This window comes from Flavobacterium gelatinilyticum (genome assembly GCF_027111295.1).
Lineage (GTDB): Bacteria > Bacteroidota > Bacteroidia > Flavobacteriales > Flavobacteriaceae > Flavobacterium > Flavobacterium gelatinilyticum.
In genome coordinates, this window is record NZ_CP114287.1 from 1,153,430 (window position 1) to 1,614,802 (window position 461,373).

415 protein-coding genes and 3 pseudogenes (2 of these 418 only partly in view) are annotated in these 461,373 nt (G+C 34.7%); 186 read left to right on the top strand and 232 right to left on the bottom strand.

What is annotated here, in order from left to right; all coding sequences use genetic code 11:
• The 9 genes from OZP11_RS04850 to OZP11_RS04890 form a co-directional block, all read left to right on the top strand.
• On the top strand, nt 1-374 hold the 3' portion of the coding sequence (locus OZP11_RS04850) for an ABC transporter permease (protein ID WP_281234099.1). 1,078 nt of this gene lie to the left of the window's left edge; 374 of the gene's 1,452 nt are visible here — the last part of the coding sequence; the start codon falls outside the window, past its left edge; its stop codon occupies nt 372-374.
• Nucleotides 375-376: 2 nt separating this feature from the next.
• Nucleotides 377-1,720, top strand: coding sequence for a DUF3526 domain-containing protein (locus OZP11_RS04855; protein ID WP_281234100.1), 1,344 nt, complete (start codon nt 377-379; stop codon nt 1,718-1,720).
• A gap of 303 nt (nt 1,721-2,023) precedes the next feature.
• A complete protein-coding gene (locus OZP11_RS04860) occupies nt 2,024-2,623 on the top strand; it encodes an RNA polymerase sigma-70 factor (RefSeq protein ID WP_281234101.1) in 600 nt (199 codons plus the stop codon).
• Between the two features lie 67 nt (nt 2,624-2,690).
• Nucleotides 2,691-3,794 carry a FecR family protein gene (locus OZP11_RS04865; RefSeq protein ID WP_281234102.1) on the top strand — a complete coding sequence of 368 codons (1,104 nt, stop codon included), beginning with the start codon at nt 2,691-2,693 and terminating at the stop codon, nt 3,792-3,794.
• A 10-nt stretch (nt 3,795-3,804) separates the two neighbouring features.
• Nucleotides 3,805-7,161, top strand: coding sequence for a SusC/RagA family TonB-linked outer membrane protein (locus tag OZP11_RS04870; protein WP_281234103.1), 3,357 nt, complete (start codon nt 3,805-3,807; stop codon nt 7,159-7,161).
• Nucleotides 7,162-7,165: 4 nt separating this feature from the next.
• Nucleotides 7,166-8,614, top strand: a complete 1,449-nt coding sequence (locus tag OZP11_RS04875; RefSeq protein WP_281234104.1) for a RagB/SusD family nutrient uptake outer membrane protein — start codon at nt 7,166-7,168, stop codon at nt 8,612-8,614.
• Nucleotides 8,583-10,064 (top strand): hypothetical protein, encoded by a 1,482-nt coding sequence (locus OZP11_RS04880; RefSeq protein ID WP_281234105.1) that lies wholly within the window; start codon nt 8,583-8,585, stop codon nt 10,062-10,064. Before OZP11_RS04875 ends, OZP11_RS04880 begins: the two co-directional genes overlap by 32 nt.
• 193 nt (nt 10,065-10,257) lie before the next feature.
• Nucleotides 10,258-11,400, top strand: a complete 1,143-nt coding sequence (locus OZP11_RS04885) for a cytochrome-c peroxidase (protein WP_281234106.1) — start codon at nt 10,258-10,260, stop codon at nt 11,398-11,400.
• A gap of 20 nt (nt 11,401-11,420) precedes the next feature.
• Complete coding sequence (locus tag OZP11_RS04890; RefSeq protein ID WP_281234107.1) at nt 11,421-12,032, top strand: hypothetical protein; 612 nt, start codon at nt 11,421-11,423, stop codon at nt 12,030-12,032.
• An 80-nt stretch (nt 12,033-12,112) separates the two neighbouring features.
• On the opposite strand, the gene OZP11_RS04895 is transcribed toward OZP11_RS04890, so the two are convergent.
• A complete protein-coding gene (locus tag OZP11_RS04895; protein ID WP_281234108.1) occupies nt 12,113-13,183 on the bottom strand; it encodes a BamA/TamA family outer membrane protein in 1,071 nt (356 codons plus the stop codon).
• A 309-nt stretch (nt 13,184-13,492) separates the two neighbouring features.
• Between OZP11_RS04895 and OZP11_RS04900 the strand changes: the two genes are divergently transcribed.
• Genes OZP11_RS04900 through OZP11_RS04910 form a run of 3 tightly spaced genes read left to right on the top strand, consistent with a single transcriptional unit; the run spans nt 13,493 to nt 16,531 of the window.
• Nucleotides 13,493-14,143, top strand: a complete 651-nt coding sequence (locus OZP11_RS04900; protein WP_281234109.1) for a VOC family protein — start codon at nt 13,493-13,495, stop codon at nt 14,141-14,143.
• 56 nt (nt 14,144-14,199) lie between these two features.
• Nucleotides 14,200-14,925: a hypothetical protein gene (locus OZP11_RS04905; protein ID WP_281234110.1), complete on the top strand. Its 726-nt coding sequence runs from the start codon at nt 14,200-14,202 to the stop codon at nt 14,923-14,925.
• Between the two features lie 4 nt (nt 14,926-14,929).
• Nucleotides 14,930-16,531: a hypothetical protein gene (locus tag OZP11_RS04910; protein WP_281234111.1), complete on the top strand. Its 1,602-nt coding sequence runs from the start codon at nt 14,930-14,932 to the stop codon at nt 16,529-16,531.
• A gap of 180 nt (nt 16,532-16,711) precedes the next feature.
• Here the strand turns inward: OZP11_RS04910 and OZP11_RS04915 are convergent, their stop codons facing one another.
• The 5 genes from OZP11_RS04915 to OZP11_RS04935 form a co-directional block, all read right to left on the bottom strand.
• Nucleotides 16,712-18,712: a heavy metal translocating P-type ATPase gene (locus tag OZP11_RS04915; RefSeq protein WP_281234112.1), complete on the bottom strand. Its 2,001-nt coding sequence runs from the start codon at nt 18,710-18,712 to the stop codon at nt 16,712-16,714.
• 326 nt (nt 18,713-19,038) lie between these two features.
• Nucleotides 19,039-20,307 (bottom strand): efflux RND transporter periplasmic adaptor subunit, encoded by a 1,269-nt coding sequence (locus OZP11_RS04920; RefSeq protein ID WP_281234113.1) that lies wholly within the window; start codon nt 20,305-20,307, stop codon nt 19,039-19,041.
• A 2-nt stretch (nt 20,308-20,309) separates the two neighbouring features.
• Nucleotides 20,310-21,551, bottom strand: a complete 1,242-nt coding sequence (locus tag OZP11_RS04925; RefSeq protein ID WP_281234114.1) for a TolC family protein — start codon at nt 21,549-21,551, stop codon at nt 20,310-20,312.
• A 165-nt stretch (nt 21,552-21,716) separates the two neighbouring features.
• Complete coding sequence (locus OZP11_RS04930) at nt 21,717-24,836, bottom strand: efflux RND transporter permease subunit (RefSeq protein WP_281234115.1); 3,120 nt, start codon at nt 24,834-24,836, stop codon at nt 21,717-21,719.
• Between the two features lie 107 nt (nt 24,837-24,943).
• Nucleotides 24,944-25,267, bottom strand: coding sequence for a DUF6660 family protein (locus OZP11_RS04935; protein WP_349293776.1), 324 nt, complete (start codon nt 25,265-25,267; stop codon nt 24,944-24,946).
• A 320-nt stretch (nt 25,268-25,587) separates the two neighbouring features.
• Here OZP11_RS04935 and OZP11_RS04940 point away from each other — a divergent pair, with 320 nt between their 5' ends.
• On the top strand, nt 25,588-26,709 hold the full coding sequence (locus OZP11_RS04940; RefSeq protein WP_281234117.1) for a hypothetical protein: 1,122 nt from the start codon (nt 25,588-25,590) through the stop codon (nt 26,707-26,709).
• Between the two features lie 11 nt (nt 26,710-26,720).
• Nucleotides 26,721-27,491, top strand: a complete 771-nt coding sequence (locus OZP11_RS04945) for a porin family protein (protein WP_281234118.1) — start codon at nt 26,721-26,723, stop codon at nt 27,489-27,491.
• Between the two features lie 5 nt (nt 27,492-27,496).
• Here the strand turns inward: OZP11_RS04945 and OZP11_RS04950 are convergent, their stop codons facing one another.
• The 5 genes from OZP11_RS04950 to OZP11_RS04970 all read right to left on the bottom strand — a co-directional run bounded on the left by OZP11_RS04950 (nt 27,497) and on the right by OZP11_RS04970 (nt 34,240).
• Nucleotides 27,497-28,078: a chemotaxis protein CheB gene (locus OZP11_RS04950; RefSeq protein ID WP_281234119.1), complete on the bottom strand. Its 582-nt coding sequence runs from the start codon at nt 28,076-28,078 to the stop codon at nt 27,497-27,499.
• Nucleotides 28,060-28,869, bottom strand: coding sequence for a CheR family methyltransferase (locus OZP11_RS04955; protein ID WP_281235503.1), 810 nt, complete (start codon nt 28,867-28,869; stop codon nt 28,060-28,062). Before OZP11_RS04955 ends, OZP11_RS04950 begins: the two co-directional genes overlap by 19 nt.
• Before the next feature lie 8 nt (nt 28,870-28,877).
• Entirely contained in the window at nt 28,878-29,243 is a 366-nt protein-coding gene (locus tag OZP11_RS04960) for a response regulator (RefSeq protein WP_281234120.1), read from the bottom strand.
• A 188-nt stretch (nt 29,244-29,431) separates the two neighbouring features.
• Entirely contained in the window at nt 29,432-33,010 is a 3,579-nt protein-coding gene (locus tag OZP11_RS04965) for a response regulator (protein WP_281234121.1), read from the bottom strand.
• Between the two features lie 15 nt (nt 33,011-33,025).
• On the bottom strand, nt 33,026-34,240 hold the full coding sequence (locus OZP11_RS04970) for a hybrid sensor histidine kinase/response regulator (protein WP_281234122.1): 1,215 nt from the start codon (nt 34,238-34,240) through the stop codon (nt 33,026-33,028).
• A gap of 347 nt (nt 34,241-34,587) precedes the next feature.
• Here OZP11_RS04970 and OZP11_RS04975 point away from each other — a divergent pair, with 347 nt between their 5' ends.
• Both OZP11_RS04975 and OZP11_RS04980 read left to right on the top strand, forming a co-directional pair.
• Complete coding sequence (locus OZP11_RS04975) at nt 34,588-35,436, top strand: SDR family oxidoreductase (protein ID WP_281234123.1); 849 nt, start codon at nt 34,588-34,590, stop codon at nt 35,434-35,436.
• 108 nt (nt 35,437-35,544) lie between these two features.
• Nucleotides 35,545-35,808, top strand: a complete 264-nt coding sequence (locus OZP11_RS04980) for a SemiSWEET family sugar transporter (RefSeq protein ID WP_281234124.1) — start codon at nt 35,545-35,547, stop codon at nt 35,806-35,808.
• Between the two features lie 206 nt (nt 35,809-36,014).
• Here the strand turns inward: OZP11_RS04980 and OZP11_RS04985 are convergent, their stop codons facing one another.
• Nucleotides 36,015-36,827 carry a hypothetical protein gene (locus OZP11_RS04985; protein ID WP_281234125.1) on the bottom strand — a complete coding sequence of 271 codons (813 nt, stop codon included), beginning with the start codon at nt 36,825-36,827 and terminating at the stop codon, nt 36,015-36,017.
• A gap of 610 nt (nt 36,828-37,437) precedes the next feature.
• Nucleotides 37,438-37,776 (bottom strand): hypothetical protein, encoded by a 339-nt coding sequence (locus OZP11_RS04990; RefSeq protein WP_281234126.1) that lies wholly within the window; start codon nt 37,774-37,776, stop codon nt 37,438-37,440.
• Between the two features lie 224 nt (nt 37,777-38,000).
• Between OZP11_RS04990 and OZP11_RS04995 the strand changes: the two genes are divergently transcribed.
• Nucleotides 38,001-41,207 carry a PAS domain-containing protein gene (locus OZP11_RS04995; protein WP_281234127.1) on the top strand — a complete coding sequence of 1,069 codons (3,207 nt, stop codon included), beginning with the start codon at nt 38,001-38,003 and terminating at the stop codon, nt 41,205-41,207.
• A 68-nt stretch (nt 41,208-41,275) separates the two neighbouring features.
• Here OZP11_RS04995 and OZP11_RS05000 read toward each other — a convergent pair whose 3' ends face one another.
• Entirely contained in the window at nt 41,276-41,707 is a 432-nt protein-coding gene (locus OZP11_RS05000) for a response regulator (protein WP_281234128.1), read from the bottom strand.
• Nucleotides 41,708-41,927: 220 nt separating this feature from the next.
• Here OZP11_RS05000 and OZP11_RS05005 point away from each other — a divergent pair, with 220 nt between their 5' ends.
• Nucleotides 41,928-42,428, top strand: coding sequence for a pyridoxamine 5'-phosphate oxidase family protein (locus tag OZP11_RS05005; protein WP_281234129.1), 501 nt, complete (start codon nt 41,928-41,930; stop codon nt 42,426-42,428).
• Nucleotides 42,429-42,912: 484 nt separating this feature from the next.
• Here OZP11_RS05005 and OZP11_RS05010 read toward each other — a convergent pair whose 3' ends face one another.
• From OZP11_RS05010 to OZP11_RS05020, 3 genes are all read right to left on the bottom strand, one after another.
• Nucleotides 42,913-43,626 carry a DUF72 domain-containing protein gene (locus OZP11_RS05010; protein WP_281234130.1) on the bottom strand — a complete coding sequence of 238 codons (714 nt, stop codon included), beginning with the start codon at nt 43,624-43,626 and terminating at the stop codon, nt 42,913-42,915.
• Complete coding sequence (locus OZP11_RS05015) at nt 43,623-44,354, bottom strand: DNA-formamidopyrimidine glycosylase family protein (protein ID WP_281234131.1); 732 nt, start codon at nt 44,352-44,354, stop codon at nt 43,623-43,625. Before OZP11_RS05015 ends, OZP11_RS05010 begins: the two co-directional genes overlap by 4 nt.
• A gap of 75 nt (nt 44,355-44,429) precedes the next feature.
• Nucleotides 44,430-45,002, bottom strand: coding sequence for a YciE/YciF ferroxidase family protein (locus OZP11_RS05020; RefSeq protein WP_281234132.1), 573 nt, complete (start codon nt 45,000-45,002; stop codon nt 44,430-44,432).
• 191 nt (nt 45,003-45,193) lie between these two features.
• Between OZP11_RS05020 and OZP11_RS05025 the strand changes: the two genes are divergently transcribed.
• Nucleotides 45,194-45,751: a hypothetical protein gene (locus OZP11_RS05025; RefSeq protein ID WP_281234133.1), complete on the top strand. Its 558-nt coding sequence runs from the start codon at nt 45,194-45,196 to the stop codon at nt 45,749-45,751.
• Nucleotides 45,752-45,815: 64 nt separating this feature from the next.
• Here OZP11_RS05025 and OZP11_RS05030 read toward each other — a convergent pair whose 3' ends face one another.
• From OZP11_RS05030 to OZP11_RS05050, 5 genes are all read right to left on the bottom strand, one after another.
• On the bottom strand, nt 45,816-46,229 hold the full coding sequence (locus OZP11_RS05030; RefSeq protein WP_281234134.1) for a helix-turn-helix domain-containing protein: 414 nt from the start codon (nt 46,227-46,229) through the stop codon (nt 45,816-45,818).
• Nucleotides 46,230-46,416: 187 nt separating this feature from the next.
• On the bottom strand, nt 46,417-47,064 hold the full coding sequence (locus OZP11_RS05035; protein ID WP_281234135.1) for a DUF5661 family protein: 648 nt from the start codon (nt 47,062-47,064) through the stop codon (nt 46,417-46,419).
• 84 nt (nt 47,065-47,148) lie between these two features.
• Entirely contained in the window at nt 47,149-47,310 is a 162-nt protein-coding gene (locus tag OZP11_RS05040) for a DUF1328 family protein (protein WP_035644678.1), read from the bottom strand.
• A gap of 109 nt (nt 47,311-47,419) precedes the next feature.
• On the bottom strand, nt 47,420-48,505 hold the full coding sequence (locus OZP11_RS05045; RefSeq protein WP_432419660.1) for a DNA topoisomerase IB: 1,086 nt from the start codon (nt 48,503-48,505) through the stop codon (nt 47,420-47,422).
• A 10-nt stretch (nt 48,506-48,515) separates the two neighbouring features.
• On the bottom strand, nt 48,516-48,755 hold the full coding sequence (locus OZP11_RS05050; protein ID WP_281234137.1) for a DUF7218 family protein: 240 nt from the start codon (nt 48,753-48,755) through the stop codon (nt 48,516-48,518).
• A 622-nt stretch (nt 48,756-49,377) separates the two neighbouring features.
• Between OZP11_RS05050 and OZP11_RS05055 the strand changes: the two genes are divergently transcribed.
• Nucleotides 49,378-49,965, top strand: a complete 588-nt coding sequence (locus OZP11_RS05055; protein WP_281234138.1) for a DUF4142 domain-containing protein — start codon at nt 49,378-49,380, stop codon at nt 49,963-49,965.
• Between the two features lie 159 nt (nt 49,966-50,124).
• Here the strand turns inward: OZP11_RS05055 and OZP11_RS05060 are convergent, their stop codons facing one another.
• From OZP11_RS05060 to galA, 5 genes are all read right to left on the bottom strand, one after another.
• Nucleotides 50,125-51,108 (bottom strand): aldo/keto reductase, encoded by a 984-nt coding sequence (locus tag OZP11_RS05060; protein ID WP_281234139.1) that lies wholly within the window; start codon nt 51,106-51,108, stop codon nt 50,125-50,127.
• Between the two features lie 131 nt (nt 51,109-51,239).
• Nucleotides 51,240-52,292, bottom strand: coding sequence for an NAD(P)-dependent alcohol dehydrogenase (locus tag OZP11_RS05065; protein WP_281234140.1), 1,053 nt, complete (start codon nt 52,290-52,292; stop codon nt 51,240-51,242).
• Between the two features lie 188 nt (nt 52,293-52,480).
• The gene (locus tag OZP11_RS05070; protein WP_281234141.1) at nt 52,481-52,900 is read right to left on the bottom strand and encodes a cupin domain-containing protein; all 420 of its coding nucleotides are present in this window, start codon (nt 52,898-52,900) and stop codon (nt 52,481-52,483) included.
• Nucleotides 52,901-53,208: 308 nt separating this feature from the next.
• The gene (locus OZP11_RS05075; protein WP_281234142.1) at nt 53,209-54,078 is read right to left on the bottom strand and encodes a helix-turn-helix domain-containing protein; all 870 of its coding nucleotides are present in this window, start codon (nt 54,076-54,078) and stop codon (nt 53,209-53,211) included.
• A 208-nt stretch (nt 54,079-54,286) separates the two neighbouring features.
• A complete protein-coding gene (gene galA, locus OZP11_RS05080; RefSeq protein WP_281234143.1) occupies nt 54,287-57,106 on the bottom strand; it encodes a beta-galactosidase GalA in 2,820 nt (939 codons plus the stop codon).
• Between the two features lie 217 nt (nt 57,107-57,323).
• Between galA and OZP11_RS05085 the strand changes: the two genes are divergently transcribed.
• Nucleotides 57,324-57,707: a hypothetical protein gene (locus OZP11_RS05085; RefSeq protein ID WP_281234144.1), complete on the top strand. Its 384-nt coding sequence runs from the start codon at nt 57,324-57,326 to the stop codon at nt 57,705-57,707.
• 172 nt (nt 57,708-57,879) lie between these two features.
• On the opposite strand, the gene OZP11_RS05090 is transcribed toward OZP11_RS05085, so the two are convergent.
• Both OZP11_RS05090 and OZP11_RS05095 read right to left on the bottom strand, forming a co-directional pair.
• Nucleotides 57,880-58,284 carry a lysozyme inhibitor LprI family protein gene (locus OZP11_RS05090; RefSeq protein ID WP_281234145.1) on the bottom strand — a complete coding sequence of 135 codons (405 nt, stop codon included), beginning with the start codon at nt 58,282-58,284 and terminating at the stop codon, nt 57,880-57,882.
• A gap of 116 nt (nt 58,285-58,400) precedes the next feature.
• On the bottom strand, nt 58,401-58,892 hold the full coding sequence (locus OZP11_RS05095; RefSeq protein ID WP_281234146.1) for a TlpA family protein disulfide reductase: 492 nt from the start codon (nt 58,890-58,892) through the stop codon (nt 58,401-58,403).
• Nucleotides 58,893-59,128: 236 nt separating this feature from the next.
• On the opposite strand from OZP11_RS05095, the gene OZP11_RS05100 reads away from it, so the two are divergent.
• From OZP11_RS05100 to tyrS, 3 genes are all read left to right on the top strand, one after another.
• Nucleotides 59,129-59,431 (top strand): ArsR/SmtB family transcription factor, encoded by a 303-nt coding sequence (locus OZP11_RS05100; RefSeq protein WP_281234147.1) that lies wholly within the window; start codon nt 59,129-59,131, stop codon nt 59,429-59,431.
• A 7-nt stretch (nt 59,432-59,438) separates the two neighbouring features.
• Nucleotides 59,439-60,545, top strand: a complete 1,107-nt coding sequence (locus OZP11_RS05105) for an NADH:flavin oxidoreductase (RefSeq protein WP_281234148.1) — start codon at nt 59,439-59,441, stop codon at nt 60,543-60,545.
• Nucleotides 60,546-61,007: 462 nt separating this feature from the next.
• The gene (gene tyrS, locus OZP11_RS05110) at nt 61,008-62,210 is read left to right on the top strand and encodes a tyrosine--tRNA ligase (protein WP_281234149.1); all 1,203 of its coding nucleotides are present in this window, start codon (nt 61,008-61,010) and stop codon (nt 62,208-62,210) included.
• A 226-nt stretch (nt 62,211-62,436) separates the two neighbouring features.
• On the opposite strand, the gene OZP11_RS05115 is transcribed toward tyrS, so the two are convergent.
• The 6 genes from OZP11_RS05115 to OZP11_RS05140 form a co-directional block, all read right to left on the bottom strand.
• Nucleotides 62,437-63,576, bottom strand: a complete 1,140-nt coding sequence (locus OZP11_RS05115; protein WP_281234150.1) for an acyltransferase family protein — start codon at nt 63,574-63,576, stop codon at nt 62,437-62,439.
• A gap of 128 nt (nt 63,577-63,704) precedes the next feature.
• Nucleotides 63,705-64,352 carry a DUF1349 domain-containing protein gene (locus OZP11_RS05120; RefSeq protein ID WP_281234151.1) on the bottom strand — a complete coding sequence of 216 codons (648 nt, stop codon included), beginning with the start codon at nt 64,350-64,352 and terminating at the stop codon, nt 63,705-63,707.
• A 140-nt stretch (nt 64,353-64,492) separates the two neighbouring features.
• Nucleotides 64,493-66,709, bottom strand: coding sequence for a glycoside hydrolase family 3 C-terminal domain-containing protein (locus tag OZP11_RS05125; protein ID WP_281234152.1), 2,217 nt, complete (start codon nt 66,707-66,709; stop codon nt 64,493-64,495).
• A gap of 206 nt (nt 66,710-66,915) precedes the next feature.
• Entirely contained in the window at nt 66,916-68,559 is a 1,644-nt protein-coding gene (gene susR / locus OZP11_RS05130) for a SusR family glycan utilization regulator (RefSeq protein WP_281234153.1), read from the bottom strand.
• A 194-nt stretch (nt 68,560-68,753) separates the two neighbouring features.
• On the bottom strand, nt 68,754-71,018 hold the full coding sequence (locus tag OZP11_RS05135) for an acyl-CoA dehydrogenase family protein (protein WP_281234154.1): 2,265 nt from the start codon (nt 71,016-71,018) through the stop codon (nt 68,754-68,756).
• A 152-nt stretch (nt 71,019-71,170) separates the two neighbouring features.
• Nucleotides 71,171-72,088, bottom strand: a complete 918-nt coding sequence (locus OZP11_RS05140) for an EamA family transporter (protein WP_281234155.1) — start codon at nt 72,086-72,088, stop codon at nt 71,171-71,173.
• Nucleotides 72,089-72,182: 94 nt separating this feature from the next.
• Here OZP11_RS05140 and OZP11_RS05145 point away from each other — a divergent pair, with 94 nt between their 5' ends.
• Nucleotides 72,183-73,607 carry an aminotransferase-like domain-containing protein gene (locus OZP11_RS05145; RefSeq protein ID WP_281234156.1) on the top strand — a complete coding sequence of 475 codons (1,425 nt, stop codon included), beginning with the start codon at nt 72,183-72,185 and terminating at the stop codon, nt 73,605-73,607.
• Between the two features lie 289 nt (nt 73,608-73,896).
• Here OZP11_RS05145 and OZP11_RS05150 read toward each other — a convergent pair whose 3' ends face one another.
• The 6 genes from OZP11_RS05150 to aspA form a co-directional block, all read right to left on the bottom strand.
• Nucleotides 73,897-74,844 (bottom strand): bestrophin family protein, encoded by a 948-nt coding sequence (locus OZP11_RS05150; RefSeq protein ID WP_281234157.1) that lies wholly within the window; start codon nt 74,842-74,844, stop codon nt 73,897-73,899.
• A gap of 49 nt (nt 74,845-74,893) precedes the next feature.
• Complete coding sequence (locus OZP11_RS05155; protein ID WP_281234158.1) at nt 74,894-75,613, bottom strand: adenine nucleotide alpha hydrolase family protein; 720 nt, start codon at nt 75,611-75,613, stop codon at nt 74,894-74,896.
• Between the two features lie 83 nt (nt 75,614-75,696).
• Nucleotides 75,697-77,094, bottom strand: a complete 1,398-nt coding sequence (locus OZP11_RS05160) for a sensor histidine kinase (RefSeq protein WP_281234159.1) — start codon at nt 77,092-77,094, stop codon at nt 75,697-75,699.
• Nucleotide 77,095: 1 nt separating this feature from the next.
• A complete protein-coding gene (locus OZP11_RS05165; protein WP_281234160.1) occupies nt 77,096-77,770 on the bottom strand; it encodes a response regulator transcription factor in 675 nt (224 codons plus the stop codon).
• Nucleotides 77,771-78,063: 293 nt separating this feature from the next.
• Complete coding sequence (locus tag OZP11_RS05170; RefSeq protein ID WP_281234161.1) at nt 78,064-79,338, bottom strand: BamA/TamA family outer membrane protein; 1,275 nt, start codon at nt 79,336-79,338, stop codon at nt 78,064-78,066.
• Between the two features lie 141 nt (nt 79,339-79,479).
• Entirely contained in the window at nt 79,480-80,889 is a 1,410-nt protein-coding gene (gene aspA / locus OZP11_RS05175) for an aspartate ammonia-lyase (protein ID WP_281234162.1), read from the bottom strand.
• Between the two features lie 138 nt (nt 80,890-81,027).
• Between aspA and OZP11_RS05180 the strand changes: the two genes are divergently transcribed.
• A complete protein-coding gene (locus tag OZP11_RS05180; RefSeq protein ID WP_281234163.1) occupies nt 81,028-81,606 on the top strand; it encodes a pentapeptide repeat-containing protein in 579 nt (192 codons plus the stop codon).
• Between the two features lie 130 nt (nt 81,607-81,736).
• On the opposite strand, the gene OZP11_RS05185 is transcribed toward OZP11_RS05180, so the two are convergent.
• The 4 genes from OZP11_RS05185 to glyA form a co-directional block, all read right to left on the bottom strand.
• The gene (locus OZP11_RS05185; RefSeq protein WP_281234164.1) at nt 81,737-82,234 is read right to left on the bottom strand and encodes a GNAT family N-acetyltransferase; all 498 of its coding nucleotides are present in this window, start codon (nt 82,232-82,234) and stop codon (nt 81,737-81,739) included.
• Nucleotides 82,235-82,236: 2 nt separating this feature from the next.
• Complete coding sequence (locus OZP11_RS05190; protein ID WP_281234165.1) at nt 82,237-83,277, bottom strand: GMP reductase; 1,041 nt, start codon at nt 83,275-83,277, stop codon at nt 82,237-82,239.
• 305 nt (nt 83,278-83,582) lie between these two features.
• The gene (locus OZP11_RS05195; RefSeq protein ID WP_281234166.1) at nt 83,583-84,176 is read right to left on the bottom strand and encodes a MiaE family protein; all 594 of its coding nucleotides are present in this window, start codon (nt 84,174-84,176) and stop codon (nt 83,583-83,585) included.
• A 123-nt stretch (nt 84,177-84,299) separates the two neighbouring features.
• Complete coding sequence (gene glyA, locus OZP11_RS05200) at nt 84,300-85,574, bottom strand: serine hydroxymethyltransferase (RefSeq protein WP_281234167.1); 1,275 nt, start codon at nt 85,572-85,574, stop codon at nt 84,300-84,302.
• 109 nt (nt 85,575-85,683) lie between these two features.
• Here glyA and fahA point away from each other — a divergent pair, with 109 nt between their 5' ends.
• Nucleotides 85,684-86,970: a fumarylacetoacetase gene (gene fahA, locus OZP11_RS05205; RefSeq protein WP_281234168.1), complete on the top strand. Its 1,287-nt coding sequence runs from the start codon at nt 85,684-85,686 to the stop codon at nt 86,968-86,970.
• Between the two features lie 92 nt (nt 86,971-87,062).
• Here the strand turns inward: fahA and OZP11_RS05210 are convergent, their stop codons facing one another.
• Nucleotides 87,063-88,247 (bottom strand): endonuclease/exonuclease/phosphatase family protein, encoded by a 1,185-nt coding sequence (locus OZP11_RS05210; RefSeq protein WP_281234169.1) that lies wholly within the window; start codon nt 88,245-88,247, stop codon nt 87,063-87,065.
• Nucleotides 88,248-88,454: 207 nt separating this feature from the next.
• Nucleotides 88,455-89,495 carry an agmatine deiminase family protein gene (locus tag OZP11_RS05215; protein WP_281234170.1) on the bottom strand — a complete coding sequence of 347 codons (1,041 nt, stop codon included), beginning with the start codon at nt 89,493-89,495 and terminating at the stop codon, nt 88,455-88,457.
• Nucleotides 89,496-89,799: 304 nt separating this feature from the next.
• Here OZP11_RS05215 and OZP11_RS05220 point away from each other — a divergent pair, with 304 nt between their 5' ends.
• Both OZP11_RS05220 and OZP11_RS05225 read left to right on the top strand, forming a co-directional pair.
• The gene (locus OZP11_RS05220; protein WP_281234171.1) at nt 89,800-91,326 is read left to right on the top strand and encodes a choice-of-anchor I family protein; all 1,527 of its coding nucleotides are present in this window, start codon (nt 89,800-89,802) and stop codon (nt 91,324-91,326) included.
• Between the two features lie 201 nt (nt 91,327-91,527).
• Entirely contained in the window at nt 91,528-92,787 is a 1,260-nt protein-coding gene (locus OZP11_RS05225) for an OmpA family protein (RefSeq protein WP_281234172.1), read from the top strand.
• Nucleotides 92,788-92,900: 113 nt separating this feature from the next.
• Here the strand turns inward: OZP11_RS05225 and OZP11_RS05230 are convergent, their stop codons facing one another.
• The 4 genes from OZP11_RS05230 to clpB all read right to left on the bottom strand — a co-directional run bounded on the left by OZP11_RS05230 (nt 92,901) and on the right by clpB (nt 98,846).
• On the bottom strand, nt 92,901-93,791 hold the full coding sequence (locus tag OZP11_RS05230; RefSeq protein ID WP_281234173.1) for a carbon-nitrogen hydrolase: 891 nt from the start codon (nt 93,789-93,791) through the stop codon (nt 92,901-92,903).
• Nucleotides 93,792-94,220: 429 nt separating this feature from the next.
• The gene (locus tag OZP11_RS05235) at nt 94,221-94,637 is read right to left on the bottom strand and encodes a hypothetical protein (RefSeq protein WP_281234174.1); all 417 of its coding nucleotides are present in this window, start codon (nt 94,635-94,637) and stop codon (nt 94,221-94,223) included.
• Between the two features lie 337 nt (nt 94,638-94,974).
• On the bottom strand, nt 94,975-95,865 hold the full coding sequence (locus OZP11_RS05240) for a DUF808 domain-containing protein (RefSeq protein ID WP_281234175.1): 891 nt from the start codon (nt 95,863-95,865) through the stop codon (nt 94,975-94,977).
• Nucleotides 95,866-96,242: 377 nt separating this feature from the next.
• Nucleotides 96,243-98,846, bottom strand: coding sequence for an ATP-dependent chaperone ClpB (gene clpB / locus OZP11_RS05245; protein WP_281234176.1), 2,604 nt, complete (start codon nt 98,844-98,846; stop codon nt 96,243-96,245).
• 206 nt (nt 98,847-99,052) lie between these two features.
• On the opposite strand from clpB, the gene ytxJ reads away from it, so the two are divergent.
• The gene (gene ytxJ, locus OZP11_RS05250; protein WP_281234177.1) at nt 99,053-99,442 is read left to right on the top strand and encodes a bacillithiol system redox-active protein YtxJ; all 390 of its coding nucleotides are present in this window, start codon (nt 99,053-99,055) and stop codon (nt 99,440-99,442) included.
• A 19-nt stretch (nt 99,443-99,461) separates the two neighbouring features.
• Nucleotides 99,462-100,004 carry an HD domain-containing protein gene (locus tag OZP11_RS05255; protein ID WP_281234178.1) on the top strand — a complete coding sequence of 181 codons (543 nt, stop codon included), beginning with the start codon at nt 99,462-99,464 and terminating at the stop codon, nt 100,002-100,004.
• Nucleotides 100,005-100,154: 150 nt separating this feature from the next.
• Here OZP11_RS05255 and OZP11_RS05260 read toward each other — a convergent pair whose 3' ends face one another.
• From OZP11_RS05260 to OZP11_RS05335, 16 genes and pseudogenes are all read right to left on the bottom strand, one after another.
• Entirely contained in the window at nt 100,155-101,336 is a 1,182-nt protein-coding gene (locus OZP11_RS05260; RefSeq protein ID WP_281234179.1) for a hypothetical protein, read from the bottom strand.
• Nucleotides 101,333-102,331 (bottom strand): DUF2157 domain-containing protein, encoded by a 999-nt coding sequence (locus OZP11_RS05265; RefSeq protein WP_281234180.1) that lies wholly within the window; start codon nt 102,329-102,331, stop codon nt 101,333-101,335. The genes OZP11_RS05260 and OZP11_RS05265 overlap by 4 nt, the downstream gene beginning before the upstream one ends.
• 149 nt (nt 102,332-102,480) lie before the next feature.
• Entirely contained in the window at nt 102,481-103,050 is a 570-nt protein-coding gene (locus tag OZP11_RS05270; protein WP_281234181.1) for a hypothetical protein, read from the bottom strand.
• A 113-nt stretch (nt 103,051-103,163) separates the two neighbouring features.
• Complete coding sequence (gene argH, locus OZP11_RS05275) at nt 103,164-104,444, bottom strand: argininosuccinate lyase (RefSeq protein ID WP_281234182.1); 1,281 nt, start codon at nt 104,442-104,444, stop codon at nt 103,164-103,166.
• Between the two features lie 66 nt (nt 104,445-104,510).
• Nucleotides 104,511-105,581 carry a M20 family metallo-hydrolase gene (locus OZP11_RS05280; RefSeq protein WP_281234183.1) on the bottom strand — a complete coding sequence of 357 codons (1,071 nt, stop codon included), beginning with the start codon at nt 105,579-105,581 and terminating at the stop codon, nt 104,511-104,513.
• Between the two features lie 247 nt (nt 105,582-105,828).
• Nucleotides 105,829-106,605 carry an acetylglutamate kinase gene (gene argB / locus OZP11_RS05285; RefSeq protein WP_281234184.1) on the bottom strand — a complete coding sequence of 259 codons (777 nt, stop codon included), beginning with the start codon at nt 106,603-106,605 and terminating at the stop codon, nt 105,829-105,831.
• A gap of 90 nt (nt 106,606-106,695) precedes the next feature.
• On the bottom strand, nt 106,696-107,649 hold the full coding sequence (locus tag OZP11_RS05290) for an N-acetylornithine carbamoyltransferase (protein ID WP_281234185.1): 954 nt from the start codon (nt 107,647-107,649) through the stop codon (nt 106,696-106,698).
• Nucleotides 107,650-107,748: 99 nt separating this feature from the next.
• A pseudogene (locus OZP11_RS05295) lies at nt 107,749-108,138 on the bottom strand (GxxExxY protein).
• Between the two features lie 131 nt (nt 108,139-108,269).
• Nucleotides 108,270-109,031 carry a glutamate 5-kinase gene (proB, locus tag OZP11_RS05300; RefSeq protein WP_281234186.1) on the bottom strand — a complete coding sequence of 254 codons (762 nt, stop codon included), beginning with the start codon at nt 109,029-109,031 and terminating at the stop codon, nt 108,270-108,272.
• A 180-nt stretch (nt 109,032-109,211) separates the two neighbouring features.
• Nucleotides 109,212-110,405: a glutamate-5-semialdehyde dehydrogenase gene (locus OZP11_RS05305; RefSeq protein ID WP_432419661.1), complete on the bottom strand. Its 1,194-nt coding sequence runs from the start codon at nt 110,403-110,405 to the stop codon at nt 109,212-109,214.
• A 207-nt stretch (nt 110,406-110,612) separates the two neighbouring features.
• Entirely contained in the window at nt 110,613-111,752 is a 1,140-nt protein-coding gene (locus OZP11_RS05310) for an aspartate aminotransferase family protein (protein ID WP_281234188.1), read from the bottom strand.
• Nucleotides 111,753-111,936: 184 nt separating this feature from the next.
• Complete coding sequence (gene argC, locus OZP11_RS05315) at nt 111,937-112,914, bottom strand: N-acetyl-gamma-glutamyl-phosphate reductase (protein ID WP_144213846.1); 978 nt, start codon at nt 112,912-112,914, stop codon at nt 111,937-111,939.
• Nucleotides 112,907-114,100: an argininosuccinate synthase gene (locus OZP11_RS05320; protein WP_281234189.1), complete on the bottom strand. Its 1,194-nt coding sequence runs from the start codon at nt 114,098-114,100 to the stop codon at nt 112,907-112,909. Before OZP11_RS05320 ends, argC begins: the two co-directional genes overlap by 8 nt.
• 63 nt (nt 114,101-114,163) lie before the next feature.
• A complete protein-coding gene (locus tag OZP11_RS05325) occupies nt 114,164-114,799 on the bottom strand; it encodes a GNAT family N-acetyltransferase (RefSeq protein ID WP_281234190.1) in 636 nt (211 codons plus the stop codon).
• A 468-nt stretch (nt 114,800-115,267) separates the two neighbouring features.
• The gene (locus tag OZP11_RS05330; RefSeq protein WP_281234191.1) at nt 115,268-117,535 is read right to left on the bottom strand and encodes a M1 family metallopeptidase; all 2,268 of its coding nucleotides are present in this window, start codon (nt 117,533-117,535) and stop codon (nt 115,268-115,270) included.
• A gap of 168 nt (nt 117,536-117,703) precedes the next feature.
• On the bottom strand, nt 117,704-119,971 hold the full coding sequence (locus OZP11_RS05335) for a M1 family metallopeptidase (RefSeq protein ID WP_281234192.1): 2,268 nt from the start codon (nt 119,969-119,971) through the stop codon (nt 117,704-117,706).
• Nucleotides 119,972-120,159: 188 nt separating this feature from the next.
• Between OZP11_RS05335 and OZP11_RS05340 the strand changes: the two genes are divergently transcribed.
• The 3 genes from OZP11_RS05340 to OZP11_RS05350 all read left to right on the top strand — a co-directional run bounded on the left by OZP11_RS05340 (nt 120,160) and on the right by OZP11_RS05350 (nt 122,245).
• Entirely contained in the window at nt 120,160-121,011 is an 852-nt protein-coding gene (locus OZP11_RS05340) for an aldose 1-epimerase family protein (protein WP_281234193.1), read from the top strand.
• 3 nt (nt 121,012-121,014) lie between these two features.
• Entirely contained in the window at nt 121,015-121,563 is a 549-nt protein-coding gene (locus tag OZP11_RS05345) for a GNAT family N-acetyltransferase (protein ID WP_281234194.1), read from the top strand.
• Between the two features lie 124 nt (nt 121,564-121,687).
• Complete coding sequence (locus OZP11_RS05350; protein ID WP_281234195.1) at nt 121,688-122,245, top strand: DUF3575 domain-containing protein; 558 nt, start codon at nt 121,688-121,690, stop codon at nt 122,243-122,245.
• Here OZP11_RS05350 and OZP11_RS05355 read toward each other — a convergent pair.
• Nucleotides 122,242-122,475: a VF530 family protein gene (locus OZP11_RS05355; RefSeq protein ID WP_281234196.1), complete on the bottom strand. Its 234-nt coding sequence runs from the start codon at nt 122,473-122,475 to the stop codon at nt 122,242-122,244. The genes OZP11_RS05350 and OZP11_RS05355 overlap by 4 nt on opposite strands.
• A 638-nt stretch (nt 122,476-123,113) precedes the next feature.
• Between OZP11_RS05355 and smpB the strand changes: the two genes are divergently transcribed.
• The 4 genes from smpB to OZP11_RS05375 all read left to right on the top strand — a co-directional run bounded on the left by smpB (nt 123,114) and on the right by OZP11_RS05375 (nt 126,123).
• On the top strand, nt 123,114-123,569 hold the full coding sequence (smpB, locus tag OZP11_RS05360; RefSeq protein ID WP_207296677.1) for an SsrA-binding protein SmpB: 456 nt from the start codon (nt 123,114-123,116) through the stop codon (nt 123,567-123,569).
• 69 nt (nt 123,570-123,638) lie between these two features.
• Entirely contained in the window at nt 123,639-124,280 is a 642-nt protein-coding gene (locus OZP11_RS05365; RefSeq protein WP_281234197.1) for a hypothetical protein, read from the top strand.
• Nucleotides 124,281-124,484: 204 nt separating this feature from the next.
• Nucleotides 124,485-125,534 (top strand): Fic family protein, encoded by a 1,050-nt coding sequence (locus OZP11_RS05370; protein WP_281234198.1) that lies wholly within the window; start codon nt 124,485-124,487, stop codon nt 125,532-125,534.
• Between the two features lie 184 nt (nt 125,535-125,718).
• Nucleotides 125,719-126,123 (top strand): helix-turn-helix domain-containing protein, encoded by a 405-nt coding sequence (locus tag OZP11_RS05375; protein WP_281234199.1) that lies wholly within the window; start codon nt 125,719-125,721, stop codon nt 126,121-126,123.
• Between the two features lie 48 nt (nt 126,124-126,171).
• On the opposite strand, the gene OZP11_RS05380 is transcribed toward OZP11_RS05375, so the two are convergent.
• Nucleotides 126,172-126,813 carry a protein-L-isoaspartate(D-aspartate) O-methyltransferase gene (locus tag OZP11_RS05380; RefSeq protein ID WP_115886796.1) on the bottom strand — a complete coding sequence of 214 codons (642 nt, stop codon included), beginning with the start codon at nt 126,811-126,813 and terminating at the stop codon, nt 126,172-126,174.
• Between the two features lie 378 nt (nt 126,814-127,191).
• On the opposite strand from OZP11_RS05380, the gene OZP11_RS05385 reads away from it, so the two are divergent.
• The 8 genes from OZP11_RS05385 to OZP11_RS05420 all read left to right on the top strand — a co-directional run bounded on the left by OZP11_RS05385 (nt 127,192) and on the right by OZP11_RS05420 (nt 134,449).
• Complete coding sequence (locus OZP11_RS05385; protein WP_281234200.1) at nt 127,192-128,157, top strand: Gfo/Idh/MocA family protein; 966 nt, start codon at nt 127,192-127,194, stop codon at nt 128,155-128,157.
• An 87-nt stretch (nt 128,158-128,244) separates the two neighbouring features.
• On the top strand, nt 128,245-129,138 hold the full coding sequence (locus OZP11_RS05390; RefSeq protein ID WP_281234201.1) for a 3-hydroxyacyl-CoA dehydrogenase family protein: 894 nt from the start codon (nt 128,245-128,247) through the stop codon (nt 129,136-129,138).
• Nucleotides 129,139-129,150: 12 nt separating this feature from the next.
• The gene (locus tag OZP11_RS05395; RefSeq protein WP_281234202.1) at nt 129,151-129,804 is read left to right on the top strand and encodes a YggS family pyridoxal phosphate-dependent enzyme; all 654 of its coding nucleotides are present in this window, start codon (nt 129,151-129,153) and stop codon (nt 129,802-129,804) included.
• A 184-nt stretch (nt 129,805-129,988) separates the two neighbouring features.
• The gene (locus tag OZP11_RS05400) at nt 129,989-130,198 is read left to right on the top strand and encodes a four helix bundle protein (RefSeq protein WP_281234203.1); all 210 of its coding nucleotides are present in this window, start codon (nt 129,989-129,991) and stop codon (nt 130,196-130,198) included.
• A gap of 97 nt (nt 130,199-130,295) precedes the next feature.
• Nucleotides 130,296-131,657, top strand: coding sequence for an exonuclease domain-containing protein (locus OZP11_RS05405; protein WP_281234204.1), 1,362 nt, complete (start codon nt 130,296-130,298; stop codon nt 131,655-131,657).
• A gap of 30 nt (nt 131,658-131,687) precedes the next feature.
• Nucleotides 131,688-132,539 carry an ion transporter gene (locus tag OZP11_RS05410; RefSeq protein WP_281234205.1) on the top strand — a complete coding sequence of 284 codons (852 nt, stop codon included), beginning with the start codon at nt 131,688-131,690 and terminating at the stop codon, nt 132,537-132,539.
• A 155-nt stretch (nt 132,540-132,694) separates the two neighbouring features.
• A complete protein-coding gene (miaA, locus tag OZP11_RS05415) occupies nt 132,695-133,615 on the top strand; it encodes a tRNA (adenosine(37)-N6)-dimethylallyltransferase MiaA (protein ID WP_281234206.1) in 921 nt (306 codons plus the stop codon).
• An 87-nt stretch (nt 133,616-133,702) separates the two neighbouring features.
• Nucleotides 133,703-134,449 (top strand): acyl-[acyl-carrier-protein] thioesterase, encoded by a 747-nt coding sequence (locus OZP11_RS05420; protein ID WP_281234207.1) that lies wholly within the window; start codon nt 133,703-133,705, stop codon nt 134,447-134,449.
• Between the two features lie 132 nt (nt 134,450-134,581).
• Here the strand turns inward: OZP11_RS05420 and OZP11_RS05425 are convergent, their stop codons facing one another.
• The 18 genes from OZP11_RS05425 to OZP11_RS05510 form a co-directional block, all read right to left on the bottom strand.
• A complete protein-coding gene (locus OZP11_RS05425; RefSeq protein ID WP_281234208.1) occupies nt 134,582-135,115 on the bottom strand; it encodes a tetratricopeptide repeat protein in 534 nt (177 codons plus the stop codon).
• Nucleotides 135,102-135,791 carry a peptide chain release factor H gene (gene prfH, locus OZP11_RS05430; RefSeq protein ID WP_281234209.1) on the bottom strand — a complete coding sequence of 230 codons (690 nt, stop codon included), beginning with the start codon at nt 135,789-135,791 and terminating at the stop codon, nt 135,102-135,104. The genes OZP11_RS05425 and prfH overlap by 14 nt, the downstream gene beginning before the upstream one ends.
• Nucleotides 135,779-136,402: a hypothetical protein gene (locus tag OZP11_RS05435; RefSeq protein WP_281234210.1), complete on the bottom strand. Its 624-nt coding sequence runs from the start codon at nt 136,400-136,402 to the stop codon at nt 135,779-135,781. The genes prfH and OZP11_RS05435 overlap by 13 nt, the downstream gene beginning before the upstream one ends.
• Nucleotides 136,403-136,404: 2 nt before the next feature.
• Nucleotides 136,405-137,796, bottom strand: a complete 1,392-nt coding sequence (locus tag OZP11_RS05440; RefSeq protein ID WP_281234211.1) for an RtcB family protein — start codon at nt 137,794-137,796, stop codon at nt 136,405-136,407.
• Between the two features lie 4 nt (nt 137,797-137,800).
• On the bottom strand, nt 137,801-138,547 hold the full coding sequence (locus OZP11_RS05445; RefSeq protein WP_281234212.1) for a hypothetical protein: 747 nt from the start codon (nt 138,545-138,547) through the stop codon (nt 137,801-137,803).
• Between the two features lie 514 nt (nt 138,548-139,061).
• Nucleotides 139,062-139,778, bottom strand: a complete 717-nt coding sequence (locus OZP11_RS05450) for a response regulator transcription factor (protein WP_008463080.1) — start codon at nt 139,776-139,778, stop codon at nt 139,062-139,064.
• Nucleotides 139,779-139,781: 3 nt separating this feature from the next.
• Entirely contained in the window at nt 139,782-141,368 is a 1,587-nt protein-coding gene (locus OZP11_RS05455; protein ID WP_281234213.1) for a sensor histidine kinase, read from the bottom strand.
• 59 nt (nt 141,369-141,427) lie between these two features.
• A complete protein-coding gene (coaE, locus tag OZP11_RS05460) occupies nt 141,428-142,024 on the bottom strand; it encodes a dephospho-CoA kinase (protein ID WP_281234214.1) in 597 nt (198 codons plus the stop codon).
• Nucleotide 142,025: 1 nt separating this feature from the next.
• The gene (locus OZP11_RS05465) at nt 142,026-143,024 is read right to left on the bottom strand and encodes a glycosyltransferase family 2 protein (RefSeq protein ID WP_281234215.1); all 999 of its coding nucleotides are present in this window, start codon (nt 143,022-143,024) and stop codon (nt 142,026-142,028) included.
• Between the two features lie 123 nt (nt 143,025-143,147).
• On the bottom strand, nt 143,148-144,338 hold the full coding sequence (gene fabV / locus OZP11_RS05470; RefSeq protein ID WP_281234216.1) for an enoyl-ACP reductase FabV: 1,191 nt from the start codon (nt 144,336-144,338) through the stop codon (nt 143,148-143,150).
• A gap of 23 nt (nt 144,339-144,361) precedes the next feature.
• The gene (locus OZP11_RS05475) at nt 144,362-144,883 is read right to left on the bottom strand and encodes a tetratricopeptide repeat protein (protein WP_281234217.1); all 522 of its coding nucleotides are present in this window, start codon (nt 144,881-144,883) and stop codon (nt 144,362-144,364) included.
• Between the two features lie 8 nt (nt 144,884-144,891).
• A complete protein-coding gene (recN, locus tag OZP11_RS05480) occupies nt 144,892-146,544 on the bottom strand; it encodes a DNA repair protein RecN (RefSeq protein WP_281234218.1) in 1,653 nt (550 codons plus the stop codon).
• A gap of 47 nt (nt 146,545-146,591) precedes the next feature.
• A complete protein-coding gene (porD, locus tag OZP11_RS05485; protein WP_281234219.1) occupies nt 146,592-147,476 on the bottom strand; it encodes a type IX secretion system protein PorD in 885 nt (294 codons plus the stop codon).
• Between the two features lie 65 nt (nt 147,477-147,541).
• Nucleotides 147,542-148,756 (bottom strand): bifunctional phosphopantothenoylcysteine decarboxylase/phosphopantothenate--cysteine ligase CoaBC, encoded by a 1,215-nt coding sequence (coaBC, locus tag OZP11_RS05490; RefSeq protein ID WP_281234220.1) that lies wholly within the window; start codon nt 148,754-148,756, stop codon nt 147,542-147,544.
• A 16-nt stretch (nt 148,757-148,772) separates the two neighbouring features.
• A complete protein-coding gene (locus OZP11_RS05495; protein ID WP_012025451.1) occupies nt 148,773-149,090 on the bottom strand; it encodes a DNA-directed RNA polymerase subunit omega in 318 nt (105 codons plus the stop codon).
• Nucleotides 149,091-149,099: 9 nt separating this feature from the next.
• The gene (locus OZP11_RS05500; protein ID WP_281234221.1) at nt 149,100-149,894 is read right to left on the bottom strand and encodes an outer membrane protein assembly factor BamD; all 795 of its coding nucleotides are present in this window, start codon (nt 149,892-149,894) and stop codon (nt 149,100-149,102) included.
• Nucleotides 149,895-150,031: 137 nt separating this feature from the next.
• A complete protein-coding gene (gene dapA, locus OZP11_RS05505) occupies nt 150,032-150,913 on the bottom strand; it encodes a 4-hydroxy-tetrahydrodipicolinate synthase (RefSeq protein WP_281234222.1) in 882 nt (293 codons plus the stop codon).
• Between the two features lie 16 nt (nt 150,914-150,929).
• On the bottom strand, nt 150,930-151,442 hold the full coding sequence (locus OZP11_RS05510) for a DUF6913 domain-containing protein (RefSeq protein ID WP_432419653.1): 513 nt from the start codon (nt 151,440-151,442) through the stop codon (nt 150,930-150,932).
• Nucleotides 151,443-151,488: 46 nt separating this feature from the next.
• On the opposite strand from OZP11_RS05510, the gene OZP11_RS05515 reads away from it, so the two are divergent.
• Both OZP11_RS05515 and OZP11_RS05520 read left to right on the top strand, forming a co-directional pair.
• Nucleotides 151,489-152,268 (top strand): 5'-nucleotidase C-terminal domain-containing protein, encoded by a 780-nt coding sequence (locus OZP11_RS05515; protein ID WP_281234224.1) that lies wholly within the window; start codon nt 151,489-151,491, stop codon nt 152,266-152,268.
• 56 nt (nt 152,269-152,324) lie between these two features.
• On the top strand, nt 152,325-153,236 hold the full coding sequence (locus OZP11_RS05520) for a bifunctional metallophosphatase/5'-nucleotidase (RefSeq protein WP_281234225.1): 912 nt from the start codon (nt 152,325-152,327) through the stop codon (nt 153,234-153,236).
• Here OZP11_RS05520 and OZP11_RS05525 read toward each other — a convergent pair.
• From OZP11_RS05525 to rpsF, 10 genes are all read right to left on the bottom strand, one after another.
• Entirely contained in the window at nt 153,226-153,918 is a 693-nt protein-coding gene (locus OZP11_RS05525) for a lysoplasmalogenase family protein (RefSeq protein WP_281234226.1), read from the bottom strand. The genes OZP11_RS05520 and OZP11_RS05525 overlap by 11 nt on opposite strands.
• Nucleotides 153,905-155,911: an NAD-dependent DNA ligase LigA gene (gene ligA, locus OZP11_RS05530; RefSeq protein ID WP_281234227.1), complete on the bottom strand. Its 2,007-nt coding sequence runs from the start codon at nt 155,909-155,911 to the stop codon at nt 153,905-153,907. The genes OZP11_RS05525 and ligA overlap by 14 nt, the downstream gene beginning before the upstream one ends.
• Before the next feature lie 245 nt (nt 155,912-156,156).
• Nucleotides 156,157-158,094 carry an OmpA family protein gene (locus tag OZP11_RS05535; RefSeq protein ID WP_281234228.1) on the bottom strand — a complete coding sequence of 646 codons (1,938 nt, stop codon included), beginning with the start codon at nt 158,092-158,094 and terminating at the stop codon, nt 156,157-156,159.
• Nucleotides 158,095-158,105: 11 nt separating this feature from the next.
• Nucleotides 158,106-159,038 (bottom strand): PorP/SprF family type IX secretion system membrane protein, encoded by a 933-nt coding sequence (locus OZP11_RS05540; RefSeq protein ID WP_281234229.1) that lies wholly within the window; start codon nt 159,036-159,038, stop codon nt 158,106-158,108.
• Between the two features lie 46 nt (nt 159,039-159,084).
• Nucleotides 159,085-171,765, bottom strand: a complete 12,681-nt coding sequence (locus OZP11_RS05545) for an Ig-like domain-containing protein (RefSeq protein ID WP_281234230.1) — start codon at nt 171,763-171,765, stop codon at nt 159,085-159,087.
• Between the two features lie 153 nt (nt 171,766-171,918).
• Entirely contained in the window at nt 171,919-172,059 is a 141-nt protein-coding gene (locus OZP11_RS05550) for a hypothetical protein (protein ID WP_281234231.1), read from the bottom strand.
• Nucleotides 172,060-172,976: 917 nt separating this feature from the next.
• Nucleotides 172,977-173,450 carry a DUF6495 family protein gene (locus OZP11_RS05555; RefSeq protein ID WP_281234232.1) on the bottom strand — a complete coding sequence of 158 codons (474 nt, stop codon included), beginning with the start codon at nt 173,448-173,450 and terminating at the stop codon, nt 172,977-172,979.
• Nucleotides 173,451-173,579: 129 nt separating this feature from the next.
• Entirely contained in the window at nt 173,580-174,020 is a 441-nt protein-coding gene (rplI, locus tag OZP11_RS05560) for a 50S ribosomal protein L9 (RefSeq protein WP_281234233.1), read from the bottom strand.
• Between the two features lie 66 nt (nt 174,021-174,086).
• On the bottom strand, nt 174,087-174,383 hold the full coding sequence (rpsR, locus tag OZP11_RS05565) for a 30S ribosomal protein S18 (protein WP_002987043.1): 297 nt from the start codon (nt 174,381-174,383) through the stop codon (nt 174,087-174,089).
• 5 nt (nt 174,384-174,388) lie between these two features.
• Entirely contained in the window at nt 174,389-174,730 is a 342-nt protein-coding gene (gene rpsF, locus OZP11_RS05570) for a 30S ribosomal protein S6 (protein ID WP_068842999.1), read from the bottom strand.
• A gap of 177 nt (nt 174,731-174,907) precedes the next feature.
• On the opposite strand from rpsF, the gene OZP11_RS05575 reads away from it, so the two are divergent.
• Entirely contained in the window at nt 174,908-175,606 is a 699-nt protein-coding gene (locus OZP11_RS05575) for a LytR/AlgR family response regulator transcription factor (protein ID WP_281234234.1), read from the top strand.
• On the opposite strand, the gene priA is transcribed toward OZP11_RS05575, so the two are convergent.
• The 6 genes from priA to nadC form a co-directional block, all read right to left on the bottom strand.
• A complete protein-coding gene (gene priA / locus OZP11_RS05580) occupies nt 175,603-178,050 on the bottom strand; it encodes a replication restart helicase PriA (RefSeq protein ID WP_281234235.1) in 2,448 nt (815 codons plus the stop codon). The genes OZP11_RS05575 and priA overlap by 4 nt on opposite strands.
• A 45-nt stretch (nt 178,051-178,095) precedes the next feature.
• Entirely contained in the window at nt 178,096-178,299 is a 204-nt protein-coding gene (locus OZP11_RS05585; RefSeq protein WP_281234236.1) for a hypothetical protein, read from the bottom strand.
• Nucleotides 178,300-178,340: 41 nt separating this feature from the next.
• On the bottom strand, nt 178,341-179,087 hold the full coding sequence (gene bla-B1-FLAV / locus OZP11_RS05590) for a subclass B1 metallo-beta-lactamase (RefSeq protein ID WP_281234237.1): 747 nt from the start codon (nt 179,085-179,087) through the stop codon (nt 178,341-178,343).
• A gap of 10 nt (nt 179,088-179,097) precedes the next feature.
• Nucleotides 179,098-179,526: a DUF2147 domain-containing protein gene (locus OZP11_RS05595; protein WP_281234238.1), complete on the bottom strand. Its 429-nt coding sequence runs from the start codon at nt 179,524-179,526 to the stop codon at nt 179,098-179,100.
• Between the two features lies 1 nt (nt 179,527).
• Complete coding sequence (locus tag OZP11_RS05600) at nt 179,528-180,451, bottom strand: YihY/virulence factor BrkB family protein (RefSeq protein ID WP_281234239.1); 924 nt, start codon at nt 180,449-180,451, stop codon at nt 179,528-179,530.
• Between the two features lie 102 nt (nt 180,452-180,553).
• A complete protein-coding gene (gene nadC, locus OZP11_RS05605) occupies nt 180,554-181,411 on the bottom strand; it encodes a carboxylating nicotinate-nucleotide diphosphorylase (RefSeq protein ID WP_281234240.1) in 858 nt (285 codons plus the stop codon).
• A gap of 296 nt (nt 181,412-181,707) precedes the next feature.
• Between nadC and OZP11_RS05610 the strand changes: the two genes are divergently transcribed.
• Nucleotides 181,708-182,808: a DNA alkylation repair protein gene (locus tag OZP11_RS05610; RefSeq protein ID WP_281234241.1), complete on the top strand. Its 1,101-nt coding sequence runs from the start codon at nt 181,708-181,710 to the stop codon at nt 182,806-182,808.
• A gap of 19 nt (nt 182,809-182,827) precedes the next feature.
• On the opposite strand, the gene OZP11_RS05615 is transcribed toward OZP11_RS05610, so the two are convergent.
• Complete coding sequence (locus tag OZP11_RS05615; RefSeq protein WP_281234242.1) at nt 182,828-183,103, bottom strand: hypothetical protein; 276 nt, start codon at nt 183,101-183,103, stop codon at nt 182,828-182,830.
• A gap of 217 nt (nt 183,104-183,320) precedes the next feature.
• Here OZP11_RS05615 and OZP11_RS05620 point away from each other — a divergent pair, with 217 nt between their 5' ends.
• From OZP11_RS05620 to rlmH, 6 genes are all read left to right on the top strand, one after another.
• Complete coding sequence (locus tag OZP11_RS05620; RefSeq protein WP_281234243.1) at nt 183,321-184,202, top strand: pirin family protein; 882 nt, start codon at nt 183,321-183,323, stop codon at nt 184,200-184,202.
• Nucleotides 184,203-184,204: 2 nt separating this feature from the next.
• Complete coding sequence (locus OZP11_RS05625) at nt 184,205-184,600, top strand: OsmC family protein (RefSeq protein WP_281234244.1); 396 nt, start codon at nt 184,205-184,207, stop codon at nt 184,598-184,600.
• 6 nt (nt 184,601-184,606) lie between these two features.
• Nucleotides 184,607-184,891: a GNAT family N-acetyltransferase gene (locus OZP11_RS05630; RefSeq protein WP_281234245.1), complete on the top strand. Its 285-nt coding sequence runs from the start codon at nt 184,607-184,609 to the stop codon at nt 184,889-184,891.
• A 152-nt stretch (nt 184,892-185,043) separates the two neighbouring features.
• Nucleotides 185,044-186,459, top strand: coding sequence for an amidohydrolase family protein (locus OZP11_RS05635; protein WP_281234246.1), 1,416 nt, complete (start codon nt 185,044-185,046; stop codon nt 186,457-186,459).
• A gap of 59 nt (nt 186,460-186,518) precedes the next feature.
• A complete protein-coding gene (locus tag OZP11_RS05640) occupies nt 186,519-186,821 on the top strand; it encodes an antibiotic biosynthesis monooxygenase family protein (protein ID WP_281234247.1) in 303 nt (100 codons plus the stop codon).
• 220 nt (nt 186,822-187,041) lie between these two features.
• Nucleotides 187,042-187,515: a 23S rRNA (pseudouridine(1915)-N(3))-methyltransferase RlmH gene (gene rlmH, locus OZP11_RS05645; protein WP_281234248.1), complete on the top strand. Its 474-nt coding sequence runs from the start codon at nt 187,042-187,044 to the stop codon at nt 187,513-187,515.
• Between the two features lie 42 nt (nt 187,516-187,557).
• Here the strand turns inward: rlmH and OZP11_RS05650 are convergent, their stop codons facing one another.
• From OZP11_RS05650 to folP, 3 genes are read right to left on the bottom strand one after another with little or no spacing between them, the layout of a single operon-like run.
• Nucleotides 187,558-188,220, bottom strand: coding sequence for a hypothetical protein (locus OZP11_RS05650; protein WP_281234249.1), 663 nt, complete (start codon nt 188,218-188,220; stop codon nt 187,558-187,560).
• The gene (locus OZP11_RS05655) at nt 188,213-188,875 is read right to left on the bottom strand and encodes a hypothetical protein (protein WP_281234250.1); all 663 of its coding nucleotides are present in this window, start codon (nt 188,873-188,875) and stop codon (nt 188,213-188,215) included. Before OZP11_RS05655 ends, OZP11_RS05650 begins: the two co-directional genes overlap by 8 nt.
• A 25-nt stretch (nt 188,876-188,900) precedes the next feature.
• Nucleotides 188,901-189,725, bottom strand: a complete 825-nt coding sequence (gene folP, locus OZP11_RS05660) for a dihydropteroate synthase (RefSeq protein ID WP_281234251.1) — start codon at nt 189,723-189,725, stop codon at nt 188,901-188,903.
• A gap of 208 nt (nt 189,726-189,933) precedes the next feature.
• Between folP and OZP11_RS05665 the strand changes: the two genes are divergently transcribed.
• The 16 genes from OZP11_RS05665 to OZP11_RS05740 all read left to right on the top strand — a co-directional run bounded on the left by OZP11_RS05665 (nt 189,934) and on the right by OZP11_RS05740 (nt 203,179).
• Nucleotides 189,934-190,473 carry a DUF1599 domain-containing protein gene (locus OZP11_RS05665; RefSeq protein ID WP_281234252.1) on the top strand — a complete coding sequence of 180 codons (540 nt, stop codon included), beginning with the start codon at nt 189,934-189,936 and terminating at the stop codon, nt 190,471-190,473.
• 94 nt (nt 190,474-190,567) lie between these two features.
• Nucleotides 190,568-191,689 carry a BT_3928 family protein gene (locus OZP11_RS05670; RefSeq protein ID WP_281234253.1) on the top strand — a complete coding sequence of 374 codons (1,122 nt, stop codon included), beginning with the start codon at nt 190,568-190,570 and terminating at the stop codon, nt 191,687-191,689.
• A gap of 84 nt (nt 191,690-191,773) precedes the next feature.
• Complete coding sequence (locus tag OZP11_RS05675) at nt 191,774-192,430, top strand: alpha/beta hydrolase (RefSeq protein WP_281234254.1); 657 nt, start codon at nt 191,774-191,776, stop codon at nt 192,428-192,430.
• A gap of 309 nt (nt 192,431-192,739) precedes the next feature.
• Entirely contained in the window at nt 192,740-193,234 is a 495-nt protein-coding gene (locus tag OZP11_RS05680; protein ID WP_281234255.1) for a TlpA family protein disulfide reductase, read from the top strand.
• Nucleotides 193,235-193,326: 92 nt separating this feature from the next.
• On the top strand, nt 193,327-194,079 hold the full coding sequence (gene tpiA / locus OZP11_RS05685; RefSeq protein WP_281234256.1) for a triose-phosphate isomerase: 753 nt from the start codon (nt 193,327-193,329) through the stop codon (nt 194,077-194,079).
• Between the two features lie 135 nt (nt 194,080-194,214).
• Nucleotides 194,215-195,048, top strand: a complete 834-nt coding sequence (gene prmA / locus OZP11_RS05690) for a 50S ribosomal protein L11 methyltransferase (RefSeq protein ID WP_044047845.1) — start codon at nt 194,215-194,217, stop codon at nt 195,046-195,048.
• Nucleotides 195,049-195,083: 35 nt separating this feature from the next.
• Nucleotides 195,084-195,359, top strand: coding sequence for an ATP-dependent Clp protease adaptor ClpS (locus OZP11_RS05695; protein WP_281234257.1), 276 nt, complete (start codon nt 195,084-195,086; stop codon nt 195,357-195,359).
• 85 nt (nt 195,360-195,444) lie between these two features.
• Nucleotides 195,445-196,962: a WG repeat-containing protein gene (locus tag OZP11_RS05700; protein ID WP_281234258.1), complete on the top strand. Its 1,518-nt coding sequence runs from the start codon at nt 195,445-195,447 to the stop codon at nt 196,960-196,962.
• Between the two features lie 110 nt (nt 196,963-197,072).
• Nucleotides 197,073-198,356, top strand: coding sequence for a sterol desaturase family protein (locus OZP11_RS05705; protein WP_281234259.1), 1,284 nt, complete (start codon nt 197,073-197,075; stop codon nt 198,354-198,356).
• Nucleotides 198,353-199,027, top strand: coding sequence for a lysoplasmalogenase (locus OZP11_RS05710; RefSeq protein ID WP_281234260.1), 675 nt, complete (start codon nt 198,353-198,355; stop codon nt 199,025-199,027). The genes OZP11_RS05705 and OZP11_RS05710 overlap by 4 nt, the downstream gene beginning before the upstream one ends.
• Nucleotides 199,028-199,152: 125 nt before the next feature.
• On the top strand, nt 199,153-199,602 hold the full coding sequence (locus tag OZP11_RS05715; RefSeq protein ID WP_281234261.1) for a 2-dehydro-3-deoxyphosphooctonate aldolase: 450 nt from the start codon (nt 199,153-199,155) through the stop codon (nt 199,600-199,602).
• A gap of 255 nt (nt 199,603-199,857) precedes the next feature.
• Complete coding sequence (gene kdsA / locus OZP11_RS05720; RefSeq protein WP_281234262.1) at nt 199,858-200,676, top strand: 3-deoxy-8-phosphooctulonate synthase; 819 nt, start codon at nt 199,858-199,860, stop codon at nt 200,674-200,676.
• Nucleotides 200,677-200,697: 21 nt separating this feature from the next.
• Nucleotides 200,698-201,555 (top strand): hypothetical protein, encoded by an 858-nt coding sequence (locus tag OZP11_RS05725; protein WP_281234263.1) that lies wholly within the window; start codon nt 200,698-200,700, stop codon nt 201,553-201,555.
• Nucleotides 201,556-201,655: 100 nt separating this feature from the next.
• Nucleotides 201,656-202,330 (top strand): YiiX family permuted papain-like enzyme, encoded by a 675-nt coding sequence (locus OZP11_RS05730; RefSeq protein ID WP_281234264.1) that lies wholly within the window; start codon nt 201,656-201,658, stop codon nt 202,328-202,330.
• Between the two features lie 88 nt (nt 202,331-202,418).
• Nucleotides 202,419-202,871, top strand: a complete 453-nt coding sequence (locus OZP11_RS05735; RefSeq protein WP_281234265.1) for a hypothetical protein — start codon at nt 202,419-202,421, stop codon at nt 202,869-202,871.
• Between the two features lie 5 nt (nt 202,872-202,876).
• On the top strand, nt 202,877-203,179 hold the full coding sequence (locus OZP11_RS05740; protein ID WP_281234266.1) for a hypothetical protein: 303 nt from the start codon (nt 202,877-202,879) through the stop codon (nt 203,177-203,179).
• A 94-nt stretch (nt 203,180-203,273) separates the two neighbouring features.
• Here the strand turns inward: OZP11_RS05740 and OZP11_RS05745 are convergent, their stop codons facing one another.
• The 16 genes from OZP11_RS05745 to dnaK form a co-directional block, all read right to left on the bottom strand.
• On the bottom strand, nt 203,274-204,665 hold the full coding sequence (locus tag OZP11_RS05745; RefSeq protein ID WP_281234267.1) for a M20/M25/M40 family metallo-hydrolase: 1,392 nt from the start codon (nt 204,663-204,665) through the stop codon (nt 203,274-203,276).
• A gap of 167 nt (nt 204,666-204,832) precedes the next feature.
• Nucleotides 204,833-206,755, bottom strand: a complete 1,923-nt coding sequence (locus OZP11_RS05750) for a discoidin domain-containing protein (protein WP_281234268.1) — start codon at nt 206,753-206,755, stop codon at nt 204,833-204,835.
• A 28-nt stretch (nt 206,756-206,783) separates the two neighbouring features.
• The gene (locus OZP11_RS05755; protein WP_281234269.1) at nt 206,784-207,563 is read right to left on the bottom strand and encodes a glycerophosphodiester phosphodiesterase family protein; all 780 of its coding nucleotides are present in this window, start codon (nt 207,561-207,563) and stop codon (nt 206,784-206,786) included.
• 91 nt (nt 207,564-207,654) lie between these two features.
• On the bottom strand, nt 207,655-209,955 hold the full coding sequence (gene bglX / locus OZP11_RS05760) for a beta-glucosidase BglX (RefSeq protein ID WP_281234270.1): 2,301 nt from the start codon (nt 209,953-209,955) through the stop codon (nt 207,655-207,657).
• A gap of 10 nt (nt 209,956-209,965) precedes the next feature.
• Nucleotides 209,966-210,679 (bottom strand): carboxylesterase family protein, encoded by a 714-nt coding sequence (locus tag OZP11_RS05765; protein WP_281234271.1) that lies wholly within the window; start codon nt 210,677-210,679, stop codon nt 209,966-209,968.
• A gap of 6 nt (nt 210,680-210,685) precedes the next feature.
• The gene (locus tag OZP11_RS05770; protein WP_281234272.1) at nt 210,686-212,077 is read right to left on the bottom strand and encodes a glucoamylase family protein; all 1,392 of its coding nucleotides are present in this window, start codon (nt 212,075-212,077) and stop codon (nt 210,686-210,688) included.
• Nucleotides 212,078-212,145: 68 nt separating this feature from the next.
• On the bottom strand, nt 212,146-213,045 hold the full coding sequence (locus tag OZP11_RS05775) for a LamG domain-containing protein (RefSeq protein WP_281234273.1): 900 nt from the start codon (nt 213,043-213,045) through the stop codon (nt 212,146-212,148).
• Nucleotides 213,046-213,064: 19 nt separating this feature from the next.
• The gene (locus OZP11_RS05780; RefSeq protein ID WP_281234274.1) at nt 213,065-214,540 is read right to left on the bottom strand and encodes a RagB/SusD family nutrient uptake outer membrane protein; all 1,476 of its coding nucleotides are present in this window, start codon (nt 214,538-214,540) and stop codon (nt 213,065-213,067) included.
• A 4-nt stretch (nt 214,541-214,544) separates the two neighbouring features.
• Nucleotides 214,545-217,568 (bottom strand): SusC/RagA family TonB-linked outer membrane protein, encoded by a 3,024-nt coding sequence (locus OZP11_RS05785; RefSeq protein ID WP_281234275.1) that lies wholly within the window; start codon nt 217,566-217,568, stop codon nt 214,545-214,547.
• A gap of 244 nt (nt 217,569-217,812) precedes the next feature.
• The gene (locus tag OZP11_RS05790) at nt 217,813-220,560 is read right to left on the bottom strand and encodes a helix-turn-helix and ligand-binding sensor domain-containing protein (RefSeq protein WP_281234276.1); all 2,748 of its coding nucleotides are present in this window, start codon (nt 220,558-220,560) and stop codon (nt 217,813-217,815) included.
• 69 nt (nt 220,561-220,629) lie between these two features.
• A complete protein-coding gene (locus OZP11_RS05795) occupies nt 220,630-221,055 on the bottom strand; it encodes a DUF3995 domain-containing protein (protein ID WP_281234277.1) in 426 nt (141 codons plus the stop codon).
• Nucleotides 221,056-221,079: 24 nt separating this feature from the next.
• Entirely contained in the window at nt 221,080-222,264 is a 1,185-nt protein-coding gene (locus OZP11_RS05800; RefSeq protein ID WP_281234278.1) for an acetate/propionate family kinase, read from the bottom strand.
• A gap of 95 nt (nt 222,265-222,359) precedes the next feature.
• Nucleotides 222,360-224,453, bottom strand: coding sequence for a phosphate acetyltransferase (gene pta, locus OZP11_RS05805; protein ID WP_281234279.1), 2,094 nt, complete (start codon nt 224,451-224,453; stop codon nt 222,360-222,362).
• Between the two features lie 67 nt (nt 224,454-224,520).
• A complete protein-coding gene (corA, locus tag OZP11_RS05810; protein WP_281234280.1) occupies nt 224,521-225,594 on the bottom strand; it encodes a magnesium/cobalt transporter CorA in 1,074 nt (357 codons plus the stop codon).
• Between the two features lie 175 nt (nt 225,595-225,769).
• Complete coding sequence (locus OZP11_RS05815; RefSeq protein ID WP_281234281.1) at nt 225,770-226,339, bottom strand: DUF6252 domain-containing protein; 570 nt, start codon at nt 226,337-226,339, stop codon at nt 225,770-225,772.
• Nucleotides 226,340-226,548: 209 nt separating this feature from the next.
• On the bottom strand, nt 226,549-228,432 hold the full coding sequence (dnaK, locus tag OZP11_RS05820) for a molecular chaperone DnaK (RefSeq protein WP_281234282.1): 1,884 nt from the start codon (nt 228,430-228,432) through the stop codon (nt 226,549-226,551).
• A gap of 330 nt (nt 228,433-228,762) precedes the next feature.
• Between dnaK and OZP11_RS05825 the strand changes: the two genes are divergently transcribed.
• The 10 genes from OZP11_RS05825 (at nt 228,763) to OZP11_RS05870 (ending at nt 236,978) form a co-directional block, all read left to right on the top strand.
• Nucleotides 228,763-229,491 carry a hypothetical protein gene (locus OZP11_RS05825; RefSeq protein ID WP_281234283.1) on the top strand — a complete coding sequence of 243 codons (729 nt, stop codon included), beginning with the start codon at nt 228,763-228,765 and terminating at the stop codon, nt 229,489-229,491.
• Nucleotides 229,492-229,509: 18 nt separating this feature from the next.
• Nucleotides 229,510-230,775 (top strand): Na+/H+ antiporter, encoded by a 1,266-nt coding sequence (locus tag OZP11_RS05830; RefSeq protein WP_281234284.1) that lies wholly within the window; start codon nt 229,510-229,512, stop codon nt 230,773-230,775.
• Nucleotides 230,776-230,842: 67 nt separating this feature from the next.
• On the top strand, nt 230,843-231,304 hold the full coding sequence (locus OZP11_RS05835) for an SRPBCC family protein (RefSeq protein WP_281234285.1): 462 nt from the start codon (nt 230,843-230,845) through the stop codon (nt 231,302-231,304).
• Between the two features lie 77 nt (nt 231,305-231,381).
• Entirely contained in the window at nt 231,382-231,855 is a 474-nt protein-coding gene (locus OZP11_RS05840) for a DUF1203 domain-containing protein (RefSeq protein WP_281234286.1), read from the top strand.
• A 119-nt stretch (nt 231,856-231,974) separates the two neighbouring features.
• Nucleotides 231,975-232,412, top strand: a complete 438-nt coding sequence (locus tag OZP11_RS05845; RefSeq protein ID WP_281234287.1) for an acyl-CoA thioesterase — start codon at nt 231,975-231,977, stop codon at nt 232,410-232,412.
• A gap of 209 nt (nt 232,413-232,621) precedes the next feature.
• Nucleotides 232,622-233,608, top strand: coding sequence for an alpha/beta fold hydrolase (locus OZP11_RS05850; protein WP_281234288.1), 987 nt, complete (start codon nt 232,622-232,624; stop codon nt 233,606-233,608).
• Between the two features lie 112 nt (nt 233,609-233,720).
• On the top strand, nt 233,721-234,110 hold the full coding sequence (locus tag OZP11_RS05855) for a DUF1398 domain-containing protein (RefSeq protein WP_281234289.1): 390 nt from the start codon (nt 233,721-233,723) through the stop codon (nt 234,108-234,110).
• 91 nt (nt 234,111-234,201) lie between these two features.
• Entirely contained in the window at nt 234,202-235,047 is an 846-nt protein-coding gene (locus tag OZP11_RS05860) for a sulfurtransferase (RefSeq protein ID WP_281234290.1), read from the top strand.
• Nucleotides 235,048-235,126: 79 nt separating this feature from the next.
• Complete coding sequence (locus OZP11_RS05865) at nt 235,127-236,368, top strand: ATP-binding cassette domain-containing protein (RefSeq protein WP_281234291.1); 1,242 nt, start codon at nt 235,127-235,129, stop codon at nt 236,366-236,368.
• A gap of 1 nt (nt 236,369) precedes the next feature.
• The gene (locus OZP11_RS05870) at nt 236,370-236,978 is read left to right on the top strand and encodes a hypothetical protein (protein ID WP_281234292.1); all 609 of its coding nucleotides are present in this window, start codon (nt 236,370-236,372) and stop codon (nt 236,976-236,978) included.
• 78 nt (nt 236,979-237,056) lie between these two features.
• On the opposite strand, the gene OZP11_RS05875 is transcribed toward OZP11_RS05870, so the two are convergent.
• Together OZP11_RS05875 and OZP11_RS05880 are read right to left on the bottom strand one after the other, a co-directional pair.
• A complete protein-coding gene (locus tag OZP11_RS05875; protein ID WP_281235504.1) occupies nt 237,057-238,103 on the bottom strand; it encodes an RluA family pseudouridine synthase in 1,047 nt (348 codons plus the stop codon).
• Nucleotides 238,093-238,710 (bottom strand): PASTA domain-containing protein, encoded by a 618-nt coding sequence (locus OZP11_RS05880; RefSeq protein WP_281234293.1) that lies wholly within the window; start codon nt 238,708-238,710, stop codon nt 238,093-238,095. Before OZP11_RS05880 ends, OZP11_RS05875 begins: the two co-directional genes overlap by 11 nt.
• 295 nt (nt 238,711-239,005) lie before the next feature.
• Here OZP11_RS05880 and OZP11_RS05885 point away from each other — a divergent pair, with 295 nt between their 5' ends.
• From OZP11_RS05885 to OZP11_RS05900, 4 genes are all read left to right on the top strand, one after another.
• Nucleotides 239,006-239,977, top strand: coding sequence for a D-alanine--D-alanine ligase (locus OZP11_RS05885; RefSeq protein WP_281234294.1), 972 nt, complete (start codon nt 239,006-239,008; stop codon nt 239,975-239,977).
• Between the two features lie 142 nt (nt 239,978-240,119).
• A complete protein-coding gene (locus tag OZP11_RS05890) occupies nt 240,120-240,812 on the top strand; it encodes a DUF421 domain-containing protein (RefSeq protein WP_281234295.1) in 693 nt (230 codons plus the stop codon).
• Between the two features lie 98 nt (nt 240,813-240,910).
• Nucleotides 240,911-241,369, top strand: a complete 459-nt coding sequence (gene coaD / locus OZP11_RS05895; protein WP_281234296.1) for a pantetheine-phosphate adenylyltransferase — start codon at nt 240,911-240,913, stop codon at nt 241,367-241,369.
• 260 nt (nt 241,370-241,629) lie between these two features.
• Complete coding sequence (locus tag OZP11_RS05900) at nt 241,630-242,208, top strand: PhnA domain-containing protein (RefSeq protein ID WP_281234297.1); 579 nt, start codon at nt 241,630-241,632, stop codon at nt 242,206-242,208.
• Between the two features lie 318 nt (nt 242,209-242,526).
• On the opposite strand, the gene OZP11_RS05905 is transcribed toward OZP11_RS05900, so the two are convergent.
• Together OZP11_RS05905 and OZP11_RS05910 are read right to left on the bottom strand one after the other, a co-directional pair.
• Nucleotides 242,527-242,976 (bottom strand): hypothetical protein, encoded by a 450-nt coding sequence (locus OZP11_RS05905; protein ID WP_281234298.1) that lies wholly within the window; start codon nt 242,974-242,976, stop codon nt 242,527-242,529.
• A 176-nt stretch (nt 242,977-243,152) separates the two neighbouring features.
• Nucleotides 243,153-244,514, bottom strand: a complete 1,362-nt coding sequence (locus OZP11_RS05910) for a DEAD/DEAH box helicase (protein WP_281234299.1) — start codon at nt 244,512-244,514, stop codon at nt 243,153-243,155.
• Nucleotides 244,515-244,763: 249 nt separating this feature from the next.
• Between OZP11_RS05910 and OZP11_RS05915 the strand changes: the two genes are divergently transcribed.
• The 3 genes from OZP11_RS05915 to OZP11_RS05925 all read left to right on the top strand — a co-directional run bounded on the left by OZP11_RS05915 (nt 244,764) and on the right by OZP11_RS05925 (nt 248,873).
• Nucleotides 244,764-246,491: a M14 family metallopeptidase gene (locus OZP11_RS05915; protein WP_281234300.1), complete on the top strand. Its 1,728-nt coding sequence runs from the start codon at nt 244,764-244,766 to the stop codon at nt 246,489-246,491.
• A gap of 128 nt (nt 246,492-246,619) precedes the next feature.
• The gene (locus tag OZP11_RS05920; protein ID WP_281234301.1) at nt 246,620-248,020 is read left to right on the top strand and encodes an AAA family ATPase; all 1,401 of its coding nucleotides are present in this window, start codon (nt 246,620-246,622) and stop codon (nt 248,018-248,020) included.
• 1 nt (nt 248,021) lies between these two features.
• Entirely contained in the window at nt 248,022-248,873 is an 852-nt protein-coding gene (locus OZP11_RS05925) for a DUF4435 domain-containing protein (protein ID WP_281234302.1), read from the top strand.
• 112 nt (nt 248,874-248,985) lie between these two features.
• Here the strand turns inward: OZP11_RS05925 and OZP11_RS05930 are convergent, their stop codons facing one another.
• Nucleotides 248,986-249,402, bottom strand: coding sequence for a helix-turn-helix domain-containing protein (locus OZP11_RS05930; RefSeq protein ID WP_281234303.1), 417 nt, complete (start codon nt 249,400-249,402; stop codon nt 248,986-248,988).
• Nucleotides 249,403-249,692: 290 nt separating this feature from the next.
• On the opposite strand from OZP11_RS05930, the gene OZP11_RS05935 reads away from it, so the two are divergent.
• Nucleotides 249,693-250,100, top strand: a complete 408-nt coding sequence (locus tag OZP11_RS05935) for a hypothetical protein (RefSeq protein WP_281234304.1) — start codon at nt 249,693-249,695, stop codon at nt 250,098-250,100.
• Between the two features lie 225 nt (nt 250,101-250,325).
• Nucleotides 250,326-251,744, top strand: coding sequence for an energy transducer TonB (locus OZP11_RS05940; RefSeq protein WP_281234305.1), 1,419 nt, complete (start codon nt 250,326-250,328; stop codon nt 251,742-251,744).
• A gap of 75 nt (nt 251,745-251,819) precedes the next feature.
• Here the strand turns inward: OZP11_RS05940 and OZP11_RS05945 are convergent, their stop codons facing one another.
• A complete protein-coding gene (locus tag OZP11_RS05945) occupies nt 251,820-252,443 on the bottom strand; it encodes an NUDIX hydrolase (RefSeq protein WP_281234306.1) in 624 nt (207 codons plus the stop codon).
• A gap of 7 nt (nt 252,444-252,450) precedes the next feature.
• On the opposite strand from OZP11_RS05945, the gene pyrE reads away from it, so the two are divergent.
• Nucleotides 252,451-253,095 (top strand): orotate phosphoribosyltransferase, encoded by a 645-nt coding sequence (gene pyrE, locus OZP11_RS05950; RefSeq protein WP_281234307.1) that lies wholly within the window; start codon nt 252,451-252,453, stop codon nt 253,093-253,095.
• 157 nt (nt 253,096-253,252) lie between these two features.
• Entirely contained in the window at nt 253,253-253,645 is a 393-nt protein-coding gene (locus tag OZP11_RS05955) for an SRPBCC family protein (protein WP_281234308.1), read from the top strand.
• A gap of 135 nt (nt 253,646-253,780) precedes the next feature.
• Here the strand turns inward: OZP11_RS05955 and OZP11_RS05960 are convergent, their stop codons facing one another.
• Nucleotides 253,781-254,509 carry a biotin--[acetyl-CoA-carboxylase] ligase gene (locus OZP11_RS05960; protein ID WP_281234309.1) on the bottom strand — a complete coding sequence of 243 codons (729 nt, stop codon included), beginning with the start codon at nt 254,507-254,509 and terminating at the stop codon, nt 253,781-253,783.
• A 92-nt stretch (nt 254,510-254,601) separates the two neighbouring features.
• Between OZP11_RS05960 and rsfS the strand changes: the two genes are divergently transcribed.
• The 8 genes from rsfS (at nt 254,602) to OZP11_RS06000 (ending at nt 261,362) form a co-directional block, all read left to right on the top strand.
• On the top strand, nt 254,602-254,973 hold the full coding sequence (rsfS, locus tag OZP11_RS05965) for a ribosome silencing factor (RefSeq protein ID WP_012024667.1): 372 nt from the start codon (nt 254,602-254,604) through the stop codon (nt 254,971-254,973).
• Between the two features lie 17 nt (nt 254,974-254,990).
• Nucleotides 254,991-256,916, top strand: coding sequence for an ATP-dependent zinc metalloprotease FtsH (ftsH, locus tag OZP11_RS05970; RefSeq protein WP_281234310.1), 1,926 nt, complete (start codon nt 254,991-254,993; stop codon nt 256,914-256,916).
• 116 nt (nt 256,917-257,032) lie between these two features.
• On the top strand, nt 257,033-257,641 hold the full coding sequence (locus tag OZP11_RS05975; RefSeq protein WP_281234311.1) for a lactate utilization protein B/C: 609 nt from the start codon (nt 257,033-257,035) through the stop codon (nt 257,639-257,641).
• A gap of 1 nt (nt 257,642) precedes the next feature.
• Complete coding sequence (locus tag OZP11_RS05980) at nt 257,643-258,533, top strand: phosphatidate cytidylyltransferase (RefSeq protein ID WP_281234312.1); 891 nt, start codon at nt 257,643-257,645, stop codon at nt 258,531-258,533.
• Entirely contained in the window at nt 258,523-259,176 is a 654-nt protein-coding gene (locus OZP11_RS05985) for a phosphatidylserine decarboxylase family protein (protein WP_281234313.1), read from the top strand. The genes OZP11_RS05980 and OZP11_RS05985 overlap by 11 nt, the downstream gene beginning before the upstream one ends.
• The gene (locus tag OZP11_RS05990) at nt 259,177-259,446 is read left to right on the top strand and encodes an acyl-CoA-binding protein (protein ID WP_281234314.1); all 270 of its coding nucleotides are present in this window, start codon (nt 259,177-259,179) and stop codon (nt 259,444-259,446) included. It abuts the gene before it with no gap.
• Between the two features lie 8 nt (nt 259,447-259,454).
• Nucleotides 259,455-260,234 carry a superoxide dismutase gene (locus tag OZP11_RS05995; protein ID WP_281234315.1) on the top strand — a complete coding sequence of 260 codons (780 nt, stop codon included), beginning with the start codon at nt 259,455-259,457 and terminating at the stop codon, nt 260,232-260,234.
• Between the two features lie 69 nt (nt 260,235-260,303).
• Nucleotides 260,304-261,362 (top strand): glycoside hydrolase family 130 protein, encoded by a 1,059-nt coding sequence (locus OZP11_RS06000; RefSeq protein ID WP_281234316.1) that lies wholly within the window; start codon nt 260,304-260,306, stop codon nt 261,360-261,362.
• A gap of 70 nt (nt 261,363-261,432) precedes the next feature.
• Here the strand turns inward: OZP11_RS06000 and OZP11_RS06005 are convergent, their stop codons facing one another.
• Nucleotides 261,433-263,301: an alpha-amylase family protein gene (locus tag OZP11_RS06005; protein ID WP_281234317.1), complete on the bottom strand. Its 1,869-nt coding sequence runs from the start codon at nt 263,299-263,301 to the stop codon at nt 261,433-261,435.
• A 318-nt stretch (nt 263,302-263,619) separates the two neighbouring features.
• Between OZP11_RS06005 and OZP11_RS06010 the strand changes: the two genes are divergently transcribed.
• From OZP11_RS06010 to OZP11_RS06040, 7 genes are all read left to right on the top strand, one after another.
• The gene (locus OZP11_RS06010) at nt 263,620-265,278 is read left to right on the top strand and encodes an OstA-like protein (protein WP_281235505.1); all 1,659 of its coding nucleotides are present in this window, start codon (nt 263,620-263,622) and stop codon (nt 265,276-265,278) included.
• 145 nt (nt 265,279-265,423) lie between these two features.
• Nucleotides 265,424-266,620, top strand: coding sequence for an aspartate aminotransferase family protein (locus OZP11_RS06015; RefSeq protein ID WP_281234318.1), 1,197 nt, complete (start codon nt 265,424-265,426; stop codon nt 266,618-266,620).
• A 206-nt stretch (nt 266,621-266,826) separates the two neighbouring features.
• Nucleotides 266,827-268,221, top strand: coding sequence for a tetratricopeptide repeat protein (locus tag OZP11_RS06020; RefSeq protein WP_281234319.1), 1,395 nt, complete (start codon nt 266,827-266,829; stop codon nt 268,219-268,221).
• Nucleotides 268,222-268,223: 2 nt separating this feature from the next.
• Entirely contained in the window at nt 268,224-268,973 is a 750-nt protein-coding gene (locus tag OZP11_RS06025) for a shikimate dehydrogenase family protein (protein WP_281234320.1), read from the top strand.
• Nucleotides 268,974-269,043: 70 nt separating this feature from the next.
• The gene (locus OZP11_RS06030; protein WP_281234321.1) at nt 269,044-269,796 is read left to right on the top strand and encodes a lipid A phosphoethanolamine transferase; all 753 of its coding nucleotides are present in this window, start codon (nt 269,044-269,046) and stop codon (nt 269,794-269,796) included.
• Between the two features lie 249 nt (nt 269,797-270,045).
• The gene (locus tag OZP11_RS06035) at nt 270,046-272,040 is read left to right on the top strand and encodes a DUF349 domain-containing protein (protein ID WP_281234322.1); all 1,995 of its coding nucleotides are present in this window, start codon (nt 270,046-270,048) and stop codon (nt 272,038-272,040) included.
• Between the two features lie 320 nt (nt 272,041-272,360).
• Entirely contained in the window at nt 272,361-272,777 is a 417-nt protein-coding gene (locus tag OZP11_RS06040) for an OsmC family protein (RefSeq protein ID WP_281234323.1), read from the top strand.
• A 69-nt stretch (nt 272,778-272,846) separates the two neighbouring features.
• Here OZP11_RS06040 and OZP11_RS06045 read toward each other — a convergent pair whose 3' ends face one another.
• Nucleotides 272,847-274,118: a tetratricopeptide repeat protein gene (locus OZP11_RS06045; protein ID WP_281234324.1), complete on the bottom strand. Its 1,272-nt coding sequence runs from the start codon at nt 274,116-274,118 to the stop codon at nt 272,847-272,849.
• Nucleotides 274,119-274,157: 39 nt separating this feature from the next.
• Nucleotides 274,158-276,797, bottom strand: a complete 2,640-nt coding sequence (gene gyrA / locus OZP11_RS06050) for a DNA gyrase subunit A (protein WP_281234325.1) — start codon at nt 276,795-276,797, stop codon at nt 274,158-274,160.
• A 257-nt stretch (nt 276,798-277,054) separates the two neighbouring features.
• Between gyrA and OZP11_RS06055 the strand changes: the two genes are divergently transcribed.
• From OZP11_RS06055 to OZP11_RS06070, 4 genes are all read left to right on the top strand, one after another.
• The gene (locus OZP11_RS06055; protein WP_281234326.1) at nt 277,055-279,601 is read left to right on the top strand and encodes an ATP-dependent Clp protease ATP-binding subunit; all 2,547 of its coding nucleotides are present in this window, start codon (nt 277,055-277,057) and stop codon (nt 279,599-279,601) included.
• Between the two features lie 141 nt (nt 279,602-279,742).
• Nucleotides 279,743-281,110 (top strand): 30S ribosomal protein S6--L-glutamate ligase, encoded by a 1,368-nt coding sequence (rimK, locus tag OZP11_RS06060; protein ID WP_281234327.1) that lies wholly within the window; start codon nt 279,743-279,745, stop codon nt 281,108-281,110.
• A 63-nt stretch (nt 281,111-281,173) separates the two neighbouring features.
• Nucleotides 281,174-281,755, top strand: a complete 582-nt coding sequence (locus OZP11_RS06065) for a hypothetical protein (RefSeq protein WP_281234328.1) — start codon at nt 281,174-281,176, stop codon at nt 281,753-281,755.
• Between the two features lie 88 nt (nt 281,756-281,843).
• Nucleotides 281,844-282,362: a DUF421 domain-containing protein gene (locus OZP11_RS06070; RefSeq protein WP_281234329.1), complete on the top strand. Its 519-nt coding sequence runs from the start codon at nt 281,844-281,846 to the stop codon at nt 282,360-282,362.
• Between the two features lie 105 nt (nt 282,363-282,467).
• Here OZP11_RS06070 and OZP11_RS06075 read toward each other — a convergent pair whose 3' ends face one another.
• From OZP11_RS06075 to hutH, 3 genes are read right to left on the bottom strand one after another with little or no spacing between them, the layout of a single operon-like run.
• Nucleotides 282,468-283,808, bottom strand: coding sequence for an inorganic phosphate transporter (locus OZP11_RS06075; RefSeq protein WP_281234330.1), 1,341 nt, complete (start codon nt 283,806-283,808; stop codon nt 282,468-282,470).
• A gap of 31 nt (nt 283,809-283,839) precedes the next feature.
• Nucleotides 283,840-284,484, bottom strand: a complete 645-nt coding sequence (locus OZP11_RS06080; RefSeq protein WP_281234331.1) for a DUF47 domain-containing protein — start codon at nt 284,482-284,484, stop codon at nt 283,840-283,842.
• A gap of 49 nt (nt 284,485-284,533) precedes the next feature.
• Entirely contained in the window at nt 284,534-286,048 is a 1,515-nt protein-coding gene (gene hutH, locus OZP11_RS06085; protein WP_281234332.1) for a histidine ammonia-lyase, read from the bottom strand.
• A gap of 567 nt (nt 286,049-286,615) precedes the next feature.
• Here hutH and thrA point away from each other — a divergent pair.
• The 5 genes from thrA to OZP11_RS06110 all read left to right on the top strand — a co-directional run bounded on the left by thrA (nt 286,616) and on the right by OZP11_RS06110 (nt 293,906).
• A complete protein-coding gene (thrA, locus tag OZP11_RS06090) occupies nt 286,616-289,063 on the top strand; it encodes a bifunctional aspartate kinase/homoserine dehydrogenase I (protein WP_281234333.1) in 2,448 nt (815 codons plus the stop codon).
• A gap of 94 nt (nt 289,064-289,157) precedes the next feature.
• A complete protein-coding gene (locus OZP11_RS06095) occupies nt 289,158-290,090 on the top strand; it encodes a homoserine kinase (RefSeq protein WP_281234334.1) in 933 nt (310 codons plus the stop codon).
• Nucleotides 290,091-290,509: 419 nt separating this feature from the next.
• Nucleotides 290,510-291,799: a threonine synthase gene (gene thrC / locus OZP11_RS06100; RefSeq protein ID WP_281234335.1), complete on the top strand. Its 1,290-nt coding sequence runs from the start codon at nt 290,510-290,512 to the stop codon at nt 291,797-291,799.
• A 227-nt stretch (nt 291,800-292,026) separates the two neighbouring features.
• A complete protein-coding gene (locus OZP11_RS06105) occupies nt 292,027-293,271 on the top strand; it encodes a Shedu immune nuclease family protein (protein ID WP_281234336.1) in 1,245 nt (414 codons plus the stop codon).
• Between the two features lie 212 nt (nt 293,272-293,483).
• On the top strand, nt 293,484-293,906 hold the full coding sequence (locus OZP11_RS06110; protein WP_281234337.1) for a hypothetical protein: 423 nt from the start codon (nt 293,484-293,486) through the stop codon (nt 293,904-293,906).
• 110 nt (nt 293,907-294,016) lie between these two features.
• On the opposite strand, the gene OZP11_RS06115 is transcribed toward OZP11_RS06110, so the two are convergent.
• Nucleotides 294,017-294,220 carry a hypothetical protein gene (locus OZP11_RS06115; RefSeq protein ID WP_281234338.1) on the bottom strand — a complete coding sequence of 68 codons (204 nt, stop codon included), beginning with the start codon at nt 294,218-294,220 and terminating at the stop codon, nt 294,017-294,019.
• Between the two features lie 144 nt (nt 294,221-294,364).
• Between OZP11_RS06115 and OZP11_RS06120 the strand changes: the two genes are divergently transcribed.
• A complete protein-coding gene (locus tag OZP11_RS06120) occupies nt 294,365-294,571 on the top strand; it encodes a helix-turn-helix transcriptional regulator (RefSeq protein ID WP_432419654.1) in 207 nt (68 codons plus the stop codon).
• A gap of 142 nt (nt 294,572-294,713) precedes the next feature.
• Here the strand turns inward: OZP11_RS06120 and OZP11_RS06125 are convergent, their stop codons facing one another.
• A complete protein-coding gene (locus OZP11_RS06125; protein ID WP_281234339.1) occupies nt 294,714-295,484 on the bottom strand; it encodes a hypothetical protein in 771 nt (256 codons plus the stop codon).
• Between the two features lie 165 nt (nt 295,485-295,649).
• On the opposite strand from OZP11_RS06125, the gene OZP11_RS06130 reads away from it, so the two are divergent.
• Nucleotides 295,650-296,159: a GNAT family N-acetyltransferase gene (locus tag OZP11_RS06130; protein ID WP_281234340.1), complete on the top strand. Its 510-nt coding sequence runs from the start codon at nt 295,650-295,652 to the stop codon at nt 296,157-296,159.
• Between the two features lie 460 nt (nt 296,160-296,619).
• On the opposite strand, the gene OZP11_RS06135 is transcribed toward OZP11_RS06130, so the two are convergent.
• Entirely contained in the window at nt 296,620-297,192 is a 573-nt protein-coding gene (locus OZP11_RS06135) for a Crp/Fnr family transcriptional regulator (RefSeq protein WP_281234341.1), read from the bottom strand.
• A 242-nt stretch (nt 297,193-297,434) separates the two neighbouring features.
• Between OZP11_RS06135 and OZP11_RS06140 the strand changes: the two genes are divergently transcribed.
• The gene (locus tag OZP11_RS06140) at nt 297,435-298,541 is read left to right on the top strand and encodes a pectate lyase family protein (RefSeq protein WP_281234342.1); all 1,107 of its coding nucleotides are present in this window, start codon (nt 297,435-297,437) and stop codon (nt 298,539-298,541) included.
• Nucleotides 298,542-298,732: 191 nt separating this feature from the next.
• Here the strand turns inward: OZP11_RS06140 and OZP11_RS06145 are convergent, their stop codons facing one another.
• The 3 genes from OZP11_RS06145 to OZP11_RS06155 all read right to left on the bottom strand — a co-directional run bounded on the left by OZP11_RS06145 (nt 298,733) and on the right by OZP11_RS06155 (nt 301,036).
• Nucleotides 298,733-299,116, bottom strand: coding sequence for a DUF3037 domain-containing protein (locus tag OZP11_RS06145; protein ID WP_281234343.1), 384 nt, complete (start codon nt 299,114-299,116; stop codon nt 298,733-298,735).
• Entirely contained in the window at nt 299,106-299,885 is a 780-nt protein-coding gene (locus tag OZP11_RS06150; protein WP_281234344.1) for a HipA family kinase, read from the bottom strand. The genes OZP11_RS06145 and OZP11_RS06150 overlap by 11 nt, the downstream gene beginning before the upstream one ends.
• Nucleotides 299,886-300,187: 302 nt before the next feature.
• Entirely contained in the window at nt 300,188-301,036 is an 849-nt protein-coding gene (locus OZP11_RS06155) for an NAD(P)H-hydrate dehydratase (RefSeq protein WP_281234345.1), read from the bottom strand.
• Nucleotides 301,037-301,417: 381 nt separating this feature from the next.
• On the opposite strand from OZP11_RS06155, the gene gcvT reads away from it, so the two are divergent.
• From gcvT to OZP11_RS06170, 3 genes are all read left to right on the top strand, one after another.
• Entirely contained in the window at nt 301,418-302,500 is a 1,083-nt protein-coding gene (gene gcvT / locus OZP11_RS06160) for a glycine cleavage system aminomethyltransferase GcvT (RefSeq protein WP_281234346.1), read from the top strand.
• A 139-nt stretch (nt 302,501-302,639) separates the two neighbouring features.
• On the top strand, nt 302,640-304,670 hold the full coding sequence (locus OZP11_RS06165; protein WP_281234347.1) for a S41 family peptidase: 2,031 nt from the start codon (nt 302,640-302,642) through the stop codon (nt 304,668-304,670).
• Between the two features lie 216 nt (nt 304,671-304,886).
• Nucleotides 304,887-305,600, top strand: coding sequence for a YebC/PmpR family DNA-binding transcriptional regulator (locus OZP11_RS06170; RefSeq protein ID WP_281234348.1), 714 nt, complete (start codon nt 304,887-304,889; stop codon nt 305,598-305,600).
• A 274-nt stretch (nt 305,601-305,874) separates the two neighbouring features.
• On the opposite strand, the gene OZP11_RS06175 is transcribed toward OZP11_RS06170, so the two are convergent.
• From OZP11_RS06175 to OZP11_RS06190, 4 genes are all read right to left on the bottom strand, one after another.
• Entirely contained in the window at nt 305,875-306,753 is an 879-nt protein-coding gene (locus OZP11_RS06175; RefSeq protein WP_281234349.1) for a LamG domain-containing protein, read from the bottom strand.
• 343 nt (nt 306,754-307,096) lie between these two features.
• A complete protein-coding gene (locus OZP11_RS06180) occupies nt 307,097-307,960 on the bottom strand; it encodes a LamG-like jellyroll fold domain-containing protein (protein ID WP_281234350.1) in 864 nt (287 codons plus the stop codon).
• 380 nt (nt 307,961-308,340) lie between these two features.
• The gene (capA, locus tag OZP11_RS06185; protein WP_281234351.1) at nt 308,341-309,381 is read right to left on the bottom strand and encodes a cysteate synthase; all 1,041 of its coding nucleotides are present in this window, start codon (nt 309,379-309,381) and stop codon (nt 308,341-308,343) included.
• A gap of 71 nt (nt 309,382-309,452) precedes the next feature.
• Entirely contained in the window at nt 309,453-311,513 is a 2,061-nt protein-coding gene (locus OZP11_RS06190; protein WP_281234352.1) for a S9 family peptidase, read from the bottom strand.
• Nucleotides 311,514-311,663: 150 nt separating this feature from the next.
• Between OZP11_RS06190 and OZP11_RS06195 the strand changes: the two genes are divergently transcribed.
• Nucleotides 311,664-311,984: a YbaB/EbfC family nucleoid-associated protein gene (locus OZP11_RS06195; protein WP_281234353.1), complete on the top strand. Its 321-nt coding sequence runs from the start codon at nt 311,664-311,666 to the stop codon at nt 311,982-311,984.
• 823 nt (nt 311,985-312,807) lie between these two features.
• On the top strand, nt 312,808-315,504 hold the full coding sequence (gene adhE / locus OZP11_RS06200; protein WP_281234354.1) for a bifunctional acetaldehyde-CoA/alcohol dehydrogenase: 2,697 nt from the start codon (nt 312,808-312,810) through the stop codon (nt 315,502-315,504).
• Between the two features lie 65 nt (nt 315,505-315,569).
• On the opposite strand, the gene OZP11_RS06205 is transcribed toward adhE, so the two are convergent.
• The gene (locus OZP11_RS06205; protein WP_281234355.1) at nt 315,570-316,589 is read right to left on the bottom strand and encodes a threonine aldolase family protein; all 1,020 of its coding nucleotides are present in this window, start codon (nt 316,587-316,589) and stop codon (nt 315,570-315,572) included.
• A 344-nt stretch (nt 316,590-316,933) separates the two neighbouring features.
• Here OZP11_RS06205 and prfB point away from each other — a divergent pair.
• From prfB to lpxD, 3 genes are all read left to right on the top strand, one after another.
• Nucleotides 316,934-318,032, top strand: a protein-coding gene (prfB, locus tag OZP11_RS06210) for a peptide chain release factor 2 (RefSeq protein ID WP_281234356.1) whose coding sequence is annotated in 2 segments (ribosomal slippage) — nt 316,934-316,996 and nt 316,998-318,032 — 1,098 coding nt in all. Because the reading frame shifts where the segments join, the coding sequence is not laid out codon by codon here.
• A gap of 89 nt (nt 318,033-318,121) precedes the next feature.
• The gene (gene msrB, locus OZP11_RS06215) at nt 318,122-318,568 is read left to right on the top strand and encodes a peptide-methionine (R)-S-oxide reductase MsrB (RefSeq protein ID WP_281234357.1); all 447 of its coding nucleotides are present in this window, start codon (nt 318,122-318,124) and stop codon (nt 318,566-318,568) included.
• Nucleotides 318,569-318,842: 274 nt separating this feature from the next.
• Entirely contained in the window at nt 318,843-319,841 is a 999-nt protein-coding gene (gene lpxD, locus OZP11_RS06220) for a UDP-3-O-(3-hydroxymyristoyl)glucosamine N-acyltransferase (RefSeq protein ID WP_281234358.1), read from the top strand.
• A gap of 62 nt (nt 319,842-319,903) precedes the next feature.
• On the opposite strand, the gene OZP11_RS06225 is transcribed toward lpxD, so the two are convergent.
• From OZP11_RS06225 to OZP11_RS06240, 4 genes are all read right to left on the bottom strand, one after another.
• A complete protein-coding gene (locus tag OZP11_RS06225; protein WP_281234359.1) occupies nt 319,904-320,110 on the bottom strand; it encodes a hypothetical protein in 207 nt (68 codons plus the stop codon).
• Between the two features lie 15 nt (nt 320,111-320,125).
• Nucleotides 320,126-320,431, bottom strand: a complete 306-nt coding sequence (locus OZP11_RS06230; protein WP_281234360.1) for a DUF3817 domain-containing protein — start codon at nt 320,429-320,431, stop codon at nt 320,126-320,128.
• 1 nt (nt 320,432) lies between these two features.
• A complete protein-coding gene (locus tag OZP11_RS06235; protein WP_281234361.1) occupies nt 320,433-320,891 on the bottom strand; it encodes a hypothetical protein in 459 nt (152 codons plus the stop codon).
• Nucleotides 320,892-320,960: 69 nt separating this feature from the next.
• Entirely contained in the window at nt 320,961-321,551 is a 591-nt protein-coding gene (locus OZP11_RS06240) for a TetR/AcrR family transcriptional regulator (RefSeq protein WP_281234362.1), read from the bottom strand.
• A 174-nt stretch (nt 321,552-321,725) separates the two neighbouring features.
• Here OZP11_RS06240 and OZP11_RS06245 point away from each other — a divergent pair, with 174 nt between their 5' ends.
• The 5 genes from OZP11_RS06245 to hemN all read left to right on the top strand — a co-directional run bounded on the left by OZP11_RS06245 (nt 321,726) and on the right by hemN (nt 326,443).
• A complete protein-coding gene (locus OZP11_RS06245) occupies nt 321,726-323,354 on the top strand; it encodes an acyl-CoA carboxylase subunit beta (RefSeq protein ID WP_281234363.1) in 1,629 nt (542 codons plus the stop codon).
• A 123-nt stretch (nt 323,355-323,477) separates the two neighbouring features.
• Nucleotides 323,478-323,900: a DoxX family protein gene (locus OZP11_RS06250; protein ID WP_281234364.1), complete on the top strand. Its 423-nt coding sequence runs from the start codon at nt 323,478-323,480 to the stop codon at nt 323,898-323,900.
• A 121-nt stretch (nt 323,901-324,021) separates the two neighbouring features.
• Nucleotides 324,022-324,369 carry a hypothetical protein gene (locus tag OZP11_RS06255; RefSeq protein ID WP_281234365.1) on the top strand — a complete coding sequence of 116 codons (348 nt, stop codon included), beginning with the start codon at nt 324,022-324,024 and terminating at the stop codon, nt 324,367-324,369.
• 112 nt (nt 324,370-324,481) lie between these two features.
• Nucleotides 324,482-324,952 carry a hypothetical protein gene (locus tag OZP11_RS06260; protein ID WP_281234366.1) on the top strand — a complete coding sequence of 157 codons (471 nt, stop codon included), beginning with the start codon at nt 324,482-324,484 and terminating at the stop codon, nt 324,950-324,952.
• Between the two features lie 126 nt (nt 324,953-325,078).
• Nucleotides 325,079-326,443, top strand: coding sequence for an oxygen-independent coproporphyrinogen III oxidase (gene hemN, locus OZP11_RS06265; RefSeq protein WP_281234367.1), 1,365 nt, complete (start codon nt 325,079-325,081; stop codon nt 326,441-326,443).
• 8 nt (nt 326,444-326,451) lie between these two features.
• Here the strand turns inward: hemN and OZP11_RS06270 are convergent, their stop codons facing one another.
• The 8 genes from OZP11_RS06270 to OZP11_RS06305 all read right to left on the bottom strand — a co-directional run bounded on the left by OZP11_RS06270 (nt 326,452) and on the right by OZP11_RS06305 (nt 335,089).
• Nucleotides 326,452-327,153, bottom strand: coding sequence for a sulfite exporter TauE/SafE family protein (locus OZP11_RS06270; protein WP_281234368.1), 702 nt, complete (start codon nt 327,151-327,153; stop codon nt 326,452-326,454).
• 11 nt (nt 327,154-327,164) lie between these two features.
• Nucleotides 327,165-327,614: a FixH family protein gene (locus OZP11_RS06275; protein WP_281234369.1), complete on the bottom strand. Its 450-nt coding sequence runs from the start codon at nt 327,612-327,614 to the stop codon at nt 327,165-327,167.
• Nucleotides 327,615-327,626: 12 nt separating this feature from the next.
• Complete coding sequence (ccoG, locus tag OZP11_RS06280) at nt 327,627-329,045, bottom strand: cytochrome c oxidase accessory protein CcoG (protein ID WP_281234370.1); 1,419 nt, start codon at nt 329,043-329,045, stop codon at nt 327,627-327,629.
• Between the two features lie 18 nt (nt 329,046-329,063).
• Complete coding sequence (locus OZP11_RS06285; protein WP_281234371.1) at nt 329,064-330,005, bottom strand: cbb3-type cytochrome c oxidase N-terminal domain-containing protein; 942 nt, start codon at nt 330,003-330,005, stop codon at nt 329,064-329,066.
• A gap of 2 nt (nt 330,006-330,007) precedes the next feature.
• A complete protein-coding gene (locus OZP11_RS06290; RefSeq protein WP_281234372.1) occupies nt 330,008-330,202 on the bottom strand; it encodes a CcoQ/FixQ family Cbb3-type cytochrome c oxidase assembly chaperone in 195 nt (64 codons plus the stop codon).
• 7 nt (nt 330,203-330,209) lie between these two features.
• Nucleotides 330,210-332,393 (bottom strand): cytochrome-c oxidase, cbb3-type subunit I, encoded by a 2,184-nt coding sequence (gene ccoN / locus OZP11_RS06295; RefSeq protein ID WP_281234373.1) that lies wholly within the window; start codon nt 332,391-332,393, stop codon nt 330,210-330,212.
• Between the two features lie 2 nt (nt 332,394-332,395).
• A complete protein-coding gene (gene ccoS / locus OZP11_RS06300) occupies nt 332,396-332,587 on the bottom strand; it encodes a cbb3-type cytochrome oxidase assembly protein CcoS (protein ID WP_281234374.1) in 192 nt (63 codons plus the stop codon).
• A gap of 114 nt (nt 332,588-332,701) precedes the next feature.
• Nucleotides 332,702-335,089 (bottom strand): heavy metal translocating P-type ATPase, encoded by a 2,388-nt coding sequence (locus tag OZP11_RS06305; RefSeq protein ID WP_281234375.1) that lies wholly within the window; start codon nt 335,087-335,089, stop codon nt 332,702-332,704.
• Between the two features lie 206 nt (nt 335,090-335,295).
• Between OZP11_RS06305 and OZP11_RS06310 the strand changes: the two genes are divergently transcribed.
• Nucleotides 335,296-335,976, top strand: a complete 681-nt coding sequence (locus OZP11_RS06310; protein ID WP_281234376.1) for a Crp/Fnr family transcriptional regulator — start codon at nt 335,296-335,298, stop codon at nt 335,974-335,976.
• A 1-nt stretch (nt 335,977) separates the two neighbouring features.
• Here OZP11_RS06310 and mazG read toward each other — a convergent pair whose 3' ends face one another.
• The 3 genes from mazG to def form a co-directional block, all read right to left on the bottom strand.
• Nucleotides 335,978-336,748, bottom strand: a complete 771-nt coding sequence (gene mazG, locus OZP11_RS06315) for a nucleoside triphosphate pyrophosphohydrolase (protein WP_281234377.1) — start codon at nt 336,746-336,748, stop codon at nt 335,978-335,980.
• Between the two features lie 102 nt (nt 336,749-336,850).
• Complete coding sequence (locus tag OZP11_RS06320; protein ID WP_281234378.1) at nt 336,851-337,336, bottom strand: DUF5606 family protein; 486 nt, start codon at nt 337,334-337,336, stop codon at nt 336,851-336,853.
• A 62-nt stretch (nt 337,337-337,398) separates the two neighbouring features.
• On the bottom strand, nt 337,399-337,989 hold the full coding sequence (gene def, locus OZP11_RS06325; protein WP_012024598.1) for a peptide deformylase: 591 nt from the start codon (nt 337,987-337,989) through the stop codon (nt 337,399-337,401).
• A 199-nt stretch (nt 337,990-338,188) separates the two neighbouring features.
• On the opposite strand from def, the gene OZP11_RS06330 reads away from it, so the two are divergent.
• Complete coding sequence (locus OZP11_RS06330; protein ID WP_281234379.1) at nt 338,189-340,411, top strand: FUSC family protein; 2,223 nt, start codon at nt 338,189-338,191, stop codon at nt 340,409-340,411.
• Nucleotides 340,412-340,450: 39 nt separating this feature from the next.
• Here OZP11_RS06330 and OZP11_RS06335 read toward each other — a convergent pair whose 3' ends face one another.
• Together OZP11_RS06335 and ruvX are read right to left on the bottom strand one after the other, a co-directional pair.
• Nucleotides 340,451-341,944, bottom strand: a complete 1,494-nt coding sequence (locus OZP11_RS06335; protein WP_281234380.1) for a malate:quinone oxidoreductase — start codon at nt 341,942-341,944, stop codon at nt 340,451-340,453.
• Nucleotides 341,945-342,069: 125 nt separating this feature from the next.
• Nucleotides 342,070-342,486 carry a Holliday junction resolvase RuvX gene (gene ruvX, locus OZP11_RS06340; protein WP_281234381.1) on the bottom strand — a complete coding sequence of 139 codons (417 nt, stop codon included), beginning with the start codon at nt 342,484-342,486 and terminating at the stop codon, nt 342,070-342,072.
• Nucleotides 342,487-342,684: 198 nt separating this feature from the next.
• Between ruvX and OZP11_RS06345 the strand changes: the two genes are divergently transcribed.
• Nucleotides 342,685-344,553, top strand: a complete 1,869-nt coding sequence (locus OZP11_RS06345) for an LTA synthase family protein (protein ID WP_281234382.1) — start codon at nt 342,685-342,687, stop codon at nt 344,551-344,553.
• A gap of 62 nt (nt 344,554-344,615) precedes the next feature.
• On the opposite strand, the gene OZP11_RS06350 is transcribed toward OZP11_RS06345, so the two are convergent.
• Complete coding sequence (locus OZP11_RS06350) at nt 344,616-345,242, bottom strand: PAS domain-containing protein (RefSeq protein ID WP_281234383.1); 627 nt, start codon at nt 345,240-345,242, stop codon at nt 344,616-344,618.
• A 263-nt stretch (nt 345,243-345,505) separates the two neighbouring features.
• On the opposite strand from OZP11_RS06350, the gene OZP11_RS06355 reads away from it, so the two are divergent.
• From OZP11_RS06355 to OZP11_RS06375, 5 genes are all read left to right on the top strand, one after another.
• Nucleotides 345,506-346,321: a 2,3,4,5-tetrahydropyridine-2,6-dicarboxylate N-succinyltransferase gene (locus tag OZP11_RS06355; RefSeq protein ID WP_281234384.1), complete on the top strand. Its 816-nt coding sequence runs from the start codon at nt 345,506-345,508 to the stop codon at nt 346,319-346,321.
• 152 nt (nt 346,322-346,473) lie between these two features.
• Nucleotides 346,474-347,217, top strand: a complete 744-nt coding sequence (locus OZP11_RS06360; RefSeq protein WP_281234385.1) for a glycosyltransferase family 2 protein — start codon at nt 346,474-346,476, stop codon at nt 347,215-347,217.
• A 340-nt stretch (nt 347,218-347,557) separates the two neighbouring features.
• Complete coding sequence (locus tag OZP11_RS06365) at nt 347,558-348,304, top strand: glycosyltransferase family protein (RefSeq protein ID WP_281234386.1); 747 nt, start codon at nt 347,558-347,560, stop codon at nt 348,302-348,304.
• 273 nt (nt 348,305-348,577) lie between these two features.
• Nucleotides 348,578-349,642 (top strand): glycosyltransferase family 9 protein, encoded by a 1,065-nt coding sequence (locus OZP11_RS06370; RefSeq protein ID WP_281234387.1) that lies wholly within the window; start codon nt 348,578-348,580, stop codon nt 349,640-349,642.
• A 2-nt stretch (nt 349,643-349,644) separates the two neighbouring features.
• The gene (locus OZP11_RS06375) at nt 349,645-350,418 is read left to right on the top strand and encodes a glycosyltransferase family 2 protein (protein WP_281234388.1); all 774 of its coding nucleotides are present in this window, start codon (nt 349,645-349,647) and stop codon (nt 350,416-350,418) included.
• Here the strand turns inward: OZP11_RS06375 and OZP11_RS06380 are convergent.
• Nucleotides 350,415-351,182: a Kdo domain containing protein gene (locus tag OZP11_RS06380; RefSeq protein ID WP_281234389.1), complete on the bottom strand. Its 768-nt coding sequence runs from the start codon at nt 351,180-351,182 to the stop codon at nt 350,415-350,417. The two genes, OZP11_RS06375 and OZP11_RS06380, sit on opposite strands and share 4 nt — an antisense overlap.
• Nucleotides 351,183-351,262: 80 nt before the next feature.
• On the opposite strand from OZP11_RS06380, the gene OZP11_RS06385 reads away from it, so the two are divergent.
• A complete protein-coding gene (locus OZP11_RS06385; protein ID WP_281234390.1) occupies nt 351,263-352,339 on the top strand; it encodes a glycosyltransferase family 4 protein in 1,077 nt (358 codons plus the stop codon).
• Nucleotides 352,340-352,400: 61 nt separating this feature from the next.
• Nucleotides 352,401-353,372 (top strand): WaaS/CpsH family glycosyltransferase, encoded by a 972-nt coding sequence (locus tag OZP11_RS06390; RefSeq protein WP_281234391.1) that lies wholly within the window; start codon nt 352,401-352,403, stop codon nt 353,370-353,372.
• 95 nt (nt 353,373-353,467) lie between these two features.
• Here OZP11_RS06390 and OZP11_RS06395 read toward each other — a convergent pair whose 3' ends face one another.
• Nucleotides 353,468-354,334 carry a hypothetical protein gene (locus tag OZP11_RS06395; RefSeq protein WP_281234392.1) on the bottom strand — a complete coding sequence of 289 codons (867 nt, stop codon included), beginning with the start codon at nt 354,332-354,334 and terminating at the stop codon, nt 353,468-353,470.
• 119 nt (nt 354,335-354,453) lie between these two features.
• Here OZP11_RS06395 and OZP11_RS06400 point away from each other — a divergent pair, with 119 nt between their 5' ends.
• Nucleotides 354,454-355,461, top strand: a complete 1,008-nt coding sequence (locus OZP11_RS06400) for a glycosyltransferase family 2 protein (RefSeq protein WP_281234393.1) — start codon at nt 354,454-354,456, stop codon at nt 355,459-355,461.
• 7 nt (nt 355,462-355,468) lie between these two features.
• Here the strand turns inward: OZP11_RS06400 and OZP11_RS06405 are convergent, their stop codons facing one another.
• The 7 genes from OZP11_RS06405 to OZP11_RS06435 all read right to left on the bottom strand — a co-directional run bounded on the left by OZP11_RS06405 (nt 355,469) and on the right by OZP11_RS06435 (nt 361,286).
• A complete protein-coding gene (locus tag OZP11_RS06405) occupies nt 355,469-356,434 on the bottom strand; it encodes a glycosyltransferase family 2 protein (protein WP_281234394.1) in 966 nt (321 codons plus the stop codon).
• Nucleotides 356,435-356,515: 81 nt separating this feature from the next.
• Nucleotides 356,516-357,151: a PglD-related sugar-binding protein gene (locus OZP11_RS06410; RefSeq protein WP_281234395.1), complete on the bottom strand. Its 636-nt coding sequence runs from the start codon at nt 357,149-357,151 to the stop codon at nt 356,516-356,518.
• Nucleotides 357,151-358,161 carry a ketoacyl-ACP synthase III gene (locus tag OZP11_RS06415; RefSeq protein ID WP_281234396.1) on the bottom strand — a complete coding sequence of 337 codons (1,011 nt, stop codon included), beginning with the start codon at nt 358,159-358,161 and terminating at the stop codon, nt 357,151-357,153. The genes OZP11_RS06410 and OZP11_RS06415 overlap by 1 nt, the downstream gene beginning before the upstream one ends.
• Before the next feature lie 6 nt (nt 358,162-358,167).
• Nucleotides 358,168-358,911 (bottom strand): SDR family NAD(P)-dependent oxidoreductase, encoded by a 744-nt coding sequence (locus tag OZP11_RS06420; protein ID WP_281234397.1) that lies wholly within the window; start codon nt 358,909-358,911, stop codon nt 358,168-358,170.
• Between the two features lie 5 nt (nt 358,912-358,916).
• Nucleotides 358,917-359,999: an aromatic ring-hydroxylating oxygenase subunit alpha gene (locus OZP11_RS06425; RefSeq protein ID WP_281234398.1), complete on the bottom strand. Its 1,083-nt coding sequence runs from the start codon at nt 359,997-359,999 to the stop codon at nt 358,917-358,919.
• On the bottom strand, nt 359,996-361,051 hold the full coding sequence (locus OZP11_RS06430) for a 3-oxoacyl-ACP synthase III family protein (RefSeq protein ID WP_281234399.1): 1,056 nt from the start codon (nt 361,049-361,051) through the stop codon (nt 359,996-359,998). Before OZP11_RS06430 ends, OZP11_RS06425 begins: the two co-directional genes overlap by 4 nt.
• A gap of 4 nt (nt 361,052-361,055) precedes the next feature.
• A complete protein-coding gene (locus OZP11_RS06435) occupies nt 361,056-361,286 on the bottom strand; it encodes a phosphopantetheine-binding protein (protein ID WP_281234400.1) in 231 nt (76 codons plus the stop codon).
• A 250-nt stretch (nt 361,287-361,536) separates the two neighbouring features.
• Between OZP11_RS06435 and OZP11_RS06440 the strand changes: the two genes are divergently transcribed.
• Nucleotides 361,537-362,613 carry a DegT/DnrJ/EryC1/StrS family aminotransferase gene (locus OZP11_RS06440; RefSeq protein ID WP_281234401.1) on the top strand — a complete coding sequence of 359 codons (1,077 nt, stop codon included), beginning with the start codon at nt 361,537-361,539 and terminating at the stop codon, nt 362,611-362,613.
• 38 nt (nt 362,614-362,651) lie between these two features.
• Entirely contained in the window at nt 362,652-363,224 is a 573-nt protein-coding gene (locus OZP11_RS06445; RefSeq protein ID WP_281234402.1) for an L-threonylcarbamoyladenylate synthase, read from the top strand.
• Nucleotides 363,225-363,331: 107 nt separating this feature from the next.
• Here the strand turns inward: OZP11_RS06445 and OZP11_RS06450 are convergent, their stop codons facing one another.
• The gene (locus OZP11_RS06450; RefSeq protein WP_281234403.1) at nt 363,332-364,456 is read right to left on the bottom strand and encodes a cysteine desulfurase family protein; all 1,125 of its coding nucleotides are present in this window, start codon (nt 364,454-364,456) and stop codon (nt 363,332-363,334) included.
• An 87-nt stretch (nt 364,457-364,543) separates the two neighbouring features.
• Here OZP11_RS06450 and OZP11_RS06455 point away from each other — a divergent pair, with 87 nt between their 5' ends.
• The gene (locus tag OZP11_RS06455) at nt 364,544-365,530 is read left to right on the top strand and encodes a hypothetical protein (protein WP_281234404.1); all 987 of its coding nucleotides are present in this window, start codon (nt 364,544-364,546) and stop codon (nt 365,528-365,530) included.
• A gap of 127 nt (nt 365,531-365,657) precedes the next feature.
• On the opposite strand, the gene OZP11_RS06460 is transcribed toward OZP11_RS06455, so the two are convergent.
• Nucleotides 365,658-366,209, bottom strand: a complete 552-nt coding sequence (locus OZP11_RS06460) for a DUF8465 domain-containing protein (protein ID WP_281234405.1) — start codon at nt 366,207-366,209, stop codon at nt 365,658-365,660.
• Complete coding sequence (locus OZP11_RS06465) at nt 366,199-366,384, bottom strand: hypothetical protein (RefSeq protein ID WP_281234406.1); 186 nt, start codon at nt 366,382-366,384, stop codon at nt 366,199-366,201. Before OZP11_RS06465 ends, OZP11_RS06460 begins: the two co-directional genes overlap by 11 nt.
• A gap of 123 nt (nt 366,385-366,507) precedes the next feature.
• Here OZP11_RS06465 and OZP11_RS06470 point away from each other — a divergent pair, with 123 nt between their 5' ends.
• Nucleotides 366,508-366,774: a DUF2752 domain-containing protein gene (locus tag OZP11_RS06470; protein WP_281235506.1), complete on the top strand. Its 267-nt coding sequence runs from the start codon at nt 366,508-366,510 to the stop codon at nt 366,772-366,774.
• A gap of 5 nt (nt 366,775-366,779) precedes the next feature.
• On the opposite strand, the gene OZP11_RS06475 is transcribed toward OZP11_RS06470, so the two are convergent.
• Complete coding sequence (locus tag OZP11_RS06475; RefSeq protein ID WP_281234407.1) at nt 366,780-367,490, bottom strand: DUF1003 domain-containing protein; 711 nt, start codon at nt 367,488-367,490, stop codon at nt 366,780-366,782.
• 191 nt (nt 367,491-367,681) lie between these two features.
• Here OZP11_RS06475 and epsC point away from each other — a divergent pair, with 191 nt between their 5' ends.
• The 5 genes from epsC (at nt 367,682) to OZP11_RS06500 (ending at nt 371,503) form a co-directional block, all read left to right on the top strand.
• Entirely contained in the window at nt 367,682-368,473 is a 792-nt protein-coding gene (gene epsC, locus OZP11_RS06480; protein ID WP_281234408.1) for a serine O-acetyltransferase EpsC, read from the top strand.
• Between the two features lies 1 nt (nt 368,474).
• Complete coding sequence (cysM, locus tag OZP11_RS06485) at nt 368,475-369,362, top strand: cysteine synthase CysM (protein ID WP_281234409.1); 888 nt, start codon at nt 368,475-368,477, stop codon at nt 369,360-369,362.
• A gap of 103 nt (nt 369,363-369,465) precedes the next feature.
• Nucleotides 369,466-370,452, top strand: coding sequence for an aldo/keto reductase (locus tag OZP11_RS06490; RefSeq protein ID WP_281234410.1), 987 nt, complete (start codon nt 369,466-369,468; stop codon nt 370,450-370,452).
• Between the two features lie 141 nt (nt 370,453-370,593).
• Nucleotides 370,594-371,004 (top strand): hypothetical protein, encoded by a 411-nt coding sequence (locus tag OZP11_RS06495; protein ID WP_281234411.1) that lies wholly within the window; start codon nt 370,594-370,596, stop codon nt 371,002-371,004.
• An 88-nt stretch (nt 371,005-371,092) separates the two neighbouring features.
• On the top strand, nt 371,093-371,503 hold the full coding sequence (locus OZP11_RS06500; RefSeq protein WP_281234412.1) for a hypothetical protein: 411 nt from the start codon (nt 371,093-371,095) through the stop codon (nt 371,501-371,503).
• A gap of 52 nt (nt 371,504-371,555) precedes the next feature.
• On the opposite strand, the gene OZP11_RS06505 is transcribed toward OZP11_RS06500, so the two are convergent.
• Nucleotides 371,556-372,458, bottom strand: a complete 903-nt coding sequence (locus tag OZP11_RS06505) for a sensor histidine kinase (protein WP_281234413.1) — start codon at nt 372,456-372,458, stop codon at nt 371,556-371,558.
• Nucleotides 372,459-372,762: 304 nt separating this feature from the next.
• Between OZP11_RS06505 and rlmD the strand changes: the two genes are divergently transcribed.
• Genes rlmD through OZP11_RS06525 form a run of 4 tightly spaced genes read left to right on the top strand, consistent with a single transcriptional unit; the run spans nt 372,763 to nt 376,498 of the window.
• Nucleotides 372,763-374,175, top strand: coding sequence for a 23S rRNA (uracil(1939)-C(5))-methyltransferase RlmD (gene rlmD / locus OZP11_RS06510; RefSeq protein WP_281234414.1), 1,413 nt, complete (start codon nt 372,763-372,765; stop codon nt 374,173-374,175).
• 14 nt (nt 374,176-374,189) lie between these two features.
• Nucleotides 374,190-374,753, top strand: a complete 564-nt coding sequence (locus OZP11_RS06515) for a DUF6452 family protein (RefSeq protein ID WP_281234415.1) — start codon at nt 374,190-374,192, stop codon at nt 374,751-374,753.
• The gene (locus OZP11_RS06520; protein ID WP_281234416.1) at nt 374,725-375,546 is read left to right on the top strand and encodes a DUF6048 family protein; all 822 of its coding nucleotides are present in this window, start codon (nt 374,725-374,727) and stop codon (nt 375,544-375,546) included. The genes OZP11_RS06515 and OZP11_RS06520 overlap by 29 nt, the downstream gene beginning before the upstream one ends.
• A gap of 13 nt (nt 375,547-375,559) precedes the next feature.
• Complete coding sequence (locus OZP11_RS06525) at nt 375,560-376,498, top strand: XAC2610-related protein (protein ID WP_281234417.1); 939 nt, start codon at nt 375,560-375,562, stop codon at nt 376,496-376,498.
• A gap of 60 nt (nt 376,499-376,558) precedes the next feature.
• On the opposite strand, the gene OZP11_RS06530 is transcribed toward OZP11_RS06525, so the two are convergent.
• From OZP11_RS06530 to OZP11_RS06540, 3 genes are all read right to left on the bottom strand, one after another.
• Entirely contained in the window at nt 376,559-377,251 is a 693-nt protein-coding gene (locus OZP11_RS06530) for an aspartate/glutamate racemase family protein (RefSeq protein WP_281234418.1), read from the bottom strand.
• A 17-nt stretch (nt 377,252-377,268) separates the two neighbouring features.
• Nucleotides 377,269-377,505: a hypothetical protein gene (locus OZP11_RS06535; RefSeq protein ID WP_281234419.1), complete on the bottom strand. Its 237-nt coding sequence runs from the start codon at nt 377,503-377,505 to the stop codon at nt 377,269-377,271.
• A gap of 84 nt (nt 377,506-377,589) precedes the next feature.
• Entirely contained in the window at nt 377,590-378,753 is a 1,164-nt protein-coding gene (locus tag OZP11_RS06540) for a THUMP domain-containing class I SAM-dependent RNA methyltransferase (RefSeq protein WP_281234420.1), read from the bottom strand.
• Nucleotides 378,754-378,912: 159 nt separating this feature from the next.
• Between OZP11_RS06540 and OZP11_RS06545 the strand changes: the two genes are divergently transcribed.
• On the top strand, nt 378,913-379,677 hold the full coding sequence (locus OZP11_RS06545) for a class I SAM-dependent methyltransferase (RefSeq protein ID WP_281234421.1): 765 nt from the start codon (nt 378,913-378,915) through the stop codon (nt 379,675-379,677).
• Nucleotides 379,678-379,754: 77 nt separating this feature from the next.
• The gene (locus tag OZP11_RS06550) at nt 379,755-380,423 is read left to right on the top strand and encodes a ZIP family metal transporter (RefSeq protein ID WP_281234422.1); all 669 of its coding nucleotides are present in this window, start codon (nt 379,755-379,757) and stop codon (nt 380,421-380,423) included.
• Nucleotides 380,424-380,481: 58 nt separating this feature from the next.
• Here OZP11_RS06550 and OZP11_RS06555 read toward each other — a convergent pair whose 3' ends face one another.
• Together OZP11_RS06555 and OZP11_RS06560 are read right to left on the bottom strand one after the other, a co-directional pair.
• Nucleotides 380,482-382,869, bottom strand: coding sequence for a TonB-dependent receptor domain-containing protein (locus tag OZP11_RS06555; protein WP_281234423.1), 2,388 nt, complete (start codon nt 382,867-382,869; stop codon nt 380,482-380,484).
• A 156-nt stretch (nt 382,870-383,025) separates the two neighbouring features.
• A complete protein-coding gene (locus tag OZP11_RS06560) occupies nt 383,026-384,159 on the bottom strand; it encodes a helix-turn-helix domain-containing protein (protein ID WP_281234424.1) in 1,134 nt (377 codons plus the stop codon).
• Nucleotides 384,160-384,338: 179 nt separating this feature from the next.
• Between OZP11_RS06560 and murQ the strand changes: the two genes are divergently transcribed.
• The 5 genes from murQ to OZP11_RS06585 all read left to right on the top strand — a co-directional run bounded on the left by murQ (nt 384,339) and on the right by OZP11_RS06585 (nt 386,605).
• Entirely contained in the window at nt 384,339-385,151 is an 813-nt protein-coding gene (gene murQ, locus OZP11_RS06565; RefSeq protein ID WP_281234425.1) for an N-acetylmuramic acid 6-phosphate etherase, read from the top strand.
• Nucleotides 385,152-385,266: 115 nt separating this feature from the next.
• Nucleotides 385,267-385,488 (top strand): DUF6095 family protein, encoded by a 222-nt coding sequence (locus OZP11_RS06570; protein WP_281234426.1) that lies wholly within the window; start codon nt 385,267-385,269, stop codon nt 385,486-385,488.
• Between the two features lie 27 nt (nt 385,489-385,515).
• On the top strand, nt 385,516-385,746 hold the full coding sequence (locus OZP11_RS06575; RefSeq protein ID WP_281234427.1) for a hypothetical protein: 231 nt from the start codon (nt 385,516-385,518) through the stop codon (nt 385,744-385,746).
• On the top strand, nt 385,731-386,045 hold the full coding sequence (locus OZP11_RS06580; protein WP_281234428.1) for a type II toxin-antitoxin system RelE/ParE family toxin: 315 nt from the start codon (nt 385,731-385,733) through the stop codon (nt 386,043-386,045). The genes OZP11_RS06575 and OZP11_RS06580 overlap by 16 nt, the downstream gene beginning before the upstream one ends.
• Entirely contained in the window at nt 386,033-386,605 is a 573-nt protein-coding gene (locus tag OZP11_RS06585) for a pentapeptide repeat-containing protein (RefSeq protein WP_281234429.1), read from the top strand. Before OZP11_RS06580 ends, OZP11_RS06585 begins: the two co-directional genes overlap by 13 nt.
• Here OZP11_RS06585 and OZP11_RS06590 read toward each other — a convergent pair whose 3' ends face one another.
• A complete protein-coding gene (locus tag OZP11_RS06590; protein ID WP_281234430.1) occupies nt 386,606-387,412 on the bottom strand; it encodes a DNA alkylation repair protein in 807 nt (268 codons plus the stop codon). It abuts the gene before it with no gap.
• Nucleotides 387,413-387,536: 124 nt separating this feature from the next.
• Here OZP11_RS06590 and OZP11_RS06595 point away from each other — a divergent pair, with 124 nt between their 5' ends.
• The 7 genes from OZP11_RS06595 to OZP11_RS06625 all read left to right on the top strand — a co-directional run bounded on the left by OZP11_RS06595 (nt 387,537) and on the right by OZP11_RS06625 (nt 395,398).
• A complete protein-coding gene (locus OZP11_RS06595) occupies nt 387,537-387,887 on the top strand; it encodes a winged helix-turn-helix transcriptional regulator (RefSeq protein WP_281234431.1) in 351 nt (116 codons plus the stop codon).
• A gap of 12 nt (nt 387,888-387,899) precedes the next feature.
• Nucleotides 387,900-388,475, top strand: a complete 576-nt coding sequence (locus tag OZP11_RS06600) for a DUF1572 family protein (RefSeq protein ID WP_281234432.1) — start codon at nt 387,900-387,902, stop codon at nt 388,473-388,475.
• A 144-nt stretch (nt 388,476-388,619) separates the two neighbouring features.
• Nucleotides 388,620-388,991: a DNA topoisomerase IV gene (locus OZP11_RS06605; protein WP_281234433.1), complete on the top strand. Its 372-nt coding sequence runs from the start codon at nt 388,620-388,622 to the stop codon at nt 388,989-388,991.
• Between the two features lie 357 nt (nt 388,992-389,348).
• A complete protein-coding gene (locus tag OZP11_RS06610) occupies nt 389,349-391,268 on the top strand; it encodes a DUF294 nucleotidyltransferase-like domain-containing protein (protein WP_281234434.1) in 1,920 nt (639 codons plus the stop codon).
• Between the two features lie 2 nt (nt 391,269-391,270).
• Nucleotides 391,271-391,903: a 3'-5' exonuclease gene (locus OZP11_RS06615; protein ID WP_281235507.1), complete on the top strand. Its 633-nt coding sequence runs from the start codon at nt 391,271-391,273 to the stop codon at nt 391,901-391,903.
• A 157-nt stretch (nt 391,904-392,060) separates the two neighbouring features.
• Complete coding sequence (locus tag OZP11_RS06620; RefSeq protein ID WP_281234435.1) at nt 392,061-393,548, top strand: PhoX family protein; 1,488 nt, start codon at nt 392,061-392,063, stop codon at nt 393,546-393,548.
• Nucleotides 393,549-393,616: 68 nt separating this feature from the next.
• Nucleotides 393,617-395,398 carry a cytochrome-c peroxidase gene (locus OZP11_RS06625; RefSeq protein WP_281234436.1) on the top strand — a complete coding sequence of 594 codons (1,782 nt, stop codon included), beginning with the start codon at nt 393,617-393,619 and terminating at the stop codon, nt 395,396-395,398.
• Nucleotides 395,399-395,462: 64 nt separating this feature from the next.
• Here OZP11_RS06625 and OZP11_RS06630 read toward each other — a convergent pair whose 3' ends face one another.
• From OZP11_RS06630 to OZP11_RS06785, 32 genes are all read right to left on the bottom strand, one after another.
• A complete protein-coding gene (locus OZP11_RS06630; RefSeq protein WP_281234437.1) occupies nt 395,463-397,295 on the bottom strand; it encodes a type VI secretion system baseplate subunit TssF in 1,833 nt (610 codons plus the stop codon).
• 33 nt (nt 397,296-397,328) lie between these two features.
• The gene (locus OZP11_RS06635) at nt 397,329-397,652 is read right to left on the bottom strand and encodes a peptidase associated/transthyretin-like domain-containing protein (protein ID WP_281234438.1); all 324 of its coding nucleotides are present in this window, start codon (nt 397,650-397,652) and stop codon (nt 397,329-397,331) included.
• Nucleotides 397,653-397,893: 241 nt separating this feature from the next.
• The gene (locus tag OZP11_RS06640; RefSeq protein WP_281234439.1) at nt 397,894-398,109 is read right to left on the bottom strand and encodes a hypothetical protein; all 216 of its coding nucleotides are present in this window, start codon (nt 398,107-398,109) and stop codon (nt 397,894-397,896) included.
• Between the two features lie 66 nt (nt 398,110-398,175).
• Entirely contained in the window at nt 398,176-399,558 is a 1,383-nt protein-coding gene (locus OZP11_RS06645; protein ID WP_281234440.1) for a T6SS phospholipase effector Tle1-like catalytic domain-containing protein, read from the bottom strand.
• 1 nt (nt 399,559) lies between these two features.
• Nucleotides 399,560-400,648 (bottom strand): DUF2931 family protein, encoded by a 1,089-nt coding sequence (locus tag OZP11_RS06650; RefSeq protein WP_281234441.1) that lies wholly within the window; start codon nt 400,646-400,648, stop codon nt 399,560-399,562.
• The gene (locus OZP11_RS06655; protein ID WP_281234442.1) at nt 400,648-400,821 is read right to left on the bottom strand and encodes a hypothetical protein; all 174 of its coding nucleotides are present in this window, start codon (nt 400,819-400,821) and stop codon (nt 400,648-400,650) included. The genes OZP11_RS06650 and OZP11_RS06655 overlap by 1 nt, the downstream gene beginning before the upstream one ends.
• Nucleotides 400,822-400,832: 11 nt before the next feature.
• Nucleotides 400,833-401,360 carry a hypothetical protein gene (locus OZP11_RS06660; RefSeq protein WP_281234443.1) on the bottom strand — a complete coding sequence of 176 codons (528 nt, stop codon included), beginning with the start codon at nt 401,358-401,360 and terminating at the stop codon, nt 400,833-400,835.
• 200 nt (nt 401,361-401,560) lie between these two features.
• Nucleotides 401,561-402,652 carry a DUF2931 family protein gene (locus OZP11_RS06665; RefSeq protein ID WP_281234444.1) on the bottom strand — a complete coding sequence of 364 codons (1,092 nt, stop codon included), beginning with the start codon at nt 402,650-402,652 and terminating at the stop codon, nt 401,561-401,563.
• 2 nt (nt 402,653-402,654) lie between these two features.
• On the bottom strand, nt 402,655-404,052 hold the full coding sequence (locus OZP11_RS06670) for a T6SS phospholipase effector Tle1-like catalytic domain-containing protein (protein WP_281234445.1): 1,398 nt from the start codon (nt 404,050-404,052) through the stop codon (nt 402,655-402,657).
• A 4-nt stretch (nt 404,053-404,056) separates the two neighbouring features.
• Entirely contained in the window at nt 404,057-404,230 is a 174-nt protein-coding gene (locus OZP11_RS06675) for a hypothetical protein (RefSeq protein WP_281234446.1), read from the bottom strand.
• A gap of 9 nt (nt 404,231-404,239) precedes the next feature.
• Nucleotides 404,240-406,087: a phage baseplate assembly protein V gene (locus tag OZP11_RS06680; protein ID WP_281234447.1), complete on the bottom strand. Its 1,848-nt coding sequence runs from the start codon at nt 406,085-406,087 to the stop codon at nt 404,240-404,242.
• An 11-nt stretch (nt 406,088-406,098) separates the two neighbouring features.
• Nucleotides 406,099-406,491, bottom strand: a complete 393-nt coding sequence (tssD, locus tag OZP11_RS06685; RefSeq protein WP_281234448.1) for a type VI secretion system tube protein TssD — start codon at nt 406,489-406,491, stop codon at nt 406,099-406,101.
• Between the two features lie 127 nt (nt 406,492-406,618).
• Nucleotides 406,619-407,005, bottom strand: coding sequence for a type VI secretion system tube protein TssD (tssD, locus tag OZP11_RS06690; protein WP_029269192.1), 387 nt, complete (start codon nt 407,003-407,005; stop codon nt 406,619-406,621).
• A gap of 156 nt (nt 407,006-407,161) precedes the next feature.
• Nucleotides 407,162-407,593, bottom strand: a complete 432-nt coding sequence (locus OZP11_RS06695) for a GPW/gp25 family protein (protein ID WP_281234449.1) — start codon at nt 407,591-407,593, stop codon at nt 407,162-407,164.
• A 4-nt stretch (nt 407,594-407,597) separates the two neighbouring features.
• Complete coding sequence (locus tag OZP11_RS06700) at nt 407,598-408,311, bottom strand: hypothetical protein (RefSeq protein WP_281234450.1); 714 nt, start codon at nt 408,309-408,311, stop codon at nt 407,598-407,600.
• A 24-nt stretch (nt 408,312-408,335) separates the two neighbouring features.
• On the bottom strand, nt 408,336-408,860 hold the full coding sequence (locus OZP11_RS06705) for a hypothetical protein (RefSeq protein ID WP_281234451.1): 525 nt from the start codon (nt 408,858-408,860) through the stop codon (nt 408,336-408,338).
• Between the two features lie 102 nt (nt 408,861-408,962).
• The gene (locus OZP11_RS06710) at nt 408,963-410,333 is read right to left on the bottom strand and encodes a DUF5458 family protein (protein ID WP_281234452.1); all 1,371 of its coding nucleotides are present in this window, start codon (nt 410,331-410,333) and stop codon (nt 408,963-408,965) included.
• Nucleotides 410,334-410,345: 12 nt separating this feature from the next.
• A complete protein-coding gene (locus tag OZP11_RS06715) occupies nt 410,346-410,795 on the bottom strand; it encodes a hypothetical protein (protein WP_281234453.1) in 450 nt (149 codons plus the stop codon).
• Between the two features lie 42 nt (nt 410,796-410,837).
• Nucleotides 410,838-411,350, bottom strand: coding sequence for a type VI secretion system TssO (gene tssO / locus OZP11_RS06720; RefSeq protein ID WP_281234454.1), 513 nt, complete (start codon nt 411,348-411,350; stop codon nt 410,838-410,840).
• 26 nt (nt 411,351-411,376) lie between these two features.
• A complete protein-coding gene (locus tag OZP11_RS06725; protein ID WP_281234455.1) occupies nt 411,377-412,546 on the bottom strand; it encodes a hypothetical protein in 1,170 nt (389 codons plus the stop codon).
• Between the two features lie 278 nt (nt 412,547-412,824).
• Nucleotides 412,825-413,712 carry a hypothetical protein gene (locus tag OZP11_RS06730; protein WP_281234456.1) on the bottom strand — a complete coding sequence of 296 codons (888 nt, stop codon included), beginning with the start codon at nt 413,710-413,712 and terminating at the stop codon, nt 412,825-412,827.
• Between the two features lie 102 nt (nt 413,713-413,814).
• Nucleotides 413,815-414,930, bottom strand: coding sequence for a hypothetical protein (locus tag OZP11_RS06735; protein WP_281234457.1), 1,116 nt, complete (start codon nt 414,928-414,930; stop codon nt 413,815-413,817).
• Between the two features lie 166 nt (nt 414,931-415,096).
• Complete coding sequence (locus OZP11_RS06740) at nt 415,097-416,197, bottom strand: hypothetical protein (RefSeq protein ID WP_281234458.1); 1,101 nt, start codon at nt 416,195-416,197, stop codon at nt 415,097-415,099.
• 105 nt (nt 416,198-416,302) lie between these two features.
• Nucleotides 416,303-417,487 carry a tetratricopeptide repeat protein gene (locus tag OZP11_RS06745; protein ID WP_281234459.1) on the bottom strand — a complete coding sequence of 395 codons (1,185 nt, stop codon included), beginning with the start codon at nt 417,485-417,487 and terminating at the stop codon, nt 416,303-416,305.
• A 221-nt stretch (nt 417,488-417,708) separates the two neighbouring features.
• Entirely contained in the window at nt 417,709-418,674 is a 966-nt protein-coding gene (locus OZP11_RS06750) for a hypothetical protein (protein WP_281234460.1), read from the bottom strand.
• Entirely contained in the window at nt 418,671-418,808 is a 138-nt protein-coding gene (locus OZP11_RS06755) for a hypothetical protein (RefSeq protein WP_281234461.1), read from the bottom strand. Before OZP11_RS06755 ends, OZP11_RS06750 begins: the two co-directional genes overlap by 4 nt.
• A 95-nt stretch (nt 418,809-418,903) precedes the next feature.
• Entirely contained in the window at nt 418,904-421,744 is a 2,841-nt protein-coding gene (locus OZP11_RS06760) for a hypothetical protein (protein WP_281234462.1), read from the bottom strand.
• Between the two features lie 33 nt (nt 421,745-421,777).
• Nucleotides 421,778-422,275, bottom strand: a complete 498-nt coding sequence (locus OZP11_RS06765; RefSeq protein ID WP_281234463.1) for a DUF4280 domain-containing protein — start codon at nt 422,273-422,275, stop codon at nt 421,778-421,780.
• Nucleotides 422,276-422,343: 68 nt separating this feature from the next.
• A complete protein-coding gene (locus OZP11_RS06770; RefSeq protein ID WP_281234464.1) occupies nt 422,344-423,402 on the bottom strand; it encodes a LysM peptidoglycan-binding domain-containing protein in 1,059 nt (352 codons plus the stop codon).
• 28 nt (nt 423,403-423,430) lie between these two features.
• A complete protein-coding gene (locus OZP11_RS06775; protein ID WP_281234465.1) occupies nt 423,431-424,381 on the bottom strand; it encodes a TssN family type VI secretion system protein in 951 nt (316 codons plus the stop codon).
• Nucleotides 424,382-424,383: 2 nt separating this feature from the next.
• Entirely contained in the window at nt 424,384-425,334 is a 951-nt protein-coding gene (locus tag OZP11_RS06780; protein ID WP_281234466.1) for a hypothetical protein, read from the bottom strand.
• Nucleotides 425,312-425,998: a C40 family peptidase gene (locus tag OZP11_RS06785; RefSeq protein ID WP_281234467.1), complete on the bottom strand. Its 687-nt coding sequence runs from the start codon at nt 425,996-425,998 to the stop codon at nt 425,312-425,314. The genes OZP11_RS06780 and OZP11_RS06785 overlap by 23 nt, the downstream gene beginning before the upstream one ends.
• Before the next feature lie 141 nt (nt 425,999-426,139).
• On the opposite strand from OZP11_RS06785, the gene OZP11_RS06790 reads away from it, so the two are divergent.
• Nucleotides 426,140-427,192, top strand: a complete 1,053-nt coding sequence (locus tag OZP11_RS06790; protein WP_281234468.1) for a PKD domain-containing protein — start codon at nt 426,140-426,142, stop codon at nt 427,190-427,192.
• 3 nt (nt 427,193-427,195) lie between these two features.
• Nucleotides 427,196-429,658 (top strand): AAA family ATPase, encoded by a 2,463-nt coding sequence (locus OZP11_RS06795; protein ID WP_281234469.1) that lies wholly within the window; start codon nt 427,196-427,198, stop codon nt 429,656-429,658.
• A gap of 55 nt (nt 429,659-429,713) precedes the next feature.
• Here OZP11_RS06795 and OZP11_RS06800 read toward each other — a convergent pair whose 3' ends face one another.
• The 11 genes from OZP11_RS06800 to ychF form a co-directional block, all read right to left on the bottom strand.
• Nucleotides 429,714-432,434 carry a DNA gyrase/topoisomerase IV subunit A gene (locus tag OZP11_RS06800; RefSeq protein ID WP_281234470.1) on the bottom strand — a complete coding sequence of 907 codons (2,721 nt, stop codon included), beginning with the start codon at nt 432,432-432,434 and terminating at the stop codon, nt 429,714-429,716.
• 32 nt (nt 432,435-432,466) lie between these two features.
• Nucleotides 432,467-433,087: a hypothetical protein gene (locus OZP11_RS06805; RefSeq protein ID WP_281234471.1), complete on the bottom strand. Its 621-nt coding sequence runs from the start codon at nt 433,085-433,087 to the stop codon at nt 432,467-432,469.
• Between the two features lie 14 nt (nt 433,088-433,101).
• Nucleotides 433,102-434,970, bottom strand: a complete 1,869-nt coding sequence (locus tag OZP11_RS06810) for a DNA topoisomerase IV subunit B (RefSeq protein WP_281234472.1) — start codon at nt 434,968-434,970, stop codon at nt 433,102-433,104.
• A gap of 163 nt (nt 434,971-435,133) precedes the next feature.
• Nucleotides 435,134-436,309, bottom strand: a complete 1,176-nt coding sequence (gene pncB / locus OZP11_RS06815) for a nicotinate phosphoribosyltransferase (RefSeq protein WP_281234473.1) — start codon at nt 436,307-436,309, stop codon at nt 435,134-435,136.
• A gap of 84 nt (nt 436,310-436,393) precedes the next feature.
• Complete coding sequence (locus OZP11_RS06820) at nt 436,394-437,371, bottom strand: transglutaminase domain-containing protein (protein ID WP_281234474.1); 978 nt, start codon at nt 437,369-437,371, stop codon at nt 436,394-436,396.
• Nucleotides 437,372-437,390: 19 nt separating this feature from the next.
• Nucleotides 437,391-438,371 carry a transglutaminase domain-containing protein gene (locus OZP11_RS06825; protein WP_281234475.1) on the bottom strand — a complete coding sequence of 327 codons (981 nt, stop codon included), beginning with the start codon at nt 438,369-438,371 and terminating at the stop codon, nt 437,391-437,393.
• 4 nt (nt 438,372-438,375) lie between these two features.
• On the bottom strand, nt 438,376-438,900 hold the full coding sequence (locus OZP11_RS06830; RefSeq protein WP_281234476.1) for an NADPH-dependent FMN reductase: 525 nt from the start codon (nt 438,898-438,900) through the stop codon (nt 438,376-438,378).
• Nucleotides 438,901-438,922: 22 nt separating this feature from the next.
• The gene (locus OZP11_RS06835) at nt 438,923-439,855 is read right to left on the bottom strand and encodes a YihY/virulence factor BrkB family protein (RefSeq protein ID WP_281234477.1); all 933 of its coding nucleotides are present in this window, start codon (nt 439,853-439,855) and stop codon (nt 438,923-438,925) included.
• A gap of 90 nt (nt 439,856-439,945) precedes the next feature.
• Entirely contained in the window at nt 439,946-440,626 is a 681-nt protein-coding gene (locus OZP11_RS06840) for a hypothetical protein (RefSeq protein ID WP_281234478.1), read from the bottom strand.
• Nucleotides 440,627-440,634: 8 nt separating this feature from the next.
• Entirely contained in the window at nt 440,635-441,312 is a 678-nt protein-coding gene (locus OZP11_RS06845; protein WP_281234479.1) for a TIGR02117 family protein, read from the bottom strand.
• A 328-nt stretch (nt 441,313-441,640) separates the two neighbouring features.
• Nucleotides 441,641-442,735, bottom strand: coding sequence for a redox-regulated ATPase YchF (gene ychF / locus OZP11_RS06850; RefSeq protein ID WP_281234480.1), 1,095 nt, complete (start codon nt 442,733-442,735; stop codon nt 441,641-441,643).
• A gap of 295 nt (nt 442,736-443,030) precedes the next feature.
• Between ychF and OZP11_RS06855 the strand changes: the two genes are divergently transcribed.
• Nucleotides 443,031-445,766 (top strand): TonB-dependent receptor, encoded by a 2,736-nt coding sequence (locus tag OZP11_RS06855; RefSeq protein ID WP_281234481.1) that lies wholly within the window; start codon nt 443,031-443,033, stop codon nt 445,764-445,766.
• A 63-nt stretch (nt 445,767-445,829) separates the two neighbouring features.
• Here OZP11_RS06855 and OZP11_RS06860 read toward each other — a convergent pair whose 3' ends face one another.
• Both OZP11_RS06860 and OZP11_RS06865 read right to left on the bottom strand, forming a co-directional pair.
• On the bottom strand, nt 445,830-446,984 hold the full coding sequence (locus tag OZP11_RS06860; RefSeq protein ID WP_281234482.1) for a hypothetical protein: 1,155 nt from the start codon (nt 446,982-446,984) through the stop codon (nt 445,830-445,832).
• A gap of 166 nt (nt 446,985-447,150) precedes the next feature.
• Nucleotides 447,151-447,501: a 4Fe-4S dicluster domain-containing protein gene (locus tag OZP11_RS06865; protein WP_281234483.1), complete on the bottom strand. Its 351-nt coding sequence runs from the start codon at nt 447,499-447,501 to the stop codon at nt 447,151-447,153.
• 138 nt (nt 447,502-447,639) lie between these two features.
• Here OZP11_RS06865 and OZP11_RS06870 point away from each other — a divergent pair, with 138 nt between their 5' ends.
• The 7 genes from OZP11_RS06870 (at nt 447,640) to OZP11_RS06900 (ending at nt 455,950) form a co-directional block, all read left to right on the top strand.
• A complete protein-coding gene (locus OZP11_RS06870; protein WP_281234484.1) occupies nt 447,640-448,707 on the top strand; it encodes an acyl-CoA reductase in 1,068 nt (355 codons plus the stop codon).
• 93 nt (nt 448,708-448,800) lie between these two features.
• A complete protein-coding gene (gene serC, locus OZP11_RS06875) occupies nt 448,801-449,871 on the top strand; it encodes a 3-phosphoserine/phosphohydroxythreonine transaminase (protein WP_281234485.1) in 1,071 nt (356 codons plus the stop codon).
• A 138-nt stretch (nt 449,872-450,009) separates the two neighbouring features.
• Nucleotides 450,010-450,960: a D-2-hydroxyacid dehydrogenase gene (locus OZP11_RS06880; RefSeq protein ID WP_281234486.1), complete on the top strand. Its 951-nt coding sequence runs from the start codon at nt 450,010-450,012 to the stop codon at nt 450,958-450,960.
• Between the two features lie 103 nt (nt 450,961-451,063).
• Complete coding sequence (locus OZP11_RS06885; RefSeq protein WP_281234487.1) at nt 451,064-451,627, top strand: DUF937 domain-containing protein; 564 nt, start codon at nt 451,064-451,066, stop codon at nt 451,625-451,627.
• Between the two features lie 167 nt (nt 451,628-451,794).
• Nucleotides 451,795-452,229: a DUF6146 family protein gene (locus tag OZP11_RS06890; protein ID WP_281234488.1), complete on the top strand. Its 435-nt coding sequence runs from the start codon at nt 451,795-451,797 to the stop codon at nt 452,227-452,229.
• Nucleotides 452,230-452,260: 31 nt separating this feature from the next.
• Nucleotides 452,261-452,593 (top strand): DUF6787 family protein, encoded by a 333-nt coding sequence (locus OZP11_RS06895; RefSeq protein ID WP_281234489.1) that lies wholly within the window; start codon nt 452,261-452,263, stop codon nt 452,591-452,593.
• 597 nt (nt 452,594-453,190) lie between these two features.
• Nucleotides 453,191-455,950, top strand: a complete 2,760-nt coding sequence (locus tag OZP11_RS06900; protein WP_281234490.1) for a T9SS type A sorting domain-containing protein — start codon at nt 453,191-453,193, stop codon at nt 455,948-455,950.
• 37 nt (nt 455,951-455,987) lie between these two features.
• Here the strand turns inward: OZP11_RS06900 and OZP11_RS06905 are convergent, their stop codons facing one another.
• Nucleotides 455,988-456,299: a hypothetical protein gene (locus OZP11_RS06905; RefSeq protein WP_281234491.1), complete on the bottom strand. Its 312-nt coding sequence runs from the start codon at nt 456,297-456,299 to the stop codon at nt 455,988-455,990.
• 215 nt (nt 456,300-456,514) lie between these two features.
• Between OZP11_RS06905 and OZP11_RS06910 the strand changes: the two are divergent.
• From OZP11_RS06910 to OZP11_RS06925, 4 genes and pseudogenes are all read left to right on the top strand, one after another.
• A pseudogene (locus tag OZP11_RS06910) lies at nt 456,515-456,727 on the top strand (ATP-binding cassette domain-containing protein); the annotation flags it as partial.
• A gap of 216 nt (nt 456,728-456,943) precedes the next feature.
• A pseudogene (locus OZP11_RS06915) lies at nt 456,944-457,393 on the top strand (ABC transporter ATP-binding protein); the annotation flags it as partial.
• A 50-nt stretch (nt 457,394-457,443) separates the two neighbouring features.
• A complete protein-coding gene (locus OZP11_RS06920; protein WP_281234492.1) occupies nt 457,444-458,208 on the top strand; it encodes a TIGR02757 family protein in 765 nt (254 codons plus the stop codon).
• Between the two features lie 101 nt (nt 458,209-458,309).
• Nucleotides 458,310-459,659 carry a DEAD/DEAH box helicase gene (locus OZP11_RS06925; RefSeq protein ID WP_281234493.1) on the top strand — a complete coding sequence of 450 codons (1,350 nt, stop codon included), beginning with the start codon at nt 458,310-458,312 and terminating at the stop codon, nt 459,657-459,659.
• Between the two features lie 104 nt (nt 459,660-459,763).
• Here the strand turns inward: OZP11_RS06925 and OZP11_RS06930 are convergent, their stop codons facing one another.
• Nucleotides 459,764-460,876: a lactonase family protein gene (locus OZP11_RS06930; protein ID WP_281234494.1), complete on the bottom strand. Its 1,113-nt coding sequence runs from the start codon at nt 460,874-460,876 to the stop codon at nt 459,764-459,766.
• A gap of 309 nt (nt 460,877-461,185) precedes the next feature.
• On the opposite strand from OZP11_RS06930, the gene OZP11_RS06935 reads away from it, so the two are divergent.
• On the top strand, nt 461,186-461,373 hold the start of the coding sequence (locus OZP11_RS06935; RefSeq protein ID WP_281234495.1) for a BatA domain-containing protein. Its footprint extends 1,741 nt past the window's final position; only the first 188 of its 1,929 coding nucleotides appear in the window; its start codon is at nt 461,186-461,188; its stop codon lies off the right edge, out of view.

Genomic DNA, 461,373 nt, shown 5'->3' on the forward strand with positions numbered 1-461,373 from the left:
ATAGTTTTTCAAAGGCGGTTTCATTCCTGAATCCGTATATCGCAATGAAGAATTTATCTATGGGATTATCGAATACTGATTATGATTCGTACATCGATTTTCAGAAACAAGCCGAAGTATACCGTTATAATATGGCGCAGAAAATGAATGCTTTGCAGATAAAATACATCAGCAACAAAAAGCCGGGACCAAATGACAAACCGCTTACAATTGGCAAAGAACACTGGGCTGATGTTGAGGAATTTCATTATGAGCCAAAAGGAATTGCTGACGTTTTAAAGACCGAAATTCTCTCTATAATCTCGATTACGCTCTGGATTATAATCTTGTTTTTTCTTATTCGTTTCGCAGCCAAAAACCTTAAAGCAATCTAATTATGTTACAACTCTTATTTAAAAATTTTATACGCTCAAAAGGAACCAAAATTGGATTGCTTTTTTTACTGATTATTGGTTTCATAAGCCTTTTAATTGGCCATCAGTTTCAGGAAAAACAACAAAATAGTATAGCTGAAACAGCAGTTTATCAAAAGGAACATATTGCGAGAAATGCTGCTTATCATAAAGACGAAATTGGACTTTTGTTATATTACATCAAGTTTTCGCTGGTAAACAAAACCCTGCCTGTAAACAGTCTGGCAATTGGGCAGCGCGATGTAAATCCGTCGATTCAAACTGTAACGATCCGTGGACTGGAGGGTCAGAAATACGATTCGGAGCTCAATAACCCAAGTAATCTTCTGGCGGGAAATATCGACTTTAGTTTTGTGCTTTTGTACCTCTTCCCTCTTTTAATTATTGCTTTTTCGTATAATCTTATTTCCGAAGAAAAAGAATCCGGAACCTGGAAAATTGTAGCAACGCAGAGTTCTAATACCTTTGTATACATTTTGAAACTGTTTTATGTCCGAATCCTGAGTTTAATTGCTCTTTTGACTTTGGTGCTTATTTCAGCGGTTTTATTTCTGCAGATTCCGGTTGACAAATCGTTTATTGCTTTTTACGGAATTTCAGTTTTGTACATCCTGTTTTGGTTTGCAGTTTGTTTTTTCATTGTTTCGCTTCAGAAAAATTCGAATTTCAATGCCGTTATTTTATTGACAATCTGGCTGTTTCTAATTATCATTCTTCCGGCTGTTGTAAATACGTATATCATCAACAGATACAAAGTTCCTGAAGCTTTGGAACTGACTTTGAAACAGCGAAATGCGTATCATGAGAAATGGGATATGGATAAGCAGGAAACACTGGATAAATTCTACAAACATTACCCTCAGTTTAAAAATTACGTACTTCCTGAAAAAGAATTCAGCTGGCTTTGGTATTATGCGATGCAGCAAATGGGCGACGACGAATCGGCTGTACAATCCAGGGAATTAGAAACTAAACTCGAACAGCGAAACCGTGCCGGCGAATTAATCGCGCAGTTTATCCCTACAATTCATACGCAGATTCAGCTGAATGAAATTGCAAAATCGGATCTGAAGAACCAGCTTTTGTTTTTGAAAGAAACCGCAAAATTCCACGAAAAAATGCGTTTGTATTTTTATCCGAAGATTTTCGATAATGCTTCTGCAGAAAAGGAAAACTGGGAGAAGTTTAAAGTAGAAACTTTTAATGATACAACCGAAATTAGTTTTATGAAAGCATTTTTACCATTACTGCTTTTCAATCTTTTATTGATTGGTTTTGGATGGCGGAATTTTCTCAGACTAGTTTAAACGCGGTATTTTTTTACCGCAAACAAACACATTAGAGTTACCAGAGGTTCGCAAAGTTTTTAAACAAAGCTTTGCGAACTTTGCTTTTTTATAGGTTTCGTTTTAAAGAAATCTTTGAGGGATTAGGGGTTGAGAAACACCTAAATCAAACCTTTTCTGAATAATTTTTTTTAAAACATTCGATAATTTTATTTTATTTAGAATTAATATAAATAAACTTTTATATTTGCCGCTTTCCGGACAGAACTTAGTAATTTTTAAAATTTACTTAATATTGCTTTTCCAAAAAATAAATCCTTTTTAATGAACAACAATACCAGTTTCGAAACAGAACTTTTCCTTTCCTTTAAGGACGGAGACGAAACTGCGTTCAAGTTTTTCTATGATAAATATTTTAGGAGAATTCAATCTTTCAGCGTTCAGTTTATTTACGATCAGGACGAGGCTGAAAACCTGGCTCAGGAAGCTTTACTACACCTCTGGCAGAACAAAGAAAATATAGAATCTATCAATGGGATTCAGGCTTTTTTATTTACATACGCCAAATCAAAATGTCTCAATTTAATCCGCCACAATAAAGTGAAGGATAAATTCAAAAATGACCTTCTAAACCATAAAGAACGAGAACTGGATATCGAAGTATTAAATTCGATTCAGTTCGATACTTTAGAATTAACCGAATTAGAACGTATAATTCAGGAATCTATCAGCGATCTGCCGCCAAAAACAAGAGAAGTTTTTATAAAAAAACGCTTTGAGAATAAAAAAAATGCAGAAATCGCCGAAGAAATGAACGTTACTTTAAAAGCTGTTGAAGCCCACATGACCAAGGCTTTAAAGATTTTAAAAACTAAATTATCCGATTATTTGTTCTTAATTTTTATTCTTATTTGTAATAATTAAAAATAAAAGGTAGGGTATTTTAATTCTGAAGTGTACTTACTATGGCGAGAAGTTTTAAAACGCAATTATGACATCGGAAATTATAGACAAATACCTTTCTAAAGAAGCTTCAGAGCAGGAAGTTCAGGCACTTTTTGACTGGATTGAAGCATCAGAAGAAAACAAGAAACAATTTATAACGGCAAAGAAAGCCTGGGCTTTAAGCACTCTTTCTTCAAATGTATTAATTGATCCTGTTCCGGTAATCGAGATGAAACCAAAAAACAAAATCAGACAGTATTTGCAATACGCTGCCGTATTTTTAGTGTTTTTGGGTTTAGGATTCACTATTTTATTATTTAACCGCAAATCTGAAACTCCAAAAGAAATTGTTCTGGAATTAGGCGACGGCCGTCTGGAATATTTCTCTGCAAAAAATCAGACCACATTATTAAATGATAAAGGTGATTTAGTCGCTAAAAAATTTCCGAACCAGATTATTTACTTTGGCAGAGTACAGGATCACGAAGTTATTTACAATACACTTTCGGTTCCGTACGGAAAACGTTTCAGACTTAAACTTTCAGATGGTACTGTTGTGAGTTTAAATTCGGGAACTACTTTACGTTATCCGGAGCAGTTTGGTGCTGACGGAAATCGAAATGTTTACCTGAGCGGTGAAGCATTTTTTGAAGTTGCCAAAGACAAAGAGCATCCGTTTATCGTGCATGCAAATCAGGCAGACATTGAAGTTCTCGGGACTAAGTTTAATGTGAGCGCTTATCCTGAAAACCCTACGGTTAATAGTACATTAATCGAAGGAAGCATCCGAATGTCTCAAGCTGTTAATCCTTCCAATGCCGTTCTCCTTGTCCCTAACCAGATGGCGACCTGGCAGAACAATTCTAAAAAACTGGTCTTAAAAGAAGTCGATCCGGCCTTTTATGCTGCCTGGACAAAAGGCGAACTTGCTTTTAAAGACACCCCATTTTCTACAATCGCTAAAATTATTCAGCGTACCTACGACGTTGAAATTGTCAATGAAAATTCTGACTTGGCCAGACAGAATTTTACAGGTACAATTACGATCAGCGAGTCCAGTGTCGAGAATATTTTAGACCTGCTGAAACGCGACACGCCTTTTAATTATTCCATTCAACAAAAAACCATTACGATCACCAATCCTCGATAAATAAACAAACATGACATTTACGATACAACCCGTTTTAAGAAAAATTCTGTTTTTCTTAGCCATACTTATATCTGGATTTAAAGGATTTTCTCAGAATAAATTAATTACATTACAAGCCAAAAACAAACCTATCAGTCTAATTATCAAATCGATTGAAGAGCAGACTGATTTTAGAATCATTTATAATGCAAGAAAAATTGACGCCGAACAACTGGCTGATTTAGATGTAAAAAACGCGGCTTTGGAGACTGCTTTAACGCAGTTATTAAAAGGCAGAAACATTTCGTTTTACATTCAGAAAAAACAGGTTTTATTAACCAGTTCACTTCCTGACACTTCAGATGCAACAGGTCAGGAAACCCAAAGACTGATCAGCGGAATAGTGTTTGACAGCAAGAGCAAACTGCCTCTTCCGGGCGCCACAGTACGTATAAAAGGAACCGGAATGGGCGCTATAACCGACTTTAACGGAAAATTTGTGTATCTATTAAAAGGAAACAACATTCCTGATCAGGTTCTTGAAGTGGGCTTTTTAGGAATGGAAACACAATCTCAAAAAGCGGATAACAAGAAAAATTTTGTTTTCAATCTTAAAGAAGCTGCAGATGAGCTGAATCCGGTTGTGATCACTTCGTCTTACGGAACTGAAAAATTAAAAGAAGAAATTGTGGGGAGTATTTCGACTTTGTATGCAAAAGATATTGCGGTTGAACAGGCTTCTGAAAGTTTCGATAAAATGATTACAGGTCAGATTCCGGGAGTTTTAGTTGAAAATACTTCAGGAGTCGGTGGTCCCGTAAAAATTAATATTCGTGGTCAGGGAACGCTTCCTTCTTTTACAAATTCAAAAACAGGAACTTCAACGCAGCCTCTCTTTATTGTTGACGGTGTTGTGATGAGTGAAGAATTTGGAATTGACAGTAACTATTTTAGCGGAAACGGTGATGCTACTGAAAACTTTATGAATCCATTAATGAAAATTGCACCGGAAAATATCGAAAGTCTTTCGGTTTTAAAAGATGCGGCTGCCGTGGGTATTTATGGTGCTGACGGAGCAAATGGTGTAATTATAATTACTACCAAAAAAGGTAAAAAAGGTAAAGCAAAATTTGGTTTTTCTAATCAGCTGGGTATTTCTTCAGCGATTAATCAAATTAAATATTTAAATGGCGAACAGTATAATGAATTGCGCAATGAATACTTAAAAAATACCTCTCCGGGAACTGCCCTAACTCCGTATAATGGTGTTAACACAGATTGGTTTAGTCTCTTAAACAAAACCGGAGTTTATAATAAATACAATTTTAATGTTTCGGGAGCTACTTCAAAGTTTTCATACAGAACAAGTATCAATTATACAAAAATTGATGAACCGCAATTTGGTAATGATACTAAACAATTAAATGCAGGGATTAACCTTGGATTCAACCATAAAAAACTGGACATTAATTTAATGCTTAATCCAAGTTATGTTCAAAAACATGCTCCAAATATTTTCTATACTTTCGCCTACCTTCCTACTTTATCTCCTTATAATGAAGATGGTTCTTATTCTTTCTTAGGTTCAAGCGGTATCACCAGAGGAAATCCTCTTGCGGCAATTGAACAGAATAAAAATGAAAGTAATACTTATGGAATTTTAGGAAGCTTAAATTTGAATTATAAATTTAGTAAAGCTTTAAAATTCTCAACTCTTTTTGGTATTGATTATACAGATAAAGAACAGGATCGTTATTTTTCTGCTGAAAATGAAAGCGGAAGATTTCCCAATACTTTTGTTTTAGACGGTACTACGTATTCAAGATGGGGACGCCGACTTATAAATGAAAGAAACTCTACTAAATGGAACTGGCAGGGACAGCTTTTGTTTGAAAAACAACTGAATGAAAACCACGGTATAGATGGTATTATTGGTTTTGAACTTGCCGAAGATAAAACTAATTTCAATTATCAGTCTGCCTTAGGATTTGTAAATCCGTATAAAATTAATGCTATATCTGATGCTATTAAGGATGACAATCCAAATACGCCGGAAGACGAATCAAAAGACAATCAGACTTTTGGTAATGACATCAGCTATAATTCCAGAGTTTCAGCATTTGCTCAGGCAAACTACAATTATAAAAAACGTTATTATTTCCTTGCTAATTTCCGTCGTGACGAAAGTTCTGTTTTTGGTGTCGATTCAAACGTTGCGCTAAACGGCGGTGCCGGAGCAAGCTGGATAATCAGCAACGAGAAATTTCTTGACAAGAATACTTGGATTGATTTCTTAAAATTAAAAACCAGCTACGGTTCAACAGGAAATTCAAGAATTGGTTCTTACCGTTCTAAAGGTTTGTATAACCTGCAGCAAAACGGCTATAATGGCTTAGATGGCGCAACAACTGATACAGCACCAAATGGCAGTTTAAGCTGGGAAAAGAACACTAAGTTCAATGCCGGAATCGATTTTAATGTTTTTAAACGTGTAGAATTATCCGTTGAATATTATTATAACGCTCTAAGCGATTTGATTACAACAAGAGACATTCCTACTGAAACGGGTTACAGTTCACTTCAGTTAAATGCTGCTGATATGTACAATAGAGGTTTTGAATTTTCTACCCGAATTAAATGGGTAACAAGCGACGCTTTTAAATGGATTACATCTTTTAATATTTCGACTGTACAAAATAAAGTAACTGCTTTAAAAGGTTTGGGAAGTGATTATTCTCAAGCCGAAGTGGCACTTGCCCAAAAAATTGGTTACAGCACCACTACAATCTGGGGGATAAACTGGGTTGGGGTTGATCCTGCAACAGGAAGAAACCTTGTTGAAAAGAATGGTAAAGTATACGATATTATGACTTACAGATCCTTGTATTCTATAGCAGACTGGGAACCTATTGGAGACAGACAGCCGGATGCTTATGGTGGTTTTTACAATAGTTTTTCTTTTTATAATAATCTGGTTTTATCTTTTAGAGGTGATTTCCAAATTGGAGGTGATTTCCTTGCTCAGGATGTTCTTATCGATAAATATTCAAATACATCTGACCGAAATCTTTCTGTTAATGCTTACGATTACTGGAGAAAACCGGGAGATATAGTATCACAGCCGGCAGTTACAAATAATCCTATTGTACCAAATCTTAGCAAATATGTATATGATGCCACTTATGTAAGACTGAGCAATGTGAACTTAAGTTATAATGTGCCTTTAAAAAATTCATTTCTGGATGCTCTTACAGTATTTGCAGACGCTACCAACGTTGCATATTGGTACAAAGAAAAAAGCCCTAAAGGTATGAACGGAATAAGGGAGTTAAGCTATACTTATCCGCAGGCCAGAACAATTTCACTTGGTGTTAATGCTAAATTTTAAGAAAATGAAATATTTAAAATATATAACAATTGCCTTCCTGATTTTTTCAGTACAAAGCTGCAGCGACTTTTTGGAACAGGAACCAGGTTTGAGAACCTCTATTGACGAACTTTTACAGAATAAACAAGGTGTTTTAAGAGCTTTAAACGGAATTTACAATGAGCTCGAAGCAAATGTAAGAGGAGAACGCTTTGCTGTATATGCTGATTTACAAGGAGGAAACATCAAATTCAGCCCTATTTCTTCCACCGGACAAATTACAGCTCCTTTAAATATAAGAGAAGTATATTCATTTGAAGATTTAGCGGAAACAAGTAATTTCAACCTGTTTTATGGTGAAAGCTATGACATTATTAATCAAGCTAATTTAATTTTAGAATATATTCCTTCTCTGCCTGATGCAACTGAAACCGAAAAAAACAAAATTAAGGCAGAGGCTCTGACCATAAGAGCGTATACACATTTTTTATTGGCATTAGTATACAGCCAGAATTACAGCTATACTACAGATGCTTCACATCCGGGAATTGTTTATAATACAGAATCCATCAAGTCCGGCGTTAAGTATCCTGCAAGAAAGACGGCTGCTGAAACGTATGCTCTGATTATTGATGATTTAAAAACAGCTTTAGAGAATTATTCCGACACTTCATCTCTGGCAGGACCATCTTATTCATTTTTCAATAAAAACAATACGAAAGCACTGCTTGCGAGAGTTTATCTTTATAAAAGAGACTGGGTTAATGCTTACGAAACAGCAAATGATGTGATTACGAATTCCGGTTTCACCTTGGTAAGTTCTTCTGATTTGGCTGCGCAATGGTCAGATCCGGATCTGCCTCTCTCTGAAACATTAATGGAATTTTCTATTTCGAAAGATTCTGAAGGTACTGTCTCATCGTCCATGTCATCGAACTTTGGATATAATGGATCCACTTATGCAAGATATACGGCTTCAAATGACCTTATCGATTTATATGAAAATAACGACATTAGAAAACAATTATTTGTAACGACTCCTTTATCTACTTTGGTAAATGGCGTACGTAGAGATATGAGCTATAATTTCACAAAAAAATACCAGGACAATGCAGGTTATGTAGCTTTTAGATTAAGTGAAATGTATCTTATACGCGCCGAGGCCGCATTCGAAAACAACCGATCAGATCTTGCACTGGCAGATATTAATATTATTCGTGCACGTGCCAATGCTTCGCTGCTTACCAGTACTGCAAACTTAAAAGAAGATATTCTTTTGGAAAGAAGAAAAGAATTATGTTTCGAAGGACAGTTTTTCTTTGATTTGACTCGTAATCACATGGGAATTACCAGAAACGACGGTTGTGTATCAAACAATTGCAGCATCACCTATCCTTCTCTAAAATTTGTTTTACCAATTCCACTCTATAACACTAATCTTAATGAAAACTTACAGCAAAATGAATCGTATTAAGATATTCAGCATACTAGCCCTGACTGCATCATTTATAATTTCGTGCTCTAAAGACGATTATAAACTGGGGTCTCAGGCAGAACCACACCTGAGATTTAACTTTTTGGTAAAAAGCGACAATACACCACTGGAATATCCTGCGTCAAATGGTGCTTTAGTTGCTCAGTCCAATTATGTAAATAAATCGATAAAAACATTAAAAGTTCCTGTTGCACTAACTGCATATTCACTAAATGAAGCTGTTACAGCTAATTTCAGCACTACAATATCCGGCGAAAGCGAAGGTTTTAGAATAAATCCGGTAAACGAACTTGTGTTTGAAGGAAGTAAATTAACAGATACTATTTTTATTTCTTTTAATAAAAGATGGCAGGAAAATCAAAACATCACTTTAAAACTCGAAACTGTATCAAATCCGGATGTTCATATTGGAAATTTAAATGAAAATAAAAATGATACTTTCAAAATTGATCTTGGCACTATTGCTACCAATTATACATTTCCGGTAAACCAATTTGTGATAAAAGGAGAAGCTGGTGAAAAGTTTGATTTTAATGTTAATTTCCCTAATGGATACTTCCCTTCTGAAATGGAAAACCTTGAAATATTTAAATCTTTGGACGGATTTAATTATTCTATAACTCATGATGAATTTAAAGAAAACAGTAACTCTGTTACGTATCATTTTACGCTTTTAGAAGATATTCAAAACGACGATGTATATTATGAAACAGCAATTTCATTAGTTAATGCCGGAGATTATACTGCAACAGGAAATACTATTATGCAGATCGTAAAACCTATAAAATCATCAAGGGATATAAATGCAAATCCTGCATCTAAGTTTTATGACTTAACGAATCAATTTTATCTAACGTATGGTGAAACATGGTTTGACAGAAATGGAGCTTGTGCATGGCAGGCTTATAACGCCTTTACTTTCCCGGTTGTCGTTACAAAAGATCATGAAAATGCAATTTTATATAGTGATAAAGGAACCGCAGATCCAAATGATGATGTGTATCATGACGCCTTCAGAATTGGTTTTAACGTAGCATCCGGAACCAATACCACAAATTCATTCAACCTGAAAAGATGGTTTTCTAACGAAAGTACAACCGCTGCAAACTCTCCGGGATTCAATATTACATCGGCTTTAGAATTTTTCCCTGAAAACGGAAACAGCAAAACGAATGGAAATGTACTGGTAATTCCGCAATATATTACAATTACCGGAAGCAATAAAAACAGTCACATCATTGCTATTTCAGGAGCAGGAACGTATAAAGAAATTAGTACTGGTTTATTCGAAATTACTTTTGAACTAAAATTGACTAATGATGCATTATTTGGAGGAACGGTTACAGCTCAATACAGAATGTATAACAACAGAACCTATCCAAAACCTGCTGCTTTAAGCATCGACTGTCCTAAGGAGGTTACGCTCTAGTGGTCAATTTACTGTCATAGTATTAGTTTACTGTCGCAGTCTCAGTTTTCAGGAGCTTTATCAAAGTGTAAAACTTTGACAAAGCTTTTGACGGCTAAAAAAATAAATGGTTTCAAGTTTGAGGTTCCAAATTATAAGCTACTGCGGAACATGAAACCTGAAACCTGAAACAAAAAAACAAAAAAAAACAAAGTTGAAAAAATTAATCCTCCCTGTCCTGTTCCTGCTGAGCTTAACGGCTTATAAAAGCGTGGAAAACCCTGACTACATTGATATTCAGGAATTGCGAAAACTCTATTCCGGCGGCGATGCTTCAAAATGGCCTGCAGCCGAATTACACGAAAACATCGATAAAACTAAATTTGAGGATATCGGCGTACTGCCTGCCGTTCCCTATCCCGCTTATAATCCGTATTCGAAAGAAAAGGAAAGTTTAGGGAAGGTGCTATTTTTTGACCCAAGATTATCTAAAAGCGGTCAGATTGCCTGTGCTTCCTGTCATAATCCTGAATTGGGCTGGACAGATAACCTTACCCGTTCTTTTGGTCATGACCGCCAGACCGGTAAACGTAACTCGATGACGATTTTAAACTCGGCGTATGCCACCTCTTTATTTTGGGATGGACGAGCTTCAAGTTTAGAAGATCAGGCGCAGTTTCCTGTTGCCGATCCTTTAGAAATGAATGAAAAACTGACAATTGCCGTTGATAAAATCGCGAAAATCAAAGGGTATAATCCGTTATTTACAGCTGCTTTTGGAGATAAGAAAGTAACTCTGGAAAGAATCCAGTATGCGATTGCTACTTTCGAAAGATCAATTAACAGTCCGAAAAGTAAATTCGACCAGTTTGTAAGCGGTAAATCAGATATTTATACAGATCAGCAGGTTAAAGGACTGCATTTGTTCAGAACCAAAGCACAATGCATCAACTGCCACAATACACCTTATTTCAGCGATAATCAGTTTCATAATGACGGGCAGACTTTATTCGGAACCAAAAATGAAGATTTCGGACGTTATAATGTAACCAAAGATGTAAAAGATATTGGCAAATTCAGAACGCCGACATTGCGCGAAGTAGTAAACACCAAACCATGGATGCATCACGGGCACTTCCCTACTCTACTGGATGTTGTAGAATTGTACAATTTAGGAAATCCATCTCCGGTTCAGAAAAAATATCTGGGAACAGCACGAGATTCACTGATTCCTAAAGTAGACCCGATGCTTAGAAAACTAGATTTGAGTAAAGAAGAAATCAGCGATCTTCTGGCTTTTATCGAAACTTTAAGCACACCGACAAGAAGAATGATCATACCAGAAATGCCAAAATAACGAATTAAAACCAACTTATTATGAAATCATTAAAAATCTTCTTTTTATTCTTTTTTGCCTGTAACTGTTTGTTTTCACAAGAGATTACTCAGGAATTTTTACAAAAAAGAGATGCTAAAATTGATTCCCTTACCAAAATTGATTTTCTAAAATATAAGTACAAATATTTAGACAAGAATTACAAAATCAAGATACCGAAAGAGGTTTATGAAAAAACGGTTATTGAGTACAAATTCATACCTGAAAGACTAAACAAATATCGGGATTCTCTGGGTGTGGTTTTAATGGCTGAATTTAAAGATTGGGACGCAGAAAGAATCGCCGAACATAGAATCTGCTACACCTGGAAAAGGGTTGGTCATCATGTATGGAAAAGTGAAGATGAAGTTGCGGCTATCGCGAAAAAACTAAAAATTAAACAGCCTTACAGACTTCAGGAGTTACTGAACAAAAATGATTCTAAAGTTGCAGCTGAAATTCAAAATTTAAGAGATACATTATTTCAGAAATTTAACAAAGAAGAAGTAAAAACAATGCCGGCAGACAAATTACTGCTGTTCGCTTTTACAAATAATCCTGAAGTAATAGAACTCAAAAAAAATGCTTATAAAAATAAGCAAAAGCAAAAATAAACGATTTCTGCCCTAAAATCTGCAAATCCGAAAAGCCTGTTTTCTTGTAAAACAGGCTTTTTTTATACCAGACTAAATTCTCAAAAAGCCTCACCTAAACGAAAATACAATCCCCAATCGCATTTTCCCACAGCAGCATCCAGACCTACATTGAATTTTTCGGTTTTAAAAGCTTTGTATCGAAATCCTGCTCCTGCTCCGGGATACATTTTCCAGTTGAAATTTTCAGTATCTGATCCGTAAATAGTTGCCACGCCTGCAAAACCCACGATTCCCATTTTTTTGTGGAAATTATATCGATATTCTGCCTGCAGATCCATCAGACCATCTCCGCGGTATTTGCCTTCGGAATAGCCTCTAATATCATTTCCTCCAATGGTTACCTGCTGTTCAAAAGAAATATTTCCCAATCCGAACTTACCCGAAAAACGGGCAGCCAAAACATCCGTTCCGGTTCTGAATGGGATATAGGTATTATATTCTGAAAAGATTTTATTGGCATCGGTCATATTATCAAACCATTTTGGATAAGTAAGCCAGCGTAGTTTAATTTTGTCTCCCTTTGTGGGATAATAAACCGCATCGCGCGTATCGTACATTGCAAAAAGCTGTAAAGCATTAGTGTGCGTTATCGATGAGGGTTCAATATTGTCTTCGTATTTTGTGTCGTAATGCGCATATCCGTAACCCAGTCCGCCATACAACGACTTTATAATACGCCGAAGCACCGTAAAATGCACCATCGTTTTTTTGGTGTCATAATCATAAAAATCAGGAACATCAATATCATCTACATAATACTGCGCATTCTGATTGCCCGTTGCTGCAAAAAACTGGGCACGCCAGCGGTCTTCTTTAAAATACCATTTGTTAAACGAAGCGATAAAATAAGATTTATTGGTGGTGTAAACTCCCGAAATACCCGACAAAGATTTAGGCGAAATAGTATCCGTTTTATCCACTTTATACATCATCATCGGGATGGCTCCAAACATAAAATCAAGTGTCCGGTTGTAATTTAAATACGGCATCACATTAAAATCTACGGCTTTTACTTTTTTCTCAGTCAATGTGTCTTTTTTACTAATCTGCGCCAATACAGCGAAAGACCATAAAAACAGCATTATTGAGGTTGATAGCACTTTTATCATAATTTGTTCTTTATGTTGAAAAACAAAATTATTACATCATTGAAAAACAAATCTTTATTTCGATTACTCTTAGGTTGCATGTTATAATATGAAACATCTTTTTGTAATTCTGAAACAAATTTTACCGCTGTTTTTCTACATTTAACTGATCTTTCAAACACAAAAATCAATACTTTGATAAACGTGCCGATACTAATTTGTTATGCTTTTATTGAAGCTTAGAATAAGACTTTGGTCATAAAGCATTCTTCATTTTTTAAATTTGTTTATAACAAAAAGAAAACGCTTTCTTTTATAAAAAATACCATCATGAAAATAGATCAGATACAAATTAAAACAAACGATATTCAAAAAATTAAAACATTTTATCAGAATACATTAGGGCTCTTTATTCTGGAAAATGATTCAAAATCGATAACGCTTCAGGCCGGAACTTCAATTTTAAAATTTACAGAAGATCCAGGTTTTAAATCTATATATCATTTTGCTTTCAATATACCCGAAAATCAGTTGGAAGAAGCCATCCAGTGGTGCAAAGACAAAGCCGATTTAATTGTTTTGGAAGATAAAAGTGTCGTTACCCATTTTGAGAACTGGAATGCACATTCTGTTTATTTTTATGACCTTAACGGAAATCTGCTGGAGTTCATTGCACGACACGATCTCAATAACGAACAAGTTGGCGAATTCAATTCGGCTTCTATTTTAAATATAAGCGAAATTGGAATTGTTACTGAAAGTCCCTTAGAATTAGGAAATCAATTAATCGCAGAACACGGGCTTCGTTTCTTTTCTCAAAATGAAAATACCGATAAATTCTCAGCCATTGGCGATCATGAAGGTTTATTGATCCTTGTACAGCCAAACCGAAATTGGTACCCGACACAAACTCCTTCTGAAAGCAACCCGACTGAGATTACCTTAGAGAATGATGAAAGTATCATTAATCTGAAATTCTAATAATTAAATATGATATATTTACCATTACATCTTAATCATAAGTAATTTCCTTTAATATGTCAAAAATTTTAAAGAGTATCCTTTTTCATTCTTCTTTTTTAGTCTGCTATATGATGACCTGCTGCGGACAAAATAATATGGCAATTCCGAAAGAGTTTAAAGAAACTCCTATTCCAAAAAAAGAAAGTAAAGAATGGTTTAAATTGAATTACTCCAAAAATGATTTTAAAGTAAATATTGTCAATAACAAACTTGTAATTGAAAAAAATACTGAAAAAACAAGAGAGTGCAGATTAGAAACTAAATCAGGTATTTTTTCAGGAACAGATCATGGTGAATGGGGCGGTCAGCTAACTTTTATACCCAATGACAGCCAAAATACCATTACAATTAAAAAAGGAAATATCAAATTTATATTTCTATACAAGGGTAAAGTATATTTTATTGAAGGATTTGCTCATATGGGAATTAATGAAGGAACTATCTATGAAGTTAATACCAAAGAACACAACCTTCCATACAAAAAAGTAGTGGATTTTGATGATGCTGCTCAAGCTTTTACTATTTATAAAGATAAACTTCTTATAGCCGCTTATAAAAATTTCTATATTGTGAAAGACTTCAAAAAGGAAATTGTCTTCAAAAATACCTTTTGGCAAGGTTTATACCCAAACTCAATAGCGGCATTTAATAATGAAAATGTATTTATTGGAATAAGAAGCGGTATTGTAAAACTTGATTTAACTAAGAAAACTTTAAAGTTCTACAAAAACGCAAAGTAAAAAGATGAAAAACATTCTTACGCTAATCTTACTATTTCTTTTAACTGTTGTTTTTACAAACGCACAATCACAAAATATGACGCTGCAAAAATTACTTGACAACAAACTTCTTGAAAAAAAAGAGGCAAAAGATTTCACGAATTTTCTAAATCAAATAGAAGAAAAAAATACCACTTCGTACCTATACGGCTTATTTCAGTGTGAGTACAAAAAATTAACTGGACATACCTATTCTGAAGTTTTCTCTAGTAATATTGTTATCGAAAGCCTGAAGTTAAGTGTAGAAGAACAAAAAAATATAAATGTTCTTCTGTCAGATTATCTTATTAAATTAAAGAAATCCGAACTTATAGATGCAAAACAATTTGAACTTTTTCAACAAAAAATAAATAATAATCAATATACTTATCAACTTGAATTTATTAAAGACATTACATTTCAAGCTCTAAGAGAAGACTATATTGCACCTGATAAACTTAAAAAGTCTGCTTACAAACTTAAAGATAATAAAATAATTACATTAAAATACCAAAGTCTTATTACAAGGATAGAGGAAGGGGTAGTAAAATCTCCAATTGACTTACTTAAATATTGTGACAACACGGTAATTATTGATACAAAGAATTATTCAGATCAACCGGAAGAATATCTGGAAATTATTCATAAACAAACCTCTGAAATCCTTCCAGAACTAGCTTTTACCAATTTTGATTTTAAAGTTGTGCTGGATGATAAAATATCTGATGAAGACAATAAATTTTATGATTTTCTTGTTTCAATTGAATCTGGAAAAAAGATATATAAACAAAAAAGTTTTTATAATCTACATACCCCATCAAAAGACAAAAACTCTAGAATTGGAATAGATTCTCAGCAATATTATAAAATTTTCAACAAAATTTTAGCCGATTTACATTCTCCTTACCGACTTCATGAGGTAAAAATTTATGGTCAAGATGAAGATAAAGCTTTTGGAATAATGGCATTAACGAAAGAACAAGAAAAAGCATCTCATGAATCTGAAACTTATTTTTTTGTAAGTTATGAGGATTTCAACAGTAAACCAACCAGCATCCAAATTGATAATACAATTGATGAATTTATAAAAATTGGCTTTTTTGCAAACTTAACTACAGCTCAGATTAATGAAGGAAAACAAAAAGTCGCAGAACAAGACAACAGTAATTTTAATGAAATCCTTAATGCTTTTCCTAACAAGATTTATTGGTATGACACAGAACTTGGCAATCTTGAAGACCCATATGCTGAGTTGTTAAAGGAATTTTCGCAACTTTCAAGCAATGAATTCAATCCAACTGATATCTCTAACAAATTTGATTTACAGAAAAGAAAAACAACTTTAAAATTCAAGTTGGGAAACAAATTTTATTCTAAAGTTTTTAAAATTAACAACGACTGGATAGATGTTGATTTTTTTGATTTCGTAAAATCTGTTGTAACAGAAAACAAACTTAAAGGTCAGTTTTATGAATTGTATACAGGAGGTCAGGATGCTAAAGTTGTATATCTCACCCAAAAACAATATGATCATATAAAAACAAACAAACTCCTTTTATTTGCAGATAAAGAATGGGAAGAAAAATAAACTTTTTCTTCTAAATGTTTTTTTGTCTCTTACAGATTTAGCAGATTCAGGATTTTTTTTTATTTAAATAAAAATCAAATCTGTTTTAATCTGCTAAATCTGCGTGAAAAATCTTTTTTTTTGTCTCGCACAGATTTACCAGATTAAGGGATTTTTTTATCTAAACTTTAGATTAGTTTTCTAAAACCTCATTCTCTGGATCCTTACAGCATTTAAAATCGCCAGCAAAGCAACCCCTACATCGGCAAAAACAGCCTCCCACATGGTGGCAAGACCGCCTGCACCAAGAATTAATACAAAAGCTTTTACAACAAAAGCTAGAGTAATATTCTGCCAGACAATTTTTTTGGTTTGTTTCCCAATGTTGATTGCCATTGCGATTTTACTTGGTTTATCGTCCTGAATTACAACATCGGCAGTTTCGATTGCTGCGTCGCTTCCTAAACCTCCCATTGCAATTCCTACCGTGCTTAATGCGATTACCGGCGCATCGTTTACACCATCGCCAACAAAAGCAATCGTTTCGTTTTTAGCTTTAATTTCGTTGACTTTGTTCACTTTATCCTCCGGAAGTAAATCTCCAAAAGCTTTTGTGATTCCGAGTTTATTCGCTACAAATTCTACAACATTGGTTTTATCACCACTTAGCATAGTCAGTTTTACACCTAACGATTTTAGTTTAGAAACCGTTTCTTTCGCATCTTCTTTAATTTCATCGGCAATGGTTAAATAACCTGCAAATTTGTCTTCGTAAGCAATCGCTATTGTTGTGTATACAATAGCTGCCGGATCAATATCATACGAAATATTGAATTTATCGAGAAGCTTAAAATTCCCAACATACAATTCTTTTTCGTTATAAGAAGCTTTTAACCCGTGTCCCGAAATTTCTTCAATGTTTTTTAATTCTAACGAAGAATCAATTGGGCCCACATGATTATGAATCGCTGTTGCCACAGGATGTGTGCTTCGGCTTTCTAAAGCGTTAACCAGTTTTAAGATTTCGGTTTTATCAAATTCAGGTTTTATAATGACTTCCTGAACTTTAAAAACACCTTCGGTCATGGTTCCGGTTTTGTCCACCACCACATTCTGAATTGTCGAAATACTATCCAGAAAATTACTTCCTTTAAACAAGATTCCGTTTTTACTCGCTGCGCCGATTCCGCCAAAATAACCAAGCGGAATACTGATAACCAATGCACAAGGACAAGAAATAACCAGGAAAACCAAAGCTCTGTACAACCAGTCGCTAAAAACATAATTATCTACAAAAAGCATTGGAACCAGACAAATTGCAATTGCCAGATACACCACAATTGGCGTATAGACTTTAGCAAACTTTCTAATGAATAATTCTGCCGGCGCTTTTTTGGTTGTGGCGTTTTGTACCAATTCCAGAATTTTAGACAATTTACTGTCATTATAAGCGGTTGTTACTTTTACTTCGGCAATCGTATTTCCGTTTATCATTCCGGCTAGAACTGTTTCACCTTTTTTCTTAGTATCAGGTTTACTTTCTCCTGTTAAAGCTGCGGTGTTAAACGAAGCCGAATCTGATAATAATTCGCCGTCCAAACCTAACTTTTCTCCTGCTTTTAGCTGAATAATCGCTCCAATAGAAACATCTTTGGCTTTGACTTTTACTGCTGTATTGTTTTCTAAAACATGAACCTCATCCGGACGCTGATCGAGCAGACTTTTAATACTCGATTTTGCCCGGTTAACCGCCATTCCCTGAAAGTTTTCTCCAATCGTGTAAAATAGCATTACAGCAACACCTTCCGGATATTCGCCAATGGCAAACGCACCAATTGTTGCAATACACATGAGGAAAAACTCAGAGAAAACATCTCCTTTTACTATACTTTCATAAGCTTCCCGTAAAACCGGAAATCCAACCGGAAGATACGCAATCGCATACCACGCAATTCTAACATATCCTGTAAACCAGTCCTGCGGAAAATAGTTATCAAAACCAATTCCGATAATCAGCAAAATAAATGATAGTATCGATGGCAGAAACAATTGAAACAGATTTCCGCCTGCATTGTGTTCATGATCGTGGCCTCCGTGATCGTGTCCGTCATTTTCTGAATGCACAGGTTCATCATGCGAACAGCAGCAGGAGGGTTTGGCTTTGTTTTTTGTGCTTTTTATTTCTTTATCTTGATGTATCATGGATAACTTTTTTAACTTTTAAAGTTTCACGTTTCATGTTCCAAGTTCAGTGAAACTTTGTTTAAATAATGACCTAAATTTAAGCAATTTGTATCATTTTTTTGCCACAAAGACACGAAGACGCAAAGTTTTTTTTTGTTTAGTGACGATAAGCGCTCTCTATTTGTCATTTCGACCGGAGGGAGAAATCACACTCGGGAATCGACAAAGATTGGCGATACACTTTATGGAAATTCTAGTGTGATTTCTCCTTCGTCGAAATGACATAAAATGAGAGAAAAACTCAGCACCTTAGCATCTTAGAACCTCAGCACCTTAAAAAAAAATCAATGCGAATGCTCTCCCCCGCCCTTCATTGCTGAAAGCAGATAAAAAGCACCTTTCGTCACAATTTTAGCATTAGCAGGAACATCATTTACAAATTTCACTTCTGTAAAACCTAAATCCGTTGTTCCCGGAATTACTTCTACGGCTTGAAAATGAATTTCTTCTTCGTGAGCTTCTTCTTTTTCGCCTTCTTTGTGATCATGTTTTTCTTCTGCATGACCTTCTTCCTGAATAAAAACAAAATATTTATCAGCGTTTCTTACTACGGCATCTTTTGGCAATGCCGGAACTGTCGCATTTACAATATTGATATTAGCCGATACGTACATTCCCGGAATCAGTCCTTTTGCATCAGCAGGATCAATTTTAGCATGAACGGCAACAGTTTTACTTTCATTAGAAAAAGATTTATTGATTCCGAAAATCTTTCCCTTAATCGATTTATTCGACTGATTCGTCAAAACAAAATCAATTACCTGACCAATTGAAATCGAGCCCAAATCTTTCTCATACACATTCAAATCCAAATGCATCTGACTGTTGTCAACGACTTCAAAAAGTGAAACTCCTGTATTAGCGAAAGCGCCTTTTGCGATATTAATTTTCCCGACGAAACCGTTTATTGGCGAAACAATTGGTACAACCGATGTCGTTCCTTTTATATTGACATGCAGAGCATCTAGTTTATTTTTTGCTGCCTGCGCGCGGGCTTTTTCGGCTGCCAGTTTGGCTTTTACTTCCTGAAAAGTCTTTCTCGGATTCACATTTTCGTCACTCAATGTTTTCTGGCGGTTGTATTCCAATTGCAGATATTCCACATTCGCAACAGCCGATTGGTAATCTTCCTGCATGCCAATAACTTCCAGATTTTGAATCGTTGCCAAAACTTTTCCTTTGTTTACGAATGTTCCTTCTAAAACAAAAATGTCTTTTACCGTTCCGCCAATCAAAGTCGAAACCTCAGCAGAATTTTGTGGAGGAACTGTCGTATAACCATTTGCTTTTATGATTTTATTTAGGTTTCGATCTTCTACAATTCCGGTTTCAATACCGACTGTTTTGTATTGAGAAACCGTTAAAGCAACTTCTGTGGTTTCTTTTTCTTCTTCCTGCGGTTCTTCGGTTTTCTTTTCATTACAGCTCGTCATGGAAATAAATATTCCGCAGTAAGCTATAAGCAGTAAGCTATAGGCTGATTTTCTTTGCGAAAAAACTTTGCTCCCAATAGCTATCGAGATTACGTTTAAATATTTAGATATATTTTTCATTTTTAATTGTTTTTGAAGGTTGGAAATTGAAGTTCGATCGCACTTTGATTGTAGTTGTGCGCTGCTTCTGCAAATTGTTTTTTAATATCAATTGCCTGATTTAAAAAACTGATATAGGACCAGTAACTCATATCGCCATTGGCATAACTTTTCTGGGCAGTATCGATTATCTGACTGGCATATTGTGATCCTTCATTTTGGAAATAAGCCAAATTCTTCTGCTGTTTTTCAAAGTTATTTTGCAGTTCTTCTCTTTGCAGATTCAGCATCATTTTATTTTTATCTAAAGCCAATTGTGACTGCGAAATACTGATTTCCGCCGCTTTTGCTTTGGTTGTATTTACACCTCCAAACAACGGAATCTGCAATCCAGCCGTAAAACCCTGAAACAGCGATTTTTCATCAATTGTCTGTGCAAAATAGCCTAAACCTACTTTTGGCGTACGCAACGCTTTAAATGTTCCGGCTTCTCTTTGATAAACTGAAATCTGCTGATTGTAAAAATCGGTCATTAAAGTTTCTGCTTTTGTATTTCCCTGATTTTCTACAAAAACATATTGCAAAGCCGTATTTTGATCCGGAACAATATTTTCATCGGTCTGAATAAAAAACTGCAATTGTTTCTGATAAATGTTCAAATCGTATTCTAACTGCGCTTTTTGTGTTTCGATTTCTTTTACTTTGGCTTTGGCGCTGATAACTTCAATATTGCCGCTTTCTCCTGTTTTAAAACGTAATTCGGCATTCTTTAGGAATTTCGTGTAAATATCGTTCAATTCTGAATTGAGTTTCTGAATCGAAACGCCATACAAATATTGATAATACGCTAATGTCACCGCTTTTTCAATTTCATACGAAGACAGCGCTTTTCGTTTTTCGGCTAGCTTTGCCAATTCTTCCTGCAATTGTCGGTTGGCTTTTGTAATGTTTCCTAACGGAAAAAACTGCTGTACCGAAACGTTATGATCGTAATCGGCACTATTAAATTGACCGCCTTGATATTGAATCTGCAAAGGGTCTGGCTGAAAAGCAGCTTTTTTAAGAACGGTTTGTTTTTCGATTTCTTTATCGGCTATTTTTAAGTCGATATTGTTTGATTTGGCCAATTCTATTGCTTTTTCTAAGCTAATGGATTGCTGGGCAAATATTACAGTGCTTGCTAATAGAAATGTGCTTAACCGCAATCCCGATAGCCATCGGGAGCAAAACTTTTTCGATTGATCTTTATATATTGATTTTTTCATTTTTATATTTTTTGTTTCACGCAGATTAAAAAAGATTTAAGCAGATAAACACAGATTTTTTATTCATTGAAATCAAATTAAATCTGCTTTAATCTGCAGAATCTGCGAGAGGAATTATTTCTACACGCAGTAATAAATTATCTAATTATCAAATTTTCTCATTGACTAATTATCCTTGCGATTAAACTTCTCCAATAGTAAATACAAAATCGGTAAAACGATTAAAGTCAATAAAGTAGCTGAGAGTAAACCTCCGATTACTACCGTTGCTAATGGTTTCTGAACTTCTGCCCCGCCGCTTGTTGATAATGCCATTGGCATAAATCCTAATGAAGCTACAGCTGCGGTCATTAAAACGGGACGCAAACGTGTTTTGGTTCCAATAATAATTCTCTGGAATGCATCTGAAATTCCTTCAGATTTTAATTGGTTGAAATACGAAATCAGTACAATTCCGTTTAAAACCGCGATTCCGAATAAAGCGATAAAACCAATTCCGGCCGAAATACTAAACGGCATTCCTCTCAGCGAAAGCGCTAAAACTCCCCCAATAGCCGATAACGGAATTGCAGTAAAAATCAATAACGCTTGTTTAACACTTTTGAAAGTAAAATACAATAAGACTAAAATCAGTCCCAAAGCAATTGGCAAAGCAACCGAAAGCCTTTCTGAAGCTTCGATTAAATTCTGAAATTGTCCGCCATACGTAACATAATAACCCGCAGGAAGTTTGAAACTTTTATCCAGTTTTGCCTGAATTTCTTCGACAACACTTTGAATATCTCTTCCGCGGACATTTAAACCAACGGTAATTCTTCGTTTTCCGTCTTCGCGGATAACTTGCACAGGACCTTGCTCATATTCGACAGAAGCTACTTGAGAAAGCGGTACTTGCTGACCGCTCGGAAGCGGAATAAATAAATTGCTAACATCTGTAATATCGCCCCGATTGTTCTCATCCATCCTTACCACAACATCAAATCGTTTGCTTTCGTCGTAAATCTTTCCGGCCACTTCTCCCGCAAAAGACGAACGAATAATCTGGTTGATGTCTGAGATATCCAGTCCGTAAAGGGCAATTTTATCATAATCGTACTTAACTGTAATCTGCGGTAATCCGGTTACTTTATCAGCTTTTAAATCTCCTATTCCTTCAATTCCTTTTATTTTTGAAATCAATTCTGCTGCTTTTGCATCCAGGATTTCCAAATCATCTCCAAAGATTTTGATTGCAATATCAGATCGGCTTCCCGTCATCAATTCGTTAAAACGCATCTGAATTGGCTGAGAAATCTCAATATTCGCACCCGGAATTACTTCCATTTCTTCTTTCATGGCATTTGCCAGTTCTACCCAATTATGATATCTGCCTTTCCATTCTTTTTTGTCTTTTAAAACAATAATCAAATCCCCGCTTTCAATTGGCATTGGGTCGGTTGGGATTTCACCGCTTCCTATTTTGGTTACGATGGTTTTAATTTCAGGGAATTTTGCTTTCAGAATCTGTTCGTATTTGGTCGTCGTTTCAACCATCTGCGTAAGCGAACTTCCCGTCATAATTGTCGCGTTAATTGCCAAATCGCCTTCTTCGATTGTTGGAATAAATTCGCCTCCCATATTTTGGAAAACGATAAACGCCAAAGCGAATAATCCTAAGGCAGCAGAAAGCACGACTTTTTTAAACTCTAAAGCTTTTTTCAATAATGGCGTATAACGGCTTTCCAACCACGCAATCATACGATCGCTGAAGTTTTCTTTGTGTTCTGTTTTTTTAGAAAGAAATAAAGCACTCATCATCGGGATATAGGTCAGCGAAAGAATAAAAGCTCCAATAATCGCAAAACCAACCGTCATCGCCATTGGTTTAAACATTTTTCCTTCGGTTCCAATTAAAGCCAAAATTGGCAGATATACTATTAAGATGATAATTTCACCAAAGGCGGCACTGTTCCTGATTTTTGAAGCCGAATTATAAACTTCTTCGTCCATTTCTTCCTGCGTTAGTTCTTTTTTGTTTTTGAATTTCTGCAGATGATGCATCGTCGCTTCAACAATAATTACCGCGCCGTCGACTATAATTCCGAAATCTATTGCACCAAGACTCATCAAGTTTCCGCTTACGCCAAAGGCATTCATCAGAATCACAGCAAACAGCATTGCTAACGGAATAACCGAAGCAACAATTAACCCGGCACGAAGATTTCCTAAGAATAAAATCAAGACGAAAATCACGATTAATGCTCCTTCTAATAAATTTTTAGCAACAGTTTTAATGGAGTTTTCAACCAGTTTTCCTCTGTCTATAAAAGCTTCGGCAGCTACTCCTTCAGGAAGACTTTTGTTAATCTGAGCCATTTTTTCGTGAACACGATTTACAACAGCACTGGAGTTTTCTCCTTTCAGCATTAAAACCATTCCCGAAACGATTTCTCCTTTTCCGTCTTTTGTTGATGCTCCGTAACGCAACGCAACGCCTTCACGAACTTTTGCTACGTTTCGAACCAAAACAGGCGAACCATTGCGGTTTTTTACTACTACATTTTCAAGGTCTTTTACGCCTTTTGCCATTCCGACACCGCGGATAAAGTACGTATATTGGTCTTTTTCGATATAAGCACCGCCTGTATTTTGATTGTTTTTTTCTAAAGCATCAAAAATTTCGGTAATCGTAACACCAAGGCTGTTAAGCATATTTGGGTTTACGGCGATTTCGAACTGTTTTAGTTTTCCTCCCCAGGTACTTACTTCGGCAACGCCTTTAACTCCTTGCAATTGCGGAATAATAATCCAATCCTGAATGGTTCTTAATTCGACTGCGCTGTATTTGTTTTCATAGCCTTTTTTGGCATAAACATCATATTGGTAAATTTCTCCCAAACCTGTAGAAATAGGCGCTAACTCGGGAGAATTTACATAGTCCGGAATGTTTTCTTCGGCTTCTTTTAAACGCTGGAATATTTGTTCGCGCGCCCAGTAAATATCGACATCGTCTTCAAAGACCACGGTTACGACTGATAATCCAAAACGGGAAATACTGCGGAGTTCTATAATATTGGGAACTGTTTTTACAGCTCTCTCCAGCGGATAGGTAATTAACTGCTCGACTTCCTGACTTGCCAGTGTTGGCGCTGTGGTAATAATCTGAACCTGATTATTGGTGATATCAGGCAGGGCATCAAGCGGCAATTTTTTAAGTGAGAAGCTTCCCCAGGCAATAAGTACAAGGGTAAATAATAGTATAACGAATTTATTTCGTATACTAAACTGAATGATTTTATCTAACATTTGAATATATAATGACGTGAGAAATTAGACAATTAAATTGTCTGTAAAAATGTGGTAAGTCCACAACTCTCCTGCCCATTTTCAAAACATCGAAATGGGCATAATCATTATGCTATCTGAGGGGGCTGCCAAATACTTCCGTAGAAATTGGAAATAAAAACAGAATTATAACTTGGTAAAGGAATTGAAATTTGGGTGTAAATTTTAGGAAATTCAAAACTTACAGCAGAATGGTAACTTAAAATCTGTGCACCGCAGCAATTACAGGCACAAAACGGAGAACATAAATCATTGTCTTTGTCATGCGAATGATTGTCTTCTGATGCAAACTGGGCTGTTTTGTGCACAGCGCTGTTTACTTCCACATCTGCACAAGGCATATTTGAAAGTGCCATAAGGTAAATTGACAATATGATTGTTATCCATTTCACGAAGACAAAAATAATACTTATTCTTTTACAAAAATCAGGTTTCTTAAAAAAAACGATATGTTCAAAAAGAGATTCATTACATCAAAACATCCTGATTTTCCAGACGTTACAAAATCACTTTCTTAAAAAAAACTATAAATTGTTAAAAAAAATAATTAACTTTAACACTATAAAACCCAACATTATTAATTTAAACAACTTTTAATTCAATTTTTTTATACACCTGACAGCAAGAAAATAAGCCGAAATTCACATAGAATACATTAGTACATATTTTATTTACGCAGTTTGATTAATTAATTTTAAAACACTACACACAAATGAAATGTAACCAGCTAATATCAGCCATTTTATTCTTATGCAGCCTGCAGATCTCCGCTCAAGTTTACACCGATAAAATTGTTGGAGAAAAAAATCAAGAACTTAAAGACAGCCTTAAAATTGCCAATTATCCGTACTCCCTTCCTATCTGGGGCGAAAAAGTAGCCCAAAAAGGATATAATCTGCCCTACTCGGCGGGACTTTCCGTAAATTACTTCTGGCAGGATTCTGAAATTGTAATCAGTAATCTTCAAGTAGGATTCAACAATGGACCTCTTCATAATTTAGATGAAATTGTACGTTTCGATAAATCCTCTGTCGAAGTCGGAGCGATCACAATTCGTCCTGATATCTGGCTGCTTCCTTTCCTTAATATATATGGTGTTTTTGGAAAAGCCAATTCAACAACAAAAATTAATGCCGGAGTGTATATTCCGGATGCCGATAACAACTGGTCTGAAGTAGCCAATTTTAGTACCAAAGCCAATTTTGATGCCACTACATTTGGTATTGGTATGACGCCCACTATAGGTATTGGCGGGGGCTGGCTGGCACTCGATATGAATATGGCCTGGTCTGATATTAGTTCGCTCGACAAACCGGCGTTCTCGTACATATTTGGTCCAAGGTTAGGAAAAACATTTAAACTCCGTAAACCAGAACGTAATATCGCTGTCTGGGCAGGCGGTTTCAGAGTGCATATTTCCGGCGATACAAACGGCAATATCAATTTGTCTGATGTGCTGGATTTATCAAATGCTCAGGTTAAAGTAGACAATGGTCTGGCAAAGGTTTCTGAAAATCAGGAAAAAGTAAATGTATGGTGGGACGGATTAACTCCAGCCGAGCAAAAAAATCCGGCTAATATTGCAAAACACAATACCGCCAATCGCGCTCTCGAAACAGCCGGAAATTTTCTGACTACTGTAGACGGTGCTTTGAGTACTGCCGGTTCATCTACCGTACAATATTCACTGCAAAAAAAACCAAAAGACATGTGGAACTTTATTGTTGGATCGCAATTTCAGTTCAACAAGCATTTTATGTTCAGGGTTGAAGCCGGTTTTCTCTCAAGCCGTACGCAGGTATTAGGCGGTCTGCAATATCGATTTGGACTATAATTTTCTGAAAGATGAAAAAAACTTTTCTTATTCTGTTCTTATTTAGTCTCACACAGGCGAAATCACAGGTTTTGATTTCGCTTATTTTTGGTGATAAACTAAACTCGCCTTTTTTGGAATTTGGTCTTGAAGGCGGCGTTAATTTCTCTGATATTTACGATATGGAAGCAGACGGAGCTAATCCGGGTTTTAATCTGGGGTTTTATTTTGATATTCGTTCCAAACAAAATCCTGCCTGGATGATTAATACAGGTGTTATTGTAAAATCGCCTATGGGTGCACGTCATATTCCGCTTTATTCACTTGAAAATGAAGATCTGGACAATACATTCGCTGCTGGAAGAGTAAACCGTGAATTACGCTATTTTAATGTGCCTATTTTAATCAAACATCAGTTTAAAAGTAATATTTATGTAAAGGCAGGACCTCAGTTCGGACTATTGGCTAAAGCCTTTGATTCTTTTAAAGCAGAAATTGACGATAATGATGTGATTTACAGAAAGAACATCAGGGACCAGGTCAGGGTTATTGATGCCGGAGTTGCTTTTGGCACCGGATATCACATAAATGCGGGCAACGGGATAAACATCACGGTGCAGTATTATTACGGATTGGTTCCGGTAATGAAAGGCGACGGTCCCAATGTTTATAACAGATCGCTTTATTTAACAGCCGGAATCCCTATTGGGAAGGGAAAAGCGGCTCAAAGACGTGCCGAAAAAGAAGCAGAACTTAACAGGATAATCCTGCCAGAAGAGGAAACAACGAAACCAAAAAACTGAATCAATTAGTGGTTAATCGAATTCAGTAATTTTAATATTTCGGCATTGTTCATGATATAATCCGGTGTGGTAAACAAGATCGCGTTGTTAGGCATAAAAGGCATATCTGCCGAAAGCGGATTCTGTACTACAATTTTCCCGCCGTGCGCCTGAATGGCTTTTAAACCTTCTGTTCCGTCTGTATTTGATCCCGAAAATAAAATACCTGCTAAGGAACTGCCGTAAACCTCAGCTGCAGATTCAAACGAAACATCAATGCTGGGACGGCTGTAGTTTATTTTCTCCGAAATATCGAGCGCCATTGTTTCATCTTTTTCAAATAATAAATGATAATTTGACGGCGCCACATATACAAAACCGGCTATAAGCAGTGTTTTGTCTTCAATTGGTCTTACGGCAACTTTAGATTTTAAAGTCAATAGTTCTTCTAAAGTCTGATCATCGGTGCTTTTGCGGTGCAGTACAATAACAATCGCAAAATTATTAAGTTTTTTTAATCCCGGTAAAATCTGCATTAAGGCGTTTAAACTTCCTGCCGATCCTCCTATTATAACTAATCTGCAGTCTTTTATTTTATTTTCCTCCATATTTTCTCTTTTTCAAACTGTTTGTATTTGGTTTGAGAAATAGAATATTTTATGGTTTCTTTTGTGCCTAAGGCCAGAAACCCTAAAACAGCTAAACTTTCATCAAATAAATTAATGACCCTCTTTTGAAGTTCATTATCAAAATATATTAAAACATTACGGCACAAGATCATATCAAACTCGTTAAACGAGGTGTCAGACACGAGATTGTGCTGCGAAAAGACCATTTTTTCGGCCAGTTCTTCATTAAATTTAGCAATACCGTAATTGGCAGTGTAGTAAGACGAAAAGTCTTCCTGACCGCCGGCATCACGATAGTTTTGTGAATATTCCTTCATCATCCTGAGAGGGAAAATTCCTTTTTTGGCCGTATCTAAAACGGTTGCATTAATATCTGTTGCATAAATTAAGGATTTATGCAGCAGGCCTGCTTCTTTCAGCATAATAGCCATAGAATACACTTCTTCGCCGGTTGAACAGCCTGCGTGCCAGAGTCTGATAAAAGGTTTTGTTCCTAATAAAGGCAGGATTTCGTTCCTTACAACGGTATAAAAAGCCGGATCGCGAAACATCTCTGTAACGTTAACGGTGATTTCGTCGACCATTTTTTTATAATATTCAGGATCCGAACGAACTTTTGAAAGGAATTCGTGAAAATGGGTAAATCCGTCCAGATGAAAAACCCTGTTTACACGTCTTTTTAGTGAAGCTCTTGAGTAACTTCCAAAATCAAAACCATAATATTCATAAACTTCATTGATAAGTGTTTCTAACTCAATATCCTCAATCATATCCATTTTTAAATTTTACTCAAAATAAGCAGTAACTTATCAACATCGACCGGTTTGGAGATGTAATCATCTGCACCGGCTTCTAAACATTTTTCTTTGTCGCCCGTCATGGCCTGTGCCGTGACCGCAACAACAAGAGTCGATTCTCGTGACGGAATCGCTTTTATTAACGGAATCGCCTCGTAACCATCCATTTCGGGCATCATCATATCTATCAAAACAGCATCGATCTGTTCGTCAGATTTTAGAATTTTGAGTGCTTCTTCTGCACTTGTACAAGACAAACAATCGTACGATTTAACGCGTAAAGTGTTTACCAGTGCAAAGATGTTCCTGGAATCATCATCTACAATTAAAATCTTCTTTTTTCCCATAATGAGAGTAGTTTGTTAGTTAGTCTTGTTTGGTGCCAATCTTAAAAGCATCAGCATAAAAAATCTCTGTTGATCTTTGAAGTTTATTACGTTTTTATTTAAATCTGTTACTTCTAATTATTTCAACAGATAAAAACATAGCTTAAAACCTGAAAATGCGTTTCACTTTTCACATTAAACTTTTCACATTAAACCTTATCATAAAGCCAAACTCGCAATAGTGATAATAACTGGTCAACATCGACCGGTTTGGTAATGTAATCTGAGGCTCCTGCCTTGATACATTTTTCCCTGTCACCCGTCATGGCTTTTGCTGTTACGGCAATCAGCGGTAAGTTTAAGAACTTCGGATTATCCCTTATTTTTTCGGCAGTTTCATAACCGTCCATATTCGGCATCATCATATCGAGAAGGACAATATCTGTATCCGGGTTTTCATTTAGAACCTTAATGGCTTCTTTTCCGTCAAACGCCGAGATAATAGTCATTTTAAAGGCTTCCAGTGCTTTTGTAAGCGAATAAATATTACGAACATCGTCATCGACAATCAGTACTTTTTTGTCAAAAAGAATGTTGTTCAGTAAATTTAGCTTTTTATGTCCGTCTTTTTGGTCTTTTCCTTCTTTTTTATTTTCAACCAAATGCAGGAACAATGAAACTTCATCTAACATTCTCTGGTATGAATGAGCGGTTTTTACAATAATAGAATCGGCATACTTTTTAATTTTCACCTCTTCTTTTAATGACAAACTTTTCCCGGTAAATACAATTACCGGAAGATTTTCCAGTCCGGGACTTTTCTTCACTCCGTCCAGAATCTGGTAGGCTTGTTTGTCCGGAATTCCCATATCCAGAATCACACAGTCTACTTCTGACTTGTTGAGCGATTCCAAACCTTCAGAAACTTCGCTTTTAATTTCTGAATTGATATTATAGGTTTCAAGGAAAAATGCCAGTGCTTTTGCATGTTTCGGGTTGTCTTCTATAATTAAAACCTTTTGAGCTTCTTTATTAATAATATGCTCGATTCGTAAAAACACATCCGGAATTTTTTCAAAAGCAACCGGTTTGTCAAGGAAATCTACAGCACCTTTCAGCAGACTTTCCTGTTTTAGTTTATGCGATGACATAATATGCACCGGAACGTGCTTAGTTTCAGGATTGTTTTTTAGTTCTTCCAGCACTTCCCAGCCGCTTTTTACAGGAAGTTCAATATCAAGTAAAACCCCAACCGGTTTGTACAATAAAGCAAAGTTTAAAGCGTAATCGCCACGAACGGCCACAATTCCTTTATACCCTTTCTTTTGTGTAAATGCCAGAAGTGATTTTGCAAAATTGATGTCGTCCTCCACAATTAAAATCACCTTATCTCCTTCTTTTACAGTATTTCGGTCATCTTCGATTTCATCCGGAATTACAGGACTTATATATTTTTTAGTTTCGGCTTTTTCTTCCGTTTCGGTTTCAGGTTCCACTTCTGTAAATTCTGTAGGCGGTATTTTTTCAACGTTTGCTTTCGCAAAAGCCGCTCCGTATACCGGCAGACATAATGTAAAGGTACTTCCTTCATTAACTTTACTATGCAGGACAATTTCGCCTTTCAGCAGTTTTGCCAGCTCCCTGCTTATCGAAAGTCCTAATCCGGTTCCGCCGTATTTGCGTTTGGTCGAACCATCTGCCTGCTGAAATGCTTCGAAAACCAAAGGCTGTTTTTCTAACGGAATTCCTATTCCGGTATCTTTTACAATAAAACAGATGATTTTATCATTATCTGAATCTACTTTTATTTCTAAAGAGACTTTTCCTTTTTCGGTAAATTTGATGGCGTTCGAAATTAGGTTTTTCAGAATCTGCTCCAGGCGCATTTTGTCGGTTTTAATGACAATCGGCGCATCTTTTGAAATAATTTCAAATTCGATTCCTTTTTCTTTGGCAACCAGATTGAATAAATTCCAAAGTGTTTCTGTAATTTCTTTGGTCGAAATATCTAAAAATTCCAGTTCCATTTTACCGGCTTCGATTTTAGATAAATCCAGGATTTCATCAATTAAACCTAACAAACTGTTTCCTGAACTCTGAATTACCTTTGCAAATTCGATTTCTTCGTTGTTCATGCTTTCGTTATTGTTTTCAGATAACAAACGGCTCAAAAGAAGAATTGAATTTAAAGGCGTACGTAATTCGTGCGACATATTAGCCAAAAACTCCGATTTGTAGCGGGTAGTTAATTCCAAAGCTTCTGATTTTTTCTGGATTTCGTTGTTTTTTTCTTCCAGTAAAACACTTCTTTCAGAAAGTTCTTCATTCGTTTGTTCCAGCTCTTCCTGCTGTACACGCAATTCTTCTTCAGATGCCTGAAGTTTTTCGGTCTGTGCTTCCAGTTCAGCGTTTATCGCTTCGAGTTCGCTGTGCTGTATTTTAAGCTCTTCAGATTGTGATTTTGTTTCTTCAAGCAGTTCCATAACACGTTTTCTGTTCTGCGTCGATCTCAATGCAATTCCTATATTGCTTGCTACGGTCTGCAGAAATTCCAAGTGAAGTTCAGAAAATCCGTAAATACTCGCCAGTTCGATTGCGCCTTCGATTTTATTGTCTAATAACGGAAGTGCTACAATATGCGTTGGTTTTATCTGCCCCAAAGCATAGTTAATCTGAATATCATCCGGCGTAAGCGTTTTTAGTTCCAGCAATTTTGCAGAACTGATCGCCTGACCAATTAGTCCGTCTCCTTTTTTAATACGTTCTCTGGTTTTGCTTGGTATATAGCTGTATCCTCCCGCTGCCATAAGTTCATCACCATCAATTACATATAAAATCCCCGCGCTGCTGTTGGTATAATTGCATAAAAATTCAATAACATCTTTTGCTAGTTTTTGCAGGGTTTTATCGCCCAGCATGGTATTATTGAGTTCTGCAACCCCTTTTTGCAGCCATTCTTTCTGAGACAATAGTTCGAAAGAATTTTTAAGCGAAACCCCCATATAATTAAGAGATTCCCCTACACTGCCCAAGGCATCGGCTTTATTATCGTCTACCCGTATGTCGTAGTTTCCTTTTGAAATGTTACCTGCAATTGTACTGATTGCTTCGATTCTCTGAGCAGTTTCTATATCTTTTTGTTCCAGTTCCTGCTGTAAAAGGGATCTTTCGTTGTAATCTTTCAGGATTCTCGTTAAAAAGACAATCGAAATTACAAAAGCAATCAGAAAAGCCACGACAATCAGAACCAGACTGTAGGTTCCGTAACGCTCAGAATTGGCAATACGTTCCGACAAAAGATTTTGTTCTGTCAATTCGATTCTTTTAATAATGGCACGCATCTCGTTCATCATATGTCGGCCTTCATTCAAATCAAAGATCAGTGTTTCCTTGCTTAATCGCTTTTTTACGATTTGATTGTTCAGGTATTTAAAGAACCCGGAACGCTTATTTTTTAGTTCTTCAAGCTGTTTTTGCTGTGAAGGATTATCATTGGTAAGCTGGTCGAGTTTTTCAAAATAGGAATTCGATTTGGCTTCGGAATCATTAAAACGATCCACAAACTGTTCGTCTCCTGTAAGCAGATAGCCGCGCATACTCGTTTGAGCTTCTGTTATTATCGACGAACCTTCGTTTAAATTATAAATAACTTCCTGAGTATGGTTGACCCAGAAATTGCTGTTTAATAAGCTTTTTATGCTGATATACGAAGCAACAGAGCTGATTGTAAGCACTAACAACGAAACAAGTGAACTGATCAGCAGGTTTCTTTTAAAATTACCATTCATATTTATAATTGTGTTTTATTCGTATTTTAAAGGAAGAACAATAATAAAGCTTGCGCCCCTGCCTACTTCGCTTTTAGCAGTTATTAATCCGTTATGTTTTTCTATGATCTTTTTGGCGATTGCCAGTCCAATTCCGGTTCCTTCATAAGTCTGACGATCATTTAAGCTTTGGAAAATAACAAAAATACGGTCAAGGTAAATTTCGTCAAAACCTATTCCGTTATCTTTTACAATAATGCGGCAGTATTTCCCTTCCGGTGAAGTCGGACTGTCAAACGACTTATCGGCAATTAATTCAGACGTAATTTCGATTACAGGCGGTTCGTTTGCTCCGGAGAATTTCAGCGCATTCCCAATCAGATTCTGAAAAACCTGCCTCAGCTGACTCGGAATACTGTCTATCACCGGAAGTTCTGTTGTTTTAACCGTGGCATTTTTTCTTTCAATTAAATAATCAAAGTCAGAAAGTACTTCCTGCAGCACCACATTCAAATCCGTCACTTCGGGTTTTACCTGTGCCGATAATCGTGAATATGCCAGAAGGTCTGTAATTAAAGTCTGCATCCTCTCTGCCGATTTTATGGTTCGGTTGACATAATCAACGCCTTTTTCGTCGGTTTTTAAATAGAGATCTTTGATGATTTTAATAAAAATCTGAATTTTTCGTATGGGTTCATTTAAATCGTGCGAAACTACCCAGGCAAACTGTTGGAGTTCGTGATTCTTCATTTCGAGTTCTTCATTTTTTAAAACCAGTTCTTTGGTTCTTTCGGCGATTTTGATTTCGAGATTGTCCTGTGCTTCTTTTCTAATTTTGATTTCTTTAGAAAGAAGATCTTTTATTCCCTTTAACTCATTCTGCTGTTCGTAAATTTTGATGAAGGTTTTTACTTTCAGCATCAGCAGATCCGTATCTACAGGTTTGGTGATGTACTCCACGGCTCCGGTTTCGTAACCTTTAAAGATGTATTTCTTTTCGATATTTAAAGCCGAAAGGAAAATAACCGGAATATCTTTTGTCCTTTTATTACCCGAAAGTATTTTAACAACCTCAAAGCCGTCAAGTCCCGGCATTTGAACATCCATTATAATAAGACAATAAGTTGTCTTTAATATTTTTTTCAGGGCTTCTTCACCAGACTCAGCAGTATCTACATCGATATTATGCAATTCTAATGTTTTTTTCAAGGCAATAATATTGGCCTTTATATCATCTACAATTAATACCATGTTTGGAGTTGGGATATTTTTTTAATGATTCTCAAAATAGTCGCCTTTTTTTATTAAAAAATGTATGACAAACTTTCAAATTTATAAAAAAACAAAGAGCCGGTTTTTTATCAAGATCAAAATTTGTTACATAATTCCCATGTCTGTCCCTTAAATTTAGTGGAATCGATGAAAATCAGCGGTTTGTAAAAAAGTACAAAAACCATCAAAAAACAAAATCATAAACCTTTTCTTTCTTTTGTATCTGTTTTTGTTCTTTTGAGACAATTTTAAATTTATTCAGGTTCTTTTTTCTATAAGAGTTCTCTTAATTTTAGTAGTCATCGAATTGCTAAAATTGAATTGTTATGAAAAAACCTAAAACATTTCCGGAACAAAAACAGGAACTTCCGGGTGACGAACATAAAATGAATCCGGAACCGGAAATCATCAGAGAAAATTACACAGGAAGCGGTAAACTTTTTAATAAAACAGCTTTTATAACCGGCGGCGACAGCGGTATCGGCCGAAGCGTAGCAGTGCATTTTGCCCGTGAAGGAGCCAATATTGCCATTGTTTATCTTAAAGAAGACAAAGATGCGCGCGATACAAAAGCTTTAATTGAAAAAGAAGGACAGCAATGCTTACTGATAAGCGGTGACCTTAAAGACGAAAAATTCTGCAAAGACGCTGTAAAAAAATGTGTGACTGCTTTTAAGACTATAGACATTCTGGTAAACAATGCAGCAGTGCAGTTTCCGCAGGGCGAATTTGAAAAGATTACTTCTGCACAGCTTCATAAAACTTTTGAAACCAATATTTATCCGTATTTCTATATCACAAAGGCCGTTCTTCCTTATTTAGAAGAAGGTAATACGATAATCAATACCAGTTCTGTTACCGCTTACCGGGGCAGTGAACATCTTGCTGATTATGCGAGTACCAAAGGAGCGATTGTGAGTTTTACAAGATCTTTGTCGTCTATGCTTGCCAAAAGAAAAATCCGCGTAAACGGTGTTGCTCCCGGTCCTGTCTGGACACCGCTGATTGTGGCAAGTTTTGATAAAGTTTCAGATTTTGGGAAAGATAATCCAATGGGAAGAGCCGGACAGCCGTCTGAAATTGCACCTGCTTATGTATTTCTGGCCTGTGAGGACAGCAGTTACATTACCGGGCAGTTTATACATATTAACGGCGGCGAATTAGTTGGCGGATAATTTTAATGAAGAGAAATGGCTCGCTAAGAGGCTAAGACGCAGATTTTTGATTACAAAATTAAGTTTCATACTGATTTTAATGTGCCTTCGCGGTAAAAAACAAAACATATGGATTTTATTGATATTATAGGGCTTTTTGCGGGGACTTGCGTTACGATATCGACAATTCCGCAGATATTTAAGGTTTGGAAAACTAAGAAAGTGAAGGATATTTCGCTTAAAACTTTTAGTATCCTGACTTTCGGAATTCTGGTCTGGGTAATCTACGGAATCCTGAAAAACGATCTCCCGATTATTATAACAAACAGTGTTTCGCTCTGCCTGAATATGCTTATGGTGTATTTTATTATTTATTATGAGAAGGAAAACTAAGTTTTTGAGTAACTAAGGCACTGAGATACTGTTTTTTTTTAAAGCCTCGTCTTTACCAAAGGTTTTAAATACAAAGAGTTAATCTGCGTAAAACCATCAGCAAACCTGAAACTTTAAACCTGAAACAAAACAAACAGAAATAAAAAAACAGCTTCTTTAGGAAAAGCTGTTTTTTTCGTAATAGTAGTTAATATATATAATGCTTCTTAGCTAGCTAATTTTTGATAGGGTTTAAAAGTCCAGTGGTATTTTGATTTTAATAGTTTTGGCAGATTTCTTCCTGCGTATCCTGCTGCAGCTATCACTTCTGAGAAATTCATCGCCGAAAGCTTTTTGATTTCGTTAATTGGTCTCATTGCCAGGTTCACAACCGGATCAAATGTTTTGAGATAATTAAAGCTGTGCTGCTCAACTTCCATTTCGATAATTGTGTTCAAAATGTTCTTTTTTAACAATGCCGTTTCAACGCCATTTTGAGGCACTGCTTTGTACTCTCTGATTTTCTCGTTTATATTCGGATTACTTCTTCCCACATAAATATAGTTTCCGGAATCGTTTGTAAATCGTTGTCTGATCTGAGATGTCATTTGAGTTTTATTTTCCATTGCAGGAACTCCAAGCAGTGTAAACTGAATGCGTTTGTGGCTTTCAAAATACAAAACACTGTTGATTACAGATGAATTATTCAAAACCGCCGACTGATTTCTGTTCAGTGCTTTTTTATTTCCCGCTGCACCAAAACTGTGGCTTACATTTCCGTTTTCGCAATACACGAAGAAAACCGGTGCATTATGATACGATTCTATGCTAAGGCTTACTTCCTGCTGAAATTCAAGATCAAAATGCATAAAAAGCACTTTGTCATCAAAACGGGTTCCTTTTATCGAACCTTTTGTCCATTTAGATCTTATTTCTAGTTTATAATCGTTGTGCTGTTTGGTAAGCTTACCGTTAAAGCTATCTTTAAGATCATTAAAAACAGCGTCAAATCCGCCGGTATTTAGGTAAAGTTTTTTCATTTTGCTGAGATTTAAAATAGTATTACTATCGTTTATACAAAAATCAACTTCAGATTCTTTTCTCATTTTGTATAATTCAAATTTCGTACTAATTGCAAATCAAAATCTTATACAATTTCAATCAGAAATTTCATAATTTTTATTAAGGGACAGAGGGACAAAGTTTCAAAGCAACAGAGAGTTTTATCTTTGTGGTTATTTGATTTGTTTTTTAACAAAGGGACAGAGGGACAAAGCAACAAGGCAACAGAGGTTCTTAACTTTTGGTAACTAAGCTTTTTAATTCGGGATTTATTTTACAGAGGGACAAAGCAACAAGGCTGCAGAGGATCTTAACTTTTGGTAACTAAGCTTTTTAATTTGGGATTTATTTACAAAGGGACAGAGAGACAAAGCAACAAGGCGGCAGAGGTTTTTCTTTTTGCGGTGACTAGATTTTAAAGACAAGTTTGAACTGGGCTTTTTCTATTTAATTAAAAAAAGAAGACATTGTAAAAAACTTTGCCCTTTTGCGCTCAGTAACTTTGTCCTTAAAAAGGAAAAACAGCTGCCTCAGATAAATCTGAAACAACTGCTCCTCAGCAAAATAAAAATACTTATCTATTTTATCTTAAGTAAGTTCGCTTGTATCTGCGTTTTTTGTGTAGTTTTCTTCCGGAATATCTTTAAAGAATTCGGCTTCTTCAAGATCTGCTGTTGGTCCGTATCCTAATAAATGAGTTCCTTTCTGCTGGTCTTTTGTTTCAATTACATATAAAATTGACATATCATCAGGGTTGCTCATTCCTTCGTAACGATGATGGGCTACAATATAAATTTCATCAGGCTGGTACTTGTATTTTGTTTCGGAATCAATCAAGCAGCCGTCTTCAAATAAGTAATTTGTTGTGTAGCCTTCATCCTGATATTGCTTTATATAGTCGGTTTCATGTTTTTGTTCCTTTTTCATGATTCAATGAATTTTAAGTCATTAGTAATCTTTGTTTAGTCAAAGTTCCTCATTGAGAGTTGATAAGATTAACTCAATAGATTTAAATTTTACCTCATTCAAAAAAGGCTTAGAATTGAAAATTTATTTTTTATTAATTTTAATTTTCAATTAGATATGCAACATAAAGTACTATATTTAGTACAACAAATTATTGTTTCAATCCAGAACAAAAATCGAATTTAATGCACAATACTACTTATGATTTCTTAGCTAAGGGAGGCGAAATGGGCGAACTTACGCGTGCCAAAGACTGGAGCACGACTCCTGTTGGTGCTGTCGAAACGTGGTCGCACAGCCTGCGTACAACACTGGGAATTCTTTTAAATTCAAAGTTCCCGATGTTTTTATTCTGGGGACCTGAACATACTTGTTTTTATAATGATGCTTACCGTCCAAGTCTGGGCAAAGAAGGTAAACACCCCGAAATATTAGGAAAAAACGGTTCTCAGTGCTGGCCTGAAATCTGGGATTTCATTGGTCCGCTGATCGATCAGGTACTCCAGAATGGCGAACCTGCCTGGTATGAAGACCAGCTCGTGCCTATTTACAGAAACGGAAAAATTGAGGATGTATACTGGACTTTCAGTTACAGTCCCGTGATAAATGATGATGGAAAAATTGCCGGGGTTCTGGTAGTCTGTACCGAAACTACCGAAAAAGTAAAAATTAGAAAAAGACTCGAGGAAAACAGTGAACGCTACCGCAATAATATTCTGCAGACACCAAATGCAATGTGTATTTTTAGAGGCGAAAATTTTGTAGTCGAAATTGCCAATCAGCTAATGCTGGAAGTTTGGGAACGCACAGAGGAAGAAGTTCTAAACAAACCCATTTTTGAAGCAGTACCCGAAGCTGCCGGACGCGGACTCGAGGATATTCTGTTAAAAGTATATCAAACCGGCGAACGCTTTACTGCCAATGAACTTCCGGTAAAACTTAACCGAAACGGAAAAGTGACTGATACTTTTATTAATGTCGTTTACGAGGCTTTTAAAGAAGCAGACGGTACTATTTCGGGAATTGTCGCTGCTGCAAATGATGTAACGCTGCAGGTAATAGCCCGAAATGCTATTGAGGAAAGTGAAAAACGTTTTAAAAACATTATAAAACAAGTACCGCTTGGTATTGTTATCCTGAAAGGGAAAGATCTTGTCGTCGAACTGGCAAACGAAACGTATTATCAAATTGTCGATAATACCGAAGAAGAGACTGTTAACAGACCTTTATTTGATTCGGTTCCGGAGACGAAAGACATTGTATATCCACTTATTTCGCAGGTATACAATGATGGAACCCCTTATTTTTCGAATGAATTGTTAATTACTTTAAACCGCTACGGTACAAAGGAAGACTGTTATTTTAATCTCGTTTTTCATCCCTTAAGAGAAGAAAATAATAAAATTACAGGTGTCATTGTTGTAGGATATGAAGTAACCGGCTCTGTTAAGGCCAAGCATTTCCTGACCGAAAGTGAAAAAGCTTTTAGGAATTTAGTGATGCAGTCGCCTATTGCCATGACTATTTTTAAGGGAAAAGATTATATCATCGAACTGGCCAATACTGCTATGCTGAATGAAATTTGGCAGAAAACAAAAAGCGAAACAATTGGCAAACCCGCATTAGAGGTGTTTCCGGAGCTTTTAAATCAAAAATATCCTGAATTACTAGGTCAAGTACTAAACGAAGGGAAAATCGTGCGGGAAAACGAGTCTTTGGCTTATATTGACATTCGGGGCAGACTTGAGAAGTATTATCTGGATTACCAGTACACGCCGCTTTTTGAACCAAACGGCGAAATTTCGGGTATTATGATCACCGTAAACGATGTGACTAATAAAGTTCTGGGCAGAAAAAAAGTCGAAGAAGCCGAAGAAAGAGCCAGGTTAGCCTCTGAAGTAGCCGAAATTGTAACCTGGGATTTAAACATTCCGACTCAGGAATTAATTTATTCTGAAAACCTGCCTGCTTTGTTTGGTTTTGAAAAAGGGGAACAAATATCGCGTCCGCTGATTTTTGAGCGAATTTATAAAGATGACCTGGCCGTGATCGATAAAGCTTACCAAAAAGCGCTTAGAACCAATATTTACAAATACGAAGCCCGTGTAATTAAACCAAACCTGAGCATATCATGGATAAGGGTTCATGGTAAAATATTTTTTGACGAACTAAAAAATCCAATCAAAATGCTGGGTACTGTAATCGACATTACAGAAGAAAAAAAGAGCCGCGATGTTTTAAAGAAAAGCGAGCAAAGATTCAGACTCCTTGCCGACTCGATGCCACAGTTTGTATGGACAAGCGATGCAATGGGAAATTTGAATTACTTCAATCAGTCGCTGTATGATTTCTCCGGTTTATCGAAAACAGAAATCAGCAAAAACGGCTGGCTTCAAATCATACATCCCGAAGATCGTGAAGAAAATATTAACCGCTGGATGGAATCAATAAAAACCGGAAACGAGTTTATGTTTGAACACCGATTTCATCATCATAACGGTCAATACCGCTGGCATTTCAGCCGTGCAATACCGCAGCGGGATACCGAAGGAAACATTCATATGTGGGTAGGCACCAGCTCTGATATTCAAGACCAAAAGGATTTTACAAGTCAGCTTGAAAAACAGGTTCATGACCGCACCGAAGAACTGGAATTAAAGAACCGAGACCTCATCAATATGAACATCGAACTGCAGTCGTTTGCCTATATTTCGAGCCATGATCTTCAGGAACCGCTTCGAAAAATACAAACCTTTGCAAGCCGTCTGGCGGAGCTGGACGATAAAAATATTTCGGCGAAAGCCAAAAGCTATCTGGAACGTATTGAGTTTTCGGCCAAAAGGATGCAGACGCTTATACAGGACCTCCTTACCTATTCGAGAACGAATTCTGCCGAACGCATTTTTGTTAAAACGAATCTGGATGAGATTGTCGAAGAGGTTATTATGGATTTCTCTGAACGAATTGAAGAAAAAAGCGCTGTAATCGATCATCATCCATTAGGCGAAGGAACGGTTATGCCTTTTCAGTTCAGGCAGTTGCTGCACAATTTAATTGGAAATGCCTTAAAATTTTCTCGTAAAGGGGTTCCGCCTCATGTCGAAATTAAAGCACGAAGGGTTGTGGGGCATAAACTGAACTTTAAAGTCGATTATCCGGATAAAATTTATTTTTGTTTACGAATAGCCGACAACGGAATTGGATTTGATGATGAGTACAAAGAACGCATTTTCGAAGTTTTCCAGCGATTAAACACTGAAAGCGAATTCGCGGGAACCGGAATTGGTCTTGCTATCGTTAAAAAGATTGTCGAAAACCACAAGGGGCTTATAAAAGCGCACAGCGAAAAAGGCCAGGGTGCAACATTCAAGATTTTCTTACCTGAGTTATAAAAAAAACACCAAGCTCATTTTAGTAAATAAGTTTGGTGTTTTTTCTACATTAGTTTTGTAATGTAATTCTATGGTTTGTGTACAAAGGTCTTACTGTCAGGCACAAACTCTTTCCAGTTGATATTTAATGAATGTTCGATGGATTTGATAATATCTTTCATCTGAACGGGTTTTGTAATAAAATAATTCGCGCCCAAATCAAGGCATTTAGCAATTATACCGGGTTCGCTGGATGTTGAAAAAATTACAACAGGAATGTCTCTGTTTTCTTTTGATCCTTTGAGTTCGCCAAGAACATCAAAACCATTTTTTCCGGGCATATTTAGGTCTAAAAATATGACCGACGGTTTTGGAGGAGGATGATTTACAGCATTTAAAAGCTTATCCCCGCCCGAATACGTCTGCAAATTAATCTCTTTTGATAATGACTCGACAGCATCTGTAAAAATGCTTAAATCGTCTTCATCATCATCTGTGTAGAATATGGTTAAATCTCTCATAAAACTTGGGGTTAAACTGTTTGCACGTAAAGATAGGGTAAAAATACTGACACACAATCTTAATTGTTAAAAATTTCTGACAAAAAACAAAATTGAAATCTGATAATTTATAAATAAAATTGTATAATTTTTTCGAATTCAAAAATCCCAAATTTGTATTACTAATGGTAATCAAATAGAAATCAAATATTTATATACAAACTATTTAAATAAAAAAGTCATGGGAGATCATAAAGACCTTACAGAAGAATTAGCGATCAGTAAGATAAAAGAACTGACCGAAAAAATTAAAATATGCATGTTTTGTACTTACAACAGCGATAGACTGCAGTCGAGACCAATGTCGATTCAGAAAGTAGACGACCACGGACAGCTGTGGTTTTTATCTGACCGAAACAGTGGTCAGAATGCCGAAATTACTCTAAATCCCCAGGTTGAACTTTTCTTTTCTGAACCAAATGATAAGTTTTTGACTCTGCACGGAACTGCATCTATCTCGTACGACAGAGATACAATCGAAAAACTATACGATCCAATTGTAAAAGTATGGATGCCGGGAGGTATCGACGATCCTAACTTAAGTGTTATTAAAGTCGTTCCTGAAGATGGTTATTACTGGAACAACAAACACGGTAAAATGGTGGCGATCGCAAAAATGACAGCCGCTTTTGTTACAGGACACACAATGGATGATGGTATTGAAGGTAATCTAAAATTGTAATTATTTCTACACTATTTAACCGCAAGGTTCACAATGGTTTACGCAAGGGTTTGCTAAGTTTTATTTTAGGAGCTCTGCGGTCATTTCGTTGTGAATTTTGCGGTTATTTTTTTACTGCTGAGTTTTTTACCGCAAAGACACAAAGATTTACGCAAAGTTCGCTAAGGTTTTTTTTGAAGCTGCGTCAATTTTGTTATCCTGCCAAAGTACCAAAGGAAGGATCTTCACAAAGCTTATCCTCAATAGCTTATGTGTAAAAAAACTAGTTTTTTTTATTCTTTACTCTTTTTTTAGACAATAAAAATCTCTGTCTCTATGTGTTTAAAAAATCTGACACATAGAGAAAAGGCATTTTACTTGTTAAACAAAAATAGCTTTGACGATTCACTGCTGAGTAGTTTCTCACGAAGAACCTTTCTGCCGCAGGGTCGAATGACAAAGCTATATAGCAGCTCTCTTTGGAACATGCACTCTGGAAGAGGATTTACACAAAAAGTCTCTTCATCTCCAAAGCATTCAATATTCCTGCTTCGCTGGCTGTATTATTAAAATAAATAAATACTGATTTATAATCAATTACATTCTTTATATCAAGTAATTCTTTAGATGAATAACTCGAATAAAACATCTCCGGAACACCGTGTAAACGGATATAAATAAGCGGAAAATCAGTGAAAATGACGGATGGTAATTTGGGATGACTAACGCTGCAGAAGGTAATACGATTGTCCCGGAAGGCTTTCCAGACCTCTTCGTTCCACCAGCTGGCGTGGCGGAATTCGATTACGTTCGTAAAACCCAAATCCAGGTTTTTAATAATGTTCTGCAGTCTTTCTGTGGTAAAATTATAGCTTGGCGGAAACTGAAAAAGGATACAGCCGAGTTTTTCTTTTAAACCCGTTTCGCAGATTTTATAGAAGTCTGAAATCAGTTTTTCGCAGTCGATAAATTGTTTGATATGGGTGATTTCTTTGGGCGCTTTTACCGAAAAAATAAAATTATCGGGTGCTTTTTTATACCAGTTTTCGAAAATTCTAACCGTCGGAAACTTATAAAAGCTTCCATTGAACTCATACGTTCTAAAGTACTGGTAATAAAACTGAAACATATCCTTACCTGTCATGTTGTCAGGGTAGAAAATTCCCTTCCAATAACGATTATTGTAACTTGAGCATCCTATTAAAATTTCATTTTTCATACATGAAGCTGCTGGCAGTTGGTACAGAAAAAACTGCGTCGTTTTTTCTTCCCTGTGTGTTTTTTAATTAAGGGTAAATTGCATCTTTTGCACTCTTTTTGGGTATGGGCAAGCCAATGTTTTTTGAGTTCATTTTTCTTCTTCCAATACAAAAATTCAAAACTGTAAATAGAACATTCGGCTATTATTTCGTCTAGTTTTTCGGGCGGAATTTTCCCGGCCAAAGATTCGGGGTGAATATAACATCGGTACAAAACTTCATTTTTGATGATATTCCCTACCCCGGAAAATATATTTTGATCAAGAACAGCATCGCAGATCATCTCATTGGGAATTTTTTCGAGGCTTATCTTTGCTTTTTTCGGATTCCAGTTTTCGTTTAAAACATCTTCGCTCCAATCGTAATATTGATCTATCGGGCCTTCGAGAATCTTGACTGAACAGGTATAGAAGTTGATTTCGCCATCTGAAAATCCTAAATGCAACTTTGGTGCATTTTCTTTTTTGTCATTGATTTTATAAGTTCCAAACATCAATAAATGGATTTTAAGGCTAAAATCTTCAAAACAGATCAAAAAGTGCTTTCCCCAGGTTTTGAAGGCTAAAATGGTCTTATTTTGCAGTCTGTCGAGGTCTATAGAACTGTTTCCCGAAACCTCAATTATCTTTTTGCCTGTAAATTGCTGCGCTTCTTCTTTTAAAATCAATATAGACGGACCTTCGGGCATAAATTTAAATTTTAGTTTAACTAGAAAAAGTGCAGCTTAAGAACTGCACTTTTTATTTATTTGTTTGATTCTTTGTTACTCAGCTTCGGCTGCTTCAATATTTACAGCATTTACAGCTACTTCGGTCAATAATTTATCGGCTCCTTTTTCTTCGTCAAGCGTTTGTTCCAGCAATGTTGCCGCTTCTTCAAGTCCAAGAGTTTCGGCAAACTGGCGCAGCGTTCCGTATGTTGCAATTTCGTAATGCTCGATTTTTTGGCTTGCCGCAATAATTCCGGCATCACGCACTACTCCAATTTCGGTTTCTTCCAGAATTCCTTTTCCTTCTTCGATTAAACCTTCCATGGCATCGCATTTTTTGGCTGTTGCTTTTTTCCCAATTAGTTCAAAAACTTTCTCTAAACGGGTTACGTGTTCTTCGGTTTCGGTTAAATGATTGTTGATTGCGTCAATCAGTTCCTCAGATGTTGCATTTTTAGCCATTGAAGGCAATGCTTTGGTCAGCGCTTTTTCGGCCCAGTAAATATCTTTCAGGCTTTCTTCAAACAATTCGGTCAGACCTGCAGCGGCATTCGATTTTGGTTTTGTTACTCCTCTTTTAACCGTTTGTTTTGGTGCGGTCTCTTTTTTTGTTGCAGTAGTTTTCATGGTAATTTATATTTTATGATTAATAGTTTCAAAATTAGTGCGGCATGAAAACGAAACCGTTATAGGATTTTTCGATTAAATTCTATTCTAAACACCTGTCAATTATACAATTAGAAGAAATAATTTTATAAAGAAAAGTTTTCATTTCAGAACTAGATTTACAAGTATAAAAACAATTAAAAAATGACGTCATGAATACTACAGATAATAAAAACAGAGCTTTTATAAGAGACCCGAGAAATCCGGATGTTTCTGAAAGAAAAAACGCTTCAAACGATGATTTGTTTGATGCAGAGAACCTGCACGATACCGATACAAATGCAGAAGCAATGGAAAGGGGTTTTACGGTTCGAAACGGTTATAACCCAAACCGTCCAAATCCGGATCAGGATTCGATTGCTTACGAAGACGACTTAGACGACCTGAGCGATGATTTTCATTCTGAAAAAGATCTTGAAGACACAGACAACGATGTTTATGTAGTTCAGCTTGAAGATGATGATGATTTGGAGGATGAAGATGAATATATCGACGAAGATCTGGATGAGGATCTGGAAAATGATGAATTTGATAATCCTTCGGACACATTTGAAAACGATTTTAACGAAACCGAAGATGTTCTGGAAGATATCGACGATGAGGATGAAATTGAAGAAGATGACGAAGAGGAAGACGAAGATAATCAGTATATTGAAGATGATGTTCAGGAAGAAGAGGATTATGAAGATAATGATCCTCGAAAATTCTAAAGCATAAAAAAACCGTTAAGCATCGATTCTTAACGGTTTTTTTATGAGATTTCAATTCAGATGTTTATTTCGAATTTAATAATTTCTCCAAATACGATATTTTCTCTTTTTCGGCTTCAAGCAAACGTTCGTAAAGCTTTTTATTTTCTTCATAAGATTCAACCAATTTATCCAAAGGATTGAATGTACAATTATTTGCAAAAATACTTCCGGTTGTAACCACATTATCTGTAAAAGTATTGAAATAGTTAATCATACTTTCGTCTGAAAAATTTTTAATTGCTTCAACACTTACACCAAGTGCTTTTGCTATTTGAGCAAGCTTTTCTTCATCTACATTTTCGCTGTTTTCAATTATAGATACAGCTTGCTGATTGGTTCCTAAAGCCTGCGCAAGAGCTTCCTGCTTCATATCACGAAGTTCACGAATACGGCTTATTTTGCGCCCTATATGGTTTGGTTTTGTTGATACACTCATAAGTCAAAGATACTAATTTGAAGTAAAGAAAATAAAAATATGTACGATACAGGGTCAATGTGGTATTTTACAGATAATTCCTGCTGAAAAACCAAATCTGTTCGCTGTACAAAAATACAATTTTTCAGACAAATTCGTTCAAAATAAAAAACCGTTAAGTTTTTATTCTTAACGGTTCGTATATATTTTAATCTCCAATGATTTTGAGTGCCGGAATATCGTCCATTTTTATAAGACGCTCCGCAAGCCCTGCCCTCGCCCTTTGAAGTTCTATTTCGGCTTTTCCTAATTCTTTGTACCATTCTTCGTTTCCAGTGTCGGCACTTTCTATTTTCCGCACGATTTCAAAAATTTCTCCCTCTGCTTCCATCACTTTCAAACGCTTGTAATACGTCAGGCTTTCGGTCATGTGCGCCAGAGCGATCATAGCCGTTAAAAACGGATGGTTGTTGGTTACATTGACATCTTTTACTTTTCCGTGTTCGAGTTCTACTTTTAAGGCAAAAGCAAACTCTTCCATATTAAAAGCCCTGTGCCTGCTGTCTGGATTTAAATAGGCTTGTATGGCATGAACATTGTTCATTGTCGAAAGATCTACATCTGTATCTTTGCTTTCGAGTAAATCTTTGTAAACTACATTGGCTATGGCGGTTGCCTCTGCAATTGTAGGGTCGTTTGCAGGATCTTCAAAATCTCTGACAGACCAGTCCCAGTTTTCGGGATGCACAGGTTTAATGTACTTTTCGCAAAAATCTGTTACATCGTTTTTTAAGCTCACCATTTGGTCTTCTCTTTTGATAAAAACATTCTGATAAGCACCGCTTTTTGTTCTCATAACGTATTTTTTTTTTGAAAAAGACAAACGACACATTACAAAATGTGCCGTTTTTATCTTCTTTTATTTACTGAGATTCCAGTGTTAAACACTTCTTCTTCCGCTGATAAGCGAAATAATAAATAACACTAAGAATATAAAGAATAAAATTTTTGCTATACTAGCGGCTCCGGCAGCAATACCGCCAAAACCAAATATTCCTGCAATGATTGCCAGAATAATAAATATGACTGTCCAACGTAACATAATAAGTGATTTTTAGTTAATAAAGATTTAGTTTGTTACTCAAATTTCATGCTTTTCTGCGAGATGCATTAACTCTATTTGTTCAATTTATATCTCTATAAATTATTGATTATAATAAGTTTACCTGATAATTCTGAATCAGCTCGGCAAAAGCGCTTTCGGATCTCGAAAAATACTTTTTGGTGCTTCGGCTTTTTTTTACTTTATCAAAATACTGCTGTATCGATCCATCTTCATAAGTCGTAACCAGCAAAGGATGAACGTAATAGTTTTTGCATACGTTTCGGGTATTTCCCAATGCTTCGGCCGTGGCGTCGTAAGCGGTTACGATATTTCGTTTGATTTCTTTTTCATCCGAAGTTGTTCCGATTTCCATCAGGTTTTCAAAAAAAACAATCGACGCGGCCCAGGTCCTGAAATCTTTGGCGCTGAAATATTCTCCCGAAATATTATGAAGATACTCGTTTACCATGTGGCTGTCGAGTACTTTTCGTTCGCCGTTTGCATCGTAATATTTAAAAACTTCCCAGCCTGGAATTTCTTCGCATCGGCTTACGAGTTTGATTAATTGTTTGTTTCGGGTTGTAACGGTATGTTGTTTTCCTTTTTTTCCGATGAATTCAAACCGAAGGGTATTTTTATTGATGTTGATGTGACGCTTGCGAAGTGTCGAAAGTCCGTACGATTTATTGTCTTTTGCGTACTTTTCGTTTCCAATCCTGATGTGCGTTTCCTCCATTAAACGGATTACAAGTGCTATAACCTTGTTTTTAGACCATTCTTTTTGTTCTAAATCGAGATCAACTTGTTTTCTTATTAAAGGAAGTTTTTGTCCAAACTCGGCTATTTTATAGAATTTGGTCTGATTCCGAATTAGATTCCATTTTGGATGATAACGGTATTGTTTTCTGTTTTTTACATCGAGTCCAACGGCCTGCAAATGTCCGTTTGCCAAATCAGAAATCCTCACATTTACCCACGCAGGCGGTAATACAAGACTATTGAAGCGTTTTAACTCGCTTTTGCGTTTAATACAACGTCCGTTTTTTTTATAAACAAAACCATCCTCTCCTTCACACCTCTCAATTGGCAGTTTTTGATTGCTGACATAAACTAAATCCAGTTTTTCGAGTACCAAATGTGGTGACTTGATTAACTGAGTCATCATTTTTTGCTGCGATGCTTTTAGAGGCATGGTTTTCATTTTAATTGTTTCGTAACGAATTAATAAGTCCTTTTTTGTTCATATAAGAACGGCCTTTGATGCCTACTTTACTGGCCTGTTTAAGAAGTTCGTCTTTTGTCCATTCTTCATACGGCTTTGCTTTTCCGCCCTTTTCTCCTGCATCTGGTGTATTTGCAATTCGTGCCGATTTCTCTTTACTGTATCCTTTTTTTACTAAGGCTTCGTACTGTTCTTCGTTTTTAATTCTTGGATTAGGCATGACTTTAAAATTTTAGATTGTTATTCAGAAATCTTGATATATCAAAATTCCTTAAAAAGCAGGATTTTTCTGTTATAGAATTTTGATTATAACTTTCATAATTATTTAGTATTCAGTCGCGGTCAGTTTTTTAGTCGTTAGTTGTAAACAAATTGTTTCAATTGAAACAGCAATACATTCCAGAGGAATGTCTCGTTGATTGAAAAAATATAGAGTTACGGTTATACGTTTATATTGAATGTACGGCTAATACGTTCCGGAGGAACGTTTCAATCGGTAGAAAAAAAATATATTGATTATGGTTTACGCTCCAGAGGAACGTTTGATTATATTATATAGAGACAAACGGAATATTTCAGGTGTCCCTCTGGGACACAATGCGCCAACGATTCATTTTTTTTTCTACCGATGAAATATTCCTCCGGAATATGAAAACCGTGACCGAAAACTGATTACTGATTACTGAGACTTAAAACTAATCACTAATCACTGAGACTGATCACTAATCACTGAAAACTAAAAAACCACATATCTAAATCTTATAACAATCCATAAAAATCCTGTAAATTATTCTTACATATTGTGAATAATTTTACATTATAACATTTAAACTATTAAAATCATGAAAAAGATACTACTAGCCGGTAAAGCAATTTTAGGAGCGGGATTAATTATGTTATCCCTGAATTCGTGTAAAAATGAAAATAAACAAGAAGATCCAAAAGAGGTTGCGGAGAATGCTAACGAAACCAAATTTGATACTATCGACAGTAAAGAAGACGATTCTGAATTTTTAGTAGATCAGGCCGAGATTAATCTGGCTGAAATCGAAATTGGAAAATTAGCACAGCAGAAAAGTACCAATCCTGAAGTGAAAAAATTTGGTAAAATGCTTGTTGATGAACACACAAAATCTGCTTCGGAAGTTAGTGCTCTGGCAAAATCTAAAAACTTTACGCTGCCTGCTTCATTAACCGAAGAAGGTCAGGATGAATATAAAAAACTAAATGAAAAATCAGGTGTGGATTTTGACAAAAAGTTTGCCGATATGATGATTGACGGTCACGAAAAAGCAATCAAAAAACTTGAAAAAGCATCAAAAGATGCCACTGATGAAGATGTAAGACTTTGGGCATCAAACAATATTGCGGGTTTAACAGCACATTTAGAACATGCTAAAATGCTGAAACAAAACCTCGACAAAAAGTAAAATAAATTTAATTGGTTATTATTTATTTTTAAGAAACCCCTCAAGAGTTGAATTGCTTGAGGGGTTTTGTTTTTTTCTTAATAGGTACAAAGTGGCAAAGTGACAAAGGTTCCAAGTTTTTTAATCTTTGTTACTTTAAAACTTAGACCCTTAAAAAACTTATTTTCCCGTTGCTTTTTGTAAATGTTCCGGGTATCTTGATCCTTCTATTGTAATTTTTGAGGCTGCAGTGGTGATTTCTGCGATGTCTTGTACTGAAAGTTCCAGATTTACTGCTCCAAGGTTTTCCTCTAAACGGTGTAATTTTGTTGTCCCCGGAATGGGTGCAATCCACGGTTTTTGGGCTAAAATCCATGCAAGGGCAATTTGTGCATTCGTTACACCTCTGTCTGCCGCCATTTGAATTAACAGGTCTACAAATGCCTGATTTGTTTTTCTGGCTTCGGGTGTAAAACGTGGTAATGTATTTCTAAAATCCGTGCTGTCAAATTGAGTGTTCTGGTCGATTTTTGCCGTAAGGAAACCTCTTCCAAGCGGGCTAAAAGGCACAAATCCGATTCCGAGTTCTTCTAATACGGGGAAAATCTCTTCTTCTGGCGTTCTCCACCATAATGAATATTCGCTTTGAAGGGCTGTAACAGTCTGTACGGCATGAGCACGGCGGATGCTCTCTGCTCCTGCTTCTGAAAGTCCAAAATGTTTTACTTTTCCTTCCTGAATCAGGTCTTTAATTGTACCGGCAACATCTTCAATTGGCACATTCGGGTCAACACGATGCTGATAATACAAATCGATTACATCTGTGTTTAATCTTTTTAATGAACCTTCGATGCTTTTTCTAATCCATTCCGGACGGCTGTCGAGTCCTTTTTTAGAATCACCTTCTAAAAAACCAAATTTAGTGGCTATTACAATCTTATCGCGAAAAGGCGATAAAGCCTCTCCCAATAACTCTTCGTTTAAAAAAGGTCCGTAACATTCTGCCGTATCAAAAAAAGTAATCCCTTTTTCATATGCAGAACGAAGCAGACTGATCATTTCCTTTTTATCATGAGCCGGTCCGTAACCAAAACTCATTCCCATGCAGCCTAGTCCCAATGCAGAGACTTCAAGACCGCTGTTTCCTAGTTTACGTGTTTTCATTATTTTTCTTTTTAGGGGAAAGAAACAGAGGGACAAAGTCACAAAGGTTTTCTAATCTTTGCAATATCAAATATTTTAAAGCTTTAAAAGCTTAATTACTTTGCAACTTTGTCACTATATAACTTTACCGCTTATTTAAGAGACGCCATATCAATTACAAAACGATACTTAACATCTCCTTTTAATAATCTTTCGTAGGCATCATTAACATCATTCACACCGATTACTTCTACATCTGAAGTGATATTATGTTCAGCACAGAAATCCAACATTTCCTGGGTTTCTGCAATTCCTCCTATAAGAGAACCTGAGAAACTTCTTCTTCCTAAAATCAAGCTGAAAGAAGTTACAGGAAGCGGATCCATTGGCGCTCCAACCAAAGTTAATGTTCCGTCTACTTTTAGTAGATTTAAATACGAATCAATGCTATGCTCCGCAGAAACGCAATCTAAAATAAAGTTTAAACTTCTGGCGTGTGCTGCCATTTGTGCTTCATCTGTTGACAGTACAACCTCATCTGCTCCAAGACGTTTTGCGTCTTCAGTTTTAGACAAAGATGTTGTAAAAACTACTACATGAGCTCCCATAGCTTTCGCAATTTTGATTCCCATGTGACCAAGACCACCGATACCAACAATTCCAACTTTTTGACCAGGTCCAACTTTCCAATGTTTTAATGGAGAGTAAGTTGTAATTCCTGCGCATAATAAGGGAGCAACAGCAGCAAGATTTAGTTTATCTGAAATGTGCAATGCAAAGCTTTCATCAACTACAATACTTTGAGAATAACCGCCATAAGTTTGTCCGCCTAAATGTTTGTCAGGTGAATTAAAGGTCTGAATATTTCCTTCATCACAAAATTGTTCAAGATCATTTTTACAATGTTCGCATTCTCTACAGGAATCTACCATACAGCCTACTCCGGCTAATTGTCCTACTTTGAAATTCTTTACATGTTCGCCTACTTTTGTTACACGGCCTACAATTTCATGTCCCGGAACAATTGGGTAAATTGTACCATGCCATTCGTTTCTCGCCGAATGCAGATCAGAGTGGCAGATACCGCAATACAGGATTTCAATTTCTACATCATGTGCCTGTACGGCTCTTCTTTTAATATCTAATGTTTTTAAAGGTGCTTCGGCTGCTTCTGTACCAAAGGCTTTAATGTTTGTTGCTTCCATATTAATAGTTTTTGTTTTGTTTGTTTTTTGTTTTTTGTTTCAGGTTTCACTGTTTCAGGTTCCTTTGGAGCGGAATTTTGGCGTTCTAAGTTTTTTTAGCAGATCTGCTGCAATCTTATCCGAATCTTAACATAAAGATACACAAATCATTAGCAACTAAAAATCTTAAAAACACAGCGCCTTAAATCTTAGTATCTCAGTACTTCAGCATCTTTAAAATACTCCTCATCAGTAACGCTTTCCAGCCATTCTCCGTGGCCTTTGTTTACTTCTGTTACAATGGTTATATGAGAATATTTTGTTTTGGGAGCTGCTCCATACCAGTGTTCAACTCCGGGTAAAACGGTGATTACTTTTCCTTTTTCGATCAAATTAATTTGTCCGCCTCGTTCCTGATAATAGCCAAGCCCGTCTGTTACAATGATTAACTGAAGGCTGGCGTTACTATGCCAGTTGCTTCTGGCGCCCGGCTCAAACGAAACTTCTTTAATTACGGTATTTTCGGGATGAATGTTACTCGTCTGCTTTTTATATGACACTTCACCTGTCATATAAGTATTTGGAATTCTCCCTTCTTCGGTCACTGCGGTGTAATGTGTCGGCATCATTTAGTGTTTTTAGGTTAATAAAAATTATTTAAAAGCTGTTGTAAACTTGTTTCAGTAAAAAAATCAGAACGCTGTACCTCTTCCTAAAAGGAGTTTTTCTATTTATTGATACTTTAAAGATTTCTATTTTTTCTGTTATCCGGATTTAAAACCAAACTGTAAAGCTGAACATCGCTTTAGTGAAGTAATATTTAGTCTTTTAAAAACGGATACAAGGATTTGTTGTTCATTTCGGGAACAAATGTAGAACAATACTAAAGTTCAGAAATAACAATATTCAAACAAAAAATTATGAAATTGAAACAATTTTACATTCGGAGCGATTTTGGAACCGTTCCGGTAAGTCTTTTAAAATAATTATTAAAATAACTTGGATACTCGAACCCAAGTGAATACCCAATGTCCGAAATACTCCAGTCTGTGTGCTGTAACAAAGCTTTTGCTTCGTTAATTACCCTTTCGGTAATATGTGAGGTTGTGGGTTTTCCTGTCACTTCTTTTACCGAGCGGTTTAAATGGTTTACGTGAACAGAAAGGCTCTGCGCGTAATCCTGAGGTGTTTTTAATAAAAGAGGCTGATCTTTTGTTTCGATTGGGAACTGCCTTTCCAGCAATTCCAAAAATAAAGATGTTATTCTTGATGAAGCATTCTTATGTTTAAAGAAATTCTCTGAAGGCTGCATTTTCATCGATTCGTGAATAATCAAATTGACATAACTGCGCATTAAATCATCTTTAAATGCATAATCGGTATCATATTCTTCTATCATTTTTTGAAATAAAGAATCAATAAATACCTTTTGTTCAGGTGTTAAATTAAATATAGGTGTACCTCCTATTTTAAACAAAGGCGATTCGTGAAGGGTTTCTGAACGGTCTTTGGTTTTAAAAAATTCTTCGGTAAAAACACAGGCATACCCCTCATATCCTTCAGAAAGCGTTTCCCAGGAATACGGAATAATTGGATTACCGAAAAACAGAATCGTGCCATCGGTTTCTATTCCGCGGTCAGCATATTGTATAATACTCTTACTTGTATTGATGCAGATTTTATAAAAATCTCTGCGGCTGTAAACTGGAACTTTACTAAAATCTCCATTTATAGGATAGACTTTAAAGCCTTTCATTTTTAAATCTGAAGTAAAATCGCAATTCTGGGTTTCTGTTTGATTACTCATTTTGCAAAGTTATGAAAATCAAACATTATTGTTGTGTTATTTTTTTGTTTCAGGTTTCAGGTTTAAAGTTTTTTAATCGCAAAGTCCGCAAGTTTTTTTTAGAATCTCGCAAAGGCGCAAGGACGCAAAGTTTTATTATTTCTTTGTGTGATTTGCATAAATCCTTGCGCTCTCTGCGGTTAAAACCTGTGAAACCTGAAACCTGAAACTATTTTACAACTAAAGTTCCTATGCGTAATCCTTTCGCAGAAGCAGACAAAACAACTTCTTTCGCATTTTCCTCTTTTTGGATGATGATTTGGGCATAACCGTTAAAAAGCTTTCTTTTCCAAGAATCTGCTGGTGTTACAACCTGAATAATTCCCGGATCGGTATTCATAACATCCCAATCTTTTACTTTATGCAATGGCGTTGCTGCAATATGAATTATATTCTTTCCTTCTTTTAAAATTGCAGAGCTCAAATTATATTTTTGAGGGTCTTCTATGCTTGGTTCAACTTTAATTCCATTTACAAAAACTACAGTTTCAACGCCGATTTTTTTATAAAAGAAACTTACCACATTTGAAGCCGAATTATTCTTCAAATCAAACTCCCCTTTATAAATATACGATGGCGCCTGTTTTTTATAATCACGATCTTTAAACGCTGTTATCCAGTCGTTTTCTGCATAATTTGATAATTGCTCAGGCAAAGTTGCAGCTGTTGTTTTTTGCTCTTGAAAATTAGTAATCGGGACTAATCTTACATCATCAATAAACTGATCTTTTTCTAACGAAGTTGGATCGCCGTTTCCTACTCCCAAAATTTTACCGCCTTTTATCGAAAATGTAACTTCATCATTAGCCGTCGGAATATGCAAACCGTTCTTGTCTGTAAATTCGACTGTTATTACAGAAACATTTCCTTTTAAAACATTTTCTTTGTCTAAAGACAGTTTTATATTTTCGGCTTTTCCGGTAGTTTTTTGAGTTTCGGTCAAAACTTTTTTACCTTTTTTATACCCTACAGCTTCAAGAGTTCCCGGCGTATAATTTACTTTCCATTCTAAATGACTGTTGGGTTGCATTTTCTTTTTACCGAGGCTTTTTTTGTTGAGGAAAAGTTCTACTTCATCACAATTGGAATAGGCCCAAACATCAATTTCTTTGCCTTCCATTCCACTCCAATTCCAATGTGGCATAATGTGAAGAACGGGTTTGTTTCCCCACCATGATTTAAGGTAAAAAACATTATCTTTTGGAAAACCGCAGACATCCATCATCCCAAAATACGAAGTTACCGACGGCCAGCCGTAAGGTGTCGGCTCACCTCGATAATCAAATCCTGTCCAGATAAACATTCCCGCCAGATATGGTCTTTCGGCATAAAACTTCCAGCCTTCTTCTATACTGTAAAAACTCGGACGCGGTTTTTTGTCGTACGCACTTTGGTAATGTCTGGCATCATCTGTAAAATAAATACCGCGTGTTGCAAAGGTAGAACCTTCTTCTGTCCCCATTCCAGGCTGTTGTTTAAATTCGTTTCTGTGAGCATCAATATCACCGTTTCCCAGATAATTATAGCCCATGATTTCAACTACAGACGAAATGCCGCTTTTAAATCCGCTGCTTATCCCAACCGTTACCGGTCTTGTAGGGTCGATGCTTTTTGAGAAATCCTGCATGATGTTTGTAATGCGTTCGCCCACAATATTCCCTTCAATGTTCCATTCTTCGTTTCCAACCGACCAGCAGAAGATACTTGGATGGTTTCGGTCGCGCTTCATCATTCGTTCCAGATCGTTTAGATGATACTCGTTGATTCCCATTAATCGGGTTTCATCAATTACGAGCATTCCCAGTTTGTCGCAGGCATCCAGTAATTCGGGCGTTGGCGGATGATGTGAACAACGATAGGCATTCGAACCCATTTCTTTTAGCTTCTGAATTCGATAATACTGAAGTTCATCCGGAAGCGCCGTTCCAATTCCGGCATGATCCTGATGATTGTTGGTTCCTTTTAATTTTACAGGCTTTCCATTTAGAAAAAAGCCTTTTTCGGCATCAAATTGTATAGTTCTGATTCCAAACGAGGTTTCATAACGATCAATCGTTTTTCCGTTTTGTTTTAACTCTGTCACTAATCGGTATAAAATGGGCGAATCAATATCCCATAACTTCGGATTTTTGACATGTAATTTTGAAGTAAAACTCGCTGATCTGTAAAATTCCGGAACCTGAATAGTTTCAGAAACAGACGAAATCTGCTTATCCGAAGCATCAAAAATGGTCTGAATCACTTCGACTGAACCTTTGTAATGGCTTTTATTTTCTATTGTTACTTCGGCAGTAACTTCTGCATCATTATTTTTAATTTCAGAAGTTACATACGTTCCGTCCAAAGCAACAAAAACAGGATTCGTTTTCTTTAAATAAACATGTCTGTAAATTCCCGCGCCTTCATAAAACCAGCCTTCCTCCATCGAAGCATCGGCGCGAACTACAATTGTATTATCTCCATTATAGTTTACATAAGCCGTAACGTCGTATTCGAAACCATTGTAACCGCTTTCTTCTGTTCCGAGGTAATAACCGTTAAAGAACACTTTTGAGTTCCTGAAAACACCATCGAATTGTAAAGAAATAATCTTTCCTTTATCGGTTTCAGGGATGCTGATTTTTTTTCGGTACCAGCCAATGCTTTTCTCCGGAAAACCTTTTCCGGCAGTTTTAAATCCGTGGCTGAAACTTCCTTTTTCGCTAAAAGACTGTTCGACTGCCCAATCGTGCGGTAAATCAAGTTTTCGCCACGCACGATCGTCAAAATCTTTTGAAGCCGGACCATCACCAAAACCGGTTTTTGTTAAATAGGAAAAATAACCCGTTGCATGTCCAAAATCTTTTTCGGTATCATATAAATGACCAAATGAAAAACGCCAGTCTTTATCAATTAAAAGCAATTCTCTGTCTGATTTATTCTGGGCAAAAGACAAAACGGAGCTTAAAAAAACTGAAAACAGGAAGATTTTGGGTAAAATATTTTTCATAAAAAACGGTTTGGTAAAAGTTAGTAAGTGCAAAAAGATAAAATTATGCTTTTAAACCCATTAAATTCAATAGTATTTTATCAAAACATGAACAATTTCCCTTACAGAACCCATTAAAAACCGTATCAAAATTTAGAATCATTCTAATGGATATAGTTAACAAAGTAATTCTGATTTGGTGTAATTTTATATAAAAATTTAAAAAACAGAGATTATTATGAGTGTTATTAAAGATGAGAAAAAGCTTCTTAGCACCATTAAGCGAATCGACCAGAAGATCGATAAGATTAATGAGCAAAAGATAGTTGCCTTTTTTGAGTCTCTTGGATTAACAGAAAGAGAAGATGTTCCAAAAAATTTTCTGAATTGGGACACGATTCTTATTGTTGTGCCAGATCGTCACATTTCCCATGAATTAAAATATTATAAATTCTCTATATCAAGACTTTTTTTCGTAACCAATCCTTATGCCGACAAAATTCATATTTATGATTTTGATGAATGGAAAAGTATCACGCGAAATAAAACACAGTTTCAGATTAGGGAAATGATGAAGACGAGCTTTGGAGGTGTAAGAAAAGCAAACACAGAAAGCGAATAATTAATTTTTAATCTTGTAAAGTCCAGATCCCCCGATCTGGACTTTTTGTTTTATATCGCAAATAAAAAATTATAAACCATATGAGATATAGGCAATAAGTCTCCAGAGTACTTTTTTCAAGTCAGACAACCTGAACTTGAAACGTGAAACCTGAAACCTGAAACTTTGAATCCTAACCTTTTTTAATCAGCTCTTTTACTCTTCCGAACACGAATCTTGCCTGTTCGTCGTAGATTATCATATCAAAATCTTGTGTTCCTTCAATAAAATTCCCTTGTTTTTTGGTATCCGAATACACTTTTTGAAAAAACTGATCGCGTTTTTTAAGCCATTCCAGCTGTTCTTTTTTCAGTTTTGACTGTTCTTTTGAGCTGATTTTAGTTTTAAGATTTTTGTAAGCCACATTTAGCAGACTATCTGACTGATTGTAATAATCAAGCGCACAACCACGCATATCTATACCTTTATCCAGACATTTTTGATAATCGGATTTCATTTTATAAACTGTTTCAAGTGTTTGTGAATTCGATTTCAACGAAACCAGAATTATCAGTGCTAAAAGTGCTTTTTGAATCATAGTATTTTAGTTATATAGTTGCAAAGAGACAGATATACAAAGTTTTTGCCGCGAATTACACAAATTGCACTAATTACTTATTACTTGAATTTGTGCAATTTGTGGTAAAAAATTATTTACTGAGCCAGTAAAGCATTCACTTTATCTTCTAATGCTTTTCCGTGGATATTTTTTGCCAGAATGATTCCGTTTTTATCAATTAAAAAATTCAACGGAACAGATTGCAGCATATAATCGGCTACAGCCGGAGACTGCCAGTATTTTAAATCGCTTACGTTTGTCCACGGTAATTTTCCTTTTGCAATCGCTGCTGTCCATAATGGCTTTTTGGTATCCATAGAAACACCGTAAATCGAAAATGTATCTGGATATGCATTATGTAATTTTAATAATGTAGGCTGTTCTTTAATACACGGCGCGCACCACGAAGCCCAAAAGTCAACTAAAACCAGCGAACCTCGTAAAGACGAAAGTGCTACAAGTTCGCCTTTTGTATCCGGAAGATCGATTTCTGGAGCAATATCTCCAACGTCTACACCTACAACCTGTGCTTTCGAAGCGGTTATTACACAACATAAGAATCCTAAAACGAGTAATGTTTTTTTCATAATTTAAGTTTATTTGATAATTGGGGCTTTTTTAATCTTAAAGAGCGTGATTTCTCCTTCGTCGAAATGACAAAAATGACGTAGAAATTCATCTTTGCGAGTTTATTCTAAAAGCAAATATAAATTTTCTTTGATAAAATCCCTTGTTTTAACGCCGGATTCTCCCCCAATCATAAAATTATCCTAAATATTTTTTCTTAAATTGGTATATCGGGAAAAGTCGATATATTTGTTCCATGGAAGCTATAGAAATTTTTAAAGCCTTATCGAATAAGTCCAGACTGCAAATGCTGGAATGGCTCAAAGAACCCGAAATTAACTTTCCCGGACAACTTGAACACGGCGGATTTGAGCACGGTGTCTGCGTTGGGCAGATTCAGTCCAAGGCCGGTTTAACACAATCCACAGTATCAGAATATCTGTCTATTTTACAGCGCGCCGGTTTTATCGAAGCCAAACGTGTTGGACAATGGACCTATTATAAACGTAACGAAGGTGCCTTTGAAGCACTCAGTAAATTAATTCAATCTAATTTGTAAAATTACTATGAGTACAAACAACCTGTTTTCGCCATTTAACTTAAAAACGTTAAATCTGAAAAACCGAATCGTAATGGCGCCAATGACGCGCTCTTTTTCTCCAAACGGAGTTCCAACTGATGAAGTCGCAGCTTACTATCAAAAAAGAGCTGAGGGTGAAGTTGGTTTAATTTTATCCGAAGGAACTGTTATCAACAGAAAATCATCATCTAACGATGCTAATGTGCCGCATTTTCACGGAGATTTGGCTTTAAACGGATGGAAAAAAGTTATTGACGAAGTTCACGCTGCAGGCGGACAAATGGGCCCGCAGATATGGCATATGGGAATTATGGACAACCACCATTCAGGATGGGTTCCTCCTGTTCCTTTTGAAGGTCCGTCAGGATTAAACCGACCTGATTTTAGAAATGGTGTTTCTATGTCTGAAAAAGATATCGAAGAAACGATTCTTGCTTTTGGAAAGGCTGCTGCCGATGCTAAAAAATTAGGTTTTGACACGATCGAAATTCACGGTGCACACGGTTATTTAATTGATCAGTTTTTTAGAGCTGAAACAAACCTTCGCGAGGATATTTACGGAGGAAAAACATTACCGGAACGTAATCGTTTTGCAATTGAAGTGATAAAAGAAATCAGAAAGCAGGTTGGGAATGATTTCGCAGTTATTATGCGTTTTTCTCAATTCAAACCTTCTGATTATAACTATAAACTGGCTAAAAATCCGCAGGAATTAGAAGCATGGCTTAATCCTCTTGTTGATGCCGGTGTTGATATTATTCACGCTTCACAGCGTCGTTTCTGGGAACCTGAATTTGAAGGTTCTGATTTGAATTTTGCAGGATGGGCTAAAAAAGTAACGGGAGCGCCGACTATTACGGTTGGTTCTGTTGGACTTTCGGGCGATTTCTTTGGTGCTTTTGCAGGAGAAAGTTCTGAGCCTACTTCTTTAGAAGAATTAAACAGACGTTTCGACAGAGGCGATTTTGATTTGGTTGCAGTAGGAAGACCACTTTTATCTGATCCTAACTGGGTGGCTAAAATCAAAGCGGGAAAAACAGATCAATTGAAAGGTTTCAGCAAAGAAGCTTTAGGTCAATTGGTTTTGGAATAAGTTTTTTTTTAAAGATACAAAGTTGCAAAGGTTCAACGGGACAAAGTTTTCCCTTTGAACCTTTGTTGTTTTCTATAATACAGGTTTTGATTCAAATCTGTGTAAATCTGCTGAAATCTCTATAAATCTGCGTGAAAAAATTGATGTGCCAAAGTATTTCACGCAGATTTTACAGATTAAAGCAGATTAAATTAGATTTTATTTGTTGAATGCAACATTTTTATTCTATTTAACCTAACGGATTAAAAATTAATATAAAAAATTTATCTTTGCACCCGAAATGAAATTCTTGAACAGCATATTACGCCTTCCTTTTTTCAGCACTTATTATTATGCAATAATACTTGCTCGGAAAGGCTATGCATATAATTCAACGTATTCGCGATTGTAAATTAAACAGATAAAAATTATATAAACCTTAAAGCCCGGGCATTTTGTCCGGGCTTTTTTATTTTCAAAAAAATGGAAACACTTCAAAAACTTAAAGAGAATACCGCAATCTTTCTTCCTGAAAATGGTCTGGAAGAAAAACTAAATCAGGCCGAAAAAGAAAACCGAAAGCTGATTATCAAACTGGGCTTCGACCCTACTGCTCCCGACCTGCATTTGGGACACGCGGTTGTATTGAAAAAACTGAAACAGTTTCAGGATCTGGGACATCAGATTGTAATTGTAGTGGGAAGTTTTACTGCCCGAATTGGTGATCCCACCGGAAAAAACAAAAGCCGGAAACCACTGAGTATCGAAGAAGTACAGCACAATGCTGAAACGTACATTTCGCAATTATCTAAAATTATCGATGTTAAAAAAGCTAAAATCGTTTTTAATTCGGAGTGGCTGGATGCGCTTTCTTTTTCTGAAGTAATCCAGATTATGTCAAATGTCACGGTGGCGCAATTGATGCATCGAAATGATTTTAATAAACGTTTTACAGAGAATACGCCAATTGCCATGCACGAACTGGTTTACCCGATTTTGCAGGGGTTTGATTCGGTTAAAATAAATGCCGATATCGAAATGGGCGGCACTGATCAGTTATTCAATTGTACAATGGGAAGACAATTACAGGAAAACTTTCAAATGCCGGCGCAGATTGTAATGTGCATGCCATTATTAAAAGGGCTTGACGGAAAAGAAAAGATGAGCAAATCGCTGCACAATACTATCGGATTAATTGATGAACCGAATGAAATGTTTGGAAAAACAATGTCGATTCCGGATGATCTTATTCTGGAATTTTTAGAATTGACAACTAATTTTTCTATTCAAAAGAAACAGGAAATCAAACAAAGATTAGAAAATGAAAACCCAATGAACATCAAAAAACTAATCGCCAAAAATATCATCAGTCAATACCATGATGAAAATAAAGCCGATCAAGCAGAGGATTTTTTCATCAATCAGTTTCAAAACAAAAATTTTGAAGCAAAATCGTTTGTTCCGGTTTTAATTTCGTCTTTCGAAAATAAATCTGATGAAATAGCGCTGCTTGACCTTTGTGCTTTTATAAAAAACGACATCACTAAATCGGCAAACCGAAGATTAATCGAAAGCGGTGCGGTTCAGATCAATAATGAAAAAATTATAAATCCGTTTGAATTGATTTCATTACAAAAAGAAACAAAGATTAAAATAGGAAAACGTAATTTTTATGAATTGCAGTAATTCGGGAATATGATTTTTTATATTTTCACAGGAAATAACAGGTATTTAAGGAGACGTACTGCGGTGCGTCTCTACGATTATTCGTGTTTGAAATTATATATATAAATAACAAAGGGATGAAAACTTTAAAAGTTTCATCCCTTCTTTAAAAATTCCTAACTAACAAAATATAGAAATTTATTTTATAAGATTTACTCTGCCACTTTGTTTCTTAGTCTCTCTGCAATTACAAAGAAACTCTTTTTCTCTGAAACTTATTCTGAAGCCATTTACGAACCGGTTCATCGTATAATTTTAAACATAAATATGCCAGAACAATACTTGCAATCAGAACTCCAATTCCTGCAAGATAACCGTCTTTCAGTGAAACTTTTTCATCTACAACCCAGGCGGTAAACCAATAAATAAGCGGATAATGCGTAATATAAATCGGGTACGATATATCGCCTAAAAGTTTACAGATCTTGTTTGAAAATGCATTTTTAATTTGTCCGCCTGCACCAATTGCTACAATTAACGGGAAGATCAAAATAATACAGAATGACTCATATAAACCATTGATCCATAACGTATTTTCGTCTCCAAATCTTGGCAGTGCCAAAACAATTGTGATTAAAATACTGCAAACCCAAAAGGCTCCTTTTATATGAATTAGTTTTCCTAATCGGGATAATAAAACTCCGGCAAAAAACGGGAATAACAATCGGGTGAAACCTACATTCATTTGTTCCAGATTTAAAGACCAGCCGCCAATTACATCTCCTTTTGGTCCAAAAACGGTATAATTAATTAATAGTCCGGCAAATATCAGTACAAAAACCGACATTACTTTATTTGAAAATCTGCGGAAAAACAAGGCGTACAATATATTCGCGATATATTCAAAAAAAAGTGACCATGCCGGACCATTTAAAGGGTGCATTTCGCCCCAGCCTCTAATTTCCATTGAGGGCGGAATTGGTAATAAAGTAAACCCAATTACCATTGTTACAATAACTTTCCACAGTTCCATTCCTGCAATTTGTGGAAACAATATATCTGATGCCTGAAAATAATAGAAAATTGCTCCTATGATCATTCCCATAACGACCATGGGCTGTAATCGTATTAATCTTCGTTTATAAAAATCCCATTGTGTCATTTTTCCCCAGCGGTCGTCGTATGCATACGCGACAACAAATCCGGATAAGAGGAAAAAGAAATCAACCGCAAGATACCCGTGGTTGATAATTTGAATAAAACGGTTACCGCCGCAAAAGGCTTCAAAAATATGAAAAGCTACTACCAGAATAGCAGCAACACCACGCAGACCGTCTAAAATTTCGTAATGTTTTTTGGGTTGAATATCAACTGTAACTGAACTCATTTGTATTGGTTTATTTAAGGTTAGGTTAGATTTTTTTGATTTAGATTTTGGATTGCAGATTTTAGATTTTAGATTTCTTTTATCTCCTAAAATTGGAATTTGGGATTTAAAATTTTGAAATTTAAAACCTATTGGTGATTTTTAAGCCAATCTGCTCTTCTTTGATCCGGCAGATGTTTTACGGTGAAGTTTTCGAATTTGGCTTCAAAACCTTTTCCGTCCGGAGAAGCGGCCATTAAACCAACCATTACAGGTTTATTGTCTTCTAAAGGCGCATTTCGGGTCATGATGTAATTTTTATCATCAAATGAATAAAACACTTCAACAGCATCAAGTCTTCTTACGGCTTTAATCCAGATAAACGGCGGTGCTTTTTCTAATGTTGTTACACTCCAGTCGCTTTTTTCGTGCGTTACAACAGTGCTGACATTAAATTTTCCGTCAACAAATTCTACTCCGGTTTTAATATAATTTTTTTCGTCAATGCGAATCATTAATCCCATTTGGTCAAAACGGGCGATATAATTTCCGGTCAGTTTTACTTTGGCTTCGAATTCGCCTCCGTAATTTGCATAATAAAACGGCGCATCATCAACCGTGAATCCGTAATGCGAAATTCTCCAATAATCGCTGTTTGCCGTTACATTCATAATTAAAGCATTGTTTTTAATTTCCCATTTTTCAGGTTCATTAAACCACTGCATTTTATTAAGAGTCTGTGCGGAAAGGTTTTGAAATAAAATAAAAACTGCGGTTACTAGTAGTATTCGTTTCATTTTTGTTTTTTATTAGATATTTATTACAAGATTAGAAAAACTTTTAAATTCTCAAACTTTACTTCTATCTTTTTTATAAAGCAAAGCTGCAAATTTTACACTTGCAGCTTTACTAACCAACCAATTTAGAAATAATGAAATTATTGAAGTGAGAAGCCCACTTTAGATTTTATATCTGTTGAAGATGCTCCTACAATCGCTTCAAAAGCTCCGGGTTCAGCAACCCAGTCATGTTTTTTATCATCGAAGAAACTTAAAGCTGTTTTATCGATTGTAAAGGTTACTGTTTTTTCTTCTCCTGCTTTTAAAGAAACTTTTTCAAAGCCTTTTAATTCTTTTACCGGACGTGGTAATGATGATTTTAAATCGCTGATATAAAGCTGCACCACTTCAGATCCGTCACGGCTTCCTGTGTTTTTAACCGAAACCGAGAAAGTAATTTTATCTCCCGATGTCATTTGTTTTTTGTCAGCTGTTACTTTTCCGTAAGCAAAAGTTGTATAGCTTAATCCGTGACCGAATGAGAATAATGGTTTGATTTTGTTTTTGTCTGCCCAACGGTATCCAACAAAAATTCCTTCGTTGTATTTTACATCATCGCCTCCAGGGAATTCTCCTAAAGCGTGTGCTCCGTTATCAGCTAATTTTACAGGGAAAGTAAAAGATAGTTTTCCAGATGGATTTACATCTCCTACTAATACATTTGCTAAAGCATTTCCGGTCTCAGTTCCTAAGAACCATCCCTGAACAACTCCCGGAACTTCTTTGATCCATGGCATTGCTACAGCATTTCCTGAGATATTTACAAAAACAATGTTTTTATTTACTTTCGCTAATTCGCTGATTAATTTATCCTGACCGTAAGGTAATTCTAAATGTTTACGATCGTGTCCTTCATCATCCTGATTTTCGCTTTTGTTCAAACCTCCAATAAAAAGAACAATATCAGCATCTTTGGCAATTTTTAAAGCTTCGGCGGTTAATTCAGCCTGCGGACGTTTTTCTTCTAAACTTACTTTTGCTACTACTCCATTATAGTTGCTTGTAGGATCTCCTACATAACCTCTTGCATATACGATTTCAGCCTGATTTCCTATTCTTTTCTTTAATCCTTCAAGAGGTGTGATTTCGTATCTTGCTTTTAGAGAAGAACTTCCTCCTCCAACAGTCATCATTTTAATAGCATTTTCACCAATTACCGCAATTTTCTTAGTTTTAGAAAGGTTAATTGGCAGGATGTTATTGTTGTTTTGTAATAATACAATTGCTTCTTCGGCAATTTTACGGCCTGCTTCTGCGTGTTCTTCTGTTCCGAAAGATCCAAACGGACGGTTTCTGTCCATTGTAGTCAAGAAAGATAAACGAAGGATACGACGTACTTTTTCGTCTAATTCTTTTGTTCCTACTTCTCCTTTTCTGATCATTTCAGAATATGGTTTTGCGAGATAATAGTTATCGTAAGCATTGCTGGTTCCCCATGTAAGACCGTTTGTCCATGAACCAAATTCCATATCCAAACCATTGTGAATTGCCTGCTTGGTATCGTTTACCCCGCCCCAGTCTGAAACTACAACACCTTTGAAGCCCCATTCGCCTCGAAGAATATCGTTTAATAAATATTCGTTGTGGCAGCATTGCTGTCCTTTGTATTTGTTGTATGATCCCATAATCGACCAAACGTCACCTTCCTGAACTGCAGCTTTAAAAGCCGGAAGATAGATTTCGTATAAAGTACGGTCGTCTACGATTACGTTTACAGAGTTACGATTTGTTTCCTGATTGTTTAAGGCAAAGTGTTTTACACAGGCTGCAACACCGTTTGCCTGAACTCCTTTAATATAAGGAACTACCATTTTTGAAGCCAAAAACGGATCTTCGCCCATGTATTCAAAATTACGTCCGTTTAATGGGCTTCTGTAAATATTTACTCCGGGTCCTAATAGTACGTTTTTGTTACGGTAACGTGCCTCTTCTCCGATAGACTTACCGTATAAAGAAGAAAGTTCTTTATTCCATGTTGAAGAAAGTGCTGTTAAAGCCGGAAAAGCGATACAGGAATCATTGGTCCATCCTGCCTGATCCCATTCGTCCCATTTTACTTCAGTACGAATTCCGTGCGGTCCGTCAGTCATCCAGTTTTCAGGAATTCCAAGACGTTTTACACCCGGAGAACTAAATTTAGACTGTGCGTGAATCATGGCAATTTTCTCCTCAGTTGTCATTCGCTTAAGCGCATCTTCTACACGCTCATTAATTGGCTTTTTATCATCAAGATAAACCGGAACTTTATTTTGTGCATTCACCCCGAATGAACTCAATAAAATTAAAACAACGATTGTTTTAACGTTTTTAAACATAACTATTAGTATTTAAGCATTCAATAATTCTGTTAAAGGTACTAGTGGTCAATTGTACCTTTAATAGTAATGTAAAACTAAAACGTTATAGAACATGTTAGATTTTTAAACGCAAAAAAGTAGTAAATTAAAAAATCAAAACATTGATTTACAACAACATAATAAAAAATAAGCAGTAAAAAAAGTAGTGCTTTTATTTTTTTTCTTTACGATTTCAATGTCATTGAGCCTATTTTCATGACCCTTTCTTCGAAATCATTTCTAGAAACAGCGGCTTTATTTCTTCCTCTGGTTCTGTAATTGTAAATCGTGCTTAAAGAATAACGAAGAAATGCCGCAATCTTAACACTGTCTGTAATTCCAAGCCGGATCAAAGCGAAAATTCGCAACTCAGTATTAAGTAATTCTCCCTGCTTTAAAATGATTTGTTCTTCGGGATTTAACAGTGTATTAAAATCCTTCACGAAAGTTGGATATAAATTAAGGAAAATGATATCGAAATTCTTGTAAAGTTCTTCGAGTTCATTATCAACCAGAGTAGTCGATTTGAGCATTTTATAAATCTCGTCAAACTGTTTGGCGGTTGCTTTTTTATTTAAAATAATACGGTAATTTTCGAGCTTGTTGATGTAAGCCGAACAAAGGCTGAAAAAATGGGCAATATATTCTTCTTTAACATGATTAGATTCAGACAACTGCGAATTGGTTTCCTGCAGCTGTTCGTTGGCTGCGGTAATATCTTTATTTAATTCTGCAAGTTTCTGACTGGTTTCATAAAGTTCCGCACGAATTCTCGAAACTTTTTTCATTTGTTTGTAAACGTAAATGACCGCTGCAATCAAAAATGCCGATAATAAACTAATCAAAACCAGATAAAGCTGTAATTCGCTTTTGCGTTTGGCCTCTTTTTCTAAATAAACAGTGTTGATGATCGAATATACTTCAGACATTAAAAGGGTTCGAAATTGTACATTGCAGTAAAGTGCGTCTTCAATAGCCGACTGCGTTAGTTTGTACGCCATATCGACATCGCCCATTTCGTAAAAAACCAAGGCCAGTTCCTGTAGTGAAGCGTTATCTTTATTGGCATTTTTTAAATCGGCCGCTGCCGAAAGTGCAAAGTATTTTTTTCTTAATTCAAGCTGTTTTGTCTTTTCATAGATATTTCCCAGCAAATAGGTAATCATGGCATACTGGGGGTTTTCTTCTTTTACATCTTTCAGTAATGCCAGCAGCTGCTTTGGGGCATCTTTTATTTTTCGCTGCGATAAACCCTGTTGAATTTTATTGATTTTGTAGCTTAAAGTATTCTTGTCCAGAACCAGCAGTAGTGAATCACGGTATTTTCGTATCTGCTCTACATAACTCACATCGTAACTGTTGGCGGCATAATGCTCAAAAAATTCCCTGTAGGCTACATAATATAAAGGCAGTAAATCTTTTGATAATTTGTTTTTATTGATGCTTTTGATGATGGCTTCAGATTCGCGGTATTTTCCTGATGATGAATATAAGGTTACCAACTGCAGACTGGCCAGATCTTCGAGTTCTTTATTTTGAAGTTCGGCTGCAATTTTAAGATTTTTTCGAACATACAAAATAGCCGAATCAGAATTGAATTTCTGATACTCGGTATACAAGGTTTTATTGTAATTGTACTCCTGCTCTTTTGTTAAGTTATTTGATTTTATTTTTTTGAAATTAGAAATGCGTTCTTCTTTCAACCGAACGTAATGTTCTTTGTTTTGAAGGGCAAGATTTAATTTCGCTAAAATATCATCTATATTCTCCGAAGCAGCTGCCGGAAAACTTATCGCAATGAGAAATAGAAATACAAAATATTTTTTCAATTTGACTGATCTAAGAGAAATACAAATATAGTAAAGCAGCTATAGAAAAAAATGAAATATTAATACATCAAAAATGCTTCTTCAATGCTTTATTTATAATAAATTTTATCACATAAATTAATTTGATATAAATAAAATGATTTCAGCTTCACTTATACGCGCAGAGAGCTGAAATCATTTTGTTTTTATAACTTTTAGTTTTTTACCGCAATAGGCGCTGCCAGGCAGCTTTCGGGAATATCAAAAGCATTCACAAGTGCCACGGCATCCGGACGAATATCCCAGCATAACTGATTCACCAGCTTACGAATGGCTTTTGTTTTAACGGCTTCCATATAACCGTCTTCCAGGTACCAAGCTTTGTTTTTCTCGATCTGAGAAAGTGCAAAGAGCTGATACAATCTGGTCAGGATTTGTTTTGAATTTTCGTCGTTAACCGTTTTTAAAGCTTCCTGAAACTGTTCCAGAACAATACGTTCCAGATAAGCCTGAGCTACATCGATCATTTGGTGCTGTACGACATTAAAAGCATCATACGCTTCGAGTCCGCCGTCTACCAGTTTTTTGATACGTCTTGCAGCCGAAGCCAGAATTGTTTTTTCTCTGTGAACGAATGCCTGTAAGTGAAATTCACTGTCCAGTAAATGTTCATCTTCTGTTCTTCTGGTCGCAATTGGGTTTTTCTCTGCAATTGCTGTTTTGGCATTTTCATACACATAATTAATGATTCCCAGAGAACCCATTTCACCAAACGATTTTCTGAATTCAGATAAACGGTTTTTGGCAACTAATTGCATTAAAACCGTATTATCACCTTCGAAAGTGGTATAAATTTCGGTGTCGTTTTTAAGCGCATCGATTCTGTTTTCAGATAAATATCCTTTTCCGCCGCAAGCTTCCCGGCATTCCTGCAGAATATCTCTTGTACTCCAGGTAGAATATGATTTCATTCCCGCAGCAAGAGCTTCTATTTCCTGCATTTCGGCTTCGGTTCTGTTAAGGAATCTATTGGTTAGATATTGAAGTGCAAAATGTACAGCATAGGTTTTGGCTAAATGCGGCAATAATCTGCGCTGATGCATTCTGTAATTTAAAATTGGAACTTCTGAGCCGCCTTCAGGGCCAAATTGCCTTCTTTGATCGCTGTAGCGAATAGCAATCGTTAATCCTGATTTGGCTGCTGCCAAAGCCGAACGCGGAATTCCGATTCTTCCTCCTACCAAAGTTCCTAACATGGTAAAAAATCTTCGGTTATCACTAGGGATCGGGCTTTCGAATTCTCCATTATCATTTACAGAGGCAAAACGATCCAACATGTTTTCTTTTGGAATCACCACATTGTCAAAGCGTATTGTTCCGTTATCAACTCCGTTTAAACCCATTTTATGTCCGCAGTCGCCTATTGTAACTCCGTTTACGACCTTTCCGTCAGGATCACGTAACGGTACTACAAAAGCATTTACGCCATAATCATGTCCATCTATAATTAGTTTTGCAAAAACAGTTGCCATTTGTCCGTGAACTGCTGCGTTTCCAATATATTCTTTCTGTGCGTTTTTATTGGGTGTATGAATTGTAAAAGTCTGATCGCTGTGATTGTAAACTGCTGTAGTTTCTAAACCTTTTACGTTAGATCCGTGATGGGTTTCGGTCATGGCAAAACAACCCGGAAGTTTCAGTGAACCAATATCTTTTAAATATTTAGCATAATGTTTCTCTGTTCCAAGCGACTGAACGCTCATTCCCCAAAGTCCAAACTGAACGCCAAATTTAATCACCAGACTTAAATCGTGATAACTCAGCGTTTCCATAATTGCAAAATAATCGGCTATGTTTTCACCGCCACCGTATTGTTTTGGATAGGCCATATTCCCCAGATTTTCATCGGCAAGGATTTTACACCACTTGTAAACTGTCTGACGGAAAACATTTATATCGGTTGAAGTTTCATAAGCAAATTCAGGTCTGGAAATAACCGATTTTACTTTTTTAATGATCGCAGCTTCTTTTCCGTCCAGAAGTTCTGTTATTTTTTTTATATCAAAATTATCTGATGTGTGCGAATTGGCTGTAAACGAACCTGCTTTTGTTTTGAAATTCTGCAGTGCTTCTTCTCCTAAAATTCCCAGATCATTTTCGAGTTTTCTAAAATCAGATTCTATAGGCGTTAAATCCAGATCATTTCCTGAAAGTGCTTTTGCAATATCAAAAATGGACTTTATAGACGATCTGTCTTCAATACTTTTTTCAATATCCAGTTTCCATTGTGTAAGTTCATTTCGAGAAGGCGGATTTGAAATATCTACTTTTGAAAGCAGAAATTCTTTTTCGTCCTGAGACAAGGCTGTCAGCGAATTTATGAACTCTTTTAACGTTTTAAATTCTTTCTGAGTCAGCAAATCATCCGACCAGACTAAATAAAATAAGGGAGTAAAGGCTTGAAGTTTGGTAGTTTTCATATAATAGCGATTCGGTTTTTAATAGTTTGTTTTACCGCAGATTTCATTTTACTGCATAAAAAAACAGGAATGAAAAATACTCATTCCTGTGTAATAACCCTGTTAAGATTCTCGTAATTTTATACCTTAAACCAATAAAAAATACAAATTTACTAGCGAGAATCTTTAGACGACAGGATATATTTTTGCTTTATGGCAAAAAGATGATGTGAATTAAAAACTAACACGGCAATAAAAATTAAAGCATACGCCGCAACTTGTAACGGGCTTATATTTTCTTTGAAGAAAAAAGCAGCAAGCATAAAAGCAATCATTGGATTGATATTTAAAAGCATGCCTACAGTTGAAGAATTGATGCCTGAAAGTGCATACAGATTCAGGAATAACGGAATTATGGTAAACCCAATTGCAATGGTTTCTATAAAGAAATAAAATCTGAATTCGGTTGGAACAGGTCCGCTGTACGCCGGATAAAAAGGCAGTAAAACCAAAGCTGCCACAGTAATATGAAAAGTCAGCATAATGAATTTATCAAACCCTTTGTTTACTCGCTGACTCACTAAGTAACAAGCATATGTAAGTCCGATAACGATACCAAAAAACATATCCATAATATCGGCATAAGATAAAAGCAGAATACCTAATATACTTATACTTACAGCCAGCCATTGTGTTTTAATGAGTTTTTCTTTTAAGATAAAAAACGCCAGTAAGGTGGTTAAAATGGGACAGACTAAATACGCAAGCGATGCTGCCTTTACAGTAACATGGTTCATAGCATATATAAATGTGAACCAGTTTGCCATTAAAAAGAAACTCCCGCCTATGTTAAGTAAAACAGCTTTTTTCTTTTCTGAAGCCGAAAGTGATTTAAATACAACTGCAGCTTCTTTTATTTTGTTTCTTTTGAATAAAACAGCAATTAAAAGCATTAAAATACTGCAGCTAAAAACACGAAAGAACAAAATATCAATCGAAGGATAATCGTGAATAGGCTTTAATACCAAACTGAAAAAACCCCAGATTGCAAAAGCGATAATTGCAGCGGTATAATACTTTGTTGTTTTCACGATTTAATTTGTTTTTTGTTGGGACAAATTTCTTAAAAATAAAACAGCAATACAGATACAGTTTTTGTAAATTGCAGCGTAACAGTTTATTTTTATGAAGAGTTCCAACTACCTTTATCTGCAGTTTGCCGATGTTATAGAAAAACAGATAAAATCCGGTCTTTTAAATGTGGGCGACAAACTGCCATCTATACGAGAAGTCTGCAGCGAAACGGGCTACAGCATGAGTACAGTGAGCAAGGCATATTATGAAGTCGAAAGCCGCTCGCTGATAGAATCCCGTCCGCAATCCGGTTATTATGTGAGCAATATTTCGGCAAGAGTTATTCCGGAACCTTCTGCCAGTTCTCCTGTTTTAAGTCTGGAAAATATTGAGCGTGAAGATTTAATCGATTTGGTTTACGGCGATATGCGTACCAAAGATGTTACGATGCTTTCGCTTGGTTTTCCTTCAAATGAATTACTTCCCATTGCAAAACTGAATAAAGGAATGGTTCAGGCAATGCGGCAATTGCCAAACAGCGGCACGAGTTACGAGGAAATTCAGGGAAACAGCAATCTTCGTAAAGAAATCGCACGCTGGTCGTTTACCTGGGGCGGTTCTCTGACCGAAGATGATATTATTACAACTCCCGGCTGTATTTCGGCCATTTCAGATTGTTTGCTGACTTTGACTAAACCGGGAGATACGATTATTACCGAAAGTCCGGTTTATTTTGGTATTCTTCAATTAGCCAGATCATTGGGGTTATATGTAATGGAACTGCCTACCAATATGACAACCGGAATCGAACTGGAAGCGGTAAAAAAGACACTGGCAGGAAATAAGGTAAAGGCTTGTGTTTTAATGAGCAACTTTAGCAATCCGTCCGGAAGCATGATGCCAAATGAGCATAAAAAAGAAATTGTACGTTTAATGGAGTTTTATAATGTACCGCTGATCGAAGATGACATTCACGGCGATTTATACTTTGGCGCAAGCCGGCCGACCAATTGCAAAACGTACGATGAGAGCGGTATTGTACTTTGCTGCAGTTCGGTTTCTAAAACTCTTGCACCGGGTTATCGTGTGGGATGGGTTTCTGCGGGAAAATTCAAAAAAGAAGTCCTGCGTACCAAATTGTATCACACGATCTCCTCACCTACTATTACACATGAAGTAGTTGGCGATTTTTTGAAAAACGGACGTTATGAAAACCATCTTCGTAAAATCCGGCAGATATTAAACCACAATTGCAATAATTATATTAATACGGTTTTAGAGTCTTTTCCGGCGGGAACAAAAGTGAGCCAGCCTCAGGGCGGTTTTTTCCTTTGGGTTGAACTGGATAAAAAGATCGATACGGCCGCTTTTTATCATCTGGCCTTAAAGCATAATATCAGTATTGCGCCGGGAAGGATTTTTTCTTTTCAGGATCAGTTTTCGAATTGTATGCGATTGAGTTTTGGTCTTCCGTGGACAAATGAGTTACGACAGTCCATACAAACTTTGGGAAGACTGGCCGCTAAACAGTTGTAGTATAGTTGTTTTTTTTTGATTTTTTAGCGCTAAGTTTATCATTTCGACCGAAGGGAGAAATCGCACAAGTAACTCCTCACAGAATATCGCCAATCTTTATCAATTTTCGAGTGTGATTTCTCCCTTCGGTCGAAATGACAAATATTGCGTTTATTTTTACTACTACAGATTAGATTCGTACAGATTCGTGCAATTATTTCATCTGTTCGCTGGTCAGGTCAGGGTAAAAAGAAACCGGACAGCACAACTACACGCTGTCCGGTCCAACAATTAAGAGACCAAACTAATATTATAAGACGAAATAAACGTCTTTTTCGACCATTTTTGGTTCTTCCATCAAATCAAATTCCTTAATAATATCAAACTCGCTTTGATATTCGTTCAGCATTTGTTTTATATTTTTCTCGATTGTATTGGCAATCGTGGTTACCGGCGTATCGGTAGGGCGGTTTTCAAAAGGGTCCTGCAAATGAATTGCCATTCTTTCGATTAAAAAGAAAGCCGCTCCAATAGCTGTAATCAGCGGAATCGCAAACCAGCTCAGTACACTTGTAAGTCCAAAAGGAAGCAAAAAGATGAATAAACACAACGTTAAGCGGATGTACATACTGTATGTTGTTGGAAAAATGGTGTTTTTAATTCTTTCACATTTCCCCATTTCATCGCATAATCTTGACAATGTATTATCAATTTCTACCTGCTGGTAGGCATTGAATCTTTTATCCTTTTTTGCATTTCTCAAATCGCGTGCATGAAGCATTAAAATAGCATTTGGCACGTTTTGGTGATTCTGTACATATTTTATTTCTTCTTCGCTCATTAAACCTTCAAGCGGTCTGGAGGCATCTCTGCCACGCAGCGACTGGCCTAAACTGTAACACCAGGCAATTTGTCTTTTGGCAAAATTTTCTTTGAATTCGCTTGCCTCAACCGACATATCAGGGTCTTTATAAAAGGTAAGCACCTGACGGATTAAGGTTCTGGAATCGTTTACAATGGCTCCCCAGACAATTCGGGCTTCCCACCATCTATCATACGCCTGATTGGATTTAAACGCCAGTAAAAGGGAAATAATAGTTCCAATCATCGTTGGAATCGCTATCGGGATATCTACCGGAAGGTTTACAAAATAATGATGCAGTACTTCAAACACCATTGTATATACTAAAACCAGTACGATTTCTACTTTAATTTTCCCGAGAACGTACTTCATTGGTATTCTTTTCTTTAACAACATAGTATCGGTTTTAAATTAAATTATTATTTCCCCTGAAAAAGAGGCTCGCTTATGCCTCTTCGTACAATGAAAGAACCGGCAGTCCCAGTTTTTCATTGATTGATTGTTTTTTTACTTTTTTAAATTTGATTTTTTCGCCTTTGCGGGTTTCTACCAATAAATCGATTTCATATTTCGAAATGGCTTCTGATAAATAAGGTGCCAGACTTTCGAAATTATCATCGATTTTAGAGGTCTGACTTACGATTTCATATGAAAAATTCTCGTTCAGGAACTGCTGTACATCTTTAACATGCACATTGGCGCTGCTATTTTCGATATACAATGCTTTGGTGAAATCTTGTTTGAACTGTTCGTTTCCTAAATGCAGGATCGGACATTTTTGGTTTCCGGCCAATTGCACCAGATATTGATGAATACGTTTGGTTTCCTGTTTATAAGAATGTGTCAGGATAACCAGTTTTACTGCAAAATGTTCTATTATTCCTCTAAAAATTGGAGAAGAAAGTCCATATTGGTTGTGGATTTTAATTTTGCAGTTTGGTGTATGACCGATCATATACCTGCAGGTTTCTAAAACTTCCTCCTGACTTTTGGTAAGTCCGGTACGCATTTCGCGCAAAAAATTAGAAGATGAAAAAGCATCCGGAGTATCCGAAACCATCATCAAAACAATTTCGCAATCTGATTTTTTTGCCTGGCTTATCGCCGATTTTACAGCCGAAATAGTATCGTCTTTTAAAGTCGTAGGTATCAGAAAATTTTTCATATGCATAATCTTTAAGTTTATACAGACAAAATAACTCCCTGATAATTAGAAGGGTCTTAATCTTAAATTAGAATTTTCTAAATTTAAACATTAGAATTTTTAATGTTGTTTTTTTTAGGATTTGATTTCCTGAAAATAATCGTAACAATTGTTCCTTTATTTTGCTCGGACTGTACTTGTATCTCTCCGTCGTGCATGCGGATAATCTTAGATGCCAGCGGTAATCCTAATCCGTAACCAATATATTTGGCAGCAATTTTTCCTCTAAAGAATGGTTCATACAAATGCGGAATATCCTCGGGCGGTATACCAATTCCGATATCATTTATCGAAATTTTAATGGCTTCCTGATTCGCCGAAAGGGTTACAAACACCTCATTGTTATCAGAATATTTTACTCCGTTGGTAACAATATTGTTGATCGCCAGTTCCAGAAGCGGTTTATTGCACGGAATTAAAAGCAGATTAGAATCTTTTGGGGCAAAATTCATTTTGATACTCACTCGGTTATCCGGGAAAATTTTATCCAGATCTGATTTTACATCCAGCAGCAATTCATCAATTCGGGCGATATCTAAAACCTGTTTATTACCATCGTAACCAGTCTGGGTCAGCTTTAATAAACTTTCGGTTAAATTCCCTAATCGTGAAGCCTGCCCGTAAATATTCTGCAGAGATTCTACATATTCTGCTACCTGACGTTCTTTAAGAAGCATAATTTCGGCTTCGGCAATAATTGTTGTGATAGGTGTTTTTAATTCGTGAGAAGCGTTATTGATAAAGTTGGCCTGAATTTCAAATGAAGTTTCAAGCCGGTCCAGCATATCATTAAAAGTTTCGGTAAGATCCGAAATTTCGTCATTGTTTTTAACTTCCGGAAGCCTGTTATGAAGGTTCGAAGCACTAATTCGGTTTACTTCTTTGGTAATTCTGGCAACAGGATTAATAACTCGCTTTGCGAGAAAACGCCCTAAAAAGAAAGCAAGAAATATAAATGCAATACCTCCAAAAACCAATATTTTTACAATATAAACGGTTGTTGTTTTTCCTCTGCGGTCGCGCGCGCCCACAATTACGATATATTTCTGGCTGCGTTCTGTAAATATCTGTCCAAGATAATATTTGCTGTCGGTTTCAAAATAATCGCTTCCGGTTTTCAGTATATTAGAATAAAACCGATTTGGAAGATTGAGTTTAGTATTATAATCGAAACTATTGGCACTGTTTATCTTAAGAACATATTCTTCTTCTTCGATAAGTTCTTCGAGTCCGTTTTTTTTAAGATTACTGTAATACTTTATTTTTTCGGGATCATGCTGAAAATGAATCGAAGCCACGATTTTGGCTCTGTCTTCGAGTCTTTTCAAAAAATGATACCTGTTGTTTTCCCTAAACAAAACGAATACAATTACACTCAGTAACAAAGTACTAAAAGTCGAAAGTGCTACGTAAGTAAAAGTAATTCTTTTCCTGATATCCATTTTATTCTTTTATGACGTAACCAAGTCCTTTCATGGTATGAATGAGTTTGGTTTTGAAAGGTTTATCTATTTTTTTTCTTAAATAGGTGATATAAACATCGACTACATTGGTGTTCATATCAAAATTAATATCCCAGACATTATCTAAAATCTGATCGCGTGAAACGATTCTTCCGGCATTTTTTCCAAGATAATACAAAAGTTTAAATTCTTTTGCCGTAAGAATAATCGATTCTCCGTCTCTTTTAACTGTTTTGGCACGTCCGTTAATTTCTAAATCGCCAATGGTGATAATATCAATTTTATCGGTTTCCTGATGTGCTCTCCGATGCAGCGCATTTACTCTGGCATCCAGTTCTCCAAATTTAAACGGTTTTACGAGATAATCATCGGCGCCGGAATTAAGCCCTGTTACAATATTTTCTGAAGTTCCCAAAGCGGTTAAAAGCAAAATAGGAACAAAATTCTTGCCCGCACGCAGTCTTCTGCAAATCTCAATTCCGTTAATATCAGGTAACATTACGTCTAAAACGACAACATCAAAGTTATAATTCTGGATCATCTCAAGGGCTGTTTTGCCATCGAGAGCCACACTTACTTCGTTATTATTTTCTGCAAATCCTTTACGTAAAATAGATAAAAGATTTGGCTCGTCTTCGACTATAAGTAATTTCATTTTAATTTGTATATACAACAAAAATAGGGATTGACTCTAAAATTACTATTCTAAATCGTTATAAATTATGATTTAATTATGAACATTTCGGTTTTAGATAAAAAAAAGCAGCCATTAAGCTGCTTTCCATCATTTATTTAAGTAAAGTTCTTAATTTTTAAAATTAAAGCTTAACAACGCTCCGAGTCTAAACTAAAAAGTCGAGACCTGCTTTTCTAAGCCGGCCGGACCAATAGGTCAGCTAATAGCTTTCTCTTTGATAGATTTTTACATAAACGGCAAAACAAAATTATTTAAAAAGTTTCACCTGCATTTACGTAAAAACCTGTTGATTTATTTCCCCACGCATAATCAACCACCAGATTAGTTCGTGTTTTTTTGTCAATTAAAATTCTTAATCCAAGTCCCGCCGCGGGCTGAATGGTATGAAAAAGCGACAAATTGGTATCTGAATTACTAGCTGTTACAAAATTGGTAAAAACGGTGCCGCTGAACATTTGGTTACAGGTTATGGGAAAACGAAATTCGGCCGAAAAATAAACCAGACTATTTCCTCTGAACAATCCCTGGGTGTAACCTTCTCCACCCCTGCTTCGCTGATCCCAGCCAATTGCCGGAAGATTTAAATACGGGACTTTTCCTCTGGTTATAAATTGCCCGTAAGTCCAAATACCTAAAATATAGCGGGGATTTCGAACTGACAACGGAATAAAATGCCTATATTCTGTAAACAAAACATTACTGTATTTCTGATTATGAAATAAAACTGGATTAAACCTGTAATTAAGATTTGCATACCAGCCTTTTGAAGAATTGACCTGATTGTCGCGTGAATCATAAACAAGGTTGAGGCTCACTCCGGTTAGAAAATATTCAAAATCATCAAATCCATGCTTTTGGCTGTAATTGTAATGATACGTCAAATTCCCGTTTTCGATATCCAGTTCTTCATCCCGTATACTCGTGTACCAGTCGATATTGATTCCTCCGCCAACATAAAAGTTCTCTTTTACTTCAAAAGAAGCGGTTTGATGAAACTTAAAATAATTGTAATCCATGGATTGTGCAATCGAATCAATGCTAAAATCTGAATCGTGATCACGAAGAGGTGGAATTATATCAGTTCCTAATCCGTAATTGGGCTGCGAGAAAAGATAAATCCTATAGTCACCGCTCAAAAATATCCGGTTGTTTTTAAGCAGAATATTATTTTTTATATTAATCATCCATTGATTTTTCAGGGTGTACAAAACTCCCAGATTGGCAACGGAATATTTATCTGATTCTTGTTTTCCTTTAAACGTGTACTGCGCAACACCGCCAAAGAAAAATCCGGTGGCAGGTTGTGAGCCAATTGCGGGAATTACCAGAAAAAAATTGTTCTTAACGGGTTTGGCTGTTAAAACGGATTCTTTCTTTTTAAAGATTTCTAAAATGGTTTTAGGCGGACATATTTGAGGGTTTTGGGAATTCATTTCAGACTGCGCATTGAGGCATAATGAAACAAAACTGCATAAAACTGCAATTGTATTTTTAGATTGCAAATTAAAGGTTTTCAAAAATTCCACTTTAGTGTTTTGGGTTTACTTCATTTAAGTTTTACGTAAATATAATTCATTTACAACACTTTACATAAAAAATTAAATAGAAATAAAAGAAAAAGCCGTCAGATCACTGACGGCTTGATATAATTTTATTTATCATAAATTTTACTTTGTGATAAATTTAGGATGGATCAAATTTTCAAGAGAATATATTTCATCCCATTTTTCCTGTGTAATAAGTTTTCTTTCTACAACAGCAATTTGATGAACGCTTTTATTTGTTTTTAAAGCTTCTCCGGCAATACTGGCACTTTCTTCATAACCAATAATCGGATTTAATTGTGTTACAATGCCAATGCTGTTCATAACCATATTGTAGCAGTGATCTACATTGGCTGTGATTCCGTTAATGCATTTATCGATTAAAGTCTCAATAGCATTTGAAAGATAATCTAACGAAGTAAACATCGCAAAAGCAATAACAGGCTCCATTACATTCAATTGCAATTGACCGGCTTCTGCTGCCATAGTTACGGTTAAATCCTGTCCGATTACGTAAAAACAGGTCTGGTTTACTACTTCAGGAATTACGGGATTTACTTTCCCCGGCATAATTGATGAACCAGGCTGACGCGGCGGCAGATTGATTTCGTTTAAACCGGTCCTTGGTCCGGAACTTAATAATCGTAAATCGTTACAAATTTTAGAAATCTTTACGGCAGAACGTTTTAAGGTGCCCATGATCTGAACATATGCTCCGGTATCGACTGTTGCTTCAATTAAATCCGGTGAAAGTGTTAACGGAATTCCAACTTCTGCTGCCAGATATTTTACGCAAAGTTCAGGATAACCTTCGGGTGCATTTACTTTTGTTCCTATGGCTGTTGCGCCCATATTAATTTCAAGCAGCAATTCCTGAGCATTTTTTAAACGCTGAATATCTTCGCCAATTGTGGTTGCATATGCTTTAAATTCCTGCCCTAAAGTCATTGGGACTGCATCTTGTAACTGCGTTCTTCCCATTTTTAAAACATCTTTAAATTCTTCTCCTTTTTTAGCAAAAGCGACTTCAAGACCTGCAAAAGTTTTAATAAAACTTTCCATCTTTAAATATAAAGCGATTCTAAAAGCAGATGGATACGCATCGTTTGTAGACTGCGAACAGTTTACATGATTATTGGGATGAAGAAAAGTGTATTCTCCTTTTTTATGACCTAAATATTCGAGACCTATATTGGCAATAACTTCATTGGCATTCATGTTGACAGAAGTTCCCGCCCCGCCCTGAATTAAATCACTCACAAATTCCTTGTTAAATTTTCCTGCAATAACCTGATCACTTCCGTAGCAAATGGCTTCGGCCAGTTTTGGATCGATTGCATTACAATCTTTATTTGCCAAAGCCGCGGCCTTTTTCACATAACCTAAAGCTTTGATAAACAAAGGTTCTTTTGAAATTGGGATTCCGGTAATATTGAAATTTTCTACCGCTCTAAAAGTTTGGATTCCGTAGTATAAATGATTTGGGATTTCTAACTCTCCTAAAAAATCATGTTCCTTTCTTGTTGGTTCCATATCGTAAAATTGATGTATTTTTGACTTAAAATTTAAGTGTAAAGCTACAGCATTTTATAAATTTTGTTCACAAATTTCACTTAATATTTTAGCTTAAAATAGTATCTTTCCCTTTCAAAAAAATGCAGTAAAACAAAGTTGAAAAAACAAAACGAATATTATCCTGACAAAGAATACAATGGATTAATTTACGCAAAAGAAGACCTGAATTTTAAGGATTTTGAAGGCTGTGTTTTTAATAATTGTAATTTTTCGGCCTGTTTTTTTGTGGCTGTTACTTTTATAGACTGCGCTTTTAACGACTGTATTTTTAATGAAGCCAAAATTAATTATGCCGCTTTTAGAACAGCCGCTTTTAACCGCTGCGAAATCAAAGACGTTAATTTTGCAATGTGCGATAAACTGATTTTTGAAATCGAATTTAATGACTGTATTTTAGACTTTTCAAAGTTTTATGGTCTAAAGTTAAAAGGAACGTTTTTTACTAACTGCAGTTTAATAGCTGTTGATTTTATGGCTGCAGATCTTACGAATGTCGTTTTCTATAACTGCGACTTATATCGTTCTGAATTTGCTAAAGCCATCGCCAACAAAGCCGATTTTAAAACAAGCCGCAATTATACGATCGATCCATCTAAAACCAAATTAAAGAAAGCTGTTTTTTCTCTAAATGAAGTAAAAGGTTTACTGTTTAAACATGATGTGATTGTTACGTAGTAAGTATCTAAAAAACAGAACACGGATGACACAGATTTGCTTTGCAAAAACGCAGAAGAAAACTGATTTTTTCTATGCTTTTTTACACAATTCCAACGAAGGAGACAAGATTGCGGGAAAAAAATAATTTTCAAATCTCCTTTCCCATCACATAATCTTCCATCAAATAACCGTTTCCAATTTCTATATCAACCGTTTCTTTAATTTCGAAACCTAGTTTTTTATAGAAATTCAAAGCGGTATTAAAACGGTTTACGTTTAATAAAAGTTCCTTTGAATGATTTTCTGAAGCCATTTTTTCAATTTCTTCAAAAACTATTTTGCCGTAACCTTTTCCCTGTGTTTCCGGCAGAAGATAAATTTTATGAATCTTGGTTACAGCTTCATTTTTATAATTGTGTTCAATTCCGATGAAGCCAATTGTGGAATTGGTATCTGAAATCAAATAAAACAATTGCTCTTTATTCTCAATTTGCTTTAAAAGCGCTTCCTTAGAATAAATCATCTCCAGCATATAATTTAATTGTGCTGCAGTTAAAATTTCGCCATATGTTACAGGCCATGTAGTGTGTGCAATCTCCTGAATTTTTTCAATATCTTCAATTGATACTATGGTAATCTTAATCATATTTATATTGTAAAAACCTGATTTTCCTGTTCGCTTACGCGAATGAAAGTGGTTCGTTTAGTAAGTTCTTTTAATCTTGGTGCTCCAACATAGGTGCAGGTACTTCTTATACCGCCTAAAATATCTAAAACAGTATGAATTACCTCTCCCTTAAACGGCACTTGCACTGTTTTTCCTTCACTTGCCCTGTATTCTGCAACACCGCCGGCATGTTTGTCCATTGCTGTTTTTGAGCTCATTCCGTAAAATTGTTTAAATTTTCTGCCTTCAACTTCTATCAATTCACCGCCGCTTTCGGTATGTCCAGCCAGCATGCCTCCTAACATTACAAAATCGGCTCCCGCTCCAAAGGCTTTGGCTACATCACCTGGAGTTGTACAGCCTCCGTCGCTAATAATAAGCCCTCCTAAACCGTGGGCTGCATCGGCACATTCTATAATAGCCGATAATTGCGGATAACCTACACCTGTTTTCACTCGTGTGGTACAAACAGATCCCGGCCCAATGCCTACTTTTACAATATCGGCTCCTGCTAATAACAATTCTTCGGTCATTTCTCCTGTAACAACGTTTCCGGCAATAATGATTTTATCAGGATATTGTTTGCGGGTTTTCTTTAAAAACTGAACAAAATGCTCAGAATAACCATTGGCAACATCTATGCAAATAAATTTCAGTAATGGATTTGCAGTAATTATATGTCCGATTTTCTCAAAATCTTCTTTTCCGGTTCCAGTGCTTACGGCAATATAATCGTAGAAATCAGGTGATGCGTTTTTTAAAAAACGATTCCATTCTTCTATAGTGTAATGTTTATGAATGGCGGTAAATAATTTTTCTTCTGCTAAAACTTTTGCCATTTCAAATGTTCCCACAGTGTCCATATTAGCAGCCATGATTGGAATTCCGGTCCAGTCGGCAGTGCTGTGCAAAAATTTAAAATTCCGTTCTAGCGAGACTTCTGATCTGCTTTTCAGCATTGATCTTTTGGGCTTAAACATTACGTCTTTAAACCCTAATTTTAAGTCCATTTCTATTCTCATAGTTCGAGATTTTGGTTACTCTCAAATATAAGAAATTTTAGATTTTTGATTTCAGATTTTAGATTAACAAAACCTTGAACTTTTGAACAATTTGAACACTGATTATACGGATTCGCTTTCGCGAAAACGCAGATTGAAACAGATTTTTATTTTTGAAATTCCGCAGAGATTCGCAAAAGGTTTCGCAAAGATTCACAAAATTTAGTTGCTAAAATGCGTTTCGACTTCGCTCAACGTAACAAACTTGAAACTTTAAACATGAAACAAAACAAAACAAAACAAAACAAACAAAACAAACAAAAAATTTACCCGTGTATCGTCTCGCTTTTCCCGTAGTTCGTAATAATCGATTCTTCAAATTCAAGCCATTCTCTCCAGCGTTTTTCAACATCTATTCCTGTTCCGTATTTGCGGGCGTAGGTGATAAATGTGGTATAATGTCCTGCTTCGCTTTCCATTAATTCTCTGTAGAAAACAGCCAGTTCTTCATCTTTTATATTTTCAGAAAGTACTTTAAAACGTTCGCAGCTTCTGGCTTCGATCATAGCCGAGAATAACAATCTTTCTACCAAACCTGAAACACGGCTTCCATCTCCGCTTCTTTTCATATATTGATATAGTTCGTTTACGTATTCATCTTTACGCTCACGTCCCAGTTTTAATCCTCTTTTGATAATGATATTATGAACCTGCTCAAAATGATCGATTTCTTCTTTGGCTAAAGCCAGTAAATCTTTCACTAAATCCTGATGTTCAGAATTATTCGTGATAATGGTAATCGCATTTGTTGCCGCTTTTTGCTCGCACCACGCGTGATCTGTTAAGATTTCTTCAATGTTTTTCTCAACAATATTTACCCATCTTGGGTCGGTTGGCAGTTGTAGTCTTAGTACGCCCATTTTTTCAAAGTCTTAAAGTTTAAAAGTCTAAAGTCATAAAGTCAAAATGGAAAGTCATAAAAACAAAAATCGAAAGCCAAAAAAGACTTTTGACTTTCGACCTTATGACTTTCAGACTAATTTTTAGTAAGCAAAAATTGGTCTTTCGCTCATTAATTCGTTTACTTCTTCAGCAACTTCTTCGATAACGTCTTCATTTGTATGATCTGTTAGTACTTTATCGATCAAAGCTACGATAGTTTCCATATCTTTTTCAACTAAACCACGAGTTGTGATTGCAGCTGTTCCAACACGAATTCCAGAAGTAATAAATGGTGATTTATCATCAAAAGGAACCATGTTTTTGTTTACTGTAATTTCAGCTTTAACTAATGCATTTTCAGCTTCTTTACCAGAGATATTTTTATTTCTTAAGTCAATAAGCATCATGTGGTTGTCTGTTCCGCCAGAGATAATATTGTATCCTCTTTTTACGAAAGCATCAGCCATTGCATTTGCATTTTTTTGTAATTGCATTGCGTAAGTAAAGAACTCATCTTTAAGAGCTTCACCAAATGCAACTGCTTTAGCAGCGATAATGTGCATTAAAGGTCCTCCTTGGTTTCCAGGGAAAACAGCTAAGTCTAATAATGAAGACATCATTCTGATTTCTCCTTTTGGAGTTGTTAATCCCTGCGGATTTGGAAAATCTTTCCCCATCAAAATAAGACCGCCGCGTGGTCCTCTTAATGTTTTATGTGTTGTTGTAGAAACGATGTGGCAATGCGGAATTGGATCGCTTAATAATCCTTTTGCAATAAGACCAGCCGGGTGAGAAATATCAGCAAATAAGATCGCTCCAACGCTGTCAGCAATTTGTCTGAAACGAGCAAAATCCATATCACGAGAATAAGCCGAAGCTCCTGCAATGATTAATTTTGGCTGTTCTTTTGTCGCAATTTCCTGAATTTTATCATAATCTAAACGACCGGTTTCAGCATCTACTCCGTAAAAAACCGGACGGTATAAACGACCTGAGAAGTTTACAGGCGACCCGTGTGTTAAGTGTCCTCCGTGAGATAAATCGAAACCTAAAATAGTATCGCCAGGATTTAAACAAGCATGGTAAACTGCTGTGTTTGCCTGAGATCCTGAGTGAGGCTGTACGTTTGCATATTCAGCACCAAACAATTCTTTTGCTCTGTCAATGGCGATCTGCTCAATAACGTCAACTACTTCGCAGCCTCCGTAATATCTTTTGCCTGGATAACCTTCAGCATATTTATTAGTTAATACAGATCCTGCAGCCTGCATTACCTCATCACTTACGAAGTTTTCTGAAGCAATAAGCTCTAATCCGTGAATTTGTCTTTCTTTTTCCTCTTGAATAAGATCAAAAATTTGTTCGTCGCGTTGCATTTTTTCGTTTTTCGTTAATTTCCTGCAAAAATACAAAAAAACGTTTGTCAAACTGCTAGATTATGATATATTTGACAAGTAATTTTTCAACAAATAATTAACATCTAACATGCCAATAACCGCCAACGATACCAGTAGAAAATCATGGTTGGAAGTACCAGAGCACAGTGACTTCCCGATTCAGAATATTCCTTTTGGTGTATTTCTGACTAAAGAAAATGTCGTTACCGTAGGAACACGAATTGGCGATTTTGCCATAGATTTAGGGGCTTTACAGCAATTAAACTATTTTGAAGGAATAGATTTAACTGATGATATGTTTATACAGGACACGCTTAATGATTTTATTTCTGACGGAAAAAAAACATGGCGTCTGGTCCGAAACCGCATCGCTGATATTTTCGATGAAAATAATCCACAGCTTAGAGATTCAACAAAAGACCGCGATATTGTTATTTTTAACATTGATGATGTAGAAATGCAGTTACCGGTTCTTATTGGTGACTATACCGACTTTTATTCAAGCCGTGAACATGCTACGAATGTAGGTAAAATGTTCCGCGATCCAGAGAATGCTTTACTGCCAAACTGGCTGCACATTCCGGTTGGATACCACGGAAGAAGTTCGACAATTGTACCGTCCGGAATTCCGGTTCACAGACCAATGGGACAAACTTTACCGGCAGGAGAAAAATACCCTGTTTTTGGCCCTTCCCGATTAGTTGATTTTGAATTGGAAACCGCTTTTATTACAACCGATGTAAACGTAATGGGCGAAAACATTTCAACTTACGAAGCCGAAGATTACATCTTTGGAATGGTTTTACTAAATGACTGGAGCGCACGTGATATCCAGAAATGGGAATATGTACCGCTTGGACCATTCTTAGCTAAAAACTTTGCTACCTCAATCTCTCCGTGGATTGTAACCATGGATGCCCTTGAGCCATTTAGAACAAAAGGTCCAAAACAAGATCCTACACCGCTGCCATATTTACAAACGAAAGGAAAGAAAGCTTTTGATATTAATCTTGAAGTTTCATTGAAACCTGAAAATCAGGAAGAAGAAACGGTTATTTCTAGATCAAATTTCAAATATTTATACTGGTCTATGAGCCAGCAGCTGGCACATCATACTTCAAACGGATGCCGAGTAAATTCGGGCGATATGATGGGATCAGGAACTATTTCAGGCCCTACTCCGGATAGTTTTGGTTCTATGCTGGAATTAACCTGGGGAGGAAAAAATCCGCTGAAGTTAAAGGACGGAAGTGAGCGTAAATTTATTGAAGATAATGATACTGTTATTATTCGTGGTTTTTGTGAAAATGCCGAAGTACGAATTGGTTTTGGAGAAGTTGCCAGCCAGCTTTTACCTCCATTTATCAGACAATGAAGAGCAGATAAATCTGAAAAGATATAGAAACAAAAAAACCTTGGTTATCACCAAGGTTTTTTTGTTTCTATATTAAATCTCACAAATTTGAATTATTCCAAAACCACTTTCACCCAAACCAAACGATGATCTGAACTTGATTCACGTTTTTCAACTAATTCTGACATGGGTTCATCTTTTGCAGGCCAGAATACACCACTGCTTACGACCTTAAAACCAAGTCTGGAAGGCAATACATAATCAGCACGCATTCTCCAAAAAGCAGTATGATTAATTCCAAAAGGATTTTCCGGACTATATGCAGCACCGCCTTTACTGGCAGGAGTAAAATCGTTATTAATTTTCGGATGGTCTATTAAAGACTTAATACCTTCTCTGATAGCATTTCCTTCAACTGGTGAGGCGTTTTGATCACCCAATATAACAAATTCAGAATTTGCAGGCAAACCGCCTTTTACACCTTTATCATCATAAATGTACGAAGCCAAATCATCTGAAATATAATCTTTCCAGAATCTGATTTCATCATGATTTCTTTTCCCATTGCGATCTTCAGCACCATCAAAAGTAGGAGGAGTTGGATGACTGGCTAAAATATGAACTGTTTTTTTGCCAATTTGCACAGGAACATCCCAATGAGATTTGGATGATAATGGAAATTGTGCCCACGCTAATTTGCTATACCAGTCTGATCCATCGGACTTTTTAGTAAGCAATGCCCCAGGCATATCTTTCCATTTAAAATTTTGAAAAGTACGAACCGACTTACTATCAATAGGATATTTTGACAAAAGCACCATCGCATATTGACCCGGATACATACCAAATCCCCAGGCATCATTTCCAAAATCTTCCAATTTTCCGTCATTGTTCAAATCGAAAAGACTTGGCTGCCCCGTATTTACAGTTGAGTAATAATAGTAAGGATAATCAATAGCATCTGCTCCGTCTTGTCCTACTTTCAAATAATTTTTAATAAAAGCTTTTACGCCAAGTTTAGGATTTTCAATATAATCAAACTCGTTTAGCAGAATAACATCCGGCCTTACGGTCTGAATAATCTTCGCGATATTTTTGATTTGAGCATTATTTCCTGAATTAAGTTCATTGATCAATATCTGCTCTGAATTTCCCTTTGTTCCTCGTGGAGAATAATTATCAGATTCCATACTTACATTATAGGTAGCAAATGTAAGTTCATTTTTTTCCTGTGAATCAGACTGTGAAAAAAGAACTCCGGAAGAAAGCACGGAAAGGATAAAAAATAGTTTATTCATATAAAAATTAAATCTGCATTTCTGCATTGTTGAGCATACGAATTTAAGAAGGTTGTCCGGACACAAGACAAATCTATCTGTTAAATATATGACAAAAAAAGCTGCCAATAAAAATGACAGCTCAATCAGTACTTAAAAACCTTTATATCAAATAATTACACCAGATATTAAGATTAAAGTGATTTTTTAAAATCTGTGTTTATACTTTTAAGCAGGAATCTGCTGGCTTAAACAATGCAATGTTCCAAAGCCCCAGATAAAATCGATACAGCTTATTCCTATTACTTCGCGATCAGGGAAACATTCTGCTAAAATATTTAAAGCAACACGATCATTGCTGTCGTTGAATGTTGGCACTAAAACGCAATTATTCAGAATTAAGAAATTAGCGTAACTTGCCGGCAAACGCAATTCCTCAAAATCTACACGTTTTGGCATTGGCAAAGCTACAATTACCGGAGATTTTCCGTTTTCCAGTTTTGCGTTCTGCAGACGTTTCAAATTATCCTGCAACGGTTTGTAGTTCGAATCGTTTTTATCTGTTTCAACAATTGTTACGATAGTATCTTCATTTACAAATCGGCATAAATCGTCGATGTGACCGTGAGTATCGTCGCCTTCTATTCCGTCTCCTAACCAGATTACATTTGTAACTCCAAGATATTCTTTAAAAACAGCTTCATAATCTTCTTTAGTAAAACCCGGATTACGAACCTGAATCGACGGATGCATTAAACATTCTTCTGAAGTTAATAAGGTCCCTTTTCCGTTTACATCAATTGCTCCTCCTTCTACAATTACCGGTTTCCCTTTGTACATTACCTGCGTAAGCGGCACATCGATAAAATCAGCTACTTTTCCCGGAACAAATTTATCCAGCTGATAATTTTTATATTTTGCCCAGCCGTTGAAATTGAAATTCAAAGCTTCTCTTTTTGAACCGTTTTTTACAATAATTGGTCCTGAATCGCGCATCCAGCTTCTGTTGGTTTTATGGATGATAAAAGAAACGTTATCCAGATTAACTCTTGCTCTTTCAAGCATATCCGTAACTTTTTCTTTTAGTTTTTCATCGGCTGCAACCAAGAAAACAGTTTCAAAAGCCGCTACTTTTTTTATAAACTCTACAAAAGCCCATTGAACAGCTTCGTATTTTCCCGGCCAGTCGTTACCATTATGCGGAAAACACAATACAATTCCTTGCTGCTTTTCCCATTCTGCTGGAAATCTTCTATTATTTGTTGACATAAAGAGGTTCTAATTTTAAGAATGTACAAAGATAAGCATTCGTAAGGATTATGAAAATCCTGAAATCATATTGAATACAAACTTTATCATAACTTCTATTTTTGCATCAGCCGGAAACGAAATTATTGAAAAAGCAGATTCGAGTACCAGCTTCTTTCTAAAAGCGACATCACAAATAATTCCTTTTTAAATTAACAATATCATTGAAATATCTTATAAAATTTAAGTTAAAGATTATATAATAAAAGCTTAATATTCGACACAAATCCTGCAGCTATTTTTGGCGAAACTAAAAAACTAACAAATGAAGAAATTAAGCATTTCATTATTAGCTGCTTTATTGATTATGGCAAGCTGTAATAACGATGACAATTCAAAAAACGAAGAACAGCAGCCGGAAGTTGTTGTAAATGAAGATCCGGGAACTTTTAAAGAAATCAGTTCTATCAAAATTGGCGGTGAAGCTGCCGCAGAAATCTCGACTTACTGCGAAAAAACAAAAAGATTATTTACAGTAAACAACAGCGGTGTAAACCAAATCGATGTTATTGATATTTCAGATCCGACAAAACCTTTAAATATTGGAAAAATTGATTTAACAACTTATGAAGGTGCTGCTAATAGTGTTTCTGTTTTTGATGGAAAACTGGCCGTAGCTTTAGAATCTGCTTCAAACAAACAGGCTAACGGAAAAGTGGTAATCTTTAATACAAATGATTACAGCTTAGTAAAACAAGTTACCGTTGGAGCATTGCCGGATATGGTTACGTATTCTCCTGACGGAAAATATATTATGACAGCTAATGAAGGAGAACCAAATACAGATTATTCATTAGATCCAAACGGAACCATTTCGATAATTGAAACAAGCACTTATACGGTTACCACTTTAGATTTCAGTTCATTTGCAAGTCAGGCTGAAACATTAAAAAAGGATGGTTTCAGAGTTTCAAAATTTGCTAAAAGCTTTGCTCAGGATATTGAACCGGAATACATTACTATTTCTGATGATTCAAAAACTGCCTGGGTAACACTTCAGGAAAATAACGGGGTTGCAAAAGTAGACTTAACTTCTAAAACAATTACAGCTATTTACCCTTTAGGTTTAAAAGATTACAACACGGCAGAAAATGCTATTGACGTAAGTGATAAGGATGATAAAGTTGCGTTTAATCCGTGGAAAGTAAAAGGATTGTATATGCCGGATGCTATCAGTCATTTTACAGTAAACAATACACCTTATTTTGTTACGGCTAACGAAGGTGACGCAAGAGAATATGAGGTGTATTCTGATGTTAAGCGTATGAAAGACATGAAACTTGATCCGACTGTTTTTCCTAATGCTGCAGACTTAAAGTTAGAAACAAATCTGGGAAGACTAAATCTTGTTACTGATATGGGAGACTTTGACGGCGACGGAGATTTGGACGAAATGGTTAGTTTTGGAGGAAGATCTTTCTCGATCTGGAACGGTAACACCGGAAAAATTGTTTATGACAGCAAAAATGATGTCGACAAAAAAACGAATGAGCTAGGAACGTACGATGATAAAAGAAGCGATGATAAAGGTTCTGAACCGGAAGCTGTCGTGGCAGCAAAAATGGGAAATCAGAACATTTTGTTTGTTGGCCTTGAAAGATCAGATGCTTTTATGGTTTATGATGCTACAAATCCGGTTTCTCCTAAGTACCTGCAAACGGTTAAAACAGGAGATGCTCCAGAAGGAATTTTGTTTATTCCGGCTTCAAAAAGTCCAAATAAAAGGAGCTTATTAGTAGTAAGCAGCGAAGGCGATGGAACCGTAAAAATATACCAGCCAAACTTAAAATAATACCCAAAACCAAACACCAGAAGAGGGCAAAATGTAAATTTTGCCCTTTTTTTATGTCAAAATTTGATTTTTAAACAACAGATTTACAGAATTATAGACAAAAGTGTGGAAATTATGTAAACGGATATGCAGCACATACCCAAAACACGGGGTCTACTTTTGTAAAAGTTTAAATAAAAACCGAATTAAATTTTTGATATCATGAAAAAGAAATTAGCATCCGTATCCCTTTTACTATTAGCACTTTCAGCAGGTGCTCAAAATATGGCTACTACAGCAGCAAAACCTACAGTTGATCAACCTGAATATAATAAATGGTCTATCGAATTAAATGGCGGGGTTAACAAACCTACAAGAGCCATGACTCCGGGCTATGCTACTGAGTCTTTAAATTTCTTTCACGCAGATTTAGGTGCAAGATATATGTTCAATCCAAAATTTGGTGTAAAACTGGATGTTGGATACGATCAGTTTAAAGAGAAAAAAGATACTCCGGATTTTGAAAGCCGTTATGTAAGAGCGAGTTTACAAGGGGTTATTAACGTTGGACGTGCTTTAAACTTTGAAACCTGGACGAATACAATTGGTATTTTGGCTCATGGTGGTTTTGGGGTTTCGCAAATTAGCACTGAAACCGGTTTTGGAGGCCAGGATTATATGGCTCACGGAATCGCCGGTATTACTGGACAAGTTAAATTAAGCAACAGAGTAGCTTTGACGGGTGACCTTACAGGAATCATTAACGGAAGACAAAACTGGAATTTTGACGGAATGGGTAATACAGCTGCAGGTTCTTTTGATGGTATTTTATTAAATGCTTCTGTTGGTCTTACTTTCTACTTAGGTAAACACGACAAACATGCTGACTGGGTTGGCGAAGAAGACAGAATTGGTGAATTGGAAAAAAGAGTGGATTTAATCGAAACGGGGCTTATCGATTCAGACAAAGATGGTGTTGCTGATTTATACGATTTAGAACCAAACACTATTGCCGGAGTTGCAGTTAACACAAAAGGACAGTCTATTGATCAGAATCAAAATGGTGTGCCGGATGAGTTAGAAAGCTATTTAGATAAAACATACGAAAAGAAAGGCAACGGAGCTGCAAATAACACTGTTGAAGAATTAATTAACGGTGGTTATGTAAATGTTTATTTCGACTTTAATTCGTCTAAACCTACTAACGCTTCTTTATCTGGTGTTGATTTCTTAGTGAAATATCTGAAAAACAATCCGGGTAAATCTGCTGACATTATTGGTTATGCTGATGAAATTGGAAATACAAACTACAACACTGAGTTGTCAAGAAAAAGAGCTGAGGCTGTGAAAAAAGTAGCAATTAATGCGGGAATTGATGCATCGAGACTAAATGTTATTGCTAACGGAGAAGATACTTCGGTTAACAAAAATTCTAAAGAGGCACGTCAAATCGTGAGAAGAGTTACATTCCAGGTGAAGTAATCCCTATATTAAAAAAACATCCCGTTTCAATAATTTTGAAACGGGATGTTTTGTATAAAAGAAGGACAAAATGAAATCATTTTGTCCTTTTTTATTTTTAATAAATTCTTTAATTACTTACCGATTGCTCTTTTTGTAATATCCTCAAAAGCATCAATTCTTCTGTCTCTGAAGAACGGCCAGTTTTGACGTACATTTTCCTGTAAATCCAAATCAACCTCGGCAATTAGGATTTCTTCTTTATCGTGCGAAGCCTGAGCCAGAATTTCTCCCTGCGGACCAGCGATGAAAGAAGCTCCCCAAAACTGAATTCCATCTGTTCCGTCTATGTATTGCTCAAGACCAATTCGGTTTGCTGCAGCAACGAAAACTCCGTTTGCAACTGCATGGCCTTTCATTACGTTCATCCACGCACCGTATTGGTTTTCTCCGTATTGTTCTTTTTCTTTTGGATGCCATCCAATTGCTGTTGGGTAGAATAAAACCTCAGCACCTTTTAAAGCTGTAATACGCGCTGCTTCCGGATACCACTGATCCCAGCAGATTAAAGTTCCAACTGTTCCTTTTTTGGTTTCTATTGCCTGGAAACCTAAATCGCCTGGTGTAAAATAGAATTTTTCATAGAAATGCGGATCGTCCGGAATGTGCATTTTACGGTATAAACCGGCTTCTGTTCCATCTGTATCGATGATGTAAGCACTGTTGTGATAAATTCCTGCCATTCTTTTTTCGAAGAAAGGAACAATGATCACAACTCCTAATTCTTTGGCCAATTCGCTGAATGCAATAAATGAAGTACTGTAAAGCGGTTCTGCTAATGCAAAATTATCTACATCTTCGCTTTGGCAGAAATAATGACTGCTATATAATTCAGGAAGTAAAATAACTTCTGCTCCCTGACTGGCAGCGTCTCTTACCCAGCTGATACATTTTTTAAGGTTATTCTCGGCAACGTCATTCAGATTTAGCTGAATAACAGATATTTTATACTTTCTTTTCGACATGACATAAAATTTAGAGTGCAAAAATAGTAAATTTTAAAGGAATGCCAAATTAGGTTTTCTAACCGTCAAAGTATTTACAATTTCCCATTTTCTGATTGATGTTCTAAATCTTCCTTACTAACAGCATTACCGTTGTTTATTTCAACTTCTTCTCTTTCTTTAATCTTACTTTTATTTTTCTCTGCTGATTAGAATGCCTGAAATTGTAAATGCTGTAATTCTTTATCCAGATTTTCTTTTATCTGCATTCTATCTTCCTCCACAAAACTCATTATTTTTTTTTAAACAGAAGTAGTTTTAGGATTAGGTTTTAATACTGTCTTTTTCATAAATCAAATTAAAAAACAAGTAAGAGAGTACAAAAAAACCACTTTACATCAATTTAAAAAATCTCTGCAAAATGGTTTTCGACCTATAAAAAACAATAATCTATTCTATTACTACTTTTTGAGTAAGGAATTCTTTTTCTGACTTTTTGAACTTAATTTCGAAAGTTCCTTTTGTAGCGGCTTTAAATTTATAAACGGTCTTTTTAGGATCCGGAACTTGCTGTGTGCATACTTCTGAAGGATATTTTGCTTCTATTTGTAACCCTTTTACAGTTCCAATTGTAGTTTCTGAAATTTTGCTGAATTCACCACAGGCGTTGTCTACTACAAAAGTTACTTCATAACTTAATTCGTCATTTACTTTTCCTGTTGCCGGACCTTTAATTTCGGTTACGAATGCAGTTTTGGTTTGTATTGGTGTAACCGGCTCTTCTTTATCATCGTCACTGCTGCATGAAACAAAAGCAATTGATAAAAATAATACTACTAATACTGATTTTAATTTAAAACTTTTCATATAAAATAATAATTAATTGTTAATTACTATGAAGATGTGAGATAAACGGTATAGTTGCTTTACATTTTTAAAAATTATTTTGATTAAAAAATAAAACACTAAATATCAACAATTTACGTAATGAAAAATATTTTAAAAACCGAAGTTATTTCTTATGAAATTAAAAATTTTCTAATTTAGCCCCGATAGAAGCGGCATCCTTTTATGTCCCGATGCTAAGCGGGGTATAAAAGATACAGCGGATAGCGGGACGGATGGTTTTTGGTAAAAATGATAAATCTGCTCCAAAAAAAACACCAGCCTTTCGACTGGTGTTTTTATGTTTTACGGCAATAAATTAAACTGCCTTTTGTTTCTTTTTGAAGATCATTTTAAAGAGATTTATCACTCCCAAAACTATAAATCCTAATACGAGTCCGATAGTAAATTCTTTGATAATGGACGGCAGGTTAATTTGAGGAACGTAATGGTGAAAAAATGGAATGTAGTGCACAAAAATACCACCTGCTACTAATAGTAAAGCGATGGTTCCAATTACGGTTAAACCTTTGATAACCAAAGGAAGGGCTTTTACTAACAAGTTTCCAATAAATCTTGAAGGGCTTTTTTCGCTTTTGCTGAATTTTATAAGTTTGTAACCCGCTTCATCCATTCTTACAATAAGCGCTACAATACCGTACACTCCTATTGTGGCAACCAGTGCAATTATCGATGTTACGATGATCTGCTGTGTAAGAGGTTCTTCCATTACTGTTCCTAATGCGATGATGACGATCTCTACAGATAATATAAAATCAGTAATAATTGCTGATTTTATTTTTCCTTTTTCAACTTCCAGAATTTGTTCTTCGGTAAGGACTTCATTTGTTATTCCTTCTGATTCGTCGTGTTTGTGGGGAAAAAGAAATTCGTAGATTTTTTCGGCTCCTTCATAAGCCAGAAAAAGACCGCCCAGAACCAGAATCACAATGATGGCAACTGGCAAAAATGCGCTTAATAAAAAGGCTATTGGAAGAATAATGATTTTATTTAGTAAAGAACCTTTGCTGATTGCCCATAAAACAGGAAGCTCTCTTGACGACGCAAATCCCGAAGCTTTCTCTGCATTTACAGCTAAATCATCTCCAAGAATTCCTGCTGTTTTTTTTGCTGCAATTTTACTCATTACAGCCACATCATCCATAATTGCTGCGATATCATCTAATAGTACGAAAAAACCTGATGCCATTATTTTTTGTTTTTTAATTCTTAATACCAATTTATTTTGGTTGTGCGAATCTACTACTTTTGGTTTAATTTTCCTCTAAAAATTTAACTGCACTGCCCCAAAAGAACCCACAAAAGGATAAAAACGATTATGGTTCCAAAACAGCCTCCTCCTAATTTTTTTGCTCCGTAACCGGCAAGCAATCCTCTAAATATATTGTTCATAGTTATATGTTTTTTATGTTACTGTAAATTTGGGAATTAAGACGAGATATTTTTTTATACTAATTTTTAAAAATCTTTCATTATTCACGGATATAAACAAAAAAACACCAGCATTTCTGCTGGTGTTTTTTGTTTGAAATTAAATACACGATGGGTTCATCGCGGCATTATTAATTATTCTACAGCTTGTGTCTGATTTCTAAAAACCAGTTTACCATCAAAAGCATCTAACAAAATAATGCTGTCTGTAGTGATGTTTCCGGCCAGAATTTCTTTTGAAAGCTGATTGAGAACTTCTCTCTGTACGACACGTTTTACCGGTCTTGCTCCAAACTGAGGATCAAATCCTTTGTCTGACAAGTACGCAATTGCTTCCGGAGTAGCATCCATTGTAATACCTTGCTGTGCAAGCATTTTGGTTACACCTTTTAACTGCAGCCCCACGATTCTGGAAATATTATCGACTGTAAGCGGTGTAAACATTACAATCTCGTCGATACGGTTTATAAATTCAGGACGAACGGTTTGTTTCAATAATCCTAAAACTTCGTTTTTCGCTGCTTCAGTTGCTGCTTCAACACCGCCTTTTAGATTTTCGAATTTCTCCTGAATAATCTGGCTTCCCATATTAGACGTCATGATGATAATCGTGTTCTTGAAATCGGCCAGACGGCCTTTATTATCTGTTAAACGGCCTTCGTCGAGAACCTGCAATAAAATATTGAACGTATCCGGATGCGCTTTTTCGATCTCGTCCAGCAAGATTACAGAATAAGGTTTTCTACGTACGGCTTCTGTTAATTGTCCGCCTTCATCATAACCTACATATCCCGGAGGCGCACCTACTAAACGGCTCACGCTGTGGCGTTCCTGGTACTCACTCATATCGATACGCGTCATCGCATTTTCGTCATCAAAAAGATATTCGGCCAAAGCTTTTGCCAATTCGGTTTTACCCACTCCGGTTGTTCCTAAGAATAAGAAAGTTCCAACTGGTTTTCTCATATCCTGCAAACCTGCGCGGCTTCTGCGAACGGCATCACTTACCGCTTCTATTGCTTCCTCCTGCCCCACTACACGTTTGTGCAGTTCATCTTCAAGGTGCAGTAGTTTTTCTCTTTCTGTCTGAAGCATTTTAGTAACCGGAATACCTGTCCATTTTGCTACCACTTCTGCGATATCTTCTCTGGTAACTTCTTCTTTTATTAAAGAATTTCCAGATTGATATTCCTGTAATTGTTTTTGCAAAATTTCCTGGCGTTCCTGTGCTTCTTTTATTTTTCCGTAACGAATTTCGGCTACTTTTCCGTAATCACCATCACGCTCTGCACGTTCTGCTTCGTATTTAAAGTCCTCGATCTCATGTTTTACGGCTTGAATTCCGTCAACAATATCTTTTTCAGATTTCCATTTTGCGTAGATTTCGTTGCGTTCCTCTTTAAGATTAGCCAGATCGAGACGTAAAATTTTCAGTTTGTTTTCTTCTTTTTCGCGTTTGATAGCTTCGATCTCGATTTCTAACTGCATGATTTTGCGATCCAAAACATCCAATTCTTCCGGCTTTGAATTGATTTCCATACGCAGTTTAGAAGCCGCTTCGTCCATTAAATCAATCGCCTTATCCGGTAAGAAACGATTGGTAATATATCTTTGCGAAAGTTCAACTGCGGCAATAATTGCCTCATCTTTAATCTGAACTTTATGGTGTGTTTCGTATTTTTCTTTGATTCCACGCAAAATCGAAATTGCACTTTCGGTATCCGGTTCATCGATTAGAACTTTTTGGAAACGTCTTTCAAGGGCTTTGTCTTTTTCAAAATATTTTTGATATTCATCTAAAGTTGTTGCACCAATCGCTCTTAGTTCGCCACGCGCCAAAGCAGGTTTTAAGATGTTGGCTGCATCCATCGCGCCTTCTCCTCCACCCGCTCCTACAAGCGTATGAATCTCGTCAATAAACAAAACGATATCACCTTCTGCTGCTGTAACTTCTTTTACAACTGATTTTAAACGTTCCTCAAATTCTCCTTTGTATTTCGCTCCGGCAATCAGAGCTCCCATATCCAGCGAGAAAACGATTTTATCTTTTAAGTTTTCCGGAACGTCTCCGTCAACAATTCTGTGCGCCAAACCTTCTGCAATAGCCGTTTTACCTACTCCGGGCTCACCAATAAGCATTGGATTGTTTTTGGTTCTTCGGGTCAGGATCTGCAGTACGCGACGGATTTCTTCATCACGGCCAATAACCGGATCCAGTTTTCCTGTACGGGCTAATTCGTTTAGGTTTTTAGCATATTTGTTCAGCGAGTTATAGGTTTCTTCTGCCGAAGCCGAAGTTACTCTTTCGCCTTTACGCAATTCTTCGATTGCCGCTTTCAGACCTTTTCCGGTTACTCCCTGATCTTTTAAGATTTGGGAGACTTTGCTTTTTGAGTCGAAAATGGCTAAAATTAAATGCTCGATCGAAACATATTCGTCGTTCATTTTTTGTGCAATAATTTCAGCTTCGTTCAAAGTTTTATTAGCGTCTCTTGAAAGCATGATTTCGCCTCCCGAAACTTTTGGAAAGCTCTGAATTGTACTGTCTAGAATTTGTAAAAACAAAGGCACATTTACGTTTAATTTTTTCAAAATAAATGGCGCTGCATTTTCGTCAACCTCAAAAATAGCTTTAAAAATGTGCTCATTTTCAATTTGCTGCTGGCCGTTTCGCTGTGCTAATTGCTGCGACAACTGAATGGCTTCCTGCGATTTAATAGTAAATTTATTTATATTCATATTTTTTCGATTTAGGATTGATTTCTTGTTTTGATATCTTATACGATTAAAGTTACGATTTATTGAGCTACGTTTTTAACCCAAATAATTTAACTTTGCATTGAAATAGACAAATTATATTCCACAGTAAAAAAACAGACAAAATGACGTAAAAATCTTGATTTTAATCATTTTTACACGTCAAAAAGTCATAAATTAAGCCAAATATGAGTTTTTTTAATTCAATCTTCGGAAGTTCAGAGAACTCAGAAGCCTCAAAAAGTAAAGTTAACTGGACAGAATTGACCGACGTTCTTCAGTTAATGGAAATCGAAGCCATCTCTAATGAAAAACCTGTTGTGATCTTTAAGCACAGCACACGCTGCAGTATAAGCCGTATGGCGCTGAAACAATTTGAAAGAGAATATGATCTTGAAGGGGTTGTTGATGCTTATTTTTTAGATTTGATTGCACACCGTGATGTTTCGAATGAAATTGCCAGCCGATTTGGTGTATACCATGAATCGCCGCAATTGATTCTGATTAAAAACGGAAAAGCGGTTTACAATGTTTCGCACAGTGATATTGATGCCGAAGCATTGAAAACTAAAGTGTAACTTCTAAAAACACCACTACATGGATGTACAGTCAGCGTATCAAAAAACAATCATTTTTGCCACTATCAAACATTTAGAAAACAATCAGACGATTACTGATTCTGAACTTCCTTATGTTATTCATCTAAGCAATGTTGCAATGGAAATTTTGATTGCATCAGGGCAAACGGATCAGTTTAATCTGCTTTTCGCAACACAGGTTGCTCTGCTGCATGATACTTTGGAAGATACTAATACTACTTTTGAAGAACTGGAACGCGAATTTGGAACTGAAGTTGCTGAAGGTGTTTCTGCCTTAACCAAAAATGCAGCTTTACCGAAAGAGGAAAAAATGCCGGACAGTTTAAACCGAATTTCAAAATTGAGAAAGGAAGTCTGGGCTATAAAACTGGCGGACAGAATAACGAATCTGCAAAAACCGCCAAAAACGTGGGACGATCTTAAAAGAAGAAAATATAAAGAGGAAGCCGCTGTTATTCTTGAAAAACTCAAAGGCGGCAATGCGTATTTGGAAAATCGTCTAAAAGCAAAAATCGAAGAATACGAACAATACCTCGATTAGTTTTATTTGTAAAAAAGTGAAATGTGAGATGTGAAATGTAAAAAAGTGAGATGTAAAATGTAAAATGTAGTCTGATATCATTTCACATCTCACTATTTACTTTTAACTTTTCACATTTTCAAATTTAACCATCTCACGCTTCACAAAAGTTTAATAGCTTCCGCTTGAACCTCCTCCGCTAAAACCGCCGTCTCCAAATTCCATTGGCGATCCGGTCTTAATTTCCGGTTTTAAACCAAAACTTGAGGCAACTATAAGCGTTTCTGCATTTAAAAAAGCATTTGAATTATTAATTCGGTCCGGTTTAAAAGTTAAGCCGCTTTCTTTATTTTTTAGTTTCTGAATAGAAAAATAAGCAATTCCGGATAATATAAGTCCTCCAACGGTTAATGCCGCTTCTACAGGTAAAACCGAATAATAAAATCTAATTGTAAAAACCGTAAAAGCAATTGCCGCAAAACTAATCCAGAGCATGATTTTGTCTTTTGTCCGGATAGCCTGAACTAAATAAACCGCCGGAACAATAAATGTGAAGGCATAAAAGAACCACGAAAACGGAATGTCCTGTCCGGGTTTTACATCAACTCCCAAAAGTTCTGACGAAAGCTCCCTTACAACCAAATAATTGCAGGAAAGATAAAACAGAATCAAACAGAAACTATAAGCAAGAACTAATCCGTTGTAATGATAAATTCTGGTCAGATTTTTTATTCTCTTTTTAGTAAAAAAGTAAAATCCTGCCGCTGTTAACATGGCTGTAAAAGGCAGAATCGTTTTTCCAATATCGCCAATTTCAAACATCCCGTAAAATAAAACTGCCGATGAAGCCAGACAAAAAACCAGCATTGATAATAAGTGCAGATATCTGCTGTAAGCCAGGTAAGAAACAGCAGCCACTACTATAGCCGGCAGCAGCGATGTATAATAATGTTCTGTTAGAATTACAATGGCAAAACCTGCGTTTAAAATAATTCCGAGGATAAAAGCATCATCTAAACCGTGCCGGTAATATTTATTATTGGCTAAAATTTCAGCTCCTGCAACACCAATTCCTCCAAAAATAAAACAGCAGATGCTGAAGAAAGTCCTTTCTGAAGAAACACTTCCGGTTAAGGCCACAAAGGATACCACACCACAGATTGATGCATACAAAAAGGCTCCCAGTAAAAAGAAACCTAAACGGACTAAAATATTGGTCTGAACTTTAAAAGAAGGCAATTCTATCTTAATTATTTTCTTTTGCTCTTTGCTGATAAAACCGGCACTTTCAAGAGAATCAGCTTCTTCTATTAAAGCCAGATTGTTTAATAAATTTTTATCGTGTACTATCATTTTGCAATTTCTTTATTGAAGTTCTTAATCAGTTTTATAAACATTACAATCGAGCCGATAAAATAAATTGGCAAAATGAAAATCAATAGTTCCCAAAAATCATCAAAATCAGCATTTTCAAATATTCTGAACAAGAAAATATTAATTCCGATATAGGCATAAATAATCATAAAAACATACAACGAAATTGCTTTGAGCTGAAAACTTACTTTGTAAAAATAATAAGAAGATCCAGCCAGAATTACTGCAAAAAGAAGCCAGATTAATTCATCCCTAACCATGTTGCTTATGCAGGCAATACTGATGATGTGCAGGGCAAATGTGAGATATACTAATGTAAAATGCGTTTTAAGTTTAATCTTGAAGCTGTAAACTGTCCATAAAATAAGTAAAACACCCAGCATTAAAGCCGAATAACTCAAACTTTGATTTGCATAAAAATTGTTAGTATCGTTAAATATTTCCTGAGGCGTTACCGAAAGACCTATGTAAGCAGCAAGACCTGTTACAGCAATAGTCAGAACGCTGCGGTTATCAAAATAATAAGCACAAAAGAAACTCACAATTGTTGGAACCAAAGTTGCCAGACCGTAATGCGTTCCAAATGCTTCATGCTGAAATTGTAAGTATCCAATAAAAATGCAGGTTAAGATGTTCGCAGCTAATACGAGATATTCTAAAAACGGACTTTCAAATTTGGTTTCTGTTTTTTGAAAACCCTGTGAGTTTTTAAAACAATAATAAAAACAGCCGCAAATAACAATCAGTAAAACAGTAAGCAATGCAATGTGGCCAATGCTGTCTATATTATCATAAATCAGGATTCCTATTCCCGAAGTAAACATTAATACCGCCAGAGAAAGCAGCAGTTTCAGTTCTACATTTAATGAAAAAATATTCAGGCTTCGATACTCTTCAATTTCTCTTAACTGATTTTTGGTAACCAGTTTTTTCTCAAAAAGCTCCTGAGTTAATTGTTCGTCAAATTTCGTCATGTTTTTTTTAACTTAGAAATAACTATTTCTCAAATATATATAATTAGTATGAATTTTCCTTTTTAATTATATAGTATAATATACCGCAAAAAAAATGCGCTAAGTTTTAGCGCATTTTTAAATTTGATAAAATGAGTTTAAATCATTTATTATTTTTGGATTTTGATATCAACCACAATTTTTGGATCGAAACCTACTTTTTGAGCAGATTTTACCAAGATAACTCCTTTTTTTCCTGCAGCATTTTTGAATAAAATGATTTTAGGAAGATCAGTTGTAGAAAATGAATTATCATCATCAGCAATAGTAAGGTTTGCTAAATCTTCACCTTTTTCTAATTTAGCAAATTGATCAGCTGTATACTGATTTGTAACATAATTAACAAAATCAGTGTTTTTCCCACCAGCAATACCATCTTCTGAATCACTTGGACTTACAAAATAAGTCATAGAATTGCTTCCGAAAAATGCAATGTCAATTTTTGGTAAAATTGCAGCGTCGATTGCGCTTTTCTTGTATGATTTTCCAGTTTCTGTTGAAAAGAAACGAGCTGCGTCATAACCCTCAGAAAAATCTAAAGTAAAAGCAACATCTTTGAATGTTTTTAATGTCGCAGTGTCTACAACTTCTGTTTCAGTTTCTTTGTCATCACTAGAACAACTTGTTAAAATTGATGCAAATGCAAATACTACTAATGCAATGTTTTTTGTAAAATTCATTTTCATAAAAAATTTAAATTTTGGCGCGAAGCTAGTATTAAAATTTTAGAAATTATAATTATTTTAACAAAAAATCCTGCATTAAATTTAAATTAGAAAATCTATAAGTGTAACTAATACACAACTAACATTTTACGTCTAATCTCTTCTAAACATAAATTATTAATACTTCCTTCGTGTGTGTGTTTAGTTTCTTTCGGAGATTTGTAGGTTCCTGCTTCCAGTTGTTCGGCTACAGCTTTATAAGCATCTCGAAATGGCATTCCTGCTACCACCATTTCGTTTAAAGTATCTACTGTAAATAGGTAATCGTATTTTTTATCTTCTAAAATATGATCTTTAACCGTGATGTCTTTTATTGAGAAAATAGCAATATCCAGACAAGCTTTTAAGTTTTGAATCGCCGGAAACAAACCTTCTTTTAAAAGCTGTAAATCTCTGTGATAACCGCTTGGAAGATTATTGGTAATTAAAGTGATTTCGTAAGGAAGTGCCTGAATCTTATTGCATTTTCCTCTGATTAATTCAAAAACGTCTGGATTTTTTTTGTGAGGCATAATGCTTGAACCCGTTGTAAGATGCGCCGGAAGACCAATAAAATCAAAGTTTTGGCTCATATACAAACAAACATCCATTGCAAATTTTGATAAAGTTCCCGCAACACTTGTCATGGCAAAAGCAACAGTTTTTTCTGCTTTTCCACGGCTCATCTGCGCTGCTACGGCATTGTATTTCAATGTTTCAAAGCCTAATTCCTGAGTTGTGAAAGTTCTGTTGATTGGAAACGAACTTCCGTAACCTGCAGCAGATCCTAACGGGTTCTGATCTACAATTTTTGAAGCTGCGTTCAGCATTGTAATATCGTCAATTAAACTTTCAGCATATGCCGAAAACCACATTCCGAATGATGATGGCATTGCAATTTGTAAATGCGTATATCCTGGTAATAATACATTTTGATGTTTTTCTGCTGATTCCATCAACAAATCAAAAAGTGTTTTTACCTGTTCTTTTATAGCTTTTAATTCGTCTTTTAAATACAAATGAACGTCTACTAAAACCTGATCGTTACGAGAACGTGCCGTATGGATTTTCTTTCCTGCATCGCCAAGTTTCTCTGTTAGCAAATATTCTATTTTAGAGTGAACGTCTTCAAAACTGTCTTCGATTTCGAAATTACCTACTACGATATCTGCGATAATTTCGTTTAAAGCATCAACTAAAGAAGTGGTTTCTTCCTCTGTCAACAAACCAATTTGTCCTAACATTTTGGCATGCGCAATCGAACCTAAAGCATCGTATTTTGCTAAAACCAAATCCAGTTCACGATCGTTTCCAACTGTAAATTGTTCGATTTGTTTATCTGTTGGTATTCCTTTTTCCCAAAGTTTCATAGTCTATATTTTTCAGAAGAAACCTAACAGGTTTTAGAAACCTGTTAGGTTTGACTTCGATATTATTTATAACTTAAAAAAGTCCGTTAATATTTTAATATACAAATCGACTCCTTCTACAATTTCGTTTACAAAAATAAATTCGTCTGCTGAATGTGAACGTAATGTTTCTCCTGGTCCTAATTTTAAAGACTGACAGCTTAAAACGGATTGATCTGAAAGTGTTGGCGACCCGTAAGTCGTTCTTCCTAAAGCAATTCCTGCTTGAACTAAGCCGTGTTCAACCGGAATAGACGAAGCATTTAAATGCATTGATCTAGGTTTAACTTCGGCATTTACATTTGCTTTTACAACTTCTAGAATTTCAGAGTTTGTATAGCAGTCTGTTACGCGGATATCGACAACCAAATCACATTCTGACGGAACCACATTATGTTGTTTTCCGGCGTTAATCTGCGTTACAGTCATTTTTACAGGACCTAAAACGTCTGAGATTTTATCGAATTTATAGTTTTTAAACCATTCCATTACCGGAATTGATTTGTATAATGAATTATCATCGTTTTGGTGCGCGGCGTGGCTAGCTGTTCCTTTTACTTTTACATCTAAAACTAAAAGTCCTTTTTCGGCAACAGCCAATTGCATTAGAGTTGGTTCCCCCACAATCGCACAATCCAATTCCGGTAAATGTTTTAAAACGCTGTTTAAACCGTTTTTTCCGCTGCTTTCTTCTTCTGCTGAAGCAACGATAACAATATTATGCGATAAGTTTTGGTTTTCGTAAAAATGAACGAATGTTGCTAATAACGAAACCAGACATCCTCCGGCATCGTTACTTCCTAAACCGAATAATTTGCCATCTTTTTCGATCGCTTTGAAAGGATCGTTGGTGTAAGCCTGATTCGGTCTTACGGTATCGTGATGTGAGTTTAATAATAATGTTGGTTTGTTTTCGTCGAAGTATTTGTTGAAAGCCCACACATTGTTGTTTTCTCTCTTGAAAGGAATTTTATTCTGATTGAACCAATTTTCTATTAAAAGAGCTGTTTGATCTTCTTCGCTTGAAAATGAAGGTGTTTCAATAAGGCTTTTTAACAAACTAATTGCTTCCTGGGTAAGCGTATCTATATTTTTCATTTTAATAAGGTTCAAAGGCTCAAAGGGACAAAGCAACAAAGTTTTTGAGCTTTCCTATGACCATTTTTACTTGCGCAAATTTATTTAAAATACCTTGTGCGTTCTATTTTTTTGCCACTAATTACGCGACTTTTCGCAAATTGTTTTTTTGTCTCAGATTTAAAATCAAAATGATTTTTTTAATATCCAGCCAAAATTATTTTCTCTTTTAATAGAGAAAATCAGCGTCAATTTGTGGCAACATTTTTTATAACGTAATCGTTGTATGCAAAACATCTGAATTTTGAAGCATTTTGTGATGCCCAATTTTGATTTTCTGCACACCTCGAGATAAACTATTGAAACAGTTATCCAGTTTTGGAATCATTCCGGAATGAATTACTTTTTCTTCTTTCAGTTTATTGTATAAAACTTCGTTGATTTCTGTAATTACAGATGAATCATCTTCTGAATCCATCAAAACACCTTGCTTTTCAAAACAGTAAGTCAGCGTAACATCAAAAACTTCTGATAACGCAATTGACAATTCGCTTGCAATAGTATCGGCATTTGTGTTTAACAATTGTCCGTTTTTGTCGTGTGTGATTGCGCAGAAAACGGGCAGAATTCCCGCTTCTAATAAAGTTGCCAGTAATTTGGTATTGACTTGTTTTACATCGCCTACAAATCCGTAATCAATAGTTGGGTGATTTCTTTTTACTGATTGAATTAAATTCCCATCAGCTCCAGAAAAACCAACTGCATTATTATCTTTTGCCTGCAATTGCGCTACAATATGTTTGTTGATCTGACCTGCGTAAATCATTACCACAACATCCAGCATTGGAGCATCTGTGATGCGGCGTCCGTCAATCATTTGCGGAACCAAACCAATACTCTGCGCCATTTTTGTAGCCGATTTTCCACCGCCGTGAACTAAAACTTTGTATCCTTCAATTTTAGAAAAATCAGTTAAAAACTGTTCTAATTCTGCCGGATTGTCAATGATGTTCCCACCTATTTTTATTACTGAAACTTTTTTCATGAGGTTCTAAGATGCTAAGGTTCTAAGGGACTAAGGTTTTATTCTCGCAGTTTCTTAGTATCTTAGAAACTTTGAACCTTTGCACCTAAATTATATTTTTTTAAGAATCTTCTGCAGCACTAATTGTGCAGAATACGTTCTGTTATTTGCCTGTTCGATTACGATTGAATTTTCTCCGTCCAGAACTTCATCTGTTACGATTACGTTACGACGAACCGGGAGACAGTGCATAAATTTTCCGTTGTTGGTTAAAGCCATTTTTTCGGCAGTAACAGTCCAATTTGGATCGCTGTTGGTTACTTTTCCGTAATCGTTGAAATTACTCCAGTTTTTAACATAAACGAAATCAGCATTTTCGAAAGCTTTATCCTGATCGTATTCGATTTTACAACCTTTTGTAATTTCTGGACTTAGTTCATAACCTTCTGGGTGCGTGATTACAAAATCCATATCTTTTTGCATTTGCATCATTTCTACGAATGAATTGGCAACTGCCTGTGGTAAAGCTTTTGGATGAGGCGCCCAAGAAAGCACTACTTTTTGTTTGTTTTTGTGTCTTGGTTTGAATTCTTCCATCGTAATCGCATCTGCAAGCGATTGTAATGGGTGACGCACAGCGCTTTCCATGTTTACGATTGGCACTGTAGCATATTTCAAAAATCCTGAAATTACAGTTTCCTGATAATCTTTTTCTTTATCGACCAAACCTGCAAAAGCACGGATTGCAATGATATCACAATATTGAGAAACTACTTCTGCTGCTTCTTTAATGTGTTCTGAAGCACCAGAATTCATAACAGCTCCGTCTTCAAATTCTAATGTCCATCCTTCGTTGGTAAAATTCATTACCATAACGTTCATTCCTAAATTTAAGGCCGCTTTTTGTGTACTCAAACGCGTTCTTAAACTTGGGTTGAAAAATAACATTCCTAAGGTTTTGTCTTCCCCCAGTTTTTTATTTTTAAGCGGATCTTTTTTGATTTTAATCGCGCTTTTTACCCATTTTGATAATGAGTCGATTTCTTTTATTGAGATATAGTTCATTTGTTCTTTGCTTTTTTTGAGTTGTTTATTTCTGATGCCTAAAAATTAGACGCGGATTATACTGATTCGCTATCGCGAAGACGCGGATTTAAACGGATTTTATACCCGCATTTTCCGGTTATTTTCGAAAATTTTCCGTCTAAACTCTGGTTTTGTTCCAAAATTCAAAATCAAACCGACTTCGCAATCAGTTCCTTTTAAATAATTCAAAATTTGATTTTCAAATGCTGCCACAATACAATCTGCTGCTTTTAATTCTAATATTATTAAATCATTTACAACCAAGTCAGCATAATATTCGCCAACTTCTCTTCCTTTATAATATACTATAATTTTCTTCTGAGCTTAAACTTTAAGACCTTTGTCTTTTAACTCCAAATACAAGGAATTTTGATAAACTCTTTCTAAAAATCCATATCCTAATTCATTATAAACTTCATAAAAAGTTTTTATAATGACTTCAGTTAACTCTTGATGCAATAATTTCATAAAAACAAATTTGAATGAAATATACTACATAAATATTAAAACGTCTTTATGTGTAATATCTTTTTATATCATAACAAATCCGTTTAAATCCGCGTCTTCGCGATAGCGAATCCGTTCCATCCGCGTTCAAATTACACAATCTTAGTAAAAGCAATCTCGTCTTTTAAAGCCTTTAATATAAAATTATCATTCAATCCGTTAACGATCCAGGTTTCTATATTTGCTGCTTTTGCAATTCCTGCGGCTTCAATTTTGGACTGCATTCCTCCTGTCCCGTGTGATGATTTTGAATCTCCAATTTCTTTTTCGAGTGATTTTAAATCATTTACCAGTTTTATTGTTTCCGGAACTTCATTTTGAAAGGTCTCTTTCGTGTAAATTCCGTTTGTATTGGTTGCAATTATCAGAATATCAACATTTAAAAGAACTGCTGTTAAAGCCGCTAATTTGTCGTTATCTCCAAACCGAATCTCATCTGTCGCTACGGTGTCATTTTCATTGATAATCGGAATGTAATTGTTTTTAACCAATACATTAATCGTATTTACAATGTTTTTTTTGGTCTGCTCTTTTTCGAAATCAGAATAAGAAAGTAAACATTGCGAAGTATTTAATCCTAAATCCTTGAAATTTTCATTGTAAATCCGCATTAAATGAGGCTGTCCTATGGATGCTAAAGCCTGTTTTACAAAAACATCTTTATCCTGATTATCCAGCTTTACAAATTGCTTCGCCGCCGCAATTGCTCCTGAACTAACAATAATAAATTCATATTCATCATTCAAAGCTGCAATCTGCACTCCAAGATCTTCAATCTTTCCCCGCGAAATATGATTGGTTTCTTTGGTTAAAGTATTACTTCCTATTTTTAATAAAATTCTCTTTTTACCCATGTTTTGTTTTTTAACCGCAAAGGGCGCAAGGTTTTTTGATTTTGTTTGTTTATATAAACGCTAAGTTCGCAAAGCTACATGTGGAAAAAATTCCAAAAATTTAAATCCCAAATTCCAATTAAATGTCAAATTCAAAAATCAGTTATCAACAATCTAAAATCTAAAATCTGCAATCTAAAATTATCTAATTTGTCCCTCTCCATAAACATACCATTTATTGGTTACCAAATGTTGTAAACCAATTGGTCCTCTTTGATGCAGTTTATCAGTGCTTATGGCTAATTCTCCGCCAAGACCAAATTGTCCGCCGTCTGTGAATCTCGTTGATGCATTTTGATAAACCGCTGCTGCATCTATTGATTCCATAAACTGTTGTGCAGCTTCATTGTCTCTTGTGATAATTGCTGCAGAATGTCCTCCGCAATATTTATTAATCATATCAATGGCATGATCTTGAGAATCAATAGTTCCGATTACGATTTTATAATCTAAAAACTCTTCATACCAAATATCTTCGTTTTGAATAGTTTTTGCATTCTCGAAATTCTCTAACGATTTATCGACAATAACTTCCACTTTTGATTCGATTAAAGCTTCAATCAACATTGCTGTAAAACCTTCAAAATTGGGAAGTTTAGAACTGATCAAAACTTTATCCAAAGCATTACAAGCTGAGATTTTAGCCGTTTTAGCATTTAAAATTACTTTTAAGGCCAAATCTGTGTCAGCATCTTCATGAACGTAGACAAAATTATTCCCTCGTCCGCTTACGATTACAGGGCAAGTGGCGTGCGCTTTTACAAACTCAATTAATTTTTCTCCTCCTCTCGGAACAATTAAATCTACTTTTTGAGTTGGTTTTTCTAAAAATGCCTGAGTTTCGGTTCTGTTATAATTTAGATATTCTACCCAGTCTTTTGAAACTCCATTATCTTCTAAGGCTTTATGCCAAAGACTTACAATCTTTAAATTTGATTTTAGAGATTCTTTTCCGCCTTTTAATAAAATCTTATTTCCGGATTTAAAAGCAATTCCGCCTGCTTCAATAGTAACGTCGGGACGAGATTCGTAAATAATTAAAATGGTTCCGAAAGCTGCAGTTTTATTCACCACTTTAATTCCATTATCATGAGTAAAATGAAAACGCTCAATACCGATGGGGTCTTCCTGTGAAGCTAACTGATTAAGCGATAAAATCATTTCATCTACTTTTTTATCATCTACTTTCAGGCGTTCTTCCATCGCTAAATCTGAACCGTCGTAATCGCTCAGATCTTCCTGATTGGTCAAAATGATCTGATTCCGCTCCTGTTCGACCAGCTTTGCCATAGTCCGCAAAACCGCATTGCGTGTTTCAATTGATAATGGTTTCATAATTTCAAATGGGTTGGTTGTTTTTTGGTTGTTTCTTTTTATCGAAACTTTTTTTATCATAACAGGTTTTAAAAACCTGTTAGGTATGAAACTTAAAAATATTTCTAAGTTTACTTTCTTTAACTTAGTTTTGAACTTATATCTCTAGTCTATTTTTAATACCTAACAGGTTTTGAAACCTGTTAGGATAATGAAATGACAGTATGTTTAGTTTTTTAATTCTTCTAAACTTTCTTTTAAAGCTTTTACAAACGTATCGATATCTGCTTTTTTCACAGTTAAAGGCGGTAAAATTCTTAATAGATTTTTATTATTTGCGCTTCCTGTAAAAATATGTTTTTCGATAATTAGTTTCTTTCTTAAAGCGGCAACATCAAAATCAAACTCCACTCCAAGCATTAAGCCTTTTCCTTTTACTTGTTTGATTCCGTCAACTTCTTTGATTTTCTCTAAGAAATATTCGTAAACTTCATTTACATTCTTTTGTAAATCAAGCTTTTCAATTACATCCAAAACTGCGATTCCTGCTGCACAAGACAAGTGGCTTCCGCCAAAAGTAGTTCCTAATAATCCGAAACTTGCTTCAAATTTTGGAGAAATCAAAATCGCTCCAACCGGAAAACCGTTCCCCATTCCTTTCGCAACTGAAATAATATCTGCATTGATTCCGTGATGTTGGAAAGCGAAAAATTTACCGCTTCTTCCGTATCCTGACTGTACTTCGTCTAAGATTAAAACCACATCGTATTTTTTACATGCTTTTTCTAAAGCTTGGAAAAACTCCGTTGTTCCTTGGTCTAAACCTCCAACTCCCTGAATTCCTTCGATAATTACAGCTGTAACATCGCCTTTTGCTAATTCTGCTTCAACCAATTCGATTTGGTTTAAAGGTAAAAATGTTACTTCTTGCTGCGCATTTATTGGTGCCACAATCTTTTTGTTATCTGTAACGGCAACTGCTGCAGAAGTTCTTCCATGGAAAGAATTATGAAAAGCCACAACTCTTGATTTTCCGTTATGGAAAGAAGCTAATTTTAAAGCATTTTCGTTTGCTTCAGCTCCAGAACTGCATAAAAACAATTCATAATCTTCTAAACCTGAGAGCTTTCCTAATTTCTGTGCTAATTCAACCTGTAAAGGATTCTGAATTGCATTCGAATAAAAACCTAAATGGTCTAATTGATTTTTAAGTTTTGCTACATAATCCGGCTGTGTGTGTCCGATAGAGATCACACCATGTCCGCTGTATAAATCTAAATATTCTACTCCTTTGTCATCGATGATTGTGCAATCAATTGCTTTTACTGGAGTGATATCGTATAATGGGTAAACGTTGAATAAGTTCATTTTGTTTTTTGTTTGTTTTGTTTCAGATTTGCTTTGCCTATTCGGCTTTCAGCCTCGGGTCAGGTTTCAAGTTAACTTGCAACGTGAAACTTTAAACTTGAAACTGATTTGAGTTTCAGGTTTCATGTTTCAGGTTACGTATAGAACGTGAAACTTGAAACTTAAAACCTGAAACAAATTTTTCCTAAAATCCGCTTGGTTTCAAATGTAAACCTGTGGTTTCTTCTAATCCGAACATTAAATTCATGTTTTGGATCGCTTGTCCAGAAGCACCTTTGGTTAAGTTATCTATAATTGATGTTATGAGAACCCGGTTTCCTTTTTTCAATAAACTAATGATACATTTGTTCGTTTGAACCACTTGTTTCATGTTGATATTAGTCGTTGTAACCGTTACAAAAGGTTCATTTTTATAGAACTCTTGGTATTTTTCAACTAATTGCTCCAAACTATCATCGCATAATGTGTAAAGCGTTGCAAAAATTCCTCTTGGAAAATCTCCTCTATTCGGAATAAAAAGCAATTCGCTGTCAAAATCATCCTGCAATTGCACCAAACTTTCTGAAATTTCACCTAAATGCTGGTGTTCAAAAGCTTTGTAATGCGAAAAATTATTATTTCTCCAGCTGAAATGAGAAGTTTCTGAAAGACTTACTCCTGCTCCTGTACTTCCCGTTGTTGCATTAATATGAACATCATTATTCAACAAATTGTGTTCTGCTAAAGGTAATAGTGCCAATTGAATAGCAGTTGCAAAACAACCTGGATTGGCAATATAATTTGCTTTTTTGATTTCTGCTTTATTGATTTCAGGTAATCCATAAACGAAATCTTTTCCTTCGAAATGCGCATCTTTATTCAATCTGAAATCATTTCCTAAATCAATGATTTTAGTATGACTTGCAAACTGATTTTCTTTCAAAAATGAAATCGATTTTCCGTGACCTAAACACAAGAAAACAACATTCACATTCGGATTGATTTCGGCTGTGAAATTCATTTCAATATCACCCATCAAATCGTGGTGCGCTACAGAAAGTGGTTTTCCGGCGTTTGTTGTACTGTAAACAAAATCGATGTTTACTTTTGGATGATACATTAAAATTCTGATGAGTTCTCCGGCCGTGTAGCCCGAACCACCAATAATTCCGACATTAATCATGGTCTAATTTGTTTACAGATGAGAAAATATTTTGAGCATTTCCTAAAATCTTAATAAATCCTTTCGCATCTTCAGATGTCCAGGCATTGTTCATTTCGCCATACTGACCGAAACCAGTGTTCATTAAATCATTTTCAGATTCGATTCCGTCAAGCGAAAAATGATATGGTTTTAATGAAACAGTCACAGTTCCATTAACTGTTTTTTGAGTGTCTTGAAGGAAAGTCTCGATGTTTCTCATAACAGGATCAAGGAACTGACCTTCGTGAAACAACATTCCGTACCAGTTTCCTAACTGTTCTTTCCAATATTGCTGCCATTTTCCTAAAGTATGTTTCTCTAATAAATGGTGTGCTTTGATGATAATTAACGGAGCAGCAGCTTCAAAACCAACTCTTCCTTTAATTCCGATAATCGTATCTCCAACGTGGATATCTCTTCCAATTGCGTAAGCGTTTGCTAATTTTTCAAGCGCTACAATATTGTTTGAAGGTTTATCTGTTTTTCCGTTTAAACCAACTAATTCTCCTTGTTCAAAATGAAGTGTCACTTTTTCTTCTCCATCTTTTTGTAATTGCGAAGGATAAGCTTCACTTGGCAATGGTTTTGTGGAAGTTAGAGTTTCTTTTCCTCCAACACTTGTTCCCCAAAGTCCTTTATTGATAGAATATTGCGCTTTTTCCCAAGAATAGCTTACGCCATTTTTTTGAAGGTATTCTACTTCTTCTTGTCTGGAAAGTTTTAAATCTCTGATTGGTGTAATGATTTCGATTTCCGGAGCGATAGTCTGGAAAATCAAATCGAAACGAATTTGGTCATTTCCTGCACCTGTACTTCCGTGTGCGATGGCACTTGCTCCCACTTTTTTAGCATATTTAATAGCTTCAATTGCCTGAAAAACACGTTCTGCACTTACTGATAACGGATATGTATTGTTTTTTAATACGTTTCCGAAAATCAAATATTTTATAGCTTTATCATAATATTTGTCTACGATTGTCAGGTTTGCGTGCTGCGCACTTCCTAATTCGTAAGCTCTTTTTTCTATTGCTGCTAATTCTTCTGCATCGAATCCTCCTGTGTCAACAAGAACAGTGTGAACTTCGTATCCTTTTTCATTTTTTAAATATTTCAAACAATACGAGGTATCTAATCCTCCGCTATAAGCTAATACTACTTTTTTCATTTTTTATAATTTAGGCTAATACTTTCGTATGCAGCAGTTGAGATTTTTTCTAATTAATTTGACTTAAACAAAGAATGACATTATTTTATTTAAGAATAAAGCCTGTTTGATTTTTTTAAGTCTGCTCAAAACAGCCTCGTTAAAAGGATGTCTCGGCGGATTTTTTTGTTTTTCTTTCGGATCATACAACATTCCGGTACAAAGGCACATTTTGTTTTCTTTGCTTTGTAAAATATGAAAGTTTGTACAAGTTTTACAGCCTGCCCAAAAACTTGGATCGGTTGTTAATTCTGAGAAAGGGACAGGTTTATAGCCAAGTTCAGAGTTAATTTTCATAACCGCCAAACCAGTTGTAATTCCAAATATTTTGGCATCCGGGAATCTTTTTAGGGAATAATCAAAAACTTTTGATTTTATCTTTTTTGCCAAACCTAAACTTCTGTAGTCCGGGTGTACAATTAAACCAGAATGTGCCACGAATTTTCCGTGTTCCCAGCTTTCGATATAACAAAAACCTGCAAATTTTCCATCGGCCAGAGCAATCATCGCATCACCATTCGACATTTTTTTCTGAATGTACTCAGGAGTTCTTTTAGCAATCCCTGTACCTCTCAACAAGGCAGATGATTCTATCGTATCGCAGATTTCTTGTGCGAATTTGAAGTGTTCTTCCTGGGTAACAACAATAGAGATCTTCATTTCAATAATTGAAGTTAGAGTTAAAAATTAAAAAATGTTGTTTAGTTTGAAATCCGGAACCGAATCCAATAAAAATAAGAAAAAATAAAGTAACATTCTCAAAATCAAAACATTGATTAAGAAAATCTACAAAATAATAAATACTTTTAGGATATGTTTGTCCAATGGACAAATTATGTGATTTCAAAATGAAAAAGGGATATGAATAAATATACGGCTATAAAACTCAGTGGATACTATAGGAATAGTGTCCGTACTTCGGGAGAAGTAATCGGTGAGTTTGTCCGTGACAAAGAAGTTATATGTAAACTTATTTTATTCATCGGTGCAAAAGTACATTATTTTTTTATTTACAAAACAAAAAATTAAAATTCTAACATTTTTTTTACGTTTTGTGAATATATAAAAAGATAAAACCCGATAATTATCTCTAATTATATGGTTCTAAAAGTATTACACTTTTAAAGTTTACTTTTTTGTAAACGGAATCACTTGTCCATTTCCTGTAAGTATCAAATCGAAACCAGTTTTTGCTTCGTTAAATTTAAGTTTTAAACCAGCTCTATGCGATTCGAATGTGTCTTTTTCGTTTGCAACAGGCTCTAATGCAAATTTTGGATAGTTTGGAAGTTCTGCATTTAAAGTACTATTTTTCTCTGTCAATTCAATTGTCAAAGGAGATTTTGCAGTACTATAGTTTCCAATATAAGGATCTAAAATAAGATCTTTTTCTATCTTACCTTTTCCCGCTGTCCAGATATTATTTGAAGTATTATTGTCTGGGAAAGCGTGATCAGGATCTAAAGTAATACTTTCGATTTCCTCAGTCGAATTATGTTTGAAAGACCAAGAATTATTTCTTTGCCAAATTTCTACAGGCAAATTGACTCTCGTTACTTTTCCGCTTTTTGTTTTAACCTCTAAAACAATCGGCATCGGCATTTTATCAAAATTTTCAACTGTAATGATTACTCCTTTCGCAGGATCATTTTTTACATATTTAATTGAGTTGATTCCCTGATCAAGTCTCCAATTGTTTATATACCAGCTTCTCCAGAACCAGCTTAAATCTTCTCCTGCAGCATTTTCCATACTTCTGAAAAAATCATCGGGCTGCGGATGTTTGTAAGCCCAGCGCTCAATATACTTTCGAAAAGCAGCATCAAAACGTTCTTTTCCCAGTATTTGTTCTCTTAAAATTACTAAACCTGCACTTGGTTTTATATAGCATAATATTCCGAAATTAGCTTCTTTCATATTGTCAGGAGAACTCATTACAGGTTCTAAACCACTACTTGTGAATGTTTCTGCCATTTTATGTAAATCTAAAGGATCTTCTCTATACTCACCATTATTAAATGCAGCCGAACTCAACGAATTAATAAAAGTATTAAAACCTTCATCCATCCAGCCAAATAAACGCTCATTAGAACCTACGATCATCGGAAACCATGTGTGCCCGAATTCATGATCGATTACACCCCATAAACCTTTTCCTTTTGACTTATATTCACAGAAAACAATTCCCGGATATTCCATTCCGCCTTCGTTACCCGCTACATTTGTGGCTGCCGGATAAGGATATTCAAACCATTGTTTCGAATAATGTTCGATAGATGCTTTTACATATTCCGTAGAACGTCCGTAAGCATCGTTTCCGTTACTTTCAACCGGATATGCTGATAGCGCCAATGATTTTTTACCGCTTGGCAAGTTGATTTTTGCCCCGTCTAAGATAAATGCGGGCGATGAAGCCCATGAAAAATCGCGTGAATTTTTGATTTGATAATGCCATGTTTTTTCTCCTGTTGCAGTTGCAGCGGCGTCTGCATTAACTTCACCAGCCGAACGAATTACAACAGTTTTGTCACTTTGAGAAGCTTCTTTATAACGTTTAAATTGTTCTGCAGTCAGTACTTCAGAACCATTTAATAATTCTCCTGAACCTACTACATAATGATTTGCAGGCGCAGTTATTTTTACATCAAAATTTCCATATTCCAGATAAAACTCCGAAGGGCCTAAATATGGCGCAGTATTCCAACCTCTTACATCATCATATACACACATGCGCGGATACCATTGTGCAATTGTAAAAATTTTACCGTTTTTAGTTTCCAAAATTCCCATTCTGTTTGATCCGTAAAAAGGAGCTATAAATGAGAATTCGATTTTGATTTTTACAGATCCTCCCTTTGAAGCCAGTTCTTCCGGAAGGAAAACCTGCATTCTTGTGTCTGAAATTATATATTTTGCAGTAGTTTCATTTTTGTTTTTTCCTGAAATTATTTTTACAGATTTTATTTTATTTCCACCATCAAAAACCTGTCCCTGTGCACCATTATGGCTTCCTGATAAAGGTATTATCGCATTTCCTCTGGAATCATCTTTAAATAAATTCTGATCTAAGTTTAACCAAAGAAATGATAATTTATCAGGACTATTGTTTGTGTATGTAATTTCGTCTGTACCAATAAGTTCATTAGTTGTTTCGTTTAATTTCACTATCAACTGATAATCTGCTCTATTCTGCCAGTAATCAGCTCCGGGCCGGCCATTTGCAGAACGCGTTGAAGTTCCGTTTTTAGTATATAAATTAGGTGCAAATGCATTATGATAATTATAATTATTAATTGGTATTATTTCTTTTGTTGTCGTTGTTTGTTGCGCACAAACAGAAGAAATTCCAATAAGGAAAGCCATTATAAGTAATGGTTTAAAGTATTTTTTCTTCATATTTTTTTGCTCTTGGTCTAGCAAATTAATGAAAAAAAGTCAAATACAGATAATACTTATATTTTTGATATTAAGATTCAAATAACATTGACATAGTATTTATAAAAAATAAAACCCGACAGCTTATAATAACTATCGGGTTCTATATAAATATCTAAAATTTAAATTTTATTTCTTCGTAAACGGAATTACCTGACCGTTTCCTAAGACAATCATGTCAAAACCTGTTTTAGCTTCATTAAATTTAAACTTTAAACCGGCTCCTCTGGATTCGAATGTATCTTTTTCGTTTGGAACAGGTTTTACCGCAAACTTAGGAAAATCTGTTATTTCTACGTTTAAAGTGCTGTTTTTCTCTGTAAATTCAATTGTAAGAGGCGCTCTGTTTGTAGCGAAAGTTCCTAAATATCCATCCAGAATAATGTCTTTTTCTATTTTGCCTTTTGCAGCTGTCCAAATATTATTTGAAGTATTATTGTCCGGGAAAACATGATCAGGATCTAATGTAATACTTTCGATTTCTTCTGTCGAATTGTGCTTGAAAGACCAGTCATTGTTACGCTGCCAGATTTCTACCGGAAGGTTTACTCTTGTTACTTTTCCGCTTTTTGTTTTAACATCTAAAACAATTGGCATTGGCATTTTATCAAAATTTTCAACTGTAATAATTACTCCTTTTGCAGGATCATTTTTTACATATTTAATAGAATTGATACCTTGGTCAAAACGCCAATTGTTTACGTACCAGCTTCTCCAGAACCAGCTTAAATCCTCGCCTGCCACATTTTCCATCGTTCTGAAAAAGTCGTCCGGCTGAGGGTGTTTGTATGCCCAGCGCTCGATGTACGTTCTAAAAGCATGATCAAAACGCTCTTTTCCTAAAACCTGCTCTCTTAAAATTACCAAACCGGCACTTGGTTTAAAGTAACATAACATTCCAATATTAGCTTCCTTCATATTATCAGGAGAACTCATAATCGTTTCAAGATCAGGTCTTGTAAATGGTTCAGCCTGTTCGTGTAAATCGGTTGCAGGTTCTTTGTACTCACCATTATTAAAAGCTGCTGTACTTAATGAATTGATAAAAGTATTGAATCCTTCATCCATCCATCCAAATAATCTTTCGTTTGAACCTACAATCATTGGGAACCAGATATGTCCAAATTCGTGATCTGTAACACCCCATAAATCTGCTCCTTTAGATTTCCATCCGCAGAAAACAATTCCAGGATATTCCATTCCGCCTTCGTTTCCTGCTACGTTTGTAGCTGCAGGATAAGGATATTCGAACCATTGTTTAGAATAGTGCTCAATTGATGCTTTTACATATTCGGTAGAACGCCCGTAAGCGCCCTGACCATCGCTTTCAACCGGATAAGCAGATAATGCAAGTGATTTTTTGCCGCTTGGAAGGTTAATTCTTGCACCGTCTAAGATAAAAGCAGGAGATGATGCCCAAGAAAAATCACGTGCATTTTTGATTTTATAATGCCATGTTTTTTCTGTTCCCGCATTTGCATTGGCTGTTGCTGCTACTTCTTGTGCAGAACGAATCATAACCGTTTTATCGCTGTTTAAAGCATCTTTATATTTTTTGAAATGATCTGCAGAGAACACTTCCTGACCGTTTACTAATTCTCCCGAAGCTACAACAAAATGATTTCCGGGAACGGTAAGTTTTACATCAAAATCTCCGTATTCTAAATAAAACTCAGAAGCACCTAAATAAGGAGCTGTGTTCCATCCTCTTACATCATCATACACACACATACGCGGGTACCATTGCGCTATTGTGAAGATTTTTCCGTTTTTAGTTTCTAAAACTCCCATTCTGTCTGACCCTTCAAACGGTGCAATGAATGAGAATTCGATTTTAATTTTTACAGAACCTCCTTTTGCTGCCAGTTCTTCCGGAAGGAAAACCTGCATTCTGGTATCTGTAACAATGTATTTTGCTTCAACTTCTGTTTTCTTTTTACCGATAATTACTTTTACCGATTTAATTTTGTTCCCGCCGTCAAAAACCTGACCCTGAGCTCCGTTACGGCTTCCTGTTAAAGGTACAACTGCATTTCCTCTTGAATCTTCTTTAAATAAATTCTGATCTAAATTCAGCCAAAGAAAACCTAGTTTATCCGGACTGTTATTTGTATAGGTAATTTCATCTGTACCAACAATTTCATTTGTTGTTCCGTTTAATTTTGCCGTAATCTGGTAATCAGCCCTGTTCTGCCAGTATTCTACCCCCGGCTGACCGCTTGCTGTACGGGTAGCAGTTCCGTTTTTTGTATAAAAATGCGGACCAAAGGCATCGTGATAATTGTAGTTGTTTACCGGATTCGCTGTTGGTGCTGACGGCGTTTGCTGCGCCCATACAGAGGAAATCCCAAAAAATAAAGCCGCGGTTAGTATGGCTTTTGCAGATTGCTTTTTCATATTTTTTAGCTGTTTATGTAGCAAATTAATGAAAAAAAAAGCTATTTAAAGAGAAATACCCAAGCTTAAATTTAATTTTAGCATAATTTTATCAATAAAATAAATTAAGCGTTTTTCTTAAAAAAATAAAAATTATTAAAATACCTTTACAGCAGCATTCAATACAAAATCTTTTTAATACTACTATTTTGAATACAACCATATCAAATTCAAGACTTAAAGCTTCCATAAAAAATGCGGGAGCCGAATTATTTTCATTATCAGACACTCAAAACAAAGAATATATCTGGGAAGGAAATCCTGATTTCTGGGGCAAACACTCCCCTGTTCTTTTTCCTATAGTGGGCACTTTAAAAAACAATACGTATACGGTTAACGGAAAAGAATATCAATTGCCGCGACACGGTTTTGCAAGAGATATGGAGTTTCAGCTTATTGAAAAATCAGGAAACAGTGCTGTTTTTTCTTTAGAATCAAACGAAGAAACTTTAAAAAAATATCCTTTCGAATTTGAATTACAGCTTATTTATACGCTCGAAAATACTTCCTTAAATATAGAATATATCGTAATTAATAAGGGAGATTCTAAAATGCCTTTTTCAATTGGCGCACATCCGGCAATAGCTTTACCGGGCAATTTTGAAAATTATGCTTTTAAATTTGAAAAATCAGAAGCTCTAAAATACAATCTGCTGGAAAATGATTTAATTTCCAACAAAACCCAATCATTACAAACTACAGAAGGTTTAGTTCCTTTAAATTATAAACTTTTTGAAAATGATGCTCTTGTTTTTAAAACATTAGAATCGAATTCGCTCACAATACTTCAAAACCAAAAACCATATGTTCAGGTAGATTTTGAAGATTTTCCGAGTTTAGGAATCTGGACAAAAGATCAGGCTCCATTTGTTTGTATCGAACCCTGGTTTGGCTATTCGGACACTGCCGAAAACTCCGGAGATTTATTTCAAAAAGAAGGAATATTAATTTTAGAAGCAGAACAAAGCTTTCATTCTCAATTTAGTATCAAAATAGTATAAACCATGCTGGAATTTAACTTTCATCCTTTTCCGGTAATCGAAACTGACCGATTACTTTTAAGAAGAATTACCAATGATGATGTAAATGAAGTTTTCGAATTACGTTCGAATCCTGAAACCATGAAATATATTCCGAGACCATTAGCCAAAAGCACTCAAGATGCATTGGATCATATTGAAATGATCGAAGAAAAAATAAACGTAAACGCAGGCATCAATTGGGCAATTACCTTAAAAGGCAACCCTAAACTTCTGGGTATTATTGGTTTTTACAGAATGCAACCCGAAAATTACCGAGCCGAAATTGGCTATATGTTACTGCCGGATTTTCACGGGAAAGGAATTGTTCCCGAATCTGTAGAAACCTTAATAAAATATGGTTTCGAAAGCATGAAATTACATTCGATTGAAGCTATCATTGCTCCTGAAAATTATGCTTCGGAAAAAGTGCTTCAAAAATGCGGCTTCGTAAAAGAGGCTCATTTTAAAGAATCTGAATTTTGGGAAGGAAAGTTTCTAGACAAAGTAGTGTACTCATTATTAAACCGTTAGTTTTAATCGTTTTTGATGCAGCATTTTTTTATTACTAAAAATCTGCTTTCAGGCAATAGTAACCGCTTGTAATGCGTTATATTTGTGTCCGAAAACAAAAAATTACCTCAGATTACCAAATACCATGAGAAAAATATCCGCCTTAATTGTTCTTTTTTTATCGATTCAATTACACAGCCAGACTTTTATCAAGTTTAACGGCGTTACAGCCTTAGTTGCAATTCCAAATATTGGAATCGAGACCAGTATAGGCGAAAAAACTACTTTTAGTGCCGATGTAATGGCATCTTTCTGGGAAAGCTTTAACGGAAATAATCCGATGAAATTCATTACCGTAACTCCTGAAATCCGTTACCATTTTAAAGAAAAATACAATGGTTTTTATGCAGGAGGACATATTGGTGCCGATAAATACGAACTGCAAAAGTGGAACTATTGGGATACCAATAAATACGAAGATGGTTTTGGCTACAGAATTGGTGCAACAATAGGATACAATCTAAAAGTAAGTGATAAATTTTTACTTGATTTTTATGTTGGCGGAGGCTGGCACCAAGGCTTTTATAAAGGTTATTACAACGACGGAACTCCCGGAAGATATGAACCAACGCGTAACTGGAATAAAAGCGGCGAATGGCTTCCGTATCGAGGCGGTGTAATGCTTTCGTATAAGTTAAACTAATCAGGATTAGATAACCTGGGCAGCGTTTTAATATATAAGTCTTCTACTTTTTTCCTTGCCCAGTCTGTTTTTCTTAAAAAAGTAAGACTTGATTTTACACTTGGGTTTGAATTAAAACATTTTACCGGTATTAATTCGCCCAAAGTATCAAAACCGTAATAATCAACGAGAGTTTCAACGATTTTTTGAAGCGTAATTCCGTGAAGCGGATCTTTTGATTTACTTTCCATTTTATCTTTTTTATATAAACTAAAAGGCCGTGCTTAAAAAAGCACGGCCTTTTTTGCAAAATTAACGAATTGACCTAAAACAATCCACTAAATTTAGAATATGAACTTAAATCTAAAAGAAAGCGCCGTTATCAAGTGTTACTTCTTCTCGGGGCTGTGTTGTAAAACGGTTCTATATTTGCAACGTGCGCTAATCCAAAATTTGTAACTGTAGTTTTTTCTCCATTTTCAGCCCCTAAGGTTGTAGAAGTAAGTTTCGCTAAATCACACGAAAATTCAACCGGGAAGTTTTTTGAACTATAAATTCAAATCACCTGACACAGATAAACCAAACAGCAAACAGGTTTATTTTTTACTCGCTTTCTTTTTCTCTTCTGGTAATGCTGGCCGGTCAAAATTGCTTTTTATTCTATAAACTGCAATAAACCGGTTACATTCCAATATTTTCTCTTAAGACATAAATACAATTAAATCAATTAATTACAACAGTCTTATATTTATTTCTGTTTCTTTATAATTACATGACAAAATTATGTGTAAGCTTTTATGCTAAGAATGATTAAAATCATAAAATAAAAAAAATCTTTAATTATATTTATGCACATTTAAAGTTTTGCAATTTTACTTACTTTTGTACCATGTTAAAATCAGTCAATATACTTAATAAAAGAGCTCGGTTTGATTATGAAATAATCGATACTTATACTGCCGGAATTGTTTTGGCAGGAACCGAGATCAAATCTATACGATTAGGAAAAGCAAATATTACAGAAAGTTTCTGCGAGTTTAGCAACAATGAACTTTTTGCAATTAATACTTATATCGAAGAATATTCGTTTGGAAATCAGTTTAATCACAGCTCAAGAAGCGAAAGAAAACTTCTTTTAAATAAAAGAGAATTAAAAACTCTGGCGAGAAGCGTTCAGGCAAAGGGTCTTACTATTATTCCTTTAAAATTATTTACAAACGAAAAAGGTCTTGCAAAACTGCAGATTGGTCTTTGTAAAGGAAAGAAAAACTACGATAAACGTGAATCTTTGAAAGAACAGGACACAAAACGCGATCTTGACAGAATTAAAAAGGCTTACAACTAAAAACACAAACACTTAAAAAACAGTTGTTTATTTAAATTTTATAGTTATTTTTATTACAAAAATATAACTATGAAAAAGTTTTCGTTTTTATTACTCTCAATTGTAACTCTTTCAGGCTGCAGTAGCAATACATCGATCGTTAACAGCTGGAGAGATCCCGATACTACTGTTGCACAGGAACAATTCAAGAAGGTTTTGGTTATGGCTTTGGTAAAAGACGAAGCTTCACGACGAATTGCCGAAAACAGAATTGCAGCCAATCACCCTGTTTTCAGAACCTCATATCAATTTCTTAACGAAACCACCAAACAGCTTACCAAGGAGCAAAAACTAAAAATCCTTCAGGATGAAAATTTTGACGGTGTTGTTACCCTGCGCCTTGTAAGCAAAGAAAAAGAAACTACCTATGTTCCCGGAACGTATACCGGAATGTATTACGGAGGCTTCGACGGCATGTATACAGGTGTGTACGGATATGGTTTTGGAAACTGGTACGGAATGTATTCTCCCGACTTCTACGAACCGGGATATTATCAGGAAACAACATCGTATATGGTCGAAACCAATATATTTTCATTAAAAGAAAATAAACTAATCTGGACCGGAACGACAGAATCGCAAAACGTTACAGATTTAGGACAGACTGTCGATGCCATAATGCAGGCCGTAGTAAAAGAAATGAAAAAAGACGGTTCTCTGCCTCCAAAATAAACAAAACATCGATTTATCTAAACTTGCTGCTTTCTGTATTTAAACTGAATGAAAACGCCTTTTTTAGGCTTTACAATCCCTATAACTATCGGAATGTTCCTATGCGTTAAAACAACTTAAATAAGCTTAAAATATTAAAGAATAATTGTAAAATTTTGAACCCTATAAAAATTGACTAAGTTTGTCAAGACAAAATTTTTCATAATGAAAACACTTTTAAAAAACGCCAGAGAACTAAAAGGTTTAAAAACACGGGAACTGGCAAAACTTGCCGATATCGATCAGGCTTTGATAAGTAAATTTGAATCAGGAACAAGAAGACCAACCAAAGATCAGATTATAAAACTATCGCAGCTTTTAGAAATTGACTATGAAACGTTGATGGTTGCCTGGCTTAAAGAAAAGATTCTTTATGAAATTGGCGATGATGATTTTGCGCTGAAAGCCTTAAAAGTTGCCGAAGATGAAATAAAATACAACAAAACGGTTTCGAATCTTAAACTATCTACGTCTTTAGAAAAAATTCTAAAGGAAATAGATTCTTTAAAAGAAAAACTGGATTCGTGTCGTCAGTTTGATAGTTACAAAATTAAACAGGCGCTCGAATTAGAATATACTTTTGAAAGCAACAGAATCGAAGGAAATACTATGACCCTGCGCGAAACAGATTTGGTTATCAACGAGGGTTTAACGATTTCTGGAAAAAGTATGCGTGAACACCTCGAAGCCGTTAATCATCAGGAAGCTATTGGCTTTATAAAAGAATTGATGAACAAAAATAATTCGCTGAACGAACGCGATCTTTTATCGATTCATAATTTAATTCTTCGCGGTATAATCCCCGAAGATGCAGGCCGTTACAGAAAAGTTCAGGTCATGATGCAAGGAAGCAGCCACATGCCTCCGCAGCCTTTATTGGTACAACAGGAAATGGAAGACTATTTTGTTTGGTACGAAACCAACAAAAACAAACTTCACCCTGTTATTCTGGCTGCCGAAATGCATGAACGATTAGTAACCATTCATCCTTTTATAGATGGAAACGGAAGAACTTCTCGATTGGTTATGAATTTGATTTTGATGCAAAAAGGGTATCCAATAGCAAATATTAAAGGGGATTACGAAAATCGAATGCAATATTATCAATCTTTAGAAATAGCTCAAACTAAAAAAGACAAAGAAGATTTTTTCCTTTTTATTGCACAAATAGAAAAAGAAAGTTTAGAGAGATATATCAACATTCTTACACAATAAAAAAGGCTGTCTCAAAATTGAGTCGGCTTTTTTTCTGAAATTACAACTATTTATTTTCAATTTAATTTGTCTGAAAAATTGTATTTTTGTTTCTATTCAGAAAAATAAAAATGTATCATACAAAAACGTAATGGTATTTTACGGTACAAATATTTTTTCAGAAATTTTTAAATATCTTTGAATTATGAGCACACTTAGCAGACCAAACCATATAGGACGAAAAATAAGCCGTATTCGTGAACTTCGTGACATGAAACAAGAAGCTTTGGCACAGGCCTTAGGAATGAGCCAGCAGGCTATTTCGACCATTGAAAACAGTGAAAATATAGATGAAGAAAAACTTAAAGCAATTGCAGAAGCTTTAGGGATTTCTGTTGAAGGAATTAAGAATTTCTCTGAAGAAGCAGTTTTAAATATCATCGGAAATACTTATCAAGACAATGGTATTGTTAATGCAGGGGTAAATAACAGTTGTACTTTCAATCCACTTGATAAGGTTGTAGAACTTTATGAGCGCATGGTTCAGGCTGAAAAAGAAAAGGCTGAATATTGGGAGAAGTTATATAAAGAGAAAATCAATAAAATATAATAAAAAAAAGCAGAGGCTGTTCCTATTTTGAAACAGCCTCTGCTTTTTTTAATTTTTATCTTCTAATAAAGGAACAAATCGAAACTCTCCAAACTCATGTTTTTCGAACTGAGTTTCATTTTTCCTGATTAATAAAGTCATAATCTGAACATCTTCTCCAAGCGGAATAACCAGTCTTCCCCCTATTTTTAATTGAGCCATTAACGGCTGCGGAATAAAAGGTGCACCTGCTGTAACTATAATACTGTCAAAAGGAGCAAAATTTGGAAGTCCTTTATAACCGTCTCCAAAGGTTACGTGTTTTGGACGAATGTTTAATTTCGGGAATAAATTAGAAGTTGTTTTAAACAATTCATTCTGTCTTTCCACCGTATATACTTTAGCCCCAAGCATAAACAAAACCGCGGTCTGGTAGCCGGAACCGGTCCCGATTTCCAGAACTTTGTGATCTTTCTTAACTTCAAGCAATTGCGACTGAAAAGCAACCGTATAAGGCTGCGAAATAGTCTGTCCTGCCCCAATAGGAAATGCTTTGTCCTGATAAGCGAAATCTTCAAAACTTGAATTTAAAAAAAGGTGTCTTGGGATTTTTTTTATCGCATCCAAAACCGCTCTGTCAGTAATTCCTTTTTGTTCTAAAGTGGTTACTAATTGATTGCGAAGTCCCTGATGTTTGGCAGTATCTTTCAAAATAAGTTGGTTTTATTTTCGCAAAAATAAGAAACAAAACAGGATTTCAAATATTGATTTTTAAATAATAAAATGTAAAGTCGAAACAAAAGTCAAAAAGTTGAAAAGTGAAAAGTGAAAGGTGAAAAGTCGAAAGCTACAGCCCGCATTTCAAATTTCGCATTTCACATTTCGCAACTCACATTTCGCAACTCACATTTCGTAACTCACATTTCGTAACTCACAATTCACAACTCACAATTCACAACTCACAATTCACAACTCACAACTCACCATTCACAATTCACAATTCACATTTCACATTTCACAAGTCACAATTCATTAAATTCATTTTCACGGTAAACAAATAAATTATATTTTTGTTTAAAATACATTCTCATGTTAAAAGTAGGAGTTTTAGGTGCTGGTCATCTAGGTAAAATACATTTACGCTTATTACAACAATCTGACAAATACGAATTAGTTGGATTTTACGACGAAAATCAAGAAAATGCCGAACGAATCTCAAAAGAATTTGGCTATAAAAACTTCAGTACAATTGCAAAACTCATTCACGCTGTCGACGTGATTGACATTGTTACCCCAACCCTTTCGCATTACAAATGTGCCAAAGTCGCTATCAAATCAGGAAAACATATCTTTATTGAAAAACCAATTGCCAATACTGTAGAAGAAGCCGAAGAAATTATTGCTTTGGCCAAAGAACACAATGTAAAAGGGCAAGTGGGTCATGTTGAACGTTTTAACCCGGCATTCATCGCAACAAAAAACATGATCGAAAATCCGATGTTTATCGAAACGCATCGTTTGGCCGAATTTAATCCGCGTGGTACAGACGTTCCTGTGGTTTTAGATTTAATGATTCATGATATTGATGCTATTTTAAGTGTCGTAAAATCAAAGGTAAAAGATATTCACGCCAGCGGAGTATCTGTAATTAGTGATACTCCAGATATTGCTAATGCCCGAATCGAATTTGAAAACGGATGCGTTGCAAATTTAACAGCCAGCAGAATTTCATTAAAAAACATGCGTAAATCACGTTTCTTTCAAAAAGACGCTTACATTTCGGTTGACTTTTTAGAGAAAAAATGTGAAGTAGTCCGTATGAAAGACGCACCGGAAGTTCCCGGAGATTTTGATATGATTCTTCAAAATGCCGAAGGTGTAAAAAAACAAATCTATTTTACTAATCCGGATGTAGAGCAAAACAATGCTATTCTGGACGAATTAAATTCATTTGCAGACGCAATCAATACCAATACAACTCCTGTTGTAACACTTGAACAAGCAACTGATGCACTACGTGTAGCCTATCAAATTATTGAGTGTTTCAATAAATAAGTAAATTTCAAAAAAATAAATTAGCCACGAATTCACGAATTAATTAGTGAATTCGTGGCTAAATCATAAAAAAATATCTATAAAAATATGAAAACAATAGCCGTAATTGGAGCAGGAACAATGGGTAACGGAATTGCGCATACTTTTGCGCAAAGCGGATTTACTGTGAAATTAATAGACGTTTCTGAAAAATCTTTAGATAAAGGAATGGCAACTATCGCTGCCAATTTAGATCGTATGCTTTCTAAAGGAACCATTACTCAGGAAGATGTTGCCAAAACAATCACCAATATTATTACGTATACAGATTTAAAAGACGGTGTTGTAGGCGTTGATTTAGTAGTTGAAGCTGCAACTGAAAATGTAGAATTAAAGCTAAACATCTTCAAACAATTAAACGAATACTGCTCACACAATACCATTTTAGCAACCAACACATCTTCTATTTCAATTACACAAATCGGGGCTGTTGTGGCGCATCCGGAGCGCGTTATCGGGATGCACTTTATGAATCCGGTGCCAATTATGAAATTAGTTGAAATCATCCGCGGTTATAACACAAGCGATGAAGTAACTAAAATCATCATGAATTTATCTGAAAAATTAGGTAAAGTTCCTGTGGAAGTAAATGATTACCCGGGATTTGTAGCAAATCGAATTTTAATGCCCATGCTAAACGAGGCGATCGAAACGTTATACAATAAAGTTGCGGGAGTTTACGAAATCGACACGGTAATGAAATTAGGAATGGGACACCCAATGGGACCTCTTCAATTGGCTGATTTTATTGGTCTTGACGTTTGTCTTGCGATTTTAAATGTAATGTACGACGGATTCAAAAACCCGAAATACGCCCCTTGCCCCCTTTTAGTAAATATGGTTAGAGCCGGAAAATTAGGAGTTAAATCCGGAGAAGGCTTTTACGATTACAGCGAAAGCAAAAAAGCAGAGAAAATTTCGAAACAGTTTATTCTTTCATAAAAAAGAAATATCATGTCGATTCAATCGAATTTAAATACAATTAAAGCAACTTTACCTGAACATGTAACTCTAGTTGCCGTTTCTAAAACAAAACCTGTTTCAGACCTGATGCAGGCTTATGAAGCCGGACAGCGCATTTTTGGAGAAAACAAAATTCAGGAAATGACTGAAAAATGGGAACAAATGCCAAAAGATATTCAATGGCATATGATTGGTCATGTTCAGTCCAATAAAGTCAAATTTATGGCGCCTTACGTGACTTTAATTCACGGTGTTGACAGTTTGAAATTATTGCAGGAAATAAATAAACAAGCTTTAAAAAATAACCGAGTTATAGATTGCCTTCTGCAGGTATATATTGCCGAAGAAGAAAGTAAATTTGGTCTTGACGAAAATGAGCTGAACGAACTTTTAACTTCTGTGGAGTTTAAAAACTTGAAAAATATTCGTATCTTAGGTTTAATGGGAATGGCCACTTTTACAGAAAACCAAAACCAGATAAAAAAAGAGTTTACTCATTTAAAATCGATTTTTGATTCGATCCAAAAACAACAGATTGTTGATTTAAAAACAATTTCAATGGGAATGTCCGGTGATTACCAGCTTGCCATTACTTGCGGAAGTACAATGGTCCGCATAGGAAGCAGCATTTTTGGCGGACGTTAATTTGCAAAAAATCAATATCAATTGCAAAAATCAAAAATCAATAATTTTGAATGGAAAAAATATTCAATTTTGAAGACAGATTAGTTCGGTTCGCTGGAGAATGTATTTTTTTCTCAAGACAATTAGAAAAAATATTTGAAAACGAATATTATAAAAATTAATAAGATCATCTGGAAGTGCATCTTTGAACTTTGGAGAAGCACAAGGAACAATAACAGATAAAGATTTTATTTTCAAAGTTTCCTTAGTTGTAAAAGAACTAAAAGAATCCATAAACTCATTAAAAATTTTAGACTATATTAAAGAGGGTGATAACGATAAAAGAAGTAAACTTTTAATTGAAGTAGAACAGCTTATCGCAATTTCATCAAAAATGATACTAAACAAAAAATAATTTTTCAATGACAATGCCAATCACAATAACAATTTTCAAAATTGATATTGATTTTTGATATTGTAATTGCCATTGATTTTTGACATTGAAATTGAATATGTACGCGATACTTGACATAGAAACCACCGGGGGACAATTTAATGAAGAAGGAATTACCGAAATCGCCATCTACAAATTTGACGGGCATGAAGTAGTTGACCAGTTCATAAGCCTTGTTAATCCCGAAATTCCGATTCAGCCTTTTGTAGTAAAACTGACCGGAATTAACAATGCCATGCTGCGTTCGGCACCAAAGTTTTACGAAATTGCCAAACGCATTATCGAAATAACTTCAGACTGCGTAATTGTCGCACATAACGCCTCTTTTGATTACAGAATCCTCCGCACCGAATTTAGACGTCTGGGTTACGATTTTGAAGCAAAATCGCTTTGTACCGTTGAATTGGCCAAAAAACTGATTCCGGAACAGCCCTCTTACAGTTTAGGGAAACTCGTTCGCGCACTCGGAATCCCAATGGCAGACCGACACCGCGCCAGCGGCGATGCCATGGCAACAACAAAATTGTTTAAAATGCTTCTTGAAAAAGATGTCGAAAAAACAATTGTAAAAGATTTTATAAAGCTGGAAGTCGAAAAAGGAATTGCACCAAAACTTCTGGACATTTTAAGCCAGATGCCGGCAAAAACAGGCGTTTATTATATTTATAACGAAAAAGGCACTTTGATATATATTGGTAAAAGCCAGAATATCAAAAAAAGAGTCAATCAGCATTTTACCGGAATTACAACCAAAAGCAAAAGAATTCAGACAGAAGTTTTCACCATAACATACGATGAAACCGGAAGCGAATTAATTGCACTTTTAAAAGAAAGCCAGGAAGTTAAGGTTAACCGCCCGCGATACAACCGCTCTCAGAAAAAATCTTTTTTCCCATTTGCACTCTATTCAGAAAAAGATGCCAACGGCTACATCAATCTGAAACTGGAAAAAGCAGACGGACGCAAAAAAGAAATCACCTCTTTTGTTTCATTACAGGAAGGCAAGAATGCGCTTTTTAAATTTACGGCAAAATATAAACTCTGCCAGAAACTAACGGGTTTATACCAAACCAAAAAAGATTGTTTTCAGTATAAAATAAAAGAATGCGACGGTGCCTGCATTGGCGAAGTTACACCCGAAATTTACAATTTAAGAGTAAAGCAGTTTATTTCTGAAAACAGTTTCGAAAATAAAAGCATGATTTTAATCGACAGAGGCCGAAACGTAAACGAGCGAAGCGCCATCCTGATCGAAGACGGAGCTTATAAAGGATATGCTTATTACGATTTAAATTATCAAATTAACAATATTGATATCCTAAAAAATATTCTGATTCCAATGCAGCACAATCGTGATGTAAAAAACATCATTCAGAATTATATACGTAAAAGCAAATCGCTGAAAATACTTCATTTTTAACAAAAAAACTTTCTGATATCTTTAAGAGATATGAAAAAGAAAAAATCACATTTCGAAATCTTTAGGGAAAAAGTCAAAATCATTCTGTATGGTACAAACACCATTTTAGGAAGAATGTTCGATTTGGTACTTCTGGGCTTAATACTATTAAGCGTCCTGTTAATTATGCTCGATACCGTTCAGGGAATCAGTTCAAAATATCATTATCAGCTGCTGGTCTGCGAATGGATTATCACTATATTTTTTACAATAGAATATATCCTGAGAATTATTTCAATTCAAAAACCGGTCAAATATATTTTCAGTTTTTACGGGATCATCGATTTACTGGCTGTACTGCCAATGTATTTGTCTATATTTTTTCCGGGAGCGAGTATTTTGTCAATCGTAAGAGCGTTACGTTTTCTTCGATTATTTAAAATTTTGCACATTCCGCAGATTTCTCATCAATCCGTCCAATTAAAAGAAGCCATTGATGCCAGTAAAGAAAAAATTCTGGTATTTATTTACTTCGTTTTAATCAGCACAATCATAATTGGTTCGATCATGTATTTAGTCGAAGGAAAAGAATCCGGATTTACCAGTATACCAATGGCTATTTACTGGACAATTGTAACCTTAACCACAGTGGGTTACGGAGATATTTCGCCGCAAACCCCATTAGGGCAGTTTATTGCTGCACTGGTAATGATTTTAGGTTACGGAATCATAGCTGTTCCTACCGGAATCGTAACAGCCGAATTTGCCAAAAAAAGCTTAAGCAATACTGGCGGCAATAATACCGTTAACTCAAAAAGAACATGCAGAAAATGCCATTCGCAGGTACATTTTGACCATGCCAGATATTGCTACGAATGCGGAACAGAACTGCCAAATAATTAATTTAAGAAGCTGATCCGGCTGTACATTGCAACTCCTCCTTATCTTTGTTGTTTTTTTAAAGTCATAAAAGGAGCTTCTTAGGTCGCTCTTTTATGCCAAAAAAAACGAACAAATATAAGTCCGGGGTTTCCATTTCCATCCGGGCTAAAAAAAATATGAAATATCTAATAACCATTGTCGGTCCGACAGCCATAGGAAAAACTGCTTTGAGCATTGCTTTGGCACAGCATTTTAAATGCGAAATTGTTTCCTGCGACAGTCGTCAGTTTTTTAAAGAAATGACGATTGGAACAGCCGTTCCAAGTCAGGAAGAATTAAACTCGGCAAAACATCACTTCATTCAAAATAAATCGATTTTCGAGAATTATACCGTTGGTGATTACGAAAAAGAAGCACTTGAAAAACTGGAAGAATTATATCAAAATAATGACTTCGCTATTCTAATAGGAGGTTCCGGTTTGTATGTTGATGCTGTTTTAAAAGGTTTTGACGAATTTCCTGAAATTGATCCAAAAGTTCGTGTCGAAGTAAATTTAAACTACGAAAAGTATGGAATCGAATATCTTCAGGAACAATTGAAAACTCTGGATCCTGATTATTATCAAAAAATCACAGAAGAAAACCCGCAGACTTTGCAAAATCCACAGCGCATGATGCGTTTTACAGAAGTTTGTATTGGTGCGCAAAAACCGTATTCTTCGTTTTTAAACCAAAAGAAAAACAACCGGAATTTCATTCCTGTTTTAATTGGTTTAGATGCAAAAAGAGAAGTAATTTACAACCGAATCAACCAGCGTGTCGATATTATGATGAACATGGGATTGCTGGAAGAGGCAAAAACACTTTATCCTAACAAAGAGTTAAATGCATTACAAACCGTCGGTTATAGAGAATTATTTAGTTATTTTGACGGCGAATTTACTTTGGCGTTCGCAATTGAGGAAATCAAAAAAAATACACGAAGATTCTCTAAAAGACAATTAACGTGGTTCAAACGAAACGAAAACACCAAATGGTTTGATTATGCGTTAGACAGAAAACAAATCATAGATTATATCGAAGATCAAATAAAATAATCTTTCATCTTTATTCTTTCTTCTATATTCTTAGTTCTCTTCTCTAAAAAAATCTAAAATCAACAATCTAAAATCTAAATTTAGAAAATGCCAATATCTCCAAATTTCACATCAGTTTTAAGTAAAGACTGGGAAATCAATTTTACACAATGCACGCCAAACGGCTATTTAAAATACACCGATTTATGCAATCTTTTACAGCTTACCGCTGCAGCACATTCAGAAGTTGGCGGTATCAGCTTCACCGATATGCAGGAATTTGATCAGGCATGGGTTTTAAGCCGTATGCGCGTAGAAATTACCGCTTTACCAAAATGGCAGGATATTGTTACGGTAAAAACATGGATTAACAGTCTTGAGAATTCCCGTTCTGTACGTGCATTAGAAATGTATGTAAACGGAAAAAAAATCGTAGGAAGCGAAACGTATTGGGCTGTTTTTAACACAAAAGCACGCCGTCCGGAAGCTTTGGCCCTGCCTTATGAGCATTTCGAATTATTTCCTGAAAACAGAGCAACTATCGAAGGTTTCTCAAGAATAAACATCAATCCAGAAAAGGAGTCTGTTTTTGAAAAAACAGTTTATTTATCAGATTTAGACATTGTAAATCATGCCAATAATGTGAAGTATTTAGAATGGTGCCTTGATCATGTTGATGCCAAAAAAATTCTTAAACAACAAGTTAAAAGCTTTGAAATGAATTTCCTTAAAGAGCTTTCTTTAAACGATCAGATGGTTATTCATGAAAGCGATAATGAAGATCAATCGGCTACGACATTCAGTATTACAAAAGGAGATAAAAATTGTTTTGCTTTAGAGTTGCATTGGAAATAAAGTGCGATACGTTCCTGCAGGGTTTTCGAAACCTTGTAGGTTTTAATGTAGAATCAACTTTTTTAATGACTTACTAATGCGAAATACCTACAAGGTTTTGAAAACCTTGCAGGAAATTGCGCAACATAAAAATCATTTCGATTTCTTTTTAGAATCTTTTTTAGATTTCTTAGACTTCTTCTTTTTCAGCAATTCGATTTTATCTTTTATTCTTTTTTCTGCTTCACTAATTCCTGAGTCATAATCATGCTGAATAGAATATAATTTTGCCTGCTTAATTTCTTTCAAAGCTTCTTTAAATTTATGCTGCACTTCTAAAAGAACAGCTTTTTTGATATAAATACCAGACTTATTGATTCCTTTAATAGTCAAAGCAAAATCTATTAATTTTTGAGCTTCATCATAATCTTCGTTCAAAATCAAGGTATGTAAATAATGCGGATAAACTTCAAGAGCGTGAATATTAATCGATAAAGCTTCCTGAAAATAAGATTTAGCTTCTTCGTAATTCATTAACTGCTCTGCCTGAATTCTGCCGTACAAACACAAAATCATCGTGTTCTTTGGATCATAAGAAAAAGCATAATCTAAAGATTCTATTGTTCCTTCAAGCCAAAACGGATAATTATCCAATGCCTGAAAAAGGTATTTATCAATTGTTTTCATTTCGTAAATCGTTTTTTAGTTTCTGACGGGTTCCTTTGTAACTTTTCTCTACTTTATTCTTTTTAAAATCACTTCCGGTAAAAACTCTTATAGGGTTTCCTCGCTGTACATTCAGCTGATTTTCCCATTGTTTCCCCACGTGATTCTTAAGCTGTAGTAATTTCTCGTCTTCTAGTTTTTTAATTAATCTTTCTGTTGCCAGTTTTTTGTTCTGATGCTGCGAGCGGCTGTCCATTGTCACAACTGCAATTCCTGTCGGAATATGAGTGGCTCGAATCGCCGAACTCACTTTATTTACGTGTTGCCCACCTGCTCCCGAGCTTCGCATAGCCTGATACTGAATATCGTTTTCTGAAAATAAACTATTCTTCTGCTGTTCAATTTCAAAAATGCCAATAAACCAGTTTTTGCGTTTGTGCATTTTCCTAAACTGGCTCTGGCCAATCCATTGAATGGTACCTATCCAGGAATCAGCAAACTTATCTGCATTTTTTCCTTTCACGGCAATCGAGGCAGTTTCAACAGTTCCGTTTTCAGTTCCCGCTTCTCTGTGCAGTAAAACCGTTTCCAGTTGTTGCTCTTGTGCTTCTTCCAGTACTTTTTTAAGCACTTGGGCCACAACCCAAGTGCATTCTGCAGGTCCTCTCCCCGCTGTTATCTGAATTATCCTTTCCATTTCTTTAAAATTTTAAGCAGCTTTTCTCTGTTTTTTGCTGCTTTTACAAATTTTGGCAATCTCGCCACCAAACTTGAAGTGTAATTTGCTTTTGAATTGCGCTCTCTTAAACCGGCACCAATGTATCGCTCCAGATAATCAATATGATCCGGATTGTAAGCCCAAAAAATCTCATTGTCAAACTCTTTCTGAAACCAAAGCGGTAAGTTATACCACCATTCTCTCATTAATCCATCGTTTAATTTTGATTCTTCGGTAATTTCAGCAACCTTAGGTTTTCCTTCTTCCTGAAAATTGCAATGAGGGCATTTTGTTTTATAAAGCATAGGTTTCTTTTTGAAAGCCTGCGACTTAAATTCATAGGGTTCCCTGCAATTCATACAATATCTCTTTCCGTAAGCAACGTACTTTACAGTTGGCGGCTTAGGTTTGGTAAAACAATGTTTACATTCAAAAGACATTACTTTACATTTACCACATTTACAATCTTCTGCAGGCTTTTTCAAAATAGATGCCTTAGATTCACAATTTGGACATTTAACGAAAATCTCATCATTAAAACTTCCTAAAAACTTATTTTCATCCTGAAATCTTTCCATAATCTTTTCCATTTTTAGCGGTCCATTCTAACAATTTTCGGAGTGAAAGTCCCCAGAACTTCAACTAATTCCGTTTGATTCCCCATTACTTTTGTAATGTCTTTGTACGCCATTGGAGCTTCGTCGATATTACCGCCAATTAAAGTCACATCGTGTTTCTTCAATTCTTTTTTGATCTGGCTTTGCGTGAAACTGCTTTTACATTTGGCTCTCGAAAACAAACGTCCCGCACCATGCGATGCTGAGTTTAAACTTTCTGCATTGCCTTTTCCCTTCACAATAAATCCAGGTGCAGTCATTGAGCCCGGAATTATACCAAGCTGACCTTCACCTGCCGGTGTTGCTCCTTTTCTGTGTACAATACATTCCTGACCATTTACGATTTCTTTCCACGCAAAATTGTGGTGATTTTCAATAGTTACCACTACTCTTTTCCCTATGGCTTTGGCAATTCGTCTGTGAATATCATCGTGACACGCTTTTGCATATTCGCCCGCTAAATTCATTGCCAGCCAATATTCCTGACCATCGTGTGTATTTAAATCCAGCCAGGCCAGATGCTGCACATTTTTTGGCAGCGGACATTGTTTTGAAGCCAGATACGTGTAATGTTTCGCAATATTTGCGCCCAATCCGCGCGAACCGCTGTGTGACAGAACAGCAAAATATTCTCCTTTTTCCAGTTTCCATTCGTTTTCCGGATTATCGATTTTTGCGATTCCAAACTCTACAAAATGATTTCCTCCGCCTGAACTTCCCAATTGCTTGTAGGCTTTTGGTAAAAGATTCTTTAACAATGGAATATCCTGAAATTCGCTTTTATGAAAAACCTCATGATCAACTCTTGAAGATTGTACTTCGTTCATCCCGAACTTGGTATTATCTCTCAAAATCATCTCTAATTGATGTTCTCTTCCTTTGAAATGAGAAGCCGGCAAATCGAAAATTGAAAGACTCATTCGGCAGCCAATATCAACACCAACTCCGTATGGAATTACTGCATTGTCAGTAGCCAACACACCGCCAATTGGCAGTCCGTAACCGGAATGTGCGTCCGGCATTAAAGCTCCGGCTACTGAAATTGGCAGTTTCAATGAATCATACAATTGAAATTTTGCCTGCTGATCGATTTCATTCTCTCCAAAAATGGTAAAAGGCGCTCTTGTTGCTTTAAGCTGGTGCATTCTTACCTGAACAGGTTTAATTAACCCCTCAGCCACTTTACCCCAGGTTCCGTTTCCTTCGTATTTTTCAGGATTTAACAAAACATCTTTTGCTTCTGTTAGAATAGATTCTTTTTTTTCTCTTTTTCTATATCTGTTAATCTGCCCAAGGGCGATATTTATTGAATTGTTCTTTGGAAATCCTAACTTAATCAGGTCTTTTCCGGTTAATTTATTTCCCATGATTTTATATCATTTCATCTGCATATTGCTGATAAAGTTCATGCAGACTTTTATTTTTAATTGGGCTTATCTCTTTTGGATTTTCTTTTGCGTAATACCTCCATTTATAAGATCTGCCGTGTGTTAATCTGTTTATTTTATATCTCAGATGATTGTTTACAATGTAATTGTCAATAAGCTGAATCCGGCTTTCTAAATCTGAATCGACCATTTTGGTATGCGTTATCATATAAGGGCTTACGCGAAGCACGTATCGCCAGGGCTCGTTGAATACATAATGAATTTTGTATCTCTTAAAATTGCTGCACCAGCGTTCTCTTTTATAAAAATGCGCTTTTTCTTTTTCGGTCAATTCCAGTTTTGAACTTTTCCATTCCCACTCTGAAAATTCTTTTACAGTCTGGAGTTTTTCAACATAAACATTTCTTCTTTTTCTTTTTTTCTTTCTTTTAAAAGATTTTTCAGGAGAAAACTGCCATGTGTTTATTTTTTCCAATAATTCGCTGTAAAATGAAGCTTCATTCGATCTGGCAACATCATCTCTTAATTTAAAATTGCGCTGCCATCCTTTTTGATAAGGAATTTCCAAAGGAACTAATGGTAAGTCTCTTCGTTTTTTCCAAAGTTCAGTTTCAAGCTTTCTTAACTGAATTAATTGTTTTTCAAAATCTTCTTTTACTAATTGTTTCTTTCTTTTTTTACTTTTAAAACGAGTACATAAAGCATACTCATCTTCCGTATAATTTTCCATTAAAAAATTATCGTGCATTAAATTAACAGCCAAAAAGGCTTAAACTTTTATCCTGACGGATAATACTAAAAATCGATTTTCGGGAAAAATTTTGAAGAGTCTAGAATAAAAAAAAGCCCGAAACTTATTGTCTTCGGGCTTTTTTTATATATCTAAAAATATATTTCTAAGATTGAAATAAGCCACGAAGAACTGCTTCACCAAATCCGTTTGGTGTAAAGCTCTGAGATGTCAATGTAAGTACAAACATTTTTTCTTCGTTTTTAAAGGGTTATTATTTTTTTCGTTTGCAAATATTCATAATACTTTTTTGATTTTCCAAATTATTCTAAAGAAAATTCTTCAAAATAAAATTCCTAAACATTTTACAATCGGTTAAAAAAGACGTTAAATATTTAAAAATCAAAATATTAAATCACTAATAATTATAATAAAATTAAATCAAAATATTTTAATTTTATGCATAAAAAAAGCCCCGATTTCTCAGAGCTTTATATTTCTTTAAGGTGAATCGTTATTCAGAAACTTTGCTTTTTACCACTAATCTGAATCCTTCTCCGTGAATGTTTAAGATTTCAACATCTTCATCTGCTTTAAGATATTTTCTCAATTTAGCGATGTAAACATCCATACTTCTTGAAGTAAAGTAGTTGTCGTCTCTCCAGATTTTTGTTAAAGCTAACTCTCTCGGCATTAAATCATTTTCATGAAGAATAAGCATTTTAAGCAGTTCATTTTCTTTTGGAGACAATTTAATTGGCTCTTCATCCTGGAAAGTAAGGAATCTTAATTTTGAATTTAAGTGGAATTTACCAATGTTAAATTCAAATTGTACCTGCTCTGCTTTTGTATCAGCTGATTTTCTTTGAATGATGGCTTTAATCTTCATTAAAAGAACTTCTGAATCAAAAGGTTTATTTAAATAATCGTCAGCACCGGCTTTATATCCTTTTAGCACATCCTCTTTCATAGATTTTGCAGTTAAAAATATAATTGGCACTTCGCTGTTCTTTTCTCTAATTTCTTTGGCTAAAGTATAACCATCTTTATAAGGCATCATTACATCAAGAATACATAAATCATACACATCTTTCTTGAACTTCTCGAAACCTTCCATACCGTTTTTAGCTAAAGTAACTTCAAAGTCATTTAACATTAGATAATCTTTAAGAACCGCCCCAAAATTTAGGTCATCTTCTACTAAAAGTATTCTTTTGTTAGTATTTTCCATATTTTAATTTATTAATGGTATTTTTATTATAAAGGTGCTACCTTTTCCTTTTTCGCTTTCAACATATACTTGTCCATTGTGGTCCTCCACGATTCTTTTTACATATGCGAGACCTAAACCATGTCCTTTAACATTATGCAGATCTCCTGTATGTTCTCTGTAAAATTTCTCAAATACTCGTTTCTGAGCTATCTTACTCATTCCTAATCCATGATCTTTGACTTTAATCAGGATCATGTCTTTTATATTTTCGGTAAAAATTTCAATTTTAGGCGCATCCGGAGAATACTTAATTGCATTTTCCAAAATATTAACCAGAACATTTGTAAAGTGTACTTCATTTATAAGTGAAGTTGTTCTTGCTGCATTAAAATGCTTTACTACAGTTCCCTGTTTGTCTTCTAAAATTAAATTTACATGTTCAATAGCATCATCAATAATGTCGTGAATTACGGTAGGTTCTTTTGTAATGTCAAGTTCTCTTTTTTCTAATTTAGAAATTCTAAGAACATTCTCGACCTGAGCATGCATTCTTTTGTTTTCGTCTCTTATCATTTGAAGATAGCGATAAACTTTTTCTTTATCTTCAATTATTTTGGGGTTTCTGATGGCATCCAGTGCCAAATTTATTGTTGCGATTGGGGTTTTAAACTCATGCGTCATATTATTTATAAAATCAGTCTTGATTTCAGAAATATGTTTTTGACGTAATAATTGATTTAACGCACTTGTATAGGCAACTATTATAATTAATGTAAAAACTATTGATAATATGGTGATACTCAATAATTCTGACAATAAAAATTTCTTTTTGTGAGGAAATGTAATATACAAATCATAAGCACTATTTCCTTCATTATCAGTAAAAATTGGAACCTGATAGCTTGCATCTTTATCATAATGAAAACCTTCAGATTTTATTTTTGTGGCCAGACCGTTATTCAGAACCCCAAATTCAAACTTGGTTTTAACACCATATTCTTCCAATTCTTTTTTCAGAAGCGATTTTAGTTTAGCTGCCGAAATTCTTTCATCCAGCGGTCTAACACCTGCAATATCTTTCAGGGTGATTTCCTGTTGTATTTTATTTAAAATATCAAGACTTCCTGATTTCTCAATTTTCAGATCGGGTATTAAACTCTGTCCCAGCTGATTGTTATCAATCCCATTGTTGTTATTGTAAACTTCAGTTACACGCTTTGAACTGAAACTCTTAAAACGCTCACTGCTGAATTTTTTATTAAACAGTTCACCTGTTATATCATAATCTTCAGACGTTAAGGTGTTGGAATAAACAATGGTTTTATTAGTCTTTTTATTTCTTTGAACAAATAATACTTCAAGAAGGTCTTCCTTTTTAGGTGTTTTCCCTATACTGTCCTTAAGCTTGTTTGCTTTATCAGCATAAAAATATAATTCTTGCTTTTCAAGCTTATCAGCTACATTTCCAATAACTTGAGTAACGTGGTATTTAAACTGTTCATCGTTGTTTTTGAACGATGAATTGAACCAATAAACTTGTACCAGAATGATCCCTATTAAGGATAAACTCATCAGTAAAACAAGTATTCTAAAAAATAATTTATTCATCGAAACAAAATTAATATTTTAACAATATACTAAATAATACATTAACCAAATATTAACATTTAAGACTGATTTTGTTTTATTTTCAAAATTTTAAGAATTTTAACAACATCTTCTTCAGCAATTTTAAGATTACTGTTATTAATAACAAAATTGCTTAAAGAAATTCGTTTTTCGTCATCCCACTGCATTTTCATTCGGTTTAACACGTTTTCTCTTGTTGTATTATCACGTTTTAAAACTCTTTCAATTCTTATTTCTATAGGTGCTGTAACCGTCACAATATAATCGCATTCTATATATCGGCCGCTTTCAAATAAAATAGCCGACTCGTAAATTACAAATTCATATTCCTGATGCTGCGAAAGCCATAATTCAAAATCTCTCTTTACGGCAGGATGCACAATCGAATTCAGTTTTGCAAGTTTATCAGCATTATTAAATACAATTTCAGCCAATTTAGGTCTGTTTAAAACATCATTATCAAAGAGCGATTCTCCAAAAGTCAGTTTAACTTCGTTTATAATTTCAGCGGACTGCATTACTTTTTTTGCTCCGTCATCTGCTATATAAACAGGAACTCCGTTTTGTTTAAAAAAACCTGCTATTGTTGTTTTTCCGCTTCCTATTCCGCCGGTCAGACCGATAACTTTTGTCATATTATATTTTAAAAAACATACGAGGAAAAGCTTCTTGTGGTTTTTTCTTTAATAAAATAACTTTTACAAAAGATTCTAAAAAACCTGTCCCGTAACCATAAAATTGTTTCCACACCGCTATTACAGATAAAAACCCAATCTTGATACTTTTATTCTGAATACTGGATGTAAGAAAAATTACAACGAAATATACGAAATATAATTGTAATAAAACATCAATATTAAAAATTAATAGTAAAACAGCTAATAATAACCCCAGAATAAATGCCGTTGGAAAGAAAAAAGTAAGCTTATTATGTTCTGGATACCAACTGTTTAATATAGGTCTTGCAATCCCGAATTTTTTTACCTGAATCGAGAATTTTTCCCAGTCAATCCTGCGTTTATGATACACATACGCCTCAGAAAACAGTCTTGTTTCAAAGCCCAGGTTCCACAAACGGATAGATAAATCAGGGTCTTCGCCGGGATGTATGTTGCCAAATCCTTTTGAAACCTCAAAAGCTTTTTTTGAAATTCCCATATTGAAACTTCTTGGCTGAAACTTATTGATTTTTTCTGAACCGCCCCGAATTCCGCCGGTTGTTAAAAATGAAGTCATTGCAAAATTAATTGCCTTTTGGATATTTGAAAAACTTTTAAGAGCCTTGTCAGGACCGCCGAAACAGTCCACATATTTTTCATTAAGCGCTTTTCTTACTTCTGTTAAATAATTTGGAGGTATAATACAGTCAGAATCGAAAATGATAAAATAATCACCTCTCGCCTTCTGCATTCCAAAGTTTCTTGAATCACCAGGCCCTGAATTTGGTTTTACGTAATATGAAATATTCAATTTACCCTGATAATTCATTACAACATCTTTACAGGGAACTGTTGAACCATCTTCAACCAGAACAATTTCAAAAGGTTCATCGTAATCTGATTTTACAAGACTTTCTAATAGTTCATCAACTTCATCGGGACGATTATACACGGGTATAATTAAAGAAAAGATCATAATAGGTATACTGATTTAATGGTATATTTTTAATGTGAAAAAATTTTAACAAAGATAGAGTATATTCCATAAAAAAACCATCAACTTTTGGGTTGATGGTTCTTTGTCTGTAAAAATTTATTTTTACTTGATACTTTCGATATTTACTACTTCGTTTGTGTCTGCCTGATAATCTACTCCAGCAAATTCAAATCCGAATAAATTAAGGAAATCATTTCTGTAACCTGCTAAATCTCCAATAGATGGCAATGTTTCAGTTGTAGCTTCTTTCCAAAGTTCAGCCACTTTTGCCTGAACATCTTCGCGCATTTCCCAGTCGTCGATTCTGATTCTTCCTTTCTCGTCAACAGGAACATCTGTTCCGTTGTATAATCTGTCCTGAAATAAACGCTGAATCTGCTCGATACATCCTTCATGAATTCCTTCTTCTTTCATTATTTTATATAAAAGAGAGATATATAATGGAATAACCGGAATTGCAGAACTCGCCTGAGTAACCAAAGCTTTGTTTACAGAAACATAAGCTTTTCCGCCAATTGACTGTAAGCTGTCAGAAATTGTAAAAGCAGTAGCTTCTAAGTGGTCTTTTGCGCGACCAATTGTTCCTTTACGGTAAACCGCTTCTGTTAATTCTGGTCCTATATATGAATACGCGATTGTAGTTGCGCCTTCTGCTAATAAATTTTCATTTTTTAAAGCTTCGATCCACATTGCCCAGTCTTCACCTCCCATTACTGCTACTGTGTTTTCAATATCTTCCTCATTTGCAGGAGCGATAGAAACTTCAGAAACATTTCCTGTATGAAAATCAACTGTTTTGTTTGTAAAAGTCTGTCCAATTGGTTTTAAAACAGAACGGTGCGTAACTCCTGTATTAGGATTTGTACGAACCGGCGATGCCAAACTGTAGATTACAAGATCTACCTGCCCTAAATCTGCTTTAATTAAATCTAAAGTTTCTCTTTTAATTTCATTTGAAAAAGCATCTCCATTGATACTTTTTGCATACAAACCTGCTTTATGAGCTTCTTTTTCAAAAGCAGCAGAGTTATACCATCCCGGAGAAGCTGTTTTACCTTCCAATGGCGGTTTTTCAAAAAATACACCAATAGTAGCGGCATCAGATCCAAAAGCGCTTGTAATTCTTGAAGCTAATCCGAAACCTGTTGAAGCACCAATTACTAATACTTTTTTTGCTCCGGCAATTGCGCCTTTAGATTTTACATATTCAATTTGATTCTTAACATTTTGCTCGCAGCCTGTAGGATGTGCTGTCAAACAAATAAATCCTCTCATTCTAGGTTCTATAATCATCTTTTGTAATTATTTTTTTGTATTTATTTGAATTTTAGTTTTAATTTTTCAAAAATAGACATTTTATCTTTAACCCTTTTCATGTTTGCATTCATATTGTCTATAAAATTTGAAGCCAGTGCATTTTTTTGCGCCGTTTTATAATATTTATAAGCAGCAATATAATCGTGCTCACATTCAGCTATCCTCCCTAATTCACTGTTATATGAAGAGTTATCTGCATTTTCTAAATTTTCAAATGTAAACTGAATATGCTTTTTTGCTTCATCATATCTTCCTAAATCTACCAGCAAATAAGTATAATTTAAATAAGGAGCATTGTATTTTGGATCAAATTTCATTGCAAGTTTGTAATGAAAAATACCTTTATCGTAATTATTCAGTTTATAATAATAAATCCATCCTAGATGATTATGTGCTTTTCCAAAATCAGGATACTGAGACAGGATTTCTTCAAGCATTTCTTTCCCGTCTGCTATATTTCCATCTGCAATTAATGAATCTGCTTTAATAAACTGATTTTCGTAATAACTTAAACTTTCCATTATGGCTTTTAATTAAGTAATTCTTTTGCATGATTAAGTGCCGAATCAGAAATATTGGCTCCTGATAACATTTGTGCAATTTCAAGGATTCTCTCATCCTGACCCAGAAGTTTTAATTCTGACTGTGTATCGTTATCGACAGTAGATTTAGAAACTCTAAAATGAGAGTCGCCTTTTGCCGCGATCTGAGGTAAATGTGTAATGGCAAAAATCTGCATTTTTGTGCTCATTTCTTTCATTATCTCTCCCATTCTAATCGCAATTTCACCCGAAACTCCTGTATCGATCTCATCAAAAATCAGGGTTGGTAATTTTGAATATTGCGCTAAAATCGCTTTAACTGCAAGCATAATACGAGACATTTCTCCTCCTGAAGCTACTTTTTTCAATAACCCGAAATCGCTTCCTTTGTTAGCAGAGAATAAAAACTGTAATTCGTCTTTTCCGTTCTGGAAATACGTTTCAGACGGCAGAAGTTCCATATTGAAACGAGCATTCGGCATACCCAGTTTTTCTAAAATAGAGATTAATTTATCTGATAAAACCGGAATTGCTTTAATCCTGCTTTCGTGAATCAAACCGGCAAGAGTATTCAGTTCGGTTTCTTTTTCCTCGATTGATTTCGATAATGTTTCGATTTCCTCATCAATATTATCAAGTTCAAGAAGCGTATTTCCTAAATCGGCCTGAATTTGAAGCAGTTCATCCACAGAGTCAACGTGGTGTTTTTTCTGTAAATTAAAAATCAACTGTAGTTTTTGACTTATTGCCTGCAGCTGTTCAGGGTCGTTTAATAATTTTTCCGAAGAACTTTGAAGTTCTTTTGAAATATCATCAAATTCAATTGACAAACTAGTTATTCTTTCTGACAAACCCTGGTATTCTACAGCAAACGGAGCAATTTTCTGTATGGCTGTTTTAATTTCATTAAGATTATGAAATACGCCAAATTGTTCTTCATTTGCGATTGCAAGCGATTTATCTAATGCTTCTTTTATTATTTCGACATTATTCAGTTTTTCAAAATCAGCTTCAAGCTCTGCCTGTTCTCCTGATTTTAATTTTGCCGAAACTAATTCGTTTAACAAATACGTATTGTATTCCAGTTCTTTTCCGGAATCACTTTGTTTTTTAAGAAGTGTGTTTAATTTTGTTTTTTCCGATCTGTATACTTTTAGCAGTTTTTGATAATCTGAAATTATTTCTGAATTATCCGAAATAGCATCAATTATTTTAAACTGTACACTTTCATCTGATAATTCCTGTGTTTGCTGCTGCGAATGGATATCTATTAAAAACAAACTTAAGTCCTGCAGTTCCTGAAGATTTACCGGACTGTCGTTTATAAAAGCACGTGATTTTCCCGAAGGGAGAATTTCACGTCTTATGATTGTTTCATCTTCATAATCGAGATCATTAGTCTGAAAAAATTCTTTAAGGTTGTATTTAGAAATATCAAACTGAGCTTCGATCACACATTTTTCTTCTTTGTTTTTTAACGAAGTAAGGTCAGCTCTTTTTCCTAAAACCAAACCAATTGCACCTAAGATAATAGATTTACCAGCGCCTGTTTCACCTGTAATTATTGAGAAACCTTTTGAAAAATTTATAGTCAGTTTTTCAATCAGAGCATAATTTTTAATAGACAGTGAAGTGATCATATAGGATTATAAAATATGGGGTTATGAAGGAGGCCAAAAATAAGATATTAAAACTTAATTTGTGACCATTTTGCATTATTTAAAGGCGAAACTTTATTTAGAACATCCGTCAAGTCTGTAATAGGAATACTTGGTCCGCCGGAAAAAATAGAAACAATTTCATCTGACTTTGCATCAAAGAATATTCTGGACAGAAAAGAGTTTGGCCTGACAGAATTTACTTTCCCGATAAGTACTACAGAAGATTTTATTTTTTCTTTTGCTGCTTTTAAATCTGAACTCATCAAATCTAAACCTGAATGATACAGGAAATTAGTCTGACGCAGATCGCTGAATGTTGGAGAAAGCATATCCGTAATAAGGTAATAACGGTTTTGAAGTCCGTCTGACTGACTCCAGCCTTTATACCCGCCCTGTTGTGCTACACTTGCAATATTCTGAGCGGTTTCGAAATACTGGCTTCCGCCTTCCAATTGAAACGTATCAGCATCCAGCCCAAGAATCATATAGCTGTAAAAAGAAACAACAGATACTAAATTGGATTCAAATACGGTTGGGTTATATAACAAAGGTTCATATTCTGTGTATCTGAAATTGAAATCTTTATCATTAAAATTTAAAACCGGCGAAGAATACGTAGAATTAAATATCAACCTCGAAGACTGCACCTGAATAGTTCCCGTAAACTGATCTGAACTGTACGACGACAAAGTAATATACATCGAACAATTAATTCGTTCGTTTTGTTTTAAAGAAGATCCTGTCCAGTCTGTTTTATTTACAAATTCAGACAATGAAGTCTGAAGCGTTTTAAAAATCTGCTGGTTTGCATTCGGCAGACGGTCAGTATTAATTGTAACAGTACAATTTAACTGCTGTGCTTTTGTTAAGCCGGAAACAAGAAACATTAAAAGAATAATTATTTTATTCATACAACTAATAGTATTTAATCAGCATAAAATAGTATTCTATTTCTGCTTATTGAAAATCTCTTAAATCAGGGTTTTGCAAAATGTTCAATCACCTTATTTAAAATGTCTACTGCTACTGATTCTTTTGATTTTAATTCCATAGGTTCGATTTCAAATTTATCATCAATAAACGTTACTTTATTGGTTTCTTTCTTAAAACCTGCACCCTCATCTTGTAAGGAATTTAAAACAATCAAATCTAAGTTTTTTTTCTGGATTTTCAACTTAGCATTTTCAATTTCATTTTCAGTCTCTAAAGCAAAGCCTATTAAAAACTGTTTTTCTTTTATAGCTCCTAAAGAAGATAAAATATCTTTTGTTTTTTCAAGTTCAATAGTAAATTCGTCTGAATTTTTCTTAATCTTCTGTAAAGCAACTTCTTTAGGTCTGTAATCTGCTACGGCTGCAGCGGCAATTGCTGCGTCTGTGTTGTTAAAATATTCATGGCAAGCATTGTACATTTCCTGTGCAGATACTACATTAACAACTTTAATAGACGAATTTTTAACTTTTAAGTGTGTTGGTCCTGAAACCAAAATAACCTCAGCCCCCAGATCTGCTGCCTGATTTGCAATATCAAATCCCATTTTTCCAGAAGAGTGATTTCCTATAAAACGTACGGGATCTATCGCTTCGTATGTCGGGCCGGCTGTAATTAGTATTTTTTTTCCTTTTAAAGGCAGTTTGCTTTCTAAATCAGCTTCAAGAAAAGCGATTATATTTTCAGGTTCAGCCATTCGTCCTTCTCCGGACAAACCGCTGGCTAATTCTCCTTTTTCAGCCGGAATCATAATGTTTCCGAATTGTTTAAGAGAATTAAAACTTGAAATTGTAGAAGGGTGTTTATACATATCCAAATCCATAGCCGGTGCAAAATAAACCGGACATTTGGATGATAAGTATACCGCAATTAAAAGATTGTCGCAATTTCCTGACGCCATTTTAGACAAGGTATTAGCAGTTGCAGGAGCTACCAACATCAAATCAGCCCAAAGACCTAATTCGACATGGTTATTCCAGACAGCATCTTCATCGTCGTGGTTAAAGAAATTGGAATGTACAGGATTTTTGGATAACGTAGATAAGGTAAGCGGGGTTACAAAATCCTTAGAAGCAGGTGTCATGACCACCTGGACATGTGCACCTGCCTTTATAAAAAGTCGTACTAATGAGGCTGTTTTATAGGCTGCAATTCCACCGGAAACTCCCAGTAAAATTTTTTTCCCTTTTAAAACTGACATTATATACTATATTAAATTATTTATTTGAATTTCTGTGGTATGTTTTACCATCTAACCATTCCTGAACAGCTAAAGCATGTGGTTTTGGTAATTTTTCGTAAAATTTAGAAACTTCAATCTGCTCTTTATTTTCAAAAACTTCTTCAAGACTGTCATTATAAGTAGCAAACTCCTCTAATTTCTCAGTTAATTCTTTTTTAATTTCAGAATTAATTTGATTTGCTCTTTTAGCCATAATGGTAATTGCCTCATACACATTTCCTGTTGGCTCTTCAATAACTGTTTTATTGTAAGTTATTGTGTTAACAGGAGCATTCGTCTTTTTTAAATCCATGACTTTATTTTATTTAGTAAATTTTTGTAAATCTGTTTCAACTCTGGCATTCATTTCTTCTGCCTGTTTTTTGTATTTCGTATCGCTTTTAAATTTCAGCAGGTTAGCATAAGCTGTCTGAGCAACATGTAAACGTTCTTCCATTTTTGCAGGAACGCTGTTTATGGCCAGCTTGTATGCTGAATCGTATTTATAAAACAACGCATCTTCTTTGTATGGTGTTCCAGGAAAATCTGCAATAAAATTATCAAATGCCACTAAAGCCGATTTAAAATCAGAAATTGTATTGTAGCCTTTAGCATTCTCGTATGCTTTTTTCTCTAATTTTCCATTTAAGATTTTTACAGTCTCATTTGCCTGAGCCATGTATTCTGAGTTTGGATAATTATCAATAAAAGTCTGCAGTTTTTCTAAAGCTTTTACAGTATCTGACTGATCCAGACTGTAAACCGGAGCCAATTTTGAATAACTGTACGCACCTAAAAAGGCTGCTTCCTGAACTTTTTCGCTTCGAGGGTATCCTGAAACAAAGCTTTCAAACTGATAGCCTGCTAAATAATACTGATGTGTTTTGTAATAAGACTGAGAAAACATGTAAAACAGCTTTTCTGCCTGAGGCTTACCTCTGTAAGAAGGAGCCAATTGTTCAAAAAGACGAATCGCTTTTGAGTATCTTCCTGCTTCATACATTTTTGTCGCCACTTCGAACTTCGCCGCAACATCTTCATTTTTTAATGCTTTTTGATACTCACTACAAGAACAAAAAAGGGCAACAATAATTAATAGAGATACTATTTTTTTCATTTTCTTACTTTATATTTAAGATTTCTTAGACTTATACCAAAGAAAAATAGCCCCGAAGTTCCGGTGGCAAATTTAGGTATTAATTTAGCGACTGCAAAATAATTTTTTAGTATATTAAAATACTAACACTTTAACAATTATTTAATGCTGTTTTTCACAAAGTCATTTAATCTTTCGGCCAAAGAATCGTCTACAGAAACTAACGGAAGTCGGACTGTGTTTTCAGCAATGTTCATTGCCTGAAAAACGTGCTTGATTCCCGCAGGATTTCCCTGTTCGAAAATCATATCAATACAGTCTGCTAAAAAGTAATGATTCTTAAATGCTTCTGCCGCTTTTTTATTAAGCCCTAAACGAATCATTTCTGAAAATTCTTTTGGGTAACCTTGTCCAATAACCGAGATTACTCCTGCCCCGCCAGCTAAAACAATTGGAAGTGCAATCATATCATCTCCTGAAATAACAAGGAAATCTTTTGGCGCATCTTTAATAAGTTTTAAAGCTTGTGCCATATCGCCTGCCGCTTCTTTAATTGCAACTACATTATCAAAATCATTTGCCAGACGAATTACTGTTGAAGGAAGCATGTTGCTTGAAGTTCTTCCCGGAACATTATATAGGATTACCGGTACTGGAGAAGCTTCTGCAATTGCTTTGAAGTGCTGGTAAATTCCTTCCTGTGTTGGTTTATTGTAATAAGGTGATACAGACAAAATAGCTTCAAATGCAGAAAAATCTCTTGTTTTTAATTCTTCAACAATCTGCATGGTATTATTTCCGCCAACTCCAAGAACAAGAGGAAGCCTTCCTTTATTTACATCTATTACTGTATTGATAACTAATTCTTTCTCTTCTTGTGTAAGGGTTGCATTTTCTGCTGTTGTTCCCATAACCACAAGATACTCTACTCCTCCATCAATTGAGAAATTAACGATGCGCTGTAAGGCTTCAATATCTACTGAAAAGTCTTTTTTAAAAGGAGTTACAAGCGCAACACCAGTTCCTATTAATGATTGCATATTTTGAATTATAATATTATTTTATACTTTTTAAATACCTAAACAATTCCGAAATGAAAAGTTTATATTCTGCCATAGATGTGTTTATCATCCATCGGTTTAATCTTTCATCAACAGATGAAAACCCAACTTTGAATTTCGCTTTTGATTTGCTGGTTATCATCATTAAAATAGTGTTTTCAATGTTGTAATAACTAATCAAAAGATCAAATTCTGTATCTGCAAATTCATTTAAAAAAACTTCTGTAATCTGCCCTCTCCAGTTGATATGTCTTTTACTAAAAGTAGGTCTTGAATACGTTTTTTTCTTTTTGAATCTGCTTCTGTATGCAGCTATTTTAATATTCTCCTGAGAAATTCCATTTAAAACAAGTTCCCGGATCAATTCCTTTGATTCGCGAAATTTGCTTTCGTCTATCAATAAACCAACAGTTTGCACATTACTTGTAAAAACTTCCTTTTTGAAAATACGCAAGTTATTTTTTAATGATTTTTTTACAAAAAACTCCTTTATATAATTCAAAAACATAGTACTTTTACAAATTACAAAATTAATTATTTAAGCCGCATTTAAAATGGTAAAACTAAAAAAGTATAACCGATTTTTAAAACTTTTTGTTATATTCTTAACAGTTATTTCAATCTCTTCCTGCAGCCCTAAGGCATACAATGTAACAAAAATAGAAGGAAAACAAATTCCGGTAACCGAAAAAAATACCGAAACTCCTGAAATAGAAAATTTTATCAAGCCTTATCGCGATCATATAAATAAAGATTTAGACAGTGTTCTGGCTTACTGCCCTGAAACGTTGGACAAAAGTACAGGTAAATGGCAGACTACAATAGGAAATCTAATGGCAGATATCATTATAAAGCGCGGTAATACTGTTTTTAAAGCTCGTGAAAATAAAGATATTGATATATGCTTTTTAAATCATGGCGGTATCAGGGCTATCCTGCCTAAAGGAAATGTTACAACACGATCTGCTTATGAAATCATGCCTTTTGAAAACAATCTTGTTGTTCTCGAATTAAAAGGTGAACAGATTAAAGAAATTACAACTTATATTATTAAGGAGAAAAAACCGCATCCTTTAGCGGGAATGACTTTTATTATTGCAAAAGATAATACAGCCAAGAATATCCTTGTACAGGGAAAACCTCTGGACGTTAATAAAACCTATTACGTCGCCACAAATGATTATCTGGCAAACGGAGGCGACAGCATGACTTTTTTCGCAAAAAATACAAAGAAATTTGATTTGAATTATAAACTTCGAAATGTACTGATTGATTATTTTAAAGAAGTAGATACTATTCCGGTTCCGAGGGATATTAGAATTACAGAAGAATAAAAAAGACATTTCGAACAAAACAAAAACGAGAAGCGTTTACGCAAAAAATATAGAAAATGAAAAGAAGAGAATTTATCGAGAAAACTGCTGCCAGTACTGCTTTATTAAGCCTTGGATTATCTTTGAGCAGTTTTGAAACCAACGATATTAAACACTTAACTGTTCTTCATACAAACGATGTACACAGTCATATTGATCCTTTTCCTGCTGATGATCCCCGTAATCCAAATAAAGGAGGGATTTCGCGCCGTGCTGCTCTTATAGAAACAATTCGCCGCGAAAATCCTAATGTGCTTTTACTTGATGCCGGTGATATTTTTCAGGGAACTCCTTATTTTAATTATTATGGCGGCGAGCTTGAATTTAAATTAATGAGCATGATGAAATATGATGCCTCTACAATTGGAAACCATGATTTTGACAATGGTCTGGATGGATTGTATGCACAAATGCCTCATGCCACTTTTGAGTTTATTAACTCAAACTATAATTTTAAAAATACGGTTATGAACGGTCTCGTAAAACCGTATAAAATCTTCAATAAAAACGGCATTAAAGTGGGGGTTTTTGGTGTAGGAATTGAGCTTCAGGGTTTAGTTGACAAACAATTATACAAGGAAACAGTATATAATAATCCGGTCGAAATTGCGCAGGATATGACGCAGTTATTAAAAAATCAGGAGAAATGCGATTTGGTTATCTGTCTTTCGCACCTTGGTTACAAATATAAGGATGATGAAAACAAGATTTCTGACTTAAAATTTGCCGCACTTACACAAGATATTGATTTAATCATTGGCGGTCATACACATACTTTTCTTGACAAACCTACTGTTATAAAAAACAAAGCCGGTGTTGATGTACTGGTAAATCAGGTAGGGTGTTACGGAATCAATTTAGGCCGTATCGATTTTTATTTTGATAAAGATAAAGCACACACAAATCAGTCGAGATCTATTATTGTATAGTACTTTTTCTCTTTTTCTTTGCTTTTTCAAGAAAATATTTGGTCATAAAAAAATAAGCCATAATCTGGGTGCTGTCTCTGATTAGTATTAAAACGACCGAATAGGAAAAATATTCATCGAAAATATAAAAGATATCCGAGAAGATGTAGCTTATTGCCATCAGCGACATCAAAAGCGTTATGTAACTTCCTCTTGTAATATAACTTACAAAAGAGAAGTAACTCAATGCGCTTAATACAATGCCGTAAGCAATATAAATAAATTTGAATTCTTCCAGGTTGTCGAGTTTCATTCCTAATACAGATATCAGCAGGTACACAATAAACAGTATTACGATTGCGACAGGCAGGATATCTTTTTTCCTGAGTTTTATTTTTTGATGTTCAAATAAAAAGAGTTTGAGTATTAATGAGTAAACAATTAGAAAAGAGATCACGGCTCCAATTTCGGAAATTTCGATATCCATTAAATCGAAGACGTGGCCTATAAAGCAGAATAAAAAAATTAAACCTTCTATTTTCCTGATTTTAAATTCCCTGCTGATTAAAAAGTAAATAAATATGGCGGGCAGGACGACTGCTTTTGCATAAGTAGCCAGAAAATCTTGTTCTGTACAATCGAAAATAATTGTACACAGCAGGGCTGAAAAAAATAAAATCAACGAGGGTTTATTCGCTTTCATTCAGTTTCGTGATAAATTCTTCTTCCGATAATATTGGAATATTTAATTTATTTGCTTTTTCTAATTTAGCCGGCCCCATATTGTCGCCTGCTACTACAAAATCTGTTTTTGCCGAAATTGAACTTCCTACTTTACCTCCGTTGTCCTCAATGGTCTTTTTAAGTTCGTCTCTTGAGAACTGAGCAAAAACTCCGGATACGACAAATGTTTTTCCCAAGAATTTTTCTGTAGCATCTGGATTGATTCTTTCTAAAATTTCAAACTGAATGCCATAACTTTTCAGACGTTCTATGATGGTTTTATTTTCTTCGTTTTCAAAGAATTCAACAACACTTCTTGCGATTCTTTCTCCAATTTCATCTACTAAAATTAAATCCATTAGAGTTGCCTGGCTTAAAGCGTCGATATTTTTATAATGTTTCGCTAATTTTTTGGCTACGGTTTCGCCTACAAAACGAATTCCGAGTGCAAACAATACACTTTCAAAAGGAATTTCTTTCGATTTTTGGACGCCGTTTACTAAGTTTTCAGCTGATTTTTGTGCCATTCTTTCCAACGGCAGGATGTTTTCGACTTTCAATTCGTATAAATCGGCATAATTGTGTACTAAGCCGTTATTGAAAAGCAGAGCCACTGTTTCGCCTCCCAGTCCTTCAATATCCATTGCTTTTCTTGAAATGTAATGCTGGATTCGACCGATAATCTGCGGTGGACAGCCATAAAAGTTAGGACAATAATGATTGGCCTCTCCTGCATTTCTGACTAATTCAGTCTCACATTCAGGGCAATGTGTAATGTATTTTGTAACTTCTGAATTTTCTGGGCGTTTTTCTAAATCTACAGCAATAATCTTCGGAATAATCTCTCCTCCTTTTTCTACAAAAACGGTATCATTTATTCTGATGTCAAGCTTTTCGATTTGATCAGCATTATGAAGTGAAGCTCTTTTTACAATAGTTCCTGCCAATTGTACAGCTTCTAAATTCGCTACGGGAGTAATCGCTCCTGTACGTCCAACCTGATAAGAGATTGATTTTAAAACAGTAGAAACTTGTTCTGACTTAAATTTATAAGCAATCGCCCAGCGAGGGGATTTGGCTGTATATCCTAATTCTTCCTGAGAATGAATGCTGTTTACTTTTATAACAACACCATCTGTTTCATACGGTAATTTATGGCGGTGTACATCCCAATAATCAATAAATTCAAAAACTTCCTGCATGCTGTTAACCAATTTGGCTTCTGCAGGTACTTTGAATCCCCATTTTCTGGCAGATTCCAAGCCTTCATATTGGGTTTTAAATGGCAGATTGGTTCCTGCAACGGTATACAATAAACATTCGAGCGGACGTTTGGCAACCTCGGCACTATCCTGCAGCTTTAAACTTCCTGATGCTGTGTTTCTTGGGTTTGAATACGGTGTTTCTCCAATTTCAATTAATTCCTGATTCATTTTTTCGAAACCGGCATACGGCAGAATAATTTCACCTCGTATATCGAATCTTTCCGGAAAATCACCTTTTAGACGTAACGGAACTGATTTTATGGTTTTAATATTGTTTGTTACTTCATCTCCCTGAAATCCGTCGCCGCGTGTCAGGGCCTGAACCAGTTTTCCGTTTTCGTATGAAATACTGATGGAAGCTCCGTCGTATTTTAGTTCACAGGTGTATTGAAGACTTATATTTCCAAGAACACGCTGTAAACGGTTTTCCCAGTCAATTAAATCTTCTTTTGAATAGGAATTATCAAGCGAATACATTCGGAACTGATGTGCTATGGTTTTAAAGTTTTTGGTTACTGTACCTCCTACACGTTGTGTTGGAGAATCTTCATCAAAAAATTCGGGATGTTTGTTTTCTAATTCCTGAAGTTCTTTTAGTTTAATATCAAAATCGTAATCAGAAATTGTGGCGTTATCTAAAACATAATAATTGTAATTGTGCTGATTTAGTTCATCTCGTAATGCCTGAATGGTTTCTTGAATATTCATAAGATAGTAAAATAATGGGTATTGCTGTTTTAATTAACGAATCTCAAAAATAGGCTATTTTTACTTAAAAAATAATACTGCTGCAAAGTTTTGTAAAAATCAAAAATCAGGCAGTAAAAGCATACTGCCTGATTTTCTCCTTGTCCATTATTCTTAAAAAGAATTTAAAAAAACCAACTTCCAAATGGTTTCTACGTTCTATATTTTCATGTTGATTATCAAAATCTTAACATGCAAATATAGTACTATTTTTGAATAATGATAAAGTCAGAGCGTCTGTTTAATAAATGTTCTTCTTCAGTACATTTCACTCCGTTTTTGCATTTATTGATTAAGCGGCTTTCACCGTAACCAATGGCACTTTCGATTCTTGAAGCATCGATTCCTTGTGACACAATATAGTCTCTGGTTGATTTTGCTCTGTTATCAGAAAGTTTTAAGTTGTATGAATCTTTTCCGCGGGAATCTGTATGTGATTCTATTTTAATGCGAATGTTGGGAAACTTCTGCATAATGAAGACCACTTTTGTCAATTCTTCTACAGCCAGAGGTGTAATGTCGTATTTGTCGTAATCAAAGTAAATTGGTTTAACATCAACCATTTCTACGCCTTTCTTTTTCACCACTAAATCATCGTAATTGCTTAGTTCGAAATTTACATTAGGAATTTCGCGTTCGTTTTCTTTTGTAGTTTCGACTGTTCTTTCGTCACTGCTGTAGTTTGGTTTGGCCGCAATCATATTGACCACTTTATTACACGGCACTGTAATGGCATATTTCCCTTCGTAATTAGTTTTGGTTTCGCCTAATACTTCTTTAAAAGAGTTGTAAGCCATAATAGTAACATCTGTTAAAGGCAGTTTGGTTTTTCTGTCAACAGCCATTCCTGATATGTTTTGGTTACAAACCGGTTTTCCTTTGGTAAAAGCGTAGATATCATCATCTCCTTTACCTCCTGCCCTGTTTGATGAAATGTAGCCGTAACTTTCTGTCTTGTCTACTATATAAGCAAAATCATCTTTGTTGCTGTTTATAGGAGCGCCTAAATTGCGTGGAACGGTAAAATTTCCATCCGGCAGAAATTTACTTTCGTAAACATCTAAATCACCAAGGCCGTAATGTCCGTCTGAAGAAAAATAAAGTATTCCGTTTCTAAAAAATGGAAAAAGGTCATTACCAATTGTATTGATATTAGGTCCCAGATTTAAAGGAGAACTCATTGTACCATCATCTGAAATTTTCACAACATACAAATCGGTTTCACCAAAACCTCCCGGCATATCGGATGCAAAGAAAAGCCATTGTCCGTCATCGCTTAAGCAAGGATGTCCTACCGAATAATCTTCGCTGTTGAAGAAAACGCCCTGCGGATTTTCGAGTTTGTTATCGACAAGTGATCCTTTGATAATCTGGAAATTGTTGATTTTATTTCCGTCTAAAACCAGTTTGTTTTTCTTTACAATGTTCGTTGTATAATAGATCGTTTTTCCGCTTGCATCAAAAGTCGCTGTTGCTTCGTGGTATTTACTCATTACGTTGGGTAAAAATAACGTTTCGTTGAATAAACTCCCATCGGCAGGATTTCTTTCAGATAAATACAAATTCAGGAAAGGCTGGTTGTTCCATGTATACAGTTTTTCGCTGAATTTTGTTGTATCTCTCGCAGAAGTAAACACGATTTTTTCCTGAAAAAAGGCGGTTCCAAAATCAGATTTACTGGTATTGATATCCAGATTTTTAACCTGATACAAAGGTTTTGCTTTTGCCAGACTGTCCAGAATTTTTTTCTGGGCTACATAACGATTGATTTCTTTTTGGTCTCCTTTTTTATCGAGATATTCTTTTGTGATCTTATCTGCTTCATCATAATCCATGACTGCTTTCATAGTCTGAATATAACGCAGATAGTAAATGTCTGTTAAATTATTGCCTTGTACTTCGTAAAGTTTTCTATACCATTTTAATGCATTTCGTGCATCTGAAATAAAATAATACGAGTCGGCTGCATTTTTTAAAGTCTGTGCCGATGGATTCTTGATATTCTGCAGACATTCTTCGTATGCTTTTGAAGCATCTGTATAAGAGAAGTTTCTGAACAAAGCATCGGCTTTCTTTAAATTAGTCTTTTGAGCAAAACTAAACGTAATGCTCAAGACTAAACTCAGGATATATAATTTTTTCATACTTACAATTTTTAGAAGAATCGAGGAGATTTGATTTTATTCTGACCTTTATTGAACGTGTAGCGTAAAATGAATTCATGTGTACCATCATTATACTTGTTCAACTCGCTGATTGTGTAATCGAAAGCGTAGCCCAGATAAAAACTTGGTGATATTTGAAAACCTGCGAGTATACTTACCGAATCATCTGTACGGTATGATCCTCCAATGACAAACTTTTCAGCTATCATAAAATTCGCCGATACATCAGCAGTGAGCGGCGCACCGCTTACTGCTTTTACTAAAAATGCTGGTTTGAACTTTAAATTCGGGTTCAAATCAAAAACATATCCTCCCATCAAAAAATAATGTAAACGATCATAGTCTATAGATTCCTGAACATCATCATAATAATCGCTTCTGATAAAACTTGGAACCGAAAGACCTAAATAGAATTTCTCCGTATAGTAGTAAATACCTGCTCCAACAGCCAGTTTCATCTGGTTAGTAATATTCTGATTCAGCAGAACATCATTATTGTTGTAATATTTCCCTTTAGACCAGTCTATGTTTAACATTCTCGTTCCGGCTTTAAGACCAAATGCTAATCTTTTTTCATAGCCAAGAGGTACAGAATAAGAAAAGTTTCCGTCAAGATACAGCTCGTTTGAAGGACCTATTTTATCATTGACAACACTTAATCCTAAACCAATATTCTCGTTAGTAAGAGGCGAATGAATAGAAAACGATTGTGTTTCCGGCGCTCCTGAAATTCCTACCCATTGCGAACGATGCAAAAGAGTGGCTTCTAAAGTGCCGGTTGATCCGGCATAAGCCGGATTAACCGCCATTGTGTTATACATATACTGAGTATATTGGGGATCTTGTTGTGCACTGGCACATATTGTAATAAAAGAACATATTAAAATGAAATACGTTTCTAATGGTTTTATATATAGTTTCATAACGATACTTATTTAATTTAATTAATTAGATGATTAATAGAATGTTTTATCTCATGATAGATAACCATCCTTTTTTAACCGTTCCATCTCCAATGGTAATCACATAAAAATAAGTACCTGTTGGCAGCATGTCCCCTCTATTAACTACTCCGGATACATTTGCTGTTCCGTCCCAATCGTTTTCATAGTGTGCTTTGCTGTACACTAATGCACCATATCTATTAAAAACTTTTAATTCATTATTAGGATAAGATTCGATACAATCTATTCTGAATAAATCATTAGCTCCGTCATTGTTTGGCGTAAATTCGTTGTAAACTGTCAGACAAACCGGTTCAACAGATGCAGAAGCAGAATTGTTTGATTGATCTACATCTAACGGAGTTGAATTTTCGATTGTAACTACATTTAGATAGTTGCCGCTTGGCAGAACCTCTGCTACTATTGTTAATGTAACGCTTTGTCCTGCAGCTAATGTTGGAATTGTCCAAAGTTGTGTTGACTGATCGTAAGTACCTGCAGATGTGCCTGCACTTATTAACTGATAGCCGCTTGGCAGTAATTCGCTAACCAATACATCTTTGAAACCACCTTCGCCAACATTGTTTACTGTTATGGTAAAGGTCACATGATCGCCAAAATTAGGAGCCGGATTATCAACTACGTTCGTGATTGTTAAATCTGAACATGCTGCCACTGTTACATTTAATGATTTGGTAGTGGTTTCATTACAGTTGTTTACGTATGTAACCTGTATTGTTCCGGCACCAATATCTGACCATGAAATGGTTGCAGTTCCGTCTGAAGTTCCTCCTCCTGAAACAATTGTTCCATTAGTAACTGACCAAACATAATTTGATTTACCATTTGCTATTGAATAAGTCACTTCCTGGAAAACACAAGGAGTGTCGTCTGTAGTAGTAAGCTGCACTAAAGCATCATTTTCAAAAGCAATTGTAATACCCAGCCTTTCTGCACTTGCACAACCATTAGTTGTATTGTTAAGTGCACTTGCATAATAAGTTGTTGCTGTAAGCGGCGTATTTGCTGCTAACGGTGTTCCTCCTGTTGCTGCAGCATACCATACTACATTTGGTTCATTAACCAAAATATTGACAAGTGTTGGCAATGCTGACAAACAGAATGTCTGTGTTGTACTTGGTGCAGTTATAACACCCGGAGTATTTACACTTACTGCAACAGCCAGTCTAACCGGATTTTCACAATTAGTATTGCTTGCTATAACACCATAATAAGTTCTGGTTGTTAAAGCTGTCGTCGGAGCAATTGGAGTTCCACCTGTTGCTGTACTGTACCAAATTACGTTTGCCTGGTTTACCTGAATATTCGCTACCGCTGGATTAGATGTAGAACAGAAATCCTGAGTAGTATCTGTAGTTGTTGGCGTTGGACTTGGATCTTCTACCGTAACAATTACCTGTAAACGAGTTGTGCTTTCACATCCTGAAACAGGATCTACGATGTTTCCGTAGTAAGTTCCTGATGTTAATGCTGTAGTTGGCGCTATCGCAGTTCCGCCAGTTGCTGTTGCAAACCAAATCACATTAGCTTCGTTAACCTGAATACTGGCTATCGTTGGGTTACTGCCAGAGCAGAAACTTTGTGATGTATTGGCAGTTGTTGGATTCGTTGTATTTCCAACTGTTACTGCTACCAGTAATCTAACATTGCTTTCGCAGCCCGTTACCGGATTTTTGATTGCTCCATAATAATTACCATTTACTAATGCTGTCGCTGCTGGAATCGCTGTTCCGCCTGTTGCAGCTGTATACCATACTACATTTGCTTCATTTACCTGAATGTTCGCAACTGTTGGATTAGTTCCTGAACAGAATGTTTGTGTAGCATCATTTGTAGTTGGCGTCGCAGGATTAGTTACTGTAACTGTAACTAACAATCTTGCATTACTTTCACATCCTGCAGCATTTCTAATTGCTGCATAATAAGGACCGTTTGCTAATGCTGTTGTGGCTGGAATCGCTGTTCCGCCTGTAGCAGCTGCGTACCAAACGATTGTGCCTGTCGCAGGTGTGTTTACCTGGATATCGGCAACTGTAGGCGAATCAACCAAACAGAAGTCTTGTGTCGCATCTGCTGTGGTTGGTGTGCCAGGATCGCTTACCGTTACGGCAACTTCTAATCTTACATTGCTTTCACAGTTTGTAATTGGATCTAAGATTGAGGCAAAATAACTTCCTGTAGCTAGTGCAGTTGTAGCTGGAACCGCTGTTCCGCCTGTGGCAGCTGCATACCAAACGATTGTGCCTGATGCAGGTGTGTTTACCTGAATGTCGGCAACTGTTGGTGCATCCACTAAACAAAAGTCTTGCGTTGTATCTGCTGTGGTCGGTGTGCCAGGATCGCTTACCGTTACTTCAACTTGTAATCTAACTGAACTTTCACAGTTGGTTGCAGGATCTAAAATTGAAGCGAAGTAGTTTCCTGTAGCTAAAGCGGTTGTGGCTGGAATCGCTGTTCCGCCTGTCGCTGCTGTGTACCAAACTATTGAGCCTGTTGCAGGAGCATTCACCTGAATATTCGCAACTGTCGGAGCATCAACTAAACAGAATGCCTGAGTGGTATCTGCTGTTGTCGGAGTGCCCGGATCGCTTACCGTTACTTCAACTTGTAATCTAACTGAACTTTCACAGTTGGTCGTTGTATTTAAAATTGACGCAAAGTATAAACCATTTGTTAATGCTGTTGTAGATGGAATCGCTGTTCCGCCTGTAGCTGCTGTGTACCAAACAATTGTGCCCGTTGCAGGAGCGTTTACCTGAATATCGGCAACTGTAGGCGAATCAACCAAACAGAAGTCTTGTGTCGCATCTGCTGTAGTTGGTGTGCCCGGATCGCTTACCGTTACGGCAACTTCTAATCTTACATTGCTTTCACAATTTGTGATTGGATCTAAGATTGATGCAAAATAACTTCCTGTGGCTAGTGCAGTTGTAGCTGGAATCGCTGTTCCGCCTGTAGCTGCTGCATACCAAACGATTGTGCCTGATGCAGGTGTGTTTACCTGAATGTCAGCAACTGTTGGTGCATCTACTAAACAGAAGTCTTGTGTTGTATCTGCTGTTGTCGGCGTGCCAGGATCGCTTACTGTTACTTCAACCTGTAATCTTACATTGCTTTCGCAGTTGGTTGCAGGATCTAAAATTGAAGCAAAGTAGTTTCCTGTAGCTAAAGCTGTAGTCGGAGCAATCGCTGTTCCGCCTGTCGCTGTGCTGTACCAGACAATTGAACCAGTCGCTGGCGTATTTACCTGAATGTCGGCAACTGTCGGAGCATCAACTAAACAGAATGCCTGAGTGGTATCTGCTGTTGTAGGTGTGCCCGGATCGCTTACTGTTACTTCAACTTGTAATCTAACTGAACTTTCACAGTTGGTCGTTGTATTTAAAATCGATCCAAAGTATAAACCGTTTGTTAATGTTGCTGTAGAAGCTAAAGGTGTTCCGCCTGTAGCAGCTGCATACCAAACGATTGTGCCTGTCGCAGGAGTGTTTACCTGAATATCGGCAACTGTAGGCGAATCAACCAAACAGAAGTCTTGTGTAGCATCTGCTGTGGTTGGTGTGCCCGGATCGCTTACCGTTACCGCAACTTCTAATCTTACATTGCTTTCACAGTTTGTTACCGGATCTAAGATTGATGCAAAATAACTTCCTGTAGCTAGTGCAGTTGTCGCTGGAACCGCTGTTCCGCCTGTGGCTGCTGTGTACCAAACGATTGTGCCTGATGCAGGTGTGTTTACCTGAATGTCAGCAACTGTTGGTGCATCTACTAAACAGAAGTCTTGTGTTGTATCTGCTGTTGTCGGCGTGCCAGGATCGCTTACTGTTACTTCAACCTGTAATCTTACATTGCTTTCGCAGTTGGTTGCAGGATCTAAAATTGAAGCAAAGTAGTTTCCTGTAGCTAAAGCTGTAGTCGGAGCAATCGCTGTTCCGCCTGTCGCTGTGCTGTACCAGACAATTGAACCAGTCGCTGGCGTATTTACCTGAATGTCGGCAACTGTCGGAGCATCAACTAAACAGAATGCCTGAGTGGTATCTGCTGTTGTAGGTGTGCCCGGATCGCTTACTGTTACTTCAACTTGTAATCTAACTGAACTTTCACAGTTGGTCGTTGTATTTAAAATCGATCCAAAGTATAAACCGTTTGTTAATGTTGCTGTAGAAGCTAAAGGTGTTCCGCCTGTAGCAGCTGCATACCAAACGATTGTGCCTGTCGCAGGAGTGTTTACCTGAATATCGGCAACTGTAGGCGAATCAACCAAACAGAAGTCTTGTGTAGCATCTGCTGTGGTTGGTGTGCCCGGATCGCTTACCGTTACCGCAACTTCTAATCTTACATTGCTTTCACAGTTTGTTACCGGATCTAAGATTGATGCAAAATAACTTCCTGTAGCTAGTGCAGTTGTCGCTGGAACCGCTGTTCCGCCTGTGGCTGCTGTGTACCAAACGATTGTGCCTGATGCAGGTGTGTTTACCTGAATGTCAGCAACTGTTGGTGCATCTACTAAACAGAAGTCTTGTGTTGTATCTGCTGTTGTCGGCGTGCCAGGATCGCTTACCGTTACTTCAACTTGTAATCTGACATTGCTCTCGCAGTTGGTTGCAGGATCTAAAATTGAAGCAAAGTAGTTTCCTGTAGCTAGTGCAGTTGTAGCTGGAATCGCTGTGCCGCCTGTCGCTGCTGTGTACCAAACTATTGAGCCTGTTGCAGGTGCATTCACCTGAATGTTCGCAACTGTCGGAGCATCAACTAAACAGAATGCCTGAGTGGTATCTGCTGTGGTCGGAGTTCCCGGATCGCTTACCGTTACTTCAACTTGTAATCTAACTGAACTTTCACAGTTTGTGGTTGTATTTAAAATCGATGCGAAGTATAAACCGTTTGTTAATGCTGTTGTGGATGGAATCGCTGTTCCGCCTGTTGCAGCCGCATACCAAACGATTGTGCCTGTCGCAGGTGTGTTTACCTGAATATCGGCAACTGTAGGCGAATCAACCAAACAGAAGTCTTGTGTCGCATCTGCTGTAGTTGGTGTGCCCGGATCGCTTACCGTTACGGCAACTTCTAATCTTACATTGCTTTCACAATTTGTGATTGGATCTAAGATTGATGCAAAATAACTTCCTGTGGCTAATGCAGTTGTAGCTGGAATTGCTGTTCCGCCTGTGGCTGCTGCATACCAAACGATTGTGCCTGCCGCAGGAGTGTTTACCTGAATGTCAGCAACTGTTGGTGCATCCACTAAACAGAAGTCTTGCGTTGTATCTGCTGTGGTTGGTGTGCCAGGATCGCTTACCGTTACTTCAACCTGTAATCTTACATTGCTTTCGCAGTTGGTTGCAGGATCTAAAATTGAAGCAAAGTAGTTTCCTGTAGCTAAAGCTGTAGTCGGAGCAATCGCTGTTCCGCCTGTCGCTGTGCTGTACCAGACAATTGAACCAGTCGCTGGCGTATTTACCTGAATGTCGGCAACTGTCGGTGCATCAACTAAACAGAATGCCTGAGTGGTATCTGCTGTTGTAGGTGTGCCCGGATCGCTTACCGTTACTTCAACTTGTAATCTAACTGAACTTTCACAGTTGGTCGTTGTATTTAGAATTGAAGCGAAGTATAAACCATTTGTTAGTGCTGTTGTGGCTGGAATCGCTGTTCCGCCTGTTACAGCTGTGTACCAAACAATTGTGCCTGTCGCAGGAGTGTTTACCTGAATATCGGCAACTGTTGGTGCATTTACTAAACAGAAGTCTTGTGTCGCATCTGCTGTGGTTGGTGTGCCAGGATCGCTTACCGTTACCGCAACTTCTAATCTTACATTGCTTTCACAATTTGTGATTGGATCTAAGATTGATGCAAAATAACTTCCTGTGGCTAGTGCAGTTGTAGCTGGAACCGCTGTTCCGCCTGTAGCTGCTGCATACCAAACGATTGTGCCTGATGCAGGTGTGTTTACCTGAATGTCAGCAACTGTTGGTGCATCTACTAAACAGAAGTCTTGTGTTGTATCTGCTGTTGTCGGCGTGCCAGGATCGCTTACTGTTACTTCAACCTGTAATCTTACATTGCTTTCGCAGTTGGTTGCAGGATCTAAAATTGAAGCGAAGTAGTTTCCTGTAGCTAAAGCTGTAGTCGGAGCAATCGCTGTTCCGCCTGTCGCTGTGCTGTACCAGACAATTGAACCAGTCGCTGGCGTATTTACCTGAATGTCGGCAACTGTCGGTGCATCAACTAAACAGAATGCCTGAGTGGTATCTGCTGTTGTAGGTGTGCCCGGATCGCTTACTGTTACTTCAACCTGTAATCTAACTGAACTTTCACAGTTGGTCGTTGTATTTAAAATCGATGCAAAGTATAAACCGTTTGTTAATGCTGTTGTGGATGGAATCGCTGTTCCGCCTGTCGCAGCTGCGTACCAAACGATTGTGCCTGTCGCAGGGGTGTTTACCTGGATATCGGCAACTGTAGGCGAATCAACCAAACAGAAGTCTTGTGTCGCATCTGTAGTTGTTGGAGTTCCTGGATCAGTAATACTTATTGCTACTGCCAAACGAACACTGCTCTCACAGCCTGTAACACCATCTACAGCCGCACCATAATAGGTACCATTTACTAAAGGTGTTGTGGAAGCTAAAGCTGTTCCGCCTGCTGACACCGTATACCAAACTACACCTGATTCGTTTACCTGAATACTTGCTACTGTCGGAGCATCAATTAAACAAAAATCTTGTGTCGTATCTGTTGTGGTTGGTGTATTTGGATCGCTGATCATAATTACAGCATCTTGTAATGTTCCTGCAAGATTTTCACAGGTAGTATCACTAGAAACTGCTACATAATACGTTATAGGGCTTTGTGCTTTTGTTAATCCTGTTGCGGTTAAAACTCCTGCAGCGTTTATTGTATAAGTTACTCCACTAATAACTGCTCCATTTGTAATTGGCTGTGTTCTGGCATCATCTAAATACCAGGTAAATACAGGATTAGTCAATGTTGGTGCAGTTGGTGTTAATGATGCAGGCACACTATGACAAAACGTTGCGTCATCAACCAAAATATCATTAATAGTGGAAGGTGGTAAAATAGTAAAGGTTATTTGTTTTCTGTCGGCTTCTGCAGTTTCGCAAAGCTCATCAGAACTTACTCCAACATAATAGGTATAAGTACCCGGAAGTAATCCCGGCTGTACTAATTGAAATGTTGTCTCTCCTGCGATTAACTGAGGTGAAGCTCCGTTCAAACGGTACCAGTAGTAAACAGGATTGGTCAAAACTGAAGAACCGCTTAAACTTGTTGCAAGGGTTACATTTCCTGTAGGAGAACAAATTGAAGTATCTGTGGCTCCGTTTAATGTAATATCAGTCAGTGCTGCCAATGGAGCAGACGCTTTAACTTCAACCGTAACTTCTCCTCTGGCAAAAGTTTCACAACCGTAACGTACCGGCTGTACATAATATTTATAAGTTCCTGCTGTTAAATTTGCAGGCAGTGTATAGGTAATACCTGTAGTTAAAGCATTTCCTCCTGTAACCGCATCGTACCATATATAAGTCGAACAGGCTTCTTCAGGAATCTGAAGGGTTATCGCCGCGCCTGGACAGACCGTAACTTTATTTTGCGGATCTGCTCCAATTACGGTCGTATTAGCTGTTCTTTCTACAGTATGAACTCTTAAGTTATCCAGAACTCCGGCAACTCCTCCTAAACGGATTCTTACTCTGTCGTAAATCTCTGTTGGTGAAGACACAAGAGCCATTGCCATAGAATTTCCAGGTAATAATCTTAAACTCAATAGTGTGCTTGTATTTTGAATTGGGGCACCTACAGCAACATTACCTAAATAACGCTGAATACTGAAACCTCTCAGTAAGTTAACATCTAAAAGTGCTCCCGGTTTTGAAATCACAATTCGTAATGTATCACTTATAACTGATGGTGTTTTAAACTGAACAGTTAAATCGGCAGCGGCTAAAGCTCCTACACCACTGAACATAGTTGCATAAGTGGCAATATCGTTGTCTGCAACTAAAAAGGCGTCAGTAACACCAACGGTTGCTGTTGCAGCTCCAATACCTAAATCTGCTGCTCCGTAAAACACATCCTGAATATCTCCCGGTACACAGGTTACAGAAGTAACCGGTGTATAGTAATAAGCATCAAATACTTTTGTATTTTGAGCTACACTTGCAAGTGAAGCGGACTGAATTCGAATTCCATCGTATTGCTGAGGCCCTGAGGCATCTGAAGGAACAAACGTGAATTCGTATGTATTATCTCCTGAAAGTAAATTCAATAATGAACCGGATACCGATTGCATTGTTCCGATATCTACTCCTCCTATAGTACCTATTACAGTTAAATTTTGTCCAACAGCCAACAAGCTGGCTTCTGAACCTAATTTAACCGTTACCGGAGTACCTTTTGTAATAGGTGCCGCCCAGCTTAATTGCTGCCATGTTGTTCCAACACCTAAAAGACCTATTCCTGTAGTAATTGTTGAGAATGTCTGCGGATTTCCATCGACAGCACTCGCTCCATTAGTAACGGTTCCGGTTATTATTGTTCCGGAAGTTTGTGCTGTTGCATAAACTCTGTCTGTTAAAGATTGACAATTACTCAGGTCTATAACATTAATTACTTTTGTTGCAGTCGTAGAACAAATTCCGTCACTAGCTACTGCTGTATAGGTATAAACTCCCGGTGTACTTAGTACTCCCGTTGTAAATGTTGGTCCTGTTAAAGGATTTCCCTGCGGATCAAACCAGGTTATTGTTCCTGTAGAAGTTGCTAATAAGGTTACATTTGTACCAATAGCTACAGATTCTGAAGGATTAGTAATAACCAGACTTGGATTTGCATTAATGGTCACCGCCACAGATTGTCGAACTGACGGACAAGTATCTCCCGAAGCCTGAGCCATAATTGAATAAACACCGCTTACAGTAATATTTGCTGCAGCATCTGCGGTTATAACATTGTTTGAAGCATCATAGAACGTATAAGTAGTGTTTCCTGATGAGTCAAAATTAGTGATCGCATTTCCTAAATTAGCACTGCCACAGGCCGCTAATGCAGCATTTACAGTTAAAGTTGTAGTTGAAGGGAAATCAACAATTACTTCTTTTAATGTCCCTGCTATATTTTCACAAGTCCCGCCGTTTACAACAGAAACATAATAAGTATATGGTGCACCTATTGAAGTTAAACCTGAAATAGTAAGAGCTCCTGTTATTGGATCTTTAGCAAATACTGCTGTGCCTATTGTAGTTCCATCAACAATTTCACCTGTTTTATTTGGAGCTGTGTAATATCTAAATTCAGCCCCTGCAATTGTAGATGATGGAGCGATTACTGCTCCTCCTGTACAAGTTGCTTCAATTGGAGTTGTAATCAATACATCTGCCGCTGTTGGAATTGGTAATACCGTAACCGTAACAGCCTGACGTAAACTATTCTCACACCCCCCTCTTGTTCCTTGTAAATAATAGGTAGTTGAAGTTGTTAAAGGTCCTGTTCCTGTTGTACTTAGTTGTAAAACATTTCCTCCTGTCGGGGCATCATACCATGTAAAAATTTCCGGTCCTCCTGTTGAAACAGCATTTAAAATCGTTGAACCTCCCACACAAATTGGGTCTGCCGCTCCTGTTATAACAGCATCAGGATATCTGTAAGCAGCCTGATAAATATACAGGTTGTCCAAAAGTGATGCCGTTCCTCCTAATCGTACTTCTACACGATCAAACGCTGCTCCGGCAGTAAAACTGGCTTTGAATTTATTTCCTGATAACAACTGAATATTCAGTAAATTATTATTTATAGCTCTTCTGTCATTATTAAAAATACCTCCATTGTAAGTTGCTAAGGTAATATTAGATAAAACACCAATATCAAGAACACCACCCGGAACTTCTAATTCAACATCAATAATATCTCCTGCCACACCCGGATTAGCAAAAATCAATTGCTGCTGCAGATAGGCTCCAACACCAAGCGTTACTGTTAACTGCGAATAACTATTGATATCACCATCAACAGCACGACCCGGATTAATAGGTGCACATAAAACGCATAAAACGCCATCGCCTGAGAAATTTTGATTATTTGCCTGTAAACAAGTACTGGCACTAGCTATAACCGTAACTGTAACAGCTCCTCTGGCAGGATTAGCACAATCAGTACTTATATTAGATGCCTCTACATAATAAGTTTGAGTACTTGTTAATATTGCTGTAGTAAAGGTTGGGGAATTTGGCTGTACAATATTCCCTCCAGTTGCCGCGTCATACCAATTGTATCGAACTCCTGCAGTCGGATTTGAAACTGCCAGTGTTGCATTCTGACCAGATTGAATAATCACATTTGAAGATGCAAAAGTAGGAACAGCTGGTATCGGACTTACGGTCAAACCTACGAGTGTACGTGTAGGCGATGGACAACTGCCAATTAAACCTTCTACATAATAATTTGTATTTGCAATCAAAGCCGGAGTTGTAAATGATGTCCCAGTAAACAGCAAATTACCGCCTGTTGCGGCATCATACCAATTATAAGTAGTGCCTGCAACCGGTGCCTGAATTGTTATAGTCGTACTTTGCCCGCTGCATATTGTAGTTGGTGAAAAAGTAATTACTGGAGGCGCCAAAGGATTATCTATCGTTATCTGAACCGGAGTTCTCTCACTGTTAACGCAGCCGTTTCTTGTTATTTCAGCATAATAAGTTGTAGCTGTTGTTAAAGCCGGAGTAGTAAATGCGGCTGTTGACGCCAATGAAGGACCTCCTGCAGCTGCACTATACCAGTTTACCGTTTCTCCAACTGCAAGGGCTGCGGTTAGTGTAGTAGTCTGTCCGCTGCAAATAGCTGTATTTCCGGTAATAACCGCAGCTTTATATCTGTAAGTCGCCTGATAAATATCTAAGTTAGACAGAAGAGTGGCCAAACCTCCTAATCGTATTTCAACACGATCAAAATTAGCACCCGCAACAACGCTGGCTCTAAATCGGTTACCTGATAATACCTGTAAAGTCACTAACGGATTAGTAGCTAATATTCTGTCATTATTATAAGTTGCTCCGTTATAAGTAGCAAGACTCACACCTCCTAATAAAGTAACATCTGCAATACCTCCCGGTAATTCTAAATCTACATCTACAATATCACCTGCTTTACCAGGATTTATAAATTGTAAAGTCTGCTGCACCCATCCGGTAAGCAAGCCTACAGGAACAGTAAGTCTGGCTGCTGTAGCAGGATTTCCATCAACTGAAAAATTTGGATTAGTAGAGCTGCACAATAAACACAAACCATTCTGGCTAGTCTGCTGGCTGCTCGCTTCCAGACACCCGCCCAAAGCTGCCGGTTGTACGGTTACTGTAACAGGAACTCTTGCAGCGCTGACACAGCTTCCATTCGGGCTTTGTGCTTCTACATAATAGGTTTTAGTCGCCGTTAAAATAGGAGTAGTGAAATTTGGCGTATTAGTGGCAACGGGTGTACCACCAGCCGCTGTATCATACCAGTTTAATTGAACACCCGGTTCAGTAGTTGTCGCACTTAAAGTAGCATTCTGACCTGACTGAATAGTAACACTCTGAGTCAAAACTGTTGGTGTTGCAGGAACTGCTGTAGAAACTACATTGATCTGAGTACGGGTTGGACTGATACAAGTTCCTATAGATGCTTCTACAAAAAAGCTGGTGGTTCCCAAAGGAACTGTAGGAGAATATGTTGTACCACTTGCTAATGATGCTCCGCCACTTGCTGTAGGATACCAGGAATAAGTGGTTCCCGGAACAGGGTTTACAAGTGTTAATGTTGTCTGCTGTGTTGCTCCTGTAGAACAAACAGTTGTTCCAATATTACTATAAGCCGGTGCTACCGGATTAGAAACATTTAAAACAACCGGTACACGAAGGTTTCCTTCACATCCAGCCTGTCTTGTTATACCTATATAATAAGTAGTTGAAGCGGTTAGTGCAGGTGTTGTAAAAGTTGGACCTGTTGCTAATGCTGTTGTTGACGCTGCTGAACTATACCATGCCAGTGTGGTTCCTGGTGCTGCAGTCGCAGTTAGAGTCGTTTGAGTTCCGGCACAAACTGTCTGAGTTAGACCTCCGCTCACTGTTGGCTGTGCAAACTCTAAACGAACGTCATAAAGTCGTAAACTTACCAGAAGACTTACCAGTCCCCCAACCTGAACCTGAATTTGGTTCGTATCACCTGTTACAGTATATCTTGCAACTGCAACCGTATTACCATTTAACAAATTAAGGTTCAAAAGCGGACTACTTAAAGCCACACTCGAACCTACATTCGCACCTGATAATTTGCCCTGCAAGGATACATTAGATAATAATGTGAGATCCAGCAAACCGTTTCCGGTACCAAAATAAATGGCTATCTGATCTCCTGCCCTGGCCGTCTGGTTTAAGGTCAGCGTTTCTTCAACGAAACAACCAACCCCAACTGCATTCGTCAGAGTCGCATAGGTCGTTAAGCCAGCACTATCATAAGCGTTGGCGGGACTATCAATATCTAATCCTAAACACACTAACCCTCCCTGACTATTAGTTTGAGACAAAGGTCTGCAAATAGTCTGAGAAAATGCATTGGTGCATAATAGGAATAAAAATAAAAGTCCGAATAATCTCTTTTTAGAGAGATCACAAAAAGTAAATTTTTTTTTCATAATTTGGAAGATTAGAAAATGGACAATAAAAAACCTGTTGCAATAAGCATAAATGCCTACACAATTAAAAAAACACTTAAATTCAAATAGTTACATATTAAAACAAAATCCCTAAAATTCCGGAGAATTTATTTTAATTAAAAAAACACACGGCTATGTAGTATCTAATTCGACACAGCCTGATAATGAGATTTTTTCATTTTCAGAAAATGAAAAACAACTCAACTGTTTTAAGGAATATTGATCTGAACCAATTTTCCTAAAGGAGTGATTTGTTATAGAATTAATTTTCATAAAAGAAAATTTAAAGTTGGGAGTATTTCACGACATCTTATACATTTAAGCTCACCCATTTAAGAAAGTTGATTACTCTTTCTTCACTTCATTCTTTTCAGCTGTATCCAAAAAGCAAATGAATTAAACAGTACAAGACAAAGCCAGTTTAAAATTAAACCAACCAACACGTCAACAATATCGTTGACCCGACTTTAAAAAATGAAAATGATAATATGAAAATTTTTGAATAAAATATTTCATTATTGAAGTGAAATCAAAAGAAAGAAGAAATTTGTTTTCCTTCAGAGGAATAAAAAATAAAGCTGTAATAATATGAAGACCTATTGCAAACTTGATAAAAAAAGTAACTGTCAGTTCCATAAGCAGGCGTTTTAAGTTCTTATTTAGTTCTAATGCGTTTAAAAGTATTTGTTTTTATTTTTCAAGTATTACATAATGTCAAACAATTCAATAGGGGAATAAAAATTTTGTTTAACTTTTGTATTCTAAAATTAAGAAAAAGCAAAAAACAAAACAAGTGTAATTTTCCTATGTTTTTAAATTACTGGTATCACACAGAGAATAAAAAACGAATAGAATATAAGAAAAACGGGACATTTGAAGAGAAAAGGCACTTCAAAAAATTTTACATTTATTTTAAGATTTTTATGTTAAAATTAATAAATGAAAGTAAATTACTACATAAAATAATCTACAACGATTGATTTTTAACAATTTAACCCCATTCTATTATAAATATGACCCTAATCGCCTTTAAATCTTAATTTTTTAAATATTATAAAAAAAACACGTAAAAATACGGGCAGTAAAAAAAAGAAAAGTATAAACAAGAGTTAAAATCATAAAAAAAAGATAAACAATTAACTATTAATTATTTACCTTTTCATTGTATTATTAAAGCTGCAATTTAAGCGCTAAGATTCAAGGATTGTATTTATTTGAGTAAACAACTGTCCATCACTTAAAAAAGCACCTTGTTTAATTAACTCAAATATTGAAGAATTTCGTTCTTCTGTAAACACCTTCTTACCAACTTTCATTTCTATATTATCAGTAAACATATTATCGCTCAACCACTGAAGACCATCTTTAGTTAAAAAATCAACAGAAGCGTCTTGTGATTTCAAAATTATTGACTGCACGTAAGTATCAAAACAATGAAATAAGAATATGTGATTTTTTGAAAAATGTTCCAAAAACTCAGCTCTGGATAAAACCCCTTCCCAAATCAAATCAGAGAAAACATCCAATTCCTGCTCTGCAACTTCAGGTTTGTTAATTTTCAAGGAATCCCATTCTGTCTTATCAATTGCCTGGGCAGCTAAAAAACTGGCAAATTCAGCATGCAGCTCGTCAAATTGTTCTTTTGTTAATCTTGCGTATTTCATATCATTTCAGGAACGAAGTAATCTCGTTCTTATTTTATTAAAATTTAAAAGATGAAATTGCTTCGTACGCAATCACATCAAAAAAAAATCCCGATTTGCATCGGGATTTTAATATAGGTTTTAAAACTATTACTTTTCAGCAACAATTTCGTATGGTAATTCAACGATTACATCTCTGTGTAAACGAACTGTAGCATTGTATTTACCTAAACGTTTTACAACACCGCTAGTGATGAATTTTCTATCGATAGCGTTACCAGATTTCTCTAAAGCTTCAGCGATATCGATGTTAGTGATAGAACCAAAAAGTTTCTCTCCACCAGCTTTTGCAGTAAGTTTAATTTCAAGAGCTTTTAATGTTTCAGCTAATGCTTTAGCATCAGCAACAATTTTAGCTTCTTTGTGTGCTCTTTGTTTTAGGTTTTCAGCTAAAACTTTTTTAGCAGAAGGAGTTGCTAATGCAGCAAAACCTTGAGGAATTAAAAAGTTACGACCGTAACCAGGTTTTACAGATACTACATCATCTTTAAATCCTAAGTTTTGCACGTCTTGTTTTAAAATAAGTTCCATGTTGTTGTCCTTATATTTTAGAAGTTAGGTTCTGATAAAACAGAAACCAGCGACTAGAGTTTTTAATTATTTTAATAAATCGGCCACGTATGGCATTAAAGCTAAGTGACGAGCTCTTTTTACAGCTACAGAAACTTTTCTTTGGTATTTTAATGAAGTTCCAGTTAAACGACGAGGAAGAATTTTTCCTTGCTCATTAACGAATTTCAATAAGAAATCAGCATCTTTATAATCGATATATTTGATTCCAGATTTTTTGAAACGGCAATACTTTTTAGTTTTGTTAGTTTCAATGTTTAAAGGCGTTAAATATCTGATATCTCCGTCTTTTTTTCCCTTTGCAGATTGCTCAATTGTAGACATAATAATTACGCTTTAGTAGATTTTAATTTAGCTCTTCTTCTTTCCGCCCATGAAATAGCATGTTTGTCTAAACTTACAGTTAAGAAACGCATAACTCTTTCGTCACGTCTAAATTCAGTTTCAAAAGCAAGTAGAACTTCTCCAGCTACTTTGAACTCAAATAAGTGATAAAAACCACTTTTTTTGTTTTGGATTTCGTAAGCCATTTTTTTAAGACCCCAATCCTCTTTTGATACCATTTCAGCTCCTCTACTAGTAAGAAATTCTTCAAATTTCGTTACTGTTTCCTTCACCTGAACCTCAGATAAAACGGGATTTAAAATGAAAACAGTTTCATAATGATTCATAAATAAAAAATTTATTTGTTAAAATTGGGTGCAAAAGTAAGCATTAAATTTATATATCCAACTTTTTTTTCCTTTTATTCGTTGTACAACAAAAAATAATCGATGATTTTAGTTTTTTTTGCAAAAAAATAATACATTTACTATTGCTATCCTGAATTTATATAAATTTTAAATGTTATGAAACTAAACTGTGTTGTTGTGGATGATAGTTCTATACAGAGGACAATTATTGCAAAATTAGTTAATAATCACCCAGGTTTGCACTTAATCGGGGACTTTTCTAATGCAATAGAAGCAAAAAGTTGTATATCATTAAATAATATCGATTTAATATTTCTTGATATAGAAATGCCAGTTATTAACGGTTTTGATTTTCTGGACGGATTAAAATCTAAACCGCAAATCATATTTATTACTTCTAAAGCCGAATATGCTTTAAAAGCCTTTGATTATGATGCTACTGATTACCTGCAAAAGCCAATCGCTGTAGATCGTTTCAATGCCTCTGTAAAAAGGGCTATTGACATGCATATGCTTAAGAAAGAAGTTAAAGAAGAAGAAGGTGAACATATCTTTATCAAAAGTAACCTTAAAAAGCTTAAAATTTTCACCGCAAAAATCAAATGGATTGAAGCTTTTGGTGATTATGTAAGAGTTGTTACCGAAGACGACAGCAACTTAGTATTGTCCACAATGAAATCTTTTGAAAATGACTTATCAAAAGATAAATTTATTCGTGTACATAAGTCCTATATCATTAATATTGATAAAGTAGAACGCTTTAACAGTAAATTTGCCGAAATCGGAATTACTAAAATTCCGCTCAGCCGAAATAAAAAAGAAGATTTAGTAAAAGCATTGTCAACGTCTAGTTAATAAAAATCGACGTTTACAACAACTTTAATCGCTCTGTATTGAGCAACCGCTTCAAAACTATTCAGCATTTTCTGAATAGTTTTTTTTGTATTTCCTAAATGCAGGTTTTGTGGTATCTTTATTAATATTGTTCTAATATATTCATTTCGTATTCTGCTTATTCCAGGCTCTTCCGGGCCTAAAACCGGCATACCCAGATTTTGGCTCAAAACCTGATACAACCACATTGAACCTTCTTTTAATTTATCGTAATCCTTATGCTTTAAAGTGAGTTTTATGATACGGAAATAAGGAGGATATTTATAAATCTGCCTGTCATACAATTGCTCCTTATACATACCTATATAATTATGGTTGGTAACTTGCTGAATTGTATTATGATTTGGATTATAAGTTTGAATAACAACTTTTCCCTGTTTTTCAGATCTTCCTGCCCTTCCTGCAACCTGCGTCATCATCTGAAAACTACGTTCAAAAGCTCTAAAGTCAGGATGATGGAGCATATTATCGGCATTCATGATTCCAACCAGACTTACATTATCAAAATCTAAGCCTTTGGCCAGCATTTGGGTTCCTACTAAAATATCAATCTCCCTGTTTTTGAAATTATCTATAAGTTTCTCAAAACCAAATTTACCACGTGTAGTATCCTGATCCATACGAGCGGTTTTCGCTTTTGGAAACAAAGAAACCAGCTCTTGCTCAATTTGCTCTGTACCAAAACCCTTAGTCGACAAATCGATACTTGAACAACTATGGCAATTTGTTGGTTTAGCAATAGAGTACCCACAATAATGACAACGAAGCTGATTTTTAAATTTATGATACGTCAAACTCACATCACATTGTTGGCAATGAGGCACGTGTCCGCAAGTCAGACATTCAATTATAGGAGAATATCCTCGCCTGTTTTGAAACAAAATAATTTGTTCGCCCAAAGACAAAGCTTCTGCCATTTCTTCTATTAAAAGATCACTAAAATGGCCTGTCATTCTTTTTCGGAAATGCTTGTCTTTCAAATCAACCAAAACAACTTCTGGCATACGAACGTTTTTATATCGTTCTGTAAGCGTAACTAATCCGTACTTATCGTTTTGAGTATTAAAATAAGTTTCTATACTTGGTGTTGCAGAACCTAAAAGTACTTTGGCTTTATAAAAATTAGCCAAAACAATTGCAGAATCTCTTGCATGATATCTTGGTGCAGGATCTGTTTGTTTAAAAGTCTGTTCGTGTTCTTCATCAACAATCAATAAACCAAGATCGTTAAAAGGTAAAAACAAAGCCGACCTCGCTCCTATTACAATTTGTGCTTTTTCTGAATTTTCGAGTGTTTGCCTCCAAACCTCAACTCTTTCATTATTGCTATATTTAGAATGAAAAACAGCAACTTTATCTCCAAAATGAAGTCGAAGACGAGAAACCAATTGTGTAGTTAATGCAATTTCAGGAAGCAGATACAAAACCTGTTTTCCTGTATGCAGATACTCTTCAATTAATTTAATATAAATTTCTGTTTTTCCGCTTGAGGTCACACCATGAAGCAGGCAAACTTCTTTTTCTAAAAAACTGTTTTTTATTGCTGTAAAAGCTTTTTCCTGTGCCTCACTTAATTGAAGTTCTTTTTCTGATTTTTCTCCTGTAAACGAAACCCTATCTTGCTGTAAAAGATATTCTTCCAGAATTTCATTTTTAACCAAAGTTTTAATTACTGCCGAAGTTGAACCAGAAACCTCAACTAATTTCTTAACCGTTACCGGCTTTTTCTCTGAAGCACTTATTTGAAAATAAGCCAAAACAATTTCTCTTTGTTTATCATTTTTCAGAATACCCAGCAAATCAGACAAACCTTGATCTGTTTCGTATTTCGAATGCAGTTTTACAAACTTAACCAGTTTGGGCTTATAACTTTCCTTTATTTCTTCTTCTAAAAAAATAACATCTTTTGCAATTAATTTTTGAAGTGTCGGAAGGATATTCTTTTTATTTAAAATCGAAACTATATCCTGAATTTTTAGAGAACTTTGATGATGTAAAGCTTCATAAATCAGGAATTCATCATCAGAAAGTTCACTATCATTTACCACGACATCAGGTTTGTACGAAACAATTGTTTCACTTTCCAACAACAATCCTGTTGGAAAAGCGCCTCTGTAAACATCACCAATACCGCACATATAATAATTAGCCACCCAAAGCCAGTGTTTTATCTGAATTTCGGTTGCAATAGGTTTTTCATCTAAAATCTGATGAATTTCTTTGGCTTCATATAAAGTTGGAGCATTTTCGTGTATATCTAATACAAGTGCAGTATAAATTTTACTTTTACCAAAAGGTACCGCCACGCGCATTCCTTTTTTTATAAAATGGAATTCGGCCTCAGAAACACGATATGTAAAGGTTTTTGCTAAGGAAAGCGGTAAAATAACTTCGATAAAAAACATCCGAAAAATTATAAGAAAAACAAAAGATAAAGATTAGCAGATTTCTTAGCGTTTAATTTCAGAAACGATATCTTCGGCATTTTTTTCTGAAGCAAATGCACCGAAGGATTTGTAAAAATTACTTTCTTTAGCTTTATTACTTTTTATTGATTTAGTCAGCCTTTCTATAAGTTCAATTTTGTTAGAAAAACTAAGTCCTTCAAATAAATTTGAATAAGATTCAAGTATATGTTTATCCGTTACAGTCATTTTATCACTCTTTATATTGTTTCAAATATACGCAAAATAAACTATTTTTTTTCAGAAGATTTTTGAGCCAGATACTCATCTACCAATTTTAAAGTATGATTTAAAGACTCTGTATTAGTCCAGTCTTCGTGCCCCGGAATAATATAAATTGGATTCTTAAATTTTGTTTTTACCCTGCCAATAGATTTTTTCCATTCTTTCACATCAGAATCACCCAAATAACCTAAATCTTTTGCATCGGCACTTTTTACAAAGCAGCCTCCGTAAAGTACTTTTTCTTTATCAAACCAAACTATTACATTATCAGACGCGTGTCCTTTTCCAGGATAATAAACCTCAAAAGTATGATTCCCGACTGTAAAAGTTTTATCATTCGGAATTATGAATTCAGCTCTTGGTTTATTCTCTTTTTTTAGAATATCATCTGTTAACTTAATCGAATATGTTTTAATTCCTTTTTTTCTGTAAAAATCAAAACCTCCGGCACGATCATCGTGAGAATGTGTTGCAAAAAGCATAATAACTTTTTTATTATGTTTTGCTTTTATGCTGTCTAACAAAGGTTGAAACTGAGTTTCGTCCCAAGGTGCATCAAATAACACAACTCCTTTATCAGTAACTAGATAAAGTGCATTTGCAGAAATCAGCGTTCCTTTATAATCATGAAAGGTTTTATAAACATAAAAGTCACCTGTTAGATGACTTATTGGTAATGGCGAATTTTTAGATTGACCAAAACTATTTATAGCTATGGTTAATAATAAAATTATCGAAGCTAATTTTCGCATTTATATTTTATTAATTTTTAACTCTAGTCCAATATTGTGTTCTTCCCATAAGAGAAACTCCCACATATCCACGAAGTTTTAGTTTGTCAGGAGATTCTAAAGTAATATAACATTTGTATTTTTTACCACTTGTAGGATCTAAAATTGTTCCTCCATTATATTCTGAACCGTCTTTTTTAAGACCATTCATAATTACCATTCCTAAAATTGGTTTGTTTTTTTCAGCTCCGTCACACTTTACACAAACGTCTTTTTTATGACTGTCACGAAGAATATCTACAACTTTACCGTAAACTTTTCCTGATTTCTCGTAAATCTCTACAATTGATTTTGCTTCGCCTGTTTCATCATCAATGGTTTTCCATTTTCCAATTACACCTTGGCTTTGCATGGTCAGGGCAAAGAAGAACACTCCGATAGTTAGCATCAAATTTTTCATATTATTTTTCTTTTTTTTGTTTTAATTTTCTGATAGAAGCATTCAATTCGAACCCTAAAAGCAGAATCATACAGTTTATCCAAATATAAAACATTAGAATTAATAAAGTCCCAATAGAACCATAAAGTTCGTTATATTTTGAAAATTTTATAACCCAAATCCCAAAAAAGAACGAAGATATAACAAATAAGACCGTTGTAAAAACAGATCCTATACTTATAAAAGGTACTTTGTTGTATTGTTTTGTACCGTATCGCAATAACAATGAAGATGTTATCAAAATCATCAAAACTACAAACAAATATCGGCCCAAAATAATCAGCGGAATTCGATCACTCAATACATCCTGAATAATTGTTTTTTGAATAAATACCTCAAAAACGACAATGGTTGCCACGGTAACAAACAATATAAGTGTCATTGTTAAAGAAATCGCCAATGCCACCAAATATTGCCTAAAGAAACCTCTCTTATCAAAAACATGTTTAGAGGACTCAAAACCACTCAAAATTCCGTTAACTCCATTTGCCATTAAAAATATAGAAAGCAAAAATCCAGATGATAATAAGCCCGAATGACTATTATTCAAAATATCACTAATAATTTTACTTATAGCATCAAAAGTGTTTGGCGGGACATTTTGCTGTACAAACTGAAGAAAATCTTCCTGAAAATTATCGATCGGGATATAAGGAATCAAGTTTAATATAAACAGTGCAAACGGAAATAAAGCCATAAAAAAGCTAAAAGAAACCGCACTCGCATGATACGAAAATGCTCCTTCAAGAATTCCTAAAGTGTACATTTCGAGTAAATCATACAAAGAAAATCCCTCTAACCAAGGGAGTTTAATTCTTTTAAAAAGTCGGGCCAGATTGCGTATTATTGGCAATTTTTCAATCCGGTCTTCTATTTCTTTTGACATATTTATTTGAAATTTTAGATTTTAGAGTTAAGATTTTAGATTATATAAGCTGAATAATCTTCAAACCTAACTCATAACTTATAATTCAAAACTCATAATTCATTAAAAAGCTTTTAAGCTCAAATCCATATTATAAACAGAATGTGTTAACGCTCCAGATGAAATATAATTTACACCACACAAAGCATATTCTCGAATGGTTTTTTCGTTAATATTTCCAGAAGATTCTGTCTGGCATTTAGTCCCAATCAATTTTACGGCCGTTTTTGTGTCTTCGTAATTAAAATTATCGATCAGGATTCTGTAAACACCATCGCTTTGCAGAATCTCTCTGATTTCGTCTAAATTTCTGGCTTCGACAATGATTTTCAAATCAAGATTATTTGCTTTCAAATATTCTTTTGTTTTAGAAATAGCACGTGTAATTCCACCCGCAAAATCAATATGATTGTCTTTCAGCATTACCATATCATAAAGCGCAAAACGATGATTTACGCCACCGCCTATTTTTACCGCCCATTTTTCGGCCACTCTAAAATTTGGGGTTGTTTTTCGGGTATCTAATATCTTGGTACCAGTTCCTTCTAAAAGCTGAACATATTGGTTGGTTTTTGTCGCAATTGCCGACATTCTTTGCATGGTATTCAAAACCACTCTTTCGGCTTTTAAAATAGATTGTGAACTTCCTGAAACTTCAAAAACAACTTCGCCGTATTCTACATGCGTTCCATCTTCGATATAAGTTTTCACTTTTAATTTCGGATCTACATGTTCAAATATCATTTTAGCAAGCTCAACACCAGCTATTATCCCTTGGTCTTTTACCAATAATTTCGCCTGACCATGAGCTGTATCAGGAATGCAGGCAAGCGAACTATAATCGCCTGTACCAACATCTTCTCTTATGGCATTGCTTACTAAAAGTTGTAATTCTGCTTGAAACTGGGCTTCGCTTATCATTTTTCTGTTTTTAATAATAATGCTAAATTAGGACTTATTTTATGGAATTAAAAGTTTCCTTTCTGCGAAAAGTAATTTAAAACATTAAAATTTTCTTTTTTTAACCATTAAGACATTAAGAAAATTAAGTTCAAACTTCTTAATGCGACATTAACTAAACAATGAGCTCTAAAAATTCTTTTAAGTAATCTATTGATTAAGAAAAATTAAGCTCAAAATCTTAATAAACTTAATACCTTAATGGTAAAAAAATAGACAAACATTAAATATCTTTGAGGTTCAATCAAGCAAAATTTATGGGATTAATTAAAGATATTTACTCGGTTTCTTTTTACGAAAAATTTGGTCAGGCTGTCGCCGAAGTACATCCGGCATTTGATAAACAGAAATTTATTGAGGCAATCTATGAAGGTGATTTTGCCCAAAAAGAATGGAAAGAACGAATGAAACATACCACTGCTGTTCTTCACCAATTTATGCCTCAAGATTTCGCAGAAGCAACTGCTTTAATCGATAAAATCATCAAAAACTTAAAGAAAAATAGTTTTACTGAGGGCAATCTGGCTTTTATATTTTTTGCCGATTATATCGAAATGTACGGTTTAGATGATTTTAAAACTTCGACGAAAGCCTTTGTTTCTATAACTCAGTTTATAAGCTGTGAATTTGCCGTTCGTCCTTTTATTTTAAAATTTAAAGAAAAAATGATTGACGAAATGACAAGATGGTCTTTACACGAAAATCATCATGTTCGAAGATTAGCAAGTGAAGGCTCAAGACCAAGATTGCCGTGGGCAATGGCGATTCCGTTTCTCAAAAAAGATCCTTCTTCTATTCTACCGATTTTAGAAAATCTAAAAAATGATCCGTCAGAATATGTCCGAAGAAGTGTAGCTAATAACCTGAATGATATTGTAAAAGATAATCCTCAGATTGTTCTTGAAATTGCTTCAAGATGGAAAAGTCACTCCAAAGAAACAGACGGAATTATCAAACATGGTTGCCGAACTTTACTGAAACAAGGTCATCCAGAAATTTTAAATCATTATGGTTTAGCCAGCACGAATATTGAACTTTCATCTTTCGAAATCAAAACACCTAAAGTAAAAATTGGAGATTATCTTCAGTTTCATTTTCATTTAAATAATAAAAACGAAGAACCAAAAACCGTTCGTTTAGAATATGCTGTTCATTACAAAAAAGCAAAAGGACATTTGGCGAAAAAAGTTTTTAAAATCAGCGAAAAAATCTATCATCCAAATCAATTAACGAAGATTGAAAGAAACCAGTCTTTCAAATTGATTACGACACGTGTTTTTCATACCGGAATTCATCAGTTGTCGATTATCATTAATGGGACGGAGAGTGAGGTTTTGGAGTTTGAGTTGATTGATTAATCTTTCAAAAAAGTCAGCATTATTCTTTTACGCCAATTTCATCAATTGATTTAGTATCTAGTTTTTTCTCTCTAATTAATTTTAAACTTAATTTAATTAAAAAGAATGAAACAAGAAGATAAAGTAATAGACAAGTAACAAATCCAATTGCATATCCTGGCGCACCTACAACGCCGTTTTCAAATTTTTTCTTGCAATTTTCAAATTGTATTGGAAATGCATAAAAAGCAGGAAAACAAAGTAAAATTGTAAATAGTAATATTATAGTGCCCGTTATTTTTTTTATTATTTTCATCTATATTTTGAGTTCAAAATTGAAATAGATATTTATTTTTTCAAATATATCTTTTTCTTTTTTAAATGCATTCAAATTTAATCTTAACAACAAAACAACTTCGTAAGTTTTCCTTATTTTTATAACACAAAAACAAAAAACAACTTTTCTTAATCTAAATTAAGTTACAGACAAGCATTACAACTGTAATTTTGTTTTTAAATCAAAACAATACCACATGTCAAATATCAGTTTAATTATCGAAGAACGCGCTGCCAATATTGGCAATTTTATGGTTGGGCGATTATTGCCTTTCCGCGAAAAAAGAGCCGTTGGCCCATTTGTATTTATCGACCATATGGGACCGGCACATTTAAGTGACCATGAAAATATGGATGTTCCTCCACATCCTCATATCGGACTTTCTACACTTACTTTTTTGTTTGAGGGAAGTATAATGCATCGCGACAGTTTAGGAACAGAATTAGAAATAAAGCCTGGCGCAGTGAACTGGATGACAGCCGGAAAAGGAATCGTACATTCTGAAAGAACTCCAGAATATTTAAGACATTCAGATAAAATGCTTCACGGATTACAGATTTGGGTAGCACTCCCGAAAGAATTGGAACAAATGGATCCGAATTTTACACATGTTGAAGCGCAAGATATTCCGGCTTGGGAAGAAAATGGTGTTTCATACAAATTGATTGCCGGCGAAGCTTTCGGAAAAAAATCTCCGGTTCCTGTTTATAGTCCGTTGTATTTTATTGAAATTAAAAGCACTGAAGCTTCGAAAATCAATATTGGAAAAGATTTATTTGGCGAAAGCGGTTTGTATATTTTAGAAGGAAGCATCAAAAGCGGAGAACACGTTTATGATCCGAAACAAATTCTAATTACAAACGACAGCACACTTTGCGAATTTGAGATTGCAGAAAATTCTACCGTTTATATTTTTGGCGGACAACCGTTCCCAGAAGAACATTTTATTTTTTGGAACTTTGTTTCATCTGATAAAAACCTCATCGAAAAAGCCAAACAAGACTGGACAGCACAGACTTTTCCAAAAGTTCCAGGCGAAACAGAATTTGTACCCTTACCAGAACCAAGAATGAAATAATTATGGATACAGTTAAAGCTACAATCGATACAAGAAAATATCGTACAGAAATAACATCTAAAACGGGAAATATCCTTATTTCGGATGAACCGCAGGAAATAGGCGGGAAAAATTTAGGTTTTAGTCCGTTTGAACTTTTGGCTTCTTCCCTCGCCTCGTGTACTTTAATTACATTACGAATGTATATTGACCGCAAAGCCTGGGACGTGTCTGAACTTAGTATCTGGGTCGATTTTGAAAAAAATGAAGAACATGCCGTTTCTTTGTTTTCAACAAAAATTCTAATTACCGGAAATGTAGACGCGACACAAAAAGAACGCATTTTGAAAATTGCCAACAGCTGTCCTGTTCATAAAACACTTAAAAACACTATTAAAATCGAAACTTCATTAGTATAAATAATTATGGAAATTCAACAAACAAACGATACAAAAAGAGGCTCTTTTGATGCCATAGAAGACGGAAAAGAAGCTGGAAAAATGACCTATACTTGGGCTGGAGATTCGAAATTCATCATCGATCATACCGAAGTAAATCCAGATTTTAACGGAAAAGGTGTTGGTAAAAAACTGGTTTTAGCCTCCGTAGAGTATGCAAGAGCCAATAATGTAAAAATTATTCCGCTTTGTCCTTTCGCGAAAAGCGTTTTTGATAAGGTTGAAGAAATTCATGATGTACTTTCTTCTTAAGGGACAAAGGTTTATTTGTAGAGACGCACTGCTGTGCGTCTTTTTTATTTAATTGCTATTAATCATTTATTCTAAACTTTGCTCCTTTGTTACTTTGCAACTTTGAACCTCAAAAAAAAATCTTACATTTGCATGTAATTTAAACTTAGAGTATGACAAGGATAATTACGCTTTTCTGTATTTTTATAACACAAATCGGCTTTTCTCAATCGGCTGAAAGTTATTTAGAAAAAAACAGAAATAATGAAGCTCTCTTAACAGCTTTTTTTCAACAAATGCCTAAAGGAGGCGATTTACACCATCATTTTTCAGGATCACTTTATGCAGAACCACTTTTAGAAAGAGCCATTGCAGAAGATTTTTATTTGAATATGGAAACTATGGCAGTTTCGAAAACAAAACCTGAAAAAGGAAATTGGGAAAACTTTTCATCTCTTAAAAACAAAGGAAAATTAGAATATTACCAACAGCAAGTTATGCAGACCTGGTCTATAAAAGATTATAATGGCTCTGTTCCGTCTGATGATCAATTCTTTGATTCTTTCATGAAATTTGAACCTACTATTGCAGGTCATTTTGCAGAAGGAATGCTGGAGCTTAAAAAGCGTGCAATTGCCGAAAATGTTTCTTATATCGAAACACAATTATCGACAATTCCGTGCGATATGAATGTTTCCGATTTAAGTGATTTCAATACAAAATTACGTCAATTGGCAGAGCAAAAAGATGAAAAAGCAGTTTTGAAACTTTTAGACGAATTGTATAAATCACTTCAGAAAAAAGAGGCTAAAAAATATGCCAATGATTTTAATACTAATTTCTTAGCGAAACTTCACAAAGACTTAAAAATAGATGACGAAAAATTCACTATGCGTTATCAAAACTTTGTGTTACGTTTTATGGAACCGGTTGATTTATTCAAAAATCTCGTTATTGCTTTTATTTCGTCTAGCGAAAGTAAACTGACTGCCGGCGTAAACATCGTTTCTCCTGAACATGGAGAGAATTCTATGAAAGATTACTGGCTTCATATGTTGATGTTTAAATACTGCCATTCTAAATTTCCAGAAGTAAAATATACACTTCATGCAGGCGAATTAACTTTAGGATTGGTACAGCCGGAGGAATTAACCTGGCATATTAATGACGCTATTTATGTGGCAGGTGCTAACAGAATTGGTCATGGCGTTGATATTGCGTACGAAGCAAATTCGTATGATTTATTACGCTATATGTCTAAAAATAATATTCCGATTGAGATCAATTTAACGAGTAATGAATTCATTTTGAAAGTAAAAGAAAACAGACATCCGTTTACGCTTTATAAAGAATTTAATGTGCCAATTGTAATCAGCACAGACGATGCGGGAATTTTGAGAAGCAATATGACCGAGCAATATGTCTTATTGGCCAAAAGATATCCTGATGTGAATTACGAGACGATCAAAAAGTATGTTTACAACAGCATCAATTACAGTTTTATTCAGGATGAATCTGTTAAGAAACAATTGATTAAAGATCTTGATAGTCGTTTTAAAACTTTTGAAGCTAAGTTTTCTAAAAATTAATCTCCCAAATAAGACCTAACAGGTTTTAAAAACCTGTTAGGTCTAAAAATACATCAAACATGATTCTAGAAGCAGTGTTTCTTTATGTAAAACCAGAATTAGCTCCTCAATTTGAAGCTGATTTTGCAAAAGCAAGTCAATATATTTCTTCTATTGAAGGATATCTGGGACATCGATTAGAGAAATGTCTTGAAATTGAAAACAAATATCTTTTGTTGGTTGATTGGAATACTTTAGAAGATCATACTGTTGGTTTTAGAACTTCTGAAGCCTATTTGGAATGGAAAAAGATTTTACATCATTATTATGAACCATTCCCAATTGTAGAACATTTTGAAACTGTTTTTGAAAATAAAAAATAGCCTGAGAATTGCACGCAGATTTTTTACAGATTTTAGCAGATCAGCACAGATTATTATTGCAAAATATTAAAAAAAATCTGCCAAATCTGCCAAATCTGCGAGAGTAAAATTTTCCCGCAGATTTGGCAGATCAAGCAGATAAAATTATTGATAATATGACTTTAAGGACTGCACAATAATTTAAAAATATTTTTAATTTAATTCGTGGCAAAAGAAAACTATGAACATCAAACTAATCGCAATAGGCAAAACAGATAATAAATCGCTTCAAACTTTGATTGACGATTATACGAAACGTTTGTCTTTTTATATCAAATTTGATTTGGAAATTATTCCAGATATAAAAAACGTAAAAAACTTATCTGAAAGCCAGCAGAAAGAAAAAGAAGGTGAATTAATTCTTGCTAAACTTTCGCCAACCGATCAGTTGATTTTATTGGATGAAAACGGAAAAAACTTTTCGAGCGTTGGTTTTTCTGAAGAATTACAAAAGAAAATGAATTCTGGTGTAAAAACATTAGTTTTTGTTATTGGCGGACCTTATGGTTTTTCTGAAACCGTTTATAAAAAAGCACAGGGAAAAGTTTCGCTTTCGCTGATGACATTTTCCCATCAAATGGTGCGTTTATTTTTTATTGAACAATTGTATCGCGGATTTACGATTTTAAGGAATGAACCTTATCATCATCAGTAATTTTTTTGTTCGTTTTGTTTCTGGTTATCCTGAATACTTATTTTAGAAAACAAACTCTTCTTCTTCATTGATAAAAACAAACGGAATCTTTTTATCTATAATGGTTTTCAAAAGGATTTTACATTGCATATAATCTCCGTAACTCATGTTTTTATCGTATGAAAATGTAATCTGTGCTTTTGGATTTATAACTAAACTATCTAAAAACGGTTTTAAATTACTTTTAGGAAAATCGTATGTTTTTTTTCCGCTGTATTTTATCATTCCATTCTTTTTAAAATACAACTGACTTCTATTATTAGCAATTTCCATTTTATAAAACACTTTTGTGAAAGGCAGAAAAGCTAAATTCTTTCCAATAGAATCTGCATAAGAATAATAGTTTTCAGATTCTTCATTTTGATGCATTTTTTCATTTCGTTTTTTATCCTGCATTTTTATGACTTGCGGAATAACCAATTTCAATGGCAGACGTTTATCAATATTGAAAATCCAATTGGTCGAAATGATGGCACTTTTTCTGTTTAAATCGGCAATTGTATCTTTTCCTTCAACTTTAAAAAAGATATAAATCGGCGAATGATCCTGTACATCTTTTACAATTGAAATATCTGATTTTGGAAGTAGAACATCTTCTTTTTTTCCGCAAGAAACCAGAAGAAGTGTGATAAATAAAGTAATGTATTTCATAGTAGTATTATTCATTTTTATCATACAAAAATTCGGTAAATAAATCTATTCTAACCCCATTACAACTGTCATCAAAAGCTAAATCCGTTAATCGATTTATTTCTTCTTTTGTTAAAGCATCAAAATCTTTATATGCTCTTTTTGAATGAAGTGCTTGCTCCAAACGTTTTTCAATTTTATTTCTCATCTCTGATTTTATTTCTTCCCGAAAACTATCGAGTTGAATTCTTTTCTTTTTATATAATGAATAATATCTTTTTTCTAAATTTTTATAATCATTTCTCCAGTCTTGCGCTGTTTTTTCAACATTATACTTTTTACAATTTAGAATCAAAATTTTATCATCCAGATCATCAAAATAATTCCACTGTTCCTCATACTCTGTTATTTCTCCACGCCATAAGCTTATAGAATTATTTTCAACTGTTATAAAGGATCTTTCTCCTACATACCTGCGAATTTTCCAATATAAATCAACTTTATCTGAATATTCCAAATCGAAATTTATTTCTACAACTTCATAATGATCTACAAATTCTCCAATATTGTATGAAAAATCATTTTGATCCCAATTAGGAATATTTCCAAAATATAGTAAAACCGTTGAGTTTTCACCCATTTCAACTTTTTTAAGAATATTCAGAGCATTCAAAATGTTTGGCTTTTCCATAAATCTATCAACAATAAAACAAATTCTATTTATTCAGCTTACCAAACAAAGCTACACATTCCACAGCTTCTTTCACATCATGAACACGAAGAATCTTTGCTCCTTTTGTCAAAGCAATTGTATTGAGAAAAGTAGTTCCGTTTAAAGCTTCTTGCGGTGTTATATTAAGTGTTTTATAAATCATTGATTTTCTTGAAATTCCTGCTAAAACGGGCAATTCTAAAAGATTAAAAAGTTCCATTTTCTGCATCACTTCGTAATTCTGATCGGTTGTTTTGGCAAAACCAAAGCCCGGATCTAAAATCAAATCGTTGATTCCGAGGCTTCTTGCTTTTTTTACTTTTTCAGAAAAATAAAAAAGCATTTCTTTTATAATATCATCGTATTGCGTTAAACTCTGCATCGTCTGCGGATTACCGCGCATGTGCATCATAATGTACGGAACGTTATATTGCGCAATAACCTCAAACATTTTATCATCTAATTCTCCCGCCGTAATATCATTTATAATCGCTGCACCGCTTTCTATACTCGCTTTTGCAACCTCAGCTCTAAAAGTATCAATCGACAATAATGCGTTAGGAAAATGTTTTAAAATCAATTCTATAGCAGGAACAATTCGGTCGATTTCTTCTTGTTCCGAAACGAATTCGGCACTTGGTTTACTGGAATATGCACCAATATCGATGAAGGATGCGCCTTCTAAAAGCATTTTATCTACTTGCGAAATAATTTCGTCTTCGTTTTTATATTTCCCTCCGTCAAAGAAAGAATTTGGCGTAACATTCAAAATCCCCATTACTTTAGGAATCGATAAATCTATAAGTTCGCCTTTGCAGTTAATTGTCATGATTTTTTGTTTGTTTTGTTTCAGGTTTCAAGTTTCAAGTTCTTGAACAAGGCAATCTGATCAACTTGAAACGTTAAACCTGAAACTTGAAAGTTTTTGTATTCCAGTTCCATTAACATTTTGTTTAGAAAAACTTGAAACCTGAAACTTGAAACTCTTTAATTTTTCCTTATTTTTGAAGAAATTTTAGCAAATATACAGCATATAAATGAAGAATACTTCCCTTGAATTTGATAATGTTATTACCATCTGCCGCACTTTGTTTATCAATAAAATGAAAGATTACGGCAGTGCATGGCGAATTTTAAGACTGCCGTCGCTGACGGATCAGATTTTCATAAAAGCACAGCGAATCAGAAGTTTACAGGAAAATGATGTTCGTAAGGTTGACGAAGATGAAAAAGGAGAATTCATCGGGATCATCAATTATTCGATTATGGCTTTGATACAGTTAGAATTAGGCGTTGTTGACCAGCCGGATCTTGACGTTGAAAAAGCAACTGAATTATACGATGCTAAAGTAAAATTGACAAAAGACTTAATGGAAGCTAAAAACCACGATTACGGTGAGGCGTGGCGTGATATGCGTGTGAGCTCTCTGACAGATTTGATTCTGCAGAAGTTATTACGCGTAAAACAAATTGAAGACAACAAAGGCCTGACTTTAGTTTCTGAAGGTATAGATGCCAATTATCAGGATATGATTAATTATTCTGTTTTTGCTTTAATCTTAAATCCTATTAAATAAATAGAAATTCCAAAAATAAAATTTCAAATTTCAACGCTAAAAATCCGGAATCTGGAATTAAAAAAATTGGAATTTAACCCAAATTCCTTATACCATGAAAAACATCATTACCCAATTCTCCCGATTATTTGTCGGTGTCTTATTTATCATCTCCGGATTAATAAAACTGAACGATCCTGTTGGATTCTCTTATAAACTGGCTGAATATTTCAGCGAGCCTGTTTTCAATATGCCATTTTTAGAGCCATTTGCTTTAAGTTTAGCTATTTTTTTAGTAATCCTGGAAGTAGTTTTGGGTGTCATGCTATTAGTAGGTTATAAAGCCTCCCAGACTATTTGGGCTTTATTAATCCTGATTGTTTTATTTACGTTTCTTACCTTCTACTCTGCTTATTTTGATGTGGTAAAAGACTGCGGTTGTTTTGGAGATGCACTGCATTTAACACCTTGGAATTCATTTACAAAAGATATCGTTTTATTATTCTTTATCCTGATTTTATTCTTCAATCAAAAATTAGTAAAACCTTTATTCTCAACTTCTGTAACTAATATAGCGGTTTATTTAAGCGTTGCTTTATCAGCTTTTATGGCCTACTGGGTTTTAAACCACAATCCTATAAAAGATTTCCGTCCGTATAAGGTTGGAAACAATATCGAAAAAGGAATGGAAATTCCGGAAGGCGCTCCAAAATCTGTAGTAGAAATGATTTTTATTTACAAAGTAAACGGAGTCGATAAAGAATTTACAGAAAAAGATTTGATGAATATTCCTGAAGGCGCTGTATTTGTTGATCGTAAAGACAAAATTATTACAGAAGGCTACGTACCGCCAATTCACGATTTTACGATGACAAAAGACGATTCTGATTACAAAGAAGAATTATTGAAAGAACCAAAATTATTAGTTTTTGTAACTTACGATCTAGCTAAATCTAATCCTGAGGGAATGAAAAAACTGGCGAAGGTTACGGCAGATGCAAAAGCAAAAGGTTATAAAGTTATTGCTATGACAGCTTCTGGAACTGATGAAATTGCAAAAGCTAAAAAAGATTATAAACTGGATGTTGATTTCTATTTCTGCGATGCAACAACTTTAAAAACTATCGAAAGAGCAAATCCAAGTATTGTAGTAATTCAAAAAGGAACTATCGTTCAGAAATTACACTACAATGATCTTGATAAACTGCAATTATCTGATGTTGCTTACGGAATTTAAATCCTGAAAAACAATATAAAACGCCAATACTTTTTTAGAGTCATTGGCGTTTTTTTTAGAACAAAAACTTTAAACATCCTATCAATGAAGAAAACTTTTAATTCTTTTGTTTTTTCCCTTATTCTACTTGGCAGTATTTTCAGTTTCAGCCAGACAAACAAAGACCAGCGTTATATCTTTTTCCTTCACAATAAATTTGTAGAAGAAAACGATTTGAATGTACCTCATCCCGAATATGGTAAAGCCGAATACAATGAAATTTTAGCATCTTTCAGAAAGGATAACTTTATAGTTTACAGCGAAAAAAGAAATAAAAACACGAATGCGGTAAAATATGCAAAAAAGATCGTAAAGCAAGTTCAGGGTTTACTAAAAAAAGGAATTTCACCAGAGAAAATTACGGTAATAGGAACTTCTAAAGGCGGTTATATTGCTCAATATGTCTCGACTTATTTAGCAGATCCAAATGTGAATTTTGTTTTCATCGGTTGTTTTAGAGATATTGATATTGAAGAAATTCCGGATATAAATTTCTGTGGCAACATCCTGACCATTTATGAAAAATCAGATATTTACGGCGTTTCGGCAGTCAGAAGGAAAGAAACTTCTAAACTGAAAGTAAATCATTTTAAAGAAATTGAATTAAATACGAATCTAAAACACGGTTTTCTCTATAAAGCTTTGGACAGCTGGATTGTTCTCTGCAAAAAATGGGCTGAAGGCAATTATGATTTAAAATAACTTTTTCAATCAAAGAAGCATTCAAAATGCCTTCAGTAATTCCATTTTTTTGAAGGCATTTTTCTATTAATCCTGACGTTTTTTTTCCTCAAAAAAACAGAAAACAGAAAAAAAATTTATCATTTTTGAGTCTAACCAAAAAAGGATTCCAAAAATCAGGGGATTTTTACACCTACTATTACGATTTCAGTCCGCTTTTTTCAACCAAAAACTCATGTTTTGTTACAAAACAAAGGACTCTTCAATTTTTGTTAATCTGTATTTCGCTTTCAATTTGTTTGTTTAACTTTGTTCAAAACGATTAATTATATGAAACAAATTGCTTTAATCTTAATAGCATTTATTACTTTTTCATGTTCACAGGCTCAGAAAACAAGTTTTTCTAAAGAAGCTTTATCTGAAAAATTATTAGGAACTGACGATAGTCAGACTGCTTTTAAAAACATCTTAAAAAAATACAAAGGAAAAACACTGGTAATCGAAGTCTGGGCTTCATGGTGTGGTGACTGCGTTAAAGCAATGCCTAAATTAAAGGAATTGCAGGCAAATAATCCTGATGTGTCTTACTTATTTATTTCGGCTGATAAAACAGCTGAAAAATGGAAAGCAGGAATCGAAAAACACGAATTAAAAGGCGATCATTATATGATGAACGACGGAATGAAAGGTCTTTTTGGAAAAGCAATCGACTTAGACTGGATTCCGCGTTACATTATTGTTGACAAAACCGGAAAAATCGTTTTATACCGTGCTATCGAAACTGATTTCGACAAAATAAACTCCACTTTACAATCATTGAAATAATTTTTCAATGCCAATTGCAATGTCAAAATTCAATATCAATTTTGAACTTTGCCTTTACATTTCAAACAAAAAAATAATATAAAACTACCAAAATGAGAAAATCGATTGTTGCAGGAAACTGGAAAATGCATAAAAATGCAGCTCAGACTGAAGAATTATTAAATGAGTTAATTGCTAAAATTCCAGCAAAAACAAATGCACAAGTTATTGTAGCGCCAACTTTTGTAAACTTACAAGCGGCGGCTGCGAAATTAAAAAATACAACTATCGGCGTTTCTGCTCAAAACGTTCACCAGGCCGAAGGCGGTGCTTTTACAGGAGAAATTTCTGCTGATATGTTAACAAGCATTGGTGTAAATACCGTAATCTTAGGCCACTCTGAGCGCAGAGCTATTTTTAACGAAACTGATGCTTTAATCGCTAATAAAGTTGACGTTGCTTTGCATCATGACATGACTGTAATTTTCTGCTTTGGTGAAGAATTAAAAGACCGTCAGTCTGGAAATCACTTCAACATTGTTGAAAACCAATTACGCGATGGAGTTTTCCATATTGCAAAAGAATCATGGTCTAAAATTGTTTTAGCTTATGAGCCGGTTTGGGCTATTGGAACAGGAGAAACTGCGTCGCCAGAGCAGGCTCAGGAAATGCACGAATTTATTAGAGAAACTATCCGTAAAACTTTTGGAGCTGAAATCGCTGACGAAGTTTCTATTTTATACGGTGGTTCTGTAAAACCGGAAAACGCAAAAGAAATCTTCTCTAAACCAGACGTAGACGGTGGTTTAATTGGAGGTGCTGCTTTAAAAGCTGACGATTTCTTAGCTATTGTTACCGCTATCTAATTTTTTAGATTTTAGATTTAAAAATTCTTCCATAAAAAAGCGTTCGCACAAGCGAACGCTTTTTTTCGTATTGGAATTTGGAATTTTTAAATTGAAATTTATAATTTAAGAATTACCTTTGCAAAAATTTTTTTTATGTCAAATATATATTTAGGATATCACTTTACGATTGAGCCAAAAGAACTTGGATCAGAAATTTTAGTTGCTGAACTGGGCGAAAAGGCGTTCGAAAGTTTTACAGAAACAGAAAACGGAATCTCAGCTTTTGTGAAGAAGGATTTATGGGATGAAAATATCCTGGATGATATTTATATTTTACAATCGGAAGAGTTTAAAATTGAATATACAATTGAAGAGATCGATCAGGTAAACTGGAACGAAGAATGGGAAAAAAACTTTGAACCAATTGATGTAGACGGAAAATGCCACGTTCGTGCTCCTTTTCACGAAAAAACCGATGCTGAATTTGACATTGTAATCGAACCTAAAATGAGTTTTGGAACCGGACATCATGAAACCACTCACATGATGATTCAGCATTTACTCGAAATGGATGTAAAAGGTTTAAAAACCCTTGATATGGGATGCGGAACGGCAATTTTGGCAATTTTAGCCGAAATGAAAGGCGCTGAGCCAATCGACGCAATTGATATTGATAACTGGTGCTACCTTAACTCTATCGAAAATGCCGAACGCAATAATTGTAAACATATCAGCGTTTATGAGGGCGATGCTGCTTTGCTGGCAGGCAAAAAATACGATTTGATTATTGCCAATATCAACAGAAATATTTTGTTGAATGATATGCAGGCGTATGTTGACAGTTTAAACCCAAAAGGAATTATACTGTTCAGCGGATTCTATGAAGAAGACATTCCTTTTATCGATGCTTCGTGTACTGAAAAAGGATTAACGTATGTTAAAAAGTTACAAAGAAACAACTGGGTTTCATTAAAATACGTAAATTAGATATAGTAATTACAAAGTACAAAAACTAAAAAAAGATGAGTACTAAAGAGAAAATTAGAGAAAAAGTCCGCGAGAAAGAAGCGGCTGTATTCAATAACGAAATCATTATGTATAACGACGATGTAAATACATTTGACCATGTTATTGATACGCTGATGCGCGTTTGCGACCATACAGCCGAACAAGCTGAACAATGTTCCTTAATTGTACATTACAACGGAAAATGCACTGTAAAAACGGGGCCGCTCGACAAATTAAAACCTCAATGTACACAACTTCTGGAAGCTGGTCTAAGCGCGGAAATTGTTTAATTTATTAATAATTTAAAAACGCATTCTGTTTTGTTCTATACTAGAATCAAACAGAATGCGTTTTTATTTGAGTAAATTTAAAATTATGAGAAATATCTTATTTTTTGTTTTGTTGTTTTTATCTTTTAATTTAAAAGGCCAGACTAAATTTGAACCTCTCCGAAAACAGTTAATCGAAAATAAAACCTATGAATATGTTTATAAGTTTGAAAACAATCATGCGGTTTTTAGAACCTTTAAAGGAAAAATGGGATTAATTGATTCTGTTGGAAATGTGATTATTAAACCCACTTACGAGTATATAGATAATAAAAGAGATCTTAAAAACATTTTTGAAGCTGGCATCATAATAAACAAAAAACATAAAAGAGGATTTATTGATTTACAAGGCAAAGTAAAAATTCCTTTTGAGTACGAAGATGTTTTTTATATGGGAAATAATCTTGTTCATATTTCAAATAGCAGTAAAAGCGGGGTTGTAGATACCGAAAACAAAACCATTCTGCCTGCTAAGTATGATCATATTATGAATGATGATGGCATTTTATTTGTACAAACCGGAAATTCTCTTGATTTGTATGATTCGTCAGGCAAACAAATCACGAATTTTAAAGCCGCAGATATAGATTATTTTAAATTTAAAAAATCTATTGTCAAGCTTCAAAACAAAAACACTTTTATAATTGATCCTCTGGGAAATATCGTTTTAAATTCAGTTAAAGACCATCAGTTCGAAAGAGTAATTGCACCGGATACTTATATCATTATCAATACCATTACAAAGAAAAAAGGAATTATAAATTCTTCCGGACAATACGAAATCGAATGTAAATACGATGACATCTCGCCTTCTAATTCAATTTATATTGTCAAAAATAATGAAAAATACGGTTTTGCAGATAAAAAGGATTCAGTTCTGAAACCCTTAATTTATGATGGCCTATACAGAGCTTTTCATAAAAGAGACAGTATTTCATTTAGAAACCAATATAATGTCTCTAAGGGAGATCTGAGAGGTATTATAAATCCATTTTTGGAGAAGGATGTAATTCCGGTTTCGTACAAACACGTCGAACAGTTTTCGAATTATTACATTACTACAAACTCAGAAAATAAAAACGGATTGTTTGCTACAGAAGGTCAGGTTATAATTCCGGAAGAGTATGACTTTTACAATGCTGCCCAAAATAAAATTTTCGCGGTAAAAGATTCAAAGAATTACCTTCTTACTGTCGAGAATAAAAGCTTTAGTGAAATAGAAATTCCAACCGGCCAATTTGTTTTAAAGAAAACATTCTCTTTCGGTGGTTTTTCAAAAAGTAATTATCAAATTTTTAAGGACAAAAATAAATTTGGCATTTTTAGTAATCAAAACAAAATTGTGATTCCAGCAGAATACGATGCAATCACAGAAATTTATGGTACAGGAGAATTTATTGTAAAGAAAAACAATAAGTACGGCGTTGTAAATTCAGACAATAAGATACTGCTGGAATTAAAATACGATTCATTTCAAATCATAAAAGAATCCGTGCGATTTAAAATAAAAAACCAGAAAATACCAAAGCATTATCCTGTAAAATTGCCATTTTTACCGGAATAAAAACATTTTTACTTTCAATCTAAATAACACATTTAAAACTGTTTAATTGCAAATAATTCAAAATGCATTCTATTTTATTATATATTTGAACGAAATAGAAGGTGTTTTTTATGGAAGAGTACGGAAAGATATTAATTATCGCTATGCCGGTTTTTTTAGCGTTAATTATCTTCGAAAAGATTTACGGCATTTATAAAAAGAACGACACTGCTCCGTTAATCGACAGTGTATCGAGCATCAGCTCCGGAATTACCAATTCGGTCAAAGATGTTTTAGGGCTAAGTGTTACTTTTCTTTCTTACGAATGGCTGGTTTCAAAAATTGCTTTGCAGCATCTTGAGCCGAGCATTCTCTCCTACTTTATTGCTTTCTTTGTCATCGATTTTTATGGGTACTGGAGCCATCGATTTGCCCATCAAATCAATTTTTTCTGGAACAAACACGCTATTCATCACAGCAGCGAAGAATTTAATCTTGCCTGTGCACTGCGCCAGCCCATCGCAAGTCTGATTAATTTGTTCACGTTTCTGCTGATTCCGGCAGCTTTGCTTGGTGTTCCGGCTTCGGTAATTGCGATTACCTTACCGCTTCATTTGTTTTTGCAGTTTTGGTATCATACCAAACACATCAAAAAAATGGGGTTTCTTGAACACATTATTGTAACGCCTTCGCATCATCGTGTGCATCATGCTGTTAATCCCGAATATTTAGATAAAAACCATTCGCAGATATTCATTTTCTGGGACAAGCTTTTTGGAACTTTTCAGGAAGAATTAGACGATGTTCCTCCTGTTTTTGGCATTACAAGACCAGCCGGCACCTGGAACCCTATAAAGATTAATTTTCAGCATTTGTCTTTACTTATAAAAGATGCCTGGCGTGCCGAAAAATGGAAAGACAAACTGACAATTTGGTTTAAACCAACGGGATGGCGTCCTGAAAATTTTGAAGAAAAATATCCGGTTCATAAAATAGAAAATGTCTATGAATTTGATAAATACGGCACTCAAAACTCTCAAAAACTTATTTATTGGTCGGTTACACAAATGCTGATTACGCTTTTATTTGTGAGTTATCTTTTTGACCATATTGCCGCAATTGGACTTCCGAATATCTTTGTTTATGGATTTTTTATTTTTATTACTATTTACAGCAGCGCCGAATTAATGGATAAAAGCAGATTTGCCGTTATGTGGGAAGGTTTCAGGTTTTTGACTGCTGTAAGCATTATAGCTTTTTATGGCGATTGGTTTGGTTTAAGTACAGTTTTCTCTTTCAGTAATTATATACTAGTAAGCTATTTGGTTTTATCCTTTTCAGCTTCGATTTATTTTGTAACTGTGGATTTTAAAACCAACCTAACCCCCTCCATAAAATCACCAATTGTACAATGAAAAATTCAACATTTTTTAAAATTTACCTTGCGTTCAGTGCTCTGTATCTTATTTTTTTATTTTTAGGATATGAAAGTTTAGACTGCTATTTAAAACCCGTTTTAATTCCTTTATTAAGTTTAGGCGTATATTTTAATAAAAAATTCGCAACCCGAAAACTTCTTTTAACCGCTTTGTTGTTTGCCTGGATTGGCGACGTAATTCTTATTTTCTCAGACATAGCCGAAATTTATTTTATTTTAGGACTTGTCTCTTTTTTAATCTCACACATCATCTATTGCATACTTTTTAACCGGCAGATTAAAGAAAAAATCAAACAAAAACTTTCCTTTCTTATCATCGGAAGTATTTTAATCGCCTGCTACCTCATCGCAATGCTTTCAGTATTACTGCCTGTTTTAGGCGATTTACGAATTCCGGTAATGGTTTATGCCTGTGTTATATCGGTTATGCTTTTATTTGCTTACAACGGACTTTTAATCTGGTCTAAGCCGGCAAACCAGCTGGTGTTTTTTGGTGCACTTGTTTTTGTAATTTCAGACAGCATTCTGGCTGTCAACAAGTTTTATTCACCCATTGCGAAAAGTTCCTTTTTTATAATGCTGACTTATCTTGTGGCACAATATCTGATTGTTTCCGGTATTGTAAAACTGAATCTGAAAAAAGAATAAAAAACAGATTCTTTTTTTTCACAGATTACAAAATGACGTAAAATTTCCTTAAAAATCTTTTCGGCCTGCGGTAATCTGTGATAAAAAACCTTTTACATTTGTAAGACCAAACCAATCAATAAACCATGAAAAAATTACTCTTTTTCGTTATTTTAATACTTATCGCAACATCTTGTATCAGCACAAAATCTACCTTAAAAAATGTTGACGATAATGCTCCGGATTTAGTTCTGGGCAAAAACAACACCTTTGTTATTTCGTTATTCAGCAAAGACAAAAAATACGGTTACGATCCTGATTATCCGGTAAATATATTTTTTAGAAACACAAGAGATGAAGCATCAAATGAAGTTCGTTTTCTAAATGCTTTAGCGGGACCAAATGGTGAAAAAATCACTTATAAACGTTTGGAGACCTGCTGCCCTTTTCCAACCAAAAGAAGCGATATGGGAGCCGGATTTTTAAATGTTTACGAATTAACCTGGGAAGGGCAGAAAAAGCCTGTTACACTCTATCTCAATATTTATGAAAAAGGAATTTTAATGGTTCCGATGGGACTGACATTACAGAAATAAATCAATTTTATAAGATTTGATTAAAAACCAGCAAATCCTCTTTTTTCTTAATCCTAAATTAAAATAGGCAGAAAAAAGAGGATTTGCTCTTTTATTTAATACGATATTATTTATAATTTAAAAAACCGAAGCGTTTAAAAATTTAAAATAAGAAAAATACTTCAATTTTAACATTTTCTGCTCTTAAAATAATCTTAAATCTTCATCTGCTATTCATAAATCATAACTACCTTTGCATTGCAAAAAAATAATTTTATGAACTTACAGCATATTCCACAAATCAAGCATACTGAGAGCGGGAATTTCTTTTTATTGGCGGGTCCCTGCGCTATTGAAGGAGAAGAAATGGCTCTTAGAATTGCTGAGAAATTAGTTGGTATTACCAACGATCTTCAAATCCCTTATGTATTTAAAGGATCTTTTAAAAAAGCAAACCGTTCGAGAATTGACAGTTTCTCTGGAATTGGAGACGAAAAAGCTTTAAAAATTTTAAGAAAAGTTTCTGAAACTTTCCATGTGCCAACAGTTACGGATATTCACACAAACGAGGATGCTGAAAAAGCAGCTCAATATGTTGATGTTTTACAAATTCCTGCATTTTTAGTTCGTCAGACTGATTTAGTTGTGGCAGCTGCTAATACCGGAAAAACAGTTAACCTGAAAAAAGGACAATTTATGAGCCCTGAAAGCATGAAACATGCTGTACAGAAAGTCTTAGACTGTAACAATGAGAATGTTATGGTTACAGACCGTGGTACTATGTTTGGTTATCAGGACATGATTGTCGATTTTAGAGGAATCCCTACTATGCAGCAATATGCTTCTACGGTTCTGGATGTTACGCATTCGCTGCAGCAGCCAAACCAGACAGCAGGAGTTACAGGAGGAAGACCGGATATGATCGAAACGGTAGCCAAAGCTGGTATTGCAGTTGGTGTAGACGGTATATTTATTGAAACGCATTTCGATCCTGCAAATGCAAAAAGTGATGGCGCTAACATGCTTCATTTAGATTACTTCGAAGGTTTAATGAAGAAATTAGTAGCTATTAGAAAAACAGTTAACTCATTCTAATAATTATAATACTCAAGTTCTTTGAAAACAAAATTTTTATTTTTCTTTCTGGCTTGTGTTTCTTTAAACACATTTGCCCAGGAGGAAATCGAAGTACAAAAATACACTGCGCATAATAAAGGAAAATTCTTTGTTTCGTGGGGTGGTAACAGAGAAAGTTATTCAAAATCTGATGTAACTTTTAAAGGGAAAGATTACAACTTTACAGTTGAAAACATGAGAGCTCATGATAAACCAAAAGGATGGCACATAGATTACATCAATCCGGTTAACATGACTATTCCACAGACAAATTTAAAGATTGGTTATTTTGTGAGCGATCATTACAGTGTTGCCATTGGTGTTGACCACATGAAATATGTGATGACGCAGAACCAGACAGCGAATGTTACCGGAAGAATTAATTTACCGGAAGGTGCGCCTGGAGCGGTTTACAACGGAGAGAATTACAACAAAACACCTGTTAACTTTACTGATGAAACATTCCTGACATATGAGCACACAGATGGTTTGAACTATATTAATACTGAAATTGCAAGACATGACGATATTTCAAAACTGTTCAGACTGCCTAATACAGATAAATTTCAGATTAATTTAGTTGAAGGTATCGGAGGCGGTGTTTTATATCCTAAAACCAATACAAAACTTTTAGGAAAAGAGCGTCATGATGATTTTCACATTTCCGGTTATGGTTTGTCTGCAAAAGCAGCTCTTAACTTAACTTTCTTTAAATATTTTTATATTCAGGGTGAATTAAAAGGAGGTTACATTGATATGCAGGATATTAAAACTACTGTAAGCAATGAAGATAAGGCTTCTCAGCACTTTTTCTTTCTGCAGAGAATTCTTACTGTAGGAGGTATATTTAGAATATAATGTATTGAAAAATATATTTACAAAAATAGCTGTCATTTTATTTGGCAGCTATTTTTTTTATTATTTACTTTGCAACTCAAAGTACTTTAATATATGCTTTATGAAAACTAAAAAATACCTGTTTCCGCTTATCACTTTCATCCTTAGTTTTGGATGTGCTTTATTTGTGGCTGTAAAAGTTTTTCCAAATAATCCGTTTACAGGAAATAAGCAGGAAAAGACTGCTGCAAGTAAGTTTAAAGATGGTGACATTATTTTTCAAACCTCAGAATCAAAACAATGTGAAGCAGTTCGTATTGCTACGAATTCCAAATTTTCGCATTGCGGCATTATTTACGATATAAACGGGAAATGGTTTGTTTTTGAAGCGGTACAGCCTGTTAAACTAACGCCTGTTGAAGACTGGATCAAACACGGAAAAGGAAGTAAATATGTGGTGAAAAGATTAAAAAATGACAGCGTTTTAAATCCGGAAGTTTTACAGAAGATGAAAAACTACAGCCAGCAGTTTGACGGTAAAGAATATGATGCGTATTTTGAATGGACAGACAACAGAATCTATTGTTCTGAATTAGTATGGAAGATTTATAAAAATGCCGCAGGAATCGAACTTTCGAAATTGCGTGAAATGAAAGAATTTAATTTAAATGATCCGAGAGTTCAGAAAATACTAAAAGAGCGTTACGGAAATAACATTCCGTTAGATGAAAAAGTCGTTGCTCCTTCTGATCTTGCCGATTCTAATTTACTTAAAACTATATCTGACAATTATTAATTTAATGAAATGCCGGTTCATTCTTATTGCCGGCTTTTTATTTACTTTTTTACTTTGAATTTCAAAGAACTTTTTTAAAAAGCATTTTATGAGAGATTTTTTAATTGAGAAATTGTATGAATGTTCTAAACAGCCGTATCAAAAATACTTCAAAAAGAATACACCCTGGAATATTGATAAAACGGCTTTGATGAATTATCCTGAAGAAAGCTTGGGATACGGTTTAGGAAATTTTCTATTTAAAAATCATTTTGACATTCAGGAAAAACTGGAGGATCATGACATCATTCATGTATTGACCAATACCGGAATTACAGTTTATGAAGAAATCGGGATGCAGTATTATCTGCTTGGAAACGGAAAGAAAAGCCTGTATCTGTTTATGGTTATTTTATCCGGAACCCTGTTTTACCCTAAAAGAATTAACTATTTCATTGAGCAGTACAAAAGAGGAAAACAGGCGCATTCTTTTCATTATCTGGATTTCTCTAAAATGCTTTTTATATCTGTCAGTACTATTCAACAATCTTTTAATATTTAAAAATCATGAAAACGATTCACAAATCTTTTGAAGAAAAACAATCTCTTGAATTAGCAGCGGGCACATTTATCATCAGTACCCTTTTGTTTGCATTTTATATTATTTCTAATGAAAGTCCGACTGTTTTAATCATTGCGTGGCCTTTTGCTCTGTCTGCAATAATTGTAAATTCTATAATGTTATTTCATCTGACAGAACGATTTATTCATCTGCCTCAACAACGAAAAGATATTGGTTTTAAGATTCTAATGCTCATTTCGAATATTCCGGTTACGCTTTTGTATTATCTGGTTGTAATGAAGCTTTAATTCTTCTTTTACACATTGTATTTAGATAACTTTTAGAACAAAAAAAGCTGCAAGTAAACCTGCAGCTTTTTAGAATATTTTGTATTTTAAAATTTTAATTTGAAGTTGGAAGCGTAATTCCGTTTTGATCAATTAAATACATTAACGTAGTCATTGTAGCCGCTCCCAATTCAAGCTCTCTTTTGTTGATAGCATCAAATTTATCGTTTGCTGCGTGGTGGTAATCAAAATAACGCTGTGAATCTGGTTTTAAACCTGCTTTAACAATCGCTTGTGAGGTTAAATGACTGATATCTGAACCTGCATGTCCAATTGTAAAACTGTGTACTAAGTAAGGTTCAAAAAGATCCTTATATCCTTGTATTTTTTTCAGGTTTGCATCATCAGCTTCAATAGAGAATCCTCTGGGAGAAAATCCTCCTGAATCACTTTCCAGAGCAAAAATGTGGTTCTCTTTATTTTGTTTTGAAACTTCTTCGTATTTGGCACCGCCTTTTCCTCCGTTTTCTTCATTCATAAATAATACAACGCGAATTGTATTTTTAGGTTTGTAGTTCAGGTTTTTAAGAATACGAAGTACTTCCATACTCTGCACCACTCCTGCTCCATCATCATGCGAACCATCTGCTAAATCCCAAGAATCTAAGTGTCCGCCCACAACCATAATGTTTTGAGGAGTTACCGTTCCGGTTAATTCACCAATTACGTTGTATGATAATGCATCTGGCAGAGTCTGGCAGGATTGTTTGAAATAAAATTTTAAAGCCGGATTTACTTTTAAAGATTTGCTTAATAATTCAGCCCCGTTTGTACTGATCGCTGCGGTTGGAATGTACTCTTCTTTTGGCAGATCGCCATAACTCTGTGCTCCTGTATGAGGAAAATCATCTAAGCGTAAATTCATTGAGCGAACAATTGTTCCTACAGCGCCCAGTTTTGCCGCTTCTTTTGCTCCTGCATATCTTTGGTCAACACAAGCACCATACGATGTAAATGTTTCTATATTTTCAGGATTCATTGGTCTGTTGTAAAACACAATTTTACCTTTTACTTTATCAGCTCCTAATTCGGCTAATTCTTTAATTCCCTGAACTTCTATTACCTCAGCAGTCAGACCTGTTTTTGGCGTAGCAACAGAACCTCCTAATGCACAGATTGGCACATTGGTTTTTACTTTTCCGTCTAATAGATAAGCCGTTTCTTTTTCGCCGCGAACCCAGTGAGGAACCATAACTTCCTGAAGATATACTTTATCTAAACCAAGATTTTCTAATTGTCTTTTAGTGTATTCTACAGCTTCTGCAGCACCTTTAGATCCAGATAATCGGCTTCCGATATCGTTAGATAAATACTCCAGCCAGGAATAACATTTGGCTTCGGTTAAGGCTTTTTTGTAAAATAATTTAATGTTTTTTTCATCATTTGACTGAGCAAAAGATGTCAATCCGTTTAAAACCAGAGCAGTTAAAAGAATCGTTTTTTTCATAGTTTTTATAACATTTTGGGTTATGTTCCGCTTTTTGGGTTACCTCACAAAGAAACAAAATTTCTTACGAACTGTCGAAGTTTTTCGACAGCCATTTCACAAAAAAAGCTCTAATTGCAGATTCTTCAATTTGCAATTAGAGCTTTTATACATTTATCAAATAAAATTTATTTTACTTCGATAATCTTATTTTTAACGCCAATTCCGTTTTCGTTAAAGGCTTCGATCGTAAAATAATATTTTGTGCCTTTGTCAAGACCTCTAAAATCATACGTATTGTCTCCATACACCATAATGCTGTTGTACAACTTATCAGGCGTAATTCCGTAATAAATATTATATCCTACAGCATCATTTTGTTTCTTCCATGAAATCATAGCATTTCTAGAATCGGTTTTGTTTCTGTCTACTTTAAATGCCGAAACTGCTTTTGGTTTTTCGGATAATCCATTTCCAAAAACCCTGAAATCTGAAATTGCAAACAATCCTGATGCATTATGAATGTTTTCCATCTTGATATAACGTGCTTTGATTGATTTTGTAAGTTCTACATAATCGTGCGGTGCATCTTTATCGTTTCTAGATTTGTCTACAACCAATGTCCAGTTTACAGCATCATCAGACATGAATATTTTGTATTGGTAATAAATATCCATTGCTTTATTAAACTGCGTGGCTTTATGATCGGCGTAATTGATTTGAAGTGCATTGATTTCCATTTGTCTTCCTAAATCCATCTGAAGCCATTCGCCGGGATTGCTTGTTTTTGCAGACCAGTAGGTTTGAATGTTTTCATCGGTTAAATTCTCAGGTCCGTAACAGAATTTTTCATAGACTTTTTTCCCTCCGTTATCCATTCGGTGCGTTTCTACTTCCATGCATTCTTCAGAAGAAGAAACGGTTACAGGTTTTTTATATGAAAGTAACATCCATCCAGATGAAGCTCCTTTTGTCTGATCGCGCTGGCTTGTTGGTAATACAATTGGAAAATCACCGTAAGCTGTAATAGAATACATTACATCATCTTTATCAAATCCGGCAGGAAACATATCGATACGACGCTCAAAACGGTCTTTAATCGAAATTTTACACGTTCCTGTATTCCAGTAATTTCCGTAATTATCTGCAAAGGTATTTCCGTGTCCGGCTCCAATTACGAATCCGCCCGGTTTGTATGACATCGGGTTGTGTTTTTGATAGGTAAATGGCCCTAACGGATTATCGCCAACATGAACACCATTTGCATATCCTTTAAATTCAGTTGCCGGTGCACCGTACTGCATATAATATTTTCCGTTGTGTTTGGTCATCCAGGCGCCTTCAATAAAATTGCCCCACGGTGCAGGTTCCATGTCATTGTTTGGACCAAAACGTTCCCATCCGTGTGCAGAAGGATCAAGAATCGCTACTTCTTTAATTTGTCCATAAGGTTTTTGAATATCTTCTACCTCTGTAGCTTTGTACAATGCTGCATAATCAGCCTGATTTCCTTTTGGAAGCCATGTATTGTAGTCAACCTCAACTCCCACTAAGGGTAATTTTCCGCTGGAACCGTAATACATGTAGACTTTTTTGTCATCATCCTGAAAAATAGCAGGATCCCAGGTTGGCAGCATAGCTTTGTCTACATGACGTGTCCATCTTCCTGATTTTGGATCGGCTGTTTTCCAGATTGGATGATCTCTTTTCCAGGTTGAACCTACGTAAAACAAAGTATCATTTACCACCCACGCTGCAGGAGCACACTGATCATCGTCTCCCGGTTCTCTCTGGAAACTTCCGTAAACAAAATTCCAGTCAGACATGTCTTTACTCCAAAAGAAACCTGCCTGATTGGTTGCAAATAAATAATATTCATTCTTGTAGGTAATAATCACAGGATCTGCACTTGAACGGCGGGATTCCGGAATTCTGTTGTGATTATGGGTTGTATAATTATACCCAATATTAATTGGATTACAGTAGGTTGCTGCAGGTTTTGCAGGATCGAACCATTCGGTTTTTCCAATGGTTTTCTGTGCCAAAAGATTGTTAGCGGAAAGCACCAGCAATAAAATGGGAAGTGTAAGTTGTTTATATATTTTTTTCATGGTAAGATTTTTTGTAAAGTCTGAAAGTCTATTTTTTCACTTTTAATCTTTCTTGTAAAAGTTCCGGTTCGTTTGTGGTAATGTAATTGAATTTGTGATCTATAAGCCAATCCATATCTGAAGCTTCATTTACAGTCCAGGCGTTCAGGATAATTTTGTTGTCTTTGGCTTCTTTTATCCATTCCGGATGTTTTTTAAAAACCGAATAATGATAATCAACGCCGTTAATTTTATCTGATTTTACTTCCTTTGGGGATTTATTTCCTTCTAAATACTGCAGAGAAGTTTTAGAATCTATCGATCTGATTTTTTTTAGGATATCATAATCAAAACTGATGTAGCAGGTATTTTTATCGGCTTTTAATTTTTTAATGGTTTCGACTGCTGCTACACCCGTTTTTTGTCCTCTTTCTTTACTAATTTCCGAAGGTTTTATTTCGCAGACTAAAAGTGTGTGCTTGTTGTTTCGCTTCCCTTCTGAAATGTACTCATAAAGCGTTGGCAGTTTTTCTCCGTTTGAAAGTTTAAATTTTATCAAATCGGCATAATTGTTTTCTTCTATCAACAATTTGTTATAGTGTGCATCATGATTAATTACAAGCGAATCATCAGCCGTTCTCCAGACATCAAATTCTGAGCCCGGTAATTTTAAATCAATCGCGTGTCGTAAAGCTGCGATCGAATTTTCCGGAAGGTTATTTTTTTTCCATGCACCGCGATGGGCTACAATGGCGTTCTTTTGTGCATTACAGACAGAACAAATTATAAAAAACACAAAAACGGAACTAAATATTTTTAAAGTATTCATATTAATCGTAGTTAAAAAATTACAAAAAAGGCTCTTTATTTTAGAAAAAAAGCCCTCCAAACGAAGGGCTTTTCACTAATCAATAAACCAACTATTTAGTTAACTCAAAACTAACTTTCTTGTCGGCAGCCGAATTTCCTCCAATGAAGATATCAAACTGTCCAGGCTCTGCTACAAACTTTAAATCAGAGTTATAAAATTTTAAATCTTCAACAGTAATGTCAAAACTTACTGTTTGTTTTTCACCTTTTTTAAGTGCTATTTTTTGGAAACCTTTCAATTCTCTAACTGGTCTTGTTACTGAACCAACTAAATCTCTAATGTATAACTGAACTGTTTCTTTTCCATCAAAATTTCCGGTATTGGTTACATCAACTGTTACTTTCAATTTGCCGCTGAAATTCATTTTATCAGAAGAAATTTTAAGGTTTGAATAATCAAAAGTGGTGTAGCTTAATCCAAATCCGAATGGGTATAATGGTTCGTTTCTTTCGTCAATATAATTTGATCTAAATTTTTCGAATTTCCCTTCTGTGTTAGAAAGCGGTCTTCCTGTGTTTTTACTTGCATAGTAAATTGGCAATTGGCCTACGCTTCTTGGGAAAGTAGAAGTTAGTTTTCCTGAAGGGTTAACATCTCCAAATAAAACATCAGCAATCGCATAACCTGCTTCTGTACCGGCAAACCAAACATTTAAAATTGCAGGAACTGTTTTACTTTCGTCAGTAATAACTAACGGACGTCCATCAAATAAAACTAAAACAACCGGTTTTCCAGTTTTTAATAATGCGTTTAATAAATCTTTTTGAGATTGCGGGATTTCTAAGTTTGTACGGCTGCTTGATTCTCCACTCATTTCTGCAGATTCTCCTAAAGCGGCTACAATTACATCTGACTGCTCGGCTACTTTTAAAGCTTCTGCTAATAATTCTTCTTTTGAACGTGAATCACGGTGTAATGTTTTTCCAAACATGGTTGCGTTGGTTTCAAAAGTTTCATCGTAATCTAAGTTGCTTCCTTTTGCATATAATACTTTTGTTCCTGCTCCGGCTACTTCTTTAATACCTCTTAATAACGAAACGGCATTTTCCATTTTTGTAGCTACACTCCAGGTTCCCGGCATGTTTTCTTTTGCATCTGCCAAAGGTCCGATTAAACCAATTGTTCCTGATTTTTTAAGCGGTAATACCTGATTTTGGTTTTTTAATAATACCAAAGACTGTGCTGCAATGTCACGTGCCTCTTTTCTGCTGTCTGCTGTAAAGATTTCTGTTTTTGCTCTTTTCTCGTCACAGTATTTGTAAGGATCCTGGAATAATCCTAAATCGTATTTTGCTTCTAAAATAAGTTTTACAGCATTGTCGATTGTTTCGATTTTTACTTTTCCTTCATCCAACGATTTTTTTAAAGTTCCTAAGAAACCTTCTCCAACCATATCCATTTCAACTCCAGCGTTTAATGCTAAAGCCGAAACTTGCTGTAAATCGCCCATTCCGTGTTCGATCATTTCAGGAATTCCTGTGTAATCTGTAACTACGAAACCTTTAAAGCCCCATTGTTTTCTTAAAATATCCGTCATTAACCACTTGCTTCCTGTTGCAGGGATTCCGTCAACTTCGTTAAAAGAAGCCATTACAGAACCTACACCGGCATCAACAGCCGCTTTGTAAGGAGGAAAATAATCATTAAACATTCTTATATGGCTCATGTCTACTGTATTATAATCACGTCCTCCCTCAGGAGCTCCGTATAATGCAAAGTGCTTAACACAGGCTAAAATTGAATTGTTTTTAGAAAGATCGTGCTGCTGGTAACCGTTTACCATTGCTTTTGCAATCTGGCTTCCTAGGTACGGATCTTCTCCTGAACCTTCAGAAACTCTTCCCCATCTTGGATCGCGTGAAACGTCAACCATTGGAGAGAATGTCCAGTTGATTCCGTCTGCACTGGCTTCTTTAGCAGCGATTTGGGCACTTCTTTCTATTAATCCCATATCCCATGTACAAGACAATCCTAACGGAATTGGGAATGTAGTTTCGTAACCGTGAATTACATCCATACCAAAAAGCAGCGGAATTTTTAAACGGCTTTTTTCAACCGCAATTTTCTGTACTTCTTTAATTTTTTGTACTGATTTTATGTTGAACAAACCGCCCACTTTTCCTTCAGCAATATTTTTTGCAACATTCGAGCTATTGCCCTGTCCTGTTGTAATATCTCCGGATGTTGGTAAATTTAACTGCCCTAATTTTTCATCTAATGTCATTTTTGACATTAATTCTGCTACAAACTCCGACTTAGGTTTAATTTTCACTGTACTTTTTGTGCTCTTTTTTTGAGCGTAACCCAAAACAGCACATCCTAAAAAAAGTAAGACTAATTTGTTTTTCATTCTATTTAATTTATTTGTTCGTATTTGATTTGATCTGTTTAAGCATCCAGTCGTAAATTTCAGGATTATCGTAAACCCTTGTCCAGCTGTCATGTCCGGCATCATCAAAAATGGTCAGCTTTACATCTTTAGCATTGCATTTTTTTAATTCATTATAAATTGTGATCGCATAATTCACATTTACCACATTATCTTGCAATCCGTGGAAAATTCTGGTTGGAATATTGGCTATTTCACATGCTTTTTCTAACTGAATTAAATCTACAAAACCAGCGACAGGTACGTTTGCTGCAAATAGATCAGGATGTGCAAAAGCCAAATTCCATGATGCCCAGCCTCCTGAGCTCAAACCAGTAACATATATTCTATCTGAATCAATTTTGTTTTCTTTCTGAATTTTCAAAATCAGCTGATAAATTGATTCTGTATCCCAATTTTCATCTTCTTTACATTGCGGAGCCAAAACGTAAGCATCCAGCTTATGGGCTTTTAAATATTTGAACGGACCGTGAATTTTAACCTTTTCAATATCTGTCCCCTTTTCTCCATCACCGGAAATAAAAACGATTAATGGCTTTTTCTCTTTTGTATTAACCGGACGATGCAAAGCATATCCCAGCTCATACTTTGCCATTACGACTGTATTAATTTTTCCGGTTGTTTCGCTCTGGCCAAAGCCAAAAACTGAAAACAACAAGAATATAAAGCCTAATTTGTATTTCATTATCCGTTATTGAATTCCGTATTTACCTGATGTAAATCCAAGTTTTTTTAATCCTTGTTTTGTATCTGAGGCATTCATAAACAGTTTCCATAACAGACCGCTGCGATAATTTTCTATCATTGGTGCAATAGTTCCCTGGTCAATAGCCAGATAACGAGGTGTTACCCAATCGTATTGAGGAGAAAATGCATCATATGGCCCAGCAATTCCAACATATTTCGATCTATTTTCATCATATAAATAATGTAAAAACTTCATCGATTCTACTGGTGTATATGGAAATGAAGACAATGCAGCAGTTGGCGTAATTACACCTACATCGTTATTTGGCTGATGTGCTGTATACCCTGTTGTCCCATCTGTATTACGAGTATAACTTGCCGTAAGTCCCCAGCATTTATCTGAATAGTCTTTCCATTTCCCTGGATTTGCTATACTATATTGAACCATAATTTTGGCATGATTCTGTGTTAACTGCCAATAATCAGCATATTTATCTTTTAAAGTATTTGGATCCAGACCTAAATAAGAATACTGCGACCAAAACATTGGTCCAACACTTCCTACTGCACCATTGTAACTTAAAACAACAGGAATACCATATTGAGAACCAGAATGTACAATAGCTCCATTTCTAGCCCATGCCTGATGATAAGCTTCTGCAGAAATTGGATGCGTTGGAGATGAAGCTGCCATTACATACGTAATCAGACATTCATTATATCCTTCAAGCTTAAAATTCATTTCCCAGCCATAATTAGGTGACCAGTGCCAGTATAAAGCATTTTCACCTTTTGTATACCAGTCCCATTCAACTCCTTTCCAAAGTTCATCAGCTTTTAAAGCTAATTCTTTTTCAGCAGCACTTCCATTTTTAAAATATTCTCTAACAGTAATTAAAGCCTGACATACAAAAGAAGTTTCTACTAAATCTCCTCCATTATCTTTTGTTCCAAAAGGAATAACTTTACCTGTTTTGTTGTCCATCCAGTGAGACCATGCTCCATGAAATCTATCTGCTTTTTCAAGGAAATTTAATGCTGTTGCAAGCCTAGAAACAGCTTCAGCTCTTGGCAAAAAACCTCTTTCTACTCCTACAATTATTGACATTAATCCAAATGCAGAACCACCTGTAGTTATAATATTTGCTTCAAAGTTAGGATCTTCCGTAAGATATCTTTCTCTGGCTAATTTCGAATTAGAATCAGCGTAATCCCAAAAATATTTAATTGCATCTTTTTGAACCTGATCCATTGCTTCTGTATCTGTCAAAGGTTTGGTTGGTGTTACCGGATTTGTTGGTAATGGGGTTCCGCCTCCACCTGTTCCCTCTGGTGAAGATGATGAACATGAATTAAAGAAGCTTAAAAAAACAACTATGTATATTGAAATTTTCATTTTATTTTAAATTATGTTAATAATTAATACACCCGAAGACTTCATCTCCAGGTGTATTAGAATAATACTTATCTCTTATCTTTTTCTAGTTTGTATAATGCAGTAACTTCATTATCAGTTAGTGCAGCATCATAAATTCTGAATTCATCCATTAAACCTGTGTAATGAAGCATCCATCCGTCAGGATTACTCCAAGGAGCACCTAAATGCTGCTGATAACCGCCAATAATAAATTTTGATACTTCAGAACTAGCTAATTCTCCAAAAGGATTACCTCCTGTTAATGGATCACTTGCATATCTTTTTGCTATTGAAGCTGGTATCGCAGCTTTCTGTCCGTCAATGTAAAGACTATAAGTAGAACTTACCCCATTGTATGTCCAAACTAAATGTTTCCATGCTCCAAACATATTAGGTAGAACATTTGTCCCTCCATGTTCTATAAATTGTCCTGCCCATGGAATACTTGGTGTAACATCTCTTTGAATATGATTTTTCATAAGCATTGTGGTAGCTGGTCCCGTTCCTTCAATAAGGGTGAAGATATTTCCCCAAAAATCAGTTTTCTTAGGAAGCATAAACAATGACTGAGCTCCACCTGTGTGCGGGTCTGTCTTTATCCACATAGAAATTGTAATACTTTTTAAGTTTACAACAGAACCTGCAACATTCTCATAGGAAATGAAAGAACTTGCAGAACCTCTGTAGGCATTGCCTTTTACACCAGTTTCATATGAAACATTTGTACCTGTTCCTCCAGTAATTCCACCTTTTGAATCTTCAATATTGCCATCAAAACTAAATTTTGATACAAGATGGTTTGAAGCAATCTCATCTGAATTATCATAGCCGCCAATTGACTCGTATGGAATTGGACTGTTTACTTTATCTATACTATCCTCACAGCTTACAAAAATTTGTGAAGCCAAAGCAAAAGAAAGTAATAAAATAGATTTATTTTTTTTCATTTTAATTATTATTTAAGGATTAGTAACCAGGATTTTGATCTGAAAGACCTTTTGCTTCATTTAAGAATGATTCCGGGATAGGGAATAATTCGTTTCTGCCTTCTGTGAAGACTTTTCCATTTGGAAAAGCATCGCTCTTATCTGCTTCAAAAGCAGTTTTAGCCTGACCAGTTCTTACTAAATCAAAAAATCTGTCAAATTCAAAAGCTAACTCCACTCTTCTTTCTCTCCAAATTGCTTTTCTTACATCATCTTGTGAAGTATAAGTAGTATTAGGCAGTTTTGCTCTGTTTCTAATTTGATTTAATAATGGGATAGCTTCACTTGTCTGTCCAAGTTCATTTAAGGCTTCAGCTTTCATTAATAAAACTTCAGCATATCTTATAAAAATAACATTGGCATCACTATCGTCAGCACCAGTATAATTAGATGAATAAGCTTTGTAGTTATATCTGTCATTCTCAACAGTATTTGGAACCACTCTTCCATCGTATAATGTTGTTCCTTTAAAAATGATAGTAGCAGCCTTTCTAACATCTCCAGGTTCATAAGCATTTACAAGACTTTGAGATGGAGTATTGAATCCCCAGCCCCAGCCTCCGGTACCACGAGCACCCTGAACTTGAGAATATTGTTTAATACCTTTTGCTGGAACTGATCCAACCCCATTAATTTCAAAAATAGATTCAGGTCCGTTCTCTCCTGCTAATCTCCACATAGAAGCATATTCAGCAACAAGGCTGTAACCTGTTACTAAATTGCAATTCTCTACAACTTTTTGCCAGTTTTTTTGATACAAGTTAACTTTGGCAAGTAATGCATAAGCAGATCCTTTTGATACTCTTGCTTTTTCATCTGCAGAGTAAGCAGACTTTAATGGTAAAGCTCCGATAGCATCATTTAAATCACTTTCAATAAAAGCGTAAACCTCTGCAGCTGTTTTACGAGTAAGAAGCATGTTTTTATCGTCCAATGATGAAGGATTTGGTAAATGATCTACAATTGGAACACCTCCATAGCATTTTACTAAAGTAAAATACATAAAAGCTCTCATAAATTTAGCTTCCCCAATTAATCTAGCTCTTAAATCAGCATTAGCTTTATCTAGTTGAGGGATAATATTTAAGGCTTGATTACATCTGTTAATTCCAGCATAATAAGCTTTAAAATTTCCTTCAGAAGAAGGATTCGAAGCATTATAAGTCAAAGCATCTAATACATCTTTATCTGTTCCAACGTCTCCCGGAGATGATCCCTTATCAGCATCATCGGTTGTTATACTAGTTAATCCGATCCATCCGAAAGATGTTGTATCCCAATCTAAGAACTTGTTATATATTGCAGTTACAAATGTTGTTGCTCCTGCATCATTATTAAATAATTCAATATCACCAGTAGAAATTGCTTCTGTCTGGTCAACATCTAAATAATCGTCTGCACATCCAGTAAAAAGTAAAGCTGTTAATGCAAACATTGATATATATATCTTTTTCATAATATTAAAATTTTAAATTAGCACCAACTACAAATGATCTTAATGTTGGATAAGCATCCAACTCTACTCCCTGAAGTTTGTACGGGTCTCCGTCTGCATTTAACTCTGGTGAAAAACCTGAGAATTTTTGTGTAATAAATGGATTAATAGCATTTACATATAATCTACAATAACTGATAAAGCTATTTTCACTTAAAGGAAGTTTATATCCAAAAGTAATGTTGTTAATTCTAAAGAAATCTCCTGATTCTAAATAGAATGTAGAAGCTACCGGAGTCGAATTAAATGCTCCCGGATTTGAAGCTGTTGGATTATTTACTGTCCAGAAATTGTTTGCAAATGAATCTTCCATGTTTTCACCTCCAAAACGCTGTGCTTTTTTTCCATTGTAAACTTTTGCACCATAAGTACCATATCCATCAACAGAGAAATCAAAGTTTTTATAGTTTACTCCTAATGTCACTCCATAATTCGCTTTTGGTAAAATCGAACCAACATATTTTTTATCAGCATCACCCAAAGCGTCTTGTGTTACTTTTTGTCCCAATAAATTATAATAAAGCATTTTACCGTTATCAGTATCGAAACCAGCATATTCATACAAGAAGAAACTTCCTAATGGCTGACCTATAGAGGAATTGTCAAGGAATTTAGTTGTTTCTCCATTTCCTAAACTTCCTCCCTCAATTGGTGATAAAACCACATCTTTTAAACCAGTAAGCTCGTTTTTGTTTCTTGAAAAGTTACCACCAACCCAGTAAGATAACTCATCATTAATTTTATCGTCCCAACGTAAAGAAACTTCATATCCTTTATTTGAAACTTCTCCTACGTGAGCAGGTGATGCATTAGTAATACCAGAAGCCATATAAGGCTTAACATTTAAGATAACATTATCAGTATTTTTGTTATATAAATCAAAAGTACCTTTAAGTCTGTTGTCAAATAATTCAAAATCTAAACCTACAGAAGATTCTTCTGTAACCTCCCATGACAAACTTGGGTCAATTTGAGAATTAATCGTAGTTCCTTCATATAAAATAGAACCTCCTAAATAAGAATTTAAACCAGAAGAATAACCCTGTCTGTTAAGAGGTACATTTTGATTACCAAGTTTACCCCAGCCTCCTCTTAATTTTAATAAATTAATTACTTTAACATCAGCCATAAATTCTTCTTTGGTAATAACCCACCCCAAACCAAAAGCCGGGAAAGTTCCCCAACGATAATCTTTAGCAAAATTTGAAGATCCGTCACGTCTTATAGTACCAGTTAACAAGTATCTATCCATTAATTTGTATTGGAAACGACCAAAGTAAGAAGCTAATTTAGTCTCATTGAAAACCTCATCTTTATAACTTGTTACGTTTGCAACATAATCAACGTCTTTTAAAGACCAATAATTAGAATCATCATTTACATTTTTTCTAACGATAGTCAATTTTTCTCTGTTACCTCTAACAGATGTTTCAATACCTGCTGTTACTTCAACATCATGAATTTGGTCAAATACTTTATTGAAAGTTAAATAATTAGATAAATTCCAGTTAAAATATTCTTCTCTTCCTTTTGTCAATAAATTATATGGAATTTTCTCAGTTTCCACTCTTTTATCAAAATCTGCTGACGTTTTATCAGGATTTGCTGCTAACCAAATATTCTCAGAATCTTCAAAATTATATTGTTTCCAAGTATAGTACTCTCCATTAAATTGTGATGTAAATTTTAAAGATGGTAAAATTTCATAATCTAATTTTAATCCTCCTTGTAAAGTAACACTTTTCTGTTGCTCATCAAAAAGATCTAATTGAGCTACAGGATTTCCAACATTATTGAATGCTGAACCTGTAGTGTTTGCAAATCCGTTTTCTCCAACTCTTGACACACCATACTGTCCGTTAGCAAATCTAACCGGTACAATTGGTGATTGTTTGTAAGCGTTTGTAAATGCACTTAATGGTTTTGGAGTTGAATTTGTTGATGTAAAACTGAAGTTTTGGTTTAAAGTCAGCTTTTTAGAAATCTTGTATTCATTATTATTTCTAAAAGTTGTACGTCCGTAATCTAAACCGTTTAAAACTGCTTTCTCTTCGTAATTTCCTAAGCTGAAGAAATATTTAATATTTTCTCCGCCTCCTGAAACAGATATATTATTTTGTGTATAAGAACCAGTTCTTGTAATTGCGTCAAACCAATCTGTATTTACAGGCTGATCTTGTGAAAAAGTTGTTGATTGTAAAGCAGCGTTAGTATAATAAGCAAACTTATTACTACCCGCCATTTTAACTTTTTTCAAAGGCTGTCTTACCCCTGCAAAGCTTTCGATTTCAACAGAAACTTTATCTCCTTTACCTTTTTTTGTTGTAACAATGATAACACCATTTGCAGCTCTTGTACCATAAATGGCTAAGGCGGAAGCATCTTTTAAAACCTCATATGAAGTAATATCGTTTGTATTAATATTATTGATGTTTTCAGTCTGCATCCCATCAACAATATATAAAGGATTTCTTCCTCCTAATGCTGTTCCTAAACCTCTAATAACTACTGAAGGAGTACTTCCTGGCAAGTCAGATGAAATTACCTGAACCCCTGCTGCTTTACCTTGAATCGCCTGAGAAGCATTTAAAACTTTTGTTTTTGTAATTTCTTCTGCTTTAATAGATGATATTGCAGTAGTATTATCAATCTTTTTTCTAGTACCGTATCCAATAACTACAACTTCTTTTAGTGCAGTATCACCTGCTTCTTGTAGGGTAATTGTCATTGGTGCGGCAGTTGCCGGTACAGAAACTGCATCAAAACCTAACATAGAAACCTTTAATATGTCTCCGGGTTTTGCATTGATAGTAAAGTTTCCGTCGAAATCTGCATCAGCAGTTGCTCTTGCGTCAGATGAAGCAATAATTGCACCCGGAATTCCCATTCCGCTGCTGTCAACTACTTTCCCTTTAATCGCTTGTGCCTGCCCGGACATATATGCCGGAAGCATTAGCAGCACAAATAAGCTAAAAATAAAATTTTTCATACAGTATGTAATCGTTTAAGTTAGTAGAGCCAAATTAAGCAATTACATCGTTGTAGTACATCATTTACCACTACAGCATAGCTACATCATTGTGTTAAAATTTAACCATATAACCATGATTATCAACATTATAAATGTTAACAAAAATTCATTAACATAAGATTATGATGTAGTAATGATGTATTAGAATTATATAAAAAATAATATGGAAAAATATAAAATCGTCAAAAAACAAAATTAAATCTTACAGACTTAATAAAAATTTTGACAGGTTTTCTTCCTGATTCAGCCCTAATTTCTTTCTTAAGCGATATCTATGCAGTTCTACACCTCTAAATGAGATGTTCATCATAGGCGCAATTTCTTTTGAAGAAAGGTTCATTTTAAGATAAATACACAGTTTTATGTCCTTTGGAGTAAGATGCGGGTATTTTTTAGATAAGTTTGATATAAACTCATTATGGATTTGATTTAAATTGGCTTCAAATATTTCCCATTCGTGTTTATTTACTTCATTTATCTTAATAGCTTTCTTTATTTCGCTTTTAAGTTTATTGAAATCTTTTTCAGAATCAAGAATGTTCTGAATATTTTCGATCATTTCACTTTGTTTGGCTATAGACAAAGATTTTCCGGCAACTTCTGAGGACTTGCTTTGTAATTCAAGTTCCAGAATGTGCTTTTCATATTCCTGAATATTCAGCTCGTTCTCTTTTTTCAATTCCATTTCAAAAATTTCCTGCTGATGCTTCAATTCTTCGGCCTGTAATTTTAATTTTTGGGTATAACGTAGTTTATTCCATTTATAATAGAAAAATAATACAGCTCCTACAACTAATAAATACAATAGTATCATCCAAAAAGAAAAATACCACGGCTGTGAGACTTTAAAATCAAAACCGGAAACTTTATCATAGTTCGCACCATCGTGCTTAAAAATTACAACCGAATGAGAACCGCTCCCTAAGTTGTTTAAAACAATGGCGCCATTTGAAATCGGGATATAATTTTTCCCTCTGTTAATCTGATAGAATAAATTTGGTTTGCTTGCTCCATAAATTCCGGATATGACATTTATTCTTAATTCTGTATTGTGTTTTATTTTTCCGTCTTCAGGCAGTAATTCTCCATTATTATTATAAGCTTCAACTTTTACTCCTCTATTCTGCTTATTTAAATAACCTAACTGAAGAGAAATAAAACCGTCATCCAGATTCATCAGGTAATGATTACGGCTCCTGAAAATTCTGAGATTCTCATTAATCAGTTTTCCTTTATAATATTTCTCCTGAATAATATTCCAGATAAATTTTCCGTCATGGGCATAAATGTGATATAAGATTCCTTCCTGCAGAACCAGAAAATGATTTTTATCAATTGCAATTACATCTGATATGTTTTTAAAATTGGTATTGAATAATTCATTTTCCTCCAGTTTGCTCGAAATAGAATTAAATGTATACCAGACATTATTGATGAGAAAGAGAATCTCATCTCTAAATTCGAAAATCTTTACGCCAAAGTCATTTTTGATTTTGCTTTGCTGCGTGATATTTTCAATTTTTTTCGTTTTATAATTATCATCAAATAATACCCGGTATAAACCACGATAATTATCTGCAGCCCAAATTTCATTTTTTTTGTTTTGCGCTACATATTTTATCGGCTTTGTAAAATCATTGATTATTATATTCTTTTTAAAGTCTGATGGATCGTGATAAACAAGTATACCGCTGTATGTGGACTGAAAATAAGTATCGTTAATCATACTTTTAGACAAATTCCATCCACCGCTGACATTATTGATTTTAGTTAACGTTCCGTTTTCGTAACAAAACGTTCCGTCGTTATGACCAATAATGTATTTATCGTTAATTTTTGTAATATTCCAGCCCTGTCCTTGTGTATTGGGCATCATTTTAAAATTTCCCGAATCGAATTCGAAAATTCCATGATTGGAAGCAATTAAATATCCTTTTTTGGTTGTGGCAACCGAATATACTGATCCTAAAATTCCCGAATTATCGTAAAAAAATGAAATTGGAGAATTTACTTCAACATGGGCGATTCCGTTATCAAGCCCGAGCCATAAATCTTGTTCTTTATCAAAACCGATGCTTAAAACCGAATTGTTCATTAAAACATTGTTCCGATCGATGTTTTTATAAGTATCCGAATTAAAATCATAAATAAAAACGCCTTTATTTCCTGTACCTACAACCAGTTTATTGTTTTTAATAAATTTGGCGACATTAATTCCGTTTGATTTTAAAGTTTCATTCAACGGATTGTCCCAGGCTCTCAGTCCGTTTTTTTCAACTGTAAAAATGCCTCGCTTTTGTGTAAAAATATAGATTTTACTGTCTTTTTTTTCAATTGCATGTACAACAGTATTTTTTAGAACGTTCCAGCCTTTTGGATTGGCTATTCTGGAACCGTTCATCTTAAAAAGTCCTTTGTTGACAGATGCAACATAAAGATCTTTATCGACTACAAAGCAATAGGAGATTAGAAACGGAAATTTAATTTTTTTGATACTTTTTCCGTTATAGATAAAAACATCGTTAAAAGACTGAAAATACAGGGAACCGTTGTATCTGAAAATTTTCCAGATTTCCTCATTGTCTTTTTCATCAAATAAACGCAGATTTTTGGTAATCGACACATAATGCATTTTACCATCTTCTCTATACCAATATCCAAATTCTTTATAAGAGCCGGAATAAATTCGGTCTCCCTCTATTAATATCGAACGAATAATGGTTTTATTAGGAAGCGCGTATTTTTCCCAAACGACACCATCATATCGTAATAAATAGTGATTATTGGCAAAATACATCGCTTTATCTTTTCCCTGAGCCACATTCCAAATCTGGTTATCGCCCTGGTAATCTGATTTGTTGTAATTTTCAACGAAAGGAAGTAATTCTTGTGCTTGAATTTGAAAAGCAATGAAAAAGAAGAAAAGTGATTTTATAAGTATCGATTTCAAGATATTCGGATTTAAATCCAAAGATACCAACAAAAATTTAATTTTCTACCTTAAAAAATAAGCCGGAAGTCAGCTCATAAATATCGCTAGGAGTGTTAGAATACCGATTATCAGGCATAATGGCGCAAAATATCGGGTATCATTTTGTCCGAATCTGGTATTTTTTATTTTTTTGAAAAAACCGAGATATTTGAAATCTCCAATGGATCTTATGATAAATAGTACCATTAAAATCCAAAGACCATACTTATCAATCCAAAAAGGCAGTACAGCAGAAACGATTTTAACTTTTATCAAATAAAAAATACCAAAGCCAGACAAAACAATGGCAACAATCAATGTAGCAGTAATTCCGGGATTTCTTGGCGGGGTTTTATCATCAGGAGTTGGATAAACACCTTCTGTTCCCCATTTTCCTCCAAAAGCCCAGTAAAAATGAACTAATGAGAGAAAAAGAAATACTAAAAACAATACTGCTGCAATGATTTTTGCCATTGTTTGAAATCTATTTTAGAAATTTTACTCTTCTAATAAATGATAAACCTGATTTGCAATTTCGAACTCTTCGTCTGTTGGTACAACCAAAATTTTCACGATCGAATTTGCTGAGTTGATTTCTCTTAATTCTTTTGAACGGATCTGATTTTTTTCTTTATCGATTTCAATTCCGAAATAATCCATATCTGTACAAATCAGATTACGCATGAAAGCAGAATTTTCTCCAATTCCTGCTGTAAATACAATAGCTTCTAATCCGTTTAAAGCAGCTGCATAAGCACCAATTGTTTTTCTGATTCGGTAAGCATTCATCAATAATGCCAGTTCGCATTCTTTATTTCCCTGATGCGCTTTTGACTCAATATCACGTAAATCGCTGTAACCCGTCAGACCTAACATACCACTCTGTTTCAGCAAAATAGAATTCACCTCATCTGCTGTATAACCAAGGCTTTTTATCATATAAAAAATAACCGACTGATCGATATCACCGGCGCGGGTTCCCATAATTAAACCATTTGCAGGAGAGAATCCCATTGTGGTGTCGATACTTTTTCCGTCTTTAATAGCAGCCATACTGCAGCCATTTCCTAAGTGGATTGTAATTATTTTTGATTTTTTTTCTAAATAATTAATAGCCTTTTTTGAAACGTATTTGTGGCTTGTTCCATGAAATCCATATACACGAACTTTGTGTTCTGTTAAAAGGAAATTTGGAATCGCATATTTGTGTGCTTCAACAGGAACTGTCTGATGAAAAGCGGTGTCAAAAACAGCAACTTGTTTTGCTGAAGCGAAAATTTCTTCGGCAACATTTATCCCTACAAGGTGCGCCGGATTGTGAAGCGGTGCTAATTCTGAAAGTTCTTTAATTTTTTCTTTAACTTCCTCTGTAATAATGGTTGTGTTAGAAAAATAACTTCCTCCGTGAACTACTCTGTGACCAACTGCAGCAATCTCAGATGTTGTTTTAATTACCCCTGTTTGAGGATCTAAAAGCAAATCGGCTACTTTTTGCAGACCTACTTTGTGAGAAGGAATCGGCAGGATTTCTTCATACGAATTTGAAGCCGTTTTAAAGGTAATATTTGATGTATCTAAACCAATTCTGTCAATCATACCTGTGCAGATTACTTCATTTGCCGGCATAACCATTAATTGGTATTTAATTGAGGAACTTCCTGAATTTATAATTAATATTTTCATTTTTTTAGTTGCTAAGTCTCTAAGTTACTGCGTTTTTTTACCAGAACTCAAAGTTATCTCTTTTTAAATTTTTAATTCTTAATTTTTACCTGAATTTACATGCCCTGGGCCTGAATAGCTGTAATTACTACGGTATTGATAATATCGTCTACAGTACAGCCGCGGCTTAAGTCGTTTACCGGTTTGTTTAAGCCTTGTAACATTGGTCCGATTGCCAAAGCTCCGGTTTCTCTCTGAACGGCTTTATAAGTATTGTTTCCTGTATTTAAATCAGGGAAAACCAAAACGCTTGCCTGTCCTGCCACTTCTGAATTTGGCATTTTACTTTTTCCAACCGCACGATCGACTGCCGCATCGTATTGAATTGGTCCTTCGATTTTTAAATCCGGACGTTTTTGTTTTACGATTTCCGTTGCTGTTCTTACTTTATCTACTTCATCTCCTTTTCCTGATGATCCTGAAGAATATGAAAGCATGGCAATTTTTGGTTCAATTCCGAAAGCTAAGCTGGATTCTGCCGATGAAATTGCGATTTCTGCCAATTGTTCTGCAGTTGGGTTTGGATTGATGGCACAATCTCCAAAAACAGAAACCCTGTCTTCTAGGCACATGAAAAACACAGATGACACTACAGATGAATTTGGTTTTGTTTTAATGAATTGAAGTGCCGGTAAAATGGTATGCTGTGTAGTATGTGCTGCACCCGAAACCATTCCGTCAGCATGACCTTTGTAGACCATCATGGTTCCAAAATACGATACATCTTCCATTAAATCCCTTGCCATTGTAATACTCACATTTTTAGCTTTTCTAAGCTCGTAATATGTGTTAGCATAATCTTCATAAAGTTCAGATTCTTTTGGATTGATGATGCTTACTTTAGAGAAATCAAAAGCAATTCCAAGTTCTGTTACTTTATTTTCAATTTGTTTTTTATCTCCAATGATCGAAATATCCACAACATCCATTGCTAAAAGTCTTGAAGCTGCAATAATGATGCGGTCATCATTTCCTTCCGGAAGAACGATATGTTTACGGTGCTGTCTGGCTCTTTTAACCATGTTATACTGAAACATTTTTGGCGTCATACCTTCTGCTTCAAAAGTGATTAATCTTTCAGACAACGCGTCGTTATCAACGTATTTCTCAAAAGTATTGATCGATGTTTCTATTTTATGAATATTGTTGGCGTAAATCTCAGATTTAATTTTACCAATTCTGTTGGTAATATTGTAAGTACCGCCGTCTACTGTAATAATTGGAACAACAGCAGAAAGCCCTTCAATAAGTTTTAAGATGCTTTCTTCCGGAAAAATATTCCCTGTCAGGATAATACCTGAAATTGCAGGATAATTTGCCGATTCATTAGCCTGTAATGCGCCTAAAATAATATCTGAACGATCACCCGGAGTTATTACAAGGGCATTATCGTGTAAATGAACCAGATAGTTATGAAGCTGCATTGCTCCAACGCTGTAATGACCGATTTCATTATTAAGATAGTTTTCTCCAAATAAAACCTTAGCATCCAGTTCGTTTACAATTTCCTGCATGGTTGGATTGTTCAGACTTGAAATAAGCGGAATCGTATTTATCAGCACATTTGACGGTAAACTTTTCTGAAGGCTTTTCGTAACCAGCTCGATATTTTCCGGCTGCACTTTATTGGCAAATACAGATAAAACCTCAACCTCTTTTACTTTGAAGGAATCATAAACCAGGTACAAACTGTCTACTAATTCTTCTAGTGTTTTACCAACTCCTGAACCAATAATAATGGTTGGGATTCCAAGGTTTTTAGCAATTAAAACGTTCAAATCTAATTCGATTGAAGTTCCTTCTCCGGTAAAACTTGTCCCTTCTACCAAAACAAAATCAAAACGTTCCTCGAGTTTTTTATACTTTTCGATGATCAGATCCAGAACTTCTCCTATTTTTCCTTTGTTCTTTTTCTTTATCAGTTTACTCTTGGTTATGGCAAAAGCATCTTCAAACTTAATATCAAGGTTAAAATGCGACAAAACTGTCTCGATGTGATTGTCCAGTTCACCATCGACAAAATCTTCGACTATAGGCCTAAAATAGCCCACTTTAGCTGTTTTACCAATTAAGATGCTCATTAGTCCGAGCGTAATAATCGATTTACCACTATTTTGATCACTTGTGGCAATATATATTGCTTTACTCATAATTATTTATATTTATTCTAAATAACAAATTTATACAAAATCAAATTTTCCTTTTTAAAAACAAACGTTAAAACCAACGCCGTTTCTTGAAATAAATGATTAGGGCTATTACTAGCAGAAACATGCTTCCGAGAACAATAAAATACCCATTTTCTGTTTTAAGTTCCGGCATGTTTTCAAAATTCATTCCGTAAACTCCCACGATAAAAGTAAGCGGAATAAATATGGCTGATATAATGGTCAGCGTTTTCATGATTTCGTTCATTTTCCGGCTTTGTTCCGAAAAATAAAAATTAGAAGCACTTTCTAAAGCACTCATATCTGATTCTATCTGCTCTAAAAGCTCCAGACTTTTTTGATGCAGTCTGATAAAGAAATTAAATGTTTCTTTCTGGATTAAGCCATTATCGTCATCATCATCTTTCTTTGTTTTCAAATAATACAATGAATCCCGTAAGGGTATAATTGATCGTTTTAAAAAGCTTAAATTGTCCCGATGGTTTTCAATTTTTTCGAGGATAACCGGCTTTGCTTCTTTCTTGGTCAAATTGATTAATTCTTCAATTTTATCCTCTTCATCTTCAAGGGTGATATAGAAGTTTTCCATCACGGCATCAAGAAGCAGATACAAAAGATAATCTACTTTTTTTGTCCGTACAATACCGGCATGAGTACGCAGGCGTTCGCGGATATGGGCAAAGAAATCGCTTCGTTTTTCCTGAAATGAAATTAAAATTCCATCCTTTAAAATAAAACTTAATTGTTCTGCACTAATGCTGTCTGAGTATTCAGAAGGAAGAAGCGATTTTATATTAAAGAACAAAACATCCTGCTGTTCTTCTAATTTTGTTCTCTTGGTGGTGTTTAAAATATCGGCAAGCAGAAAGTCATCCAGTTTAAAATGTGCTCCGATTGTCTTAATGAGATTAATATCATTTAGCCCGTGGATATTGAGCCAGTTGTTCTTTGTGTAGTCAAAACAAGAGTTTAAAGCTGTAACCGAAAACTTTTCATATTCAACAACATCAGGGTCATTATATACGAAAAGCTGCATCTCTGTTTCATGCTCTTTATGTGATCCTGTGTACTCTAAAGTGACGTGTTGAAGCTTGCGTCCTTTCTTGTATTTGATCTTTCTCATTCAGTTTTTTTTACAATAGTAATATTACGAAAAAGAATTCGAACAGGAAATGACAATTATCAGTTTGTGAAATTCGTTAGCAGACCTATCACAAAGCTTTTACAGCAGTTTATAAAATAAAAAAATGCCAGCTTAAAAAAACTGACATTTTATAAAATATATAATTCAAATTTTATTACTGTGCATAAACAGTATAAGATAAATTCGTAAACACGCCGTTTTTAACCTCAATTACTTCTGGTGTTACGACTTTACTTTGCAGCACTCCTACTTTTACAGTTTTAAAACTAAAAGTACCTGAAACTGTTTTTTTATCAGGATCCATAGCTGTAATAGTTATTTTTCCAGACACTGGCTGATGTTCTGTATAGGTATTTCCATCAATTAAATAGCTGTTTATAAATAAGGCATTGCTTGCAAGTGATTCATCTTCATCGGTATTTTCATTATCATCATAGAAATTGTAATCTTTTAACGGCATTGCATTAGCAGTTGTAGTTTCATTTTCACATGCCAGCATAAACATTTGAGAATCATCCTGAATATTGATATCAAAACGTTGTCCCATTCCAGGAATTTTAATCAAAGTAACGCTGTTTATTTTTGTTGGTTTCCATTCCGCACCATTTACAACGGCCGTTACAGAATTGTTGTTTTCAATGCCTTTATCATCATTATCATCACTGCTGCAGGCGCTGAATAAAATGGTTAAAGCGATAAATCCAAGACTTACGATCTTTTTCATATTGTTTTTTTGTTTTTGGGTTATTTAGGCCCAAAACTAATTTAAAATCAAACAACAATATTGAGGAAAACCACATTCTGCAGATTTTTTTTAAAATTTTTCTAATTAAATTGATTTACAAACTCATATGAACAAAAAAACCGAGCCATTTCTGACCCGGTTTATATTCAAGTGCAAAGACGCACATCAGTGCGTCTCTACGGAGTAAATTATTTTACCTCTTCGAATTCAACGTCTTCAACATTGTCTCCAGAAGACTGCTCTTGTTGTGGAGCAGCTTGCTGGCCTTCACCACCTTGAGCGTACATTGCTTCTGTAGCTGTTTTCCAAGCTGCATTTACATTGTCTAATCCTTTTTGGATTGCGTCAAGATCTTGAGATTGGTGAGCCATTCTCAATTCAGTTAAAGCGTATTCGATAGCTGTTTTTTGATCGTCTGTCAATTTATCTCCTAACTCTTTCAATTGAGATTCAGTTTGGAAGATAGTACTATCAGCTTCGTTCAATTTCTCAGCTCTTTCTTTTGCGATTCTGTCAGCATCAGCATTAGCTTCAGCATCTTTTTTCATTTTTTCGATTTCTTCAGCTGTTAATCCAGAAGAAGCTTCGATACGGATATCGTGAGATTTTCCTGTTCCTTTATCAGTTGCAGAAACTTTGATGATACCATTAGCATCGATATCGAAAGTTACTTCGATTTGAGGAACTCCTCTTGGTGCTGGCGGGATACCATCTAAGTGGAAACGACCAATAGTTTTGTTATCTGCAGCCATTGCTCTTTCTCCTTGTAATACGTGGATTTCAACAGATGGTTGAGAATCTGCAGCAGTAGAGAATACTTGAGATTTTTTAGTTGGGATAGTTGTGTTAGACTCGATTAATTTAGTCAATACACCACCCATAGTTTCGATACCTAAAGAAAGAGGTGTTACGTCAAGTAACAATACATCTTTTACATCTCCAGATAAAACTCCACCTTGAATAGCAGCTCCAATAGCCACAACCTCATCAGGGTTAACACCTTTAGAAGCTTTTTTACCGAAGAATTTTTCAACTTCGTCAGCGATTCTTGGCATACGAGTAGAACCTCCTACAAGGATTACTTCGTCGATATCAGATGTAGATAAACCTGCATCTTTTAATGCTTTAGCAACTGGCTCCATAGAACGTTTTACTAATGCATCAGATAATTGCTCAAATTTAGCTCTGGATAATTTTTTCACTAAGTGTTTTGGTCCAGAAGCAGTAGCCGTTACGTATGGTAAGTTGATCTCTGTTTCAGCAGAAGATGATAATTCAATCTTAGCTTTCTCAGCAGCTTCTTTCAAACGCTGTAATGACATTGGGTCTAAACGTAAATCAATTCCTTCTTCAGATTTGAATTCGTCAGCTAACCAGTCAATAATAACCTGGTCAAAATCATCACCACCTAAGTGAGTATCACCATTTGTAGACAATACTTCAAATACACCGTCTCCTAATTCAAGAACAGAGATATCAAAAGTACCTCCACCTAAATCGTAAACAGCAATTTTTTGATCATTTCCTTTTTTATCTAATCCGTAAGCAAGTGCAGCAGCAGTTGGCTCGTTGATGATACGCATAACTTTAAGACCAGCGATTTCACCAGCTTCTTTTGTAGCCTGACGCTGCGCATCGTTAAAGTAAGCAGGAACTGTAATAACTGCCTCAGTTACTGTTTGACCTAAATAGTCTTCAGCAGTTTTTTTCATTTTTTGAAGTGTCATTGCAGACAACTCCTGAGCAGTGTATAAACGACCGTCAATATCCACACGCGGTGTATTGTTGTCACCTTTTACAACACTGTAAGGAACTCTTTTTGCCTCTTCTTGAGTTTCAGCAAAAGTGTGTCCCATAAAACGTTTAATAGAAGCAATCGTTTTTGTAGGATTCGTTACTGCTTGTCTTTTTGCAGGATCACCTACTTTAATTTCTCCACCTTCAACAAAAGCGATAATAGAAGGAGTAGTTCTTTTTCCTTCTGCATTAGGGATAACAACTGCTTCGTTACCTTCCATTACAGAAACACAAGAGTTCGTCGTACCTAAGTCAATTCCGATTATTTTACCCATTTTTTATATATTTAATTTTTGATTTAAATTTTATAACTCAGGTGGCATAAGTCAATCATTATGCCATTATAAAAAACTACAGTAATTTGTCAGTTTTGCTATTGGCACAGGAATAATCATCTGACAACATGACATTTTTCAATACTGACAGATATGGCACAACACTATATTTCATGTCATTATTAATAATTGATTCTCTATTTGCTTATAAACTAATCAGGTTAATTAAATATAAAATTCTGCTGTTAAAAATCTAAATTTATTTCTAAAACGATTTTATTTTGCAAGAAATACAGTACATTTCGAAAATATTTTAAACTTCAAAATCAAATGAATAAAACAATTGCATTTACAATCTTGATTATACTATCTTTTTTAGTTCAATCCTGTAATAAGGAAACTAAAAACAATACAAAAAAAGTGGAGATTGTTGACAGCTTGCCACAACAAAAATTTGAAGAAACAAGTGACGAATTTGAAGAAAACACTACCGAAGAACCCAAGGTTACTTATCCTCAAACAGGAAATAAAATTGCAGATTTCCTTCCTGATGTTTATGAAATTCAATACCAAGCTGAAGGAGATTTAAATAATGACAGTTTAGATGATATTGCCGTTGTTTTCAAGCACAAAAAAAGTAATGTCTTAAAAAGACCAATGTTAATTCTTTTACAAAACGAAGATCATTCCTATCGTTTAGATAAATTTTCGGACATAACAATTCCTGTAGAATATAATGATCATGATTATAAACTTTATGATACAGAAAACATTAGTATTGAAAAAGGAGCATTACACATTAATCTATATGGAGGTGGTGCCAGTGGAACATTTTTAAGTACATTTAAGTATTTAGAAAATGATCTTATATTGTACAATATGGAAACTTATTTTGGTGGTGCTGGCAGCCGCTCAGCATCTTTATATGATTTTGAAAAAAGTGAAGTAAAAACAACTGAAACCAATACAATGGAAGAAAATGAACCAACAACATCTCATACATCTAAAATAAAAAGAAAACCTCATTTGTTTGAAAAAACTTCAATCTCTGACTTTTAAAAATCAGCCTGCACAATAATGGAAAACTACAGCATCATCATATTCATCCTTGCCATCGTGATAGGATTATCAGCATTTGCAGAAAAAGCAAAACTCCCCTATCCAATTCTACTGGTAATTGTAGGTGTCGCAATTGGTTTTGTTCCGACAATAAAAGAAATCCAAATTAATCCGGAAATTATATTTCTAATATTTCTTCCGCCATTATTATATGATGCTTCATTTAATATTTCCCCACGACATTTTAAGAACAACTTTCGCACCATAGGTTCGCTGGCAATACCTTTGGTTTTTCTAACTACGTTTTGGATCGCAGTTGTATCACATTATTTAATTCCCGGAATGAGCTGGCCTTTATCATTTGTACTTGGAGCGATACTTTCTGCTACAGATGCCGTTGCCGCAATAAGCATTACAAAAGGTCTCGGAATACCCGAAAAAACAATTACAATCCTTGAAGGCGAAAGTCTAATAAATGATGCCTCAGCTCTTGTCGCCTATCGTTTTGCGGTCGCTGCTGCATTAGGATCTTCTTTTGTAATCTGGAAAGCAACACTTGAATTTGTGTTACTACTTGGCGGAGGTTTTTTGGTAGGTTTTGTAATGGCCAGAATCCTTGCTTTTATATTAAATAAAGTACACAAAAACATTAACGTTACAATCAGACTAATGCTTTTAATGCCTTTTGTAACCTATTTATTTGCAGAACATTTACATGTTTCAGGAGTAATTGCAGTGGTTGTTTTAGGATTAATGATTGCCAGATTTAGTAATAAAATTTTTCCCGAAAACTTAAAAAACAGTTCTAAAAATCTCTGGGATATTATCATATTCATATTAAATGGATTAATCTTTATTTCTATTGGCCTAAATTTCAGATATATTCTAAAAGAAATCGACGACGAGATGATTCTCCCTTATATTGCTTACGCATTCATCATAACTATTGTGGCGTTACTTATTAGAATGGTAAGGGTATTTCTTCAGAAAATAAACCTTCAAAAAGCTTTTCAAAACAATGCTAAAGGAAAAATTAAAGTCAACGAACATGCGCTTTTAGACACTAAAAACAGTATCATTTTAAGCTGGTCCGGAATGCGCGGAATCGTTTCGCTGGCCATTGCTTTGGGATTACCCACATTTCTGGACGACGGAACCCCTTTTCCCCAGCGAAATGCAATAATATTTATTTCTGTCGCAGTTGTGCTTTTAACTCTTATTGGGCAAGGATTGACACTTCCGTGGATTGTCAAAAAGCTTAATATTCAAAAAGAAAAGCACTAATTATTTTGAAGGAAGATTATTTGCTTTAAGAATTAAACTAACTTTATATTCAATTAAACGATCAAAAATGACTTCAGCAATTTTATCTACAACTCCAGATTCAGAAATTGTTACGACACGAGTTCTGAATTTCCCTCAGAAACTTGTTTACAAAGCATGGAGCGATCCTGAACATTTAAAAAACTGGTGGGGTCCAAAAGGTTTTACAAATACTTTTCATGAGTTTGATTTTCGCGAAGGCGGAAAATGGACCTTCACAATGCATGGCCCGGAAGCAGGAAACTATGAAAATGATGTCGAATTTATAAAAATTGACAAACCAAATCTTATTGCATGGAAACGTCATTCGAAACCTCTTTTCCAGATTTTAACCACCTTTGAAAAAATTGCAGAAAACCAAACAAAAGTTGTTTTTAAAATGCTTTTTGAAACTGTAGAAGAATGTCAAAAACTGAAACCGTATGTTGTTGACAAAAATGAGGAAAATTTTGATAAGCTGGAAGTTGAGTTATCCAAAATGACGTTGTAAAACACATCAAAAAGAAAGATAGCAAGATTTGGATTTTTCTATGTTGCAAAAAAAATGATTTTTGCTTAAAAAAACTTATGGAAGCGAATTTTAAAATTAAACCTATTAATCATAACGAATTTTCAGGCTTTTTCGAATTAACGAATCTAGAATTAGAAAAGATTGGTGGAATTAAAATGACAGCTGATAAATTTCCTGGTTTTCCTTGCAGGATAAGTTTAGAAGATGCCGAAATTGGAGAAGAAGTCATTTTAATTCCATACAATCATCATAAAACAAACTCACCTTATCAGGCAAGCGGGCCAATTTTTATACGCAATAGAGCAATTACACCAACATTCGAAATCAATCAAATTCCACACATGCTGAAACATAGATTACTTTCACTTCGCGGTTATGCTAACAATGGCATAATGAAGGAAGCTACCATAATAGAAGGAAATATTATTAAAGAACAAATTATTAAAATCTTTGAAAACGAAAAAATAGCATACATCCATATTCACAATGCAAAACCGGGCTGCTACAATTGTTTAGTTGAAAGAGCTTAAATATCTTTCATCAATCTTAAAAAAATTAGATAAAAAAAATATGCACGCATAGTAATTTTGCGTTTTTCATTTGCATTTTATTCGTAATTTCGATTTCTCATTAAATTACAATATTAAAAATGGCATCATTTACAAAAGAAATATCTTTTCGCTGGTCAGATCTTGATCCAAATTTTCACGTTCGTCACAGTGCTTATTACGATTTTGGCGCACAGCATCGTATCGAAATCCTTGAAGAATTGGGTTTAACCTTAAAAGTTATGCAGACAGAAGGTTTCGGTCCAGTTTTATTCAGAGAAGAATGTGTTTTCAGAAAAGAATTGAAACTTTCAGATAAAATATTCATTCACACCAAAACTTCAAAAATGAAAGCCGATGCTTCGCGCTGGTCAATCATACATGAATTTAGAAGAGAAGACGACACACTTTGCGCAACCATTACTGTTGATGGCGCCTGGATGGACACTAAACTTCGCAAATTAGCTTCGCCTACACCAGAAATCGCTATTCAGGCTTTAAGTATTTTCCCAAAAAGTGATGACTTTGTCGGGCTTTAAAAAAACGAAACCTAAAATTTCTAAAAAATACAATCCAAAAGCATCATATCTGTTTTGCTTTTGGATTTTTTATTTAACTATAGTTGTTGTGCTGTAATGGTTCAATTTTTAATTCAATTACTGTTTTTGGATAAGTTTAAGACGATAATTTTTGCTTTTAAAAATGCATAACGGTAATTTTATAATCCTTAACCTGAAATTACTTCGAAATGAAAACCATAAAACTCCTCATATTTTTGCTGCCTGTTTTCTGTTTTTCGCAGGAAAAAATAAAACAGCTGGATATTAATTTAACCAATTACGAATATCCGTTTCCGGTAAAATTTCTGGAATTAAGCAGTCAGCGGCAGTATTTAAAAATGGTCTACATGGACATTATTCCTGAAAATTACAATAAGAAAAACATTGTGTTACTTCACGGAAAAAACTTCAACGGCGCTTATTGGGAAAGTACAATTCAAGCTTTAACCAAAGAAGGCTTCCGCGTTATTGTTCCGGATCAGATTGGTTTTGGAAAATCAACCAAACCTGATAATTTTCAATACACATTTCAGCAGCTGGCCGAAAACACCAAAAAACTTCTCGATCATTTAGACATTCAAAAAACAACTGTTTTAGGACATTCTATGGGCGGTATGCTAGCCGCAAGATTTTCTTTAATGTATCCTGAAACGGCAGAAAAACTAGTTTTGGAAAACCCGATTGGTTTAGAAGACTGGAAACTTATTGTGCCTTATAAACCGGTTGACTGGTGGTACGAATCAGAATTAAAACAAAATTACGAAGGCATCAAAAAATACCAGATGGCGAATTACTACGATGGAAAATGGAATGCCGATTATCAAAAATGGGCCGAACTTGGCGCAGGCTGGACAACCGCTCCGGATTACGACCGAGTGGCATGGAATTCGGCTCTTTTGTACGATATGATTTTTACACAGCCAGTTTTATACGAATTTAAAAACATCAAAAGTCCGGTTTTATTAATTATCGGAACAAGAGATAAAACAGCTTTAGGAAAACCATTGGTTTTGGCAGAAGTTCAAAAAACAATGGGAAATTACGCCGAATTAGGCAAAAAGACCCAAAAAGCAATACCAAATTCAAAATTAGTCGAAATTGCCAATACCGGACATTTACCCCATATCGAATCTTTTGACCAATTTATAAAACCATTAATCGTATTTTTGAAATAACTTATTTGTAAGTAATTTACATGAATTTTTACTTCATAATTCTTGATTTTTAATTTTAATTCATGAAATTCGCAGCAAAAAAATTCATACTAACTCTAAAAAATAAAATTATATGTTTACAATAGAACAAATCAAAGAAGCCCATGCCAAAGTAAAAAGCGGTGCTGATTTTCCAAATTATATACAGGATTTAATCATTCTGGGCGTAAAAGGTTACGACACTTTCGTAAATGACGGACACGTAGAATACTATGGAGTAAATGGCTACTCTGTAATATCTGATGAAAAGTACCAGCCAATTTCTATTGCAGCAACTCCAAACAAAGAACTTTTTATTGAGTTTTTAGTAAAACATCAGCAGGGAGAAACAGATTACCTTACCTTTTGCAATCACGCCGGACAATGCGGTATTGCAAAATGGAGAGTTGATATTATCGAAATGACATGCACTTATTTTGATAATGCCGAAAACGAGATTCTGATCGAAAAAATCCCGAGTTAAAAAACAACTGCATCTTCAATATGCAATAACAAAAAAGTATCTGCCCGATACTTTTTTTGTTTTAATTAGAAACTCTAAAACAAATCTTAAGATGTCTAATATACTTTCTTCGATCATAAATGCAGAAGACTTAGTAAAACTAAATCTTTCTGAAATAGTATTAATCGATTCCAGAGCCGGAATAAATGCCGAAGAGAATTATAATTCCCTGCATTTAAAAGGTGCCCGTTATGTTGATTTAAATAAAGATTTAGCAGCTGCAGGCGATCCTGCAGAAGGCGGCAGACATCCTCTGCCCTCTTTAGATAAATTTTCAGAAGTACTTTCAAGGCTCGGTATTTCACCTTCGTCAAACGTTATTGTTTATGATGATAAAAACGGATCAAATGCTGCTTCCCGATTTTGGTGGATGCTGCGTGCAATTGGACACGAAAAAGTTCAGGTTTTAAACGGAGGTTTACAAGAAGCTTTAAAAGCGGGTTTTCCTACAATTTCTGAAACTGAAAATTTTGAAAAAACAGCCAAATATCCCGTTTCAGACTGGAAATTAGGCCTTGCAGATATAGAAGAAGTAGAAAAAGCGCGAAATAATCCGCAAAACATTGTAATCGATGTTCGGGATAAAAACCGCTTTGACGGACTTACAGAACCCCTGGATTTAATTGCCGGACATATTCCGGGAGCGGTGAATGTTCCTTTTAGTGAAAATCTGGACGAAAACGGACTCTTTAAATCTGCTGAAACATTAGCCGAAATATATTCTGAAATTCTAAAAGACAAACCATCCCAAAATATAATTGTACATTGCGGTTCCGGAGTTACGGCCTGCCACACATTACTCGCGATGGATTACGCAGGAATCGAAATTCCAAAACTATATGTGGGTTCATGGAGCGAATGGTCGAGAAACAACCGTGAAATGGCAGTAAAAAATTAATTCATTTGATATTGCAGATTAAAGACGTAAAGAAATTATTGAAATCTTTTAATCTGCGGCGAAAAAACTAAACATCATAATGCAGCACTGGGATATACTTTTATCAAATCAGGTAAACAAAAAAAACTTTATAGACAGCCTTCTTTCAGGCGAAGCAAAAGGAGAATTAGCCGTTTTTAACAACAAAAAAGGAATTTTATTCTCAGATATTTCCATTGAAAAATTCATCGAAAAAGAATACCAGTATGACAGCGTAGAAGCTTCACCGGAATCCCATCGCCAGTTACGAACATTTTCGTCCGGCGAACGCAAAAAAGAATTCCTGAAATACTGCATTAACCAAAAACCGGATTTTATTATTTTCGACAATCCTTTTGATCATTTAGACCAGGCATCAAGAGTCGTTTTGGCAGAATCTTTAAAAGATTTAATCAACGAAATTGCCATCATTCAAATCGTTAACCGCCTTGTTGATGTTTTGGCTTTTGTTCCAAATAAGGCTCAAATAAAAGACAATACGTTTGAGCTTCACCCTATTTCCAAAACCGAAAATCATTTCAAAACCTTAAATACGGCGGCCATTCCAAAACCGGCTGAACTTAATAATTTTCAGGAAAGCGAATTAATTAAACTGGACAAAGTATCAGTCAGCTACGAAGAGAGAAAAATTCTCGACAATATATCGTGGACTATAAAACAAGGCGAATTCTGGCAGTTAATTGGTCCGAATGGTTCCGGAAAAAGCACGATTTTATCTTTAATTACCGGTGATAATCCAAAAGGTTTCGGACAGAATTTGTATTTATTCGGAAGAAAAAAAGGAACCGGGGAAAGTGTCTGGGATATTAAAAAACAAATCGGAATTTTCACGACTTCTATGACTGATTTGTTCCAAAAAGGCCATACATTAGAACAAATGATCCTTTCCGGATTTTTCGATTCAATTGGATTATATACAGAACCAACAACACATCAAAAACAAATTGTAACACAATGGCTGGAAGTAATCGAAATGACGCATTTACGCAAAAAACGATTTATTGATCTTTCGATAGGACAGCAAAGAGTCGCGTTGATTGTACGTGCCGTTTTAAAACATCCGCCTTTGCTGATCCTGGATGAACCTGTAGAAGGTTTAGACGATGAAAATGTAGATTTGGTTATTCAGCTTATTAATACCATAAAACAAGAAACCAACGTTTCTATTTTGTATGTTTCACACAGAATTGAAGAAGGTCTTGCTCCTACATCGGTTTTTGAACTTGTACCTTCAGAAACAGGATCAGCCGGAAAAATAAAATATCACTCAGAGTTAAACTAAAATGAAAAAAATTACTGCACTTTTATTCCTGCAGCTTTTATTGATTTCGTGTTCCGGCACTATTTCAACTACAAAAAAAGAATATGCAATTACTAATTCTTCAGCATTAAAATCAGACTGGATTATCGATTCTCAGAAATGGAGTTTAGATAATAATACCATTACAGGATCAGGTTCGCCTTCAAAATGGGGTATTTTGGTTTCGAAAAAACAGCTTCCTGAAAATTATGAAATCGATTTTAAAGTCAACATGACCAGAGAATCTTTATTTGAAATAATGCTCCATCTGGACAAAGAAAAATACATCAGAACCTATCTGTACCAGATTGATCAAAACATTGTAATTGGCGAAGGTACTTATTATAAAAATGACGATTCGTACGGCAAACGAGGCGGTAAAACTTTGTTTAAAAAACCAATGAATCTGGAAAACAACAAAACATATGCTGTAAAAATTAAAGTCACAGAGAACCAATTGCACTTTTCGGTAGACGGTCAGACTTCATTAGAATGTTCTCTTGAAAAAAGCGGTTTAAGCCAGAAAGGAAAACTCGGTTTCATAACAAACGGAGATGTCCAGATAACCGATTTAAAAATCAAAACCCTATAAAAAAAGCTCCCAAAAGGAGCTTTTCGTTTATTCAGAAAAATTATCTAATTCACTAATTATCTAATTGTCACATTAAAATTAATTCTCTTCGTCTTCGATATTGTGAGATTTCACATAATTACGCCATTTATCGATGCAATCCTGAAAATCCTGAGGTAATTCAGTATCAAAACGCATCATTTCTCCTGTGTTGGGGTGAACAAATCCAAGCGTTTTTGCATGCAGTGCCTGACGCGGTAATGCTTTAAAACAATTCTCGATAAACTGTTTGTATTTCGTAAAAGTAGTTCCTTTTAAAATCAAATGACCGCCGTAACGTTCATCATTAAACAACGGATGTCCAATGTGTTTCATGTGTGCACGAATCTGGTGTGTTCTTCCTGTTTCCAGTTTACACGAAATCAGGGTTACATAACCAAAACGTTCCAAAACTTTATAATGCGTAATGGCAGGTTTACCAATCTCTGGATCAGCAAAAACGGCCATCTGCATTCGGTCTTTTAAATGTCTGGCAAGGTTTCCTTCGATTGTACCGCTGTCTGCAGTCACATTTCCCCAAACCAGTGCAATATACTCACGTTCGGTAGTTTTAGCCTCAAACTGCTTCGCCAAATGCGTCATTGCAGCTTCGGTTTTAGCAACCACCAAAAGTCCTGATGTATCTTTATCAATTCGGTGTACCAGACCCGGACGTTCACTGCTGTTCATTGGCAGATTATCAAAATGATGCGCCAGAGCATTTACCAACGTTCCGGTATAATTTCCGTGTCCCGGATGCACTACCATTCCCGGTTCTTTATTGATTAACAAAAATGCATCATCTTCATAAACGATATTTAGCGGAATATCCTCAGGAAGAATATGATTTTCGTATGGAGGATGCGACAACATAACTGTTATCACATCAAAAGGCTTTACTTTATAATTTGATTTTACCGGAATATCATTTACAAAAATGCTTCCGTTGGCTGCCGCATTCTGAATTTTATTTCTTGTGGCATTTGGAATCAAATACATTAAATATTTGTCAATACGCAAAAACGCCTGACCTTTTGGTACTTCAAATCTGTAATGCTCGAATAATTCGTCTTCCAGATCTAAATTTTCTTCAATATTATTGTTCATCATTTGGGATTTCTACAGGTGCAGCTGTACTGTCAACCTCGCTTTCATCTACATAACTTGCTTTTCCGTCACCTAAAACCAAATCAATTTTAGACGCTTTCAAAACGCGGTCTCCTACTTTTAAGTTTCTTCCTTTTAAACGCATTTCCAAAACCATATCTTTTCCAAGATTTGGAATGTAAGTAATCGTTCCCGGTTCAAGACCTAAAGCCTTTAAAGTTGGAACTGCTTCACGATATGTTTTTTCGATTAAATCAGGAATCTTAACAGATGAAAAACCCGATGCATTAATTTTTATATATATTTTTCTTCCCACTTTTACCTTAGTTCCAGGCAGGGGATCCTGCTCTACAACACTGAATTTTGGGAATTCACTTCGGTAATCCACACTATCCAAAAGTACATAATCTAAGTCCAGTTCGTCCAGTTTTTCTTCTACCTGCTCTTCAGTCAGCCTTGCTAAATTCGGAACCGCAATTTCATGTCCATGATCAGTTGTAAAAGTTAACCAATGCATAAACAAATAACCTAAAATCGCAATAATAGCAGCCGCAGCCAATACTTGTAAAAAAAACACACGGCTGGTTAAATACTTACGTAAACTCATAAATTTATTTTTTGTTGAACGCAAAGATAAAGTATTTCATTTCAAAAAAAATGATAATTTTGTTTAAAACAGTAAAGCTTACAATTAGGAGCTGTATCCTGCTGTACGCTGTATCTTTTGTGTCTCGTTTTGAGACGAGACACAAAAGGATGCCGCTCCCATCAGGGCTAAGGTATCCGGTTTCATAACAAAACACAAAAAGTCAAACAGATTAAAAAAAACTGAAACAAGAGAAACCTGGAACTTGAAACCTGAAACCTGAAACAAAAGAAACTCGAAACAAAACAAAATATAAATGAAAAACATTGCCATAATAATGGGCGGATATTCAAGCGAATATAAAATCTCGCTTATCAGCGGAAACGTTGTGTACCAATATCTTGATAAAACAAAATACAACGGATTCCGTGTTCATATTTTCAAAGAAAAATGGGTTTATGTAGATGCCAATGACGCCGAATTTCCAATTGACCGAAACGATTTCTCGGTTACTGTTAATGGAGAAAAAATCACATTCGACTGTGTTTTCAATGCCATCCACGGAACTCCGGGCGAAGACGGGTTAATGCAGGCTTATTTTGAACTATTGGGCATTCCGCAGTCATCATGCGATTATTACCAATCGGCATTGACATTTAACAAAAGAGATTTATTATCGGTTTTAAAACCATACGGAATCAAAACGGCAATTTCCTATTATCTAAATAAAGGCGACAAAATTGATACCGCTGAAATTATTAAGAAAGTGGGACTTCCTTGTTTCGTAAAACCAAACAAAGCCGGTTCAAGTTTTGGAATTTCAAAAGTAAAAACCGAAGCAGAACTTCCAATTGCAATTGAAGTCGCTTACAAAGAAGACAACGAAATTATCATCGAAAGTTTCCTTGACGGAACAGAAGTTTCTGTTGGCGTTATCAACTATAAAGGAGAAGTTATCGTACTGCCGATTACCGAAATTGTATCTGACAATGATTTCTTTGATTACGAAGCTAAATACGAAGGAAAATCACAAGAAATTACGCCTGCCAGAATCTCAGATGAACTAACAAAAAAAGTGGGAGAAACAGCCAAACGTGCCTACGAAGTTTTAAAAATGAAAGGTTTCTCCAGAAGCGAATTCATTATTGTAGACAATGAACCATACATGCTCGAAATGAATACCATTCCGGGTTTAACAACAGAAAGTTTAATTCCGCAGCAGGCAAAAGCAGCCGGAATTTCGCTCGAAGATTTATTTACAAATGCAATTGAGCTGGCTCTTGCTTAAAGACACTAAGGTTCTGAGATTTTCTAAGATTTCAGAACCTTTTTTTATCTAAATACCAGACTGAGCAAATCGAAGTCTATAAAAGTAACTTTGAACCTTTGTTACTCTGAACCTTCACAAAAAAACTTAGAACCTCAAAAAAATGAAAGAAATCTTTGAATGGAACAGACTCTTTTTCAATAACCTTCCTGAAGCTTTTATTCTGGAAGTAATATTCCGTTCAACGGTAATGTTCACTATTTTGCTGCTTACCTTAAAACTGGCGGGAAAACGAGGAGTAAAACAATTATCGATTTTCGAAACCGTAATTATTATTGCCCTGGGATCTGCAGCGGGAGACCCAATGTTTTATGAAGATGTAGGAATTATTCCGGCGGCGATAGTTTTTTCTACTATAATTATTTTATACCGCACCGTAACCTGGCTTACCGGAAAAAGCAAGAAATTCGAAGAGTTTATAGAAGGTAAAACCGAATGTTTAATCAATAACGGAAAGTTTTCTGTATCCAGTTTTAAAAAAGAAAGTCTGGCACAGGATGAATTTTTCTCTGAACTTCGTGTAAAATCAATAGAACATTTAGGACAGGTTAAACATGCTTTTATTGAACCAAGCGGTGAAATCAGCGTTTATTATTATCCGGATGAAGAAGTAAAGTACGGACTGCCTATTTTACCTTCTTTATTCAGCGAAAAAAGCAAAATCATACAAACTGACGGAATTTACGCCTGCTCGTTCTGCGGTCATACACAGGAGCTGACAAAAGGAACTGCAAACTGTGAAGTCTGCAAAAAAGAGGAATGGGTTTTGGCTATAAAAACGCTTCGGATTACATAAAAAATTGCAATAACAAATAACAATATCAAAATTCATTTTTGCATAGAGTTTTTAAACTTTGAACCTATGCAACTTTGAACCTCTGAACCTTAAAAAAAATGAGAAAAGCAATATTCCCGGGGTCATTTGACCCCATTACACTTGGACACGAAGACATTATCAAACGAGGTATTCCCTTATTTGATGAAATCGTAATTGCCATTGGTGTAAATGCCGAAAAAAAATACATGTTTTCACTTGAAGAAAGAAAACGCTTTATTGAAGAAACGTTTAAAGACGAACCAAAAATTTCGGTTGTTACATACGAGGGATTAACAATAGATCTGGCAAAAAAAGTAAAAGCGAATTTCATACTTAGAGGCTTACGAAATCCAGCCGATTTCGAGTTTGAAAAAGCCATTGCACACACCAACAGAAAACTGTCTAAAATCGAGACTGTATTTTTATTAACTGCAGCAAGTACATCCTTCATTAGTTCGAGCATTGTGCGCGACGTATTACGCCATGGCGGTGAATACGAAATGCTGGTTCCGGATGCGGTACGGGTTAAAAAATAAATAACATGCGGCTTTGCAGGGACTTTTGAAAACAGGAATTTCTACAATAGCCCCGATGGAAGCGGTATCCTTTTTCCGGCTTCTTTAGACGAAAAAAGATACAAGCGGACAGCGGGACAACAGGTCTTAAGAAAACCGGAAATTTGTGCTTCAAAAAAACAATTTTCCCCAGCAAATCCAACAAGTCACAATCATAAACATAAATTTGTAAGCGAAGCAAATTATAAGTAATTTCGCATTTTCAAAATAAACCATAAATAATGAGCATCGAAAGAGAATTAAGCAAACGAAGCGGATCGAAATGTGAGCTTTGCGGCGCCGAAGAAAACCTAAAAGTTTATCAAGTATTACCAACCAGAAAAGGCGGTCTTGATGAAAGTATATTAGCCTGTAACACCTGTATTGACCAAATTGAAAATCCGGACAACGTTGATTTAAATCACTGGAGATGCCTGAATGACAGTATGTGGAATGAGAATATCCCGGTACAGGTTGTTGCCTGGAGAATGTTAAGCAGAATGCGTGCTGCAGGATGGCCGCAGGAATTGCTTGACATGATGTATCTTGAAGAAGATGTACTTGAATGGGCAAAAGCAACCGGCGAAGGCGAAGACGACGAGAATAAACTGGTTCACCGCGACAGTAACGGTGTTGTTTTACAGCACGGGGATTCTGTAGTTTTAATTAAAGATTTAAAAGTAAAAGGATCCAGTATGGTTGCCAAACAGGGAACTGCCGTAAGAAACATTCGTTTAGACCACGAAAACGCCGAATATATCGAAGGAAAAGTCGACGGACAGCAGATTGTGATTATTACACAGTATGTGAAGAAAATATAGTTTTTTTAAAGGTGCTGAGGTTCTAAGATACTAAGGTTTTTTCCTTGAATATTTTTTTGAACCGCAAGCACACAAAGATTTTCGCGAAGTTCGCAAAGTTTTATTAATAGACTTTGCGAACTTTTACTTTTAAAAGCTTCGCAAATAAAAACTTAGTGCACTTTGATAAACTATACACAAAGTAAATCAACCTGAAACCTGAAACTTGAAACCTGAAACAAAAAAAAAGCCGTTCGATTAGAACAGCTTTTTTATAATATCAGGAAAGTTAAAAAACTTTATTATTTGTTATTTTGAAACTTTGTATCTCAAAAAGAATTATTTCTGGAATAATTTACTGATTTGATCTTTTACGAAAGGCTCAGAAACATTGTTTGTTGCAGCATCTCTTTCTTTGCTTGAAACCATAAACTGAACTGTAGCTTTATCCGGAACAACATTGCTTGTATAGTGTAACCAAATATAGTTGTTTGGAAGTTCTAATTTAATATCATACAACGGAGAAGCAGTAAAACCGTTCATGATGATATTGTAAAGGTTTACATAGTCATTATTTAGGTTTCTAAATGAAAATTTTCTTAAGTTAGAAGAACCATCATCATCTGTTAGAATAGTAGTATAATATACTGTATACTCATCTCCAATTTTTTGAATGTAATTGTTGTTTACTTTTCCTAATTTTTCAACAGGAACCGTTTCAAGAACTTTAATCTGTGCAAATGAAACAGCACTAACGAACAAAATAGCAAGGGTAATAATCTTTTTCATAATTAATTTGGGGTTACAAATTTGACTGCACAAAAAAACATAGAAATATTGAAAAAACACCTATCAAAACATTATTTTTTTGACACAAAATTGTAAATCTTGTTCAATATTTTTTAAAAATCTGACTCACAATAAGATAAACAACATTTCAGGAAAACAAAATTCTATTAAAAAGCCTAAAATTTCTTATTTTTCTCTTCTTCCTTCTTTATAACATTTCGGGCAACTTCGATTTTGAACTTTTTACCCTTCATTTTTTCATCTTTTACATTCTTAAGAAGATCCTTTACTTTATTGTATTTTACAGCCGCAAACGAAACGAAATCTTTCACTTCTATCAGCCCCAGATCTTCTTTTTCCAGTTTTCCTTTTTGAGAAAAGAAACCTACTATGTCAAATTTATTGAGCTTTGTTTTCTTTCCGCCACTAATGTAAATTGTCTGAAAATGAGGTGGTTTTGGCAGTGAAACTTTATTTTCGACATTCAGGATATCCATTTCATAATCAATGTAATCAAGTTTTTTTTCACTTTCATGAACTATAACATAAGCCGTTCCGGATGCCTGCATACGTGCCGTACGTCCGTTTCTGTGTGTAAATTCGTCTTCTTTTAAAGGCAGATGATAATGAATAACGTGCTTCATTTCAGGAATATCCAAACCTCTCGCAGCCAAATCTGTTGTAACGAGATAGGTTATACTTCCGTTTCTAAACTGAATTAAAGCCCTCTCCCGCTCTTCCTGATCCATACCGCCATGATAGTATACTGAATAAATTCCTTTTTCGTTCAGAGTATCACTGATACGTTCTGCAGCATCGCGATGGTTACAAAAGATAATTGCCGATTCTGATTTTAGTGAACAAATTAAATTGAACAAACTCTCCAGTTTATCTTTTGATGGGGAAATCACCATTTTCATCGAAAGATTGGTTTTCTCTTCCTCTTCAGGAATAAAATCTAAAACCGTTGGATTTACAACTTTGGTATATTTTGGAATCTCAATATCGGATGTTGCCGAAACCAAAACACGTTTGTTTACTTTCGATAACCTGCCAATTATAAAAGACATCTGCTCGTGAAATCCTAACTGAAGCGATTTATCAAACTCGTCAAGAATCAGCGTTTGGATTTTATCTGTCCTAAAAGTTTCTCTGTCAATATGATCTGCAATTCTTCCGGGCGTTCCAATTAAAACTGCCGGAGGATTGCTCAAATTCTTAATTTCCGTATCGATAGAATGGCCCCCGTAACAAATATTGACTTTGTACTGCGTTCCCATTTTTTTCCAAACCTGTTCGATCTGAAGTCCCAGTTCGCGAGACGGAACTAAAATTAAACATTGAACCGATAAAATTTCAGGCTGCAGTAATTCTAAAACCGGCAGTAAAAAAGCCAGTGTTTTCCCTGATCCGGTTGGAGACAGCAGCAAAACATTATTATCATTCAGGATCGCCTCCTGAGCCGTGTCCTGCATTTCGTTGAGACTCTGAATACCTAAATTCGAAAGTATGTTGTTGGAATGGTGATTTTTATTCATTTTGCAAAAGTAACTAAAATTTGTTTCAGGTTATTCTTGTTTCATGTTTCACGTTGAAATGCTGTTGATTTTACCATAAGGATTTTATTTCACGCAGATCAAAATAGATTTTAGCAGATTTAAAAATCAAAATTAATCTGCTTAGATCTGCCAAATCTGCGTGAAACAAATAAACACAAGGCATGTCAACCTGAAACCTGAAACTTGAAACAAAAATCCTATATTTGATTTCTATTAAAAACCAGAACCATGAAACTTTTTACCATTTTCATTTCACTTTTCACCATTACGATTTCTGCTCAGAACAATAAAAAATACGATACCTTTTTTGAGAAAGGAAACGGAAATCAATCTGCTTCGTATCAGGAAACTATTGCTTATTTTAAAATGCTGGCAAATGATTTCCCAACCATACAGATGAAAGAAATGGGACTGACAGATTCTGGCGAACCTTTGCACATGATTACCTTTAATCCTGACAAAGAATTTGATTTTGATAAAATTCAGAAAACAAAAGCCGTTCTTTTTGTCAATAACGGAATCCACGCCGGAGAACCGGACGGAATCGACGCGACCATGCAGTTTTACAGAGATCTGGCAACAGGAAAAATGAAAGCTCCAAAGAATACCGTTTTGGTTTCGATTCCGGTTTACAATATCGGCGGGGCATTAAATAGAAATTCAACAACTCGCGCCAATCAGGACGGACCTGAAATTTACGGTTTTAGAGGAAATGCCAGAAACTACGATTTAAACCGCGATTTAATGAAATCGGATACCCGAAACACCAAAAGTTTTGTGGAGATTTTCCAGAAAATAAATGCCGATGTTTTTATCGATAATCATGTAAGCAACGGTTCAGATTATCAATACAAACTGACGTATATTATGACACAGCACAACAAACTGGGAACGGTTCTGGGCGATTTTATGAACAACGAAATGATGCCGGCTTTGGTAAAAGATCTTCAGAAAAAGAAAATCGAAACAACACCTTATGTAGATTCTTTTAAAGATACGCCGGACAAAGGTTTCGGACAGTTTGTTGATAGTCCGCGATATACAACGGGTTATACTTCTTTGTTTAATACGATTGGTTTTGTTGTCGAAACGCACATGCTGAAAAAATACGCCGAACGTGTAAAAGTAACCTACGAATACATGAAATCGACTATGGATTTTACTGATGCCAATTATCAGAAAATCAAAGAGCTTCGTGTGAAGAATTTAGAGCAGTATCAGCCTAAAAAATCCTATACTTTAAAATGGAAAATGGACAGCACGAAAACGACTAAATTCTCTTTTTTAGGATATGAAGCGGGTTACAAAAAAAGCGAAGCCACAACAGGCGATCGTTTGTATTACGACCGAAACAAACCGTATAAAAAAGACGTTCCGTATATAAAAGAATTCAAATCACAGAAAGAAGTTATTATACCTTCTGCTTATATCATTCCGCGTGGTTATTGGAATATTATTGAGTTACTGAAAAACAATAACATCTCTTTCAGACAATTTAAAAACGATACAATTATAGAAGTCGAAAGCTATCGAATTGCCGATTTTAAAACCGTTCCGTCTGCGTACGAAGGACATTATTTGCATCGCAATACAACAGTAACTTCTAAAGTTGTTAAAATGGCTTTTGCAAAAGGAGATTATTACATTCCAACGACTCAAAAAGGCGTAAAATACCTTCTGGAAGCTTTTGAACCGGAAGGTGTTGATTCATTCTTTAACTGGAATTTCTTCGATGCTATTTTACAGCAAAAAGAACATTATTCTGATTATATTTTTGAAGATACCGCTGCACAGCTTTTAAAAGAAAATACAACCCTTAAAGCCGAATTAGAATCTAAAAAACAAAGCGATACCAATTTTGCTAAAAATCCAGAAGCGCAATTAGAATGGATTTACAAACATTCTGTTTATTATGAAAAGGCGCATTTGCAGTATCCTGTTTATCGTTTGCTTTAATTTTTTTAACACAATTCAATTTATAAAAATATATTTTACTTTACGGATTTCCGTAAGCTTTTTATTCAACTATTTTTTATTTTTGAGAATAATATAGTTAATCACTATTAAAATAAAACTATAATCTTATGAAATTAAATTCATTCAAAGCTGAGAAAGTTCATGGTTATTTGAACTATGATATTAATTTTTTTTCAGAATTAACTTTCTTAATTGGAATAAATGGATCTGGAAAAACTTCTGCTTTAAAACTAATCCTAGGATTAATTTCACCATCATACCAATATTTGAACCAGATTGAATTTGAAACTGCAGAATTAATATGCTCTAGCCGTGAAAAAGAGAAAGATATTCTTATTACAGCTAAACAAAATAAAAAAGAAAACAATTTTTCCTTATCAATTAAAACTTCAAATACTAGTAAAAAAACACAATCTTTCTCGAGATATCTTAAATATAGTGACAATACACTTGATATTGAAGAGATTTCAATCAAGGAACGAACTTATAAAGAACAATTTGACAGCCATGAAATCACAAAATTTATAAGAGAACTTGCAACTCCTAAATTTTTGGGTTTAGACAGAAAAATATATGAGGGAAGGAATATTGATCTACAAATAAAAAGAAACCAACTTTATATGTTTCAAAAAAACAGAAGGAGAAGGACATCTGGTAGTATTGGAGGTTTTACTGCAATTGATAGTAGTCTCGAAGATGTTCAATTTTTAATTTTTGATTATTTTAGAAAGATAGCTCAACAACAACCAAAAATTAGCGAAGAATTTAAACAAAAAATATTTGAATTATCATTTAAATATGATGATAATTCGAAATTGGTTTCAGAAGTAATTGGTATTGAAACATTATTAGACAAAAGAGAAAAAGTATTAGCCGCTATAACTAGTTTAGATCTTAATTTTTTAGATGATGTTGCAAAAACATTTTTTGAAAAAATGGAAAAACTAATTAGTTTAAATACAGAAGCGGAAAATGAGTTACAAAACGATAGTAAGAATCATGAAAATCTTGAAAAGCAAATGAATTTGCTAATAAAATGGGTTAATAATAGTTCACAAATGAAAAGGATAGAGGAAATAATTCATTTTAGTCAAACATACCAAGAAAAAATTGCAGAACTACGATCACCCATTAAAAGACTTGAAAGCATTACATCTAATTTTTTAAAAGAGGGAAGAAAAAGTATTGAAATAGCATCTGATGGGGAAATTAAAGTTAAACTCAATAATGATACTTATTCAAATGTTTTTGAATTATCTTCAGGTGAAAAGCAAATTATAATAATGATTGCCCATTTAATCTTTGAAGAAGATCAAAAACCATCTGGTGTTTTCATTATTGATGAACCAGAATTATCACTTCATATTACATGGCAAGAAATATTTATCGATGCTATAACAGAAGCTAGCCCAAAAACACAATTCATATTAGCCACCCATTCACCATCAATAATTTCTAAAATTTCAAGAGAAAAATTTTGTCAAGATTTAAATAAACTTAACTATTAATATGATTGCACTAAGTGAAGAATCTCAACGATTAACGTCTACTTTCAGGACTTATAGAAATGATGTTGACATCTATACTGAAGACAATGAAAAAGATAAAGAATTTTATAAAGTTCTTTTTAAAAGGTTATTAAAAAATGATTTAGTAATTAACGACGTAACTCCGCTTGGTTGTAAAGATATTGTAATAAAAAGATGTAATAATGAACCTGAAAATGGAAGAAAAAAAATATTCATTGTTGATGGTGACATAATTTTTATTCATGGAGAAAATATTCCTCAACATGAGAACCTATATGTTTTGCAAGGATATTGCATTGAAAACTTTTTAATTGATAAGGAAACAATAGTTCATTTTTTATACATGAGTTGCGGAACAAAATCAATTGAAAAAATAGAATCCGAACTTAATTTCAATGAATGGTTAGAAGAATATTGTGCTATTTTTATAGATTTATTTATTCACTTTGCTTTACTAAACTATTTCGGAGGTTTTTTCACACTATTTAATGCTGACAAATACCATAAAAAACAAGGAAAAAAAATGGTTTTTCAAATCGATTTAGTGAATGCAGAAATTTTAAAATTAAAAGCAGAGATTCTTACATTAACAACTGAAGATAAATATGATTTAAAATATAAAGAACTGTCTGATAAATGGAATTATTGTATTGATAATTTAACACAAATTGTTTCAGGGAAAGATTATCTGATACCATTATTACTTTTAAAGGCTAAACAATTCAAAAAATCAAATGCAATGCCAACTTTGGAAGAAATTAAATTCTCATTAGTTCATTCCTCAAACTTAAATAAATTATCTGATCTCAAAAAACGAATAGAAAGTTTATAAAATCGAATAAATTCATTAATACAAAAGATCAACATTTAAATTAAATATCAAGAAAGCCTAATAAAACATTATATTTTATTAGGCTTTTCTTTTATCTTAGAAAGAATAAAACTTATTTATCCTTCAATATTTTCTCTAAAAATTCCACTTTTTCTTTTTCTGCCTGAACTAAACGTTCGTAAAGCTTTTTGTTTTCTTCGTAAGCTTCAATTAATTTATCTAAAGGATTAAAAGTGAATACTGGTCCATGCGCAAATGCACCATTACTACCACTATTATCGTAGAAATTATTAAAATAATTAATTGCAGCTTCTTCCGAAAAGTTTTTAAGAGCATCAACATTTACACCTAAAGCTTTTGCAATATCAATAAGCTTTTCATCATCAACATCCTCACTATTTTCTATAGCCGAAACTGTTTGCTGACTTATTCCTAAAGCCTGAGCCAAAGCTTCCTGCTTCATATCTCTAAGTTCACGAATTCGGCTGATTTTGCGCCCTATATGGTTTGGTTTTGTATATGTGCTCATAATTCAAAGATAGTATTAAGGGTAATAACACACAATATTTAAAAAACATATTCTTTTATGTACGATACTGTCAAAATGATTTGTATTGCAGCGGATATTTTGCTTATTATGCGCGAAACAAAAGTACGATTTTTAAGACGTGAATTAACAAAAATAAATTTTATTAAATAAACGAGAATTTCGCTAATTAACAAAGAATAAAATCTAGGCAGTTTTACTATAATTTTATTTCTGCACGCAACCTTTTAAAATATAACATACTAGAGTATATAACTTAAAATAAAGGTAGTATGAAAAAATTATGTATGTTACTCACAACGATTTTAATCGTTTCCTGCTCTAATGATGAAAAAGTTGTAGAAAGTGCTAAAAAAGCCAGCCAGCCTTCAAATCTGGAGGGATTATATTGCTACATTTCGGGTAGTACTGTTTTTTATGATCAGGTAACCAATATTGGTTCTTGTGTTGCAAAACCAGGTTCATCGGCATCTTTCTATTATAAAAGCTCACTCGATGCTCCGGATATTAAATGGACCATTATTGCAGAACCTGCAGGAAGTATTGTTGTAAACGGAAGTGAAAATGAATCTTCTATCAGCCTTACTTTTAATTCTGATTTTGAAAAAGGAGAAATTCGTTCTGTAGGAGAAGGTGAAAAAGGAACCTGCGGACCTGTTTTACCAGTTACCAGCAAATAATTTAAAAATTGGTTTCACAAAAAAACTCATCAAGTTTCCCAGAGATCCACAAAGTAAAAAACTGAGACTGAAAATTAAATTCATTCCAGAGGAATGTCTCATCGGCAGGATAAACGTTTGATTAAGCAGCAATCTCAAACAGAACAAAAATTCAGTGTCTTACGTACAATCATTCGTGCTTTAGTTTATATTTGAGAAAGAAATCTAACCAAATCCAACCTGCTGATGAAATTTAAACTTCTGCTATTTTCCGCATTTACTTTTGTGATTTTTTCATGCAAAAATGAAACTAAAGAAAACGTTTCTAAACAAAAACCTCTGGAACAACAGACTAAAAATGTTGTTAATGACAGTGTAAAAAGTGATTCTTTTACATTGAGTTTGAAAAGTAAAAATCCGGATTTGGATAAAAAATTATTATCGGATTTCTTTACTAAAAACGATAAAAAACCGCAGTTTTTCACAATCAATAATGCAAAAGACACAACGATTGTCTGTGCCGAAAAAACTAAAATTACCATTAGGGCAAACAGCTTTGCTTTGGCAAAAAGCGGAAAAGAGGTTTCGGGAAAAATTACAATTGCTGTTAAGGAATATTATTCGGTTTCGGATATTATTTTAGGCCGACTTTCGACGACTTCAAACGGAAAATTGCTGGAAACGGGCGGTATGCTTCACATAACCGCAACGTCAGATAACGAAAAATGCGATTTGGGGAACGGAAAAGCTATAGAAATTGAATTTCCCAGGAAAAAAGAAAAAACAGGAATGCAGCTTTTTACCGGTAACTGGAAAAATGATCAGATAAACTGGAATGTCGATCAGGAATCTGTTGATTTAAACCAGACTTTTACTAAAGTTGATCAAAAGCCTGAATATCCGGGAGGTTTTCAAAAAATGTATAAGTTTATCGGTAAAAATTACAGAACTCAGGAAGATGGCAAATCGGGCAGAATTTACGCCTCGTTTACAATTGATAAAGAGGGAAATGTTACGAATGTCAAGATCACAAAAGGGTTGAGTAAAGAAGCCGATGACGAATTTGTAAGGGTGATTAAAATGCTTCCAAAATTTACTCCGGGCAAAATAAACGGTCTGGCTGTAAATACGACTTACAGCCTTCCTATTACGATACAGAGCCCAGAAGAAGATGGTCGTTCTTCATCAAGATTTGCAAGTTCATCAGGATCTTCAAGATCTGTAACTACTTATAATCCTCGTGCTGCCAATTATACAGAGAATGCAATTCAGGAAGCAAGTGCTGCAGAAATTAGTTCTTATTTCTTCAGCTCATCAAAATTAGGGTATATTAACTGCGATCGATTTTTAAGTTTCCCTGACGATAAAATAATCGATTATGCTATTAATCTTAATGATGAAACTGATGCTTGTATTTATGTTCTCTTTCATCGTTATAAATCTATAATTAGAGGAAATCTAACTGAGAAAAATGTGGTATTTAAAAATATTGCTTCAAATGAAAAAATTACTATTGTTGCTGTTAAATATTTCGACAACAAACCTTTTTTAGCGGTCAAGGAAACAATTACGGGAAGAAATCCCGAAAATGATCTGGCGTTTCAGCCCGTTACTCTGGAAGGAATAAAAGAAGAAATGAAAAAGCTAAACCACCGACTTAATTAATAAAAAAAGGCCCAATAACCATTTTGCGATTATTGGGCCTTTTCTTAAATGATTTACATTTAGGAATTGAAATCTTTAATTTTTGTTGGGTACTTTAAATACCGGTTTTTCATCTTCATCAAACAATAACTTAATATTCTCATACGAATTTTTAAGTGCTTCCTTAATTTGTTCAGGATTCAGCCAGGCAACTTTTTCGATTCCTTCCTCGATTTGTCCGTGTGGGGTTCCTTCAAAATCAGAATGCATTTCGAACCAATGCGTGATTTTAAGTTTGTATTTTCCGTTACGCTTAAATACGTGATATGTTTTTTGAAGTTTATTTGTAATTCGTAGTAAATTTACCCCGGTTTCTTCTTCAACCTCACGCATTGCGGTCGTTTCAATGTCCTCTCCCTTCTCGATTCCGCCCTTTGGAAGGTCCCATTTCCCGTTTCTAAAGATGAATAATACCTCACCTTTCTTGTTATATACAAAACCGCCGCCTGCTTTATTTACCGGAATTTTAGCTTTGAGGGTTTTCATTATTTCACTTTCGTCGGGATGATATAAAATAGCTTTCTGAATTTTATTTTGAAAAATTTTTATAATAAGCTGTTCGATATCAATACTTTCCAACAAGAACAATTGAAAATCTGTTTCCTTTGAGATTTCATTTGTCAAAAAAAGTGGTTTGTCGTTTACAAAAACTTTATACATTTGTACTATGATTTTTAATAAAGATACTGCCGAAAAAACAGCCGAATTGCTTTTGCAAATAAATGCAATTAAATTGAATCCCGAAAATCCTTTTACATGGGCTTCTGGTTGGAAATCTCCTATTTATTGCGATAATAGGTTAATTCTTTCATTTCCGAGCATTAGAAACTATGTTCGTGATGAATTTGCTAAGAACATCGAAAAACAATTTGGAAAGCCTGATGTCATTGCCGGCGTTGCTACTGGAGCCATTGGAGTTGGTATTCTGGTTGCCGAAAGTTTGGGACTTCCGTTTGTATATGTACGTCCGGAACCAAAAAAACACGGAAGACAAAATCAGGTTGAAGGTTTTTTACAAAAAGGACAAAATGTTGTGGTTGTAGAAGACTTAATTAGTACCGGAAAAAGCAGTTTAATGGCTGTTGAAGCCTTACGCAATGAAGGTGCTAATATTAAAGGTATGGCCGCTATCTTCACTTATGGATTTGGTGTTGCCGAAGAAAATTTCAAAGAAGCAAACATTGATTTATTTACTTTAAGCAACTACGAAAATCTTCTGAGCTTAGCAGTTCAAAAACAATATATCACCGAAGATCAGCAGTCTACCCTGCTTGAATGGAGCGAAAGCCCGTCGATCTGGGGACAGGAATAGATTTTAGATTTTCTAAAAAAAAAATCGCTTTGCTCTTTTTTTGGAATTTAAGTATTATTAAAATTCCAGCTTTGCGAACTTTGTGTTTTTACAAAATCTCGTATATTTAAAAAAACTTTGCGCACTTTGCGGTTAAGAAAAATAAAAACAAAACAATATGAACTTAGAAAGTCCAAAAGTTACAGTTCAGAAATCAGCTCAGGATTTATTCGATCAGCTGACTGATGTTAAGAATTTTGAAAAATTAATGCCGGATAACATTGCTAAATTTGAAGTAACCGGCGAAGACTCTTTTATTTTTGGATTGAAAGGTATGCCGGAAATCAAATTAAAAATGAAAGACAAAACAGCTCCAAACAAAATCGTTCTGGGCGCTGCAAGTGATAAACTTCCGTTTACCCTGACTTCAAACATTGACTCAGTTTCTGATTCAGAAAGTGCAGTTCAGTTATTCTTTGAAGGCGAATTCAACGCTATGATGGCGATGATGGTTAAAGGTCCAATTAGTAAGTTTATTGAAACTTTAGCAAACAATATGCACAAGTTATAATTCTGAATTGTAAATTGTGAATTAATAAATTAAAAAGTCCAATCTATCGATTGGACTTTTTTTGTTTTGTCAATCCAGACATAAGAAGAGTATAAAAAACCTTAGCATATTAATATCTTAGCCTCTCCGAAGCTTCTAATAAAGCATTTTAAGTTCTTTTATTTCAAATTCTTTAACCGAATCATCTTCCAGCAAAACCTGAAGTCTGCCAATTGGAGAAACTCCCTGAATGATTCCCATAAAATTTTGATTATTTTGATTTCTAAACGGCATTGGAATACCTTTTTTAAATAAAGAATTTACATATCTTTCTTGTAAAGCATTCGATTCTGTGCGCCACAACTCTATTATTTCCTGTATTTTTTTGACAATTAAAACTGCCAAAGCTTCTTTGTCAAACGATTTTCCGGAAATTACAGCCAGAGAAGAAGCTTGAGGAAATTCTGTGTAATCTGTCTGATTTACATTAATTCCGATTCCGACAACTGACAAAATCCTGCCATCGCTTTTGAGTGTATTTTCTATTAATATGCCAACGAGTTTCTTATTATATGACAGAATGTCGTTTGGCCATTTAATACAGATATCAGGAATATTTAACGATTTTAAAACATCCGAAACGGCTAAAGAAACCACAATGCTCAGATCAAAAACTCTTTCATTATCAAACAGAAAATCCTTTACCAAGACACTCATAATTAAGTTTTTACCGGCTTCAGACTTCCATTTTCCTCCCATTTGCCCCTTACCTTTTGTCTGATTTTCAGCGGTTACCACCGTAAAGTTCTCCGGTTCATCTTTACTTGCCATCGATTTTAAGAAATCATTTGTCGAATCTATGGCATCGAGTTTGATTAGTTTCATTAAAATTTTAGTAACTTAATTTAATATTTTGTTAAGGTTCAAAAATAATCACAAAATTTGGTAACTTTACAAATTCACATATAAAATAATTCATGGCGAAAAAGACTATTAATAATGATGTTCTACTGGCGAACATAATCAAAGGGATTGAGGAAGTAAAAGGAAATGATATCGATATTCTTGACTTAAGAGATATAGACACAGCAGTTTGCGATTATTTCGTAATTTGCAACGGTAGCTCAAACACCCAAGTTAACGCCATTGTAAACTCAATACAAAAAACTGTATCAAAAGACTTAAAGGACAAACCTTGGCACGTAGAAGGAACAGACAACGCAGAATGGGTTCTTATGGATTATGTGCATATTGTGGTACATGTTTTCCAAAAACACATTCGCGAATACTACAATATCGAGAGCCTTTGGGGTGATGCCAAAATAACTACAATCGAAAACAAATACTAAAAGAAAAAATTTTCTAAATGGCTAAAGATAATAATCCAAATCCGAATAAATTTAAGATAAGTCCGTGGTTGATCTACACGGCAATACTTTTAATTTTTCTATTTATAAGTTTTGCCACGGGAGGATCAAACATGAGCGAACCTGCTCAGTTAAAATCGTCTGACATTGACAATATGTTAGCCAAAGGACAAATTAAAAACGTTATTATTTTCAATAATAAAGATGCTGAAATCTATCTTTCTGATGCGGCATTAAAAGATCCTGCTAATAAAAAAGTAGCTAAAGATATATTTGACAGACCTAACAAAGGGCCTCATTACACAACAAAATTTGGTGATCTGAAATCTTTTCAGGAAAAGCTGGACAAAGCTAAAGCCGAAAAAAAATTAGTTGACTACGATTTTAAAGAAGCAAACAACTGGAGCGATATTTTTATCAGTCTTCTTCCTATTATCATTATTATTGGTGTCTGGATTTTCATTATGCGTAAAATGTCAGGCGGAGGCGCCGGCGGAGGCGGACAGATTTTCAACATCGGAAAATCTAAAGCTAAGCTTTTTGATGAAAAAACAGATATCAAAACAACATTTAAGGATGTTGCAGGTTTAGAAGGTGCAAAAGAAGAAATCCAGGAAATTGTAGAATTCCTTAAAAATCCTGAAAAATATACCAACCTTGGAGGTAAAATTCCAAAAGGAGCTTTACTTGTAGGACCTCCGGGAACTGGTAAAACCTTATTAGCAAAAGCTGTAGCCGGCGAAGCACAGGTTCCTTTCTTCTCTTTATCAGGTTCAGATTTCGTTGAAATGTTCGTAGGAGTTGGTGCATCTCGTGTACGAGACTTATTTAAACAGGCAAAAGAAAAATCTCCGGCAATCATTTTCATCGATGAAATTGACGCTGTTGGTAGAGCAAGAGGAAAAAGCAATATGTCAGGAGGAAATGACGAAAGAGAAAACACACTAAACCAGTTATTGACAGAAATGGACGGTTTTGGTACAAACTCTAACGTAATTGTTTTAGCTGCAACAAACAGAGCTGACGTTCTTGATAAAGCTTTAATGCGTGCCGGACGTTTTGACAGACAAATTTTTGTTGACTTACCGGACATCCGCGAAAGAGCCGAAATTTTCCAGGTACACCTTAAACCTATCAAAAAAGTAGAAGGTCTTGATCTTGATTTCTTAGCAAAACAAACTCCGGGATTCTCTGGCGCTGATATTGCAAACGTTTGTAACGAGGCAGCCTTAATTGCGGCACGTAATAACAAACCGGCTGTAGACAGACAGGATTTCCTTGATGCTGTAGACAGAATTATCGGTGGTCTTGAAAAGAAAAACAAAATCATTACTCCAGAAGAAAAAAGAGCAATCGCTATTCACGAAGCTGGTCACGCAACAGTAAGCTGGATGCTGGAACATGCCGCACCGCTTATAAAAGTAACTATTGTTCCCCGCGGACAAAGTTTAGGAGCTGCATGGTATCTTCCGGAAGAAAGACAAATCGTAAGAACAGACCAAATGCTGGACGAAATGTGTGCTACTATGGGAGGAAGAGCTGCAGAAAAAGTAACTTTTGACAGAATTTCTACCGGTGCATTAAGCGATTTAGAAAAAGTAACACGTCAGGCTCGTGCCATGGTAACGATTTACGGTTTGAATGATAAAATTGGAAACGTTACATATTACGATTCATCAGGACAAAGCGAATATAATTTCTCAAAACCATATTCTGATGAAACGGCAAAAATTATCGATGCCGAAATTTCAGAATTAATTGAAGGCCAATACCAAAGAGCTATCCAAATTCTTGAAGAAAACAAAGACAAATTAAATCAGCTAGCTGATATATTAATAGAAAAAGAAGTTATCTTTAAAGATGACTTGGAAGCAATTTTCGGAAAACGTACTTTTGACAAAAATTTAGAAGAAGTCGTTTCGTAAATTATTCAATAAATTTGTAATATTTATTAAAATCTTAATTCAAAACAGGCTTTTGAATTAAGATTTTTTTATCTTTGAACGTTTTCAATTAACATGTAAAGTATTTCATATAAAAAATGAATTTTTTCAAAAAAATATTTGGTTCCGGCGAATCTGCTTCAGATGAAGAACATGAAAGCGAATATGCAGGAACTTCTTCTGCTCCGAATAGTCATTTGTCTTTAGATGAACAATTCATTTTCAATTTCAGGAAAAATGGAGGAAAATTTCTGTATTGTGAAAACAAACAGGAAGTCGCTGAACAATTTGAAAATATTCTGGAAGAAAATGATTGGTTCGAAAATGAAGTTTTATGTTACGAATCTGCCCTTTTTTCTTTATTAGAAGAAAATAAACTGTTCTACATAGCTCCTTCTCATCCTAAATTCCTTTTGGCAAGCTGCGAAAATTTAATTGCAGACGAAGGTTCTATTTTATTTTCATCAAAGCAAATCAGACAAAACAAACCAAACGATTTACCGGCAAATATTGTAATTCTGGCAACAACAAGTCAAATCCTGCCAATGAAAAGCGATGGATTAAGTGCCATCAAGCGTAAATACGACAGAGATATACCTACTAACATCACCACCATAAAATATTTCGAAAAAGCAAAAGAAGAAGATTTTACGCAGTACGGAAGTGTTGCCAAGAACCTGTATCTATTGCTCTTAGAAGATCTTTAAGATGAATGAAACACTGAAGAGGACCATTTCTGGTGCTGTTTACATCGCTCTATTATTAACTTCGATTCTGTTTTCTACCGAAAGCTTTATCCTTCTTTTTGGTCTTTTTCTTGTAATTACCATTTACGAGTTCAGCAATCTGGTCAGCCTTAATAAAATTTTCTCAATTTTATTTGGGTTATTAGTTTATTCATCGGTAATACTTGTAAGTCATTACAATAAACAAACAGAAACCTTTTTAAACAAGACATTCAATTCGGCGTTAACTTTAAACGTAAATATCAAACAACTGGATTTGGTACTTCTTGGAATTACGCTGGTAGTCTCCATTAAATGTATTATTTTCCTTTTTTATGATTCGGTACAAAGCATAAGCACTTCATCAAAGTACTTATATTTACTGGGATACATTACACTTCCTTTTATTTTTATCGTAAAAATTTCTTTTGGAACAAATGCTTACAATCCAAAAATTATTCTTGGATTATTCGTTTTAATCTGGACCAATGATACTTTTGCCTATCTGGTTGGAAAATCAATGGGAAAACACAAGCTTTTTGAACGCGTTTCTCCTAAAAAAACCATCGAAGGCTTTGTTGGCGGAATCGTTTTTGCCGCATTTGCAGGTTTTTTAATCTCTAAATTTTATATTCAGCCCAGACCGGAATTCAGCAGTAAATCTATTTTAATATGGACAATTATTGCGCTTATCGTGAGCTTTTTCGGCACTATCGGTGATTTAATCGAATCCAAATTCAAACGAATTGCAGGCGTAAAAGACAGTGGTTCAATAATGCCCGGCCACGGAGGTATCTTAGATCGACTAGATAGTGTTATATTTGTAGCACCAATAATATTTTTATTTTATCAAATTTTATACTATGTTTCATAAAGAAGGAGCCCCATCTATTTTATTAGGAACAGTTTTTACTGTTGCCGTACTTGTAATTGCTGATAGATTTATAGATATCAATTGGCTTAGAATGCTGGTTCAAATCGCAGCACTGCTTATTTTGATTATCATTTTACAATTTTTCAGAAACCCAAAAAGAATCGCTGTCCGCAATAGCAGCAACATTCTTGCGCCAGTTGATGGAAAAGTAGTGGTTATTGAAGAAGTTTACGAAGGCGAGTACTTTAAAGACAAACGTTTACAGGTTTCTATCTTTATGTCTCCAATCAATGTTCACGTAACGCGTTACGCAATGGACGGAATTATTAAATTCAGTAAATACCATCCTGGTAAATTTTTGGTAGCATGGCATCCAAAAGCAAGCGAGGAAAACGAAAGAACTACTGTAGTTATTGAAAACGAAACTTTTGGAGGTATTCTTTACAGACAAATTGCCGGTGCTTTGGCACGCAGAATTGTAAATTATGCCAAAGAAGGAATGCAGGTTGTTCAGGGAACTGACGCCGGTTTTATTAAATTTGGATCTAGAGTAGATTTATTTTTACCTTTAGGTACACCAATTGATGTTGTTTTAGGACAAAAAGCAATTGGAGGTAAAACTATTATTGCTACAAAAGCATAAATGACAGAAAAAGACTTAGATACTCGTTTTTCTGAGGCTGTAGAAACTGCAATGGAAATGACTCAAGCCTCTCTGCCGCAAGATGTGCAGCTAAGACTTTATGCATTTTACAAACAGGCTACTTTTGGAACTGCTGTTTATAATCAAACCGATAATTTTGATTTACGAAATGCTTTTAAAACAAATGCCTGGATGCAGATCAGTCATTTATCAGTGGATGAGGCAAAAGAGAATTACATCGAAATCATTAATTCACTAACATCAAAATAAATTATATTATGAAGAATAACATGATCTTGTTCAGTACTTTGACTTCATTTTTATTATTTTCTTGTAATGATAACAATAAGCTGACTGAAGTTGTTGAAGTGCCTCTGCCAACTAAAGAAGAAAAAATTACTATTGGGTCGCCAAATGATGTAAAAGCAGATCCGGGTTCATTTGAACTTACAAAACTGCCTTTTGCTTATGATGGACTGAGTCCGGCGTTACGATCACTGACTATGGAAACGCATTATTCCAAACATTATTTGTCGTACACTAATAATTTTAATAAAGAGATTGTTTCGACTGAATACGAAAACATGCCTATTGAGGACATTTTAAAAAAACTGGATCTTAATAATGCTAAACTTCGTCAGAACGCAGGCGGTTATTACAATCATACTCTTTATTTTAATGTTTTAACCCCAAAAGAACAGACTCCAAAAGATACTTTGGCTGGTTCTATAAAAAAAGAGTTTGGTTCTTTTAATAATCTGACCAATCAGTTTAAAGGCCAGGCAGAAAAACAATTCGGGTCAGGATGGGTTTGGCTGGTAGTAGACCGATACGGAAAATTACAAATCACAACTACAGAAGATCAGGATAATCCGCTAATGAAAAACGCCTTGATTCCGGGAACGCCAATTTTAGGAATAGATCTCTGGGAACATGCTTATTATCTGGATTACCAAAACAGAAAAGGAAGCTATATCGATGCGTTTTACGAACATATTAATTGGGAAAAAGTAAACGAATATTATATCGAAGCCCTCAAAAAGGTTAAAAAAGTTTAATATAAAAGCTGATACAAATTAAGTATCAGCTTTTTTTATTACCTTAAAAGTACTTTTAAAGAGAACAATATGAGAGATATAGCAAATCGTTTTATAGAAAACCCGTTACTATCACCATCAGATATACCGCCAAGCCGTGAAGGTCTGGAAATTACCTGTTTGCTAAACCCCGGCGTGTTTCAGTTTCAGAACAAAACCTGGCTGGCTGTAAGGGTTGCCGAAAGGCCCAAACAAATCGAGAACATTATTTCTTTCCCTATACTAACAGACACTGGCACGATTCAGATAATTGAAATTTTAAAAGATCATCCTGAACTTATTGCCACTGATGCCCGTGTTATCAATTATCAGGGAATTGATTATTTAACTACATTATCGCACATCCGGTTATTGTGCAGCGAAGACAGTAAACATTTTTATGAACCCGAAGATTATCCGCATTTAGTTGGAGAAGGCATACTGGAAACATTTGGTATAGAAGACTGCCGTGTTACTTATATAGAAGGAAAATACTATCTGACTTTTACTTCTGTTTCTGATAATGGTGTTGGTGTAGGCCTTCGCACCACAACCGACTGGAAAACTTTTGAAAAGCACGGAATGATATTTCCTGCCCACAATAAAGACTGCACCATTTTTGAAGAAAAAATAAATGGATTATTCTATGCCCTGCACAGACCAAGCAGTGTTGATATTGGAGGCAATTACATCTGGATTGCCTCATCGCCAGACGGCATTCACTGGGGAAATCACAAATGTATCATAAAAACAAGAAAACATCTTTGGGACAGCAAAAGAGTCGGTGCGGGTGCTGCACCCATAAAAACAGAAAAAGGCTGGCTGGAGATTTATCACGGAGCAAATGAATTTCATCAATACTGCCTTGGCGCTTTTTTAATGGATTTAGAAGATCCTTCGATAATAATTTCCAGAACCGAAGATCCTATTATGTTTCCTAAAACGAGTTATGAACTAAGCGGCTTCTTTGGCAATGTAGTTTTTACAAACGGACATATCATCGAACCGGACGGCGATACACTAACGGTTTATTACGGTGCTTCTGATGAATTTGTCTGTGGCGCGGCATTTTCTATAAAAGAGATTCTTTCGCTTTTAAAAAACGTTTAAATAAGGCATAAAAAAAACGTGTTTAGATCATTAAATCCCTAAACACGTTTTTTAAAATTAAATACTAAAATTATTCTACTTCATAAATAAAAGATTCCGAAGGCTGGATTTTAATTCTCGCCGCTCCTTCTCCATTCTTTACTGTAAAATAGGTTTTACTTTCCTGATACAGTTTATCCAAAAGTACATAAGAACCGTCTTTTAAATTCCATTTCGAAATAATATCTGCCGGAACTTTCAATTCAAATTCGGCTGCTTTCTCAGAAGAAAAGCTAGCAATTACAATCAGTTTTTGTTTACCTGACCAGCGCACAAAAGAATAAAGCAAATCACCATAATCTTGATTCTGACGGTTTACAGACTGAATTTCCTGAAAATCGCCCATCAAAGCCGGGCTTTTAATAGAGAAATTCAACAATCGTTTGTAGAAATCCCTTAAATTCTTTTCTGAATCAGATAATTGGCCGCCGTCGAACTTTCCGTTATTCATCCATCTCTGGTGGTTAGGAACGCCTATATAATCAAAAATAGAAGTTCTGGAACGGGTTCCAAATCCGGCATTTTCGTTTCCTGCCTCTCCCACTTCCTGCCCAAAATAGACCATTGTAGGCGAAGTGCTTAAAGTCGTTGAAACGACCATTAAAGGTTTTCCTCTTTCTGGTGTTCCCGCAAATTCAGGTGATGAAAGTCGTTGTTCATCATGATTATCCAAAAAGTGAAGCATATGATGTTCGATATCCGACATTCCTTTCTGAATACCTGATAAATCATCTGGAGAAGCTTTTCCGCGAATAATATCTTTTAACTTATCATAGGTTTCAACTTTATCGTATAAATAATCCATTTTACCTAAACGAATGTAATTTCGATATTCATTCGGGTTATACACTTCAGCCAGCAAAAAGGCATTTGGATTTTTTGTTTTGATGGTAGAATTCATATAACTCCAGAATTCATAAGGCACCATTTCGGCCATATCATAACGGAATCCGTCAACTCCTTTTTCAATCCAGTACAATGCAATATCTTTGAACTTTTTCCAGGAATCCGGCACATCTTTATCCTGCCAGAAAGCAAAATGCTCTTTGTATGATTTCTGATCAAAACCTGCAGGTAGTTCCGGAAAATCTTTAGAACCGTCAGGACGCACGCCGTAATTTACCTTAACAGTTTCGTACCAGTCATTTTGATCCGGTTTTACCTTGCGTGAGCCGTTTCCGGTCCATTTTGCAGGATTCTCATCAAATTTTCCGTCAATAAGAGGGTTCTTTTCTCCGTTTAAAGGATTTGTGCCATCCGGAATTTCAAAATGAGAATTCGGGATATAATAAAAATTGTTATCTCGTTTGTATTCAACCGTTACATCATCATCGGCACCAAAATCTTTTACCCCAGTCGGATTGCTTTTTCCTTCGTATTTTCGGGCAATATGATTGGGTACAATATCAATCAGAACTTTTAAACCTGCTTTATGCGTGCGGGCAATCAGAGCTTCGAATTCCTGTAATCGGTTTGCCGGATTTTCAGCCAGATCCGGATTTACATTATAATAATCTTTTACGGCATAAGGCGATCCTGCACGTCCTTTTACCACTTCGGGATCATCATTCGAGATTCCGTACGCTGTATAATCGCGCACCAAAGCATGATGCGGTACTCCTGTATACCAAATATAGGTAACTCCCAAATCTTTAATTTCGTGAAGTGCTTTGTCTGTAAAATCATTAAATTTTCCAACGCCGTTTTCTTCAATTGTACCCCAGGGCTTGTTAGTTGTATTTTTGTTTCCGAATAAACGGGTAAAAACCTGGTAAACGACTTCTTTTTTTTCGTTCGAATGATTCTCTTTTGCTTCACTCATTTTTAAATCTTTTGTTTTACATCCTGAAAACAGCATTACTGTGGCAATTCCAGTTGTAATAAACGTGCTTTTTATCATAATTTTTTAATCTAATCTTAGCTTGCGGGTGCTTAAAAACTGAATATGCAGTCTTAAACAATTACTAAATTTAGTTTATTTTTTAAAACTCAAAAGAAACTCCCTTTTATATTGTTTCAGTTTAATTCTTAAAAAGTGCACTACAACGTGAGAGTACCTGGTATTGTTGATAAATTGAATATTTACCTGAACCAATATTAACATGTAAATTTTGAATTATAAATTAATGCTAATAACAATATAAGGTTGTAAGCTTTTTTATAAATTTGACAAAAATTTAATCAGTTGAAGAAATCACTCTTTTTCATATCTTGTTGTATGCTGTTATTGAGCATTCAATTTCTTTCTGCACAAGCGCCAAAAAAAGGCCAGACACAAGCACAAGCTCCTAAAAAAATCAACATTGAACATTCTGATTTTTTAGATGTTGATCAGGTTTTGGTACCGGATGGTGTTCTGCTTACCGGAAATGTAAAAGTAAATCACGACGGAGTGGTTCTTACCTGTAACAAAGCTTATTATTTTCAGAAAGAAAACTATCTAAAAGCTTTCGGAAACGTGCAGCTGGTACAGGGTGATACTTTATTCCTGAATAGCAGATATGCCGAATACAGCGGAAATGTAAAAAAAGCTTTTGCAACCGGAAATGCGGTTATGACTTCTCCCGATGCTACTTTACAAACGGACACTATTAATTTTGACCGAAATGTTCAGGAAGTTTTCTACAACACAAAAGGTACAATTATAAATAAAGACAATACTCTGGTGAGTAATTCGGGACGATATTATGTGACCCAGAAAAAATTCCAGTTTTTAACTGCCGTTACAATCACAAATCCTAAATATGTAATTAAGTCTAATCATTTGGATTACTACAGTAATTCTGGCCATACGTATTTGTTTGGTCCTTCAACAATTACCAGTAAAGCCAATTATATTTATACAGAAAAAGGATTTTATGATACTAAAAAGAATCTGGCACACTTTTTAAGGCGGTCGTACATAAAATACGATGACAGGCTGATTGAAGGAGACAGTTTATATTATAACCGAAATATTGAATTTGCATCGGCAACGCGAAATGTTAAAATTACTGACTCAATTAATCGCGGTCTTGTAAAAGGGCATTATGCCGAAATTTACAAACTAAAAGATTCGATGTTTGTTACCAAAAGAGCGGTGGCCATCAATTTAGTCGAAAATGATTCGCTTTACATTCACGGAAAAAAACTACTGGTAACAGGAAAAGAAGGCGAACGTATTTTAAGAGCTTTCAATAATGTCCGTTTTTATAAAATAGATATGAGCGGTAAATGTGATTCGATTCATTCCGATTCAAAAACAGCGCTGACCAAATTAATCGGAAAACCGATTTTATGGAATGGAGAAAGCCAGATTACAGGCGATGTAATGCATTTAATCGGCGATAATACCACTCGGAAATTAGACTCTCTAAAAGTCCTCAATAATACATTCCTGATATCAAAGGATACCCTCGGAACCGGATATAATCAGGTCAAGGGGCTCAATTTATTTGGGAAATTCAGGGATGGAAAACTGCATGATGTCGACGTTATTAAAAATACTGAGGTTATCTATTTTATGCGGAATGACGACAATGAATTGGTCGGAATTAATAAAAATGTGAGCAGTAAAATCAATATGATACTGGAGAATAATGCCGTAGAAAATATTACATTTTTTAACCGTGTTGACGGCGACATGTATCCGGAAGATGAGTTACCCGAAAATGCCCGAAAATTAAGGGGTTTTGTCTGGCGCGGTAATGAAAGAATTACATCGAAAGATGATATTTTTACGGCAGAAGACAACGAACTCAACGAAAAACTGATAAAAGAAGGTAAAGAAGAGGAAGAAAAGAACAAAATGGCTCCAATGGAGGTCAGAAAAGAAACTCTGGACTACGACAAAAAGAAACCGGCGGCAAAAACAGCGCCTCAGCCTAAAAAGAAGTAGTATTCGGCGGCAGTTTTAGTCGCAGTCACAAGATTAGTTTTCAGTATTTTCAAAATTATCTATGATTATGTTTACAAAAATTAACCTGCGGCTAAAATTAAAACCTAAGAACCTTAGTATCTTTGCCACTTTGAACCTTTAAAAAATGAATCCAGATTTTATAAAATATCAGGCACAAACCTCTCCTTATCCGTTAGGAATGGAAGTGTCTCACGCCATTGGCTCATACATTTACGATACAAACAATAAAAAATATTTAGATTTTGTTGCCGGAGTTTCGGCTTGTACTTTAGGACATCAGCATCCAAGAGTAAATCAGGCCATAAAAGACCAGCTTGACAAATACTCTCATGTAATGGTTTACGGGGAATATTCGCAGAGCCCGGCCGTAGAATACTGCAAATTAATGGCTTCGCTCCTGCCGGAATCCCTAAACAAAACCTATTTGGTAAATTCAGGTACAGAAGCTATTGAAGGTTCTTTAAAACTGGCTAAACGTGTTACAGGACGCAGTCAGCTTATTTCATGTCATAACGCCTATCACGGAAACACAATGGGTTCTATGAGTGTTATGGGATTTGAAGAACGCAAACAAGCTTTCCGTCCACTTATACCTGACGTTGATTTTATTACCTTCAACAACGAAGCCGATTTAGAAAAAATAACAACCCGAACGGCTGCCATTTTATTAGAAACCATTCAGGGAGGCGCAGGATTTATTCAGCCTGAAAATAATTTTCTGCAAAAAGTCCGCAAGCGCTGCGATGAGGTTGGAGCCATGATGATTGTCGATGAAATCCAGCCTGGTTTTGGAAGAACCGGAAAATTATTCGGCTTTCAAAATTACGATGTTGTTCCGGATATTGTGGTAATGGGAAAAGGAATGGGCGGCGGTATGCCGGTTGGTGCTTTTACCGCTTCGGCAGAAAAAATGGATCTCTTAACAGAAAACCCTAAATTAGGTCATATAACCACTTTTGGTGGACATCCTGTCATTGCGTCAGCCTGCTTAGCCACTTTGCAGGAATTAACTGAAACTAATTTAATGCAGGAAACTTTAGAAAAGGAAAAACTCTTCAGATCGCTTTTGGTACATCCTTTGATTAAAGAAATAAGAGGAAAAGGATTAATGCTGGCTGCTATGACCGAAACGGCAGATATAACAAATCAGGTCATTTTAAACTGTCAGGATAAAGGTTTAATATTATTCTGGCTGCTTTTTGAAGGCTGTGCCATTAGAATAACGCCTCCGTTAACCATTTCTGAAGAAGAAATAAAAGAAGGCTGTGCCATAATTTTAAACGTTATGGATGAAATATTGAAAAAAGAACAATTGCAGTAAGAAATCTGAAAATTTTAACCCTGTTTCTAAAAAGCAAAGAAATAATCTGGTTAATCTTTTAAAATTCAAAATATTACAACAAAATCAACACAGAAAACCTGTTTATTTTGTTAATTAAATTGTTCAAAACAATTAATTTTACAGCCAAACATCAATGACATGGTTGCCTAAATTTATAATAGGCTAATTTCAAATAAAACTAAAGTATGCAATTAAGCAACGAAGAAGAAGATTATAACCTATCCCTGTCCAAATTTGAGTCGATGTTAAAAACCAACAAAGTGCTCTTTTTTGATTCTGAAGAATTTGAAGAAATCATTCTTCATTATTTAGATATAGGTAAGGCTAATTTAGCAAAGAAGGCCTTAAAACTTGCATTAGACCAGCATCCGAAATCTACAGGCTTAAAATTAGTACAAGTAGAAATGCTGGTTTACGAAGACAAACTCGATATTGCTGAGAAGTTACTAAACGAGTTGTATGCAATCGAACCTAACAACGAGGAAATTTATATCCAGAAAGCCAATATCTGCTCTAAAAGAGATCAGCACGAAAAAGCGGTAGAATTACTTAAAATTGCCCTGCAATATACAGATGATTATGCCGATGTGTACAACTTGATTGGAATGGAATATCTTTTTATGGATAATCTTGAACTGGCAAAAGAAAACTTCATTAAATGTCTTGAAGAGGACTTAGAAGATCAGTCTGCTTTATATAACGTAGTATACTGTTTTGAATTTTTAGATCAGAATCAGGAAGCTATTGTGTATTTAAACCAATACATCAACAGAAATCCGTACAGCGAAATTGCCTGGCATCAGCTTGGGCGACTGCATTACGGTGTAAAAGAATACGAAAATGCAATTCGCGCTTTTGACTATGCAACCTTAATTGACGATGAGTTTTTAGGTGCTTTTATGGAAAAAGCAAAAGCGTACGAGCGTCTTAAAAAATACAATGAAGCAATTGAAAGTTACAATCGTACAATTGAACTTGACGATGCTACTTCTTATGCCTTACTGCGAATTGGAAAATGTTATGAAAAACTGGGAAATGCCGTAAAAGCACTTCAGTACTATAACCAGACAGTTCACGAAGATCCGCTTTTAGACAAAGGCTGGATTGCAATTACTGATTTTCATGTACGCCAGAAAAATTTCCAAAAAGCACTGTTTTTTGTCAATAAAGCATTAGCAATCGACAATCAGAACCGTTTATACTGGAAACGTTATGCTACAATAAACAAACAGATGAACTTCTTTGAAGAAGCTGAATTTGGATACAGAAAAGCGGTAGAATTTGGCGATTATGCTTTAGACACCTGGTTGTTCTGGGTTGATATTCTGCAATTCTTGGGAGAATTCGAAAGTGCAGTGCAGACTCTATTGCAAGCATCAGAATATTTTCCGGAAGAAAACGAAATCGAATACCGTTTAGCCGGATTGTATTTTATGATTCAGGACAATACCAAAGCTAAATTTCATTTAAGCAACGGGCTTCGTTTAAACTTTGATAATTACATTTTAATCGAAGATTTATTCCCTGTTGTCTGGGCAAAAAAAGCGGTAAAAAATTATATTGAAAAACATAGAAAATAATAATGATTGATACTCTAAAAAGACGTTTTGGCTTACTAGGCCGTAATATTAGCTACTCATTTTCAAAAGGTTATTTTACAGAAAAATTCAACAACGAAGTTTTTGCAGGCAGCAGTTACGAAAATTTTGATATTTCTGAAATTAACCATTTTACAGGATTAATAAAAAATAATCCGGATTTAAAGGGCTTAAATGTTACGATTCCATACAAAGAACAAATCATTCCTTTTTTAGACAAACTATCAAAAAAAGCCGCTTTAATTGGTGCTGTAAACACAATTAAATTTACCAAATCAGGTAAATTAAAAGGATATAACACCGATTATTACGGATTTAAAAAATCTCTTAAACCATTATTAGAACCGCATCATAAAAAAGCCCTTATTCTGGGTACCGGGGGTGCTTCAAAAGGAGTTGCTTTTGCTCTGGACGAACTGGATATTCCGTATACTTTTGTTTCAAGGGAAGCCAAAGAAAACATCATCGATTATGATTTGATAAATGCCACGACATTTGATAATTTTCAAATCATAATCAATTGCACACCTGTAGGAACAAGTCCAAACATCGAGGCCTGCCCTAACCTGCCTTATGAGTTTTTTACCGAAAAACATATTGCATACGATTTAATTTACAATCCGGCAGAAACACAATTCCTTAAGAACGCAAAAGAAAGAGGTGCTGTTATCAAAAACGGATACGATATGTTGATTTTTCAGGCTGAGAAAGCGTGGAAGATCTGGAACAAATAAAAAAAGATTTCGAAATAAAATATGCAAAAAGATTTTTTTTGTAAATTAGTCTACTCATTTGTAGATAGTTATGACAAAAATTACTTTTTACTTCTGCATATTTTATTTCATATCACTTTCTGTAAAAGCTCAGGAACCAGACAGTACTAAGATCAACAGTCCTTTTTCTGAACCCAGATATCATTATTTTCTTAAAACCATTTTGTTATCTAACGAATATCTCGATACAGATAACGGATCTTACAATACGACTCTATTACGACTTTTATACCCTATAGGCAACAAAGCCTGGAATTTACGTTTTGATCTCCCTCTAATTTCGGCAAACACAAATTCAATCAATAAAAGCGGTATTGGAGATGTCACCGCCGGAATCAGCTATATTCCGTACCTTAAGCACAGTAACGGCGTGGCTTTGCGTGCCAGAGTCATTTCAAATTCAGCGCAGGATCCTAATTTCGGAAGTGGAAAATGGGTATTTTCTCCTGCCGTTTTTTATGGCAGATACCTAAAATCCAAAAAATATCTTTGGATATCATCAGCCGAATACCAGATCAGTTTTGCAGGACACAGTAATAGAAATGATATCAGCACTGCAGCTTTCGAGAATGTGATTTTGTATTTCTTCGGCAGAAACTGGGTCTCCGCTGATGCAGCTTTTCGGTATAACAACATTGCAAAAGGTTTTCAAAACAATGCTTTTGTAGAGTACGGTCGTAAAATCTCTGCTGACGATTTAATTTACATTCATCCAAGTTATGCTTTTGGAGGCATGAAAACCTATAACTTTGGACTCGAAGTTGGTATTTTGATACTTTTTTAAGCACAAAACCACAAAAAAAGAAAATAAAACCAAAAGAAGCTGTTTTTATTCTTTTTCTCGAAAAATTTTACAGAAATCAATATTCAGTTTTAGTAAAAAACAATAAAACAGCATTTTTATAGTTGTAAATCTAAGTAGATAACAGGAATTTCATCCTAAAATACGGTATAAATAAAACGTTTTATTTTGTATTTAGAAACACCTTTACTATCTTTCGCTCTCATTAAGTAAAACCTTATACATTTAAAGATGTTAGAAGAAAAGAATGATAACCTGCATGAGGCAGACGGAAAATTAGAAATGGAAGTAAGTGATTCAACGCAAAATAATGCAGCTGAAGCAACAGAATCTAACAAAGAAGTTACGGAAACTCCGGCTTCAAATGTAGAAAAAGAAGTTGAAGAAACAGCAAAAACTGAAGAATCAGATCATCAGGATGCATTAGATGCCATTGCAAACTCGAATGCGGAAGAAAGCGAAGATGAAACACTGAAAGATCGTCATGAAATCCCGATGAAGGATTATGACACTTTTTCTCTTGATGCACTCGTAGATGAACTTAAAAAACTGGTTAATACAGACAAAGTTATGTCTGTAAAAGATCATGTAGAAGAAATTAAAAAATCATTTTTATCAAAATACAATCATCTTTTAGATGAAAAAAGAGAAGAATTCAATGCTTCAAATGAAGATCCAAACGAAGAGTTTGAATATCATTCTCCTTTAAAATCTAAATTTGATGAATACTACAATATTTTTAGAGAAAAAAGAAATGCTCATTTTAAGCATTTACAAACTAATCTAAAAACAAATTTAGAGAACAGACTTGCTATTGTTGAGGAATTAAAAGAACTTATTAATCCTCAGGAAAACATTAAAGACACACTTAAACATTTTAATGATTTAAGAGAAAGATGGAAAAATGCCGGTGCAATTCCTAAAGACAAATACAATCACGTTTGGAACAACTATCATTTTCACGTTGAAAATTTCTATGACTACCTTCATTTAGACCGTGAAGCCAGAGATTTAGATTTTAAACACAATCTGGAGCAAAAGCAAAAAATCATTGCACGTGTAGAAGAATTGGTAAATGAAGCTGATGTTGCCAAAGCATTCCGTGAATTACAGGATTTACACCGAATCTGGAAAGAAGAAATAGGACCGGTTTCTAAAGAATACCGTGATTCGATTTGGAATCAATTCAGCGAACTGACTAAAAAAATCCACGATAAAAGAGAAGTTTTATTTGAAAGCCAGAGAGCTAACGAACAACAGAACCTTGAAATCAAAAAAGATATTATTTCTAAAATTGAAGTTTTGGGAACTGAAAAAGTAAATTCGCATTCGCAATGGCTCGTTCAGATTCAAAAAGTAGAAGCTTTACGAAATGATTTCTTTGCGGCGGGAAAAGTTCCTGCTGAGGTAAATGAAGAAACATGGGCAGCTTTTAAAACAGCTGTCAGAAATTTTAATGCTTTTAAAAATTCGTTCTACAAAGACATCAAAAAAGATCAGAACGATAATTTAAATAAAAAAATGGCTCTAGTTGCCAAAGCAAAAGAACTGCAGGAAAGTACTGATTTTGCTTCTACAACCCCAATCATGAAACAAATTCAGGAGGAGTGGAAACAAATTGGACACGTTCCTAAAAAATATTCAGATAAAATCTGGAAAGAGTTCAAAGATGCCTGCAACCACTATTTTGATAAATTAAAAGAGCACAAATCTGAAGAAAATGCGGATGAAGTTGCTGCTTTTGATAATAAAAAAGCATATCTGGACATCTTGAGAGCCTACCAGCTGACAGGTGATCACAAAACAGATTTAGATGCTATTAAACAGCATATCGAAATCTGGAAAGGCTACGGAAAAGTTCCGTTTTCAAGACGTCATATTGAAGGGAAATTCAATAAAATCTTAGATGCACTTTTTGAAAAATTAAGCCTGAGCAAAAAAGAATCTGAAATGATGCGTTTTGCTAATCGTATCGATTCTTTATCTGACAGCAATGATACCCGTAAATTAGATAACGAGAAAATCTTTATCATGCGCAAAATTGAAGAAGTGCAGAATGAAATTTTCCAGTTAGAAAATAATATCCAGTTCTTTACCAATACTAAAAATGCGAAAAAAGAAAATTCAATCGTTCTTGAAGTACGCAAAAACATCGCAATTCACAAGGAAAGCCTTGAAGTTTGGAAAGACAAATTAAAACAATTGAGAAATTTAAATCAGGAATAAAATAATTTAAATTCAATAAACAAAAATTCCAATCTTATAAAATCCAAATTCCAATCGAATCAATCAATTGGGATTTGGATTTTTTTTCTGCCAATATAATTCACGAAAGAACATCTTAGATTAAACGGTAGAAAACAATACTCCAGATTGCACTTGTATCGTCGTTTAATTTTAGCAGACAACCCTTCTTTTTTTTATGAATTTACTTTCAAATAACAAATTGATAAATTAATAGTAAAAAATATTCTTTATATTTGATTAACCACGACTTATTGATAATCAACAAAATACACAAATTATTAATTTTAATCACTAAGAAAATGAAATTTACAAGAAAAGCACACGCCAACTGGAAAGGAACCGGTATGGAAGGAAAAGGAACTATAAGTACACAAAGCACAACTTTAGATAACGCTCAATTATCTTTTAAAACAAGATTTGCAGACGGAGTAGGCACAAATCCGGAAGAATTGGTTGCAGCAGCACATTCAGGCTGTTTTACCATGCAGTTAAGTTTTTTATTAAACGAAGCCGGATTTACTGCGGATGATTTAACTACAGAAGCCACTGTAACTTTTGAAGACGGAACTATCACTTTAATTCATTTGGATTTAAAAGGACAGGTACCTTCAATATCTGCTGAAGAATTTGAAAAAACAGCTGCAAAAGCAAAAGAAATCTGTCCTATTTCAAAACTTTTAAACACAACTATCACTTTATCTGCAAGTTTGGTTTAAAGGTCAGATTTAGGCATAAAAAAACCATCAGTTTGTGGGCTGATGGTTTTTTATATATTCAAACCAGAATTAGTTCATTGTCGCTTTAAGAGCTTTTGCTTCAGCAGTCATTTCTAAAGCTTTGTAAACCCCTAACAATGTTTTAGCAACATCTTCGTTTTTAGGATCTAATTCGTTTGCTTTTTTAAGATAAGGAATAACTCCTTTGAAAACACTTTCTCTCTGTGCTTTTAACACATCGTAACGTTTCATATCTTTTGCAGAAGTACCCAATTTATTCATTTCATCAATAATTGGTTTCTCAGCTTCTAATTTTAAAGCCGCAAGATTCAGGTAAGCGTTTGTATAGTTTGGATTGATTTCAAGTGCTTTTAAATAATACTTTTCAGCATCTTCATTGTTTTTAGCATTTGCACTGATTACTCCCAGGTTAAATACAAGGTCTGCATTGTTTGGATCTTTTTGTAAAGCTTCTCCAACCAGTTTTTTGTATGTGTCGAAATCTTTAGTTTCAAGGTACAAATTAGCTTCTGAAAGTATTAAAGAAGTATCTTCAGGATTTGCTTTTCTTGCATCTGCGATTGCTTTTTTAGCATCTTCGATACGTCCTTTCTGAACCAAGATTAAAGCTAAATTTTTATAAATCTCACCTCTTTTAGACGGGATAGCCTCTGTTTTAGGTTTTTCGTGTGTTCCTAATTTTACTGCTAAATCTCTGTCTTTTGCATTTCCGAAATTATCTTCGTTTCCGTTTGCTTTATTTACAGCTAAATAAAGAGTTCCTTTTCCAGAATAGTTTACTTTTTTCAGTTCTTCATAGAATGGAAGCGCTAAATCATAATCCTGTCCATTTACAGCTGTTGAAGCAGCATAATACAAATTAATTGTATCATTTCTGTCTAACTGATATGCTTCGTATAATTTTTTAGCACCATCAATATTTTTATTCGATTGTGTGTCAGCAATTGCAGAATTAATCAACAATCCTTTAATAGTTGTGATTGATGTTGCTGCCTGAGTTGAAAACTTTTGTTTTCCTGATGCTTTTTCAACATCAATAAGTTTTTTATAACTCTCTGCTGCTAAAGATAAATTTTTGCTTTCTTCAACTTTTTTGTTTGCAAGGTCTAAGTAAGCGTTTCCTTTTACAAAATAAAACTGTGCCTGCTCAGCATCTTTGGCATTTGCCACCATGTTCTCGGCGTCTTTTAATATTGTAATAGCTCCCTGAGCATCACCGCTTTTTAATGCTTTTTCAGCACTTTTAATTTGATCTTTTTGAGCAAACGCCGCTACTGTAATCAGCAATGCTGATGCTAGTAATACATATTTACTTTTCATAATGTTCGATTTGTATATTTAAATTAATGTAGTTCGGTTTTATTCCTCAGATTCTTCATCTTCAGAGTCATCTTCTTCTATTTCTTCATCAGAATCATCATCTTCCTCTTCCTCTGCTGATCCTTCATCTTCAAGAACTTCCATATCCGGTTTCACTCTTTCGATTGCAGGTTCTACAACATTTCCATCTTCATCGACAACTACTTCTTCTGCTTCGTCTTTCATAACTTTTGTAACGGCAGCAATAGAATCTTTTCCTTTCAGGTTGATTAATCTTACCCCCTGAGTTGCACGTCCCATAACACGCAGATCCTCAATAGCCATTCTGATTGTTAATCCGGATTTATTGATAATCATCAAATCATCAGAATCTGTTACGGCATTAATAGAGATTAATTTTCCTGTTTTTTCGGTGATATTAAGAGTTTTAACTCCCTTACCTCCACGGTTTGTAATTCTGTACACATCTTCTCCGTCATCGTCAACCAATTTGGTACGTTTTCCGTATCCGTTTTCAGTTACAACTAAAATTTGAGAATCGTTTACATCATTTTTAGCAACAGTAACCATACCAATTACTTCATCTGTATCGTCTTTTAGGGTAATTCCACGAACTCCGGAAGCTGTTCTTCCCATCGGACGTGTTTTAGTTTCTTCAAAACGAACTAATTTACCTGATTTTACTGCCAGGATAATTTGGCTTTCTCCATCGGTTAATTTGGCTTCAAGTAACTCATCGCCTTCTTTAATCGTAATTGCTGCTACTCCATTGGCACGAGGTTTAGAATATTTCTCTAAAGAAGTTTTCTTAACCTGTCCTTGTTTTGTAACCATTACAAGGTTATGTGTATTGATATAGTCTTTGTCTTTTAAGTCTTGTGTACAAATGAAAGCTTTTACTTTATCATCGCTTTCAATGTTTACAAGGTTTTGAATTGCTCTTCCTTTTGCTGTTTTACTTCCTTCCGGAATTTCATAAACACGCATCCAGAAACATTTACCTTTTTGGGTAAAGAACATCATATACTGGTGGTTTGTGGCTACGAACATATGTTCAAGGAAATCCTGATCTCTTGTTCCTGCGCTTTTCTGTCCTACTCCACCTCTGTTCTGAGTTTTGTATTCTGTTAAATTAGTACGTTTAATATAACCTGCATGAGAAATTGTAATAACCACATTTTCATCGGCAATTAAATCTTCGATACTTACATCACCTCCGGAGTATTCGATCTGAGAACGACGGTCATCACCGTATTTGTCACGAATTTCCGTAAGTTCTTCTTTAATCAGGTTTGTTCTTAAATTAACATCGGCTAATAAAGCTTTCAAATGCTCAATTAATTTCATTAATTCTTCAAACTCAGCTCTTAATTTATCCTGCTCCAGTCCTGTTAACTGACGAAGACGCATTTCAACAATAGCACGAGCCTGAATATCTGACAACTTAAATCTTTCGATTAATTTCTCTCTTGCTTCATCTGTATTTTTAGAACCTCTGATAATAGCAATTACTTCATCAATATTATCAGAAGCAATAATTAAACCTTCTAAAATATGCGCTCTTTCCTCGGCTTTGCGCAATTCAAACTGTGTTCTTCTCACTACTACATCATGACGGTGCTCAATAAAGTAGTGAATCATATCTTTTAGATTCAATAACTGAGGACGTCCTTTTACCAATGCAATATTGTTTACACTGAAAGAAGATTGTAATTGCGTGTATTTATATAAGGTATTTAAAACTACGTTTGGTGTAGCATCACGTTTTAAGATATAAACGATACGCATACCATTTCTATCTGATTCGTCACGGATGTTGGCAATACCTTCAATTTTTTTCTCGTTAACTAAGTCAGCCGTACGTTTGATCATTTCCGCTTTGTTAACCTGATATGGAATTTCGGTAACAATGATCGATTCACGTCCGTCAACTTCTTCAAAACCAACTTTTGCACGCATTACAATACGTCCTCTACCTGTTTTAAAAGCTTCACGAACACCTTCGTATCCATATATTATACCTCCTGTTGGAAAATCAGGAGCTTTAATATAAGTCATTAACTCATCTACTTCGATATCATTATTATCAAGATATGCTAAAGTACCATTAATAACTTCAGTTAAATTGTGTGGCGGCATATTGGTCGCCATACCAACTGCAATACCTGTTGCTCCGTTTACCAATAAGGTTGGAACTCTGGTAGGCATTACTTTTGGTTCGTATATTGTATCGTCAAAGTTCAATTGAAAGTCAACTGTTTCTTTTTCGATATCTGCCATAATTTCTTCAGAAATCTTGCGCATTCTTGCCTCAGTATAACGCATTGCTGCCGGACTGTCACCATCAACAGAACCAAAGTTACCCTGACCGTCTACTAATAAATAACGCAAACTCCACTCCTGTGCCATACGCACCATTGCGTCATAAACAGAAGTATCTCCGTGAGGGTGGTACTTACCCAGAACCTCCCCTACGATTCTCGCAGACTTTTTATGGGCAGATCTTGATGTTACACCTAAATCATACATTCCGTATAGAACTCTTCGATGCACTGGTTTCAAGCCATCTCTAACATCAGGAAGTGCTCTCGACACAATTACCGACATCGAATAATCGATGTAAGCTGACTTCATTTCATCCTCTATGTTAATAGGAATTAACTTTTCTCCTTCAGACATAAGTTGTTATATTAAATAATTATATTAGTTACAAAGCGTGCCAAGATACGGTTTTTTGAAATTTTTTCCCATAATTACCAACACTAATTTCAATGATTTATTAACAACTTTATTTTTACAATTAGTTAATAAATTAAGCGTTTTTTAACTGTTTTATTGTTATTTTTTTTGTCAATTAGCTGACAGCAGATATCACTAGGTATGATTTTTGTTTTTCAAACAGTAAATAATTAAATTTACATTACCAATTATATATTATGGATGATAATTTTTCACCAAGAGTAAAAGATGTTATTACATACAGTAAGGAAGAAGCCCTTCGTTTAGGACACGACTTTATTGGTACTGAACATCTAATGCTGGGCATTTTAAGAGATGGTAACGGAAAAGCTATTCATATACTTAATAACCTGGCAGTCGATTTAGATCATTTACGCAGGAAAGTAGAAATACTAAGCCCCGCAAATCACAGCGTTGAGGTAAATACCGAAAAGAAAAATCTTCACCTTACCCGACAGGCCGAAAGAGCCCTGAAGACCACTTTTCTTGAAGCTAAAGTATTTCAAAGCTCGTCGATTAGCACGGCACACCTGCTTTTATGCATCTTACGAAACGAAAACGATCCAACAACCAAGCTGTTGAATAAACTAAAAATAGATTATGACATAGCTAAAGAACAATATCTGAATATGACGCCAAACGAAGAAGAATTCTTAGAAAACTTGCCAAGAAACGAATCATATAATGACGATTCAGGACAAGATGACAGTTTAAAGGAAAGCAGTTTTAATAATCCCGCCAATAAGTCAAACAAAAAATCTAAAACTCCGGTATTAGATAATTTTGGGAGAGATTTAACAGAAATGGCCGAGGAAGGTAAACTTGACCCTGTTGTAGGACGCGAAAAAGAAATTGAACGTGTTTCTCAAATTTTAAGCAGAAGAAAAAAGAACAACCCGCTTCTTATTGGAGAACCCGGAGTTGGTAAATCTGCCATTGCAGAAGGACTTGCTTTGCGTATTATCCAAAAGAAAGTTTCTCGTATTCTTTTTAACAAACGTGTTGTTACTCTTGATCTGGCAAGTTTAGTTGCCGGTACAAAATATAGAGGACAATTTGAAGAAAGAATGAAAGCCGTTATGAACGAGCTTGAGAAAAACGACGATATTATACTTTTCATTGATGAGATTCATACTATTGTAGGTGCTGGCGGAGCAACAGGTTCTCTTGATGCTTCGAACATGTTTAAACCTGCATTAGCAAGAGGCGAAATCCAATGTATTGGTGCTACTACTCTTGATGAGTACAGACAATATATTGAAAAAGACGGAGCTCTTGAAAGACGTTTCCAAAAAGTAATTGTTGAACCAACTTCTGTTGAAGAAACAATCGCTATTTTGAACAATGTAAAAGACAAATACGAAGATCATCATAATGTAACATATACACCAGAAGCTATTGAAGCCTGTGTTAAACTTACAGATCGTTATATGTCTGAACGTTTCTTACCAGACAAGGCGATTGACGCTCTTGACGAAGCCGGATCTCGCGTACACATTACTAACATCGATGTCCCAAAACAAATTCTGGACTTGGAACGTCAGTTAGAAGAAGTTCGCGAAATGAAGAATATGGTAGTTAAAAAACAGAAATACGAAGAAGCTGCCAAACTTCGCGATGACGAAAAGCGTATCGAAAAAGATCTTGCTGTCGCACAAGAACAATGGGAAGAAGATTCTAAAAACAACAGAATTTTAGTTACTGAAGATAATGTAGCCGATGTTGTTTCTATGATGACAGGAATTCCTGTAAACAGAATTGCACAAACAGAAAGCAATAAATTAGCCCAATTACCAGAATTAATTCAAAACAAAGTAATTGGTCAAAACGAGGCAGTTCTTAAAATTGCACGTTCTATTCAACGAAACAGAGCCGGACTTAAAGATCCAAACAAACCAATTGGTTCGTTTATTTTCTTAGGTCAGACTGGTGTTGGTAAAACGCAATTGGCTAAAGTTTTAGCAAAAGAATTATTTGATTCTGAAGATGCTTTAGTTCGTATCGATATGAGTGAATACATGGAGAAATTTGCAATCTCTCGTTTAGTTGGAGCGCCTCCGGGATATGTCGGGTACGAAGAAGGTGGTCAATTAACAGAGAAAGTTCGCAGAAAACCATACTGTGTAGTTCTTTTAGATGAGATCGAAAAAGCGCATCCGGATGTATTCAATATGATGCTTCAGGTTTTAGATGATGGTTATTTAACAGATAGTTTAGGCCGCAAAATCGACTTTAAAAATACGATCATCATCATGACATCTAACGTTGGTGCACGTCAGTTAAAAGACTTCGGACAAGGAGTTGGATTTGGAACTGCAGCAAGAACAGCTCAGGCTGATGAAAACTCAAAAAGCATTATCGAAAATGCATTGAAGAAAACTTTTGCACCTGAATTCTTAAACAGAATTGATGACGTAATCGTGTTTAATGCATTAGAAAAAGCAGACATCGATTTGATTATCGAAATCGAATTGAAAAAACTGTATTCTCGTATTGCTGAATTAGGATACAAATTAAGCCTTACAGATAAAGCAAAAGCATTTATTGCTGAAAAAGGTTTCGACAAACAGTTTGGAGCAAGACCTCTAAAAAGAGCGATCCAGAAATATGTTGAAGATTTACTGGCAGAAGAAATCATCACTTCAAAAATAAATTCAGGTGATGAAATTATGATGGATTTAAAAGATGATTCACAAGAATTATCCGTTGAAATACACAAAGCTGAAGAGCCGACAAATCAGTAAATTACCTAAAATTTATAACACATACAACATGCCCGTTACGTTTTCATAACATAACGGGCATTTTTTTTAAATAATTTACTATCTTTAGTAAAAGCAAATAGCTATTTTTGAATTTAATTCTATAAAATAAAAAAACAAAATATGCTTCAAAACAAAGTCATTTTAGGCAGCGAAGAATGGTGCTCATTTCCAGAATTAGGAATCCCAACGATAAAAGCTCGTGTAGATTCTGGTGCTAAAACTTCGGCAATGCACGCTTTAAACATAGCTCCTTTTATAAAAAATGATGCCAATTGGGTTAAATTCGACATTAATCCAATCCAGAATAATATTAAAACTATTATTCACTGTGAAGCGCCTTTGGTTGACAAAAGAATCGTTAAAAGTTCAAGCGGTTTTAGAGAACATCGATATGTAATCCAGACGTATTTAAAAATTGGTGAAGCCAAATGGCCAATCGAAATGACTTTGACTAATCGTGACTCAATGGGTTTCAGAATGCTGTTGGGACGTGAAGCTATGAGCGGAAGGGTTTTGGTCGATCCGGAACAAAAATACCTTTTAGGACAGCCTTCTCCGGAAACTTTAAAAGAATTATATCAAAATTCAGAAAAAGCAACAACAGGTTTACGAATTGGACTTTTAGCCAGTAATCCTGAATTATACAGCAATAAACGTATCATGGAAGCCGGTGAAATGCGCGGTCATGAAATGCATTTCCTGAACATCAAGGAATGTTATATGAAACTGGATGCCAAAAAACCTGAAATTCATTACAGAGGCGGAAAAATCCTAAACGAATTTGATGCAATTATTCCTAGAATCCGTCCAAGTATTACTTTTTATGGCTGCGCTTTAACGCGTCAGTTTGAAGCTTTAAAGGTTTTTGTTTTAAATTCAGCTACAGCGATCACTCAATCTCGTGATAAATTATATTCATTACAATTACTTTTAAACAGCGGCATCGACATTCCAACAACCGGTTTTGCCAATTCTCCGCTCGATACAGATAATTTAATTAAAATGGTGGGCGGTTCACCTCTAATTGTAAAATTATTAGAAGGAACACAAGGAAAAGGGGTTGTTTTAGCCGAAACCAAAAAAGCAGCAGAAAGTGTTATCAATGCATTTAAGAGCTTAAATGCCAACATATTAGTTCAGGAATTTATTAAAGAAGCAAACGGAAAAGACATTCGCTGCTTTGTTATTGACGGAAAAGTTGTAGCAGCCATTCAGCGTGAAGCCATGCCAGGAGAATTTAGAGCCAATATTCACTTAGGCGGAACAGCTTCTGTAATCAAAGTAACTCCCGAAGAAAAAAAGATTGCCATAAAAGCCGCAAAAGCAATGGATTTAAAAGTGGCCGGAGTAGATATTATTCGCTCCTCTAAAGGCCCTTTATTACTCGAAGTAAACTCTTCTCCGGGACTTGAAGGGATTGAAGGCGCAACTAATAAAGATGTTGCCGGAGAAATGATTAAAGCAATTGAAAAGAATTTCAAATTATAAGTAGTAACCAATTTCCAATTATTTCAATAAATGAGGAAAATAACAATCTTTCTAGTTTTATTTATGACAAGTTGCGCAAAAAATGATTGCGTAAATAATGAAAAAATTAGAAAGATTGAAACTGATAAAATTGTAGAAACTCTTTTAAAACAAAAACATATTGGAAATTCTAAAGATTCTTATGCCGTTTGCAGCAGTTTTAAAAAACTTAAGATTAATACCGAAAGCATATACACCGATTCTACTAAAAAAATCGAAATTGTAAAACTTCCCAAACGCTTACCAAGAATATATGAAAACAGTGAAATCTATATTGAAAAGCTTTTGAATGCGAATTTCAATGGAGAAAAAATTTTCAAAAACAAAGATTCACTTAATTTTGTCGAACAAAATAATTGCTTTTTAAACTACAGATTACCAAAAACCACTTCAGGTAAAGTAAAAACAATTTCAGTATCAAAAATAGAAAAAGCCGAAGACTATCTTATATTATCGATCCCAATATTCTCTAAAGACAACAAAAAAGCGTACATCCAAATGGACTATTATCCAAAAAGATATCAGTATGGAATTTCGGTATATTTAGAAAAAAAAGATAATGTTTGGAAGATCACAACCTCTAAAGAACATTGGAGTAGCTATTAAGCCTAAAAAGCAAGTATAATATTTTTAAAGCTTTGCAGAGGTTTAAAACTTTGGCAAAGCTTTTTTATTTAACTTTAAAATAAAAAACATGACTTTTCCTTATTTAGATATTGTTTTGCGAAGTATTGCTGTTTACTTTTTTATGACAATTGCTTTACGCGTATTCGGCAAAAAAGAACTTTCTCAGTTAAATACCGCCGATGTTATTTTGATTCTGCTTATCAGCAATTCTGTTCAAAATGCAATGGTAGGCCCTGACACGAGTTTAACAGGCGGATTAATTGCTGCTTTAGTTTTGTTTATAATTAACTTCATCATTAAAAAATTAACCCGCAGATACAAAGTTTTTGGAGATTTACTGCTTGACAAACCTCAGGTATTAATTCATGACGGAAAACTCGATTTTAAAGCCTTAAGCAAACTTGATATTTCTGATGAAGAATTAAAAGAAGCCATGAGAGAACACGGCATTGAGTTTTTCAAAAATGTAAAACTGGCCATGCTGGAAATCGACGGAACAATCAGTATTATTTCTGAAGATCAAAACAAATTAAAACAAACACATTACAAGCGAAAACATAACCGCAAAAACCTCCAAACTTTTTAACCCAATTAATTCATTACAAACAAAAAAGCCGATTTCAGATATTGAAACCGACCTTTTCTATATTGATCAATGCGATTTTTAGCTCACATTTCCGCAAAAATCATTTTACATAAATACACTCAAGATAAAGTATATCAAACCAGCTAATAAAGCTGAAATAGGAATGGTTAACACCCAGGCCCAGATTAAACTAACAGTAACTCCCCAACGAACTGCAGATACACGTTTTGTTAATCCAACCCCAATGATAGATCCTGTGATAGTATGCGTTGTACTTACTGGAATTTTTAAGTGCTCAGTAAAATAAAGTGTTAAAGCTCCTGCAGTTTCAGCTGCAACCCCTTCAAATGAACTTACTTTTGTAATCTTAGAACCCATTGTTTTTACAATTTTCCATCCGCCGCTTAAAGTTCCTGCCGCAATAGCAGAATAACACGCCAAAGGAATCCATGGCGGCATGTGCGAACTTCCATCTTCTTGAGGCAAGATAACATCTAATCCCCACCAACCAGTAGGCAATGACGCAAAATCAACTCCACTTGTATTAATATAAACCGCTACTGCAGCCGCAATAATTCCCATTACTTTTTGAGAATCGTTACCACCATGCCCTAAACTAAATGCAGCAGAAGATAGCAACTGCATTTTCTTCAAAGCAGCATCGGCTTGATGAAGATTTAAACTGCTAAATATCAAACAGAATACACTTACTGTCAATATAATAAAAGCAACTAAACACCATTTAATATTTTCTTTTTCAAAAATTACGCTCCAAAAATGAGATTCAAAACGTGGTTTTTCAATCTCAGAAAAAGGGACTAAATTACTTGCTACAAACCAAATAGTTCCGATCATTACAGCAACAGTAAATATTTTAGGACCAATGTTTTTACGAGAAGCATTTAGCAGCCAAATAGAAATTAAATAAGAAGCTAAAACCCCTAATAGTGGTGCCAAAACAATAAAAGCAATAATAATAAGTACTCCCGAAGGCATTCCACCGTCTTTTCCGGCCTTATACCAGCTTACAATTTCGTACCAGTAGTGTGTTGCACCATCTTCACCTACATAACCAGAGAATCCATGAACTGCAATTGCATGTGCAACAGCTGCTCCGGCAAAACCTCCAATAAGTGTATGAGAAGAACTTGAAGGAATCCCAAGCCACCAGGTCAATAAATTCCAGCATATCGCTGCAATAACTCCGGCTAAAATCACTACCAGATTAATCTCCATGGTATGCGCTGTTTTAGCAACAGTATCTGCAACACCAAATCCGAAAACCCAATAAGCCAAAAAGTTAAAGAATGCTGCCCAGACAACCGCCTGAAAAGGCGTTAAGACCTTTGTAGCAACAACAGTCGCTATAGCATTTGCTGCATCATGAAAACCATTGATGTAATCAAAAATTAACGCTAATACTATAATTAATATAAGTATTGTCATAAAATTATAACTTCAGAATGAAAAAATTGAATTAAGAATGTTTTACAGAAATAGATTCCAGTATATTCGCAACACTCTTACATTTGTCTGTTGCTGATTCTAAAACAGATAACACTTCTTTATATTTAATAATATTTTTAGCGTCTGTTTCGTTTTCAAAAATTTCAAAAACTGCTTTGTTATATACATTATCAGACTTGTTTTCTAATTTATTAATTCGAACACAAGCTTCTTTAATGATGTTTATATTTTTCAGATTGCTTAACTCTTTTACTGCACTGTCGATGTTCTGGCAGGCTTCAAGGTTAATTTCTGTCATTTTTCTGATAGATTTTGTAATCTTATCAACCTGATACAATCTCATACGGCTTGCAGCACCGTGAAGGTAATCGGCAACGTTATCAATTGAAGTAATTAATGTATGGATATCTTCTCTATCAAATGGAGTAATGAAGTTTCTGCTTAACTCTAAGTTAGTCTGGCGAGTAATATCCTCTCCTTTTTGTTCTAATTCGTCAATTTTTTGAAAAAGAACTTCTCTTTCTTTTAATGGTAAATTTACAGCTTCGTGTAAGTTAGAAGCTAATTCAATTAAATTGCTTGAAGCTTCTTCAAAAAGTGGAAAGAATTTCTTGTCTTTCGGCACTAAAAATTGGAAAATACTGTTTATTGACATTTTTTTATTTTTGATAGTGCAAAATTACTCCCATTAATACTTTGCAATGTTAAGCCATTGTTAACAAATCGTTTTCTATTTGGAAACTAGCCAGAAAAGACACGGTATTTTCGATATCATTATGTAAGATTCGGTCTTCTTTTACCAAAGGCACCACTTCTCTGTAACTGCTTACAAACATTTCGATGAAATCGCTTGATTTTAGCGGTTCTCTGTAGGCAATTGCCTGTGAAGCATTTAACAATTCGATTGCCAAAATACGTTCTAAATTATCTAAAATTCGTAAGGCTTTTGTCGCTCCGTTTGCTCCCATGCTTACATGGTCTTCCTGACCGTTGCTGGATACGATACTATCTATACTTGCCGGAGTTGCCAATTGCTTATTTTGGCTGGCAATACTTGCTGCAGTGTACTGCGGAATCATAAATCCGGAATTCAATCCCGGATTATCAACCAAAAATGCCGGAAGGTTTCTTAATCCTGAAATTAACTGATAAGTTCTTCTTTCAGAAATACTTCCTAATTCAGCCAAAGCAATTGCCAGAAAATCCAGAGCCAGAGCTAAAGGCTGTCCGTGGAAATTTCCTCCTGAAATAATCTGATCAGCTTCAATAAATATGTTTGGATTATCAGTAACCGAATTGATTTCGGTTTTGAATACTTTGCGGACATAGTCGATCGCATCTTTTGAAGCACCGTGAACCTGAGGCATACAACGGAAAGAGTACGGATCCTGAACGTGTTTTTTTTCCTGAGCGATAATTTCACTTCCGTCCAAAAATTCTGCAATTCGCTGTGCGGTTACGATTTGTCCTTTATGCGGACGTATATAATGTATTAATTCGTTAAACGGTTCAATTCTTCCATCAAAACCTTCCAGAGAAATAGTCCCTATTAAATCTGCCAGATACGAATATTTATAGGCTTTAATTAAAATATGAGCACCATACGCACTCATAAACTGAGTTCCGTTTAACAAAGCCAGACCTTCTTTTGACTGTAAAACGATTGGTTCCCAGTTAAAATGTTTTAAAACTTCGGCCGAAGCTGTTTTTTTTCCTTCAAAATACACTTCTCCCTCACCTATTAAAGGCAATGACAAATGTGCCAAAGGCGCTAAATCTCCCGAAGCCCCAAGTGAACCCTGTGTATAAATAACCGGAAGAATATCATTATTATAAAAATCAACAAGACGCTGCAATGTTATTAACTGAACACCCGAATGTCCGTAACTTAATGACTGAATTTTAAGTAAAAGCATCATTTTTACAACCTCAGCAGGAACTTCTTCTCCTGTTCCGCAGGCATGAGATTTCACTAAATTTTCCTGTAGTCTGGATAAATTCTCATTAGAGATTTTTACGCTGTAAAGCGATCCAAAACCAGTGTTGATTCCGTAGATCGGACCAGAATGAGAAGCCATTTTTTTATCTAAATAATCACGGCATTTCTGAACATTTACTTTTGCTTCTTCTGACAATTCGAGTGCTTTATCATAACTCAAAATTTCGTGTAAAGTTTCTAATGTAATTGTTTCAGTACTTATATAATGAACTTCTCTCATGATGATTTTAAATTTTAAAACGTCAAAATTCAACAAATCAACATTAAAAAGCAACATTTTATCACAATAATTAAAAATTAAAGAACAATTAGTACTAAGGTTTCTTTGCTGAAAAAATAGAAAAAGCATATCTGTTTCGTTTTTCCCAGTCTAATTACAGAAAAAATCAAATTAATTTTCATACAAATCCGCCGAAAGGGAAATCCGAAATATATCAAAACAGCAACTTAACATATCTAATTTTAACAAATGCTCAATATTGAATTATAGAGATTTGAATTATTAAAATATTCGTAAAAAGGCTTTTAAAGTTTTTACCTTTTATAAAAAGCTGTACTTTTGAAAAATCAAAAATGAAAAGTAACAGCATAAAATATCATTCTACAAGTATTACAGCTCAAACAGAAGCTGCGATTGCTGCTACCACAATTTCTACTACAACTACTACTACCCCTTAGGGGTATACATTTTTACATATAATCCTGATTGTCTATACTTTTTTCGAAAAGAAGAAAGGTAATGGATACATAAAAGCTATTGCATTCAAAGAAATAAAAATATCAAAAAATGAAAGTATTAAAATTTGGCGGAACTTCGGTTGCCAATGCTCAAAATATAAAGTTAGTTCTCGAAATTGTTCAACAAAAAGCAAAAAAGGATCAAGTAGTTGTAGTAGTTTCTGCCCTTAGTAAAGTAACCGATTTACTGCAGTCTGCAGCGGCAAAAGCGGCGGCAAACGACGAAAGTTTTAGAGAAGTAGTGGCGGAAATCGAGAAAAAACACCTCGACACTTTAAAAGAACTGATTCCTGTAAGCGAACAAAGCAGTTTGTTAAGCCATGTAAAACGAATCATCAACCATTTAGAAACTTTACTGGACGGCTGTTTCTTACTAGGCGAATTATCTCCAAGAACTGCCGATACTATTTTAAGTTTTGGAGAATTGCTTTCTTCGTTCATTATCGCTCAGGCATATCAGCAGATTAACAATGATGCGGTTTACAAAGACAGCCGAGAGTTAATTAAAACCAATGCCGAATTTGGAAAAGCTGCGGTTAACTTCGAAATTTCAAACAAATTGATTCAGGAGTATTTTGCTTCAAATCAATCAAAAATTAATATTCTTCCGGGATTTATCGCACAGACTCTTGACGGAATCACTTCGACTTTAGGACGCGGCGGATCTGATTACACTGCTGCCATTATTGCCGGAGCAGTCGATGCGGAACAACTGGAAATCTGGACTGACGTAAACGGAATGTTTACTGCAAATCCTAAAATCGTAAAACAAGCGCAGCCAATTGCGAATATTTCGTATCAGGAAGCAATGGAATTGTCGCACTTTGGAGCAAAAGTTTTGTATCCGCCAACAATTCAGCCGGTTTTAAGAAAAAATATTCCAATTTTAATCAAAAATACTTTTGAACCGGAAGCCGAAGGCACTTTAATTTCTGATACTGTTTTATCAAAAGATACCGTTGTAAAAGGAATCAGCCATATCGATAACATTTCGCTTTTAACGCTTGAAGGTCCGGGAATGATTGGAGTTGCGGGTTCATCCAGACGTTTGTTTGAAGTATTGTCTCAGGAAAAAATCAATGTTATTTTTATTACTCAGGCTTCTTCTGAGCATTCAATTTGTATCGGAATCCTCAATTCTGATGCTGATAATGCCGAAGCTGCGATCAATAAAGCTTTTGAAATCGAAATTTCGCAAAACAAAATCGATCCTTGTTATGTAGAAAAAGACCTTTGCATTATTGCTTTGGTTGGTGAAAACATGAAAAATCACCAAGGTTTGAGCGGCAGAATGTTCAGTACTTTAGGAAAAAACAACGTAAACATTCGTGCCATTGCACAAGGTGCTTCTGAAAGAAACATTTCGACTGTAATTAACGAAAGAGACGTTAAAAAAGCATTGAATACATTACACGAAAACTTCTTTGAAGAAAACACCAAACAGCTGAATTTATTTGTAATGGGAGTTGGAAATGTGGGTGAAAAATTCATCGAACAAATTCACAGCCAGAAGAAATTCTTAAAAGAGGTCTTAAAGATTAATGTTCGCGTTATTGCTTTATCAAATTCCAGAAAAATGGTATTTGATGAAGACGGAATTTCCTTAAAAGACTGGCAGACAACTCTTGAAAAAGGAGAACATGCCGTTGCCACAGAATTTATCGCTCGTGCAAAAGAACTTAATTTAAGAAACAGCATTTTTGTAGATATTACAGCCAATGCAAGCGTTTCTGAAATGTATGAGAAATTCTTAAAAGAAAGTATTGCCGTTGTAACTTGTAACAAAATTGCCTGTTCATCTGCTTACGACAATTATAAAAAATTAAAAAACCTGTCTCGTCAATACAACGCTCCTTTCTTGTTCGAAACGAATGTTGGTGCAGGATTACCAATTATCGATACAGTTAAAAATCTTATTGCATCCGGCGATAAGGTGCATAAAATACAAGCGGTTTTATCTGGAAGTTTGAACTTTATTTTCAACAATTTTGATGAGAACAATTCTTTCCACGATGTGGTAAAAGAAGCCGGAGTTCAGGGTTTCACAGAACCAGATCCGAAAATCGACTTAAGCGGCATCGACGTGGCTCGTAAAATCCTGATTCTTATTCGCGAAAGCGGTTACGAAATGGATATTGACGCCATCGCAAACGAATCGTTCTTACCTGCAGAATGTCTGGAAACAACAAACAACGACGATTTCTTTGCTTCACTAATCAAACATGCGTCTCATTTTGAGAACATTTACAAAGAAGCTTTAGCCAAAGATTCAAGATTGAAATACGTAGCGCAATTCGAAAACGGAAAAGCAAGCGTAGGTCTTCAATTTATTCCGAAAGATCATCCTTTCTATAACCTGGAAGGAAAAGATAATATCGTGCTTTTCTACACAGATCGTTACGTAAATCAGCCGTTATTAATCAAAGGAGCCGGTGCCGGTGCAGCTGTTACGGCTTCAGGAATTTTTGCAGACGTTATTAGAATAGGGAATATATAATTAAGTCTGAAAGTCGAATGTCATAAAGTCGTAAAGTCTTCACTTTTGATTTATGACATTTTATAAGACTTTCGACTTTTGACTTTAAAACTTTATGACTCAGATTAAACTATTTTGCCCGGCAACTATCGCCAATCTCTCATGTGGATTTGACGTTTTGGGACTTTGCTTAGACAATGCGGGTGATGAAATGATTGTTCGAAAATCAGATCAAAAAGGAGTTCGAATTACTAAAATCGTAGGTGCTGATTTGCCTCTTGAAACCGAGAAAAACGTTTCGGGTGTGGCGGCTTTGGCGATGTTGGCTACTTTGGACGAATTGGATTTTGGATTCGAAATTGAAATTTACAAACATATCAAAGCCGGAAGCGGCATCGGAAGCAGCGCGGCAAGTTCTGCCGGAGCGGTTTTCGGAATCAATGAATTATTAGGAAGACCTTATTCGCGTAAAGATTTGGTTCAGTTTGCCATGCAGGGCGAAAAATTAGCCAGCGGAAACGCCCATGCTGATAACGTTGCTCCTGCCCTTCTTGGCGGCTTTACTTTGGTAAGAAGTTACGATCCTTTGGATATTATCAGAATTGATAGTCCGGAAGAATTGTACGCAACGGTGGTTCATCCACAGATTGAGTTAAAAACGTCTGACGCTCGTTCGGTTTTAAAACAAAACGTTTCCCTAAAAAGCGCCATCATGCAATGGGGAAATGTGGGCGGACTTGTAGCAGGTCTTTACACCAAAGATTACGAGTTGATTGGAAGATCACTTCATGACGAAATCGTAGAACCTTTAAGAAGTGTTTTAATTCCAGGTTTCGACCAAATCAAACAAACGGCTTACGAAAATGGCGCTTTAGGTTCCGGAATTTCAGGTTCTGGTCCGTCGATTTTTGCTTTAAGCCGAGGAAAAAACACCGCAGACCAAATCGCAAAAGCCATGAGCGAGGTTTACGAAAAAATGAATTTACCGTATGAAATTCACGTTTCGAAGATTAATCCAGATGGCGTGAGAATTCTTGAGGGGAATTAAAAATTAAAAATTTAGAATTAAAAATTGGTACGCGACGTTTGTCAGGCTGAGCGAAGTCGAAGCCCACGCAAAGTTAAGACACAAAATACAGCAAGTACAGTTTGTCATTTCGACTGAAAGGAGACTCGAGCGATAGCGAATAGGCGAAGCAAATCACATTAGTTTGTCGACAAAGATTGGCGAATTTCTATGCAGATTCTCGCGTGTGATTTCTCCTTACGTCGAAATGACAAAAAATGCGTTCAAAAAATTATTGAAATAAAAATATCACCACAAAGCTTTGCGTCCTTTTGCGTTTCAAAAGAAACCAATTCCTTGCGCTCTTTGCGGTTAAACAAACATAACTATTAGAATTTGGAATTTAGTATTGGAATTTACTTTCCAAAAAATCTAAAATCTAAAATCAAAAATCTAAAATAATGAGATACTACAGTTTAAACCATAATGCCCCAAAAGTTTCTTTTCAGGAAGCTGTAATACAAGGATTAGCGAGTGATAAAGGATTATATTTCCCGGAAAGCATTACGCCTCTTAATCCTTCATTTTTTGATAAAATCGAAAGTTTAAGCCACGAAGAAATTGCTTATGAAGCTATTAAACAATTCGTTGGCGACGAAATACCTGCAGAAAAACTAAAAGAAATCATTGCTGAAACTCTTGTTTTTGATTTCCCTGTCGTGAAAGTGGAGAACGGAATCTATTCGTTAGAATTATTCCACGGACCAACAATGGCGTTTAAAGACGTTGGAGCGCGTTTTATGTCGCGTTGTTTGGGTTATTTCAACAAAGACAAAAAAGACGCTAAAAACACGGTTTTAGTAGCCACTTCCGGAGATACAGGAGGCGCAGTTGCAAGCGGATTTCTTGGCGTTGATGGCGTTGATGTTGTGATTTTATATCCGTCAGGAAAAGTGAGCGATATTCAGGAAAAACAATTGACGACTTTAGGACAGAACATTAAAGCGCTTGAAGTTGATGGTGTTTTTGACGATTGTCAGGATATGGTGAAAAAAGCGTTTTTAGACGAAACTTTAGCGCACAAAAACCTGACTTCGGCGAATTCTATTAATATTGCACGTTGGTTACCACAAATGTTTTATTTCTTCTTTGCTTACAAAGCGTTGAAAAGCCAAAACAAACCTTTAGTTTTCTCTTGCCCAAGCGGAAACTTCGGGAATATTTGCGCCGGAATTATGGCAAAGAAATTAGGTTTGCCAATTGAACATTTTGTGGCTTCGACAAACGTAAACGACACGGTTCCAAGATTTTTAGAAAACGGAAAATACGACCCGAAACCTTCTAAAGCAACAATTTCTAACGCAATGGACGTTGGAAACCCAAGTAACTTTATTAGAATTCAGGAATTATACAATAATGATTTAAAGGCTTTTGAAAAAGATTTCTCTTCGTACAGCTACACCGACGAAGAAACGCTAAAAGCCATGAAACAAATTTACAATACCAACGGTTACATCGCAGAACCTCACGGCGCTGTTGGTTATTTAGGTTTGAAAAAAGAACTTGAAAAATACCCGAACGCGATTGGTATTTTCTTAGAAACCGCTCATCCAATTAAATTCTTAGATGTAGTTGAACCGGCTTTAGGAATCACGCTTCCAATTCCAACACAAATTGAAAGTGTTATTAATGAGGAAAAAGTGAGTGTGAAGATTGGGACTTATGAGGAGTTGAAGAGTTTCTTGGGGTAAAAAAACATAATAATAAATGATTAAAGCGAGTAAAAAAATTACTCGCTTTTTTATTATATTAAACTAAAATTATTTTGAGTTAGCAAATAATAAATGTCAAATACGGAAATCCGTATAAATCGGCAAGAAAAAAAATATATATTTGAAAAAATAAATTTTGTGCCCATATTAAATAGTTGGTTAGGTTAATGAATATCTACAAAAGTTAACAGAATAATTTACATACTATGACACACATCCCACAAAAAGAAAACATTACTAAAAATGACGTTGACAAACTCATTTATGAATATTGTGATATAAATGGAAAGCCTATTTTTAAAGCGATAGAAGTTGACAAAAAAGGTGACAAAATAATTTTGAATTTATATCGAGTTAATCGTAAAACTGATGATATTACTTTTACGAAACTAAAAAAAGTCGAATTTGTTGGTTGGAGTAACTTACATGATTTACCTGCACATTTTAAAAAAGTTTATTCAAGAACCGAATATTATGGCATTCATTCAAAATCTCTCAAAAGATTATTAAGAACATTAAGTTATAAGTTTAAAGACCTTGAAAAAATTACTGTTTCAAAAACTGGAAACACAAGATTTAACAAAAAATCAATCAGTTTTCTATGGAGCGATTTAGAGCCTATTCTCAAAAATATCAGTAGAGATAGTGCTTCCAATGAGAAAAACACTAAGTTATATATCAATAATGAATTAGCAAAATTGACATCTAAATTTGTTAAAGAACCTAAAAACTTGTATTATGGGGATTTAGAACGTTTTATGGGGCGTTACGATACATTCGACAAAATCACCGATTCAGATGTAGCATCATTATCAAGTCTATTAAATCTACTTCCTAAAAATAAAATATCGGTGACTTCAAATTTCATTAAAACGAAAGACAAAATTAACATAGCTTTTTTTGAAGATATCTTAGATCAATTTAAAAAACTAAGATCTGTTGCATCTGATAATGAAAAGGACTGGCAAAAATTCTTCGAAAAAAATGCATGGATATTTTCTCATCTTTTTCCTTATGATGTAATCCTAAGAGAACGTGAAGCTTACGTTGGAGGCAAAACTTTCGAAAACAAAGATGGAAAAATAGTAGACTTTTTATATCAAAATGGCTTTAAAGATAATTACGCATTAATTGAGATTAAAACTCATAAAAAAGATCTTCTTAAAAACTTAGCCTACAGAGGTACAGATGTTTTTTCAATGTCTGAAGACCTTTCAGGTGGAATTAACCAATGTTTAGACCAAAAAGATAATTTCATAAAAGAGTTTGGTAAAGAATATAAACCAATAGAACCAAAATGCATTTTAGTAATAGGACAAAGAAATAAATTAAAAGCTGAACAGGTTAAATGCTTTGAACTCATTAGAGCAAATCAAAAAAATGTAGATATTGTAACCTTTGATGAATTGGAAAATAAAATTGAAGGTTTATTGAAAGTTCTATCTAATTAATAATTACTTTTTCCAACAGGCATTAAGAGAAATTGAGAATTATAACGTCACACTATTTCACCCACGCTAGCGCTAGCGCCTCGTTCGTGAACCCAAAAGATTGAAAACCAATTGAAATGGACACGAGCGAGACGCTCGTGCCAGCTAAGGAGAAACTTTCACGAGCAAATCGCTCGCGCTAGCATATGACAAAATACTAAATTATAGCAAATATGAATACGTTTTTGAAAATTTCGTTAGGGTTTGTTCTTGGAGTAGTTTGCACAATCGGAGTATTATATATTATCGTTGCAACTCAAAACACAGAAGAAAACCAACTACAAGAAGAAATCCGAATGAAGGCCTTAAAAAACTTAAACCAATCTTTTGCCGATTTCGATGAAGACGAACAAAGAAATATCCAATCATTTGAACTAACCACAAAAAAAGGTATAGTGAAATTACATACATATATGCCAAAAGATTCCGTTCAGATTCTAATGGGACGTCCACAATCAACTGATATAAATGATTATGGATATGGAGAGACTCACGAAGTGTGGAAGTATAAAGGGACAAACAAATATGTTGACGAATTTACCATTGAGTTTATTAATGGCAAATTGAAATCGGTTAATCAATTCAAAGACCATTAATCCCCCGCTAGCACGAGCGTCTCGCTCGTGAACACAAAGAAATTCAAAAACCAATTGGAACGGGCACGAGCGAGACGCTCGCGCTAGCTTTGTATTAATTATTTTAATTCTCATTTATTACTTCGTTTATAAGTTATTGGTTTTGCAAAGCAACTTTCCTTAAAATCCGCAATTTCATCTTTTAATTTCTTGTTTGCATTATGCAGTAATTCATTTTGCAATTTCATTATAGCCAATAAATCGTTCATCGCGTTTAGGTTTTCCAATTGCATCATAACGATCTGTTCTAGATTTGCTTTAGTATATGCTTTCATAAATAATGTATTGAATTTCAATACAAATATATATTAAATTATAATATTTTACAATATGTTTTTATATCATAATTTAACACATTCAAAAGAAACTATCAATAAGCAATAATTTTCTATACTAAATATTGTTATAAAAAATACTTAATGGCTAATATTCAAATGAACAGAATTAAAGAAGTTCTAAAGGAACAAGGGAGAACGCAAACATGGCTAGCCGAAAAAATTGAAAAAAGTTATGTTGTGGTAACTAATTATTGCAATAATAATTCTCAACCAAGTATTGAGATTCTAAGAAAAATTGCTGAGGTATTAGATGTAGATGTTCGAGAATTATTAGTTCCAACTAAATAAAAGCAAATATAATTTGAACGCAGATTAAACAGATTTGCTTACGCAAAAACGCGGATTTACGCTAATTTTAAAAAAATATCCGTGTAAATCCGCGTCTTCGTGATAACGAATCCGTTTAATCTGCGTTCTTATTTATGTTGCTTTATTTCTTAGTCCCCAACAAATACAAAATCTTCGCAGGTCCAGATTTTACTTTTCCAACTTCCCAATTAAAACTTTCCTTGTTATCAAGCTTAGAAATCAATTCGTTCATTTCTTCAACAGAATAGGTTCTAAGAGATGAAACTATGCCATCCCACAAAACCAAAATCGGAACAATTGGAATCAGGTACGTAAAAATGATTCTGCCAATTTTAAACGGTCGTATAAAAGGCGTTGTCAGCAAAACAGAAATTGGCGAAAAAATCATCGCTACAATACTAGGAACGCTTCTCTCCTGTCCTTCAAAAATCGCAATCGAACTGTTGGTGTCAATTGCATTTTGCAGAATCTGTTGCGCGTCTTTCGGTTTAAAATGATGAAAAGATAAAAACTGCGTTCGAAGTCCTTTTAGGTTTTCGGGAACATTTTTGGCATCGACCGGCGTTTTTACAAAATTGAAATTGTCGGCTTGTTTTTGCGTATGTTCGAATGCAGGAATATTTGGGAAATAATCCGTGAGCAGAATTTTTAAATCGGGATTGTTTTTTCGCAATTCGGCGTTCAGCCAGATTAATCCGCCTCCTCCACCCGATGCGAGATCAATAATTTGATTGGTTTGACTTTCTTTTAAACCTTTTTCGATTACTGGAACAATGCCTATGTACATGGCAGTTTTATTTGACAGAAACTGTAAAAAGTCGGTCATATAATTTCTAATAAATTCCGGAAGCCATTGCTGATCTTCAAACTCAAATAAATGAATCCTTGCCATAGTGTTTCGTTTTCAATTCATTACAAATGTCAGCAATTTTATTTAAATATTTACTTACAGAAATTTTAAAACAGCTGTCATTTTATTCCTCATCAAATTGTAATTTTACAGCTTTACAAATCCACTTTTACATCTCACAAAAAACATTTCACATCTCACAAAAAAATGATTACAAAAGCATTCCTCGAAGATATTCCGGCATTAACCATTTTAATCAACTCAGCTTACAGAGGCGAAACATCAAAAAAAGGCTGGACAACCGAAGCGCATTTACTAGAAGGAAAAAGAACCGACGAACAGGAAATGACCGAAATATTCCTGGATTCAAAAAACACGATTCTGAAATTTACAGAGAATGACAAAATTATCGGTTCTGTTTTATTGGTCGAAAAAGAACATCAATTGTATTTAGGAATGCTTACCGTTTCGCCAGAACTTCAAAACAGCGGCATTGGGAAAAAGCTTTTGGCCGAAGCCGAAAATCATGCTAAGTCTCTTGGTTTATCGAGTATTATTATGACGGTTATTTCGGTTCGTGAAGAATTGGTGGCTTGGTACAAACGTCATGGTTATGTGGATACTGGAAAACGTGAGGCTTTTCCTGAAAGTGATATTCATACTACGGTTTCTGATGAACCTTTGGAGTTTATTTATTTGGAGAAAAGCATTGCGTAAAGTTTAACCGCAAAGAACGCAATCCCGATAGCTATCGGGAACACAAGGTTCGCTAAGAGTTTTTTGAATCTCGCAAAGTCGCAGAGACGCAAAGTTTAACTAAAAAACAACCATATAAGCAATATAAGAATTTTAAGTTTTCTGCTTTACTGAACTTATATTACTTATATTGAACCTTTGGAGTTTATTTATTTGGAAAAAAGACTTTCATAAAATTTTACCGCAAAGAACGCAATCCCGATAGCTATCGGGAACACAAGGTTCGCTAAGAGTTTTTTTGAATCTCGCAAAGTCACAGAGTCGCAAAGTTTAACTAAAAAACAACCATATAAGCAATATAAGAATTTTAAGTTTTCTGCTTTACTGAACTTATATTACTTATATGGTTCAAATCTTTGCGACTTTGCGAGATTTTTTTAACCTCTGTTCCTTTGCCTCTCTGTCCCTTTGAACCTAAAAACTAAGAAACCGCTCTCTTAATCTTCGACAGAAACTCATGTGAAACCCCAAGATAGGACGATAAATTTTTGTTGTTTATTGTCTGCATTTTTTGCGGGTAGCGTTCTTTAAAATCCAGATAACGCTGTTTCGAGGTTTTGTTTAACACATCCAGAAGTCTTTGCTGAATGGCGACATTAGCACGTTCGATCATAAGAACATGAAACTTAATGAGCTTTGGGATTACGGCAAACAAATACGCTTTTTGTTTTTTATTGATGACCACTATTTCGCTGTCTTCAATGGCTTTGATGTTGTACGTGGTTGGTTTTTGGTGATAAAAACTTTCCAGGTCGCACATCCATTCGTTTTCGAATGAAAAGAAAATTACGGTTTCGGTGCCATTTTCGTTTATAATGTAGGTCTTAAACGATCCTTTCATAATAAACCCTTCATAACTGTTATTAGAATCCTGAATCTGAAGAAACTGGTTCTTTTTGAGTTTAATGAGTTCGGCTTTTGAAACAATAATGTCCCATTCTTCATCCGTGAGCGGAATTTTTCGCTCAATGTTTTGTCTTAGTAGGTTGTACATTGTTTTTTGTGGTTTTTGTGTGGGGGAATCCTTTTTTCGATCCAGTATTTATTAGGGGCTTAAATAATGTAATCGATTGCGTAAAAGTAAGTTATTTATGCATTTTTGTAAATTAACAAGTGTTAAAAAAACACATTTCGTAGAAATATTTCCAAAAGTTTGAACTTGTTCAACTTTTTTCCTACAAATTATAATCAGTTTTGCAGTGTTAAATTTTTTATAAACCACCCAAACTTAAACTTATGAAAATAAATTCGACACTCTCAATGTTAGCATTAGCATTGGTTTTTGGTTTTACGTCGTGTAACACCGAAGAAATTGCTTCACCGGAAGCACAAAACGCAATTGAAACTACAAATCCCGAAAAAGGAAATGTAACGGCAAAAGTTGGAAACTGCTCTCAGGTTCCGGGCTGGGCTTCGCAAAACGGAAGTACAACCGGAGGAGGTTCATCGGCAGAAACTACGGTTACGACTTACGCACAGCTTAAATCGGCTATTGAAAACAGTTCTGTAAAAGTTATTAAAGTATCCGGAACAATTACCGTTACAACCAGATTATCATTTCAGGATCAGACCGGAAAAACGATTTATGGTGCCAATGGCGCAAAACTGGTTTCTACTAACCAGACTAAAGATGGTTCTGGTATTATTAACATTAAAAGATGTAAAAACATCATCATCAGAAACTTAATTTTTGAAGGTCCTGGTGCTTACGACACTGACGGATGGGACAACGCCATCTTGGATGACTGCCAGAATGTATGGGTTGACCACTGCGAATTTAGAGATGGTGTTGACGGAAACTTCGACATTAAAAACAAATCAGATTATATTTCGGTTACGTATTCTAAATTCCATTATTTAAAACCACCAAAAGCCGGAGGTTCAGGAGGTACTGCAGATCACCGTTTTTCTAACTTAATTGGTTCAAGCGACGGGGCAACTGCTGACCGCGGCAAATTACGAATCACTTTTGCAAGATGCTGGTGGGCTACGGGCTGTAAAGAAAGAATGCCAAGGGTTCGTTTTGGAAAAGTGCATATCGTAAACAGTTTCTTTAACAGTACTGTAAGCAACAAATGTATCGCAGCAGGTGTTGAAGCGGATATTCGCGTAGAAAGCAATGTTTTTGAAGGTGTTAAAAACCCAATTGATCTAATGAGCGGTTATACTGCGGTTACAGCAACTGATAACGTATTTACGAATGTATCTGGAAATCAGGCTGGAAACAAAACGGCTTTTACTCCTCCTTATTCTATTGTAAAACTTAATAAAACTGCTGTTAAAGCAGATGTTTCTGCCAATGCGGGAGCTACTTTAGGCGGTAATATCTGCGGTTCATTTTAATGAAACTGCAATAAAACAAAAATGAGTTAGTTTTAGTTTTGAAACCACGGATTGTTGTGACATGCAATTCGTGGTTTTTGTTTTTTTGTTCTTTTGTTCTTTTGTTTCAGGTTTAAAGTTTCAAGTTTTTTTAACCGCGAAGAACGCAAAGGTTATTAAACAATTCTTTATCACTTTGAAGATCTGACCTTTTAAAGAACTAATTCCTCAAATAATCTCTGGATCGTTTTCTCCAAATCCTGACACAATCCCGGATGAGGTCTTGAGGTTTGTATGGCCGAACTTCTAATAGCTGTTAACCATCTAAAACGCTCCGGAATCTCAAATTCGGCAATTGGACCACCGTCTTTGGCACCTTTGGCTATTTTTTCTAATGACGTTAAATTACATTCTAATTGTTCAATATCGAAATCGGCAGAAAGGGCTTGTATTTTTTCTGTATTGAGATGAAAAAGAACTTTTATAAATTTGGCTTTTTTGCTAAACAAAATGATTCCTATATTGAGGAATTCTTCGCGCTCTACCCTTGGCACAACACGAATCACAGCATATTCGTATAAGTGATTATCTTGCATTTTGAGCCTGGTTTACAAAGATTTCTGAATTCTCTAATCTGGTTTTTAAAAATTGAAGATAAACGTTTCGTAAACCTTCCGGTGTTTCGTCTGCATCTTCCCACTGAAGCCAGTCAAGCGGAATCGTGTTTACGATTTCTTCTAAAATTTCCGGTGTCAGAATGGCTTTAAATTCGGCATCGACTTCTTTTAAAAGCGAAGCCTGAGGCAGTAAAACGTGGTCTTTTATCAACGCAAACGGACTTTTTGCATGCTGTTCCCAGTTGTTCCAGGAATGATGAAAGTACAAACACGCACCGTGATCGATCAGCCATAATTCTTTATGCCAGATCAGCATATTGGTGTTTTTAAAAGTTCGGTCAACGTTTGTAATATAAGCATCAAGCCAGACAATCTGCGATGCTGATTTTGCATCGACAGTAGTTACTGCGGGATCAAAAGTAATGGCACCTGACAGAAAATGAAGCGCCAGATTTAATCCCTGACTTCCCTGCAATAAATCCTGAATTTCTTCATCGGCTTCGGTTCTTCCAAAGGCTTCGTCGAGATTGGCAAAAACCAGTTCAGGTAATTGCAATTTTAAGGCTTTTGCGATTTGTCCGCCCACTAATTCGGCAATTAGGGCTTTTACGCCGTGTCCGGCGCCTCTAAATTTTAAAACATATTTAAAATCGTCATCGGCTTCTGCAAGGGCTGGTAATGAACCGCCTTCACGCAATGGGGTTATATAACGGGTAACATTTACCGTTCTGAGATCGAAGTTTTTCATATTACAAACTTAATGATTTTTTCTAACCGCAATCCCGATAACTATCGGGAGCTAAGATTTACGCTAAGGGCGCAATTTTAAACCATATAAGCTATATAAGAAAATTAAAGCCAAACTAGATAAATCTTGCAAAGTCGCAGAGTCGCAAAGTTCACTGAATAAACAAACATATAAGTAATATAAGAATTTTAAGTTTTCTACTTAATTGAACTTATATTACTTATATGGTTCAAAACTTTGCGACTTTGCGAGATTAAAAAAACTTTGCGAACCTTGTGTAAATTATCTAATTGACACATTTCCTAATTATCTAATTCTAGAAAAGCTTTTCCTAAATACTTAATAATATCTGAGGCTGTAAAGAATTCAAAACCTGTTTTTGGCAGGGCTAAATCTGCAGTTAATCCGTGAAGGTAAACTCCCATTTTTGAAGCATATTTGGGTTCATAGCCTTGTGCCAGCAGACTTGTCAGGATTCCGGTTAAAACGTCTCCGCTTCCTGCTGTTGCAAGTGCAGCGTTTCCGCTGGTGTTTTCATAAACTGAAGTTCGGTTTATGATGAATGTTGGAGCACCTTTCATGACCACAATCACTTTGTATTTTTCTGAGAAAGCGATTGTTTTTTGAAATTTCTCGGATTCTGAATTCCACTTTCCAATTAAACGTTCTAATTCTTTTGGATGAGGTGTCAGAATCGTGTCTTCTGGAACTAATTCCAGCCATGATAAATTTTCGGAAATGATGTTTAAGGCATCCGCATCTAAGACTAATGGTGCTTTATTTATTCTTAAAAACTCAAACAAAGCTTTTTGTGTTCCGAGTTCCTTTCCTATCCCCGGACCTATCCCAACTGCCTGAGGGATTATTGGAAGATGGATACCGGTTATAAAATTTGTGTTTTCATCGGTTACGGTCATTACCTCGGGAATTGCCGTTTGAAGGATTTGATAACCGCATTTTGGTATAAAAGACGTTACGAGTCCGCAGCCAGATTTCAGGCAGGATTTTGAGGCCAAAACTGCCGCTCCTATTTTGCCGTAACTTCCGGCAGCAATCACGGCGTGGCCCTGTGTTCCTTTATGTGCTTTGGGGTTTATGGGCTTGTATAGTTTTTGAATTTCTTCTTTTGTGACTAAATAAGGTGATTTCATTTGAGCGGTTTCCTTGCTGTTAGTTTTTTTTTAAAACACATAGAGTTATAGGTTTATCTTTGTGAAAAAGGCATTTCGTTTGTTTCAACAAACAATAGCTGAACGCGCAATAATCATAATTTTATATCTAAACTCTATACATTTAATTGGTTTCTTTTTATTTTTAAAGTTACATAAAAAATTGAAAATCACGAATTTTCTTAAAAAAACGTCTGTTGCAGCCCTGATAGTAGCGGCATCCTTTTGCTTTTTTCTTTAAAAAGCAAAAGATATAGCGGATAGCAGGAAATAGCTCCTAATTATTGCGAAATTTATAATTTAAGAGAGTAAAATTAGATATTTTTTGAATAGATTTGCAAAACAATTTTATAAAACAACACAATGAAAAATACAGCGCTTACGCACATACATGAAGGTTTAGGAGCGAAAATGCTTCCTTTTGCAGGTTATAACATGCCTATTACTTATGAAGGGGTTAATGCTGAACATGAAACGGTTCGTAATGGTGTGGGCGTTTTTGACGTTTCGCATATGGGCGAATTTTTATTGACGGGTCCAAATGCACTGGCTTTGATTCAAAAAGTGACTTCAAATGATGCATCGACGCTGACAATTGGAAGAGCGCAATATTCTTGTCTTCCTAATAATGAAGGCGGTATTGTTGACGATCTTATCATTTATAAAATGAAGGAAGAACAGTATTTACTGGTTGTAAATGCTTCGAATATCGAAAAAGACTGGAACTGGATTACGTCTCATAATGATTTAGGGGTAGAAATGAGAAATCTTTCTGACGATTATTCATTATTGGCAATTCAGGGGCCAAAAGCGGTTGAGGCGATGCAGTCTTTAACTTCTGTTGATTTAGCTGCTATCACATATTACCATTTTGAAGTGGGTGATTTTGCCGGAATCGAAAATGTAATTATTTCTGCTACAGGTTATACTGGTTCTGGCGGATTTGAAATTTATTGTAAAAACAACGAAGTAGAACAAATCTGGAATAAAGTTTTTGAAGCGGGAGCTTCGTACGGAATTAAACCTATTGGTCTTGCTGCTCGTGATACTTTACGTCTTGAAATGGGATTCTGTCTTTACGGAAATGATATTAGCGACACTACTTCTCCGCTTGAAGCCGGTTTAGGATGGATTACGAAATTTACTAAGGATTTTACCAACTCTGAGGCTCTTAAAAAACAAAAAGAAGCCGGGGTTACAAGAAAATTAGTTGCTTTTGAAATGCAGGAGCGCGCGGTGCCAAGACACGATTACGAAATTGTAGACGGTGAAGGTAATGTAATTGGAATTGTAACATCCGGAACAATGTCGCCTTCTATGGGCAAAGGAATTGGTCTGGGATATGTTACAACTGCAAACAGTGCTGTTGACAGCGATATTTTTATCAGAATCAGAAAAAATGATGTTCCTGCTAAAGTGGTTAAATTGCCATTCTACAAGAAATAATCAGTAACACTTTATATTAAAATGCATTACAATTTTAAGTTGTAATGCATTTTTTTTATGTAAGATTTTTTAGAAATAATGTAAACCGAAGTTAAAAAATAAACGTAACTTTAAATTAAAATGCTGAGATACAAATTCTATGCGAAAATCTTTATTCCCCCTCTTACTGTTTACCACTTTCCTATTTGCCCAAAGTAGCGCCGAAACATGCACTATACTGAACAAAATAAATGCCGTTATCCAGACTGAACATTTACGACCTAAACCAGTTGACGACAGTTTATCTGTTTTTGTGTTTGATAATCTGATTAATGAACTAGATCCTTCGAGAAACATTTTCTATAAAACAGAATATGATGAAATGGCATCCAAATATCGCTTGAATTTAGACGATCTTATTCTTGAAAATGACTGCAGTTTTTTAAACGATATTACTTCAAAATATATAACCGGATTAAAGAGAACAAAAGAAGTTCTTGAAAAAATCCAGGCTTCTCCTTTTGATTATTCTAAAAAAGATACGATTCGTTTTTACAAAAAATCATTTCCTTTTTATTTAAAGAAAGAAAATCTGGAAAAAGTGTGGCGTAAAAAAATACGTTATCAAATTCTGGATGATATAGCCGAAAGCAGTGAAAACCTGGATTCTATAAAAGCAAATTTTAAATCTATTGAAGAAAAATCCAGAACTGCGATTCTGGCAAACGAAATATGCCGTATCAGCACGCTGCTGGAAACGAAAACCAAACAGGATGAGAATCTTTATAATTTTTTCTGTACTTATTTTGATCCACATACGGCTTATTTCAGCGATGATTCAAAATCGAGTTTTGTAGCTTCTTTATCAAAAGAACATTTGTCATTGGGAATGACCGTTAACCTGAATGAGAAAAACGAAATCATTGTACACGAAATAGATCCAAACGGACCGGCATTCCAGACGGGACAGATAAAAAAGGGCGACCAGATTGTATCGGTTTCCAATCATAAAGAAACTTTACAGGTTTCCTGTTCTTCACTTGAATCTGTATCGACTATGATTTTATCTGAAGCGAATAAAAGTCTTACGCTTACGCTGAAAAGAAACTCAGGAAAAAATTTCGATGTTTTTATTGAAAAACAGGTAATGAAGGATGAAGATAATTCGGTTTTCAGTTTTATAGTTGGCAAAGAAAGTAAAATTGGGTATATTAAAATTCCGAGTTTTTATGCCGATTTAGACGGAAACAGCAGAAAAGGCTGTGCCGATGATGTTGCACGCGAAGTTTTAAAACTGGAAAGAGACGATATAAAAGGACTTGTAATTGATTTAATCGATAATGGCGGCGGTTCTATGGAAGAAGCCATAAAACTGGCCGGAATGTTTGTCGATTATGGGCCACTTTCGGTTGTAATTGACCACACACAACAGAAAACCATTATAAATGATCCTTTTAAAGGGTTAATTTACAGAGGTCCAATTGTTATTTTAGTAAATAGCAATACGGCATCTGCCAGCGAATTTTTCTCTTCGATCATGCAGGATTACAATCGTGCTCTTTTATTAGGAAGCAATACGTTAGGAAAAGCCACCATGCAGACTATTCTTTCGCTTGACGAAACAAAAAATACTGATTTTTTAAAAATCACAATTAATAAGTTTTACCGTATTACAGGAAAAAGTCATCAATATCGCGGTGTAACTCCGGACGTGGTTCTTCCTGAGTTTTATGAAGATATTTACCAAAAAGAAAGCGGTTTTCCTACTGCTGTTAAAAACGACAGTATTGCACCTTTCTTAAAATACAAACCGTACGTAAAAAGAGCTTTAATAGACAAAATAGCTCAAAAAAGCAGTTTGAGGCTCGCAGACAATGCTTATTTTAACGACATAAAGAAGATTAACCAGAAAATCGATCAATTGGTTAATTCACCAAAATCTGAAATTCCGATGACGCTGGATGCGGTTTTCAGCCAGAAGAAAGTCGTAAATACTTTGTGGAAAGAAATTCACACTTTTAATGACGAAAATAATCCGCTGGATGTTTACAATTCGACCGTAAATCAGTTTTTACTGGGCGCTTCTCCTAATGACAAAACAATAAACCAATACCAGATGGATTTGATAAAAACGAATCCTTACTTAAACGAAGCGGTAAATATCATTAAGGACTTCAATACTTCTAAATAAAGTTTTTTTGTTTCAGGTTTCAAGTTCAAGGTTTCAGGTTTCAGGTTATTGTTTTGCGTTAATTTTGGCTTGTAAAAGCATCGTTTTTCGCAAACTTGAAACCTGAAACCTGAAACAGGCAAAAAAACCTCCTAAAAATGCTAAAAAAGTTAATTTTGGATTTTGGATAAATAAGGAATAACCTTTATTTTTGCAACACAAAACTAATAATTAGAAATGGGAAGAGCGTTCGAATTTAGAAAAGGAAGAAAAATGAAACGTTGGTCTGCAATGGCCAAAACTTTTACCAGAATAGGTAAAGATATCGTTATGGCCGTTAAAGAAGGCGGTCCTAATCCTGATGCCAATTCCAGATTAAGAGCAGTTATACAAAATGCGAAAGCGGCCAACATGCCTAAAGACAATGTGGAGCGCGCGATTAAAAATGCCAGCAATAAAGATACGGCTAACTATAAAGAAATTTTGTTTGAAGGATATGCTCCTCACGGAATTGCAATTTTAATTGAAACAGCATCTGATAACAATAACAGAACTGTAGCAAACATTCGCAGTTATTTCAACAAATGCAACGGTACTATGGGAACTCAGGGTTCTGTTGAATTTATGTTTGATCACACCTGCAATTTCAGAATTGCAAATAACGGACTTGATGCCGAAGAATTAGAACTTGAACTAATCGATTTTGGTGCCGAGGAAGTTTTTGAAGACGAAGACGGAATTTTAATCTATGCTCCTTTTGGAAGTTTTGGTGCTTTACAAAAAGAATTAGAAAACAGAGGTCTTGAAATTTTATCTTCGGGCTTTGAGCGTATTCCGCAAATTACAAAAGAATTAACCGAAGCTCAAGTGGCTGACGTTGAAAAATTAATTGAAAAAATCGAAGAAGATGATGACGTTATGAACGTATATCATACTATGAAAGAAGAATAATTTTACTTTTTAAAATACACCTTAAAAGCTTCGGATTTCCGAAGCTTTTTTATTTTAACATCTTTTAGCTTTTTACAAATAAAAAATTATATTTGCCGTACCAAAACAATAATTTAACATAATATTAAAGGTATGCAAACATCAAAATACACAAGATTTGCCGTAATCATCCTGGTAATCTTATTTGTTGTTCTTAGCGTAATCAGCTAAAAAACTATGTAAAGAAAAAAGCCTTCTGAAATTCAGAAGGCTTTGTGTTTTATAAATTATGCTGCTACTTTTTGTTCGTTACTTTAATCAAATAAGAACCTTCCGGCAAATCGCTTATATTAGATCCGTTGGTATCCATTATTTTTTTCCCGTCAAGGAAAACTTCAATATTTTTTGAACCTTTATTCACTTCTGCTTTCGCCGCAGGAGTAATCGCTTTTTTGGATGCACTGGCAGACTGCATTGATTCTGCGGCAGGTGCGGTTGTAGGTTTAGAGCTGTTATATGCTTCTAATACCTGCTCGTCTGTCATAGCCACGCTGTACAATCTTAAATCGTCTATATCAGCATTAATACTCACAGCTGTATTTAGCTTTCCTATAGTTAAAATATATCCTTTTGCAGCGCGCTGAATATCAGATGCTGTTTTTAATAATTGTCCATTACGATATATTTTTGAAACATTTCCGTCATAAGTAACGCTGTACATATACCAGGTATCTTTTGCCAGCGGTACCTCAGCTGTCATATTATTATTGTCTCCCCAGCCTATTAAGCTTAAATCTGAATTTCCGGCTGAAACCGGCTGCTGCAATAAGGCAAAATATTGTCCGTTTACGGGCGTACCATAATTAAAAATATTGTTAGCCGTATTGACTGCATTAAATTTTACCCAGACAGAAATTGTTTTTGGTTTATTCCCTTGCGGAAGATCTCCTACGACAGCCTGATAAGCTTTATTGATCAATCGCAAAGCTGATTTTGGAGTTCCCATTCTGTCGTTTACAAAAACAGGTGCTCCTAAAAAAGCAATTGTTTTATCGTTACTGCTGTTTAAATTACCATTAAAAGTAAATTCCTGCACAGGATTTTGTGCATTTGCTTTCAAAAACAGTACAAACAGCAGGGCTGTTACTATTTTTTTCGTGTTTGTAGATTTCATCTGAATTATTTGGGGCTTAGACAAATATCATAAACTGTAAATCTGAAAAAATCAGATTTCAATTTTTTGCATATTATTTTTATAAATTTTGTTAAAAATATAGTTTTCATTCAGCATTACCAAACGATTCTTACATGCAGATACACAATTCTCACAAAAACTATTTCAGCATTTATTCTAAATCTATACCACATATTTCAGTCATTAATCAGGCAGAAAAATAAATTCTAAACCTGCACAAAAAAAGCCTTCTGATTTTCTTCAAAAGGCTTTTCTGCTGACCCAAAAACACTTCATTACTGCTGTGCGGTTAAAAAACTAACCTTTTTAAATAACTTAAACCCTATTTGGAAGTGATTTTTTTAGATTGTGTCCTAGTTACTTTCAATAAATAAGTTCCTTCGGGGAGATCGCTGATATCCATAGAATTATTTCCTATTATTTGTCTGCCCTGCGAATACACTTCTATATTTTTAACGGCATTAGTTACATCATTCGTTGTACTATTAATTTTTTTATTTTTAGTTTCAGCTTTTGCAATAGAAATAAGAGGTTTAGAGCTATCATAAAGTTCTTTTACCTGATCATCTGTCAAAGCGTGGTCATATATCTTTAAATCATCTATATCTGCGTTAATTCCGACAGTGGTATTAATTTCACCTAGTCTAAAAATATTTCCTTTTGTAGATCGTGACATTCCATCCAGATATTTCAGCAGTTTTCCGTCACGGTATATTTTAGACATAACACCTTCGTATGTAATAGTATACTGATACCAAATATTTTTTTCCAGCGGCACCGGAACCATAATATCGTTTGAAGCACCCCAACTTATCAAACTCAATTCTGATTTAGAAGCTGCTACTCCCTGCTGCTGTAAACCACAGTATTCTGTATCATAAGCTGTACCATATCCCCAAATGTAATTTGTCGAAGCGACCTCATTAAACTTTACCCAGATACTAATTGTTCTGGCGCTTTTACCCTGAGGCAGATTGTCAATTACTGCTTCAAGAGCTCTATTGTTTAACCGTTGTGCACTTTTTACATTTCCCGACCTGTCGGTAACAAAATTATCAATTCCCATAAACGAGATTGTATTAGCGGTATTAGTCAAAGTACCGTCAAAACCAAACTCCTGAACAGGGATTTGAGCATAACTATTCAAATAACTTACAAATAATACTGTAAGCAGTAATTTTTTCATGATAATAGATTTAGGGGAATATTAACGTACTCCGTTAATTTTATACCGCTAAACTATTGCTTTTATGTCATTCGTCGAAAATTTTTTCGGTGACTAACCAAAATAATCGTTTAAATCACCTAAAATGATGATTTCCATTTCATATTAAATTATACTATTTTCTGCTTTTTCATTAAAATATTAAATTTATTTCAACATAAAACTCCTATTCCTACGTATAAATACGGCATCAATACATAAATAAAAATAATTAACATTTCTTGTCCGAATAATTCATTTTACCTAAAAATTAGACTGTATTGTTAATTTTAAAATTGCAGACATAAAAAAACTCCATCCGTTTTACCGAATGGAGTTTTTATATTTTATAAGTAAATTAATTACTTCACAAATTCAATTTTCTGAGCTTCTTCTTCGTTAACACTGTCAAAGAAACCTTGTTCATTCATCCAGTCATCACTGAATACTTTGCTCATATAACGTGATCCGTGATCCGGGAAAATAGCTATAATATTGCTGTCTTTTGTAAACTCGCCTTCTTCTGCATATTGTTTAATCGCCTGCATTACTGCTCCTGATGTATACCCAACAAAAAGTCCTTCTTTTCTGGTGATCTCTCTTGCCGAGTGTGCACTTTCTTCGTCGGTAACTTTCATGAATTTATCAATAATATCAAAATCTGTAGCTGACGGGATTAAATTTTTCCCTAAACCTTCAATACGGTACGGGTAAATTTCTTTGCTGTCGAATTCTTTTGTTTCGTGGTATTTTTTCAATACTGATCCAAAAGCATCTACTCCCAGGATTCTAATATTCGGATTTTGCTCTTTTAAGAATTTCGCAGTTCCTGAGATAGTTCCTCCTGTTCCGCTGCAAGCAATTAAGTGGGTTATTTTTCCTTTTGTCTGTTCCCAGATTTCAGGACCTGTAGTGTTGTAGTGTGCATCAATATTAAGCTGGTTAAAATATTGATTGATGTAAACTGAACCTTTTGTTTCCTCATGTAAACGTTTTGCTACATTATAGTAGGATCTTTCATCATCTGCAGATACGTGAGCCGGACAAACGTACACTTTGGCACCTAAACTTCGCAGCATGTCAATCTTATCTTTAGATGATTTTGAACTTACTGCCAGTATGCAGTTGTAACCCTTTATAATACTTACCATTGCAAGACTAAAACCTGTATTACCTGATGTAGTCTCAATAATAGTATCGCCTGGAGAAAGTATTCCTTTTCTTTCGGCCTCTTCAATAATATATAACGCTATTCTATCTTTTGAGGAATGACCGGGGTTAAAAGCTTCTACCTTTGCGTAGAAATTCCCTTCTAACTCTTCGGTGATTTTATTTAGCTTAATAAGCGGGGTGTTACCTATTAATTCTAAAACATTGTTATAAGCGTTTATTTCTTCTTTCATAAAAAAATAGTTAATCAAAGGCATTTTTAAATTAGCCTCGATAGGTTGCAAATTTAACAAAAAATTTCTAATTAGCTTTTAATTTTTTCTAAATCTAATAAAAAACTAAATTCTTTTGCTAAGTCTTTTAAAGCTTCAAAACGTCCTGAAGCCCCGCCATGTCCGGCATCCATATTAGTATCTAAAAACAAAAGGGTATTATTTGTTTTTAAATATCTTAATTTAGCCACCCATTTAGCTGGTTCCCAATACTGTACCTGAGAATCGTGCAATCCTGTTGATACGTACATATTAGGATATTTTTGTGCTTTTACATTGTCGTAAGGTGAATACGACAACATATAATCGTAATATTTTTTATTGTTCGGGTTTCCCCATTCATCATATTCTCCTGTTGTAAGCGGAATACTATCGTCCAGCATTGTGGTAATAACGTCTACAAAAGGCACCTGAGCAATTACTCCGTTGTATAGTTCCGGAGCTTCATTTACAATTACTCCCATCAAAAGTCCTCCGGCAGATCCGCCTTCGGCATAAAGATGTTCCGGTGAAGTATATTTCTCGTCTATTACAAATTTAGAGCAATCGATGAAATCTGTAAAGGTATTTTTCTTTTTTAACAGTTTTCCGTCTTCATACCATTGTCTTCCTAAGTCTTCTCCTCCTCTAATATGTGCTATCGCATACACAAATCCGCGGTCCAGCAAAGAAAGTCTGGTTGAAGAAAAATAGGTATCCATCGTAATTCCGTATGAACCGTAAGCATATAGTAGCAACGGATTTTTACCGTTTTTCTCGAGTCCTTTTCTGTAAATCATCGAGATTGGCACTTTTACACCGTCTCTGGCAGTTGCCCAAACGCGTTCTTCGATATAATTTTCTTTATCAAATTTACCGCCTAAAACCTGCTGTTCTTTTAAGATTTCTTTGGTTTTAGTTTTCATATTGAAATCAATTACAGATGATGGTGTTGCCAGCGATTGGTAGCTGTAACGCAGGACATCAGTATCAAAATCGACATTTGTTGTTGTAAAGGCATTATACGTCTCGCTTCCAAAAGGCAGGTAATAATCAGGTTCATCGTTCCATGGCATAATGCGAATGTGATTTAAACCGTTTGAGCGTTCTTCTACAACTAAAAAGTTTCTGAAAATCTCAATATCTTCTAATAAAACATCATTACGATGCGGAATTACATCTACCCAATTTTTCTTTCCAGTTTTATTTTCAGGCGTTTTCATCAATTTAAAATTGGTCGCCTTATCCTTATTCGTTAAAATGTAAAATGAATCCTCATAATGCGAAATACTATATTCTAAACCGCGCACACGAGGCTGAAACACTTCAAACTCACCATCAGGATTATCAGAATTCAGGATTCTATATTCCGTCGTTAAGGTGCTTCCTGAACTGATTACGATATATTTTCTTGATTTTTCTTTGTTTACAGAGACATTAAAAGTATCATCTTCTTCGTAATAAACCAAAACATCATCTTTAGAATCCGTATTTAGTTTATGTCTGAAAATTTTATCGGCTCTTAACGTAACTTCATCTTGTCTGGTATAAAATATAGTATGACTGTCATTTGCCCAGACAGATCCGCCTGTTGCATTTTCGATTTTGTCTGACAGGATTTCTCCCGTTTCAAGATTTTTAATCTGAACGGTATAAATTCGTCTCCCTACTATATCAGTCCCAAAGCTCGCAAATTTATTGTCCGGACTTATACTTAAGCCTCCTAATTTAAAATACGCATGCCCTTTTGCCAGTTCGTTGCAGTTGAACAAAATTTCTTCATCTGCCGAAAGGCTTCCTTTTTTTCTGGAAAAAATGGGGTAATCCTGACCGGTTTCAAAACGGGTAATATAGAAATATCCATTATAAAAATAAGGCACAGAGGAATCATCTTCTTTAATTCGGCCTTTCATTTCCTCAAATAAAGATTCCTGTAAATCTTTGGTATGAGCCGTCATCTTTTGATAATACTCATTTTCTTTATTCAAATAATCGATTACTTCGGGATTTTCACGATCATTCAGCCAAAAGTAATTATCGACCCTGGTCTCTTTATGTTTTTTTAGATTTTTAGGAATTTCTTTGGCCTTTGGAGCCTGTATTTCGTTTTGCATTGATTCAATTAAGCATTAGTTTGTAGATACGGAGAGGCAAAAATAGCACAATCACAACAGAACGAAAATTAATTTTTTCATAAAATATTCTATTGTAATGATAGAGCAATATACTAATTTTGTATGAAATAATTTAAAAACTGACAAAAAATGGATTTAATGGGTATGATGGGTAAACTGAAAGAGACCCAGCAGAAAATTGAAGATACAAAGAAACGTCTGGATACGGTTTTAATTGACGAAGAAAGCGCTGATGGTTTACTAAAAATTACCATTACAGCGAGCCGAAAAATAAAAACAATTTCTATTGATGATTCTCTTTTAGAAGACAAAGAACAATTAGAAGATTATTTAATTGTAACGCTGAATAAAGCTATCGAAAAAGCAACAAGTATAAACGAAAGAGAACTTGATGCTGTTGCCAAAATGGACATGCCGTCTATCCCGGGATTGGATAATTTATTCAAATAAGAATAAAAAACAGTCTCTTTACATATAAAATCGATTCGCTTTTGAATCGATTTTTTTTTGGAAAATGTTTTTGAAAATGTTTTTGAAAATGTTTTTGAAAATGTTTTTGAAAATGTTTTTGAAAATGTTTTTGAAGATGTTTTTTTTCATTCTTCAATTTATTTTTTTTAGTTTTTTTTCTCAAAAAAACCTCGAAATTACACTCTCAGCACCTTATTTTACTGGAATTCCTTTCATTTTTAAGAAACAAAAAACGTTATAGTTTCTCTCTTTATTATCTTACATTTTACCTTCGGTTTTTAGACATTTTTAACACTATTTTTTGTGTAAAATTTCGTTCGCTTCAATCGAAATAGTTCTGGTGTTTTCAACTTTTTCACTCCTCTAAAAGACAATTTCTGCTCGATCTTAAAAAACAGTCTTAATTCCTACAAAAAAGACTCCTTTTAAGCGATTTTAAAAACACAAAATAGTGATAATCAGCAGAAAACGTTTGCGTAGATTTTTTAAAATACTGACAAATATCAGGTTTATTCTCTTGATATGTCTTGATATTTGACATAGATAAAAAATGATAAAACAATAATTTTTAACTATAAAAAAGAGTCAATTTTAATAATTACGTTTTTTGAAGTACCAAAAATTACGAACTATTTAAAAACATTTAAAAAATTCAATAAAAAACAATAACACAGGATGAATAGTTAATTATGATCAATTTTTTCGGGTAAAACCACCTTTCACCCGTCATATTCTTAAAATAATTAAACTGCCCGTTCTGCACACTGATCAAAAATGAAATATTAACTAAACAAAAATTATTATGAGTCAGAAAACCTTAATTCCGAATGGAACCGAAAACAAAGCTGCTGAAAAACAAGCTGTCGATTCTGTAAAAGATCCTGCGAAAGAAGCTCAAAAAAATGACGCTATAAATTATGTAGAAGAACTTGCTAAAAGAGGAGCCGTTGCGCTTGAAAAATTCCTCGAACTTGACCAAAAGCAAGTTGATTATATTGTTGCAAAAGCATCTGTTGCCGCTATTGATAAACACGGCGAACTTGCTTTACATGCTGTTGAAGAAACCGGCCGTGGTATATTTGAAGACAAAGCCACAAAAAATATGTTTGCAGCCGAAAATGTTACCAACAGCCTGAAAAACCTTAAAACGGTTGGTATCATAGGCGAAGATCCATTGTCCGGGATTGTCGAAGTCGCTGAACCTGTTGGCGTAATATGTGGCGTTACGCCAACGACCAACCCTACTTCTACTACTGTATTTAAAGCTCTTATTGCACTTAAAACACGTAATCCTATCATTTTTGGTTTCCACCCTTCTGCTCAGCAATGTTCTAAAGCGGCAGCCATTGTGGTACGTGATGCGGCAATTGCGGCCGGAGCTCCGGAAGACTGTATCCAATGGATAGAACAGCCATCTGTAGAAGCTACAAATGCTTTAATGAATCACCCAACAATTGCTACAATTCTGGCAACAGGCGGTAATGCAATGGTACGTGCTGCTTATTCTTGCGGTAAACCAGCATTGGGAGTTGGTGCCGGTAACGTTCCGGCTTATATCGAAAAAACAGCCAATATCAAACAAGCTGTTTACGATATTGTACTTTCTAAATCTTTTGACTGGGGTATGATCTGCGCTTCTGAACAAGCTGCTATTATCGATAAGGAAATCTACGAAGAAACTGTTGCGGCTTTTAAACGCCATCATGTTTACTTTGCCAATGATAAAGAAAAAGAAAAACTGGAAGAATTAATGTTTGGTGTTACTGCAAAAGGTCTTAATTGTGCAGGAGCAAAACTAAATCCTAATATTGTTGGAAAATCTCCGCAATGGATTGCTGAACAAGCTGGCTTCTCTGTTCCAAAAGACATTGTAATTATTGCTGCCGAAGTAAAAGAAGTAGGTCCAAACGAACCATTAACACGCGAAAAACTTTCTCCGGTACTGGCTGTCTTAAAATCAAATTCGACAGAACAGGGAATTAAATTTTCTGAGCAAATGGTAGAATTTGACGGACTTGGACACTCAGCGGCTATTCATACCAAAGACGAAAAGATAGCTAAAGAATTTGGAATTGCCGTAAAAGCGATTCGTGTAATCTGGAATTCACCTTCTACTTTTGGAGGAATTGGAGACGTTTACAATTCATTTATCCCTTCTCTTACTCTTGGATGCGGATCTTACGGTAAAAACTCCGTTTCAGGAAACGTTGGGGCAGTCAATTTAATTAATGTAAAACGCATTGGCAGAAGAAACAATAATATGCAGTGGTTCAAAGTACCTCCAAAAATCTATTTCGAGCCTAACTCGATTCAATATTTAAAATCAATTCCATCTCTTGAAAAAGTTATGATCGTAACCGATCAGAGTATGCTGAAATTTGGTTTTGTTCAAAAAATTATGGACGTTTTAAACCGTCGTACTAAAAAAGCTGATGTTAGAATATTTTCTAATGTTGAACCGGACCCAAGTATCGAAACTGCTAAAACAGGTGCAGAAACCATGAAAGAATTCCAGCCTGATGCTATTATCGCTCTTGGTGGAGGATCTGTAATGGATGCTGCAAAAGTAATGTGGTTATTGTATGAACAGCCTGATGTTTCTTTTGATGACGTAAAACAGAAATTCTTAGATATTCGTAAACGTGCCGTTAAGATTCCGGCTTTGGGACAAAAAGCGAAAATGATTTGTATTCCTACAACCTCAGGAACAGGATCTGAAGTAACACCTTTTGCGGTTATTACAGACCATTCTGTAAACAAAAAATACCCATTGGCAGATTATGCTTTTACTCCAACTATAGCGATTATCGACTCTGAACTAACTAAAACGGTACCGCCATCTGTTATTGCAGATACCGGTATGGATGTTCTGACTCACGCTACAGAAGCGTATGTTTCTATCGTTGCCAATGATTATACAGATGGTCTTGCATTACAAGCAATTAAGATGGTTTTCCAATATCTTGAAAGAACGTATCTTGACTGCAAAAACGATAATGAAGCACGCGATAAAATGCACAATGCCTCAACTATTGCAGGTATGGCTTTTGCCAATGCAATGTTAGGAATTTCTCACTCTATGGCTCATAAAATCGGCGGAATGTTCCACACGCCGCATGGCCGTACAAATGCTATCTTATTACCTTACGTAATTAGATACAACGGAGAAGTTCCGGGAAAACTTTCTGTATGGCCTAAATATGAAACCTACAAAGCTGACCAGAAATATTTTGAGATCTGCCAAATGCTCGGCCTTCCGGCAAAAGGACCAAAAGACGGTGCTCAGGTTTATGCACAAGCCTGCTACGAGTTAGGTAAAAAAGTAGGAATTAAAATGAGTTTTAAAGAACAAGGTCTGGATGAAAAAGAATGGCTGGCAAAATTAAACATCCTGGCATTAAACGCTTTCGAAGATCAGTGTACCCCTGCTAACCCGCGTTTACCTTTAGTTAAAGACATGGAAGAAATTATGCGCAAAGCATATTATGGTGAAAAGTAAACAGAGATAAACGCTAAAAAAAACCGTCTGCAAAGGCGGTTTTCTTTTTTTATAAAATAAAGTAATTAAATTTTTGAAAAAGTCTCCATTACATACGTATGCATGACTTCTTTATAATCTAAATGCGTTACTATTCTAAGTTTGTTACGTCCTAACGAACTTATTAAAATATTTTTCTGTTTTAGTTTTTCTATCAAAAGCTGGTCGCTGTAACCTTCTGCCAAAGAAAAAATTAAAATATTGGTTTCTACCGGTTCTACACTCGCCACCCATGATTTTGTGCTCAGGATTGCACCAATTTCTTTGGCTCTTCGGTGATCTTCTGCCAATCGTTCTATATTATTTGCCAAAGCATATAATCCGGCAGCGGCTAAATAACCTACCTGACGCATTCCTCCTCCTAATATCTTTCTGATTCTCAACGCTCTATGAATATCAGCTTTGCTTCCAAGCAAAACAGAACCAATAGGAGCCCCCAATCCTTTTGATAAACAAACTGAGATTGTGTCGAAAATAGCTCCAAATTCTTTCGGATTTTGTCTTTTGGCAACCAAAGCATTCCAGATTCTGGCACCATCTAAATGAAATTTCAGATTATTGGCATCACAGACTCTTTTTATTTCTCTAAGATCTTCTAATTCATAACATGCCCCTCCTCCTTTATTGGTTGTATTTTCAACACAAACCAAACTCGTTAACGGGCTGTGGTAAAATTCGGGATCATTGATTGCAGCGGCAACCTGGGCTGCGTTAATCATGCCCCGGTCTCCATCGATCAGACAGCAGGAAACACCGCTGTTAAAAGAAACACCACCGCCTTCATAATGAAAAACATGAGCATATTTATCTGCAATTAATTGCTCTCCCGGCTGGGTATGCAGTTTAATCGCTGTTTGATTTGCCATAGTTCCAGACGGAAAAAAAAGTCCAGCTTCCATACCAAAAAATTCGGCTACTCTTGTCTCTAATTCAATAACCGTTGGGTCCTGCTTGTACACGTCGTCGCCTACATGGGCGTTAAACATGTACTGAAGCATTTCGTATGTTGGTTTTGTAATGGTATCGCTAATTAAATTTATTTCCATATAAAACTATATCTTTTTCGGACAGCAAAATTACGTATTAGTGTGAGTTATTAATCGTTAGTTTTAATAAATTTTAACTTCCGATTTATACACAACCAAATTAACGTAATATTTGTAAAAAACATATAAATTCAGCATTAATAATTCAAAAATAGATTGTGCTTTTATATGAGCCGCTCTATTTACTGAAAAAACGATACCCGAAGTACTTTGTTACCATCAGCCGATAAATAATTGTAATATTCTAAAACTATATCTTACTTTTGTATAACGAAATACTGTGTTTTTAATTAACAAAAACAGCGTTATTTCAACGAAAAACCTATAACCCTATTTAATAATTTATGACAACAGCCGAACAAGTAAAAGGTATTGTGGAGCGCCTTGGTGCGTTGAGGAGGTATCTTTGACGTTGATGCCAAGCTAATCGAAATTGCAAACGAAGAAGAAAAAACTTTTGCTCCTGATTTTTGGAACAATCCAAAAGAAGCAGAAAACATTGTAAAAAATCTTCGAAACAAGAAAAAATGGATTGAAGATTATGATAAAGCGGCTACTCTTACCGAAGAATTGCAGCTTGCTTATGATTTTTATAAAGAAGGAGAACTTTCTGTAGACGAACTGGACGAACAGTATGATGTAACGCAGACTCATATAGAAAACATCGAATTCAAAAATATGCTTTCAGACGAAGCAGACAGTTTAAGTGCTGTGGTGCAAATTACAGCCGGAGCCGGCGGAACTGAAAGCTGTGACTGGGCCGGAATGTTAATGCGTATGTACATGATGTGGGGCGAAAGTTACGGCTATAAGATAAAAGAACTTAACTTTCAGGAAGGGGATGTTGCCGGAATTAAAACCGTAACTTTAGAGTTTGAAGGAGATTATTCTTTTGGATATCTGAAAGGAGAAAATGGAGTGCACCGTTTGGTGAGAATCTCTCCTTTTGACAGTAATGCCAAACGCCATACCTCTTTCGTATCGGTTTATGTGTATCCGCTTGTAGATGACAGTATCGAAATCGACATTAATCCTGCCGATATCGAAATTACAACTTCACGTTCAAGTGGTGCCGGAGGACAAAACGTAAATAAGGTTGAAACAAAGGTTCAATTGGTTCACAAACCTACGGGAATCCAGATTCAGTGTTCTGAAACAAGATCACAGCAGGATAACAGGCAACGCGCCATGCAGATGCTTCGTTCTCAGTTGTACGAAATCGAATTGAAGAAACAACAAGCACAGCGCGCCGATATCGAAGCCGGAAAAATGAAAATCGAATGGGGTTCGCAGATTCGTAATTACGTAATGCAGCCGTATAAACTGGTAAAAGATGTTCGTACAGGCTATGAAACCAGCGATGTCGACGGCGTAATGAACGGAAATATCGATCCGTTCCTTAAGGCTTACTTAATGATGATGGGACAGAAAGAGGAAGAGTAATTTAGTGGGCAGTCTCAGTCCAACCTGAAACTTGAAACAAACAAAACCTGAAACCATAAAAAACCCTTGAAACAAAAAAACAAATAGTTATGATAAAATGGGCAGATGTAATTCATTTTACAAATAAAGGAAATCCGGCTCCAGATGTTAAAGTGGAGAAAACAGAAGAAGAATGGAAGCAGATCTTAACTCCGGAAGAATTTCAGGTTACTCGTTTAAAAGGAACCGAGAGATCTTTTAGTTCCGAATTATGCAGTTTGTTTGATCCTGGAATTTATGAATGTAAATGCTGCGGAACAGTACTTTTTGATGCAAGCGAAAAATTTGAGTCAGGAACAGGCTGGCCTTCTTTTACACAGCCAATTAAAGAAAATGCAGTTGGTTATCATGCTGATAAATCATACGGAATGATTCGTGTTGAGGTAACATGCAATGTCTGCGATTCGCATTTAGGACACGTTTTTCCGGACGGACCTCCGCCAAGCGGTCTTCGATACTGTATTAACGCACTTTCGCTCTCGAAAACAAAAGATTAATAGTAAAAAGCGATTCCTTATTTAGTAAGTGAATCGCTTTTTTTTGCCTCAGCTACAATAAAAAGAAAGCTTTATCTTACCAAAATTAAATTTAAAAACTATAAAAATATCATATTTTTAATAGCTAAACTATTAATTTTGTAATATTTAAACTATTATTTTACACATTAACCAATAAATCTCAAAAAAAATATTAGGTAATTAAAATCTAATTGATTTTATTTGACGAAAATAAACTCTTAATCAATTAACAAAAAATCAATTACTTAACTTAATGAGATCGTATTCAATTCAGGAAATTAATGACATTATTAATGGTGAAATCTATGGCACCACTTCGCAGACCATAACTGCAACTGAGCAGCTAGAAAAAGCAACAACTTCTGAAATTTCCTTTATAGGAAATAAAAAATACGAAAAATACTGGTCAACATCAAATGCATCCATAGCAGTTGTCAACGAAGATATTTCGATTGAACCAGGTGAAAACCGTGCTTTCATTAAAGTAAAAAATGCCGATCTGGCCATGTCTCAAATCCTGGCTCTCTTTGCCCCGCCGGCGCCAGTGTTTCGAAACGACATCCATAAAACTGCTGTAATAGATGAAACTGCCGTAATTGCCGATGGCGTTAAAATTGGTGCAGGCTGTTATATTGGTCCAAAAGTAGAAATTGGTACCAATACGACGATATATCCAAATGTGACTATTTTAGACGAATGTACTATTGGAAAAAATACGGTGATCTGGTCTGGTACCGTTATCCGTGAACGTTGTCATATAGGAAGCGATTGTATCATTCATCCTAATGCTACAATTGGTGCTGATGGTTTTGGATTCCGCCCTTGTACCGAAAAAGGTCTGGTAAAAATCCCGCAGATTGGAAATGTGATTATTGGCAATGGTGTCGAAATTGGAGCGAATTCATGTGTAGACCGTGGTAAGTTCAGCTCGACTGTTCTTGGAGACGGCTGTAAAATTGATAATCTGGTTCAGATTGGACACAACAGTAAATTAGGTAAGTTTTGTATCATGGCAGGAAACAGTGGCCTTGCCGGTTCTGTAACTTTAGGAAACGGAGTTATTATTGGCGGCAGCGCATCGATAAAAGACCATACTTGCATTGGTGACGGAGCAGTAATTGGTGCAGGATCAGGCGTAACCGGAGATGTTCCGGCAGGAAAAACCATGCTGGGTTATCCGGCTGTTGAAGCTCGTGACGCCTTAAAACAATGGGCAATGTTGAAACGAATGGTCTGCAGCCCTAAAAAATAATCTTTATTACAATTTAGATAAATAAAAAAACAGAAGCTCATTTTCAGCTTCTGTTTTTTGTTTTATAGTGCTTCGCATTCAAAGCCTATAACTTTCAATAAAAAAATGACTTTCTCTATAATATCTTCTTTAGATTCAAACCGCAAAATATTATCGCAGTCTTCGAGATCAAAATTCCACTTTGAATTTGGAAATAACTGATTTAGTTTTGGTGTGACCCTCTTTACTTTCGAAACGCTGTCGATATTTGTTTTAAATACAAAAACCATAATCAAAGCAATTAGTTACGAAATTTTCTTTAAGATTTTAGAATCTATATAGAAAGTCCCAAAAGGAATTACGCAAGCCAAAAGCACTTTCCATGTCGTATCCTTAAACTTCCAGTTCTGCTCTACTCCAACACTCAGCGTATTAAAAATAAAAAGCAGAAACAAAGCGCCATGAACGGTCCCTACAGGTCTTGTCAGAAATGGCATTCCAAAAATATATTTCATTGGCATAGCTATAAAAAGCAAAATCAAAAGAGATGTTCCTTCCAGAAATCCAATAATTCGTAAACGTCCGGTATTTGTCTGAAGTAAATTTTTCATATTATCTAAAATAAGGTCGGTTGGCAAGAGGTGAAAAAGGCCACGGAATGGCAATAAAAATTAGAATTAAAGCAATTGAAAACCATATAAGCATAGTTCTGAACTTTTGTTCATCGGCCGGTCTTCTTTTGGCTAAAGCCGAACCAATTGTAAGCACAACAATAGCAGCAAGCATTAAAATGATGTGAATAAGACCGAAAAATAACATATCCAGGTTCTGACTTCCCCCTTTAAAGTTTTTCCAGAAATACTTCACAATCGGACTCTGCACATAAACCAATATTCCAAAGACGAGCTGAATATGAGCAATTGTTGCTGTCCAGTGCCGGACTAAATTATCTTTTCGTGTAAAAGAAAGTTGATACGAATATCCTTTGTAAGCCCTGTAAATAGAATAGAACAAGCTTAACAATACGAGCCATCGCATAAAAGAATGGCAGACTAAAATAGATTGATACATTGTTTTTTGATTAAGAACAATGCAAATATATTTAAAAACATACTAATTAGTATGTTTTTGATTCGGTTTTTATTTTAAATCATTCAAATACCTTTTAAACTCCTGCAAATAAACAACATAAACCGATTCGTTATTTTGAAGTTTTCCTAAATTACGAACTCCCCAATAACCCGATAACATTAAAACTGCCACTTGTTCGCCCGCAATATCCTTTCGAATCAATCCTGATTTTTTAGCTTTTTCAATGGCATTTACAATGGCTGTTTTCCATGAATTTACCAATTCTGCCAAGGCTTCGCTAAACTTAGCGTTCCAGGGAGACATTTCCTGAGTCAGATTACCAACCGGACAACCGTATTTTATCTGCAAAAAAGGATCTTCAAGCAGCAAATACGCAATCATATTATAAAAATCCTCAATTGGATTTTCAGAAGCTTCTGTTGGTTTTAAAAAATGTTCCTGCATTGTCGGCTTCAGTATATCTTCAATAATCGCAATTCCCATTTCGTCTTTAGTTTTAAAATGGTAATAAAAAGCCCCTTTTGTCACTTTTGTTGTGGCAATTATTTCGTCAATACTGGTTGTCTGATATCCTTTGGTATAAATCAGTTCGAATGCTTTCTGAAGAATTGTGAGTCTGGTATTGGCTGCTTTTGACATAAAAAATACTAATTAGTATAAAAAACAAAATTACAGAAAAATATGCTTTCCTATTTCTTTCAAACATCTTCCAAAAAACAATTTTGCACATCATTTAATACCAAAACTCCTTTCGTTTATTTCAATTGATTTTGTAAATTAGCCAAGACTATTTTGTAAAATCAATATTATATCATGGATTTAAACTTCAATAAAAACGAAGATCACAATAAACTGCTTCTTTCAGAATTAAAACAAAAATTTGCCAAAGTAAAATTGGGCGGAGGCGAAAAAAGAATAGAAAAACTGCATTCCGAAGGAAAAATGACAGCCCGTGAACGTATCGATTATTTATTGGATAAAGATTCTAAACGCATCGAAATTGGCGGTTTTGCAGGAGAAGGAATGTATCCTGAACACGGCGGCTGTCCATCTGGAGGTGTTGTGGTAAAAATTGGTTATATAAAAGGAAAACAATGTATTGTTGTTGCCAATGATGCGACTGTAAAAGCAGGTGCCTGGTTTCCTATTACAGGCAAAAAAAATCTGCGTGCACAGGAAATCGCAATCGAAAACCGGCTTCCTATTATTTATTTGGTAGACAGTGCCGGGGTTTATCTGCCTATGCAGGATGAAATTTTTCCGGATAAGGAACATTTTGGCCGAATCTTTAGAAACAATGCCCAAATGAGCAGTATGGGCATTACACAAATTGCCGCCGTAATGGGAAGCTGTGTTGCCGGGGGCGCTTACCTGCCTATTATGAGTGACGAAGCTTTAATTGTAGATAAAACCGGAAGTATTTTCCTTGCCGGAAGTTATCTGGTAAAAGCCGCCATTGGCGAAACTATTGACAACGAAACTTTGGGTGGTGCAACAACGCATTGTGAAATTTCAGGAGTTACAGATTATAAGGCTAAAGATGATAAAGATGCTTTGGACAAAATCAAAAATATTGTAGACAAAATAGGCGATTTTGATAAGGCAGGTTATAACAGAATCAAGGCAGAAAAACCGGCTTTGGAACCAAATGATATCTACGGAATTTTACCAAAAGCCCGAAACGAACAATATGACATGATGGAAATTATCAATCGTCTGGTTGATAATTCAGAATTCGAAGCCTATAAAGATGGCTACGGACAAACCATAATTACCGGCTATGCCCGCATTGACGGCTGGGCTGTAGGTATTGTTGCCAACCAGAGAAAAGTAGTTAAAACCAAAAAAGGCGAAATGCAGTTTGGAGGTGTTATATATTCTGACAGTGCCGATAAAGCCACTCGCTTTATAGCAAACTGCAACCAGAAAAAAATTCCTTTAGTTTTTATACAAGACGTAACCGGATTTATGGTAGGTTCAAAATCTGAACACGGAGGTATTATAAAAGACGGTGCAAAAATGGTTAATGCCGTAAGCAATTCGGTTGTACCCAAATTTACTGTCATCGTAGGAAATTCATACGGAGCAGGAAATTATGCCATGTGCGGCAAAGCATACGATCCGAGATTGATATTTGCATGGCCGAGTGCAGAACTTGCCGTTATGGGAGGTACTCAGGCGGCGAAAGTACTGGCGCAAATAGAAGCTTCTTCGTTAAAAGCGAAAGGAGAAATTATCGATGAAGCAAAAGAAACCGAACTCTTCAATAAAATCAAAGCAAAATACGATGAACAGGTTTCTCCGTATTATGCTGCTTCCAGACTTTGGACAGATGCGATAATTGATCCTTTAGATACACGCACCTGGATTTCAATGGGAATCCAAGCTGCCGACCATGCTCCTATTCAAAAACCATTTAATCTTGGCGTAATTCAGGTTTAAATTTTCCTAAATTTATTTAAAAACGCAAAATAAATCACAAAAACCTAATTTTCAAGTACTTATTTTAAAAATGTCATTAAAAATTTAGTAATTTTAATATACAATTTTTAATCACGTAGTATCATGGAAAATGTTAAGAGTTTAAATAAGTGGGCAAATGCGCATACTTATTTACCGGTAGATTTAGTGCGTATTATTTTGGGGGTATTTTTATTCATGAAAGGGATTTCGTTTGTAACCAATGCTCAGTATCTGCATGATTTAATTTCCCCTGTTGATCAGTATGGCGGCGGTATGTTTCTTTTGCATTACATTGCACCCGCTCACATGATTGGAGGAATAATGATTGTTTTTGGACTGCTCACCCGATGGGCGATTGCAACTCAATTACCAGTTTTGTTTGGTGCTGTACTGATTAATTTTATGGGAAAAATGCATTCCGAAAGCCTTACAATGGCCATAGTAGTTTTACTTTTATGCATTTTCTTCTTATTCTACGGAGGCGGTAAACATTCTGCTGATTATTACTTCAAAATGCAGCAATAACATACTTTTTTATCCTCGGCTTCAGCAATTAAACTGAGGATAAATACAAAAAACCGTTTTTAAGAAGTAATTAGCACTTTAAAATTTCTTTTATTGTGTTTTATGAACTAAATTCGCCCCCATGAATTGGATTCGTAAAACTGTTTTATTACTATCACTTTTGATGATTGCTTTCTTTGCCACTCAGGCAGATGGACTTTCTATGCATCAAATCGAAAGTCAAAAAACAGATACCAATTTCTGCAAAGACATTGCTGATTCCTCTGCTTTTATTCAGCCTCAGGGCAGTTATCAATTTGCAGCCAGTATCAGAACAGATTATCCGGCTGTAATTAAATGGTTTGATTCCTTATTCATAGCTGTACCGCAGCACGAAGCTGTAAAAACGGCATTTAACTTTGCCAATCAGCCTTTACCTCAGAGCAAAAAGATTTCGTTAATGCTCTACGCCTTTCATTTTTTCTGGTAAATAATTCCTGAAATTTAAAATCTCGGGAGGATTTTTTCTTCCTGGTTATTAAACCGTTTTCTACCGGAAACAGTTTACAATTTCATATTATTTATCAAATTTAAAATCAAAAATGGAAACAAGTGTAACCATAATGGGTATTGTGATTGCGATCATAGTAGCCATTCCAGTATATTTTTCGGCACGATCAAGCGCTGCTAACAAATCAAAAATCTTAAATATTAAAAAGAAGTTCAATCCGAATAATCCTCAGGAATTTGATCTTACAGAATCGCAAAGCAACAAAACACTGACAATTGATCAAAAAAACAGAAAATTTATCCTGATGAATTTCAATCCAAACCAACAGGAATCTACTTATGTTGATTTGAAAAGCGTTTCTTCCTGTAAGTTAGTTTTGACTACAGAAGGAAGCTCAGATACTATCGTAAAAATTGATTATGAGTTTCAGGACAAAGAAACTTCAAAAAAAATAACAATCCCATTCTATGATTTTGATGACGACCGCATTAAACAAATTAGTGTGTATCAGGATCATATGTTTGCTAAAAAATGGCTTAAAATCATACAGGATTCTATTTAGTGTTAGTTATTTAATTCAGTAAAAGAGGCTCATAATGAGTCTCTTTTTTTTTGTTAATTATATGACATTTGTCATTTAATACCCCAGTTCGAAATAGTAATTTTGATGAAAACTAAATCCGTCTTTATGAAAATTTCATTAACCCAGAAGTACAATGTACCGGGTCCCCGATACACTAGCTACCCAACAGTCCCTTATTGGAATGAAGCCGCTTTTAACCTGGAGGAGTGGAAATTATCTTTCCAGAAGGCATTTACAGAAAGCAATTCGCAAAACGGAATCAGTTTATACATTCATTTACCATTTTGCGAAAGTATGTGCACCTTTTGCGGCTGCAATAAAAGGATCACAAAAAATCATTCTGTCGAAGAAAAATACATTGAAGCCGTTCTAAAGGAATGGAGTCTGTACTGCAATTTACTTCCTGAAAAACCACTGATCAAAGAGATACATCTTGGTGGAGGAACCCCTACTTTTTTCTCGACTAATAATTTAGAAAATCTTATTAATGGTATTTTTACCCGCGCCGATAAAGCTGAAAATCACGAATTCAGTTTTGAAGGGCATCCCAACAATACCACTTACGAACAGCTTAAAAAATTATACGAATTAGGCTTTCGCCGAGTAAGTTTCGGAGTTCAGGATTATGCCGAAAAAGTTCAGAAAGCCATTAACCGTATTCAGCCTTTTCATAATGTTGCAAAGGTTACTTTTTGGGCAAAAGAAATTGGGTATAAATCTATTGGTCACGATATTATTTTCGGATTACCATTTCAAACGATTGAGAATGTAATTGATACTGTCGAAAAAACCAACTCTTTAAAACCTGACCGGTTAGCATTTTACAGTTATGCTCATGTTCCCTGGATAAAAGGCAACGGACAAAGAGGTTTTAATGAAGAAAACCTCCCAAAAGATGCCGAGAAAAGAAAACTGTACGAAACCGGAAAAGTTTTACTTTCAGAAAACGGGTATCACGAAATAGGAATGGATCATTTTGCCCTGCCCACAGACAGCTTATTCTATGCGGCACACAACAACAAAATGCACCGGAATTTTATGGGATACAGCGCTTCTAAAACCCAGCTTATGATAGGTTTAGGAGTTTCCTCAATCAGCGACAGCTGGTATGCTTTTGCTCAAAACACAAAAACAATTGAGGACTATTATAAAATACTGGAATCAGATCAGCTTCCGGTTGTAAAAGGTCATATTCTCAATGAAGAAGATCTTATAATCCGAAAACATATCTTAAACTTAACTTGTGAACTTGAAACTTCCTGGAGTCCTGAATCATTATATTTCAAGGAATTACCGGAAGTTTTAATCGCTTTAAAAGAGATCGAAAACGATGAATTAATCGTAATCGAAAAGAACAAAATTAAAATTACAGAAGCCGGAAGACCATTCGTACGTAATATTTGTATGGCTTTTGATTTACATTTAAAAAGAAAATCACCGGAAACCAACTTGTTTTCGATGACAGTTTAAAAATAAGCTTAGTGGCAGTTAGGAGTTCCTTGAACAAATAAGCTCATACTAGATGGAGATAAATAAGGAATTCCTAAACCTAAGCCTCTTAAGATAAACAAAATCCCAATTATTACTGCAACATAAGGAATTGCTTTTTGGATTTTATTTCGAAAAGGCAGTTTTAATAATGAATGAATGTAAACCACAACAGTCATTAACGGAATTGTTCCTAATCCGTAAAGCAGCATATACAAAATACCAAATCCGGCACTCTGCATGGCAATAGCTCCAAATAAAGCAACATACACCATTCCGCACGGAAGAAATCCGTTTAGCAAGCCAATTGTAAAAAGAGATTTATAGCTTTTCTTTTTAAACTGGCTTCCCAAATTAGATTTTATTTTTGATATAATTCTGTAAACTGGTTTTGAAAAATTGTATTGGGCAAAAACTTTCTCCGGAATTAAGACAATAAGAATCATGGCAATACCAATAAATATTGACATTTTTTGCTGCATCCCGGCTAAAAAGAAACCGCGTCCCAGCAATCCGAAGATTAACCCAATTGTAGAATAAGCCATCAAACGGCCCAAATGATAGGTAATAATCTGTGTTACTTTCTTAGCTTCATTTTGATGATCTACCGGAAGCATCATAGCAATTGGACCGCACATTCCGACACAATGCAGACTAGTGATGAGTCCCAAAAAGAAAGCTGAAAATAACATTTTGTGTAGATTTAATTTACGTAGATAACTTCTTTAGTTAAATACTTTTTACCTTCGTACTGCCATTCCATATTAACATCCCAACGGCCTTTTATCAATTTTTTCTGAGGAATGATCAATTCAGAATTAGTTAAGGCTATTTGAGTATTAAAATCAAACTTTTTGTTTGAAGGTCTGTATAACTGAATATTTCCTTTTATTTTATCACTTTCAAATCCGGCAGGAAAAGTTACTGCCACGCCATTGTCAGTGTATTTAATAGAAGGTTTATGCTGCAAATCCTGTGCGTTTTGAATTCTCGCCATTTCTTCCTGAAAATGCGTATCATGTTTGTAATATTCTTCGACAACCAAATCATTATCGTACTTACTATTTGATTGTACTTCGAAAACAAAATATAAAATAAACGTCATAAACAATCCAAATGCAATGACAACTCCTGTACCCCAATTAAATTTCATGATAATACTATTTTAATTAAAACTTCGCGGTCCTAAGAAATTTGTACTGGTTGTTTCAAGAAGTTCTGAGCCGTTATAAACGCCAATTTTCACTTTGGTTTTATCACTTTCCAGAAGTACTTCATCAATTTCAATAAATAAAGTTCCCTGAGATATTCCTTCTTTTACAACTTTAAAATGTCTTTTCCCTACATTTTTTATTTCACCTTTTTGATCAATAAGCTCAAAATGAATATCATTATAATCCTTCATTGTTTTGTTTACAATTTTGTAGGTGTAAACATTACTGATTTTATCCCCGTTATGCTGAAAAAGCTGCCCCGGCAAACGTAAAATTACAGCCTGAACATTTGTTCTTAAAAACAGCATCCCTACAAAAATACTCAATAAAATAAACAAAACCGCTGTATACCCTTTCATTCTTGAAGTAAATTTGAAAGGCTCTTTTTTGGTAATTTCATCTTCAGATGCGTAGCGGATAAGCCCTTTTGGCAGTCCAACGCTCTCCATCATATGATCGCATTCATCTATACAAGCTGTACAGTTTGTACATTCCAGCTGTGTTCCGTTACGAATATCAATTCCCATTGGGCAGACATGCACACACTGAAGGCAATCAATACAATCTCCTTTTCCTGTTAATGCCCTGTCTTCTTTTTTATTAAATTTTGCACGTCCTATTTCTTTTTCACCACGCACAAAATCATAAGCAACATTGATTGATTTATTATCCAGAAGAACACCTTGTAATCTGCCATAGGGACAAGCAATAATACAAACCTGTTCACGAAACCAGACAAATACGAAGTAAAAAACACCGGTAAAAATAAGAAGCGCAATAAAATTGCTTGCTTCATTAACCGGTCCGTTTTCGACCATTAAAAGAAGAGCGTCACTACCCACTAAATAGGCCAGAAAAACGTTTGCTATCACAAAAGAGATCAAAAAGAAAATAGTCCATTTTGTTACTCTTTTTCGAATTTTTTCAGCATTCCATTCCTGTCTGGCTAAACGAGTTTGTGCACCACGATCACCATCAATCCAATATTCAATACGGCGAAAAACCATCTCCAGAAAAATCGTCTGGGGACAAATCCAACCACAAAATATCCTTCCAAAAACAACAGTAAATAAGATTATAAATACGACGCCTACAAGTATTGAAATTACAAAGAGGTAAAAATCCTGAGGCCAAAAAGGGAATCCAAAAATATTAAAGCGACGCTCAATAATGTTGAACATCATAAATTGATTTCCGTTTATTTTAATAAACGGATTTATGAATAAAACAGCCAGTAAAACATAGCTGACAATTTTACGGTAATCGTAAAACTTACCAGACGGTTTTTTTGGAAAAACAAATTTTCGTTTACCACCCTCATCAATGGTTCCGATGGTGTCTCTAAAAGCTTCGTCTGGTAAATTTGACATGGTATTATATTGTAATTTTTATTTTTTTATTGCAGTGCTGTCAGCGGGTTTATCTGCTGCAGAATCTGTTTTTGCGGGCGCGGCATCATCAACCCAAACTTCGCCTTCGGCTTCTTTTGGATCTTTAGGATTACTTCCTTGCAATGATAGAATGTAGCTCGCAACTTTTTGAATTTCTTTTGGCTTAAGGGTTCCTTTCCAGGCGATCATCCCTTTTCCGTCACGTCCTCCGTTTGTAATGGTATGGAAAAGATTTTTAATTCCTCCCCCTAAAATCCAGTGATCATCTGTAAGGTTTGGTCCAATCTGACCTCCTCCATCAGCACGGTGACAAGCTGCACAATTGGCTGTAAAAATTGTTTTACCTTCTTCTAAACTAGGTGCATCAGAAAGTAATACAACTGTTTTTTCATCCATCAGGTCCGGGGCTGTTTTTAGATACTCCTCGACATCTATTTTTGCCTGAGCCATTTCTTTTTTCAGCTCCATCTCCTGGTCATCACCTCCTAATACATCATAATGAATAACGTAAACTACACCGAAAATAATACAGATATAGAATAAATATACCCACCAAGGCGGTAAATTATTATCAAGTTCTTTAATTCCGTCATAATCATGATCCATCAACAGATCTGCCTCTTTAGACATTGGTTCTGTTTTAGTAAGCTTATGCATTAAGTCTTTAAACCATGTACTTTCTTTTAAGCTTAAGCTGTTCTCATAATCTGCCTTCGCTTTTTCTTCCGGCGTCATTAATTGATACATTACTCTGTTTACTGCACTCAGTGTAATTTCGATAGCAATAAGAATGAATAAAAAGACAACCAAAAAGACAGAAACCATTGGGTATTTTACAAAAGCAGGTTTATCTCCTGAGTCTATAAAAAATTCCATTAAAGCAAATACGATGAAGAAAATCAACGGTACTCTAACATATACTGGGAAAAATTTTTTCATTTTTATCTATCTTTTGTAATTACACTAAGTCCTTCATCTAAAGGTATATTGCTCATTTCCTGAATTTTTTCTTTTCTATAAGAGAATACCCAAAAGCCTAATCCTACGAAAAAGAAGAAGAAAATCAAGAGGGAAAGAATCGGGTAAATTTCTATACCCGATATTGTTTCCATATTGTGTTTTATTTGTTCAAACATAATGCTGTTATTTTGAAGTTTTTACTTTAATATCAGTACCAAGTCTTTGTATATAAGCAATCAAAGCAACGATCTCTCTTTCATTCATCGGAATGAATTTTTCTCCTTTTGCAGCAGCTTTTTTACGGCTGTCTTCGTAACTTTTCACAAAGTCAGGATCGCTTTCTAAGCTTTTTTCAATTTTAACTGCCTGTTCTCTTAACGTTCTTTGTGCATTTGCAACATCTTCTTCACTGTAAGGAACACCAAGTGAAATCATGGCTTTCATCTTTCTTTGAGTCAGTGAGATATCCATTGGTTTATTGTCAAATAACCATTTGTAACCCGGCATGATAGATCCTGCTGATGTACTTTGAGGATTCCACATATGATTAAAGTGCCAGTTGTCATTATATTTACCTCCAACTCTTAATAAATCCGGACCTGTACGTTTTGATCCCCATAAGAATGGATGGTCGTAAACAAACTCCCCTGCTTTTGCCTGAACTCCGTAACGTTCCACTTCGCTTCTAAAAGGACGAACTGATTGTGAGTGACAACCTACACAGCCTTCTCTGATATATAAATCACGTCCTTCAAGCTCTAACGGTGTATATGGTTTTACGCTTGAAATAGTTGGTATATTCGATTTAACCATAATAGTTGGTACAATTTGAATAATACCTCCAATTAAAATAGCAATTGTAGCTAAAATGGTTAACTGAATTGGTTTTCTTTCTAACCATGAGTGGAATTTTTCTCCACTTAATCTGTTTTTGTTTATTTTTTGTAAAGCCGGAGCTTGTGCTAATTCGTCTTCGATTGTTTCACCAGCTTTAACAGTCATAATGATGTTATACACCAGTGTAAGCATTCCGATTAAATAGAATGTACCTCCAATAGCTCTCATCCAATACATTGGCATAACAGCAGTAACCGTTTCAAGGAAGTTTCCATAGGTTAAAGTACCGTCCGGGTTAAATTGTTTCCACATTGAAGCTTGTTGAAAACCAGCTACATATAATGGAATAGTGTACACAATGATCCCTAGAGTACCAATCCAGAAATGGAAGTTTGCCAGTTTCTTAGAGAATAACGTTGTTTTGGTCATTCGCGGAATTAACCAATAGATAATACCAAATGACATAAATCCGTTCCATGCTAAAGCTCCTACGTGTACGTGCGCTACGATCCAGTCAGTATAATGCGCAATAGCATTAAAGTTTTTAAAAGAAAGCATTGGTCCTTCAAAAGTTGCCATTCCGTAACCTGTAATCGCTACTACGAAGAATTTTAAAACCGGTTCTTCACGAACTTTATCCCACGCACCTCTTAATGTTAAAAGTCCGTTGATCATACCTCCCCAAGACGGAGCGATAAGCATTACTGAAAATGCAACTCCTAAATTTTGAGCCCAGTTTGGTAAAGCTGAATATAATAAATGGTGCGGTCCAGCCCAGATATAGATAAAAATTAAAGACCAAAAGTGAATAATAGATAATCTATAAGAATAGACTGGTCGATTGGCAACCTTTGGAATAAAATAGTACATCAATCCTAAGAAAGGTGTAGTTAAGAAAAATGCCACCGCATTATGTCCGTACCACCATTGTACAAGTGCGTCCTGAACACCTGCATAAACAGAGTAACTTTTTAATCCTGAAACCGGAATTTCGATGTTGTTAAAAATATGCAATACAGCAACGGTAACGAATGTAGCTATGTAAAACCAGATTGCCACATATAAGTGACGCTCCCTGCGTTTAAGCATTGTACCCACCATATTGATCCCCATTACAACCCAGATTAACGCTATTGCAATATCAATAGGCCACTCAAGTTCAGCATATTCTTTTGAAGAAGTATACCCTAATGGTAATGTGATTGCAGCTGCCACAATGATAAGCTGCCAGCCCCAGAAATGTAAATTGCTTAAAAAATCACTGAACATTCTGGCTTTTAGCAATCTTTGCATAGAATAATACATTCCGGCAAAAAAAGCGTTCCCAACAAAGGCAAAAATGACAGCGTTTGTGTGCAATGGTCTTAAACGACCGTAACTAAGCCACGAGATTCCGTCTGTCAGGTTGGGAAAAAGGTACATAACCGCCAGGGTCAGCCCCACTAACATACCTACTACCCCAAAGAGAATAGTAGCGTAAATGAATTTTTTTACAATTTTGTTGTCGTAATAAAACTGTTCCATTTCCATAATTATACTTGTTTTTCTTCTATTGGTGAATTATTATTTTGAGAAATAATTTTGGTCTCGTCATCAAAAAGAATTCGCACTGACGGCGTATAATCATCATCGTACTGTCCGGACTTAACAGCGACGATAAATGCAATAAAAAAGCATACTGCAACGAAAATACTTACTGAAATTAATAGATAAATAACACTCATACCCTAAATTTATTTGAACAAAATTACTAGGCAATAGGCGTTTAAAATATGATAATTATCATGCAAAAAGAATAAGATAAATGTAATAAAATATTTCCTTAGAATAATTTAGAATCATTTTAAACTGTTCTTACTAAAGTAGTTAGACATAATAGTTACAAAACTTACGATGGTAATTGTACTCAACGGCATAATGATTGCTGCCACTAAAGGAAGCAGGTTTCCTGTAACTGCAAAAGCCAGTCCCACAACATTATAAAGCAGTGATAAAGTAAAACTCATCTTGATAATCAAAATGGATTTATGAGAGAGTTTTAAGAAGTAATTCAGACGTGAAAATTGACCTGCATCCAAAATAGCATCGCAGGCCGGTGAGAAAACATTTACGTTTTCTGAAACCGAAATACCAACATTACTCTGTGCCAAAGCTCCGGCATCATTTAATCCATCTCCAACCATCATTACATTTTTTCCTGTGTCTTGCAGATTCTTAATGAATTCAAGTTTCTGTTCTGGTTTTTGATTAAAAATCAATTCGGTATTCTTAGGCAGAATGGCCTCAAGATTCGCTCTTTCACCATCATTATCTCCCGATAAAACTTTGATGTTATAGTCTTTACTAAGAGTATTAAACAAGTTTTGAAGCCCTTCACGATATTGATTCTGGAAAACAAATTTTCCGTAATTAACGTTATCTATTTTAATATAAAGTGACGTACGTTCAATTTCAGAAGTATCCAAAACTGAGCTTTCTACAAAGGAGGCTGACCCAATTTTGATTTCTTTATTGTCCACGACAGCAAGAATCCCCTTTCCTGTTATTTCCTGAAAATCAGCCACTTTAACACGTTTGTATTCCGGTAAAAAATCATACAACATTCGGCTTAAAGGGTGATTAGAACCTCTTAAAACATTTTTTATCAATTCGTAATTTTGCTCGGAAAGTTCATTTCCTTCATACAAAATATTCGATTTTTTATTCGTAGTTATGGTTCCTGTTTTATCAAAAACTATAGTATCTACCTTTGCCAGCTGCTCGATAACCAATGCATTTTTCAGGTACATTTTTTGTTTTCCCATAATTCGGAGAATATTTCCAAAAGTAAACGGAGCTGTAAGTGCCAATGCGCATGGACAGGCCACGATTAAAACTGCTGTAAAAACATTAAATGCGGTATTGGCATCAAAGAATATCCAGTAACCGAAACCTCCAAAGGCTATCAACAGTAAGATAGGTGTAAAATAACGGCTTATGGCATCAGTAATTGTTTTGTGTTTTTGATCTACTTTTTTCTGGAAAATTTCATTACTCCACAATTGTGTCAGGTAACTTTGTGAGACAGAATGCAATACTTCCATTTCAATCACTTTTCCTATTTGTTTTCCTCCCGCAAATACTTTATCACCGGATACTTTGGTTATCGGTACTGCTTCACCGGTAACGAAACTGTAATCAATTTCGGCTTTTTCGCTTATTAAAATACCATCAACGGGAATTAATTCCTGATTTCTGATAAGAAGTCTGTTTCCTTTTTGAACATCGTAAATAGGAACACTTTCTTCGGATAAATCAGAATTGATTCTGGTAACAGCAATTGGAAAATACGATTTAAAGTCACGTTCAAAACTTAAAAAGCTATAGGTTTTAATCTGAAACATTTTTCCGAGAAGCATAAAAAACACCAAACTCGCCAGACTGTCAAAAAAGCCCGGTCCGTGGTCCATCAGCATATCGTAAGAGCTTCGAATAAACATAACGATAATTCCCAAAGCAATTGGAATATCGATATTCAGCATTCTGGTTCTGATACTGTGATAAGCCGAAACATAATAACCACTTGCAGAATATAAAAAGCTTGGCAACGCCAAAACAAAAATTAGCAGCCTGAAAAATGGTTTATAACTGTCCAGCCAGAATTCTTTCATTTCAAAATACTCAGGAAATGAAAGCAGCATGATATTTCCAAAACAAAAGAAAGCGACACCCAGTTTATATGTTAAACTTCTGTCTACTTTATTTTTTCCTGTTTCGTAATTTTCTAAACTAATATATGGTTCGTACCCAATTGAACTAAGGAGATAGGCTATTTCTTTTAAGGAAACAACATCAGAATTAAATGTGATTCGGACTTTTTTCTCAGGAAAATTAACTTGTGAGGTACTTATGCCCGGCTGCAGACGATTGAGATTTTCAAGAATCCAAATACAGGAACTGCAATGAATGTGCGGAATACTAAGCGAAACGATAGCTGTGTTCCCTTCCTGAAATTCCAGTACTTTTGAAATAATAGCCTCGTTTTCTAAAAAATCATATTTACCCTGAATATCCTGTGGTGTTGCTCCGGGAGATTTTTCAAAATCATAATAGCAGGTTAAATCATTTAGACTAAAAATTTCGTAAACTGTTTTACAGCCTGTACAACAAAACTTTTTTTCATCAAAATTGATCTCTTCATTTTTAGGAATAATCAGTCCACAATGAAAACAATTCTGCTCACTCATAATTTGTTTTTTTAATCCGGCAAAGTTTCAAAATTCATCGCGATTTTAACTATGACATTTATCATGTTTCATTGAAATCAAAACTCTAATTTAGCAAAATAAACCAGTTGGACCGTAATTTTCGTTTTTTTATGTATTTTTTAGGCAATAAAATTACCAATGAACGCCAATATTGGTTAATTTTGCACTAAACTTTTTTAATCGCCATGAGTAAATGTGATCAATGTATCGTAAGACAGCTTTCTTCTTTAAAAGCCCTGAACAAAGATGAGGTCGTAAAACTGGCTAGCAGTAAAACCACTTACACAATTAAAAAAGGGGAAGCAATTTTTGAAGAAGGTGAAGTAACTAATGGTGTTTTTTGTGTTAAAGACGGCGTTGGAAAGCTATCAAAGCTTAGTGCAAATGGAAAAGACCAAATTGTGAAACTTGTTAAGTCTGGTGAACTTCTGGGACAGCGCTCTATGATTAGTAATGAGCCTGCTAATTTATCTGCAAAAGCTATTGCAGATATGGAAGTTTGTTTTATTCCTAAAGCCGAAATTATTCATTTCTTTAACACCAACAATCAGTTTTCTTTGAATCTGATGCAGTCTGTATGCGAAGATTTGAAAGAATCTGATAATGACAAAATTGCTTTAGTCCAGAAAACCGTAAAACAGCGTCTGGCAGAAACTTTACTGCAGCTGCATGAGGATTTTGGCGAAAATCAGGATAAGACTTTAAAAGTACAGCTTACCAGAGAAGAACTCGCCGGAATAATTGGAACTGCAACAGAAAGCTGTATCCGTTTATTATCTGATTTTAATAAAATGGAATTGATTGAATTAGTTGGTAAAAAAATAATGCTGAAAAATATAAAAGCATTAAAAAAACTGGCTGAATAAATTATTGCTTTTTAGCTTCGTTCCAAAAAACATCCATTTCAGCCAAAGTCATATCCATTAAGGGCCTGCCTAATTCGGCTGCTTTATTTTCCAGATATTGAAAACGCTTAATAAACTTTTTATTAGTACGTTCTAATGCGTCTTCCGGATTTACATTCAGGAATCGGGCGTAGTTAATTATTGAAAACAAAACATCTCCAAATTCGGCTTCAATTTTATCCTGATCGCCTGATTTTACCTCTGCCTGAAGTTCTTCCAGTTCTTCCTGGACTTTGTCCCAAACCTGATGCGGTTCTTCCCAGTCAAAACCAACACCTTTTACCTTGTCCTGAATCCTGCTTGCTTTTACAAGCGCCGGCAGACTTCTCGGCACACCTTCCAAAACGGATTTCTTTCCTTCTTTAAGTTTAAGTTTTTCCCAGTTTTGTTTTACTTCTTCTTCATCTTTTACAACTGTATCACTGTAAATATGAGGATGGCGGTGAATTAATTTATCACAGATTTCATTGCAGACATCAGCTATATCAAAATCATTCGTTTCTGAGCCTATTTTAGCATAAAAAACAATATGAAGCAATAAATCGCCCAGCTCTTTTTTAACTTCATTTAAATCATTATCTAAAATAGCATCACCTAATTCGTAAGTCTCTTCGATTGTTAAATGTCTAAGTGACTGCAGTGTTTGTTTTTTATCCCACGGGCACTGTTCACGAAGTTCATCCATTATAATTAATAATCTTTCGAAAGCTTTTAACTGAAGTTCTCTGCTCATCTTTATTGTATTTGATTTTTTTAATGAAGGGAATGTAAAAGTAAAAAATCCTGTCAAGAAAACATCTTAACAGGATTAATATATTTAAACTTTAAAGAAGGTCTATTCTTCTTTTTTAGCTTTTGCTTTTTTAGCAGCCGGTGCTTTTTTTGGTTTTTCCTCTACAACCGGAGTTTCTTCCGAAGCTTCAACAGCAGCAGGAGCTAAATCTGTAACCAGACCTTTTGCCTGTAATGTATTGTACCAGCTTAATACTTTTTTAATATCAGACGGATAAACTCTTTCTTCATCATATTCCGGTAAAATTTCTTTAAAATAAGCACTTAAAGTTGCGTTATCTTCTTTGTGAGAAATAGCCTGACCTTTGTTTTCTTTAGTCGCAATTTTCTGCATTACTTCCGTCAATGGTTTTTCTCCTTCGTATGTATAAATAGAAATTTCCGATAATAAACTTACATTACTTTTTAAGTTTACCGTAATTTTTTTTCCGTCTAATAATGATTCTGCCACAAAACCTGTACGAGTCTGAACTTTCAATACATATAAACCTGGTTTCCCAGAAATGGCTAAAATTTTGTCTAAATTCATGTTTATTAAAATTAGTATTAAGAATTTTATAATTTATTTTATGTTCTAAATTCTAAAGAACATTATCTGCCTTTTTTAGCAGCTGCAAATTTCATTCTGTATTCCTGAAAAGTTTTACCTTCAGTAATATTTTTCAATTTCTTCTGGATCAAACGCTTTTTCAGTGAAGATATTTTATCTGTAAATAAAACCCCTTCGATGTGGTCGTATTCGTGCTGGATAACTCTGGCAATTAAACCATCGAAAACTTCTGTTTTCATTACAAAATCTTCTTCGCAGTATTCAATTGTAACGGTTGGTTTTCTATATACATCTTCACGAACATCCGGAATACTTAAGCATCCTTCGTTAAAACTCCACTCCTCACCTTCTTCCTTAACGATTTTAGCATTGATAAAAGTTCTTTTAAATCCTTTTAAATCCTTTTGTTCATCAGCCGGTAAATCTTCATCGTCGCTAAAAGGAGTTGTATCAATCACAAATATACGAATTGGCAAACCTACCTGCGGTGCAGCAAGTCCAACACCGTAAGCATTATACATGGTTTCGTACATGTTTGCTATCGTTTCTTTCAGGTTTGGATAATCCGGTGTTATTGCCGTACCTACTTTTCTTAAAACAGGATCACCATATCCTACAATTGGTAAAATCATTTGTATTTATTTAATGTTTTATCTAACGAAAACCTTTATTAAAGTTCGCGTAATTCAGCTGGCAAAAATAGTAAAAAATAGTCAATGAATAGTTTTAAACCTATATTATAACATATTTTTTATATGCGTTCAAAAACTCAGCTATAATTATGCCAAAATATTTCTCACAATTAGTAACTTTGCTAGTAAACCTCACTTTATGATTGACCGTATTTCGAAATTCACCAACAGCACATCTTTTTTAAATGCATCAAAAGTTACTATTGCCTCAGTTGTGCCTGTACTGATTTTGAATTTTTTAGGGCATTTTGAAATAGGTTTTACCATTGCACTAGGAGCTTTCTACACCTATCCAAGTGATATCCCAAGTTCGCTGATCCATAAAATAAAAGGTCTTATTGTGGCTTCTTTTATCGTTTCGGGAGTAAATTTATTAGTTAATTTTGCCTATCCATATCCGCTTATATTTTATCCCTTTTTAGGTTTTTTATTATTTTTATGTTCAATGATCTCAGTTTACGGCCAGCGCGCTACTCTGGTTTCGTTTTCTGCTTTATTATCAATTTCTTTATCATTCGGGCATTTGCATGAAGGCTGGGAAGCGGTTCAGTATTCCGGTTTTATTTTTGTCGGTGGTATTTTATATTTGATTGTTTCCTTAATATTCCATTTTGTACAGCCTTATAAATATATAGAATTGCAAATTGCCGAAGGAATTAAGCTAACGGCAAAATACCTTAAGTTAAGAGGCGATTTATGGAGTCCCGAAGCTAATCGTGAGAAAATAATCGAAAAACAACTGGCCATACAGGTTGATCTGAATTTAATTCATGAAGATCTGCGAAAAATGCTTATTGGCAATCAAAGCGCCTCCGGGACTACAAGTCAAAACCGTAAAATGCTTTTGGTTTTTATTACCCTTGTTGAAATTCAGGAACTTGCTTTGTATACTTCGTTTGACCACAGCAAACTTCATGAAAAATTTGACAAACATCCCGAAGTTCTCAGGACGTATCAAAACGTGGCTTATAAACTGGCTTCGACTTTAAAAAAGCTTTCAAAAAATGTGCATACTATCAGCGTTTATGTTGATAAGAATGATCTCAAAAACGAACTGGACGCATTAGAATTTGCCATTTTTGATTATGAAAAAACATTAGGAAAAGAAGCCGCTGCAGAGGGTGTTTTGATGCTGACCAATATGCTAAAATATGCTAAAAATCAGGTTGGAAAAATCAAAACCATTCAGCGTGCTTTATCACTTGCCATGCAGTCCTATAAACTAAAAGATAAGGACAAAGAACTGGAAAAATTCTTAACACCGCAATATTACCCTATACGAACACTACTTGAGAATTTAAGCCTTTCATCATCGATTTTCAGGCATTCATTACGTTTAACCATTACTATATTAGTAGGTTTATTTATTGGTGAAGCACTTGATCTGCAAAATACGTACTGGATTTTACTGACCATTGTAGTAATCATGCGTCCGGGCTACGGTTTAACAAAAGAGCGATCGTATAATCGTATGTTCGGAACGGTTTTGGGCGGTTTATTAGCTTTCGGGATAGTATCTGTGGTTCAAAACCATGTTGCTTTGAGTATTTTTTCTATTGTGTGCATGCTTTTGGGTATATCTTTTACTCAGATTAACTATAAAATCAGTGCTACATTTGTAACCATGTATGTGGTTTTTATATACGGAATTTTAACGCCGAATGTGGTCGAGGTTATTCAGTTTAGAATATTGGATTCCCTGACCGGAGCGACTTTAGCTTTTATTGCTAATCAGTTTTTATGGCCGGCATGGGAATTTATCAATACCCCTATTCATCTCGAAAATTCGATCAGGGCAAACAGAAATTACTTAAAAGAAATTGCTGATTTCTATAATGCAAAAGGAGAAATTCCAACTTCGTACCGATTATCGAGAAAAAATGCTTTTGTTGAAATTGGAAATTTAATGACATCTTTTCAGCGTATGATGCAGGAACCTAAGTCAAAGCAAAAAACAATGCCTTTGGTAAATAAACTTGTGGTATTGAATCATTCGCTTTTGTCTGCCTTAGCCTCTTTGTCTACTTATATACAATCACATCAGACTACATCGGCATCAGAATCTTTTAACTATATCATCAGAACGATTTTACTAAATCTGGAACATTCTATTTCGATTTTAAGAAACGAAACCATTATTACGGATACGTTTTTTGACAAGGAAGATGTTACTTTACAGTTTGAAGAACTAAAACGTAAAAACTTTAATCGATTGGCTGCAGATGATGAACTGGACAAAGAAACACGTCAGGCCAAAATGCAGGAGGCTCAGATGGTGATCGAACAATTAATCTGGATGAGCAATCTGGCAGAAAAAATCCTGAAAATCACAAAAGAGCTAAAAACAACAAATCCAGATTAATTCATCTGGATCTGCTTATTTATAAGAGTAAAAACTCTATTATTTAATTTTTAAAACCTCTGCAGTATATTTTCTTAATTCTGCTAAAAGTTCCGGATTATCATTTAATGTTTTACCATAAGAAGGAATCATTTCTTTAAGTTTGGCTTCCCATTCCGGTGTTTTTATCTGACCGCCAAAACATCTGCCGATTAAATCAATCATGATAGCAACAGCAGTAGATGCACCCGGAGAAGCTCCTAACAAAACAGCCAAAGTTCCGTCGTGTGTACTGATTACTTCTGTTCCAAATTCAAGAACACCGCCCTCTTTTTCATCTTTTTTAATAACCTGAACACGCTGTCCGGCTCTTTCCAGTACCCAGTCTTTCGAGCGTGCCGAAGGAAGGTATTCACGAAGTGCTTTCATTCTGTCTTTTGGAGACTGACGAACCTGCTCGATTAAATATTTGGTTAAAGGAATATTATGATATCCCGCAGATAACATTGGGATTAAGTTGTTTGTTTTGATTGATAAAGGCAGGTCTAAATAAGAACCATTTTTTAAGAAACGTGTTGAGAATCCGGCGAAAGGCCCAAAAAGAAGCGCTTTTTCACCATCAATTACACGGGTATCAATATGCGGAACCGACATTGGCGGCGCACCAACACTGGCTTTTCCGTATACTTTTGCCTGATGCTTGGCAATTACCTCCGGATTTGTACATTTTAACCATTGTCCGCTTACCGGAAAACCTCCGTAACCGTGGCCTTCAGGAACATTTGCTTTTTCAAGCAAAGGCAATGATCCTCCTCCGGCACCAATAAATACAAATTTAGGGTATGCTTTACGCTTTTGTCCTGTAGAAAGATCTTTGATCTTGATTCTCCAGGATTTGTCTTCGCGTTGTCTTAATTTTTTAACTTCGTGATTGAAGAATAATTGTACGCCGTCTAATTTTTCAAGATAATTAAACATGCTTCTGGTAAGGGCGCCAAAGTTAACATCGGTACCAATTTCCATGTGTGTCGCAGCCAATTTTTCGCCTTCTTCTCTTCCTTCCATTACAAGAGGCATCCATTCTTTTAGTTTTTGAAAATCTGTACTAAAAGTCATTTCAGAAAAAATAGGATTGCTTTGAAGAATTTCAAATCTCTTTTTAAGATATTCTACATTTTTTTCTCCCCATACAAAACTCATATGAGGAACACTTTTGATAAAGTTTTCCGGCGAAGGAACTTTATTCTGCTGTACTAAATATGACCAAAACTGGCGTGATATTTCAAAAGATTCTGCAATACTGACTGCTTTTTTAGGATCAATACTTCCGTCAGGTTTCTCTGGAGTATAATTTAGCTCACAAAATGCAGAGTGTCCGGTTCCGGCATTATTCCATGCGTCTGAACTTTCGGCAGCCGCCACATCTAATCTTTCGTAAATTTCAATTTTTATATCCGGCTGCAGTTCTTTTAAGATTAAACCAAGAGTTGCACTCATAATTCCAGCTCCAATAAGCACTACATCACTACTGGAACGTATTGTATTGTCAGGCATAACAGTATTTGTTTTTAAAAGTGCAAAGGTACTTTTTTCAATCGCAAAAAAAAACTAATTTTTACATGATAAAAGTTAGAAAATCATATTTTTTTGTGAAAAAGTGAAATTAATTTGATGCAAACTTAAAAACGATTAAAAGAAAGATAATCCTGAAGCATAATAGTTGCAGAAATTTCATCGATAAGCCCTTTATTCTGGCGCTGTTTCTTACTTAGCCCACTGTCGATCATGGTTTGGAATGCCATTTTTGAAGTAAAGCGTTCATCGACTCGAATAACTTTCATATCCGGAAAAATATTTGAAAAATGCGTTACAAAACCGTTTATAACAGAAGCACTCTCAGAGGGCTGTCCATTCATTTGTTTCGGTTCGCCAATTAAAACCGCTTCTACCTTTTCTTTTGCAAAATAATCTTTTAAAAAGTCAATTAAATTATGGGTTGGAATTGTAGTTAAACCCGAAGCAATAATCTTCATTTCGTCTGTAACTGCAATTCCCGTACGTTTTTGTCCGTAATCTATAGAGAGGATTCTTGGCATTTTAAATTTTTTATCAAAGGTAACTATTTAATTTTGTCAATTTCCAAAAAAAAGGCTTGTTCTGATGCTTAATTAAGGCTGATAAATCTTAATAATTAAAAAGTTTAGAATACTTTTGTGCCGAAATTAATATTATAACCAGTGGTATTATATTTCTAACAAAAACAAAAATAACAAACCTGCCAAAACCCCCTTTTAATGGACAATTACAAAAGAAATGTCTTTCTGTTTTTAGAAAGATTTATTCTCATTTTCTTCGTTTACCAACTCACACGAATTCTGTTTTATTACCTAAATCTTGATTTATTTCACCAATTAGATTACAGAGTCTTTATAGGCGGATTTTTCTTTGATCTTGCCGCTATTACTTATATAAATATTCTGTTTGCCATAGCACATATTGTTCCCGGCAATTTTAAATATACTAAAATTTATCAGGAAACACTTCGAATTGCTTTTTATGTTGTTAATATCATTTTTATTGCAACGAATTTTATTGACATTATTTATTATCGTTTTACTAACAGGCGAAGTACATATGGCATGATTACGGCCAAAGGAATGGAACATGAAGCTTTTATCCTGATCCCTTCATTTTTAAAAGAATTTTGGTATATCGCAATTCTTTTTCTTGTCATTTGCTTTCTTTTATGGAAATTAATCCCAAAAGCTGCTAAAACTGTTGAAATTGAAAAGTTAACGCGCAGGAATTATTTAGAAATGACAGCCATTATCTCCGTTTTTATTTTGGGAGCGGTTGTGGTAATCAGAGGAGGTGTACAAGAAAAACCCATCAGAATTGTTGACGGAATTAAATTTGGAAACTTAAACAATTCCGCATTGGTTTTAAACACGCCTTTTACTATCCTAAAAACTTTTTCAAAAAAGAATGATCTTGAAAAAGCGGCTTTTTTCAATCCAAAGGAACTCAATTCTATTTACTGTCCGGTTCAGTCCATACGATCAAACGAAGCTAAAATCAAAAAAAATGTTGTCATTATTATTTTAGAAAGTTTTGGAAATGAAAATATTAATCGCGGACAAACTCCTTTTTTGGATTCACTGATTACAAAATCACACTATTTTAAAAATGCATTTGCTAACGGAAAAGTTTCTATTGATGCTGTTCCTTCCGTTATTTCAAGTATTCCAAGTTTAATGAACAGTCCGTTTATTACTTCCAGTTTCTCATTAAACAGAACACAGAGCCTTCCTCATATGCTGAAAAAAGAAAACTACCATACTTCTTTTTTTCATGGCGCATTTAACGGAAGCCAAAACTTTGACCAATATTGCAAATCTGCAGAATTCGACGAATACTATGGAAAAGACGAATATACAGGTAAAGAAGCTTTTGATGGGCGCTGGGGAATTTTCGATGATGAATTTATGCAATTCTATGCTTCAAAATTAAACTCATTCAGACAACCTTTTTTCAGTACAATATTTACTATTTCCTCGCACAATCCTTATATCATTCCGGATAAATACAAAGGTAAATTCCCTAAGGGTGAAACTGTAATTCAGGAAAGTATTGCTTATACTGATTTTGCATTGCGTAATTTTTTCAAAACTATTCAAAAAGAAGACTGGTACAAAAATACCTTGTTTGTTATTACGGCTGATCATACATCATCCAGCGGCAATAAAGCTATTGACCAGACAAGTCTGGGTAAATTCAGGATTCCGATTTTATTCTTCGATCCTTCGGTGCCCGACTTTAAAGGAGTTGACGAGAGAATTTTTCAGCAGGTTGATATAATGCCAAGCGTTCTGGATTATTTGCATATTAATACCGATGTGGTCAGCTTTGGAAAAAGTTATAAATCAAAACAAAATTTTGCAGTTCATTATCTGCAGGGAACGTATTACTACATTAATAATGACTACTATATGGCTTTTGCTAATAATGAAGCTATTGGTTTTTATAACTGGAAAAAAGATCCATTGCTAAAACACAATCTGATGCACACAGAAACTAAGCTGGTCAAAGAATCCGAAAAATTCTTAAAAGCTTACATTCAGTCTTTCAATAATCGTGTGTTAGATAATGAATTAAGTATCTAAAATCAAAAGCCCGCTTTGAAAATTTCAAAGCGGGCTTATATTTTAAAAAAGAATAACTGTTTTTATCGGCTGAATAATCGGCTGAAAAAACCTCTCTGTTCTTCTTCCTCTTCTTCCTGTTCGTAATTTGCAAATTTTGCATGTGCTTTTTCATGCTCAAAAATAAGCTCTTTAATATATTCAACATACGTTCTCTTTTTTTCTTCCAGAAAACCTATTAAATATTTCTCGCTGAATTCAACACCGCTTGCCGCTTCAATTTGAAGTAATTTTTTGTACAAAGGCTCAATATGCATTGTAATCACTTCCTGAGGTACAGATTGTCTTCTTGCAAAATAGTTTACAATAACACCGTTTTCATCTCTCGCAATGTCAAAATCTGTAATAACCCAGTAATACCTGCCTGTTTTAGCCAGGTTTTTTACAATAGCGTGAAAGTTTTTTCCGTTTTTAAGATTTTCCCAAAGCACTTTAAAAATAACCTTCGGCATATCCGGATGGCGAATAATATTGTGCGGCTGTCCCATTAATTCGTAATCTTCATAGCCACAAACGTCAACAAAAACTTCATTGGCATATTCAATAATACCATAAGCATTTGTTTTACTCATAATTACTTGTGATTTGTCCCATGCAACTTCTTTGTCAATAACTGTAACTGGAGTTCTAGGTTGATTTTCTTGATTCATGTGTCGATTATATTAATGTTTTTTCAATTCTAGCTCGTTTAGAATTAATCCGACAAAATTAGACAGAACAAAAAGTCACAAACCTGACTTTTATCATATTCTGATACAAAAAAAACTTTTAAAGGCAGTGTTGTAATTTTTAAAGTATATTGAAAAAATAAATTTCCCAAAATAAAAACAAAAAGTTAAATCTGTAACATTATCCAGTCTTTTAACCTTTTTGCTTTTCTTTAAATACGTTATCTTTGCCAAAAATTAAACTTATGAATTCTTTACAGACTATAATTGAACAAGCTTGGGAAAACAGAGCTTTATTACAAGAAACAGCTACAACGAATGCTATTAGAGAAGTTATCGAATTGGTAGACGCAGGAAAATTGCGTGTTGCAGAACCTGTTGGCGACAAATGGCAGGTTAACGAATGGGTTAAAAAAGCCGTTGTAATGTATTTCCCAATTCAAAAAATGGAAACATGGGAATCCGGTATTTTTGAATACCACGATAAAATGTTACTTAAAAAAGGTTATGCTGAAAAAGGAATTCGTGTAGTACCAAATGCTGTAGCCCGTTATGGAGCTTATATATCAAGCGGTGTAATCTTAATGCCAAGTTATGTAAATATTGGTGCTTATGTAGACGAAGGAACTATGGTTGACACCTGGGCAACTGTAGGAAGCTGTGCTCAAATTGGTAAAAATGTTCACTTAAGCGGCGGTGTTGGTATTGGCGGGGTTTTAGAGCCATTGCAGGCAGCTCCTGTAATTATCGAAGACGGTGCTTTTATTGGTTCACGTTGTATTGTAGTAGAAGGTGTTCACGTTGGTAAAGAAGCTGTTCTTGGCGCTAACGTTTGTCTTACGGCTTCAACAAAAATTATCGATGTAACAGGCGACGAACCGGTTGAAATGAAAGGCTATGTACCTGCTCGTTCTGTGGTTATACCAGGAAGTTACACTAAGAAATTTGCTGCCGGAGAATACCAGGTTCCATGCGCATTAATCATTGGAACCCGCAAACCATCAACAGATTTGAAAACTTCTTTAAACAATGCGCTTCGTGAATACGATGTTGCAGTGTAATTAAAAAATCATAAAACTCCTGTTTTCACAGGAGTTTTTTTTTACAGTATCTTCAACTGAAAATAAATCTTATTTTACTACAAAATTACCATTCAGAGAATATTTTTTATTTAAAATAAAACCACATTTGGCGCTTCATAAAAAACACTGAAATGCCTAAATTAAAACTATCTGTAATTATTCTTACCTACAATGAAGAAAATTACATCGCCGATGCAATAAGGTCTGTTGCATTTGCAGACGAAATCATTGTATTAGACTCTTATAGTACAGACCGAACCCCGGAAATTGTTTCTGCTTTTAATGCAAAACTGATCTATCGCAAATTTGATAATTACAGTAATCAAAGAAATCATGCTATTCAATCAGCATCGGGGGAATGGATACTATTTTTAGATGCAGACGAAAGAGTCTCTACAGAACTAAAAGATGAAATAGTAAAAAGCATCAATTCTCATGAACATGATGCCTACAAAATATGGTTCCCTCATTTTTTTATGGGACGTTTTCTATTTCACTACACAGACAAAGTAACCCGGCTTATAAAAAACAATAATATACATTTTGAAAATGAGGTTCATGAAAAACTGATTTTGAAATCGAAGCCTGGACTGTTAAAAAATCATATGATTCATTATACCTATAAAGGACTCTTTAATTTTATAAGCAAAAAGGATAAATATGCTTGGTTTCAAGCAAAAATGTCAGTAAAAAAAGGTAAAAAAGCGACTCTTTTTCTATTATTTTTCAAACCCTTTTACAGATTCTTTCATACTTATTTTATAAAAAGAGTATTTCTTGACGGTGTTCCTGGTCTTGCTGCCGCCGCAATTGATGCTTATGGTGTTTTTTCTCGATATGCTAAAATAATCTTGCTAAAAAAGGAACTAGAATAATTTTACTTTCTCAAATTCTATTCTATTTTTTCTAATTAAACTTTATTAGTAATCGCAAAGCATAATCAAACAGATTTCGTGTTACATCATCAAATGTCAAAATGATACTTTTTTAGGTTAACTAACTATTCTTTCTAGTTCAGAAAAATGAAAGGTTTTAAAATTATTGTCCTTCAATTTTTTTTCAAGATTTTGAACTTGAAATCTTAATTTATTTACAATTTGATTCTTTCTCACAAATAGTATGGTACATAAGAAAAGGAAGCCTGCTTATTATATTTTTTAAAAATTTTTCTTACAAAATAAGAATTTTAATATTACTTTTGCACAAAAAAAGAAGATGAAACGCTATAAAGTAAGTATTGTAGTTAATATAACTGGCGATAATGAAGAAGAAATAAATCAAAATCTTAACAACCTATCATTTGCTGACGAAATAATTGTAATTACTAAAAATCCGGGAAACTTAAAAACAGAATCAATTACTCTTTTTCTCATTTACGCCAGTCATGAATTAGAAAAAGCACAACAAGAAGCAATTAGACTTGCGCAAAATGACTGGATAATGTTAGTTGATTCAAATCACTTTATAACTGATGACCTTAAGGAAGAAATTATACAAAAAATAAGCAGACAAAATTATATTAACTCTTTTTATGCTAAGGAAATTTTATTTTTCTTTGGCAAATCAATACAATTTGGAGCATTTTTTAATAAGAGAAAAATGTTTCTTTTAGATCGAAGCAGGTATTGTTTTGAAGAAAAAAAAACGATGTCAAATTTTTTATCTAATAAGTCTGCAACACTAAAAAGTAAAATAAATCTAAATTCGTACTCAAACTTTGACGATTACAATTGTAAATTAAACGAAATTAGAAAAGAAGAAGCCTTACTATTATTTAAGCAAAATATCAAACCTAATTTCTATCACTTTCTTTTTAAACCATTTTTTAGTTTTATAAACCAATATTTCTTAAAACTTGGTCTTGTTGATGGTCGAGAAGGATTTATACTTGCCTATATAAATTCTTTTTCAATTCTAAAAAGATACCTTGTTTTATGGCTTCTATATAAAGATATGGACTAACTATTGCACAGATTAAAAAAACAAACACCATTTTAAAATCAATTTTATTGCAAATAAAAACCTGTATCATAAAAAATAAAAAAAACTGTTTCATAATACAAAATAATCATAGTAGAATTATTTCATTATCGTCTTGCTTTTTTCTTAGATCAAATTTATAAAATCAAAAATCTTGTATAAACTCATTCTTTCATTCTTTTAAAATTCCTTTATAAAATAACAGGAATTTGGATTTTTTTGCTTCATTTGCAAACTTATTACAACACTACATAAATGAAGATACTTGTAATCCAACAAAAAATGATAGGAGATGTTTTGATTAGCAGTATTATATGCAATAATTTGCGTACCGCTTATCCAGATGCCCAAATTGATTATTTGGTTTACGCTTCGACCACTCCGGTTTTAGAAGGAAACCCAAATATTGACAACATCATTTTATTTGAAGAAAGACATCGTAAAAGCAAAAAAGAGTTATTAAATCTTGGTTTTCAGATTCGAAATGAAAAATACGATATTTTAATCGATGCTTACTCGAAATTAGAAAGCTGGATTCTGGTATTTTTAAGCAATGCCAAAAGAAAAATATCATACAAAAAACCGGGCAGAAATTTTCTTTACACTAATAATGTTCCTTTTGAACCTTTTCCTAAAACCAATTTAGGTTTAGCTATTGAAAGACGTCTTTCGTTATTAGAACCTTTAGATTTAAAAATAAACATCGATCCTATTCCTAAGTTATTTATTTCTGAAAAAGAAAATCACGATGCATTGGCTTTATTTGAAAAACATCAGGTTCGAAAAGACAGGAAAACTATAATGATCAGCCTTTTAGGAAGTGAGAAACTAAAAACATATCCTTTAGGATTTATGTCCAAAGTTGTTGATTATATTGCTGATAATGCCGATGTAAATATCCTTTTTAATTATTTCCCTAAACAATTAGAAGATGCTAAAGCCGTTCTTAATGCGTGCAAACCTTCAACACAGCAAAAGATTTATTTTGATCTATTAGGCAGTGATTTACGTTCTTTTATTGCTATTATGAATCAGTGCGACGTAATTATAGGAAACGACGGTGGTGCCATAAATATGGCGAAGGCATTAGAGAAACCTTCGTTTATAATTTTTTCTCCTTGGATCGAAAAGAAAATCTGGGCTACTTTTGAAGATGGCATTCATCATCTTTCTGTACATTTAAAGGATTACCGTTCGGATTTATTTGCTAATAAATCCGAAAAAATGCTGAAGAAAGAATCTTTGTCTTTGTATCAGGAATTTAAACCTGAGTATTTTGAAAATCAAATTAAATCATTTCTGGAAAAAAATATAAACTAAAAATGATTTCTTCTTCTCAAAACCAACTTTTATCGGCTTTACTTATTACGTATAACGAAGAATCAAATATTAATGCGGTTCTGGATAATCTGGCTTTCGCCGATGAAATAATTATTGTCGATTCTTTCAGCTCCGACAAAACTTTTGAGATTGCTTCGACTTACAAAAATGTAAAAATTGTACAACGTGCTTTTGATAATTTTGCTCTTCAGCGCAATTACACTATCAATTTAGCTTCAAACCCGTGGATTCTTTTTATTGATGCCGATGAAAGGGTTACACCGGAGCTTTTACAGGAAATAAAAACGGTAATTCAACAAAAAAAAAGCGCATCGGCTTATTTTATGTACCGGGATTTTATTTTTGAAAACAAAAAACTGCGTTACAGCGGCTGGCAGACAGATAAAATTATTCGTCTTTTTAAGAAAGAAGACGCCAGTTACAACCTGAATAAAATTGTACATGAAAAGTTAATTGTAAAAGGAGAAATTAAAACCTTAAAAAACAGGCTTACACATTATTCGTATTCTAATTACGAAGATTATAAAAGAAAAATGATCTTCTACGGAAGATTAAAGGCACAGGAAGAACTGGTAAAAAACACCAAGCCTAACTTTTTTCATTTCCTGATCAGACCGGCTTATCAGTTTCTGAACCAGTATATTCTGCGTTTTGGATTTTTAGACGGAAAAAAAGGCATTATTATCTGTTATCTAAATGCCCTGAGTGTTGCAGAACGTTTTAACGAATTAAAAAAAATCAGATCAGGGAATTAAGATTTCCAGAATTTCAGTTTTTTCTTTAATCGTTTCTTTCTGGCAAATTCTTCCTGAAAATTAACAGTTGCCTGCCACATTTTTTCAAAAATCTCTTCCTCAGATTTAACAGTATAAAACTTTGAATATTCATTACTCATCGTTTTAATCATTTCCTGTTTGGGCGTTAATCGGCTGAAATTAACCATACGCTGTTCAAAACTCATATCAGCATGAAAATTCATTCGGTTTAAATCAACCAGAAAGAAATCATATTTATCGTCCTGAACTTTTTTAATTAAAGTATTTCCGGGAGAATGATCTAAGAACTCCACACCTTTTTCGTGCAGATCAAAAGTAAATTTGGTGAATTGTCTCAGTATATTTTCATTGTCCGGATATTCCGGAATTTCAACCAGTTCTCTGTAAGTAAGTTCAGTTATCAAATGCTCGCTGGCATAATAACTGTCCTTTAAACCTATAAAATTAAAGTTTTCAAGATACGCAATGGGCTGCGGGGTTCCAATACCTTTTTCTAACAAAATAGTCGCGTATTCAAACGAGCGTCTGGCTTTGGATTTTCTGAAATATTTATAAGCAACTTTGTTTACAATGTTCGGAATTTTGAACGATTTTATATTAATCGTCTTCTCATTCAGTGTAAATAATTTAATTTTATTTCGATCGCCATTCCCAAACAAATTTCCTGAATTATTAAAATTTTTAATCGTATCCAGAATAGATTCTGTACTGGTTTCAAAAACGGGATTTACTTTAAAATTCATTAGTATATTTTTATTAACCACAAAAATACATATACAATCTAACACTTCAAATTAATATTGTATTTTCGTAAAAAAAAAGGATGTCACAAGAAAAGACTGTGTTTCTAGAAACTCATAATATAAACAACAGAGCTACCGGTTTAGGGACTTTCAATTATGAATTAATCAAAGGATTATCTCAATTAGAATTTGAAAACCTGAAATTAACATTAAATGCTACTGATACAAAACTTCTTGAAAGTGAATTTGGCAGCATATTCAATTACAATAAATACAGTAACTTATCGAGAATGAAATTTTTCAGAATCCGTAAAAAGTACGATTTGTGGCATTCTGTAAATCAAAATATAAAAGTTGAACCTTTTTCTACAACCAAATATCTACTAACTATTCATGATGTGAATTTTGCTGAAGAAATATCTTCTGATCACAATCATAAGAAAAACAAGCTTTTTATAGAAAAACTAAACAAAGCGACTGCAATTACCTATATATCTGAATTTGCAAAAAAACAAACGCATCAGTACTTTAATGTTCCTAACGTTCCTGAGCATGTTATATACAACGGAAATCCGATCACTGAAATACTTGATACGTCTTCATATACAGCAAATGTCCCGGTTGATAAACCATTTTTTTATACTATTGGTGATTTTATAGAAAGAAAAAATTATGAAGCTATTATTACTATGATGAAGTTAATAAAAGATCATAATTTGATTATTTCAGGTAATAATGATAAGAAATACGGAGAAAAAATAAAGCAGTTAATCAGCGATAACAGTTTATCAAATCAGGTTTTTTTAACCGGAAAAGTGACAGATCAGGGCAAGCAGTTTTTCATGAAAAACTGTACTGCATTTCTTTTTCCTTCAATTAGAGAAGGATTTGGATTACCGCCTATCGAAGCAATGAGTTTTGGTAAACCAACGTTTTTGTCTGACAAAACTTCGCTGCCGGAAATTGGAGGAAACGCCGCAAAATACTGGTCTGATTTTGATCCTGAGTATATGAAAACCATATTGTTTGACGGACTAAACAGTTTTGAAAACAATAAAGCAGAAAATGAATTGCTTTTTAAACAAAGAGCCGCGAGTTTTAACTGGAAAACTGCTGCTTCTGAATACTTAAAAGTCTATAATGAGATTTTAGTATAGTATTATAAATCAATCAACCCCGCTTAACAGATTGAATTATTAAAACTACAAGTCACCAATTATGAATATAACCCTTATAAGTTTAGATAATCTGGGACTTAACGAATATATTTCGTCAAGTCTTATAAAACAAGGACATATTGTACGTCATATAAATTTTAGAGATTACAAATACGAATACCCTTCTTTTTTTCACAGAATTTATAATTTTATTTTGAAAGCTTTTTTCAAGAAAAATTTAAAAACCCAGCATCATGGAAAAGAAATACTAAAGGAATTACAAAAGAACGATCAAATTCAGGATATAATTCTAACTATAAAAGGTGATTTTATTGATCCTCAAAGCATTGCAAAATTTAAAAACTATACTAAAAAATCGATAGGTTTTTTTAATGACAATATATATCGCTGTCCAAAAATCAAAAGAGTTATATCTGGTTTTGATGAAGCTTATTCTTTTGAAAGAGAGGACTGTGAAAATTTCAAGTTAAATTTTGCTCCAAATTGGATTTATACTAAAAATACTTCTTCGCGTAGTGAAATTACTTCAGAATTTGGCGTTTTCAATATTAGCACAATCGACAAAAGACTTTCAATATTAATTCGAATAGCAAGGGAATTAAAATCTAAAAAAATAAATTTCAAGTTTATCGTTTACGATAAAAGCAATAAACACAAAACAGGAGATGACGGCATTACGTATATTAATAAACACATGCCTTTGCATGAAGTTAATGAATATACAGATCGTTCAAATGTATTATTAGATATTCACAGAAAAGGCCAGTATGGTTTAACTTTTAGAATTTTTGAAAGTCTGGGATTAGAAAAAAAGCTCATTACTACTAATCCTGACATAAAAAACTATGACTTCTACAATCCGAATAATATTCTTGTAGTTGACGAAAACAATCCTTTTATACCAGCTTCTTTTTTTGAAAATAAATATGAAAAAATCCCTGATTCGATTTATAAAAAGTATACTGTAGAGGGCTGGATAGAAAATGTAATTTTCAACAATCTAAACAATTAAAACATCTCAATTATATAAATAAAAAAACTGCAAGTTTCGATTAGAAAATTGCAGCTGGAGTTATTTAAAAGTTTATAATCAAATCCTGAAATAAACTATTTTTTCGTTAAATATTTGAACCATTGCCCAAAGTTTTTCTTCCAGATATAGAAATCTGAAGGAAATACATTTTTAAAGTCTAGATTTTCACCTATTTCCGTAAAAGTTGTCCCTTTAACAAACGCCAGTTTTTTCCATTTTTCCGGTTCTATGTAAAAGAAGTTTCGCATACTTTTATAGTTGCTTTCATTTACCGTCTCCCACTTTTGCAAAAATTCTTGTTTGTTGATGTCTGTATCATGTCCCCAGTTATTAAACTTCATTTCAAGTTCTTCTTTGGTTCTTGAAATACATTCATGAAGGACTAAACCTTTATAATAGATAATTCTTTTACGGGTCTGTCTTCCAACTTTATAACTTGGATAATTGGTAGCTACCATTATTTTTGTAGGCTTTTCTACATACAAAATACCACCGTCTACCCTTTTGTACATATTAATCAGGTAAGGCGAAATCTGGATCTGTTTTTTTTCAGGATTATTCAGATAATGGTTTTTAGATTTTAAATACTTAACAAATCCTTTAAAATCCAAAAAGTATTCATCGGCATCAAGCTGAATAAGCCAGTTACCAATCCCCATTCTTTCTGCCAGTATTTTTCTTTCTTGAACCTCACACTGCATACTTGTTAATTCAGGATGGTAAAAGTTTTCTTCGACAAGCTGTATTTTAGAATCAACATCTATTGATTTTAACCAATCGAAAAACTCATTTTGTATAACAAAAGTTTCCCCTTTCCAGGTTTTTCTTTCTTTATCAATTGCTAAAAAAATCGAATCAGAATCTCTATATATTTGAGGAATAGCTATTTTCAACAATTCATAATCATAAGACACCAAAAATCCAACCTGAATTCGTTTCATTTATTTTGTTTTATTAGGGCAAAGATAATAACATTCGGACATTATCAATGAAAATTACATTTTATTTTTTAAGATAATTTTAACTTAAATATTATCTTTGTCATGTTAAAACAAAAATCATGCTAGAACCTGAAATTTCAGTAATAATGCCCGTTTTTAATGCTTCTTCTTTTTTAAAAGAGAGTATTGAAAGTATTTTAAACCAAACTTTTTCAAATTTTGAGCTCATCATTTTAAACGATAAATCCACAGATTCAAGTTTAGATATTATAAAAGAATTACAAGCTAAAGACAGCCGAATTATAGTAATTGACAAAGCTCAGAATGTTGGTCCGGCAAATCTTAGGAATGAAGGTTTTAACGCTTCAAAAGGACAATATATTGCCTTAATGGACGCTGATGATATTGCATTACCTGCCCGTTTTGAAAAACAGCTGGATTTTTTAAAGAACAACCCCGAGGTTGGCGTATGCGGCACCGGGTTTACTTTTTTTGGCGCCGAAAGCAAAACTATTAAACACAGTGAGCATCATGATGCGATAAAAGTTTCCTTTTTACACAGCTGTAACATTGGAAACCCAACCGTAATGCTGAAAAAAGAGGTTTTAGGCGATTTCAAATTTGAAAATGAATATGTTCCGGTTGAAGATTATGATTTATGGAGCAGACTTCTGGCGAAAACAAAATTCTACAACATACCGGAATCTCTTTTAAATTACAGGCAGCATACCTGTAACATCAGCAAAACGAAAATTGAAAACGTAAACCGATCTGTAAGAAAGGTTAAAATAAATCAGTTAAAGAAATTAGGAATCGATCCATCTGAGCCAAATATTGATTTTTACCTGAATGCAGTTTCTTTGCGTAAAAAGCTTTCAGCAGAAGATATTATTGAAACTATAAAAGCTTCGAAGCATATTCTTTCGCAAAATGAAAAAATCGGTTATTTCAATCAGCAAATACTAACGAATCATATCAATAAAGTATTGGTTCGCTCTATTCGAAATGCGGGTAATTACAACCTCTCTTTTTATCGATATTTACAAAAAAATGAAAGTACATTGTTCAGAAGAATCAATGTACTTGACAGAATCATTTTGTTTTTTAAATCTCTGGCGTCAAAATAACTCAGGATCACATACAGGATTTTATATATCGCCACAGATATTTAATTTTTAAAGACAAAGAGGCTTTATCGAGAAATTCGGCAACAGCCTTTTTGGGTTCTTCATCGTTTTTAAATTCTTCACTTCTGCGTAGTTTTAAAGCCTCAAAAGCCGAAGCTTTTAATAATGAAGCTATCACTTTTTTAATATTATTTGTTCTGGCCTGCGGGATGTTTTCAAAAATTTCTTTAATATTTAAATACGACGAATAACGCTGAAAAAACAAGGCTTTTAAGGAGTAAATACCTCCCTGATGCCATCTGTAAACGCCTCCCTGAAAATTCATAAAAGCACCTTTTCCATTAGTTAGAGCAAGCGAATAAAGTGTATTGTCTTTAAAATGAGCATAGTCTTTGAATTTTGAAAAATCTACCGACTCTTTTCTAAAAACACTGGTTAATGTATAAGTGCAATAGGGATTAAAAATAGTATTAAAATCAACGGTATAAACAGAGGATAACGTTTCTTTAAAATCAGTAGCTTCCAGTTCACTTCCTTTTTTTATTAAATAGTCTGTCCAGGTTATTACATATTGACTGTTATTCTCTAAAAAATCTACCTGTTTCTGCAGTTTCTGTTTATCTATCCAATAATCATCACCTTCGCATAATGCAATATATTTTCCTCTTGAGATTGGAAAAGTAATCTCGCTCCAAATATTCACTTTTTGTGAGTATTGATTTTCTTTCTGCAGGATTGGTTTTATAATTAAAGGATATTTATCTGCATATTCCTGAATTACTGCTGCAGTATTATCATTTGATGCATCATCATGAACAATAATTTCAAAAGAAAAATTAGTTTCCTGAATTAAAAAGCCCTTCAAAGTTTCACCTATAAAGTCTCCATGATTAAAGGTAGTGCAGATTATGCTTACTAAAGGCTGGCTCTCATTATTAATCCAATTTGAAACAATTTTATTTTGATCTTTCATTAATAGATAGTATTTGTAATTAAGGCTATAGTTTGATTTGGAAGTCTGTTTTATTGCAAAACCTTTAATAGAATAACTATTTTAAAATTCTATTTTTTTTGCAGGTACGCCAAAAACAGTTGTATTCTCTTTTACATTTTTAATAACCAAACTTGACGCTCCAACTGTTGCTCCTTTTCTAACAGTCACATGAGGAAGGACTGTTGCTCTGGTATTTAATGTAACTTCTTCTTCCAGAATTACAAATCCTCCCGTAAAACTATACGAACTTAAATGAGACCACTTGCAAATTTTAGTATCATGTCCCAATCCAACATATCCTTGTATGGTAACAAAATCTTCTATTACACAGTCATTACTTATATTTGAATACATAAAAACCAGTAAGCCTTTACCAGTAATTGCATTTGTATTTAAATTTGTTGAAGGATGAATTAGATTTATAAACTTTCCTCCTTTTGCTAAAATCAATTCTGCATAATATTTTTTCCATTTTACGGTTCCCAGTGCACAAACAAAAATATCATCTTCCTGAATTTCATAATCTTCTACAGAACCTACTATTTTTGGATAATTTTCAAACCCTTCCAAGGCGTCTGATTTATCATCTAAAAAACCCTTTATAATATACTCAATATTAAAACCTGCGCACTGCAAAGCCAGATCGTAAACTTCACGTCCAAACCCCCTAGCTCCAATTATTATTAAATTTTTCATTAATTACCAATGATTAAATTACAAGCCCCCCAAGAATATCCCACACCAAAACCTGCTAATACAACATTTTTCGCTTCGTTAAATTTCGCCTGTTTCTGGGCTTCATATATTGCTATAGGAATCGTTGATGAAACAGTATTTCCGCAATGTTCCATTGCTATAAAAAACTTATCTTCAGGAATTTTTATTTTCTTTCTTAAATGGTTCAGCATATATTTATTTGCCTGATGAAAGATAAATAAATCAATATCATCTTTTGATAAATCTGACTTTTCTAAAATAGATTCAGTCAATTTAGGAACAAATTCTCCTGTGAAGTTGAAAATTTCAGTTCCGTTCATAAATAGATTCTTATCGTTTCTTATGTTTCCAAATTCATCCTCAATATCTTCATTTTCTGAAACTGGATAACGCATACCGCCTTGTTTTACAATCAGATTCTCTGCACCTTTTCCATCTGTACCAAAAACAAATTTCTCAATAGAACAAAAACCATTCTCACTGGAAATTAAAGTTGCCGCCGAGGCATCTCCAAAAATAGTTTTGTTGCTCTTGTCTTTTGGATGAATGAATTTAGAATAAGTTTCAGCAGTAATCAACAAAACGTTTTGGGCCATTGAGCCCGCAATTAATCCTTTTGCCAAACTCAATCCATAAACAAAACCTGAACAGCCTAAATTAAAGTCCAGAGCGCCAATAGAAGTTTTCAAACCTAACTTTTCCTGAATAATACAGGCTGTTGTTGGTAAAAAATAATCAGGGCTCTGAGTACAGAACAATAAAAAATCTATACTGGATTTATCAATATTATGCTCTTTAAATAATTTTTCTGCCGCTTTCACAGCCATATCCGATGAGAATTCATCAGCCGCACTAATATGACGAGAATTAATACCTGTTTTGGAACTGATTTTTTCAATATCCCATTCCGGGAAATCTTTATTAATCAAATCATTTGACAAAATTGCCTCAGGAAGATAATATGAGACAGCTTTAATATACGCTTTCATTTCTTGTTATATTGTTGAAGTTCTGCCGCCGTCTAAGACTATATTTTGCCCCGTGATCCAGCTTCCAGCTTCTGATAATAAAAAAACAATAGGATTTGCAACTTGAATTGGATCTCCATATCCTAATGGATATTTTTTTTCATCTTCCTGAATTACTTCTAATGATAAATTTTCGATAGATTTTGAAGTTATTTCTGTTTTAACCATACCTGGCGATACACAATTTACACGTATTTTATTTGATGCAAATTCATTTGCCCAAACTTTTGATATGGCGATCAATGCTCCTTTACTGGCAGCATAAATCCCGTTTCCTTTCATACCAAATAATCCGGCAACTGAAGAAACCAGAACAATAGAACTTCCTTTATTAATTTTTTTCTTTTTAAAAATTAAATTAACCAAATAAGCAATTGAATCAAAATTTATACTTCTCATATCATTCATTAACTCCTCTGAATAAAATTTTACAGGAGCAAGTGAGACTATACCTGCCGAATGAACAATTCCGTCAATATTTTCAATTTGATCAACAATAGCTTTGATATCTTCCATTTTAGATAAATCTGCTGCTATAAAAGTATTTCCACTTCCGCATTCTTCAACTAAGTTTTCAAGAAAATCTTTTCGTCTCGCTACTGCTATAAAAGATCCGCCTTGTCTGGCAATTGCCAGGCAAGTTTCGTAACCAATACCTGACGATGCTCCGGTTACCAATATTTTTTTTCCTGATAAATCAAATGGATTCATTTTTCTTACTTTAATTCTTCTTTACTGTTTAAAAACTCATAGTATTTTAAAATTCTAAATTCCTCTTCTCCAAATATTGGGGAATGATCTTTAAAATTTACCAGATTTGACTGAATGTTTTCAATTATCTTTTTATCTTCATTTAAAACTAAATCCAGAGATTCATTAGAGCTATTATTAATAAAGTCAATAATATTTTGTTCTGATTCGTTTAATTCTCTCTCAAATTTTGAAGAAAAATAACGTACTCTTAAATTAGTCTTAGAAGGAGATTCAGGCAGCATAAATCCAAGATAAAATCCTTTTCCTTCGACCGAACTTACAAATGCATTTGGATAAATATGAAAATGAAGATAACCCTGTGTTTTAAAAGTTCTGTCTGTTAAAGATTTTTCAATAATTTTATTTGCCTTAACACCATCTGCTTTTGGAAACTCGCACCAGCTGTGGGCATTAAAAAAATCAAATTTTTCAGGTGCAGCTGAACCAAATCCCATTTTTGCGAATGAATTTTCATGAACAGCTGTACAATGATAGCATTCTAAAACATTTTCAACTAAAAGTTTCCAGTTTACTTTATGTTCAATCGAGTAATCAATTGTTTTTGTCCCAAAATGTCTGCTTATTTCTTCTAAGGGCTGATAAATATTTCCTAGATATTCTTTCAGAGTTTGATTAAAATCTTTGTTAAGTTTTAAAAAAATAAAGTCTCCGCATTCAGCCACTTCATATTCTTTTAATTTCAGTTCGTTTATTTGATCTCTTTCAAATGAATTACGACACATTAAACCTACTACATTCCCTTTTTTTCCGTACTTCCAGTTATGATATAAACAAGATGAGACCCTGTTTCCAAATGATTCTTCATGAATAGTATTGAATCTGTGGAGACAAACATTTTGAAAAGATTTAATAGTACCGTTAAAATTTTGAATGAAAATTTTATTGTCAAAATATTCAAAAGCTACAAAATCATTATTGTTTACTAACTCATTTTTGTGAGCTGCCAGAATCCATGACTCATTTATAAATAAAGATTTTTCTTTTTGATAAACCTCTTCATCTATATATCTTAAATTTTTTATCATATTTCTATTAAATCAGAAATCATCACATTATCAAGTGTTATCTTAGCTGTTCCCCATGACAAACCTACTCCAAAACCACAAACAATCAAATTCTGAACTTTATTTTGTAACGCACTTTGTAATTGAGTCACAATGGTTAAAGGAATTGTTGCTGAGGAAGTATTTCCAAATTCTTTTAAAGAGTATGGCACTTTCTCAATTGGTAATTTCAATTTTTTTACGATCATTTTATTCATCATTAAATTTGCCTGATGAAAAACAAAGTGATCTATATTATTTTTATCAATTTCAAAAGTATCTATAAGTTTATTTACTGTTTTAGGAGCCTGAGAAATCCCAAATCCAAAAACATCCATTCCGTCCAGAATAAGCTGACATCCATTTCTCTCTATTCCCGGAGAAATGGTTTGATATACTAAAGAATCTGCATTAACTCTATTTCTTGATCCCCCGTCATTTACAATTATGGCTTTGTAACCTGAACCATCTGTACCTAAATCAAATAAGATACTTTCAGCTTTTTCATCAAATTCAAATGCAGTTGCGCTTCCGCCGTCTCCAAATAGAGGAACAGTGCTTTTGTCTGTTTTTGAAAGTAATTTACTGCTGGTGTCTCCCGCTAAAAGCAATCCTTTTTTTAATCCGCAAGCCTTCATCATTCCTGCAATAATGGATAAACCATAAACATATCCAGAACAGCCCAGCGGTACATCAAAAGCAATACAATTTGTAGATAACCCTAATCTGTCCTGAAGTATTGCCGCTGAAACGGGCAGGATGTAATCTGCGGTCTGAGAAACAAAAACCAAAATTTCTATTTCTTCTTTATTCCAGCTTAAATCATTGACTAATTTTTCAGCAGCCTCACAGCATAGATCAGATGTGCAAACCTTGTTTGTTACTATTCGTCGTTCTTCAACACCTGTAACTTCGATGAATTTCTGAATTTCTTCTTCTGTCAATATATCCAAATCAATATTGCGTTCCGTATTTTTGGGAACACAACAAGAGATCCCTCTTATAGCAACATTATTTAGCGAAAAAGCAGCCATTTAGTTACGCTTTACTTTTAATTATTTCAAAAATATCGTTTAATGAATTTGAAGATTTAATATCATCTCCTGTCAATTTCACTGAGTATTCCTCGTCAGCCATTGCTATCAAAGACAATGCTGTTAATGAATTCCATTCGTCTAAATCTCTAAAAACAGTATCATGTTTAATTAATGCAATATCTGTATCATCTAAAAGATCCGCAAAATTTTGCAAAAAAGTGTTGATTTCCATAGTATTCTTAAATTTATTTGTATTTATTAATTTATTGATTGTGTGTTGAATCAGCAGAAATAACTTAATTTCATTTACTCTCAAACCTAAAACACTGTCTGTCAATTACGTTTCATAACATCACAAGTGCTTAAATCGTTATAATAGCAGCTAATGGTTTATATTAAGCTTTCTTTTCCTAATTTTACCGCACAAATATAACAATAGTTTGCCCTTAAAGATAAATAAACCTTCTAAATCTCGAATTAAAATGATCAATGTAACCAAAACATTTTTACCCCCGCAAGAAGAATACAATTCTTATGTAAAACGTGCCTGGGACAAAATTTGGCTTACAAACAGAGGCGAACTTACTATTGAACTGGAAGACAAACTAAAAAGCTTTCTGAATGTTTCGCACCTTACTATAACTAATAACGGTACAATCCCTCTGCAAATTGCATTGAAATTATTTGGCAAAGGAGGCGAAATCATTACAACCCCATTTTCGTATGTAGCTACTTCGGCCGCAATTGTATGGGAAAATTGCACACCTGTTTTTACAGACATACATCCGGAATATTTAACGATTGATGAAACTAAAATAGAAGAAGCTATAACCTCAAAAACAACTGCTATCCTGGCAACTCACGTTTTTGGGAATCCTTGTCATTTAAACGAAATTGAGAAAATCGCCAAGAAACACAATTTAAAAGTAATTTATGACGCAGCACATTGTTTTGGTGTAAAATACAATAAACAATCTGTATTTAATTTTGGCGATGTAAGCACCTGCAGTTTTCACGCTACTAAAATATTCCATACCGGAGAAGGCGGTGCCATGTTCTGTAATAATGATGAAATACATCATCAATTATATTACAGTCATAATTTTGGACACAACGGTCCTTTGGCCTTTCATGGTCTCGGAATCAACGCTAAAATTTCGGAATTACAGTCAGCAATGGGACTCGCAGTGTATCCTTATCTGGATCATATTTTTGAAGAAAGAAAAAAGGTTGTCGATTTTTACAATAAAAATTTAGACCTGAACAAAATTCAGGTTTTAAAAATAAGAGAAAATACGGAGTGGAATTACAGCTATTATCCGGCTGTTTTTGATTCTGAAGAAACCCTCCTTAAAGTTACTGAAGCTTTGGGAAAAGAAAACATCACACCAAGACGTTATTTTTATCCGTCCTTAAATACAATTGAATACACAAAAGGCCAAACAATGCCGGTATCTGAATCTATTGCTTCAAGAGTACTTTGTTTACCGCTTTATGTTGGGCTTTCGACTGAGGATCTGGAAAAAATAGTGCAAATTATAAATTCACAAATCAAATAATCAGGATTCGTTTCCGGATTATTAAAAATATTTCAATTATGAATCAGGATATAAACACCGAAGTTCACAATGCCCACGAAGTAATTAAAGACGGAGGCATTATACTTTACCCAACTGATACAGTCTGGGGAATTGGCTGTGACGCAACAAACCCGGATGCTGTTGCCAAAATATACAAGCTGAAACAACGTGCCGAAACACAAAGCATGATTGTTTTAATGAACGGCGAAAAAATGATGTACAACGTTTTTAAAAACATACCCGAAGTTGCCTGGCAGATTTTGGATTTATCCGAAAAACCAACAACCTTAATTCTGGACGAAGCGAGAAATGTGGCACACAACATCATCGCAGCCGACAAATCCCTTGGAATCAGACTGGTAAAAGAGCCTTTTTGTTACAAACTTATGGAAAGAATGAAAAAGCCTTTGGTTTCGACTTCGGCCAATATCTCGGGCCAGCCTACTCCTATGTCGTTTAAAGATATTAACCCTGAAATCATCAATGGAGTCGATTATGTTGTAAAACTAAATCAGGACAAAACAGCCGGAAAACCATCTACAATTATCAAATTAACAAATGACTCACAGGTTAAAGTGATTCGCAAGTGATTTTAGATTAAAAAAATGCGGACCAAATTTGTAATTTGATCCGCATTTTTTCTTTATTCTATTTTCTTTGCACTCTGCCACTTTGTGCCTAAAAACGTAGTATCTTCCTAAACCACCTTCAAACATTCAATCAGCCAGTCAATATCTTCTTTAGAATTATAATGACTAAACGAAATTCTTAGGTTTGGAAGTTTTAAATCTTCTGCCGAAAGCATTTCTTTTAAAACATGTGAAGGTTTTATACTTCCGGACTGGCAGGCGCTTCCTCTTGAAACCGCTATTCCTTTCATATCCAAACTAAATAAAAGCATCGAAGTCTTATCTGATGAAAAAGGCAGGGTAATATTGATGATATTATAAAAATCCTCTTTTTTACCATTGATTTTAAAGCCCGGAAAATTGCTTTCTAATTGCTGAACCAAATAGGATTTAAGATCTGAAATATGCGTTCTTTCTTCATTTAAATTTTCATAAGAAAGAGACAGTGCTTTCGACATCCCGGCAATTTGGTGTACAGCTTCTGTGCCTGCACGAAGGCCTTTTTCCTGTTCTCCGCCAAAAAGCAGCGGCTGTAAGCCCGAATTTTTACGAATAAAAGCAAAACCTGCGCCTTTTGGTCCATGAAATTTATGGGCACTGGCCAGAATAAAATCAACTTCGGTTTTTTGAAGATCGATTTCGGTTTTACCAACCGACTGAACGGTATCTGAATGAAATAAGGCATTGTATTGCTTACAAATAAGCGAAACACGCTCTAAATCTAAAACTGCTCCTGTTTCGTTATTAACATGCATCAGGCTTACAATTGTCTTTTTTTCTTCTGAAAGCAGATTAGACAAATGCGTTAAGTCGATCGTTCCGTCTTCGTTTACATTAACATAATCGACCTGAATATTATAATCAGACTGTAATGCCAAAACGGTATACAAAACAGCATGATGTTCTATTTTTGAGGTAATAATGCGTTCTGTTTTCAGATCTTCAACCACCGATCTCAAAATCCAGTTATTGGCTTCTGTACCACCGGAAGTGAAGATAATTTCCTGAGCTGTACAGTTTAAATGTCTGGCTATATTTTTTCGGGAAAGTTCTAAAATGGTTTTGGCATTTCGCCCAAAACTGTGAGTTGAAGACGGGTTCCCAAAATCTTCTGCCATAACTTTAGTCATTTCCTGAATCACTTCAGGACGCATGGCAGTTGTAGACGCATTATCAAGATATACTTTTTTCATTATTGCAAAGTTATGAAATATCAATTGTGAATTCTTAAATATCATTTGTCAAATTTTTCACTATTTTTGGCACAAATAAAATCTACGATGAAAAAATATGCTTGCCTATTAGTACTGGCGCTTTTATTAAATGGTTGTGATGACGGCGATCTTACGGTTGATACGATCGATTTTGACTCTGTTCAAACAGCTTCGACTTGTGACAAAACTACTAATGCCTTAATTTATAAACTAAAAAGCCAGGAATCTTTATTAATTCAATTACCTCAGAATACTATTGAAAATAATCCCAGCGATGTAGGCAGCCCCAGACAATACACAATTGACAATACAAACTATCGTGTAGTTTACAGAGCTTATAATGGTGCTGTTGCAACGGCAAATATCTGTGGGGTAATCCCTCCAAGTACCCCTGTTGTGACTGCAGAGTGGCAGGCCTCAGGAGGTATAATTGAAATTGTAACTACACAGGACTTAGGAGATCCAAGTGCTACTGATGGCGGTACTAGAATTAGAGGATATAATCATGTCATTACTTTTAAAAATATCACCTATCAAAAGCCAGGAACTCCTCAAACATATGTAGAAGAGGACTTTGGTACTTTTAGAACAGATCCTGAAAATTTAAACTTCACTTTTGCAGAAACTGCAAAACAATGTTCTGATAAAAAAAATGTTTACAATTTTAATACGACTTCGTATATGATGGTTGATAATCTTGATCCTACCCTTATTGTAAAAGAAGAAGGAACAAGAAGTGCAAATATTACTACAACTACCAATAAATTAGCTTATACTACTTTTAAATCTGGAACAGGAACTCTTACTGAATCTTATTTTTGCCAGTCACCTGTACCTTCAGCTCCAAATGTTTTTGGAACATGGGAATCTTCTCCAGCCACTCAAGGAACAATTGAAGTTACAACAACAAAAGCAGGTACTACTAATATCATTTACACACATACCATTACATTAAAAAATGTAACTCTTAAAAAAGATAACAGTAACTTTTATTTAGCTAATAGTTTTCTTTTAGGAACTATTACCGAAACCTCAACGGCGCAGAAAAAATAAGATTTCTTCAAAATTAATTCCTACAAAAAAACGTCTGTTTTCACAACTGATTCCCATTAAAAATCAGATAGAAAAACAGACGTTTTTTATGTTTAAAAGACCACCTTTGCAACCACAAAAAAATATTTTATTTCGTATTCTGGCGAATATAAACTTCTGTTGCGCCTAAACCATATTTTTGATAATTGGCATCCTGAAAATCAATTCCGTCATAACGGCCTAATAAAAAATCCAGCTCGGCTTTTAAAATTCCTTCGCCTACACCATGAATAAAAACGATTTTAGGAATACGATTTTTAATTGCAAATTCGATATGTCTTTTTGCCGTATCTGTCTGCAGTGTCAAAATATCATAATTAGACATACCGCGTTTATTAGGAACCAGTTTTTCGATATGAAGATCAAATTCAGGCACTGCAACATCACGTTTATCTTTACGCTCCTTTACAAAACTCCGTGGTTTTGGCTCTGTTTTTTCTTTTTTAATTTCTTCTAAATCAATTCTTTTAATAGAATTCATTAAACTACTGGAATCTTGTATTTTAACCAACTCATTGACAAAAAAAGTCATCGAGAATCCATCCTCAGTTTCGATTAAAACTTCGTTATTTTTTACCGAAACGACTGTTCCGTTTATCGCTTCGTCTAAAACCGAAACCTTATCTCCTTTATTCAGCATCCTGATCTTCTTTTTCCTGATTCTTACTTGGTGTTTTGGCACTCAGCTGCATCATTCCGTACATAAAAACGGCAATTGCAACTACCATTATATAGATGTTTTTGCGGTCAGAAACCTGCTCATAAAGCGCGACTGAGATCGCAAGAATCATTATTAAAATTTTAAAAGCTTTCATTTTTTAAAGTTTAAGATTCCAAAAGTATAAAACTTTAAAACAACAGTCTGCCTCTTCTGAAATGTTATCGGATATTTTTTTGTAAAATTGCAGAAAAACAAACTCATGAATCCGGAGCATTTTATGATTCCCTGCCTCTTTAAAAAACTCTTCGAAATAGAGTGTCTTGGCTGTGGTTTTCAACGGTCATTATTCTTACTTTTTCAGGGCGAGTTTTCAGCTGCTTTTAAAATGTATCCGGCAATTTTTACGAGTCTACTATTTCTGATTTTTTGCGCTTTGCATTTTTTGGATAAAGCCGGAAATTATCAAAAAATAATCTGGAAAATGGCGACTATAAATATCGTTTTTATGATTGGCGGCTATTATTACAAACACTTTTATCTGTAACTTTTTTAGTCTTTTTCTTTTTTAATCTGATTCAGAATATCGTTCATCATCTCCATCTGCACCTTCTGAATTTCGATTAATTCCTGCTGCTGATGCATAATTAAATGGTCCAGTTTATCATGAATAATCCGGATTTCAAGTTCTGATTTCAAGTTAATCATATAATCTTTTTTGGCACGATTCCGGTCTTTTTCTTCCTGACGATTCTGACTCATCATAATAACAGGAGCCTGCAGCGCCGCAATACAAGACAAGATCAAATTGAGCAGGATAAACGGGTAAGGATCAAACCCCTTGTTCATCAAAATATAAACATTTGAACCAATCCATACGGCAATAAAAACCACAAACGAAATAATAAAAGTCCAGCTTCCGCCAAAATCGGCTACTTTATCGGCTATTTTTTGCCCAAAACTCCGCGTTTCGTCTTCATCTTCGGCAAGACTGACTATTGATTTGTCATCTTTTAAAGAAGCAATAACACTCTTTTCTATATCCGACAGCATTCCGATTTCTGTTGACAAATAATTCGAAATATATTTTTGACGGTATTCGTTCAATTCCTGAACAGAAATACAATCATCATCACAAAAAGACGGATGCTCTTTTACAATCAGATTTAAGATTGGATCATGGATAGATTTTCCGCAGATTTTCTCACTTTCGGGAAAATCTATATTAGAAATTGCGCTTTTAAAAGTTGGATTATTTTTCATTTTTGGCCTGTTTTATCTGCTAATTTACACAATTAAGTTCTTAAGAATCATATAAAAAAATGCATTTTACAGATCTTTAATTTATCACAAATGAGATTATCCCACCAAAATTTCTTTACCTCATTTATGCCCTTATTTACAAAAAACGACTTAATTTTAGCGTTTTAAATTATCCACTCAATTTTTTAATTGTGACAAAAGACACTATCATACAAAACATAAAGGCTTTAAAGAGTCATTCTAACATAAATTACGGTATTAAAACCAAAACTGAAGACTTTACAGAAAAGCTTTTTTACACCCTTTTTGATTCGAATGCAGCGCTTGACGAAAGTATTGACGAACTTGAAATACGATTTAAGGAAATCGCTGTTCTGGCCTGTAAAAAACCACAGAATTTATGCGGATCAATCTGGGACAGATTTGTCGAAAAATTACCGGGTGTTTTAGAAAAATTAAATCAGGATGCCGAATATATCTTAGAAAATGATCCGGCTTCAAACAGCATTGATGAGGTTTATTTAGGGTATCCCGGCTTTTACGCCATTGCCATTTACCGATTAAGCCACGAGCTATACAAATTAGATTTGCTGCTATTCTCCCGACTTATGAGCGAATACGCGCACCGAATTACCGGAACGGATATTCACGCAGGTGCCGACATTGCCTCTCCGTTTTTTATCGATCACGCTACGGGAATCGTAATTGGCGAAACAACAGTAATTAAAAAGCATGTTAAAATTTATCAGGGGGTAACATTGGGTGCTTTGAGCGTAAGCAAAGAGATGAAAAATGCTAAAAGACATCCAACTGTTGAAGCAAATGTATGCATTTATGCCAATGCCACTATTCTGGGAGGTGAAACCATTATTGGAAAAAACAGCATTATTGGCGGAAATGCCTGGGTAACCAAATCGATTCCAGAAAATTCTATAGTTATGAATACCACTACAACTGAAGTTAAAATAAAAGAAAAAAAATAAAATGGGTCCACAGAAATTAATAAACCTGATTGGAAATACACCCTTGATGGAAACAGTCAATCTGGTTAAAAATAAAAACGTAAAACTTTTACTGAAACTCGAAGGCAATAATCCGGGAGGCAGCGTAAAAGACCGTGCCGCTTATAATATGATTGCCGCCGCTGTTGAAAGAGGCGACATTAAAAAAGGAGATAAATTAATTGAAGCAACGAGCGGTAATACTGGTATTGCCCTTGCGATGATTGCGCAGTTATTCGGGATAGAAATTGAACTGGTTTTACCGGAAGATTCTACAAAAGAAAGAACACAAACCATGCGTGCGTATGGCGCAACCGTAATCCTGACTCCTGCCGATGAAGGAATCATTGGTTCAAGAGATTATGCTGATAAAAAAGTGGCTCAGGGCGGTTATTTGATGCTGAACCAATTTGCAAACGATGACAACTGGAAAGCACATTATAAAACCACAGGACCTGAAATCTGGAACGACACCGAAGGAACTGTAACCCACTTTGTTTCGGCTATGGGAACTACGGGAACCATTATTGGAACTTCGACTTATTTAAAAGAAAAAAATCCGGCGGTTCAGATTATCGGCGCACAGCCAAGCGACGGATCTCAGATTCCAGGAATTCGCAAATGGCCTCAGGAATATCTGCCGAAGATTTTTGATGCTTCAAAAGTAGATACTGTTGTAGACGTAAGCGAAGAAGAAGCCAGAGCCATGACCAAAAGATTAGCCATTGAAGAAGGCGTTTTCGCCGGAATGAGCAGCGGCGGTTCTGTTGCCGCAGCTTTAAAAATTGCCGAAAAACTGGAATCAGGCGTTATTGTTGCTATTATCTGCGATCGCGGTGATCGTTATTTGTCTTCGGATTTATTTGATTAAAAAAAGGAACAAAGTGACAAAGTTACAGAGGTGTAAAGTTTATAAACTTCCCTAAGAAACCTTTGTCACTGTGTACCTTTGTATCTTTGTAACTAAAAAAGAAATGAACTACAGAAAACTAGGAAAAACAAATTTTAATATCTCAGAAATCTCTCTTGGAACCTGGCAGGTTGGTGGAAAATGGGGATCTGGATTTAATGATAAAACAGCCGATGAACTTATAAACACGGCAATCGACAACGGCGTTAATTTTATTGATACTGCCGATGTTTACGAAAACGGATTAAGTGAAACTGCTGTGGGCCGTGTAGTACGTTCCCGTTCTGAACGTATTTATGTGGCTACCAAATGCGGACGCCAGATTAATCCGCATATTAATGAAGGATATCAGCCAAAAGTACTTCAGAAATTTGTTGAAGACAGTTTAAGAAGAACCGGATTAGAAACTCTGGACCTGATTCAGCTGCACTGTCCTCCTACTGACGTGTATTATCGTCCTGAGATTTTCGAACTTTTTGACCGCTTAAAAGAACAGGGCAAAATTCTAAATCTGGGTGTAAGTGTCGAAAAAGCAGAAGAAGCACTAAAAGCAATTGAATATTCGAATATAACCACGGTTCAGATTATTTTTAATTTATTCCGTCAGCGTCCGTCACAATTATTCTTTTCAGAAGCCCAAAAGAAAGATATCGGGATTATTGCCCGCGTACCTCTTGCAAGCGGACTTTTAACGGGTAAATTTGACTCAAAAACTACTTTTGATGCTCAGGATCACCGTAATTTTAATCGCAACGGAGAAGCTTTTGATAAAGGTGAAACTTTCTCAGGTATTGATTATGATCTGGGTTTAAAAGCCGTACAAGCTTTAAAAGATTTATTTCCCGGCACTGAAAACCTGGCGCCGATTGCTTTGCAATGGATTTTGAGTTTTAATGAAATCAGCTGTATCATTCCGGGTGCTTCAAAAGAAAGCCATGTACTTTCTAACTTATCGGTTTATGATTTGCCGAAATTAAGTGAGGAAAAAATTTCAGAAATGAATAAAATTTACGAAGAATATATCAAACCTTCTGTACATCATCTTTGGTAGATTTTTTTAAAGACACTAAGACTAAGTTCTGAGCTGCTTTCCCGACAGCTGCCGGGAAAGCAGCTCAGATTTTTTTTAAAACTAACGCAACCATTTTGCGATTACTGCATCTAGTTATAAAACCAATTTTAAAATTCAATCATGAAAAAATTAAGTCTTATAACAATTACTCTTACTCTCTGCCTAATAATCAGTTCATGCAGCAGCACCAGTGTTAAAGATGATGCTTCGACTCAGAAAAAAGAATCTGAAAAGCTTGAAAAAATGTATCAGGAAATTGTTGATCTTTCTTTAATAAATTCTGAGTCCTGCACAGATCCAAAAAAATGGGATTTTGCACCAATCGGTTCAAAAGCATGCGGAGGTTATACACATTATATAGCCTATTCAAAAAGCATTAATACAACACAATTTCTTTCTAAAGTAACTGCTTATACAGAGGCCCAGAAAGCATTCAACAAAAAATGGAATATTTTTTCAACTTGCGATGCTATTTTACCTCCGGACGCAATTGAATGTGCTGATGGAAAACCAAAATTCGTTTACAACTAACTTCAGTAAGAAAATTATTCAGATCTTACGCAACCTTTTTATAAGATAACCATCTGTATAAAAGTAAACTAATCATAAATCACTAACCATGAAAAAACTAAGTTTAATTTTATTGACGGCTTGTCTTTCTCTTATATCCTGCAGCAGTAATGACGACGATAATTCGCAGCGAAGAGAATCTGCAAAAGTAGAAAGAATGCGTAATCAGCTGACTGCTCTTTCATTAATTAATTCTGAATCCTGTTCAAATCCGGCTGACTGGGACTTGGTTCTGACTTCTACAGACGGGTGTTCTTCGAACCATGAATCTTATATTATTTATTCTAAAAAAATAAATGTAAAAGACTTTTTAGCAAAAGTTGAGGCTTACAAAAGAGCAAAACAGAAATATCAGTCGAAATGGAAGATTTACAGTGCGTGCCCTATGACACTTCCTCCAACAGGCGTTGACTGTTATGAAGGAAAACCTATTTTAAGTTATAAACACGTTATATATTAAAAAATACAAAAGGCTTTAAATTGAAATTATTTCATTTTAAAGCCTTTCTACTTTATATTTCAAATCTAATTTTAAACTCAGCACCTTTGTTTTTACCTTCACTTACGGCACTTAGTTTTCCTTTGTTTTTTTCGATTATTTTTTTGCACAAATAAAGTCCAATTCCGGTCGAAGATTCATTTGCAGTTCCTAAACGGCTCATTTTAGTAAACTTTTTAAACAATTCATCGATCTGGGTTTTATCAAAACCAATTCCTTTATCAGCCACTGTAATAAAGATATTAGAATCTTCTTTGTAAATTCTAACTTTGATTTCACTATCAAAATAAGAAAATTTAATCGCATTACTTATCAGATTTACCAGAACCTGAACCAAGAGACCTTCATCTATTTTAAGTTTAGCTTCATCTGTTTCTAAACTTAAATTCATAGTGATGTTTTTATCCAAAAGACGCTGTTCAACCTGTTCATTAATAAAAGGCACAATATTAGGAAACGAAATAGTCTTAAATTCCTGATTAACCTTAACAACCTGATCCTGTTCTTTCAGGAGTTTAATAAAATTTTCAATATATCGAAACTGCAGGTTGGTCGACTCGCAGATTAAGTCAGCCAGGTGCTTAACGGATTCTGATGGGTTTTCGCTTAAAATCAGTTTTGCCAAACCCTGCGGATTTCCTGCAAAATTCTTTAAATCATGCGAAAGCATATAGATCAAGTCCTGTTTTTCGTTTATAAAACTTTCTGACTCGTAAATAGATTCCTGAATATTACACATCAGCAAACCGGCTTCGTCTGTATATTCGGTTGGCAGGATTGATAATTTTCTGCTGTTTCTGTAATCATCTAATGATTTTGAAGCAACAGAAATGGGTTTGATCAACTGTTTTAATACTAAAAGTGTCACTGCCGTTGCCAATAAAGTCATGATTAAAGAAAAAATCAAAATTGACATGGGTGAAATAGTATGCTCAAAGAAAAGTACAAAAAACAGAATTCCAATCAATGGGATATGAATTCCTATAAAAGCGACAAACAAAAATTTTAACGCATAACTTTTCTTTAGAAAGCTAATTTGTGAAAGATTGTGATACAACTTCATAAAAAGGCAGCAATAGTGTAGGTTAATTGCAATTACTGGGGGTAATTAACAAAACAAAGTTAACCTTTAATGTCAATTATACCAACATTTTAAAAAATTTGGGAAAATATTTTGAATTTTAAATTTGTAGAAGTTTTCAAAGGCTTATTTTTGCGCTATGGGAAGAAAAAATACAGACAAAGTTGTCTTTCATCAAATTGAAGTTTTAGATGCCGGAGCAAAAGGAGTATCAGTAGCAAAAGCTCCTGACGGAAAAGTAATATTTATTCCGAATGTTGTGCCCGGAGATGTTGTTGATGTACAAACATTCAAAAAAAGAAAAGCCTATTACGAAGGAAAAGCCGTAAAGTTTCACGAATTGTCCAAACACCGTATCGATCCAATCTGCGAGCATTTTGGTGTTTGCGGTGGCTGCAAATGGCAGAATATGAAATACAGCCAGCAGCTATATTACAAACAAAATGAAGTAAAAAATCATTTACAGCGTATAGGAAAAGTTGAATTACCTGAATTTGAAGATATTCTGGGGTCTGAAAAACAATTTTTCTACAGAAATAAAATGGAATTCTCTTTTTCAAACAGCCGCTGGTTAACCGAAAAAGAAATAGGAAGCACAGAAGATTTAGGAAACCGCAATGCCTTAGGATTTCATATACCAAAAATGTGGGACAAAATTCTGGATATCGAAAAATGTCATTTACAGGAAGACCCTTCAAATGCTATTAGAAACGAAATCAGAGCTTTTGCCAACGAACATAATTTAGCATTCTTTAATCCAAGAGAGCATTCGGGATTATTAAGAACGTTGATGATCCGTACGGCTTCAACCGGCGAAATCATGGTTTTAATCCAGTTTTTTGAAGATGATAAAACAAACCGCGAATTGGTTTTGGATCATTTATACGAAAAATTCCCTCAGATTACTTCATTGCAATATGTTGTAAACGCAAAACAAAACGATACAATCTACGATCAGGATATAAAACTTTACAAAGGAAGAGATTATATTCTGGAAGAAATGGAAGGTTTAAAATTCAGCATCAATGCTAAATCTTTTTACCAGACCAATTCAGATCAGGCTTACGAATTATATAAAATAACTCGTGATTTTGCCGGATTATCCGGAAATGAAACGGTTTACGATTTATACACCGGAACAGGAACTATTGCTCAATTCGTTTCTAAAAAAGCAAAAAAAGTAATTGGTGTAGAAAGTGTTCCTGAAGCAATTCTGGACGCCAAAGCAAATGCTGAACGCAATAATATTACGAATTGTGAGTTTTTTGTTGGTGATATGAAAGTGGTATTCAATGAAGCCTTTATTGCTCAGCACGGAAAACCGGATGTCATTATAACAGATCCTCCAAGAGACGGAATGCACGCTTTGGTAATTGATCAGATTTTAAAAATTGCTCCTAAAAAAGTAGTTTATGTAAGCTGTAATTCGGCTACACAGGCCCGTGACCTTGCTTTAATGGATGAAAAATATAAAGTAACCCGTGTACGTCCTGTTGATATGTTCCCACAGACACATCACGTTGAAAATGTTGTACTTTTAGAACTTCGCTAATTATTTAATTGGAAATGAAAAAAATAATCTCTCTTTTATTGGTTTTTACTTTTGGTCTGTCCGGCTGTGAGAAAGATGATATCTGCGATGCTAATACACCTACAACTCCCCGATTGGTAATAAAATTCCTTGACTTTTCAGATCCTACTGCTCAAAAAAACGTACTCAATCTAAAAGTTGTTGGCAAAGACGGAGATCAGAAAGGGATTATTTTTAATGAAAATGCAAGTGGAGATGCTAAATACCTAACCAACGGCAATACTATTTCATTACCTTTAAAAACAAATGCTGACACCACAACATACAGTTTAATTTATAATGCATCAAGTACTGATCCTCTTGCAATCAATACTGATGTTATTACCTTTAATTACTCGCGTCAGGAAGTATATGTTTCGCGAGCTTGTGGTTTTAAAACGACATTTACATTAAATTCCAGAACTGGTACGGCTCCTTCTAATTACGATTATGTATTAACAGACGGATCCTCAGGTGATGGTTTATGGATCCAGGACACACAATTAAAAACCCGTAACATTGAATCTGAAAATGAAACACATCTTGAAATATACTTTTAGTCTTTGTTTCTTGCTTTCAATGTTTTTGGGACATTCACAAGAAATAAAAGATTCAATAGCCCCAAAAGAAATAGTTACTGAAAAACCTAAGGCCAAAGCATCAAAACCGGCAGTTAAGGAAGTAAAAAAAGACAGCATTCCAGTTCCTGTAAAAACAGACCGATATGGTTTACGCGTGGGGGTAGACTTGTATAAATTGACAAGAGGTTTTTACGACAAAAATTATAAAGGGATAGAAATTACAGGTGACTGGCGATTAACAAAAAAATATTATATCGCTGCTGAACTGGGTTTTGAAGACAAAACAACAGATGACGACCGACTAAATTCAACTGCAACAGGAACATATATAAAAGGAGGTTTCGACTATAACTTGTATGACAACTGGCTTGATATGGAAAACCTCATTACAATTGGTCTGCGAGGCGGTTTCAGTTCTTTTAGTCAGGATCTAAACAGTTATAAAATCTACAATCCAAATCCGTATTGGGGAGAACAGCCTGCAATAGCCGCAAATCAAAAATACAGCGGACTTTCGGCTGCATGGCTTGAAGTAGCTATGGGAATTAAAGCCAAAGTTTTCAATAATATATTTGTTGGATTTGGTGTACAGCTGAAACTTTTAGCCATGAACAACAAACCTTCAGGTTTTGACAATCTTTATATACCGGGATTTAACAGAACTTATGACGGAAGTTTTGGAGTAGGTTTCAATTATACAGTTTCATATTTTATTCCTATTTACAAGAAAAAAGTAATTGTTCCTGAAATAAAAGAAGCTCCTAAAAAGTAATTTTTTATTCAAAATGAAAAACATACTGATTCTTTTTATTATCAGCCAATTCGCTTTTGCACAAAAAACAAGTGTCAAAACCATTTTGCATTTCTCAGGAAAAATCGACAAATATCCTATTGAAATGACCGTTGAATTTAGACAGGGAAATGATTCGGTTTATGGAAGCTATTATTATGCAAAAAGCGGTAAAAGCAATTATATCTTTCTTGATGGTACTTTTAAAAACAACAAACTAAATCTGGTTGAAACCACTTATATTTCTGGAAAAAACGGAAATGTTCCAACAAAAACAGGAAGTTTTTCATTAGATCTTAACAGTAACTACGAATTAAACGGAAACTGGCAGAATGCCAAAAAAGACAAACAGTTAATAACAGCGCTTACCTGTATTGAAGACTTACACTCTTTTAATCCGAAAAATTACAATTACAAACTGAACCAGTACAAAGGTCAGGCAGAAACTTATACTAATGAATTTAGGGAATATACTTTAATTAACCGACTTGATATATTCAATTCTAAAAAAGAAAAGATACAAACACTATCCGGCTTCGAAAAAGTCTTATACGACAATACCGCAGAAGTCGAACTGGAAGATTTGAATTTCGACGGGCTTTTAGACATCAAAATTCCTGTTTACTTTCCTGACCGAATTAAATACGACGGCAGTTTCCTGTATTATATTTACGATCAATCAAAAAATCAATTTGTTAGAAATACTAAACTTGAAAAACTGGAGTATTTATCGTTTGATCAAAAAAATAAGGAATTCGAAAAAGGAGAAGCTGACGGACGGGGTAATGAATCCAGTCATTATTATAAATGGTCAGGCAACAATTTTTATTTAATACGAGAACAGATCTCTTACGAAGACAGCGATAAAACTACCTATATCGAATATCAGATCAAAAACGGTAAATCGGTAAAAGTTAAAGAATATAAAAAATAAAAGAAGCCATGACTTTTAATTAAGTTCATGGCTTTTCTGTTTATGTTTTGTCTGCAACTTTTAAGATAACTGAAAATCTACTGCAGCTTTTGCGTGTATTAGCGTAGTATCAAAAATTGGAACCGCTAAATCTTTAGCTTTTATAACCAAAGGAATTTCGGTACAGCCTAAAATGATGCCTTCTGCTCCATTTTTAATTAATCCATTCGCAATTTCCAGATAACGCTTTCTGGTTTCATCGGTTACAATTCCTCGTCCTAATTCTTCAAAAATGGTATAGTGAATAAAATCTTTATCATTTTCGCTTTCGGGAATTACAGTTTCGATTCCTTTATCGGCCAGTTTCTCTTTAAAGAAATCCAGTTCCATTGTAAACCTCGTTCCTAATAAGCCTACTTTTTTAAGATTTTGCTTCTGGATTTCGGCTGCCGTTTCTACCGCAATATGAATAACCGGAACATCAACCGACTCCTGAAGTCTGTCAGCAATTAAATGCATAGTATTGGCACATAAAACGATCGCTTCTGCCCCGCCCGACTGCAAAAACTCACAGCCTTTTAAAAGCATCTCATAAGTCGAATCCCAGTCGTTATTATCGTTATTCTTTTTAATATCAGCATAATTGAAAGAATAAACCAGACATTCTGAGAAGTTGAGTCCGCCAAGCTTTTCATTTATCCCCAGATTTATCAATTTATAATAATCTGTAGTCGAAACCCAGCTGATACCGCCAATAAGTCCAATTTTCTTCATACTGCTGCTATTAAAATTTATTGGATTTCTCTAATTCCTTTTACAAAAATCCATTTCATAAAAAGTCTTTCGCCGTCTTTTGTTTTTACAGCCTGAAATTTAGGCCCAATTATGGTTGCAATCACAAAAGAAGTCATCGGAATCCAGATTCCGGTTAATCCTGTGTATAGTGCGATTATATAGCGTCCTAAAATAAAAAGGACCGCAAAACTTGCTAATTGATAGAAGAAGGCTTTTACTTGTAGTTTTGTCATTTTTTTTTAAAGTTGCTGAGTTGAAAGGTTCAAAGTGACAAGATTTTTTAACCTCTGTTTCTTTGAAGCTTTGTCTCTTTGTTACTATTCGTTAACCTGAAACTTCGTTCTCTTACTTCCCTCGTACATTTCATACTTTACCAAACGGGCTTCAAGGCTTCCGTTGAAAAGTTTGATTTTTCTTGAAGGTTTTAAGCCTACGAATTTTAGGGCTTCGAGATTTGCGGTTATAAACCAGGCATTTGTTCCGGGATAATTTTTCTTTAACGTATCACCTATATTGCTGTAGAATCTTTCCATATGAATATCTAAACGCTCATCATACGGCGGATTGAATACAATATGAAGCTTTCCTTCTGTTTCTTTTTCACTCTCAAAAAAGTTACCTTCACTAATTGTTATGTAATCCTCTAAATTCGCATTTCTGATATTATCTTTTGCTTTGCTTACGGCACTTGGTGCTTTATCAAAACCTTTAATTGTATAATGAAATTCTCTTGTTTTTTTCATTAAACTATCGATAATAGTATCAAACAAATCATTGTCCCAGTCTTTCCATTTTTCAAAAGCAAATTCTTTTCTGTTGATGTTAGCCGGAATGTTGCAGGCAATCATAGCCGCTTCTGCCAGAAAAGTTCCTGATCCGCACATTGGATCAAGAAAATGGCTTTGTCCGTCCCAGCCCGAAAGCAAAAGAATTCCTGCTGCCAAAACCTCGTTAATAGGCGCAATATTTGTAGCGGTTCTGTAACCGCGCTGATGTAGTGAACTTCCGGAAGTATCTAAAGAAACCGAAACCTGATCTTTGTCGATATGTACATTAATTCGTAAATCCGGATATTGTTTATCGATGCTTGGTCTCTGTCCTGTTCTTTCTCTGAACTGATCAACAATCGCATCTTTACATTTTTGAGAAACAAACTCAGAATGATTGAAATAAGTAGAATGAACCGTTGTATCAATTACAAAAGTCTGGTTTGCGTTTAGGTATTTTGACCAGTTTAAGCCCGAAATTCCTTTATAGAGTGCCTGTTCGTTATTGGCTCTGAACGAATAAATTGGTTTTAAGATTTTTAAAGCCGTTCTAAGCGATAAGTTGGCTTTGTACATAAAACCTTTATCTCCTTTAAAACTCACCATTCTCACGCCTTTTTCGACTTCCTGGGCACCAAGCGTACGCAATTCTTTTTCTAATATCTCCTCAAAACCAAAAAAACATTTGGCTATCATTCTAAAATTTTCTTCCATCTTTATTTTTGAATTAAAAAAAACTAAAATCTAATAAAGAATGCACCAAAAATGCATCTCTATCTAATGAACGATTCTATACGTATCGCTGCTTAATAGTTATTTTTCGGCAAAAATACACTAAATTTGCCGGACTTTGAATTAATTGAAATAGAATAAATGTCTGAATCGCATAACTCATCAACGCCTAATCAGGATCGTAACACCGAAAATTGGTTTACATCTTGGTTTGATACTCCCTATTACCATATCCTTTACAAGGACAGAAATTATAGAGAAGCCCAGATTTTTATGGATAATCTGACACATTACCTTAACCTTCCGGAAAAAGCAAAAGTGCTTGATCTGGCCTGTGGCAAAGGACGTCATTCTATTTACTTAAATCAATTAGGTTATGATGTTCTGGGTGCCGACTTATCTGAAAACAGTATTGCCGAAGCCAGCAAAAACAGCAACGATAACCTGCATTTTAAAGTGCACGATATGCGTGAACCTTTTGAAGAAAAATTTGATGCTATTTTCAATCTTTTTACCAGTTTTGGCTATTTTGAAAGCGACGATGATAACCTGACAACTTTAAAAGCAATCAAAGAAAGTTTATCTGAATACGGTTTTGCCGTAATTGATTTTATGAATGTTACTCAGGTAATTGAAACTTTGGTTCCCCAAGAGGTAAAAACCGTTGACGGAATTGATTTTCATATTAAAAGGTATGTTGAAGACGGACATATTCTAAAAGAAATTGATTTTGAAGATCAGGGCAGAAAATATCATTTTACTGAAAAAGTAAAAGCCTTAACTTTGAAAGACTTTCAGGACTTGATGGACGAAGCCGGAATTTTTCTTTTGGATATTTTTGGAGACTACAAACTCAAAAAATTCCACAAAAGCGAAAGCGAAAGATTAATCATGATTTTTAAGTAAATTGATGTTTAACTATTTAACCGAATAAACAAATCGCGGCTAAACGATCAAACAATTAAACGATTCAACTAAACTAAATGAATTATTTACTACCCTTATTTTCTGTACTTTTAGGATATGGTGTGGCTTTGTTTATAAAACCGGAAAGCAAAACCAATTTAAAACTACTGCTGGCTTTCAGCGGTTCTTTTTTATTGTCGCTGACCGTAATGCATCTTCTCCCTGAGGTTTATGAATCACATAATCACAGTATTGGAATTTTTATAATGATTGGAATTTTATTCCAGATCGTATTGGAATTTTTCTCAAAAGGAGCTGAACACGGACACGTTCACGGTCATGCAAAAATGTCTCAGATTCCGTGGCTGCTTTTTATCAGCCTTTGTATTCATGCCTTTTTAGAAGGGTTTCCGGTAAGCCATCATCATGGTTTAGCAATTGGTATCGCGATTCATCATTTACCAATCGCGGTTATACTGACAACTTTTTTCATCAATGCCGACTTAAACAAAAAAGCTATTTTCGCTTTCATGTTAACTTTTGCCGTCATGACGCCTTTAGGAACGGTTGCTTCTCAATTTTTACCGCTTTTAAACGAATATTATACTCAAATCACGGCCATTGTAATCGGAATTTTATTCCATATTTCCTCTACAATCATTTTTGAAAGCAGCGAAGGACACAAATTCAATATTGCCAAAGTTTCGATGATCGTTCTCGGAATTCTATTGGCTTTCTTTTTATAGTAAATTAATGAGTCAATTAGAAAATTATCCTATTATCTAATTGACTCATTATCTAATTCTAATTACCGGTTCTCTTTCTCTCGTCCTGATTTCCAAAATTACGTTCCTTCACGTTAATCTTTTTATTTCCAAAGTTGTAAACAACCGATAAACGCACAAATCGGTTACTTTCATTTTGGCTGTAAACCTGTTTTACGCCATTTACAACCGAAGTAAAATCTTTTAAATAAGACGTATTGAAAATATCATTAGCCAAAAAAGCAACCTGTAATGATTTATTAAACAAATCTTGTTTAAAACCAATATCAAAACTAGACACATAACCTACTTCGTACAAACCGTTTTTAAATGGCGTACTGTAATTAAAATCAATTTGAAGCTTGGTCGTTTTTCCTAAAATAAAAGTATTATTTGTCGTAAAATCAATCTGCAGGCTGTTTGAAGGCCTCGCGTTTATGTTATTTGTAAATTCTGTCTGCGAACCTAAAAAGTATAACGAGTTTTCACTCTGCCACCAATCTGCAAAACCTGCCGAATAACTTTCGCCCAAACCATAAGTCAGACCTTTAAAATAATTTTCACGCGTTATAATCTGTGTATTGGTTTCCAGAATCGAGGTAAAAACAACGCCATATCCATTTGTAATAACATTCAGAAAAACGCTCGTTCTAAACGATTCTTTATACGAATGCGCGAGTTCGAAATTATCGCTGAATGAAGGTCTTAAAAACGGATTCCCTTCAGAATAACTATTACTGTTGATATAGACCTTAAACGGATTCAGTAAATCAAAACGCGGTCTGTTGATTCTTTTTCCGTAATTGAGACTAAAAGTGTTGTTTTCATTTTTCTTATACGAAGCGTAAAAAGTTGGAAATAGTTTCAAATAATCGTTTACGTTTTCCTGATCCAAAGTTTCTGAAAATCCGGTGGTCTGTGTATTTTCAAGTCGTAATCCTATTTGAAGGTTCCATTTATCGTTTATTTTTTTATCTCCATTAATGTAAACCGCCTGATTATTTTCGTTGTATTTAAATCGGTTAGACTGGTTTGGATCTAATACAGGTGTTCCTGAAATGTTATCATAAAAAAGTACATTACTAATACTGTTTGTAAAACTCATTTTTGCACCGTAAGACAAATTAAACTTCTGAAACGGATGTTCCATATCTGCCTTAAAACTCCAGTTCTCAATATCCTGATTCGAAATATTTCTTCCTGCCTGATTCACACCAACAAATTCCATATTCGGCATATAATTATTTGCAATAAAATCTCTGTCAAACTTTGAATTGTAATTAAAATAATCCGCATCAAAAGACAATTTCCTATTCAAAGAATCCAATTTGGTAATCAAATGAGCATTATAAGTTTGATTTTTAGAACCTTTATCCGTAAAACTTTTATTGAGTGTAACATTTTGAAGTTCATTTTGAAGATTGTATTTCTCAATTCTGATATCTGAACCAAAATCAGGATTATTTCTGTCATTCATAAACTGAAAACCAATAGTTGTACGTTCAGATAAATCATAATCCAAAGCCAGTTTTCCGGAGAAGTTTTCATTTTTTACTTTTGTCGTGCTGCTCATTTTCGAAAGCCCGTCAGGAAAATACATTTCCAGATTTTCATCTGCATTTTTATAACCCGTTCTTCCATTCACACCTGCTGAAAATCGGAACTTATTTTTATTGTAAAAGAAGTTATCCCTTAAAGTGTAAATTCCGTACTTATTCTGGTCGTAAGAAGCTGTTGCGGTGTTTTTCCAGGAATCACGGGTTCCTTTTTTCATGATAATATTAATTAATCCTCCCGTTCCGTCTGCTTCATATTTTGCCGGTGGATTACTGATGATTTCAATATTCTTAATATCACCTGCCGAAATTGATTTTAAAAAATTGTTCAGTTCTTCACCTCTCAATTCAATCAAACGCCCGTCGATCATAACACGTGAAGTTCCTTTTCCTAAAATCGTGATTACGTCATTTTTTACTACAACACCCGGAGCAGTATTTATCGCACTTAAAGCATCGCCTCCGGTTGTATTGACATTGTTTTCGAGATTATAAACCAATCGGTCCGTTTTCTGCTCAATGGTTTTCTTTTTATTCTGAATAACCACTTCGCTTAATTTTGTTTCATTTTCTTTGAGAACGATAGTACCTAAGTTGGTATCTTTTTCTAATGAAATTTCTTTTTCAAAATCAGTAAATCCCAAAAGACTGATTCCTATTTTATAAGAACCGTTTTTAAGATTAATTTCAAAAGAACCGTCTTGTTTAGTTGTCGTTCCGTCTATAATTTTTCCTTCCTGATTTAAAACCAAAATATCTGCCCATTCTAAAGGAGTTGTTTCGCTTGCTATTTTACCTTTTAATTTTAACGCTGGCTGCGCTAAACAAAATAAGGGTAATACTAAAAGAATTAGGAGGTTTACTTTTTTCATGATTTCTAATTTTAACTTGTTCGATTAATTTGAAGCAAAGCTGCATTAGAAAATCTTTCTGGGCGACCGACAAAAAAAAGTCGAACCCTTTTCTAATCACGAAATTGGTTCGACTTTATCTGCTAAGAAGTACGACTTTTTACAAAATCCTTATTTTCAACTGTTTCTGTAGGCTGTCGGCGTTAAATTTGTATATTTTTTGAAAGAAGTATTAAATGATGATTTCGAGTTAAAACCAACTTCGTACAAGATTTCAAGAACCGTAAGCTGATTTTTTGCCGGATCTTTTAAAATATTCATGGCTTTTTTAATTCGGTATTCGTTTACAAAATCAAAAAAATGCTGATCGATATGATGGTTAATCAAAACAGACAAATCCCGAACCGGAATATTAATCTGATTACTCAATTCCTGAATCGTCAGCGAAGGATCAAGAAACGGCTCTTTTTCGGTCATATAATGTTTTAAATCTGCAATTTGATTTCTGATTAAATCGCTTTGTCCGCTTATAGATTCCGGTTTTTCTTCCACTTCCGGCAAAATATCTTTTGTCAGTTTCAATTTCGAATTAACGCCTCTAAAAAGTTCCGGATGTTTGAGCGCTTTCATTATAAACCAGCAGGTTATAAATAATGCGATAGTGCCCACGAGTACGTTTGCCCAAAGAAAAACTTCTCTGAAACCGCTGTAACGCAATATGTTTTTTAATGCCACAACAGAATGTGCAGCAAGAAAAACACACGTCATTTGGAAAAGTAATCTATAAGTCGAAGAACCAGTGTCGGTATAATTTTCTAAATAGATTTCTTTGTATTTCTTTAAAATAAAAAACACACTTATAATATAGAATACATATTGGCATTCTATTAAAATCTGGATAAAATAAATCTCAGACATCTCATTAAGAGGTCCTATAAAACTTCCTTCGTCAATACTTTTATAGATTCTGGGAATAAAAAGCAAATTGACTATTATAAAAGGCAGTAAATGAACGAGATGTTTCCATTTTAATCTGAAATCCGAATAACAGACAGAAAGCACATAAAGGTAAAACGAAGGCATTCCCAGTAAACAGAATGTCGATCTGAAAATTTCTAAATTTCTATGATCTTCTGTATACAGATACATAAAAAAGCCGCTGAGATCGATAGCAGAGAAAATAAAAAAGAAAGCAAATAATCGGTTAGCGAGTTTGTTTTCGGTTTTTACCGTAAGCAAAAAAAACGCCATTAATAAAGAAACAAAAACCGAAATTTTGGCAATACCTTCCAGTAAAACTAATTGATCCATTTATGATTTTATATGTAACAAATATAACATTTTAGTTTATTTAGAAAATTCCTGAACTATTCTAAAAAACAAAAAAATAACTAAAAAAAAGATTCAAAATCATGATTAGTTTAACTTCTAATTTTTCCCAATTTGCCATAAAAAAGTTTAATTTTGGAGGATAACTATTTCGACAAAAAATGACGTTTACAAAAACAACCGAACAATCTTCAAAATACGAACATTTAGAAAAAATGTCAGTCCACGAACTGCTGACCAATATTAATAACGAAGACAAAACTGTACCGCACGCTGTCGAAAAAGCGCTGCCTCAAATCGAATCTTTGGTATCGCAGACTGTTGCAAATTTAAAATTGGGCGGCCGTGTTTTTTATATTGGTGCCGGAACGTCGGGACGTTTGGGAGTTGTAGACGCCTCTGAATGTCCACCAACTTTTGGTGTTCCGTTTGATTTGGTAAACGGAATCATTGCAGGCGGCGACACAGCAATACGCCGAGCTGTAGAAAACGCCGAGGATAATGCCACACAAGCCTGGATTGATTTACAGGCTCATAATATCAACCAAAATGATATTGTAATTGGAATTGCAGCTTCTGGGACTACTCCGTATGTTATAGGCGGTTTAGAGACTTGTAACGAAAATAATATTGCTACTGGCTGTATTACCTGCAATGCGGGAAGTCCGCTGGCTTTAACTGCTAAATTTCCTGTTGAAGTAGTTGTAGGTCCTGAATTTGTAACAGGAAGTTCGAGAATGAAAGCAGGAACTGCCCAAAAACTGGTTTTAAACATGATTTCGACTGCATCGATGATTCAGCTTGGAAAAGTAAAAGGAAACAAAATGGTGGATATGCAGTTAAGCAATATCAAACTGGTCGACAGAGGTGTAAAAATGATTATGGGAGAAATTCCGGTTTCGTATGAAGAAGCATCTGATTTATTAAAAAAATACGGCAGTGTAAGAAATGCTGTTGACAATTATAAAAAGTAAAAAGTTTATTCTAAAATGTGGGTGCTTAACAGCAAAAACCGCAAGGTTTTACACAAAGTTTAAACCTGAAACTTTGCGAATCTGAAACCTGAAACTTTTTAAAAACCTGAAAAAAATGGCAACAAATAAAGAACTATTAGGAAAAGGAATTAAATATTTAACAGGTGCTCTGCCTTTAATGTTTATTGGTCCTGTATTGATATACAATGCGTTTATGAACCAGCATACCAACTGGCATTATCTGGTTTTGGGCATTGGTATTGTGGCTTGCCTGAGTTCGATGCTTTTGATTTTCCTTGGATTGAAAATTATCATGAAGGGTATATTTAATGACTAATTTGTATCTTTACTAAAACTCTTTATTATGGATATTAAAGCAGAAATAAACTGGATTCATCAGGAAATTGATAAAGTAAAAGATCCTACGTTTGTGGAGAAACTAAAACACCTTTTACAAACTATCAACAATACAGCAGTTGATTCTGATACAGCATATAATTTAGATATTGAAAATGCCTTAGAAAATATTGAAAAAGGTAATTTTTATACTGAAGATCAGGCCAGAGAAATAGCAAAAAAATGGGGAAGAAAATAATTTGGTCAAGTAATGCTTTGGATCAGTTAGAAGACATTCATTTTTACATTTTCTTTGAAAGCAAATCACTTACAATTGCAGATAAAGTAGTTAATACTATTTTTGATAGTACCGAAATATTAAAAACAAAACCTGAAATTTATAAACTCGATAAACAAAAAGCCGGAAATGACGGCAGTTTCAGAGTTTATTCTGTTTATGAATATGGGATTTCTTATCAAATAACAGAGGAAATTATCTATATTCTTCGAGTACGCCACAACGCTCAAAAACCACAAAAACATTCATGGAAAGTCTAATTCACATTCAGAAAACATTCGAGAAAGTTGTTTACATCGACAAAAAAATAAACAATCGGGAGTTTGAGGATTGTGTATTTAAAAACTGCGATTTTTCGAACAGTAATTTCGGGTACAATACTTTTTTGGACTGTGAATTTATCGATTGTAATCTCTCTATGACCAGTTTAGCGGGAACGAGTTTAAAAAATGTTACTTTTAAGAACTGCAAACTTTTAGGAATCGCTTTTAATGAATGTGACGATTTTTTATTTCAGGTTCATTTCGAAGAATGCGTTCTGGATTATGCTTTGTTTTCTAATAAAAAAATGCCCAAAACCAAATTCATCAATTCTTCTGTTCGCGAAGTAACTTTTATAGGAACTAATTTAACGAGTTCGGTTTTTGACAATTGCAATCTGGACGGCGCTATATTTAACGAAACACAATTGGCCGGAGTTGATTTTAGATCGGCATATAATTATAAAATCGATCCCGAATTTAACCCAATGCGAAAAGCGCAGTTTTCGACTGACGGAATTGTGGGGTTGTTGGATAAATACGATATTAAAATTGTTTAGTTAACTCTTTTCTATTGTTCTCAAAGCTTTTTTAACAATATAAGCCGTTTCTTTTGTTGGACTTTCAATTTGCCATTTTCCACATAAATCTTTAACGAAATCCGGTCTGGTTTTACTTGCATCATTGAGCCAGTTCCCTACACTATCTTGAACATATTTGGAAGAATCTGATTTTAAGGATTCTAAAATTTTTAAACCTAATTCCGGTTGTTTTTTAAGCGTATCAATGTGTTCACACCAAACGCCTCGCGGACGAGTAGCTTCTGTTGCAAAACGTTTGATATTTTCATCTTCATTTAAAGTCCATTTTGATAAAATTTCAAGACTTTTATCTAGATTATTTAGAATACTGGATCTCACAGCCAGCCACGAAATTTCTCTGACACCAAAATGTTTGTCAGCAGCCAAAAACTGAATTTGTTCTAAAATTTCTTCAATCGATAATGCAGCATTTTTTCCTATTACATAAGCAGACCAGCATCGAACTAAATCTGATTTATGTCTAGAAATTATGGAAAGGATATCCGAATCGTTATTAAGAATTGATTCTGCTAGTATTCCCGTCCCAATTGCCTCATTTATCGTATTGACGGTTTGCTTTTTCAAATTTCTAATATCTGTTAAAATAGGTTCCAAATATTCCATTCGATCAGACTCTTTCAACACATTTTCTAAAAGCTTAACTTGATTTACCGCAAGCCATTCAACCAAATTTGCGGTTTCGATTTCTCCTTTATTAAGCTGTTCTAAAATAGAGGCTGGAATATCTTTTGTTGATCTTGCCCCTTTTCGCTTTATCTCATTCATCGTTTTCAATTTGCTAATACTATTTTCGACTTAAAATTTTGATTATTTTTGTAAAGATCGTAAAGTGGTATCAACCCAGCAATACCGCATATTTTTATCCCATAGAGATATTAAAGTCAATTTTATGCAAACAAAAGAACGAACTGCTGAAAATAAAATTTGTCCGTTAGAAATTGCCGTTAATACAATAAGCGGAAAATGGAAAATTCCGATTGTCTGGCAAATTAATGATGGAAAAAAAAGACCAAGCGAATTTTTGAGAGGAATTGCAAAAGTCGACCGTCGTGTTTTGAACCAGCAATTGAACGAAATGGTTTCGGATGGAATATTGATAAAAGAATCTTTCAACGAACTTCCTCCTCGAGTTGAATATTCTTTGACCGAAACTGGAAAACAATTAGTAGAAATTCTTTGGAAATTAAATGATTGGGGAAAAATATTGATTTCTGAAAATAAACCTGAGCTTCAATCTTAAAATATATAGATCATGAAAACAGATGAATCTTATTTAGAAAGCGTTAAAAAACAGTTTTTATATTACAAAATGCTGGGCGAAAAAGCTATAGATCAATTAGAACCTCAACAGCTTTTTGTGACTGTAAATGAAGACACGAACAGCATCGCCGCAATTGTAAAACACATATCGGGCAACATGCTTTCCCGCTGGACAGATTTTTTAACTAAGGATGGCGAAAAAGAATGGCGAAACCGGGATGCTGAGTTTGAAAATGATTTACAATCTAAAGATGAAGTTCTGGAAATCTGGAAAAAAGGCTGGAATTGTCTCGAAAATGCTCTGGAAAGTTTAAAACCAAATCAGCTCTCGGATATTATTTATATCCGAAATGAAGGCCATACGGTTATAGAAGCCATAAATCGTCAATTGGCACATTATCCGTATCATGTGGGACAGATTGTTTTTTATGCCAAACAACTGAAAAACAGCGAATGGAACAGTTTATCTATTCCAAAAAACAAATCAGGAAATTACAATGCCGAAAAGTTTGCCAAAGAAAAAGAAATTAAGAACTTTACCGATGATGAACTTAAGAGATTGAAATAGTCATTTTCTAGTAACAAATTAAGGTTCTTCTGAAAAAGACGGTCCTAGCCCTGATGGAAGCGGCATCCTTTTTCCGGCTTCTTCAGCCGGGAAAAGATACAGCGGACAGCAGGAATCAGCTCCTAAAAAAACAACTTATTTAAAATGAAAAAAATTATATTCTTATTCCCTTTTCTGGCTTTAGTTTCCTGTTATAATGCCGAACATAATTGTAAAGATTTCAAAAACGGAAAATTTAAATTTGAGTTTGAAGTAAACGGTGTTAAAAAAACAACTTTCTTTGAGCGCAAAGACAGTATTGAAATCGAAACTTTTGAAGGAAAAACAGATACCGCAACAATTCGCTGGGTGAGTGACTGCGAATATGTACTGCAAAAAAAACATCCCAAAAATATGGCTGAGGAAAAAGCTATCAGCATGAAAATTTTAACGACAGAAAAGGATTCTTATACATTTGAATTCGGCTTGGTTGGTTCTGAAGAAAAACAGCGAGGCAAGGTTTTTAAAGTTGACTAAAACCCTGATTTTATACAATTAAAAGCTCCAGTTTGTGGAGCTTTTTTTGTTTCACGCAGTTAAATTAGCCGTTAATTGACGGGGTATATTTTATTTAAATTTCCGGGAAATTGGTTTCTGAAAGATTTTGAAGATCAGGCAGGTTTATCAGCCGCAAATTTCCGGTTTAACTTTACATACTCAGATTAGCTGAAATTGGTGAAATTTGCGGCAAAAAAATCTTTTAATCACCTTAATCTGCGGCTATAAACTTAAAAACTTTATGCCTTAGTATCTTTGCGGCAAATCAAAAAAACTTAATGGTGTTTCTTTTACATTTCTAATTTTAATAGTACTTTAGAACCTAAATCTAACCAAATGAAAAATACCATTTCCCAAAGAGTCGCCGACTTTTTAAAAAACCACCCGCCGTTTAATTTTCTGCATCAAAAAGATCTTGAAAAACTGTCTGAACAGATTACCATTATATATAAAGAAAAAGACTCGGTTATTTTTGCCGAAAATGAAAAAACACACGATTCTTTCTATGTTGTGCATAAGGGAGCCGTTGCTTTGAAGAAAAGCACTAAAAATGCTGTACTGGATATGTGCGATGAAGGCGATATTTTTGGCCTTCGTCCACTTTTAGCACAGGAAAATTATGTTATGGAAGCTGTGGCACATGAAGAAAGTATTTTATATGCCATTCCTATTGCCGTTTTTAAACCGTATGCGCTTGAGAACAGAAATGTTGGTAATTTCCTGATTGAAAGTTATGCGTCAAATACGAGAAATCCGTACTCGGATATTCACAAAGATAAATTGTATGGCGATGATGTGCTGAACGAAAATCTGAATTCCAGTAACCACTCTTTTGATTTAGCTCCTATAAAGTATTCTAAGAAAATCGTAACCTGCAGTCCGTCAACAACTGTTAAGGATATTGCCAAAATCATGGGCAAAAAGAAAGTGGGCGCTATTTTGATTGTAGACGAAATGCAGCCAATTGGTATTTTGACTGATAAAGATCTTAGAAACAAAATCGTTACCGGAGATTTTCCTATTACCACAACAGCCGAAACCATTATGACCAAACCGGTTATTACGTATCCGAAAAAAATGACGGTTACAGAGGCACAAATGGCGATGATGAAAAGCAACATCAGTCATTTATGTTTAACCAAAGACGGAACGGTAAACACTAAAGCGGTCGGGATTTTGTCGAAACATGATGTTATGGTGGCGCTGGGGAACAACCCTGCGGTGCTGATAAAAGCTTTAAAGCGTACCAAAAAAATTAAGGAAATAAAACCTATCCGTAACCAGATTATGCAGCTGCTGCAGGGGTATCTGGATCAGAACATTCCGATGACTCTGATTACCAAAATCATAACCGAACTTAATGAGGCCTGTACCACCCGCGTTATCGAAATTTGCCTGGATAAAATGAGCAGTCATCCGCCGGCAAAATTTGCCTGGCTGGCCATGGGAAGTCAGGGACGAGGTGAACAAATGCTTCATACTGATCAGGACAATGCGATTGTATACGAAAATGTCAACGAAGTTTTCAGGGATGAAACCCGAATTTATTTTAAAAAACTTGCTGAGCTTGTCAATAAAGGTTTGTTTGAAATTGGCTACGATTACTGCCCTGCCGAAATGATGGCTTCGAATCCGCAATGGTGTATGAGCCTTGACGAATGGAAAAACCAGGTACATCACTGGATTACGAATCCGGGTAAAAATGAAGTTTTATTATCGTTTATTTTCTTTGATTACAGCATGACATACGGCGATGCCGAAACTGTTAATCAATTATCGGATTATATTTTTGAAACCATAAAGGCCAACCCTATTTTCTATATGCATTTGGTAAGCGGTGCCTTGCAAAGCCCCTCTCCTACCGGGTTTTTCAGGCAGTTTTTGGTTGAACAGGACGGAGCCAACAAAGATAATTTTGATATAAAAAGAAGGGCTTTAATGCCTCTTACAGATGCTGCTCGTGTTTTAATCTTATCACATTCTGTTAAGTCGATCAGCAATACGGCAGAACGTTTCGAGAAACTGGCAGAATTAGAACCAAATAACAGAGAATTGTATCTTTCTTGTTCTTATTCGTTTAAAGCTTTGTTGAAATTCAGGACCAAACAAGGTCTGCTGCACCATGATTCTGGACAATTTATTGAATTGGAATCTTTAACCAAAATGGAGAAAATTAAACTGAAACGTACTTTTAAAACAATTAAAGAACTTCAGGAACTTATTTCGGTACGTTTTAATATTTCAAATCTGGTATAATGATGAGCTTATTCAATTTTTGGAAAAAAGAGGAAGATCTTTTTGATAAGAATGTCACAATCGAAGAAACCCGTTTTGTAGTTCTCGATACCGAAACTACAGGGTTTGATTACGATAATGACCGCATTTTGTGTATTGGTGCACTGGTGCTTCAAAACGGAACAATTTCGGTTCAGGAAAGTTTTGAAGTGTATCTGGAACAGGACCATTACGACAAATCAACTGCTCAGATTCACGGTATCTTAAAAGCTTTTATAATCCAGCGCCCTACTGAACTTGAAGCATTACAGCAGTTTTTAGAGTTCCTGGGCGATTCGATAATTATTGCGCATCACACCATTTTTGATGTTACGATGATTAACAAAGCTCTGGAACGAAACGGTCTTCCGCAGTTAACCAATAAAACGCTGGACACTGCTTATCTTTATAAAAAGACACTCATTAAATCGCATTTATTCGAAAGAAAAGATCATTATACTCTGGATGATCTGGCTGATAAATTTGATATTTCAAAGAAAGACCGACACACCGCTTTGGGAGATGCCTACATTACGGCGATAGCATTTTTAAAAATTGTGAAAAAATTAAAGGAAAAGAAAGCAGTCAATCTTAATCAGCTTTTTAAGGTATTTTAAGATTTTTTTATGAGACATAAATTTACATTTAACCATTAAATTTTACCTTTTAGTAATACAAGACTTATAAATATTAGCAAAAAGAAAAAGTATCCGTAACGTGTATTTTGTTTTTGAAAGATAGATTTGTTCTAATCAAAAAAAACATAAAACAATTATGAAAGTTAACTTTTTAAAATCAATTGCTTTGCTTGGTATTACAGGGCTTTCTGTAATCAGCTGTCAGAATGATGACAACAAAGATTCTTCAAATGACGACGGTGTAAATACTGCTATCGATTTCACTTCGCATTCAAAAGTTCCAGCTTTTGTATATGCTATGAGTGGTTTCGAAAATTTAAAAATCAGTACTTTAATCGCCAGTTCAGATGTGCTTCCGGATTCTCCAACGTTTGTTTACGGTGCGCAGCCGGATGGTGCAGGATTAATGAAAGATCCAAAAGGAGAAGGTTATATCCTGATTACAAACCACGAAATCCTTCAGTCAGTTTCAAGAGTTTATTTTGATAAAACTTTTAAACCTGTAAAAGGGGAATATATTGTTGACGGAGTGGGCGGTTTAACCCGTTTGTGTTCTGCAACTTTGGCCACACCGCAAATCCACGGATTCGGACCGTTATTTTTAACTGCCGGAGAAAGTGGACAGGAAAGTATGGTTCACGGAATTGATCCGCTTGGCCAGTCTTCGGATAAAAGCAGAAAAGACAGAGTTTTACCGGCTTTAGGTAAAGCAAGTATGGAAAACGCTGTACCGCTGCCTAAAGAAGCTTATCCGGGGAAAACGGTAATTCTTATAGGAGAAGATCAATCGTATGCTACTTCTCACGTAAGTGCCGGACAATTAATCATGTACATAAGTACGGTTGGTGATTTGTCTAACGGAAAATTATATGCTTTAAAAAGAACAGACGGAAATCAGGTTGAAACAGATATCAAATTAAACAGCAGTTATCCTGTTGAATTTGTTGAAATTCCAAATGCAAAAAACCTTACAGGAGCAGTTATCAATACAACGGTTAACGATTTAAAAGCAATTCGTTTTTCAAGAGTTGAAGACGTAGACTACAGAAAAGGAAGTGCAGACAACAACAGAGAAGTTTATTTTACAGCAACTGGTCAGGCAACGAACAATGCTCCTGTTGACGGTTACACTATGTGGGGAAGAGTTTATAAAGTAAAACTAGATGCTGCAAACCCGTTAAAAGGAACTTTAGAATTAGCTGTTGAAGGCGACAGTACTCCGGGAACCGGAATCATCAATCCTGACAACTTATGTGTAACAGAAAACTTCGTTTACATTCAGGAAGATGGTGATAGTTATTATGCTGATGCCAAACACGATTCGTACATCTGGCAGTACAGCATTACAACAAAACAAAATAAGCCTTGGTTAAACATGAACCACAAAAGAGAAGATACAGCCTGGAACACACTTTATAACCAGACTGGCGAAATGAGATTTGGAAGCTGGGAATTTGGTGCCATGGAAGATATTTCGGACATCATAGGTGTTCCGGATACATTTACTGTAAACATTCACCCGCATACCTGGCAGAGTGATGCATTCAAAAATGCAGACGGTTCAGGTATCAATACCAATAAAGAGGGCGGGCAAACTGTAATTATTAGAAACGTACAGCGATAATATTTCAGCCAAAATCTATCAGCAACCCTTATTTTTACAATAAGGGTTGCTGTTATTAAAACACCATTATGAAATTAAAGTATTTTTCTTTTCTGTTTTTGGCTTGTCTGTTCTTTTCATGCCAGAAAAATGAAACTCCTAAAACCACAATCAAACAAAATCTTCTTGTTGATCTAACCAAATTAAATAATGAAATTGTACAGTTTCAGAAACTGGTAACTAACAATGCTTCTCCTAAAGAAATTGTAAATCAGTTTAAAAAATCTCGTCTGGCATATAAAAAAACCGAATGGGCAATTGAATATTTTGTTCCCGAAACAGCAAGATTCATGAACGGTCCTGCTCTGGACGAAATGGAACTCGAAGAAAACCGCTCTTTTGAACCGCATGGTTTTCAGGTAATCGAAGAAATGATTTATCCGGAATATAAAATTGAAGATAAAGAAAATGTTATCAGGGAATTAAACATTTTTCAGTCGAATATCAAACAATTGAAAAGCACGTTTGAAGTAATTACTATTTCTGATGATTATGTCCTGGATGCACTTGAGCAAAATGTGTTCAGAGTTATTTCTTTGGGAATTACAGGCTTTGACAGTCCAATTCTGCAATCGTCAATTCAGGAAGCCGGAGAAAGTATAATTTCGGTTTCTGAACCTTTAGAAATTATTAATTCGAATACTAAATCTTTGGCTGAATTAAAAAAGTTAACCGCAGAAGCGCAGAAATACTGCAAAGACCATGACAATTTTAATGCTTTTGACAGAGCTTTTTTTATAACTGAATTTTTAAATCCGATTTCGAGAAAAATCAAAGCTTTTCAGAAAGAAGAAAACATCAAAAACGTAAAGAAAACAAGTCCGTTAAAGCCAGAAATTGAAACTTTCTTTGATAAGGATGCTTTTGATGTAAATGCTTTTGTGCTTTCAAAAGACTATAATTTTACAGCTGATAAAGCCAAATTAGGCGAAAAATTGTTTTATGATACGAGCCTTTCTAAAAACAATGACAGAAGTTGTGCGAGCTGTCATCATCCGGAAAAAGCTTTTACAGATGGTTTAAAAACAAACGTTTCTTTAACGGGATCAAATTTAGCCAGAAATACTCCTACCCTGACCTATGCCTCTTTACAAAATGCTCAATTTTGGGACATGCGCCAATTAGATTTGGAAAAACAGAGTGTAGATGTCATTCAGAATAAAGATGAAATGCACGGCTCTATGGATGATATTCATGCAAAAATTCTATTGAATGCAGCGTATATCAGTCTTTTTAAAAAAGCTTATCCAAAAACCGCAAAACCAGAAGCCTGGCAAATTCAAAATGCCATAGCTAGTTATGTAAGATCCTTAAATTCGTTCGATTCCCGATTTGACGATTATATGAGAGGAAATAAAAACGCACTGAACAATCAGGAAATTGAAGGAATGAATCTTTTTATGGGAAAAGCAAAATGTGCCACGTGCCATTTTACACCATTATTTAACGGAACTGTTCCCCCTGGTTATTCAAAAAGCGAACATGAAGTTATTGGAACTCCTCAAGATGCCTCTGGCAAGAAATTGAGTCCAGATCAAGGACGTTATTTATACAATAAAATGCCTCAATTAGTTGGTGCGTTCAAAACTCCAACCGTTAGAAACGCAGCCGTAACAGCTCCTTACATGCACAATGGTGTTTTTAAAACCCTCGAAGAAGTTGTGGATTTTTATAACAAAGGCGGCGGACAAGGTTTGGGTTATGAAGTCGAAAATCAAACGCTCCCTTTTGATGAACTAAAGCTCGTTAAAAATGAAGAAAAAGCTCTGGTGGCTTTTATGAAAACACTTACGGACAAAAGGTACCAGTAAAATCAATAATAGATTTAAGTAAATCAAAAAACGCCGGGCAAGTCTTCCGGCGTTTTTTCTTAGCTTAATTTACAAATATTCGATACGGAAATACATTCGAAGATCTGTTTTTAAGATTTTTCATAAAACTATCACACAAATATTCCCACTCAGGATCTGACAAATGTTTTTTCTCTTCAGGATTTGTTTTGATATGAATATCAACGGTTCGGCTAAAACCTGCTTTAACTGAAATTTCTTTTCTGGTTCCTTTTTCAATTTTAATATCTTCGATTGAACTTTTAAAATGATGAAAGCCAAAAGCCTTAATATCTGCAAAAGTCACGATTCTTCCACGCGTAAGCAAGGCATTTCGATAAGCCAGAATTCGGTCTTTATTATTTTGCCTGTTTAAACCTCCAACGGTATTGGTCATTAAAACTGCATTTTCACTAATAAAAGACAAGTCTTTACAATCTAAAACTGTTCCTGCTTTAATGTCGTTTCCATCTTCTGCACATGTTGACCAATAATTGATTAAAAATGTCTGGTTTACATTTTGCTCCACTTTAGGTTTAATCATTATGTACGGATCATTATTTTTTAAGAAACTGCTTTCTTTGGCCTGTTGCTCAATAGATGCCAGGAGCTGGTTAATCTCTACTAAAGAGCTGTTCATAAAATCTTTTCCAAAACCAGAAAACGACGAAGTTTCATCTTTTAACAAATCCAAAACATTCTGCAATAATTCTGAGGCTGTTCTCGAATCAAATCTGGAAACACCGCCAGTTCTTAAAACAGCATTTCCTTCTTCTACAACTCCTTCTTTAAATTCTTTTATTTCGTAATGATTATTATTAGGGTCTATAACTGACTCTATATCCATATATATATTATCTCCGGTCTCTAAAGCCACATATGATAAGAAATTTTCTAAAGTTTTAGAAATTGAATGACGCTTTTTATTAATTACCGGAAAGCAATTTGCAGTAAACGAAACATTATCGATAATTTCCGGTACAAGCGATTCCGGAAAAATCAGTTTTATCCAAATTAAATTGCTTCCGTCTTGTTCTGTAATGGTTTCAAAACAACTATAATCGGTATTATAGTTTTCAATTGGTTTATATTTTATATTTCCTTTTAAAGTATAGAAGCTGTCGAAGTAATACTCATTTACTTCCTGCGTGATTTCGCTTAGATGCGTATAATTTCGGTTAATGATATTTTCGATATCCAGATTATTAACGGCAACATTATAGCCTTCTTCAACTTTTATTTCAAGATCATCATAAAAGCATTTCATCTGCTTTAAATAATAATGAAACACTTCTTTCTGATGCGTATTTTTAATGTCTATATAAAGCATTAAATCATCGATTTCTAAAACTTTCGGATCTTTTAATTCAATTCCTAAAACAATTTCACCTGCCGGCAGGGAATGTTTGTAATCCCGGACAGCATCTTTGTAAAATAAATTCGAAATTTTGTATAAGCTGCGTTCATAAGCTGCATATTTAATTTCGGCTGCAGCCAGTTTTACTTCCAAAGTTGGAGAAAGAATTATTTCTTTGTTAATTGGTTCTAATGGATTATAAATATTATGAATCCTTTTTTCCACTTTCATCTGATTTTGAAGTGAAATTTTTACGTCATTTTCAATTGGTAAGGCATGCAAAATAGCTCTGGAAGGTTTAGCACCCGAAGTTACTTCGGGAAACATAATTTCTAAAACCCTTTCTACAACACGCGTTTTTGAATCTTCTAATTCATGTGCCACTTTTTCCAGTTCGTACGATAGCGCATTCAGCATCATCGATACAACAGGATCAAAAGATGTTTCCATCTCAACATCCGAAAATCCCCAGGATCTCGCTGCTCTTTTTAGCACTCTGTCTTTTATACGTTCTTGTCTCATTTTAGCTTATTTAAATAATCTGCTAATTAATCGTTATTTCATTTTGTTAGAAAAATCACTGTCTTTTCTAAACATGTAGATTTTATTTTTTGCCTGATTTTCTTTTGAAAAATCCGGTTTTCTCAAAACTATTTTATTAGCATAACCTTCTTTTTTTAAATATATAGTACAATCAGAATTTGAATTTACCGACAAATTAAAATATCCTGTACTATCTGTTCTTGTCACATTATTATTGATACTCACCAAAACATTTTTAATTGGTTTATTGGTATCAAAATCATGAATTTGTCCTGAGAAATTGTTATGTGTACAGCTGCATAATACGATGAGTAATGAGATGAATTTGAGTTTCATTTTTTTATTGTAAATAAGTAAGCTTTTGTAAAAATTATTTAAAGATTGGGTTTGATAAAATGATTTCTAAGAGCTTTATATTATATCCTTTTTAGAAGATATTATTTAGTATTTGATGCAGATTCCTTGCTGGCTGGCGCATATTTCTACACCAAATTCCGGTAATTTTTTTTTCATCTGGCATTGTATTATTTGAACAAAAAGTAATAAGAATAATATACTGGTTGCAATTTTGGCTAATCTATCCATTTTGTGTTTTTCGGGTTCTTTCGGTTGCTTTGTTGATACCTCCTAATCGGGGGCCCAGCCCAAATTTAGTAGCACTGGCAGACCAGTGCAGATATTCTAATCTTAATTTCTTTAAATCATCTTCATTTATAAAATCCTCGTACTTTATTTTCCTGACTTCCTGCAGATATTCTTTTGCAATATTTTCTCCCGCATTAAAACGGGACACATATTGATTCCGTAGTCGTGTGCAGGTATTATCTCCCGCTACCTTTTTTTTCTAACATACATCTACTTAAAAATTATTACGCTTTCTATCTTTTGTTGGCTCCATACCTATTGAACCATTATCAGCTGACCAATGCAGATATTCATTACGCAGTTTTCTTAAATCGTTTTGCTCTTGTAGCTCCTGTTGATAAATCTCAAAACTCTTATCTCCCTTTTTTACACCTTTATGTTTTTCATGAATTTTCCCATACCATTCAAACTTATAAGGTTTTCCATCACCAAGAACATACTGCTGCAAACGTTCTTTAACACGGACTAATAATTGATCCTTTGAAATACTATATTTTTTAACTTCTAATTTATCCTGATCAAAAGGAACATTTTCATCAATAGCAGATTTTGCCATCAAATGAAGCGGAATATAACTATATGTTTTTTTTAATTTTCTAGTTCCTTTAAGTTCATGCTTAGGTCCAAAAAAAGAAATTTCTAATTGTTTTTCTAAATACCAAGATTCTCCCTCAAGCTTTTTTGAAAGTTTTTCTAGCTCCCTTTTATAATTTTTCTCTATAATTTTAACTATTTCAACTCCATCATTGTAACTTCCACCCACATCTGAATGCACACCTGGAAATTCTCTTGTTTTACCAACTTTAGTTTTCGTCAATGAAAAATTATTTCGATGTTCATCCATCGCAGTAAAATGCATTACTTTTTTTGCTTTTGATAAGTTATTTAATGACAACTCTTCAGTATCATTGTCAAAGTTGGGATTTACACTAATTGATGCGGAATAAGACGACACTGTATCAAAAAGACCTAAAAAACGCACTTTGACTAAATCAACCTTAATTCCATTTTTAGCTAAAAAATAACCCAGCCAACCTCCTTTATTTTTTCGATTAACAGATAAAGGATAGGCTTTTAAACCAATTTCATCCAAAAAAACCCTGGCTGCAGCAGCACCGCGACTAAAACCAAAAACATCTAAATAAATAACTTCAATTTCTTTCTTTTTAGCACCTTTTAACATGTCAGCTAATTTTTGACAGCCCTCTTTTACTTTGTCCAAAATTCCAGTTCCGTCAAAAATAAAATCAGTTCCTAAACCTGCTCCAAGTATTGAATCTGGCTTTTCTGTTTGAGTTCCAATACCATCTACATATACAGCTTTTTTCAATGAATAAGCATCATAAAGCCGAGCCACATTTGACCAGTCATTATAATAACTGCTGCTTTCTTTATCTCTTCCATGTTTTCTATAAGCTTTAGCTGAAATTTCTTCTTTATATGTTAATTTTTCGCCTCTAACTTTCTTATCATAGTATTCTTTGGCATTACTATTATTCATATTATTATTAGTACCATCAAAAAAAATCCCAAATATTAAATCTTTAATTTCATCTTCTTTTTGGGAAGGTGAATAATCTTGAAATACTATACTCATTTCAATTTAGTTTACCTGTTCGTGTAACTTTTTCTTTAATATTATATTGCTTCCCTTCTTGCTCTATATACAAATCAGTTACTCTCTCTGACTTTAATTGAACATCAGGATTAATTTTAATAACTAACTCCGTAGATTTGTTTTTATCAATATGTTCCTTAAATAATTTTCGTATCTCATTTTTGTAAAAATCTACTGGAATTTCATCTTCTCCTTCAGCTTTAAGATATTTAGCCCAATATTCTGCTTCATCTGTAAAAGCTATTCTTGAAATGTATTCTTTTTTTTGTTTTCCACTGCCAATGAACCACTCTATTTGAAAAGCATAAGGCAATGCCCTGTGCTTTGCATCTATTGGGCGATCATAAGGATCTTCGGCTTCTCCGTTGCACATTTTTATATACATTGAAGTTATTTTACAACCCTCGGGCAAAATAACTTTGGGCTTCCAAAGATATTTTTCTCTATAGCTTTCATAAACTTCTGGTGGAGGATAACCATATTGCTCTATTTGTTTTCTTAAATCTTTAGGAATCGTACCATCGTAAGTCAGCATGTCTTTAGTATAATCTTTTTCAAACATGTACTTTTCGCTTTCGGTTATAAGTTTGGGATCAATAGTAGTTTCATGTGCCTGATATCTCGCAACTTCTATTTGATGACCAGATCCTCTTACCCAGACAACAACCATTCCTTTTGGTCCAAGCCCGATGTTTATGCAGTCATAAGCCTCTATTTTTGCTTCATCTCTGGGTTTATAATAAAAACCTTTCTCAAAAAGCTCCTTTATTTTTTCTGTAGGCAGTTTCCAGTTACCTGTGTAAAACTTATTATCAACATAAGAAAGCCATGTAATATCAAGTCTATCTGGCGGAATTGCTTTTATAAAATTAATAGGTCCCGAGCTGCCCCAGCCAAAATTACTAAATCCTCCCATCTGACTAAAATAGACACCGTTTACTGTCCCTGTATACACCTCTACAGGATATTCTCTTGGAGCAGAAATATATGCTGCCCATTTATATTTTTTTTCCATACATGAACTTAGTGTTATCGCTAAAAGCAATAAAAAGATTTTTTTCTTTCTCATTATTTTTCTTGTCCGTGAGCAATAATTTTTTTTTCACTCACTAAATTTAAATTATCTTTTACAGCTTCAAAATTCATTTTATTCGCATTTTTTTCAAGTTTACCTCCAACATTTAATTGATAAACATCAATAACTTTGATGATAATTTTGTTTGCTTGTTTTGTTATCGCCATAAGATTTTCTATTAAAAAAGATTAGATTTTTCATTACTATTAAACAAGATCTGTTTCCCACTTTGAATTGTCATATTTTCTTGCTGACTATAAAGGCTAGCTTCAGCTGCGATTTCATTTGATGTATAGGAGGTTCTTTTAAAATCTTTTTCAACAATTTCGGTTCTATTATCTGATTTCTCCATAATATTACCATTACTAGTTATATTAATATCATTTCCTGCATTCTGTAAAATATCAATCCCAGCCTCAACCTCAACATTTTTTTTAGCATCGATTTTTACGTTTTTGCCTGCGCTCACAATAAAATCCTCTCCTGCCGCAAACTCAATATTTTTAGGAGCTTTAAATCTAATATTCCCATCACCGTGTATAACGGCAATGGTTTGACCTTTTTTACTTTCTATAGTAATATCTCCGGTTGCATCATCTAGAGTAGCTTTATTTCCACTTCTGGTTGCTAAGACTTTTAGATCATTATTCGGCGTACTGAAACCCGATCGCGCAGATATATCGACAACGATCGCGGGGATTTGCAATCCGTGCTATCGGTTCAGCAGGGTATTTTTTTGGTGTGCATACCGCAACACCCCAGGAATATTGTTTTCTTTCTTGTTGTTTTGGCAAGAGATTAAGATGAAACGGCACAAAGTAATGAGCACAATAAATTATATTATCTTTTTCATAATTGTCCTTCTATAATTTTTTTCATTATTTTTTCTCTTGTCAAAATATTATATTAATAAGGAAGGAGCTTCGTAAACGATTCCTGCGAAACAATAGCGTCTTTCATGTCTATTTCTGAATTCGCTGTTTTTAGTTTTATCCCGATTCCTGTCGTTTCTCGTGGTTTGGTATTTCGATCAATTTCAATGTTAAATTGAATTGCTTCGTTAGGCGTAATTTTTCCAAAAATTGCCATTGCTTTTTTCTCATCAAAAAACACATCACTTTCCATACGTCTGTTATTGATGTCATGCCATACCACATTTATTTTTCTCGGAATAGCTCGTTTTTTAATTGGCATCACATTGCTGTTTAAGCTCAAAAAAATCGATTCAAACTCGCCATTGATATAATTAATCTTAAGTGTTTCTACTTTATCTTCTGCTTTGACCTGAGGTGTCAAATGATATTCTCTAAATAGTGTTTCCCAGTATCCAAAAGGGATTTTACCATTTTTTATCTGGTCTAATATTTCTTTTGGTAAATCTTCATTCATATAATCAACATACTCTTTAATACCTGCTTTATCTTTCATTGATGGATGTGCCATTTTCCAGTCGACATTTTTATCTTCATGTGCCTGATAACGTCCAACGATTGTCACCGTAGTAGGGCTCCAAACGTATAATACGACCACTCCACCCGGAAACAAACCTGCATTAATTGCAAAATCATAATCTTTAAAAATTTGAACACTTTTCGTTTTTTGATCCCAGTAAGGATTATCACAGCCATTAATCATTAAGGATTCTATTTTATCTGAATCGAGGTTGAAAATGCCTGAATAACTTTTGTTTTCAGTATAGGACATCCAGGTAATATCCAATGTTTTTGGAGTTATTCCTCCTGCCTCACCAGAAGAAGAACCGTCATTGTCACCTAAGTGATAGCTGTTAATAACCTCATCGAACGGCATATATACATACCCACTTTTTGGCGTGTTACCCACGATTAAATGTCCTGAAAAAATTTCAGCAGGGTAATTTTTTGGTGTGCAAACAAATGCATTCCAGGAATATTTTTTTTCTTTCATGGTATTTTGGCATGAGATTAAGATGAAATTAAACAGGATGATGATGGCTAAGTACTTTGTTACTGTTTTCATATTTATCCAGATATTGTTTTGCGTTTTCTAATAATATTACTCGCATTATCCATTTGAGGTTCCATACCTATACCATCCATATTAGCAGAACAATGCAAATATTTTTTACGCAAATCGGGTAATAGATAATAATCTGCTACCATGGTATTAAAATCATCTATTTCTTTTTGATTCTTCCATTCTTTTTTTCGTTTTAATTCTATTTGCTTACTGGTATAGAATTTTAATTTAGGTTTATTACCAAATGCATAAGCATCTATTCTTTCTTTAACTTTTTTTAATTTGTCAGGGATCACATAATCTTTGTTAAGAATTTTATATTTCCATGGAATTTTAAATTTTCGTTTTCCAAATTCTGCCATTAAATGCAAGATTACCAGGCTATATTTATTACTAAGAAATCTTGTACCTTCTAAATAATAGGGCGTTATACTTGGTAATTCTTTGAGTTGTTCGGGTTTAAACCATCCCTGCTCCAGTAGATACTTCTTTTCTTCAGCAATCTTAGACCCTGTTTCTGTAAGTATTACTGTTTCCGTACCACTTTTGTATCCTCCGCCAATATCTGAATGGCATCCCGGCAATGTCAATTCTATGCTGTTAGATGAAGCACTAGCAATGGTAGTTAACGGAAAATTTTTACGAAACTCGTCTTCGGCAGTTAAATGAACTGTAAAACCGACAGTTGGTATTTTTAATGGTACTTTATCTTTAGAAATATCATCAAAAACATCACTGCCATAAGAAGATACTGTATCATAAATGCCCAAAAGCCTGATTTTTATTCGATGTGGCTTTACAGTATAACTTAATTTCTCAAAAGCCTTACCCAGATAACCTAAATTATAACTTTTTTTATCGGTTGCCACTTTCTTTTTATATAGCTCGTTAACAAAAATGCGGGCAGCTGTAGCTCCACGACTAAAACCAAAAACATCTAGGTATAACGTACCTATATTTATTTCATTTTCTTTTTTTAATTTTCTAGTAATATCAAAACATCCTTTTTCAACTTTTTCAAAGAGCCCGGTTTCTCCCGTACCATATCCTTGTCCACGTGTAAAATCACCGTAATAATCGAGTGTTCCGTCATCATTTTTTTCAGGGTTTTTAGTCCCTATCCCTTCAACATATACAGAATAATAATGAGATGCATTATCTTTTGGATAAGCTTTTTCTAGTCGGTCCACATTTGTGTTATCATTGCCGTAACTGGTATTTGAGCCATCTTTATTTGATGCATAACTATTCTTTAATTCCGGATCTTTTCGCCTGCCTTCAATGTTTTGTCTATTATTTGAGGTTCCATCAAAAAATACGCCCATGTAGACATCATTGACCTCTTTGTTATCTTTTTTAGGAGGCACAAATCGTGGTTCTCCAAATATTACGTTCGACATAGTATTAAGATTTATTCCCTCTTACGTTTATTTTCTTGTTTGAAATCAAGGTTAAATTCTCTTTTGTAGCTATAATTTCAACTTTTGCGCTACCTTCCTGAAATTTTTTGCCGGTTAAGGAGGTGTATGTATTCCTGATTTCTATTTTTAAATTCTTTGCTGTTTTAGTAATAGCCATACAATTGTTTTAGAATAAATTAGATTTTTCTGCACTGTTAATTTCTACGCTTTTTTGTGAACTTTCTAAAAGCATATTCTCTTGTGTACTGTTAATAGTAACTTTCTCTGCAAACTGGGTAGATTCGTGAGAGTTTCGAGTATAAGTTTCTATTATATTTTCTGTTTTGTTATTTCCATATTCATAAATATTCTCCTCTGCCCTTATATCGATATTATTTCCTGCTTCCTGTCTCATATTGTTTCCTGCACTCATATCAATATCAATTCCTGCTTTTATCGTAATACTTTCGCCAGCCTCAAAAACAATATTTTTAGCACGAATCGTTATTGTTTCAGGACTTGTCACATTAATATTTTTGCCTTCTTCATCCAGTTGAATCTCATTCCCACTCGGGTCTGAAAGCCAGATACCTACTTTTTCTATAAACTTAAATAATTGTCCATGTTTAAATTTCCAGGCTTTTATGCTGTTGTCTTTTGTAGAAAAACCTGATTTCTCTTTATTGCTCGTCATGGTTCCTACCACGATAGGCAGCTCGGCATTGCCTCCTTGAAAATCTACAAAAACGGTGTCGCCTATTTCAGGTATAATGTGAGAACCTCTGGCATTGCCTCCGTAGTTTTGAACAAGCGGTATATAGGGAGTGGTTTCGCCTTTGGCCTGCTGCCACGGCATTTGTACCCTGACACCGCTAAGTCCGTCCGGGTCTGCATTGGCCGTTACAACAGCTGTCTGGCTTTTGCAGTTTGGCACCAGATCAGGATCGGTTTGGGGAGAGAACGGGGAACCGTTGAAATTAATAGCTGTAAAATGGTTTTGGTAATCCCCGCCGTCATCGCAGGTATGCCTAATTTGGGTAACACGATAAGAACTCTCCAGCTGTATGTCGATTCCGTATATTCGTACCGTATTTCCAACGGTGATTCCCGGCAGGTCACTAATGGCCTCAACCTGCATCATAGTGCCCAAAATAGAACGCATTTTGTTTTTGGCGTATTCTTCGACTGTAGTGCTGCCATTACTCCCAACAGCATTTTGATTGCGCTGGATAAGGGTTTGTTTATTAAAAATCTTATTGGATTTGTTTATAAAGTTTTGATGAAATCCATCGGCTTCTTTTCTGTATTTTAAAGTTTCGCCTGCTGCGTATTCCCCCTTGCGGTTGTCATTTTCGATTATTTTAAAATTGGATGGTGCCAGCTGTATATCGTATCGAAAATCCTGCATATTAACACCGCTGTATAATTTTGGCTGTCCGCCGATACCGCCGGGACTGCCAAAAATCAGGGTCCTGCCGTTGTAGTAAAACCACTGTCCGTGTCTTTTTGCCAGACGGTTTAGGAATTCAAAACTGCTTTCGTTATACTGCACGGTATACGACAGCGTATCTTTATAATAGGGTTTTACTTCCATATCGATATCATAGCCGGATTTTACCTTGTTTACAATATCCTGCAATGGTAAGGAGGTAAAAGAGTTAAACTGCGGTCCGTCTTCTAAAAGTATTGACAGACTATGCCCCTGAATTAAAAAGGTTTCTTCGATATCCTTAATTTGGGATTTCTGCATTTTTACGCTGGTTACTACTCCGTAAAACTGCATGATATAATCGCGGGGGTCTGTGCCTATAAGCTCGTCAAGCCCTTCTATAGGTTTTATTTCTATGCTTACTTTTTCGCCGTAGAACTTCTGCGAAGCGGGCATTATGCTTTTAAATTCATCTACCAGCAGGTCTTGTCTTACTTCAAACGAAAAGGTGTGATGGTCATGGATTTTTTGAATAATTTCTAAATTGATGAAATTGCCAATAAGGGTTTCACCAATCTTAATCGTGGTTGCAGTTTGTAAAGCCATAATTGAGATTTTTAAATCGTTTTCCAGTTATTTTCAAACATTGTATTCCCTACTTTTACTTCATTAGAAGTAATTAAAATTTCAGTAGTCATAGGAACTGATCCTTCGCTGTTGAACCTTTTACGAAATGAAATGCAATAGGCTTTTTTAAACGCTATACTTTTCATTGTACTCATAGCATCCCTGCGATAAAAAATAACTTTACCATCTTTTACACTATTCTTCGAAACCATCCAGTCTGAGAATAAATCAGTATGTGTACTCTCTACTACAATTTTCACCTGTCCGCCCTTTGTTTTGTTGGCTGGTTTTCCGTTATTATCAATATTTTGAGAAAAAAGAATATCAAATTCTAAAACATTAAAAACTTCATTATCTATTTCTAATTTGGCTAAAAAACTCATTTTTATATTTTTTTGATTATTATAAAATTTTAATCCTAAAGGTTTGGTTTTATACTAAAAAAGGAAGCCTTTTACAGACTTCCTTAATAGTTTCAAGCTTAATTAAGTTTGATAAAGTCCTAAATAATTATACCCAGGCATTATCAAATTCACCTCCGCCCATCGAAATCTTGCGCGCAGAAATCATAAAAGTTTCCGTTAAAGGATTGTCACTGTTATGATCAAAGTTTTCTTTGTACTTAACCATGTAAGCCTCAGTAAATTTCAACTCTTTCAGGGTAGCGTTAGAATCACGTTTAATGAATTTTACAGATCCGTCTTTTCTTTCGAAATTGTTGGTCATCCATTCAAACAACTCTGTGCTTCCTGTTGATTCTACTTCGATCATGATTCTTCCTCCGCGTGTTACCGTAGAAGGACGCCCGGATGCATCTGTTTCCTGAGCCAAATCATAACTTACGTTAAGAACTTTGTAATCTTTTCCTGCAACTGTCAATGATGTTAAAAACGACATAATAAAAATTTTTAGTTATTAATTTATATATTCATATTGTAAATATATAAATAAAAACCTACAAATACTATTTATTTATAAAAATAAACTTACTTTTTTGAAAAATCCGCCGTACAAGTCACAAAACAGCATTTTTTGTAGGATAACATTATATTTTTATTGATAGGACAATGGTCCTACAAAGAAATATCCTCTAAAATTGAAGTCTCTGTTGGTACTTTTTATAGTCGCTTCGATAATAATATCAACTCTTTTTTTTGCTCTGTTAACATTATCTACTAAATATTGAACTTCTGAAAGTTCAACTTTGAGTTCCATTACTTTTATTCTGTTTTCGTGCAAAAGCAAAGACTGCTTCATTGTTTTGGAAATAATTTCTTTCAGGCCGTTTTCATTCATTAGTAAATCAAAATCTATTTCCCATATTTTTGATCCAAAGGTTTCATCAAATTTGCATTCGCCAAAAGTAGTTGTGGCCAGTAAAATGATTTGCTGCGCGATAGAATGTTCAATAGATGTTTTTTCTAATTCTTTTTTTTGAAGAATTGTATTAAAATCGATTGGCAGTTTATAAAAAGCTCCTTTCATTTCTTTATATATAAATTAATTTTTCGATCTTTCCTCCTCTGCTGGTTTCTATTTCTTTAGTAGTCGTTTTTCTTTTAATGATATGCAGCTTTACTTTTGGGGTTAGTTTTAAGAATTTCTCACGATACAAAATATCACCAATAAAACGCTGTCCTTTGTTTTGATCTGCTATTACAAAATAGCTGATTCCTTTTTCGATTTTAAGAGTATTGATATCCCCGGCATATAACTGAATTGTTTGTTCTTCTTTATGAAAAGTATAAGTCAGTTCATCATGATTTAATTTTCGGTATTTTGAAATATTAAATATTTCTATGGCCTGCTTTAGAGGTTCAAAGGGAATATTTTCAAAAAGAAAATTGGTAGTTTCTAAGAATTTCAATCCAAAAAAACTCCACAAACTTTTTTTAGTTTTCTTATCTTTAAAAAAGTAAGTATCACGCGTTACCTGATAAATTGTTTTTTCATTTGTTTTAGTATCTGTAACGATCATTTTATATGTTGGAATCTCTATTTCGGCAGGGACATCTTTGAGCCCAAGATTGGTGTTTAAATTTACAACACCTGCCTGATGTTCAGAAATCACAATATCTATTGTATGCTGTTCTAAAGCAGAATCTGTTCTTACTATAACTTTTCCTTCTCCGCTTCCTGCATAAAAAACAGAACCATTATTATCTGTAAGACCCAGCGAAAGATTTAATTCTGGTATTGACATAGTTTGGGTATTGATAAATTTGGATTAACGTTTTTTTACTTTATACAATTTCAGGCAGTTGAGATACTCTTTTAAATTCTGATTATCAACACTATTGGGACTAAATTCATAATCCTTTTTCAGGGTAAAGAACTTTATTGTATTAATATTATCTGCCATTATTTTTTTTCGGTCTTTCCTGCTTAACTGCAGTGCTGCGGTTCCGTCGCAATTAACACTAAAAGAATTTTTTAAAACATACATTTCGCCAGTCTTAAAATATAACTCCAATGGCTGTTTTTGTTTTACACAAACATTGTCTGTAAAAATTTTAAAGTACAAATAGATTTTTCGCTTTCTTTTTCCGAGCTGCAAAACGGCATATTCAAAATCTTCATTATATACTCTAAGCAAAATTGGCGGGGCACTTGCAAAGTTTTTTCCTGCCAGGAGCAATTCATTTTGCGAAATAGGACAATTTAAAGTATCTATTGCTTTTACTTTTTGCCCAAAAGTTAAGTTTGCTATTGAAAATGAAACAACTACAAGTAAAATTTTTAATAAGTTCATGTGTGTTTTGAATTATTTGGTTTGATCATTCAAAAGGATCAATATTTTTTTAAAGAAGGAAACACAAATAAATGTGTTTCCTTTGTTTTTAAATTTTGGTAATTACTTTTGTTCGTAATCAGTATCCCATTCTGTACCGTCATCTCCTTTATGTCCATCCATTTTTATAAGGAAGTTTTTAGCCGGGAAATACGGTTTCATATGAATATCCATATAGATTCTGTCTTTCTGAATTGGGTCCTGCTCAAATCTTCTGATTTCAAAATTCTCAATCAATTTATCCGGGCCAGTGATTCCGTCAAGGAAAGCAACAATCTGATTCATAATCTCTTTACGCGTTTTTGCAGTAAAGTTTTCGAATGCACGGCGATTAAGGAAATCCATTAATACTTTTGTCACATAATCGAAAACACGAACTACAGAATAAGTTTGTAACCCAAGATTGTCTCCGCTGAATAATGTTTTGGCAGAGAAAGCCATTACTTTTCCGTACTCATTTACCATCGGAACCAAACCTAGATTTTCAAGATTTGCGATTTCGCTTTTCTTTAAATCAAATTTTACTCCGTCGACTTCGTTTATTCCACCGAATTTTTTACCCGCAGTAACCTGAGACATTAAAGTTTTGTAGATTTTACCCGCCAATGCTGCTGAAGGTGCCACGTGCAAATCTTCATTTTCGCCAATTTGGTCAAATCTTCCACGTCCAACCAGCCAGTTACAAGTCATAATCACATTAGAACGGTATGCATCTCCGCCTGTTAAATTAGCTGCGTCGAACATTTCCATAACATCATCCGGTTCATCAAGATGTTCGAAATCTGTAACCAGCATTACTTTGTTTTCGTGTGCTATTTTGGCCCATTTTTCGATTACTTTATTCGAACCTAAATAACCTGGAATAACTAAAATTCCGTAATTGTTTTTTAAGTCTAAACGATCATAATTATCTACAAGTTCTGAATGGATTGCATCGATAAAACGTGTGTTATCTAAATCTTTTAACTGCTCAATGTCAGCATTTACAATCGTAACATTTTTAACTTTTTCTGTTTCGGTATTTTTAAAGAATAGGGCAACAGTTCTGTAAGCTGCTTCAATTTCTCTTGTATCTTCAACTGCTTTTGCAAGGTTCTTTTTTAGTAATGCTTCAGATTCTTTGCATTTATCCTCGCATTGTGCCACCATATCAGTCAAAGCTTCATTGCTGCTTAAAACTGCAGACCATAATTCTAAAGTCTTTTTTAAAGTTTCTCTTTCTTTGGTTTTATTGGTTTCTCCAAGAAAAATTTTTCTTCTTGCTTTTCTGTCCGGATTTAGGTTCTGAACGCCTTCAATAGCCATTTCTAGCAAATCGAATCCGCCATATTTAGCTAATTTTTCAACGTTTTTTTCAATAGATCCGCCGCTTACTTTACGTTCTAAAACCGCTGTATCTGTATTGTTATTTTGATGTGCTTGTTTATTTGACATATCTTATATTTTTTATTTATTTTCTTTTAATTCATTTATTAACGCCCCAAGGCTGTCAAGCAGTGCCTTTTTTGCTTCGCCATCTTCTAAAGCTGCTTTTAAAATCTTGTTTGATTTTAACTGACGAATGATTTTTTGATATTGGTCTTTTTCAGTTTCCAAATCAGATAAGAAATTGCTTTGCGCCGTGATTCCTTTGATTCCGAAATCGCCTAAATTTTTAAATTTTAAAGCCTCTACTTTTGTAGCTCCGTCAGCGGTTTCAAAATTCACTTTTACTTCTGGCTTAAAATGTTCAAATGCTTTTTCTACATTCGTAATTCCTTCCACTAATTCCGGTTTAATTGGCGCATCAACAGTTAATTTTTGCGCTACAATTGTTCTGTTTTGAGGAATTGCACTAATTGCTTCATCTGCATCCAGTTTTACTTCATTTCCTCCAATTCCATAATTTGATAACATACTTTTTAATTTAAATGGTTATTATTTTTATATACTAATGATTTATTGATTTTGATAAATCTGGCGGCAGACGTCTAAATCTCTGCTTACTTTTTCTAATTCTTCTTTGTACGTTTTAGCCGACTGGTTTAGGCTGTCTATTAAATGTGCATTGTGTGTAAGGCTTCTGATCTGTTTTTTATAGTCGATGATATTCTTGTATGCCAAAATGATGTTGTTGTAAAGCTTTTTATTATCTGTTGTATCTTTTGGAATTTTCTGATAGATATTGGCCACCATAACATTTGCCAGACGCTGCTGAAAATCATTATCAACTTTTGGGGAATTGATAGAATCGATTGTCATTCTTACACTGTCTATTTTTATAGAAAAATTAGTCTGATAATCGTACTCTCTTTTCATCATTTCGTTTTCAGCCTTCAGTATTTTATTTTCTGCAAAAGGCAGATAAAAATTAAATGATACTGCAGTGAGCATCAATATAAATGTGACAACAAATGCTATTAAAAAGGCATAAAATGCTTTCCTGCGTTCTGTTTTGTTTAATAGTTCCATAATTTGTTTTTATGATTTAATTTTAATTAGTCTTTAATGAAAAAACTATGTCTTTTTGGATTATGAACGATGTCTTTTTTCTCTGTTTCGGCCACAAACAATTCGATACTTTCTTTTTTCTTTCCGATGTAATCGAGCTTGCTGAGCGTTTCAAATAATTTTTCGATTTTTACAAGGAAGCTCATTACCAGTTTTGCAGTTTTATCGATATGAACATGATCGTAATTCGTGTTAATGAGCGTAGTAAAAAGTATCTCTAAATCGCCCTGAGACAAATCGCACCATTCTGCGAAATAGTTCAAAAGTTCTTCTTTTCCTGCACCAGATTTTGAGTCGATAAAATTTTTCATAACCCGTGCAAACGATACTACTGTACTCAACATCGAAGCCGGATGCTGATGCATTGAAAACCAACGAAACTGGGTTAGCTGATTTCCTAAAAAGTAACTTGTATTGTCTGACAATTGCATTACTGTTTTGGGCAAAATACCTTCCTGCTGAAAGCGATTAATTTTCTGGGAAATTTGTACGGAGTAAATCTCTATCTGCCCAAAGGAGCGTCCAATTTCTGCCTGCATGTCGCTTAGTTTTGGATGGCAGGCAATGGTAACCGAAGCCGGGATATAATCCTCATCAAGTACGGTTGTATCGCCAATCAACACTTTTCCAATGGCAAGGTAAAACCCTCCGTAACCTATTCCGGAGCGAAATTCTTCGGCTTTGATTAAGTGGAGTTTGTATTCAGGCTGTGTGTAAGGATATCTTGGCGGAACCTCATCCGGATCCGGCTCTCCAAACGGAATTCTTTTTCTTGAATTTACCGAAATACAGGCCAGTAATTCAAGATGATCGCCTTCTTTTATTTCATAAGTATCTTCCGGGTACGGAACCTGTAAATCCAGCGTATCTGTATTACTTTTACTGATCTCTATTCTGGAACCATTTGGCGTAATGGCGTGACATTCCTCTACACGAACGCGCAGTAATTTATGATTGTCGATTCCCAAAGTAATTTTAGTCGATTCTTTGCTCTGATTTCCCGAATCCAGCAAACCGTAACTTATTGGCGTGGTATGAATTCCGACAGCATCATTTACCAATTCTGAAACATTGTCCTGCATGGCCAAAAAATGGTTTTTGTTGATCTTCATTCCGTCTATCCAGTTTACGGGAAAATGATTTAGCTTTTCTATCATATTTTTATTCGTTATAATTTTGTTTAGTTGTTTCCATAGCAAAATCCCTCATGTAAATTATTACATAAGGTAAAGTGGTATTTATTAGCAATTGCTAAAAATTATTGGGCGTTTTTGGAAATTGTATTTTGGGTGGTATTATTATTGAAAAGAAAAGGTTATAATAGGGTTAATGGTTTTTTATTTTTTGTTAGTTGAGGCTTTTCTTTTTAATATGTCAAGGAGCTTATTCTTCTTTTAATAAATTCTAATAATCTTTTTATTATTTAATTATTTAATTATTTTTTATTGACTATAGCTCCTTTATTATCAATTACGTAAGACTTATAAAAAACTTTCTTTTCATTTGTATTTCTTCTTTTGTATAGACTGATAACATAATCTTTTGAAATATTAAACTGAGTAATAGATTCTCCATCCATTAATCCAATTTCTAAAGAAGAAATTACTTTATTATCACTAAGAATTACTAAATCATACGACTCTATATCTGAATCAGTATTACATAAAATCATGGGCTGATAATCTTTAACTCTGGGAAGATACATATAATCACTTGGGTGAAAATTATTACCAAAAACCTTGGCTATTGCATTATCTTCTTTAAAAAAGTATTTTGGAAAATTATTATCACATTTAATACTATCATATGGATTCACACACGCCTTATAGTATTCATCAAATTCTATTGGCAAAATAGAATATCGAATCTTTTCATTAGAAAGATGTTTTTTAACGTCTTTTTTTTCTATTTGACATAAAATGAAAATATCATTTTTTGATAAAATATTTTTATCAAACTCTACTTCAATTGGATTATCTGGGTCTGCACTTGTATTGTATAATTTACTATCATTAACTTTTAATACCAACCAAGCAATTGTGCTTTCAACTATTTGCTTAACCTTTGGGTCTTCAGATACATTATTTTCGATGTACACTTGAATAGTTACATTATCGCCTTCAATTCTATCTATTTTAGTTAAGAAGTCATTTTGTCCTCTTAAATCTAATTTACTTGATATAACTATTTGATAAATAACATCTTCACAGGTAATTTCTACATTTTCAGTTGCCGTGTCCTTTAATGAATCATTTGACTTTTCTAATTTGGAATCTTTACAGCTTATTAAAATCAGCGATATTATTATAAATATTTTTTTCATTGTGTTGTGTATTATAAATTCCCTCAGCTAACAAAAGCAAAAAACTCTTGCTAGCTGGGGCTTTTCTTTTCAATATGTCAAGGAGCATAAATATATTTTTACTTATTTTTTAGGTTTTACTTGGCTCAACTTGATCAGAAAATCTTCAGTAACATCTTCAAAATTAACATCATTAAAATCTTTTTGAGTCCAAGTTTTTGATGGTATTTTTTTATCGTGATTGGCTTTATCAAAATAGGTTTCACCGTATTTATGGAGTACTACGTTGTTTCCAATTACCTTAAAAGTAATATAGGACGATATTTCAATATAATCTGAGCAAACTTGATTCTCAACTGTAAAATAGTTGTTTTTAAATACTATCGTACTAAATCCTTCTGTAGCACAATTAAAATTGTTCTTAGGTATAATATTATTGTTTTCATACCACGTTTTAAATGTACTATTTGGCAAACCTTTTTTTATTTCCATTCGAAGTCCAAAATGAATTCTCTCAAACTCTCCTTTCTCTTCTTCATTTGCATAAACTACAATTTTATCTTTTATTCCATCTTGATCTAAATCATAATCATAAAAATATGCAATGTTTCTATTATCATATAATTTCAAAACTTTATCAGAAGAAAATAATTCTGGAAACTGTTTGCAGAAAAAATCACGTTGCCCAATTAATGGCCCATTTGTTTGTGCTTTTTTTAGAAATTTCCATTTATTCTCAAATGTATCATATAGGTAAAAGTATAACTCTGTATTATTTTTAAAAAACATTGCTTCTTCTGATTCTCCATTTGATATATCTAAATATTTTTTAGGTATATAAACTGCAAAAATGTAATATGAACCCAAATCCTTATTGATTATTTTTTCAATTGTTGAACTCTGTGTCATTATATCTGAGTTAGAATTCTGAAGATAACTGGACCAATATTTGTTCAAAGAAATGTCTTTTGGCACATAACTAATAGCAAACCATTGTATCTCTTCATTTTCATAATTATAATAATGTCGATATGGATGTTCTGATATATCTTCATCTCCAAATGAAATCATATAACCATTGAAATATTTTTGGTCAAAAAAATCAATAGGCGGCTGTTCTTTTACATTTTTTGTTTGTTCTTTATTCTCATTTAAAACCTGATTTTTCTTATTTGACACTTGCCCATTACATGAATTTATTAAGAGGCTTAACATTAATATTTTTAATAGTAGTTTCATAATTTTTCATTTAATTCCCTCAGCTAACAAAAGCACTGTGCTTTTGTTAGCTGGGGCTTTTCTTTTCAATAGGTCAAGGAACCTTATTCTTTCTAATTTTACCCTTATAAAGTCAACTATTTATTACTCATTTCCCAGATTTTAATATTCATCTCTTTACAAACTATTAATCTCTATCGTCTAAATTGATAACATTCGATGGTCTTATAATAGTATTGGCAGGCATCTTGATTATTTTATTTTTTTTATCAAAAATATAAACAGAATGTAATTTACTTTCTTTAATTGATCTTAAGCAAAAAGCTCTTTCATTATTATTTTTTTCAATAATAATATTACAATCAATTACTAAGTTTGTCCTGATTTTTAAAGTGTCACTTAGAATATCTTTATTAAAAGACAGAATGTATGTTTCTTTAATTTTATTTAATTCTTGATTCATAATGTTTATAATTACTAAATGATACTCCTTGTCAATATTGACAAAAGATTTTCCTTGCTTATAAATTTCATTTTTAAATTTGAACAATTGATCTAAATTATTTGATCTAAATAAACCATCACCTTTATTATTTTTATCAATAATAAATTTATTTATTTGAGTATGACTACTTCTATTCTTACTTGATAATTCATTTATAAGAGTTACATCATCAGAGGTGACTTCTGTTTTGTTTTTAAAATCTGTTATTTTAGATAAATAAAAATCCTCTTCTGATGACTTACCTTTAATAACAACTTCATTATTTTGATTTACTAATGAATAATTAATCTCCTTAAACTTTCCAAGACTAAAGATTTTCTCATTATATTTAAAGGTATAAATACCTAAATCATTGAAACTATTTGAAGCATCAAATTTAATTACATGAAAAGTTGGCAATTCTTCTGTACAAGTAGGAATCATTAAATAATAAAAAGAATCCTGCTTAAAAAGCCTGAATTGATTCTTGGCTTCTTCCATTGAAGATGTATTGATACAAAAATCTACAGAACTATAGTTATTAAATTGTTCAACTTTTAAATAACTTGTCTCCTTATCCTTCAAATAATATATGCGAAAATTGATTAAATCGGTTTCAAAAAACATTTCAGTTATAAACTCATTTTCGGACAATAAAATTTTCAAAGGAATTGATGAATTTTCTTTTGCTTTTTTTTCTACAAGAGCTGAAGATTGCTTTTTATCTAACTCTTTGTTTTTTGAATTACAAGAATTAAAAAAAATGATAATAAGAACTGAAATAAGATTTATTAATTTCTTCATAATTTTCTATTTATAAATTCCCTCAGCTAACAAAAGTCTCAACTTTTGCTAGCTGGGGCTTTTCTTTTCAATATGTCAAGGAACCTTAATTATTAATTCAAAGAATTATTTAATCCTTTCATAAACTCTTTGAGGTACTTTCTTTATATCCTTGTTTTGGATTTTCATTAAATGAATATATTTCTGATATGATAATTTAGCATCCTTTTTTTTATTATCTCCCCATTGAGCATCAGCCAAATTCAACCATGCTACACCCCTTTCAGGATTATCATTTATAATTTTATTTAAAAAAAATATAGACTCTTTATAAGCTCCTGACTGCTCTAAATAGTACGCCACATCATTTAATTTATCTGTGTCTATTATTTTAATGTCTTGTATATATTTATCATCATTGACTGGAGCCTCTATAAATTTATCATCATTTGTTACTGTAAAATTTAGAATGCCAATTTTTTTATAAAAACTGTCATATAGATTTGTGAAAGCAAATGAATTATTTTTTGTAAATGAGTCATGTAAAGAACTTCCTATGTCTTCCAAATCACTATACAACTGATTAATTAGTTTATAGTTTTTTAGATACACTTTATTAGATAAAAAACCTTCTTTACTATATTTTAGAATTTCTTTAGATGTTAAATAAACAGCATCATCTTTAAATGTAAAACTATAAACTTGTTTCATTTTTGTGGAAGATCCATTATATTCATATGTCAAAACAAAACATCGCTTATCTACTATTTCTAAACTTGTAATTAGCGACATTTTATTAATTATCAAACCCTTATACTCCTTTTGATTTACAAATAATGACGTATTTTCAACCCTAACTAAATCATTGTTTTTTAGTGGATCACCATTTTCATTCCTGTCATTTAAAAGTAAATTATAGTCGATAAAAGAATAGATTACTGGCTTATTTCCTTTTATATACTTTACAATTCCCCAATTATTTTTTAAAGAATTTATATTTAGATTGAAGTTTTCATTTGCAAAATAAACGTTTCTGGATTTTAATTTTATAAGATTATTACTTAGTTTTTGGGATATTTCCGAAAAGTAAGTGTTGTTATCATCGGCTATAACATAAAAATTCTTTTCCCCCATAACTTTTTTAAGGGAATCCATTTCTTTTAGGCCTGGAGTATAATAATACACTCCGCTTTTTGTTATAGTCGCTTGAGCTTTATTATTTGTAATTATGGCATTTTCTTTCTTTTGTCCTTTACAGGAATTAAAAAACATGAAAGTAACAATCGAAATAATATTTATAACTTTCTTCATAATTTTCTATTTATAAATTACCTCAGCTAACAAAAGTCTCAACTTTTGCCAGCTGGGGCTTTTCTTTTCAATATGTCAAGGAGCTTTTTATAGTAAGATTATTGATATTCTGTGTAATTCATAAAAACTACAAAACCATTATTATGACACATAAAAATCTAATAATTATCAAACTTATGTTTACTTTTCTACTTCATCCCAATTATATTAGAAGTTGCTATTTAATGCGATATATCTTTTTTTAAAACGCATACTTGTTTTATGCCATAACCAAAATTCAAATCAATATAGGGACAACGCAACATGTACAGATTATCGTCAAAAGTAACAACCCCAAAATCTTGTATTTTTTCTATTTGAGGATCATTATATTCGGATAAATCTTTTATAAATTCTAATTTTAATTCATTTTCAACTTCTTTAGCTCTTAATAGATATTTTTGAGACACATGATAACCATTTATTTCAAATATTATTGAGTCTTTTTTTATTTTTAAAGAAACAATATGCATTGTATTTGTATCATTACTATTTTTATTTATTTGTGTTTGATAGTTACCAAGCCAATTGCCTCCATAGGTTTTTATACTTTGCTGTATCTTTTTCTGAATGTTATATTTTTTCTCATATAAAAATTTATCCCCTAAATAAAAATTTGATTTTAATACATCACCCTCTTTTGAAATGTTACCTATTAGGTCTTTAACTCCAAGCTTCTCTGGATCTTCTTGTCTAAAAACTAATGTATCATCAATTTCTATTATAGAATTAGATTTAATATCAATGTAGTAGATCCCCAAATTGCTACTATAATAATCTCTTCCTTCTATTAACAAAACAAGATTATCTAAATTGGATTTATAAAGCTTAAAAACTATATCGCCATTTTCATAATAAAAATTTAGTACTTTTTTTATTTCGGTTTTGTTTATAAAAAAAGTTAATTCCTGATTGTTTGAATTAGAGTTTAGGAGTACTTTAAAACCATTATAAACAGCCTCATCAGATTGTCCTTTTGTTTTATTTAATGGTTTTTCTAATTTAAAGATTTCTAAATCTTGTTTATTTTTTTTCTCTAAAACTGTTTCTTCTTTTATTTTTTTTTGCTCTTCTTTTCTTTGACCGTAACATTGTAATTGCAAATAGCATATGATCAATAGACTTAATAATTTTATTACTCTTTTCATTGTGTCCAATATGATGGGGTTATTTTTACTTCTTCTTGTTCTTCCTTATCAGCATCGGTTAAGGTATCTTCGTCTTTATAAGTTAAATAGACACCTGGATTGCACTTTTTATCTAATCCTGCTTGTTTTTTCACATTCATTATTTCGAAATGTAAATGTGGGTTTTTTGTTGAAAATGGTACTCCATTTTCTCCAGAAGTTCCTGTTAATCCAATAATTTTGCCAGCATTTACAATATATCTCCTATTTCTACTTTTCTTTCTTTTAAGTGAGCGTAAACAAGGTAGAATGGCCCATTATGATCAAAATTCTGTAATTCAACTTCTGATTTATTCGAATACTTTAGTACAAAAGGATTTTTTCTTCTTGATTTAAATGTTTCTTCATCAATTACTTTTATTACAATTAATTCACCAAACATGCTGCTATTAATTTCGCTTCTCACAACTTCACCTTTTACGCATGAATAAACATTCGTTCCTGGTTTTGCAAATAAGTCCATCCCAGTATGTTTAGTAACACCATCTCTAATTGTTGGTCCAAATGAGCCATGCCAAGGTTTTTTAGCACCTCCCCCTTGAGAGTATAAACATAACATTGGATTATCTACTGGATCATGCCATTCTTCGGATGAACTATTTGTTGGACTGCATTCATTTACTTTAAATACTTGTAAAGCTTTTTCAAAGAATTTTTTAGCATCACTCCAACCTGCTAAGCCTCCATTTACCATTCTTCTAATTTTCTTAATATTGTCTTCAGTAGATTCTTTCAGGGTATCAGCGGTTTTCCAAATCTCGTGTTTTTCCCAATAAGCTATAGCCGATAAAACAGCATATTTTGCTTCTTGAACTTTATCAGGATTAGCTTCTAAATCTATATATTCATCTGGAAATATCTCCTTAAATGTTGTTGACGCATTAATATAATTATCCTTGCCTGTTAATTGTTTTAATCCTCGTCCTCGATACTTATAGCCATCGCCGCTGGCTTCATTTCCATTTCCATTTCCATTTCCATTTTCATTTGCATATAAAAAGCTTAGTAACTTTTTTTGAGGTCTTTCATCACAAAAAGTTTCAATCTGACCACGTCTTTCTAACATACCACTTCTATTTCCAAATATGGATGTATTTCGAATATTTGTTGGTGTGTATGGTATAACATCGGTTTCAATAATCCAATCTGTATTTATACCTGATGTTTCTGCGCCCACTTGCGCAAAAAAATGTGCTTTACGTAAACATGTATTTAGATGTATTGGTTTATCTGTATTTTTTCGTTGTTTGATAAATTCATTTAGATACTTCACAACTTCTTCTCTAAATGCTGTAGAACGTCTATGAACTCCAAATAAATCTTCTATGTGTTTTAAAGTCAATGCCTCCTCACACCTCGGACATTCCCCTTTCCCAATTACAAAATACTCTCCATCTCTTTTCAAAAATTCCTTTTCATGTTTAACAGTCTCACCTTGGCACTCGGCTTTTAACCACAGACTTTCCGTTTGTGTTTTATAGATATCAAAACTAACTGTGGTGCCACCGCTGTAAGTTTGGCTTTTTAATGCTTTTTCTACATCATCTACATAAGCTGTTTTTCCGGCTACTATCTTTGTATTGCCTTGTTTTCCTTCTTTTGCATTGTTTAATATTATTGTTGCAAATTGCTTTTTATTGCTATCTGTAATTACGGTTTCATTTTTAAATGTGTAGGTATAAGATTCTTCTTTTTTCCCTTTAAGAAGTTTTTCTTTCCATTCTTTCAAATCTTCATCAGCCTTCGGACGAAGCTTTATTTTTACTTTTGCCAAGCCTTTTTCAACAGTTGCTTTTAGTGTCGTAAGTTCTACTCCATCTTCTTTAGCTTCCAAAACAGGTACGTTTGCATCTGCGTCTATCAGAATGGTCTCTTTTTCTTTTATTGTAATAGATACTTCTTTTCCATCTAATAAAAATGTTTTTGCAACGATATACACTTCCTCTTCTAAAGGAGCACTATTTATCTTTATAAAGTTTGCTCCTAACTTGTACAAATTAAAAGAAATAGAAGTTCCTTTTTCATAAGTACTCTCTGTAAGCGCATTTTTAATATCATCAAGTTTGGCATACTTTTTATCTGCTTTTACTTGTGGATCTACATTTTTCTTAATAATCGCAGCAATTTTATCTTTGTCAATATTGGCGTTTTTATTTTTAAATTTATATTCGTGCTGGTCGGCAACCTCTTCTGTTTCCAACGAAAATTCTTCTTTAGCAAAGTATGCCGTAATAATTCCTTCTGTTGTTAGTACTTCCTCTTTAGGAGTGTTAACAATAGTTAAAGGAGTTGTATTTGTTGGTGGCTCAAATACAGGCATTACTCTTTTATTTTTTATAGTAAAAGAAAGTATTTTGTCACTTCCACTTGCGTTTTTAAGATATTCTCCCGTGATGTCTAGTACTTTTACATAAAAATTTTCTAAATCGCTAGGCAAACCTGGAACTGCCATAAAACAAGACATAGTTGTAAACTTAGCCTTAAGTGCTCCATTTACGCATTTTACTTTTACAGTTTGTATAGATGTTGTTGTTTTTGCACTATATGATTCCAGTGTTAGTGTATCACCATTTACACCTTCCGTTTCTAATGAAACAAATAGGTCATGTCCATAATTTATTTCACTATTATCTGCCGTATTTTCTTTTTTACTCCAAGATGAAGAAGTTATTTTTTTTTCACATTTTCCATATACATGCAGTCCAGTGTTTGCATTACTATCATGTCTACCATACAAACTAGCTTCCAGATAAAAAGCATACGACCCACATAATTTTTTAGGCAGGTTTACACCGAAAGGAGCACCAGCAGATCTTATTTCTTTCTTGAAAATCTTTTTCTTTTTCTGATCCATCCATAGCCATGTGATATTTCTTCTCTTTTCTTCCTCTGTGGTTTCGCTATACCATTCATCAACCATAAATGGAGCTGTTTGATCTGGTTTGATGCAAAGTATTTTATTCGGCAAACTAAAATTTCTTAGCGCACCACTATGTCCAACCCACTTTATTTTTTTTACTCCCTTTGCCATTTTTATACTTTTAGAAAATAATGAAACTATTTTTTAACTATATATTATTCCTTCGTCTGTATGCTCGATTGCGAATAGCTCTTTTATATCTACCATTGGGTTTATTTGCTTTAGAACTTCAGATTTGGCATTCTTTAAATTCTGTTTGTTCAATTCTGCTTTTTGTCCGTGTTTATCCACTTCAATACAGTCAGTCCCCCCAATAGGGCAAGTTCCTTTACTGTTTTCCAGTAAAATTTTTCCTTTATTAGATAATGTAACTTTTTCATAAAAACCACTCCATTTAGTAATTACTGCTTGACATGGCAAATAATCTCCACTTCCGTTAGGCTGCATTTTACATTTACCAAAAGTATTCTTCTCTAATGTCTGCCCAATTTCTTTATCGGTTGCTATGAGTTTGCTTTCAGCTCCTTTATCATTAGCATAATGCTTACTTTGTGTTTTTACTTTAAGCGTATCTAACTTAGATTCTACGCTAAACTTACATTTTAAAGTTGCTCCTTGTACTACTACATGTTTTTCACTCATAACTTTACTTCATTTAATGTCAAAACAATCCCTGATATTCCTAGAATTTTAAACTATTATCTTTTTTATTATTCTAAAAGCTTAATTTCAATAGTTTTCTTTATATGTTCATTTGATAAAATATTGCATTCTACATTCATTTTCTCAATTGTATAAGTTTCTGAATTTAGAAAGTAAACTGCGCTATAATTCACTTTTGAAGAGGTATAACCGTATAAAATCCCTAAGCCAGAATCCATATAAACGCCTTTTTGATCTACTTTAATAAAACCATCTTCATCTAAAAAAGGAGTGATTTTTTGCGTAACTTCAAAAATAGCTTCTTCGTCTTCCTCTAAAGGAAAGGAAACTTCATTTTTAAATAAATAATCCGCTGTATACCCAACATGGATTCCATTAAAAAATGTTCTGAAAAAATAATCTGAACGAAGCGATCTTAATAAGGTATCTGAATCTGTTAAGTTTTTTTCTATATGATCGATATAAACTTCTGTTAATTCGCCTTCATAATAATCTAGAATTTCATTTTTTATCTTTCCCCAACGACTTTCAATTTCATCATAATTAAAAATATCGACCCACTTACCAAATTTGTCTACCACAATTTTTAGAGGATAAACTACCTCTGCACTTTTTGCTCCGAGTTTTTCAATCAGAAATTGAGGAGGCAGCCCATTGACATGAATAGTTTTACTTCTTGTAATTTCAAAAAGGCTATATCTATTTTTATCTGTAGCGAGCCATTTTACATTTATTGCCATTTCTGTTACATCGATTTGATCGCTAATTTCAAATGTGTATTTAACCCTGTAACTTTCATTTATTTTATCTGCCGCAAATGGCAGTCTATAATTACTTGCTAAACTTACTTTTTGATCTTTTTTCTTTTCTTTTTCTTTTCTTTCTTCAATATATTTTTCCGGTGCCAGAATCAAAAACTCAGAAGAACTTTTAAAATCTGCTTCTATCAAATCAGGAATTTCACAATACATATTATGATACCATCTAAGTTCATCAGCCTCTACACCAAGATCACGAGCTACACTCGCAAGGGTGTCTCCTTTCTTGATTTTATAAGTACGAAACTGATCGTATGGTGATCCGTCTGGTTTATCTTTGTGATACATATTATCGCGGCTGTATTAAACTTCAACCTTATTCTTTCTTTTCAACTTTAGGTTCAAACATAAATTCCGGGTCTTTTCCTTCTTTTTTTGTTTCTGTAATTTCTTTCATCTTTTGTCTTTTACAAATAATGACTGAATTTTCAGTTATACCATTCATTCCCAAAGTATATTTTGCATCTATGTATTTGGCAGTCTCATACCATTTAGGCTGTAAAAAGAATACCCAATTGCAGTTTTCTCCATTTTGTTTTAGATCAATTTTACTATCAGCAGTATGTTCATTATATCCATTAACGGTATGATAAAAAAGGGCTCCAAAATCAATTCTTACGGGACCTTTTGATCTTATCGAGGTATATTTTGTATCACTTTCTTTTTTCTGGATTAATAATGTTATCAATAACAAATCCTTCATTTGAACATTTTCTATCTCTGGAAAAGGATTTTTTCTTTCCGGAATCTTCCATGTAACATATTCTTTAGGCGGTATCTGCATCATCAAATCAAATACAATATAAAATGCTGTAGGCACAATAAATGCAATAAAATGCGTGCACATTAAAAACGTTAGATCGATACCGTTTAATGCTGTATAAATTATAGCAAAAAGCACACTTGAATACAGCATGACCAATAACGAAAATAGCAGCTCTATCCACATGCTTTTGGTATTAAAACTCATAAAATACCCTCGATATAACCAAATGTTTAAAACTCCAAACAGTAAAGAGACAATTTGGTAAAACTTAAACTCGTTTGATACTTCGACAAACAATTTGTTATTGCCCAAAAAGGCCGTTAAGGCGTAAATAAGTACAAAAGAAAAAACATAGATGTAAAACCCTTTTTTATACTTCGCGGCAAAATCGCTGACTTTATCACTAAATAATAAAGTAAGGATTCCGCAGAGTGCAATAATCAATACCAAAAAGACGATCAGCCTAACATCAATGAGTGATAATAAATGCTTTTTTATCATTTTTAAATTCGTGTTGTAAACCCTAATACAGGTTGTTTATTAAAATTAAATTCTTCTGTTTCTTTATTTAATACCAATATTGTTTTTGGCTCGACCTCCATCGGAAAAAAATGCTCATAAAAACAGTCTATAAATTTTTTAATCTTGCCGTCATGAAGATAATTTTCTAAGGAATTATTCATAATCGGACCAATTTCTATTGTTAAATTCATCGAGTAATCCATGTATTTGCTGCCACAGATTAAATCGACTCCCAATCTATTCTCACCAAGCTTTATTTCTTCCTTTTCATCACTGTATTCTTTAGAACTTGTAATTTTATAAACTACTTTTTCTTCGATGATGCTTTCTAAACAGCGACAGGATAAATCAATGTTTCCTACAATTTTATACGCATAAGGCAGCAGCTGTATGAACTTTGAAACCAAAACCGGCGGATAAAAATGGGATAATCCCCAAAAATCATAGAAAAATTCGAGAGGTTTACTTCCGTTGAGCTGGTATAAAAAGTTTCGCTCAACGGCTTCAATTTTTGTTCTGTAATGAAAAATCTCATTTTCGAAAGGCGCAAAAAACTTCCTTGCTTCATTTTCCTGTTTTTTTTGATGCTTATGCTCTTTAATCATCTGATGAACCGATTTATCTGCGTTATTTTCGCGCAGACTATGAACAAAACCTTCCGGCAGGGCATCATACATACTATCTCGTGACAATAACAAAGTCAGGTAATCTTGCCTAACATAATTATCATCCTGGATTACAGCTCCTAAAACATCACCTCTAAAAGCCCTTGAAAACTGCCCCTGATTTAAAATCGTAATTTCGTCTGGCGCGACTTCATCTTGTTCAATCAATTCATTGGCAATAATTTCTGCCCGAATATCATAAGGTATATTTTCAATTTCGTCAAGTAACTTTTCAAGGCTTTTTTTATTTTTTCTTTGTGTCTTCATTTATTCGTCCTGCTCCTATATACCGTAATTGAAAATACTCATCATTAAAATTATAAATACCTAATCCTTTGTCTGTACAGGCCAAGATTCGATCATTGTGCAGATAAAGTGCAACATCTGAAATTGGATGATCTTTATCATATCTAAAGAAAACAAGGTCCCCTTCGGCAAGAAAAGCTCTTCCGGTAAAAATCTGGATAGATTTAGATTTCCACATTCCTGCCGGATCTTTAGGAAGCGTAACTTTATATACATCGCTATACAGGGATTGCAGGAAGTAAGAGCAATCGATTCCTTTTTTAGAAAAACTTTTTTCCTGATAGGGAGTATTAACCCATTTATCAAAATAAGAATAAAGTTTATAATTGGTAATCTTATTAGGCATTACAGCCAAAACAATGGAGTATTTTTCCTTTAAGTACAATATTTCATCGCTTAAATTCTCAGAATTATCATTTACGATAGTCTTATTCTTTAAGCCAGTTTCTTCCATCTTAGCTTGTTTTTTGAGCAGATCTAAAGAATAGTCATATTTAAATGGAATTTGCGACACATATTGTTTATTAGAACAGGAACTCAAAACAAAAGCTGCAGCAAATACAAATCCCAAACATGTAATAATGCGGCTTATTTTTCTCTCAAAACAAATAGTTTTCAGTTTCATTATGTAGGTTTTTTTGTAAGTATAGCTTCACAAACATAGCTATTCTTTTTTGAATAAAAAAGCAATATTGTAGTAAATATTTCACATTATTAAAAAATAATATCATAATATTGTATTCTATTTCTTATAAATATAATCAAAGTGAATATAAAAAAAATTGAACTTAGAGTCATTGCTGTTTTTGTAATTTCTTTATTAATTGGATTGATTATTTTCCTCATCCAGTTCTTTAAACATATTGATTGTGATAATGCAAAATTTTACATTTTAGCAGATCATTTTCAGAGCGAGGAACCCATAGAATTCTATGACAAAACTCCAAATGCAAAATCCTGGAAATGGGATTTTGGCGACGGAACATCTTCTGATACCAGAAAACACACTTTTCATCCCTATAAAAAACCTGGAAAATATATTGTAGCCCTTACAATAAATGGAGAATGTACACACACACGTGAACTTATTATAAAAGACAAATACATACTTGATAAACTTGGAACTCCTCAAATAATATCGTCTAAAGTTATTACAGTGGGACAACCTACTTATTTTTATGCTCATGCAGAAAATGCGAAAACATGGGAATGGAGTTTTGGAGAAAATCGAGGGATAGATGAAATTTCTTCAAATCCTGTATATACTTTTTCTTCTCCGGGCGAAAAAACGATCACACTGGTCATTAATGGTAATTTTAGCCGCGTTGCAAAAAAAGTAATCTATGTGCACCCAAGGGTTATCAAGAAAACAAATCCGCTGGATGTAACCTCTTACGTTTATGAAAAGAAAGCCGAAACTTTTTCATTACCAAGAGGTTCTGCAAAAAAAGATCCGCTCGAAGATATGCTGCAATATGTACCGGTTGCACCAAAAAACAAGACTCAAAATGACACCGTTATACCTATTAAAAAAGCACCAAAAATATCCGAGGACCAATTTGAAATTCTCTTAAATAAAGTTGCCGAAGGCAGCAAAGTAAAGGATGATTTTTCTGATTTTTTATGTGAAGATCTCGAAATTCCGGTAGTAAAAAATGATAATGACTTACTGACTTTTGCACAATTATGCGCCGGTATTAAAGGAAAAAAAATAAAAATCGAATCTATTAGATTAAATAAAGATAAAACCAGCAACTGCGTAAAAGGATTATCGATAAACTACAAAGTAAAAAAATATCTAATCTGGGTAAAAGATTAAATTATGGAACAGGAACAAAATATATTTAGTACAGAATTATCAAGAGCTTTTGAAATTGCTCAAAAGATTGCCAAAAATAATTCAAACAAATATTATAGCGCTTCGCATTTATTAAAAGCTATCCTGAATCGGGATTTATCGTTATTGAAGCGTTTGGAAGCAATGGGCAAAGATGTATATTTTCTTGATGAATGGGCAGAAGTGCGTATTGAAGAAGAGCCTAAAACCACAAATGTCCTAAATACTGAACCGGCCGCTAGTATTGATCAGATTATTAAAGAAGCCGATTCTGTCAGAATTATTTTGAATGAAGAGGAAATAAGTTTGTACGCTATTATCGCTGCATTAAGCTCTCCGGGAGTTGGTTTCAATTTTGATCAAATGAAAAGTTTCCCGATTTCGAGAAATGAATTACTGGCAGATAACATTCACAATCCTACAGAAGTTTTAAGCTCCAAAAATGAAATTAAAAAAGGCTTTCTGGACAAATATTGTCGGCACAGGAATTTCGAGAAAAAATCAAGGAAAAGTATTGCCATTGGCCGTGAAGCTGAGTTAAATAGCATTAAAGAAATATTGTGCCGATTCTCTAAACCAAATGTTTTGCTGATTGGTGACCGCGGGATTGGAAAAACCATTTTAATTGATACTTTAATTCAAAATGTAATAGACAATCAGGTTCCGGATGTTTTAAACAAAGTACAGCTGTTTGAACTGGATTTGTCTTCTTTAATTGCCGGCGCTTCTTACAAAGGTGAAATTGAAGACCGATTAAAAAACTGTATTCAGGAACTGGAACAATTTCCTAAAGCCATTTTAATTATTGAAGAAATACACACTCTATTAGACAAAAATGGAGATTCCGGGGCATCAAATTTACTTCAGGGTGAATTGACAAAAGGTTTAAATATTATTGCAACTTCAACAATTGATGAATTTTCTAAACGAATCGAAAAAGAGCAAGGACTTTCAGGCATGTTTGAAATCGTAAAACTGGAAGAAGCTAATGATGAAACTTTGTTCCGAATGATTCGCGAATCTATTAAATCCTATAAGGAACATCATAAAATAAAAATTGATGATGAAACCATTTCTGAATCTATTCGACTTTCCCGCAGGTATTTAAAAGAAAAAAGTCTTCCGGAATCAGCAATAAATCTGATCGATCACACCATGTCTGTTTTAAAAACTTCGGGAGAAACATTCTTAAAAGAAAAAGAATCGATTCTTAATAAATTAGAAATTTTAAAACTAAATAAAACCAATTTAAACGAAGAACAATTCATTAAAGAATGTAATTGGTTTTTAACTGATTTAATTAATAAAACAGCCTTTTTAATGATTGCAGAAGATGAAGAAACCAATCGGGAAACATTCGAATCTTCTCAATCGATCCTGGATCATATAGAAAATCTTTTAAATACTCTCGAAAAAAGAGCTCTGGACAAACGAGTACATATTGATTCATTTGATCTTTCGCTTGTAATTGCACAAAAAACCGGAATTCCGGCCGCTAAACTTAATGAAGAGCAGAAAAACAAACTTAATACGATTGAAGAAGTTTTAAACCAAAGGGTTATTGGTCAGGATCATTGCATTGCCACGGTTGCAGGTTCTATTTTAGAATCAAGATCAGGATTAAGCAAAGCCGGACAGCCAATTGCTTCGTTTTTTTTCCTTGGTCCAACAGGAACCGGAAAAACAGAATTAGCCAAAAGTCTTGCAGAATTCCTTTTTCAGGATGAAAACGCCATTATCAGATTTGATATGTCCGAGTTTAAAGAAGAACACTCTGCAGCATTACTCTATGGAGCACCTCCCGGATATGTGGGTTATGAATCTGGCGGACTGTTGGTAAACAAGATCAGACAAAAACCTTACTCGATAGTTTTATTCGATGAAATTGAAAAAGCACATCCTTCTGTTTTTGATGTTTTTCTTCAAATTATGGATGAAGGGAAACTTCATGATCGTTTAGGAAAAGAAGGTGATTTTTCGAATGCCATTATTCTTTTTACATCAAATATTGGTGCTGATCATATTGTAGAGACATTCAATAATGGACAAATTCCGAGTTCAAATTCTTTAATGGAAATTATGACTAATTATTTCCGGCCTGAATTTTTAGGGCGCTTAACAGAGATTGTACCTTTTGCGCCTATCAGTAAAGAAAATGCCCTTAAGATTTTTGATATTCATCTAAAAAAAGAATTTACAGATTTATTAAGAAACGTTAACATCGAAGTTAAAATTCCAATTGAGACTAAAACTTATCTTGCCGAAAACGGATTTAATGCCAAATACGGAGCAAGACCTATTAAAAGTATTATCAGAAGCCATTTGAGAAGACCTTTGGCAAAGAAATTAATTTCAGGAGAAGTTAAAGATGGAGATATTGTTTGGGTAGTAATTGAGAATAATGAAGTAAAATGGAATAAAGAAGAAATTATTTCAGTCGTAAATTAATTGACATCTATAAAAAAAACGCTAAGAAAATCAATCTTAGCGTTTTTCATTTATTCTAGTCTAAAACCAAACCTATTTGGCCATCATCATCTAATTCAGTTTCAACAGGATCATCTTCTGAGATTTCCGGTCTTTCAGGAACTTCCTCTACAGGCTCCTCATAAGGAAGCGGCTCTAATAAATTAACTTGTCTTAATTTATCTGTTGTTAATTGGTTTCCTAAAGCTTTAAAACCTTTTACGGCTATAAAATCCTCAACATCGACATGAAGATCGTCTTTTTGAACTCCTTTTACTTTTGCAAAAACCAATTGTGCTACAGGGCGATAATCTGTAGATACTATTTCTAATTGCGAATTTGGATGATCCGTAATAAAACTTTCTTCTTTACCTTCGTTTTCAACAAGGAAACGTTTTAAGAAATAACGTTCTTTTTCACCATCATAGTAAATCGCAGAAATTGGTTTTTTAGGTTTCCATTTTTCCAGAACAATCATATCTTCTTCAAAATGAGTCGATAATTCCGGAATAATAACCTTTAATTTACCAGACTGGCTAATCACCAAAATTTTATCAGTTGGTTTAAATTCTCCAAGCAATTCTCCTCTTGCATCTACATTTAAACGTTTTACCGTATCATCAAACCAAACTTTTCTTGGCAGTAAAGTCGAAATTCCTTTTTCTTTTAATTCGATTTTCTTGATTGGATATTTGGTTACCAAATTTCCTTTTGATCCTCGGCCTTTAATCGCCAGTTTAGCAAAATCAATATCGAATTTCAGTTTTTTTATTGTTCCAACCTGACGCAATAATATAGTTACAACCTCAGCTTCTCCATTAGGATTATGCGAAAAATAAACTACCTGAGAACCATTGGTTCCATTCGTTAAATCGTAGGCTTTATCACGGGTTACTCCGGTAACATTAAAACGTTTTATATACGATGGACCCGATTTTCCATCACGATACATCATATTGTAAATGGTACGTTTATCGCTTTTATCAAAAACGGCAACATGTATAATATCTTTTCCAATGAAGGTTTTAGCATCGACTTTGGTAATCATCATTTTCCCATCTCGTAAAAACACAATTACATCATCAATATCAGAACAATCTGCTACATATTCGTCTTTCTTTAAGCTCGTTCCAACGAAACCTTCTTCTCTGTTTACATAGAGTTTTGTATTACGCAAAACTACTTTTGTCGCTTCAACGTTATCAAAAACACGAAGTTCTGTCTGGCGTTCACGTCCTTTTCCGTATTTCTCTTTTAATTTGGTAAAATAGGCAATCGCAAAATCGGTAAGATGTTCTAAATTGTATTCTACCTCTTTCATTTCTTCCTCTAATCTTGAGATCAATTCATCAGCTTTATCAGAGTCGAAACGAGTGATACGAATCATCGGAATCTGAGTCAGTCTTTGCAAATCATCATCTGTAATTTCTCTCACAAACGATTTTTTGAAAGGCTCGAATCTATCATACAAGTATTTGTATAACGACTCTCTGTCTCCGTATAATTTGAAGTCAATGTACATTTCTTCTCGAATGAAGATTTTCTCCAAAGTAGAGAAATGCCATTTATTTTTTAATTCTTCTAATTGAATTTCTAATTCCTGACGAAGTAAATCGACTGTTCTTTCAGTTGAAATTTTCAACATTTGAGAAACTCCGATAAACAATGGCTTATTATCTTCAATAACGCATCCTAAAGGCGCTACAGATGTTTCACAAGCCGTAAAAGCAAATAATGCATCGATTGTTTTATCTGGAGAAACTCCCGGGAAAAGATGAATTAAAATCTCAACATCAGCGGCAGTGTTATCTTCAATTTTCTTGATTTTGATTTTACCTTTTTCATTGGCTTTCAAAATACTATCAATCAAACTCGAAGTGTTGGTAGAAAACGGAATCTGCGTAATCACCAATGTATTTTTGTCTAACTGCGAAATTTTAGCACGCACACGCACACGTCCGCCACGCATTCCGTCGTTGTAATTCGAAACGTCAGCAATACCCTGCGTCATAAAATCAGGATACAGCGTAAACGGCTTTCCTTTTAAGATTTTAATCGAAGCGTCAATTAATTCGTTGAAATTATGAGGTAAAACTTTCGTTGATAAACCTACTGCAATTCCTTCTGCCCCTTGTGCTAAAAGCAATGGGAATTTTACAGGAAGATTAATCGGTTCGGCTTTTCTACCATCATACGATAATCCCCATTCGGTAATTTTTGGAGAATACAAAACCTCCAAAGCAAATTTAGATAAACGTGCTTCGATATAACGGGGCGCCGCCGCACCGTCACCAGTTAAGATATTTCCCCAGTTTCCCTGGCAGTCAATCAATAAATCTTTCTGACCAATCTGTACCATTGCATCACCAATACTCGCATCTCCGTGTGGGTGATACTGCATGGTGTGCCCTACTACATTGGCCACTTTATTATAACGACCGTCATCCAGCTCTTTTAACGAGTGCATAATACGACGCTGAACAGGCTTAAATCCGTCTTCGATAGCAGGAACGGCACGTTCCAGAATTACGTACGAAGCGTAATCCAGGAACCAGTCTTTGTACATTCCGGTTACTTTCGTAATAACGTCTTCGCCTTCTTCTTCCTGATTTTCGTAAAAATGCTGTCCTTCAAAATGTTTAGCATCTACGCTGATAATCTCATCATCATCTCCACTTTGATTGTCATCAAACTGGCTTTCATCCTGATTATTCTCGTCGTCGTTTGGAATTATGTTATCGTCTTCTTCGTCTTTCATTTTTTATGCTGAATTTTTTTCAGTATTTTTTATTATTTAGATTTTCGAATATTCTCTATGAAATCAATTTCTTCTTGAACTCTTTTTTCATCACCACTTTCAATAAAAAGAGTTATTCCAAATTTCTCCAGTAGTTTTTGCATATCCGAATAACAATATTTTTGGAATCCGTTTAAATTATCAGAGTTCCTTGAACCAATGCATTCGATGCAAAATTCATCATAACCAATAATTCTGTTTTTCTTATCTCGAAACAAAATCATATGCCTTGGCTTATAACATGCTGCAGATAACTCTTCTGGAACACAGGTATCACAAACCAATAAATTAAGAAGCTCTTTTTCTTCTGTCTTATTTAAAATGACTCTCTCTTGTATTTTTGTACTATCAAAAGTTAATCGATAATTGTCTACCAAAACTTTACGAAATGGGGCCTCCTTTTTATATTCTAAAGTATCCCACATTATCCTGTCATAATAAGAAACTACTTCAATTTTAGAAAAATTCTTTATTGGAAATTCTCTTTTATGAATTGTTTTACTCACTGATTTGACAATTGGAATCCCTTCTTTTATTGTCGAGTTCTTTGACGTTTTATCATAACAAGAAATTACACTCAAAGCAATAATAAATAAATAAAAGATTTTCTTCATACAAAACAGTTCAATTAAGCTTCTTCAAGCTCATCAATCTCAACCTTCAGATTCTTGATAATAAAATCTTGTCTGTCTGGTGTATTTTTCCCCATGTAGAAAGACAACAACTGCTCAATCGAAGTATGTTTGTCCATCATAACCGGATCAAGGCGGATAGTATCTCCAATAAAGTTCTTAAACTCATCTGGCGAGATCTCTCCTAAACCTTTAAATCGTGTGATTTCTGGTTTTGGTTTTAATTTTTCGATTGCGTCTTTTCTTTCTTCTTCAGAATAACAGTAAATCGTTTCTTTCTTGTTACGAACCCTGAAAAGCGGGGTCTGCAAAATATACAAATGCCCTTCTTTGATTAATTCCGGGAAGAATTGTAAAAAGAATGTGATTAAAAGCAGACGAATGTGCATACCGTCGACATCGGCATCGGTTGCGATTACGATATTGTTGTAACGTAGTTTTTCTAATCCGTCTTCAATATCCAATGCTGCTTGAAGCAAGTTGAATTCTTCGTTTTCATACACAATTTTTTTAGACATTCCGTATGAATTCAAAGGCTTACCACGCAAACTGAAAACCGCTTGTGTATTTACATCACGCGATTTTGTGATTGATCCGGAAGCCGAATCTCCCTCGGTAATAAAAAGCGTACTTTCTAAGTTTCTTGGGTTTTTAGTATCAGGAAGATGCGCACGACAATCTCTTAGTTTTTTATTGTGAAGATTGGCTTTTTTAGCACGATCTGTTGCCAGTTTTCTAATTCCTGATAATTCTTTACGCTCACGTTCTGCCTGTAGAATTTTACGTAGTAAAGCTTCGGCTGTAGGCGGGTTTTTATGCAGGTAATTATCGAGTTTTGTTTTGATAAAATCGTTAACAAAAGTACGAACAGAAACTGCCGGAGTTCCATCATCAGAACCCATATCTGTAGAACCTAATTTTGTTTTGGTCTGAGACTCAAAAACCGGTTCCATTACTTTAATGCTAATTGCACTTACAATCGATTTACGAACATCTGATGCATCGAAATTTTTATTGTAAAACTCACGGATTGTTTTTACAACAGCCTCACGGTAAGCCGCTAAGTGCGTTCCTCCTTGTGTTGTATTCTGACCGTTTACGAAAGAGTGATATTCTTCGCTGTATTGTGTTTTACTGTGCGTTAAAGCCACCTCAATATCGTGGTCTTTCAGGTGAATAATAGGGTATTCCAGATCTTCTGCATTGATTGTTTCTTCTAATAAATCACGAAGACCATTTTCTGAATAGTATTTTTCTCCATTAAAAATAATCGTCAAACCATTATTTAGATAACAATAGTTTTTAACCATTCTCACCACATATTCCATACGGAATTTATAGTTTTTGAAAATCGTTTCGTCCGGTGTAAAAGTTACTTTTGTTCCTTTACGTTTTGTAGTCTCAATGATATCTTCTTCTAAAACGAGGTTACCGGCAGAGAATTCAGCCGCTTTTTGTTTGTCTTCACGAACTGATTCTACACGGAAAAAATTAGAAAGTGCGTTTACGGCTTTTGTTCCCACACCGTTCAAACCTACTGATTTCTGGAAAGCTTTTGTATCGTACTTTCCTCCTGTGTTCATTTTCGAAACTACATCGACCACTTTCCCCAACGGAATACCACGTCCGTAATCACGAACTGTAACCGTTTTATCTTTAATACTTACCTCGATAGTTTTTCCCGATCCCATAACGAACTCATCGATACAGTTATCTAAAACCTCTTTTAAAAGAATATAAATACCATCATCCGGAGCAGATCCGTCTCCAAGTTTTCCGATGTACATCCCCGGACGCATACGGATATGTTCTTTCCAATCGAGTGATCGAATATTATCTTCGGTATATTGATTTTGCTCTAGCATAAATGAATTAAGGATTTTTGGCTAATGTACCATTTATCGGTAAAAAATGAAAGCGTATTTCTTTTTTGTTATGAATAATAACAGTTTAAAATCTATTTAAATTGATTTTAAAATAAAACGGACGCTAAAATTATAAAAAAACTGCTTTTTCAGCAAAAAAATACTATTTGATTCCCAGTACCTGCTTCGCCAGCGCAATCATTTCGGGGGTTCCCGTATTTTTGTTTTTTTCGTCAGACAATTTTACAACTCCCTGCCAATGAGTATTATCAGGCTTTGTTTCGGTTAGTTTTATAACCATATTCATCGCCGGAAGTCCAACATCGTTTGTAAAGTTTGTTCCTATCCCAAACGACATTTTGATTTTGTCCTTACAAAAATCTGTTATTTTTTTTACTTTATCAAAATTGAGTGAATCCGAAAAAACAATCGCTTTCGATTTTGGGTCGATTCCCATTTTTATGTAGTGCGAAATTACTTTTTGTGCAAATTCGACTGGGTCGCCGCTGTCATGTCTGACGCCGTCAAAAAGTTTTGAGTATTTTTTATCAAACTGATCAAAAAATATTTCGGTAGTATAAGTGTCTGTTAAAGCAATTCCGAGGTCGCCGCCGTAAACCTGTGTCCAGTGTTCCAGACTTACAGAATTGGCCATTTTGAAACCATACTGCGCAGCATGAAACATAAACCATTCGTGTGCATGTGTCCCCAGAGGCCTGCGGTTATTAATCATTGCAAAATGTACATTGCTTGTCCCGATGAAACTCTGACTGCCGTATGTTCTTAAGGTTTCGTTTACCAGATTATGAACCTCATAAGAATGACGGCGTCTGGTGCCAAACTCTAAAACCGAAACGCCTAGTTTATTATAGTTATCGATTTTCTCTTTGGTGAGTTTTTTTATGGCATCATCATTTAAACGTATTAAATGACTGGACTTATAAAACAGTTCCGAAATCAGAGCCATTAAAGGCACCTCCCATAAAATAGTGCGGTACCAAAACCCTTCGACCGTAACTTTAATTTCTGATCCTTCCTGACTAATTTGTACTTCAGAAGGATCAAATCTGTATCCCTGCAGAAAATCTAAATAAGTAGGATCAAGATAAGGACAATAATGTGCCAGATAACTTTTCTCATCTTTTGTGAGTCTTAAATCAGCCATCGCATCGACTGATCGACGCAGCAGTTCTGCAAAACCTGCCGGAAAAATATGTTTACCACGATTGATAAATCCGTAACGGACTTTTGCTTTTGGGAAAAGCTTAATTACAGCATGCTGCATTGTAAATTTGTAGAAATCATTATCTAAAATTGATTTCAAAAAAGTGGTCTCCATAGCATTCAAATTCTTTTCATTTCCTGCTAAGGTACGGCAATTTCATAAAAGACAAAAATTCTTATGAAAACGGATTCTTTTACGTTATTTATGAACTATTTTAAATGTGGCAAAAGTTTTGTCAAAGAGAAAAAAAGTAATAAATCTGCCCATTTTTTTATCATAAGTTATCTGAAATTCCAAAACACCATCTTCTTCTTTGGCATTTTCAATCATAATCTGTTCTTCTTTTTTATTTAAATAGAAAAGATAATCCAGCCTCGAAACATTCTTAAATTTGAAGGTCATTTTATCACCGTCATTTGCCTGAATTATTCCTGAAAATGGAAATAAAACTTTAGCTTCTGCCATAAAAAATCCATCATAGAGAATAGGACCGTTTAAAAATGCTTCTCTATTTCCTGTGTTACCAGAATACATGGCATTCTCAGGAAAATGTTTGGCATAAAAATAATCCGGATTCATATCAAAATAAATCGGAGTAAATTCCTTGATTACAACTTTGCGTTTTTCATTGTAGAATCCGTTACCCCATGTGACATCAAGCAATATCCATTTTCCATTTATTTGAACAGTATTCCATGCGTGGTTTGATCTTAATCTTTTTCTTCCAATATCATTCAATAATGTTTTAGAGTCACCTACTATTGTTTGGCATTTCAATCCGCTTAGCGTTGCTAGATATTCATACAAAAGTGCAAAACCTTCACAAACTGCTTTTTTAGAATTGAATGTTTTCTGAATAGTCTTCGCATTCAATAATTGCTTTTTCTTAGCCCATTCGGCTTCAGTCTTAAATTTATACGTTTTTTGCTTTGGCGGATCTAAATAAGTTTTGACATCATAATTCAAATTCAGCGCAATCCAGCTATAAATCGCCCGTGCTTTATCATGTTCAGAAATAAAGTCTTTCTGAATTCTTTCTGCTAATTTTTCAGGATTGCCAAAATGAGGATACTTCAATATAATACTGTCAATAGCATTATATTTTTGAGAATAAGATGAAGTTATAAAACCTACATTCAAAAAAAGAAATACAAATGCAATTTTCTTAATTATCATAGATTTTAAACTGAAAAAATTACTTCGAAACTATTTTAAAAGAAACAATACTATTGGTATCTACAAAAACCGTAACGTATTCCCCTAAATTATTATCTACAGGAATTTGAAATTCTAAACCGCCTCGTTTCTCCTTTGGGTTCAAAACTTTAACCGGCTGATTCTTTCTGTTTAGATAAAAAACCTGATCTGATTTGGACACATTTTTTATTTCAACCGTAATTTTATCACCGTTTTTTGCTTCAATTATACCCGAATCAGGGGATTTAATTTTATTGTCGTTTTCAATAGTAGTATTGTAAATCAGCGGACCGTTTAAGAAATCATTTTTACTGATTCTGTCGCCCAGAAAAGTTCCGGAATCTGGATAATGTTTAGCAAAGAAATAATGCGGATCTGTATCAAAATAGACAGGATTAAAATCATTCACCATTCGGCCTTTACTGCTGTCATAATACCCCTGTCCCCAGGTTACATCAATAAGACGCCATTTTTTATCAATCAAAACCATATTCCAGGCATGATTGGAAGAAGTGTTTTTTCGGCCAATGTCAGCCAGGCGCGTTTTTGAATCTCCTTTAACTATTTCGCATTTTAATCCAACTTGTTCAGCCAAATGCTGATACAAAGCTGTAAAGCCTTCACAAACGGCTTTTTGAGATTTAAAAGCTTTTTGAATCAGATTATCATTCAGCTGTTTTATTTTTCGCTGTTTCTCGGCTTCACTTGAATAACTAAAGCCCTGTACTTTTGGCGGATTCAAATAGGCATTGTAATCGTATTTTAAGTTAAAAGCAATCCAGCTGTAAATGGCACGTGCTTTATCATAGTCAGAACTAAAATCGCTTTGTATTTTTTCTGCTAATTTTTCTGTTGTACTAAAGCTTTTAGGATATTTTGCCACAATTTTATCAACTTCGCCCGGCTTTTGTGCGAAAGTAAAATTCAGGAAAATAACATTTAAAAAAAGGAGTATAGAAGAAATCTTTTTTATTGGCATCGACTTAAAAACTTGATTTGATAATATCTTTTAACTGCTGGTCTAATTCAGGATTTGAAATTTTGTTTTCTTGTAAATCAAAATTTGAATTGAAAGAAGGCAAAGAGAAAGAACCTTTAATTTCTGCACCATAACGCGGAAAAAGATTCTGAGCAATTCCTAAAACAGAAGAACCTCCTCTTCCACCCGGAGAAGTTGCAAGCAATAACATTGGTTTGTGCTGAAAAACGTCTTTTTCGATACGGGAACTCCAGTCAAAAACGTTCTTGAAAGCAACAGAATAATTTCCATTATTTTCCGCCATCGAAACAACCAGAATGTCGGCCTCTTTTAGTTTGTTCAAAAAAGCTTTTGCAATTTCATGCTGACCAACTTCTTTCTCTAAATCAACACTGAAAACCGGCATTGCAAAGTCGTTTAAATCCAAAACTTCAATATCGGCATTCTCAAATAAACCTGCTGCGTAAGCTGCCAAACGCTTATTGATTGATTGTGTGCTGTTACTTCCTCCAAATGCAATTATTTTCATGATTTTCGTGTGTTAGTCGTTCTTATGTTGAATGTGGTGTTACATTTTCGATCTCATAAACCTCTTTTGCAATCTCTACGGAATACTCATTTGGATAAATTTTCCCTCCGTACGATTTTGCATAGACTTTAGTAAATTCTGCTCCAAAGTAAAGAATAATTGCGGAATAATACACCCAAACTAAAATAATGATTACAGATCCGGCAGCACCGTAAACTGAAGCTACTGTAGAACTGCCTAAATAAAATCCGATGGCAAATTTACCAATCATAAAAAGTACAGCAGTAACGCTGGACCCTATAATGGCATCTTTCCACCTGATTTTCCCGTCTGGTAAAGTTCTAAAGATTATAGTAAATAAAAGCGTTATACTGGCCAATACTATCACTATGTTTACAACGTAGAACAGATAAACAGTACTTTCGGGAAAATACATTTTTAAACGCGCACTCATCAAATCTAATATCGTATTGACAAATAAACTCACAATCATTAAAAAACCAACAGATGCAATCATAGAAAATGACATTAATCTATTTTGTATAAATTTTCTAACGCCTTTATCCGGTTTTGCGCGAAGTCCCCAAATAAAATTAATGGAACTCTGAATTTCTGCAAAAACCCCGGAAGCACCAATTAAAAGCATTACAACTCCAAATACTGTAGCAAAAATATTATTCCCCGACAATTCCACATTTTTAATAGCTTCCTGAATCTGCGTAGCAGCCCCATTTCCGACCAACCCATTTATTTGTCCATATAACTGACCTGTAACTGCTTCTTCCCCAAAGAAAAAACCACAGATTGTAATGATAATAATTAACAAAGGAGGCAGTGCAAATATGGTATAATAAGATAGTGCAGCGCTCAGTTTTATGGCATTATCATCGTTGAATTCTAAAAATGTATTCTTTAAAAGAAACCATGTTTTTGAAAAAATATTTTTGATTCTCATTTCGCTGATTTTTGAGTTACACTCAAATTTACGCAATAATGAAAAATCCTGAATTCTTGATTTTTAAACAGATTTTATATTTTTTCCATGTTAATGAAGCCTATCGTACTCTTGATCTGTTCCTAAATTTTTTATTTTCAATATTTTTTTGAATTCACGTCGTGTTGGTTTTATTAAATACGTTGTTGAATCTAATTGTTTACCCTTAATCTTGGTAATTGAATCAAGCTTAATTAAATCTTCACGCAAATAAATATGTTTAATTTTAAGTATATTTTTTTCCAAAGCTATTGTTTTGATGTTCCAAAATATGGAATCTTTTGAACTTAAAACTAATTGACCGTCAATCCGTTTTGCTTTCTCATTAAGTGAAAATCTAAATAAAGTATCAATATATGTATTTGATAATTCTAACGAATCACCTTTTTTTGTATACAACCATTTTTCATGAGTTTTTTTATTGATTAATTGATTATCAATAAAATCGAATTCTTGTTTTAAACTGTCCAGAAAATTTTTATGTATTTTAAATTTATAAAAATTTTCCCTTAAAATCCTGTCTTCTTCAATTCTAATATAAGTAGAATCGCTATTCATGTATAATCCTTTAAATTTAGATGGAAATCCTCTTAATTCAGAATCATTAACCGGTTGTGGATTTTCAAAATTAAAAGTTAAACAACCATCGCAAATTTCTGTTATCGCAGCATCAGCTTTTTTACAAGAAACAATTGTTCCAATTATTGCTAAAATGAAAATTACCTTTTTCATTTTGACTCTTATTGGTAATGACAAAAAATTCCTTTATCATAAACCGTCCACAAACTTGCTTTTTGATTCGCCGCTTTTAAGGCATTATTCGCCCAGGTATTACAGGTATAAAAAAGGCTGTAACTTCCCACAGCTTCATAAAAAGCATCTTTTTTGCCGTAGCTGTGTCCCTCAATCCATTGCGGATGAACCGGATCGCTGAAACTATTTGAAATATACGTTACCAGTTTCTGATAATTTTCTTTTGAAATCAAAATTCGTTTGCAGTCTTCGCCTTCTTTCAGGTGTTTAAAAAAAGTAGTATGCATGGCCGATGTGCTGATTCCAAATGCCGCTCTGCAAGCCGTACTTACCTTTAAGTCAGACCATTCAGGCGTATCCAGATAAAATCCTTTATCACCCCAGCCAAAAGCAATATAATTCATTAATGAATCTTTTGATTGTGTCTGACTGAACTGAATTTCATTTCGCCAGTCTTTTATTTCGTTTTTAACAGGAACTACAATATCAGTATGCACTCCGTTTGTGAGAATGTAGATTGGAACTGTTTTTTGTTCTTTTATAAAATCAGCATTTGAATTAACAGTAACTTTCGAAATCAGATAAACCGAAAGCACATATAAAACAAGGAAAGTAACAATTCCGAAAAGGGTCCAGCCCAAAAATTTAAGAGATTTTTTCAGCATTTTTATTAGGTTATTTAAATTTGTAATTGGTTAATTTTTGACTAACCAATTTTTAAGCCAAAAAAAATGTTTGCTGAAAATAGTCCGTGGATTTTACTGATTCACTATCGCGAAAGCGCGGATTTAAACGGATTTTTATTATTACTTTTTTATCTTCCTAATTGATTCCAAGACTTCTAGAGAAGAACTCGCCAAGCTCGACAAAGAGAATTTGACAACATTTATCTATTTTCTTTCTTCTTTTCTCTATGCTCTAAAAAAAAACTGCTGAATTTCTCCAGCAGTTTTTCTTTTCTCTTTCTTCTTTATTCTATTATCTAAAAAAAGATTATACGTTAAAACGGAAATGCATTACATCACCATCTTTTACTATATATTCTTTTCCTTCTACTCTAAATTTTCCGGCTTCTTTTGCTTTAGCTTCAGAACCATACTGGACGTAATCATCATAAGAAATAACTTCGGCACGGATAAATCCTTTTTCAAAATCGGTATGGATAACTCCCGCAGCTTGCGGTGCTGTAGCTCCAATATTGATTGTCCAGGCACGAACTTCTTTTACACCAGCTGTAAAGTAAGTCTGCTGTTTTAATAATTTGTAAGCTGCACGAATTAAAACCGAAGCTCCCGGCTCTTCTAATCCCATATCTTCTAAGAAAACCTGACGCTCTTCGTAACTTTCTAATTCTGTAATATCAGCCTCTGCTCCTACTGAAAGTACGATAACTTCAGCTTCTTCATCTTTTACTAATTCACGAACCTGATCTACATATTTGTTTCCGCTTACTGCAGAACTTTCGTCTACGTTACAAACGTATAAAACCGGTTTAGCTGTAATTAACTGAAAGCTTTCTAATAAAACTTCTTCATCCTGATTTTGAGGCACGATTGTTCTTGCTGATTTTGCCTGCAGCAAAGCTTCTCTAATTCTGTTCAATAAAGCCTCTTCTGCCTGAGCTTCTTTATTTCCTGTTTTTGCAGCACGTTTTACTTTTTCTAAACGCTTTTCAACAGTTTCCAAGTCTTTCAACTGCAATTCGATGTCGATTGTTTCTTTGTCACGAATTGGGTTTACGTTTCCGTCAACGTGTACAATATTATCATTATCAAAACAACGTAAAACGTGAATGATTGCATTACACTCTCTAATATTTCCTAAAAACTGGTTTCCAAGACCTTCACCTTTACTTGCTCCTTTTACCAAACCTGCAATATCTACGATATCTACGGTTGCCATTTGTACACGCTCTGGTTTTACCAATTCTTCCAGTTTATTGATTCTTGGATCCGGAACGTTTACAACACCAATATTAGGTTCGATTGTACAAAACGGAAAGTTAGCACTCTGCGCTTTTGCATTAGATAAACAATTAAATAATGTTGATTTTCCAACATTTGGTAATCCTACAATTCCTGCTTTCATCTGTTGTTTCTATTTATTTTTAGTCGGCCATTTTTTATCTGGCCCAGACATTAAACCTTGTAATTTAATGAATTATGATTTACGTGTTTTGTTTGGTTTCTGCCAAAATGCTATTTTTTGGCTTTAAAATTTTGCAAATATAAGATTTAATACCTCGTGAGCGAAGTAAAAATGTGCATTAATATAATTTTAAGGTTATTCTTAAAAATTTTTAAACTTTTTATTAAGTTTTTGTTAAAAAATAGTAATTTTATAAAAACTTACAACAAAAAACAAACCAAAAAAACCAATAACCATGAAAAAGATTGCATTATTTTTATTTCTGCTGAATTCAGCGTTTCTTTTTGCTCAAAAAGAAGTCTCGGGCGTCGTAAAAGACAAGAGTGGTAATCCGCTTCCAGGTGTAAACATTGTCGAAAAAGGGACTTCAAATGGTGTATCAACCGATTTTGAAGGTGGTTTTAGAATAAAAGTAAAAGATGGCGCAACATTGGTTTTCAGCTACGTAGGATTTTCGACGGTAGAAAAAGCCACCTCGGGAGAAAAAATCAGTGTGATTTTAGATGAAAGCGGGGGCCAGATTTTAAGCGATGTTGTAGTCGTAGGTTCCAGAAGTGCAAAAAGAACCGTTGTAGATTCTGCCGTTCCTATTGATGTAATCAACGTAAAAGATGTTACTACGCAAAGCGGAAAACTTGAAATCAATGAACTTCTGCAATACGCCGCCCCTTCATTCAATGCCAACAAACAATCCGGTTCTGATGGTGCCGATCACGTTGATCCTGCTTCTTTAAGAGGAATGGGACCTGACCAGACATTGGTTTTAATTAACGGAAAAAGAAGGCATCAATCTTCTTTAATTAATCTATTTGGAACCCGCGGACGCGGTAATACCGGAACAGATTTAAACGCGATTCCTGCTGCTTCTATTAAAAGAATTGAAATTCTGAGAGACGGTGCCGCCGCACAATACGGTTCAGATGCTATTGCCGGGGTTATTAATATTGTGACTAATGACAATGTAAAAGAATTTACAGGTGCCATAACCTATGGTGCTTTTAATACAGATGCCAAAGGCGATTTTCCTGAAGGAACTGCCAATACAAAAGGCTACAGATTAGACCAGAAAGGATTTGGAAATTCATTTGGAAAAAATCAGGATTTTGACGGCGGTTCTGTAAAAGTAGCGGCCAATTACGGAGTTCCTGTAGGTACAAAAGGCGGTTATGTAAATGTAACCGGAGAATTTTTAAACAAAAATAAAACACTTCGTCCGGGATTTGACTTTAGAAAAGGTTTTGGTGAAGCCGAAATGAAGGGCGTAAACTTATTTGTAAATTTTGCTGTTCCTATTGCTGATAAAACAGAATTATATGTTTTTGGCGGAAGCAATTTCAGAGATACTGATGCGTATGCTTTTACCAGAAATGACGGTGAAAGAGTTGTAGAAGAAATCTATCCGGGCGGTTATACTCCAAGAATTACTTCTAAAATAAATGATAATTCGGTGGCGGCCGGAATCAGAACCGAATCCGGAGGAGGCTGGAAATTTGATTTCAGTAATACTTTAGGAAAAAATAAATTCAGCTACGATATCAAAGGAACTTTGAATGCTTCTCTTGAAGAAAAATCACCAACAGAATTTGATGCCGGAGGTCATAGTCTGCTTCAAAATACAACCAATTTTGACGTTTCTAAAAATTACGGCGATATTCTGGGTGGTTTAAATTTAGCTTTTGGTACCGAATTCAGAATCGAGAAATTTGAAATTTTCGCAGGAGAAGAAGGTTCTTATGCAACATACGACACAAACGGAGTTCCTATTACAGACCCAACAACCCAAAGTGCACCAACAATTCCTAATCCGGATTATGACCCTGCAGATCCTGATTCATCGCCAACAATTTCAAGACCGGGAGGTTCTCAGGGATTTCCGGGTTACAGCCCGGCAAATGAAGTCAACAAAAACCGCACAAACTTCTCCTTATATACAGATGCCGAACTGGATATTACTCAGTCTTTAATGGTAAGCGGTGCTGTTCGTTATGAAAATTATAGTGATTTTGGAAGTACAGTAAACGGAAAGTTAGCATCCCGACTTAAAATTACAGACAAAATTAATTTAAGAGGTTCTGTAAGTACCGGTTTCCGCGCCCCATCTTTAGCTCAGATTTATTACAATTTACGTTTCACTAACTTTAGTTCTGGAGGTGCTACAGAGGTTTTGCTGGCTCCAAATGACAGCGAAATAACACGAGCTTTTGGAATCCAGAAATTAAATGAAGAAAAAGCCTTAAATGCTTCATTGGGTTTTACAGCTAATTTTGGCGATTTTACCGCAACTGTCGACGGTTATTTAATTAATGTAAAAGACAGAATTGTACTTACAGGATATTTTGATGCAACAGCTTTAGGAACCAATGTAGACAAAGCTCAGTTTTTCGTAAACGGAGTTGACACCAAAACTACAGGTCTGGATGTGGTAGTATCATGGAAAAAGAACATTAACGAAAATAGGTTTAGTGCTGCTCTTGTAGGAAATATTAATGATATGAAAATTGATAAAATAAAGAATGGTTCGCTGCCGGCGAATACATTTTTTGGAGAACGCGACAAAGCATTTCTACTAGCTTCTGCCCCGCCTAATAAATTTGCTTTAAACCTTAATTACGGCCGAAAATGGTTTGATGCCGGATTAGCTTTTACACGATTCAGCGAAGTTAAATTACTGGATTATCAAATGGATGAAGATCCGGAAGATTACAGAACGTCACCGACAGAAACAGATGCGCAGGTTTTCGAAAACCAAAAGAGAGCCGCAACAGATACATATGGAGCTAAAATCGTAACCGATTTGACTTTAGGATTCAAACTTTCTAAATCGACTAAACTGAGTATTGGAGCCAACAACTTACTTAATATTTATCCGGATCAGCAGGACGACTGGGTTGAAGCCGGAGGATATTGGGATGCTGTGCAAATGGGATTTAACGGTGCTTATTACTACGCAAGACTTGGATTTAATTTCTAAATCAATATTCTTTAAAATAAAAAATCCTGAGCCAAAACTCAGGATTTTTCCGTTTTTATATAATTACAATTTAAAATCTAAAGAGGCGATGATGGCTTTTTCTTCATCGGTAGCCACAAATCCCGAAATATCCCAGTAATTGGTCATGATCTTGTTCTTTTTATTAAAGAGTGATTTCTCTTTGAAAACATCACTTTCTTTATATGTAAAATTTTGTCTGTTGAAATTGGTTGTGGTAAAACTATTTCTAACATGAATTTTTTTAATCCCTTCTTTTTTAACCAGATTATAGGCTATTTCTTCATTTGAACTCAATAAATAATAATCCTCTCCGTCAAGTCTGTAATCTACCTTTATAAACGACTTCGTCATATTTTTTGAATTTTCTGCCGTTTTCTCTTCAAGTTTATCCAGGTTCTGAGGTCTTACATCAATAGAAAACTCCACAATAAGTTTCTTTTCCGGATCATAAATCACTTCAAAATTATCGATTGCTTCCTTTGCTTTGTCAAGAGGAACAATAGTCATCACATAATAATCACTATTCTTGGCATGGCCTTTTATGATAAAATCATACTCCTTTTTAGCTTTTGGATCCAAAAGCGGATCAAAATATTTCAAATCGGTATAATTTCCCATTATATTATTGAGATCGTAACCTCTTAAATCAGAACTTACATCTGTTTCAAGTAGACCATACGATCTGTTTTGTTCTACCAAAAGCGTGGTTGCCGCTTTTCCGTCAAACTGAAAATTTACAAGTCCGTCATTATAATAGGAGTATTTATTATCAAGCATAAAAAACTCTCTTACATATACTTTTAATCGATAAGACGAAGCCAGTTTATGAGCTGAATTTGAAACAATTTTTTGAAGTACTTTTTGCGGAGATTGTTTCGACAAGACAATTTCATCCAGTTTATTGTTCTTGTTATTCAGATAAACAACAAAACCATTTTCTTTTAAAGAAGCCCAGCGTGTGGTTAAACTTTCGTAATTGGTTTCAGAAACTTCTACATTCGAAGCCCCGCTCAGTACAAAAGTAACTTTACCTTCTTTATTGCTGGTTAAAATCTGCTTGGTTTTTAAGATCACAACAGTTGCGTTTTCGATAGGCAAAAGCGTTTCTATATCTTTTACAACAATAGAATATTCCTCGTTTTGCGCGAAAACACTCGCATTCAGTAATACGACAAATAAAAGTACCAATTTCCTCATAGGCATTGTTTTTTTTTCAACTAAAGTATTAATTTTTTAATAATAAAGCAACACCCAAAAAATAAAACATTCGTTATCAAGATACTAACTTTTAAAAATACCTGATATCAGGGCAAAAAAAAATCCTGAGTTAAACTCAGGATTTTTTAAATTTTAAAGCAAATTCTTACTCGTTATGCAAGAATGCTTGTCTATCTAATAAAGTTTCCTCATCTTCTACATGATTGTCGTCTGGCACACAACAATCAACCGGGCAGACAGCAGCACATTGAGGTTCATCGTGAAAACCTTTACACTCTGTACACTTTCCAGGAACGATATAATAGATTTCATCAGAAATTGGAGTCTGTGCTTCTTCAGCATCAACCTCAGTTCCGTCAGGTAAAACTATAGTCCCGGAAAGACTTGTTCCGTCTTTATATCTCCAGTCATCTGCTCCTTCATATATTGCTGTATTTGGGCACTCTGGCTCGCAGGCCCCACAATTTATACACTCGTCAGTTATAATTATTGCCATCTTTTTTGTTCGTTACATGTTAAAAGTTATCAGGTTTTAAGCTAAAATATCAAAGATTTCAATCTGCTTTGCCTTAATAACGTAATATAGCTTATTTTTGTGCAAAATTACAATCAAAACAATTCATAAGCAAACATTATGACATTAGAAACAAAAAAAAGTGTTTTTGTTGAATTAGGAAAATTTTTAAGTCAGTTTTCTGAAGGAACCTCTGCAAAGAAATCTGACGTCTTATATAATGACCTCTTTTTTGATGATTTCGAAAAGCTGATTCATTTATCGCAATCCCATAACGGCTGGTACACGCCGGAGCAGGTTTATTTTTCTGTACAGTCCTGGGCCGAAGCTTTGACAGAAGAAAACATCAGCAAATGGCTCTCGGCTTATTCAATTGACGACAACAATGATAATTCTAAAACTGTTGCTTTAATACTGGCAGGAAATATTCCGCTCGTAGGTTTTCACGATTTCTTATCGGTTTTAATAACCGGCAGCAAAGCATTAATCAAAACTTCGTCAAACGACCAGCATTTACTACCGTTTCTGGCGAAATATCTAATTGCTGTTGATGAAAATTTCAAAGATAAAATCACTTTTGTTGAAGGAAAGCTGGAAAATTTCGACGCCGTAATTGCAACCGGCAGCAACAATACAGCCCGATATTTTGAATATTATTTTAAAGACAAACCTTCTATTATCCGCAAAAACCGAAATTCGGCTGCAATTTTAACCGGAAAAGAAACCAAAGAAGAATTAGAATCTTTGGGTGAAGATATTTTTAGATATTTTGGTTTAGGATGTCGTAATGTTTCCAAACTTTTTGTTCCGAAAGACTATTCTTTTGATGACTTTTTTCAAGCCGTTTTTAAATATCAGGACGTTATTAAATATGAGAAATATGCAAATAATTACGACTATAACAAAGCGGTTTTTTTAATGAGCAATTTTAAACTTATCGACAACGGGTTCCTGACCTTAAAAGAAGATACAAGCTACGCCTCTCCTATCTCGAGCGTTTTTTATGAATATTACGACAGCATAGAAGAACTTACAGAACGTCTTGCTTCAGATCAGGATCAAATTCAGTGTATCGTAAGCCGCGATTTTATACCAAACAGCACAGCATTTGGAAAAACCCAAAAACCGCAATTGTGGGATTATGCAGATAATGTCGATACTATAACGTTTTTGTTAACAACAAAGTGATAAAATGTTTAATTATTTCGAATATTTTAACGCTTTTTCGTCTCTTATTACCGAAATTTGCGTCTTTAAAATTTTCGACTATTAACAAAAACCATGAAAAAACACAACTACAGCGCAGGACCAAGTATTTTACCTCAGGAAGTTTTTGAGAAGGCATCAAAAGCAATTTTAAATTTTAATGATTCAGGGTTATCTATCCTTGAAATCTCGCACCGAAGCAAAGATTTCGTTGCTGTTATGGAGGAAGCTCGTTCCCTTGCTTTAGAATTATTAGGACTTCAGGGAAAAGGTTATCAGGCTTTATTTTTACAAGGTGGTGCAAGTACAGCATTCTTAATGGCACCCTATAACTTATTGAAAGAAAACGGAAAAGCAGCTTATTTAGATTCAGGAACGTGGGCAACTGCAGCAATCAAAGAAGCGAAACTTTTTGGAGAAACAGTTGTCGTAGCTTCTTCAAAAGAAGACAATTATACTTATGTTCCTAAAGGATATGAAATACCGGCTGATGCTGATTATTTTCACTGTACAAGTAACAATACCATTTTTGGAACTCAAATAAAAGAATTCCCATCAACTAATATTCCGGTTGTATGCGATATGAGTTCTGATATTTTTTCACGCGAATTAGACTTCTCAAAATTTGATTTAATCTACGCCGGAGCTCAAAAAAATATGGGACCTGCAGGAACTACTTTAGTAGTAGTTAAAGAGGAAATCTTAGGCAAAAACGGAAGAACAATTCCTAGTATGTTAGATTACGCTAAACATATTAAAGCAGAAAGCATGTACAATACTCCATCTGTATTTGCTGTTTATGTTTCTCTTTTAACTTTACAATGGATCAAAGAAAAAGGCGGAATTAGTGCTATCGAAAAATTAAACAACGCCAAAGCAGAACTGCTTTATTCTGAAATCGACAGAAACCCATTATTTAAAGGTGCTGCAAATGTAGAAGACCGCTCTAATATGAACGTAACTTTCCTGCTTACAAACCCAGACCATACCGCAGCGTTTGACGCTTTATGGAAAGAAGCCGGAATTTCAGGATTACCAGGACACCGTTCTGTGGGAGGATACAGAGCTTCTATTTACAACGCTATGCCAATCGAAAGTGTACAGGTTTTAGTTGATGTAATGAAAGCATTGGAAAGCAAAGTTTAATCGTTTATACGTTTAATCGTTAATTTGTTTAACTGTTTAACCGTAAAAATGTTTCCTTTAAAATATCAAAAAAGAAAAATCAAATACTGGTTCATCGATTATACAATTAAACGATTAACCAAATAAACAACACATACAATGAAAGTATTAGCAAATGACGGAATTTCTAAAAGCGGAATTCTGGCCTTAGAAAAAGGAGGCTTTGAAGTTATCACTACAAAAGTAGCTCAGGAACAAGTAGCTAACTATATAAACGAAAACAATGTAAGCGTAATTTTAGTTCGAAGTGCAACTAAAGTTCGTAAAGATATTATTGATGCATGCCCGGGTATCAAAATCATCGGACGCGGCGGTGTAGGAATGGACAACATTGATGTTGAATATGCAAAAAGCAAAGGAATCCATGTAATTAATACTCCTGCTTCATCATCAGAATCTGTTGCTGAGTTAGTATTTGGACACTTATTTTCTGGTGTTCGTTTCTTACATGATTCAAACAGAAATATGCCTCTTGAAGGTGATTCAAACTTTGACGGTTTAAAAAAGGCTTACGCAAACGGTGTTGAATTAAGAGGTAAAACTTTAGGTATTGTGGGTATTGGCCGTATTGGACAAGCTACTGCAAAAATGGCTCTTGGTCTTGGAATGAAAGTTATCGCTGCTGACAGCTTTATCCCTCAGGTTGATGTAAAAGTTGAATTTTTCGACGGACAGTCAATTACAACTACAATTGTTTCTCAGTCATTAGAATCTTTATTCAAAGAAGCTGATTTCATTACATTACACGTTCCTGCTCAGGATGGTTACATCATTGGAGAGAAAGAACTTGCAATCATGAAAGACGGCGTTGGAATCGTTAACTGTGCTCGCGGCGGTGTTATTGATGAAGTAGCTTTAGTAAAAGCTTTAGATTCAGGAAAAGTTGCTTTTGCAGGTTTAGACGTTTTCGAAAGCGAACCAAAACCGGAAATGGCAATCTTAATGCACTCTAAAATCTCTTTAACTCCTCACATTGGAGCTGCAACAGGAGAAGCACAAGATAGAATTGGTACTGAATTAGCTTCACAAATTATTACTTTACTAAGCTAGTAATTAAAAAATAAATTATCTTTAAAGGGATTTACTACATATTTGTAGTAAATCCCTTTCTTTTTTAATTAAATTTGGCGTGTAATTTTAAACTCTAAATATTATGTTTGAACAATTAACCCAATTAGTACAGCAATATGGAGGCGATGCTGTTGTAAACAATACCGCTGTCCCAAATGAACATAATGAAGCCGTAATAAGCGAAACAAGCAATTCTATTTTTGAAGGATTAAAAAAGATTGTTTCTGAAGGCCGAACCGATGAAATCGCCGGATTATTTAATGGAAATTCTCCTATTGACAATTCGAACCCTGTTGTACAAAAAATTCAACAGCAGTTAAGCGGAAGCCTTGGAGAAAAATTTGGCTTAAGCAGCGATGATTCATCTGGAGTAGCATCAAATTTAATTCCGCAGATTTTAGGCTCATTGGTTAACAAAGCAAAAGACCAAAACGACAGCAGTTTTCAAATTTCGGATATAATCAGTTCAATTTCCGGAAACAGCGGACAGGCATCAGTAATCATGGATACTATTTCAAAATACGGAACACAATTTGGTCTTGATCAAAACAACGATGGAAAACTTGATGTTGAAGATATATTGGTCGTTACTAAAAGTAAAGGCGGTATTTCTGGTTTTATAGGCAAATTGTTTGGAAGTAAGTAAAGATTCTAAGATGCTGAGTTTTCACACTCTTTATAAATAATCAAGAAAAGCTGTTTGCAAACCAAACAGCTTTTTTTAGTATCTCCCAATAGTGCTAACTTTACAAACTGTTAAATAACATTTCTCTTTGCTCAATAAATTGTAACTTTAAGTCTTCAAGAAAAGTTATGAAAAAGTGTATTTCAATATTATTCCTCCTGCTTATTATAATTGCGTGCTCGACAACTTCACAGACTATTGCCGGTACTGATACTGCTTCGGCAAAAAAAATAAATGATACAGTAAGAATTGCAAATGACTCATTAGAATATGAAGTTATCATAATCGACAACGGATTCAGTACCTGGCTTGCTTCACGAGCTTTTCCCCGAAATTATTACACGCTTGAATATCTGGAAAATAAAAATTACCTGTATGTAACAGAATGGAATAACCGCGTTTTGCAGCCACAGCGTTACAGCCCTAATTTATATGAAATGACGATTAATTACAGACCCGATATTCGCTATGGATACGAAGTAAATTATTTAATTTACAATTACATGATTTATTTTCAAAATACTTACAAACAAACGCTTTGGGGTATCGTTCCTTCGAGATAATATACTATATTTGTATTCATTACAAATAGCAATGAATAGATTAAAAAAACGCTGGGGAATCACCTCAAATATACAAGCCATACTTATACTTACCGTTTTTGCCATTACCGGATCGGCATCGGCCTGGCTGTCTAAACCATTCTGCGTTTGGCTGGGTATTACTAAAGAAGACTTTGGCGGTTGGTTTACTCTTATTCGTCTTATAGTCATCTTCCCTATTTATCAGGTTTTATTAGTGGCTATAGGAACTATTTTCGGACAGTTTAAATTCTTCTGGAATTTCGAAAAGAAAATGCTTAAAAACATGGGATTAGGCTTTCTATTTAAAAACGAAACTCCTAAAGACCAAAATCCTTCTGCATAATTTTAGATTTTAGATTTTAGATTTTAGATTTTAGATTTTAGATTTTAGATTTTAGATTTTAGATTTTAGATTTTAGATTTTAGATTTTAGATTTTAGATTTTAGATTTTAGATTTTAGATTTTAGATTTTAGATTTTAGATTTTCCTAATTCGCTCCTTCGGAGCTCATTTTTCTTTCTGCATATAAAAAACATATCGATCTCAAGATTAACTCCCTGGGAGCACTATATTTATAGAGAATATCCTCATACCAAAAGCTTCTGGAGAAACGGCATATATCCGATAAAAGTTGGAATTTTGAATATATTTTGGAATTCCCTCTCTACTATTTCGTAATAATTTAATACAAAAATTTCACTTCTATAAAAAATGCAGGTATTATATTATCAAAAAACTATTTTTACAGGATAGTGCAGGATAGTTTTAATTTAAGCATTACCAATCTTTACAATACTCATAATCATAATGTTATTTATAAATAGATAAGCAATACCTTACCAATATTTCTTATCAGACGATTATTTAGAAATATAAAACTTTATGATGGAGACAAATTTTACTAACTAACCAAAAACATTCAAGATGTTAAACAGCTCTATGAAATTACCCTGTGTAATGGCATTAGCCTGCCTTACCATGTCTGTTACTACCCTTTTTGCCCAAAATCCCGTAGTAAAAATTGATTTTGACCAATCCGGACGGCCAAAAGCCGAAGTAAATGAACCCGACTACACCGCCTGGGTTATCGGTTCCGGAGATACCAGTACTTATACCGAAAATGGTGTTACTTTTACCGTAAGCCGAGTTGGTCCAAACGGTGACGCATTAGGAACCAATTGGTACAAAGCCGGAATACAAGCCCCTTATTATGCCCGATTAGTCTGTGACGGACTTACAGTAAAAGGCGCAACTGCAAACCTTGGCGCAAAAATTGAACTTAAAATTTCAGGACTAGCCGCCGGAGAACACACTTTATTAACTTTCTTTAATGCCGTAGACAGCCCGTCAGGAAATACCTTTAGCCCCATTGATATTTCTATCGACGGTAATTTAGTTGTCGATAATTTAATTCCAACCATACGAGCTGTCAAAACCGCCGATGCAAAATCAACCTACTTAAAATTTCAGGCAATCGCAGGTACTGACGTAGTTCTATTATTTGCTGCCGAAACTTCGGGAACTGAAAATGTAAAAAACTTTATCCTAAATGGTTTCGAATTAAACACACCAAACATCTTTCACCAATCAACAAACCCATTGCCAAAACACAACGACGAACATGTCGAACTGGTTTCAGGAGGAAGATTATTAGAATGGACTGCAGCAGCAAATGCACTCTCTCATAATATTTATTTTGGAACAGATCCCGCTGCAGTTGAAGCCGCTACAACCGCTTCACCGGAATACAAAGGAAATCAGCCTTTAGCCAATACATCGTATCAGGTTAATGGTTTGTACACCGGAGCAGTCTATTACTGGCGTGTTGATGAAGTTTTAGCCAATAATGCAGTAGAAAAAGGAAGTCTATGGCGTTTTCGTCCCGCCCAGCTTGCCTTTCCTGATGCAGAAGGTTACGGTCGTTTTGCACGAGGCGGAAGAGGAGGAAAAGTTGTTGCTGTAACCAATTTAAACGACAGCGGACCCGGAAGTTTTCGAGAAGCTGTAACAAATGATATTGGCCCGAGAACAATTGTATTTAATACTTCCGGAATTATTCAGCTGAACTCACGTTTGGTTTTAAGCCAGCCTTATGTAACTGTTGCGGGTCAAACCGCACCGGGAAAAGGAATCTGCATACGTTCAGCCCCTTTTGGCATAACCGGAAATGATGCTGTTGTACAAAACATACGTGTTCGTCTTGGAGCCGGGCCAACTTTTGACGGAATGGGCCTAACGGGAGCAGATCACAGTATTATTGACCATTGTTCGATAAGCTGGACAATTGACGAATCGTTCAGTTCTCGTTCCGGAAAAAATATTACGCTTCAAAGAACTTTAATATCTGAAGCTTTAAACGCAGCCGGACATCAAAATTATCCTGCCGGAACAGAGCATGGTTATGCCGCTACTATAGGAGGCGATATTGGAAGTTTTCACCACAACCTCTTAGCACATTGCTACGGCCGTAATTGGAGTTTAGGAGGCGGACTGGACGGAAACGGTGCCTACACCGGCCGAATGGACATTACCAATAATGTTGTCTACAACTGGGGCGGCAGAACCACAGACGGTGGAACAAAAGAAGTTAACTTCGTGAACAATTATTACAAACCTGGCGCAGGATCAAAAATATTTGTCGCTTTTAATCAGCAGAATGAAGGCGTTGGAACCGGAATGCAGCAATGTTACTTCAACGGAAATGTAATGCCGGGCTATTTTGATGAAAACAACCAAACAGCCGGAAGAAAAGCTTCAGGCAACACAGTTCCTTATAATAACTTTGTAAATACGCCATTTTTTCCTTCTTATGTAACAACACAGTCGGCTAAAAATGCCTACAAAATTGTTCTTTCTGATGTGGGATGCGTACAACCTGAATTTGACGAACACGATCAAAGAATTATTACCGAAACTTTAAACGGAACTTATACATACAAAGGCAGTGTTACTAACAAACCAGGATTTCCAGACAACGAAACAGATGTTGGCGGATATGAAAATTATCCTGTAGTAAACCGCGATGCCGACTGGGACACAGATCAGGATGGATTGCCAGACTGGTGGGAAAAAATCATTGGAACCAATGTAAACTCTGCAATTGGTGATTTCTCAGATTCAAATGCCGATACAGATCAGGATGGTTACACAAATCTTGACAATTATTTACAATGGATGTCGCTTCCGCATTACGAATCATCGTTAGGAACCAAAGTTTACATCAATATCCAAAAATTGTCGAGAGGTTTCACTAGTGGTGTATCTTATTCTTTGTCTCAGGTTGTAAATGGAAATGCGGCACTTGCCGGAGATACTGTAGAATTCAAACCAAATGCAAAAGGATTATGTTCTTTCAATTTTACAGTAACCGATTCTGAAGGAGGAACAATGACCAGAAAAGTTAATATTGTTAGTGGATATTCTTCTTCTCCGTTAGATGAAATTATTAAAAACCTTATTGATAATTTTAAAGTATGGCCAGTTCCAAATAATGGAAATTTCTCGATTTTACTTGATAGTGAAATCGAAAAAGCCGATCTTAAAATTTATAATATTTTTGGAAGAGAAATTCAAAAACGTACCATTAGTGGTCAAACACAGGAAAATATCGTTATCAATGAAAAAGGTGTCTTTATTTTAAAAGTTTCTGATCCTTCTACAAAAAAAATCTTATATCTAAAAAAAGTCATTGTGCAATAATTGAAAATTAAAAGGCAGCTAAATTAGCTGCCTTTTTTTATATCTCTTTATCATCAAATTCATTAGGCTGTCTTGCGAAAAAATAAGTATAAATCCACGTAAGTGTAAAAGAAGGAATGATATCTGTAAACGGAATTATCTCCTCTATAAAAGTCAAAACTCCGGCTACTTTCCCTACTCTTCCTTTATACATTCTCGTCATGATAACACCCGCAATCGGCGCCCAGATTACATCTGAAAACTCGCCAAGAAACGGAATCGAAAAAGAAATCATACCAATTCCGTCCAAAATTAAACCAGTTATTAATTTTGACATTCTGTTATCATCTACCACTTTCAAATCCTGCATGTTACATTTATTTTAAAGTTAATCAAAATTAAAAATTATCTCCCGAACTAATATTATCTCTTTATAAAATTTACTTTCTAAATTCCCATATCAAGAAACATACCGATTTGATTTCAGATTTTAATATTGGAATTTAATTGTTGGAATTTATTTCCACTTTTTGGAATTTGATTATAATCAGAATCTTCGTTTCTTTGTAAAAACAGTTTCACTACATGATACACGCAAAAAACATACATAAATTCTACGATAAACTTGAGGTTTTAAAAGGAGTTGATTTACATATTAAAAAAGGCGAAATTGTTTCGATTGTGGGCGCTTCCGGTGCCGGAAAAACCACTTTACTGCAGATTTTAGGAACTTTAGACAAACCGGAACGCAATCCGGATTCCTCATTAACCATAAACGGCAGAAATGTTCTTGCCTTACAAGACGTTGAAAACGACAATTCAAAACAAGAAAAAACATTCAAAATCATTACCTGGTCGGGATTAACTTATATAGTAATTCTTGCCGTTTTTTTATTGCTTTTCAGAACTAAAATCTTCGATGACACCTTACGATACATAATAATTGGAATTTTATTTTTACCTGTCATTTCAATGCTGATTTACTACAACCGGTATTTTAAAAGGAAAAGCAGACAGGACAAAGTTTTATCTGATTTCAGAAATTTAAACCTTGGGTTTATTTTTCAGTTTCATCAGTTATTACCGGAATTTACAGCCCTAGAAAATGTTTGTCTTCCTGCTTTTATGGCCAATAAACCAAAAGCACAAACAGAAAAAGAAGCCATAAAAATATTAGAATATTTAGGTCTGTCTCACAGAATCAATCATAAACCAAATGAGCTTTCGGGTGGAGAACAGCAGCGTGTTGCTGTTGCCAGAGCTTTAATCAATAAACCCGATGTTATTTTTGCCGATGAACCGTCAGGAAATCTGGATACACATTCTGCCGAAAATCTTCATCAGCTGTTTTTTAAGCTTCGCGACGAATTTGGGCAGACATTTGTCATAGTAACACACAACGAAGAACTGGCAAACATGGCTGATAGAAAATTAGTTATGGTTGACGGACAAATTAGTAATTAAAATTGCTTTAGGCTAATCACTAAAGACTAATTACTAAGAACTAAAAAAACATGAACCAAAAAGAACTCAAAGAATTTCTAGACGAAAAAGTCATTCAATATAACAATCAGGATTTTATCGAAAGTGATCCTGTGCAGATTCCGCATTTATTTACCCAAAAAGAAGATATCGAAATTGCCGGTTTTTTAAGCGCTTCCATTGCCTGGGGAAACCGCAAAATGATTATCAAAAATTCTCATAAAATGATGGAATTAATGGGCAACACGCCTTACGATTTCGTTATGTCACATTCTAATGAAGATTTGGCAAGATTGGAAACTTTTGTCCACAGAACTTTCAACGGAAAAGATTTTGGAGGTTTCATAAAAGGCTTGCAGCATATTTATAAAAACCACAACGGACTTGAATCTGTGTTTGCTAAAAATCAGGAAAAAGACAGCCTGCAGAAAAGCATCAGCGAATTCAAAAAAATATTCTTCGAAATTGATCATTTAGCCAGAACTCAAAAACATATTTCAGATCCTTTGAACAATTCGGCAGCAAAACGAATTAACATGTACCTGCGCTGGATGGTACGCCAGGATGCAAAAGGTGTCGATTTAGGTATTTGGAAAAGCATTTCGCCATCTGTATTATCTTGTCCGCTGGATGTACATTCCGGAAATGTGGCCCGAAAACTGGGAATTTTAAAGCGAAAACAAAATGATGCAAAAGCACTGGCAGAATTAGATAAAAAACTTCGCGAAATGGACGCATCAGATCCTGTAAAATACGATTTTGCTTTATTTGGACTTGGTGTTTTTGAAGGGTTTTAATTTTGAAAATCAATCAATTATAAAACTAAATTAGCAGATGATTCGAAAAATCTAGTGATCTAACCATCATTTTAATGTACATTTGCACAAAATTTACGCAAATGAGCACTTTCGAAAAATTCAATCTCCCAAAATCATTACAAAAAGCAGTTGACGAATTAGGATTTGTTACGCCTACTCCTATTCAGGAAAAATCTTTTTCTGTAATCATGTCTGGTCGCGATATGATGGGAATTGCGCAAACCGGAACCGGTAAAACATTTGCGTATTTACTGCCTCTTTTAAAGCTTTATAAATTTACGCACACCAATACTCCAAAAATCGTAATCCTTGTTCCAACCCGCGAATTAGTGGTTCAGGTGGTAGAAGAAGTTGAAAAACTGACGACCTACATGTCGGTTAAAACTTTGGGAATTTACGGAGGTGTAAACATCAATACACAAAAGAAAGCCGTTTACGAAGGAGTTGACATTTTAGTGGGAACGCCTGGACGTACAATGGATTTGGCACTTGACGCTGTTGTTCGTTTTGATGAAACGCAAAAATTGGTAATCGACGAATTTGACGAAATGCTGAATTTAGGTTTTAGACCACAGCTTACTTCACTTTTTGCAATGATGAAAACCAAACGTCAAAACATTCTCTTCTCTGCAACTATGACAGATGAAGTGGATGATTTATTAAATGATTATTTTGATTTTCCAGAAGAAGTTACATTAGCTCCATCAGGAACGCCGCTTGAAAAAATTACTCAGATTACCTATAATGTTCCAAACTTTAATACAAAAGTTAATCTTTTAAAACATTTACTGGAAACCAACGAAAGTATGAGTCGTATTTTGGTCTTCGTAAACAATAAAAAGATTTCAGATATGCTTTTCAATCGTATTGATGAGCTTTTTGAAGGACAGTTTGGTGTAATTCACTCAAACAAATCTCAAAATTACCGTTTGAGCACAATGGCTGAATTTCAGGAAGGCAATCTTCGCGGCTTAATTACAACCGACGTTATGGCGAGAGGTTTGGATATTTCTAATATTACACACGTAATTAACTTCGAACTGCCGGAAGAACCAGAGTTGTACATGCACAGAATTGGTCGTACAGGTCGTGCAGATGCAACAGGAACAGCAATTAGTTTTGTTTCGCCAAGAGAAGAAGAATTTAAAATAGAAACCGAACTTTTAATGGATCAGGAGCTTGAAATAGTTGATTTTCCTGAAGAAGTCGAAGTTTCGGAAAAGCTTATTGAAGCTGAAAAAGACAAATTACCAAGAAAGTTTTTAATGAAAAAACCAAAACTGGAAGGTGATGGTGCTTTTCATGAAAAGTCTAAAAAGAACCAAAAAATCAATCTGGGAGGTCCTTCAAAAACCAAAAAGAAAACGCACGGTTCTGTTAACAGAAATATGCTGAAGACAAGAAACGAGAAGAAAAAGAAAAATAAATAATTTTTCTTAGTGACAGAGGTTCAAAGCAACAAAGTGACAAAGTAATAAAAAGGCTCAAAGATACAGGTTAAAACCTTTGTACCTTTGAGCTTAGACCTTAAAAATTAAATTTTCGTAAAAACCAAACCTACCGGCGAACACATCTGGATTCTTCTTCCCGTGTCTGTAAGCTTTCCTGTTGTCTGGTCTCTTTTAAAAATCACAATATCGTTTGTGTACTGATGTCCTACTAAAAGATAATTCCCTGTTGGATCGACAGCGAAATCTCTCGGACCTTTTCCTAAAGTACTTTGCTGTTCAACCAATTCGATACCTCCAGTTTTTAAAACTTTATAAACCGAAATCAAATTCGCATCAACACGATCTGTTACATATAAAAAATTTCCATCAGGCGAAAGTTTAATAGCTGCTGCACCTGTTCCGCCTTTGAAATTTTTGGGCAGAATACTCGTTTCAGCCACTATTTTTAAACTTCCCGTTTTATCGTAGCTAAGCGTTGTCAATGTACCATCTAATTCCTGAACCAGATACACGAATTTTCCGTCTTTGCTAAAAGTTAAATGTCTTGGTCCACTTCCTTTTTTAACATCAACACTTCCTTTTAAAGTCAGAATTTCGTTTTTAGAAGCCGGATTATATTTATAAATAAACACTTTATCTAATCCTAAATCATTTGCCAGAACGAATTTCTTATCCGGAGAAAAAACAACCATATGTACATGTGCTTTTTCCTGACGCGCCTCATTTGGACCTTTTCCATCGTGCTGAATCTTTTGCTGAACTTCTGTAATGCCTCCGTCAGGATTTTTCTTAAAAACCACAATACTTCCTCCCGAATAATTTGCTGCGATTACATTTTTATCATCATTAATCAAATGGCACGGATCTGCTCCCTGAGAATCGTTTTTATTTATCAAACCCAGTTTTCCCGAAGCGGCATCATACGTAAAAGCACTTACGGCACTTTGTGCTCCGTTTTCGTTTACCGCATAAACAAATTTATTATCAGCAGAAACAGACAAATAGCTTGGACTTACCACACTTTCTGAAGATTTTTTCAATTTATAATCGCCCGTAACACTATCGAATTCATAAACATAAATCCCGTTACTCTGGCAAGTATTCGTGTAAGTTCCAACCAGTAAATTGAATTTATCCTGAGCTTTTACCGTTGTGACTGCCAAAGCGGAAAATAATATTAAAGATATTTTTTTCATAGTTTGTTTTTTTGAATTAGCTAAAATACACATAAATATCTTTTGTAAACTGTTTCTTTTTTACAAATAGAATTACAAAAGTTACATTTTTAAATGTTTTTCTGCCATAATAAGTAATAAAAGTTCCTTTTAGTTTTTTTACGTTTCAACTTATAATCCCCTATATATACTTATATGCTTTAAAATAATATCATGCGGCATTACTTATAATCTCTTCTATAAACTATATGGTTTAATACATATTTAATTTGTATTTTTGACCTGCCTCTTCGTGAAAAACAAAACGTAGCGAAGTAAACCAAAGTCAGAATGCATTTTAAACATCCCGAAATTCTATACTTTCTGTTTTTGTTGATTGTTCCAATTTTGGTTCATTTATTTCAATTACGACGATTTAAAACTTCTTATTTTACTAATGTACGTTTTCTGAAAGAGCTTGCTGTTCAGACCCGTAAAAGTTCCAAAATCAAAAAACGTTTATTGCTCGCCACTCGTTT

Bases quoted from the DNA above. Each gene is read 5' to 3' on its own strand.
- OZP11_RS04855 (WP_281234100.1), top strand. From the start codon at position 377: ATGTTACAACTCTTATTTAAAAATTTTATACGCTCAAAAGGAACCAAA.
- OZP11_RS04860 (WP_281234101.1), top strand. From the start codon at position 2,024: ATGAACAACAATACCAGTTTCGAAACAGAACTTTTCCTTTCCTTTAAG.
- OZP11_RS04865 (WP_281234102.1), top strand. From the start codon at position 2,691: ATGACATCGGAAATTATAGACAAATACCTTTCTAAAGAAGCTTCAGAG.
- OZP11_RS04870 (WP_281234103.1), top strand. From the start codon at position 3,805: ATGACATTTACGATACAACCCGTTTTAAGAAAAATTCTGTTTTTCTTA.
- OZP11_RS04875 (WP_281234104.1), top strand. From the start codon at position 7,166: ATGAAATATTTAAAATATATAACAATTGCCTTCCTGATTTTTTCAGTA.
- OZP11_RS04880 (WP_281234105.1), top strand. From the start codon at position 8,583: ATGAAAACTTACAGCAAAATGAATCGTATTAAGATATTCAGCATACTA.
- OZP11_RS04890 (WP_281234107.1), top strand. From the start codon at position 11,421: ATGAAATCATTAAAAATCTTCTTTTTATTCTTTTTTGCCTGTAACTGT.
- OZP11_RS04895 (WP_281234108.1), bottom strand. From the start codon at position 13,183: ATGATAAAAGTGCTATCAACCTCAATAATGCTGTTTTTATGGTCTTTC.
- OZP11_RS04900 (WP_281234109.1), top strand. From the start codon at position 13,493: ATGAAAATAGATCAGATACAAATTAAAACAAACGATATTCAAAAAATT.
- OZP11_RS04905 (WP_281234110.1), top strand. From the start codon at position 14,200: ATGTCAAAAATTTTAAAGAGTATCCTTTTTCATTCTTCTTTTTTAGTC.
- OZP11_RS04910 (WP_281234111.1), top strand. From the start codon at position 14,930: ATGAAAAACATTCTTACGCTAATCTTACTATTTCTTTTAACTGTTGTT.
- OZP11_RS04915 (WP_281234112.1), bottom strand. From the start codon at position 18,712: ATGATACATCAAGATAAAGAAATAAAAAGCACAAAAAACAAAGCCAAA.
- OZP11_RS04920 (WP_281234113.1), bottom strand. From the start codon at position 20,307: ATGAAAAATATATCTAAATATTTAAACGTAATCTCGATAGCTATTGGG.
- OZP11_RS04925 (WP_281234114.1), bottom strand. From the start codon at position 21,551: ATGAAAAAATCAATATATAAAGATCAATCGAAAAAGTTTTGCTCCCGA.
- OZP11_RS04930 (WP_281234115.1), bottom strand. From the start codon at position 24,836: ATGTTAGATAAAATCATTCAGTTTAGTATACGAAATAAATTCGTTATA.
- OZP11_RS04940 (WP_281234117.1), top strand. From the start codon at position 25,588: ATGAAATGTAACCAGCTAATATCAGCCATTTTATTCTTATGCAGCCTG.
- OZP11_RS04945 (WP_281234118.1), top strand. From the start codon at position 26,721: ATGAAAAAAACTTTTCTTATTCTGTTCTTATTTAGTCTCACACAGGCG.
- OZP11_RS04950 (WP_281234119.1), bottom strand. From the start codon at position 28,078: ATGGAGGAAAATAAAATAAAAGACTGCAGATTAGTTATAATAGGAGGA.
- OZP11_RS04955 (WP_281235503.1), bottom strand. From the start codon at position 28,869: ATGATTGAGGATATTGAGTTAGAAACACTTATCAATGAAGTTTATGAA.
- OZP11_RS04960 (WP_281234120.1), bottom strand. From the start codon at position 29,243: ATGGGAAAAAAGAAGATTTTAATTGTAGATGATGATTCCAGGAACATC.
- OZP11_RS04965 (WP_281234121.1), bottom strand. From the start codon at position 33,010: ATGAATGGTAATTTTAAAAGAAACCTGCTGATCAGTTCACTTGTTTCG.
- OZP11_RS04970 (WP_281234122.1), bottom strand. From the start codon at position 34,240: ATGGTATTAATTGTAGATGATATAAAGGCCAATATTATTGCCTTGAAA.
- OZP11_RS04975 (WP_281234123.1), top strand. From the start codon at position 34,588: ATGAAAAAACCTAAAACATTTCCGGAACAAAAACAGGAACTTCCGGGT.
- OZP11_RS04980 (WP_281234124.1), top strand. From the start codon at position 35,545: ATGGATTTTATTGATATTATAGGGCTTTTTGCGGGGACTTGCGTTACG.
- OZP11_RS04985 (WP_281234125.1), bottom strand. From the start codon at position 36,827: ATGAAAAAACTTTACCTAAATACCGGCGGATTTGACGCTGTTTTTAAT.
- OZP11_RS04990 (WP_281234126.1), bottom strand. From the start codon at position 37,776: ATGAAAAAGGAACAAAAACATGAAACCGACTATATAAAGCAATATCAG.
- OZP11_RS04995 (WP_281234127.1), top strand. From the start codon at position 38,001: ATGCACAATACTACTTATGATTTCTTAGCTAAGGGAGGCGAAATGGGC.
- OZP11_RS05000 (WP_281234128.1), bottom strand. From the start codon at position 41,707: ATGAGAGATTTAACCATATTCTACACAGATGATGATGAAGACGATTTA.
- OZP11_RS05005 (WP_281234129.1), top strand. From the start codon at position 41,928: ATGGGAGATCATAAAGACCTTACAGAAGAATTAGCGATCAGTAAGATA.
- OZP11_RS05010 (WP_281234130.1), bottom strand. From the start codon at position 43,626: ATGAAAAATGAAATTTTAATAGGATGCTCAAGTTACAATAATCGTTAT.
- OZP11_RS05015 (WP_281234131.1), bottom strand. From the start codon at position 44,354: ATGCCCGAAGGTCCGTCTATATTGATTTTAAAAGAAGAAGCGCAGCAA.
- OZP11_RS05020 (WP_281234132.1), bottom strand. From the start codon at position 45,002: ATGAAAACTACTGCAACAAAAAAAGAGACCGCACCAAAACAAACGGTT.
- OZP11_RS05025 (WP_281234133.1), top strand. From the start codon at position 45,194: ATGAATACTACAGATAATAAAAACAGAGCTTTTATAAGAGACCCGAGA.
- OZP11_RS05030 (WP_281234134.1), bottom strand. From the start codon at position 46,229: ATGAGTGTATCAACAAAACCAAACCATATAGGGCGCAAAATAAGCCGT.
- OZP11_RS05035 (WP_281234135.1), bottom strand. From the start codon at position 47,064: ATGAGAACAAAAAGCGGTGCTTATCAGAATGTTTTTATCAAAAGAGAA.
- OZP11_RS05040 (WP_035644678.1), bottom strand. From the start codon at position 47,310: ATGTTACGTTGGACAGTCATATTTATTATTCTGGCAATCATTGCAGGA.
- OZP11_RS05045 (WP_432419660.1), bottom strand. From the start codon at position 48,505: ATGCCTCTAAAAGCATCGCAGCAAAAAATGATGACTCAGTTAATCAAG.
- OZP11_RS05050 (WP_281234137.1), bottom strand. From the start codon at position 48,755: ATGCCTAATCCAAGAATTAAAAACGAAGAACAGTACGAAGCCTTAGTA.
- OZP11_RS05055 (WP_281234138.1), top strand. From the start codon at position 49,378: ATGAAAAAGATACTACTAGCCGGTAAAGCAATTTTAGGAGCGGGATTA.
- OZP11_RS05060 (WP_281234139.1), bottom strand. From the start codon at position 51,108: ATGAAAACACGTAAACTAGGAAACAGCGGTCTTGAAGTCTCTGCATTG.
- OZP11_RS05065 (WP_281234140.1), bottom strand. From the start codon at position 52,292: ATGGAAGCAACAAACATTAAAGCCTTTGGTACAGAAGCAGCCGAAGCA.
- OZP11_RS05070 (WP_281234141.1), bottom strand. From the start codon at position 52,900: ATGATGCCGACACATTACACCGCAGTGACCGAAGAAGGGAGAATTCCA.
- OZP11_RS05075 (WP_281234142.1), bottom strand. From the start codon at position 54,078: ATGAGTAATCAAACAGAAACCCAGAATTGCGATTTTACTTCAGATTTA.
- galA (WP_281234143.1), bottom strand. From the start codon at position 57,106: ATGAAAAATATTTTACCCAAAATCTTCCTGTTTTCAGTTTTTTTAAGC.
- OZP11_RS05085 (WP_281234144.1), top strand. From the start codon at position 57,324: ATGAGTGTTATTAAAGATGAGAAAAAGCTTCTTAGCACCATTAAGCGA.
- OZP11_RS05090 (WP_281234145.1), bottom strand. From the start codon at position 58,284: ATGATTCAAAAAGCACTTTTAGCACTGATAATTCTGGTTTCGTTGAAA.
- OZP11_RS05095 (WP_281234146.1), bottom strand. From the start codon at position 58,892: ATGAAAAAAACATTACTCGTTTTAGGATTCTTATGTTGTGTAATAACC.
- OZP11_RS05100 (WP_281234147.1), top strand. From the start codon at position 59,129: ATGGAAGCTATAGAAATTTTTAAAGCCTTATCGAATAAGTCCAGACTG.
- OZP11_RS05105 (WP_281234148.1), top strand. From the start codon at position 59,439: ATGAGTACAAACAACCTGTTTTCGCCATTTAACTTAAAAACGTTAAAT.
- tyrS (WP_281234149.1), top strand. From the start codon at position 61,008: ATGGAAACACTTCAAAAACTTAAAGAGAATACCGCAATCTTTCTTCCT.
- OZP11_RS05115 (WP_281234150.1), bottom strand. From the start codon at position 63,576: ATGAGTTCAGTTACAGTTGATATTCAACCCAAAAAACATTACGAAATT.
- OZP11_RS05120 (WP_281234151.1), bottom strand. From the start codon at position 64,352: ATGAAACGAATACTACTAGTAACCGCAGTTTTTATTTTATTTCAAAAC.
- OZP11_RS05125 (WP_281234152.1), bottom strand. From the start codon at position 66,709: ATGTTTAAAAACGTTAAAACAATCGTTGTTTTAATTTTATTGAGTTCA.
- OZP11_RS05135 (WP_281234154.1), bottom strand. From the start codon at position 71,018: ATGAAAACTACCAAACTTCAAGCCTTTACTCCCTTATTTTATTTAGTC.
- OZP11_RS05145 (WP_281234156.1), top strand. From the start codon at position 72,183: ATGAAGAGTTCCAACTACCTTTATCTGCAGTTTGCCGATGTTATAGAA.
- OZP11_RS05150 (WP_281234157.1), bottom strand. From the start codon at position 74,844: ATGTTGTTAAAGAAAAGAATACCAATGAAGTACGTTCTCGGGAAAATT.
- OZP11_RS05155 (WP_281234158.1), bottom strand. From the start codon at position 75,613: ATGAAAAATTTTCTGATACCTACGACTTTAAAAGACGATACTATTTCG.
- OZP11_RS05160 (WP_281234159.1), bottom strand. From the start codon at position 77,094: ATGGATATCAGGAAAAGAATTACTTTTACTTACGTAGCACTTTCGACT.
- OZP11_RS05165 (WP_281234160.1), bottom strand. From the start codon at position 77,770: ATGAAATTACTTATAGTCGAAGACGAGCCAAATCTTTTATCTATTTTA.
- aspA (WP_281234162.1), bottom strand. From the start codon at position 80,889: ATGGAACCAACAAGAAAGGAACATGATTTTTTAGGAGAGTTAGAAATC.
- OZP11_RS05185 (WP_281234164.1), bottom strand. From the start codon at position 82,234: ATGATTAAGATTACCATAGTATCAATTGAAGATATTGAAAAAATTCAG.
- OZP11_RS05190 (WP_281234165.1), bottom strand. From the start codon at position 83,277: ATGAGAATAGAAATGGACTTAAAATTAGGGTTTAAAGACGTAATGTTT.
- OZP11_RS05195 (WP_281234166.1), bottom strand. From the start codon at position 84,176: ATGGGCGTACTAAGACTACAACTGCCAACCGACCCAAGATGGGTAAAT.
- glyA (WP_281234167.1), bottom strand. From the start codon at position 85,574: ATGCAACGCGACGAACAAATTTTTGATCTTATTCAAGAGGAAAAAGAA.
- fahA (WP_281234168.1), top strand. From the start codon at position 85,684: ATGCCAATAACCGCCAACGATACCAGTAGAAAATCATGGTTGGAAGTA.
- OZP11_RS05210 (WP_281234169.1), bottom strand. From the start codon at position 88,247: ATGAATAAACTATTTTTTATCCTTTCCGTGCTTTCTTCCGGAGTTCTT.
- OZP11_RS05215 (WP_281234170.1), bottom strand. From the start codon at position 89,495: ATGTCAACAAATAATAGAAGATTTCCAGCAGAATGGGAAAAGCAGCAA.
- OZP11_RS05220 (WP_281234171.1), top strand. From the start codon at position 89,800: ATGAAGAAATTAAGCATTTCATTATTAGCTGCTTTATTGATTATGGCA.
- OZP11_RS05225 (WP_281234172.1), top strand. From the start codon at position 91,528: ATGAAAAAGAAATTAGCATCCGTATCCCTTTTACTATTAGCACTTTCA.
- OZP11_RS05230 (WP_281234173.1), bottom strand. From the start codon at position 93,791: ATGTCGAAAAGAAAGTATAAAATATCTGTTATTCAGCTAAATCTGAAT.
- OZP11_RS05235 (WP_281234174.1), bottom strand. From the start codon at position 94,637: ATGAAAAGTTTTAAATTAAAATCAGTATTAGTAGTATTATTTTTATCA.
- OZP11_RS05240 (WP_281234175.1), bottom strand. From the start codon at position 95,865: ATGGCATCAGGTTTTTTCGTACTATTAGATGATATCGCAGCAATTATG.
- clpB (WP_281234176.1), bottom strand. From the start codon at position 98,846: ATGAATATAAATAAATTTACTATTAAATCGCAGGAAGCCATTCAGTTG.
- ytxJ (WP_281234177.1), top strand. From the start codon at position 99,053: ATGAGTTTTTTTAATTCAATCTTCGGAAGTTCAGAGAACTCAGAAGCC.
- OZP11_RS05255 (WP_281234178.1), top strand. From the start codon at position 99,462: ATGGATGTACAGTCAGCGTATCAAAAAACAATCATTTTTGCCACTATC.
- OZP11_RS05260 (WP_281234179.1), bottom strand. From the start codon at position 101,336: ATGATAGTACACGATAAAAATTTATTAAACAATCTGGCTTTAATAGAA.
- OZP11_RS05265 (WP_281234180.1), bottom strand. From the start codon at position 102,331: ATGACGAAATTTGACGAACAATTAACTCAGGAGCTTTTTGAGAAAAAA.
- OZP11_RS05270 (WP_281234181.1), bottom strand. From the start codon at position 103,050: ATGAATTTTACAAAAAACATTGCATTAGTAGTATTTGCATTTGCATCA.
- argH (WP_281234182.1), bottom strand. From the start codon at position 104,444: ATGAAACTTTGGGAAAAAGGAATACCAACAGATAAACAAATCGAACAA.
- OZP11_RS05280 (WP_281234183.1), bottom strand. From the start codon at position 105,581: ATGAAAAATATAGATACGCTTACCCAGGAAGCAATTAGTTTGTTAAAA.
- argB (WP_281234184.1), bottom strand. From the start codon at position 106,605: ATGAAAAAAGTTTCAGTAATAAAAATAGGTGGGAACATCATTGACAAT.
- OZP11_RS05290 (WP_281234185.1), bottom strand. From the start codon at position 107,649: ATGAACTATATCTCAATAAAAGAAATCGACTCATTATCAAAATGGGTA.
- proB (WP_281234186.1), bottom strand. From the start codon at position 109,031: ATGGGTAAAAAGAGAATTTTATTAAAAATAGGAAGTAATACTTTAACC.
- OZP11_RS05305 (WP_432419661.1), bottom strand. From the start codon at position 110,405: ATGAAACCATTATCAATTGAAACACGCAATGCGGTTTTGCGGACTATG.
- OZP11_RS05310 (WP_281234188.1), bottom strand. From the start codon at position 111,752: ATGAACTTATTCAACGTTTACCCATTATACGATATCACTCCAGTAAAA.
- argC (WP_144213846.1), bottom strand. From the start codon at position 112,914: ATGATTAATGTCGGAATTATTGGTGGTTCGGGCTACACGGCCGGAGAA.
- OZP11_RS05320 (WP_281234189.1), bottom strand. From the start codon at position 114,100: ATGAAAAAAGTAGTATTAGCTTATAGCGGAGGATTAGATACCTCGTAT.
- OZP11_RS05325 (WP_281234190.1), bottom strand. From the start codon at position 114,799: ATGAAGATCTCTATTGTTGTTACCCAGGAAGAACACTTCAAATTCGCA.
- OZP11_RS05330 (WP_281234191.1), bottom strand. From the start codon at position 117,535: ATGAAGAAAAAATACTTTAAACCATTACTTATAATGGCTTTCCTTATT.
- OZP11_RS05335 (WP_281234192.1), bottom strand. From the start codon at position 119,971: ATGAAAAAGCAATCTGCAAAAGCCATACTAACCGCGGCTTTATTTTTT.
- OZP11_RS05345 (WP_281234194.1), top strand. From the start codon at position 121,015: ATGCTGGAATTTAACTTTCATCCTTTTCCGGTAATCGAAACTGACCGA.
- OZP11_RS05350 (WP_281234195.1), top strand. From the start codon at position 121,688: ATGAGAAAAATATCCGCCTTAATTGTTCTTTTTTTATCGATTCAATTA.
- OZP11_RS05355 (WP_281234196.1), bottom strand. From the start codon at position 122,475: ATGGAAAGTAAATCAAAAGATCCGCTTCACGGAATTACGCTTCAAAAA.
- smpB (WP_207296677.1), top strand. From the start codon at position 123,114: ATGTTAAAATCAGTCAATATACTTAATAAAAGAGCTCGGTTTGATTAT.
- OZP11_RS05365 (WP_281234197.1), top strand. From the start codon at position 123,639: ATGAAAAAGTTTTCGTTTTTATTACTCTCAATTGTAACTCTTTCAGGC.
- OZP11_RS05370 (WP_281234198.1), top strand. From the start codon at position 124,485: ATGAAAACACTTTTAAAAAACGCCAGAGAACTAAAAGGTTTAAAAACA.
- OZP11_RS05375 (WP_281234199.1), top strand. From the start codon at position 125,719: ATGAGCACACTTAGCAGACCAAACCATATAGGACGAAAAATAAGCCGT.
- OZP11_RS05385 (WP_281234200.1), top strand. From the start codon at position 127,192: ATGTTAAAAGTAGGAGTTTTAGGTGCTGGTCATCTAGGTAAAATACAT.
- OZP11_RS05390 (WP_281234201.1), top strand. From the start codon at position 128,245: ATGAAAACAATAGCCGTAATTGGAGCAGGAACAATGGGTAACGGAATT.
- OZP11_RS05395 (WP_281234202.1), top strand. From the start codon at position 129,151: ATGTCGATTCAATCGAATTTAAATACAATTAAAGCAACTTTACCTGAA.
- OZP11_RS05405 (WP_281234204.1), top strand. From the start codon at position 130,296: ATGTACGCGATACTTGACATAGAAACCACCGGGGGACAATTTAATGAA.
- OZP11_RS05410 (WP_281234205.1), top strand. From the start codon at position 131,688: ATGAAAAAGAAAAAATCACATTTCGAAATCTTTAGGGAAAAAGTCAAA.
- miaA (WP_281234206.1), top strand. From the start codon at position 132,695: ATGAAATATCTAATAACCATTGTCGGTCCGACAGCCATAGGAAAAACT.
- OZP11_RS05420 (WP_281234207.1), top strand. From the start codon at position 133,703: ATGCCAATATCTCCAAATTTCACATCAGTTTTAAGTAAAGACTGGGAA.
- OZP11_RS05425 (WP_281234208.1), bottom strand. From the start codon at position 135,115: ATGAAAACAATTGATAAATACCTTTTTCAGGCATTGGATAATTATCCG.
- prfH (WP_281234209.1), bottom strand. From the start codon at position 135,791: ATGGAAAGGATAATTCAGATAACAGCGGGGAGAGGACCTGCAGAATGC.
- OZP11_RS05435 (WP_281234210.1), bottom strand. From the start codon at position 136,402: ATGGAAAAGATTATGGAAAGATTTCAGGATGAAAATAAGTTTTTAGGA.
- OZP11_RS05440 (WP_281234211.1), bottom strand. From the start codon at position 137,796: ATGGGAAATAAATTAACCGGAAAAGACCTGATTAAGTTAGGATTTCCA.
- OZP11_RS05445 (WP_281234212.1), bottom strand. From the start codon at position 138,547: ATGGAAAATTATACGGAAGATGAGTATGCTTTATGTACTCGTTTTAAA.
- OZP11_RS05450 (WP_008463080.1), bottom strand. From the start codon at position 139,778: ATGGAAAATACTAACAAAAGAATACTTTTAGTAGAAGATGACCTAAAT.
- OZP11_RS05455 (WP_281234213.1), bottom strand. From the start codon at position 141,368: ATGAATAAATTATTTTTTAGAATACTTGTTTTACTGATGAGTTTATCC.
- coaE (WP_281234214.1), bottom strand. From the start codon at position 142,024: ATGACAAAAGTTATCGGTCTGACCGGCGGAATAGGAAGCGGAAAAACA.
- OZP11_RS05465 (WP_281234215.1), bottom strand. From the start codon at position 143,024: ATGATCTTTTCTTTAATTATACCCGTGTATAATCGTCCCGATGAAGTT.
- fabV (WP_281234216.1), bottom strand. From the start codon at position 144,338: ATGATTATAGAACCTAGAATGAGAGGATTTATTTGTTTGACAGCACAT.
- OZP11_RS05475 (WP_281234217.1), bottom strand. From the start codon at position 144,883: ATGGAAAGTTTAAGTTATTACGAAAATCAGTTTATTAAAGCAGATTCA.
- recN (WP_281234218.1), bottom strand. From the start codon at position 146,544: ATGATCACTTCACTGTCTATTAAAAATTATGCTCTGATTGAAAAACTG.
- porD (WP_281234219.1), bottom strand. From the start codon at position 147,476: ATGAATAAAATAATTATTCTTTTAATGTTTCTTGTTTCCGGCTTAACA.
- coaBC (WP_281234220.1), bottom strand. From the start codon at position 148,756: ATGTCAGTTTTAAAAGGGAAAAAAATTTTACTGGGAGTTTCCGGTGGA.
- OZP11_RS05495 (WP_012025451.1), bottom strand. From the start codon at position 149,090: ATGGATTTAAAAAAGACGAATGCTCCTGTTAACACAATAACTTACAAT.
- OZP11_RS05500 (WP_281234221.1), bottom strand. From the start codon at position 149,894: ATGAAAAAAATAGTATCTCTATTAATTATTGTTGCCCTTTTTTGTTCT.
- dapA (WP_281234222.1), bottom strand. From the start codon at position 150,913: ATGCAATCATTAATAGGAACTGGTGTTGCGCTTGTAACTCCTTTTAAA.
- OZP11_RS05510 (WP_432419653.1), bottom strand. From the start codon at position 151,442: ATGTTTTTGAATTATATAAAGGAGTTTTTTGTAAAAAAATCATTAAAA.
- OZP11_RS05515 (WP_281234224.1), top strand. From the start codon at position 151,489: ATGGTAAAACTAAAAAAGTATAACCGATTTTTAAAACTTTTTGTTATA.
- OZP11_RS05520 (WP_281234225.1), top strand. From the start codon at position 152,325: ATGAAAAGAAGAGAATTTATCGAGAAAACTGCTGCCAGTACTGCTTTA.
- OZP11_RS05525 (WP_281234226.1), bottom strand. From the start codon at position 153,918: ATGAAAGCGAATAAACCCTCGTTGATTTTATTTTTTTCAGCCCTGCTG.
- ligA (WP_281234227.1), bottom strand. From the start codon at position 155,911: ATGAATATTCAAGAAACCATTCAGGCATTACGAGATGAACTAAATCAG.
- OZP11_RS05535 (WP_281234228.1), bottom strand. From the start codon at position 158,094: ATGAAAAAATTATATATCCTGAGTTTAGTCTTGAGCATTACGTTTAGT.
- OZP11_RS05540 (WP_281234229.1), bottom strand. From the start codon at position 159,038: ATGAAACTATATATAAAACCATTAGAAACGTATTTCATTTTAATATGT.
- OZP11_RS05545 (WP_281234230.1), bottom strand. From the start codon at position 171,765: ATGAAAAAAAAATTTACTTTTTGTGATCTCTCTAAAAAGAGATTATTC.
- OZP11_RS05550 (WP_281234231.1), bottom strand. From the start codon at position 172,059: ATGAAAATTAATTCTATAACAAATCACTCCTTTAGGAAAATTGGTTCA.
- OZP11_RS05555 (WP_281234232.1), bottom strand. From the start codon at position 173,450: ATGAAATACGCAAGATTAACAAAAGAACAATTTGACGAGCTGCATGCT.
- rplI (WP_281234233.1), bottom strand. From the start codon at position 174,020: ATGGAACTTATTTTAAAACAAGACGTGCAAAACTTAGGATTTAAAGAT.
- rpsR (WP_002987043.1), bottom strand. From the start codon at position 174,383: ATGTCTACAATTGAGCAATCTGCAAAGGGAAAAAAAGACGGAGATATC.
- rpsF (WP_068842999.1), bottom strand. From the start codon at position 174,730: ATGAATCATTATGAAACTGTTTTCATTTTAAATCCCGTTTTATCTGAG.
- OZP11_RS05575 (WP_281234234.1), top strand. From the start codon at position 174,908: ATGAAACTAAACTGTGTTGTTGTGGATGATAGTTCTATACAGAGGACA.
- priA (WP_281234235.1), bottom strand. From the start codon at position 178,050: ATGTTTTTTATCGAAGTTATTTTACCGCTTTCCTTAGCAAAAACCTTT.
- OZP11_RS05585 (WP_281234236.1), bottom strand. From the start codon at position 178,299: ATGACTGTAACGGATAAACATATACTTGAATCTTATTCAAATTTATTT.
- bla-B1-FLAV (WP_281234237.1), bottom strand. From the start codon at position 179,087: ATGCGAAAATTAGCTTCGATAATTTTATTATTAACCATAGCTATAAAT.
- OZP11_RS05595 (WP_281234238.1), bottom strand. From the start codon at position 179,526: ATGAAAAATTTGATGCTAACTATCGGAGTGTTCTTCTTTGCCCTGACC.
- OZP11_RS05600 (WP_281234239.1), bottom strand. From the start codon at position 180,451: ATGTCAAAAGAAATAGAAGACCGGATTGAAAAATTGCCAATAATACGC.
- nadC (WP_281234240.1), bottom strand. From the start codon at position 181,411: ATGATAAGCGAAGCCCAGTTTCAAGCAGAATTACAACTTTTAGTAAGC.
- OZP11_RS05610 (WP_281234241.1), top strand. From the start codon at position 181,708: ATGGGATTAATTAAAGATATTTACTCGGTTTCTTTTTACGAAAAATTT.
- OZP11_RS05615 (WP_281234242.1), bottom strand. From the start codon at position 183,103: ATGAAAATAATAAAAAAAATAACGGGCACTATAATATTACTATTTACA.
- OZP11_RS05620 (WP_281234243.1), top strand. From the start codon at position 183,321: ATGTCAAATATCAGTTTAATTATCGAAGAACGCGCTGCCAATATTGGC.
- OZP11_RS05625 (WP_281234244.1), top strand. From the start codon at position 184,205: ATGGATACAGTTAAAGCTACAATCGATACAAGAAAATATCGTACAGAA.
- OZP11_RS05630 (WP_281234245.1), top strand. From the start codon at position 184,607: ATGGAAATTCAACAAACAAACGATACAAAAAGAGGCTCTTTTGATGCC.
- OZP11_RS05635 (WP_281234246.1), top strand. From the start codon at position 185,044: ATGACAAGGATAATTACGCTTTTCTGTATTTTTATAACACAAATCGGC.
- OZP11_RS05640 (WP_281234247.1), top strand. From the start codon at position 186,519: ATGATTCTAGAAGCAGTGTTTCTTTATGTAAAACCAGAATTAGCTCCT.
- rlmH (WP_281234248.1), top strand. From the start codon at position 187,042: ATGAACATCAAACTAATCGCAATAGGCAAAACAGATAATAAATCGCTT.
- OZP11_RS05650 (WP_281234249.1), bottom strand. From the start codon at position 188,220: ATGAATAATACTACTATGAAATACATTACTTTATTTATCACACTTCTT.
- OZP11_RS05655 (WP_281234250.1), bottom strand. From the start codon at position 188,875: ATGGAAAAGCCAAACATTTTGAATGCTCTGAATATTCTTAAAAAAGTT.
- folP (WP_281234251.1), bottom strand. From the start codon at position 189,725: ATGACAATTAACTGCAAAGGCGAACTTATAGATTTATCGATTCCTAAA.
- OZP11_RS05665 (WP_281234252.1), top strand. From the start codon at position 189,934: ATGAAGAATACTTCCCTTGAATTTGATAATGTTATTACCATCTGCCGC.
- OZP11_RS05670 (WP_281234253.1), top strand. From the start codon at position 190,568: ATGAAAAACATCATTACCCAATTCTCCCGATTATTTGTCGGTGTCTTA.
- OZP11_RS05675 (WP_281234254.1), top strand. From the start codon at position 191,774: ATGAAGAAAACTTTTAATTCTTTTGTTTTTTCCCTTATTCTACTTGGC.
- OZP11_RS05680 (WP_281234255.1), top strand. From the start codon at position 192,740: ATGAAACAAATTGCTTTAATCTTAATAGCATTTATTACTTTTTCATGT.
- tpiA (WP_281234256.1), top strand. From the start codon at position 193,327: ATGAGAAAATCGATTGTTGCAGGAAACTGGAAAATGCATAAAAATGCA.
- prmA (WP_044047845.1), top strand. From the start codon at position 194,215: ATGTCAAATATATATTTAGGATATCACTTTACGATTGAGCCAAAAGAA.
- OZP11_RS05695 (WP_281234257.1), top strand. From the start codon at position 195,084: ATGAGTACTAAAGAGAAAATTAGAGAAAAAGTCCGCGAGAAAGAAGCG.
- OZP11_RS05700 (WP_281234258.1), top strand. From the start codon at position 195,445: ATGAGAAATATCTTATTTTTTGTTTTGTTGTTTTTATCTTTTAATTTA.
- OZP11_RS05705 (WP_281234259.1), top strand. From the start codon at position 197,073: ATGGAAGAGTACGGAAAGATATTAATTATCGCTATGCCGGTTTTTTTA.
- OZP11_RS05710 (WP_281234260.1), top strand. From the start codon at position 198,353: ATGAAAAATTCAACATTTTTTAAAATTTACCTTGCGTTCAGTGCTCTG.
- OZP11_RS05715 (WP_281234261.1), top strand. From the start codon at position 199,153: ATGAAAAAATTACTCTTTTTCGTTATTTTAATACTTATCGCAACATCT.
- kdsA (WP_281234262.1), top strand. From the start codon at position 199,858: ATGAACTTACAGCATATTCCACAAATCAAGCATACTGAGAGCGGGAAT.
- OZP11_RS05730 (WP_281234264.1), top strand. From the start codon at position 201,656: ATGAAAACTAAAAAATACCTGTTTCCGCTTATCACTTTCATCCTTAGT.
- OZP11_RS05735 (WP_281234265.1), top strand. From the start codon at position 202,419: ATGAGAGATTTTTTAATTGAGAAATTGTATGAATGTTCTAAACAGCCG.
- OZP11_RS05740 (WP_281234266.1), top strand. From the start codon at position 202,877: ATGAAAACGATTCACAAATCTTTTGAAGAAAAACAATCTCTTGAATTA.
- OZP11_RS05745 (WP_281234267.1), bottom strand. From the start codon at position 204,665: ATGAAAAAAACGATTCTTTTAACTGCTCTGGTTTTAAACGGATTGACA.
- OZP11_RS05750 (WP_281234268.1), bottom strand. From the start codon at position 206,755: ATGAAAAAAATATATAAACAACTTACACTTCCCATTTTATTGCTGGTG.
- OZP11_RS05755 (WP_281234269.1), bottom strand. From the start codon at position 207,563: ATGAATACTTTAAAAATATTTAGTTCCGTTTTTGTGTTTTTTATAATT.
- bglX (WP_281234270.1), bottom strand. From the start codon at position 209,955: ATGAAAAACAAATTAGTCTTACTTTTTTTAGGATGTGCTGTTTTGGGT.
- OZP11_RS05765 (WP_281234271.1), bottom strand. From the start codon at position 210,679: ATGAAATACAAATTAGGCTTTATATTCTTGTTGTTTTCAGTTTTTGGC.
- OZP11_RS05770 (WP_281234272.1), bottom strand. From the start codon at position 212,077: ATGAAAATTTCAATATACATAGTTGTTTTTTTAAGCTTCTTTAATTCA.
- OZP11_RS05775 (WP_281234273.1), bottom strand. From the start codon at position 213,045: ATGAAAAAAAATAAATCTATTTTATTACTTTCTTTTGCTTTGGCTTCA.
- OZP11_RS05780 (WP_281234274.1), bottom strand. From the start codon at position 214,540: ATGAAAAAGATATATATATCAATGTTTGCATTAACAGCTTTACTTTTT.
- OZP11_RS05785 (WP_281234275.1), bottom strand. From the start codon at position 217,568: ATGAAAAATTTTATTTTTAGCTTATTTGTGCTGCTAATGCTTCCGGCA.
- OZP11_RS05795 (WP_281234277.1), bottom strand. From the start codon at position 221,055: ATGGCAAAAATCATTGCAGCAGTATTGTTTTTAGTATTTCTTTTTCTC.
- OZP11_RS05800 (WP_281234278.1), bottom strand. From the start codon at position 222,264: ATGAAAATATTAATTATAAATTCAGGAAGTTCCTCAATTAAATACCAA.
- pta (WP_281234279.1), bottom strand. From the start codon at position 224,453: ATGAGTAAAGCAATATATATTGCCACAAGTGATCAAAATAGTGGTAAA.
- corA (WP_281234280.1), bottom strand. From the start codon at position 225,594: ATGAGAAAGATCAAATACAAGAAAGGACGCAAGCTTCAACACGTCACT.
- OZP11_RS05815 (WP_281234281.1), bottom strand. From the start codon at position 226,339: ATGAAAAAGATCGTAAGTCTTGGATTTATCGCTTTAACCATTTTATTC.
- dnaK (WP_281234282.1), bottom strand. From the start codon at position 228,432: ATGGGTAAAATAATCGGAATTGACTTAGGTACGACGAACTCTTGTGTT.
- OZP11_RS05825 (WP_281234283.1), top strand. From the start codon at position 228,763: ATGAATAAAACAATTGCATTTACAATCTTGATTATACTATCTTTTTTA.
- OZP11_RS05830 (WP_281234284.1), top strand. From the start codon at position 229,510: ATGGAAAACTACAGCATCATCATATTCATCCTTGCCATCGTGATAGGA.
- OZP11_RS05835 (WP_281234285.1), top strand. From the start codon at position 230,843: ATGACTTCAGCAATTTTATCTACAACTCCAGATTCAGAAATTGTTACG.
- OZP11_RS05840 (WP_281234286.1), top strand. From the start codon at position 231,382: ATGGAAGCGAATTTTAAAATTAAACCTATTAATCATAACGAATTTTCA.
- OZP11_RS05845 (WP_281234287.1), top strand. From the start codon at position 231,975: ATGGCATCATTTACAAAAGAAATATCTTTTCGCTGGTCAGATCTTGAT.
- OZP11_RS05850 (WP_281234288.1), top strand. From the start codon at position 232,622: ATGAAAACCATAAAACTCCTCATATTTTTGCTGCCTGTTTTCTGTTTT.
- OZP11_RS05855 (WP_281234289.1), top strand. From the start codon at position 233,721: ATGTTTACAATAGAACAAATCAAAGAAGCCCATGCCAAAGTAAAAAGC.
- OZP11_RS05860 (WP_281234290.1), top strand. From the start codon at position 234,202: ATGTCTAATATACTTTCTTCGATCATAAATGCAGAAGACTTAGTAAAA.
- OZP11_RS05865 (WP_281234291.1), top strand. From the start codon at position 235,127: ATGCAGCACTGGGATATACTTTTATCAAATCAGGTAAACAAAAAAAAC.
- OZP11_RS05870 (WP_281234292.1), top strand. From the start codon at position 236,370: ATGAAAAAAATTACTGCACTTTTATTCCTGCAGCTTTTATTGATTTCG.
- OZP11_RS05875 (WP_281235504.1), bottom strand. From the start codon at position 238,103: ATGAACAATAATATTGAAGAAAATTTAGATCTGGAAGACGAATTATTC.
- OZP11_RS05880 (WP_281234293.1), bottom strand. From the start codon at position 238,710: ATGAGTTTACGTAAGTATTTAACCAGCCGTGTGTTTTTTTTACAAGTA.
- OZP11_RS05885 (WP_281234294.1), top strand. From the start codon at position 239,006: ATGAAAAACATTGCCATAATAATGGGCGGATATTCAAGCGAATATAAA.
- OZP11_RS05890 (WP_281234295.1), top strand. From the start codon at position 240,120: ATGAAAGAAATCTTTGAATGGAACAGACTCTTTTTCAATAACCTTCCT.
- coaD (WP_281234296.1), top strand. From the start codon at position 240,911: ATGAGAAAAGCAATATTCCCGGGGTCATTTGACCCCATTACACTTGGA.
- OZP11_RS05900 (WP_281234297.1), top strand. From the start codon at position 241,630: ATGAGCATCGAAAGAGAATTAAGCAAACGAAGCGGATCGAAATGTGAG.
- OZP11_RS05905 (WP_281234298.1), bottom strand. From the start codon at position 242,976: ATGAAAAAGATTATTACCCTTGCTATTTTGTTCGTTAGTGCTGTTTCA.
- OZP11_RS05910 (WP_281234299.1), bottom strand. From the start codon at position 244,514: ATGAATAAAAATCACCATTCCAACAACATACTTTCGAATTTAGGTATT.
- OZP11_RS05915 (WP_281234300.1), top strand. From the start codon at position 244,764: ATGAAACTTTTTACCATTTTCATTTCACTTTTCACCATTACGATTTCT.
- OZP11_RS05920 (WP_281234301.1), top strand. From the start codon at position 246,620: ATGAAATTAAATTCATTCAAAGCTGAGAAAGTTCATGGTTATTTGAAC.
- OZP11_RS05925 (WP_281234302.1), top strand. From the start codon at position 248,022: ATGATTGCACTAAGTGAAGAATCTCAACGATTAACGTCTACTTTCAGG.
- OZP11_RS05930 (WP_281234303.1), bottom strand. From the start codon at position 249,402: ATGAGCACATATACAAAACCAAACCATATAGGGCGCAAAATCAGCCGA.
- OZP11_RS05935 (WP_281234304.1), top strand. From the start codon at position 249,693: ATGAAAAAATTATGTATGTTACTCACAACGATTTTAATCGTTTCCTGC.
- OZP11_RS05940 (WP_281234305.1), top strand. From the start codon at position 250,326: ATGAAATTTAAACTTCTGCTATTTTCCGCATTTACTTTTGTGATTTTT.
- OZP11_RS05945 (WP_281234306.1), bottom strand. From the start codon at position 252,443: ATGTATAAAGTTTTTGTAAACGACAAACCACTTTTTTTGACAAATGAA.
- pyrE (WP_281234307.1), top strand. From the start codon at position 252,451: ATGATTTTTAATAAAGATACTGCCGAAAAAACAGCCGAATTGCTTTTG.
- OZP11_RS05955 (WP_281234308.1), top strand. From the start codon at position 253,253: ATGAACTTAGAAAGTCCAAAAGTTACAGTTCAGAAATCAGCTCAGGAT.
- OZP11_RS05960 (WP_281234309.1), bottom strand. From the start codon at position 254,509: ATGAAACTAATCAAACTCGATGCCATAGATTCGACAAATGATTTCTTA.
- rsfS (WP_012024667.1), top strand. From the start codon at position 254,602: ATGGCGAAAAAGACTATTAATAATGATGTTCTACTGGCGAACATAATC.
- ftsH (WP_281234310.1), top strand. From the start codon at position 254,991: ATGGCTAAAGATAATAATCCAAATCCGAATAAATTTAAGATAAGTCCG.
- OZP11_RS05975 (WP_281234311.1), top strand. From the start codon at position 257,033: ATGAATTTTTTCAAAAAAATATTTGGTTCCGGCGAATCTGCTTCAGAT.
- OZP11_RS05980 (WP_281234312.1), top strand. From the start codon at position 257,643: ATGAATGAAACACTGAAGAGGACCATTTCTGGTGCTGTTTACATCGCT.
- OZP11_RS05985 (WP_281234313.1), top strand. From the start codon at position 258,523: ATGTTTCATAAAGAAGGAGCCCCATCTATTTTATTAGGAACAGTTTTT.
- OZP11_RS05990 (WP_281234314.1), top strand. From the start codon at position 259,177: ATGACAGAAAAAGACTTAGATACTCGTTTTTCTGAGGCTGTAGAAACT.
- OZP11_RS05995 (WP_281234315.1), top strand. From the start codon at position 259,455: ATGAAGAATAACATGATCTTGTTCAGTACTTTGACTTCATTTTTATTA.
- OZP11_RS06000 (WP_281234316.1), top strand. From the start codon at position 260,304: ATGAGAGATATAGCAAATCGTTTTATAGAAAACCCGTTACTATCACCA.
- OZP11_RS06005 (WP_281234317.1), bottom strand. From the start codon at position 263,301: ATGATAAAAAGCACGTTTATTACAACTGGAATTGCCACAGTAATGCTG.
- OZP11_RS06010 (WP_281235505.1), top strand. From the start codon at position 263,620: ATGCTGTTATTGAGCATTCAATTTCTTTCTGCACAAGCGCCAAAAAAA.
- OZP11_RS06015 (WP_281234318.1), top strand. From the start codon at position 265,424: ATGAATCCAGATTTTATAAAATATCAGGCACAAACCTCTCCTTATCCG.
- OZP11_RS06020 (WP_281234319.1), top strand. From the start codon at position 266,827: ATGCAATTAAGCAACGAAGAAGAAGATTATAACCTATCCCTGTCCAAA.
- OZP11_RS06025 (WP_281234320.1), top strand. From the start codon at position 268,224: ATGATTGATACTCTAAAAAGACGTTTTGGCTTACTAGGCCGTAATATT.
- OZP11_RS06030 (WP_281234321.1), top strand. From the start codon at position 269,044: ATGACAAAAATTACTTTTTACTTCTGCATATTTTATTTCATATCACTT.
- OZP11_RS06035 (WP_281234322.1), top strand. From the start codon at position 270,046: ATGTTAGAAGAAAAGAATGATAACCTGCATGAGGCAGACGGAAAATTA.
- OZP11_RS06040 (WP_281234323.1), top strand. From the start codon at position 272,361: ATGAAATTTACAAGAAAAGCACACGCCAACTGGAAAGGAACCGGTATG.
- OZP11_RS06045 (WP_281234324.1), bottom strand. From the start codon at position 274,118: ATGAAAAGTAAATATGTATTACTAGCATCAGCATTGCTGATTACAGTA.
- gyrA (WP_281234325.1), bottom strand. From the start codon at position 276,797: ATGTCTGAAGGAGAAAAGTTAATTCCTATTAACATAGAGGATGAAATG.
- OZP11_RS06055 (WP_281234326.1), top strand. From the start codon at position 277,055: ATGGATGATAATTTTTCACCAAGAGTAAAAGATGTTATTACATACAGT.
- rimK (WP_281234327.1), top strand. From the start codon at position 279,743: ATGCTTCAAAACAAAGTCATTTTAGGCAGCGAAGAATGGTGCTCATTT.
- OZP11_RS06065 (WP_281234328.1), top strand. From the start codon at position 281,174: ATGACAAGTTGCGCAAAAAATGATTGCGTAAATAATGAAAAAATTAGA.
- OZP11_RS06070 (WP_281234329.1), top strand. From the start codon at position 281,844: ATGACTTTTCCTTATTTAGATATTGTTTTGCGAAGTATTGCTGTTTAC.
- OZP11_RS06075 (WP_281234330.1), bottom strand. From the start codon at position 283,808: ATGACAATACTTATATTAATTATAGTATTAGCGTTAATTTTTGATTAC.
- OZP11_RS06080 (WP_281234331.1), bottom strand. From the start codon at position 284,484: ATGTCAATAAACAGTATTTTCCAATTTTTAGTGCCGAAAGACAAGAAA.
- hutH (WP_281234332.1), bottom strand. From the start codon at position 286,048: ATGAGAGAAGTTCATTATATAAGTACTGAAACAATTACATTAGAAACT.
- thrA (WP_281234333.1), top strand. From the start codon at position 286,616: ATGAAAGTATTAAAATTTGGCGGAACTTCGGTTGCCAATGCTCAAAAT.
- OZP11_RS06095 (WP_281234334.1), top strand. From the start codon at position 289,158: ATGACTCAGATTAAACTATTTTGCCCGGCAACTATCGCCAATCTCTCA.
- thrC (WP_281234335.1), top strand. From the start codon at position 290,510: ATGAGATACTACAGTTTAAACCATAATGCCCCAAAAGTTTCTTTTCAG.
- OZP11_RS06105 (WP_281234336.1), top strand. From the start codon at position 292,027: ATGACACACATCCCACAAAAAGAAAACATTACTAAAAATGACGTTGAC.
- OZP11_RS06110 (WP_281234337.1), top strand. From the start codon at position 293,484: ATGAATACGTTTTTGAAAATTTCGTTAGGGTTTGTTCTTGGAGTAGTT.
- OZP11_RS06115 (WP_281234338.1), bottom strand. From the start codon at position 294,220: ATGAAAGCATATACTAAAGCAAATCTAGAACAGATCGTTATGATGCAA.
- OZP11_RS06120 (WP_432419654.1), top strand. From the start codon at position 294,365: ATGGCTAATATTCAAATGAACAGAATTAAAGAAGTTCTAAAGGAACAA.
- OZP11_RS06125 (WP_281234339.1), bottom strand. From the start codon at position 295,484: ATGGCAAGGATTCATTTATTTGAGTTTGAAGATCAGCAATGGCTTCCG.
- OZP11_RS06130 (WP_281234340.1), top strand. From the start codon at position 295,650: ATGATTACAAAAGCATTCCTCGAAGATATTCCGGCATTAACCATTTTA.
- OZP11_RS06135 (WP_281234341.1), bottom strand. From the start codon at position 297,192: ATGTACAACCTACTAAGACAAAACATTGAGCGAAAAATTCCGCTCACG.
- OZP11_RS06140 (WP_281234342.1), top strand. From the start codon at position 297,435: ATGAAAATAAATTCGACACTCTCAATGTTAGCATTAGCATTGGTTTTT.
- OZP11_RS06145 (WP_281234343.1), bottom strand. From the start codon at position 299,116: ATGCAAGATAATCACTTATACGAATATGCTGTGATTCGTGTTGTGCCA.
- OZP11_RS06150 (WP_281234344.1), bottom strand. From the start codon at position 299,885: ATGAAAAACTTCGATCTCAGAACGGTAAATGTTACCCGTTATATAACC.
- OZP11_RS06155 (WP_281234345.1), bottom strand. From the start codon at position 301,036: ATGAAATCACCTTATTTAGTCACAAAAGAAGAAATTCAAAAACTATAC.
- gcvT (WP_281234346.1), top strand. From the start codon at position 301,418: ATGAAAAATACAGCGCTTACGCACATACATGAAGGTTTAGGAGCGAAA.
- OZP11_RS06165 (WP_281234347.1), top strand. From the start codon at position 302,640: ATGCGAAAATCTTTATTCCCCCTCTTACTGTTTACCACTTTCCTATTT.
- OZP11_RS06170 (WP_281234348.1), top strand. From the start codon at position 304,887: ATGGGAAGAGCGTTCGAATTTAGAAAAGGAAGAAAAATGAAACGTTGG.
- OZP11_RS06175 (WP_281234349.1), bottom strand. From the start codon at position 306,753: ATGAAATCTACAAACACGAAAAAAATAGTAACAGCCCTGCTGTTTGTA.
- OZP11_RS06180 (WP_281234350.1), bottom strand. From the start codon at position 307,960: ATGAAAAAATTACTGCTTACAGTATTATTTGTAAGTTATTTGAATAGT.
- capA (WP_281234351.1), bottom strand. From the start codon at position 309,381: ATGAAAGAAGAAATAAACGCTTATAACAATGTTTTAGAATTAATAGGT.
- OZP11_RS06190 (WP_281234352.1), bottom strand. From the start codon at position 311,513: ATGCAAAACGAAATACAGGCTCCAAAGGCCAAAGAAATTCCTAAAAAT.
- OZP11_RS06195 (WP_281234353.1), top strand. From the start codon at position 311,664: ATGGATTTAATGGGTATGATGGGTAAACTGAAAGAGACCCAGCAGAAA.
- adhE (WP_281234354.1), top strand. From the start codon at position 312,808: ATGAGTCAGAAAACCTTAATTCCGAATGGAACCGAAAACAAAGCTGCT.
- OZP11_RS06205 (WP_281234355.1), bottom strand. From the start codon at position 316,589: ATGGAAATAAATTTAATTAGCGATACCATTACAAAACCAACATACGAA.
- msrB (WP_281234357.1), top strand. From the start codon at position 318,122: ATGATAAAATGGGCAGATGTAATTCATTTTACAAATAAAGGAAATCCG.
- lpxD (WP_281234358.1), top strand. From the start codon at position 318,843: ATGAGATCGTATTCAATTCAGGAAATTAATGACATTATTAATGGTGAA.
- OZP11_RS06225 (WP_281234359.1), bottom strand. From the start codon at position 320,110: ATGGTTTTTGTATTTAAAACAAATATCGACAGCGTTTCGAAAGTAAAG.
- OZP11_RS06230 (WP_281234360.1), bottom strand. From the start codon at position 320,431: ATGAAAAATTTACTTCAGACAAATACCGGACGTTTACGAATTATTGGA.
- OZP11_RS06235 (WP_281234361.1), bottom strand. From the start codon at position 320,891: ATGTATCAATCTATTTTAGTCTGCCATTCTTTTATGCGATGGCTCGTA.
- OZP11_RS06240 (WP_281234362.1), bottom strand. From the start codon at position 321,551: ATGTCAAAAGCAGCCAATACCAGACTCACAATTCTTCAGAAAGCATTC.
- OZP11_RS06245 (WP_281234363.1), top strand. From the start codon at position 321,726: ATGGATTTAAACTTCAATAAAAACGAAGATCACAATAAACTGCTTCTT.
- OZP11_RS06250 (WP_281234364.1), top strand. From the start codon at position 323,478: ATGGAAAATGTTAAGAGTTTAAATAAGTGGGCAAATGCGCATACTTAT.
- OZP11_RS06255 (WP_281234365.1), top strand. From the start codon at position 324,022: ATGAATTGGATTCGTAAAACTGTTTTATTACTATCACTTTTGATGATT.
- OZP11_RS06260 (WP_281234366.1), top strand. From the start codon at position 324,482: ATGGAAACAAGTGTAACCATAATGGGTATTGTGATTGCGATCATAGTA.
- hemN (WP_281234367.1), top strand. From the start codon at position 325,079: ATGAAAATTTCATTAACCCAGAAGTACAATGTACCGGGTCCCCGATAC.
- OZP11_RS06270 (WP_281234368.1), bottom strand. From the start codon at position 327,153: ATGTTATTTTCAGCTTTCTTTTTGGGACTCATCACTAGTCTGCATTGT.
- OZP11_RS06275 (WP_281234369.1), bottom strand. From the start codon at position 327,614: ATGAAATTTAATTGGGGTACAGGAGTTGTCATTGCATTTGGATTGTTT.
- ccoG (WP_281234370.1), bottom strand. From the start codon at position 329,045: ATGTCAAATTTACCAGACGAAGCTTTTAGAGACACCATCGGAACCATT.
- OZP11_RS06285 (WP_281234371.1), bottom strand. From the start codon at position 330,005: ATGAAAAAATTTTTCCCAGTATATGTTAGAGTACCGTTGATTTTCTTC.
- OZP11_RS06290 (WP_281234372.1), bottom strand. From the start codon at position 330,202: ATGTTTGAACAAATAAAACACAATATGGAAACAATATCGGGTATAGAA.
- ccoN (WP_281234373.1), bottom strand. From the start codon at position 332,393: ATGGAAATGGAACAGTTTTATTACGACAACAAAATTGTAAAAAAATTC.
- ccoS (WP_281234374.1), bottom strand. From the start codon at position 332,587: ATGAGTGTTATTTATCTATTAATTTCAGTAAGTATTTTCGTTGCAGTA.
- OZP11_RS06305 (WP_281234375.1), bottom strand. From the start codon at position 335,089: ATGAGTGAGCAGAATTGTTTTCATTGTGGACTGATTATTCCTAAAAAT.
- OZP11_RS06310 (WP_281234376.1), top strand. From the start codon at position 335,296: ATGAGTAAATGTGATCAATGTATCGTAAGACAGCTTTCTTCTTTAAAA.
- mazG (WP_281234377.1), bottom strand. From the start codon at position 336,748: ATGAGCAGAGAACTTCAGTTAAAAGCTTTCGAAAGATTATTAATTATA.
- OZP11_RS06320 (WP_281234378.1), bottom strand. From the start codon at position 337,336: ATGAATTTAGACAAAATTTTAGCCATTTCTGGGAAACCAGGTTTATAT.
- def (WP_012024598.1), bottom strand. From the start codon at position 337,989: ATGATTTTACCAATTGTAGGATATGGTGATCCTGTTTTAAGAAAAGTA.
- OZP11_RS06330 (WP_281234379.1), top strand. From the start codon at position 338,189: ATGATTGACCGTATTTCGAAATTCACCAACAGCACATCTTTTTTAAAT.
- OZP11_RS06335 (WP_281234380.1), bottom strand. From the start codon at position 341,944: ATGCCTGACAATACAATACGTTCCAGTAGTGATGTAGTGCTTATTGGA.
- ruvX (WP_281234381.1), bottom strand. From the start codon at position 342,486: ATGCCAAGAATCCTCTCTATAGATTACGGACAAAAACGTACGGGAATT.
- OZP11_RS06345 (WP_281234382.1), top strand. From the start codon at position 342,685: ATGGACAATTACAAAAGAAATGTCTTTCTGTTTTTAGAAAGATTTATT.
- OZP11_RS06350 (WP_281234383.1), bottom strand. From the start codon at position 345,242: ATGAATCAAGAAAATCAACCTAGAACTCCAGTTACAGTTATTGACAAA.
- OZP11_RS06355 (WP_281234384.1), top strand. From the start codon at position 345,506: ATGAATTCTTTACAGACTATAATTGAACAAGCTTGGGAAAACAGAGCT.
- OZP11_RS06360 (WP_281234385.1), top strand. From the start codon at position 346,474: ATGCCTAAATTAAAACTATCTGTAATTATTCTTACCTACAATGAAGAA.
- OZP11_RS06365 (WP_281234386.1), top strand. From the start codon at position 347,558: ATGAAACGCTATAAAGTAAGTATTGTAGTTAATATAACTGGCGATAAT.
- OZP11_RS06370 (WP_281234387.1), top strand. From the start codon at position 348,578: ATGAAGATACTTGTAATCCAACAAAAAATGATAGGAGATGTTTTGATT.
- OZP11_RS06375 (WP_281234388.1), top strand. From the start codon at position 349,645: ATGATTTCTTCTTCTCAAAACCAACTTTTATCGGCTTTACTTATTACG.
- OZP11_RS06380 (WP_281234389.1), bottom strand. From the start codon at position 351,182: ATGAATTTTAAAGTAAATCCCGTTTTTGAAACCAGTACAGAATCTATT.
- OZP11_RS06385 (WP_281234390.1), top strand. From the start codon at position 351,263: ATGTCACAAGAAAAGACTGTGTTTCTAGAAACTCATAATATAAACAAC.
- OZP11_RS06390 (WP_281234391.1), top strand. From the start codon at position 352,401: ATGAATATAACCCTTATAAGTTTAGATAATCTGGGACTTAACGAATAT.
- OZP11_RS06395 (WP_281234392.1), bottom strand. From the start codon at position 354,334: ATGAAACGAATTCAGGTTGGATTTTTGGTGTCTTATGATTATGAATTG.
- OZP11_RS06400 (WP_281234393.1), top strand. From the start codon at position 354,454: ATGCTAGAACCTGAAATTTCAGTAATAATGCCCGTTTTTAATGCTTCT.
- OZP11_RS06405 (WP_281234394.1), bottom strand. From the start codon at position 356,434: ATGAAAGATCAAAATAAAATTGTTTCAAATTGGATTAATAATGAGAGC.
- OZP11_RS06410 (WP_281234395.1), bottom strand. From the start codon at position 357,151: ATGAAAAATTTAATAATAATTGGAGCTAGGGGGTTTGGACGTGAAGTT.
- OZP11_RS06415 (WP_281234396.1), bottom strand. From the start codon at position 358,161: ATGAAAGCGTATATTAAAGCTGTCTCATATTATCTTCCTGAGGCAATT.
- OZP11_RS06420 (WP_281234397.1), bottom strand. From the start codon at position 358,911: ATGAATCCATTTGATTTATCAGGAAAAAAAATATTGGTAACCGGAGCA.
- OZP11_RS06425 (WP_281234398.1), bottom strand. From the start codon at position 359,999: ATGATAAAAAATTTAAGATATATAGATGAAGAGGTTTATCAAAAAGAA.
- OZP11_RS06430 (WP_281234399.1), bottom strand. From the start codon at position 361,051: ATGGCTGCTTTTTCGCTAAATAATGTTGCTATAAGAGGGATCTCTTGT.
- OZP11_RS06435 (WP_281234400.1), bottom strand. From the start codon at position 361,286: ATGGAAATCAACACTTTTTTGCAAAATTTTGCGGATCTTTTAGATGAT.
- OZP11_RS06440 (WP_281234401.1), top strand. From the start codon at position 361,537: ATGATCAATGTAACCAAAACATTTTTACCCCCGCAAGAAGAATACAAT.
- OZP11_RS06445 (WP_281234402.1), top strand. From the start codon at position 362,652: ATGAATCAGGATATAAACACCGAAGTTCACAATGCCCACGAAGTAATT.
- OZP11_RS06450 (WP_281234403.1), bottom strand. From the start codon at position 364,456: ATGAAAAAAGTATATCTTGATAATGCGTCTACAACTGCCATGCGTCCT.
- OZP11_RS06455 (WP_281234404.1), top strand. From the start codon at position 364,544: ATGAAAAAATATGCTTGCCTATTAGTACTGGCGCTTTTATTAAATGGT.
- OZP11_RS06460 (WP_281234405.1), bottom strand. From the start codon at position 366,209: ATGCTGAATAAAGGAGATAAGGTTTCGGTTTTAGACGAAGCGATAAAC.
- OZP11_RS06465 (WP_281234406.1), bottom strand. From the start codon at position 366,384: ATGAAAGCTTTTAAAATTTTAATAATGATTCTTGCGATCTCAGTCGCG.
- OZP11_RS06470 (WP_281235506.1), top strand. From the start codon at position 366,508: ATGATTCCCTGCCTCTTTAAAAAACTCTTCGAAATAGAGTGTCTTGGC.
- OZP11_RS06475 (WP_281234407.1), bottom strand. From the start codon at position 367,490: ATGAAAAATAATCCAACTTTTAAAAGCGCAATTTCTAATATAGATTTT.
- cysM (WP_281234409.1), top strand. From the start codon at position 368,475: ATGGGTCCACAGAAATTAATAAACCTGATTGGAAATACACCCTTGATG.
- OZP11_RS06490 (WP_281234410.1), top strand. From the start codon at position 369,466: ATGAACTACAGAAAACTAGGAAAAACAAATTTTAATATCTCAGAAATC.
- OZP11_RS06495 (WP_281234411.1), top strand. From the start codon at position 370,594: ATGAAAAAATTAAGTCTTATAACAATTACTCTTACTCTCTGCCTAATA.
- OZP11_RS06500 (WP_281234412.1), top strand. From the start codon at position 371,093: ATGAAAAAACTAAGTTTAATTTTATTGACGGCTTGTCTTTCTCTTATA.
- OZP11_RS06505 (WP_281234413.1), bottom strand. From the start codon at position 372,458: ATGTCAATTTTGATTTTTTCTTTAATCATGACTTTATTGGCAACGGCA.
- rlmD (WP_281234414.1), top strand. From the start codon at position 372,763: ATGGGAAGAAAAAATACAGACAAAGTTGTCTTTCATCAAATTGAAGTT.
- OZP11_RS06515 (WP_281234415.1), top strand. From the start codon at position 374,190: ATGAAAAAAATAATCTCTCTTTTATTGGTTTTTACTTTTGGTCTGTCC.
- OZP11_RS06520 (WP_281234416.1), top strand. From the start codon at position 374,725: ATGAAACACATCTTGAAATATACTTTTAGTCTTTGTTTCTTGCTTTCA.
- OZP11_RS06525 (WP_281234417.1), top strand. From the start codon at position 375,560: ATGAAAAACATACTGATTCTTTTTATTATCAGCCAATTCGCTTTTGCA.
- OZP11_RS06530 (WP_281234418.1), bottom strand. From the start codon at position 377,251: ATGAAGAAAATTGGACTTATTGGCGGTATCAGCTGGGTTTCGACTACA.
- OZP11_RS06535 (WP_281234419.1), bottom strand. From the start codon at position 377,505: ATGACAAAACTACAAGTAAAAGCCTTCTTCTATCAATTAGCAAGTTTT.
- OZP11_RS06540 (WP_281234420.1), bottom strand. From the start codon at position 378,753: ATGGAAGAAAATTTTAGAATGATAGCCAAATGTTTTTTTGGTTTTGAG.
- OZP11_RS06545 (WP_281234421.1), top strand. From the start codon at position 378,913: ATGTCTGAATCGCATAACTCATCAACGCCTAATCAGGATCGTAACACC.
- OZP11_RS06550 (WP_281234422.1), top strand. From the start codon at position 379,755: ATGAATTATTTACTACCCTTATTTTCTGTACTTTTAGGATATGGTGTG.
- OZP11_RS06555 (WP_281234423.1), bottom strand. From the start codon at position 382,869: ATGAAAAAAGTAAACCTCCTAATTCTTTTAGTATTACCCTTATTTTGT.
- OZP11_RS06560 (WP_281234424.1), bottom strand. From the start codon at position 384,159: ATGGATCAATTAGTTTTACTGGAAGGTATTGCCAAAATTTCGGTTTTT.
- murQ (WP_281234425.1), top strand. From the start codon at position 384,339: ATGACGTTTACAAAAACAACCGAACAATCTTCAAAATACGAACATTTA.
- OZP11_RS06570 (WP_281234426.1), top strand. From the start codon at position 385,267: ATGGCAACAAATAAAGAACTATTAGGAAAAGGAATTAAATATTTAACA.
- OZP11_RS06575 (WP_281234427.1), top strand. From the start codon at position 385,516: ATGGATATTAAAGCAGAAATAAACTGGATTCATCAGGAAATTGATAAA.
- OZP11_RS06580 (WP_281234428.1), top strand. From the start codon at position 385,731: ATGGGGAAGAAAATAATTTGGTCAAGTAATGCTTTGGATCAGTTAGAA.
- OZP11_RS06585 (WP_281234429.1), top strand. From the start codon at position 386,033: ATGGAAAGTCTAATTCACATTCAGAAAACATTCGAGAAAGTTGTTTAC.
- OZP11_RS06590 (WP_281234430.1), bottom strand. From the start codon at position 387,412: ATGAATGAGATAAAGCGAAAAGGGGCAAGATCAACAAAAGATATTCCA.
- OZP11_RS06595 (WP_281234431.1), top strand. From the start codon at position 387,537: ATGCAAACAAAAGAACGAACTGCTGAAAATAAAATTTGTCCGTTAGAA.
- OZP11_RS06600 (WP_281234432.1), top strand. From the start codon at position 387,900: ATGAAAACAGATGAATCTTATTTAGAAAGCGTTAAAAAACAGTTTTTA.
- OZP11_RS06605 (WP_281234433.1), top strand. From the start codon at position 388,620: ATGAAAAAAATTATATTCTTATTCCCTTTTCTGGCTTTAGTTTCCTGT.
- OZP11_RS06610 (WP_281234434.1), top strand. From the start codon at position 389,349: ATGAAAAATACCATTTCCCAAAGAGTCGCCGACTTTTTAAAAAACCAC.
- OZP11_RS06615 (WP_281235507.1), top strand. From the start codon at position 391,271: ATGAGCTTATTCAATTTTTGGAAAAAAGAGGAAGATCTTTTTGATAAG.
- OZP11_RS06620 (WP_281234435.1), top strand. From the start codon at position 392,061: ATGAAAGTTAACTTTTTAAAATCAATTGCTTTGCTTGGTATTACAGGG.
- OZP11_RS06625 (WP_281234436.1), top strand. From the start codon at position 393,617: ATGAAATTAAAGTATTTTTCTTTTCTGTTTTTGGCTTGTCTGTTCTTT.
- OZP11_RS06630 (WP_281234437.1), bottom strand. From the start codon at position 397,295: ATGAGACAAGAACGTATAAAAGACAGAGTGCTAAAAAGAGCAGCGAGA.
- OZP11_RS06635 (WP_281234438.1), bottom strand. From the start codon at position 397,652: ATGAAACTCAAATTCATCTCATTACTCATCGTATTATGCAGCTGTACA.
- OZP11_RS06645 (WP_281234440.1), bottom strand. From the start codon at position 399,558: ATGAGTATAGTATTTCAAGATTATTCACCTTCCCAAAAAGAAGATGAA.
- OZP11_RS06650 (WP_281234441.1), bottom strand. From the start codon at position 400,648: ATGAGAAAGAAAAAAATCTTTTTATTGCTTTTAGCGATAACACTAAGT.
- OZP11_RS06655 (WP_281234442.1), bottom strand. From the start codon at position 400,821: ATGGCGATAACAAAACAAGCAAACAAAATTATCATCAAAGTTATTGAT.
- OZP11_RS06665 (WP_281234444.1), bottom strand. From the start codon at position 402,652: ATGAAAACAGTAACAAAGTACTTAGCCATCATCATCCTGTTTAATTTC.
- OZP11_RS06670 (WP_281234445.1), bottom strand. From the start codon at position 404,052: ATGTCGAACGTAATATTTGGAGAACCACGATTTGTGCCTCCTAAAAAA.
- OZP11_RS06675 (WP_281234446.1), bottom strand. From the start codon at position 404,230: ATGGCTATTACTAAAACAGCAAAGAATTTAAAAATAGAAATCAGGAAT.
- OZP11_RS06680 (WP_281234447.1), bottom strand. From the start codon at position 406,087: ATGGCTTTACAAACTGCAACCACGATTAAGATTGGTGAAACCCTTATT.
- tssD (WP_281234448.1), bottom strand. From the start codon at position 406,491: ATGAGTTTTTTAGCCAAATTAGAAATAGATAATGAAGTTTTTAATGTT.
- tssD (WP_029269192.1), bottom strand. From the start codon at position 407,005: ATGTCGTTTTTAACATCATTGACAGTTGCAGGAAAAGATTACAAAGTT.
- OZP11_RS06695 (WP_281234449.1), bottom strand. From the start codon at position 407,593: ATGAAAGGAGCTTTTTATAAACTGCCAATCGATTTTAATACAATTCTT.
- OZP11_RS06700 (WP_281234450.1), bottom strand. From the start codon at position 408,311: ATGTCAATACCAGAATTAAATCTTTCGCTGGGTCTTACAGATAATAAT.
- OZP11_RS06705 (WP_281234451.1), bottom strand. From the start codon at position 408,860: ATGAACTTATTAAAAATTTTACTTGTAGTTGTTTCATTTTCAATAGCA.
- OZP11_RS06710 (WP_281234452.1), bottom strand. From the start codon at position 410,333: ATGTCAAATAAACAAGCACATCAAAATAACAATACAGATACAGCGGTT.
- OZP11_RS06715 (WP_281234453.1), bottom strand. From the start codon at position 410,795: ATGTTATCAAATTATGGAATTGGAGGAAATGAAGTAAAACTGGATGCA.
- tssO (WP_281234454.1), bottom strand. From the start codon at position 411,350: ATGGAACTATTAAACAAAACAGAACGCAGGAAAGCATTTTATGCCTTT.
- OZP11_RS06725 (WP_281234455.1), bottom strand. From the start codon at position 412,546: ATGATAGAAAAGCTAAATCATTTTCCCGTAAACTGGATAGACGGAATG.
- OZP11_RS06730 (WP_281234456.1), bottom strand. From the start codon at position 413,712: ATGAAAAAAATATTTATAATAATATCGCTGATTTTAATAAGCTGTAAA.
- OZP11_RS06735 (WP_281234457.1), bottom strand. From the start codon at position 414,930: ATGAAACTACTATTAAAAATATTAATGTTAAGCCTCTTAATAAATTCA.
- OZP11_RS06740 (WP_281234458.1), bottom strand. From the start codon at position 416,197: ATGAAGAAATTAATAAATCTTATTTCAGTTCTTATTATCATTTTTTTT.
- OZP11_RS06745 (WP_281234459.1), bottom strand. From the start codon at position 417,487: ATGAAGAAAGTTATAAATATTATTTCGATTGTTACTTTCATGTTTTTT.
- OZP11_RS06750 (WP_281234460.1), bottom strand. From the start codon at position 418,674: ATGAAAAGAGTAATAAAATTATTAAGTCTATTGATCATATGCTATTTG.
- OZP11_RS06760 (WP_281234462.1), bottom strand. From the start codon at position 421,744: ATGGCAAAGGGAGTAAAAAAAATAAAGTGGGTTGGACATAGTGGTGCG.
- OZP11_RS06765 (WP_281234463.1), bottom strand. From the start codon at position 422,275: ATGAGTGAAAAACATGTAGTAGTACAAGGAGCAACTTTAAAATGTAAG.
- OZP11_RS06770 (WP_281234464.1), bottom strand. From the start codon at position 423,402: ATGTATCACAAAGATAAACCAGACGGATCACCATACGATCAGTTTCGT.
- OZP11_RS06775 (WP_281234465.1), bottom strand. From the start codon at position 424,381: ATGATAAAAAAGCATTTATTATCACTCATTGATGTTAGGCTGATCGTC.
- OZP11_RS06780 (WP_281234466.1), bottom strand. From the start codon at position 425,334: ATGAAGACACAAAGAAAAAATAAAAAAAGCCTTGAAAAGTTACTTGAC.
- OZP11_RS06785 (WP_281234467.1), bottom strand. From the start codon at position 425,998: ATGAAACTGAAAACTATTTGTTTTGAGAGAAAAATAAGCCGCATTATT.
- OZP11_RS06795 (WP_281234469.1), top strand. From the start codon at position 427,196: ATGGAACAGGAACAAAATATATTTAGTACAGAATTATCAAGAGCTTTT.
- OZP11_RS06800 (WP_281234470.1), bottom strand. From the start codon at position 432,434: ATGAAAGACGAAGAAGACGATAACATAATTCCAAACGACGACGAGAAT.
- OZP11_RS06805 (WP_281234471.1), bottom strand. From the start codon at position 433,087: ATGAAGAAAATCTTTTATTTATTTATTATTGCTTTGAGTGTAATTTCT.
- OZP11_RS06810 (WP_281234472.1), bottom strand. From the start codon at position 434,970: ATGCTAGAGCAAAATCAATATACCGAAGATAATATTCGATCACTCGAT.
- pncB (WP_281234473.1), bottom strand. From the start codon at position 436,309: ATGGAGACCACTTTTTTGAAATCAATTTTAGATAATGATTTCTACAAA.
- OZP11_RS06820 (WP_281234474.1), bottom strand. From the start codon at position 437,371: ATGATAATTAAGAAAATTGCATTTGTATTTCTTTTTTTGAATGTAGGT.
- OZP11_RS06825 (WP_281234475.1), bottom strand. From the start codon at position 438,371: ATGCCAATAAAAAAGATTTCTTCTATACTCCTTTTTTTAAATGTTATT.
- OZP11_RS06830 (WP_281234476.1), bottom strand. From the start codon at position 438,900: ATGAAAATAATTGCATTTGGAGGAAGTAACAGCACACAATCAATCAAT.
- OZP11_RS06835 (WP_281234477.1), bottom strand. From the start codon at position 439,855: ATGAGAATCAAAAATATTTTTTCAAAAACATGGTTTCTTTTAAAGAAT.
- OZP11_RS06840 (WP_281234478.1), bottom strand. From the start codon at position 440,626: ATGAAAAAGGTAATTTTCATTTTAGCAATAATTGGAACAATTGTTTCT.
- OZP11_RS06845 (WP_281234479.1), bottom strand. From the start codon at position 441,312: ATGCTGAAAAAATCTCTTAAATTTTTGGGCTGGACCCTTTTCGGAATT.
- ychF (WP_281234480.1), bottom strand. From the start codon at position 442,735: ATGAAAGCAGGAATTGTAGGATTACCAAATGTTGGAAAATCAACATTA.
- OZP11_RS06855 (WP_281234481.1), top strand. From the start codon at position 443,031: ATGAAAAAGATTGCATTATTTTTATTTCTGCTGAATTCAGCGTTTCTT.
- OZP11_RS06860 (WP_281234482.1), bottom strand. From the start codon at position 446,984: ATGAGGAAATTGGTACTTTTATTTGTCGTATTACTGAATGCGAGTGTT.
- OZP11_RS06865 (WP_281234483.1), bottom strand. From the start codon at position 447,501: ATGGCAATAATTATAACTGACGAGTGTATAAATTGTGGGGCCTGCGAG.
- OZP11_RS06870 (WP_281234484.1), top strand. From the start codon at position 447,640: ATGACATTAGAAACAAAAAAAAGTGTTTTTGTTGAATTAGGAAAATTT.
- serC (WP_281234485.1), top strand. From the start codon at position 448,801: ATGAAAAAACACAACTACAGCGCAGGACCAAGTATTTTACCTCAGGAA.
- OZP11_RS06880 (WP_281234486.1), top strand. From the start codon at position 450,010: ATGAAAGTATTAGCAAATGACGGAATTTCTAAAAGCGGAATTCTGGCC.
- OZP11_RS06885 (WP_281234487.1), top strand. From the start codon at position 451,064: ATGTTTGAACAATTAACCCAATTAGTACAGCAATATGGAGGCGATGCT.
- OZP11_RS06890 (WP_281234488.1), top strand. From the start codon at position 451,795: ATGAAAAAGTGTATTTCAATATTATTCCTCCTGCTTATTATAATTGCG.
- OZP11_RS06895 (WP_281234489.1), top strand. From the start codon at position 452,261: ATGAATAGATTAAAAAAACGCTGGGGAATCACCTCAAATATACAAGCC.
- OZP11_RS06900 (WP_281234490.1), top strand. From the start codon at position 453,191: ATGAAATTACCCTGTGTAATGGCATTAGCCTGCCTTACCATGTCTGTT.
- OZP11_RS06905 (WP_281234491.1), bottom strand. From the start codon at position 456,299: ATGCAGGATTTGAAAGTGGTAGATGATAACAGAATGTCAAAATTAATA.
- OZP11_RS06920 (WP_281234492.1), top strand. From the start codon at position 457,444: ATGAACCAAAAAGAACTCAAAGAATTTCTAGACGAAAAAGTCATTCAA.
- OZP11_RS06925 (WP_281234493.1), top strand. From the start codon at position 458,310: ATGAGCACTTTCGAAAAATTCAATCTCCCAAAATCATTACAAAAAGCA.
- OZP11_RS06930 (WP_281234494.1), bottom strand. From the start codon at position 460,876: ATGAAAAAAATATCTTTAATATTATTTTCCGCTTTGGCAGTCACAACG.